Below are 461373 nucleotides of genomic sequence, written 5' to 3'. Positions count from 1 at the left end.
GGACCTTCTCGACCTGGTCGACGGCGACGGGGCCGAGCGAGGTCCAGGCGACGTTGGCGAGCAGGCCGAAGATGCCGTCGAGGTTCTGGCCGTGCGGCTTGACCAGGCGGCCCGACAGCAGGTGCAGCCGCAGGTAGGCGTCGTGCGCGTCGAGGGGCTTGTCCTCGAGCGAGGCGATGACCGTGCGGACGGCGACGACCTCGACACCGCGGCGCGGGTCCGGGCCGACGGCCTTGAGGGCGCCCTCGCCCAGCAGCTCGGCGGCGCGCTCGGCGGTCAGCCGCTCGGTGCCGGCCGGGCCGGGGGCCTCGGCGAGCGCGGGGGCGGGGAACCAGGTGTCGAGGACGGTGCCGTCCTCGGTGATCGTGGCAAGGCCGGCGGCGACGGCGCCGGAGGTACGGGAAACAACAGCATCGGTCATGTCCGAAAACCTAACCGGACCGGCGGCCTCAAGGCGAACTCGGCGGGGGGGGCGGGGCGGCACGGGCCGGAGAACGGCGCGGGGCCCGCCCCGGGCCCCGGCTCAGGCCGGGCCCGGCACGCGCGCCTCCAGGGCCGCCCGCACCTCGTCGCGGTCGAAGGGCCGCCCGGAGAGCAGGTACTGGAGCAGCAGGCCGTCGATGAGGGCCACGAGGGCGCGGGCGGTGCCCTCGTCGGGCACGCGGCGGCGCATCAGCGCGACCATCTCCTCCACGCAGGCCGCGGCGACCGGGCGCACCGCGGGGCGGCGCAGGGCGGCGAGGTAGAGCTCGTACTCCAGCTCCAGCCGGCCGCGGTCGCCGGCGAGCGACTCCCCGACCAGGCGGGCGAGCTCGTCGGCGAGGGGGCGGCCGGGGTCGACGCCGCGCTCCCACGCCGCCATGTCGTCCAGCCAGGTGCGTGAGGCGCGGCGCATGGCCTCCAGGAGGAGGTCGTCGAGGGTGGCGAAGTGGTAGGTGGTCGAGCCGAGGGGGACGTCGGCCTCGGCGGCGACGGCCCGGTGGCTGAGCGCGCCGATGCCGCCGGCGCCGACCACCCGGATCGCGGCGTCGACGAGGCGCTCGCGGCGCTCGGGGTCGTGGCGGCGGGGCATCAGTGGGACGCCCCGCCGAGGTTGAGGACGACCACGCCGGCGATCACCAGCAGCACGCCGCCGAGCCGGGCGGCGGTGACCGCCTCACCCAGGAAGACCATGCCGATGGCGGCCACGACGGCGGTGCCGGCGCCGGACCAGATGGCGTAGGCGGTGCCGACGCTCATGGTCTTGAGCGTCTGGGCGAGCAGGGCGAAGGCGATCAGGTACCCCACCGCGGTGCCCAGCGAGGGCCACAGCTTGCTGAAGCCCTCGCTGAACTTCATCGAGGTGGTGGCGAGGATCTCGGCGAGGATCGCGCCGGCGAGGGTCACGTACACCATGCGTACGAGTGTACATATCGATGTGTACGGTCGTACGCAACGGCCTCGGCGGCGGATCCGGCCGGGCTCAGCCGATCAGGGACTTCTTCGGGGCGAGCACGCAGAACTCATTGCCCTCGGGGTCCTCCAGAACCACCCAGGTCACGTCCGGGCTCTGCCCGATGTCCGCCCGCCGGGCGCCGAGCGCGATGATCCTTTCCACCTCCGCGTCCCGGTCGTCGGGGTTGAGGTCGATGTGCAACCGGTTCTTGATCGTCTTGCCTTCCTCCACGGGCACGAAGGTGAGGCCGGGGGTCGCCGAGACGTCGGCGCCGATGGTGACCTCCAGGTCGTCGGCGTGGAGGATCCGCCAGTCGAGGACGTCGCACCAGAAACGTGCCTGCGCGCGCATGTCGTGTGCATCGATCACGATGCTGTAGAGCGAAGAAGCCATGGGAGCCAGTCTCGGGCAGCGAGAGGGGCCGTGACCAGGATTTATCTGCCGTCCGAGGCCGTGCCGCACACCAGGACCCTCATGGGCCGGCCGCCGGGCGGGTGCCGCGTATCGCGTCGCCGGTCGTGGCCGAGGGCGGCGGCATCCACCGCGCCATACAGCGGCAGCCCGCTCCCCGACACCGGTCGGGAAGCGGGCTGTGCGTGGCGGGCGGCGGACTCAGACGTTGAAGCCCAGCGCCCGGAGCTGCTCACGGCCGTCGTCCGTGATCTTGTCCGGGCCCCACGGCGGCATCCAGACCCAGTTGATCCGGAGCTCGTTCACGATGCCCTCGGTGGCCGACTTCGCCTGGTCCTCGATGACGTCGGTCAGCGGGCAGGCCGCGGACGTGAGCGTCATGTCGAGGGTGGCGATGTTGGCGTCGTCGACATGGATGCCGTAGATCAGGCCGAGGTTGACGACGTCGATGCCCAGCTCGGGGTCGACCACGTCGTACAGCGCCTCGCGCACCTCCTCCTCGGAGGCGGGCTTGGTCGTCACGGCGGCCGCCTCGGCGGTCGTCGTCTCCAGTTCGTCGCTCATGCGGTCTTCCCTTCGGACAGCGCCTGCGCTGTCGCGTCCTTCCACGCCATCCAGCTGAGCAGCGCGCACTTCACCCGGGCGGGGTACTTGGAGACGCCGGCGAACGCGACCGCGTCCTCCAGCACCTCCTCCATCTCGTCGTCCGGCTCGACCTTGCCCTTGGACTGCATCAGCTCCAGGAAGGTCTCCTGGATCCGGCGGGCCTCGGCGAGGTCCTTGCCGACGAGCAGGTCGTTGAGCACGGAGGCGCTGGCCTGGCTGATGGAGCAGCCCTGGCCCTCGTACGAGACGTCTTCGATGGTCTCGCCGGCGAGCCGCACGCGCAGCGTGATCTCGTCACCGCACGTCGGGTTGACGTGGTGCACCTCGGCGTCGCCGGTCCGCAAGCCCCGCCCGTGGGGGTGCTTGTAGTGGTCCAGGATGACGTCCTGGTACATCGAATCAAGCTTCACAGTCAGCCTCGTCCGTCAGCCACGGTGTCTGATTAACCGAAAAAGTTCCGTACATGCTCCAGGCCCTCGACGAGGGCGTCGACCTCGCCGGGAGTGGAGTACAGATAGAACGACGCTCGCGTGGTCGCGGGAATTCCGTACCGCAGGCAGACCGGCCGCGCGCAGTGGTGGCCGACCCGGACCGCGATGCCCTGCTCGTCGAGGACCTGGCCCACGTCGTGCGGGTGGATGTCACCGAGCGTGAAGGAGATGGTGGCGCCGCGGTCCTCGGCCGTGGTGGGGCCGATGATCCGCAGGTCCGGGACCTCCTGGAGCCTGCGCACCGCGTACTCGGTGATCGCGTGCTCATGGCGGGCGATGTTCTCCATGCCGATCGCCGAGAGGTAGTCCACCGCGGCGCCGAGGCCGACGGCCTGGGCGATCGGGGGCGTACCCGCCTCGAACTTGTGCGGCGCGGGGGCGTACGTGGAGGAGTGCATCGAGACGGTCTCGATCATCTCGCCGCCGCCGAGGAAGGGCGGCAGGTCCTCCAGGAGCTCCTGGCGGCCCCACAGCACGCCGATGCCCGTCGGACCGCACATCTTGTGGCCGGTGAAGGCCACGAAGTCGGCCTGGAGCGCCTGGACGTCCAGCACCATGTGCGGGGCGGCCTGGGAGGCGTCGACGACGACGAGCGCGCCGACCTCCTGGGCCCGGCGGACGATCGCCTCGACGGGGTTGAACGTGCCCATGATGTTGGAGACCAGCACGAACGAGACGACCTTGGTCTTCTCGGTGATGATCTCTTCGATGTTGGACAGGTCCAGCCGGCCGTCGTCGGTGAGGCCGAACCACTTCAGCTTCGCGCCGGTGCGCTGCGAGAGCAGCTGCCACGGGACGATGTTGGAGTGGTGCTCCATCTCCGTGATGACGATCTCGGTGTCGTGGTCCACCCGGTAGGGCTCGTCGGCCCAGCCCAGCATGTTCGCGACGAGGTTCAGCGACTCCGAGGCGTTCTTGGTGAAGATCACCTCGTCGCGGCTGGGCGCGTTGACGAACGCGGCGACCTTGTCACGCGCGCCCTCGTAGAGTGCCGTGGCCTCCTCGGCGATCGTGTAGACACCGCGGTGGACGTTGGCGTTGTGGCGCTCGTAGTAGTCGTTCAGCGCGTCGAGCACCTGGCGCGGCTTCTGCGAGGTCGCCGCGGAGTCCAGGTAAACGATCTTCTTCCCGTCGTGGACCGTGCGGTCCAGGATGGGGAAGTCCTTACGGATCGCCTCGGTGTCGAGAAGGCCCGGCAGTATCGTCACGCGGTGACGCCACCCTTCGTCTGGTAGGCCTCGTAACCCTCGTTCTCCAGCTTGTCGGCGAGCTCGGCACCGCCGGACTCGACGATGCGGCCGCCGGAGAAGACGTGGACGAAGTCGGGCTTGATGTAGCGCAGGATGCGGGTGTAGTGGGTGATCAGCAGGGTGCCGACCTCACCCGTCTCGCGGACGCGGTTGACGCCCTCGGAGACCTGGCGCAGGGCGTCGACGTCGAGGCCGGAGTCGGTCTCGTCGAGGATCGCGATCTTCGGCTTGAGGAGCTCCAGCTGGAGGATCTCGTGGCGCTTCTTCTCACCGCCGGAGAAGCCCTCGTTGACGTTGCGCTCGGCGAAGGCGGGGTCCATGTTGAGGCGCTCCATGGCCCCCTTGACCTCCTTCACCCAGGTGCGCAGCTTGGGGGCCTCGCCGCGGATGGCGGTGGCGGAGGTGCGCAGGAAGTTGGAGACCGAGACGCCGGGGACCTCGACCGGGTACTGCATGGCGAGGAAGACGCCGGCGCGGGCGCGCTCGTCGACGGACATCTCCAGGACGTCCTCGCCGTCGAGGGTGACGGCGCCGCCGGTGATCGTGTACTTGGGGTGACCGGCCAGGGAGTACGCCAGGGTCGACTTGCCGGAGCCGTTGGGGCCCATGATGGCGTGGGTCTCGCCCTGCTTCACGGTCAGGTCGACGCCGCGCAGGATCTCGCGGGGGCCGTTCTCGGCCTCGACGGAGACGTGCAGGTCGTGGATCTCAAGCGTTGCCATGGGGAACTCAGGACTCCTGGGTGACGGAGACGAGCACGTCGTCCCCTTCGATCTTGACGGGGTATACGGGGACGGGGCGCGTGGCGGGCAGTCCGGAGGGCTTGCCGGTGCGCAGGTCGAAGCTGGAGCCGTGCAGCCAGCACTCGATCGCGCAGTCCTCCACCTCGCCCTCGGACAGCGAGACGTTCGCGTGGGAGCAGATGTCGTTTATCGCGTACACCTCGCCCTCGGTGCGGACGAGCGCGACCGGCGTGCCGCCGAGCTCGACCCGCTTGGGGGTGTCGTCCTCCAGCTCGCTCAGGCCGCAGGCGCGGACGAAGGTCTCGCTCATGCGACCGCCGCTTCCAGCTCGGCCTCGATCTTGCCGATGAGGCGCTCCTCCAGGTCCGGGATCCCGATCTGCTGGACGAGCTCGGCGAAGAAGCCGCGGACGACCAGCCGGCGGGCCTCGTCGGCGGGGATGCCGCGGGCCATCAGGTAGAAGAGCTGCTCGTCGTCGAAGCGGCCGGTCGCGGAGGCGTGGCCGGCGCCGACGATCTCGCCGGTCTCGATCTCCAGGTTGGGCACGGAGTCGACGCGCGCGCCGTCGGTGAGGACGAGGTTGCGGTTGAGCTCGTAGGTGTCGGTGCCCTCGGCGGCGGCGCGGATGAGTACGTCGCCGATCCAGACCGCGTGGGCGTCCTGGCCCTGGAGCGCGCCCTTGTAGGCGACGTTGCTGCGGCAGTGCGGGGTGTCGTGGTCGACGAAGAGGCGGTGCTCCTGGTGCTGGCCCTTGTCGGTGAAGTACAGGCCGTAGAGCTCGGCCTCGCCGCCGGGGGCGCCGTAGACGACCCGGGGGTGGAGGCGGACCAGGTCGCCGCCGAAGGTGACGACCACGGACTTGAAGGAGGCGTCCCGGCCGATCAGCGCGGTGTGCTGGGCGGCGTGCACCGCGGTCGGCTCCCAGTCCTGGACCGAGACCACGGTGAGCTTGGCGCCGTCGCCGATGAGGTACTCGACGTTGGCGGCGAGCGTGGCGTCGCCGGTGTGGTCGAGGACGACGACGGCCTCCGCGAAGGCGCCGATCTCGACGACCTGGTGGCCGAAGGCGACGCCGCCCTCGCCGTGCACGGAGATCAGGACGGGCTCGGTGAGCACGGTGTCCTTGGGGATCGAGACGACCGAGGCCTTCTCGAAGGAGCTGTAGGCCTGGGCGGCGACGCGGTCGACCGGCTTGCCCGCCCGGCCGAGGCGGGCGTCGTCACGGCCGACGGTCTCGACGGTGACGCCCTGGGGGGCGGTCACCTCGACCTTGACGCCGCCGTTCGCGACCGCGGTGCCGTCGTGCAGGCCGCGGAGGCGCGCCAGCGGGGTGAACCGCCACTCCTCCTCGCGGCCGTGCGGCACGGGGAAGTCCGCGACGTCGTACGAGGCGGGGGCGCTGACGCGCGCGTCGATGGGCTGCTGGGGCCCGCCCACCTGGATGGCGCCGTCGGTCGTGCTGCCGGCGGGAGTGTTATCGGCCATGACTGTCGTCGTGCTCTCTTCCTGTCACAAAGGGGTCGCTGCGGTCCGGACGGCGGGTATCAGCCGACCGCGCCTTCCATCTGCAGCTCGATCAGCCGGTTGAGCTCCAGGGCGTACTCCATGGGCAGCTCTCGGGCGATCGGCTCGACGAAGCCGCGCACGATCATCGCCATGGCCTCGAACTCGGTCAGACCGCGGCTCATCAGGTAGAAGAGCTGGTCGTCGCTGACCTTGGAGACGGTCGCCTCGTGGCCCATGGAGACGTCGTCCTCGCGGACGTCGACGTAGGGGTAGGTGTCCGACCGGGAGATGGTGTCGACCAGCAGGGCGTCGCAGAGGACGTTCGACTTGGAGCCGTGGGCGCCCTCGCCGATCTCGATGAGGCCGCGGTAGGAGGTGCGGCCGCCGCCTCGCGCCACCGACTTGGAGACGATGTTGGAGGAGGTGTTCGGCGCCATGTGGACCATCTTGGCGCCGGCGTCCTGGTGCTGGCCCTCGCCGGAGAAGGCGATGGACAGGGTCTCGCCCTTGGCGTGCTCGCCCATCAGGTAGACGGCCGGGTACTTCATGGTCACCTTGGAGCCGATGTTGCCGTCGACCCACTCCATGGTCGCGCCCTCGTAGGCCACGGCGCGCTTGGTGACCAGGTTGTAGACGTTGTTCGACCAGTTCTGGATGGTCGTGTAGCGGCAGCGGCCGCCCTTCTTCACGATGATCTCCACGACGGCGCTGTGCAGCGAGTCGGAGGAGTAGATCGGGGCGGTGCAGCCCTCGACGTAGTGCACGTAGGCGTTCTCGTCGACGATGATCAGGGTGCGCTCGAACTGGCCCATGTTCTCCGTGTTGATACGGAAGTAGGCCTGGAGCGGGATGTCGACGTGGACGCCCGGCGGGACGTAGATGAAGGAGCCACCGGACCACACCGCGGTGTTCAGCGAGGCGAACTTGTTGTCACCGACGGGGATGACGGTGCCGAAGTACTCCTGGAAGATCTCCGGGTGCTCCTTGAGCGCCGTGTCGGTGTCCAGGAAGAGAACGCCCTGCTCCTCCAGGTCCTCGCGGATCTGGTGGTAGACGACCTCCGACTCGTACTGGGCGGCGACACCGGCGACGAGGCGCTGCTTCTCGGCCTCCGGGATGCCCAGCTTGTCGTAGGTGTTCTTGATGTCCTCGGGCAGGTCCTCCCAGGAAGCGGCCTGCTTCTCGGTGGAGCGCACGAAGTACTTGATGTTGTCGAAGTCGATGCCCGTGAGGTCGGAGCCCCAGGTCGGCATGGGCTTCTTCTCGAAGAGCTTCAGGCCCTTCAGACGCAGCTTGAGCATCCACTCCGGCTCGGACTTCTTCGCCGAGATGTCGCGGACGACCTCCTCGGAGAGGCCGCGCTTGGCCGCTGCACCGGCCACGTCGGAGTCGGCCCAGCCGTATTCGTACGTGCCCAGGCCTTCGAGCTCAGGGTGGGCAGTCTCCGTGGGGAGAGTCATGCGGGGTTCCTCCCGGCCGTGCTGGCGGATGCTGTGGTGGTCTTGGTGGTGCGCCGCGTTTCGCCGCGCGGGATGAACGTCGTGCACACACCGTCGCCGTGGGCGATGGTGGCGAGACGCTGCACATGGGTCCCGAGCAGGCGGGAGAAGACCTCGGTCTCCGCCTCGCACAGCTGCGGGAACTGCTCGGCGACATGGGCGACCGGGCAGTGGTGCTGGCAAAGCTGTTCGCCGACCGGTGCGCTACGCGCCGTAGCAGCGTACCCGTCCGCGGTCAATGCCCGGGCAAGGGCCTCGGTGCGGGATTCCGGGCCGACGGCCTGGAGCGCCTCGCGATAGGCCTCGGCCTGTGCGGCCATCCGGGCGCGCGCGAAGGCGGCGACCGCGGCCTCGCCCATCTCGCCGCCGCCGGCCGCCTGGGCGATCCAGCGCAGGGCGTCCTCGGCGAGCTTGTCGTAGGCCTGGTCGAAGGCGTCGCGGCCGCAGTCGGTGAGCGCGAAGGCCTTGGCCGGGCGCCCGCGCGTACGGGCGCCGTAGACCCGCTTCTCGCGGGGCTCGACGATGCCCTCGGCGGCGAGCGTGTCGAGGTGGCGGCGGACGGCGGCCTGGGTCAGCTCCAGGCGCAGGGCCAGCTCGGCCGCGGTCGACGGACCGTGGTCGAGGATGGACCTGACGACGCGGTTGCGGGTGCCGCGCTGCTCGTCGTGGGCGCGGTCCTCCTCGCGCACGGGCACGGCGGCAGGCACCGGCGCCCCGGCGACCGACTGGGCCGCGGGGTCCTGCGAAGCCTCGCTCGCGTATTTCACAACACCATTGTTGCGTAATTACGAGGAGAGCGACAAGCCTCACCGGGATCCCCGGGCGGTGTCGTCGGTCACTTAGGGTCACCTAACCGCCACGCCCAAGATCGTCGCGAAACCGGGTGCCGGGCCGGTACCGGTGGGCGCGCGAGCCGCGCGCGGGGGCCGCCGCCCGGCGCTGTCCGTACTGTCTTACGAGCACCCCGGGGCGGTCCGGAATGCCCCGGGGTTCGTAGACTTCCCGCCATGCGCAGCAGCTTCCCGGGGGACGCCCCCCGGACCCCCGGCCGAGAGCCCGCGGTCGAGGTCCGCGGCCTGGTGAAGCGGTACGGGCCGAAAGCCGCGGTGGACGGGCTGGACCTGTCCGTCGCGCGCGGCTCCCTCACCGCCGTCCTAGGCCCCAACGGCGCCGGCAAGACCACCACCATCGAGACCTGCGAGGGCTACCGCCGCCCCGACGCCGGCACCGTCCGCGTCCTGGGCCTCGACCCCGTCGCCGACTCCGCCGCGCTGCGCCCCCGGATCGGCGTGATGCTCCAGAGCGGCGGCGTCTACCCCGGGGCGCACGCGGAGGAGATGCTGCGGCACACCGCGACCCTGCACGCGCACCCCGTGGACGTCGGCACCCTGATCGAACGCCTCGGGCTCGGCTCCTGCGGGCGCACCGCCTACCGGCGGCTCTCCGGCGGCCAGCAGCAGCGGCTCGCCCTGGCCATGGCCGTCGTCGGCCGCCCCGAGCTGGTCTTCCTCGACGAGCCGACCGCGGGCCTCGACCCGCAGGCCCGGCACGCCGCCTGGGGCCTGGTCCGGGAGCTGCGCGCCGACGGCGTCACGGTCGTCCTGACCACGCACTACATGGACGAGGCCGAGGCCCTGGCCGACGACGTCGCCATCATCGACAGCGGCCGGGTCATCGCCCAGGGCAGCCCCGAGGAGCTGTGCCGCGGCGGCGCCGAGAACACGCTCCGCTTCGGCGGCCGCCCCGGCCTGGACCTCGTCTCCCTCCTCAAGGCGCTGCCCGCCGACTCCGCCGCGGTGGAGCTGACGCCGGGCACGTACCGGGTCACCGGCAAGATCGACCCGCAGCTGCTGGCCACGGTGACCACCTGGTGCGCCCAGCACGGGGTGATGCCGGACCGCATCGCGGTCGAGCGGCACACGCTGGAGGACGTCTTCCTGGAGCTGACCGGTAAGGAGCTGCGCGCATGAGGGCCTGCACACGAACCGGCCGGGGGTCCGGGGGTCGCTCCCCGGAGGACAGCGGCCTGGAGCTGACCGGTAAGGAGCTGCGCGCATGAGCGCCGACACGAAGACCGGGACGTTCACCCCGCGGCCCGGCGCCGCGCCGCTCTCCCGGATGATCCGGGCGCAGGCCGCGCTGGAGACCCGGATGCTGCTGCGCAACGGTGAGCAGCTGCTGCTCACCGTCGTCATCCCCACCCTGCTGCTGGTCCTCTTCAGCTCCGTCGACATCGTCGACACGGGCGAGGGCGAGGCCGTGGACTTCCTTGCCCCGGGCGTCCTCGCCCTCGCCGTGCTGTCCACCGCCTTCACCGGGCAGGCCATCGCGACCGGCTTCGAGCGCCGCTACGGCGTGCTGAAGCGGCTGGGCGCGTCCCCCCTGCCGCGCTGGGGGCTGATGGCCGCGAAGACCTGCTCGGTGCTGGTCACCGAGGCGCTCCAGATCGCGCTGCTGACGGTGATCGCCTTCGCGCTGGGCTGGTCGCCGCACGGCAACCCCTTCGCCGTCCTGCTGCTGCTGATCCTCGGCACCGCCGCGTTCTCCGGGCTCGGCCTGCTGATGGCGGGCACGCTCAAGGCCGAGGTGACGCTGGCCGCGGCCAACCTCGTCTTCCTGCTGCTGCTGGTCGGCGGCGGCGTGATCGTGCCGCTGGAGAAGTTCCCGGACGCCGCGCAGACGTTGCTGGGGCTGCTGCCGATCTCGGCGCTCTCCGACGGGCTGCGCGACGTGCTGCGCGACGGCGCGGCGATGCCCTGGGCCGATCTGGGCATCCTGGCCGGCTGGTCCGTGCTCGGCCTGGGCGCCGCGGCCCGCTTCTTCCGCTGGGAGTAGCCGGCGGGAGCGGCGGGCAGCCGCCGTAAGGCTGACGGGTGCGGGGTGATCCCCTCCGAACAGGGACGATTCACCCCCGCCGCGCCCGACCCACCCCCTCGTGAATCCGTGCACAAGCGGGCCCTTACGATGACTCCGTGCCGAATTCGATGAACCCCCTCCAGATCGTCGCCGACCGGTGGCAGCCCTCCGCCCGCTTCGTGCGGCGGGCGGCGTTCGCCTGCGTGGTGATGGCCGTGGTCATCGTCGTGACGGGCGGCGCGGTGCGGCTCACCCAGTCGGGCCTCGGCTGCCCGACCTGGCCGACGTGCACCGAGGACAGCCTGACCCCGACGCCCGAGATGGGCATCAACGGCGTCATCGAGTTCACCAACCGCATGCTCACCTACGTGCTGTGCGCGGTCGTCGGCCTGGCGATCGTGGCGGCCCGCGCGCGCGAGCCCCGCCGCCGCGGTCTCACCCGGCTGGGCTGGGCCCAGTTCTGGCTGGTGGCGAGCAACGGCATCATCGGCGGCATCACGGTCCTCACGGGCCTCAACCCGTACATCGTCGGTTCGCACTTCCTGGCGGCGACCGCGCTGCTGACCGTCGCCGTGGTGATGTGGCGGCGCGCCTGCGAGGGCGACGAGGAGCCGCGCGACCTGGTGGCCCGCCCGGTGCGGCAGCTCAGCTGGGTGCTGGTCGTCTCGACCGCCCTGCTGATCGTGATCGGCACCGTGGTGACGGGCTCGGGCAGGCACGCGGGCGACGCGAAGAAGGACGTCCACCGCATCCCGCTGGACGTCCGTGAGATCACCCAGCTGCACGTGGACTTCGTCTGCGTCGTGCTGGGCCTGACCGTGGCCCTGTGGTTCGTGCTGCGGGCCGTGAAGGCCCCCGCCGGGCCGGCCCGCAGGGTGGCCGAGATGCTGGCCGTCCTGCTGCTCCAGGGCGCCGTCGGCTTCGTGCAGTACTTCAACGACTCCCCCGAGCTCCTCGTCGGCACCCACATGTTCGGCTCCTGCCTGGTGTGGATCGCCGTGCTCCGGGTGTTCCTGTCGCTGCGCGACCGCGGCGAGCTCGTCGCCCTGCCCTCGCCCGCCGGTGAGGCCGAGGCGCCCCTGCCCGCCGCTCAGGCCGCCTCCAGCCGGTAGACCCGGCGCGCGGTGCCGGCCGCGACGAGCCCGGCGATCCGCCGGGCCTCCGCCCACCGGCACCATCCGTCGGCGACCCATTCGGCCATCAGCCGGCCCATGGCCAGCGCGAAGGACCGCGCCCCCACCACGTACAGCTCGGGCAGCGCCCGCGCCCCGGTGGAGAACAGCAGTTTGCCGAACGGCGCCTCGGGGAGCACCTCCTCCGGCCGGGGCCCCACGTCCGCGTAGACGTGCGGGTAGGCCGCGGCCAGCCGGGCCGCCTGCCGGTGGTGGCCGGGGTCCGGGAACAGCACGAGATCGGTGCCGGATCCGGCCGTGGCCGCCAGGAGGCGGGCCAGGCGGCGCGGGTCGCGGCAGTGCAGTTGCACGGGCAGCCCGGTACCGAGGGCGCTCCACAGCAGATGGCGGACGAGCGTCGGATCGGCGGTCGTAGGACACGTACGTCCGGTGCGGAGCCGTCTGGCGACGGCTCTGCGGACCTCCGGCACGTCGGGTGCCCTCCCGTCGCAGGAGCGGACGGCGCAGGCGAACGCGGTGGCGCCGCGCGCGGCGGTGTCCAGCGCCTCGGCGGTGCGGGAGAGGAAGTGGTCGACGCCCTCGTGGTCGCCGGCGATCCGGTCGGCGAGCGTCTCCAGGCGTACGACCTCGTGGGCGCGGCCCTCGGCGGCGTGGGCCAGCTCCGCGGCGGAGGTGAGGCCACCGGGCCCGCCGGACTCCAGCAGGAAGGTGCCGATGCCCGCGCCGCGCAGCAGCAGCCGCCCGGCGCGGTAGGCGCCCAGCTCACGGCGGCGGGCGAGGTAGCGCACGGGCGCGCAGAAGGGCTCCAGGCCCAGCAGCGGCGGGCACCAGCGGAGCACCGCGAGCCCGGCGCGGCTGTCGAAGAAGGTGGTGCCGGGCGGGGCCGGGCCGGTGGATCCGGCGGCCGCGGCGAGGTGGGTCTCGAAGCGGCCGAGTCCCAGTTCGCCCTGGACGGCCCCGTGACTGTGCTGATCGACGATCGGCGGCATGCCGTCCATCCCCGCCCCCTTGTGCCCTGCCCCGCCCCATGGCGGCACACGGCCGCCCCCGCGGGTCTAACGGCCGAGGGGCCCGTCAGTTATTGGCGGGGCCGCCGAGCTGGAGGCCCGCCATCCGGGTCCATTCGTACGGGCCGGTGCGGACCTTGGACGCGAACTCGCCGTCGAACTCGTCGTGCAGGGTGAGGCCCGCTACCTCCGCGGCCTTGCGCGCGGTCTCCATGGAGGGGGCGACGAGGACGCCCCACTCGCCGTTGGCCCCGACGAGGGCGATCCGGGTGGTGCCGCGGGCGATGTGCGCCAGCTGGCCCTCGGCGGTGCCGCCGTGGCTCTTGGCGAAGGCCGTGATCTGCCGGGCGAGCCGGAGGGCCTTGCGGTCGGCCGGGGCGGCGGGTGCGGTGTCTTCGGCCTGCGTCGTGGTGTCTGCCATGACACCGGATGCTACCCGCCGGTAATTAATGGAGGAAGGGATCCACGGCGACTGCGGCGAAGAGCAGCGAGACGTAGGTGATGGACCAGTGGAAGAGGCGCATCTCCTTGAGCTTGGGGCCCGTGACACCGGCCCGCGCCCGGCTCTGGAGGGCGTGCGCCTCCTTCAGCCAGAACCCGCCGAGGACGGCCGCCACCACGGTGTAGAACCAGCTCGTGTAGCCCAGCGGCTGGAGCGAGAGCGAGACCGCGACCATCACCCAGCTGTAGAGGACGATCTGCTTGGCGACCGCCTTGTTGCCCGCGATGACGGGCAGCATCGGCACGCCGACCCGCTCGTAGTCGTCCTTGACCTTCATCGACAGCGGCCAGTAGTGCGGCGGCGTCCAGAAGAAGATGACCAGGAAGAGGACGAGGGAGGCCCAGGAGACGGAGTTCGCGACCGCGGACCAGCCGATGAAGACCGGCATGCAGCCCGCGATGCCGCCCCAGACGATGTTCTGCGCGGTGCGCCGCTTGAGGATCATCGTGTAGACGACGACGTAGAAGACGTTGGCGCCGAGCGAGAGCATCGCGGACAGCGGGTTGACCAGGAACCAGAACCACAGGGTCGAGCCCACGGTCAGCGCGGTGGCGAAGACCAGGCACTCCCGGGGCGAGACCATTCCGGTGACCAGCGGGCGCTGCGAGGTGCGGTCCATCAGCGCGTCGATGTCGCGGTCGATGTACATGTTGTAGGCGCCCGCGCCGCCGGCCGAGAGGTAGCCGCCGATGCAGGTGGCGAGCACCAGCCACAGGTCGGGCACGCCCTCCGCGGCGAGGAACATCACCGGCACGGTCGTCATCAGCAGCAGCTCGATGACCCGCGGCTTGGTCAGCGCCACGAACGCCTTGGCACGGGCCCCGAACGGCCGGTGACCGGGGCTCTCCGCGAGCACCCCCGCAGGACGGGATTCGACGGCCGTCACGCACACCCCTGACAGAGATAAGGCCAGCAAGCACGTCCGGGTGGAGGAAACCCCCGTAAAGGCTTGCGCGTACCACGCCACTCTAGACGTAGGGGATACCTCGGCCTCCGCCGGGGTGGGGTCGTGTTGGGGCCGTAGCGCGGCCGGTCGGCACCGGATCGGCGGCCCCCACGCATCGGATCGCGAGCCCGGGGAACATGACAGAACGGAAGCGTTCGGGAGGCGCGCGGCCCGCCGCCCCGGCAGGCTGTACCCATGACCACCGCATCCGCGGCGGAACGCTTCGGGAATCTTTCATATCCGGATCCGGTTGCCCCGGACGTCCAGCCGGGCGGACGTGAAGGCGCCGAAAGGCGCCGGATGAGCGCCGGAGCAGCCGACTGAGCGTCGAAAAGGCGCCCTCCCCTGCGGGGTAGGCTCGACAGCGCCGCGTCGTGGCGGAAGACCGCCCCCGGCGACAAGAACATGTGGAGAGGAGCCCTGACCGAGGGTGAGCAACAAGCCGACCACAACAGACCTCGAGTGGACCGAACTGGACCAGCGGGCCGTCGATACCGCCCGCGTCCTGGCCATGGACTCCGTGCAGAAGGTCGGCAACGGCCATCCGGGCACGGCCATGAGCCTGGCGCCGGCCGCTTATCTGCTGTTCCAGAAGATGATGCGGCACGACCCCAGTGACGCCGACTGGACCGGCCGGGACCGTTTCGTCCTCTCCCCCGGCCACACCAGCCTGACGCTCTACGTGCAGCTCTTCATGGCCGGCTACGGCCTGGAGCTCTCGGACCTGAAGTCGTTCCGCACCTGGGACAGCAAGACCCCGGGTCACCCGGAGCACGGTCACACCCGTGGCGTCGAGACCACCACCGGCCCGCTGGGCCAGGGCATCGCCAACGCGGTGGGCATGGCCATGGCCGCCCGCTACGAGCGCGGCCTGTTCGACCCGGAGGCCCCGAAGGGCGAGTCGCCCTTCGATCACACCATCTGGGCGATCGTCTCCGACGGCGACCTGGAGGAGGGCATCTCCGCGGAGGCCTCCTCGCTCGCCGGCCACCAGAAGCTCGGCAACATCGTCGCGCTCTACGACGACAACCACATCTCGATCGAGGGCGACACCGAGACGGCGTTCTCCGAGGATGTCCTCAAGCGGTACGAGGCGTACGGCTGGCACGTCCAGCGCATCGAGCAGGCCGCCAGCGGCGACTTCGACATCCACGCCCTGCACGCGGCCCTGAAGGCCGCGCAGGAGGAGACCGAGCGCCCGTCGATCATCGCCGCGCGCACGATCATCGCCTGGCCGGCCCCGAACGCCCAGAACACCGAGGCGTCGCACGGCTCGGCGCTGGGCGCCGACGAGGTCGCCGCGACCAAGCGCGTCATGGGCTTCGACCCCGAGCAGGACTTCCAGGTCGAGGACGACGTCTTCAGCCACGTCCGCAAGGTCGTCGACCGCGGCCGCGAGGCCCACGCCACGTGGGACAAGCGCATCCAGGAGTGGCGCCAGGCCAACCCGGAGCGCGCCGCGGAGTTCGACCGCATCGCCGCGGGCGAGCTGCCCGACGGCTGGGAGAAGGCCGTCCCGGTCTTCCCGGCCGGCAAGGACGTCGCCACCCGCAAGGCCTCCGGTGAGGTCCTCAAGGCGCTGGGCGGCGTGATCCCCGAGCTGTGGGGCGGCTCCGCCGACCTCGCCGGTTCGAACAACACGACGATCGACGCGTCCTCGTCGTTCCTCCCGGAGGGCAACCCGCTCCCCGAGGCGAACCCGTACGGCCGCACGATCCACTTCGGCATCCGCGAGCACGCCATGGGTTCGACCATGAACGGCATCGCGCTGCACGGCAACACCCGCGTCTACGGCGGCACCTTCCTGGTGTTCTCCGACTACATGCGCCCGGCCGTGCGTCTCGCCTCCCTGATGAAGCTGCCGGTCACCTACGTGTGGACGCACGACTCCATCGGCCTCGGCGAGGACGGCCCGACCCACCAGCCGGTCGAGCACATGGCCGCCCTGCGCGCCATCCCGGGCCTGAACATGGTCCGCCCGGCCGACGCCAACGAGACGGCGATCGCCTGGCGCGAGATCACCAAGCGCCACACCACCCACCCGGCGCCGCACGGTCTGGCCCTCACCCGCCAGAACGTCCCGACGTACGAGGCCAACGAGGGCGCGGCCAAGGGCGGCTACGTCCTGTTCGAGGCCGAGGGCGGCCGGCCGCAGGTCATCCTGATCGGCACCGGCTCCGAGGTCCAGCTGGCCGTCGAGGCCCGCGAGGCGCTCCAGGCCGAGGGCATCCCGACCCGCGTGGTCTCGATGCCGTCCGTCGAGTGGTTCGAGGAGCAGGACCAGGCGTACCGCGACGGCGTGCTGCTGCCGGACGTCAAGGCCCGCGTCGCGGTCGAGGCCGGCATCGGCCTGACCTGGCACCGCTACGTCGGTGACGCCGGCCGGATCGTCTCGCTGGAGCACTTCGGCGCCTCGGCGGACTACAAGGTCCTCTACCGCGAGTTCGGCCTGACGGCCGAGGCCGTGGTGGCCGCCGCCCGCGAGTCGATCGAGCACGCCGACGCCAACCGTCGCTGACGCCGTTACCGAGCAAGTAGGAGATGCAGAACCCATGACAGACGCACTCAAGCGCCTCTCCGACGAAGGCGTCGCGATCTGGCTGGACGACCTGTCCCGCAAGCGCATCACGTCGGGCAACCTGGCCGAGCTGATCGACCAGAGCCACGTCGTCGGCGTCACCACCAACCCGTCGATCTTCCAGAAGGCGATCTCGGGCGGCGACGGCTACGAGCAGCAGCTCACCGACCTCGCGGCCCGCAAGGTCACCGTCGACGAGGCGATCCGCATGATCACCACGGCGGACGTCCGCGACGCCGCCGACATCCTGCGTCCGGTCTTCGACCGGACCGACGGCCAGGACGGCCGGGTCTCCATCGAGGTCGACCCCCGTCTGGCCCACGACACGGTGGCCACCGTCGCCGAGGCCAAGCAGCTGGCCTGGCTGGTGGACCGGCCGAACACCCTCATCAAGATCCCGGCCACCAAGGCGGGCCTGCCGGCCATCGCCGAGGTGATCGGCAAGGGCATCAGCGTCAACGTCACGCTGATCTTCTCCCTGGAGCGCTACCGCGCGGTCATGGACGCCTACCTGACCGGTCTGGAGAAGGCGAAGGCCGCGGGCCTGGACCTGAACCTGATCCACTCGGTCGCGTCCTTCTTCGTGTCCCGCGTGGACACCGAGATCGACAAGCGGCTGGACGCCCTGGGCACCGAGGAGGCCAAGGCCCTGCGCGGCAAGGCCGCCCTGGCCAACGCCCGGCTGGCCTACCAGGCGTACGAGGAGGTCTTCTCCTCCGACCGCTGGGCCGCCCTGGAGAAGGCCGGCGCCAACAAGCAGCGCGCCCTGTGGGCCTCGACCGGTGTCAAGGACCCGGCCTACAAGGACACGCTGTACGTGGACGACCTGGTCGCCCCGAACACGGTGAACACCATGCCGGAGGCCACCCTGGAGGCCACGGCCGACCACGGGCAGATCACCGGTGACACCGTCCGCGGCACCTACGAGCAGGCCAAGGCCGAGCTCGACGCGCTCGCCAAGGTCGGGATCTCGTACGACGACGTCGTCCAGCTCCTGGAGGACGAGGGCGTCGACAAGTTCGAGCAGTCCTGGAACGACCTTCTCAAGTCCACCGAGGCGGAGCTCAAGCGCCTCGCTCCGGAGGCGTGAATTGAGCACAAGCAGCAATCCGCTGCGTGACGCTCAGGACCGACGGCTCCCGCGTATCGCGGGGCCGTCGGGCCTGGTCATCTTTGGCGTCACGGGCGATTTGTCCCGGAAAAAGCTGATGCCGGCGGTCTACGACCTCGCCAACCGGGGGCTGCTGCCGCCGGGCTTCTCCCTCATCGGCTTCGCCCGCCGTGACTGGGAGAACGAGGACTTCGCGCAGATCGTCCACGACGCCGTCAAGGAACACTCCCGCACGCCCTTCCGCGAGGAGGTCTGGCAGCAGCTGGTGCAGGGCTGCCGCTTCGTGCAGGGCGACTTCGACGACGACGTGGCCTTCGAGACGCTCAAGGACACCATCCAGGAGCTCGACAAGGCCCAGGGCACCGGCGGAAACTTCGCCTTCTACCTGTCCGTGCCGCCGAAGTTCTTCCCCAAGGTCGTCCAGCAGCTCAAGAAGCACGGCCTGGCCGACCAGAAGGAGGGCTCCTGGCGGCGCGCCGTCATCGAGAAGCCCTTCGGCCACGACCTGGCCAGCGCCCAGGAGCTCAACAAGGTCGTCCACGAGGTCTTCCCGACCGAAGAGGTCTTCCGGATCGACCACTACCTGGGCAAGGAGACCGTCCAGAACATCCTGGCGCTCCGCTTCGCCAACACCCTCTTCGAGCCGATCTGGAACCGGTCGTACGTCGACCACGTGCAGATCACCATGGCCGAGGACATCGGCATCGGCGGCCGCGCAGGCTACTACGACGGCATCGGCGCCGCCCGTGACGTCATCCAGAACCACCTGCTCCAGCTGCTCGCGCTGACCGCCATGGAGGAGCCCGCCTCCTTCGAGGCGGACGCGCTCGTCGCGGAGAAGACCAAGGTGCTGGGCGCCGTCCGGCTGCCCAAGGACCTCGGCAAGGAGACCGTCCGCGGCCAGTACGCGCACGGCTGGCAGGGCGGCGAGGAGGTCGTCGGCTACCTGGAGGAAGAGGGCATCGACCCGCACTCCAAGACCGACACCTACGCCGCGATCAAGCTGGAGATCGACAACCGCCGCTGGGCGGGCGTCCCCTTCTACCTGCGCACCGGCAAGCGGCTCGGCCGCCGCGTCACCGAGATCGCGGTCGTCTTCCAGCGCGCCCCGCACTCGCCGTTCGACCACACCGCGACCGAGGAGCTGGGGCAGAACGCCCTGGTCATCCGGGTGCAGCCGGACGAGGGCGTCACCCTGCGGTTCGGCTCCAAGGTGCCGGGCACCTCGATGGAGGTCCGGGACGTCTCGATGGACTTCGCCTACGGCGAGTCGTTCACCGAGTCCAGCCCCGAGGCCTACGAGCGGCTCATCCTCGATGTGCTGCTGGGCGACGCCAACCTCTTCCCCCGCCTGAAGGAGGTCGAGCTGTCCTGGCAGATCCTCGACCCGATCGAGCGGTACTGGGACACCCACGGCAAGCCCGCGTCCTACCCCGCCGGCACCTGGGGCCCGGTCGAAGCGGACGAGATGCTCGCACGAGACGGACGGAGCTGGCGCCGGCCATGAAGATGGACCTCACGGACACCACGTCCAGCAAGATCAACAGTGCCCTGGTCCAGGGCCGCCGCGCCATCGGCACCCCGGCCATCGGCATGGTGCTCACCCTCGTCATCGTCACCGACGAGGAGCACGCCTACGACGCGCTCAAGGCGGCCAACGAGGCCTCCCGCGAGCACCCCTCGCGCAAGCTCGTCGTCATCAAGCGCGTGAGCCGCTCCCCGCGCGACCGCGCCAAGGCCCGCCTCGACGCCGAGGTCCGGGTCGGCACCAGCGCCGGCACCGGCGAGACCGTGGTGCTGCGGCTCTACGGCGACGTCATCGACCACGCCCAGTCGGTCGTGCTGCCGCTGCTGCTGCCCGACGCCCCCGTGGTCGTCTGGTGGCCGGTCACCTCCCCGGTCAGCCCCGAGAAGGACCCGCTGGGCGCCCTGGCCCAGCGCCGGGTCACCGACACCTACGCCGCCGAGGACCCCCTCGCGGAGGTGTCGGCCCGCGCCGCGCACTACACGCCCGGCGACACCGACCTGGCCTGGACCCGGATCACGCCGTGGCGCTCCATGCTCGCGGCCGCCCTGGACCAGCAGCAGGTCGACGTCCTGTCGGCCGAGGTCGAGGGCGAGGGCTACAACCCGAGCGGCGAGCTGCTCGCGATGTGGCTGGCCGACCGCCTCGGGATCCCCGTGAAGCGGACCATCTCCGAGGGCCCCGGCCTCACGGCCGTCCGCATGGAGACCAAGAACGGCCAGATCGTCCTGGACCGCCCCAACGGCACCCTGGCCACGCTCTGCATGCCCGGCCAGCCGGACCGCGCCGTCGCGCTCAACCGGCGCGACACCGCGGAGCTCCTCGCCGAGGAGCTGCGCCGGCTCGACCCGGACATCACCTACGAGTCCGCGCTGAAGTACGGCGTGGAGCGGCTCAGCGACGGCTCCGCGGCGGCCAAGGCCCCGGCCCCGGCCGCTCCGGCCAAGGACGCGAAGGCCGCCTCCTCCGAGGCCGCCGACGCCGCTCCGGAGGCCGGGGCGGCCGCCGCGCCGGCGCCCGCCAAGAAGGCCTCCGGCAAGAAGGCGGCCGGCAAGTGAGCACCCCGCAGATCGTCGTCCACCGGGACAAGGAGCTGATGGCGCAGGCCGCGGCGGCCCGGCTGATCACGAAGATCGTGGACGCCCAGACCGCGCGCGGCTCGGCCTCCGTCGTCCTCACCGGCGGGCGCAACGGCAACGGGCTGCTCGCGGCCCTCGCCACCGCGCCCGCGCGGGACGCGGTGGACTGGTCGCGCCTGGACCTGTGGTGGGGCGACGAGCGGTTCCTGCCCGAGGGCGACCCCGAGCGCAACGCCACGCAGGCACGCGAGGCGCTGCTGGACTCGGTGGCGCTGGACCCGGCCCGGGTGCACTTCATGCCCGCGGCCGACGGCACCCACGACGACGCCGACGCGGCGGCCGCGGCCTACGCGGCCGAGCTCGCCGCGGCCGCGCGGCCCGAGGACCACGGCCCCGTGCCGTCCTTCGACGTCCTCCTCCTGGGCGTCGGCCCCGACACGCACGTGGCCTCGCTCTTCCCCGAGCTCCCGGGCGTCCGGGAGACCGAGCGCACGGTCGTCGGCGTGCACGGCGCGCCGAAGCCGCCGCCGACCCGGGTCTCGCTGACCCTGCCGGCGATCCGCGCCGCGCGGGAGGTCTGGCTGCTGGCGGCCGGCGAGGACAAGGCCGACGCGGTGACGATGGCGCTGTCCGGAGCGGGCGAGATCCAGGCCCCGGCGGCGGGGGCGTACGGGCGCCGCCGGACGCTGTGGCTGCTGGACGCGGCGGCTGCGGCGAAGTTGCCGCGGGGGTTGTACCCGCCGTCTTCGCCCTGACGGGTTCGTCTGACGGCGACGGCCCGCCTCCTGGTTGCCAGGGGGCGGGCCGTCGCCGTATGCGGGTGGGGGTGCGGTGGGATGCCGCTGCGCGGGGCTCTGTCCCCACCCCGCCCCTTCCCGAAACCGGAGGCTCTGCCCCCGGGCCCCCGTTCCGCGCTCCGCGCGGTGGCCTCAAACGCCGGCCGGGCTGAATTTCGCCCGGTTCCGGGCAACAAATCAGCCCGTCCGGCGGTTGAGGACCGGGGTCCGGGGCGGAGCCCCGGGAAAGCCCGCGCGGCTAGCGCCCCCGCAACTCGCGGTAGCGGGCCACCAGCGCCGCCGTCGACCCGTCCAGCCCCGGAACATCGGCACCGGCCGTAAGCGCCGGCTCCACCCGCTTCGCCAGCACCTTCCCCAGCTCCACACCCCACTGGTCGAAGGAGTCGATGTTCCAGATCGCACCCTGGACGAACACCTTGTGCTCGTACAAAGCGATCAGCTGCCCCAGCACCGACGGGCTGAGTTCACTCGCGAGGATGGTCGTCGTCGGGTGGTTGCCGCGGAACGTCTTGTGCGGGACCAGCTCCGCGGGGACGCCCTCCGCCGCCACCTCCTCCGCGGTCTTGCCGAAGGCGAGGGCCTGGCCCTGGGCGAAGAGGTTGGCCATCAGCAGGTCGTGCTGGGCCACCAGCCCCGGCAGCAGGTCGTCGACCGGCTTGGCGAAGCCGATGAAGTCCGCGGGGATCAGCTTCGTGCCCTGGTGGATCAACTGGTAATACGCGTGCTGGCCGTTGGTGCCGGGGGTGCCCCACACCACCGGGCCCGTCTGCCAGTTGACGGGGTGCCCGTCGCGGTCCACGGACTTGCCGTTGGACTCCATGTCCAGCTGCTGGAGGTACGCGGCGAACTTGGACAGGTAGTGGCTGTAGGGCAGCACCGCGTGCGACTGGGCGTCGTGGAAGTTGCCGTACCAGACGCCGAGCAGACCGAGCAGCAGCGGGACGTTCTCCTCGGGCGGCGCGCAGCGGAAGTGCTCGTCGACGAGGTGGAAGCCGGCCAGCATCTCCCGGAAGCGGTCCGGGCCGATGGCGATCATCAAGGAGAGCCCGATGGCCGAGTCGTACGAATAGCGGCCGCCGACCCAGTCCCAGAACTCGAACATGTTGGCGGTGTCGATGCCGAACTCGGAGACCTTCTCCTCGTTCGTCGACAGCGCCACGAAGTGCTTGGCCACCGCCTCCTCGCCCGCGCGCAGACCGGTCAGCAGCCAGTTGCGGGCGGAGGTGGCGTTGGTGATGGTCTCGATGGTCGTGAAGGTCTTCGAGGCGACGATGAAGAGCGTCTCGGCGGGGTCCAGGTCCCGCACGGCCTCGTGCAGATCCGCGCCGTCGACGTTCGACACGAAACGGAACGTCAGGTCGCGGGCGGTGAAGGCGCGCAGCGCCTCGTACGCCATCGCCGGACCGAGGTCGGATCCGCCGATGCCGATGTTGACGACGTTCCTGATGCGGGCGCCGGTGTGGCCCTTCCAGTCACCCGAACGGACCCGGTCGGCGAAGATCTGCATCTTGCGCAGCACGGCGTGCACGGCCGGCACGACGTTCTCCCCGTCGACCTTGACCACGGCCGACTCGGGGGCCCGGAGCGCCGTGTGCAGCACGGCGCGGTCCTCGGTGGTGTTGATCTTCTCGCCGCGGAACATGGCGTCCCGGAGCTCCGTGACCCCGCTCGCCGCCGCGAGCGCGCGCAGCAGGCGCAGCGTCTCGTCCGTGACGAGGTGCTTGGAGTAGTCGAGGTGCAGGTCGCCCACGGTGAGCGACAGGCGCTCGGCCCGGCGCGGATCGTCCGCGAACAGCTTCCGCAGGTGCACCTCCCCGAGCTCTTCCCGGTGCTTGGCCAGCGCGTTCCACTCAGGCGTCTGGTCGAGCCTGCCGCGGCTCTCTGCGTTCATCTCGGACATCAGCCCACTTCTCTCGTAGCCACCCCGCCGGATTCCAACCTAATTGATCAGAGCTCGGGACGATGCGACCCCCCGCACGGCGGCGGCCCGGCCGCGCCCCTGGTGACAGGTGCGCGGCCGGGCCGCTGTGGTGTGTCGCGCCGCTCAGATCTCTCCGCGGAGCTTGGCGAGCGCCTCGGCGAGGATCGCCTCGCCGTCCGCGTCGCTCCGCCGCTCACGTACATAGGCGAGGTGCGTCTTGTAGGGCTCGGTCCGCGGCGGGTCCGGCGGACTGTCCCGGTCCTGACCGGCCGGGAAGCCGCAGCGCGGGCAGTCCCAGGTGTCCGGTACCTGTGCGTCACTGGCGAAGCTCGGCTGCGTCTCGTGCCCGTTGGAACACCAGAAGGAGATGCGGAGGCGCGGCGCGGACTCGCCCCGCTCGGCCTCCCCCATCGGCCCCGCTCCGACCCGACTCCCTCGGATCGCGTTGCCACTTGCCACGGTCGTAACTCCCTGCGTGATGGTGCTGCACTGTGCCGGATAGCGGCTGCGCCACGGGGCCTGCGGAACGGCTCCGCTGCGGGCGCCCCAGTCTACGTAAGGCCCAACGCGCGTCCAGTGGCTGGAGTTACAGCCCGGCCGCGAGGACGCGACCTCAATGATAGGCCGCGTCCACGACGGTACGTCAGCTATCGAGCTTCATCAGCAGGCCGAGCACGACAATGCACGCGAACCACAGCAGACCGACGACCACGGTGATGCGGTCGAGGTTGCGCTCGGCGACCGAGGAGCCGCCGACGGAGGACTGCATGCCGCCACCGAACATGTCGGACAGACCGCCGCCCTTCCCCTTGTGCATGAGCACCAGCATCATCATCAGCAGGCTGAAGACGATGAGGGCGATCGAGAACCCCATGACCACGGCTGGACCAACTCTCTCGGACTGGAACGGTGAGGGGCCGGGCGGCGCGAAAGCGCCGGTCCCGGCCCCGACAGGGTACGACGGGGAGCACCCGTCGTCATAGCGCCGCTACTGGTCGCGGAACCGGACGATCTTGACGAAGTCGTCCACGTCCAGCGCGGCGCCGCCGATCAGGGCACCGTCGACGTCGGGCTGCGCCATGATCGCGGCGATGTTGCCGGACTTGACGGAGCCGCCGTACTGGATGCGGATCTTGTCGGCGACCTCACGGCCGTAGAGCTCGGCGAGGCGGCCGCGGATGGCGCCGCAGACCTCCTGCGCGTCCTCGGGGGTCGCGACCTCGCCGGTGCCGATGGCCCACACCGGCTCATAGGCGATCACGATGGTCTCGGCCTGCTCGGCCGGGATGTCCTTGAGGGCACCGTCGACCTGCGCGAGGGTGTGCGGGACCTGGGCGCCGGCCTTGCGGACGTCCAGGCCCTCGCCGACGCAGAGGATCGGGGTGAGGCCGTGCCGGTAGGCGGCCTTGACCTTGGCGTTGCAGATCTCGTCCGACTCGCCGTGGTACTGGCGGCGCTCCGAGTGGCCGACGGCCACGTAGGTGCACTTCAGCTTGGAGAGCATGGCGCCGGAGATCTCGCCGGTGTAGGCACCGGAGTCGTACGCCGAGAGGTCCTGGGCGCCGTACTTGATCTTGAGCTTGTCGCCGTCGACCAGCGTCTGCACCGAGCGCAGGTCGGTGAAGGGGGCCAGGACGGCGACCTCGGTGGCGTCGTAGTCCTTGTCGGCGAGCGCGAAGGAGAGCTTCTGGACGTGGGCGATGGCCTCAAGGTGGTTGAGGTTCATCTTCCAGTTGCCCGCCATCAGCGGGGTGCGGTCAGTCACGGTGGTTCAGTCCTCCAGTGCGGCGAGGCCGGGGAGCGTCTTGCCCTCGAGGTACTCGAGGCTGGCGCCGCCGCCGGTCGAAATGTGGCCGAAAGCATTCTCGTCGAAGCCCAGCAGGCGCACGGCCGCGGCCGAGTCGCCACCGCCGACGACGGTGAAGGCGGAGCTTTCGAGCAGGCCCTGCGCCACGGCCTTGGTGCCGTTGGCGTAGTCGGGGTGCTCGAAGACGCCCATCGGACCGTTCCAGAAGACGGTGCCGGCGTCGGCGAGCTTCGAGGCGTAGAGCTCGCGCGTCTTCGGGCCGATGTCCAGGCCCTCCTTGTCCGCCGGGATGGCGTCCGAGGCGACGAGCTCCGGGTTGGCCGGGGCCTTGGTCTTCAGGTCCGGGAAGTCGGCGGAGACCAGGACGTCGACGGGGAGGACGAACTCCACGCCGCGCTTCTCGGCCCGCGCCAGGTACTCCAGGCAGACCGGGATCTGGTCCTCCTGGAGCAGCGAGATGCCGACCTCGTGGCCCTTGGCCTTGAGGAAGGTGTAGGACATGCCGCCGCCGATGAGGATGCGGTCGGCCTTCTCCAGCAGGTTGTCGATGACACCCAGCTTGTCGGAGACCTTGGCGCCGCCGAGCACCACCACGTAGGGGCGCGCGACGTCCTCGGTGAGCTTCTTCAGGACGCCGACCTCGGTGGCGATCAGGTCGCCGGCGGCGTGCGGGAGGCGCGCCGGGAGGTCGAAGACGGAGGCGTGCTTGCGGTGCACCGCACCGAAGCCGTCACCGACGTAGATGTCGGCCAGGGCCGCCAGCTCGTCGGCGAACGCGCCGCGCTCGGCGTCGTCCTTGCTGGTCTCGCCCGCGTTGAAACGGAGGTTCTCCAGCAGCGTGACCTCGCCGTTCGCCAGTGCGGCGACGGTGGCCTTCGCGCTGTCCCCGACCGTGTCGGTGGCGAACGTGACCGGCTTGCCCAGGATCTCGCCGAGCCGCGTGGCGGCCGGGGCGAGGGAGAACCGGGGGTCCGGGGCGCCCTTGGGACGGCCCAGGTGGGAGGCGACGATCACCTTGGCGCCGGCTTCGGCGAGCTTGGCGATCGTCGGCGCGACGGCGCGGATGCGGCCGTCGTCGGTGATGGTGGTGCCGTCGAGCGGCACGTTGAGGTCGGCGCGGACGAAGACCCGCTTGCCCTCGACGCCGTCCTGGAGGAGTTCGTCGATCGTCTTCATGCAGTGACTCCGGTGACTTCCGTGATCGGGGTCCCCTGGGGGCACCTCCCGGCGGTAGCCGGGGGAGATAGCTGGGGGACAGTCATAGGACGGGGCCCGTACGACGCGCCATAGCGTCGCACGAGCCCCGTCCCCTACTACATCTCGGTACCTCTGACAGTGCTGTCAGGGAACGATCAGAGCTGGCCGCCGACGAAGACGGTCAGGTCGACCAGGCGGTTGGAGTAGCCCCACTCGTTGTCGTACCAGCCGACGACCTTGACCTGGTTGCCCTGGACCATGGTCAGGGACGAGTCGAAGGTGCAGGAGGCCGGCCAGTTCACGATGTCGGAGGAGACGATCGCGTCCTCGGTGTACTCCAGGACGCCCTTGAGCTGACCCTCGGCGGCCTTCTGGAAGGCGGCGTTGATCTCTTCCTTGCTGGTCTCGCGGTCGAGCTCGAGAACCAGGTCGGTGACCGAGCCGGTGGGGACCGGGACGCGCATGGCGATGCCGTCCAGCTTGCCCTTCAGCTGCGGGAGGACCAGCGCGGTGGCCTTGGCGGCACCGGTGGAGGTCGGGATGATGTTCTCCGCGGCGGCGCGGGCGCGGCGCAGGTCGGAGTGCGGGAAGTCCAGGATCCGCTGGTCGTTGGTGTACGCGTGGACCGTGGTCATCATGCCCTTGACGATGCCGAAGTTCTCGTCGAGAACCTTGGCCATCGGCGCCACACAGTTGGTGGTGCAGGAGGCGTTGGAGATGACGTGGTGGTTGGCCGCGTCGTACTTCTCCTGGTTGACGCCCATGACGATCGTGATGTCCTCGTCCTTGGCGGGCGCGGAGATCAGGACCTTCTTGGCGCCGGCCGCGAGGTGCTTCGCGGCGTCGGCCTTCTTGGTGAAGATGCCGGTGGACTCGATGACGATGTCGGCGCCCAGCTCGCCCCAGGGCAGGTTGGCGGGGTCGCGCTCGGCCATCGTCTTGAAGGTCATGGAACCGACGGTGATCGAGTCGTCGGTGTGGCTGACCTCGTGCTTCAGACGACCCAGGATGGTGTCGTACTTCAGCAGGTGGACCAGGGTGGCGTTGTCGGTCAGGTCGTTGACACCGACGATCTGGATGTCCGCACCCTGCTCCAGCAGCGCGCGGAAGTAGTTACGACCGATACGGCCAAAGCCGTTGATGCCTACGCGGATCGTCACGAACCGATCTCCTCGTTGGTTTGCCGGTCTGTCCGCCGGCGGCTGTATGGGAAGTCCCCGACCACCAACGACCCTACCTCTAAGTAGAGGGGTATGTGACATTGAAGGGTCTTGCACAAGTGGGCGGCCTCAGGCACAATTGCGCGGCCTCGGGACGGGGTGTCCCGGGCCGCGCGGTGGCGGGTGTCAGCCGCCGATGGCGCGCAGGGCCGCGCCGAGGAGCGTGGCGCGTTCCCGGGCGTCCGGGACGTGCTCCAGACCGAAGCCCAGCAGCGCGGTGTCACGCGTGGTGACGGCCGCGGAGAAGCGGGCGATCGCCTGCGACCGCGCCCAGTCACCGGTCTTCGCGGGGCTGCCGGCGGGCGGGCCCGCCGCCGACCAGGGGCCGAGGGAGGTCTCGAAGCCCTCGGTGTCCCGGGCGGCGCCGCCGACGGTGAGGGTGGCGCTGTCGGCGAGGACGCCACGGCCTCCGTCACCCGGGTCGGTGAGGTACGACAGGGCCAGCTCGGCCTTCTTCCCCGCGTAGGGGCTCAGGTCGAAGGCGGCCTGCCGCCATCCGGTGGTGGGTCCGGTGAAGCTGTGCCAGGCGCCCGTGGTGCCCTGGGGCGCGCAGCCGTCGTCGCGGACGGTCAGGTAGTGGGCGAGGGCGGGGTGCAGCCGGAGGGCGGCGGCGCAGTCGGTGGGCACCGTCCGCCCGGTGCCGCCGGCCGTGTCCGGGAGGGTGGTCCAGTCGTCCTGGCCCGCGGTGCGGGCCTCCAGGACGGCGTGGTCGTACCCCTGCTCGGTGTCGGGGCTGAGCCGGACGCCCAGGCTCGGCTTGTCCGCGGCGCCGGCCCCGGTCAGGTCGACGGTGCGCGTCAGCCGCATCCAGGCGTTGTCCTGGTGGCGGGCGGCGGCCATCCAGTCGCCTTCGTACGGCTGGAAGGGTGACCGCGCGCCGCCGGTGTACTCGCCGGCGGGCTCGCTGCGGAACTGCGGGAAGGTCTCGGGCGGCAGGTCGTCCGAGACGGAGCTGTAGGAGCCGGCCGTGGCGAGCGGGGTGCCCGCGGTGGTGCCGGCCAGGCCCGCCGTGGTCCCGGCGAGCTTGCCCGCGCCGGTGAAGCGCGGCGGCGCCGGGTGGCCGACCCGCCCGCTCGCGCCCAGGTAGTACTGGCTGAAGTCGTTGGACTCGGCGGGGCCGATCCGGGCGCCGCCGCCCGCCTCGGTGCCCGCGGTGACGAGCTTGCCGCCCTCGTTGAGGAAGGCGCGCACGGCGAGCAGGGTGTCGCCGCCGGGCTTGTTCGTACCGGAGTACCAGACGACTGTCGTGAAGTTGCCGAGCACGCCGAGCGCGTGCGGCGCGCCGTTCCTCGCCACGTCCCAGACCGCGGCCTTGCGCCCGTTGTCGGCGAGGGCCCGGGTGTAGGCGTCGAGGTGGGCGGACGGGGCGGTGCCGCCCTCGTCGGCGAGGACCAGGGTGTCGGTGCGCGGACGCTCGGCCACGGTGTAGGTGAAGGGCTCGCTGGCCGTGCGCCTACCCTCGCGGGTGCGGCCGGTGAACCAGACCTCGACGGTGGAGCCGGCGTCGGCGCCCTCGACGTAGGCGCGGTACTGGTCGTACTGGAGGTTGTCCTCGCCGCCGAACCGGTCGCCGCCCTCCCAGGCCTCCAGTTCCTCGGTGTGCGTACGGCCGCCGTTCACACGGTAGTTGAGGAGCTTGTCGCGAAGGCTCTTGCGGGCGGTGACGGCGACCTGCTGCTCCTCGCCCCGCGCGTAGGAGGTCGTGAAGGTGTCGGGGGTGAAGTCGGGGGTGGTGATTCCGACGCTGGAGGCCGGGGTGTCGGGACGGGCGGCGCTCTCGGCGACGGACAGCGCGAAGGGGATGTTCTTGGCGAACTCCTGCTGGATCAGCTTCTCGTCGTCCGGGAAGGTGAAGGAGGAGCGGCAGTCGGCCGGGTTCCAGGCGTCGTTCGGGTCGATGCGGGAGACGGTCTGGCAGGTCGACATCTCCGGGGTGAACATCATCGTGCCGTTGACGTTGGCCGCGTGGCCGTCGGCCTCGCCGTTGGTGACGTAGAGCTCGGAGGAGAGCTGGGGGCGGTAGCCGGGGATCGCGGGCTTCTCCGGGGTGCCCGCGAGCGCGCGGTAGACGGTGTCGTCCGGGGTGGGCGTGGCGACCTGCCAGCCGACCCCGTAGAGGATCAGTTCGGCGGCCGAGTGGTAGTTGACGGCGGTGCGGAAGTGGAGGCGCTTCTGGAAGGCGTCGAGGGCCCGGGTCTCCGGTTCGGAGGCGGCGGCCGGGCCGCGGTAGGTCTCGGAGGCCGGGCGGGGGGACGAGCCCTCGTTGTCGTAGCCCCACTTGTAGGGGAAGTTGCGGTTGAGGTCGACGCCGTCGCCCGGGGCGATCCTGCCGTCGCCGTCGTTGTCCCGGAGGTTCTTGCGCCACAGCCGGGTGCCCGGCCCCTGGAAGGTGTAGTCGTAGCCGTCCGGGTTGGCGGAGAGCAGGAACCACAGCTCGGTGCGGTCCACCAGGCGGGTGATCCGCTCGTCCTTGCCGTAGTTGTCGAGGTAGTGGTGGAACAGCCGCCGCGTCATCTCCGGCGTGATCCACTCGCGGGCGTGCTGGTTGGACATGTAGAGCACCGCGGGCCGGTCGCCGTCGCCGGTGCGGCGGGCGTCCTTGGTGACCTTCACGGCGAGGATGTCCTGGCCGCGCACGGTCTTGCCGATGCTGACGACCTTGGTCAGGCCGGGGTGGGCGCGGGCGGTGTCCTTGATCTCCCGCTGGAGGCCGCGCTCACCGCTGTACGGGCGGAAGACGCCGTCGCCCTCGGCCTTGAGGCGCTCCTGGGTCTTGGCGGAGATCTTCTTCTCGGTGAGCTCCACGCCCTGCCGGCGGAGCGTGCCGGCCTGGCCCGCGGTGAGGTGCACCTCGACCGGCGCGGTACGGCCGGCGGTGATCCGCTCGCCGAGTTCGTGCCCGTCGACGCCCGCCTTGAGGAGCAGCGGGATCTGGGCGGCGCCGACCTCGGCGGTCCACACGGAGAGCGGTCCCGTGTCCTTCGCCGTGTTCCCGGCCGTGGCCGCCGTGCTGCCGGGTTGCGCCTGTGCGATGGGTGCCATGGCCAGTCCGCCGAGTAACAGCGAAGCGGCCGCGACGAGCGATCTCGCCCTGCGTCTCATGAGCCCCCCTTGCCGTTGTCTGTCCCGTCCCTGCACGGACGCCAGGCTGGCGAGTCCACATGATCATGTCAATACCGCCTCAAGGGGGGACGGAATCGGCCCGTTGACGCGGAACCGCCCCCGGCGCGCGGGGCGCCGAGGGCGGTGACATCGGGTGACGCCGGTACGGACCGTGGCCGCCGCCACCGGGCGGGGGGCGGCCGGGCCGGGGACGGTCTCGCGGGCAGGGTCAGCCCGCCATGCCCTCGGCCATCTCCTCGGAGAGGTCCGAGAGGTCCGACAGATTGGACTCGGTGCCGGGGATGCCCAGGTCCTGGGCACGCTTGTCGGCCATGGCCAGCAGGCGCCGGATGCGGCCGGCGACGGCGTCCTTGGTCAGCGGCGGGTCGGCGAGGGCGCCCAGCTCCTCCAGGGAGGCCTGCTTGTGCTCCATGCGCAGCCGGCCCGCGGCGGCGAGGTGCTCGGGCACCTCCTCGCCGAGGATCTCCAGCGCGCGCTGGACCCGGGCGCCGGCGGCGACGGCGGCGCGGGCCGAGCGGCGCAGATTGGCGTCGTCGAAATTGGCGAGGCGGTTGGCCGTGGCCCGCACCTCGCGGCGCATCCGCCGCTCCTCCCAGGCGAGCACCGACTCGTGCGCGCCCAGTCGCGTCAACAGCGCGCCGATCGCGTCACCGTCCCGGACGACCACCCGGTCCACTCCGCGCACCTCGCGCGCCTTGGCCGCGATCTGGAGCCGGCGGGCGGCGCCGACCAGGGCGAGCGCCGCCTCGGGCCCCGGGCAGGTGACCTCCAGGGAGGACGAGCGGCCGGGCTCGGTGAGCGAGCCGTGGGCCAGGAAGGCACCGCGCCAGGCGGCCTCCGCGTCGCAGGTGGCACCGGAGACGACCTGGGGTGGCAGGCCACGGATCGGCCGGCCGCGGCCGTCGACCAGGCCGGTCTGGCGCGCGAGCTGGTCACCGCCCGCCACCACCCGCACCACGTACCGGCTGCCGCGGCGCAGCCCGCCGGGGGCCATCACCACCAGGTCGGAGGCGTGTCCGAAGATCTCCAGGATGTCCTTGCGGAGCCGCCGGGCGGCGATCCCGGTGTCCAGCTCCGCCTCGATCACGATGCGCCCGCTGACCAGGTGCAGACCGCCCGCGAACCGCAGGATCGCCGAGACCTCCGCTTTCCGGCAGCAGGTCCGGGTGACGGGGAGCCGGGAGATTTCATCCTTCACCGCTGCCGTCATCGCCATGGGCCGATCCTTCCATGCATCCGAAAAATACGGTCGTACGCGGCGGCCAACAGCTCCGGGTCATGGGTCGGGGAGCCGTCGGGCGCGGCGACCGGCGCCAGCTCGACCGCGGCCCCCAGCCGCTTGGCGGCATCGGTGAGGCTCTCGCGGTCGGGCACGGCGGCCTCGTCGGCCAGCACCACGTCCAGGGCGAGTTTAGGGGCGTGTCGGGCCAAAACCTCCAAATGACGCTGCGGGGAGAAGCCATCGGTTTCACCGGGCTGGGGCGCGAGGTTCAGCGAGAGGACCCGCCGGGCCTTGGTCTCCTGGAGCGCTTCGAGCAGCTCGGGCACCAGAAGGTGCGGGATGACGGACGAGAACCAGGAGCCCGGACCGAGCACCACCCAGTCGGCGTCCAGGACCGCGGCGACGGCCTCGGGGACCGCCGGCGGGTCCTCCGGCACGACGTGCACGGACTGCACCTCACCGGGGGTGAGCGCCACGGTGGCCTGGCCCCGGACGGTGCTGAGGGCCTCGGGCTCGGCGGGGTCGTGGCCCCGGACGAGCGCCTGGAGCTCCAGCGGCACCGCGGACATGGGGAGCACCCGGCCGTGCGCGCCGAGGAGCTTGCCGACCAGGTCCAGGGCCTGGACGTGGTCGCCGAGCTGCTCCCAGAGGGCGACGATCAGCAGATTGCCGACGGCGTGGCCGTGCAGGTCGCCCTCGCTGGCGAAGCGGTGCTTGATCACCCGGGCCCAGGTCTGGCCCCAGTCGTCGTCGCCGCACAGGGCGGCGAGCGCCTTGCGCAGGTCGCCCGGGGGCAGCACGCCCAGCTCGTCGCGGAGCCGGCCGCTGGAGCCGCCGTCGTCGGCGACGGTGACGACGGCCGTCAGGTCGCCGGTGATCCGGCGCAGCGCGGTCAGCGACGCGGACAGGCCGTGGCCGCCGCCGAGGGCGACGACCTTGGGCTGCGCGCCGCGGCCGACGCGGCCGCCCCGCCCGGTGGCGCGGGCGGGGGCCAGGCGGCGGCCCCGGCGCAGCCCGAACGTGCGGCCGGTCACTCGCGCCCCATGTCCCGGTGGACGACGACGGTCTCGACACCCTCGGAGACCAGGCGGTGGGCGAGCTTCTCGGACATCGCCACGGAGCGGTGCTTGCCGCCGGTGCAGCCGACGGCGATGGTCACGTAGCGCTTGCCCTCGCGGCGGTAGCCCGCGGCGATCAGCTGGAGCAGCTCGGTGTAGCGGTCGAGGAACTCCTTGGCGCCGGGCTGGTTGAAGACATAGCCCGAGACCTCCTCGTTGAGCCCGGTGAAGGGGCGCAGCTCCGGGACCCAGTGCGGGTTGGGCAGGAAGCGGCAGTCCACCACGAGGTCGGCGTCGACGGGCAGGCCGTACTTGTAGCCGAAGGACATGACGGTGGCGCGGAGCTCCGGCTCCTCCTCGCCGGCGAACTGGGCGTCCATCTTGGCGCGCAGTTCGTGGACGTTGAGGCTGGAGGTGTCGATCACCAGGTCGGCGTCGCCGCGCAGCTCGCGCAGCAGGTCGCGCTCGGCGGCGATGCCGTCGACGATGCGCCCGGAGCCCTGGAGCGGGTGCGGGCGGCGCACGGACTCGAAGCGGCGCACCAGGGCGTCGTCGGAGGCCTCCAGGAAGATCACGCGCCGCTTGACCTTCTTGGCGGCCAGGTCGGCGAGGGACTCCCGGAGGTTGTCGAAGAAGCGCCGACCGCGGACGTCCACGACCACGGCGATCCGGGCCACGTTGCCCTGCGAGCGGGCGCCGAGGTCCACCATGGTGGGGATCAGGGCGGGCGGCAGATTGTCCACGACGAACCAGCCGAGGTCCTCCAGGCACTTGGCGGCGGTGCTGCGGCCCGCCCCCGACATGCCGGAGATGATCACCAGTTCGGGGATGCCCGTCGTCTCGGCGGCCGCGTCCGCCGTCGTGCCCGTACTCACCTGTGCTCCGTCTCGGTCGGTCCCGGTCATGCTGCTACCCCCGTTCTGCCGACGGTGCCGCGGTCGCGGCCCCGTCCTCCATACTGCGGTCTCCCGGTGTCCGGGGCCCGAACGCCGGCTGCCGGGCGTACGTGACGCCGGCGGCGGCCGGGCCGCGCGTGTCCCCGTCCATCATTCCTCCGCATCGTCCATGATCTCGCCAGTCGCGGTGTTGACCGCGGGCGCGGGCGGTGCCGCGGCGGCGAGCGCCGCCGCGACGGTCTCCGCCGTCTTCCGGCCGATGCCGGGTGTCTCGCAGATCTGCTCGACCGTCGCGGCGCGCAGCCGCTTGACCGAGCCGAAGTGCTTGAGCAGGGCCTTCTTGCGCGTGTCGCCGAGGCCGGGCACGGCGTCGAGGGGGCCGGCCTTCAGGACTCCGGTGCGCTTGCCCCGCTGGTAGGCGATGGCGAAGCGGTGCGCCTCGTCGCGCACGCGCTGGAGGAGGTAGAGGCCCTCGCTGCTGCGCGGCAGGACGACGGGGTCCTCGTCGCCGGGCAGCCAGACCTCCTCCAGGCGCTTGGCGAGGCCGCAGACGGCGACGTCGCTGATGCCCAGCTCGTCGAGCGCCCGGCGGGCGGCGGCCACCTGCGGGCCGGCGCCGTCGACCACGACGAGCTGCGGGGGGTAGGCGAAGCGCTTGGGGCGGCCGTCGTCCTCCCGGGCCTCGCCGGGGGCGACGCCTCCGGCGCCGTCCGCCGCCTCGTCCGTCCCTTCCGCCTCTTCCGCGCCTTCCTGCCACTCCCCCGTCCGCACCTTCTCCGTGAGATAGCGGCGGAAGCGGCGGGAGACGACCTCGTGCATGGACCGGACGTCGTCCTGGCCGGCGAAGGACTTGATCTGGAAGCGGCGGTACTCGCTCTTGCGGGCGAGGCCGTCCTCGAAGACGACCATGGACGCGACGACGTCCTGGCCCTGGAGGTGGGAGATGTCGAAGCACTCGATGCGCAGCGGCGCGGAGTCCAGGCCGAGGGCCTCCGCGATCTCCTCCAGGGCGCGGGAGCGGGTCGTCAGGTCGGAGGCGCGCTTGGTCTTGTGCAGGACGAGGGCATGCTGGGCGTTGCGCTGGACCGTGGCCATCAGGTCCTTCTTGTCGCCGCGCTGCGGGATGCGCAGGTCGACCCGGGCGCCGCGGCGCTCGGTGAGCCACTGGGTGACGGGCCCGACGGGATCCGGCAGGGCGGGGACGAGGACCTCCTTGGGGACCGCGTCGCCCTTCTCCTCGCCGTAGAGCTGCTGGAGGGCGTGCTCGACGAGGCCCGCGGTGTCGACGGCCTCCACCTTGTCCGTCACCCAGCCGCGCTGGCCGCGCACCCGGCCGCCGCGCACGTGGAAGATCTGGACGGCGGCCTCCAGTTCGTCCTCCGCGACGGCGATCAGATCGGCGTCGGTGGCGTCGGCCAGGACGACGGCGTTCTTCTCCATGGCGCGGCGGAGGGCCTCTATGTCGTCGCGCAGCCGGGCCGCCTTCTCGTACTCCATCTCCTCGGCGGCCTCGCGCATCGCCTGCTCCAGGCGGCGGAGGTAGGCGCCGGTGCGGCCGGCCATGAAGTCGCAGAACTCCTCGGCCAGTTCGCGGTGCTCCTCGGCGCTCACCCGGCCGACGCAGGGGGCGGAGCACTTGCCGATGTAGCCGAGCAGGCAGGGGCGGCCGATCTGGGCGGAGCGCTTGAACACCCCGGCCGAGCAGGTCCGGACGGGGAAGACGCGGAGCATCAGGTCGACGGTCTCGCGGATCGCCCAGGCGTGGGCGTACGGGCCGAAGTAGCGCACGCCCTTCTTCTTGGGGCCGCGCATGACCTGGACGCGGGGGAACTCCTCGCCCATGGTGACGGCGAGGGAGGGATAGCTCTTGTCGTCCCGGTACTTGACGTTGAAGCGCGGGTCGTACTCCTTGATCCAGGAGTATTCGAGCTGGAGCGCCTCGACCTCGGTGGAGACGACGGTCCACTCGACGGCGGCGGCCGTGGTGACCATGGTGCGGGTGCGCGGGTGCAGGCCGGCGAGGTCCTGGAAGTACGAGGAGAGCCGCTGGCGCAGGCTCTTCGCCTTCCCGACGTAGATCACGCGGCCGTGCTCGTCACGGAATTTGTAGACCCCCGGCGAGTCGGGGATCTGTCCCGGCTTGGGTCGGTAGCTGCTGGGGTCGGCCATGTCACACACCCTACTTGCGGGCAGTGACAACTCCATCGCCGAGCCGGTCCGGCGGAGCCGGGGCGCCCGGTACGGAAGGCCCGGCGGGCGCCGCCGGGGTGAGCGCCTCTTCCGGGGCGCGGCGGCGCCTTCCGGCCCCCGGCGGTGGGTGCCGGGGGCCGGGGCGGGGGCGTCGTGGGGTCACCCCCGGTGGCGGCCCTGGTCAGGGGCCGCCGTGCTCAGCCGCGCCGCCTCCGGCGGATCACCAGGGCGGTGGCGCCGAGGGCCAGGACGCCCCCGGTGGCCGCCGCGGCGGTGCCCGGGTCCAGCGGGCCGTCGCCGTCCGTGCGCGCGGCGGCCGTGGCGGCGGTGTCCGCGGCGGGGGCGCGGCCCTCCGCCGCCGGGGCGGCGTCCTTCCCGTAGCCGCCGGCGAGGCCCTTCTTCTCGTAGGCGGAGCCGGGCAGCTTGTCGCCGTACTCCTTGTGCACGCGGGCCTGGTAGCGCGCGAGGCTGGTGCCCCCGGCCCCGATGGCGCGGGTGGCGTCCTCGTCGAGCGGCAGGACCCGGTCGCCGCGCTGGACGTACCAGGCGTCGATCTGCGGCTCGCGGAAGACGGTGCCCCCGCCGAGCCTGCGGGCGCCCTCGGCGGCGTAGCGGGTCTCGTCGTCGCCGGTGGCGATGTTCACGACCTTCCACGCGTCGCCGGCCCGCGCCGTCCAGACGGAGGCCTTCTGCCCGTCGGCCGAGACCGCCTTGCTGGCGAGGAAGTCGAGCGTGGCCACGGGGACGCCGGTGCGGCCGGCCACGAACTCGGGGGCGAGCGTGTAGACGGGCACGGTCGCGCCGTCGATCACCGGCCGTGCCTTCGCCTTGGCGATCGCGCCGTCGCGGGCGAAGAAGCGGGAGAGGGTGTCGAGGGTCGTGGGGGCCGTCGCCGCCTCGTGGGCCTCGGCGACTCCGGCGCCCGACGGGGCCGCGGGGGCCGGCGGTACGGGCTGTGCCGCGTGGGCCAGGGGCGCGAGGCCGAGGAAGGCGGCGGTGAGGGCGCCGGCGGCGGCCGCGCGGGCGGCGTTCTTCCGGCAGTGCCCGGCGGATACGGGCGCGGGGACGGGTGCGGGGGTACCGGTGCGGGTCATGACCTCACGCTCCGATCCGGTAGAGCGAGTGGGTCCAGGTGAACTCCGAGTTGCCGCTGTTGCGGCCGCCCACGTACCAGGCGTGCGAGGCCCAGTTGTAGCGGTCGTTGGAGGGCCAGGGGTCGCCCCAGTAGACCCAGCTGTTGGCGTCGTCGTAGCCGTAGACGGTGTGCATGTGACCACCGCCGGACGCCCACTGGATACGGGTCTCGATCGGCCGGTTGGCGCTGATCTCGCTCTGCACGGTGGGGTAGCGCAGCCAGCCGGTGACGTACGAGCCGGAGTTGATGCCCGCCCAGTCCAGGGCGTTCTGCACATTGCCCAGGGTGGCCTGGTTGTTGGGGCATTCGGTGCCCTGCTGCCGGTTGAAGGCGGCGTTGCAGAACTGGTTCTGGCTGTAGTTCCGCCCGAACCAGGTGGCGATGGTGTTGCCGGCGCCGGCCCAGCACCAGTTGGTCTTCTGCTGGGCCTGCATGGTGATGTTGAGCTTCTTCGACGCGAGCAGGCCCGGCCCGTCGGCCGTCGCGGCGCTCGCCGTGGTGGGGACGGCGAGCAGCGCGGTGGCGGTCAGGGCCGCGGACAGGGTGACGGCGAGCCGTCTGCCGCGTATCCGGGTCTTTCCGGTGCTGTTCAGTTGTGCCGATGCACGGGACATGGACGTTCCTCCCGAGGCGGGGGGTGCTGGTGGAGGCGCGTCCGGACGCTGGTCAGGAGCATCGCGGTGTTGTCAGTGACCGGTCAACAGGCTTCAATGCTGGGTGAGCCGCCGGTGTGAACAACGCGTACCGGATGTGAACGTCCGGTGCCCGCCGAAAAGGATCACAGCGGTCCGGCAGGCCGCGCCGTATTCACCGCTTGTGAATATTCACAGAGGGGCGATCCGGATGGGACGGACCGGCACACAGGCCGCCGAGGCCGAGGCCGAGCTGGCACGGGCCCTGCGCACGGGCCCCTTCCACCTGGCGCTGCGGACCGCGCTGACCGCGCGCGGCCTCGCCCTGCACCGGGTGCAGCACCGGCTCGCGCAGCGCGGGGTGCGGGTGGGCGTGACCAGCCTGAGCTACTGGCAGCAGGGCGCGCGAAGACCCCAGCGGCCGGAGTCGCTGCGGGCCGTGCGAATGCTGGAGGACGTGCTGGACCTGCCCGCGCAGGCCCTGACCCGGCTGCTGGAGCCGGCGGGCCCGTCCCCGGAGACCGAGCGGCCCGCCGCGCGCTCGTACCGCCTCCTCGTCGAGGAGTCCCGCGCCCTGGAACGGCTGCTCACGGAGCTGGAGTCACCGGCCGACGGCGGACTGCACACGGTCTGCCACCTGGAACGGGTCTTCATCGGGCCGGACCGCGCGCTCAGCGGCCGCGACTCCCAGCACGTCGTGCGCGCGCACCGCGACGGCGTGGACCGCTATGTGGCCATCCACCACGGCGACTCCGGGTGCGACCCCGGGCGGGTGACCGTACGGGCGAACGAGAACTGCCGCGTGGGGCGGGTGCGGTGGCACTCCGGGTCGGGCGTCCTCGTCGCCGAGCTGCTCTTCGACACCCGGCTGCGCGCCGGGGAGACCTATGTCTTCGGCTACGGCTTCGACGACGGCACCGGCGGCCCGAGCGGCGAGTACATCCGGGGCTTCAGCTTCGCCGGCGGGCAGTACGTCCTCCAGGTGCGCTTCGACAACGCGGCCCTGCCGGTGCGCTGCCGCCGCTTCGCCCGGGCCTCCGCCACGGCGCCGCGCACCGCGCAGCAGGACCTGACCCTCGCGGGCCGGCACCGGGGCGTCCACCTGGTGGAACCCGCGGTGCGCCCGGGGATCCTGGGGATCTCCTGGGACTGGACGTGACAGGCCGCCGAGGTGACGGCCGTCGGCGTGACGGCCTCTGACGTGACGGGCCGCCGATCGTGACGGATCGCTGATCGTGACGGATCGCCGGTCACGACGGGCCGCCGGTCACGACGGGCCGCTGATCGTGACGGACCGCGCCCCGGGACCGCCCGTAGGCCTCAGGCGTCCGGGCCCGCGATCAGCTTGCCCCCGGTGACCTTGACGGGCACGTCCGGCAGCGGCGCGCCCGCCGGGCCCCGCAGGACCTTGCCGGTGTTCACGTCGAACTTGCTGCCGTGGCAGGGGCAACTGGCCTCGCCGTCCTGCACCTTGGTCATGACACAGCCCGCGTGCGTGCACACCGCGCTGAACGCCTTGTACTCCCCCTGGGCCGACCGCGAGACCAGCAGGCGCTCCTCGCGGTAGAGCCGCGCCCCGCCGACCGGCACCTCGTCCGGCGCGCCCAGGTCCACCGGGGCCGTCGGCGTGACGGACGCCTTGGGCGTCTCCTTCCCGCCCGTGCAGGCCGCGGCGCCCAGTCCGGCGGCACCGGCCAGCGCCGCTCCGCGCAGCACGGTCCGGCGGGAGGAGAGGGGGCCCGAGGGGCTGGTCATGGAGGCTCCAACGATGAGCTGCTGATGCGCGGGTACGACCCGTCGACCCTACCGGTACCCTGCATTCCGCTCAGCGCCCCGGGCCGGAGAGAGGACTCCCCTCGTGATCGTCGTAGCCGGAGAAGCCCTGATCGACCTGGTGCCGGACAGGCACCGGGGACCCCGGCCGGCCGCCGGCCCCGGCGGCGCGCTGCCGGCGCTGCTGCCCCGGCGCGGCGGCGGCCCGTACAACACCGCGGTGGCGCTCGGCCGGCTCGGGTCGGCCACCGCCTTCGTCTCCCGGGTGTCGTCGGACGGGTTCGGCGAGGCGCTGCTGGACGGCCTGCGGGCGGCGGGGGTGGACGTCTCGCTGGTGGAGCGGGGGCCCGAGCCCACCACGCTCGCGGTGGCCGGCATCGGCGCGGACGGCTCGGCGGGCTACGGCTTCTACGCCCAGGGCACCGCGGACCGGCTCTTCACGCTGCCGGGGCCGCTGCCGGACGCGGCGACGGCGCTGTGCCTGGGGACGGTCTCGCTGGTGCTGGAGCCGGGCGCGAGCGCGTACGAGGCGCTGCTGCGGCGGGAGGCGGGGCGGGGGCTGTTCACCCTCCTCGACCCGAACATCCGCGCGGGTCTGATCCCGGACGCGGACGCCTACCGGGCACGGTTCCGGGCGTGGCTGCCGCATGTGACGCTGCTGAAGCTGTCGGCGGAGGACGCCCGCTGGCTGGGCGGTTCGCCCGAGGAGTGGCTGGCCGCGGGCCCGGCGGCGGTGGTCCTCACGCACGGCGGGGAGGGGCTGTCCGTCCACACCGGCGGCGGGGCGCACCGCGTGCCCGCGGAGCGGGTGGAGGTGGTGGACACGATCGGGGCCGGTGACACCGTGAACGCGGCGCTGCTGCACCGGCTGGCGGCCCTCGGCGCGCTGTCGCCCGGCGGGCTCGCCGCCCTGGACGGGCCGGCCTGGCGGGACATCCTGGCCTTCGCGGCCCGAGCGGCGGCGCTCACCTGCTCCCGGGCGGGCGCGGAGCCGCCGTACGCGGCGGAGGCGGCGCCGGCGGACCGCCGGACGGGCTCGGGACCGAGCCCGTCCGGCGGCTGAGGGCACCACCGGGCGGCGGTGCCGTCCGCTCAGGCGCGCTTGGCCCGGGAGGCCGTCTTCTTCACGGCCGCCTTCTTGGCCGGGGCCTTCTTCGTGGCGGCCGTCTTCGATGCCGCCGTCTTCGAAGCCGTGGACTTCGAGGCGGTGGTCTTCGAGGCCGAGGACTTCGCCGCGGACTTCGAAGCCGTCGTCTTCGGGGCGACCGCCTTCGTGGCGACCGTCCTCGTCGGCTTGGCCGCCTTCGAGACCGCCTTCCGCGCCGTCTTCGGAGCCGCCTTGCGCACGGGCTCCGCGTCACTGACGCGCTCCCCCAGCAGCTCCCGGAGGAACTTCCCGGTGTGGCTGTCCGGGACCGCCGCGACCTCCTCGGGCGTGCCCTCGGCGACGACCAGGCCACCGCCGCTGCCGCCCTCGGGACCCATGTCGACGACCCAGTCGGCGGTCTTGATCACATCGAGGTTGTGCTCGATGACGATGACGGTGTTGCCCTTGTCGACCAGGCCGGACAGCACGGAGATCAGCTTGCTGATGTCCTCGAAGTGCAGACCCGTGGTGGGCTCGTCCAGCACGTAGACCGTGCGGCCCGTCGAGCGCTTCTGGAGCTCGCTGGCGAGCTTCACACGCTGCGCCTCGCCGCCGGAGAGCGTCGGCGCGGACTGGCCGAGGCGGACGTACCCGAGGCCGACCTCGTGCAGGGTGCGCAGGTGGCGGGCGATGGTGGGCACGGCCTCGAAGAAGCCGAGCGCCTCCTCGATGGGCATGTCCAGCACCTCGGCGATGGACTTGCCCTTGTAGTGCACCTCCAGGGTCTCGCGGTTGTAGCGGGCACCGTGACAGACCTCGCACGGGACGTAGACGTCCGGCAGGAAGTTCATCTCGATCTTGATGGTGCCGTCACCGGAGCAGTTCTCGCAGCGGCCGCCCTTGACGTTGAAGGAGAAGCGGCCGGGCAGATAACCGCGGACCTTCGCCTCCATGGTCTCCGCGAAGAGCTTGCGGACGTGGTCGAAGACCCCGGTGTACGTCGCGGGGTTGGAGCGCGGCGTACGGCCGATGGGCGACTGGTCGACGTGGACGACCTTGTCGACGAGGTCGTCGCCGTCGACCCGGGTGTGGCGGCCGGGGACGGTGCGGGCGCCGTTGAGCTCGCGGGCCAGGTGGGTGTAAAGGATGTCGTTGACCAGCGTGGACTTGCCGGAGCCCGAGACGCCCGTGACGGCCGTGAGCACGCCGAGCGGGAAGGAGACGTCGATGTCCTGGAGGTTGTTCTCCCGGGCGCCGCGGACCGTGATCCGGCGGCTCCCGTTCACCGGGCGGCGGAGGTCCGGCGTGGCGATGGCCTTCCTGCCGGAGAGGTAGTGCCCGGTCATCGACTCCTCGTTGCTCAGCAGCTCCGCCAAGGGACCGCTGTGCACCACCTTGCCGCCGTGCTCGCCCGCGCCGGGGCCGATGTCCACGACCCAGTCGGCGACCTTGATGGTGTCCTCGTCGTGCTCGACGACGATCAGGGTGTTGCCCATGTCGCGCAGGCGGACGAGGGTCTCGATGAGACGGTGGTTGTCGCGCTGGTGGAGGCCGATGGAGGGCTCGTCCAGGACGTAGAGCACGCCGACGAGGCCGGAGCCGATCTGGGTGGCGAGCCGGATGCGCTGGGCCTCGCCGCCGGAGAGGGTGCCGGCCGCGCGGTTGAGCGAGAGGTAGTCCAGGCCGACGTCGACCAGGAACTTCAGGCGTTCGTTGACCTCCTTGAGGACCCGCTCGGCGATCTTCTTCTCGCGGCCGGTGAGCTTCATGTCCCGCAGGAAGTCGGCGCATTCGCTGATCGACATCGCGGCGACCTCGGCGATGGACCGGCCCTGCACGGTGACCGCGAGGACGATCGGCTTGAGCCGGGTGCCCTCACAGGTCGGGCAGGGCACCTCACGCATGTAGCCCTCGAAGCGCTCCCGGCTGGAGTCGCTCTCCGCCTCGGAGTGGCGCCGCTTGACGAACGGCACCGCGCCCTCGAAGGCCGTGGTGTAGGCGCGCTCGCGGCCGTAGCGGTTGCGGTAGCGGACCTCGATCTGGGTCTTGTGGCCGTTCAGCAGGGCCTTGCGGGCGCGCTGCGGCAGGCCGGCCCAGGGGATGTCCGTGCGGAAGCCCAGCTCGTCGGCGAGGGCGCCGACCAGGCGGCTGAAGTAGTCCTTGGTGTGGCCGTGCGACCAGGGGTTGATCGCGCCCTCGTCGAGGGACTTCTCCTCGTCCGGGACGATGAGCTCGGGGTCGACCTCCATGCGGGTGCCGATGCCGGTGCAGTCCGGGCAGGCGCCGAAGGGGGAGTTGAAGGAGAAGGAGCGCGGCTCCAGCTCCTCGAAGGAGAGGTCGTCGTACGGGCAGTAGAGGTGCTCGGAGTACATCCGCTCACGCTCGGGGTCGCCCTCCGGGAGGTCGACGAAGTCGAGGATCACCATGCCGCCGGAGAGGCCGAGGGCGGTCTCGACCGAGTCGGTCAGCCGGCGCTTGGCGCTGTCCTTGACGGTGAGGCGGTCGACGACCACCTCGATGGTGTGCTTCTCCTGCTTCTTGAGCTTGGGCGGGTCGGTGAGCTGCACCGTCTCGCCGTCGACCCGGGCCCTGCTGTAGCCCTTGGTCTGGAGGTCGGAGAAGAGGTCGACGAACTCGCCCTTGCGCTCGCGCACCAGCGGCGAGAGCACCTGGAAGCGGCTGCCCTCCGGCAGCTCCAGCACCCTGTCCACGATCGCCTGGGGCGACTGCCGGGAGATGGGCCTCGCGCACTCGGGGCAGTGCGGCTTGCCGATCCGGGCGAAGAGCAGGCGGAGGTAGTCGTAGACCTCCGTGATGGTGCCGACCGTGGAGCGGGGGTTGCGCGAGGTCGACTTCTGGTCGATGGAGACGGCCGGGGACAGGCCCTCGATGAAGTCCACATCGGGCTTGTCCATCTGGCCCAGGAACTGCCGTGCGTAGGAGGAGAGCGACTCGACGTAGCGACGCTGCCCCTCGGCGAAGATCGTGTCGAACGCGAGGGACGACTTGCCCGAGCCGGAGAGCCCCGTGAAGACGATGAGCGAGTCGCGGGGGAGGTCGAGCGAGACGTTCTTGAGGTTGTGCTCGCGAGCGCCACGGACGATGAGACGGTCAGCCACGCCGGTCGGCACCTTTCTTGAGAGCGATGGGGGTGCGCCGCACCCCTCACCCAGGGTATGGGGGGCGCCGCACGGATGTCGGATCCGATGCCACTCACGAGCCTATAGCACGCACATTCGAATTACGGTCGGAGACGACATGCTTCACCCGGAAGAGTGGCGCCGCTAGGGTCGGCCGCATGACTGATCATGTGCACGACCTGGCCGCTGTACGTGAGGCGACCGACCGACTCCTCTCCGCGGTCGGAAAACTGGACAACGCCGCCGTCGCCGAGGCGTCACGCCTGCCGGACTGGACCCGCGGACATGTGCTCGCCCACCTCGCCCGCAACGCCGACGCCCTGGTCAACGTCCTCACCGGACGGCCCATGTACGCCAGTGCCGAGGCCCGGGACGCGGACATCGCGCGCGGCGCCGGCCGCCCCCTGGACGTCCACCTCGCCGACCTGCGCGACAGCGCGGCCCGCTTCACGGAGGCGGCGGAGGCGCCCGGCGACCCGTCCCGGACCGTCGAGCTGCGCAACGGCGTGACCGACACCGCCGCCCGCATCCCCTTCCGCCGCCTGATCGAGGTCGAGCTGCACCACGTCGACCTCGGCATCGGCTACGAGCTGCCGGACCTGCCCGCGGAGTTCACCGCCCGGGCGGTCGGCTACCTCACGGCCCGCTACTCCGGCCACCGGGACCTCCCCGCCGTCGTCCTCACCGCGGCGGGCGGCGGGCAGTGGCGCACCGGCGGCGGCGAGGGCACCCCGGTCACCGTGGCCGGCACCGCGCCCGCGCTCCTCGGCTGGCTCTCCGGCCGTGGCGCGAAGGGTGCGGACCTCACGGCCGACGGGGCCCCGCTCCCGGCCCTGCCCCCGCTATAGGCTGAGGTCATGACCTACAGCGGAGCGGTGAAGGTCGGCGGACCGGCCGACGTGCACGAGCTGACCGACCTGATGATCTCGAAGGTCGCGGTCGGCCCCATGGACAACAACGCCTATCTGCTGCGCTGCCGCGCGACGGACGAGCAGTTGCTCATCGACGCCGCCGCGGAGCCGCACACCCTGCTGAGCCTGATCGGGGACAGCGGTATCGCCTCGGTCGTCACGACGCACCGGCACGGCGACCACTGGGGCGCCCTGCGCGAGGTGGTCGACGCCACCGGCGCCACCACGTACGCGGGCCGCGAGGACGCCGACGGCATCCCCGTACCGACCGCCGTGCCCGTGTCCGACGGCGACGTGATCCGCGTCGGCCGCGTGGAGCTGACCGCACGCCATCTGGTGGGGCACACGCCGGGCAGCATCGCGCTGGTCTACGACGACCCGCACGGCCACCCGCACGTGTTCACCGGCGACTGCCTGTTCCCCGGCGGCGTCGGGAACACGCACGACGATCCGCGGGCCTTCGCCAGCCTGCTGGACGGCGTGGAGACCAAGCTCTTCGGGCAGCTCCCGGACGAGACCTGGGTCTACCCCGGCCACGGCGCCGACACCACGCTGGGCGCCGAGCGCCCCCACCTCGCGGAGTGGCGCGAGCGCGGCTGGTGAGGAAGAGCCCGGTCACCTGACCGGGCTCCGGCCCGGACCCGGGTTCCGACCCGGTCCGGACATGCTGTGAGGCCGTCCCACTCGATCCTCTGGGTGTGGCGGCCTCATCAACCAAGCTACTCCTCCCCCACGGCATCCGCCAGCCTTGCGGGCGCCCTTTTTCGCACCATTTACACCTGACGCCCCGGCCCCGTGCGAGTACCTGGGGAACCGCCCGGAAACGGGCGGCGCGTACCCTTCGCGACGGGCCGCCGACGGCCTCCCCACGCGCCCCCGGGCGCGCCCCCGCACGCCCCGTTTCCTTCCCTGCCCACCGGATGTTGGACGGTACATGGAACGCGCCCCTTCCCCGCCCGGCCCCTCCCCGGCCGACGGCCCGCCGACGGGCCCACCGCCGAAGCCCCCGGCCATGCTCCGCGTGGCGGCCGCGTCCCTGACGGGCACGGCCATCGAGTTCTACGACTTCTTCGCCTACGGCACCGCCGCCGCGCTCGTCCTCGGCCCGCTCTACTTCCCGACCGTCTCCCCGCTCGTCGGCTCGCTCGCGGCCTTCGGGACCTTCGGGGTCGGCTTCCTGGCCCGGCCGATCGGCTCGGTGATCTTCGGCCACCTCGGCGACCGGCGCGGCCGGCGTCCCGTCCTCATCCTGTCGCTGCTGCTGACCGGCGTCGCGACGGTCGCCGTCGGCCTGGTGCCCACCTACGACCGCATCGGGCTCGCCGCCCCGTGCCTGCTGCTGCTCCTGCGCTTCCTCCAGGGCCTGGGCCTCGGCGGCGAGTGGGGCGGCGCGGTGCTGCTGACCGCGGAGCACGCGCCCGCCCGGCGCCGCGCCCTGTGGTCGAGCTTTACCCAGCTGGGCCCGCCCCTGGGCTTCCTGCTCGCCAACGGCCTCACGCTGGCCCTGTCGGCCACGCTCACCGACGCGCAGTTCCTCTCCTGGGGCTGGCGGGTGCCGTTCTGGTTCGCGGGCGTGCTGGCCGTCGGCGGGCTGCTGCTGCGCGGCAGGCTCGCCGAGACCCCGCAGTTCGAGGAGCTGGCGGCCCGGGACGACCGCGCGACCCTGCCGTTCGCCGAGCTCCTCCGCGACCACTGGCGGCTGGTCCTGCTCACGGCCGGCGGGCTCTCCGTGGCCTACGCCGTCTACTACACGATCACCACGTGGTCGCTGGCCTACGCGACCGAGCGGCTCGGCGTCGACCGTACGGTCATGCTCGGCTGCATCATGGCGGCGATCGTGGTCTCGGGCGCGGTCACGCCGTACTTCGCGCTCCTGGCCGACCGCTGGGGACGGCGCTCGATGTGCCTGGCGGGCTGCGCGGGGATGGCCCTCTGGTCGGTGCCGATGGTGGCGCTGCTGCACACGGGCCGGCCGGAGTGGATCGTGCCCGGCTTCATGGTCGGAGCGGTGTGCTTCACGGCCGTGGTGGCCGTCATCGCGGCCTATCTGCCCGAGCTGTACGAGCCCCGGGTGCGCTGCACCGGCGCGACCTTCGGCTACAACCTGGCCGGGGTGCTGGGCGGCGCGGTCACCCCGCTGGTCGCGACCGCCGCGGCCCGGGGCGAGGGCACACCCTGGGCCCTGGCGGGCTATCTGGCGGCCTTCGCCCTGGTGAGCCTGGGGTGCTTCGCGCTGCTGCCCGAGACCCGTCCGGCGGCCGCCAAGGCCGGTCCGGTCACCGAAGGCGCGGAGGGCGCGCCCGCCTGACCGCGCGAGCGGGGCCGCCGTCGGCGGCCCCGCTCGGCAGTGCCCGGACTCAGACCCGAGCGCCGTCGGTCTTGGCGCCGTCGTCCTGCGCGTCCCCGGCGTCGAGCGGCCGCGCGGCGGCCTCGGCGGCCTCAACGGCCTCAGCCTCGGCCTGCTTCTTCGAGGCCCGCAGGCTGGTGAGGGTGGTGACGACCAGCACGGCGCAGATGACGCCGAGCGAGACCGGGATGCTGATCTCGGGGACGCCCACGCCGTTCTCGTGCAGGGCGTGCAGCACCAGCTTGACGCCGATGAAGCCGAGGATCACCGAGAGGCCGTACGAGAGGTGGACCAGCTTCTTGAGCAGGCCGCCGATCAGGAAGTACAGCTGCCGCAGGCCCATGAGGGCGAAGGCGTTGGCCGTGAAGACGATGTACGGGTCCTGGGTGAGGCCGAAGATCGCGGGGATCGAGTCCAGCGCGAAGAGGACGTCGGTGGTGCCGATCGCCAGCATGACGATCAGCATCGGCGTCATCAGGCGCTTGCCGTTCTCCACGATGAACAGCTTGGTGCCGTGGTAGCGGTCGGTGGAGGGGAAGCGCTTCTCGACCAGCTTGAGGAAACGATTCTCCTCGAACTCCTCTTCCTCCTCGTCGGCCCGCGCCTCCTGGATGAGCTTCCAGGCGGTCCAGATGAGGAAGGCGCCGAAGATGTAGAAGACCCAGGAGAAGTTGGCGATGATCGCCGCACCGGCGCCGATGAAGACGGCCCGCAGGACGAGGGCGATCAGCACACCGACCATGAGGACGCGCTGCTGATAGATCGTCGGGACCGCGAACTTCGCCATGATCAGGACGAAGACGAAGAGGTTGTCGACGCTCAGCGACTTCTCGGTGATGAAGCCGGCGAAGAACTCCCCGGCCGGCCGACCGCCGCCGAAGAGCAGCAGCCCCAGTCCGAAGAGCCCGGCCAGGGCCACCCAGACGCCGGTCCAGATGCCGGCCTCCTTGAGGGAGACCTCATGGGGTTTACGGCCGCCGATGAAGAAGTCGGCGGCGACGAGGGCGCACAGACCAAGAATGGTCAGCACCCACAGGGTCAGGGAGACATCCACGGTTCCTCCGGCACGTCATACGGCAACTTCCAGCGTCGTCGCTGCCGGAGGCCCGCCACGCGAGTACGCCACGGTCGCCTCCGCATCAAAAACAGTACAGGAAGACCCAAGGAACGGTAAAGAAATCACCAAAAGAGCTGGTGAGAGGCGTTTACCTTTCCTTGGGTACCCGTCGGACGGCGCCAGCCGGGTGCCGCAGGAGGCCCGTGGGGCGCTGCCGGGTGCCGTCAGATGCCGTACGCCCGGCGCGCCTGCCCCACCTGACGCAGCACCCGCGCCAGCACCTCGCTCCCCGCCGGGGCCAGCGACGGCTCGTACGTCCACGCGTGGCCGACCCAGGGGTCGGCGAGGTGGTCGTCCGGCATCGGGGTGATCCGCAGCAGGGCGCGCCAGAACGGGTCCAGCACCGGCCCGTAGGCGCGGGCGTCCTCGCGGTCGGCGACCATCATCAGGTGCACGCCCACGGCCGGGCCCTCGTCCGCGAGGTAGCGCAGCTGGGTGACGGCACGGTCGTCGAAACCGTGCGGGAAGTCGTTGACGATGAGCAGCTGCTCCGCGGTGTCCAGGTCCGGCGGCAGCGAGTCGACGGCTCCGCTGCGGACGGCCATCTGCACCAGGTCCACCCGCCGCGTCAGCCGCTGGAGGGTCTCGGACACGCCCCGCGCGCCCGCCGCCGGGGCGTCCCGCAGCGCCCCCGAGCTCAGCAGCGGCGCGAGCGCGCCGCCCGCCGCCCCGGCCGGGTCGATGACGTGCAACGAGAAGTCGCCCACCGGATAGACGGCCAGCAGCCGGGCGGCCTGGGCGACGGCGGTCTCCATGGCCCGCCGGCGCAGCCCGTCCGCGTCCACCAGGCCCGCCTCGCGGCCGGACGCGCGCCCGCTGTCGATCCACAGCCCGCGCTCCAGCGGCAGCCGCACCAGCATGGGGATCCGCAGGTCGGTGCGCTCCGGCAGGTGGAGGTCGCCTATCCGCAGCGCCATCGGCGTCTCCAGGGGCATCTGGAAGCCCTGCCAGACGGGGCTGTCCCAGCGGGCGAAGGCCGGCGGCAGGGCGTGCTCGACGACCTCGGACTCGGCGACGAGCTGGGCCAGGTCGCGGTCGAGGACGGCGCGGGCCTGGTCGACGAGGTCCGTGCGCTTGGCGCGGGCCTCCGCACGGACGGCGTCGGCGGCGGGGCCCACCCGGGTGCGCGGGTCGGAGAGCGCCTTGTCCAGCTCCCGCTCCAGGCGCGACTCGGCGAAGTCGACGGCGCTGCGGTAGGCGGCGGTGGACCGGGCGAGGTCCTCGAACATGCCCCACACCTGGTTGTAGAGCCGCTCGTTCATCGTCCAGCCCGTGGCGTCGCCCGCGACGGGCGGGGCGGGGGTGCCGGGCGCGGCGGGCGGTGCGGCGGGGGCCGGGGCGGGCGGGGCCGTCGTCTGCCGTCCGGGGTGCCGGTAGCTGACAGGGCCGCCGCCCGTGACGGGCGTTACGGGCGGGGCGGTGTCCCCCGTGTCACCGGGGCCGCCCGGGTTTCCCTGATCTCCGGAGTCTCCGGGGTGTGAGGAGCCGCATGGGTCCGAGGCGCCGCCGGGAAGCGAGGAGCCCTCGGGACGGGCGTCACCGGAGTCGCCCACCCGTGCCGTACGGCGCGCCCCGGCGTCTCCCCCGGCCGCGGGGGTGGGCGGCGCGGCGACGGAGCGGGCCATGCCCCGGGTCACGGCGTCGTTGATGGCCGCGGCCGTCTCGGCGGCGGCGTCGAGGCCCTGGTCGAGCAGCATGGCCGTGAGACCGCCGGCGTAGCCCTGGCCCACGGCGCGCACCTTCCAGGCGCCCTGCCGGCGGTAGAGCTCCAGGGCGACGACGGCCGACTCGCTGTCCAGGTCGGTGAGGGTGTAGCTGGCGACCTCGGCGCCGTCGAGCCCGGTGACGGCGACGAAGGGCGCGGCCATGGCGCCGAAGCGGGACGGTCCGCCCACCCCTTCCGGCAGGGCCAGCAGCACATGGAGGCGGTGCGCGGACTCGGGGAGGGCGTCCAGGTCGACGGCCAGCCGGTGCTCGGCGGCGGCCTGCCGGGACACCTCCAGGCCGGGGAGCCGGTGCGAGGCGGGGTGCGCGACCCACTCGGCGCCCGCCACCCTGCCGTCGGCGCCGCTGAGGGTGGCTCCCGCGACGACCGGGCCGCCTGCCGAGATCCGGATCTCCAGACGGGACTCCGACAGCGGGTGGTTCTGCCCCCGCACCAGCTCGGCCGTCATTCCTGCGCCCCCTTGTTGTGGTGTTTCCCGGCCGTGCGTGTCACGCATCGTGCTCGGTGATGTGCTTGCCGCCCGCCGTGGCCGGCGTGCCGATCGGGCCCCGGGTGCCCGCGGGCCCGGTGGAGGCAGTCTCCACCGGGCCCGGTCGTCCGTCCGTACGCACGGGCCGGCCGTGACGTACGTACCGCTGCGCGTACGAGCTCGCCGGCTCGTACCGCTGTCGCGCCTTACAGGCTCGGCAGGATCGCCGGCATCAGGTCCTGGAAGGTCCGGCCGTTGGCCGGCGTGCCGATGGCGGTCATCGCCCAGCCGGTGCCGGAGCGGTGCACCTTCGCCATGATCTGCGCGGTGTACGCGCCGCCGCCGTCGAGGGTGTAGCGGGCCAGCTCCTGGCCGTTGGTCTCGTCGACGAGGCGGCAGAAGGCGTTCTGCACCTCGGCGAACGTCTGGCCGGTGAAGGAGTTCACCGTGAAGACGATCTGGTCGATGTGGACGGGGACGCGCTGGAGGTCGACGAGGATCGCCTCGTCGTCCCCGCCCTTGCCGGCGCCGCCGACCAGGTTGTCACCGGTGTGGCGCACGGAGCCGTCGTCGCTGACCAGGTGGCGGAAGAAGACCACGTCCACCGGCTGCTCACCGGCGAAGAGCACCGCCGAGGCGTCGAGGTCGATCTCCTTCGTGCGCGACCCGAACAGTCCGCGGCGGGGAGCCGACTGCCAGCCGAGCCCCATCCGCACCGCGGTCAGGGTGCCCCCGTCGGCCTTCTGGAGGCTGATTCCCTGACCCTTGGACAAGTTGACCGTCACGCGCAGTCCCTTTCTCGTTTACCGCTTCCCCGTCGGCCGCGCGTGCGCGCGACCTCCTCGAACGACCCTATGCACTGCCGCGGACCGGCCACGCATCCGGGCGGGGTTTGTGGCGGCATTGCAACATGCCGCCGGGGCGTGCGGCGGAAGGGGCGACGAACGGGCGGCCGGGCGGCCCGGAAGAGGGGCGCGGCGGCCGTCAGGACCGCCGGACTCCCCGGGGCGACGGCCCGTCAGAGGCCGCCACGGCCTCCCAGGGACCGTCAGGGCCTCTCAGGCACCGTCTCAGGCGAGACCGGCCTCCCTCATCTGCCGCAGCTCCTTCTTCAGCTCGCTCACCTCGTCGCGCAGCCGGGCGGCGACCTCGAACTGGAGCTCGGCCGCGGCGGCCCGCATGCGGTCGGTCATGTCCTCGATGAGCTGGGCCAGTTCCGCGGCGGGCCGGTCCGTGGCCACCACGGCCTTCTTGCCCTTGCCCTTGGCGCCGGCCTTGCCGGTCTGGCCGCCACCCGCCGCCGTGGGCACGGGCGCCTTCCCCTTGGCCTTGTCCTCGCGGTAGCCCGTGCCCAGGAGCTCCTGGGTGTCGATCTCCTCGCGGGCGAGGGAGGCGACGATGTCGCCGATCTTCTTCCGCAGCGGCTGCGGGTCGATGCCCCGCTCCTTGTTGTACGCGATCTGCTTCTCGCGGCGGCGGTTGGTCTCCTCGATGGCCTTCTCCATCGCCGGGGTGACCTTGTCGGCGTACATATGGACCTGGCCGGAGACGTTGCGCGCCGCGCGGCCGATGGTCTGGATCAGGGACGTGCCCGAGCGGAGGAAGCCCTCCTTGTCGGCGTCCAGGATCGCGACCAGGGACACCTCGGGCAGGTCCAGGCCCTCGCGGAGGAGGTTGATGCCGACCAGGACGTCGTACTCGCCGGCGCGCAGCTCGCGCAGCAGCTCGATGCGGCGCAGCGTGTCGACGTCGCTGTGCAGATAGCGCACCTGGATGCCGAGCTCCAGGAAGTAGTCCGTGAGGTCCTCGGCCATCTTCTTGGTGAGGGTGGTGACCAGGACGCGCTCGTCCTTCTCGGTGCGCGTGCGGATCTCGTGGACCAGGTCGTCGATCTGGCCCTCCGTCGGCTTGACGACGACCTCGGGGTCGACGAGGCCGGTGGGGCGGATGATCTGCTCCACGAAGCCGTCACCGCGGGACAGCTCGTACTTCCCGGGGGTCGCGGAGAGGTAGACCGTCTGACCGATGCGCTCGGTGAACTCCTCCCACTTCAGCGGGCGGTTGTCCATGGCCGACGGCAGCCGGAAGCCGTGCTCGACGAGGGTGCGCTTGCGGGAGGCGTCGCCCTCGTACATCGCGCCGATCTGGGGGACGGTGACGTGCGACTCGTCGATGACCAGGAGGAAGTCCTCCGGGAAGTAGTCGAGCAGGGTGTTGGGCGGGGAGCCGGGCTCGCGGTCGTCCATGTGCAGCGAGTAGTTCTCGATGCCGGAGCAGGAGCCGATCTGGCGCATCATCTCGATGTCGTAGGTGGTGCGCATGCGGAGCCGCTGGGCCTCCAGGAGCTTGCCCTGCTTCTCCATGCGGGCCAGCGTCTGCTCCAGCTCGGCCTCGATGCCCGCGATGGCCTTCTCCATGCGCTCGGCGCCCGCGATGTAGTGGCTGGCCGGGAAGACGTAGAGCTCCTGGTCGTCGGAGATGACCTCGCCGGTGAGGGGGTGCAGGGTGGAGAGCGCCTCGATCTCGTCACCGAACATCTCGATCCGGACGGCCAGCTCCTCGTAGACCGGGAAGATCTCGATGGTGTCGCCGCGCACCCGGAAGGTGCCCCGGGTGAACGCCAGGTCGTTCCGGGTGTACTGGATCTCCACGAAGCGGCGCAGCAGCTGGTCGCGGTCGATCTCCTGGCCGACCTTGAGCGGCACCATCCGGTCGACGTACTCCTGCGGGGTGCCGAGGCCGTAGATGCAGGACACCGAAGCGACCACCACGACGTCACGCCGGGTGAGCAGGGAGTTCGTCGCGGAGTGGCGCAGGCGCTCGACCTCCTCGTTGATCGAGGAATCCTTCTCGATGTACGTGTCCGACTGGGGGACGTAGGCCTCGGGCTGATAGTAGTCGTAATACGACACAAAGTATTCGACTGCGTTGTTCGGCAGGAGCTCACGGAACTCATTGGCGAGCTGTGCCGCGAGGGTCTTGTTGGGCGCCATCACGAGCGTCGGCCGCTGGAGCTTCTCGATCATCCACGCGGTGGTCGCGGACTTGCCGGTGCCGGTCGCACCGAGCAGGACGACGTCCTTCTCACCTGCGCGGATGCGTCGTTCCAGCTCGGCGATGGCGGTGGGCTGATCACCGCTGGGCTGGAAGGGGCTGACGACCTCGAAAGGTGCCACCTTGCGTTCGATCTTCGATACGGGCCGCATGCAACCACGGTACGGCCACCCACTGACAACGGCCGGGCGCCGGGCGTTCCCCGGCCGTTTCCCGGGCGAACGCGCGGCGAAGATCGGGCAAAAGGTCTCCTGGCCGGGGTGCTCCGGGCGCCGCGGTCGCGTACTTGTCTGGTGTACGCCCCATCCCGTACACCAAGGGCCGGGACGCGATCGCGCGCCCCGGTCCCGCCGTGTCCAGACGCCGCGAGGAGCCCGTATGCGCATCCGCCCCGTCTCCGCCGTGACCTGCGCGTTGCTCGGTATGACCACGCTCTTCCTCGCCACCCCCGCGAAAGCCGCCGCCCCGGCCGCCGCGCACACCCGGGTACCCGTGGCCATCGGTCACCGGGGCGTCCCGGTCCAGGCCCCGGAGAACACCCTGGCCTCGGTCGACCGGGCGGCCCGCCTCGGCATCCGCTGGGTGGAGAACGACGTCCAGCGCACCAAGGACGGCGCCCTGATCGTCATGCACGACACCACGCTGAACCGGACGACCGACGTCGAGAAGCGCTTCCCCGGCCGGGCGCCCTGGCGGATCGCCGACTTCACCCTCGCCGAGATCGAGAAGCTCGACGCGGGCAGCTGGTACGACCGCAGATTCGCCGGTGAGCGCGTGCCGACGCTCAAGCGCTACCTCCAGCGCGTCGACCGGCACCGCCAGCGGCTCCTCCTGGAGGTCAAGGCACCGGAGCTCTACCCCGGCATCGAACGGCAACTGGTCACCGAGCTGCGCCGGGCCGGCTGGCTCGACCAGGGGCACGTCAGGAACGACCTGGTCGTCCAGAGCTTCAGCGCGGCCTCCCTCAAGACCTTCCACGGGCTGCGCAAGGACGTGAAGACGGGCTTCCTGGGCGCGCCCAAGGTCTCGGAGCTCGGCGCGTACGCGAAGTTCGCCGACCAGATCAACCCCAACCACCGGAGCGTCACGGCCGCGTGGGTCCGGGCCGTGCACGCGGTGAAGGGCCCGCACGGCAGGAAGCTGGAGGTCTCGGCCTGGACCGTCGACGACGGCGACCGGGCCGTCGACCTGGCCCGGATGGGCGTCGACTACATCATCAGCAACGCCCCGCACGTGGTGGAGGACGCGCTCGCCGAGGAGGAGGACGAGTACGGGCCGGCCTTCTCGCCGCTCTCCTTCCTCTACGACCTGTGACGCGTGGGGCGGCGGACGACCCCCGGCGTACGCTGACAGGGTGACGGACACGGATCAAACCCCTCCGGCGGGGCCCCTGGTGTGGGCGTGGACGACGGTCGACGCCCCCATCGGCCCCGTCGGGCTGGCCGCGACACCCACCGGCCTGATCGAGGTCGCCTTCGCCGCCGACGGCCCGACCTCGGAGCGGGCCGTCGCCCGCCTCACCCGACGCCTGGGCGCCGCCCCCGGAGCCGCGCCCTCCGCCGCCCACGAATTCCTCGCCGAGGCCACGACGGAACTCACGGCGTACTTCACCGGCCGCCGCGAGACCTTCTCCGTCCCCCTGGACTGGTCCCTGACCTCGGGCTTCAACCGCCGCGTCCTGCGCGAGCTCGCCGCCCACGTCCCGTACGGCACCGTGGTCAGCTACCAGGACCTGGCCGACCGCGTCGGCGAACCCGGCGCCGCCCGCGCCGTCGGCACGGCCATGGGCGGCAACCCGCTGCCGATCGTGGTGCCCTGCCACCGCGTCGTCGAGAGCGGCGGCGGCCTGGGCGGCTTCGGCGGCGGCCTGGAGGTCAAGCGCGCCCTGCTGACCCTTGAGGGCGTCCTCCCGGAACCGCTGTTCTGAGCCGTCCGGGCCGCGCCGACGAGCGGGCCCCGCGCCCACACTCCCCGCCCCTCCGTCCGGGTGGATGCTGGTAGTGGGAGATGGTCGCCATGCGTACGGGCAGTGAGCCGGCGACCGCGCGCAGCGCGCTGCGGCTGCGGTGCGGGCTGGCCTTGTGGGGGCTGGTGTGGGCCGTGGCGGGGACGGGGCTCTTCGTGTGGACGGGGCATCCGGGGTGGGCCATTGCCTGTGGGGTGCTGGTGGTGGTCACCGCGGTCGATCTCGCGCTGGTCGTCCGGCACATCCGGCAGGGGCCGCACTACCAGCCGGGGCGGGACGTACCGCCGTACGAGCCGGTGCGGGAGGAACGGCCGAAGCGGGGACACTGACGTGTGCCCCGTGGCGCCCTCCCCGTCCCGCCGGGGTGATCAGCGGAGGCCGGGGCCTTCGTCCTCGCGCATGGTGCCGAGGAGGCGGCGGGCCTCGGCCGCGTGGTGCTCACGCTCGGCCGCGGGCATCCGCTCCCACTCCGCGTGGGCGGCGGTGGCCTCGCGGGCCAGCGCCTCGGCGTAGGCACCGGCGTTCAGGCACTCCCGGAGGCCCATCCGGCCGCTGAGCACCTCCTCAGCCATCTCCTGGAGCACGGGCCCGGCCCCTCCCTGGGCGAGGGCCCGCAGCGAGGTGTGGAGCAGGCGCGCGCGGGCCGCGTCGCGCCCCGGGGTCAGGAACTCCTCGGGTCCCACCTGGTGTTCGGTCACGTCGGGTCCTCCCGGCGGGAAGCGGGGCCGTGGGTCATACGGCCGGGTGGTGGTAGGCCCGCTGGGGCAGCGGGAAGGTGTTGAGCTGCGCGGCGATCTCCCCGGCGAGGCGGCCCAGGACGCCGCAACTGGCGTTCATGACGATCTGCGCATGATTGACGATCTTGGTGGCCCGGGCCCAGTGCTTCACCATGATCTCCGCCTCGGCCGCGCCCAGCGCGTACCCGGTCGCCGCGGCCCAGCCGGTCCAGCACAGCGCCGACGCGGCGGCCTGCGTGATGTACCAGCTGACGGCCGCGTCGACGATCGCGCTGAGGCACTCCCCGAGAACGTCCGCGGCGGCGGACACGGCGCGGGCGACGGCCAGGTACTCCTCGCCCAGCCGCGTCAGCGCGTGGCGGATCCCGTACAGGTCCTTCCGCAGCGCGTCGAAATAGCGGACGGCGGCGTCGGCGGCGCTGCCGTCCCAGACCCGGTCGAGGTCCCGGTTCCCGCCCTCCAGGTTCCGCGCGAGGGCCCCGCACGCCTCTCCCAGCTCGCGCCACACCCCGGAGCAGGCCGCGTACGCCTCCCAGTCCCCCGCGAACATCTCCCCGGCCCATTCCACGGGGTCGCAGGGGAGCATCAGTTCGGCGACCTTGAGCACCCACGACCCCGGACTGAGGACCGCGCACACCTCGTTGAGCGGCTTCAGGGGGTTCATGAAGTCTTCGGGCGCCTGGGGAGGTGCGAGGTGATCGGTGGGACGGGCGGTGTCCGTGAAGCTCATACGGGGCCGGCACCCCGCCCCGCCATCGGCGCCGTCCCGTGCCCCTGGCCCGTCCCGGCGTGCGCCCCGGCCGCGTCCAGCTTCGCCGCGAGGGAGAGGTCGGTGCGCCGGTAATAGGCCACGGACTCCTCGATCCCGTCCGCCGAGCCCTTCAGGACGTCGGTGAGGTGTCGCAGCGTGCCGAGCACGGTTTCCCGTAAGTCCTCGTGCTGCCCGACCACCAGCCCCGACAGGCCCCCTGGACCAGCGACACCTTGGTGTAGCGGTCGGCGTGGGCGAGCATGTCGTACGCGTCGTCGGCGGCCCGGCGCAGTTGCCCGGCGAACTTCTCCAGCTCCCCGGGCTGTACCCGCAGCGTCATCGTGTTCCCTCCCCCGGGGACGCGGCGCCCCGGGCTCACGGGTGAGTGGACAGGCAAGTGGTCGAACAAGCGGTCAGGGCGAGACCGCGGCCAGCATGACGCAGAGCAGCAGCCCGCAGCCTCCGATCAGGAGCAGCCACTTCACGTAGTCGGCGAACGGGGTCCTCTTGAGCATCTCCTGGGCGTACGGGAACTCGTGGAAAGCGGTCGCGCTGACCCCGACGACCACGCTCACCAGGCCCCGGGAGAACAGGACCAGGCAGAAGAACACCAGGCACAGCCATCCCCAGAACGCCCGCAGGCTGACCAGCGAGTAGTCGGACGCCTCCCGGTAGACGCGGACCTTCTCGCCCGGCACGTAGTACCCCGTGAGCTCGGCGTCGTCCCGGACGGTCCGGCCGCCCTCCGACCGGAAGACCCCGGTGCAGCGGGTCTCCTCCTTCTTCACCCGGCGGGACAGGGACCGTTCCGTGCGGCATTCGGAGACGGTCACCGTGCCCTTGTCCGCGACGTAGCCCGCGGCCTTGACGGACTGGGAGAGGCAGAACCCCATGCCGAGCAGGCTGAACAGCATGAGTGCGGCGCCGAACGCGCGCGCCCGGTACCTGGCCCCGGCCGACCGCGCCTCGGCCTCGGCGTGCGCGGCGAGCATGTCCTGCATGGTCATGCGGGATCCCCTCGCGGTGTGCGCCTGTCTGTCGGTCGGGGGGATCCTATGCAGGCGGGGAGGGGGTGATCCGGGGCGCGGTGGGGCGGGAGCGGCGGGGGTGGAAGCGGGATCCCTTGGGGGTGGGGCGATGCGGGGGCGTGAGCGGGGTCCAGGGGCCGGGCAGCCCATCACCCGATATGACGAACGGGATGGGTGCGGTGACGGCAACCGCCGCGCGGGGCTTGCCCCCTGCCCGCCCTCCCCCGCAACCGGGAGGCGAGCCTCAGGCACCGGACAGGCCGGCTCTCAGCTCTCCCGGCGTTCCGCCAGCTCCGCCCAGACCTCCCGCACCCGGGCCTCCAGCTCCTCCCGTGACCCGTCGTTCTCGATCACCAGATCCGCGATCGCCAGCCGGGCCTCCCGCGTCGCCTGCGCGGCCATCCGCGCCCGCGCCTCGTCCGGCGTCATGCCGCGCAGTCCCACGAGCCGGTCGAGACGCGTCCCGGTGGAGGCGTCGATGACGACGACGAGGTCGTACAGCGGCGCGAGGCCGTTCTCGGCCAGGAGGGGGACGTCGTGGACGAGCACCGCGTCGGGGCCGGCCGCCGCCTCCAGCTGGGCGGAGCGCTCCCGGACGAGCGGGTGGACGATGGCGTTGAGGGCGGCGAGCCGGTCCGGGTCGGCGAAGACGATCGCGCCGAGCGCCGGGCGGTCGAGGGCCCCGTCGGGGGTGAGGACGCCGGGGCCGAACTCGGCGACGACGGCGGCCAGTCCGGGCGTGCCCGGCTCCACCACCTCGCGCGCGATCTTGTCGGAGTCCACGACCACGGCGCCGTACGACGCGAGGAGCCGGGACACCTCGCTCTTGCCCGCGCCGATTCCACCGGTCAGACCCACGGACAACATGACCACGCCTCCGCCTCAGCAGTATCCCCGCGGGACGCGGGGAGGAGCACAGACCGGCGCCGGTGCCGGTGCCCGGAGAGGACCCCACGGGCGCACGGGCGCGGCCTGTCGCGCAGCCTATCCGATCAGCCCGTCTCGCCTTCCCGGTCGGCAAGGAAGCGCTCGAACTCCGCGCCCAGCTCGTCCGCGGAGGGCAGCTCCACCGGCTCGGCGACGAGGTTGCCCCGGGTCTCGGAGCCGGCCACCGCGTCGTACTGGTGCTCAAGCCCCCGGACGAGGGAGACGAGTTCCTCGTCGCCGTCGGCGATCTGACGCTCGATCTCCTCCTGGGTCCGCAGCGCGTCCGTGCGCAGCGCGTGCGCCGCGTTCGGCAGGACGAGGCCCGTGGCGGCGGTGATCGCCTCCAGGGCGGTGAGGGCCGCGTCGGGGTAGGGCGAGCGGGCGACGTAGTGCGGGACGTGCGCGGCGACGCCGAGGACGTCGTGGCCGGCCTCCGCGAGGCGGTACTCGACGAGCGACTCGGCGCTGCCGGGCACCTGCGCCTCGTCGAAGAAGCTGCGATGACCGGGCATCAGGTCCGTGCGGTTGCCGTGCGGCGTGATGCCCACGGGGCGGGTGTGGGGGACGCCCATGGGGATGCCGTGGAAGTTGACCGAGAGCCGCACGCCGAGCCGCTCCACGAGCTGGCCGACGGCCGCGGCGAAGCGCTCCCACTCCACGTCCGGCTCGGGGCCGGTGAGGAGGAGGAAGGGCGCGCCGGTGGCGTCCTGCGCCAGGCGCAGTTCGATCTTCGGGGTCTCGTAGGCGCTCCAGCGGTCGCGCTGGAAGGTCAGCAAGGGGCGGCGGGCCCGGTAGTCGATGAGCCGGTCGTGGTCGAAGCGGGCGACGACCTGGTGCGGCAGGCTGTCCAGCAGCCGTCCGACGATCAGTTCACCCGTGGCTCCGGCGTCGATGTAGCCGTCGAAGTGGTAGAGCATGACCAGGCCGGCCGTGTCCTGGGCCAAGGCCAGGTCGGCCACGGCGAGCCCCTTGGGCTCCCATTCGTACAAACCCTGCGGATCCAACACAGTGACCGTTCCTCCTCATGTTCCGTACCGGGGAACGCGCGGGGAGGGCCCGGCCATTCCCGCGACCGTGGCGCGCAACACGGCGGACACACTTCCCGGCGGCAGCGGCGAGGGTGGCCACGGGAACGGGCCCGGGCAAGGGCCCGGCACCTCCGGGAACATCCGGACATGGGAAAAGCCCGCCCCCCGAAGGGGACGGGCCTTTCTCAGTCAGCTGTCAGCTGCTGCCGGTCAGAGCCTCAGCTCTGGCCGCCGGCGAGCTTCTCGCGGAGCGCGGCGAGCGCCTCGTCCGACGCCAGGGCGCCGGAGTTGTCGGCCGACTCCGAGGAGTACGAACCGCCGGAGACGTTGCCACCGGTGGAGGCGGCGGCCGGAGCGGCAGCGCCCTCGGCAGCGGCCTGCTCGTCGGCCTCGCGGGACTTGATGACCTGCGCCTGGTGCTGCTCGAAGCGCTGCTGCGCCTCGGCGTACTGGCGCTCCCACTCCTCGCGCTGCTTCTCGTAGCCCTCGAGCCAGTCGTTGGCCTCGGGGTCGAAGCCCTCGGGGTAGATGTAGTTGCCCTGGTCGTCGTAGGACGCGGCCATGCCGTACAGGGTCGGGTCGAACTCGACCACGGACGGGTCGGCACCGAAGGACTCGTTGGCCTGCTTCAGCGAGAGGCTGATGCGACGGCGCTCGAGGTCGATGTCGATGACCTTGACGAAGATCTCGTCGTTGACCTGGACGACCTGCTCCGGGATCTCCACGTGGCGCTCGGCCAGCTCGGAGATGTGGACCAGGCCCTCGATGCCCTCGTCGACGCGGACGAACGCACCGAACGGAACGAGCTTGGTGACCTTACCCGGGACGACCTGACCGATCTGGTGGGTCCGGGCGAACTGCTGCCACGGGTCTTCCTGCGTCGCCTTGAGCGACAGGGAGACGCGCTCGCGGTCCATGTCGACGTCGAGAACCTCGACGGTGACTTCCTGGCCGACCTCGACAACCTCGGACGGGTGGTCGATGTGCTTCCAGGAGAGCTCGGAGACGTGGACGAGACCGTCGACGCCGCCGAGGTCCACGAACGCACCGAAGTTGACGATCGAGGAGACGACGCCGGAGCGGACCTGGCCCTTCTGCAGGGTCGTGAGGAAGGTCTGGCGGACCTCGCTCTGGGTCTGCTCCAGCCAGGCACGGCGGGACAGGACCACGTTGTTGCGGTTCTTGTCCAGCTCGATGATCTTGGCCTCGAGCTCCTTGCCCACGTAGGGCTGGAGGTCGCGGACGCGGCGCATCTCGACCAGGGAGGCCGGGAGGAAGCCACGGAGGCCGATGTCGAGGATGAGACCACCCTTGACGACCTCGATGACGGTACCGGTGACGATCCCGTCCTCTTCCTTGATCTTCTCGATCGTGCCCCAGGCACGCTCGTACTGAGCGCGCTTCTTGGACAGGATGAGACGACCTTCCTTGTCCTCCTTCTGGAGAACCAGGGCCTCGATCTCGTCGCCGACCTTGACGACCTCGTTCGGGTCGACGTCGTGCTTGATCGAAAGCTCGCGGGAAGGGATGACGCCTTCGGTCTTGTAACCGATGTCGAGCAGGACCTCGTCCCGGTCGACCTTCACGATGACGCCGTCGACGATGTCGCCGTCGTTGAAGTACTTGATCGTCTCGTCGATCGCGGCGAGGAAGGCTTCCTCGTTACCGATGTCGTTGACCGCAACCTGCGGGGTGGTGGCGGTGGTCTCGGTGCTGCTCGTCATGTGGGAAAAGGCTCCGGTACGGACAGTGAGTCGTAGGTACTGCTACGCCGAGAGCCCGTATCGCACCGCCGAAGCCGGACAGCCGCTGGAGACGCACCACCCGGGGACCCAGGGAAATCCGAGGACTTCCCGAAGGCTCCCGAAGAAGATCGAAAGCGCCTCGACAACCGAGGGGACATACAACAAGTGCGAGCGTGACCTGCTCTGTCTGAGGCGCGCAGGCCCGCAGCGCAACTTGTAGCATACGGGGGCAGCGGGGCACGGTCAATGCGCGAAGGCGCACACCCGGGACGAAACCCGCCATAACGGGCACAACTTATGTTTTGCGAGGCCACGCGGGCCCTGCCGCACCCCGAAGCTTCACGCTCGGGCGTCCCAGAAGATACGACAAAGTCCGATGAACCACTACTGCCGAGGGCACGACGGTCCAAATGATCCAAGAGTACGAACCGGAAGCGACCCGGCGGGCCAGCGGCGAGGCGGAGAGCAGCCGGGCCAGCCGCGGCTGGTGGGACCGTAACGCCGACGAGTACCAGACCGAGCACGGCGCCTTCCTCGGCGACGACCGCTTCGTCTGGGGCCCCGAGGGCCTCGACGAGGCCGACGCCCGCCTCCTCGGCCCGGAGGGAAGCCTGAAGGGCCTCGACGTCCTGGAGATCGGCGCCGGCGCCGCCCAGTGCTCCCGCTGGCTGGCCGCGCAGGGCGCCCGGCCGGTGGCCCTCGACCTCTCCCACCGCCAGCTCCAGCACGCCCTGCGGATCGGCGGCGACGTCCCGCTGGTGGAGGCGGACGCGGGGGCGCTGCCCTTCGCGGACGGCTCCTTCGACCTCGCCTGCTCCGCCTACGGCGCGGTCCCCTTCGTCGCGGACCCGGTGCGGGTGATGCGCGAGGTGCGCCGGGTGCTGCGGCCGGGCGGGCGCTGGGTCTTCTCCGTGACCCACCCCATCCGCTGGGCGTTCCCGGACGAGCCCGGCCCCGAGGGCCTGTCCGTGGCGGCGTCCTACTTCGACCGCACGCCCTACGTCGAGCAGGACGAGACCGGGCGGGCCGTCTATGTGGAGCACCACCGCACGCTCGGCGACCGGGTGCGCGACGTGGTCGCGGGCGGCTTCCGGCTGGTGGACCTGGTCGAGCCGGAGTGGCCCGCCTGGAACACCCAGGAGTGGGGCGGCTGGTCCCCGCTGCGCGGGAACCTGATCCCGGGCACCGCGATTTTCGTCTGCGAGCGCGACTAGCGCGAGACTGGGCGGGTGATCCGCACCGACGCCCTCGAACAGCTGCCCGTACGTTCCGCCCTGCCGGGCCTGTCCCGGGCGCTCGACGAGCGCGGCGTGGCGGTGCTGTGCGCGCCGCCCGGCACGGGAAAGACCACGCTGGTCCCGCTCGCCCTCGCCGGCCTGACCGGGCCGGAGGGGCCGCGGGGACCGGCCCGGCGGGTGCTGGTCGCGGAGCCGCGCCGGATCGCGGCGCGGGCCGCCGCCCGGCGCATGGCCTGGCTGCTGGGCGAGCCCGTGGGCGGCCGCGTCGGCTTCACCGTGCGCGGCGAGCGCCGGGCCGGGCCCCGCACGGTGGTGGAGGTGGTCACCACCGGTGTGCTGCTCCAGCGCCTCCAGCGCGATCCGGAGCTGGCCGGCGTCGGCACCGTGATCCTCGACGAGTGCCATGAGCGCCACCTCGACGCGGACACCGCCGCCGCCTTCCTGTTGGACGTCCGGGCCGCGCTCCGGCCCGAGCTGCGGCTGGTCGCGGCGTCCGCGACGACGGACGCGGAGGGCTGGGCCCGGCTGCTGGGCGACGCCCCCGTGGTGGAGGCGCGGGGGACGTCCCACCCCGTCGACGTGGTCTGGGCCGCGCCGGACCGGCCGGTGCGGCCGCCGCACGGGATGCGGGTGGACCCGGCGCTCCTGGAGCACGTCGCGGGCGTGGTGCGGCGGGCGCTGCGGGAGCGGGAGGGCGACGTGCTGTGCTTCCTGCCCGGTGTCGGCGAGATCTCCCGGGTGGCCGGCCGGCTGGGCGGGCCCGGGACGCTGGGCGCCGAGGTCCTCCAGGTGCACGGGCGGGCCCCGGCGGAGGCGCAGGACGCGGTGCTGGCGGGCGGCTCGGGCGTCCGCCGGGTGGTGCTGGCGACGTCGGTGGCGGAATCCAGCCTGACCGTCCCCGGGGTGCGCGTCGTGGTCGACTCCGGTCTGGCGCGCGAGCCGCGCACGGACCACGCGCGCGGGCTGAGCGCGCTGACGACCGTACGGGCGTCCCACGCGGCCGCCCGGCAGCGCGCGGGCCGCGCCGGCCGTGAGGCGCCGGGCGCGGTGTACCGCTGCTGGACCGAGGCCGACGACGGCCGGCTGCCGCGCTTCCCCGCCGCGGAGATCACGGTCGCGGACCTGACGGCGTTCGCGCTCCAGGCCGCGTGCTGGGGCGACCCCGACGCGTCGGGCCTCGCCCTCCTCGACCCGCCGCCGTCCGGTGCGATGGCCGCGGCGCGCGAGGTCCTGACCGCCACGGGAGCCGTCGGCCCGGACGGCCGCCCCACCGGCCGCGGCCGCCGCATGGCCCGGCTGGGCGTCCACCCACGCCTGGCGCGCGCCCTGCTGGACGGCGCGCGCGAGGTCGGCGCGCGCCGGGCGGCCGAGGTGGTCGCCCTGCTGAGCGAAGAGCCGCCCCGGGACTACGGGGACGACCTGGCGGCGGCGTGGCGCGCGGCACGGCGCGGGGGCGACGGATACGGCGCGCGGTGGCGGGCCGAGGCGAGGCGGCTGGAGGGGGCGCTCAAGGGGAGCGCGGAGGACGGGACAGGGGCAGAGGCGGCCGGTCGGGACGATATGCCGGGGGACGCCGCGGGCGACCGGGGCGGGGCCTCCGGAGACAGCACGGGTGCCCGAGGCAGGGCCTCCGGTAGCGGCACGGACGGCCGGGACAGGCCCTCCGGCGGCGGTGCAGTCGGCCGCGGCAGGGCTTCGGGAAACAGTGCGGGTGCCCGAGGCGGGGCTTCGGGAGGCAGATCGGACAGTCGAGGCGATACCCCGGGACCCGAGGCAGGCGGCCGGGGCGGTGCCTCGGGGGACGGTGGCCGGGGTCAAGGCTCAGGAAGCGGCAGCCCGGGTTCACGGGGCGGCGGCCGGAGCCGGGGCCCGGAAGAAGACGGCCGGCCGGGGGCCTTCTCCGACGACGCCGTCGCCGGGCTCGTCACGGCGCTCGCCTTTCCCGAGCGCGTGGCCCGTCTGCGCGGCGAGGGCTCGTACCTCATGGCGTCCGGCACCGGCGCCCGGCTCGGCGAGGGGTCGCGGCTGCGCAGCGCGCCCTGGCTCGCGGTGGCCGTGGCCGACCGGCCCGTCACGGCGGCCTCGGCGCGGGTCCTGCTCGGCGCGGTGATCGACGAGGACACGGCCCGGAGCGCGGCGCGCGCCCTGCGCGCGGAGGGCGAGGAGGTCCACTGGTCCGAGGAGCGGCGCGATGTCGTGGCCCGGCGCGTCGAGCGGCTGGGCGCGGTGGAGCTGGCCGAGCGTCCCCTGACGGCGCCGGACCCCGCGCTCGTACGGGCCGCCCTGCTCGACGGCCTGCGGAGCGAGGGGCTGGGCCTGCTGCGCTGGCCGGACGGGGCGGCGGGGCTGCGGCAGCGGCTGGCCTTCCTCCACCGCGAGCTCGGGGAGCCGTGGCCGGACGTGTCCGAGGAGGCGCTGCTGGAGGGCGCGGAGGACTGGCTCGGCTGGGAGCTGGAGCGGGCCCGCAGGCGGGCCGATCTGGAGCGGCTGGACGCGGGCAAGGCGCTGGAACGGCTGCTGCCGTGGGCGAGCGGGGCCGCCGCGCGCCTGGACGAGCTGGCGCCGGAGCGTCTGGAGGTGCCGAGCGGTTCCCGGATCCGGGTGGACTACGGCGGGTCGCAGCCGGTGCTGGCGGTCAAGCTCCAGGAGCTGTTCGGCCTCCAGGAGACGCCGCGCCTCGCGGGCGGCCGGGTCCCGGTGCTCGTACATCTGCTGTCCCCGGCGGGGCGGCCGGCGGCGGTGACGGCGGACCTGGCGTCGTTCTGGCGGGAGGGGTACCGGGCGGTGCGGGCGGAACTGCGGGGGCGGTATCCGCGGCATCCCTGGCCGGAGGACCCGTCGGCGGCGGTGGCGACGCGGCGGACGAACGCGCGGCGGTGACGCGGCAGTCCTCAGGCGGTGTACGGGCCGAAAACGCCGTACACCGCCTGAGGACGGGGTCCGGGGCGGAGCCCCGGTCGGGAAGGGGCGGGACCGGGAGAGGCCCCGCGCGGCGGCCGCCCCCACCGCCGCCCCTCCCCTTACCTCACGGCAGGTACCGCTCGACCGCCGCCGCCCCCTTCTCCTCCATCAGCCGCTTCGCCGCCTCGACCCGCTCCGGCGTGACGTCCCGGCCCGACGCCATGACCAGGTCCTCGGGGTCGAACGGCCGCTCGCCGCCGGTGTACAGCCGGCGCGGCCGGGACGTGGTGGATGTGTCCTCGGGGCTCTCCTTCACGGTGGGCCTCCTCTGTTCAGCGGCCCCCGCCGGGGGTCGGCTGTTCGAATGTCCCTCCATCCTGGGACATACCCACCCCGATCGCACGCCGATCTCCCGGCGGATCCGCGGCACCGTCCCGCGCCCGGCGGGAGCGGGCCTCCAGGACGAGCGCCAGGGCGAGCAGCGCGGTGCCGAAGCCGGCGAATCCCCAGGGGAGGTAGGTGGTGAGGAGGAGGACGAGCCGCCGCTGCGAGGTCACGAGGTCGACCGTCGCGTCGAGGTAGTCGGGGCGCATCTTCACATGGCCGGCGAAGGCGGTGATGGGCTCCTTCTCGGGGTGGCCGGTCCAGCGCATCTCCTCGCGGTGGACCTCCTCGCCGTTGACGGGCGCCCCGGTGACGGGGTCGACCCAGAACATGCGCTTGGTGCTGTACCAGCGCTCCAGGCCGATCTGCCGGACGGCGTCGGGGGTGACGCCGAGCGGCAGCGTCCTGGGCAGGGGCACCTTGGTCCAGGGGATCGTCTGCTCGAAGTAATAGACGTCCAGGCCGTGGAAGGCGCGGGTGCCCCGGTAGTGGATGGGGGCGGAGGTGCGGGTCTGCATGTCGAAGTAGCGGTAGTCGCGCTTCTGCGCCAGGAAGGGCCATTTGTAGGCGATGCCGTCGCGGCGCACGGGGGTGCCGTCGACGTGCTCGCCGCCCGCGTGCACGGGCTGCTGGCTGTGGGCGTCGAAGACGTAGCGCTCGGGGATCCGCGAGACCATCGCGCCGTCGGGCCCCGCGGCGAAGGTGAGGGTGTCCCAGACGACGACATCGCGGCCGGTCGCCTTACGGACCTTCGCCGCCTCCTCCACATTGCCCTTGAGGGTCTGGATCATGGTGACCTTGGGGACGGTCCGGGGCTTCAGCGTGGCGTAGTCGATGAGGGTCGCGTCCTTCGCCTCCATGACGACGGCCTGGTAGCGGCCGGCGGGGACCTTGGCCAGCCGGGGGAAGGCGTACCAGCGCAGGAGCGGCGCGAGGGCGACGAGGAAGACGGCGAGGGCGAGCAGGACCAGGCTCGCTCGGCGGCGCACGGCGGGCTCTCCCCGCGCCTAGGGGTGCGTCGGGGCGGAGGTGAGCATCGGCTCGGGGGAGGTGTGGCCGCGCGGTGGCCCGACGCCGGTGACGATGAACACGAGGGCGAGGGCGGCGGCGAGTCCGACGGCCGCGGCGGCCAGTGCGCGCATGCTCGGCCTCCAGGAACTGACGGGGCATCAGGACAGCGGGGCTGGGGCACGGTAGCAACACAGGCCGGAGATGAGAACCCGTAGTGCCCCCTCGTCCGAGGACGAGGGGGCACTACGGGGCGACGGTGCGGCCGGCCGGCGGGCGCACGGCCCCGCACAGCCGCGAGACGTACGCGCCCGGGAACGTCCGGGCTCAGGCGCGGGCCGGCCCAGGAACGCACAGCCCCAGGCGCACGCCGACCCAGGAACGCACAGCCCCAGGCACATACCGGCCCAGGAACATAGGGCGCCCAGCTCAGTGCGCCGCGGACTCCCAGTCCGCGCCGACGCCCACCGAGACGTCCAGCGGCGCGCGCAGCGACACCGCGCCGGCCATCTCCCGGCGGACCAGCTCCTCGACCCGCTCCCGCTCGCCCGGCGCGATCTCCAGCACGATTTCGTCGTGCACCTGGAGCAGCATCCGCGAGCCCAGGCCCGCGGCCTCCAGCGCCTGGCCCACCCGCAGCATCGCGACCTTCACGATGTCGGCGGCCGTGCCCTGGATCGGGGCGTTCAGCGCCATCCGCTCGGCCATCTCACGGCGCTGGCGGTTGTCGCTGTTGAGGTCCGGGAGGTAGCGGCGGCGGCCCAGCATCGTCTCCGTGTAACCCGTGGCACGGGCCTCCACGACCACCCGCTGGAGGTAGTCCCGCACCCCGCCGAACCGCTCGAAGAAGGTGTCCATCAGCTTGCCCGCCTCGGCGGGAGCGATGTTGAGCTGCTGCGAGAGACCGAACGCCGACAGGCCGTAGGCCAGCCCGTACGACATGGCCTTGATCTTCCGGCGCATCTCCGGGTCGACCTCGCTCTTGGCGACGCCGAAGACCTGGGAGGCCACCGTGGTGTGCAGGTCCTCGCCGGAGGCGAACGCCTCGATCAGGCCCTCGTCCTCCGAGAGGTGGGCCATGACGCGCAGCTCGATCTGGCTGTAGTCGGCGGTCATCAGGGACTCGAAGCCGGACCCGACGACGAAGCCGCGGCGGATGGCCCGGCCCTCGTCCGTCCGCACCGGGATGTTCTGGAGGTTCGGGTCCGTGGACGACAGCCGGCCGGTGGCCGCCACCGTCTGGTTGAACGTGGTGTGGATCCGGCCGTCGGGGGCGATCGCCTTGATCAGGCCCTCGACCGTGGACCGCAGCTTGGCCTGCTCCCGGTGACGCAGCATGATCACCGGGAGTTCGTTCTCCGTCTGGGCGGCGAGCCAGGCCAGGGCGTCGGCGTCCGTGGTGTACCCGGTCTTGGTCTTCTTCGTCTTCGGCAGGCCCAGCTCGCCGAAGAGCACCTCCTGGAGCTGCTTGGGCGAGCCCAGGTTGAACTCGCGGCCCGCGGCGGCGTGCGCCTCCACGACGGCCTGCTGCACGGCGGCCGCGAACTGCTGCTCCATCCGCTCCAGCCAGCCCCGGTCCGCGGCGATGCCCGCCCGCTCCAGGCGGGCCAGCAGCGCGCTCGTCGGCAGCTCGACATCGGCGAGCAGCTCGGCCGCGCCCACCTCCGCGAGCCGGCCCGTGAACGCCTCGCCCAGGTCGAGCACCGTACGCGCCCGGCCCATCAGGGCATCCGCCTCGGCCTGCTCGTCGGCGCCGAAGGCCAGCTGACCGTCACCGGCGGCGGCCGTGGCCAGCTCACGGCCCAGGTACTCCACCGACAGCGCGTCCAGCTCGAAGGAGCGGCGGCCCGGCTTCACCAGATACGCGGCCAGCGCCGTGTCCATCGTGACGCCCTCGACCGTCCAGCCGTGCTCGGCGAAGACCCGCATGGCCGACTTCGCGTCGTGCATCACCTTGGCCCGGCCGGCGTCCGCGCTCCACGCGGCGAACGCCCGCTCGTCGGCCTCGTCCAGCTCGGCGGGGTCGAACCAGACGGCCGGGCCCTCGCCCGTCGCCAGCGCGATCTCGGCGACCCGGCCGCTGCCCTGCGCCCAGGAGTCGACCACCGCCACGCCCAGCGGGCCCGCGGCGTGCCCGGCCAGCCACGGCGCGAGCTCCCCCGCGCCCAGCACGGCACCGTCCACCTCGGCCCCGGCGGCCGGCGGCGCCTCCTCCGCGGCGGCCTCCCCGCCCGGGTCGGCGGCCAGCAGCCGGTCCCGCAGACCCTGGTTGCGGATCTCCAGGCCCTCCAGGAACGCGGTCAGCGCCGTGCGGTCGTACGCCACCCGGGCCAGGCCCTCCGGGCCCACCGGCAGCGCCACGTCCCGCACCATCTCGGTGAGGCGGCGGTTGAGCTTGACGGCCTCCAGGTGGTCCCGGAGGTTCTGCCCGGCCTTGCCCTTGACCTCCTCGACCCGCTCCACCAGCTCCGCGAACGAACCGAACTGATTGATCCACTTCGCGGCGGTCTTCTCGCCGACGCCCGGGATGCCCGGGAGGTTGTCCGACGGGTCACCGCGCAGCGCGGCGAAGTCCGGGTACTGCGAGGGGCTCAGGCCGTACTTCTCCTGGACCTTCTCCGGCGTGAAGCGCGTCAGCTCCGAGACACCCTTCGTCGGATAGAGCACCGTGACGTCGTCGGAGACCAGCTGGAAGGAGTCGCGGTCACCCGTGACGATCGAGACGTGGAAACCCGCCGCCTCGGCCTGCGTGGCCAGCGTGGCGATCACGTCGTCGGCCTCGAAGCCGTCGACCGCGAAGCGCGGCACCTTCATCGCGTCGAGCAACTCGCCGATCAGCTCGACCTGGCCCTTGAACTCGTCGGGCGTCTTGGACCGCGTCGCCTTGTACTCGGGGAACTCGTCGGAGCGCCACGTCTTACGGGAGACGTCGAACGCCACCGCGAAATGCGAAGGCTTCTCGTCACGCAGCGTGTTCGCCAGCATGGACGCGAAGCCGTACACCGCGTTCGTCGGCTGGCCGGCCACCGTCGTGAAATTCTCCGCGGGCAGCGCGAAGAACGCCCGGTACGCCATGGAGTGCCCGTCCATCAGAAGCAGGCGGGGGCGACCTCCCTCCGCTGCCTCGGTGCCGGTCTCTGCGCTCATCTTCGTTCCCTTCGCTGCCACGCCCCCGATCCTGCCACGGCCCACTGACAATCCGGGCCACACCGCCCTGGCCACCCACCCTCCCGGGGAGCCCGCGGGCGGCCCCGTGACAGGATCGGCACCGCATACACGAGCACGCCCGCACCGACCGTTTCCGAACCGACCGCTCAAAGGGGAGCGAGATGGCAGCCAAGCCGCCGACAGGCGATCCGGTCCAGGACGCACCCGACGTCACCGCCCCGCAGCACGCCGCGGCCGGCCTGCCGGCCATCGCGCACACGCTGCGCATCGCGCAACAGCAGATGGGCGTCCGGCGCACGGCCCTCACCCTCCTCAAGGTCAACCAGAAGGACGGCTTCGACTGCCCCGGCTGCGCCTGGCCCGAGCCGGACAAGCGGCACGCCGCGGAATTCTGCGAGAACGGCGCCAAGGCCGTCGCCGAGGAAGCCACCCTGCGCCGCGTCACCCCCGACTTCTTCGCCGCGCACCCCGTCTCCGACCTCGCCGGCCGCAGCGGCTACTGGCTCGGCCAGCAAGGCCGGCTCACCCAGCCGATGTACCTCGCCGAGGGCTCCGACACCTACGAGCCGGTGTCCTGGGAACGGGCCTTCGACATCGTCGCCGACGAGCTCACCGCGCTCTCCTCCCCCGACGAGGCGGTCTTCTACACCTCGGGCCGCACCAGCAACGAGGCCGCGTTCCTCTACCAGCTCTTCGCCCGCGAGTTCGGCACCAACAACCTGCCGGACTGCTCCAACATGTGCCACGAGTCCTCCGGCTCCGCCCTTACGGAGACCATCGGCGTCGGCAAGGGCAGCGTCCTCCTGGAGGACCTCTACAAGGCCGACCTGATCATCGTCGCCGGCCAGAACCCCGGCACCAACCACCCCCGCATGCTCAGCGCCCTGGAGAAGGCCAAGGCCGGCGGCACGAAGATCATCACGGTCAACCCGCTCCCCGAAGCGGGCATGGAACGCTTCAAGAACCCCCAGAACGCCCGCGGCCTCGCCGCCGGCGGCACCCCGCTCACGGACCTCTTCCTCCAGGTCCGCCTCGGCGGCGACCAGGCCCTCTTCCGCGCCCTCAACAAGCTCGTCCTGGAGACCGAGGGCGCCGTCGACACCGCCTTCGTCGAGGAGCACACCCACGGCTTCGAGGAGTTCGCCCGCGCCGCCCGCGCCGCCGACTGGGACGAGACCCTCCGCGCCACCGGCCTGACCCGCGAGGAGATCGAGGCCGCCCTCGCCATGATCCTCGCCTCCCGCCGCACCATCGTCTGCTGGGCCATGGGCCTCACCCAGCACAAGCACGCCGTCCCCACCATCCGGGAGGTCGTCAACCTCCTCCTCCTGCGCGGCGACATCGGCCGCCCCGGCGCCGGCGTCTGCCCCGTCCGCGGCCACAGCAACGTCCAGGGCGACCGCACCATGGGCATCTTCGAACGCCCCGCCCCCGCCTTCCTCGACGCCCTGGAGAAGGAGTTCGGCTTCGCCCCGCCCCGCGAGCACGGCCTGGACGTCGTCCGCGCCATCCGCGCCCTCCGCGACGGCGAGGCGAAGGTCTTCTTCGCCATGGGCGGCAACTTCGTCTCCGCCACCCCCGACACCGACGTCACCGAGGCCGCCGTCCGCCGCGCCCGCCTCACCGTCCACGTCTCCACCAAGCTCAACCGCTCGCACGTGGTCACCGGCGCCCGCGCCCTCATCCTCCCCACCCTCGGCCGCACCGAGCGCGACCGGCAGGCCGCCGGCGACCAGTTCGTCACCGTCGAGGACTCCATGGGCATGGTCCACGCCTCACGCGGCCGGCTGCGCCCCGCGAGCCCCGCCCTCCTCTCCGAGCCCGCCATCGTCTGCCGCCTCGCCCGCCGCGTCCTCGGCACCGCCAGCGCCACCCCGTGGGAGGAGTTCGAGAAGGACTACGGCACCGTCCGCGACCGCATCGCGCGCGTCGTCCCCGGCTTCGAGGACTTCAACGCCCGCGTCGCCCGCCCCGGCGGCTTCACCCTCCCCCACGCCCCCCGCGACGAACGCCGGTTCCCCACCGCCACCGGCAAGGCCAACTTCACCGCCGCCCCGGTCGAGTACCCGCGCGCGCCCGAAGGCCGGCTCCTCCTCCAGACACTCCGCTCGCACGACCAGTACAACACCACCATCTACGGCCTCGACGACCGCTACCGCGGCATCAAGAACGGCCGCCGCGTGGTCCTCGTCAACCCCGACGACGCCCGCGAACTCGACCTCGCCGACGGCTCGTACGCCGACCTCGTCAGCGAGTGGACGGACGGCACCGAGCGCCGCGCGCCCGGCTTCCGCGTCGTCCACTACCCCACCGCCCGGGGCTGCGCCGCCGCCTACTACCCCGAGACCAACGTCCTCGTCCCCCTGGACCACACCGCCGACACCAGCAACACCCCCGCCAGCAAGTCCCTGGTGATCAGGGTGGAGCCGAACCGGCCCGGGTCCGCCTGACCCCCGGCCCCGGGCGGGGCCCGGAGCCGTCCGGGCACCACCCCGACCGGCCGTCAGGCCTGTTCACCTGATAAGACGTTCACCAGCGTTCAAGGAAACGTTCAGCACGCAACGAGCAAGGACGATCGGAGCACGTCATGGGTGAGCAGACCGGGACCACGTTCCCTCAGGAGGTCCTGGACCAGTGGACGGGCAGCGGGCTGGACCTGCCCGCCCTGTTCTCCGCCGGGCACCTCGGCGAGCGCATGAGCGTCCGGGTCGTCGAGGCCTCGCCCGACCGCGTGGTCGGCACCATGCCCGTCGAGGGCAACACCCAGCCGTACGGGCTGCTGCACGGCGGCGCCTCCGCCGTGCTCGCCGAGACCCTCGGCTCCGTCGGCGCGATGCTGCACGGCGGCCCCGGCCGGATCGCCGTGGGCGTCGACCTCAACTGCACCCACCACCGCGGCGCCCGCTCCGGGCTGGTCACCGGCGTGGCCACCCCCGTGCACCGGGGCCGCTCCACCGCCACGTACGAGATCGTCATCACCGACGAGCAGGGCAAGCGCGTATGCAGCGCCCGCCTCACCTGCCTCATCCGTGACACCGACGAGGGCCGCCCCACCAGCTGAGACCCTCCTCGCACGTCACCGTGCGTGACATCGCCATGAAGCGGCGGCCGGGATTCCACATTCCCGGCCGCCGCTTTCGCGATCTTTCCGGCCACCCGGCGACCGCGCGACGATCACGACACCCGGCCCACGCCCCGCGCCACCCCCGACGCATTAGCGGAACTACACCTTCCCGACCACCTGATGCCTGATCCCTCCCCAAACACCCGGACTGTCCGATCACCTTCACTACACAGAAGTCACTGGAGTGACCTACGCCATAACAAGACAGTCACATCATGGCCAGCACCTCTGCCCCGCGCCGCCGCACACCCTTAGAGTCACGGCCAGTCACGACCCGCCGGGCGGCCCGCACGCCACCACACCGTCCCGCACCGCCCGGCACGCGCCACGGCACCTCAGCAGAGGGGGCCTCGCCAGGGAAGGGAATCACCGTGCGACACCGTTCCTTGCTCATCCTCACCACCGCGCTCACCACCGGGGCCCTCACCCTGAGCGCCTGCGGATCGCGCGACGACAAAGGCGACGACGGAAACACCGAAGGCAAGAAGACCACCGTCGTGATCGGCCTGGACGCCCCGCTCACCGGCGACCTCTCCGCCCTCGGCCAAGGCATCAAGAACTCCGCCGAACTCGCCCTGAACAACGCCAACAAGACCAAGGAAGTCCCCGGCGTCACCTTCGAGTTCCGCGCCCTCGACGACCAGGCCCAGCCCACCTCCGGCCAGCAGAACGCCACCAAACTCGCCGGCGACAAACAAGTCCTCGGCATCGTCGGCCCGCTCAACTCCAGCGTCGCCCAGTCGATGCAACAGGTCGCCCAGTCCAACAACATCGCACTCATATCCCCCGCCAACACCACCCCCGACCTCACCCAGGGCAAGGACTGGAAACAGGACAAGCGCAAACGCCAGTTCAGCACCTACTTCCGCACCTCCACCACCGACGAGGTCCAAGGCTCCTTCGGCGGCAAATACGCCTACGAGAACATCAAGGCCAAGACCGTCTACGTCATCGACGACCAGAAGACCTACGGCGTCGGCCTCGCCGCCGCCTTCTCCGCCAAATTCACCGCACTCGGCGGCAAGGTAGTCGGCACCGAACACGTCAACCCCGAGGACCGCGACTTCAAGGCCATCGTCTCCAAAGCCAAGACCGCAAACCCCGACCTCGTCTTCTACGGCGGCGAATACCCCGCCTCCGCCCCCCTGAGCCAGCAACTCAAGGACGGCGGCGTCAAAGCCCCCCTCATGGGCGGCGACGGCATGTACAGCGGCGACTACATCACCCTCAACAAGAAATCCGCCGGCGACTACGCCACCTCCGTCGGCAAACCCGTCGAACAACTCGACTCCGCCAAGAAGTTCATCGCCGACTACAAAACCGCCGGCTACAAAGACCGCTACGAGGCCTACGGAGGCTCCACCTACGACGCCACCTGGGCCCTCGTCCAAGCCGTCAAAGCCGTCACCACCGCCAACGACGGCAAACTGCCCTCCGACGCCCGCGCCAAAGTCGTCGACGCCCTCAACAAAGTCAAATTCGACGGCGTGACCGGCCCCGTCTCCTTCGACAAATACGGCGACACCACCAACACCCTGATCACCGCCTACCAGGTCGACGCCAACCAGTGGAAATCCCGCTACAGCGCCGAATACAAGGGCTGACCCCGCCGTCCCGGCCGTACGGGCCACCTCCCCGTACCGCCCCGCACCACCCCACCATCGACGGCCGCGCCGCGCGGGCGACCCCACAGGCGACCCCGCACGGCCCCCGGGACCGGTCCCCCGCACCCCTTCCACCCACGGAGGCCCAGCGGTGCACGAACTGCCGCAACAGCTGGCCAACGGACTCATCCTCGGCGCGATGTACGGACTCATCGCGATCGGCTACACGATGGTCTACGGCATCGTCCAGCTCATCAACTTCGCCCACGGCGAGATCTTCATGGTCGGCGGCTTCGGCGCCCTGACCGCCTACCTCACCCTCCCCGACGGCACCGCCCTCGCCCTCGCCCTCCCCCTCATGGTCCTCGGCGGCGTCCTCGCCTCCGTCGCCATCGGCGTCGCCGCCGAACGCTTCGCCTACCGCCCCCTGCGCGGCGCCCCCCGCCTCGCCCCCCTCATCACCGCCATCGGCCTCTCCATCGCCCTCCAGCAAGCCATCTGGAAGTGGTACCCCGACGCCAAGAAAGCCCGCGTCTTCCCCCAGTTCAAAGGCGAATCCCTCGACATCCTCGGCGTCACCGTCCAACGCGGCGAACTCTTCCTCCTCGCCGCCGCACCCCTCTGCATGCTCGCCCTCGGCCTCTTCGTCGCCCGCACCCGCACCGGCCGCGGCATGCAAGCCACCGCCCAGGACCCCGACACCGCCAAGCTCATGGGCATCAACACCGACCGCATCATCGTCATCGCCTTCGCCATCGGCGCCGCCTTCGCCGCGATCGCCGCCGTCGCCCACGGCCTCAAATACGGCCAGGTCGACTTCCGCATGGGCTTCATCACCGGCCTCAAGGCCTTCACCGCCGCCGTCCTCGGCGGCATCGGCAACATCTACGGCGCCATGCTCGGCGGCGTCGTCCTCGGCGTCGCCGAAGCCCTCGCCACCGGCTACATCGAGGAGATCCCCGGCATGACCCAGTTCGGCGGCGGCTCCTGGAAAGACGTCTGGGCCTTCGTCCTCCTCATCCTCGTCCTGCTGCTCAGGCCCCAGGGCCTGCTCGGCGAACGCGTCGCGGACAGGGCGTGACCACCATGCCGGACCAACTCCTGCGCCTCCCCGCCGCCCGCGCCCTCACCCTCACCGGCGCCGCCCTCACCATCCTCTCCACCTTCCTCGCCTGGACCTGGACCACCGCCTTCCCCGGCAACCTCACCGTCAACGGCTACCCCGGCGGCCTCCAGACCATCACCCTCACCGGCGGCATCCTCACCCTCCTCCACGCCCTCGCCGGACACCACATCCGCGGCCTCCGCTGGCTCGCCCCCGCCGGAACCACCGCCCCCACCGTCCTCCTCGCCCTCGGCACCCTCGCCACCACCTGGTACACCCTCGGCGCCATCACCACCGACCTCGGCGGCCTCGCCCACCTCGAACCCGGCGCCTACGCCGCCGCGGCCGCCACCCTCCTCACCCTCGCCGGAGCCCTCGCCCTCCCCACCGACCGGCAGAACACCGAAACCACCAACCACACGGGAAACACCGAAAGCAACGGCAGCACCAACAGCACAGACACCCCAACCACCCCAGAAACCCACCCCAACGCCTGGCGCCGCTTCCGCCACACCCTCACCACCGGCCGCGCACCCCGGCCCACCCCACTCCCCACCTGGGCCGAAATCCTCGTCATCGCCGCCGCCTTCGCCCTCGGCCTCGCCGTCTTCACCTACGGCATCGACACCGAATACGGCGAACTCTTCGTCGGCTACCTCCTCCTCGCCGTCTTCACCCTCACCGCACTCGGCCGCTCCGGACTCACCTCACGCCTCACCACCCTCACCGCCAAACACCGCAACATCACCCTCGCCGCCGCGTTCACCGCCGCCGCCTGCTTCCCCTTCCTCCAGACCAACGACGCCTACGCCAACCTCGCCACCAGCATCCTGATCTTCGCCACCGTCGCCCTCGGCCTCAACGTCGTCGTCGGCCTCGCCGGCCTCCTCGACCTCGGCTACGTCGCCTTCCTCGGCGTCGGCGCCTACGCGGCCGCCCTCGTCTCCGGCTCCCCCGAATCCGCCGTCGGCGTCCACTTCCCCTTCTGGGCCGCCGTCCTCACCGGCATCGGCGCCTCCCTCGTCTTCGGCGTCCTCATCGGAGCCCCCACCCTCCGCCTCCGCGGCGACTACCTCGCCATCGTCACCCTCGGCTTCGGCGAGATCTTCCGCATCACCATGCTCAACCTCAACGGAAAAACCGGACCCGACATCACCAACGGCTCCATGGGCATCCCCAACATCCCCGAACTCGACCTCTTCGGCTTCGACTTCGGCCGCACCCACGACATCCTCGGCATCCCCATCGGCCGCTTCGGCAACTACTACCTCCTGATGCTCCTCGCCACCCTCCTCGTCGTCCTCGTCTTCCGCCGCGCCGCCGAATCCCGCATCGGCCGCGCCTGGGTCGCCATCCGCGAGGACGAGACCGCCGCCACCGCCATGGGCATCAACGCCTTCCGCCTCAAACTCCTCGCCTTCGCCCTCGGCGCCGCCCTCGCCGGACTCGCCGGCACCGTCCACGCCCACGTCATCACCACCGCCACCCCCGACCAGTACCAGTTCGCCGGCACCGTCCCACCCAACTCCGCCTTCCTCCTCGCCGCCGTCATCCTCGGCGGCATGGGCACCATCAGCGGACCCGTCGTCGGCGCCGCCCTGCTCTACCTCATCCCGAACAAGATGGACTTCATGCAGGACTACCAGCTGCTCCTCTTCGGCCTCGCCCTCATCCTGCTGATGCGCTTCCGCCCCGAAGGCATGGTCGCCGACCGCAGGAAACAGCTCGAATTCCACGAGACCGGGCAACTGGACGTACCCGAACAAGGCCTCCCCGACGGGGCGGTCGGCGTCACCAAAGCGGAGGCGTGACCGCCATGACCACCACCGCGACCACACCCGCCCCCACACCCACCGACGGCACCCCCGTCCTCACCGCCACCGGCGTCACCATGCGCTTCGGCGGACTCACCGCCGTACGCGCCGTCGACCTCACCGTCTCCACCCAGGAAATCGTCGGCCTCATAGGCCCCAACGGCGCCGGCAAAACCACCTTCTTCAACTGCCTCACCGGCCTCTACATCCCCACAGAAGGCACCGTCACCTACCGCGACACCGTCCTCCCACCCAAACCCCACCTCGTCACCAAAGCCGGCATCGCCCGCACCTTCCAGAACATCCGCCTCTTCGCCAACATGACCGTCCTCGAAAACGTCCTCGTCGGCCGCCACACCCGCACCCACGAAGGCCTCTTCGCCGCACTCCTCCGCACCCCCCGCTTCCACCGCGCCGAAACCGCCTCCACCCACCGCGCCATGGAACTCCTCGACTTCACCGGCCTCGCCCCCAAAGCCGACCACCTCGCCCGCAACCTCCCCTACGGCGAACAGCGCAAGCTGGAGATCGCCCGCGCCCTCGCCAGCGACCCCGGCCTGCTCCTCCTCGACGAACCCACCGCCGGCATGAACCCCCAGGAGACCCGCGCCACCGAGACCCTCGTCCGCGCCATCCGCGCCCAGGGCACCGCCGTCCTCGTCATCGAGCACGACATGCGCTTCATCTTCAACCTCTGCGACCGCGTCGCCGTCCTCGTCCAGGGCGAGAAACTCGTCGAAGGCACCTCCGACGTCGTCCAAGCCGACGAACGCGTCGTCGCCGCCTACCTCGGCACACCCTTCGAGGGCGCGCCGGGCCAGGAGGAACTCGCCGAGGTCGAGGCCGCGGAGGCCGGAGCGGGCACGGGCACGGGCACGGTCGGCGAAACCGGCGCCCGGACGGAGGAGGACCGATGACCGCCCCCCTCCTGGAGGTGGCGAACCTCCGCGTCGCCTACGGCAAGATCGAAGCCGTCAAAGGCATCTCCTTCACCGTCGAGGCCGGCCAGGTCGTCACCCTCATCGGCACCAACGGCGCCGGCAAGACCACGACCCTCCGCACCCTCTCCGGCCTCCTCAAACCCCTCGCGGGCACCGTCCGCTTCGACGGCCGGCCGCTGGCCGGCGTCCCCGCCCACAAGATCGTCGCCCTCGGCCTCGCCCACTCCCCCGAGGGCCGGCACATCTTCCCCCGCCTCACCATCGCCGAGAACCTCCAGCTGGGAGCCTTCCTACGCAAGGACGGCGCGGCCATCGACCGGGACGTCCGGCACGTCTACGAGCTCTTCCCGATCCTCGGCGAACGCGCGAAACAGGCCTCCGGCACCCTCTCCGGCGGCGAGCAGCAGATGCTCGCCATGGGCAGGGCCCTGATGTCCCGCCCCAAGCTCCTCATGCTCGACGAGCCGTCCATGGGCCTCTCCCCGATCATGATGCAGAAGATCATGGAGACCATCACCGAGCTCAAGGCCTCCGGCACCACGATCCTGCTCGTCGAGCAGAACGCCCAGGCCGCGCTGTCCCTGGCCGACCACGGCCACGTCATGGAGACCGGCCGCATCGTCCTGTCCGGGACGGGCACGGACCTGCTCCACGACGAGTCGGTGCGCAAGGCGTACCTGGGCGAGGACTGAGCGGCGGGCCGCGCCCCGGAACGCGCGCAAGGGGCCCGCGTCCGGTTTGCGGACACGGGCCCCTCCGTGATGTCACACGCTCCGGGCGCTACCCCTTCGCCTTCTTCTCCGCGGCGTCCTCGATGACCGCCTCGGCGACCTGCTGCATCGACATGCGGCGGTCCATCGACGTCTTCTGGATCCAGCGGAACGCGGCCGGCTCCGTCAGCCCGTACTGGGTCTGGAGCACGCTCTTCGCCCGGTCCACGAGCTTGCGCGTCTCCAGCCGCTGCGAGAGGTCGGCGACCTCCTGCTCCAGGGCCTTCAGCTGGGTGAACCGCGAGACGGCCATCTCGATGGCCGGGACGACGTCGCTCTTGCTGAACGGCTTCACCAGGTACGCCATGGCACCGGCGTCCCGGGCCCGCTCCACGAGCTCGCGCTGCGAGAAGGCGGTGAGCATCAGCACGGGCGCGATGGAGTCCCCGGCGATCTGCTCGGCGGCGGAGATCCCGTCGAGGACGGGCATCTTCACATCGAGGATGACCAGGTCGGGCTTGTGCTCCCGCGCCAGCGCGACGGCGGTCTCACCGTCCCCGGCCTCACCCACGACGGAGTAGCCCTCCTCCTCCAGCATCTCTTTGAGGTCGAGCCGGATGAGGGCCTCGTCCTCGGCGATCACGACGCGGGTGGTGTGCGGAGGGGTGTGCGGCTGCTCGTCGTCGACGGGCGGCGTGGGCTCGGCGGCGGTCACGGGTCTCCTCATCCAGGGCAGGTGGTGCCCCATGAGCCTACCTAGTCCGGTATGTTTGAGCAGCGGAGGGGTATACACTCTCCTTGGATTGCAAGGCCCCGGTAGCCCAATTGGTGAGAGGCAATGGATTCAAAACCCATCCAGTGTCGGTTCGAGTCCGACTCGGGGCACTCCACCTTCAAATCGAAGGTTCGCTGAGAATCCAACCGTTGGCGATCTTCACTCGCCTCGGTGAACATGGCTTCGATTCCACCCATGGCGGCAGGGAATCAGCCAAGCTCACGAACGTGTACGACAACGCAACGCGTCAACGTGCTCTCGCGCTCGTCCGCCAAGGCCGCAGCCTCAACTCCGTGAGCAAGCAGACCGGCATATCCCGTCACGCGATCCGCAGCTGGCAGGAGAGACTCACCCCCCTCACCCGTACGACCGAGTGTTCGGTGTGCGACGCCGGGCAGCCGCCTACGGACCACGCCGCCTACGTCTACTTACTGGGCCTCTATCTTGGTGACGGCTGCCTGAGCGCCGGACGGCGCGGCGTCTATGCCTTACGTATCGCGTGCGCGGACGCGTGGCCCGGCCTCATCAAGTCCTGCCGGGACGCCATGGCGAGCGTTCGTCCGGCGAACAAGGTGTGCGTCATCCGCAAGCAGGGCTGCGTCATGGTGACGAGTTACAGCAAGCACTGGCCCTGCCTGTTCCCTCAGCACGGGCCCGGGAAGAAGCACGAGCGTCCGATCGCCCTCGCCCCCTGGCAGCGGGACCTCGTGGACAGCCACCCCTGGGAGTTCATCCGTGGGCTCATCCATTCCGACGGCTGCCGCATCACCAACTGGACCGTCCGCCTCGTGGGCGGTGAGCGGAAGCGCTACGAGTACACGAGGTACTTCTTCACGAACAAGTCCGACGACATCCGCGATCTCTACTGCGAGACCCTCGACAAGGTCGGCGTCGAGTGGAAGATGACCCGCCGCGGCAAGGACCCCTTCAACATCTCCGTGGCCCGCCGCGACTCCGTCGCGCTCATGGACCTCTGCGTCGGCCCCAAGCACTGACCACCTCCCTCACTCCTCCCCGATGTGGTGCACCCGCACAAGATTCGTCGTCCCCGCCACCCCGGGCGGCGACCCCGCCGTGATGATCACCATGTCCCCCTTCCGGCAGCGACCGATCCGCAGCAGGTACTCGTCCACCTGATCCACCATCTCGTCCGTCGTCTGCACCATCGGCCCCAGGAACGTCTCCACGCCCCACGTCAGATTGAGCTGCGAGCGCGTCGCCGGCTCGGGCGTGAAGGCCAGCAGCGGGATCGGTGAGCGGTACCGCGAGAGGCGGCGGACGGTGTCACCGGATTGGGTGAAGGCGACCAGGTACTTGGCGCCCAGGAAGTCGCCCATCTCGGCTGCGGCGCGGGCGACGGAGCCGCCCTGGGTGCGGGGCTTGCTGCGTTCGGTCAGTGGGGGGAGGCCCTTGGCGAGGACGTCCTCCTCGGCGGCGGCCACGATGCGGCCCATGGTCTTGACCGTCTCGACCGGGTATTTGCCCACGCTGGTCTCGCCGCTCAGCATCACCGCGTCCGTGCCGTCGATGACGGCGTTGGCGACGTCCGAGGCCTCCGCGCGGGTGGGGCGGGAGGCGTCGATCATGGAGTCCAGCATCTGGGTGGCGACGATCACCGGCTTGGCGTTGCGCTTGGCGAGCTTGATGGCCCGCTTCTGGACGATCGGGACCGTTTCCAGGGGCATTTCGACGCCGAGGTCACCGCGGGCCACCATGATCCCGTCGAACGCGTCGACGATGCCGTCGAGGTTCTGGACGGCCTGGGGCTTCTCGATCTTGGCGATGACGGGGAGGCGGCGGCCCTCCTGGTCCATGACGCGGTGGACGTCGCGGATGTCGGCCGCGCTGCGGACGAAGGAGAGGGCGATGATGTCGGCGCCGGTCCGGATCGCCCAGCGGAGGTCTTCGACGTCCTTGTGGGAGAGGGCGGGGACGGAGACGGCGACGCCGGGGAGGTTGAGGCCCTTGTGGTCGGAGACCATGCCGCCCTCGATGACGATGGTGCGGACGCGCGGTCCGTCGACCTCGGTGACCTCAAGGGTGACGCGGCCGTCGTCGACGAGGATGCGCTCGCCCTTGGTGACGTCGGCGGCGAGGCCGTCGTAGGTGGTGCCGCAGGAGTGGCGGTCGCCCTCGGCGCCCTCCTCGACGGTGATGGTGAATTCGTCGCCGCGTTCAAGGAGTACAGGACCTTCGCGGAACCTGCCCAGGCGGATCTTCGGACCTTGAAGGTCGGCGAGGATGCCGATGTTGCGGCCGGTTTCGTCGGCCGCCTTGCGTACGCGCTGGTACCGCGCCTCGTGCTCGACGTACGTGCCGTGGCTGAGGTTGAAGCGGGCGACGTCCATGCCGGCTTCGACGAGTGCCTTGATCTGCTCGTACGAATCGGTGGCGGGTCCCAGGGTGCAGACGATTTTCGCTCGGCGCATGGCACGACCTTATGACCTACCGGCGGGTAGAGAATTGGCCGCCGCCAACTGCCCAACGTCCGTTTGGTAAAAGCTTGTTGACATCTACTGAAACGTGCGCGGGGGTGCTCCGATGAGCGCTTTCAGAGGGCCGGCGGGGTCATCGTCAACCGGGCGTTGACCTGTGCGTAGACGGTCTGGCGCTGGGGTTCGAGATCGAGTGCGGGGGCGGCTTCCGGGGCTCCGCCGAAGCCGGCCGCGCGGGACATTCCCACGACCGGGGGCATACCGCCGAAGGAGGCGTTCTCCGCGCCTTCGTCGGCGAGCTCCAGGAGGGCGACCAGCCGGGCGCCGAGGGCGTCGGCGTATTCGCGGGCGCGCCGCACGGCGTCCTGTACGGCCTGCCGGCGGGCTTCGCGGTGGGCGGGTGAGTCGGGGCGCAGGGCCCACCAGGGGCCGTCGACGCGGGTGAGGTCGAGGGCGGCGAGGCGGGTGGTGAGTTCGCCGAGGGTGGTGAAGTCGCTGAGGGTGGCGGTGTGGTGGACGGTGCCGTGGTAGGCGCGGACGCGTTCGCCGCGGCTCTTCTCGGAGAGCTGGGGGGTGAGGGTGAAGGTGCCGGTCTCGATGCGTTCGACGGCGTCGCCGGTGGTGGTCTTGAGGAGGTCGAGGACCTGGTTGTTGCGGCGGGTGAGGTCGGTGAGGGTGGTGTCGCGGTCGGTGTTGCGGGCGGTGACGGTGATGCCGAGGTGGGCGATCTCGGGGTCGACCTCCAGGCGGGCCTCGCCGCGTACGGCGATGCGGGGGTGTTCGGGGGTGCCGTAGGGCAGGGGCTGGGGGGCGTGCTGGGGTGTGGGCGGGTGTGTGGGCTCGGGTGTGGTCATGGGGTCATGGTGGCAGCCGGGCCGGTCGCCCGGGAGTCACCGGATCGCAACCTTGCGGGGGTGTTGTGGGCGGGGGTGCCGCGGTCAGAATCTACGCGCGTTGTCAGTCACTGGAATGGGGAGATGAAGTGCCGCTGAACCGGAGAAACTTTCTGGGGCGTACCGCCGCGACGGGTGCGGGGGTCGCGCTCGTGGGCTCGGTGGGGGTGGTGGGGGCCGGTCCGGCCGCGGCGCTCGGGTCGGACCGTGGGAAGCGGCGTTACGCGTTCACGGTGATGGGGACGACGGATCTGCACGGGAACGTCTTCAACTGGGACTACTTCACGGATGCGGAGTTCGACGACAAGGCGCACAACGATGTGGGTCTGGCGAAGATATCGACGCTGGTGAATGAGGTGCGGGAGGCGAAGGGGCGGCGGAATACGCTGCTCATCGACGCGGGCGACACGATTCAGGGTACGCAGTTGTCGTACTACTACGCCAAGGTGGATCCGATCACGCGGAAGCACGGTCCGGTGCATCCGATGGCGCAGGCGATGAACGCGATCGGTTATGACGCGGCGGCGCTGGGGAACCACGAGTTCAATTACGGCATACCGGTGCTGCGGAAGTTCGAGGAGCAGTGTGATTTTCCGCTGCTGGGGGCGAACGCGCTGGATGCGAAGACGTTGCGGCCGGCGTTCGCGCCGTATGTGATGAAGCGGGTGCGGACGCCGTTCGGCCGTGATGTGAAGGTGGCGGTGCTGGGGTTGACCAACCCGGGGATCGCGATCTGGGACAAGGCGAATGTCCAGGGGAAGATGACGTTCCCGGGGTTGGAGGAGCAGGCGGCGAAGTGGGTGCCGCGGCTTCGGTCGATGGGCGCGGATGTGGTGATCGTGTCTGCGCATTCGGGTTCGAGCGGTACGTCCTCGTACGGTGACCAGTTGCCGCATGTGGAGAACGCGGCGGCGCTGGTGGCGGAGCAGGTGCCGGGTATCGACGCGATTCTGGTGGGTCACGCGCACACGGAGATTCCCGAGTACCGGGTGGTGAACAAGAAGACGGGCAAGGAGGTCGTGCTTTCGGAGCCGTTGAAGTGGGGGCAGCGGCTGACGTTGTTCGACTTCGGTCTGGTGTGGGAGCGGGGTTGCTGGCGGGTGGAGTCGGTGTCGGCGAAGGTGCTGAATTCCAATACGGTGCCGGAGGACAAGAAGATCACCGGGTTGCTGCGCGATGAGCACGAGAAGGTCGTGGCGTATGTGAATCAGGTGATCGGTACGTCGACGGCGGCGATGGGTGCGGCGGAGGCTCCGTTCAAGGACACGCCGATCATCGATTTCATCAATCATGTGCAGGCGGAGACGGTGCGGGGGGCGCTGGCGGGGACGGCGTACGCGTCGTTGCCGGTGCTGTCGCAGGCGTCGTGCTTCTCGCGTACGGCGGCGGTGCCGGCGGGCAGGGTGACGATCCGTGAGGTGGCGGGGCTGTATCCGTTCGAGAACACGCTGGAGGCGCGGGTGCTGACGGGTGCGCAGCTGCGGGAGTATCTGGAGTTCTCGGCGCGGTATTACGTGCGGACGCCGGCGGGTGGTGCGGTGGATCCGGCGAAGCTGACGAACGCGGAGGGCATTCCGGATTACAACTATGACGCGGTCAGCGGCCTCTCCTACGAGATCGACATCGCGAAGGCGCCGGGGGCGCGGGTGACGAAGTTGTCGTTCGACGGGAGGCCGCTGGATGACGCGGCGCAGTTCGTGCTGGCGGTGAACAATTACCGGGCGAGTGGTGGGGGGAATTTCCCGCACATCGCGCGGGCGAAGCAGGTGTGGGCGAATTCGGAGGAGATCCGTAACACGATCATCTCGTGGGTGAAGGCCCAGGGGTCGATCGATGTGGGCCGGTTCGGGTCAGTGGACTGGAAGCTGACGCGGGATGGTGCGCCGGTCTTCTGATGAGGTGCGCTGGGGTCGTGGCTGTGGTCGCGGTTCCAGTCCGAAGGTGGTGAAGGCGGTCCGCTCCGGGAGGGGGTAGACCGTCTTCTTCATGAGGGCGTTGAGGATGACGGCGCTGCGCCAGGCGGCGAGGCCGAGGTCGGGGGTGCCGACGCCGTGGGTGTGCTGTTCGGCGTTCTGGACGTGGACGGCGCCGGTGACGAGGGGGTCGAGGACGAGGCGGTGGTGTTCGTCGATCCGGGGGCGGTCGCTGTGGTCGCGGCGGATGTAGGGGTCGAGGGCGGCGAGGAGGGTCTCGGTGCGGCGTTCGCGGTAGCCGGTGGCGAGGACGACGGCGTCGGTGGTGATGCGGGAGCGGGCGCCTTGCTGGGCGTGTTCGAGGTGGAGTTCGACGCGGGTGGTGCCGACGCGGCCGGCGGTGCGGACGAAGACGCCGGGGGTGAGGACGGTGTCGGGCCAGCCGCCGTGGAGGCTGCGGCGGTAGAGCTCTTCGTGGATGTCGGAGAGGGTGCCGGCGGCGATGCCGCGGTGGAGTTGCCACTGCTGGGGCAGGAGCTGGTTGCGGACGGATTCGGGGAGGGCGTGGAAGTAGCGGGTGTAGTCGGGGGTGAACTGTTCGAGGCCGAGCTTGCTGTATTCCATGGGGGCGAAGGCGGGGGTGCGGGCCAGCCAGTGGAGTTTCTCGCGGCCGGCGGGGCGGTTGCGGAGGAGGTCGAGGAAGACCTCGGCGCCGGACTGGCCGGATCCGATGACGGTGATGTGGTCGGCGGCGAGGATGCGCTCGCGGTGGTCGAGGTAGTCGGCGGAGTGGATGACGGGGACGGTGGGGGCTTCGGCGAGGGGGCGGAGGGGTTCGGGGATGTGGGGGGTGGTGCCGACGCCGAGGACGAGGTTGCGGGCGTAGGCGCGGCCGAGGGCTTCGGCTTCGCCGTCGGCGTCGAGCTGGGTGTAGTCGATCTCGAAGAGGTTGCGTTCGGGGTTCCAGCGGAGGGCGTCGATCTGGTGGCCGAAGTGGAGGTCGGGGAGGGATTGGCTGACCCAGCGGCAGTAGGCGTCGTATTCGGCGCGCTGGATGTGGGAGCGCTCGGCGAAGTAGAAGGGGTAGAGGCGTTCCCGGGTCTTGAGGTAGTTGAGGAAGCTCCAGGGGCTGGTGGGGTCGGCGAGGGTGACGAGGTCGGCGAGGTAGGGGACCTGGAGGCTGGTGCCGTCGATGAGGAGGCCGGGGTGCCAGCGGAAGGTGGGGGTCTGGTCGTAGAAGGCGGTGCGGAGGCCGGGGATGCCGTGGGCGAGGGCGGCGAGGGAGAGGTTGAAGGGGCCGATGCCGATGCCGGCGAGGTCGAGGGGCTGGTCGGGGGTGGTGCGGGGGCCGTTCGCGGGGGTGGTGTCGGGGTGGGTGCCGGTGCCGGAGGTGGAGCCGTTGGGCGGGGTTTCGGGGGTGCCGGTGGTGTTGTTCGGTGGTTTCGGGGCGCTCATCGGGGTGTTTGGCCTTTCTTGTGGGGGGTGGTCGTGGTGGGGCCGGCCGGGGTGCCGGTGCGGAGGGGCCGGGCGCCGGAGGGAGCTCGTGCGGGCGCGCCCGGGGCTCTGAGGGGGCCGGGGCCGGTCCGGGGGCCGTGGGGCCGGGCGGGGGCGGTGGAGGCCCGTACGCGGGCGGTGGCGCCTTCCGGGGCGGGCGGGGAGCGGTGGCGGCGGGTGGAGGTGGCACCGGGGGCACCGCCGGTGGGGGCGGCGGTGTCGGGCGTAGGCATGGGGATGCCCCTTTTGGGTTGACTCGCGAGGTGCGCTGGGCGGATGCGGCACGGTCCACGTGGGCTCTGGTGAGCGCTAATTGCACCAAGTTACCGACGCCGTACGTTCGGTGACCTGGGTCGGCGAGGGTTTCCCTCGATGGGGGGACCGCCCTGCGGCGGCGGTGCTCCGGGTCTGCTAAAGGGGTGCGGGGCGACTCAGCGCGCCGCGTCGACTAATCTGCACCCATGGCCATGAACTTTCTCGCTCTCGACGTAGGGCCGCTCAAGCCCGAGCCGGCGCCGCTCGTCCTCGCCGCCGTCCTCTTCTTCCTGCTCTTCGCCGTGATGGCGAAGGTCCTGCTGCCCCGGATCAACAAGGTCCTCGTCGAGCGCGAGAAGGCCACCGAGGGGCGTTTCGACGAGGCGGAGGCGACGCGTGCCGAGGCGGCCCGTGTCCACGCCGAGTACCAGGAGCTGCTGGCGGAGGCCCGCCACGAGGCCGCGCGCCTGCGCCAGGAGTCGGTCGAGCAGGGCACGGCGATCATCGCCGAGCTGCGCGCCGAGGGTCAGCGCCAGCGCGAGGAGATCATCGCCGCGGGTCACGCCGTGATCGACGCGGAGCGCGCGGTGGCGGAGGCCGAGCTGCGCGAGCAGGTCGGCGTGCTGGCCACGGAGCTGGCCGGCCGTGTCGTGGGTGAGCCGGTCGCGGACTTCGCGCGGGACAACGGCGTGGTCGACCGTTTCCTGGAGGAGCTGAAGACGGCGGAGCCGTCCGATGTGACGGGTGAGAAGCGGGCCTGACGCCTGCGGCTGTTCGTTCGTGCGGCGAGGCCCCCGGAACCTTGAAGGTTCCGGGGGCCTCGCCGTTTCGTGTGCGGGGGTGGGGCCATCTGTGGGGCGGCTCGGTCTCCTGCCCGCGACCGGGGGCAGGCCCCGGTCCCCCCGGTGCGCCCCGGCTACCCCTGGGCCGCCCTGATCCGCAGGGCGCGGTCGAGGTCGTCCAGCTGGTCGGCGAGCTTGCGGCGGAGGGCCGGTGTGGGGCCGTCCGTGCGGAGGCACTCCTCGCCCAGTTCGCGGGTGCGCTCCTCGACGAGGACGTACGGGAAGCCGTGGCCGCCGGCGAGCGAGGCGAGGGCGGGGCCGCGGCGGGTGGCGAGGGCGACGGCGGCGGGGTGGTAGCGGTCGCGGTACGGGCGTACGAGATCGAGCTGCTCGGGCTGCCAGAAGCCCTGGGCGGTGGCGGTGAAGAGGTAGTTCGAGAGGTCGTCGCGCCCGTACATGGCCTGCCAGGCGGCTTCCTTGGCGGCGGCGTCGGGCAGGGCCGCGTGGCAGCGGGCCGCGCCTTCCCGCCCGGTGGCGCTGGGGTCGCGGGCCAGCTCGGCGTCGAGGGCGGCGGGGGTGGTGGCGCCGAGGACGGCGAGGCGGTGCAGGATCCGCCAGCGCAGCTCGGCGTCCCCGGCGGGCCCGCCGGGGACGGTGCCCTCGCGCAGCCAGGCGTGGAGGGTGCCGGGGTCGGTGGCGCTGTCGACGAGGGTGCGGACGGCGGTCAGGCGGATGCCCTGGCTGTCGCCCCCGGCCGTGCTCTCCGTGCGGGCGAGGACGTCGCGGCAGAGGTCGGCGAGGAGGGCGAGGGCGGCGGGCCGCGCGGCCGGGAAGACGTAGCGGTCGGCGATCTGGTGGCGGGCGAAGGCGAGCACGCCCCCGGTGATCGCGGTGTCCGTCTCGTACGGGAGGTGGGCGCGGGCGGCGTCGAGGTACGCGGCGGGGGCGAGCTCGCCGTCGCGGACCATGTCGCGGGCGGCGTTCCAGAGGACGGCGCGGCCGAGGGCGTCCGGGAGGCCGGAGAGGGCGCGCAGGGCGGTGTCCCAGGAGGCCGCGTCGAGCCGGACCTTGGCGTACGTGAGGTCGCCGTCGTTGAGGAGCAGCAGGTCGGGCCGCCGGCCGGGGAGCTCCAGGGTGCGGGTGCCGCCGCCGGCGGGGAGGTCGGTGGCGACGCGGTCGCGGAGGAGGAGCGCGTGGTCGTCGCCGGGGGCGGTGTCGTAGAGGCCGAGGGTCAGGTGGTGGGGGCGGGTGCCGTCGTGGCGCAGGGCGAGGCGCCAGGTGCCGTCGGTGGTGGCGGGCGGGCCGGGGGGCGTGGTGAGCGGGGTCGCGGCGGCGCCCGCGGGCTCGGCTGCCGGGGTCGCGTCTGCGGGCGGGGTGGGATCCGAAGCGGTGGCGCCCGCGGCAAGCGGGGTCGCGGCGGGAACGGCCTCGGTGACACCTGCCGGCGGGGTGGCACCCGAAGCGGTGACGCCCGCGGCGAACGGTCCCGCGGCGGCGCCCGCGGGCTCAGCTCCCACGGAGGGACCGGCCGCGGTGGTGCCCGCCGGCGAGGTGGCGTCCGAAGCGGTGGCGTCCTCGGCGAACGGCGTCGCGGCAGCCCCGGCGGGCCGCGTGGTCGCGGCGCCCGCGGGCTCGGCCGCCGGGGTCGCGCCCGTCGCGGTGACGCCCGTCGCGCCGCCCGCGGCGGCCTCCCGTGTGGCGGCCGTGGGCGCCGGTTCCTCGTCCCGTGCGTCGACGCGCGGGGTGAGCGTGTCGACGCCGCTCGTGCGCAGCCAGGTGTCGGCCCAGGTGTGGACGTCGCGGGTGGAGGCGCGGGCGAGGGAGTCGAGGAAGTCGGCGAGGGTGGCGTTGCCGAAGCGGTGGCGGGTGAAGTGGTCGTTGATGCCGGCGAGGAAGTCCTTCTCGCCGAGCCAGGCGACGAGCTGGCGGAGGGCGGAGGCCCCCTTCGCGTAGGAGATGCCGTCGAAGTTGAGGAGCGCGGAGGCGGTGTCGTGGACGGCGCCGGGTTCGGGGGCGACGGGGTGGGTGGAGGGGCGCTGGTCGGCGTCGTAGCCCCAGCCCTTGCGGGCGACGGCGAAGTCGGTCCAGGTGCCGGTGAAGCGGGTGGCCTCGGAGAGGACCTGGTAGCCCATGTACTCGGCGAAGGACTCGTTGAGCCAGATGTCGTCCCACCAGCGGAGGGTGACGAGGTCGCCGAACCACATGTGGGCCATCTCGTGGGCGATCACGACGCCGCGCGTCTGGCGTTCGGTGTCGGTGACGGCGGAGTGGAAGACGAACTCGTCGCGGAAGGTGACGAGGCCGGGGTTCTCCATGGCGCCTGCGTTGAACTCGGGGACGAACGCCTGGTCGTAGGAGTCGAAGGGGTACGGCTCGTCGAAGATCTCGTGGTAGCGGTCGAAGCAGCGGCGGGTGATGTCGAGGATCTCCTCGGCGTCCGCGTCGAGGTGGGCGGCGAGGGAGCGGCGGCAGTGCAGGGCGAAGGGCAGGCCGGCGTGCTCGGTGCGGACGGAGTGCCAGGGGCCCGCGGCGAAGGCGATGAAGTAGGTGCTGAGGGGTTGGGTGGTGGCGAGCCGCCAACGGCCTTCGGCGGGGTCGCCGACGCGTTCGGCGACGGCGTTGCCGAGGACGGTCCAGGCCGGGGGCGCGGTGACGGTGGCGTCGAGGACGGCCTTGAGGTCGGGCTGGTCGAAGGCGGCGAAGACGCGCTGGACGTCTTCGAGGAACGCCTGGGTGTAGAGGTAGGTCTCGCCGTCGGCGGGGTCGGTGAAGCGGTGCATGCCCTCGCCGGTGCGGGAGTAGCGCATGTCGGCCTCGACGCGCAGTTCGTGCGTGCCGGGGGTGAGGCCGGTCAGGGGCAGGCGGTTGTCGTCGAGGGCGGCGGGGTCGAGGGGCCGGCCGTCGAGGGTGGCGCGGTGCAGGGCCGCCGGCCGGAGCTCGACGAAGGTGTCGCCCGCCTGGCGTGCGGTGAAGTGGATGACGGTGGTGGAGCCGAAGAGCTCGTCGCCGCGGGTGAGGTCGAGGTCGACCTCGTAGCGGTGGATGTCGAGGAGCAGGGCTCGGGTCTGCGCTTCTTCGCGTGTCAGTACGGGCATGGGGCCATGCTGCCGTACCGCTCGGCGCGGGCCCATGGGGTTTCGGGGCGAGGGGGGCTGCCCGGCGCGGTACGGGGCTCCGCCGCGGGACCGGTCCTCGATGACGGGCCGAGGGTGGTCGCCCGGACCGGGCGGGTCCGCTCCCGTGGGGATGAGCCGACGGGAGTGGAACCGGCCTGTCCGGTGAGGGGGCGCGCTCGCGTGAGTGACGTCGAAGGCGTCCCGGGGCTCCGCCTACGCGCGGGCGATCGTCTCGTGGTGGCGGATGACCTCGGCGATGATGAAGTTGAGGAACTTCTCCGCGAACGCCGGGTCCAGCTTGGCGTTCTCCGCGAGTTCGCGCAGCCGGGCGATCTGGCGGGACTCACGGGCGGGGTCGGCGGGGGGCAGCTTGTGCGCGGCCTTGAGGTGGCCGACCTGCTGGGTGCATTTGAAACGCTCGGCGAGCATGTGGATCACTGCGGCGTCGATGTTGTCGATGCTGTCGCGCAGTCGGGTCAGCTCGGCCGTCACGGACTCGTCGTTGGCACTGTTGCTCATGGTCACCGAGCCTATGCGGAAGTGCGAGGTCCGATGACCGGAGGGTGGTCCGGATCGGGGATCCGGTGGCTCCAGCCGCCGGGGACGGCGGCGCCCTGGCGGGCGCGGAAGCGGACGGGGGCGGTGCCGACGCGGCGGGTGAAGAGGCGGCTGAAGTAGGCGGGGTCGTCGTAGCCGACGCGGCGGGCGACGGCGGCGACGGGCAGCTCGGTGGCGGCGAGGAGTTCCTTGGCGCGGCCGAGGCGGATGCCGAGGAGGTAGTCCTTGGGGCTGCATCCGGCGCCCCGGCGCACGGCGGCGCGCAGTTCGGCCGGGGTCATGCCGTGGCGGGCGGCGTGCTGGGCGACGGAGAGCGGCAGGAAGGCGTCGCGGGCGAGGGCCTGGAGCACGGGGTCGGCGGCCGGGCCGGTGCCGTGCGGGCCGGTGCGGGCGTGGCGCAGGGCGACGAGGAGTTCGTGCACGGCGGCGGAGGTCTCGATCTCCAGGAGGGGGTTGCCGTGCCGGGCGGCGCGGGCGATGCGGTGGACGGCGGCGCGGGCGGCGGTGGTGTCGGTGAGGGGGACGAGGGGGCGGTGGGGTTCGATGCAGCCGAGCTCGGTGTAGGCGGTGACGGCGGGCCCGGTGAAGTCGACGAAGCTCTCGTCCCAGCCCCGGCCGGGGGCGGCGCCGTAGTGGTGGGGGATGCCCGGGGTGAGCCAGAGGAGCGCGGGGGCGGTGACGGTGTGCGTACGTCCGTCGGGGGTGCGCAGCCAGCCGCTGCCCGCGCTGATGACGACGGCGACGTGGTGGTCGAGGGTGCGGGGGCCGACGGCGGGGAGGGCGCCGTGCTGGAGGCCGACGCCGAGGCAGACGAGGCCGAGGCGGTGGTGGACGGGGGCGGGGGTGAAGTAGCGCATCCAGGTGCGGAACACGTCCGATGCTCTCGCACGGACGTGCCCCGACACCAGGTGGCCTCGCGGCCGGCGGCCGTCGTCCCACGGCGGGCATACCCGTGGGGGCACACCCCCGGCCCCACCGAGCCCTGGCCCCGATCCCGGTACCGGCCACGCCACCGGGCCACGCCACCGGGCTGGGCCTCCGCTCGGGCTCCCGGCTCCCGGCTCCCGGCTCCCGGCTCCCGGCTCCCGGCTCCCGGCTCCCGGCTCCCGGCTCCCGGCTCCCGGCTCCCGGCTCCCGGCTCCCGGCTCCCGGCTCCCGGCTCCCGGCTCCCGCTCCCGGCTCCCGGCTCCCGGCTCCCGGCTCCCGGCTCCCGGCTCCCGGCTCCCGGCTCCCGGCTCCCGGCTCCCGGCTCCCGGCTCCCGGCTCCCGGCTCCCGGCTCCCGGCTCCCGGCTCCCGGCTCCCGGCTCCCCCGGCTCCCGGCTCCCGGCTCCCGGCTCCCGGCTCCCGGCTCCCGGCTCCCGGCTCCCGGCTCCCGGCTCCCGGCTCCCGGCTCCCGGCTCCCGGCTCCCGGCTCCCGGCTCCCGAACTCCTCCGGCCGTCGCTGGGGTACGCCCCGGACGGGCTGATGTTCACCGATCTTTCGCGGTCGCCCGGCTTCCCTGGACCGGGCGGGCCCCGTCCCGGGGGAGGCCCCACCCCGGCCGTCGCGGAAAGCCTCGCGGGGGAAGGGCCGGCCGTCGGGGATCGCCGGCCCGGGCGAGATCGAGCCCGTCCGGCGTTTGAGGACACCGCGCGTCAGCGCGGCCGGGGGTCTGGGGGCGGAGCCCACAGTTACGGGAAGGGGCGGGGTGGGGAGAGAGCCGCCCGCAGGGCCACCCCGCCACCCCCTACGCCCCCACCTCCCACACCGTGAACCCGTCCAGCACGAACTCCGCCGTCCCGCTCTCCCCCACCTTCCGCAACCCCACCCACGCCTCCCCGCCCCCCTCCCCCGGCGCCGTGAACTCGTACACGAACGTGGCCGGTTCACGCGCCTCCGGCAACGCCGCGCGGTGGAGTTCACGCGCGTCGGGAGCGTCGGCCGCGGTGACCCAGGCGTACTGGCCGGCCGCCTCGTTCTCGTAGCGGAAGGAGACGCGGTAGCGGCGGCCGGGGAGGAAGCGGACGGTGTGGGGCAGGGTGCGGTAGACGAGGCCCGTGTTCTCGCCGCGTGACTTGAGGGACTGGCCGCCGTCGATGACGTCGTCGACGGCCTTGCCGTTCCAGCCGCGCTGGGTGTACGGCGCGTGCCGCTGGGCGAGGTGGGTGCGCGGGTCCGTCGTGCCGCCGGCGTCGCCCTTGACGAAGGGGCCCCAGCCCTGGGGCACGTGCTCGAAGTCCTCGAAGTGGAGGGCTCCGGCGAGCGCGGCCCGGCGGCCGGGGACGACGCGCAGGGCGTCGAAGCGGACGCGCGGCCGGCCGGCCGCCGCGGTGAGCGTCAGGGTGACGGGCCCGCCGCCGGGCGGCACGGTGAACCAGGTGAACATGCGCTGGAAGCGGCTGCCGTGTTTGCGGTCCGCGGCCATGTGGTTGACGGCGGTGGAGGTGTCGGTCCAGTTGGCGGCGGTGACGCCGTCGGCGGTACGGACCTCCAGGCCGGCCCGGCGCCGCTCCCCCGCGGTGGCGCCGACCTCGACCTGGACGGACGCGGCGTAGGTGCCGGGTCTCAGGCGGGCGAGCCGCTGGCCGACGGTGGCCGCCGCGCCGGGGCCGATGACGAGTTCGCTGTCGCCGAGGGGACTGCGGGCGACGGTGGCGGGGCCGGTGACGTGCCAGGCGTCGAGGGTGCCGGAGTGGAAGCCGGGGTCGCGCAGCGGGGTGCCCTCGCCCCAGGCGGGGTCGGGGAGGCGGCGCATAGTGCCGCGGGTGAGGACGTAGGGCTGTCCGGCCTCGGCGTCGAGGGTGATCTCGCCGCCGCGTACGGGCACCTCGCGGGTGTCGGCGCGGCCCTGGTCGGTGAGGCGGTGGAGGGTGACGGCGCGCCGTCCGGACCAGCCTCGGGGCAGGGTCCAGGTGGTGCGGCCGCCGTCGGGGTTGTAGTGGTAGAGCTTGGCCGGGTCGGTGGCGGTGCGGGGTTCCCAGGGCAGGAGGTAGCGCCCGGCCTCGTAGACGACGCGGCCGTCGGTGGTGATGCGGCGGGTGCCGCCGGCGTCGGTGACGGCGGTCCGGGTGGGGCCGGCGAAGGTGACGGTGTGTTCGGTCCAGGTGGTGATGGGGAAGGCCTGGAGGTATTTGGCGGGGAGGTTCTCGGTCCACAGCAGGCGGTGGAAGGCGTTCCAGTCGGTCTTTCCCTGCCAGCCCGAGAAGGTGCCGAGCCGCGCGTGGCCGAGAAGGGGCCATTTGTCGGCGAAGACGTCCTTCTGGTGGTGGCGGACGAAGCGGATGAGGCGGGAGTTGATGCCGCGTGAGGTGTCGGGTCCGTAGTCGGTCTCGTTGGCCCAGTGGGCCCACAGGCTGGATCTCTCCAGGCCGTGTCCCCATTCGGTGGTGATCCGCCAGCCCTGTTCGCGCAGGGCGCGCTGAAGCCGGTCGGAGTTCCAGCCGGATTCGCGGAAGACGTCGATGTAGAGGGTGTCGAGGGCCGGGTCGGTCTCCTGGCGCAGTTGCCGGAAGCGGCGGGCGATGTCGCCGGAGACCAGGTCGCGGCGGGCGTCGATGCGGTACGACTGGTCGAGCCAGTCCCATTGGCGGTCGTTCTTGTCCACGAGGGTCTCGGAGAAGGCGTGGGCGACCGGGTACGACTCGGTGGTGTTGACGTGGACGGCGAAGTCGCTGTTCCAGCGCTTGCCGAGGCGCAGCAGGGTGTTGAGGTCGGTGAGGCCGCCGGCGCGGGTGTTGTAGTTGCCGCCGTAGTCGGGGTGGGCGGAGTCGTGGCCCTCGGACTGGTAGCCCTTGAGGAGGGTGAACTGGCGGAGTCCGTCGGTGGCGAGGGCGATGCGCTTGATGTCGTCGAGGGTGGCGAGGAAGGGGTTGGTGGCCTGGCTGGCGAAGTTGAAGGGGATGTGGGGGACGACCCTGAGGTGTTGTTCGTCGGCGCCGAGGGGGTCGGTCATGATGTCGCGGAGGGCGATGGCGGCGTCCTGCCAGTCGGCCCGGCCGTCGCCGTTGCGGTCGCGGGTGACGATGACGGTGGCGTGGGGCAGGGGCTCGGTGTCGTCGAGCGGGGCGGTGGCGGCGCGGTGGGTCCAGGGGCCGCAGGTGAGCTGGGCCTTGGTGTAGCCGTTGCGGGCGAGGGTCTGGCGGCGGAGGCGGCCGTTCTCCCAGGTGCTGCTCGGGTCGGGCCGGTCGTGGACGCTGTTGGTCTCGACGGCGGCGGCGAGTTCTCCGGTGGCGACGACGGCGTAGGCGCAGCCGACGGGTGCCGGGTCGGGGGGTGTGCCGGGGGTGGGGCGTATGTGGGTGTCGCCGTTCTTGGCCTTGTCGAGCTGGATCCGGGCGGCGAGGAGTTCGGCGCCGGGCTGGGTGCTGCGGACGCTGAGGAGGGCGAGGCCGGGGATGTCGAGGGTGCCGACGCGGAGGGTGGGGGTGTCGGTGATGCGGGTGACGCGCCAGTGGAGGCGTGGGCCGTCGACGTGGATCTCGATGTCGAGGCGGGTGCCGCCGTCGAGGGTGAGGGTGTAGGTGGCCCGGTCGCCGGTGCCGGCGACGGTGGAGGTGACCCGGGGGGTGTGCTCGGTGTCGCCGATGCGCACCGAGGTGACGGGGTCTTCCTGGGCGTGGAGTACGGCGCCGGTGGTGCGGTCGGTGTAGGAGATGACGCGGGGGAAGGTGGTGTCGACGCGTACGTCGAGTTCGGTGGAGCGGAGCACGGCTTCCGGGGGTGCGGCGGCGTGGGCGGTGCCGGTGGTGCCGGTGAGGTTGCCGGTCAGGGCGGCGCCGAGGCCCGCGAGGGCGGTGCGGGCGACCATGGCGCGCCGGCTGGGCCCGGTGGCGGGCGAGCGGTCGGGCAGGTGGTCGGGGCGGGCCTCGGGCAGGTGGTCGGGGCAGGGGTCGGGCAGGCCGGGTAGGTCTGTGGTCACGCTGTTCGCGCCTCCTCACGCCCAGGGGTCACAGCGTCACCATGGGGCGGAGGGGGCCGGGAGCCCATGGACAAAGGGCGTGCGGGTCTTGGACTAATGAGCGTCGGGTGGTGCGGGGTCCGGTGTGTGCCGCCGCGCGGGAGCGGGAACGGGAGCGGGAACGGAAGCGGAGGCGGAGGCGGAAGCGGCCGCACGGCGGGACCCGTCCCCTGGCCGGTCCCGGCGTTGGTCCCGGCGTCCGTCCCAGGGTTCATCGCGGCGTTCATCGCGGCGTTCATCCCGGCGTCCGTCCCGGCGTCCGTCCCGGCGTTCATCCCGGCGGGAAGCGCCGTTCCGTCGGGAAGAGGGCGGTGACCTCCCAGCCGCCCTCGGGTGCCGGGCCGGCCCGGAGGAGGCCGCCCATGGCCTTGACCCGCTCGCAGAGGCCGACGAGCCCGAAACCGCCGCCGCGCGCCTTCTCCGACAGGGCCGCCGCGTTGCTGCCGTCGTCGGCGATGCGCAGTTCCACACCGGCGGGGACGCCGCGCAGGCCGATGCGTACGGCGGTGGCGTCGGCGGCGTGCTTGCGGATGTTGGTGAGGGCCTCGCGGACGACGCGGTGGACGCCGGCGGCCACGTCGGCGGGGATCCAGCGGTCCATGCCCTGCTCGATGTAGAGGACGACGGGCGGGCCGGTGCGGGCGAAGGCCTCGGTCAGCGCGCGCACCTCGGGGAGGCCGGCGACCGGTTCGGTCTCGGCGTCCCCTTCGCGCAGCACGCCGACCAGGCGGCGCATGGCGCTGAGCGACTCCCCCGCCGAGATCTCGATGCGCTCGAAGGCGGCCGCGGCGGCGGGGCCGTCCAGGGCGGTGAAGCGGGCGGCCTGTGCCTGGACGACGATGCCGGTGACGTGGTGCGCGACGAGGTCGTGGAGCTCGCGGGCGAGCTCCAGGCGCTCGGCGGTGCGCACGGCGGCCATGTCCCGCATCCGCTGCCCGGTCTGGCCGCGCAGCAGGAGCGAGTAGGCGGTGACGACGACGGTGAGGGTGCCGAAGACGGCGGTGAAGCGGCCGGGGGCGAGGTCGCGCATGGGGGCGGCGAGGCAGGCGGCGCCGAGGAGCGGGCCGAGGACGGCGGCGACGCGGGAGGGGGATCGCTGGAGGACGGCGGTGAGGAGGACGAGGAGGGCGATGTCCTCGCCCATGCCCCAGACGACGGCGGGGTGCGGGCCGGTCATGAGGACGGCGGAGGTGGTCAGGGAGACCGCGGCGGCGACGGCTGCCCGTACGGGCAGCGGGATCCAGCCGTAGGGGACGGCGCAGAGGCAGACGACGACGCCGGCGGCGAGGACCATGGCGTGCGGCTGGCTGGGCTGGCGGGCGAGGGCGCCGCCCTCGAAGGCGACGAGGCAGAGCAGGACGACCGCGAGGGCGGCCTTCGCGGCGACGGCCAGCCGGGGGTGCCGGGCGGCCCACCCGGCGGCTCTGTTCACGCGCCGCCCGTGGCCAGTCCGCTCTCCCAGGCCCAGGCGGCGATCTCCACGCGGTTCCGGGCGTCGAGCTTCATCTGGACGTTGGCCAGGTGGGTCTTGACGGTGGAGAGGGAGACGAACAGCTCGGCGGCGATCTCGGCGTTGGTCGCGCCGCGGGCCAGGCACCGCACGACGTCGGCCTCGCGGTCGGTGAGGGGTTCGGAGGGGGTGCGGCCGGCGCTGCCGGAGGCGGGTGCCATGTCGCGGAGCAGCCGGACGGTGATCGCGGGCGAGATGAGGGAGTCGCCGACGGCGGCGGCGTGCACGGCCTCGACGAGCATGGCGGGGCTGGCGTCCTTCAGGAGGAAGCCGGAGGCGCCGTTGCGGAGGGCGGTGTGCACGTATTCGTCGAGGTCGAAGGTGGTGACGATGACGATCCTGGGCCGGCCGGCGCGGGTGGGGTCGGCGGCGGCGAGCCCGGAGAGGCGGCGGGTGACCTCCAGGCCGTCCAGCTTGGGCATGCGGATGTCGAGGAGCAGCACGTCCGGGCGGTGTTCCTCGACGGCCGCGAGGGCGGCCTCGCCGTCCACGACGTCGGCGACGACCTCGATGTCGGACTGGCTCTCCAGGATCATCCGGAAGCCGGTGCGGACCATCTCCTGGTCGTCCGCGATGACCACGGTGATCGCCATGCTGTTCCCTCGCCTGTCCTTGCCGGGCCGGCCGGTGACGCCGGTCCTGCCGCCTCGCGGGGCCGTGCCGGGGTGCCGGTCCGGGGTGCCCTTCGGGCCGGGGCCGTCCGGGGTGTGCCGGGCGCGCCGGGGCGCGCGGTGGTCGGTTTCTCTTCATGTCACCGGGGGTGACGGGGTGCCGCAACCGCAGCGCTCAGGCGTCGGCGCGGCCCCGGCGGCGCAGGGCGACGCGTACGCCGTAGGCACCCGCGCCGGCGAGGGCCAGGGCCGTGGCGCCGGCGAGGGCGGGGGTGCCGACGTCGTGCCGGCCCTTGATGGCCTCGCCGGCCTCGACGGCGCGCTTGACGGGGTTGCTGGAGGCTATCCGTGTGCTGTCGCGGCGGCGCTCGCCCTGCTGGTCGCGGTGGTCGATGTCCTCGGCCGGGCCGGCGGCGGCCGTGCTGTTCGCGCCGGTGGTGCCGTCCGTGCGGTGTGCTGCCTGGACCGTGGCGCCGGTGGTGCCCACGGGGGCGACGGTGCCTGCGTTGCCTGCGTTGCCTGCGTTGCCTGCGTTGCCTGCGGGGAACGCGTAGTCGTGGGTGCGCGCGCTGCCGTCGAGGGTGGCGCGCAGGGTGGGGCTGGAGGTGTCGCCGCCGAGGAGCCGCAGGTGGAGGCGGTCGAGGTCGGCCTCGGGGTGGGCGCGGTCGAGGACGTGCCGTCCGCTGCCCTCGGTGGTGACGGTCGCGCTGGTGCGCCCGTCGCGGGAGGTGAGGCGGGCCTGGCTGCCGTCGGGGAGGCTGACCTCGCGCACGGTGCTCGTGGCGGTGCCGCCGGGGCGGCCGTCGCGGTGGGCGGCGTCCGCGGCGACCGCGCCGGCCGTCGGCCAGATCACCGCGCCGGCGGCGGCGGTGAGGACGGTGGCGGCGACGATGCGGTGCTTGGCGGACACGGGGTCCCTTTCCGTACGTGCGGCTCGGTCTGCGGCCGTCGGCCGCCGGGGGCGGCGGGTCGATCGGGCCGTGCCTCTCACGTTACGGACCTTTATGGGGTCCACACCTCGACTGTCCGACCATTCTCGTCTCGGCCGAAAGGATGACGGAGGCCCGCCCACGTCATACCGGAGTCGCGTGGGCGGGCCGGGAGGGCCGTGCCCGGCCGGGTGGGCCGGGCTGGTCCGTCCGGGTCGGTGGGAGGGGTCTCGAACGGGTCGGTGGGACGGGATGGAGCGGAAGCGGTCAGCCGCCGAGGCTCGCGGCGGCGGTCCTGATGTTGGCGGCGAAGGTGCTGACCTCGCTGTAGACGCCGGGGTACCCGGGCCGCGCGCAGCCCTCGCCCCAGCTGACGATCCCGACCTGGATCCAGGCGCCGGCGTTGTCCTTACGGAACATCGGGCCGCCGGAGTCGCCCTGGCAGGTGTCCACGCCGCCTTGGGCGAGGTAGCCGGCGCATATCTCGTCACCGGGGGTGAGGGCGCCGCCGTAGGCCTTCTGGCAGGTGGCGTCGTCGACGTACGGGACGTTGGCCTTGAGCATGTAGCGCTGCTGCGGGCCGCCCTCGGTCGCGGCGCCCCAGCCGGCGACGGTGAAGGTGCCGTTGTTGTACGCGGTGTTGTCGGCGATCTTGAGGGTGGGCAGGTTGACGGGCTTGGCGAGCTTGATCAGTGCCCAGTCCTTGCCCGTGCCGTTGTAGCCGGGGGCCTGGACGACCTGGGTGGACTTGACCTTGATCGCCTGGCTGGACTGGAGGTCGACGACTCCGGCGGTGGCGGTGATCGAGGTGTTGGGGCCGCTGCCGTCGACGCAGTGCGCGGCGGTCAGGACGATCTGCTGGGTGTAGAGGGCTCCGCCGCAGCCCATGGACAGCCGCACCATCCATGGGAACTCGCCTTGCGTGGCGCGGGTGCCGCCGACGACGCCGGGCCCGGGGGTGGGGTCCTGGGCCTGGGCGCTGCCGGGCTGGAGGCTGAAGGCGGCGAGGGCGACGGCCGCGACGGCGAGTGTTCTCCGGAAAGCCTTGAAGTAGGTGAGCAACTGGCTTCCTTTCGTGGGAGGTTGCGCGCTTTGTCAGGCTCATGTCAATCCGATAATCGGAATACGGCCTTCGGAGCGCGGTGCGATTATGAGGAGTGGGTGAAAGGTGCGACAAGCCTTGCGTTTCGGCCAGTTTCCGCGGCCGTCGGCGGCCCGCCGCGCGCCGTTCACGGCGGTCACGCGCCCTGCCCGGCACGGGGTCCCGGCCGTAGAGTGCCCGTAGGAAGCGGACGGACCGGGGGTGGCCGCGTGGGCTCGGACAACGGGGCCGTCGAGATCGCGCACGGCTTCCCGCACCTGGAGGCGGTGCGCGCCGCGATCACCGCGCTGTACCGCCGGCTCTCGTACGACACGGTGCACTCCTTCGCCCTGAGCGTGCCCCCCTCCGACGTGGCCTTCTCCGACGACGAGGACCCGTATCTGGGCGTGCAGCGGGTGGCCGGCGCCATGGTCGGGCACCTGCGGCTGCCGGACGCCCGGATGATCGTCAGCTTCCGCGAGATGCGGCACGCGGGAAGCGTCGAACTCGCCGCCGGGCCGGAGTACTTCATCGAGCTCAACTCCCGCTTCAAGACCCACCGCCGGGACATCGGCGCCGCCCTCGCCCACGAGGTCATGCACGTCTATCTGCACCGGCTCGATCTCGCCTTTCCCGGCACCCGGGACAACGAGATCCTCACCGACACGGCGGCGGCCTACCTGGGTTCCGGCTGGCTGCTCCTCGACGCCTACCGCGAGTCGTCGGTCACGACGCAGAAGCTCGGCTACCTCACGCCGGAGGAGTTCGGCTACGTCCTCGCCAAGCGGGCGCTGGCCTTCGGGGAGGACCCCTCCCCCTGGTTCACCAGCCCGCAGGCCTACGACGCCTACACCAAGGGACTGGCACGGGCCCGGCGCGACGAGCAGCGGCCGCCCCTGGCCGCGGCCGGCCGGCTGGGCCGCCACCGCTACGCCCGCGACCGGCGCGCGGAGCGCGGCTCGCCCGGCGGCGGGTACGCGTTCGAGGGGCGGGACCCGCTACGGGTCAGCTTCCCCTGCCCCACATGCCACCAGCGGATCCGGGTGGCGGTGCAGGGGCGGGTGCGGGCCCGGTGCGGGTTGTGCCGGACGGTGCTGGACTGCGACACATGACGGCCGCCCGCTCCTCTTCCCCGCCTGCTCCCCTGTGACCGGGGTGCTTCGCCCCCGGGGCCCCTTTTGCGCTTTCCCGCGCTATCGCGCGGTGTCCCCGGAGCCGGACGGGCCGGATTCCCTCCCGTTCACTTCCCCCACCACTTCCTCAGCACCTTCTCCGCCGGCTTGCCGTGCGGCGTGTACGCCAGGCGCTTCGCCGTCTCCCCCGCGTCCGGCCAGTCGTCCCACATCCACCAGCAGACGCCCGCCCACCACTCCTTGCCGTCCAGGGCGGCCAGCAGCGCCTCGTACGCGGCGGCCTGCTCGTCGGTGGCGGGCTTCTCGCTGACGGTCCAGGAGTAGGGGGCCGTGGTGGTGCCGCGCTGGCTGACGTAGCCGGCCTCGGTGAAGAGGATCTTGCGGTGGTGGCGGGCCGAGAAGGCCGCCAGCTCGTCCGCGATGGGCTCCCAGGCCTTGCGCAGCCGCCCGGCGTCGGTGGTGGCGCGGTCGCCGAGGGGCCAGTAGGCGTCGATGCCGATGACGTCGAGGGCGTCCCAGAAGGGGATCCGCCGGTACTCGTCGTAGTTGGCGGCGTAGGTGAGCGGGCCCCGGTAGACCTTACGGACGGCGGCGACGACCTCGCGCCAGTGGGCGCCGTCCCGCGAGGTGCCGGCCAGTTCGGTGCCCACGGAGAGCTGCTCGGCGCCGGTGTCGGCGGCCAGCCGCGCGTAGTGGGTGAGGAAGCGGGTGTACGCGCCGAACCAGGCGTCGGGGTCGGCGGGGCGGATCTCCCCGCGGTCGCCGCCCTTCACCAGGTCGACATGCGGCTTGATCATGGTCTTGAGGCCGGCCTCGTGGGCGAGGCCGATGATGTGGCGCAGGCTGTCGTCGCCCGCGGTCTCGTCCGTGACGCGCATGGCCGGATCGGTGACGCGGTCCTGGTACCAGGTGGGGGTGAAGGTCACCCAGCCGGCGCCGGTGGCGGCGATCTGCCGGAGGTACGTCGCGGCCTCGGGCCTGCTGTAGTCGTCGGTGTTCCAGGCGGGGAGCGTGATGCCCCGGATGTCGCTCACCTTGCCCTCCCGTGGGGTCCGGCTCTCGCGGCCGCCCTCCGGCGGGCCCCCGGAGGAGCCGTCGGAGGAGCAGCCGGCGAGGAAGAGGGCGGCCGCTGCCGTGAGGGCGGCGACCGCCCTCCTCATCGCGTTCACCGGGTGAGGTCCGCGGGGCCGACGAAGGTGTAGCCGAGGGCGCGCATGCCCTCGATCGTCTGCTGGAGCGGTGCCACCGGGTAGTACGGGTGGTAGAAGAAGCTCGCCACCCCGTCCCGGACGGCCAGGTTGGCCTTGGCCGAGGCGATCAGGTCGGCGGGGAGCCGCGGCGGGTGGTTGTTGAACTCGTCGGGCTCGTAGTTGCCGATGTTCTCGGGCAGGACGGTCGTGCCGTAGACGTCCTTCACCGCGTACGGGAAGAACTGGCCGATGTACCGGCCGGGGTCGGCGGTGCCGCCGAGGGTGCCGGAGAAGTACAACGATCTCTCCAGTCGGGCGGAGAAGTTCTGGCCGAAGACACGGTAGTCCGTGGCGGAGGCCGCGTAGTGCGGAGTCGTCCAGAGCGTCGGTTTCGGCAGGCCGGCCGCGGTGAAGGCGGCGAGCCCGGCGGTGACGCGGGACTGTGCCCAGACGGTGGAGTCCTCGGCGACCGGCCCGTCGTAGATCACGTTGTCGGAGGCGTCGACGTGGGCCCGGAAGAACTCGAAGTCGTCGCCGGTGACGCCGTTGTAGGGATTGTCGGCGTTGCCGTACTGGTGGGTGTAGCCGTGGTTCATCAGCACGGCGCCGCGGGCGAGCATGTACTTCAGCGCGTTGACGACGGCCGGGGCCTGGGTGAGCGTGACGGTTTCGGCCACCCCGTCGTTGTAGGCGCCCTTGGGGTCGGTGTAGACGGGGATGACGTTGATCCCGTAGGGGATCCGCTGGGAGTACAGGTAGTCGGCGATGGCCTTCAGCTGGGCGGGGTCGGCCTTGGGGCTGATGTCCTCCAGGCGGACGAAGGCCCGGTGCCGCTCGGCGGTCGCGGGGGCGAGGGCGTCGAAGAGGAGGTCCTCGAAGACGATGACGCGGTCGCTCTCGGAGACGTACGCGAACGGGATCTCGCCCAGATAGGTGAGGTTGGCCGAGCGGATCGCCCAGGGGCTGGTGGCGCCGGAGGTGCCGTCCTTGGCCTGCGCGAGCTGGGTCACCTGGGGGTAGCCGGGGCCGGTGAGCAGGGCGGGGTGGAGCACACCGCCGTCCTGGCCGGCGGGGACCTTCCGGGTCAGCTGCTGGCCGCGGTAGGTGACCTGGTTGATGTTCCCGACGCCGCCGCCCGTGTCGTAGAACGAGTTGGTGGGGTCCCAGCCGTACTTCTGGCCGAAGGCGCCGGTGCCGACGGCGTTGGCCATGTTCCAGATGTTGTCGCCGATCCAGGTGACGGGCCGGCTGGTGGCCAGCGCGTCCTGGTAGAAGGCGGCGGGTACGGCGTCGGGCAGGGTGCCGCCGTAGTACGTGGAGCCGATGTAGACCGTCGCGGTGTGCTGCTCGACGAGGCCCGCGGTGTAGGTGGAGACGGGTTTGGCGGTGACGCTGCCGAAGTGGCCGGCGAGGTTGGCGGCGGCCATGGCGTAGAGCTCGCCCAGGTGCCCGTAGGGGCCCGCGGTGTCGTAGAGGACGAGCGCGGAGGTGCCGGCGGGGGCGGCCGCCTTGGCGGTCTGGGTGCCGGTCCTCGGGCGGGGCGCGGGCTGGACGAGAAGGGACTTCGCCCGGCGCAGTTTGTCGAGGCTGAGCTGGGTCTTCACCCAGGCGCCGAGGTCCTGGGCGCTCTTCAGCGAGAGCGAGGTGGGGTTGATCAGGTCCCTGGCGAGCTGCCCGGATATGAGGCTGTCGCCGGTGCCGGCCGCTTCGGCCCGGCCGGGCGAGGAGAGTGCGGGGCCGCCGAGCAGGGCGGCGACGAGCATGACGACGGCGGAGATCCAGGGAATCCTGGATCTCGCTCTCGCTTTTCGCATTGTTTTTTCCCCCTGGTTTTACCACTTGTCGCCACCCCCGGATGGTCGAGGGCCCGACAGTTTGCAGATTCTTCTGGCCCTGAACAACCCATGTCAATAGACAACAATGATCCCGAGTGTGCAGTTCCGTGCACGCCTTTTGGTGCAGACCATTGATCACACCCGTAACAACCCGCCCTGACCAGGCATAACGAACGGTATGCCTATCGAATTTGAGATTCCGATCAAACAACTCCCACCAAGTCCGACAGTAGTACCCGCGACCTCTGATACCTTCCCTGCGCACGCCTCAAGAGGCGCGAAATCGGGGGGAACTCATGTACGGAAAACCGGCTCTGGGGACAGTCCTGCCCATGGGAGGGCTGACGGCCGCCCCGGAGGTCCTGCCGGGCATTCCTTTTGCCCGGGGGCTCCAGGAAGTCGCGGGTGCGGGCTTTCTGCTCTACGTATCGGCCGCGATAGCCCTGCTCTCGATCAAGTTGTGGTTCCGGCTGCACCAGGCCGGCCCGAACACCGGTGACCGGACTTGATCACCGAACTCCTGCTCTGGTCCGCCATCGCGATCATCGTGATGGCCGGCTGCTACAACGCCACGCTCTTCGTGCTCTCCCGGCGCCGGATCCGCCGCGCCCACGGCCCGCGCCGGCAGCGTCTCTACGTCTTCCTGCTCGCCTGTCTCAACGAGGAGCGGGTCCTCGCCGAGAGCCTGGCCCGGATCACCGGGCTGCCCGCCGGCAACTTCATGGCGCTCGTCATCGACGACGCCTCCGACGACGGCACCGCCGAGATCGCCCGGGCCGCCGCCCGCGCCACACCGGGCCGGGTCCAGCTGCTCCAGCGGCACCTTCCCGACGCCCGGCGCGGCAAGGGCGCGGCCCTCAACGCGGGCATCCGGCACCTGCGTTCGTCCGGCCTGCTCGACGGCTACGACCCGCACGACGTCATCGTCTGCGTCGTCGACGCCGACGGCCGGCTCGACCCGCACGTGGTCCAGGCCGTGGACCCCTACTTCGACAACCCGCGCACCGGCGGCACCCAGATCGGTGTGCGGATGTACAACCGCGACAAGGGCCTGCTGGCCCGGCTCCAGGACATGGAGTTCGTCATCTACGGCGACATCTTCCAGAGCGCCCGGCGCTACATCGGCAGCGTCGGCATGGGCGGCAACGGCCAGTTCATGCGGCTCGCCGCGCTGGACACCCTGATGGGCGCAGACGGTGGCGGGCCCTGGAGCGACTCGCTGACCGAGGACCTCGACCTCGGGGTCCGCCTGATCGCGGGCGGCTGGACCAATCAGCACTGCACCACCGCGGCGGTCTCCCAGCAGGCCGTGCTCGACGTGCGGCGCCTGGTGCGCCAGCGCTCGCGCTGGTTCCAGGGCCACCTCCAGTCCGCCGGGCTGGTCCCGCTGATCCTCCGCGAGGTGCCCACCCGGGCCGCGGTCGACCTGCTCTACCACCTCTCCAGCCCGGTGCTGATCCTGCTCACCTCGCTGCTGCCGCTGTCCTTCCTCGTCGCCCTGACCGGCACGGCCATCGGCTCCGTGCAGGCGGGCCGGCCGCTGATCTCACCCCTGTGGGTGCTCGGCCCGTACGTGCTGTCCTTCACCGCCGCGTACGCCTACGCGTTCGTCTACTCCCGGCGCGAGCGGGGGCTGGGGCTGCTGCGCGCCGTCCTGCTCTCGCACGTCTTCGTCTTCTACGGCTACATCTGGTTCGCGGCCGGCTGGTGGGGGCTCTGGCGGATGCTCACCGGCAAGCAGACGTGGCTGAAGACCGCGCGCACCTGAACCACCTCCGCCGCCCACCAGACAGGCCCTTTCTAGGGAGAACCATGTCCCCGAACATCATCAGCGCGCCCGTACGCGCCATGCTCGTGCTGGGTACGCGTCCGGAGGCCATCAAACTGGCGCCCGTGGCCCGCGCCATGGCCGCCTCCCCGCTCTTCGAGCCGATCGTCGTCACCACCGGCCAGCACCGCGAGATGCTCCAGCAGATGCTGGAGCTCCTCCGGGTGCCCGTGCACACCCAGCTCGACGTGATGCGCGACCGGCAGCAGCTCTCGACCCTGACGGCACGTCTGGTCGACGGCCTCGGCGAGGTGTTCCGCGCCGAGCGGCCCGACCTCGTCCTCGTGCAGGGCGACACCACGACCGCGCTGACCGGCGCCCTCGCCGCGTTCTACGAGCGCATCCCCATCGCCCACGTCGAGGCGGGGCTGCGCACCGGGGTGCTCGACAACCCCTTCCCCGAGGAGGCCAACCGGCGCCTGATAGGCCGGCTGGCCCGCTGGCACTTCGCCCCCACGCCGCGCGCCGCGGCGCACCTGGCGGCCGAAGGGGTGCCGGAGGCGGAGGTGTTCACCACCGGCAACACCGTCATCGACAACCTCCTCTGGGTGCTGTCCGAGGGCACCGGGCACAACCACTTCGAGACCGGGCTGCGGCGGGTGCTGCTCACCCTGCACCGGCGGGAGAACCAGGGCGCCACCATGCGGGCGATGGGCAACGCCATGCGGCGGCTGGCCGACCGCGGCGACGTCGAGATGGTCGTACCGCTGCACAAGAGCCCCGCCGTCCGGGAGGCCCTGCTGCCCGAGCTGACCGGGCACCCGCACATCCGGGTCGTGGAGCCGCTGGGCTACGTCGACTTCTCCGCCACGCTGGCCGCCTGCGACCTGGTGCTGACCGACTCCGGCGGCATCCAGGAGGAGGCGCCCAGCCTCGGCAAGCCCGCCCTGGTGCTGCGCACGACCACCGAGCGCCCCGAGGCGGTGGAGGCGGGCGCGGCCCTGCTGGTGGGCACCGAACCGGAGCACATCCTGGAGGCGGCCGTGCGGCTGCTGGACGACCCCGTCGCCTACGAGCGGATGGCGACGGCGGGTAATCCTTTCGGGGACGGCCACGCCACGGACCGGATCGTGGCGCAGCTCGCGGAGGACTTCGGTGCGGACGCCGGACCCGATCGGGGCGTCGTCCCGCTGGTCGCCTCCCGTCCCGAGGGCCCGGGGTCATACTCGACGGCATGACGAGAGTTCACCGGCTGCTCGGCCTCGCACTGCTCGCCGCCGCCGTGGTGGCGGGCGCCGCCCTGGCGGTGAGCGCGCTGTGGGGGGACGACGACGGGCCGGAACGGCCGTGGGCCGAGGGATCGGTGCACGGCCCGTGGCGGTCGGTGTTCGACGGGCACGGCGAGAACATCGGCCGCCACGACGGGCTGGAGCTCTCGCCCAAGCCGGCCACGGTCGCCGAGGAGACCCACGCCGGGCTGATCGTCTCCACCGCGCGGTACGGGACGGTGGACTTCCAGGCGCGGATGCGGACGGTCGCCCAGCTGCGGACGCCGCGGCCGAACCCGTGGGAGGTGCCGTGGCTGGTCTGGGCGTACACCGACCCGGAGCACTTCTACTACCTCACCCTGAAGCCCAACGGCTGGGAGCTCGGCAAGCGGGACCCCGCGTACGGCGGCGGGCAGCGCTTCCTGGCGACCGGGGCGGGGAACTTCCCGGTCGGCGAGTGGTCGCAGGTGCGGATCGCGCAGCGCGGGACGCGGATGGAGGTGAGCGTCGGCGGGAAGGGGCTGGTCGCCTACCAGGACCACGAGCGCCCTTATCTGGAGGGGGCGGTCGGGGTGTACTCGGAGGACGCCAAGGTGGAGTTCCGGGATCTGGTGGTGCGCCCGCTGGACGGCTGACGGCCGTCCCCCGGTCGCTCCTGACCACCGTAAGGGTGCTCCCGGACGGGCCGAGGAGGTCGGCCCGTCCGGGGCGGATCGCCGCGGCGCCCGTCTCCGGTCGGGGAAGGGCGGGCGCCGCGTGTTCGGGAGGGCGCGTCAGACGGTGAGCGCCCGGTCCGTCGGCCGCACCGGCGCGGGCAGCGTGCTGGCGCCGGTGAGGTGGCGGTCCACGCCGCGCGCCGCGGAGCGGCCCTCGGCGATGGCCCAGACGATGAGCGACTGGCCGCGCCCCGCGTCGCCGGCGACGAACACGCCGGGGACGTTCGTGCGGTAGTCGGCGTCGCGGGCGATGTTGCCGCGCGCGTCCAGCTCCAGGCCGAACTGGTCGACCAGGCCGTTCTTCACGTCCGTGCCGGTGAAGCCCATGGCGAGGGTGACGAGCTGGGCGGGGATGCGCCGCTCGGTGCCCGCCAGCTGGGTGAGCTTGCCGTCCTTGAACTCCACCTCGACGAGGTGCAGCCACTGGACGTTGCCGTCCTCGTCGCCTTCGAAGTGGGTGGTGGAGACGGAGTAGACCCGCTCGCCGCCCTCCTCGTGGGCCGAGGTGACCTTGTAGAGCATGGGGAAGGTGGGCCAGGGCTGGCCCGGGTTCCGCTCCTCCCCCGGCTTCGGCATGATCTCCAGCTGGGTGACGGAGGCGGCGCCCTGGCGGTGGGCGGTGCCGACGCAGTCCGCGCCGGTGTCGCCGCCGCCGATGACCACGACGTGCTTGCCCTCGGCGCTGATCGGGGAGACCGTCAGGTCGCCTTCCTGCACCTTGTTGGCCAGGGGCAGGTACTCCATGGCGAAGTGGATGCCCTTGAGGTCGCGGCCGGGCACCTGGAGGTCGCGGGAGGTGGTGGCGCCGGCGGCGATCACCACGGCGTCGTAGCGCTTGCGCAGCTTGGCCGCGTCGATGTCGCGGCCGATCTCCACCTCGGTGCGGAACTTGGTGCCTTCCGCGCGCATCTGCTCGATGCGGCGGTTGATGTGCCGCTTCTCCATCTTGAACTCGGGGATGCCGTAGCGGAGCAGGCCGCCGATGCGGTCGGCGCGCTCGTAGACGGCGACGGTGTGGCCGGCCCGGGTCAGCTGCTGGGCGGCGGCGAGCCCGGCCGGGCCGGAGCCGATGACGGCGACGGTCTTGCCGGAGAGCCGCTCGGGCGGCTGCGGGGTGACGGAGCCGTTGTCCCAGGCCTTGTCGATGATGGTGACTTCGACGTTCTTGATGGTGACGGCCGGCTGGTTGATGCCGAGCACACAGGCGGATTCGCAGGGTGCGGGGCAGAGGCGGCCGGTGAACTCGGGGAAGTTGTTGGTCGCGTGCAGCCGCTCGCTGGCGCCGCGCCAGTCCTCGCGGTAGGCGTAGTCGTTCCACTCGGGGATGAGGTTCCCCAGCGGACAGCCGTTGTGGCAGAACGGGATGCCGCAGTCCATGCAGCGGCCGGCCTGCTTGCTGATGATCGGCAGCAGGGAGCCGGGGACGTGGACCTCGTTCCAGTCCTTGACGCGCTCGCCGACGGGGCGGGTCCGCGCGACCTCGCGGCCGGTGGTCAGGAAGCCCTTGGGGTCAGCCATGAGTCGCCGCCTCCATCATCTTCTCGTGGGTCTCGTTCTCGGGGAGACCCGCTCGCTCGGCGGCGTCCTTGGCGGCGAGCACTGCCTTGTAGGTGGCCGGGACGACCTTGCGGAAGCGGTCGGCCGCCGCGTCCCAGTCGGCGAGGAGGCGGGCCGCGACGGTGGAGGCGGTCTCCTCGTGGTGGCGGCGCACGACGTCGTGCAGCCACTGCCGGTCGTCGGCGTCGAGGGTGTCGACGGCGCCGGCCAGCTCCTTGTTGACGTTGTCGGGGTCGAGGTCGATGACGTAGGCGACGCCGCCGGACATGCCGGCCGCGAAGTTGCGGCCGGTCTCGCCCAGGACGACGGCGCGGCCGCCGGTCATGTACTCGCAGCCGTGGTCGCCGACGCCCTCGGAGACGACGGTGGCGCCGGAGTTGCGGACGCAGAACCGCTCGCCGACCCGGCCCCGGAGGAAGAGCTCGCCGCCGGTGGCGCCGTAGGCGAGGGTGTTGCCGGCGATGACGGAGTACTCCGCGAGGTGGTCGGCGCCGCGGTCGGGGCGGACGACGATCCGGCCGCCGGAGAGGCCCTTGCCGACGTAGTCGTTGGCGTCGCCCTCCAGGCGCAGCGTGACGCCGCGGGGCAGGAAGGCGCCGAAGGACTGGCCGGCGGAGCCGGTGAAGGTGATGTCGATGGTGTCGTCGGGCAGTCCGGCGCCGCCGAACTTCCGGGTCACCCGGTGGCCGAGCATGGTGCCGACGGTGCGGTTGATGTTGCGGATGGGCACCTGGGCGCGGACGGGCCGGGCGTCCTCGGCGGTGGGCACGGCGAGGGCGTCGGCGGCGAGCTCGATGAGCTCGTTGTCGAGGGCCTTGGCCAGGCCGTGGTCCTGCTCGGTGACGCGGTGGCGGACGGCGCCGTCGGGGAGCTCCGGGACGTGCAGCAGCGGTGCCAGGTCCAGGCCCTGGGCCTTCCAGTGGGTGACGGCCTTGCCGGTGTCGAGGAGCTCGGCGTGGCCGACGGCCTCCTCCAGGGTGCGGAAGCCCAGCTCGGCGAGGAGCTCGCGGACCTCTTCGGCGATGAACTCGAAGAAGTTGACGATGAATTCGGCCTTGCCGGAGAACCGCTCGCGGAGGACGGGGTTCTGGGTAGCGATGCCGACGGGGCAGGTGTCGAGGTGGCAGACGCGCATCATGACGCAGCCGGAGACGACCAGCGGCGCGGTGGCGAAGCCGAACTCCTCGGCGCCCAGGAGGGCGGCGATGATCACGTCGCGGCCGGTCTTGAGCTGGCCGTCGGTCTGTACGACGATGCGGTCGCGCAGGCCGTTGAGGAGCAGGGTCTGCTGGGTCTCGGCGAGGCCGAGCTCCCAGGGGCCGCCCGCGTGCTTGAGGGAGGTGAGCGGCGAGGCGCCGGTGCCGCCGTCGTGGCCGGAGATCAGGACGACGTCGGCGTGGGCCTTGGAGACGCCCGCCGCGACCGTGCCGACGCCGACCTCGGAGACCAGCTTCACATGGATGCGGGCCTCGGGGTTGGCGTTCTTGAGGTCGTGGATCAGCTGGGCGAGGTCCTCGATGGAGTAGATGTCGTGGTGCGGGGGCGGCGAGATCAGGCCGACGCCGGGGGTCGAGTGCCGGGTCTTCGCGACCCAGGGGTAGACCTTGTGGCCGGGCAGCTGGCCGCCCTCGCCGGGCTTGGCGCCCTGCGCCATCTTGATCTGGATGTCGTCGGAGTTGACCAGGTATTCGCTGGTCACGCCGAAGCGGCCGGAGGCGACCTGCTTGATGCTGGAGCGGCGGGCCGGGTCGTGGAGGCGCTCGGGGTCCTCGCCGCCCTCACCGGTGTTGGACTTGCCGCCCAGCTGGTTCATGGCGACGGCGAGGGTCTCGTGGGCCTCGCGGGAGATGGAGCCGTACGACATGGCGCCGGTGGAGAAGCGCTTGACGATCTCGCTGACGGGCTCGACCTCGTCGAGGGGGACGGCCGGGCGGTCGCCGGCCAGGCCGAAGAGCCCGCGGAGCGTCATCAGCCGCTCGGACTGCTCGTTCACGCGCTGCGTGTACTGCTTGAAGATGTCGTAGCGGCGGGCGCGGGTGGCGTGCTGGAGCCGGAAGACGGTGTCGGGGTCGAAGAGGTGCGGTTCGCCCTCGCGGCGCCACTGGTACTCGCCGCCTATGTCGAGGCGGCGGTGGCTGGCCGCGATGCCGGTGGCGGGGTAGGCCTTGGCGTGCCGGGCGGCGACCTCCTGGGCGACCACGTCCAGGCCGATGCCGCCGATCTTGGTGGCGGTGCCGTGGAAGTAGGTGTCGACGAAGTCGCCGGCCAGGCCGACGGCCTCGAAGACCTGGGCGCCGCGGTAGGAGGCGACGGTGGAGATGCCCATCTTGGACATGACCTTGAGGACGCCCTTGCCGAGGGCCTTGATGAGGTTGCGGATGGCGTCCTCGGGGCCGGTGTCCGGGAGGTCGCGGAAGTACGTGCCGGCGCGGACGAGGTCCTCGACGGACTCCATCGCGAGGTACGGGTTGACGGCGGCGGCGCCGTAGCCGATGAGGAGCGCGACGTGGTGGACCTCGCGGACGTCGCCGGCCTCGACCAGCAGGCCCACCTGGGTGCGCTGCTTGGTGCGGATGAGGTGGTGGTGGACGGCCGAGGTGAGCAGCAGGGAGGGGATCGGGGCGTGCTCGGCGTCGGAGTGCCGGTCGGAGAGCACGATGAGGCGGGCGCCGGCCGCTATGGCTGCGTCGGCCTCGGCGCGGATCGCCTCCAGGCGGGCGGCGAGCGCCTCGCCGCCGCCGCTGACGCGGTAGAGGCCGGAGAGGGTGGCGGCCTTCAGGCCGGGCAGGTCGCCGTCGGCGTTGATGTGGATGAGCTTGGCGAGCTCGTCGTTGTCGATGACGGGGAAGGGCAGGGTGACGCTGCGGCAGGAGGCCGCGGTCGGGTCCAGGAGGTTGCGCGCGGGGCCCAGGGAGGAGATCAGCGAGGTGACGAGCTCCTCGCGGATGGCGTCCAGGGGCGGGTTGGTGACCTGCGCGAACAGCTGGGTGAAGTAGTCGAAGAGCAGCCGGGGGCGCTCGGAGAGGGCCGCGATGGGCGAGTCCGTGCCCATGGAGCCGATGGGTTCGGCGCCGGTCCTGGCCATGGGGGCGAGGATGACGCGGAGCTCTTCCTCGGTGTAGCCGAAGGTCTGCTGGCGGCGGGTGACCGAGGCGTGGGTGTGCACGATGTGCTCGCGCTCGGGGAGGTCGGCGAGGTCGATCAGGCCGGCCTCCAGCCAGTCCCCGTAGGGCTGTTCGGCGGCGAGCTGGGCCTTGATCTCGTCGTCCTCGATGATGCGGTGCCCGGCGGTGTCGACGAGGAACATCCTGCCGGGCTGGAGGCGGCCCTTGCGGACGACCTTGGCCGGGTCGATGTCGAGGACGCCGACCTCGGAGGAGAGGACGACGAGGCCGTCGTCGGTGACCCAGTAGCGGCCGGGGCGCAGGCCGTTGCGGTCGAGGACGGCGCCGACGAGGGTGCCGTCGGTGAAGGTGACGCAGGCGGGTCCGTCCCAGGGCTCCATGAGGGTGGAGTGGTACTGGTAGAAGGCGCGCCGGGCCGGGTCCATGGAGGCGTGGTTCTCCCAGGCCTCGGGGATCATCATCAGGACGCTGTGCGGCAGGGAGCGGCCGCCGAGGTGGAGCAGCTCCAGGACCTCGTCGAAGGAGGCGGAGTCGGAGGCGTCGGGGGTGCAGACGGGGAAGGTCCGCGCGAGGTTGTCGTCGCCGCCGAACAGGCCGGAGGCGAGCTGGGACTCGCGGGCCCGCATCCAGTTGCGGTTGCCCTGGACGGTGTTGATCTCACCGTTGTGGGAGACGAACCGGTAGGGGTGGGCGAGCGGCCAGCTCGGGAAGGTGTTGGTGGAGAAGCGGGAGTGGACCAGCGCGATGGCGGTGGCGAAGCTCCGGTCGGAGAGGTCCGGGAAGAAGGGCTCCAGCTGTCCGGTGGTGAGCATCCCCTTGTAGACGAGGGTGCGGGAGGACAGGGAGGGGAAGTAGACGCCGGCCTCGCGCTCGGCGCGCTTGCGCAGCACGAACGCCTTGCGGTCGAGGGCGATGCCGCTCGGCGCCGCTCCGTCGGCCGGGCGGCCGGAGACGAAGAGCTGGCGGAAGGCGGGCATCGTGGCGCGGGCGCCGTTGCCGAGCAGGTCGGGGGTGACGGGCACGTCGCGCCAGCCGAGGACGGTGAGCTCCGCCTCGGCCGCGATCGTCTCGATGTGTGAGACGGCGGCGTCCGCGGCGGCTTCCTCGGCGGGGAGGAAGGCGATGCCGACGGCGTAGGAGCCGGCCTCGGGGAGGGTGAAGGGGACGCTCGCCCGCAGGAAGGCGTCGGGGACCTGGAGGAGGATGCCCGCGCCGTCGCCCGAGTCGGGCTCGGAGCCGGTGGCGCCACGGTGTTCCATATTCCGCAGAACGGTGAGGGCCTGCTCCACGAGCGCGTGGCTCGCCTCGCCGGTAAGGGTCGCGACAAAGCCCACGCCACAGGCGTCGTGCTCGTTTCGCGGGTCGTACATCCCCTGCTGGGCGGGGTGGGATGCGGCACGCATCGGCTCTCCCGTCGTCGTCATGGCAGTCATGGCATGTGCATGTGCCGAGGGACGACGTTGGCCCTCTGCGAAGAAAATTTGGTGCAGGTTACATGATGGGCCGCTTCTCGGAAAGCGGACGATTCAATCCAGCATGTGGACACTGCGGACGAGGTGGCGAGCTCCGGAGGCCGAGGGATCGCCCGGCCCGGCCGCGCCGGACGCAGCGCAGAGCGGGCGGCGTTGCCCGCTGCGCTTCCGGATTGTGCCCGATCGTCAAGGGCTTGAAACCGCGAGGTAACGCTGACGTTATGCGGCAGCCCGCATAAGCATCACCCCAATGCGGTGCCGAACGCAATACCGAGGAGGTAAGTCACACCGGCGGCGGCTCCGCCGAGCACCAGCTGGCGCAGGCCGCTGTACCACCAGCTGCGTGCCGTCACCCGGGCCACGACGGCCCCGCAGGCGAAGAGTCCGAGCAGGGCGAGCAGCACGGCGGGCCACAGCTGGGTGGCGCCCAGCAGGTAGGGCAGCAGCGGCAGCAGGGCGCCCAGCGCGAAGGAGCCGAAGGACGAGACGGCGGCGACCGCCGGGGAGGGCAGGTCGGAGGGGTCGATGCCGAGCTCCTCGCGGGCGTGGATCTCCAGCGCCTGCTCGGGGTCGCGGGACAGCTGCATGGCGACCTCCAGCGCGAGCTCGGGCTCGACGCCCCGCGACTCGTAGAGCGCGGCCAGCTCGGCCAGCTCGTCGGCCGGGTGCTTGCGCAGCTCGCGGCGCTCCACCTCCAGCTCGGCCAGCACCAGCTCGCGCTGCGAGGCGACGGAGGTGTACTCGCCGGCGGCCATGGAGAAGGCACCGGCGGCCAGGCCCGCGAGGCCGGCGATCACGATCGTCCCGGAGGAGGCGGCGCCGCCCGCGACACCGGTCATCAGCGCGGCGTTGGAGACCAGGCCGTCCATCGCACCGAAGACCGCCGGCCGCAGCCAGCCGCCGTTCACGTCACGGTGCGTGTGGTTGTCGCGATGCGCTACGTGCGGCGCCTCGACGGCTTCGAGGACAGACATGTCTCCGGGTGCTCCCTTCCCCTCGGGAAGGGCCCGTCGCCCGCCCCGACAAAATCGAAGGTACGCACGAACAGCCATGATCCGCTAGCAAGGAAGGCCGAACTTACCTCTCTGACCTGCGGGTTTGCGGAGAGGCCGGGAAAATTCCCTGGGCTGCCGCCGATCATGTGCCGATCGGATACCGATCATCGAGGCGATCGGCAGCAGCCGTCGGGCGGCGGGTCAGGCCTTCTTGGCGGGCTCCGGGGCCTTCCCGGCGTCCTCGGCCGCGGCGGGCTCCACCACGGCCTCGCGGCCGGGGCGCCGCTTGGCCGAGAGGACCATGTAGACGACCGCGCCGATGAAGACCACGATCGACGTCCAGCCGTTGAGCCGCAGGCCCAGCACATGGTGGGCGTCGTCGACGCGCAGGTACTCGAACCAGAAGCGGCCGACGGTGTACGCCGCCACGTACAGGGCGAAGGCGCGGCCGTGGCCCAGGGTGAAGCGGCGGTCCGCCCAGATCACCAGCGCCGCGACGGCCAGGCACCACAGCGACTCGTAGAGGAACGTCGGGTGGTACGTGCCGGCGACACGGCCGATGGCGGGGTCCGCGTCGATCTTGAGGGCCCACGGCAGGTCGGTGGCCTTGCCGTACAGCTCCTGGTTGAACCAGTTGCCCCAGCGGCCGATGGCCTGGGCCACGGCGAGGCCGGGGGCGAGGGCGTCCGCCCAGGCCGGCAGCGGGATGCCACGGCGCCGGCAGCCGATCCAGGCGCCGACGGCGCCCAGGGCGACGGCGCCCCAGATGCCCAGGCCGCCCTCCCAGATCTTGAAGGCGTTGACCCAGTCACGGCCCTCACCGAAGTACAGCTCGTAGTCGGTGATCACGTGGTAGAGGCGACCGCCGACGAGCCCGAAGGGCACCGCCCACACGGCGATGTCGGCGACCGTGCCCGCCCGGCCGCCCCGCGCGATCCAGCGTCGGTTGCCGAGCCAGACGGCGACGAAGACGCCGATGATGATGCAGAAGGCGTAGCCGCGCAGCGGGACCGGTCCGAGATGGACCACCCCGGTCGACGGGCTGGGAATGTAAGCGATTTCCATGGCAGCACCGACGCTACCCTGCCGGGACGGGAACGCGGCAACCCACCCGGCACAACAGCTGCGTAACGCACCGGCGGGCGCGGCGCCCGGCCGCCCGGCACGGGGGCGCGCTCAGCCCTTGGCCTTGGCCGTGACCATCTGGCGCAGCTTGTCGGGGGTCAGCGGGTTGCTCTGGTCGCCGTAGACGTCCTTGCCGTTGAGCAGCACGGTCGGGGTGGCGTGGTAGGCGGACTTGCTGAAGGCGTCCTGGGACTTCTTCACCCAGCTGTCGTGGGTGCCGTCCTCGACGCACTTGCGGAAGGCGGGGGTGTCCAGGCCGGGGACCTGGCCGGCCAGCTCCAGCAGCCGGGACTTCTTGCCGAAGGCGTCGTCCGTCTCCTGCGGCTGGTTCTTGAAGAGCAGGTCGTGGTACGCGGCGAACTTCCCGGCGTCCTGGGCGCAGGCGGCGGCGTTGGCGGCGTTGAGCGAGCCGGAGCCGCGGAGGTTGCCGTCGATCAGGGTGACCAGGTGGTAGTCGGTCTTGAGCTGCCCCTTGGCCTCCAGGTCGCGGATGGTGTCGCGGAAGCCGAGCTCGAACTGGCCGCAGCCGGGGCAGCGGAAGTCCTCGTAGATGGTCAGGGTGGACTTGGCGTCGGGCTTGCCGACCGGGATGGTCACGGTGTCCTTGCCGGTGGCGCCCTGCGGGGCGACCAGGGGGCCGGCGGTCTTCTTCTTGTCGTCCTTGCCGCCGGCGACCAGGGCGGCGATGCCGGCGCCGGCGCCGAGGACGGCCACCACGACCACGGCCGCGATCAGGGTCCGCTTGCGCTTGGTGCGGCTCTCCTCCTTCAGGCGCTGTTCCTGCAGGCGCTCGCGGGCGCTGCGCTTTCCCTCAGAGTTCTTCTGGCTCACGTCCCTGTACAACGAACCGGGGGCGCGGCCTGCGCGCCCCCGGTCGTCGGTTCCATCAAAAGAGTTACGCGCGCTTGCGTACGCCTTCGGCGAGTTCACCCGCGAGGGCGCGCACCGCGGTCAGGCCGGCCTCCAGGCCGGGGGCCTCCAGCAGGCGCTTGACGAAGGCCGAGCCGACGATGACGCCGTCGGCGAACTGCGCGACCTCGGCCGCCTGCGCGGCGTCGGAGACGCCGAGGCCGACGCAGACGGGCAGCTCGGTCACGGCGCGGGTGCGGCGCACCAGCTCCTGCGCCTCGTGGCCGACGGACTCCCGGGTGCCGGTGACGCCCATCAGGGAGGCGGCGTAGACGAAGCCGGTGCCCGCGGCGGTGATCCGGGCGAGTCGGTCGTCGCGGCTGCTCGGCGCGACCACGAACACCGTGGCCAGGCCGTGCTGTTCGGCGGCCTTGCGCCACACCTCGGACTCCTCGACCGGGAGGTCGGGGAGGATGCAGCCCGCTCCCCCGGCCTCGGCGAGGTCGGCGGCGAACCGCTCGACGCCGTAGGCGTCCACGGGGTTCCAGTACGTCATGACCAGGACCGGGGCGCCCGTCGCGGCGTGCGCCTCGCGGACCGTGCGGAGCACGTCGACGATCTTGACGCCGCCGCGCAGGGCGATGTCGTCGGCGGTCTGGATGACCGGGCCGTCGAGGACCGGGTCGCTGTGCGGCAGCCCGACCTCGACGATGTCGCAGCCGCCTTCGAGCATCGCGGTGACGGCGCGGACGCCGTCGTCGACGGTGGGGAAGCCGGCCGGGAGGTAGCCCACGAGGGCGGCGCGGTTCTCGGCCCGGGCCGTGGCCAGGGCGCTGTTCAGCAGTTCGATGTTGCCGCTCACTTGGCCGCCCCCTCGGTGGCGTCGTACAGCCCGAAGTAGCGGGCCGCCGTGTCCATGTCCTTGTCGCCGCGCCCGGAGAGGTTCACCAGGATCAGCCCGTCCTCGCCCAGCTCCTTGCCGAGGTCCAGCGCGCCGGCGAGCGCGTGGGCGCTCTCGATCGCCGGGATGATGCCCTCGGTGCGGGAGAGGAGTCGCAGCGCCTGCATGGCCTCGTCGTCGGTGACGGCGCGGTACTCGGCGCGGCCGGCGTCCTTGAGGTAGGAGTGCTCGGGGCCGATGCCGGGGTAGTCGAGCCCGGCGGAGATGGAGTAGGGCTCAGTGATCTGGCCGTCCTCGTCCTGGAGGACGTAGCTGCGGGAGCCGTGCAGGATGCCGGGGGTGCCGGCGGCCAGGGTGGCGGCGTGCTCGCCGCTGGAGAGGCCGTGTCCGCCGGCCTCGCAGCCGATGAGCCGGACGCCGGTGTCGGGCAGGAAGGCGTGGAACAGGCCGATGGCGTTGGAGCCGCCGCCGACGCAGGCCACGGCGGCGTCCGGCAGCCGGCCGGCGCGCTCCAGGATCTGCCGGCGGGCCTCGACGCCGATCACCCGGTGGAAGTCGCGGACCAGCTGCGGGAAGGGGTGCGGGCCGGCGACCGTGCCGAAGAGGTAGTGGGTGCGGTCGACGTTGGCGACCCAGTCGCGGAACGCCTCGTTGATGGCGTCCTTCAGGGTGCGGCTGCCGGACTTCACGGCGACGACCTCGGCTCCGAGCATCCGCATCCGGGCGACGTTGAGCGCCTGGCGCTCGGTGTCGACCTCGCCCATGTAGACGGTGCACTCCAGGCCGAAGAGCGCGCAGGCGGTGGCGGTGGCGACGCCGTGCTGGCCGGCGCCGGTCTCGGCGATGACGCGGGTCTTGCCCATGCGCTTGGTGAGCAGCGCCTGGCCCAGCACGTTGTTGATCTTGTGCGAGCCGGTGTGGTTGAGGTCCTCGCGCTTGAGGAAGACCCGGGCGCCGCCCGCGTGTTCGGCGAAGCGCGGCACCTCGGTCAGGGCGCTGGGGCGGCCGGTGTAGTTGACCAGGAGGTCGTTGAGCTCGGCGGCGAAGGCGGGGTCCGCCTTGGCCTTCTCGTACTCGACGGCGACCTCGTCCACGGCGGCGACGAGGGCCTCGGGGATGAATTTACCGCCGAAGGCGCCGAAGTAACCCTCGGCGCTCGGGATGTGACCCTCCGGGTCCGGGATGAAGAATTCAGAGGACACGTGCGTACTCCTCGAAAGGCGTGACGGTGCGGTCTACGGAAAAGAGCGGTGCCTCAGTGGCCCGCGGCGGATACGGCGCCGCCGCGCCATCGCATTCCGTTGATCTGCCCCGGCTCACAGCCGATGTGGTAACGCACGCGCCGGCCGAGCACGCGGCGCGCGGGCGCACGGCAGCCCCGGGGACGGCATCCCCGGGCCAAGCGCGCGTACGCCCCCATGTGCGGTCAGCCCCGCCCGTGCCGCAGCGCCGGGTGGGCCCCGGCGGCCACCAGGTCGGCCACGGCGCCCTTGGGGTCGCGGCCGGTCACCAGGGACTCGCCGACCAGGACGGCGTCGGCGCCGTCGTTGGCGTAGGCGATGAGGTCGTGCGGGCCGCGCACCCCGGACTCGGCGATCTTGATGATGCCGTCCGGGATCTCGGGGGCGACGCGGGCGAAGGTGCCGCGGTCGACCTCCAGGGTCTTGAGGTTGCGGGCGTTGACGCCGATGATCCGGGCGCCGGCGTCCACCGCGCGCTGGACCTCTTCCTCGTCGTGCACCTCGACCAGCGGGGTGAGGCCGATGGACTCGGCCCGCTCGATCAGGGAGACCAGGGCCTCCTGCTCCAGCGCGGCGACGATCAGCAGGACCAGGTCGGCGCCGTAGGCCCGCGCCTCCCAGAGCTGGTAGGCCGTGACGATGAAGTCCTTGCGGAGGATCGGGATGTCGACCTTGGCGCGGACGGCCTCCAGGTCGGCGAGCGAGCCGCCGAAGCGGCGCTGCTCGGTCAGCACGCTGATGACGGCCGCGCCGCCCGCCTCGTAGTCCGCGGCGAGGCCGGCGGGGTCGGCGATCGCGGCGAGCGCGCCCTTGGAGGGGCTGGAGCGCTTCACCTCGCAGATGACGCTGACGCCCTCGCCGCGGAGGGCGGCGACGCCGTCCTTGGCCTGCGGGGCCTTGGCCGCCCGCTCCTTGAGCTCGTCGAGGCTGACGCGCGCCTGCCGCTCCGCGAGGTCGGCACGGACGCCCTCGATGATCTCGTCGAGCACACTCACGCGAGCGGCCCCCTTCCGGACTCGGCTGGTCTGGGCTGGTGGGGCGGACAACATCCTCACCAGGCACTGCGATGGTACTTGCCGGAGGGCGAAGGTTTCGCATCCGGTTGACGCGGGTCCCACTCCGTGGATGCCCAGTGGACACCCGGGGAATGCGTACGAGATCGATTGAATGATCGCCGACGGCTCACGGACGCGCCCGCTACGGGACGAGAGCGGCGCCGAACGGCAGGTTCCGTACGACCGTGAAGGCGAGGACGAGCGCGCCCAGCGCCCACCGGTGGGCGGCCTTCGGGAGCGGCGAGACCCCGCCGGCACCGCGCAGCGCCCGGACCGCCCAGACGGCCCAGAGCAGGGCGAAGGCGGCGTAGCCGGCGACGGCGAGGGCGTTGGCGCCCAGGGCGGCGGCGAGATCGCCGTGGCACAGCGCGTGCAGACCGCGCAGCCCGCCGCAGCCGGGGCAGTACAGGCCGGTGTACCGCAGCAGGGGGCAGGCGGGGTAGTGGCCCGGCCGGTGGGGGTCGACGGCGGCGACGTAGCAGGCGGCCGCGGCGACGCCCGCGCCGACGCCGAGCGGCACGCTCAGGCGGCGCGCCGCGGCCCGGGCGGGGGCGGCCCCGCCGGCGCTGTCGCTCACGCTCCCCAGTCTCCGCCCGGCAGCGCGAAGGCGCGGCCCGGGACCCGGCGGATTCCGCCGTACGGGTCCCGGGGCCGCGCCCTCTTCGCAACGAGCTCCGGGGGCGGTCAGCCCTGGGTCTGCGGCTGCGCCTTCTTGACAGCGGTCTTGGGCGCCTGGCCGAGGCCCATCATGCGCATGATGCCGCCGACGACGCCGCCGAGGGCGATCACGACGATGCCCGCCCAGAAACCGGCCGGCTTGGCCGCCACCATGAACGCGCCGGAGACGCAAAAGCCGATGAAGGCGATGGTGACACCGGTCCAGGCGGCCGGGGTGTGTCCGTGGCTGCTACCCGACATGAGTAAGACTCCTCGTTGCTGTGGCGCGCCCTGGGGCGCGGGGAACGCTCATGGTCATTGTCCCCGACGGCCGGGGCCGCCTCGCTCTGGGGTGGGGCGTGTCAGGAAGGCGTCACGGCCGGGTGTCGCCGGTGGGGTCCTCGCCGCGGTCGAGGGCCTTCCACAGCTCCTCGGGGCGCTCGGGGTCGGGCGCGGTGCGGGCGCGGCGCGGCCGGGGGGTGCCGTCGCGCTCGTAGCGGCTGGACATGGCGGGCCAGTGGCGGCCGTAGCGCAGGGCGAGGAGCCCGGCGAGCAGGAGCAGCACGCCGCCGGCGAGGGCGACCCAGGGCCAGGCGGTGTGGCTGACGCCGTCTATGGCGGCGCCGGTGAGCCCGCTGGCCCGGGATGCCTTCTCCTCCAGGGCGGCGGTGTCGGTGGCGCCGGTGACCGCGCCGGCGACGACGCCCGCGCCGCTCAGGGCGAGCAGGCCGGCGACGACGGTGCGCCAGACGCCGCGGACGGCGAAGACGGCGACGAGCGCGGCGAGGGCGACGACGGCGAGGGCGCCGGGCAGGCCGCCGACGTCCTGGCCGCTGGCGCTCTGGGCGACGGCGGATCCATTGATCCGGGTGGTGCCCTCGGACCAGGTGCGGCCGCCCGCCAGGAGGACGAGTGCCGCGCCCGCGGCGCCCGCCAGCAGGGCGGTGCCGACGCTGCGCCGGCGGCCGGCGCCGGTACGGGCGGCGGGCTCGACATGGGGGCGGGGGTGGGGTACGGCTGCGCTCACGGTTACCACTATCTCTCGTCGGTGCCGGGCGGGCGCCCCGGGGGTCCCCGTGCGGGCGCCCCGGGGCGGCTCCGGGGCGCGCCTCGGCGGCCCCGCGCGGCTCAGGACCGGTGGGTGAGCCGGTTCGCGGAGTGGACGGCGCGGAGCACGGCGGCGGCCTTGTTGCGGCACTCGGCGTCCTCGGCCGCCGGGTCGGAGTCGGCGACGACGCCCGCGCCGGCCTGCACGTAGGCGGTGCCGTCGCGCAGCACGGCGGTGCGGATGGCGATGGCGGTGTCGGAGTCCCCGGCGAAGTCGAGGTAGCCGACGCAGCCGCCGTACAGGCCGCGGCGGGCGGGCTCCAGCTCCTCGATGATCTGCATGGCGCGGGGCTTGGGGGCGCCGGAGAGGGTGCCGGCGGGGAAGCAGGCGGTGAGCACGTCGAAGGCGGTGCGCCCGGGGGCGAGGCGGCCGGTGACGGTGGAGACGATGTGCATCACGTGGCTGTAGCGCTCGATCGACATGAAGTCGACGACCTCGACGCTGCCGGGTTCGCAGACCCGGCCGAGGTCGTTGCGGCCGAGGTCGACGAGCATGAGGTGCTCGGCGCGCTCCTTGGGGTCGGCCATGAGCTCCTCGGCGAGGGCGGCGTCGGCCTGCGGGGTGGCGCCGCGCGGCCGGGTGCCGGCGATGGGGTGCACCAAGGCCTGCCCGTCCTCGACCTTGACGAGCGCCTCGGGGCTGGAGCCGACGATGTCGAACCCGTCGAAGCGGAGCAGGTACATGTACGGGCTCGGGTTGGTGGCCCGGAGCACGCGGTAGACGTCGAGGGCCGAGGCCTCGCAGGGCGTCTCGAAGCGCTGGGAGGGGACGACCTGGAAGGCCTCGCCCGCGCGGATGCGCTCCTTGATGTCCTCCACGGCCGCCATGTAGTCGGGGCCGCCCCAGCGGGCGGTGTACTCGGGGAGCTCGGAGGGCGGCAGGGCGGTGGGGTCGGTGGGGGCGGGCCGGTGCAGGTCGGCGGCCATGGCGTCGAGGCGGGCGACGGCGTCGGCGTAGGCCTCGTCGACGCCCGTGTCGAGGTCGTTGTGGTTGATCGCGTTGGCGATCAGCAGGACGGTGCCGTTCCAGTGGTCGAGGACCGCGAGGTCGGAGGTGAGGAGCATGGTCAGCTCGGGCAGGCCGAGGGTGTCGGCGCCGTGCTCGCCGATCCGCTCCAGGCGGCGCACGATGTCGTAGCCGAGGTAGCCCACCATGCCGCCGGTGAAGGGCGGCAGTCCGGTGCCCTCGATGAGGTCGCGCGGGGTGTGCAGGGCGGCCACGGTGGCGCGCAGGGTCTCCAGCGGGTCGCCGTCGGTGGGGACGCCGACGGGCGGGGTGCCGAGCCAGTGGGTGGCGCCGTCGCGGACGGTCAGGGTGGCGGCGCTGCGGACGCCGACGAAGGAGTAGCGGGACCAGGTGCGGCCGTTCTCGGCGGACTCCAGCAGGAAGGTGCCGGGGCGCTCGGCGGCGAGCTTGCGGTAGAGGCCGACGGGGGTGTCCCCGTCGGCGAGGAACCGCCGGGTGACCGGGATGACCCGGCGGTCCTTCGCGAGCGTACGGAAGGTTGCGGCGTCGGGGGCGATGTCACCCGGGGTCGTGGCTGCCATGGCAGCGGATGCTACTTGGCCGATGGCAGGACGTCGGCATCGAAGCACGTGCGGTCACCGGTGTGGCAGGCGGCGCCGACCTGGTCGACCTTGACGAGGAGGGTGTCCGCGTCGCAGTCGAGGGCCACCGACTTCACGTGCTGGACGTGGCCGGAGGTGTCGCCCTTGACCCAGTACTCCTGGCGGCTGCGGCTCCAGTAGGTGCAGCGGCCGGTGGTGAGGGTGCGGTGCAGGGCCTCGTCGTCCATCCAGCCGAGCATGAGGACCTCGCCGGTGTCGTACTGCTGGGCGATGGCGGGGACCAGGCCGTCGGCGTCGCGCTTGAGGCGGGACGCGATGGCGGGGTCGAGGGCGGAGGCCCCGGGGGGCGTGGGGCGGGTGGTGCCGGTCATGCGGTCCATTCTGCCGCTTCCGCCGCCGCGGGCGCGGGTGCGGGGCAGCGTTGACCGAGCAACGGTGGTCGGGGTCACTTCCTCCGCCGCGGGCGCGGGTGCGGGTACGCGCGCGGGTCAGAGCCGGCCTACGGGCGCGGGTCCCGTACGGGCGCGGGGGCGGGGCGTTCGGATCGGGATCCCGCCGGTGGGGCTGTCAGTGGCGTACGGCATGCTGTCGCGCATGACCTCTCCGCCGCCGCCGAACCCCCCGCAACCGCCTGGCCACGGCGGTGGTTTCGGACCGCCCCAGGGCTTCGGGCCGCCGCAGCCGCCGGCCCAGCCGCCCGCCCAGCCGTACGGCAATCCTTACGGCCAGCCCCAGCCCCAGCAGGGTTTCGGCCAGTACGGGCAGTTCGCACCCCCGCCGCCCCCGCCCTCGGGCGGCAACGGCGCGAAGGTCGCCGCCATCGTGGTCGCGGCCGTGCTGGTGGCGGGCCTGATAGTGGGCGGCGTCATCCTCACCTCCGGTGGTGGTGACGACGAGCCGTCCGCGAAGGGGAAGCCCTCGCCGAGCCCCTCGGTCTCGTCCGCCGCGCCGTCCGAGGCCCCGTCCGCGACGCCCAGCTCGCCCTCCGACGCGCCCTCGGGCTTCGACCCGTCGGGCTCCGCCGGCCCGTCGGCGCCGTCCGTGTCCCGGGTGCCGTACGTGGTGCTCAAGCCCGGCCAGTGCTTCGACCACCCGCACCTGAGCAGCGGTGTCACCCGGGTGACCACGCGGTCCTGCGACACGAGCCACGACGGCGAGGTCATCGGCAACGCGATGCTGACGGGCACGTTCTCCACGGAGATGGACATCCAGGCCAAGGCCAAGGACCTCTGCGAGAAGAAGGCCCAGGCCCGGGTGCGCTCCATAGCCGACGGCCGCACGTACTACTCGTACACCCTCTATCCGGCCAAGTCGACGTACGACCGCGGCCAGTCCGAGGTCACGTGCACGATCACCCGGAGCACGGGGCCGGGCGGCGCGAAGCTGACGGAGGCGCTGCCGGACTAGGGACGCGGGGGCTTTTCCCCGGCCCCGCCCCTTCCCGGAACCGGGGGCGAGCCTCCGGGTCCCCGTCCCACGCTCCGCGCGGTGCCGTGGCCCCGGAGGGGCGCCAGTCGTAAGGTGGGGCGCATGTCGACCCACGCGCAGCGCGAACGCCTGCTCCTCGCCGATCTGTTGGAGATGGCGGGCCCGGACGCCCCCACCCTCTGCGACGGCTGGCGGACCCGGGACCTCGCGGCCCATGTCGTGGTGCGCGAGCGCCGTGCCGACGCCTCCGCCGGCCTGGTGATCAAGGCGCTGGCGCCACGGCTGGAGCGGGTGCAGGCCGAGTTCGCCGCGAAGCCGTACGAGGAGCTGATCCAGCTCATCCGTACGGGGCCGCCGCGGCTGTCCCCGTACGCCCTCAAGCAGATCGACGAGGCCGCCAACACGGTGGAGTTCTTCGTGCACACCGAGGACGTCCGCCGGGCCCGGCCGGACTGGACGCCCCGGGAGCCGGACCCCGTCTTCGCGGACGCGCTGTGGGCGCGGCTGGAGCGGGTGGCGCGGATGCTGGGGCGCCGGTCGCCGGTGGGGCTGGTGCTGCGGCGGCCCGACGGGCGGACGGCGATCGCGCACCGGGGCGCCCCGGTGGTGACGGTCACCGGCGAGCCGGGCGAGCTGACGCTGTTCCTCTTCGGCCGGCAGGACGCGGCCCGGGTGGAACAGGACGGTGACGCGGACGCGCTCGCGAAGCTTCGTGGGGCGACACTGGGTATCTGAGCCCCCTGAGGGCAAGGGGCCGACCGGATCCCGATCGGAAGAAGGTGCCGACATGGCGTCCCGCCACAGAACCACCTCCCTCACCAGTTCCCTCGGTGGCCCCTTGGGCGGCCAGGGGGCCACCGCGCTGCCGACGGGGGTCTCCCTGGGGCTGCTGCTGTTCCGCCTGATGATCGGCCTCATCATGATGGGGCACGGCACGCAGAAGCTCTTCGGCTGGTTCGACGGCCCCGGGATCGACGGGACGGGGAAGTTCTTCACCCAGTCGGGCTATCCGGCGGGCAAAGCGATGGCCGTCGTGGCCGCGCTCAGCGAGACGCTGGGCGGGGCCGGGCTGTTCCTGGGCCTGCTCACCCCGCTGGCCGCGGCGGCGGTGCTGGGCACGATGATCAACGCCCTGGTGGTGACGTGGGGCGATTTCTTCCTGCCGAGCGGTGTGGAATTCCCGCTGCTGATCGCCGTGGCGTCGGCGGGGCTGGCGCTCACGGGCCCGGGGCGGTACGCGGTGGACCACTATCTGCCGGTGCTGCGGGCGCATCGGCTGTCGTACGGGGTGGGGGCGATTCTTCTGGCGTCGTTGGCGGCGCTGGCCATTGTTCTGACGCGCGACTAGGGGGCGGGCAGGGCTTTTTCCCCACCCCGCCTCTTCCCCCAACCGGGGCAGGCCCCCGGACCCCCGTCCCGCACTACCGCGCGGTGGCCTCGAACACCGGCCGGGCTGATCTTCAGCCCGGCCGGCGTGTGAGAAGGCCCGGGCCCGGGGCGGAGCCCGGGAGCAGTCGTCAGCGGACCGGGTGGCCGGCCTCGCGGAGGGTGTTCTTCACGTCCGTGATCCGGAGGTCGCCGAAGTGGAAGACGGAGGCGGCCAGGACCGCGTCCGCGCCCGCCTCGACCGCCGGCGCGAAGTGCTCCAGGCGGCCCGCGCCACCGCTGGCGATCACCGGGACGGAGACGTGCTCACGCACGGCCCGGATCATCTCCGTGTCGTAGCCGTCCTTGGTGCCGTCGGCGTCCATGGAGTTCAGCAGGATCTCGCCGGCGCCCAGTTCGGCCGCGCGGTGCGCCCACTCCACCGCGTCCAGGCCGGTGCCGCGGCGCCCGCCGTGGGTGGTGACCTCGAAGCTCCCGGAGGCGGTGCGGCGGGCGTCGACGGAGAGGACCAGCACCTGGCGGCCGAAGCGCTCCGCGATCTCCTGGATGAGCTCGGGGCGCTCGATGGCCGCGGTGTTGACGCCGACCTTGTCCGCGCCGGCCCGCAGCAGCTTGTCGACGTCGGTCGCGGCGCGGACGCCGCCGCCCACGGTCAGCGGGATGAAGACCTGCTCGGCGGTGCGGCGCACCACGTCGTAGGTGGTCTCGCGGTTACCGGAGGAGGCGGTGATGTCCAGAAAGGTCAGTTCGTCGGCGCCCTCCTGCCCGTAGACCTTGGCCATCTCGACGGGGTCGCCGGCGTCACGGAGGTTCTGGAAGTTGACGCCCTTGACGACCCGGCCGTTGTCCACGTCCAGGCAGGGGATGACTCGGACCGCCAGGGTCATGTGTTCGTTGCTCCTCTGAAAGCTTCTACTTCTACCTCGACCAGGACGCGCGAGTCGACGAAGCCGGAGACGACGACCAGGGTCGCCGCGGGGCGTACCGCGTCGAAGAGCTCGTGGTGGGCGCGGCCGACCGCGTCCACGTCGCGCGCGTGGGTGAGGTACATACGGGTGCGGATGACGTCGGCGGCGCCGAGGCCGAACTCGCCCAGGGCGGCGAGGGCGTTGCCGAAGGCGGCGAGCGTCTGCTCGTAGGGGTCGCCCTCGCCGTGCAGGACGCCGCCGGCCAGCGGCATGGTGCCGGCGACGAGGACCGTGTCCCCCGCCGCCACGGCGCGTGCGAAGCCGATCGTCTCCTCCCAGGAGCTGTCTGACTGTACGCGCCGCGGTGCGGGGGAATCGGTCATACGGACACAGCCTCCAGGGCTTCTTCCAGGGTGAACGCCTTGGCGTAGAGGGCCTTGCCGACGATGGCGCCTTCCACGCCCTCCGGTACCAGCGTGGCGATCGCCCGCAGATCGTCAAGGGAGGAGACGCCGCCGGAGGCGACGACCGGCCGGTCGGTGACGGCGCAGACGTTCTTCAGGAGCTCCAGGTTGGGACCCTGGAGGGTGCCGTCCTTGGCGATGTCGGTGACGACGTAGCGGGCGCAGCCCTCGGCGTCGAGGCGGGCGAGGGTCTCGTAGAGGTCGCCGCCGTCGCGGGTCCAGCCGCGGCCGCGCAGGGTGGTGCCGCGGACGTCGAGGCCGACGGCGATGCGGTCGCCGTGCTCGGCGATGACCTTGGCGACCCACTCGGGGGTCTCCAGGGCGGCGGTGCCGAGGTTGACGCGGGTGCAGCCGGTGGCGAGGGCGGCGGCGAGCGAGGCGTCGTCGCGGATGCCGCCGGAGAGCTCGACCTTGATGTCCATGGAGCGGACGACCTCGGCGACCTGGGCGCGGTTGTCGCCGGTGCCGAAGGCGGCGTCGAGGTCGACCAGGTGCAGCCACTCGGCGCCGGACCGCTGCCAGGCGAGGGCCGCGGACATCGGATCGCCGTAGGACGTCTCGGAGCCGGACTCGCCGTGGACGAGGCGGACGGCCTGGCCGTCGCGGACGTCGACGGCGGGGAGCAGTTCGAGCTTCGGCATCTGGGGGCTCACAGGGTCTCGATCCAGTTGGTCAGCAGCTGGGCGCCGGCGTCGCCGGACTTCTCGGGGTGGAACTGGGTGGCGGACAGCGGCCCGTTCTCGACGGCGGCGATGAAGGGCTCGCCGTGCGTGGCCCAGGTGACCTGGGGCGGGCGGATGTGGTCCGCGGTGATCTCGAAGCCCCACTCGCGCACGGCGTAGGAGTGCACGAAGTAGTAGCGGGTGCCGGCGTCGAGGCCGGCGAAGAGCCGGGAGTCCTCGGCGGGGGTGACGGTGTTCCAGCCCATGTGCGGGACGACGGGGGCCTTGAGCGGCTCGACCGTGCCGGGCCACTCGTCGAGGCCCTCGGTCTCGACGCCGTGCTCGATGCCGCGCTCGAAGAGGATCTGCATGCCGACGCAGATGCCCATGACGGGGCGCCCGCCGGAGAGCCGGCGGCCGACGATCCAGTCGCCGCGGGCGGCGCGCAGCCCGCGCATGCAGGCGTCGAAGGCGCCGACGCCGGGGACGAGCAGGCCGTCGGCGGTCATGGCCTTGTCGTAGTCGCGGGTGATCTCGACGTCGGCGCCGACGTGGGCGAGGGCGCGCTCGGCGGAGCGGACGTTGCCGAAGCCGTAGTCGAAGACGACGACCTTCTTGCGGTTGCTCATGACCACAGCCCCTCGACGCGCAGCAGGCCGGCGGACAGGCACATGGTGGCGCCTATGCCGAGCAGCACGATGATGCTCTTGGGCATGCCCTGCTTGGCGAAGGAGATGATGCCGCCGACCAGGAAGAGGCCGACGACGATCAGGGTGGTGGAGAGGCCGTTCACAGGGCGCCCTTCGTCGAGGGAAGAATTCCGGCGGCGCGCCGGTCGTGTTCGCAGGCGTAGCGCAGCGCCCGGGCGAGGGCCTTGAACTGGCACTCGACGATGTGGTGGGCGTTGCGGCCGTAGGGCACGTGGACGTGCAGGGCGATCTGGGCCTGCGCGACGAAGGACTCCAGGATGTGGCGGGTCATCGTGGTGTCGTACGTGCCGATCATCGGCGCCATGTTCTCGGGCTCGGTGTGCACGAGGTAGGGGCGGCCGGAGAGGTCGACGGTGACCTGCGCGAGGGACTCGTCCAGCGGGACCGTGCAGTTGCCGAAGCGGTAGATGCCCACCTTGTCGCCGAGCGCCTGCCGGAAGGCGGCGCCGAGCGCGAGGGCGGTGTCCTCGATGGTGTGGTGGGTGTCGATGTGCAGGTCGCCGTCGGTCTTGACGGTGAGGTCGAAGAGGCCGTGGCGGCCCAGCTGGTCGAGCATGTGGTCGAAGAATCCGACCCCGGTCGACACGTCGACCTGCCCGGTGCCGTCGAGGTCGATCTCGACGAGGACGGATGTCTCCTTCGTGGTGCGCTCGACGCGCCCGACGCGGGTCATCGCTGGTTCTCCTTCATCACTGCGCGGACCGCGTCCAGGAACGCGTCGTTCTCGGCGGGGGTGCCCGCGGTGACCCGCAGCCATCCCGGTACGCCGTTGTCCCGTACCAGCACGCCGTGGTCGAGGATGGCCCGCCAGGTGGCGTGGCTGTCCGCGAAGCGGCCGAACTGGACGAAGTTGGCGTCGGAGTCCGTCACCTCGCATCCCCTGGCGCGCAGCTCGGTGACGAGGCGGTCGCGTTCGGTCTTGAGCTGTTCGACGTAGCCGAGCAGGGTGTCGGTGTGCTCCAGGGCGGCGAGGGCCGTGGCCTGGGTGACGGCCGACAGGTGGTACGGCAGGCGGACGAGCTGGACGGCGTCGACGACGGCGGGGGCCGCCGCGAGGTAGCCGAGGCGGAGTCCGGCCGCGCCGAAGGCCTTGGACATGGTGCGGGAGACGACGAGGTTCGGCCGGCCCTCGATCAGCGGGAGCAGCGAGGGGCGGTGGCTGAACTCGCCGTAGGCCTCGTCGACGACGACCAGGGAGGGCCTGGCCGCCTGGGCGGCGTCGTGGAGCCGCAGGACGGTGTCGGCCTCGACGGCGGTGCCCGTGGGGTTGTTGGGCGAGCAGATGAAGACGACGTTCGGCCGGTGCTCGGCGATGGCGCGCTCGGCGGCCGCCACGTCGATGGTGAAGTCGTCCCGGCGGGGGCCGGAGATCCAGCCGGTGCCGGTGCCGCGGGAGATCAGGGCGTGCATCGAGTACGAGGGCTCGAAGCCGATGGCCGTGCGGCCGGGTCCGCCGAAGGTCTGGAGCAGTTGCTGGAGGACCTCGTTGGAGCCGTTGGCCGCCCAGACGTGGCGCATGGTGACCTCGTGCCCGGCGGTGCGGGTGAGGTACTTGGCCAGCTCGGTGCGGAGCTCGACCGCGTCCCGGTCGGGGTAGCGGTTGAGGTTCCGGGCGGCCTCGGCGACGCGCTCGGCGATACGGGCGACGAGGGGCTCGGGGAGCGGGTAGGGGTTCTCGTTGGTGTTGAGGCGTACGGGCACGTCGAGCTGCGGGGCGCCGTACGGGGACTTGCCGCGGAGTTCGTCCCGGATGGGGAGTTCGTCCCAGGGGACTCGGGGGTGTTACGGGTCTCGTGCGTCACTTGCCGTCCGGAACCTTCCAGTCGAACCGTGCCTTGACCGCGGCGCCGTGCGCCGGCAGGTCCTCGGCCTCGGCGAGGGTCACCACGTGGCCCGCGACCTCGGCCAGGGCTTCCCTGGTGTAGTCCACGACGTGGATGCCGCGCAGGAAGGACTGGACGGAGAGGCCGGAGGAGTGGCAGGCGCAGCCGCCGGTGGGCAGCACGTGGTTGGAGCCGGCCGCGTAGTCGCCGAGCGAGACGGGGGCGTAGGGGCCGACGAAGATCGCGCCGGCGTTCTGCACCCGGGCGGCGACGGCCGCGGCGTCGGCGGTCTGGATCTCCAGGTGCTCGGCGCCGTAGGCGTCGACGACGGCGAGGCCGTGGTCGACGGAGTCGACCAGGACGATGCCGGACTGGCGGCCGCCGAGCGCGGGGGCGATCCGGTCCTCGACGTGCCGGGTCAGGGCGACCTGGGTCTCCAGCTCCTTCTCCACCGCGTGCGCGAGGTCCTCGGAGTCGGTGACGAGGACGGCGGCGGCCAGCGGGTCGTGCTCGGCCTGGCTGATGAGGTCGGCGGCGACGTGCACGGGGTCGGCGGTGGCGTCGGCGAGGATGGCGATCTCGGTGGGGCCGGCCTCGGCGTCGATGCCGATGCGGCCCTTGAGCAGCCGCTTGGCGGCGGCGACCCAGATGTTGCCGGGGCCGGTGACCATGTTGACCGGGCGGCACTCCTCGGTGCCGTAGGCGAACATGGCGACGGCCTGGGCGCCACCGGCGGCGTAGACCTCGTCGATGCCCAGCAGCGCGCAGGCGGCCAGGATCGTGGGGTGCGGCAGGCCGCCGAAGTCGGCCTGGGGCGGGGAGGAGACGGCCATGGAGCCGACGCCCGCCTCCTGGGCCGGCACCACGTTCATGATCACGGACGAGGGGTAGACGGACCGGCCGCCCGGGACGTAGAGGCCGACGCGCTGGACGGGCACCCAGCGCTCGGTGACCGTGCCGCCGGGCACGACCTGGACGGTCTTGTCGGTGCGCCGCTGCTCGCGGTGGACGATGCGGGCGCGGCGGATGGACTCCTCCAGCGCGGCGCGCACGGCGGGGTCGAGCTCGGCCAGGGCACGGGTGATCGCCTCGGCGGGGACCCGGACCCGGTCGATGGTGACGCCGTCGAACCGCTCCGCGTAATCGATCAAGGCCGCGGTGCCACGATGATGCACGTCCTCGCAGATGGGCCGCACCTTCTCCAGGGCGGCCTCGACGTCGAGTTCGGCTCGGGGCAGCAGATCGCGGTCGATGCCGGCCTCACTCCAGGAGGAACCAGGAGCCGAGGCGGAGGCGGTGCCGCGCAGATCGATTCGGGAGATCACACCGCCAATTGTCTCAGACCCGTCCCGGCGCACGGCTCCCCGTACCACTCAGTGATACGTGCCAACGAGTGATATCCGATTCTTACTATGAGTGTTCAACCGGTCACACGAATGGGAATGAGGCTGGTACCGAGGGGTTGACGGGACGGGAGGGGGTACGGTCCGTGACCGAGTCACAGGGCGGGGAGCCGCCCGCCGGCCTGGATCTGACCACCGCCGAGTGGGGCATGTGGCAGGCCTTCCGCACCGGCAGCACCCACGATCTGCGCACCCCGGAGCCCGAGCGGAACGACCCGGGCGGACCGCACGCGTGGGGCCCCGAGCGGAGCGTGCGCGCCCAGGTGGTGGCCCTGCTGCTGCTGGAGGGGCCGCCCGCCCGGCCGGGCCGGGTCGCGGCCCTCAAGCTCAACGGCGCGCGGATCACCGGCACCCTCGACCTGTCCGGCGGCACGGTCGTGCCCTACGTCGAGATGCACAACTGCCGCTTCGACCACCAGGTCCTGCTGCCGGAGAGCCACTTCACCACGCTGCGGCTGGTCGGCTGCGCCCTGCCCCGGCTGGAGGCGGCCCGGCTGCGGACGGAGGGCGATCTGCACCTGCCGCGCTGTGCGGTGCGCGCCGGCATCCGGCTGACGGACGCCCACATCGGCACGGACCTGCTGCTCAACCAGCTGGTGGTGCGCCGGGACCGGCGCGGGGTCTCGGTGGCGGCCGACGGGATGACGGTCGGCCAGGACCTCCAGGCCGAGATGATGCGCTCGTACGGCGAGCTGAGCATGCGCGGCGCGCAGATAGGGGCCTCGCTCAGCCTGCGCGGCAGCACGCTCAGCAACCCCTACGGCCGGCGCGCGCTGAACGCCCCGCAGCTGACGGTGGAGCGGACCCTGTATCTGACGGGCGCCTGGATCAGCGGCGCCGCCTTCGCCGCCGGCGCCACTCCCCCGTACGGCGTCACCAACACCCCCGAGCAGGGCACCCGCGTGCAGCACTTCCAGTGTCAGGGCGGCGCCCGGCTGGACGACGGCCGGTTCGGCGACGCGGTGGACCTCAGCCAGGCCCGGTTCTCGATGGAGGCGGACCAGGAGCTGTCGCTGCGCCGGGTGCAGACGCCCGAGCTGCGCTTCCTCGGGGAGTGGCTGGCGCGGGGGCGGGTGGTGCTCTCGGGGGCGCGGGTGGTCAACCTCGTCGACCGGGCCGACAGCTGGCCGGGGCCGGGCGGCCTGGTCATGGCCGGTTTCTTCTACGAGAACCTGATACCGCTGGGCCACTTCCCGCTCGCCACCCGGCTGGAGTGGGTGGCCGCCGCCACCCCCGAGTACGCCCCGGAGCCCTACGAACGCCTGGCGGGCGTCCTGCGCGACAGCGGCGAGGACGCGGACGCGCGGGCGGTGCAGCTGGCCAAGCAGCGGCGCCGCCGCGAGACGCTGCCGCTGGCCGGCAAGGCGTGGGGCTATCTCCAGGACTGGACGGTCGCGTACGGCTACCGCCCCGGGCGGGCCGCCGTCTGGATGGCGGTGCTCTGGGCGGCGGCCGCCGTCTATTTCACCTGGCGGCCGGTGCCTCCCCTCAAGGAGGGCGAGGGCCCGCAGTGGAACCCCGAGCTGTACGCCCTCGACCTGCTGGTGCCCGTCATCGACCTGGGCCAGGGCACGTCCTGGCGCCCGACGGGGGCGGCCCAGTGGGTGGTGAGCGCGCTGATCCTGCTGGGCTGGGTGCTGGCGACGACGGTGGCGGCGGGGGCGTCGCGGGTGCTGCGGCGGCAGTGAGCGGTTCGCTCGGCCGCTGCGCGGGGCGTTTTCCCCGGCCCCGCCCCTTCCCGAATGTCCTCAAGCGCCGGACGGGCTGATTTTCAGCCCGTCCGGGGGCACCTCCCAGCGGTAGCTGGGGGAGCTTGAGGACCGGGGTCCGGGGCGGAGCCCCGGTTCGGGAAGGGGCGGGGTGGGGAAGGCCCCGCGCAGCGGCACCCCCGGCCACCGGGAAGGAAACTCCGGACCGGCCGGCCGCCCAGGCCATTAGGCTTACCCGCTGTGACCACCGCGCGCCTTCCGATCTTCCCGCTGAACTCGGTGCTGTTCCCGGGCCTCCTCCTGCCCCTGAACGTCTTCGAGCAGCGCTACCGCGCGATGATGCGCGACCTGGACGCGCTGCCCGAGGAGGCGCCGCGCCGCTTCGGCGTCGTCGCCATCCGGGACGGCCACGAGGTCGCCCCCACCCTGCCGGGCCTGCCGACGGGCTCCCTCCCGGAGCCGGGCCCCGCGTCCGGCTTCGGCGCCGACCCGCTGGCGTCCTTCTACTCCGTGGGGTGCGCCGCCGACGCGGCCACCGTCCGGGAGCGGCCCGACGGCACGTACGAGGTCCTCGCCACCGGCACCACCCGCTTCCGGCTGCTGTCCCTCGACACCTCCGGCCCGTACCTGACGGGTGAGGTGGAGTACCTGGAGGAGGAGCGGGGCGAGGGCGCGGGCGCGCTCGCCTCCGGGGTGGTCCGGGCGTTCCGGGCGTACCAGAAGCGGCTGGCGGGGGCGGCGGAGAGCACGCTGGCGGGCCGGGCGGAGCTGCCGGGCGAGCCGTCCGTGCTGTCCTACGTGGTCGCCGCGGCGGCGATGCTCGACACCCCGGCCCGGCAGCGGCTGCTCCAGGCGCCGGACACGGCGAGCCGGCTGGCGGAGGAGCTGAGGGTGCTGCGGGCGGAGACGGCGCTGATCGGTAAGCTCCCGTCGCTGCCGGCCGTCGGTCTCACCCAGCGGCCGACCTGCCCCAACTGAGCCCGACCGGGAGGACGCCCGTGAAGAAGTCCAAGAAGCGGCAGTCCGGCTCCACGCCGGCGATCGTCGCCCTGGAGCAGGCCGGTGCCGCCTTCACGGTGCACGCCTACGACCACGACCCGGCCGTCGCCTCCTACGGCGAGGAGGCCGCGCGGGCGCTCGGCCGTAACCCCGGGCAGATCTTCAAGACCCTGGTGGCCGAGGTGGACGGCGCGCTGACCGTCGCCGTCGTGCCCGTGTCCGGCTCGCTCGACCTCAAGGCGCTGGCGGCCGCGGTCGGCGGGAAGCGGGCGGCGATGGCCGACCCGGCGGCGGCCGAGCGCACCACCGGCTACGTGCGCGGCGGCATCTCGCCGCTCGGGCAGCGCAAGCGGCTGCCGACCGCGCTGGACTCCTCGGCGGACGCCCACCCGACCGTCTGTGTCTCGGCGGGCCGCCGGGGGCTGGAGGTCGAGCTCGCCCCCGCCGATCTCGCGGCGCTCACCGGTGCGGTGGTCGCGCCGATCGCCCGCGCCTGAGCGCCCCGCCCGAGGGGCTGGACTCCTCGCGCCGTCTCGGCTACGACCGAGGGGCGGGCAGCGGTCCGCGCGCCCGCAGGGAGGGGACGCCCATGTCGAAGCGCACCCGTAAGCGCCGCTGGCGCCTGAAGAAGGGCCGGGCCAACCACGGCCGCCGGCCCGCCTGACAGCGGGCCGCCGCGGCCTAGCCGGCCGTCGGCTCCCCGGGCCCGGACCACTGCGGTCCGGGTTCCGGGTCGCGGGGGCCGAAGGCGGCGGTCAGCACGAGGTGCACGGCCATGGCCGCCAGCGGCCAGGCCAGCAGGACGCCCTTGGCCGCCAGCTTGAGGGGGGCGTCGAAGACGACGCCCTTGCCCACGGACTTCGCGGCCGCGACCACGTCGGAGGCCGGGCCGAGCCAGACGCCCAGCCGCCAGCCGATCAGCGCGCCGAGCAGCGAGCCCGCCGCCAGCCCGACGACCAGCGGGATACCGCCCCGGCGGCGGACGAGGAAGACGACGACGGCGCTCAGCACACCGAAGCCCAGCGCCAGCAGCGCGAACGTGCCGTCCGCGCCGATCGCCTGCTCGCCCTCGGTGCTCTTGAGGTAGACGGCCTTGCCGTCCGAGATCAGCGGCACCCGGGGCGCCAGCCAGGCCCACAGCGCCCCCAGCGGCAGCCCGGCCACCGCGACCGCGGCGGCGACGACCGCGCCCTGCCGCAGCTCCTCGCGGCGCTCGGCGGCCTCCTCGGGGGTCCGTCCGGCCACGGCGAGGCCGACGGGCTGTTCGGACGGTGGCTGGTCGTGCGGGGTCAGGGGTGCGGTCACCCTGTCATCGTGCCAGGTGTCCGGCGCGTCCCCGACGGCAGGACGGCCGGTCCGGCGCGTCACCGTACGGCCGCCCGCCGGTAGGCCCAGGTGGCGACGGCCAGGGACACCACGCCGACGGCGGCGCACACACCCAGGTCGGCGGCGATCAGCAGCCAGTCGGGACGGGCGTCGAAGCTGCGGGCCAGGGCCTCCACGCCGTAGGTGGAGGGCAGCAGGTCGCGCGCGAGGACGAGCGGGGCGGGCAGGTGGGCGGCGGGCAGCACGCCGAGCAGCAGCGCCGCCGACATGCCCAGCTGGCCCAGCAGGGTCGCCAGTTCCTGCCGGGGCGCGAGCAGGCCGAGCGCGGCGCCCAGCCCGGCGAGGGCGGCGCCGGACAGCGGGATCACCGCGGCCAGCACCCACAGGTGCGCCACCGGCAGCTTGAACAGCACGCTGCCCAGCACGGCGGTGACGGCTGTTCCGGGCACGGTGAAGGAGGCGTACGCGCCGGCCGCGCCGAGCACCACGGCGGCGGGCGGCACCGGCAGCGTCGCGTAGTGGTCGAGGCCGCCGCTCGCGCGCAGCTGCCCGAAGTACTGGGCGAGGAGGTTGAGGGCGACGAACGCCACGACCAGCACGCTGGAGCCGGCCACCACGGACCGCGCCTCGTCGCCACCGTCCACCACGCCGCGCATCAGGATCATGATGCCGACGGACTGGAAGGTGGCCACGAACAGCAGCGGGATCCGCGCCACCCGGGCCCGGGACAGCTGGGCCCGGTAGACGGCGTCGAGCGCGGGCAGCAGCCGCGCCCGCGGCGCGAGCACGGCTGCTCCGTCGCCGGACGGGTGGCCGGCGCCGGCCCGGTCCTGGCGTTCGCCGCCCTGGACCCGGGTCTGCCTGGGTGCCGCTTCTGCGGATACAGCAGTCACGCCGCGGTGCTCCTCTTCGGTACGGACCGACGCCTGTCGTCGCGGGCGCTCATCCCTTCACCAGCCCCTCCGTGCGGCGGCCGCCCAGCGCGAGGTAGACGTCCTCCAGGCTCGGGGTGGCGAGGGTGAAGTCGTCCAGCGCGGCGAAGGCGGGGCCGCCGGTCACGGCGGCGACGGCGGCGCGGGCCTCGGCCGGGGCGAGCCGCAGCAGCCAGTGGCGGCCGGAGCCCTGCGCGGCCTCGCGCAGGGCCGCGACCTCGGGTACGTGCAGGGGTGGTTCGTCCCGCCAGACGAGCTCGACGCGCACCTCGTCGCCGACGAGCTCCTTGAGGCCGGCGGGGGTGTCGCAGGCGATGATCCGGCCGCGCTCCAGCACCGCGACCCGGTCGAGGACGGTCTCGGCCTCGATGACGTTGTGGGTGACGAGCAGCACCGTCGCGCCGCGCTCGGCGCGCCGGCGGTCGACGGCGGCCCAGACGGACCGGCGGGCCACCGGGTCCATGCCGGAGGTCGGCTCGTCCAGGACGAGCACGGGACGGTCGCCGACGAGCGTGGCGGCGAAGCAGGCGAGCCGGCGCTGACCGCCGGAGAGCTTGCGCAGCGGGCGGCCGGCGATCGCGCCGAGGCCCAGCTCGTCGATGACGGCGTCACGCTCGGCGCGGGCGGCGCGCAGGTCCAGGCCGCGCAGCCGGCCGGTGGTCTCGGCGGCGAGGGAGACGGTCAGCTCGTCGAGGGCGGTGGACTCCTGGCCGAGGTAGCCGACGAGCCGGGAGGCGCGCTCGGGGTGCCGCACGAGGTCGTGGCCGAGCAGGTCGACGGTGCCCTCGTCGGGGCGGAGCAGACCGGTGAGCTGGCGGACGAGCGTGGACTTGCCGGCGCCGTTGGGGCCGAGCAGGCCGAAGATCTCGCCGCGCCGGATCTCCAGGTCGATGCCGTCGCTGGCCCGCACGGCGGCGGTGCCGGGCGTGCCGCGGCGCCCGCGCGCGGCGGGGTAGGTCTTCACGAGGCCGCGCACGGTGCACACCGTGTCGTCCGCCGTCCGCCCCGGGGAGCCCCGTTCCGCCTGTTTCGCGCCCGTCCTCACGAGCTATGAGGGTACGCGCTCGGCGGTCCGGCCTTGCCCCGGGGCACACCGTGGCCGGGAATGGCGTCCGGAAAAGCCGCCGTCCCCTTGTTCCCGGGGGCGGGGACGCGGGGACGGGGGCGCGGGGAGCGAGGTCACCGGGCGGGGCGGTCATGCCCCGGCCGCGGGTCAGTCGCCCGCCGGGGCGTGCTCGGCGGCGGTGCGGGAGTCGATCTCGCGCCAGAAGCCGGCCCGGATCGCGTAGCGGTCGTGCTCGTCGATCTGGTCGTCCTTGTGGGCGAGGAGCCCGAAGCGGGCGGCGTAGCGCAGCAGCTCGCCGTCGATGCGGTGCGGGATGCGGGGGTATTCGGTGGACAGGTGCTGGAGGTGGACGGAGTCGGTGAGCCGCTCCGTCCAGCGGCGGGCGAAGACCTGGCCGACCTCGAAGGGGTCACCGCCGACGGTGGTGATGTCCTCCTCCCGGTCCGCCCAGCGCTGTTCGGCGCTGGTGAGCTGGGCGAGCATGGGGAGCGAGGCGGTTTCGGGCGGTTCCCCGAGCCCGGTGCCGGCGCCGCGCTCGACCCAGCCCTTGTCGGAGGACCAGCGCAGGGTGGCGTTGGGGGCCAGACCGGAGGCCGAGGAGTTCTGGGACGGGGAGGTGTGGCCGGCGGCGGCCGCGGGCTGGCCGACGGGGCCGCGGCCGAGGCCGGCCAGGTCCTTCGGGGTGGGGACGCCGCGGGCGGCCGGGGTCTCGGGGCTCTCCTGGTGGCCGCGCTCGCCGTCGGGGCAGGGGGCGGGGGCCGTGGGGCGGGCGGTGCCGTTGCGCTCGGGCGGGCGGGTGTCGGCCGCGCGGCTCGCGGCGGCGGCCGCCGCGGCCGCGGCGGTCTCCGGGAGCGGGGCCGAGAGGATGGCGGCGATCTCGGGGCGGGGCGCGGGGGGCGGGGCGCAGATGCCGGTGAGTTCCTTGGCCCGGACGGCCCGGGTGATCCAGGTGCGGTCCAGGACGCGGCGCTCGTCGGCCTCCGCGACGAGGTCCTCGGACTGGTTGTAGTCGCCGTCGGCGGCCTGGACGGCCCAGAGGTGGACGGCGACGCCGTGTTCCTTGGCGGACATCAGGCCCGGCAGGAGGTCGCCGTCGCCGGTGACGAGGACGATGTCCGAGCACGCGCGGTTACGGGCGAGCTCGGTGAGCTCGGCGTGCATGGCGGCGTCGACGCCCTTCTGCGCCCAGCGGCCGTCGCTGCGGGTCAGGGCGCCCAGCCGGACGGTCACCCGGGGCATGACGCGCAGCCGGCGGTGCTCGGGCTGGGGCACCCGGTCGGGGGCGCCGTCGAACCAGTAGATCCTCAGCAGGGGCTGTTCGGTCTCGGCCTCGGCGCGTTCGCGCAGCCCTTGGATGAGGGTCGCGTGGTCCACGGTGATGCGGGACCGGGCGGGCTCCCCGGCCAGCAGGCTCGCGGCGGCGCCCAGCAGATAGCCGGCGTCCACCAGGACGACGCAGCGGTCCACGTTCCACCCTCTTTCTGTCAGTCCAGAAGTGCGGTCGCCCCCCGGCACGGTCGTGCCCTGGTTTTCCTTGGCTTTCCTTGGAGTCTGCCCGACCGTGCGGGGGTTATCAGTCCGAACTGGATCTTCGGCGTGGCGGATACGGCCCCGGGACGGTAAGTGCACCTATCACGCACGGTAATTACCCGAAATGCACTGTTCGGAGATGCGTGCGAGGGTGAGCCGAGGGGGTCATCCCGAGGTGGAGGCACGGCAGCATGGCCAAGAACAAGAACCGGAAGACGCCACAGTCGCAGAGTGTGGCCGAACGCGGGGCGCAGCAGGCCAAGAGCTCCTCGCTGGAGTCCCAGGCGGAGCAGCGGGCGCAGCAGGTCACCCCGGGCGACATGGCCCGCAAGGGCCGCCAGAAGCGCTTCGGCCACAACTGACCGGCGCCTTGGCGCACCTGAGGGGCGCGTCCCGCTGATGCGGGCGCGCCCCTCGGTCGTAGGGGGGCACCGGAGTCCGGCGGATCCCGGCGCGGGCCGGGGCCGGAGCGGTGCCGGGCGGGGCTCAGCCGGCCAGGCAGGAGGGGCCGAGGAGCACCTTGAGGTCGCCGAAGAGGGCCGGGTCGGGGGTGACACGGTGCCGGTCCAGGCGCAGCACGGTGGTGCTGCGGGCGCCCTGGAGCTTGATCCGGACCTCGGTGGCGCCGCGGTGGTGGGTGAGCACCTGGCCGAGCTTCTCCACCAGCGGCGGGGTGACCTTCACGGTGGGGATGGTGATGATCACGGGGGCGTTGGTGCCGGCGTTGGAGAGGTCGGGGACCATCAGCTCCATGGCGACCAGGCGGGGGATGTCCTCGCGCTTGTCGAGCCGCCCCTTGACGAAGACGACGGCGTCCTCGACGAGCTGGGTGGAGACCAGCTGGTAGGTGGCGGGGAAGAACATGCAGTCGATGGAGCCCGCGAGGTCCTCGACGGTGGCGATGGCCCAGGCGTTGCCCTGCTTGGTCATCTTGCGCTGGAGGCCCGAGATGATGCCGCCGATGGTCACGATCGCGCCGTCGGCGTGCTCGCCGCCGGTCAGCTGGGCGATCGCGGCGTCGGCCTTGTCGTTGAGGACGTGCTCGATGCCGAAGAGCGGGTGGTCGGAGACGTAGAGGCCGAGCATCTCGCGCTCCTGCGCGAGGAGGTAGGCCTTCTCCCACTCGACGTCGGAGAACTCCACGTCCAGGCCGAAGCCGGGGCCGTCGTCGGCGGTGTCGTCGCCCATGCCGCCGAAGAGGTCGAACTGTCCCTCGGCCTCCTTGCGCTTGACCTGGACGACGTTGTCGATCATCGGTTCGTAGTGCGCGGTGAGGCCCTTGCGGGTGTGGCCCATCTCGTCGAAGGCGCCGGCCTTGATCAGCGATTCGACGGTGCGCTTGTTGCAGACGACGGCCTCGACCTTGTCGAGGAAGTCGGGGAAGGAGGCGTACTTCCCCTTCGACTTGCGGCAGCGGATGATCGAGTCGACCACGTTCTGTCCGACGTTGCGGACGGCGGTGAGGCCGAAGAGGATCACGTCGTCGCCCTGGGCGGCGAAGTTGGCCTCGGACTCGTTGACGTTCGGCGGGAGCACCTTGATGCCCATGCGGCGGCACTCGTTGAGGTAGATCGCCGACTTGTCCTTGTCGTCGCGCACGGAGGTGAGCAGCCCGGACATGTACTCGGCGGGGTAGTTCGCCTTGAGGTAGGCGGTCCAGTACGACACGAGGCCGTACGCGGCGGAGTGGGCCTTGTTGAAGGCGTAGCCGGCGAAGGGGACCAGCACGTCCCACAGGGCCTGGATGGCCTCGTCGGAGAAGCCCTTCTTCCGCGCGCCCTCCTTGAAGAAGACGAAGTTCTTCGCCAGCTCGTCGGGCTTCTTCTTGCCCATGACGCGACGGAGGATGTCGGCCTCGCCGAGGGAGTACCCGGCGACGATCTGCGCGGCCTTCTGCACCTGCTCCTGGTAGACGATCAGACCGTAGGTGACGCCGAGGACCTCTTCGAGGGGCTCCTCCAGCTCCGGGTGGATCGGCGTGATCTCCTGCTGCTTGTTCTTGCGCAGCGCGTAGTTCGTGTGGGAGTTCATGCCCATCGGGCCCGGCCGGTACAGGGCGGACACGGCGGAGATGTCTTCGAAGTTGTCGGGCTTCATCAGACGCAGCAGGGACCGCATGGGGCCGCCGTCGAACTGGAAGACGCCGAGGGTGTCACCGCGCTGGAGCAGCTCGAAGGTCTTGGGGTCGTCGAGCGGCAGGCTCAGGAGATCGATGTCGATCCCCTTGTTGGCCTTCACCATCTTGACGGCGTCGTCCATGATCGTGAGGTTGCGCAGGCCGAGGAAGTCCATCTTCAGCAGGCCGAGCGACTCACAGCTCGGGTAGTCCCACTGGGTGATGGTGACGCCGTCGGAGTGCCGCACCCAGACGGGGACGTGGTCGGTGATCGTCTCGCTGGACATGATCACGCCGGCCGCGTGCACACCCATCTGCCGGACCAGGCCCTCGACACCCATGGCGGTGTCGATGACCTTCTTGACGTCCGGCTCGTTCTCGTACATCCCGCGGATCTCGCCCGCCTCGCTGTAGCGCGGGTGCTTGGGGTCGAGGATGCCGGAGAGCGGGATGCCCTTGCCGAGAACGTCGGCGGGCATGGCCTTGGTGAGGCGGTCGCCCATCGCGTAGGGGTAGCCCAGGACGCGGGCGGAGTCCTTGATGGCGTTCTTCGCCTTGATGGTGCCGTAGGTGCCGATCATGGCGACCTTGTCGGCGCCGTACTTCTCGGTCACATAGCGGATCACCTCGGAGCGCCGGCGCTCGTCGAAGTCGATGTCGACATCGGGCATGGAGATGCGCTCGGGGTTGAGGAACCGCTCGAAGATCAGGCCGTGCGGGATCGGGTCGAGGTCGGTGATGCCCATGGCGTACGCGACGATCGAGCCGGCCGCGGAGCCTCGGCCGGGGCCGACCGCGATGCCCTGGTTCTTGGCCCACATGATGAAGTCGGCGACCACGAGGAAGTAGCCCGGGAAGCCCATCGAGATGATGGTGTCCATCTCGTACTCGACCTGCTTCATGCGGTCGTCGGGGATCCCGCCGGGGAAGCGGCGGTGCATGCCCCGCATGGTCTCCTCGCGGAACCAGGTGACCTCGGTGTAGCCCTCGGGGATGTCGAACTTGGGCATCAGGTTCCGGAACTGGAACATGCCCTCGGTGTCGATCTGGTCGGCCACGAGCCTGGTGTTGGCGCAGCCCTCCTGCCAGGCGTCCGAGGAGTCGATGGCGTACATCTCGTCCGTGGACTTGAGGTAGTAGCCGGAGCCGTCGAAGCGGAAGCGGTCGGGGTCGGAGAGGTTCTTGCCGGTCTGGATGCAGAGCAGGGCGTCGTGGGCCGTGGCCTCGTGGGCGTAGGTGTAGTGCGAGTCGTTGGTGACCAGCGGCGGGATGCCGAGTTCCTTGCCGATCTTCAGGAGGTCCTCGCGGACCCGGCGCTCGATGTCGATGCCGTGGTCCATCAGCTCCAGGAAGTACCGGTCCTTGCCGAAGATGTCCTGGTAGTCGGCGGCGGCCTTGCGCGCCTCCTCGTACTGGCCGAGGCGGAGCCTGGTCTGGAGCTCGCCGGAGGGGCAGCCGGTGGAGGCGATCAGGCCCTCCGACCACTGGCTGATGGTCTCCTTGTCCATGCGGGGCCACTTGGTGAGCCAGCCCTCGGCGTAGGCGTCGGAGGACAGCCGGAAGAGGTTGTGGAGGCCGGTCGCGTTGGCCGCCCAGATCGTCTTGTGGGTGTAACCACCCGAACCGGAGACGTCGTCCCGCTTCTGGTGCGGCTGGCCCCACTGGACGCGCCGCTTGTTCCGCCGGGACTCGGGGGCGACATATGCCTCGATACCGATGATCGGGGTGACGCCGGCCTTCTGCGCGGAGTGGAAGAAGTCGTACGCCCCGTGCAGGTTGCCGTGGTCGGACATGGCAATGTGTGTCATGCCCATTTCATTGCAGGCATTGAACATGTCCTTGAGCCGCGCCGCGCCGTCCAGCAGCGAGTACTGCGTGTGGACGTGCAGGTGCGTGAAGGGCGGCTTGGACGAGGCGGTCACGGTGGAAGACCTCCGGCGGCGGGTCGGCGACAGCGGGGAGACAGCTTTGAAGGTTACCGGCCCGCACTGACAACCGCGGGCACGCGGCCGCGCTCCCGGGCGTTGGGCACCACAGGACATCTGTCCCCCGGACAGGCAGTACGCACAAGGCACGCGAGCACCACGCAGGGGCTCGGAGATCGACCAGGAGGACCCAGCGATGGCGCTCCCGCACGACCGGACCGCGCAGCGCGGCGAGGAGATTCTCGCCGTTTTCGACACCGCCTTCGGCGAGCTGCTCGCGGCCGACCCCGCCGCCTTCCGGGTCAAGTTCCGGAAGATGGCGGCGTCCGCCTTCGCCTTCTACCGCGGCACGGCCGGCCTGTTCTACGCCGACCTGGAGGGCGCGGACAGCGGCCCCTACCTGGACGAGCGGACCTCCCGGGTGTGGATCCACGGCGATCTGCACGCCGAGAACTTCGGCACGTACATGGACTCCAAGGGCCGGCTGATCTTCAACGTCAACGATTTCGACGAGGCCTACGTCGGCCCCTTCACCTGGGACCTGAAGCGCTTCGCCGCCTCCGTCGCGCTGATCGGCTACACCAAGGCCCTCAGCGACGGGACGATCACCGAGCTGGTGCGGGTCTTCGCCGCCGCCTACCGCGCGCGGATCCGCGCCCTGGCCTCCGGCGCCCGGGACGAGGAGGTCCCGCCCTTCACACTGGACACGGCCGAGGGCCCGCTGCTGGAGGTGCTGCGCGAGGCCCGCTCGCTGACCCGCTTCGGGCTGCTGGGCTCGATGACGGAGATCCGCGACTTCGACCGCCGCTTCCTGCCGGACGGCGGCTCGATCGAGCTGGACGCCGCGACCCGGTACAAGATCCTCGCCGCCTTCGACGGCTATCTGGAGACGCTGCCGGACACCAGCCTGACCCGCCCCGACTCCTACCGCGTCAAGGACGTCGTCGGCCGCCGCGGCATCGGGATCGGCAGCGCCGGCCTGCCCTCGTACAACATCCTCCTGGAGGGCAACAGCGACGCCCTGGAGAACGACGTCGTCATCTACATGAAGCAGGCGCAGACCCCGGCGGTCTCCCGGCACATCACCGACGCCGCCGTCCGGGAGTACTTCCGGCACGAGGGCCACCGCACGGTGATCTCCCAGCGCGCGCTCCAGGCGCACGCCGACCCGTGGCTCGGCTGGACGGAGATCCAGGAGGGGGGCCGGAGCTACGGGCAGCTGGTCGCCGAGGTCTCGCCGTACGCCGTCGACCTGGACTGGTCGGACCTCGACGACCCGGCGGAGATCGCCGCCGTCGTCGCCGACCTGGGCCGGGCCACCGCCACCATGCACGCGGCGGCCGACGACCAGAGCGGCCACTCCCTGGTGCCGTTCTCCACCGAGCGGGCCATCGACGCCGCGATCGCCGCGGACGAGGAGAGCTTCGCGCCGATGCTCGTCGACTTCGCGCACTCCTACGGGGCGCGGGCCCGCGCGGACCACCAGATCTTCGTGGACCTCTTCCGTAACGGCCGCATCCCCGGCCTCTAGGTCCCGGGAGCCTCCGGGGCCGCAGCGGCGCCAGGGGCTTTAATCGGCGTTTATCGGGGTCCATGACAGACTCGATCCTCATGGACATTTCGGCGGCATGGTTGCGGGCATCGCGCGCGGCGCTGTTCACAGCGCTGTGCGTGCTGCTCTCCGCCGCCTCCCATGTGCTGCTGTCCGGCACGCCCCTGCCCGTGCCGACGGTCGCCGCGGTGGCCGCGGGGGTCTTCGTCCTCGCCTACGCCCTGGCGGGCCGGGAGCGCGGTTTCGGCCATATCGCCGCCCTCCTCGTCCCTCTGGAGCTGGCGGCCGACACCCTCTTCACCACCGGCCAGCAGCACTGCTACGGGGCGGACGGCCACCCCGTGCCCGGGGCCCTCACCGCCCTGTGCGGCGGGAGCGTCGGGGCGTCCTTCGCCCCGTCCGCGCCGGTCGCCGGCCCGGGCACCGCCTCCTGGCTGCTGCTCGCCGCCCACCTGTCGGTCGGGCTGCTGGCCGCCGCCTGGCTGCGCCGCGGCGAGGCGGCGCTCGGCCGGCTGCTCGGCGCCGTCGCCGCGGTCGCCTTCCGCCCCCTGCTGCTGGTGGTCGCCGCGGCCCGCGCGGCCACGGGCCCCGAGGCCCCGGCCGGCCCGCCCGCGCGCCACGCGCGCGTGCCCGGCGCCCGCCCCCTGCTGCTCCACTCCGTGATCCGCCGCGGGCCGCCGTCCGGCCCCGCCGCCGGCACCGCCCCCGTCCTCACCCCCGCTCCGGTCTGAGCGGCGCGTGGTGGCGCGGGCGCCCGGGGGCGTACCGCGCGAAGACCCACGGCACCACCACACGGAGAAGTCAGCACCATGAGCAAGCGCAACAGCCAGCAGAACAAGCAGGCGGCCCGCGAGCGGCTGCGCGCCGAGCGCGAGCGCCAGGCCAAGAAGGACAGGACCCGCCGCCAGCTCGTCGTCGGCGGAGGCGTCGTCGCGGTCCTGGCGATCGCGGCGGGCGTGGTCGTCGCCGCGACCCAGCTGGGCGGCAAGGGCAAGGACGCCGCCTGGGAGGCGGCGTCGAAGAAGGAGCTCGTCAAGCCCGCCAACACCGCGGGCGACAAGGGCACCGAGATCGTCATCGGCGACAAGAAGGCCACGCACACCCTGGACCTCTTCCAGGACATGCGCTGCCCGATCTGCTCGGTCTTCGAGCAGAACGTCGGCGACACGCTCGACAAGGACGTCAAGGACGGCAAGTACAAGGTCTCGTACCACGTCGCGACCTTCCTCGACCGGAACTTCGGCGGGGTGGGCTCGAAGAACGCCCTCAGCGCGCTCGGCGCCGCCCTGAACGTCAGCCCCGAGGCGTTCAGCGCGTACAACAAGGCGCTCTACGCCAAGGACAACCACCCGCAGGAGACCAAGGACGACTACGCCAAGGACGACGTCCTGCTGAAGATCGCGAACTCCGTCCCGGCGCTGAAGGACAACGCGGAGTTCCGCAAGAACGTCGAGGACGGCACCTTCGACAAGTGGGCGCTGGAGGTGTCGGACGCCTTCGACGCGAACAAGGACGTCACCGGCACCCCCACCGTCAAGCTCGACGGCAAGAAGCTGACGTCGGACGGGAAGAACGTCCCGATCACCCCCGACCAGTTCACCAAGGCGGTGACCGAGGGGCTGAAGTCCTGACCCCTCCCGGCCCGGCGCCGGCCCCGCGCGGCCGGTGCCGCCCCGGGTGTCCCGTTCCCCCCACTGATGCCGAATCTTGACACGACACTTAACCGCGGCCGTGGCACACTTCGACCTCATGGAGGGGACGGGAGTTCGACTGCGGGCGCTACGCGCGGCGTTCTTCACCGCACTCTGTGTCACTCTTTCCGCGGCCTCGCACGTCCTGCTCTCACGGGCGCCGCTGCCGCTCCCCACCGTCGCCGTGCTGTCGGCCGCCTTCTTCGCGATCGCCTACGCGCTGGCCGACCGGGAGCGGAGCTACGGGCGGATCGCCGCCCTGCTCGTCCCGCTGGAGCTGACGGCGGACACCGTCTTCACCACGGGCCAGCACGCCTGTTACGGGCGGGCCGGCGGGCCGGTCGCGGGCCCGCTGCACTCGATCGGCCTCGATCTGGTCTGCCGCGGCGGCGACTTCGGCACGCCGCTGGCCCGGCTGGCCGCCCAGGAGGAGCCCGGCCGGGCCGCCCCGGACGGCACGCTCCTCCCCTGGCTGCTGCTCGCCTGCCATGTCGCGGTGGGCCTGCTGGCCGCCGCCTGGCTGCGCCGCGGCGAGGTGGCGCTCGGCCGGCTGCTGCGCGCCGTCGCCGCGTCCGCGTTCCGTCCCCTGCTGCTCGCCGTCGCCGCGCCCGTGGCGGCCGTACACCCGGGCGCCGGCCCCGTACGCCCCGCCCGCCGCACCCTTCCCCCGCGCACCCTCCCGCTCCTCGTCCACTCCGTGGTGCGGCGCGGACCGCCCCTCTGCCCGGCCTTCGCCTGAGCACAGCGGTCCCCACCCCACCTTCACCCCACGGAGAAACACCATGAGCAACCGGAACAACCAGCAGAACAAGCAGGCGGCCCGCGAGCGGCTGCGCGCCGAGCGCGAGCGCCAGGCCAAGAAGGACAAGACCCGCCGCCAGCTCGTGGTGGCCGGCGCGATCGTCGTCGTCCTCGCGATAGCCGGCGGCGTCGGATACGCCGTCAGCAACATGAACGACGACAAGGACGGCGGCTGGGCCGGCGACAAGGCGTTCGTCCAGCCCAAGAACACCACGGGCGAGAAGGGCAACGAGATCGTCGTCGGCAGCGCCGCCGCCAAGGAGACCCTCACCGTCTTCGAGGACCCGCGCTGCCCGTCCTGCGCCAGCTTCGAGCAGAGCGCCGGCCCGCAGCTGCGCCAGGACGTGAAGGACGGCCGCTACAAGGTCCGGTTCGTCATGGTGAACTTCATCGACCAGATGGTCCCGGGCACCGGCTCGAAGAACGCCGTCAGCGCGCTCGGCGCGGCCCTGAACGTCAGCCAGGACGCCTTCGTCGAGTACAAGGAAGCCCTGTACTCCCCGAAGAACCACCCCGACGAGCGGGACGACGCCTTCGCGGACGACAAGAAGCTCATCGAGATCGCCCAGCAGGTCCCGGCCCTGAAGGGCAACAAGGACTTCGAGAAGAACGTCACCGAGGGCACCTACGACAAGTGGGCCGTGGAGATGGGCAAGCTGTTCGGCAAGGACGGCATCAACGGCACCCCCACCCTGCTCCACGGCGACAAGAAGATCCTGAAGGACGGCTCGCAGCAGCCGCCGATGGACAAGGACTCCTTCATCGCCTCGATCGACAAGGAGTTCGGTCCCAAGAAGAAGTGACGAACCGGTGATGAGCGGACGAACTGTCAGAGTTCGTCCGCTCATGGCCTTATCGGGAAGTAAGGTGATGGCCCGTGACCTCCCACGCCCACGCCCAGATATCGCGTCGCACCGCCGTCACGGCCGTCGCCGCCACCGCAGCGCTCCTTCCCCTCGCCACCGGGCCCTCCGCCCGCGCGGCGGGCACCGGCGCCCCGGCCTTCCTGCACGGCGTCGCCTCCGGTGACCCGCTGCCCGACGGCGTCCTGCTGTGGACGCGCGTCACGCCCACCCCGGACGCCGTGCCCGGCTCCGGACTCGGCCCGGCCACCGAGGTGACCTGGGAGGTCGCCGAGGACGAGGCGTTCGGCAAGGTCGTCGCCCGCGGCACCGCCACCGCCACCGCCGCGGCCGACCACACCGTCAAGGCGGACGTGCGCGGCCTGCGCCCCGCCACCGGCTACTGGTACCGCTTCACCGCCGGCGGCACCCACTCCCCCGCCGCCCGCACCCGCACCGCCCCGGCCCACGACGCGCCGGCGGCCGGCCTCCGCTTCGGTGTGGTCTCCTGCGCCAACTGGGAGTCCGGCTGGTTCTCCGCCTACCGCCACCTCGCGGCCCGGCGCGACCTGGACGCGGTCCTCCACCTCGGCGACTACCTCTACGAGTACGGGACCGGCGTCTACCCGGCCGCCAAGTACGTGGTGCGGCCGCACCGGCCCGCCCACGAGATCGTCACCCTGGCCGACTACCGCACCCGCCACGGCCACTACAAGACGGACGCCGACCTCCAGGCGCTGCACCGCGCCCACCCGGTCATCGCCATCTGGGACGACCACGAGTTCGCCGACAACGCCTGGTCCGGCGGGGCGGGCAACCACACCCCCGGCGCCGAGGGCGACTGGGCGACGCGGATGGCGGCGGCGAAGCGGGCGTACTTCGAGTGGATGCCCGTCAGACCCTCCGTCGAAGGCACCACCTACAGACGGCTGCGCTTCGGCAAGCTCGCCGACCTGCACCTGATGGACCTGCGGTCCTTCCGCTCGCAGCAGGCCAAGCCCGGCAGCGGCGCGGTCGACGACCCGGACCGCACGCTCACCGGCCGCGCCCAGCTCGACTGGCTGAAGACCGGCCTCGCCTCCTCCGACACCACCTGGCGCCTCGTCGGCAACTCCGTGATGATGTCCCCGGTCGCCTTCGGCGCGCTCCCCGCCGCCCTGCTGGAGCCGCTCGCCAAGCTGCTGGGCATGCCCGCGGGCGGACTGGCCGTCAACACCGACCAGTGGGACGGCTACACCCACGACCGGCACGAGCTGATCGGCCACCTCACCGGCCACGCCGTCCGCAACACCGTCTTCCTGACCGGCGACATCCACATGGCCTGGGCCACCGACGTGCCGCGCAAGGCCGCGACCTACCCGCTGTCGGGATCGGTCGCCACCGAGTTCGTGGTCACCTCGGTGACCGCCGACAACCTCGACGAGACCCTGAAGGTCCTCCCCCACACCGTGTCCCTGGCCGCCGCCGGCACCATCAAGGCCGCCAACCGCCATGTGAAGTGGGTCGACATGGATTCGCACGGCTTCGGCGTCCTCGACATCACCCCCGAGCACGCCCAGATGGACTACTACGTCCTGTCCGACAAGCGGGACCGGCAGGCGACGGCGTCCTGGAGCCGCTCGTACCGCACGCTGTCGGGCACACAGCGGGTGGAGCGCGTACGGACCCCCGTGCGCTAGACGGTCCGCCGGCCCCTGCGCGCCGTACGGGCCGGGACGACCCGCCCGTACGGCACCCGGCCGCGCCCTACGCGCCGACCTCGTCCAGGAACGCCAGCGCCACCCGCCACGCCGCCTCCGCGGCCTCCTCGTCGTAGTCCGCCAGCTCCGGGTCCGTGAAGAGGTGCCCCGCGCCCGCGTAGCGGTGCACCTCCACCTCCGCGCCGGCCCGCCGCATCCGCAGGTACCAGGCGTTCAGCCAGTCGTGCGGCTCGAACGGGTCGGGGTCCGCGACGTGCAGCTGTACGGGCAGCTCGTCGACGGCCGCGTCCTCGGCCAGGTCGGAGGTGCCGTGCAGGAGCAGCAGCCCGCGGGCCTTCTCGTCGCCCAGCGCCAGGTTCTGCGCGACCGAGCCGCCCAGCGAGAAGCCCGCGTAGACCAGGCCGCGGTCGGACAGCGGCGCCGCCGCGACGATCGCGCGCCGCAGCAGTTCCTCGTGGCCGATCTCGTCCTTGATCGCCATGCCGTCCTCGACGGTGTCCGCCGTCCGGCCCTCGTAGAGGTCGGGTACGTGCACCTCGTGCCCGGCGGCGCGCAGGCGCTCCGCGGCGGCGTGCACGGCGGGCCTGAGCCCGTAGGCCGAATGAAAAAGGACAATCGTGGTAGAGGACGCCACTGGGGTCACTTCCTTACAGGTGGATCGCGTGTCCCCATCGTGCCAGCTACGGTCGGGGGGAAGCGCCCCACCGGTGAGCCGCGGCCGGCCCGGAAGGAGCTGAGGTGTCCATGGAGGGCGTACTGCGTCCGGTGTTCGTCATCGGCGGTGCCCTGGTCGTCACCCTGATCGTGGGGTGGATCGCCGACCAGGCGCTGCGCCGGATCAGCGGCAGACACCCCGAGACCCCGCTGTGGGAGCTGCTGCGCCGCTGCCGGCTGCCGCTCCAGGTGGTGCTGTGCGCGGCGCTGCTGCGCGCCAGCTACCGGTCCGCGGAGCTCACCGAGGAGCACGAGGAGGCGGTCGGCCAGACGCTGACGCTGGTGCTGATCGGGGCCTGTGCCTGGCTGGTGGTGCGGGTGGCCGTCGCGATAGTGGAGGCGACCTACGCGCGCTACGCCGCCGGTGCCCACGACCCGGCCCGGGTGCGGCGGGTGCGGACGCAGGTCACGCTGATCCAGCGGGTCGTCACGGCGATCGTGTGCGTGGTCGCGGCGGCGGCGATGCTGCTGACGTTCCCGGCGATGAAGACGGTGGGCACGTCGATGCTGGCCTCGGCCGGTCTGATCGGCATCGTCGCCGGTGTGGCCGCCCAGTCCACGCTCGGCAACCTCTTCGCCGGGCTCCAGATCGCCTTCGGTGACGTGGTGCGGATCGGGGACACCGTCGTCGTGGACGGCGAGTGGGGCCGGGTCGAGGAGATCACGCTGACCTATCTGGTGGTGACGACCTGGGACGAGCGGCGCATCACCATGCCGGTGTCGTACTTCACCAGCAAGCCGTTCGAGAACTGGTCGCGCAACAACCCGAGGATGACCGGCACGGTCTTCTTCCACCTGGACCACTCGGCCCCGGTCGACCTGATGCGGGAGCGCCTGCACGCGGTGCTCAAGAGCAGCCTGGAGTGGGACGAGCGGGCCTGGGGGCTGGTGGTCACCGACACGACGCCGTCCACCATCCAGGTGCGGGCGCTGGTGACCGCGCGGGACGCCGACGACATCTGGGCGCTGCGCTGCGTGGTGCGCGAGCGGCTGATCGAGTGGCTGCGGCTGGAGCACCCGTACGCGCTGCCGCGGCTGAACACCGCTCCGGCGCCGGGCACCGGGGACGCGCCCGTACGGCGGCAGACCCCGCCGTGCGCGGGGGACGCGGGGCCGGGGCCGGGCACGGCCTGAGCCGGCGCCGGCCGCGCGGTGACCTGCGCGTCGGGTCAGCCGCCGCGCAGGCTCCTTATGTCCAGGTGGCGCAGCACCCGGTCCACGACCTCGGGGTCGGCGCCGGGCTCGCTGCGGGCCGCGAGCACCTCGTGGCGGGCGGCGGAGAGCATCTCGGCCTGGACGCGCTGGATGGTGCGCAGCCGCTCCACGCGCCGGGCGTGTGCCTCGCGCCGCTCCTCGTCGACCATCTCGGGGCTGATGCGGGCGCCGACGTCGTAGGCGCGCCGGGTCAGCACCTCGGTGAGGTCCTCGGGGAGCTCCTCCTTCTCCTCGATCTCCAGCAGCCGGCGCTTGGCCGCCTTGGCCGCCCGGACGGCCAGCTTCCGCTCCAGTTCGCGTCCCACGTCGGAGTCCGCGCGCACGTCCAGCCGCCGGACCAGCCAGGGCAGGGTGAGGCCCTGGACGACGAGGGTGGCGATGATGACGGCGAAGGCGATGAAGAGGATCTCGTCCCGGGCGGGGAAGGGCGAGCCGTCGTCCATCCGCAGCGGGATGGCGAGGGCGAGCGCGACGGAGGCCACGCCGCGCATCCCGGACCACCACATCACGACGGTCTCCCGCCAGCTCATCAGGACTTCCTCGTCGACGTCCCGGCGCTTGTGCAGCTTGCGGGTCAGCCAGGCGGCGGGCAGCAGCCACAGCAGCCGGACGCCCACCACGACCGCGACCACGACGGCGCCGATGCCGAGCATCTCGCCCCAGCGGCCGGAGGCGGTGGCGACGGCGTTGTGCAGTTCGAGGCCGACGAGGCCGAAGGCGGCGCCCGTGACGAGGGTGTCGACCACCTCCCAGAAGGTGTGCCCGGCCAGCCGGCCCAGGACGTCGTCGGCGTCCGTGGCGTACTCGGCGAGGAAGAGCGCCGTGGTCAGCACCGCGAGCACGCCGGAGCCCTTGAACTCCTCGGCGAGGACGTAGGAGACGAACGGGACCAGCAGGGTGAGCCCGATCTGGAGGGTGGCGTCGCCGAGGATGTCCATCAGCCGCTTGGCGGCCCAGCCGAGGGCCAGGCCGACGGCCACGGCGACGACGGCGGAGAGCACCAGCGCGCCGACCGCCCGGGGCACCGAGAAGCTGCCGCTGACGGCGGCGGCGATGGCCACGTGGTAGAGCACGATGGCGGTGACGTCGTTGAAGAGCCCCTCGCCCTCCAGGATGGAGACGACGCGGCGGGGCAGGCCCAGCGAGCCCGCGACGGCGGTGGCGGCGACGGGGTCGGGCGGGGCGACGAGCGCGCCCAGCGCGACGGCTGCGGCGAGCGAGATGCCCGGCACGATCGCGTCGGCGACGGCGGCGACCGCGGCCGTGGTGACGAACACCAGCGCGACGGCGAGCAGGAAGATCGGCCGCCGGTTGGCCGCGAACTGGCGCCAGGAGGTGCGCTGGGCGGAGGCGTAGAGCAGGGGCGGCAGCAGCAGCGGGAGGATGAACTCCGGGGCGATGTCCACGTTGGGGACGAACGGCAGCAGCGCGAGGGCGATCCCGCCGAGCGTCATCAGCACCGGTGACGGCAGCCCCAGCCGGTCCCCGAGCGGCACCGTGACCAGGGCCCCGAGCAGCAGCACGAACAGCAGGGCGAGCTGGTCCACGGAGGCCCTCCGGGCGGGTGGGGGACGATGATCCGTCCCCCAGCCTGCCATGGGGCGCCTGGGGCGCCCGTTGCGGGGAGCTGTCGGAGTGCCGCGTGGGGGCCCGCCGGGCGGAGGTGTGGCGCCCCGGGCCGCCGGCGCGCCGGTGTTCGCCACCGTCGTGGGCGCGGCCTCCGGCCGGCCGCCGGGCGGCTGACGGGCCTCTTCGGCCGCGCCGTACGGGCGCGCCCCGGGCGCCGTCCCCGGTCATCGGCCGGGCGCACGCCGCCGGGCGGGAGGCGGAACAGCAGGGACGGTCCCCTCCCGGAGCACCCGGCGAGGGAGGCCGCGACGGGTCCGGGGCGGAGCCCCGGGCGCGCCTCAGAGCGTCTTGGTCATCGCCCGGTGCGGGATGCCGCTGCCCTCGTCGAACTCCGGGCCGTGCGCCGCGTACCCCAGCCGCTCGTAGAAGCCGAGCGCCGGCACCTGTGCCTCCAGGTAGACCCGGCGCAGGCCGAGCCGGCGGGCCTCGGCCTCCACCGCGCGGACGAGCGCGGCGCCCAGGCCGGTGCCCCGGGCGGCGCGGCCCACGGCGAGCCGGCCGAGGACGGCCGTGGTGTCGTCGTCGACGCCCGCGTGGGCGTACTTCTTCCGCGCCGGGGTGCCGTGCAGGAAGCGGACCGTCCCGACGGGGCCGGCCGGGCCGGAGGCCAGGAGGTGGACGGCGTCGGCGTCGTAGCCGTCGATCTCCTCGGCCTCCGGGACGCCCTGCTCGGCGACGAAGACCTCACGGCGCACGGCGTGGCAGCCGGGCAGCTCGCCGGGGCCGGCGACCCGGACCGGGAAGGCGGCGGGAGCGCCCGCGCTCACGCGCTCTCGGCGCGCACGATGTCCAGGGCGCGCTGGAGGTCCTCCGGATAGGCGCTCTCGAACTCCACCCAGCGGCCGTCCTCGGGGTGCTCGAAGCCGAGCCGCATGGCGTGCAGCCACTGGCGGGTGAGCTTCAGCCGCTTGGCGAGCGTCGGGTCCGCGCCGTAGGTGAGGTCGCCGACGCAGGGGTGCCGGTGCGCGGACATGTGCACGCGGATCTGGTGCGTGCGGCCGGTCTCCAGCTTGATGTCGAGGAGACTGGCGGCCCGGAACGCCTCGATGAGGTCGTAGTGGGTCACGGAGGGCTTGCCCTCGGCGGTGACGGCCCACTTGTAGTCGTGGTTGGGGTGGCGGCCGATGGGGGCGTCGATCGTGCCGCTCATCGGGTCCGGGTGGCCCTGGACCAGCGCGTGGTAGCGCTTGTCGACCGTGCGCTCGCGGAACTGCTGCTTGAGCAGGGTGTAGGCGCGCTCGGACTTGGCGACGACCATCAGGCCGGAGGTGCCGACGTCCAGGCGGTGCACGATGCCCTGGCGCTCGGCGGCGCCCGAGGTGGAGATGCGGTAGCCGGCCGCGGCGAGGCCGCCGATGACCGTGGGGCCCGTCCAGCCGGGGCTGGGGTGGGCGGCCACGCCGACGGGCTTGACGATCACGACGATGTCGTCGTCGTCATGGACGATCTCCATGCCCTCGACGGGCTCGGCGACGATCTGCACGGGCGCGGGCGGGGCCGGCATCTCGACCTCCAGCCAGGCACCGCCGGTGACCCGGTCGGACTTCCCGGCCTCCGCGCCGTCGAGCTGGACCTTGCCCGCCGCCGCCAGCTCGGCCGCCTTGGTGCGGGAAAAGCCGAACATACGGGCGATTGCGGCGTCGACGCGCTCGCCTTCGAGGCCGTCGGGTACGGGCAGGGCGCGGATCTCGGGAATGGTGCTCACCCGTCGAGTATGACGGACGGCGCCGGCCCGGCCGCACGTCCGCCCTCGTCGTCAGTCCTTGTGGACCGTGCCGTCGGGGTCCAGACCGCGGAAGGAGAGGATGACGATCAGGAAGCCGCCGCAGACGATCGCGGAGTCCGCGAGGTTGAAGACCGCGAAGCCCTGGGGGGCGATGAAGTCCACCACACCGCCCTCCAGACCGCCGGGCGCCCGGAAGAGCCGGTCCGTGAGATTGCCGAAGGCACCGCCGAGCAGCAGGCCGAGCGCGATCGCCCAGGGCAGGCTGTAGAGCTTGCGGGCGATCCGGGCGATCACCACGATCACGGCGGAGGCGATGATCGTGAAGACGATCGTCATCGCCTCGCCGATACCGAAGGCCGCGCCGCGGTTGCGGATCACGTCGAGCTGGAGCCACGTGCCGAAGATCTCGATGGGGTCGTGGTGCTCCAGCTTGGCCACCACGAGCAGCTTGCTGCCCAGGTCGAGAAGGTAGGCACAGACGGCCACCGTGAGGAGCACGGCGATGCGCCGCCCGCCCTTGGCCGCGGCTTCCGGCGCGTCCGCGGCCCCGTCGGCGCCCTCAGGCGTGCCGGTGGTCTGTTCCGCCTCTGTCACGTGAGTCCTTCGACGTCGTCCTGCCTGACTGAGGACGAGGGTACGGCACACACGCGCGAGCGGGTCAGCGGCGTTCCTGCCGCTGCTTGCACTCCACGCACAGCGTGGCCCGGGGAAACGCCTGCATACGCGCCTTTCCGATGGGCTTGCCACAGTTCTCGCAGAGGCCGTACGTACCGGCGTCGAGCCGCTCCAGGGCCCGCTCGGTCTGGAGCAGCATCTCGCGGGCGTTGGCCGCCAGGGCCAGCTCGTGCTCCCGGGTGATGTTCTTGGTGCCGGTGTCCGCCTGGTCGTCACCGGCGCCGTCGCCCGAATCGCGCATCAGACCGCTGATCGCCTCCTCGGAGCTGGCGATCTCGGCGCGCAGCCGCAGCACCTCGCTCTGGAGCTCCGTGCGGGCCTCGGCGACCTCGCCCGGCGACCAGGGTTCCTCTCCCGGCCGCACGGCGAGGGCGCCGGGGGCCGCGGCGGCCGTGCGGGCGCCGGGGACCTTCCCCGCGGCCTGCGCCCCTTCTTTCGCGTGCACGGTCTTCTTCGCAGCCACCGTCTTGGCTCCCGTCTTCTTCGCGGGCACCGCCGCGTGGGCGGTCTTCCCGGCTGCCTTCGGGGCGGGCGCCCCGGCAGCCTTCGGAGCGGCCGCGCTCTTGGCGGCCGCCTTCTTCGCAGGTGCTTTCCCGGCAGGCGCCTTCTTCACGGCCTTCTTCACGGCCTTCTTCGCGGTCGCCTTCTCGGCGGGCGCCTCCGCCGGGGCCTTCTCGGCGGCCGTCTTCCCCGCGGCCGTCTTCTTCACCGCCGCCGTCCCGGCCGTCTTCTTCACCGCTGTCTTCTTCGCCGCCGTCTTCTTGGCAGCAGTCTTCTTCGCCGTCGCCTTCTCCGGCGCCCCGGCGGTCTTCCCGGCACCCGTCCCGGCGGCCTTCCCCGCCGGTCTCTCCGCCGGTTCCGCGGCCTTGGCCGTCCTCTTCGCCACCATGACCGCGGCCCCTTCACATTTTATGATCTTGCGCGCGAATCGTGCCGGAACGATAGATCTCCACCGGGCACGCAGCAACGGGGCACGCCGGTCTCATCGTTTGTGCCCCGCCCCCGGCCCTGTAATCGGGCCGGACCGCTACCCGTACGGCCCCCCGGAATCCGGTAGGCCGCCCCCGGCCCGGGCCCGTACACTGGGCGCAGCGAAAGGCGTGGAAGGGACGAGTAGCTCCGCACGCGGCCATGAGCGACCCGGGGACGGTGGAAGCCCGGGGGTCCGCACGGTGTGAAGATCACCCCTGAGCCGCCGGAAGAACGCCCCACGGGGTCAGTAGAACCGGCATCGCGGCCCAATGAGGGGGCCGGAGGCACACGTGCCTGCGGCCAAGGAGGGTGGTACCGCGGGAGGCGCACGGCGCATCTCGTCCCTCCGACGGACAGCGCCAAGACGTTCCGCCGGAGGAAGCCTCAGATGAGTCCCCAGCCGCAGTACCGCCAGGTACCCGCTCAGGTGGACCTGCCCGCCCTGGAGCACGCCGTGCTCGATTTCTGGCGCGAGAGCAAGGTCTTCGCCCGTAGCCTCGAACAGTCCGAGGGACGGCCCGAGTGGGTCTTCTACGAGGGCCCGCCCACCGCCAACGGCATGCCGGGCGCCCACCACATCGAGGCCCGCGTCTTCAAGGACGTCTTCCCCCGCTTCCGCACCATGCAGGGCTACCACGTCGGCCGTAAGGCCGGCTGGGACTGCCACGGCCTGCCGGTCGAGCTCGCGGTCGAGAAGGAGCTGGGCTTCAACGGCAAGCAGGACATCGAGAAGTACGGCATCGCGGAGTTCAACGCGAAGTGCCGGGAGTCGGTGACCCGCCACACGGACGCCTTCGCCGAGCTCACCACCCGCATGGGCTACTGGGTCGACCTGGACGACGCCTACCGGACCATGGACCCCGAGTACGTCCAGTCCGTGTGGTGGTCGCTCAAGGAGATCTTCAACAAGGGCCTGCTGGTCCAGGACCACCGCGTCGCCCCCTGGTGCCCCCGCTGCGGCACCGGCCTGTCGGACCACGAGCTGGCCCAGGGCTACGAGACGGTCGTCGACCCCTCCGTCTACGTCCGCTTCCCGCTGACCTCCGGCCCGCTCGCGGGCGAGGCCTCGCTGCTGGTCTGGACGACCACCCCCTGGACCCTGGTCTCCAACACCGCCGCCGCCGCGCACCCCGACGTCACCTATGTCGTCGCCACCGACGGCAGCGAGAAGCTGGTCGTCGCCGAGCCGCTGCTGGAGAAGGCGCTCGGCGAGGGCTGGACGGCGACCGGGCAGTCCTTCACCGGCCGCGAGATGGAGCGCTGGGCCTACCGCCGCCCGTTCGACCTGGTCGAGCTGGAGGACGCCAACTTCGTCGTCAACGCCGAGTACGTCACGACCGAGGACGGCACGGGTCTGGTCCACCAGGCGCCCGCCTTCGGTGAGGACGACCTCAGGACCTGCCGCGCCTACGGCCTGCCGGTGGTCAACCCGGTCCGCCCGGACGGCACCTTCGAGGAGGGCCTCGCCCTCGTCGGCGGCCAGTTCTTCAAGAAGGCCGACGAGAAGCTCGTCGCGGACCTCGAAGCGCGCGGCCTGCTCTTCAAGCACATCGCCTACGAGCACAGCTACCCGCACTGCTGGCGCTGCCACACCGCGCTCCTCTACTACGCGCAGCCGTCCTGGTACATCCGCACGACGGCGGTCAAGGACCGGCTGCTCCAGGAGAACGAGAAGACCAACTGGTTCCCGGAGTCGGTCAAGCACGGCCGCTTCGGCGACTGGCTGACCAACAACATCGACTGGGCGCTCTCCCGCAACCGCTACTGGGGCACCCCGCTGCCCATCTGGCGCTGCGAGGAGAACCACCTCACCTGCGTGGGCTCGCTGGCCGAGCTCTCCGAGCTGTCCGGCACCGACCGGAGCGCGCTCGACCCGCACCGCCCGTACATCGACGACGTCACCTTCCCCTGCACCGCCGACGGCTGCTCCCGCACCGCCGTCCGTGTGCCGGAGGTCATCGACGCCTGGTACGACTCGGGCTCGATGCCCTTCGCGCAGTGGGGCTACCCGTACAAGAACAAGGAGCTCTTCGAGAAGCGCTACCCCGCGCAGTTCATCTCGGAGGCCATCGACCAGACCCGTGGCTGGTTCTACACCCTGATGGCGGTCGGCACCCTCGTCTTCGACAAGTCGTCGTACGAGAACGTCGTCTGCCTGGGCCACATCCTCGCCGAGGACGGCCGGAAGATGTCCAAGCACCTGGGCAACATCCTCCAGCCGATCCCGCTGATGGACCAGCACGGCGCCGACGCAGTCCGCTGGTTCATGGCGGCCGGCGGCTCCCCGTGGGCCGCGCGCCGCGTCGGCCACGGCACGATCCAGGAGGTCGTCCGCAAGACGCTCCTCACCTACTGGAACACCGTCGCCTTCCAGGCCCTCTACGCCCGTACGTCCGGCTGGGCGCCGTCCGCGTCCGACCCGGCGCCGGCCGACCGCCCGCTGCTGGACCGCTGGCTGCTCGGTGAGCTGAACACCCTGACCGACCAGGTCACCCAGGCGCTGGAGGCGTACGACACCCAGCGCGCCGGCAAGCTGCTGTCGTCCTTCGTCGACGACCTGTCCAACTGGTACGTGCGGCGTTCGCGCCGCCGGTTCTGGCAGGGCGACGCGGCGGCGCTGCGCACGCTGCACGAGGTCGTCGAGACCGTCACCCGCCTGATGGCGCCTCTGGTGCCGTTCATCACCGAGCGGGTGTGGCAGGACCTGGTCGTCCCGGTGGACGCCGAGGCCCCGGAGTCGGTGCACCTGGCGAGCTGGCCGGTGGCCGACACCACGCTGATCGACCCCGAGCTGTCCCGGCAGATGCTGCTCGTCCGCCGGCTGGTCGAGCTGGGCCGCGCGACCCGCGCCGAGTCCGGCGTCAAGACGCGTCAGCCGCTGTCCCGCGCGCTGGTCGCCGCCGCCGGCTTCGAGGCGCTGGGCACGGAGCTGCGCGCCCAGATCACCGAGGAGCTCAACGTCTCCTCGCTGGCCTCGCTGAGCGAGGTCGGCGGCTCGCTGGTGGACACCACGGCCAAGGCCAACTTCCGGGCGCTGGGCAAGCGGTTCGGCAAGGGCGTCCAGGCGGTGGCCAAGGCCGTCGCCGAGGCGGACGCCGCCGCGCTGTCGCTGGCCCTGCGCGAGGGCACGGCCTCCGTGGTCGTCGACGGCGAGCCCGTGTCGCTCTCCCCGGACGAGGTGATCATCACCGAGACCCCGCGCGAGGGCTGGTCGGTGGCCTCCGACTCCGGTGCCACGGTGGCGCTCGACCTGGAGATCACCCCGGAGCTGCGGCGTGCGGGCCTCGCCCGTGACGCGATCCGGCTGATCCAGGAGGCCCGTAAGAACAGCGGCCTGGACGTCGCCGACCGGATCGCGGTCCGCTGGTCCACGACGGACGCCGAGACCTCCGGCGCGCTGGCCGAGCACGCGGGCCTCATCGCGGACGAGGTCCTCGCGCTGGACTTCGCCGAGGGCGCGGCCGACGGTGAGGGCTACGGCGAGCCGTTCGAGGACGAGGGTCTCGCTCTGACGTTCCGCCTCCGTAAGGCGTAACGGCACCGGAAGCGGCGAACCGGCTGCCCCGGGAGGTCGAACCTCCCGGGGCAGCCGGTTTTTCCGTATCCCCACGTTTCGGCACCGCGTCCCGGGGCACTCGCACGGAAGCGCCGTTGCCCGTCCTCTTCGCCCTGGTGTCTCCCCATCCGTACTTCCGCGCCCCGCGCCCGCCGCCGCCCCGGCCACCGCGTTTGTCTCCGCGGCAAAACGCTTTGGACACGAAACGGGCCGGGCCCGGGACAAAGTCCCGGGCCCGGCCCGATGATTGCCTACGGCTCGCGCCGAGCGATCAGTTGTCGTCCTCGTCGATCAGGAAGCCCCGCATGGGGGACGGCGCCTGCTGCATCGGCTGCTGGCCCTGGGGCCGGACCGGTGCCATCGGCTGCGTCATCGCCGGGGACATCTGCTGCTGACCGCCGTACGACGGGGCACCCATCGAGGTGTTGCCACCCATGGAGGTGTTACCGCCCATGGACGGGTTGCCGCCCATGCTGTGGCCACCCATGCCCGCACCGGCCGAGGCCATGGACCCGCTCATCGAGGGGGCCGCGGGCAGCGACGGGGTGTTGGGGTTGCGCGGCGGGGCCAGCGAGTCGTCCGCCTGGTTCTCCAGCTGACGCAGCTGGCTCTCCAGGTAGGACTTCAGGCGGGTGCGGTACTCGCGCTCGAAGCCGCGCAGGTCCTCGACCTTGCGCTCCAGCGTGGCGCGGGCGGACTCCAGGGAGCCCATCGCGACGCGGTGCTTCTCCTGGGCGTCCCGCTCCAGGGCGTCGGCCTTGGCACGGGCGTCCCGCTCCAGACCCTCGGCACGGCTGCGCGCCTCGCCGACGATCTTGTTGGCCTCGGAACGGGCCTCCGCGATCGCCTGGTCGGCGGTCTGCTGAGCCAGCGACAGCACACGAGCGGCGCTGTCACCGCCCGGACCCTGACCCGGCTGCGGCAGCTGGGGGCCGGGGCCGCCCATCGGACCGTTCTGACCCATGGCGTTCTGACCCATGGGGCCGTTCTGCCCCATCTGGCCCTGACCCATGCCGTTCTGACCCATAGGACCGCCCTGACCCATCGGACCGTTCTGTCCCATGGGACCGCCCATCGGGCCGCCCATCGGGCCGTTCTGACCCATCGGGCCGGGGCCGTGCGGGCCCTGGGGACCGTGGCCGTGACCGCCGGGGCCGGCCGGCAGCTGCGGGGCACCGCCCGGAAGCTGCGGCGGGCCGCCCATCTGCTGCTGCTGCGGCACCGGCTGCGGTCCGGATATGGCGGCGGGCACCGGAGCCCCGGGCCGCTGGTCCTGCGGCTCGGGCTTCCGCATCCCCTGCTGCTGCTGGTTCTGCGCGGCGGCACGCGTCGCGGCGGCCAGCTTGGCGCGCAGGTCCTCGTTCTCCCGGAGCAGTCGGGTCAGTTCGGCCTCGACCTCGTCGAGAAAGGCATCGACCTCGTCCTCGTCATAGCCTTCTCGGAGACGGACGGTCGTGAACTGCTTGTTCCGCACGTCCTCGGGGGTCAACGGCATCTCTTCTTCACCTCAACGTAGTCGTCGGCAATCGGCAAGACCGTATCGTTCACAGCCGCGTTCACAGCCGGCTCACGACGGTGATCAGGATGTAGACGATGATCATCAGTACGAAGAAGGACAGGTCGAGCGCCACGCCCCCGAGACGCAGCGGCGGGATGAACCGCCGCAGAAGCTTGAGTGGCGGATCGGTGACAGTGTAGGTCGCCTCCAGGACGACCACCATCGCCTTACCGGGTTGCCATGAGCGAGCGAACTGGAAGACGTAATCCATCACCAGCCGGAAGATCAGAACGAACAGGAAGCAGTACAGCGCGATGTAGATCACCTGCAGTGCGATGTCCATCTCGCGCTTCCCTCTCCCCTTGCTCGTACCCGGCCTGTTAGGCCGTCATTCATCCGGCATTGCCCGGTATTGCGTCTCAGCTCTGATTGAAGAACCCGCCCTCTGCGATGCGGGCCTTGTCCTCCGCCGTGACATCGACGTTAGCAGGAGACAGCAGGAACACCTTCTGCGTCACCCGCTCGATGCTGCCGTGGAGACCGAAGACCAGACCGGCGGCGAAGTCGACGAGACGCTTCGCGTCCGTGTCGTCCATCTCCGTCAAATTCATGATCACCGGGGTGCCCTCCCGGAAGTGTTCCCCGATGGTACGGGCCTCGTTGTAGGTCCGGGGGTGCAATGTCGTGATGCGGTAGGGCTCCCGCTCGGACACAACCTTGGGCATGATCACCGGTGCGTTCTTCTCCAGAGAGTGGCGTTCGGGTGTGATGGACGCCACGGGGGCGATTCGGGCGGGTCGTCCCGTTTCCGCTACGAGCGGAGCGGGTTCGCGTTGTGCAGGTGGCTGGGCGACTCGAACCGGTTCGTCCGGTTGCGTCTGTTGAGACTGGTGCTGCTGCCTGCGGCGGTCGGGCTCAGGCTCGGGCTCGAACTCGTCGTCGGGGTCGAAACCCGGGCCGTCGTACCCATCGTCCTCCACGAGGCCGAGGTAGACCGCCATCTTGCGCATCGCGCCGGCCATTCTCTGCGTCCTCCGCTCTGTGGTGGATCGGCTCCGTCAACGGCGCCTTGGATCCACTTGGTCTGCCCGTCTTTTGACGGTAATGACCATATTTTCTGCTGTGGTCCGACTTCTTGGCGACGTTACCCGAGCCTGGGTCGGACTCCGAGCACCGCCGATCCGACACGTACATGTGTCGCCCCGGCTGCCACGGCGTCATCCAGGTCCGCGCTCATCCCTGCTGACACCATGTTCGCAGCAGGATGGGCCGCGCGCATGCCCGTTGAGATTTCCAGCAGCCGGTCGAAGGCCGCCCGAGGGCGTCCGGCGAACGGGCCGGCGAGCGGAGCCACCGTCATCAGTCCGGCGGGACGCAGGCCTTCGGCCGCGGCGAGCCCGTCGGCCAGCGCGGCCACCCCGTCGGGCGCGACCCCGCCGCGGTCCCCCCGCTCACCCGACTCGGCGTCAAGAGCCACCTGGATCAGGCAGTCGAGCTCACGGCCGGCCCGGACGGCGGCCGCGGACAGGGCGGTGACCAGTCGATCGCGGTCGACGGAATGCACCACATCGGCATAACTCACCACCGAACGCACCTTGTTCGTCTGCAATTGTCCGACAAAGTGCCAGGTGAGGGGCAGATCCGCGCACTCGGCCGCCTTGGGCGCGGCGTCCTGGTCGCGGTTCTCCGCGACGTGCCGGACGCCGAGTTCGGCGAGGAGGCGCACATCACTGGCGGGGTAGATCTTGGTGACCACGATCAGGGTCACTTCGTCCCGCGCGCGCCCGGCGGCGGCGCAGGCGGAGGAGATACGTTCCTCCACGCGCGCCAGATTGTCGGCCAGTTCCGTTTTACGGTCCGTCACAGTCAGTCCAACCAGACATAACTCGCGAGCCGCCCTGTGGTGTGCTCGCGCCGATATGAGAAATGATCCCGCGATTCCAGCGTGCAAATGTGAGATTGTCCGCTGATATTCACGCCGAGTCGGGCCAATTGCGCCCTTACTCCCGCGGCGACGTCCACGGCCGGGGTGCCCTGCCGGGTGGTGGCCCAGGCCTCGGGCACCACCGCGGCGACGTCGGCCCGCATGGCCTCCGGTACCTCGTAGCAGAGGCCGCAGACCGAGGGCCCGGTGCGGGCGACGATCCGGGCGGGGTCCGCGCCGAGCGCGGTCATCGCCTCGACGGTCGCGGGGACGACCCCGGCGACCAGACCCGGCCGGCCGGCGTGCGCCGCGCCCGCCACCCCGGCGACCGGGTCGGCGAGCAGGACCGGGGTGCAGTCCGCGGTCAGGACCGCGAGGGCGAGCCCCCGGCGGGCCGTCACCACCCCGTCGACGGCCGGAATGTCCGAGGTGTCCCAGGGGCCGTCGACGACGGCCACGTCACGGCCGTGCACCTGGTTCATCCAGACGACCGCCGCGGGGTCGAGGCCGAGGCCCTTCGCCGCCCGCTCGCGGTTGGCCCGGACGGCGGCGGGGTCGTCGCCGACCGCGCCGCCGAGGTTGAGCTCGTCATACGGAGCGGCGCTCACCCCGCCCCACCTGTCGGTGAAGGCGAAGTGCGCGCCGCTCGCGTGCTCTTCGGTTGTCACTGCGTGCTGTTGCCCTATCACTGGGGGCCGCTCACTCGTTCGTTGGCACTACTTGAGGAAGTCCGGGACGTCCAGTTCCTCGGCGGTCGAGTCCTGGTACGGACGGGCCGGCGGGACCTGCGGGGACGAGACCGGCGGGGCCGGGATCTCGTTGACCGGGGCCGGCTCGGACAGCGGCTCCTCGCTGCGCGGGGTGACGCTGCCCAGTCCGCCGAAGGAGGACCGGGACGGCTCGGGCGTGGCCGGGCGGCTCGGTGCCGCCGAGGCCGGGGCGCTCTCCTCACGACCCGCGCCGTAGGAGGAGCCGAGCACCTTGTCGCGGCTGCCCTTGGCCGGCGGCTGGCCGCCGTCGAAGCCCGCCGCGATGACGGTGACCCGGACCTCGTCGCCCAGGGCGTCGTCGATGACGGCGCCGAAGATGATGTTGGCCTCGGGGTGGGCCGCCTCGCTGACCAGCTGCGCCGCCTCGTTGATCTCGAAGAGACCGAGGTCGGAGCCGCCGGAGATGGAGAGCAGCACACCGCGGGCGCCGTCGATCGACGCCTCCAGGAGCGGCGAGGAGATCGCCATCTCCGCGGCGGCCACCGCGCGGTCGTCGCCGCGGGCGGAGCCGATGCCCATGAGCGCCGAGCCCGCCTCGGACATCACGGACTTGACGTCCGCGAAGTCGAGGTTGATCAGGCCCGGGGTGGTGATCAGGTCGGTGATGCCCTGCACGCCCGACAGCAGTACCTGGTCCGCGGACTTGAACGCGTCGAGCACGCTCACCTGGCGGTCCGAGATGGACAGCAGTCGGTCATTGGGGATCACGATGAGGGTGTCGACCTCGTCGCGCAGACCAGCGATGCCGTCCTCCGCCTGGTTCGCCCGGCGGCGTCCCTCGAAGGTGAACGGGCGGGTGACCACGCCGATCGTCAGGGCGCCCAGCGAGCGGGCGATGTTGGCGACGACGGGGGCGCCACCGGTGCCGGTGCCGCCGCCCTCACCCGCGGTGACGAAGACCATGTCGGCCCCCTTGAGGACCTCCTCGATCTCCTCGCGGTGGTCCTCGGCCGCCTTGCGGCCGACATCGGGGTTGGCGCCGGCGCCGAGGCCGCGGGTGAGCTCGCGGCCGACGTCGAGCTTGACGTCGGCGTCGCTCATCAGCAGGGCCTGCGCATCGGTGTTGATCGCGATGAACTCGACGCCCTTGAGACCGACCTCGATCATCCGGTTGATGGCGTTCACGCCACCGCCGCCGATTCCGACGACCTTGATGACTGCGAGGTAGTTCTGCGGTGCTGCCACGTCGAAGGCCTCTCGCCTCGAGTTACGTATGCCTGGGGGACGGTTCTCAATGCCGACCCGAACCCTCAACCTGAAGTTTAGGGTTACCGGTGCCGCTGTTCGCTGGGGTTCTCCGAACAGGACACTAAGTCGACAAGCCGCGCGTGTTCAACGAACACGCCGAACCTCCCGTTTTTCTTTTCACCCTATGTGATCACCCATAGCCGTAGCCAGCCAGGGTGTCGGCCGACCGCCCCGGGCGTCAACTCCCCGACGCCGCCGGAGCGCTGGGAGCGCTCACATCGAAGTGCCGCGCCCCTCGCGCCGCCTTCATCAGAGCGGTGAGCGTACGGGCTTTCGCGTCGCCCCGCTCACCACTCCCCCAGACCACCGTCCGACCGCCCGTCAGCTCCAGGGTGATGGAGTCGTACGAGCGTACGCGGATGGCACGGGTGTCCGCGCGGACGTCCGCGGGCAGCGACTCGGCGACCCGGACGCCCTCGCGCTCCAGCCGCGGCGGGCCGAACCGGCGGAGGCTGGGCGACTCCGCGGCCTCGACCGTCAGCCGCGGGACCCCTTTCGGGGGGCGGTCGACTGTGGCGAAGCGCACGCCGTCGCCGTCGATCTCGATGAACTTCCCGGCCTTCTCGACGATCGCCCGTGGCTGACGTTCGACCACTTCGAGGGCGATCCCGCGCGGCCAGGACCGCTCGACGGACACCGTGTCGATCCTCGGCAGCCGCTCGCGCAGCCGCTCGGCGATGGCGTCGGTGTCCACGGAGGCCAGGGGTTCGCCGAGCGGGACCTCGGCGGCCTTGCGCACCTCCTCGGGCGTCAGCACCCGGACGCCGCTGACGTCCACGTGCCGGGCCCGCAGCCAGCTGGAGCCGTAGAGCGCCCAGCCGGCGGCGCCGCCGAGGAGCACCGCGGCGGCGGTCCAGAGCAGCAGCCGCCGCCGGGGAACCCGCAGCCGCAGCCGGCGGAGGAGCCGGGAGCGGCCGCGGGGCCCGCCCGGCTTGCGCTTGGCCGGCCGGGGCGGGCCGGACCGCACCGCTTTCCCGCCCTTGGGGTTCCTGCTCTTCGAGCCACCGCGCTGAGCGGTCGACGGTCCGGCCACGCTCCCCTAGCCTCCTGCTCCTACGGGCGTTCAGCCCGCTCTGCGTGCGGCAACAGCCTCGTACACCATGCCGACGAGCAGCTCGTCGGCGTCGCGGCGCCCGAACTCGGAGGCGGCGCGGGACATCTCGTACAGCCGGTGCGGGTTGCCGAGCACCGGGAGGACCTGGCTCTGGATCCACTCGGGGGTCAGCTCGGCGTCGTCGACCAGCAGGCCGCCGCCCGCCTTGACCACCGGCTGGGCGTTGAGCCGCTGTTCGCCGTTGCCGATGGGCAGCGGGACGTAGGCGGCCGGGAGCCCGACGGCGGACAGCTCGGCGACGGTCATGGCGCCCGCGCGGCAGAGCATCATGTCGGCCGCGGCGTACGCGAGATCCATCCGGTCCACATACGGTACCGGGACATAGGGCGGCATTCCGGGCATGTTGTCCACATGCGGCAATTCGTTCTTCGGACCGACCGCGTGCAGGATCTGGATGCCGGAGCGCTGGAGCGCCGGGGCGACGGCCTGGACGACCTCGTTCAGCCGGCGCGCGCCCTGGGAACCGCCGGAGACCAGCAGGGTCGGCAGGTTGGGGTCGAGCCCGAAGTACGACCGCGCCTCGAACCGGACCGCGGCCCGGTCGAGGGTGGCGATGGTGCGCCGCAGCGGGATGCCGACGTAGCGGGCGTTGCGCAGCTTGCTGTCCGGGGTGGACACCGCGACGGCCGCCGCGTAGCGCGAGCCGATCTTGTTGGCGAGGCCGGGCCGGGCGTTGGCCTCGTGCACGATGATCGGCACGCCGAGCCGCTTGGCGGCCAGGTAACCGGGCAGCGCCACATAGCCGCCGAAGCCGACCACGCAGTCCGCCTTGGTGCGCTCCAGGATCTGCTCGGCGGCCTTGATGGTGCCGCGCAGCCGTCCGGGGACGGTGATCAGCTCGGGTGTGGGCTTGCGAGGCAGGGGTACGGCGGGGATGAGCCCGAGTTCATAGCCCCGCTCGGGCACCAGCCGGGTCTCCAGACCCCGCTCCGTGCCGAGCGCCGTGATCCCCACGGTCGGGTCCTGCCTGCGCAGGGCGTCCGCGAGGGCGAGCGCGGGCTCGATGTGGCCGGCGGTCCCCCCACCGGCGAGTACGACATGCACCGAAATTCACCGCTCTCCGGACGGTCGCTTCTTGACGCGCCGTCTCATCGTCTTCCATCTCACCCCAGGCTGCCGCATGGCCAGCGCCGCCCGTGCACCGGGTTCGTCGCGCGCGAACGCGATCAGCAGCCCGATGGCGAACATGGTCGGCAGCAGGGCGGACCCTCCGTAGGAGAACAGCGGCAGGGGGACACCGGCGATCGGCAGCAGGCCGAGCACCGCACCGATGTTGACCACGGCCTGGGCCGTGATCCAGGTGGTCACACCTCCCGCGGCGTACCTCACGAAGGGGTCCTCCGTGCGTCCGGCCACGCGGATACCCGCATAGCCTAGAGCCGCGAACAGGGCGAGTACCGACAGCGTCCCCGCGAGACCGAGTTCCTCACCGGTGATGGCGAAGATGAAGTCTGTGTGAGGTTCGGGGAGTTCGCCCCATTTCTCCACACTCGCTCCGAGGCCGGCCCCGAACCAGCCGCCGTTGGCCAGCGCGTAGATCCCGTGCACGGCCTGCCAGCACTGGTCGTTGGTGCCGGGGTCGGTGGCGCCGATGCAGGCGAGCCGGGACATGCGGTTCGCACTGGTCTTGATGAACAGTACGGCGAGGACGGCCGTGACGCCGAACACCCCGGCGAACAGCCGGGTGGGGGCACCGGCCACCCACAGAAGCCCCAGCAGCACCGTGGTGAGCACCACGGTGGTGCCCATGTCGCCGCCCAGCATGATCAGGCCGAGCAGCACGAAGGTCACCGGCACCAGCGGGACCAGCAGGTGTTTCCACTGGGTGAGCAGCTTCTTGACCTGTTTACGGGCCAGCAGGTCGGCGCCCCAGAGCACCAGGGCCAGCTTGGCGAACTCGCTGGGCTGGAGCTGGAAGGGGCCGCCGAGGGAGATCCAGTTGGTGTTGCCGTTGATGGTCTCGCCGATGCCGGGCACCTGGACCAGGCAGAGCAGGAAGAGCGAGCCCGCGAGGGCGGGGTAGGCGAAGGCCCGGAGCACCTTCACGGGCATCCGGGCGGCCGTCAGCAGCAGCACGGCGCCGATCGCGGCGGCCAGCAGCTGCTTGCGGAAGAAGAAGCTGGGCGGCAGGCCGTTCTGGAGGGCCTTGATCTGGGAGGCGGAGTAGACCATGACCAGGCCGAGCACGGTGATCAGCAGCGAGCCGCCGAGCACCAGGTAATAGGCGGTCAGCGGCCGGTCCCAGGCGCGCTTGGCCCGCAGGTGCAGGGTCTTGAGCCCGCCCAGCACGGTGCCGCGGGGCGGGCGGCGGCCGGGACCGCCCCCGCCGCGGGCCGCGGCGGGGCGGGGTGCCCGGACGGGCCGGGGGCGCGCGGCGGGCCCGCGCAGGGCCGTCCAGGCGTCCCGGGGGCCCCGGGGGGCGGCGGTGTGGTCGGCGTGCATCCGGGTGTCCCTCCGCTCGAGTCCCGCGCCGCCCGCCCGCGCCCGGGGTCCGGGCGGTTACGCGTCCGTGTCGCGGCCCGCGGCGAGGTCGCGGACGGCCTCGGCGAAGGCCTCGCCGCGCTTGTTGTAGTTGACGAACATGTCCATCGAGGCGCACGCCGGGGCCATGAGCACGGTGTCCCCCGGTCCGGCGAGCCGGGCCGCTTCGCGGACCGCTTCGGCCATCGCACCAGTGTCGGTCCGGTCGAGGTCGACCACCGGCACATCCGGGGCGTGTCGCGCCAGCGCTTCACCGATCAGGGCACGGTCGGCGCCCATCAGGACGACGCCGCGCAGCCGCTTCGCCGACCGGGTCACGAGGTCGTCGAAGGTGGCGCCCTTGGCGAGGCCGCCGGCGATCCAGACGATGGACTCGTAGGCCGCCAGGGACGCCTCCGCGGCGTGCGTGTTGGTGGCCTTGGAGTCGTCCACGTACGCGACGCCGCCGACGTCGGCGACGTGCGCGATCCGGTGGGCGTCCGGGCGGAAGGCGCGCAGGCCCTCCCGGACGGCCGCGGGCTGCACGCCGAAGGCACGGGCCAGGGCGGCGGCCGCGAGGGCGTTGGCGATGTTGTGCGGGGCGGCCGGCTTGATGTCGGCGACCTCGGCGAGCTCCTGGGCGTTCTTCTGCCGGTCGGCCACGAAGGCCCGGTCGACGAGGAGGCCGTCGACCACGCCGAGCTCGGAGACCGCGGGGGCGCCGAGGGTGAAGCCGATGGCGCGGCAGCCCTCCTCGACGTCGGCCTCGCGGACCAGGTGCTCGGTGCGGGGGTCCGCCACGTTGTAGACGCAGGCGACCTGGTTGCCCTCGAAGATGCGGCCCTTGTCGGCGGCGTACGCCTGCATGGAGCCGTGCCAGTCGAGGTGGTCGGGGGCGAGGTTGAGCACGGCCCCGGAGTGGGCGCGGACGGACGGCGCCCAGTGCAGCTGGTAGCTGGAGAGCTCGACGGCCAGGACGTCGTAGGGCTCCGCGCCCGGGGCGTCCTGGGAGAGCACCACGTCGATGATCGGCGTGCCGATGTTGCCGACGGCGGCGGTGCGCAGCCCCGCGGCCGTAAGGATCGAGGCCAGCATCTGCACGGTGGTGGTCTTGCCGTTGGTGCCGGTGACCGCGAGCCAGGGGGCGGCGTTCTCGCCGCGCAGCCGCCAGGCGATCTCGACGTCGCCGACCACGTCCACGCCGGCCGCGGCGGCGGCCGTGAAGAGCGGGCTGTCGGGGCGCCAGCCGGGCGAGGTGACGACCAGGTCGGTGCCCTCGGGCAGGCTCTCGGCGTCGGCGAGGCGGACGGTGACGCCCTCGGCGCCGAGCGCGGCGGCGCGCTCGCGCAGCGCCTCGCCGTCGCCGCCGTCGACCACGGTCACCCGGGCCCCGAGGCCGGCCAGGGCGCGGGCGGCGCTGACGCCGCTCACACCGAGACCGGCCACGGTGATGTTCTTGCCGCTCCAGGCGGCCGCGTCGGAGTGGAGCGTCACTTGATGGCCAGCCATCCCGCGTAGAAGATTCCGAGTCCGACGGCCACGCACAGGCCCTGGATGATCCAGAAGCGGACCACCACAAGGACCTCGCTCCACCCCTTGAGTTCGAAGTGGTGCTGGAGCGGAGCCATCCGGAAGACGCGCTTCCCGGTCAGGCGGAAGGAGCCGACCTGGATCACGACGGACATGGTGATCAGGACGAACAGGCCGCCGAGGAGGGCGAGCAGCAGCTCCGTGCGGGAGCAGATCGCGAGGCCCGCGAGGGCGCCGCCGAGGGCGAGCGAGCCGGTGTCACCCATGAAGATCTTGGCGGGCGAGGTGTTCCACCACAGGAAGCCGAAGCAGGAGCCCATCAGCGCCGAGGCGACGACCGCGAGGTCGAGCGGGTCGCGGACCTCGTAGCAGGCGGCGCCGGCGGTCAGCGGGTTGCCGCAGGACTGGCCGTGCTGCCAGGTGCCGATGAAGACGTAGGCACCGAAGACCATCACGGAGGCGCCGGTGGCGAGGCCGTCGAGGCCGTCGGTGAGGTTCACGCCGTTCGACATCGCGAGGATCATGAACAGCGCCCAGACCACGAAGATCACGGGGCCGACGGACCAGCCGAAGTCCTGGGTGAAGGACAGCTTGGTGGAGGCCGGGGTCTGGCCCCGGGTGTCCGCGAACTGGAGCGCCAGCACGGCGAAGGCGATGCCGACGATCAGCTGGCCGGCCATCTTCGCCTTGGCCCGCAGGCCCAGGCTCCGCTGCTTGACGATCTTGATGTAGTCGTCGAGGAAGCCGACGAGGCCCATGCCCGCGGTCAGGAACAGCACCAGCAGACCGGAGAAGGTCGGCTCGTGGCTGGTGATGACCTTCGTCAGCGCGTAGGCGATGAGCGTGGCGAGGATGAAGGCGATGCCACCCATGGTGGGCGTGCCCTTCTTCCCCGCGTGGCCGCGCGGGCCGTCGTCACGGATGAACTGGCCGTAGCCCTTGCGGGCCAGGAACTTGATCAGCAGCGGGGTGCCGACGAGGGTCAGGACCAGACCGATGACACCCGCGAAGAGGATCTGGTTCATCAGCCCCGGACCTCGCCCTCGCGCTCGAGCAGCTGCTGCGCGACCCGCTCCAGGCCGACCGACCTGGACGCCTTCACCAGCACGACGTCACCCGGGCGCAGCTCGCTGCGCAACAGGTCGACCGCCGCCTGCGTGTCGGACACGTGCACCGACTCCTCACCCCACGAACCCTCGTTATAGGCGCCCATCCGCAGCCAGGCCGCTTCCCTGCCCCCGACTGCCACGAGCTTGCTGACGTTGAGCCGGACGGCGAGCCGTCCGACCGCGTCGTGCTCGGCGAGTGACTCCTCGCCGAGCTCGGCCATCCGACCGAGCACGGCCCACGTACGGCCCCCCCGCGCCGAGGCGGCTTCGCCCATGGCGGCCAGCGCGCGCAGCGCGGCGCGCATGGATTCGGGGTTCGCGTTGTAGGCGTCGTTGACGATCGTCACGCCGTCCGCACGCTCGGTGACCTCCATCCGCCAGCGGGAGAGCTGGCCCGCCCCGGAGAGCGCGGAGGCGATCTCGTGCGCGGGCATGCCCAGCTCATGGGCGACGGCGGCGGCGGCGAGCGCGTTCGACACGTGGTGCTCACCGTACAGCCGCATGGTCACGTCCCCGCACCCGGTGGGTGTGTGAAGCGTGAAGGAGGGCTGTCCGGTCGCGGTGAGGCGGACCCGCTCGGCGCGCACGTCGGCGTCGGCGGACTCGCCGAAGAGGACGACGCGGGCCTTGGTGCGCGTGCTCATGGCACGGACCAGGGGGTCGTCGGCGTTGAGGACGGCGACGCCGCCGTCCTCGGCGGCGGGCAGGGCCTCGACCAGCTCGCCCTTGGCGACGGCGATCTGCTCCCGGCCGCCGAACTCGCCGACGTGGGCGGTCCCGACGTTGAGGACGACGCCGACGCGCGGCGGGGTGATCTCGGTGAGGTAGCGGATGTGGCCGATTCCGCGCGCTCCCATTTCCAGCACCAGGGTGTCGGTGCCGGCGTCGGCGGAGAGGGCGGTGAGCGGCAGGCCGATCTCGTTGTTGAGCGAGCCGGGGGTCCACACCGTGGGGCCGAGGCGTTGCAGCAGCTGGGCGATCAGGTCCTTGGTGCTGGTCTTGCCGGCCGAGCCGGTGAGCGCGACCACGGTGGTGCCGAGCTTCTCCACGACGGCGCGGGCGAGGGCGCCGAGGGCCGCGACGACGTCGTCGACGACGATCGCGGGGACGCCCACGGGACGGGTGGCCAGCACGGCCGCCGCGCCCGCGGCGACGGCGCGCTCGGCGTAGTCGTGGCCGTCGACGTTGTCCCCGGGCAGCGCGGCGAAGAGGCTGCCGGGCCGCACCTCACGGGAGTCGATGACGACCGGGCCGTCGGCCGTACGGCCCGGGTCCGGTATGTCGTGCTGCTGCCCGCCGACAATCGCGGCGATCTCGGCGAGGGACAGAGCGATCACTGAGATTTACCTCCGGCCGTTCGGGAGAGCTTCCGGGGGGAGGGTTGTGCGCGCATGGCGGTCTGTCATCCCTGGTCGTTCCGGTGCTTGGTCGACGCTCCGGGCCGCGCGGCCTCGATGGCCTCGCGCAGCACCTGGCGGTCGTCGAAGGGGCGTACGACTCCGGCGATGTCCTGGCCCTGTTCATGGCCCTTGCCGAGGACGAGGACGGCGTCGCCGGGCTCGGCGCGGGCCACCGCGGCGGCGATGGCGTCGGCCCGCTCCTCCGCGAGGAGGACCGTGCCGCGCTCGTGGGCCGGTACCTCGGCGGCGCCCGCGAGCATGGCGGCGAGGATCGCGAGGGGGTCCTCGGAGCGGGGGTTGTCGGAGGTCAGCACGGCGGTGTCGGCGAGCCGGGCCAGGGCGGCGCCCATGGGGGCGCGCTTGGTCCGGTCGCGGTCGCCGCCGCAGCCGAGCACCGCGTGGATGCGGCCCTCGGTGACCTTGCGCAGGGCGCGGAGAACCGATTCGACGGCGTCGGTCTTGTGGGCGTAGTCGACGACGGCCAGGTAGGGCTGGCCCGCGTCGACGCGCTCCAGGCGGCCGGGCACGCCGGGCACGCCGGCGACGCCGTCGGCGGCGGTCTGCGGGTCGGCGCCGGCGGCGACGAGCGCGGTGATCGCGGCCAGGGCGTTGGCGACGTTGAACGGGCCGGCCAGCGGGGACCGGGCGCGGACGCGCTCGCCGTTCGGGCCGAGGACGGTGAAGACCGAGTCGAAGGGACCGGTCTCGACGTCGGCGGCGCGCCAGTCGGCGTCGGGGTGGCCCTCGGCGGAGAAGGTGGTGACCGGGACCTCGGAGGCGCCCTCGGCGAGCCGGCGGCCGTACTCGTCGTCGAGGTTGACGACGCCGACGCGGCTGCGCGCCTTGGTGAAGAGCTCCGCCTTGGCCTGGAAGTAGTCCTCCATGCCCGTGTGGAACTCCATGTGCTCCGGGCTGAGGTTGTTGAAGACCGCGACGTCGAAGACGCAGCCGTCGACGCGGCCGAGCACCAGGGCGTGGCTGGAGACCTCCATGGCGACCGAGCGGACGCCGCGCTCGCGCATGACGGCGAAGAGCGCCTGGAGGTCGGTGGCCTCGGGGGTGGTGCGCTCGGACTTGATCCGCTCGTCGCCGATGCGGGACTCGACGGTGCCGATGAGGCCGGTGAGCCCGCCCATGGCCTTGAGGCCGCCCTCGATGAGGTAGGCGGTGGTGGTCTTGCCGGAGGTTCCCGTGATGCCGATCTGGAGCAGGTCGCGGCCCGGCTGTCCGTAGATCGTCGCCGCGAGCTCGCCCATCCGGCCGCGCGGGTCGGCGACGGCGAGGACGGGCAGCCCGGTGGCGGCGGCGCGCTCGGCGCCGGCCGAGTCGGTCAGCACGGCGACGGCGCCGAGGCCGGCGGCCTGGGCCGCGAAGTCGGCGCCGTGGAAGCGGGCACCGGGCAGTGCGGCGTAGACGTCGCCCGGCCGCACGGCCCGTGAGTCGTGCGTGATCCCGGTGACGTCGGCGTCACCCGGGGCGGCGATGCCCAGCTGACCGGCCAGCTCCGCGAGGGGCGCGGGGCGGACGTGGGTGGGGCGGGGCGCTCCCGGCTGTACGGCGGGGGCGTCCTGGGTGGTGGGTGACTGATCAGCGTGTGGCACGGCGGTGAGCGTACCGGGCGGACCCGCCCCGTCGCGAAGCGAGGGGCGGTCCGGGCCGCGGTTCCCGGGATCGGGAGTGATGGTCGTCACGGCCGTCACCGGCTCACTCGTCGTCGTAGCCGACCGGCAGCCGCGGGGGCTGGGTGCCGGACGGCGGTACCTGGAGGGTCTTCAGGGAGAACTCCATCACCTGCTTGTAGACGGGGCCGCAGATCTGGCCGCCGAAGTAACTCCCCTTGGTGGGGTTCTGGATGGCGCAGTAGACGGTGATCCGCGGCTGGTCGGCGGGGGCGAAGCCGGCGAAGGAGGCGGTGTAGCCGTGGTAGCGGCCGGTGACCGGGTCCACCCGGTTGGAGGTGCCGGTCTTGCCCGCGACGCGGTAGCCGGGGATCTTCGCCTTGGTGCCGGTGCCCTCGCGGTCGTCGACCACGGACTCCAGCATGTCCCGGAGGCTCTTGGCGGTCTTCTCGCTCACCACCCGGGTGCGCGGCGGGGTGGGTGCGGGGGTGAAGCGGCCGTCGGGGCCCTTGGTGCCGCGCACGAGGGTGGGCCGGACCCGCTCGCCGCCGCCCGCGATGGTGGAGTAGACGGACGCGGCCTGGACGGCGTTGAGGGACAGGCCCTGGCCGAAGGGGATGGTGTACTGCTGGGAGGCGCTCCACTTGCCCGGCTCGGCGAGGATGCCGGGCGTCTCGCCGGGGAAGCCGAGCCCGGTGGGCTCGCCGATGCCGAACTTCCGCAGGTAGGAGTGGAGGACCCGGTTGGCCTGCGGCTGGTCCTTGCCGAGCTGTTCGGCGGCCAGGATGGTGCCGATGTTGCTGGACTTGGCGAGCACGCCGTTGAGCGTGAGGTGCCAGGTGGCGTGGTCGATGTCGTCGGCGAAGGCCCGGTCCGCGCGCGGCAGCCGGTTGGGCACCTCGACCCGGGTCTGCGGGGTGGCGGCGCCCTCCTCCAGGACGGCGGCCATGGTCATGACCTTGCTGACGCTGCCCGGTTCGTAGGCGTCCTGGAGCGCGGCGTTGCCCAGCGAGCCGCTGTCGGCGTGCGCGAGGTCGTTGGGGTCGTAGCCGGGGGCGTTGGCCATGGCGAGGATCTCGCCGGAGCGGGTGTCCTGGACGACGACGTAGCCGCGGTCGGCCCCGGACTCCTCCACCTGGCGGGTGATGGCGCTCTGGGCTGCCCACTGGATGTCCCGGTCGATGGTCAGCTCGACCTGGGAGCCGGGCACGGCGGGCTGCTCCTTGACGTCGCCCGTGGGCACCTGGCGGCCGCCGGACTGGGCGTAGACGAGCTTGCCGTCCCGGCCGGCCAGCACCTTGTCCAGCTGGGCCTCGATGCCGCCGCCGCCACGGCCCTCGGCGTTCACGAAGCCCAGTATCCCGGAGCCGAGGCCGCCGTTGGGGTAGACGCGCTTGCTGTGCGGCTCGCGGTTGATGCCGGCGAGGACGTCGGCGGCGCCCTTCTTCTTCGCCGCCCCGGCGGCCGAGCGCTTCTTGAGCTCCTTGACGCGGGTCCAGGTCTTGGGGGTCTGCTGGCGGGCCAGCACCACGTACTTCGACTTGGGGTTGGCCGTGAGCTTGCGCTCCAGCACGTCCGGGCTCTGGTCCAGGACCGGGGCGAGCAGCGCGGCGGCCTTCCGGGCCGCGCCCTCGGTCCTGATCCGGTCGGGCGTGAGCAGGTCGGGCGCGGCGGTGATGTCGTAGGCGTCGACGGTGGTGGCGAGGGCCACTCCGGTGCGGTCGGTGATGGTGCCTCGCTCGGCGGCCAGGGTCACCGGGATGTAGCGGTTGACGTTGGCGCGGGCCGCGTACGCGCTCGCGTCGAAGGCCTGCACCTGGAGCAGGCGCACGGTGAAGGCCAGCAGGACGAGCGCGAGCCCGAGGCCGACCATGCGCAGCCGGGGGCGGGGGCTGCCGAGCCGGAGCGGCAGGGAGCCGGGGCGGGGGCGGGCGGCGGGGCGGGCCGGCGACCGGGCGGGGGGCCGTGCGGCGCGCGCGGGGCCGGGCACGCCGCGGCGGGGTCCGGGCTGCCTGGGGGGCCGGCCTCCGGGGGTCTGCGGCACAGCGTCACCTGCCGGTGATCGGGGTGGTCGGGTTGTCCGGCACGGTCGGGGCGGGGGCGCCGGTCGCTGCCCATGGTGCCGGTGGTGCGGCGGGTGCGGCGGGCACCGACACGGCCGGAGCGGGCACGGACTGCGGGGCGGGGGGTGCGGCCGGGGCCGCGGGGGCCGGGCCGCCAGGGGGGACCGGAGCGGCGGGCGGCGCCGAGGGGGCCGTGTTCGCCGCGGGGACCTGCGCGGCCGGGGCCGGGCCCGCCGAGGGGGCGAGCGGCGCGGTCCAGCCCGTGGCGTCCATGGCGCCGGCCGGGGCCGGGGCGCCGCGCACGGTGCCGTCGGGGCCGAGGAAGGCGGGGTTGCCGCCGGGGACCATGCCCAGCTCGCGGGCGCGGCGCTCCAGGGCGTCGGGGGCGGCGAGCCGGTCGACCTCCTGCTGGAGGGCCTGCTGCTCGTCGGTGAGCTCGGTGGTCTCGCGCTGGAGCCGGGTGAGGTCGAAGGAGCCCTGGTTGAGCGAGGAATTGAGGAGCAGCAGCGAGATCAGGCCGGAGCCGAGCAGCACCACCACCAGCAGGACGAACGGGGTGCGTTTCGCCCCGGCCGGTCCCACGACGCGCAGCCGGCCGAGCCGGGCGCCCCGGCCGCGGGCGGCGGCCGGGGTCATGGGGCTTCCTCCCGGATGCGCTCGGCGCCGCGCAGCCGGGCGGGGGCGGCCCGCCGGTTCTCGGCGACCTCCTCCTCGGTGGGCAGCTCCGCGCCCCGGGTGAGCAGCTTCAGCCGGGGCTGGTAGCGCTCGGGCACGACGGGCAGTCCGGGGGGCGCGGTGGTGGCGGCGCCGGCGGCGAAGACCTGCTTGACGATGCGGTCCTCCAGCGACTGGTAGGAGAGCACGGCGATCCGGCCGCCGACGGCGAGGGCGGCGACGGCGGCCGGGATGGCCGCCTCGACGCTGGCCAGCTCGGCGTTGACCTCGATGCGCAGGGCCTGGAAGGTCCGCTTGGCGGGGTTGCCGCCGTGGCGCTTGGCGGCCTGCGGGAGCGCGTCGCGGATGAGCTCGACGAGCCGGGCACTGTTGGTGAAGGGCTCCTTGGCGCGCCCCTTGACGACGGCCTCGACGATCCGCTTGGCCTGCTTCTCCTCGCCGTAGCTGCGCAGGATGCGCACCAGGTCGCCGGGGGCGTAGGTGTTGAGGACGTCGGCCGCGCTGATGCCGGTGGTCTGGTCCATCCGCATGTCCAGGGGGGCGTCCTGGGCGTAGGCGAAGCCGCGGTCGGCCTCGTCCAGCTGCATGGAGGAGACGCCGAGGTCGAAGAGGACGCCCTGGACGCGGGGGATGCCGAGCCGGGCCAGCACGTCGGGCAGCTCGTGGTAGACGGCGCGGACCAGGGTGGCGCGGTCGCCGAAGGGGGCCAGCCGCTCGCCGGCCAGCGCGAGGGCGGTGGGGTCGCGGTCGAGGGCCACGAGCCGGGCCTCCGGGAACCGGGTGAGCAGCGCCTCGCTGTGGCCGCCCGCGCCCAGGGTGCAGTCGACGACGACGGCGCCGGGCTCGGTGAGAGCGGGAGCGAGCATGTCCAGGCAGCGCTGGAGCATGACGGGGACGTGTCGCGCGTTGCTGCTCATGCGCCCTTCTGAGATTCGGCCCGGTTCGGCGTGTGCACGGCGAATCCGGAGGGGGCGCGGGGCGCACGTACCGCTGGGTCCCCACCCGCCCCAAGGGGAAGCGGCCGGTCTGGCACCGGGGAAGTGACGCCAGGCGACCGGGGAGCGGGAGGAGGCCGAGAGGTACGTCCGCGTCGCGCACGTGTGGGTTTTTCGGATCCAAGGGGAGCGTGAGGCCTCCCACTTCGCGCCACTTTAGTCCACTCGTCCCCTCGGTCAACCAACCGGAGAGCGCGTCCCGGCGCGGGCGCGGGGCGCGTGCGGAGCGCTCCGGGCGGACTCCCGGGCGGAGCTTCGGGCGGCCGGGGTCGATCTTGGGTGACACGGTCCGGCGCGCCCCTCACCCGTACGGCCGCAGACCGCTCCGGCCTGTGGCTTACCTCACAGGAGGGCACGTCAGGGGTATTTTGTCGGCGCTGGAACAAGCCTGAGGACCGTTCGCCGACTACCTTCGTTCATATGTCGATATCCGCGTCCCAGCCGGCGCCTCAGAGCTCCGAAAGCGATCGCGCCCCCTCCCAGGGCACGGTCACCGACCGTCTCGTCCAGGCCAACGCCAAGTACGCCGCCGCGTTCACCGACCCCGGTATGGACGCCCGTCCCGTCCTCAAGGTCGCCGTGGTGGCCTGTATGGACGCCCGCCTCGACCTGCACGCCGCGCTCGGCCTCGAGCTCGGCGACTGCCACACCATCCGCAACGCCGGCGGTGTGGTCACGGACGACATCATCCGCTCGCTGACCATCAGCCAGCGGGCGCTCGGCACCCGCTCCGTGGTGCTGATCCACCACACCGGCTGCGGCCTGCTCAGCCTGACCGAGGACTTCCGGCACGAGATCGAGGCCGAGGTCGGCCAGCGCCCGGCGTGGGCGGTGGAGGCCTTCAAGGACCTGGAGCAGGATGTCCGGCAGTCCATGCAGCGCGTCCGGACCTCGCCGTTCCTGCCGCACACCGACGACGTGCGCGGATTCATCTTCGACGTCACCACGGGTCTGCTGCGCGAGATCGACCCTCAGGACTGATTGTCCACAGGCGGTGACGGGACACCGCGCAGGCGGCCAGAATGCGTGGAGTGGGCGCGGTGGCCGCTTTTCCGCGGTGTGCGCGGTGTCCGTATTTCGGGGTGGGCCGGGTCCGTGTGTCGGGCCCGGCCCGCAGGAGGGCCGAGGAGGGCCGGGTGACGACGTATGACGAGCGAGCGAGCCTCAGCGATGTGACCACCACCGCCGAGCGGGTCCGCAGGGCGGTGGAGGGTGTGATCGAGGGCAAGCCGGAGGTCGTACGGCTCTCGCTGACGGTCCTGCTCGCCGAGGGGCACCTGCTGATCGAGGACGTCCCCGGGGTGGGCAAGACGATGCTCGCCAAGGCGCTGGCCCGGTCCATCGACTGCTCGGTGCGGCGCATCCAGTTCACCCCGGACCTCCTCCCGTCCGACATCACGGGCGTGAGCGTCTTCGACCAGCAGCGGCGGGACTTCGAGTTCAAGCCCGGCGCGATCTTCGCCCAGATCGTGATCGGCGACGAGATCAACCGCGCCTCGCCCAAGACCCAGTCGGCGCTGCTGGAGTCGATGGAGGAGCGGCAGGTCACCGTCGACGGCCACACCTACGAACTGCCCAGCCCGTTCATGGTGGTGGCCACCCAGAACCCGGTCGAGATGGAGGGCACCTACCCGCTGCCCGAGGCGCAGCGCGACCGCTTCATGGCCCGGGTCTCGATGGGCTACCCCAGCCCCGAGGCCGAGATGCGGATGCTCGACGCCCACGGCGTCGTCGCCCCGCTGGACGACCTCCAGCCGGTGGCCCACGCCCACGACATCCTCAAGCTGGTCGACGCGGTCCGCACGGTGCACGTCGCCGACTCCGTCCGCCGCTACGCGGTGGACCTGGTCGCCGCGACGCGCCATCACCCCGAGCTGAGACTCGGCGCGTCGCCGCGCGCGACGCTCCACCTGGTGCGGGCCGCGAAGGCCGCCGCCGCCCTGGCCGGCCGGGAGTACGCCCTGCCCGACGACGTCCAGGCGCTGGCCGTCGCGGTGCTCGCGCACCGGCTGCTGCCCACGGCGCAGGCCCAGCTCGGCCGCCGCACGGCCGAGCAGATCGTCCTGGAGCTCCTCCAGCGCATCCCCGTGCCCGACCCGGCCGCACAGCACCGCTGGGCGTCCAACGGCCAGCGGCCCCCGGGCGCGCGGAGGCTGTGATGGACCGGGGGGAGAGCGCCCCGGGGGCCGGCCTGCCCGGCGACGGGGCGCGGGAGCCGGACCCGGGATATCTCCGGGGCCTGTGGGCCGCGCTCGGCGGGCTGACCACCCGCGGCCGCTCGTTCCTCGCCGCCGGCGTCGCCGCGGCCGGCTGCGCGTACGTCCTGGGCCAGTCCGACCTGCTGCGGGTGGGGCTGCTGCTGGCCGTGCTGCCGCTGGTGTGCGTGCTGGTGCTGCACGGCACCCGCCACCGGGTCACGGGCAGCCGGCGGCTCACGCCCGCCCGGGTGTCCACGGCCGCCGAGGCCCGGGTGCACCTCCGGATCGACAACGTCTCCCGGCTGCCCACGGGCCTGCTGATGCTCCAGGACCGGGTGCCGTACGTCCTGGGGCCCCGCCCCCGCTTCGTGCTGGACCGGGTGGAGCCCGGCGGCCGGCGCGAGGTGGCCTACCGGGTCCGCTCCGAGCTGCGCGGGCGCTATCCGCTCGGCCCGCTCCAGCTGCGGCTGACGGACCCCTTCGGCATGTGCGAGCTCACCCGCGGCTTCAGCGCCTTCGACACCCTCACGGTCGTCCCGCGCGTCGATCCGCTGCCCCCGGTGCGCCTCGGCGGCGAGGCCTCCGGTCACGGCGACGGCCGCCTGCGGTCGCTCGCCCTGGCCGGCGAGGACGACGTCATCCCGCGCGGCTACCGCCACGGCGACGACCTGCGCCGGGTGCACTGGCGCTCCACCGCGCGCCACGGCGAGCTGATGGTGCGCCGCGAGGAGCAGCCGCAGCGGGCGCACTGCACGGTCCTGCTGGACACCCGCGCCGTCGCCTACGAGGGCGTGGGGCCGGACGCCCCCTTCGAGTGGGCGGTGTCCGGGGCGGCCTCGGCCGCCGTCCATCTGCTGGAGCGGGGGTTCGCGGTGCGGCTGCTGACGGACACGGGCGGTGTGCTGCCCGGCCCGGACGGCGGGGGCGGCGCCCACGGCACCTCGGACGCGGCGGGCCTGATGCTGGACACCCTGGCGGTGGTCGACCACTCCGCGGGCGACGGCCTGTCGCCCGCGTACGACGCGCTGCTCCGCGGCGGTGAGGGGCTGCTGGTGGCGTTCCTGGGCGGGCTCGACGAGGCGGAGACGGCGGTGGTCGCGCGGATGCGCGGGCGCAGCCGCGCGGCGGTGGCCTTCGTGCTGGACCCGGCGGCCTGGGCGGCGGACGCCCGCGCCCACGACCCCCGGGCCCGGGAGGCCGCCGAGGGGCGGCTGCGGGTGCTGCGCGAGGCGGGCTGGGCGGCGCTGCCCGTCGCCCCGGGCGCCTCGCTGCCCGAGCTGTGGCGGCTGGCGGGCGCCCCCTCGGGCACGGCGGGGCAGCGGGGAGGCGTCGCGTGAGCGGGCGGATGCGGCTGGCGGTGTGCGCCGCGCTGGCCACCCTGGCGGCGGCCTGCGCGCTGCTGCCGCTCGTCGAGAGGTCGGGCTGGATCCTCCAGGCCGCGCTGCTGCTGGCCGTGCAGACGGCGGTGGGCGTGCTCGGCCGCCGGGTGCCGCTGGCCCGGCCCCTGACGGTGGCCGCGCAGGCCCTGGCGGGCCTGCTGCTGCTCACCGTGGTCTTCGCCGGTTCCCGGGCGGTCGGCGGGCTGCTGCCGGGCCCGGACGCCTTCCGCGAGTTCGGCCAGCTGGTCCAGGAGGGCGCCGAGGACGTCGGCCGGTACGCCATCCCCGCCCCGGCGACGACGGGCATCAGGCTGCTGCTGGTCGGCGGCGTGCTGGTGGTCGGCCTGGTCGTGGACGCCCTGGCGGTGACGTACGGCGTCGCCGCGCCCGCGGGTCTGCCCCTGCTGGCGCTCTACTCCGTGGCGGCCGGGCTGGCGAAGGACGGCACGGACTGGCTGTGGTTCCTGGTGGCGGCGGCCGGGTATCTGGTGCTGCTGCTGGCCGAGGGCCGGGACCGGCTCGCCCGGTGGGGCCGGGTGTTCGGCGGCGGGGCGGGCGGCTCCGGCTTCGCCCCGGCGGGCTCCGTGCCCGCCCCGGTGCGCACGGGCCGGCGGATCGGCGCGCTCGTGCTGGGCATCGCGCTGGTGGTGCCGGCCATGCTGCCGACGATGGACAGCGGTCTGCTGGAGTCCCCCGGCCGGAGCGGCGGGTCCGGCGGCGGCGCCGACGGGGTCACCTCGGTCAAGCCGCTCGTCGCGCTCCAGGACAGCCTGAAGCAGCCGGTGAACCGCGAGGTGATGCGCTACCGCACCTCCACGGCGAACACCCGCGACCTGTATCTGCGCATCGTCGCCCTCGACCAGTTCGACGGCTCCTCGTGGCGCTCCTCCGACCGCCGGCTGACGGACCTGCCGGACGAGCTGCCCACCCCGGCCGGCCTCGCCCCCGACGTCCGCGCGGACCTGGTCAACACCTCCGTCGCCGCCTCCGGTTCGTACGCGCAGAACTACCTCCCGCTCCCCTACCCCGCCGAGCGGGTGCGGGCCGACGGCCGGTGGCGGTACGAGCCGGAGGGCCGCGCCCTGGTGGGCGAGCGCGGGCAGACGACCCGGGGCCTGCGCTATCAGGTGTCGAGCCTGCTGGTGGAGCCGACGGCCGAGCAGCTCGCGGAGGCGCCCGCGCCGCCCACCCAGGTGCTGCGCGAGTACACCAAGGTGCCCTCGTCGCTGCCGTCGGTGGTGGCCCGGACGGCCCGGGAGGTGACGGCCGGCTCGGCCAACGCCTATCAGCAGGCGGTGCGGCTCCAGGACTGGTTCGCGGTCGACGGCGGCTTCCGGTACGACACGGAGGTCGACTCGGGCAGCGACGGCCAGGCCGTCGCGAAGTTCCTGAAGGACAAGCGGGGCTTCTGTGTCCATTTCTCCTTCTCGATGGCCGCCATGGCCCGGACGCTGGGCATCCCCGCCCGGGTCGCGGTCGGCTTCATGCCGGGCACCCCGCAGGCGGACGGCTCGGTGTCCGTCGGCTCCAAGGACGCGCACGCCTGGCCCGAGCTGTATTTCGAGGGGCGGGCTGGACCCGCTTCGAGCCGACGCCCAGCCGGGGCTCGGCGCCCGAGTACACCGTCTCCCAGCAGCCGTCCGCGGTCGACCCCGGTGCGCCGAGCCCGGTGCCGGACCGTTCCGCGGCACCGGCCGCGCCGCCGGCGGCGGACGACCGCTGCACGGCGCAGATGAAGAAGCAGGAGGGCTGTGTGCCGCCGGCGCGGCAGGCGGGCGGCGGTGGCACGACCGACGACGGCCTCTCGCCGGGCGCGGTGGCGGGTATCGCGGTGGCCGTCCTGGCCGTGGCGGCGCTGCCCCTGCTGCCGCTGCTGTGGCGCGGGCGGGTCCGGGCCCGCAGGCTCGCGGCCACCGCGCCCCGGCGGCGCGGGCGGGCGGGCCGGGCGCCGGAGGGCCCGGCTCCGGGGACCGGGGACGACCCGGCCCCGGTGGCGGAGCGGGACGCCGTGGTGGCGGAGCGCACCCTGGCGGCCTGGCGGGAGCTCACCGACTCCGCCTGGGACTACGGCATCGCGCCCGACGAGGCCCGGTCGCCGCGGAGCGCGGCGGAGCGGATCGTCCGGCTCGGAGGGCTGGAGGGGGCCGCCGCCGAGTCCGCGGGCCGGGTCGCCACGGCGGTCGAGCAGGTGCTGTACGCGCCCCGGCCGCGGCCGGCCGACGGGCTGGCGGGCGACGTCGGCCGCGTCCTGGCCGGGCTGCGGGCCCACGCGGGGCGGGGTGCCCGGCTGCGGGCGTCCCTGGCACCGCGCTCCGCGGCCCGGGTGCTGTGGGAGCTCGCCCGGCGCCGGTCCGCGGCGGCCGAGCGGCTGCGGACGGGCCGGCCCGCGGCCCTCTGGCGCCGGGCGGGGGCGGCCCTGCGCCCGGCCCGCCCGCGCGGCTGACGAGCCGTCAGGCGGCGTCAGGGGCGAAGCGGAAACGGAAACGGCGTGGGGCCGGGACATCCTGTCCCGGCCCCACGCCGAAAGGCATAGTTCAAAAAGAGAAGGGGCTCAGTGGCCCTGCTCGTCGCGTCGGCGCTGCCAGCGCTGCTCGATGCGGTCCATCACGGTCCGGCGCTGCCGGGCCTGGCCGCGGCTCGGGCCCGCCATGGGGCCCGCGGCGCCTCGCCGGTCACCGGGCCTCGGGGCCTTGCGCCAGCCGGTGACGGCCAGTGCCGCGCACCCCAGCATCACGAGGAAGCCCACCACGCTGATCCAGTACTGCCCCGGAATCATCACGCCGGTCATGAGGAGCGCGATGCCCACCAGAAATCCGGCGACCGCCTGGTAGACCCGTCGCCGGGTGTACGTGCGCAGGCCGCTGCCCTCGAGCGCTGTCGCGAACTTGGGATCTTCGGCGTACAGCGCTCGCTCCATCTGCTCGAGCATGCGCTGCTCGTGCTCCGAGAGCGGCACGGAGTCCTCCTACTCGTCGGTCGCGGGGGGCGACCGGGGTGCGGCCCTTCCAAGGATAGGCAGGGAATCGCCCCCGTGAAACCCGCCCCTCTGCGCCAATCCGCCCACCGCTGCCGGCCTGGCGATCGGTGGTGTCGAGACGTACATTCCCGCTCCGCCGATACGCCATGCCGGACGGTGTCCCCCGATCATACGGGGCGAAGCGGCTGATCGGGTGGCCTGTGACCTACCGCGCGCGGTCAGCCACGCTCGGCCAGGACGTGCAGTTGAGTGGCCACGGAGTGGAAGGCGGGCAGCTCGGCGGCGACGGCCTCCAGCTCCAGCAGGGCGGCCATGGCGCCGGGCTCGGCGTCGAGCAGCACGCCCGGCACCAGATCGGCGAAGACCCGCACGCCGTGCACCGCCCCGACCTCCAGGCCGGCCGCGGTGACCAGCGCGGACAGCTGGTCGGCGGTGAACCGGCGCGGGACGGGGTCGCCGGTGCCCCAGTGGCCCGTGGGGTCGGTGAGGACCTGCTTGGCCTCGGCGAAGTGACCGGCGAGGGCGCGGGCGAGCACGGCGCCGCCCTGGCCCGCGGCCAGCAGGCTGAGGGTGCCGGCGGGACGGAGCGCCTCGACGACGTTGCGGACGCCCTCGGCGGGCTCGTCCACGTACTCCAGCACGCCGTGGCACAGGACGGCGTCGTAGGCGCCGCGCTCCACGACGTCGAAGAGGCCGTGGGCGTCGCCCTGGACACCGCGCACGCGGTCGGCGACACCGGCCTCGGCGGCCCGGCGCTCCAGCGCGAACAGGGCGTTGGGGCTCGGGTCCACGACGGTCACATGGTGGCCGAGGCGGGCGACCGGCACCGCGAACTTGCCGGAGCCGCCGCCGGTGTCGAGGACCTCCAGCACACCTCCGGTATCCCGCCCGGCGGCCTTGACCCGGCGGTCCAGGGCGTCCCGCAGGACCTCCCAGACCACGGCGGTACGGAGGGACGCCCGGGGGCGCAGCGGGTCTGACACGGCGGGTGGCTCCTCGACAGTGCGACGAAAGGGGTGGAACGGCCGGACAGCCGACGCGGACGCCCGGCTGACCTGGGCGTGCGGCTCCCAGCCTAATGGGCCGGATCGTGCGCCTCCGACGACGACGCGGGCCGCTCGCCGAGGGTGGCGGAACCGGAACAGTTTGCGCGGGAGCGGGCGCGAGCGACAGACCGCCTCCGCGGGTGGTGGGGTGGAGGTGTCCTTTCCCCGGCCCCGCCCCTTCCCGAACCGGGGGTGTTTCCCCGGCCCCCCTTTTTCCGCGCTCCGCGCGGTGTCCTCAAGCGCCGGACGGGCTGATTTCAGCCCGTCCGGGGGCACCTCCCAGCGGTAGCTGGGGGAGTTTGAGGACCGGGGCCCGGGGCGGAGCCCCCGGTTACGGGAAGGGGCAGGGCAGGAGCCACCACCCGCGCCTCAGCCCGCCTCGCGCGGCAGTCGCCGCGGCACGGACAGCTCCGCCTCCACCAGCCGCAGGAACACCGCCGCGTCCCGCAGCAGGTCGTCCGCCTCACGGGCCGTCGCCGCCGAGGGGATGCCCGCCTCCGCGCGGGCCCGGCGGGCCGCGCCGGAGGCGAACAGCGCGCTCCATTCGGACAGTTCCGGCGCGACCTCCGGGAGGACCTCCCAGGCGCTGCGGATGCGGCGGCGGCGCCGCTCCGTGGTCTCCGGGCGGCCGCGGACGGCGAGGACCGCGGCGGCGGTGCGCAGGGCGGCGAGGTGCGCCGTGGCGTACCGCTCGTGGGGGGCTTCGAGGGCGGCGGCCTCCACCAGGCCGTCGTGCGCCTGGGAGAGCAGGTCGAGGGCCGCGGACGGGACCGCGGCGGGGCGCGGCACGGGACGGACGCCGCTCGCGCTACGAGCCATGACGAACCTCCTTCGTCGGGGGCGGGCCACCGCGCGGAGGCGGAGCCGCCATCTGTCCCCATCGTGGCGCATACCACTGACAATCGGCCTGAGCTGCGCGAACGCCCAAGTCGTGGCATGGAGTTGACGGCAGCGCCGGCGGCCGGGCGACGGCAGGGAGAATCGGTTCATGGACAGCAGCAGCACGCGCCGCCGGAACACCCGGCGGAAGCTCTTCGAAGCCGCGGTCACCCTCATCGCCGAACAGGGCTTCTCCTCCACCACCGTGGACGAGATCGCCGAACGGGCCGGAGTCGCCAAGGGCACGGTCTACTACAACTTCGCCAGCAAGACCGTGCTCTTCGAGGAGCTGCTGCGGCACGGCATGGAGCTGCTGGCCGAGTCCCTCCAGCAGGCGGCGGACGAGATGGCCGGCCGCGGCGGCGGCCGGGTGGACGCCCTGGACGCGATGATCCGGGCCGCGCTGGACTTCATCGCCCGCTACCCGGCGCTGACCCGGCTGTACGTGGCGGAGCTGTGGCGGACCAACCGGGCCTGGCAGCCGACGCTGACCGAGGTGCGGCAGCGGACGATCGCGGTGATCGAGTCGATCCTGCGGGAGGCGGTGGCGGCGGGCGAGCTGGGCCCGGAGGTCGACATCCCGCTGACGGCGTCCGCGCTCTTCGGGATGGTGCTGGTGGCGGCCCTGGACTGGCAGTCGTTCCAGCCCGAGCGGTCGATCGACGACGTGCACGCGGCGCTCTCGCGGCTGCTCCAGGGGCGGGTCGGCGGCGGCGCCCGCTAGCGGCGGCGGCACCGGGGCGGCCGGCGCGCGGCGGACCCGGGCGCTGTTCCGGCGCGGACCGATCCCCCTCGGCCGACGCCGGAACAGCGTTCCCCCGTGTTCCCCCCGAGCCCCCGTTTCCGCGGGACCCCCGTGCTCCCCCGGTCACGTCAGGGGCCGCGGCCCGTTCCGCCGCCCCGTGTCGGCGGTCCGGGAACCCGCGCCCCTTCCGTGGTCACCACTCTCCCCTTCCGGGCGGTGCGGACCATCCGTGCGGCTACTCATCTCCTCCTCTGAGTACGCGTACTCACGCCTGAGCGTTCAGCCCCATCGGGTGCCGCCGGATAAAGTCGCACCCATGGCACGGATTGCGGTGATCGGCGCCGGGACGGGCGCGATGGCAGCCGCCGCCAGGCTGGCCGTCGCGGGCCACCGGGTGGCGGTGTACGAGCGGGCGGAGACGCACGGCGGCGGGGTCGGACGGCTGGCGAGGGAAGGTTTCGCCTTCGACACCGGGCCGGGGCTGCTGCACCTGCCGGCGGTCTACCGCGATCTGTTCGTCAAGACCGGCAAGGAGTCCCTGGAGCACAGCGTCGAGCTCGTCCAGGTCGACCCGGCGAGCGGTCACGTCTTCGCCGACGGCACGGCCGTCTCGCTGCCCAACGCCTCCCGCGCCGGTGTGGTCCGGGCCCTGGACGAGGCGGTCGGCGCGGGCGCGGGCGAGCGCTGGAGCGAGCTGGTCAACCGGGCCCGCGAGGTCTGGGACGCGACCCGGCGGCCGCTGCTGGAGGAGCCGCTGCGGGCCGGGCCCGCCGCCCGCGAGGCACTGGCGCGTGACCCCTACCCGGCGGTGCGCAGGCGCGGCCTGTTCCGGCGGAACGCCCCGGCCACGCTCGCGTCCGTCGCCGAGAGAGAGCTGACGGACCCCCGGCTCGTGGCCCTCCTGGAGAGCCACGCCCTGGCGTACGGGCTCGACCCGCGGCGGGCACCGGCGAGCGCGACGGTGCTGCCGTACATGGAGCAGACCTTCGGCAGCTGGTACGTGCGCGGCGGCATGCGGGGGCTCGCGGACGCGCTGCACGCGCGGTGCGTGGCCCGGCGGGTGGAGTTCCGCTTCGCCGCGGAGGTGGTGCGCGTCCTGGAGAAGGACGGCCGGGCCGCCGGCGTGGAGCTGGCCGGCGGCGAACGGGCCGAGGCGGACATGGTGGTGGCCGCGGTCTCCCCCGGCCGCCTGACCGCGCTCGCGCCGGACGCGGCCGGCGGACGGCCGCACTCCGCCGGTCCGGTGCCGCCCGGCCGGTTCTCGGTGTTCCTCGCGCTGCGGGGCGGCCGCCCGGAGGGCACCGCGCACCGCACGGTGGTCCACACCCCCGACCGCGGCGCGGAGTTGGCGGGGATCTTCGATGAGGCCCGGGCCGGCGACGGCCTGCGCTACCGGCCGACGGTGACCGTGCTGCGCCCGGACGACGCGGGCACGAGGCCGGACGACGGGCACGAGGCCGTCACGCTCACGGCGACGGTCGCGCCGCACGGCGCGGTGGACTGGACGGACGAGCGGGCCGTCACCGGCTTCGCGGAGCGGATGACGGACGCCGCGGAGGCGGCCGTTCCGGGCCTGCGGGAGCGGCTGCTGTGGCGGGAGGTGCGCACACCGGCCGACACGGAGGCCACGACCGGCGCCGAGGGCGGCGGGGTGCCCGCGCCCGTACTGGCGGGCGCCGAGGGGGCGTTCCTGCGGCCGGGGAACGCGACGGACGTTCCGGGCCTGTACCTCGCGGGCGGTTTCGCCCACCCCGGCGGCGGGCTGGCACACGCCGGGATGTCGGGCGCGATGGTGGCCGGGCTCATCGTGGACGGGGCCGACTGGCGGGGCTCGCAGTGAGCCGGGCGCCGGCCGGCGCCCGGCCGGCGGCGGGTCAGTAGCGGTACTGCTGCCCGTCGTGGCCCGGCAGCTGCTGCGGGGGTAGGGCTGCTGCGGCGGCCCGGGCGGCGGCGGGTTCTCGCCGTCGCGCTGCTGGGGCACCCACACACCGCCGGGCGGGGTGTCCATGTCGTACTGCTGCGGCTGCTGGGGTGCGTAGCCGTCCGTGGGGTACGTACCCGTCCCGTACTGCTGGGGGTACGGCTGGTACTGCCCGAAGGCGTCGTAGTTCTCGTAAGCCTGCGGGCGGCTGCCGATGTACGGGTCGGAGTACGCGGCGTACTGACCCTGGCCCTGCCCGTAGGAGGGGTCGGGGGTCTGCCCGGCGTAGGTGTCGTAGCCGGTGAAGCCGGAGCCGTCCGGAGCGGGCGCCTCCGGGGCGTAGCCGGTGTCGCCGTAGCCCCCGTACGAGCCGTCCTGGGCGCCCGGGGTGAACGGGGCCGCCTCGCCGCCGCCGTGCGCGGCCGGGCCGCTCCCGGCCGCCGGGGGCGTGCCGGGCATCAGGTCCGGGCCCGTGCCGGGCTCGGGGAAGGACAGGTCGAGGGCGGCGGTCTCCTGGAGGGCGGGCTCGGGCAGCGGCTCCGCGGCCCGCTCGGCCTTGCGGCGCCGTCCGGCCCGGGGCGCGCCCGCGCCGGAGGGCTCGTCGGCCGAAGTGCCGGACGGGGCGCCGCTCTTGTCCCGCTTGCCCTTCTTGCCCCGCTCGTCCCGGTCGCCCTGATCGTCGCGCTTGTCGCGGCGGAGCGACCAGCCGGTGGAGAAGCCCCGCCGGAAGGAGAGCGTCACATAGGTCTGGCCGATCGCGAAGGCGATCGCGCCCACGGCGATGACCACCACGGACGGGATGACGACGCCGACGACCACGCCGAGGAAGCCCACGAAGGCGAGGAGCCGCCAGCGCAGCCGCGCCTTGTACTGGAGCAGCACCTCGCCCAGCAGCCAGAGCGCGACGACGCCGAACGCGATGTAGAGGACCGTCCAGCCCATTTACGCCCCTCTCGTTCCGGCTGCCGCACCCGGAACAGCCGTCAGGACCGCTGATGCAGCCCCAGATTCTCGTAGATTTCCAGCGTCGCCGTGGAGTGGTTCAGGGTAATGAAGTGCAGACCCGGAATCTCCTCGGCCATCAGGCGCGCGCACAGCTCGGTGGCGTACTCGATCCCGATCGAGCGTACAGCGGCCGGATCGTCCTTGACCGCGAGGATCCGCTCGGCCAGCTCGGGCGGGAAGGCGGCATTGCTGAGCTGGGCGAAGCGCTCGATCTGGCGGACGTTGGTGACGGGCATGATCTCGGGGATGATCGGGGTGTCGCACCCCGCCGCCGCGACCCGGTCGCGCAGCCGGAGGTAGTCCTCGGGATAGAAGAACATCTGGGTGATGGCGAAGTCGGCCCCGGCCCGGCACTTGTCCACGAAGTACCGGACGTCCGTCTCCCAGTCGTCGGAGCGCGGGTGCATCTCCGGGAAGGCGGCGACGCCGACGCAGAAGTCGCCGGACTCCTTGATGAGCCGGACGAGGTCGGCGGCGTAGCGGACGCCCTCGGGGTGGCGCACCCACTCGCCCATCGGGTCGCCGGGCGGGTCACCGCGCAGCGCGAGCATGTTGCGGATCCCGACGTCGGCGTACTGCCCGATGATGTTGCGCAGTTCCGCCGTCGAGTGGTTGACCGCCGTCAGGTGCGCGACGGGGGTGAGGGTGGTGTCGGTCGCCATGCGCTCCGTCACCCGCACGGTGCCCTCGCGGGAGGAGCCTCCGGCGCCGTAGGTCACGGACACGAAGGTGGGGCCGACCGCCTCGATCCGGCGAATGGCGTTCCACAGGGTCCGTTCGCCCTTCTCGGACTTCGGGGCCGCGAACTCGAACGAATACGACCGCTCGCCGGAGGCGAGCAGCTCACGCACCGTACGGGCGTGATCTGTCCTGGTGGAGGCTGTACCAAGGGCCATACTCGCAAGTTAACCAGCGGGGGCGTGGCACACCCAAGCATGCGCTTCGATATGCCCGTTTCGCCGGGCTCCCGTCCACAAGGTGGACAGGACGTGTGTCAGGTCACGGGCCGGGCCGGCCCGCCGGTCAGGCCGCTGCCGCGCGGTCGCGGACGCGCCGGGCGAGCGACGCGGCGGCCGCGCCCGGGTCGTCGGCCTCGGTGAGCGCGCGGACCACGACGATCCGGCGGGCGCCGGCGTCCAGCACCTCGTCCAGATTGCCGGCGTCTATGCCGCCGATCGCGAACCAGGGCCGTGCGGGGGCCAGCGCGGCGGTGTGGCGCACCAGGTCCAGGCCCGGGGCGTGCCGCCCCGGCTTCGTCGGGGTGGGCCAGCAGGGGCCGGTGCAGAAGTAGTCCACGCCGGGCTCGGCGACCGCGGCGGCCACCTCAGCCTCGGCGTGCGTGGAGCGGCCGACGAGCACGTCCGCGCCCAGCACGGCACGGGCGGCGGGCACCGGGAGGTCGCCCTGGCCGAGGTGGAGCACGTCGGAACGGATGGCGTGGGCGACGTCCGCCCGGTCGTTGACCGCGAGGAGCTTGCCGTGCCGGCGGGCGGCGTCGGCGAAGACCGCGAGGTGCTCCAGCTCCTCCCCCGCCTCCATGCCCTTGTCGCGCAGCTGCACGATGTCCACGCCCGAGGCGAGCACCGCGTCCAGGAACTCCGGCAGGTCGCCCTGGCGCTTGCGGGCGTCGGTGCACAGATACAGCCGGGCGTCGGCGAGCCGCTCGCGCGCGGTGACGGACATCGGGTGTTCTCCCCCGGGTCGGCGGCGTACGGGCGCGGGGCCGGGCCCCACGCCCGTACGCCGGACGGTTTTCGCGGTCTTTCTCTACGGGTGTCGCACGCGTCTACGGCGCCGCCGGCGGGTCAGACGGCCAGCGCCTGGGCGCGGCGCTTCACCTCCGTGCCGCGATTCTCGCGCAGGGCCTGCGCCGGGGTGCCCGGCAGGGTGGGGTCCGCGGTGAAGAGCCACTCCAGCATCTCCTCGTCGCTGAAGCCGTCGTCCCGCAGCAGGGTCAGGGTTCCGGACAGCCCCTTGACCACCTTGCCGTCGCCGATGAAGTCGGCGGGCACCATGAGCACTCGGTTCTCGCCACGGCGCACCGCGATCAGCTGGCCCTCCTTGACCAGCTGCCGGACGCGCGTCACCTCGACGCCGAGCTTTTCGGCGATGTCGGGGAGGTTGAGCCAGGCGGGGACGAGAGCATCGATCTTTGCGTCAATCTCGGTCACAGGACAAGCCTGCCATCTGGGACTGACAGTCGGTAGCCGGGTTGACCCGACCCGGCGTCAGCGGGTCGTCAGGAAACCGGCCGGAAACCCGGCCGGCGAGCGGGCGCGAACCCCCCGGAGCCCGGTCGGGACACGGGCCGGGACGCGGCCGGGGCCCGGCCGCGCGCCGGCCGGGCCCCGGCCGGAAAGCCGTCACAGTCCGGCGGACTTCAGGGGCACCGACGGGTTCGCCGCCTTCTCCCGGTCCACGGCCGCGCCGCGCTCGATGAGCTTGCGGCCCTGCGCCAGGTCCCGGGGCCGGCCGACGGCCAGCAGCGCCACGAGGACGTCGCCGCGCAGCCAGCACACCGTCCAGGCCGCACCGGTGGGGTCGCCGCGCCAGACGAGCTCGTCACCGTCGACGTGGTGGCCCGCGTACTGCACGAACCTGCCGAACTGCTCCGACCAGAAGTAGGGCACCGGGTCGTAGACGGGGCCCTCGGCCGGGCCGAGGGCGATGTTCTCGGCGACGGTCCGCGGGCCCTGGAGGGCGTTGTCCCAGTGGTGGACGAGCAGCCGCTCGCCGTAGCGGGCGGACGGGAAGGACGCGCAGTCGCCCACCGCGTAGACGTCGGGCAGGGAGGCGCGCAGCCGGTCGTCGGTGGCGACGGAACGATCCGCCGCGAGCGCGATCCCGGAGTCCGCCAGCCAGTCGGTGTCCGGCCGGGCGCCGATGCCGACGACCACCGCGCCGGCCGGCAGCCGGGTGCCGTCCGCGAGCAGCACCGCGCCGTCCTCCACGGCGGCCACCCGCGCGCCGGTGAGCAGCCGGGCGCCGCTGTCGGCGTACCAGGCGGCCATGTGGGCGGCGACCTCGGCGGGCAGGGCGCCCGCCAGCGGCCGGTCGGCGGCCTCGACGACGGTGACCGCGCAGCCCGCCTCCCGGGCGGCCGTCGCGAACTCGGCACCGATCCAGCCCGCGCCGACGGCCACCACGTCCCGCTGCTCGGCCAGCACCGGACGCAGGCCCTCCGCGTCGTCCAGGGTGCGCAGCAGGTGGACGCCGGGCACGCCCTCGCTGCCGGGCAGCTCGACGGGCCGGGCGCCGGTGGCGATGACCAGCACGTCGTAGGGCACCGGCCCGGCGGAGGTCTCCAGCACGCGCTCCTCGGCGCGCAGCGCGGTGACCTCCCGCCCGAGGCGCAGATCTATGCCCAGGGACGCGAAGTCCACCTCGAACGCCGAGCCCTCGGCCTTGCCGAGCAGCACCGCTTTGGACAGGGGAGGCCGGTCGTACGGCCGGTGGGGCTCGGCCCCCAGCAGAGTGATCGTGCCCTGCCAGCCCTGTTCGCGCAGGGCCACCGCCGTCTGCACCCCGGCCATGCCGGCACCCACGATGACGACGCGCCGGTCACTGGAGGTATTCGTCTGGTCGCTCACCCGATCACTGTAGGGCGGGGGCCGGGCTTCCCCGCAGCACCGTGCAGCGAGACGTCCGACACAAGGTCATTCACCAGTCGGCCGCGGACACCACGGCGCGCGGCCACCGTTCCGGGTGCTCCCGGCGCCCCGCCCGCCCGGGTCCGAGCGGCCTTCCGGTCGCTTCCCGGCGCGTACTAGGGTGGCCGGTGCAAGCACTCGCGGGAGCCCGGACGCACCGGGCTGAGAGGGAGGCTGGACGGCCTCCGACCGTACGAACCTGATCCGGGTCATGCCGGCGAAGGGAGGGGCTGGACACCCATGTACGCGTCTTCCACCGCGTCACCGGGGACGTACGACGTCCTCGTCGTCGGCGGCGGTGTCATCGGTCTGGTCACGGCGTGGCGCGCGGCGCAGCGCGGGCTGCGCACCGCGCTCGCGGACCCCGCGCCCGGCGGCGGGGCGGCGCACGTCGCCGCCGGGATGCTGGCCGCGGTGACCGAACTGCACTACGGCGAGCAGACCCTGCTCGCGCTGAACCTGGAATCGGCCCGGCGCTACCCCGCGTTCACGGCCGAGCTGGAGGAGGCGAGCGGCCGGGACACCGGGTACCGCGCGTGCGGCACGCTCGCCGTCGCCCTCGACGCCGACGACCGGGCGCACCTGCGGGAACTGCACGCCCTCCAGCGCGCCTGCGGGCTCGACGCGGAGTGGCTGTCCGGGCGCGAGTGCCGCCGGCTGGAGCCGATGCTCGCGCCCGGCGTGCGCGGGGGTGTGCGGGTGGACGGCGACCACCAGACGGATCCGCGGCGGCTCGCGGGCGCCCTGCTCACGGCCTGCGAGCGGGCCGGGGTGATCTTCCACCGCGCGGCCGCGACGCGGCTGCTGTGCGCGGGCGGCCGCGCCACCGGCGCCGAACTCGCGGACGGTGAGCGGCTGTCCGCCGGACAGACCGTGCTCGCGGCGGGCAGCCGCAGCGGCTGCCTGGCGGGCGTACCCGAGGGCGTCCTGCCGCCGGTCCGCCCGGTGAAGGGCCAGATCCTGCGGCTGCGGGTGCCGGCCGGCTACGCGCCCTTCCTCTCCCGGACCGTGCGGGCCGTGGTGCGCGGCTGCCCGGTGTACCTGGTGCCGCGCGAGAACGGCGAGCTGGTCGTCGGCGCGACCACCGAGGAGCTCGGCTGGGACACCACCGTCACCGCGGGCGGGGTCTACGAACTGCTGCGGGACGCCCATGAGCTGGTGCCCGGCATCACCGAACTGCCTCTGGTGGAGACCCTCGCCGGACTGCGCCCCGGCTCCCCCGACAACGCCCCGCTGCTCGGCCCCACGGCCCTGCCCGGCCTGCACACCGCCACCGGCCACCACCGCAATGGCGTGCTGCTCACACCGGTGACGGGTGACGTCATGGCCGAGGTGCTGACCTCCGGGCGGCTGCCCGACGAGGCCCGCCCCTTCTCCCCCCGACGCTTCGCGAACGCCCTTCAGGAGCTGCCCGTATGAACCCCAGCGACCCCACCGACCGCCCCGAGGCCCAGGTGGGCATCAGCGTCAACGGCGAGAGCCGCGCGATCCCCGCGGGCCTGACCCTGGACACCCTCGTCGGGTCCCTCACCACCGCGCGCGGCGGTGTCGCGGCCGCCGTCAACGAGGCGGTCGTCCCGCGCGGCCAGTGGTCCGCCACCACGCTCGGCGCCGGCGACCGCGTCGAGGTCCTCACCGCAGTGCAGGGAGGCTGATCAGCTCCGATGGCAGACGATCTGCTCACCATCGCGGACACCACCTTCACCTCGCGCCTGATCATGGGCACGGGCGGGGCACCCAGCCTGGAGGTCATGGAGCGCGCCCTGCTGGCCTCCGGCACCGAGCTGACCACCGTCGCGATGCGCCGGCTGGACGCGAGCGTGCGGGGCTCCGTGCTGTCGGTGCTCGGCAGGCACGGCATCCGCGTCCTGCCGAACACCGCGGGCTGCTACACGGCCGGCGAGGCCGTCCTCACCGCCCGGCTGGCCCGGGAGGCGCTCGGCACGGACTGGGTCAAGCTGGAGGTGATCGCCGACGAGCGCACCCTGCTGCCCGACCCGGTCGAGCTGCTGGACGCCGCGGAGATACTGGTCGACGACGGCTTCACGGTGCTGCCGTACACCAACGACGACCCGGTCCTCGCCCGGAAGCTGGAGGACGTCGGCTGCGCCGCGATCATGCCGCTGGGCTCCCCCATCGGCTCCGGCCTCGGCATCCGCAACCCGCACAACTTCCAGCTGATCACCGAGCGGGCGGGCGTCCCCGTGGTCCTCGACGCGGGCGCCGGCACCGCCTCGGACGCGGCCCTCGCGATGGAGCTGGGCTGCGCGGCCGTGATGCTCGCCTCGGCGGTCACCCGCGCCCAGGAGCCCGTCCTGATGGCGGAGGCGATGCGGCACGCGGTCGAGGCCGGCCGCCTGGCGCACCGGGCGGGCCGGATCCCGCGCCGCCACTTCGCGGAGGCGTCCTCCCCCGCGGAGGGGCTGGCACGCCTGGACCCGGAGCGTCCGGCGTTCGGCGCGTAGCCGTACCGGCGCGGGCCGGGCAGGGGAGAAACCGGCCCGCCCGCGCGGCCTCTTAGACTCGTCCCGTGGATACGACGCTAGGGGACCCGCTCGTCGGGAACGTGCTCGACGGCCGCTACCGGGTCGACGCCCGGATCGCCGTCGGCGGGATGGCCACGGTCTACCGGGCCGTGGACACCCGGCTCGACCGCGTGCTCGCGCTGAAGGTGATGCACCCCGGTCTCGCCGGGGACGCCGCTTTCGTCGAGCGCTTCATCCGCGAGGCGAGGTCGGCCGCCCGGCTCGACCACCCCAATGTGGTGAGCGTCTCCGATCAGGGCACCGACCGCGGCTACGTCTACATAGCGATGGAGTACGTACCCGGCTGCACCCTGCGCGACGTCCTGCGCGAGCGCGGCGCCCTCCAGCCCCGCGCGGCCCTGGACATCCTGGAGCCGGTGCTCGCGGCGCTCGGCGCGGCCCACCTCGCGGGGCTGATCCACCGCGACATGAAGCCGGAGAACGTCCTGATCGGCGACGACGGCCGGGTGAAGGTCGCCGACTTCGGGCTCGTACGGGCCGTGGACACCCACACCTCGGCCTCCACCGGCTCGGTGCTGGGCACGGTGTCGTACCTGGCCCCCGAGCAGATCGAGCACGGCACCGCCGACACCCGCGTGGACGTCTACGCCTGCGGCGTGGTGCTCTACGAGATGCTCACGGGCGCCAAGCCGCACGGCGGCACCACCCCGGCCCAGATTCTCTACCAGCACCTGCACGAGGACGTCCCGGCCCCGTCCGCGGCCGTCCCCGGGCTCGCCCCCGGCCTGGACGCCCTGGTCGCCGGGGCCACCGCCCGCGACCCGCGGAACCGGCCGGCCGACGCGGCGGAGATGCTGGCGCAGGTCCGCACGGCGCGCGCGGCGCTCTCCGACGAGCAGCTGGACGCCGTGCCCCCGCAGGCGACCGCGGCCGGACCGGCCGCCCGGGCCGCGGGCCCCGAGGACCGCACGAGCGTGCTGCCCCGTATCGCCGACGCACCGCCCGCGCCCGCCGACGACGCCCTGAACCGCACCACGCGCCTGGACCACCCGCCCGCGCCCCCGGGGCCGCCGCCCGCCGCAACGCCGCGTCCCGCGCGCCGCCCGCTGCCCCGGCGCGGCCTGCTGGTGGCGCTCGCCGCCGTCCTCGCGGTGCTGGTCGGCTCGGGCATCTGGTACGTCAACTCCGGTCAGTTCACGAACGTCCCGGCCGTCCTGGACATGCCCCAGGACAAGGCCGAGAAGGAGCTCGGCAAGGCCGGGCTCGGGGTGAAGGTCAAGCAGGAGTTCAGCGACACGGTCGAGCGCGGCCGGGTGATGGCGACGGACCCCGCCACCGGCGAGCGGATCCGCAACACCGGCAAGGTGACGATCACCGTCTCCCGGGGCCCGGCCCGGTCCGAGGTGCCCAACGTCATCGGCATGGGGCTCGACGCGGCGAAGCGGAAGATCGAGGGCGCGGGCCTCGCGGTCGGCGACGTCGGGACGCAGTTCAGCGACGAGACCCCGCAGGGCGCGGTGCTGGCCACCGACCCCAAGGCGGGCGCCGAGCGGCGGCCGGACACCCCCGTCGCGCTCACCGTCAGCAAGGGCCCGGCCCTCGACGTGCCCGACGTGACCGGCCAGTCCGTCGCGGCCGCCACCACGGCGCTGCGCGACAAGGGCTTCGAGGTCGAGGTCTCGGGCACCCAGGTCTTCTCCGACAAGCCCAAGGACGCGGTGGCCGAGCAGTCGCCCGGCAAGGGCGCCAAGGCGGCCAAGGGCGACAAGATCACGCTCACGGTCTCCAAGGGCCAGGAGATGGTCACCGTCCCCGACGTCACCGGGAAGAGCGAGGCCGACGCCCGGCGGACGCTCACCGACGCGGGCTTCAAGGTCGAGGTGAAGCGGCCGTTCTTCTTCCCCCGGGACTCCGTCGACCGGCAGTCGGTCAAGGGCGGCGACCAGGCGCCCAAGGGCGGCACCATCACGATCGAGCTCAAGGGCGGCCTGTAGACCATGACCGGTGACACGGAGCTCACGGGCCCGGCCCGCGCGCGGGCGCGCAACCCCGTCGGCGGCCACATCCCCGTCGCCGGGGGCCTGGCGAGGACGGGACTGCCCTACGCCCGGCGGATGGGCGCCGAGACGGTGCAGGTCTTCGTGGCCAACCCGCGCGGCTGGGCGACCCCGGCCGGCGTCGCCCGGCAGGACGAGGAGTTCCGGGCCGCCTGCGCCGAGGAGGGGCTCCCGGTCTGGGTGCACGCCCCCTACCTGATCAACTTCGGCTCGCACACCCCGGCGACGGTCGAGCTGTCCGTGGAGTCCATGCGGCACTCGCTGCGCCGGGGCCGGGCCATCGGCGCGCGGGGCGTCGTCGTCCACACCGGGTCGGCGACCGGCGGCAGGCCGCGCCGCGAGGCCCTGGCCCAGGTCCACGAGCGGCTGCTGCCCGTCCTGGACGAGCTGACGCACGACGACGACCCGTGGCTGCTGCTGGAGCCCACCGCCGGGCAGGGCGCCTCGCTCTGTTCCCTGGTCGAGGACCTCGGCCCGTACTTCGAGGCCCTGGAGCACCATCCGAAGCTGGGGGTGTGCCTGGACACCTGCCACGTCTTCGCGGCGGGCCACGACCTCGCCGAGACGGGCGGGATGAAGCGGACGCTCGACGAGCTGGTCTCCGTCGTGGGCGAGGGCCGGCTGCGGCTGATCCACGCCAACGACTCCAAGGAGGCCGTCGGCGCGCACCGGGACCGGCACGAGAACATCGGTTCCGGCCACATCGGGGCCGACCCGTTCGCGGAGCTGTTCACGCACCCGGCGACGGAGGGCGTCTCCCTCACGATCGAGACACCGGGCGGCCCGGAGGGCCACGCGGCGGACGTGGCGCGCCTGAAGGAACTGCGGGCGGCCGCGGCCTGCTGAGGGCCGCCGAGGGGCGGCCCGGGAGCGGCTAGATCTCCGGGCCCTCGCCCGGCCGCTCCTGGTAGGTGTAGCGCTGCTCCCGCCACGGGTCACCGATGTTGTGGTAACCCCGCTCCTCCCAGAAACCCCGGCGGTCCGCCGTCATGTATTCCACGCCCCGCACCCACTTGGGGCCCTTCCAGGCGTACAGGTGCGGGACCACGAGCCGCACCGGGAAACCGTGCTCGGCGGTGAGCGGTTCGCCGTCCTTGTGGGTGGCGAAAATCGACTGCTCGGAGGTGAAGTCCGACAGCCGCAGATTCGAGCTGAAACCGTATTCGGCCCACACCATCACATGGGTGACCTCGGGCGCGGGCGGGGCGAGTTCGACGATCGTACGGGCCGAAACCCCACCCCATTCGGCGCCGAGCATGCTGTACTTCGTGACGCAGTGCAGATCCGCCACCACCGTCGAATACGGCAGTGCGGAGAATTCGTCGTGCGTCCAGCAGTGCTTGTCACCGTCGGCGGTCGAGCCGAAGACACGGAACTCCCAGCGATCCGGTCTGAACCTCGGGACCGGCCCGTAATGCGTCACCGGCCAGCCGCGCTGGAGGCGCTGTCCCGGAGGCAGCTGGGGGAGGTCCCCTTTGCGGCTTTCGGCGTTTTTCGAGGGCCCCATGGCTCCATGGTGTCAGACCTTTGACAGTGCTGATGACCAGGGGTTCCGCTATCCGGGCAACTCACCTAAGTGTGCACTTACTGGACGGTTTCGAAGGGCGGTGCGAGGATGCGCGCAACCTGCCAGCCACCCTCGTGGAAGGAGCCTCTGCGATGCAGGGCGACCCTGAGGTCATCGAATTTCTCAACGAACAGCTGACGGCCGAGCTCACCGCCATCAATCAGTACTTCCTGCACGCGAAAATGCAGGAGCACCTCGGTTGGACGAAGATCGCCGAGCACACCCGCGCCGAGTCCTTCGACGAGATGAAGCACGCGGAGGTGCTGACCGACCGCATCCTCTTCCTGGAGGGGCTGCCGAACTACCAGCGGCTCTTCCATGTGCGGATCGGCCAGTCGATCGTGGAGATGTTCCAGGCCGACCGCCAGGTGGAGGTGGAGGCCATCGACCGCCTCAAGCGCGGCGTGGAGGTCATGCGGGCCAAGGGCGACATCACCTCGGCCAACATCTTCGAGGCCATCCTCGAGGACGAGGAGAACCACATCGACTACCTCGACACCCAGCTGGACCTGATCGAGAAGCTCGGTGAGCCGCTCTACCTCGCGCAGTTCATCGACCAGTCCAACGGCGGAGCGGACTGAGCGGGACGGCGCGGACCGAGCGCCCGCACCACCCGGGCGGCCTAGGCGGCCTGGGGTATCTCCGAGCCGAGCACGTCGGCGTCCCCCTGGTCGGCCAGCTCACGGCGCGGGCACGCGCCACGGCCGAGCAGGGCCTGGATGCGGCGCACACAGCTGCCGCAGTCGGTGCCGGCCTTGCAGGCGGAGGCTATCTGGCGGGGCGTGCACGCCCCCTTGTCCGCGTGCTCACGCACCTGCTGCTCCGTGATGCCGAAGCATGAGCAGACGTACACGCGGTTCACCGCCCAGCGGGTTGATCAATAAGGTTACCCTTACCTTACCCGGCTCGGCGGCCGAATAACAACGCCGTGGGGCGCGGATCACTCGGATCCGCGCCCCACGGTCGTTCACCGGCCGAAGCCGTACCCGTTCCTACTGGTCCCGGTACATCTCCGCGACCAGGAAGGCCAGGTCCAGCGACTGGCTGCGGTTGAGCCGCGGGTCGCAGGCCGTCTCGTAGCGCTGGTGCAGGTCGTCGACGAAGATCTCGTCGCCGCCGCCCACGCACTCCGTGACGTCGTCGCCGGTCAGCTCGACGTGGATGCCGCCCGGGTGGGTGCCGAGGCCCTTGTGGACCTCGAAGAAGCCCTTGACCTCGTCCAGCACGTCGTCGAAGCGGCGGGTCTTGTGGCCCGAGGCCGCCTCGAAGGTGTTGCCGTGCATCGGGTCGCAGATCCACGCGACCTGGGCACCGGACGCCGTGACCTTCTCGACCAGCTCCGGAAGCTTCTCCCGGATCTTGTCGGCACCCATCCGGGTGATGAAGGTCAGCCGGCCCGGCTCGCGCTCCGGGTCGAGCCGCTCGATGAGGGTCAGCGCGTCCTCGGCGGACGTCGTCGGGCCGAGCTTCACCCCGATCGGGTTACGGATCTTCGACGCGAACTCGATGTGCGCCCCGTCCAGCTGCCGGGTCCGCTCACCGATCCAGACCATGTGGCCCGACACGTCGTACAGGTCGCCGGTCCGCGAGTCGACACGGGTCAGCGCCGACTCGTAGTCCAGGACGAGCGCCTCGTGCGACGAGAAGAACTCGACGGTCTTGAACTCCTCCGGGTCCACCCCGCAGGCGTTCATGAAGTTCAGCGCCCGGTCGATCTCGCGGGCCAGCGCCTCGTAGCGCTGCCCGGAGGGGGAGGACTTCACGAAGTCCTGGTTCCAGGCGTGGACCTGGCGCAGGTCCGCGTAACCACCGGTGGTGAAGGCGCGGACGAGGTTCAGGGTGGAGGCGGAGGCGTGGTACATCCGCTTCAGGCGCTGCGGGTCCGGCGTACGGGCCTCGGGTGTGAAGGCGAAGCCGTTGACGGAGTCGCCGCGGTAGGTCGGCAGGGTCACGCCGTCGCGGGTCTCGGTCGGCTTCGAGCGCGGCTTGCTGTACTGACCGGCGATGCGGCCGACCTTGACGACGGGCACCTGGCCCGCGTAGGTCAGCACGGCGCCCATCTGGAGGAGCGTCTTCAGCTTGTTGCGGATCTGGTCGGCGCCGACGGCGTCGAACGCCTCGGCGCAGTCGCCGCCCTGGAGCAGGAACGCCTCACCACGGGCGACGGCTCCCAGGCGCTGGCGCAGCTGGTCGCACTCACCCGCGAAGACGAGAGGCGGATAGCTCGAAAGCTCCGCGGTCACTTCGCGCAGAGCCTCGGCATCCGGGTACTCGGGCTGCTGCGCCGCAGGCAGGTGTCGCCATGTCGCCCGACTGGCAACGGCTTCGATGTCAGCGTTCACGGTCACGATGCAACAGTACGGGTTCGCCACGGTCGAATTTACCGGATGCCCGCCTGGTGAGACAGATCCGACCGAATGCTGTCCCACCAGGACACCCCCGCCTGCGCGGGGACCACATGGCCGAGCTCGACTCCTGACCGCCGCTCGTCGGCTCACCCCCGCCTGCGCGGGGACACACTTCATGTCAACGAATGCGCTCCCCGTCGGGCACGGTCATGTACTAAGGTTCCGACATGTTCGCGCAGACGACCCAGAACTGGTGGTGGACCGCTCAACCGGCGGCCCACTGATCGCGCGTACCCGAAGACACACCGCGAAGGCCGCCCGGAGGGCGGCCTTCGGCGTTTCCCGGGGCTGTTCCTCCTCACCGGAAGGAACCCAGATGACCGGCGACACCCACACCCTCCTCGCACGGCTCACCGACCCCGCCTGTCCGCCCTTCGCCCTGCTCCACCGCCGCACCCCCGGGCGCGGCGAGGACACCGTCGAGCTCCTCCTCGGCCCCGTCGCGGAGTACGCGCGCCTCACCGACATCCCGCTGCCGGACGGCCCGCCCGCCGGCGGCGCGCCCGCCCTGGACGCCCTCGCCCTGATCCCCTTCCGGCAGATCCGCGAGCGCGGCTTCGACGTCCACGACGACGGCACCCCGCTCGCGGTGCTGCACCCCCGGGAGTGCCACGAGCTGCCGCTCGCCGAGGTCCTCGCCGCGCTGCCCGCCCACGAGGTGCGGGTGGAGGGCGGCGCCTTCGACGTGGACGACGAGGCGTACGCCGGGATCGTCGAGCGGGTGATCGCGGACGAGATCGGCGCCGGCGAGGGCGCCAACTTCGTCATCCGGCGCACCTTCGAAGGCGAGGTCCACGGCTTCGGGGCGGCCGACGCCCTGGCCCTCTTCCGCCGGCTGCTCGCCGGCGAGCGCGGCGCCTACTGGACGTACGTGGTGCGCACCGGCGACCGCACGCTGGTGGGCGCCAGCCCCGAGGTGCACGTCCGGATGTCCGGCGGCACCGTCGTGATGAACCCGATCAGCGGCACCTACCGCTACCCCCCGGAGGGCCCCTCCAAGGACGGGCTGCTGGCCTTCCTGCACCACCGCAAGGAGGTGGAGGAGCTGTCCATGGTCGTGGACGAGGAGCTGAAGATGATGTGCACCGTCGGCGACATGGGCGGGGTCGTCGTCGGGCCGCGGCTCAAGGAGATGGCCCACCTTGCCCACACCGAGTACGAGCTGCGGGGCCGCTCCTCGCTGGACGTCCGGGACGTGCTGCGCGAGACGATGTTCGCCGCGACCGTCACCGGCTCCCCGGTGCAGAACGCCTGCCGGGTCATCGAGCGGTACGAGCCGCGGGGCAGCGACGGCCGGGGCCGCGGCTACTACGCGGGGGCGCTCGCGCTCATCGGCCGGGACGGCGGCGGCGCCCGCACCCTCGACTCGCCGATCCTGATCCGCACCGCCGACATCGACCGGCGGGGCCGGCTGCGGCTGCCGGTCGGCGCGACCCTGGTGCGCCACTCGGACCCGTACGGCGAGGTCGCCGAGACGCACGCCAAGGCGGCGGGCGTGCTGGCGGCGCTCGGCGTCCGCACCGCCCTGCGCGACGCCGGGACCCGGCCCGCGGCCCGGCTCGCCGAGGACCCGGACGTGCGGGCCGCCCTCGACGCCCGCCGCGCGGACCTGGCGCCCTTCTGGCTGCGGATGCGGACGACGTCCTCCACGGCCCGGCTGACCGGGCACGCGCTCGTCGTCGACGCCGAGGACACGTTCACGGCGATGCTGGCCCACCTGCTGCGCACCTCGGGCCTCACGGTCACGGTCCGCCGCTACGACGAGCCGGGCCTGCGGGAGGCGGCCCTGACCCACCAGGGCCCGGTCGTCCTGGGCCCCGGCCCCGGGAACCCCTCCGACGCCGCCGACCCCAAGATGCGGACGCTGCGCGCGCTGACGGCCGAGCTGCTGCGGGGGCACCGGCACGGCCTGCTGGGCGTGTGCCTGGGCCACGAGCTGATCGCGGCCGAGCTGGGCATGGAGATCGTCCGCAAGGCCGACCCCTCGCAGGGGGCGCAGCAGCGGATCGGTTTCTTCGGGCGCGAGGAGACGGTGGGCTTCTACAACACGTTCACCGCGCGGTGCACGGAGCGGGCGGAGGCGGAGCTGGCCATGCACCGGGTGGAGCTGAGCCGGGACGCCGCGAGCGGTGACGTCCACGCGCTGAGGGCTCCCGGATTCGCCGGTGTGCAGTTCCATCCGGAGTCGGTGCTGACGCTGGACGGCGCGGCGATCGTGGCGGAGCTGCTGGCGTCGGTGCTGGTCTGAAGGGGTCCCGCGAGCGGCGGGTGGGCCGGCTGTCCGCCCGCCCGCCGCTCAGGCACCGGAACCGGGTGCGGTGCGCGCGGGCGCGCACCGCGTCCCGGCCGTCAGCCGAAGAACGTCCGCGCCTCCGCGTACAGCGCGTCCGGCACCGTCTTCAGCCGGGCCGTCGCCTCGCCCAGGGGCACCCGCACCACGTCCGGTCCCCGCAGCGCGACCATCCGCCCGTAGTCCCCGTCCCGCACGGCGGCGATCGCGTGCAGTCCGAACCGGGTGGCCAGCCAGCGGTCGAAGGCGCTCGGTGTCCCGCCCCGCTGGACGTGGCCCAGGACGGTCGTACGGGCCTCCTTGCCCGTGCGGGCCTCGATCTCCTTCGCCAGCCACTCCCCCACGCCGGACAGCCGCACATGGCCGAAGGAGTCCTGGGCGGCGGCGTCCTTGAGGACGAGGTCGCCGTCCCTCGGTACGGCTCCCTCGGCGACCACCACGATCGGGGCGTAGCTCGCGCGGAAGCGGGAGGTGACCCAGCCGCAGACCTCGTCGAGGTCGAAGGGTTGTTCGGGGACGAGGATGACGTTGGCGCCGCCGGCGAGCCCGGAGTGCAGGGCGATCCAGCCCGCGTGGCGGCCCATGACCTCCACCACCAGGACCCGCATGTGGGACTCGGCGGTGGTGTGGAGGCGGTCGATGGCCTCGGTGGCGATGTTGACGGCGGTGTCGAAGCCGAAGGTGTAGTCCGTGGCGGAGAGGTCGTTGTCGATGGTCTTGGGGACGCCGACGCACCGCACGCCGTGCTCCTCGTGGAGGCGGGCGGCGACGCCGAGGGTGTCCTCGCCGCCGATCACGATCAGGGCGTCGACCTCGTCCTTGGCGAGGTTCTCGCGGATGCGGCGGACGCCGTCCGGTTCCTTGAAGGGGTTGGTCCGTGAGGAGCCGAGGATGGTGCCGCCCCGGGGCAGGATGCCCCGGACGGCGGGGATGTCGAGCCGGGACGCGGAGCCGTGGAGCGGCCCTCGCCATCCGTCCCGGTAGCCGGTGAAGTCGTAGGCGTAGTCCTGGACGCCCTTGCGGACGACGGCACGGATGACCGCGTTGAGCCCGGGGCAGTCACCACCGCCGGTCAGCAATCCGACCCGCATGACACTCTCCCTTCAGCCGAGGACGGCGCCCGGCCTCCGGGGGGAGCGTCAGGCGTCGTCGAGACCTCGCTCTATCGCGTAGCGCACGAGCTCCACGCGATTGTGCAACTGGAGTTTGCCCAAGGTGTTCTGTACATGGTTCTGCACCGTGCGGTGGGAAATAACCAGCCGCTCCGCTATCTGCTTGTACGACAGGCCCTTGGCGACGAGCCGCAGCACCTCGGTCTCGCGGTCGGTCAGCCGGGGGGCCTTGGGCTCGTCGGGCGCGGCCGGGGCGGGGTCGGCGGCGAGGCGGCGGAACTCGCCGAGGACGAGGCCCGCGAGGCCGGGGGTGAAGACTGCGTCGCCGACGGCCGTCCGCCGGACGGCGTCCAGCAGTTCCTCGGTGCTGGCGGACTTCAGCAGATAGCCGGTCGCCCCGGACTTCACGGCCTCCAGCACATCGGCGTGCTCGCCGCTGGCGGAGAGGACGAGGACGCGCAGGGCGGGGTTCTCGCCGACGAGCTCCTTGCAGACGGCGACGCCGGGCAGGCCGGGCAGGTTGAGGTCGAGGACCAGCACGTCGGGGCCGGCGGCGCGGGCCCGGCGTACCGCCTGGGGGCCGTCACCGGCGGTGGCCACCACGTCGAACCCGGCGTTCGCCAGGTCGCGGGCGACAGCGTCGCGCCACATCGGGTGGTCGTCGACCACCATGACCTTCAGGGTCCGCTCTTCACTCATCGGCCGGCCTCGCTCCCCCGTGGAACTCTCAATTCGACTTCTGTGCCCTGCCCCGGCACGGACAGCAGCTCCGCGCTGCCGCCCAGGTCCCGCAGCCTGCCGCGGATGGAGAGGGCGACGCCCATGCGCCCCTCCCGCTCCGCGTCGGCGAGCCTGCCGTCCGGGATGCCCGGGCCGTCGTCCCGGACGGTGACGATCACCGCGTCCGGCTCGTCCTCCAGCAGGATCCAGGCCCGCGCGCCGTCGCCGGCGTGCTTGCGGACATTGTCCAGCGCGGCGCCGACGGCGGCGGCCAGCTCCGCCGCCGCGGCCGCCTCCAGCAGGACGGCGGTGCCGGGCCCGGCGAAGGAGACGTCGGGTCCGGCGTGCGGGGCGAGCAGCGCCGCCAGGTCGCAGGGGCCCGCGGGGGGCCGTGGCGCGGGCGGTGCGGCCGGGCCGGGGCCGCCGGGTACGGTCAGCCCGGCCAGCTCGGCGTCCTCGGCGTACCGCTCCGGGGTGCCCCGGGCGGGCAGCAGGCCGCCCGCCACGAGGGTGCGCAGGGCGATCTCCTGTTCGCCGGCCATCCTGCCGAGCTCGGCCGCCTCGCCGCCGAGGGCGGTGCCGCGGCGCTGCACCATGGCCAGGACCTGGAGGACGCCGTCGTGGATGTCGCGGGCGAGGCGCTCGCGCTCGCGGGTCGCGGCCTCGATCTGGAGGGCGCGGGCGAGGGTGCGCTCACTGGCGCGGGCCACCTCGACGATGTAGCCGATGGCGATGGAGGAGACCCAGACCAGCAGGACGTTGTGGACGGTGTCCCGGGCCGGGCTGCCGCGCTCGACGAGGTTGGCCAGGGCCACCAGCGTGGAGCCGGCGGCCGCCCAGCGCCAGCCGCCCTTGATGGCGCAGCCCAGCACGGCGCCGCCGGTCCAGATGGACGGCAGGGTGGCCGCGCCGCCGGCGATGCGCTCCGGGGAGTCGACGACGGTGGTGAGCAGCACGCCGACCAGCGCGATGGTGAGGTCGGCGGCCAGGAAGCGCTTGGTGCAGCGCTCGGGCGAGGAGACCCGGTTCCAGGTCAGCGCCATCCACAGGGTGAGTGCGCCCATGTAGAGCGCGCCACCGAGCGGATGGGCGTAGTCGTGGTAGTTGAAGCCGAACAGTGCGAGGGCGTAGCCGAGCGTCAGGATGCGGTAGCCGGTCAGCGCGCGCCACAGCGGCAGCTCCACCGACATCCGTACGACGCGCGGCCTCTTGCTGCGCGGTGCCATCGACCAAACCCCCCAGCCCGGACGGGGCTACGCCTCGGGCTGCTTCCCCGCCTTGTCGAGTCCGGCGGCCTTCGCCGCCTTCTCCTCCTCGGCCTTCCGCTTCGCGTCCTCGGCGATCTGCCGCTTGGCGGCGGTCGCGTAGATGTCGACGTACTCCTGGCCGGAGAGCTCCATGATCTTGTACATGACCTCGTCGGTCACCGAGCGCAGGATGAAGCGGTCGCCGTCCATGCCGTGGTAGCGGCTGAAGTCCAGCGGCTCGCCGATCCGGATGCCCGGCCGGATCATCTTCGGCAGGACCTTCCCGGGCGGCTGCACCTTCTCGGTGTCGATCATCGCGACGGGGATGACGGGCGCGCCGGAGAGCAGCGCGACCCGGGCGAGGCCGCCGGGCTTGCCGCGGTAGAGGCGGCCGTCCGGGGAGCGGGTGCCCTCGGGGTAGATGCCGAAGAGCTCACCGCGCTCCAGCACCTCGAGTCCGCTCTTGATCGCCGCCTCGCCGGCCCCGCGGCCGCCCGAACGGTCGACGGGCAGCTGGCCCACGCCCTTGAAGAACGCGGCCGTCAGCTTTCCCTTGACCCCGGGGGAGGTGAAGTATTCCTGCTTCGCGATAAAGGTGATCTTGCGATCGAGCACCGCGGGCAGGAAGAAGGAGTCCGAGAACGACAGGTGGTTGCTCGCCAGGATCGCGGGCCCCTCGGCCGGGATGTTCTCCAGGCCCTCCACCCACGGCCGGAAGGCAAGCTTCAGCGACCCGCCGATGGACAGCTTCATAGCGCCGTAGAACAACCGAGAACCTCCTGTAGTGACGAGGAGACCTTAACCTGCCTACCCGCCCGGCGGCGCTCCGCGTACGCTGAGGGGCAGACCCCTTTTCCCGTTCCACCGATCGGAGATTCCGGTGCCGCTCCTCCCCGGCGCCGAGCCGTTCCGCCACGACGGCGGAGAGGTCGGCGTCCTCGTGTGCCACGGCTTCACCGGTTCCCCGCAGTCCGTACGGCCCTGGGCCGAGCATCTCGCGGAGCGCGGCCTCACCGTCTCCCTCCCCCTGCTGCCCGGCCACGGCACCCGCTGGCAGGACATGCAGGTCACGGTCTGGCAGGACTGGTACGCGGAGGTCGACCGCGCGCTGCGGGAGCTCCGGGAGCGCTGCTCCCAGGTGTTCGTCTGCGGTCTGTCGATGGGCGGGGCGCTGACGCTGCGGCTGGCGGCGAAGCACGGGGCGGACGTCTCGGGCATCGTCCTGGTCAACCCCGCGAACAAGGTGCACGGTCTGGCGGCCAAGGCGCTGCCGGTGGTGCGCCACCTGCTGCCCACGAAGTCGGGCATCGCCAGCGACATCGCGAAGCCGGGCGGCGAGGAGGTCGGCTACGACCGGGTGCCGCTGCACGCGGCGCACTCCTTCCGCCGCTTCCTGACCATGCTGGACGGGGAACTCCCCCAGGTCACCCAGCCGTTGCTGCTGCTGCACAGCCCCGAGGACCATGTGGTGCCGCCCGCCGACTCGGCGCGGATCCTGGCCCGGGTGTCCTCGCGGGACGTCACCGAGCGGCTGCTGGAGCGCAGCTACCACGTGGCGACGCTGGACCACGACGCCGAGCTGATCTTCGAGGAGACCTTCGCGTTCATCAGCCGGCTCTCGGCGGGTGTCGGGGCGGCCCCCCGTGGCTGAGCACGACGCGGACCACGACCGCGACGAGAGCCGCGACCCGCTCGACGAGGACGCGGCGTGGGCGGAGCTGGTCGCCGCGTACGGCGAGGAGCCCGACCCGGCGACGGGTCGCTGGCCCGCCTCCGGTGACGTCCTGGACTCCGCGGCCACCCGCCCGGCGGCCGAGGGCCCCGCGGCCGCCGACCCGACCGGGCCGGAGGAGCCGCCGCTGAAGCCCCGCCCCGCCGCCTCCGACGAGCCGGCGAAGCCGGAGCGGCCCGGCAGCTTCATCGTGTACGCGCCGGGGGTCGGCCCCCGTGACTGGGACGGCCCTTCCGAGGAGGCGCTCGACGACTGCGAGGAGGGTCACTTCGTCCCGCCGGAGCCGCCGCCGCTGCCCACGGGTGATGTGACGTCGCGGTTCGCGTGGATCGCGGTGCTGGGCGGCCCGTTGCTGCTGCTGATCATGGTCCTGCTGCGGCAGGAGCTGACGTGGTGGGTGACGACGCTGGGCGTGGGCGGCTTCCTGGGCGGCTTCGCGACGCTGGTCCTCCGGATGAAGGACACCGACGAGGAGGACGACGATCCGGGACGGGGCGCGGTGGTGTAGCGGCGAGGGCTTTTCTCCCCGCCCCGTCCCTTCCCGCCGCATCCGATGTGCGGCTCCGCCGCGTGGCGGGGGCAAGCCCCCGGGCCCCCTTTTCCGCGCTTCGCGTGGTGTCCTCAAGCGCCGGACAGGCTGAGATCAGCCCGTCCGGGGGCACGTCCCAGCGGTCACCGAGCCGGCACCCGTACCGCCGCCAGCACCGGCAGGTGGTCCGTCGCCGCCCGGAGGTCCCGCTCCGAGACCCCCGGCAGCCCCATGGGCACCCCGCAGCCCAGGAACTCCACTCCCCCGGTCGCGAAGACCGCGTCGATCCGCTGGAGCGGGTCGCCCAGCCGGGTCGTGTGCTCGCGTCCCCACGGCTTGGTCGCCCAGCCGTCCTGGAGGGCGTCCGCGAGGAGGCCGAAGGTGCGGCCGTCGGGGCGGTCGTTGAGGTCGCCCGCCGCCACGGCGTACGGGACGTCCAGCGCGGCCAGTCTCTCCAGGAGCAGCCCGCCCTGCTCGTAGCGCTCCCGGTCCTTGATGCTGAGGTGGCAGCTGAGGACACCGAGCCGGGCCCGGCCGAAGCGGAGCACGGCGGTCGAGAAGCCGCGCTGGTGGAGCCCCGGGGTGCGGGGCAGCAGGACGTCCTCGGTGCGCTCCACGTGCGCGCGGAGCGAGGACATGATCATCGGGCCGGAGGCGGTGGCGCCGCCGGTGACGTACACCAGGCCGGAGACGCGGCCGAGGCGGGCCGCGGCCTTGCGCCAGCGGAAGAAGCGCGGGGCCTCCTGGACGCAGACGACGTCGGGCGCGCAGGCCTGGATGACCCGGCCGAGCGCGCCCACGTCGTCACGCATGGAGCGGATGTTGTAGCTGAGCACCCGGACGACGGCCGAGCCGTCCGGCTCGGTACGGGACGCCGGGAGGTCCGGCAGCGGAGCGGTAGTCACGGACCGGACACACCCTTTCCACCGGGCGGTGCCGGGCCGGCACCGCCGGAAATCGCCGTCGTGGGTCCCGGCCGCCGGGGCGGCCGGGGTGCGCTCAGCCCTGGCGGGCCAGGTCCGCCGCGCCGACCAGGCCGGCCTTGCCGCCCAGCTTCGCCGCGAGCACCTGCGCGTGGGGTCGCCACTGGCCGCCGATCAGCCAGCGCTTGAAGGACTTGCGGATGGGGTCGAGGACGAGGTCGCCCTCGTCCGAGACGCCGCCGCCGACGATGAACGCCGACGGGTCGAAGAGCGAGGCGAGGTCCGCCAGGCCGGCGCCGGCCCAGCGGGCCAGCTCGCGGAAGGAGTCGATGGCGACCGGGTCGCCCTGCCGGGCCGCGGCGCTGATGTGCTTGCCCTCGATGCCCTCGACCGTGCCGTCGCCGAGGCCGAGGAGGATCTCGGCGTTCTCGGGGGTGGCGTTGGCGCGCTGCTTGGCGTAGCGGACGAGGGCGCGGCCGGAGGCGTACTGCTCCCAGCAGCCCTGGCTGCCGCAGCCGCAGAGCAGGCCGTCGGGCACCACGCGGATGTGGCCGAACTCGGCGGCCACGCCGAAGCGGCCGCGGCGCAGCTTGTTGCCGATGATGATGCCGCCGCCGAGGCCGGTGCCCAGGGTGATGCAGATGACGTCGTCGTGGCCCTGGCCGGCGCCGAAGCGGTACTCGCCCCAGGCGGCGGCGTTGGCGTCGTTCTCGACGACGACCGGCAGGCCGACGCGCTGCTCGACCTTGTCCTTCAGGGCCTCGTGGCGCCAGTTGATGTTCGGGGCGAAGAGGACCGTGGCCCGCTTGTCGTCCACGTAGCCCGCGGCTCCGATGCCGACCGCCTCGACGTCGTGGTCGGCGCTGACCGTGCGCACGGCGTCGGCGATGGCGTCGATGACGCCCTCGGGGGTCGGCGGGGTGGGCACCTTGCACGTCGCGAGGATGTTGCCGTCCTCGTCGACCACGCCGGCCGCGATCTTGGTGCCGCCGATGTCGACCCCGATGGTGAGTCCCATGTGTCCCTCAGTTTTTCGCTCGAACCCCGCCGCGACCCACCGTACCGGAGGTGGGGGGACCTCCCGCGCCCTTATGGCCCAGGGGGAAGCCCAAGGGGGACCGGGGACGTTCAGTCGAGGTCGATGCGCTCGGACCCGCCCGGCGTCCCGTCGTCGCCCCGGGGGCCGTCGGCGCCTCCGGCCGGTCCGCCGGTCCCGTCGCCGGCGGGGCCCGCGGGCTTCCCGGCGGAGCCGCCGCGGGTCCAGCGGCCCTCCTGGCCCTGGACGGCGGCGCGGTAGGCGGCGAGCAGCTCGGAGCCGGCGGACGCCAGGTGGTCGAAGACCTCGGGGTTGCGCTCGATGACGGGCTCCACCACGGCCTTGGCCTGCGCGACGACCTGCTGGACGACGTCCTGGGCGGCCGCGCCCGCGAGCGGCAGCTGGAAGGCCGCGACCTTCTCGGCCACGGCGTCGACGAGCTTGCGGAGCTCCTCGGCGGCGCTGCCGGGAGGCTGCCCGTACTGCTCACGGCGGCGGGCCCGCTCGGCGGCGAGGTCCTCGGCGCAGGCCTGTTCCCAGGCGTCGGACGCGGGCTCCGCGTGCGGTGCGGGGCGCTCGTTGGCATCGCTCATGGCGGACTCCTACGGCTGGAATTTCCTTCGACGTTACCCGAACGGTGGAAAGGCGTCCGGGACGGGCCGCCCGGGAGGGCGGCCGGGGCTCAGGAGGGCCGGGGCCACAGGGCGGGGTCGGGGGTGAAGCGCACGCACAGGGCGCCGTCGCGCAGCCCGGCCCCGGAGACGGTGCAGCGGCGCAGCGCGGACGGCAGGGGCAGCACCCGGCGGAACGGGCCGACGCCGACGATGAGTTCGTCGCCCCTGCGTATGAGGTCGAGGGCGTCGCGCCGGGCGCCGGGCAGCGGGAGCCGCCAGACCAGCACGCCGTCGGTGGCCAGCCGGTCCTCCACGGTCCAGGTGTCCGGTTCCGGGCCGTCGTCCGGGGTGCCCCAGCCGTCGAGCTCGTCGGTCAGGCCCCGGCCGGCGACGACGCCGCGGCCGACGGTGGTGGAGCGGGCGCGGTCGACCAGTTCGGCGAGATCGGCGCGGCCGCGGGGGGCGCGGCCGAGGTGGGGCAGCTCGCAGACGGTGACGCCGTCGACGAGGAACTCCTCGCGCAGCTCCTTGCGGGCGGTGTGCTGCTCGGCGGCGAGCCCGGCCGTCCAGGGGTCGGCGGCGTCGGCGCAGTGGTCGGGCAGCAGCCGGTTGGCGACGAGGGCGTCGACGCGGCAGCCCTGGAGGGCGAGGGCGGCGCGGGCCAGGCGGAGCTCCTCGACGGCGGGCGGGCCGGGCTCGGCGACCAGGCGCACGGTGGTGCCGGGTGCCTCGATCACGTCCTGGACGGCGGCGAGCTCGGCCTCCCAGCGCTCGGCGGTCTCGTACAGCCGCTGGGCGGGCATGGGGACGCCGGCGAGCTGGGCGAGCATCGGGCGCAGGGCGCGGGCGGCCTGCCGCTCGGGGGGCAGCAGCCGGCGCAGGTAGCGGCGGAGCTGCTCGGGGAGGGCGAGCAGGCGCACGGTGTCGTGGACGGGCGGCATGTCGACGACGAGGAGGTCCCAGCGGTCGTCCTGGGCGTGGGCGGCGCGGAGGGCCGCGAGGACGGCGAGGGGTTCGGCGCCGGGGAGTTCGGTGAGCTCCTCGGGGTCGAGGGGGGTGGCGCCGAGGAGGTCGAAGAGGGAGGCGCCGCGGTCCTGGAGTTCGCGGGCGCGGTCCTCGAAGTGCTCGCCGGTGGCGATGCGGGCGGCCCGCAGGCCGGGGGCCGCCTCGACGGGTACGGCCCAGGGCGCGCCGGTCCCGCCGGTGGCGGGCCGGGGCAGCGCGGTGCCGAGCACCGACTCCGGGGCGGGGCCGCGGTCGCGGGTGAGGAGCAGGGTGCGCCGCCCCTCGCGCGCGGCGGCGAGCGCGGTGGCCGCGGCGGCCGTGGTGCGGCCCGCGCCGCCGGGACCGGTGACGAGGACCGTACGCAAGGTGGAGCCTCCGGCAGTGGTGCGTGGTTCCCGGGGGGCCGTGGCCGTCGGCCGGCGGCCGGTGAGGGAGGTGAGGAAGAAGGGTGGGGAGGGGTGACGGGACGCCGGTGGGGGGTCCGGCCGGTCAGAAGGGGGTCAGGAGGCCGACGCCTGGCTCTCGACGCGCTGCTTGAGGCCGTCGAGGGCGCGGTCGATGATGACCTTCTCCGCCTTGCGCTTGATCATGCCGAGCATGGGGATCTTGACGTCCACGGTGAGCTGGTACGTCACCTCGGTGTGCTTGCCGCCGGCCGCGGGCTCCAGGCTGTACGAGCCGTCGAGCTGCCGCAGCATCTGGGACTTGACCAGCGACCAGCTGACGACGTTCGGCGCCGGCCAGCTGTAGGCCAGCGTGTGGTCGTCCTTGATGGCGCCGGCGTCGAGGACCAGGCGCACCTGGGCGGCGCGGCCCTCCTCGTCGCGGGCGAGGACCTCGGCCTGCTTGACCTCGCCGGTCCACTCGGCGTAGCGGTCGAAGTCCGCGATCACCGCCATGACCTCGGCAGGGGTCGCCTCGATCGTGATGCTCGAGCTGGTGTGTTCCGCCATCTGCGTGGCTCCTCCGTACCGGTCCCTGTGCCTGCTGTGGCCTGCCGTGCTGCGCCTGCTCGGTCCTCGAACGACCGCCGCTGAAGGCTATCGTGCGCCGCTCGTCACCACTCCAGCACCCACGGTGTCCCGCTGGAGGCGAAGTGGCCGACGTTGACGCATTCCGTGGCGCCGATCCGCATCCGGCGCGCGAGCGGCTGGTGGACGTGGCCGAAGAGGGCGTAGGCGGGGCGGGTGGCGCGGATCGCCTCCAGCAGGGCGGAGGAGCCGCGCTCGAAGCGGCGGGCCACGGTGTCGTAGCAGAGTTCGGGCACGTCGGGCGGGATGTGCGAGCAGAGGACGTCGACCTCGCCGAGGGCCTCGATCTTGGCGGCGTACTCCTCGTCGTCGATCTCGTAGGGGGTGCGCATGGGGGTCCGCAGGCCGCCGCCGACGAAGCCGAAGACCCGGCCGCCGATCTCCACCCGCTCGCCGTCGAGGACGGTGGTGCCCGCCGCGGCGTACTCGGGCCAGAGGTGGGGGATGTCGACGTTGCCGTAGGTGGCGTAGGTGGGGGTGGGGAAGGCGGCGAACAGCTCCGCGTACTGCTTGCGGACGGCGGACTCGATGGCGGCGTTCCGGTCGATCCCCTGCCAGAGGCCGCGGGCCAGGTCACGGGCCTCGTCGAAGCGGCGGGCGGTGCGCAGCTCCACGATCAGGTCGGCGTTGGCCTCCCCGAACAGCTCGGGGAAGATGCCCCGCGAATGGTCGTGGTAGTCGAGGAAGAGGACGAGGTCGCCCAGGCAGACGAGCGCGTCGGCGCCGTCCCCCGCCCGGCGCAGGCCCTCGCTGTTGCCGTGTACGTCGCTGACCACGTGAACCCTGAAGCCACCTCGCATACCGATCACCCTAGAGTCTGCGACGGGCCCGCCGGAAGGGCCCCGACCTGCGGTTACTTCCGGGTCACCGAACGAAGGGGCTAGGGTTCGCAGAGCAGTCCCGTGGCATGTGACGCAGAGAACATCTCGGCGTGACCCCCTATTCGAAAGCGATACCGGTGGGTAACGTCCGGGCAGTCCACTACCCCCCTTGCCTGATCATGGACCGCAGCCGACGCAGCGCCCCTCGAAGACGCGGCGGCGCCGGCGCCCGACGAGGAGCAGCAGTCTTGCGCGAGTTCAGCCTTCCGGCCCTCTACGAGGTCCCTGCGGACGGAAACCTGACGGATCTGATCCGCCGCAACGCCGCGCAGCGCCCTGACGTCGCCGTCATAGGACGTAAGGTCGCCGGCCGCTGGGAGGACGTCAGTGCCGTCACCTTCCTGGCCGAGGTGCGGGCGGCGGCGAAGGGCCTGATCGCGTCCGGTGTGCGGCCGGGCGACCGGGTGGGACTGATGTCCCGCACCCGCTACGAGTGGACGCTGCTGGACTTCGCGATCTGGAGCGCCGGCGGTGTGACCGTGCCGGTGTACGAGACGAGCTCGGCCGAGCAGATCCAGTGGATCCTCGGCGACTCCGGCGCCGTGGCCGTCGTCGTCGAGTCCGCGGCGCACGAGGCGCTCGTCGACTCCGTGCGGGACCGGCTGCCGGCGCTGGAGCACGTCTGGCAGATCGAGGACCGGGGCGTCGAGCGGCTGCGCGCGGCGGGCGAGGGCCTGACGGACGAGGAGGTCGACGAGCGCAGCGCGCTGGCCGACGCCGACTCCCCCGCGACGATCGTCTACACCTCGGGCACCACCGGGCGCCCCAAGGGCTGTGTGCTGACCCACCGCGCGTTCTTCGCCGAGTGCGGGAACGCGGTGGAGCGGCTGAAGCCGCTGTTCAACACGGGCGACTCCTCGGTGCTGCTCTTCCTGCCCACGGCGCACGTCTTCGGCCGCCTGGTGGAGATCTCGGCGATGCTCGCCCCGATCAAGCTGGGCTGCGTCCCCGACATCCGCAACCTCACCGAGGAGCTGGCGGCCTTCCGGCCGACGCTGATCCTCGGTGTCCCCCGGGTCTTCGAGAAGGTCTACAACGCCGCGCGGGCCAAGGCCCAGGCCGACGGCAAGGGCAAGATCTTCGACAAGGCCGCCGACACCGCCATCGCCTACAGCCGGGCGAAGGACGACCCGGCCGGCCCGTCACTGGGCCTGCGGATCAAGCACGCGATCTTCGACCGGCTGGTCTACGGCAAGCTGCGCGCCGTCCTCGGCGGCCGGGCCACGCACGCGATCTCCGGCGGCGCGCCGCTCGGCGAGCGCCTGGGCCACTTCTACCGCGGCATCGGCTTCACGGTCCTGGAGGGCTACGGCCTGACGGAGTCCTGCGCGGCGACGGCCTTCAACCCGTGGGACCGGCAGAAGATCGGCACGGTCGGGCAGCCGCTGCCCGGCTCGGTCGTCCGGATCGCGGACGACGGCGAGGTGCTGCTGCACGGCGAGCACCTCTTCCAGGGCTACTGGAACAACGAGCAGGCCACGAAGGAGGCCCTCTCGGACGCCTGGTTCCACACCGGCGACCTGGGCACCCTCGACGAGGACGGCTACCTCACGATCACCGGCCGGAAGAAGGAGATCATCGTGACGGCGGGCGGCAAGAACGTCGCCCCGGCCGTGATCGAGGACCGCATCCGGGCCCACGCGCTGATCGCCGAGTGCATGGTGGTCGGTGACGGCCGCCCGTTCGTCGGCGCGCTGATCACGCTGGACGAGGACTTCCTGCCGCGCTGGCTGGAGGAGAACGGCAAGCCGGCCGGCACCACCCCGGCCCAGCTGGCGGACGACGCGGCGCTGCTGGCCGCCGTGCAGAAGGCCGTCGACGACGGCAACGCGGCGGTCTCGAAGGCCGAGTCGGTCCGTAAGTTCCGCATCCTCCCGGCGCAGTTCACGGAGGAGTCGGGGCATGTGACGCCGTCGCTGAAGCTGAAGCGGAACGTGGTGGCGAAGGACTTCGCGGACGAGATCGAGGCGCTCTACCGCGCATAGCGCGGCCGCGGCGCCACCGGCCGCCGCGGGCACGGCCTCACAGCACGGGCGGGACTCGGAAGAGCCCGCCCGTCGCCTTTTCCTACAGCAGCTCCCGCAGGCGCGCGGCGAGGAGGTCCCAGCGCCAGCGCTCCTCGACCCAGCTCCGCCCCCGCTCGCCCATGCGGCGCCGCAGCTCCGGGTCGCCGAGCAGCGTGACGACACGGTCCGCCGTGTCCGCCGGGGAGCCGCCGCGGACGACGTATCCCGTCTCGCCGTCCAGGACGGCGTCGGGGGCGCCGCCGGAGTCGCCGGCGATCACGGGCAGGCCCGTGGCGGAGGCCTCCAGGTAGACGATGCCGAGCCCTTCGACGTCCAGGCCGCCGCGGCGCGTGCGGCAGGGCATGGCGAAGACGTCGCCGGCGCCGTAGTGGGCCGGGAGCTCCTCCCAGGGGACCGGGCCGGTGAAGCGGACGGCGTCGGCGACGCCGGTCTCCTCGGCCAGCTTCCGCAGGTCGTCGCCGTACGGGCCGCCGCCGACGATCAGCAGCACCGCGTCGGGGACGGCGGCCAGGATCCGGGGCATGGCCTGGATGAGGGTGTCCTGCCCCTTGCGCGGCACGAGCCGGGAGACGCAGACGACGACCGGGCGGTCGGTGAGCCCGAGGCGGGCGCGCACCTCGGCGCCGCCGGAACCGGGGTGGAAGGTCTTCTCGTCCACGCCGGGCGGCAGTTGGACCATGCGGGCGGCGGCCTCGTCGGTCAGCGCGGCGGCGATCCGGGACCGGGTGTACTCCCCCAGGTAGGTGAGCGTGTCCGTGCCCTCGCCGATCCGCCGCAGCAGCTGCCGGGAGGCGGGCAGCTGGGCCCAGCCGGCCTCGTGGCCGTGGGTCGTGGCGATCAGCTTCCGGGCGCCGGCCCGGCGCAGCGCGGGGGCCATCAGACCGAGCGGGGCGGCGGCCCCGAACCACACCGAGGTACAGCCGTGTTCGCGCAGCAGCTCGGTGGCGCGGCGGGTGACGCGGGGCGTCGGCAGCAGCATGGTCGTCCGGTCGCGGACGACCTGGAAGGGCTGTTCGGCGTCGAAGCGGGCGGTGGCCTCGGCGCCCTCCTGGCCGCGCTTCCAGGTGGAGGCGTAGACGACGACCTCGGCGGGGTCCAGACGCAGGGCCATGTTGTGCAGGAAGGCCTGGATGCCGCCGGGGCGGGGCGGGAAGTCATTGGTGACGACGAGGGTCTTGTGCATCGCGTCCCGACAGTACCGGGTGCCCCGGCCGCACGGCCCGAGAGGTGGCGCCCGGGGGGCGATCGGGCGGCAACGGGGCCGGTGTACCGCCACGTCACCGTGCCAGGGCGGTCCGGGCGGGCATCATGCCTTCCAGTAGCGGCGCGCGGACGGCGTGTGAGGACCGTGAAGGGCGAGGTGGATGATGGCGGGCGCTGGTTTGCGGCTCTCGGTCGCGGTGTGGGCCGTCACCCGGGTCGTGCTGCTGTTGTGCGTGTTCCGGGTGTGGGTGCTGCCGGGGTCGGACGTCTCCGTCGACATCGAGGTGATCTACCAGGGCTGGTACGGGGTGCTGCGCACCGGCACGTTCCCGTACGACGACGTGACGTGGCAGTACCCGCCCGCCGCCGCGCTCGCCGTGCTCGCCCCCGCGCTGCTGCCGTTCCTGGAGTACGCCCCGGCGTTCTTCGTGGTGTGCTTCCTCGCGGACGCGGTGGTCCTCGCCCTGCTGCTGTACGCGGTGCGGGGCGGCCGGCGCAGCGCCAAGGGGGTGTGGGTGTGGGTGGCGGGGGTACCGCTGCTGGGTCCGATCGTCTACGCCCGCTATGACGTGATGGTGACGGCCGTCGCCGTCGCGGGGCTGCTGGCGGTCGGCCGGCGGACCCGGGCGGCGGGGGCGCTCATGGCGGTCGGCGCGCTGCTGAAGGTCTGGCCGGTGCTGCTGCTGGTGGGGACGCCGCGCGGCCGCAGCACCCGGTCGGCGTGGACCACCGCGCTGGTCACGGCGGCGGCCCTGGGGCTGCTGTTCGCGGTGACGATGCCGGGGGCGCTGGCGTTCCTGACCTTCCAGCGGGAGCGGGGCACGGAGGTGGAGTCGCTGGGGTCGCTGGTCTTCCACCTGGGCCGGCACTTCGGGTGGCACGGGCACGCGCGGCTGAACTACGGCTCGGTGGAGTTCCTCGGCCCGTACGTCCGCACGGTCAGCCGGCTCGCGCTGGGCCTGAGCGTGCTGGCCTTCGGCTGGCTGCTGGTGTGGCGGCTGCGGGCGCGCCGGTTCACGGCCTGCACCCCGTACGACGCGGCGTTCGCGGCCGTGCTCCTGTTCACCACGACGAGCCGGGTGATCAGCCCGCAGTACGTGGTCTGGCTGATCGGCCTGGCGGCGGTGTGCATGACGATGCGGACGACGCGTCAGGGGCTGCCGATCGCGCTGGTGCTGGTGGCCGCGCCGCTGACGCAGCTGGAGTTCCCCTTGTGGTTCTCGCACGTGGTGGCGAGCGACAAGCTGGGGGTGGCGACGCTGACCCTGCGGAACGCCCTGCTGGTGGTGGCGACGCTGATCTCGTGCGCGCGGCTGTGGCGCGGGACGGTGGGTGAGGAGGAAGAGGAGGAGCCCGCGGAGCTCTCCCCGACCCCTCCCGTCCCCGACCCCGGAACTCCGCCCCGGACGCCGGTCCTCAAGCGCCGGACGGGCTGAATCCCAGCCCGTCCGGCGCTTGAGGACAACCGCGCGAAGCGCGGAACGCGGGCCGGGGGGCGAAGCCCCCCGGTCACAGGAAGGGGCGGGCAGGGGACAACCACCCCTCACCCCAGCTCCCGCTCCACGTACGCCCGCCACGCCGCCGTGAACTCCACCTGCGAGACGCCCAGCACCCGCCGCAGCTCCGCCCCCACCGCGCCCGACCGCCGCTCGTGCCCGCCCACCCCCCGGTAGAACGCCACGAGCTTGTCCTCTCCCCACCGCTCCGCGATCATCCGGCAGGCCAGCCAGCCCTCCTCGTACGCGCGGGCCAGCCGCCCGGACTCGCCGGCGAAGCCGAAGTCGGCGTCCGTGGGCAGCCCGCGCGGCGCCTTGCCCGCCGCCACGGCGCGGGCCAGTTCGGGCGCGGCCTGGCGGGCGGTACGGTCGGTGCCCCGGTAGGCCGCCCAGTCGGCGAAGCCCTCCGAGAGCCACAGCGGGGTGGCCGCCGAGGTCAGGGTCCGGGTGGCGACATGGGCGGTCTCATGGGTGAGGACGACCTGGCGGCCGAAGGAGCCGAGCGCCCCGTACGCCTCGGGGTTCACGATGATCCGGTCGGCCGGGGCCTCGCCGGAGCCGCCGACCTCGCCGGTCGTCACGGCCGCGATGCCCCGGTAGTTGGAGACGGGCGAGTCCAGGAGGGCGGCCATCCGCTCCACCGAGGCGGGGATCTGCACGACGACCCGGCCGGGCCACGCGCCCGGCCCCTCCCCGCCGTCCCCCCCGCCCTCGCCCGGCCCGCCGTCCCGCCACGCCGCCGCCACCGCGGGCACCGCCCGGTCGGCGGCGGCCGCGAGGGCCTCCAGGCGCGCCCGGTCCTGGCCGACGCCGAGGACGAGGCTGCGCGCGCCCCGCACCGCCGTGACCGGGCCCTGCTGCCACAGCTGCCGGCCGCCGCGCGGGGCGTCCTCGGCCGTGACGTACCACCGGCCGGCGCGCTCGACGACGGTCAGCCTGGCCTTGGTGGTGACGGGCGCCTTGTCGTAACCGGCCAGCCGGTAGCTGAGTTCGGTCTCGGCGGCGAGCCGGCGGCCGTCCCCCTGGGCGGGCGCGAAGCCGCCGGTCCGCACCAGGCGGTACTCCCAGGAGGCCAGCGGCACGGCGGCGAGATTGGCGAAGACCCGGCGCTGCTCCGCGCGGTAGCCCTCGGCGGCCGGGTCCACGGCGGCGAGGAAGGCCCGCTCGTCCCGGTCGCGCAGCGCGGCGGACCACCGGTCCAGCAGTGCCCGTACGGCCTTACGGTCACCGTCCGGGACGGCCGGCGCCGATCCGGGGCCGAGCGCCCCGCAGCCGCACAGGGCCTGGAGCGTCAGCAGACCGGCGGCGAGCCAGGCCGCCGCCCGGCGGTGCGCCCGGCGGCATGCCCCGCGCGCGGGCCCGGGGTCACCCCCGGGTCCCCTCCCTCGTCCGCTCCACCACCACCGGCCCGTCACGTCCCGCATCGTACGAGCCGCGCGCCCCCGGGCGTACGCTCAGGGCGCGCTCATGGCCGGGTGACGGAGGAAATGGGCATCATGTTGGCCGGGTCGTAGCGCACCCGGGCCCCGGGATAGGGCGCGTGGACGACCTGGCCGTTGCCCACGTACATCGCCACATGGCTGGCGTCGCTGCGGTAGATGACCAGATCGCCGGGCCGGGCCTCCGCCAGGGAGACGTGCTGTCCCGCGTTCCGCTGCGCCTGCGAGGTGCGCGGCAGCCCCACCCCGGCCCGTCCGTAGGCCCACTGCATCAGGCCGGAGCAGTCGAAGGCGCTCGGCCCGGTCGCGCCCCAGGCGTAGGGGGAGCCGACGGCCGACCGGGCCGCCATGGCCGCGGCGGCGCCGCGCGAGGAGGTCACGGCGGCGAGGTCGGGCAGCGCGGCGAGGGGGTTCTCCGTGCGGGCGTCGCCGTCCGAGCGCGAGGCCCGCGCGTAGGCCGCCCGCTCCGGCCGGGGCAGGGAGTTGAGCAGCCGGCGGGCCGTGGCGAGCTTCTTCTCGACCTCGCGCTTGTGGCGCTCGACGGCGCGGCGGCTCTCCTCCAGCTTCCCGAGGACCTCCACCGCCTCCGCCCGCTCCTGGCGCAGGGTGCGCTGGGCCTCCGTGAGCGCCCGGAGCTCCTCGCTCTGGCGGCCGCTGACGCGGTCGAGGGCGGCGGCCCGGTCGAGGTAGCCGTCGGGGTCGGAGGAGAGCAGCAGCTGGAGGGCGGGGGCGACGGCGCCGTTGCGGTACTGCGCGGTGGCGATCATGCCGAGGGCGGCGCGCATCCGGTTGACCTGTTCCTGGCCGCGTGCGACGCGGTCGGTGGCCTGCTCCACCTTCTCCCGCAGGTCGTCGGCGCGTTCGTCCGCCGCGTTGTATTTCTCGGTGGCGCGCTCCGCCTCTTCGTAGAGCTTGTCGACCTGTGCCTTGACGGTGCCGGGGGACCGGCTCTCGTCGCCCGCGGGGCGGGCGCCCGCGGGTGTGGTGAGGGTGGCCGCCGCGGTGGCCACGGCGGCGGACAGGACGGTGGCCCGCACGGTCTGGGTGAGACCTGACTGCGCGGTACGGCGGTGGGACGCCACGGGCTGCCGCACTCCCTTCCTCTGCTTCCGGTGGGCGCGGTCGCTCCGGCCGCCCGGGAAGTGCGGACGGCGTGCCGAGGCACCGCGCGCCAGACAGTAGCGGCGCGCTCACCCCGGGTTCAAAGACCGTTCCCCGCCGGAAACTTGACGCCCCGCCGGAGACGCAGGTCACCGGCGGGGCGTGGAGTCAGCAGCGGTCGCCGCGATTCGCCCGATCGGGCGGCGGCTCAGCCATTCGGCCGTATCCGGTCAGCCTATGCGGACACCGAACTGGAAGGGCATGTTCCCCATCGGCTCGTAGCGCACGTTGGTGCCCGAGCGGGGGGCGTGCAGGGTCTGGCCGTTGCCCGCGTAGAGGCCGACGTGGTGCTGGTCGCCGTAGAAGATGACCAGGTCACCGGGCTTGAGCTGGCTCTGGTCGTAGATGCGGGTGCCGGCGTTGGCCTGGTCCTGCGAGATGCGCGGCAGGGTGACGCCGGCCTGCGCGTACGCCCAGGAGGTCAGCCCCGAGCAGTCGAAGGAGCTGGGGCCGGTCGCGCCCCAGACGTACGGGGTGCCGATCTTGCTCTGCGCGGCGGAGAGCGCGGCGGCGGCGCGGCCCGAGGTGGGCAGGTCCTTGCCGAGGTCCGGGCGGCTCTCGCCGCCGCGGCCGGCGCGCGAGCCGCCCCCGCTCTTGGCGTCGCCCTTGGCGCCGTCCTTGCCGCCGGCGTCCTTGGCGTCCTCGCCGGCGATCTCGGCGCGCTCCTTGGCGGTGAGGGTGTTGAGGAGCTTCTGGGCCTCGGCGAGCTTGCCCTGGACCTCCTCCTTCTTCTCCCCGAGGGCCTTACGGGTCTCCCCGAGGTCCTTGAGCTTGCCGGTCGCCTCCTGGCGCTGCTGCTTGAGCGTGCGCTGCTTCTCGGCGATCTGCTTGAGGGTGTCGGCCTGCCGGGCGCTGAGCTGGTTGAGCGTGGAGGCCTTCTCCAGGAAGCTGTCCGGGTCGGAGGAGAGCAGCAGCTGGAGCGAGGGGTCGATGGCGCCGCCGCGGTACTGGGCGGTGGCGACGGAACCGAGGCTGTTGCGGAGCTTGTTGAGCTCCTCCTGGCCGCGGGCGACCTTGTCCTGGAGGTCACCGACCTGCTTGTCGAGCTTCTCCTGCTTCTCCTTGGCCCCGTTGTACTTCTCGGTGGCCTGCTCCGCCTCTTCGTAGAGCTTGTCGACCTTGGACTTCACGTCCGCCTTGGTCGCCTCGTCCGCGCTGGCGGACTGGGCGGAGAGGGCGACGGCAGCGGCGGCGGTCACGGTGAGCACGGTCACCCGGGTGCGGCCCGGCTGCTTGGGACGACGGTGGGACGCCACGGAGACGGGCTCCTTCTTCCTCGGCCGCCCGGCACGCGGGATCCACGGTCGCGGCGGGACCCTCGCCGTCACCCCGAATGGATGATCTACCGCGCGAAGGTTCGAGGCCCGACATTAGTGACCCTCATATGATCCGTTCAAATCCTCATGAGAAAAATCTCGCCTCATGAGGCCATCCTTTACCGACAGGACACAGCCGGTAAGCGGAATTTGACGTTCAGGCACCTTGGAAGCCCCCGCCGGGCCCCGTCGCACACGGCCGGGGCCCCGGATCAGGTACGGGCAAGTCGCTTGAGCAGCAGGGCCGACGCCACCGGGCGCGCACCCGCCTTGGCGACCCCGTCGGCCACCTCGCGGTCGGTGGAGACCACCACCACCGGGCGGCCCGGCGGCTCGGCGCGCACCAGCTGGCGGATCAGCTCGTCGGCCGTGACGCCCGGCTTGCTGAACAGCACCCGCACCCCGCGCGGCGGCGCCAGCAGCACCGGCGCCGCCAGCTCGGCGCCGTCGAAGACACAGGTCATCTCCGCGCCGGTCTGCGCGGCCAGCATGGCGAGCCCGCCCAGCAGCCGCAGCCGCTGCTTGTCCAGCGGCATCGTGGGATAGCCGGTCTTGGTGACGTTGTAGCCGTCGACCACCAGATGCGCCTGGGGCAGCGCCAGCAGCTGGTCGAGGAGGGCCGGGTCGGTCTCCGACAGCGCGCGGGTGGCGATGTCCTTGGGCGTCATCCGGCCCGGCTCCACCGCGTCCACCGTGTCGGCCGGGTGCGTCGAGGCGGGCGGCAGGGCCAGCTCGCGGCGCAGCCCCTGGGCCGCGTCCAGGACGGTGTCCAGGAGCAGTCGCAGCCGCATGTCCTCCACGCTGCGGCCCTCGCGGGTCGCCCGGCGGCTGGCCTCCAGCGCCGCCTCGGTCTCCGACAGCCGCGCCTTGAGCCGCCGCGCCTCGCCCAGCGCCGCGGCCTTCTCGGCCGCGCCGGCCGTCCGCACGCCCTCCAGCTCGGCCTCCGCCTTGCGCAGCGCGGCCTCGCCGCGCCGCACGTCGCTCTGCGCGCTGCGCAGCTTGCGCTGGAGCGCGTCGGTCTCCTTGCGCGCGGCCTCCAGCTCGGCGCGCACGCGCTCGTTCTCCGTACGGGCCTCGGCGCGGGCCTCGGCCAGCTCCTCGCGCAGCCGCCGCAGCTCGCGCTGGGCCTCCTCGCCGGCCCGCTCGGCGCTCGCCCGCTGGGCCTCCTCGCCGGCGGCCGTGACCAGCTTGACCCAGCCGGCGGGCCGCAGCACGTAGGCCATGGCCGCGACGTCCTCCGGGTCCGCGGCGGCGGGCGGCGAACCGGCGTCCAGCGCCTCGGCCAGCTCGGAGCCCGTCTCCCGCAGCCGGGCGGAGATCCGCTGCCGGAAGGCCGCGTCGTTCTCCACGGCGGCGGCCATGGCGTTGCCCGCGAACTTGGCGCGGCGGCTCGCGGTGAACCGGGCGTACTGGCGCAGCGCGGCGGGCAGTTCGGTGACCGTCAGCCCCCCGAACGCCTCCGCGACCAGCCCGATGACCCGGCGCCTGACGCCTTCGGGCAGGGGTCGGTCGAGCACCTCGGCGACACCGTCCGGCCCACCGGTGTCCTCGGGTTCACCGGCCGCGTCCGCGCCGCCTGTATGCTCAACCACCGTTCACTGCTCCCGTTCTTCAGGCGCTCGCGCCCGGCCGGTCCACCAGCTCGATCTGGTCGACCGCGTTGCACCACCGGCACCGCACGGACTCGATCGTCTCACTGACCACTTCGCGCTCCTCCACCCGAGGCTCACCGGCCAGGTCGAGGTGCACGTACTCCACGGCCTTGGTCGACCGCGTCACGTCGAACCGGGTCAGATTGCCGCACAGCGTGCAGCGCCAGCGGGTCTCCGCCGTCGGCTGGGGAACGCCCATGGTGTCGCCGTCCGTCCTCGTCTGTCGTCGGTCTGTCGTCGATCTGCCGTCGGTCCCTTGCCGGCCCGCCGTCCGGACCGTCCGCCGACCGTCTGCTGTCCGGCCGGGCGCCGTTCAGGCGTCCCGGCGGTCCGCGGTGCGCCGTCGAACTGCGGGTGTGCTCCCCGTAACCCTACGTCCTGATGGTCATGCGGCGCCCGGATGGCCGCAGTACGGGCCCGCATCCGCGCCCCGGCGAGGCGCTCTGTGCGGTTTGCTGCCGGTACGCCATGATCTGCTCATGATCGGAAAGGCAGCGCGCCCGCGGTCCGCGACGCCCGTGGTCACCTACGCCCTCATCGGCATCTGCTGTGCCGTCTTCGTGCTCGGCCCCACGTCCGGCCTGACCATCTGGCCGGCCGCCCCCGGTACCGACCCCTCCGGGCCCGCGCAGCTGGCCGCGCAGAGCGCCTACTTCGCCCGCTGGGGCGTGGTGCCGGAGGAGCTCTGGCACGGCCCGCCGGGCGAGCTGCTCACCCCGCTCACGGCTCTCTTCCTGCACGGCAACTGGCTGCACCTGCTGGGGAACATGCTCTTCCTCCACGTCTTCGGCGCCATGGCCGAGGAGCGCATGGGCCGGGTCGCCTTCGCGCTCTTCTACCTCGCCGCCGGGGTGCTGGCACTGCTCGGCTACGCCGCCGCGCACGCCCACTCCGAGCAGACGCTCGTCGGGGCCTCCGGAGCGATCTCCGGGGTGCTCGGGGCCTTCCTCTACCTCTTCCCACGGGCCCGGGTCACCAGCCTCTTCCCGTTCCTCTTCTTCCTGCCGCTGCGCTTCCCCGCCTGGGCCGTCCTGCTGTTCTGGTTCGTCCTGCAATGGCTGGCCGCCCGGGCGGCCGACGACCGGCCCGGAGTCGCCTATCTGGCCCATGTGGTGGGCTTCTCGCTCGGCTTCCTCTACGCGTGGGCCCGGTACAGGCGTGCGGTTAGAGTGAAGGGCGCAGCCGGGCCGAGCGAGGGCCTGAGCTCTCCCGGGGGACCGCCCCCGACCCCCGATAGGAGCCAGCCGTGATCACTTCGATCGTCCTCATCAAGACCGACGTCGACCGCATCCCGGAGATCGCCGAGGAGATCGCCGCGCTGGAGGGGGTCAGCGAGGTGTACTCCGTGACCGGCGCGCACGACCTGATCGCGATGGTGCGGGTGGCGCGCCACGACGACCTGGCGGACGTCATCCCGGGCCGCATCAGCAAGGTCCCGGGCGTGGCCTCGACGGAGACGCACATCGCGTTCCGCACGTACTCCCACCACGACCTGGAGGCGGCGTTCGCGATCGGCCTCGACGCGTAGCGCCGTCCGACCGGGCGACAACTCAGCCCGTCCGGGGGCACCTCCCAGCGGTAGCCGGGGGAGTTCGAGGACCGGGGTCCGGGGCGGAGCCCCGCACGCGGCGGAGCCGCACATCGGATGCGGCGGGAAGGGGCGGGTAGGGGAAAGGCCCGCCGCAGGCGCACCACCCGCCCCCGCCGCACCCGCACCCCCTACGCCGGCACACACCGCCCGCCCACCGTCCGGTACGACCACCGCGCCCCGTCCCGCACCAGCTCCCGCACCGCGGCGACGAACCGCTCCACGTGCTCGTCCGGCGTCCCCGCCCCGAAGCTCACCCGGATCGCGTTGAGGTTCTGTCCCTCGTCGGGCGCCCCGCACTCCCCCGGCGCGTCCGGCGCGCCGCCGAGCAGGAGGCGCACGAGCGGGTGCGCGCAGAACAGGCCGTCGCGGACGCCGATGCCGTACTCCGCGGAGAGGGCCGCCGCGAAGTGCGAGCTGTTCCAGCCGTCCACGGTGAAGGCGAGCACGCCGACCCGCGGCGCGTCGTCGCCGAAGAGCGAGAGCACCCGGACCTCGGGCACGTCGGCGAGGCCCGCCCGGACGGTCTCGATGAGCTGCCGCTCGCGCGCGACGAGCGTCTCGAAGCCGGCCTCGGTGAGCGCCTTGCAGGCCGAGGCGATGGCGTAGGCGCCGATGACGTTGGGCGAGCCCGCCTCGTGCCGGGCGGCGGTCTCGTGCCAGTCGACCAGGACCCCGCCGTCGGCGCCCCGCGCCACCTGGCGGGTCGCGCCGCCGCCCGCCAGATAGGGCTCCGCGCCCCGGAGCCAGTCCGGGCGGCCGGCGAGCACCCCGGCGCCGAACGGCGCGTACAGCTTGTGCCCGGAGAAGGCGATCCAGTCGGCGTCGAGCTCCGTGACGTCCACCGGGTGGTGCGGGGCGAGCTGCGCGGCGTCGAGCACGATCCGGGCGCCGTGGGCGTGCGCGGCCGCCGCCAGCTCCCGTACGGGCCACAGCTCGCCCGTCACGTTCGACGCGGCCGTCACACAGACCAGCGCGGGGCCGTAGGGCTCCCGGTCGGCGAGGGCGCGCTCCAGGGTCTCGACGGCCTCGCGCGGCGAGCGGGGCGCGTCGAGGTAGCTGACCGTGACGTCCGCGCGCCGCTCCCAGGGCAGCAGCGCCGCGTGGTGCTCGGTCTCGAAGACGAACACCCGGCAGCCGGCGGGGACCGCGGCCGCGAGGAGGTTGAGGGAGTCGGTGGTCGAGCGGGTGAAGACCACCTGGTCGTCCGGCCGGCAGCCGAGGAAGGCGGCGACCTCGGCGCGGCTGTTCTCGAACAGGTCGGTGGACAGCTGGGAGAGGTAGCCGGCCCCGCGGTGCACGCTGCCGTAGTAGGGCGCGTACGCCGCCACGTCGTCCCAGACCCGCTGGAGCGCGGGGGCGCTGGCCGCGTAGTCGAGGGCCGCGTAGGTCACCTCGCCGCCGGTCACCAGCGGCACCCGGACATCCCTCCCGAGAACGGGCAGAGGCGGGCAAACCGAACGGTCGGCGGCAAGGGTGGGGACAGACATGGCGAACTCCCGTGGGAAGGCAGGCGAATTCCGCCGCGCGGCGGGCGCGGGAAAAGGGGGGAAAGGTGCGTCGGAAACCGGAAAAGGGCTCGCAGAACCCGGATATGGGGTGTGCGGAGCCCTAACGCATTCGCTGAACCACGGAAAGATCTCCCTCGACAACCAGGATCCCTGGCGAGGGATCCGCGCTTGCCGCAGACCTCTGTGCCTGCGACCTGGTCATCACCCGGGGCACCCCGCCGCAGAAGGAGGGTTGCCGGACAGCGGGCCGGGGCCGTGTCGCTGTCACTCGTGACCTGGCGAGGAGTATGGCACAACTGATCGTCGCGCGGAAAGGGGCGTCCGCATCACGGACGCCCCACCTCGCCTTGTGGCGTTACGCGTTGCTGGCCTCGACCCAGCGGTCGAGGGCGCGCTTGGCCGCCCCCGAGTCCAGCGACTCCGCGGCCCGCGCGATCCCGGCGGCGACCTGCTCGGTGAGCGGCGCGTCCGTCGGGTCCAGGGCGACCAGCGCCGCCGCCGCGTTCAGCAGCACCGCGTCCCGTACGGGCCCGGTCGCGCCGTCCAGCAGCCTGCGGGCGACATCGGCGTTGTACGAGGCGTCGGCGCCGCGCAGCGCCTCCACGGGGACCAGCGGGATGCCCACGTCCCGGGGATCGAAGGGCTCCTCGCGGACCGCGCCGTCCCGGACCACCCAGACCCGCGAGGTCGCGGTCGTGGTCAGCTCGTCCAGCCCGTCGTCGCCGCGGAAGACCAGCGCCGAGGAGCCGCGCTCGGCCAGCACGCCGGCCAGGATCGGTGCCATCCGGGCGTCGGCGACGCCGGTGGCCTGGGCCTTGACCCGGGCGGGGTTGGTCAGCGGGCCGAGGACGTTGAAGGTGGTCCGGATGCCCAGCTCCCGCCGCGCGGGGGCGACGTGGCGCAGCGAGGGGTGGAACTTCACGGCGAAGCAGAAGGTGATGCCCGCCTCCTCGGCCACCTCGACCACCCGGCGCGGCGTCAGGTCCAGATTGACGCCGAGCTTCTCCAGGACGTCCGAGGCGCCGCTGGCCGAGGACGCGGCGCGGTTGCCGTGCTTGACCACCTTGGCGCCGGTGCCGGCGACGACGATCGAGGACATGGTGGAGATGTTGACGGTCTTGGCGCCGTCGCCGCCGGTGCCGACGATGTCCACGCTGGGGCCGGGCACCTCGATCAGCCGGGCGTGCTGGTACATCGCGCGCACCAGGCCGGAGATCTCGGCGACCGTCTCGCCCTTGGCGCGCAGGGCGACCACGAAGCCCGCGATCTGCGCGTCGGTGGCCTCGCCGCGCATGATCCGGTCCATGGCCCAGGCGGTGTCGTCCGCGCTCAGGTCCACTCCGCCGAGCAGGGCCTCCAGGAGACCCGGCCAGGAGGGGGCCACCGCGCTGTCGCCGCCTGCCGGGGTCACAACGTTCATGGTCCACGCTCCTGGTGGTCGGACTGCGAGCCGCCGCCTTCCGGGGCTCTGCCGGTCCCAGCCTATCCAGCCCCGGGAACGGCGAAGAGCCCCGTCCACGCGCTGGACGGGGCTCTCGCTGTGGCGATCAGCGATCAGTGGCCGGTGCGGACCGGCCGGTCGGGGATCAGTGGTGGCCGTGGCCGCTGGTGATCTCCTGGTACTCCTCCGCGGTGGGCTTGTCGATCTGCGTGCCCTCGCCGTAGAAGCCCTTGGAGAGCTTCACCCGGAGCTTCTCGGACGTACCGATCTTGCGCTTGACACCGTTCTCGTCGACCTCGGGGCCGAGCTCGAGCGGCTTGGGCTGCTCGTGCGACGTGAGGGTGTGCAGCTCCTCCTGCGACAGCGGCTCGTGGACCTCGACGAACTCACCGTGCGGCAGGCGCTTGATGATGCCCGACTCGCGGCCGTGCAGCACCTTGTCCTTGTCGCGGCGCTGGAGGCCCATGCACATCCGGCGGGTGGCGATGAAGACCAGCACCGGGATGACGAAGAAGCCGATCCGGACGAACCAGGTGATGGCGTTGATCGAGAGGTGGAAGTGGGTGGCCCACAGGTCGTTTCCACCACCGACCAGCATCACGAAGTACGCGGCGATCCACGCGGCACCGAACGCGGTGCGCGTCGGGGCGTTGCGCGGGCGGTCCAGCAGGTGGTGCTCGCGCTTGTCACCGGTGACCCAGGACTCGATGAACGGGTAGACCGCGATCGCGCCGAGGACCAGCGGGAAGATCACCAGCGGGATGAACACGCCCAGGACGAGCGTGTGGCCCCAGAGGTTGATCTCCCAGCCCGGCATGACACGGATCAGACCCTCGGCGAAGCCCATGTACCAGTCGGGCTGGGCGCCGGTGGACACCTGGTCCGGCCGGTACGGGCCGATGGCCCAGATCGGGTTGATCGAGGCGATGGCCGCGATGGCCGCGATGATGCCGAAGACCAGGAAGAAGAAGCCACCGGCCTTGGCCATGTAGACCGGCATGAGCGGCATGCCGACGACGTTCTTCTCCGTCCGGCCGGGGCCGGGGTACTGGGTGTGCTTGTGGTACACGACGAGGATGAGGTGCGCCACGAGCAGACCGAGCATGATGCCCGGCAGCAGCAGGACGTGGATCGAGAAGAAGCGCGGCACGAAGTCCGAGCCCGGGAACTCGCCACCGAAGAGGAACATCGAGATGTACGTGCCGACGATCGGCACGGACAGGATCGCGCCCTCCATGAAGCGGACACCGGTGCCGGAGAGCAGGTCGTCCGGCAGGGAGTAACCGGTGAAACCGGTGAACATGCCGAGGACGAACAGCAGGAAGCCGAACAGCCAGTTGACCTCACGCGGCTTGCGGAAGGCACCCGTGAAGAAGACGCGCATCATGTGCACGAACATCGCCGCGAGGAAGATCAGCGCGGCCCAGTGGTGGATCTGCCGGATGAGCAGACCGCCACGGATGTCGAAGCTGATGTTGAGCGTCGACTGGAACGCCTCGGACATCCGCATGCCCTGCATGGGGACGTACGAGCCGTGGTAGACGACCTCGCTCATGCTGGGGTGGAAGAACAGCGTCAGATACACACCCGTGAGGATGATGATCACGAAGCTGTAGAGGCAGACCTCACCCAGCATGAAGGACCAGTGGTCCGGGAAGATCTTGCGCATGTTGGCCTTGGCCAGGGTGTAGATACCCAGCCGGCCGTCGGCCCAGTCGGCTACCCGCTCACCCGCGGGCGCCTTGCGCCGGTTGTCGGTCGTAGTACTCATCCGCGCTCCCAGTAGGCAGGACCGACGGGCTCGGCGAAGTCGCCCATGGCCTCAAGGTAGCCCTTGTCGTTGACCTTGATCCGCAGCTGCGGAAGGGCGTGTCCGGCCGGGCCGAAGATCACGCGTCCGCCGTCGGCGAGGTCGAAGGTGGACTGGTGGCACGGGCAGAGCACGTGGTGCGTCTGCTGCTCGTAGAGGCTGATCGGGCAGCCGACGTGCGTGCAGATCTTGGAGAACGCGACGATGCCGTCGACGGACCAGTCCAGCTCGCGCTTGTCCTTGATGTTCTCCGGCTGGAGCCGGACGATCATCAGGGCGGCCTTGGCGATCTCCTTCTGGAAATCGTGGTCCTCCTCCTTCATGCCCTCGGGCATGGCGAAGGTGAGGGAGCCGACCTGGACGTCCTCGGGCCGCAGGGGCTGGAGGGTGTTCTGGTTGATCAGCATCTTGCCCTCGGACCAGGCGGTCTTCCGGAGCTTGGTGCCCGGGAGCGGTCCGAGGTCGCGGAGCAGGACCACGCCGGAGAGCGGCAGCAGCGCCAGCGCGCCGAACATGGTGCGGCGGATCAGCGGGCGCCGGCCGATGGCCGACTCCTCGGCGCCTTCCCGGAAGTCGGCCATGACCTTGGCCTTGACCTCGGGCTCGGCCGCGATCGCGTGCCGCTCGTCGGCGACCTCCACGTCCGACATCAGCGTGCGGGCCCAGTGGACCGCGCCGGCGCCGATGCAGAACAGCGCCACGCCGAGGGTGAGCCCCAGCGAGAAGTTCAGGGCGCTGATGTGGCCGATCGGGAAGACGTAGATGTTCTTGTCGACCGGCAGGGTCACGTACGAGGCGATGAACCCGACCGTGGCCAGCATGGACAACAGGAACAGGAACGCGACCGCGCGCTCGGAGCGCTTGGCGGCCCGCTCGTCGATGTCCTGGATGCGGTGCTCGTGCGGCGGCATGCCCGGGTCGGCGAACGGGTCGGCGACCTTCGTGCTCACGGCTCCGCCGTGCGCCTCGCCCTGCGTGCTCGGCAGGTTCTCTTCTGGAATGTCTTGGCTACTCATGACTTCTTGGCCTTTGCGGTCCGGCAGGCGACCCAGATGGCGGCGGCGATCAGCGCACCCAGACCGAAGACCCACGCGAACAGACCCTCACTGACCGGGCCGAGCCCGCCCAGTTCGAGGCCGCCGGGGCTCTCCGCCTTGCTGCTGTTGACCGTGTCGAGGTACGCGATGATGTCCTTCTTGTTCTTCTCCGACATCGTCGTGTCCGGGAAGGAAGGCATGTTCTGCGGGCCGGTCTGCATGGCCTCGTAGATGTGCTTGGGGTTGACGTCCTCAAGGGTGGGGGCGTACTTGCCGTTCGAGAGGGCGCCGCCCTTACCGGTGAAGTTGTGGCACTGCGCGCAGTTCGTGCGGAAGAGCTCCCCGCCCTTGGCGATGTCCGCGCCGTCGGGGCTGTACTGCTCCTTCGTCGGAACGGCCGGGCCGGCGCCGAGCGAGGCGATGTAGGCGGCGAGCTGGTCGATCTCCGCCTGGTTGTAGATCGCCTTCTTCCTCGGAGCCTGGGCGCCCTGCTGCTGGAGCGGCATGCGGCCGGAGGCGACCTGGAAGTCGACGGCCGCGGCGCCCACGCCGACGAGGCTCGGGCCGTCGGTGGTGCCCTGACCGCCGGTGCCGTGGCAGCTGGCGCAGCCCACGGAATAGAGCTTCTTGCCCTCCTCGATGGCAAGGGACTGGGCGGTGTCATCGGCCTTGGCCGTGTCCGCCGGCGCGAACGCGGCGTACAGCCCCCCGGTTACCGCCAGCGCGAAGAGTAGGACGACGACCGCCGCCAGCGGATGGCGTCGTCGTGCGGAGAGCTTTTTCACGGATTACCCCGGTGTCAGGATCTTCTGCGTCGATGCGGGACTGATGGTCCGGTGCGGGACCGAAATCTTCGAGTTACTTGATCAAGTAGATCGTGGCGAAGAGGCCGATCCACACCACGTCGACGAAGTGCCAGTAGTAGGACACGACGATGGCCGCTGTGGCCTGGTGGTGGGTGAACCTCTTGGCCGCGTACGTCCTGCCCAGGACCAGCAGGAAGGCGATCAGGCCGCCCGTCACGTGCAGGCCGTGGAAGCCGGTCGTCAGGTAGAAGACCGAGCCGTACGGGTCGGAGGACAGGGAGAGCCCGTCCTTCTTGACCAAATCGGTGTACTCGAAGACCTGGCCGCCGATGAAGACGGCACCCATCACGAACGTGATCACGAACCACATGCGCAGCTTCTTCACGTCACCGCGCTCGGCGGCGAACACACCGAGCTGGCAGGTGAGGGAGGAGAGCACCAGGATCGTGGTGTTGGTCGCCGAGAACGGAAGGTTCAGCGCGGACGCCATTTCCTTCCAGTGCTCGGCACCCATGACCGATCGCAGGGTGAAGTACATCGCGAAGAGGGCCGCGAAGAACATCAGCTCGGAACTCAGCCAGATGATGGTTCCGACGCTGGTGAGGTTCGGCCGGTTGACCGAGGGGTGCGCGTGCCCGGTATCTACTGCTGTTGCTGTCGCCACGACCGACATTATGTCGGTCGCTTATCTCGCGCTCACTCCGGGGGGTGCCGTTCGGTGTGTCAAGACCGTATGCCCTGCTCGTACGGCCCAAGGCCGGGGTCCCCCAAAGGGGGGAAGCAGTCGTTCCGCAGCCCTGCCGCGGACCCGCCGGGGCCCTGCTGGGGCCCCGGGAGGACCGCTGGTGACGGGCCGTCGGGCCCGGCCGCGCGGAGATCTCCGGCCCTGCCGAACCCTCCTCGGGCGCGGCGCGCGCGGAGTAGCATCCGCGCAGGCGGTGCCTCGGCGCACGCCTGCGCGGACGCCTCCGCGCGCGCCGCGCCCGTGCCACCTGCCGTGCCCGTCCACTGAGCCTGGAGGAACGATGCAGCCGACCGCCACGGTGCTGGTCTACAGCGACGACGCGGGCACCCGCGAGCAGGTGCGGCTGGCCGCCGGACGCCGCCCTGCGGCCGACGTGCCCGCCGTCGAGTACCTGGAGTGCGCGACCCTCCCCGCCGTCCTGACGGCCCTGGAGGAGCGCCGGATCGATGTGTGCGTGCTGGACGGCGAGACGGCGCCGGCGGGCGGCATGGGCGTGTGCAGGCAGCTCAAGGACGAGATCTACCGCTGCCCGCCGGTGCTGCTGCTCATGGGGCGCCCGCAGGACGCCTGGCTGGCCACCTGGAGCCGCGCGGACGCCGCCGTGACGCACCCGCTGGACCCGGCGGCGTTCGCGGACGCCCTGGCCGGGCTGCTGCGCGGCAAGCGGGCCGTGGAGGTCTGAGCCGGGGGCTCCCGGAACGGCCCCGGAAGCCCCCCTGGGGCCACCGGGGCGGCCGTCCCGCGGCTACATCTCGGGGCGGAGGCGGGCGGCGTCGGCGGGGTTGCTGCCGTCGCGCTTGCCGGCCGCCAGGGCGCTGCCCTCGCGCCACTGCTTCCAGGGCATGTTCCAGTCCCCGAAGCCGTTGTCGAAGGGCGTCATGGTGGTGCCCGCGCTGTTGACGACCTTGACGAGGTCGCCCAGGTGGATGGTGTCGAAGAACCACTTGGCGTTGTCGGTGCTCATGCCGGTGCAGCCGTGGCTGACGTTCTCGCTGCCCTGCGAGCCCTCGGACCACGGCGCGGCGTGCACGTATTCGCCGCTCCAGGTCACCCGGGTGGCCCAGCGGACGGGCAGGTCGTAGGAGTCCTCGCTGCCCTCGGCGATGCCGATGCTGGTGCCGCGCATGCGTACGAAGGATTCCCTGCCGAGGACCACCTTGACCCCGTTGCGGGTGGCATAGCCCGGCTTGCCCGTGGTGACCGGGATGGAGCGGATCTCCTTGCCGTTGCGCAGCACGGTCATGCTGTGCGCGGCGGCGTCCGTGACGGCCTCGATGCGGTCGCCGATGGTGAGCTTCACGGGCTTGGAGGAGCCGCCGTAGAGGCCGCCGGCGACCTTGATGCCGTCCAGGCCGGAGCGGACCGCGACGGTGGTGCGGGCGGGCCAGTAGTCCTTGGGCCGGTAGTGCAGGGTCCGGTTGTCCACCCAGTGCCAGGCGCCCTCCACGGCGGGCCGGGTGTCGACCTTCAGGGCGCGCTCGACGACGGCGCGCGCGGCGGGGTCCTGGACGGGGGCGCTGAGCTCGGCCGTGACGGGCTGTCCGACGCCGTACGTGCCGCTCTGCGGGCCGAAGGCGACCCGGAGCAGCCGGTCGGCCGCGCTGGTGTCGAAGCCGACCGTGCGACGCCCCTGGAAGCCGTCCTCGTCCTCGGTGCTGACGCGGACGGTGTAGTGCGCGCCGGCCGCGAGGGCGCCGGTGCTGTGCCAGCGGCGGCCGTCGGCGTCGAGCTCGCCCTTCACGAAGCGGCCGGCGGCGTCCGTCGCGGTCACGTCGGTGATCCGGTCCGAGCCGTCGGCGGTCACCTCCAGCGGCTTGCTGGGGTCGGCCTTGCGCCCGTCCTCGGCGCCGGTGAGCGCGACCTGCCCGGTGGCGTCGTAGGGCGCGTCGGCGAGCGGGTTCGACGAGCCGCCGCACGCGGTGGCCCCCAGCGCCACGGAGGACACCACCATGGCGCAGAGGTGCACCACACGGCGTCGAGGAGAGTGACTCATGGTCACACCGTAGGAAGGATCGGGGGCCTCGGCCTGCGGGGTGACTCCGAACGGGTGGCCGCCCCGGGAACGCGCCGGGCCCCGCACACCGGAGGGTGTGCGGGGCCCGGGCCTGGCGGTGCGGAACCTACTGGTTCTGGTTCTCACCGCGGTAGAACTCGAACACCCAGCCGAAGAGGCCGACGGCGATGATCGGGGCGGAGAAGTACATCAGCCACCAGCCGAAGCAGATGCTCATGAAGGCGAGCGCGCCACCGATGGCCAGGGAGAGCGGCTGCCAGCTGTGCGGGGCGAAGAAGCCCAGCTCACCGGCGTCGTCGGCGACGTCCGCGTCCTTGTTGTCCTGAGCGCCCGCGTCCACCCGGCGCGCGGTGAACGCCAGGTAGTAGCCGACCATGATGCACAGGCCGAAGGCCAGGAACAGCGCGGTCGTACCGGCCGGCTCCTTCGACCACACGCCGTAGACGATCGCCATGGCGAGGACGAAGACGGCGAGCCAGATGAACATCTTGCCCTGGATCTTCACTTGCCGGCCTCCTTGCCACCCGCGAGGGCCTTGTCAGCGCCGAGGTTCTCTTCCAGCTCCAGCGCCGCGATCTCCGGGTGGTGCAGGTCGAACGCCGGGGATTCGCTGCGGATCCGCGGCAGGGTGAGGAAGTTGTGCCGCGGCGGCGGGCAGGAGGTCGCCCACTCCAGGGAGCGGCCGTAGCCCCACGGGTCGTCGACCTCGACCTTCTTGCCGTACTTGGCGGTCTTCCAGACGTTGTACATGAACGGCAGGATCGACAGGCCGAGCAGGAAGGAGCTGATCGTCGAGATCGTGTTCAGCGTGGTGAAGCCGTCGGCGGCGAGGTAGTCCGCGTAGCGGCGCGGCATGCCCTCGGCACCCAGCCAGTGCTGCACCAGGAACGTGCCGTGGAAGCCCACGAACAGCGTCCAGAAGGTGATCTTGCCCAGGCGCTCGTCCAGCATCTTGCCCGTGAACTTCGGCCACCAGAAGTGGAAGCCGGAGAACATCGCGAACACCACGGTGCCGAAGATGACGTAGTGGAAGTGCGCGACCACGAAGTACGAGTCGGAGACGTGGAAGTCCATCGGCGGCGAGGCCAGGATGACGCCGGTCAGACCACCGAAGGTGAAGGTGATCAGGAAGCCGACGGCCCAGAGCATCGGGGTCTCGAAGGACAGCGAGCCCTTCCACATGGTGCCGATCCAGTTGAAGAACTTCACACCGGTCGGGACCGCGATCAGGAAGGTCATGAAGGAGAAGAAGGGCAACAGCACGCCGCCTGTGACGTACATGTGGTGCGCCCACACCGTCACGGACAGACCGGCGATCGAGATCGTGGCCGCGATCAGACCCCAGTAGCCGAACATCGGCTTACGGGAGAAGACCGGGATGACCTCGGAGATGATGCCGAAGAACGGCAGGGCGATGATGTACACCTCGGGGTGGCCGAAGAACCAGAAGAGGTGCTGCCAGAGCAGGACGCCGCCGTTGGCCGGATTGAAGATCTGGGCCCCGAACTTGCGGTCCGCCTCCAGGGCGAACAGCGCGGCCGCCAGCACCGGGAAGGCCAGCAGGACCAGGACACCGGTCAGCAGGACGTTCCAGGTGAAGATCGGCATGCGGAACATCGTCATGCCGGGCGCGCGCATGCAGATGATCGTGGTGATGAAGTTGACCGAGCCGAGGATCGTACCGAAGCCCGAGAAGGCCAGACCCATGATCCACAGGTCCGCGCCGACGCCCGGCGAGTGGACGGCGTCCGACAGCGGGGAGTAGGCGAACCAGCCGAAGTCGGCCGCACCCTGCGGGGTGAGGAAGCCGGACACCGCGATGAGCGAGCCGAAGAGGTAGAGCCAGTAGGCGAACATGTTCAGCCGCGGGAACGCCACGTCGGGCGCGCCGATCTGAAGCGGCATGATCCAGTTCGCGAATCCGGCGAACAGCGGCGTCGCGAACATCAGCAGCATGATCGTGCCGTGCATCGTGAACGCCTGGTTGAACTGCTCGTTCGACATGATCTGCGTGCCGGGACGGGCGAGTTCGGCGCGCATCACGAGCGCCATCAGGCCGCCGATGCAGAAGAACGCGAACGACGTGACCAGGTAGAGCGTGCCGATCGTCTTGTGGTCCGTGGTGGTGAGCCACTTGATCACAGTACTGCCGGGCTGCTTCTGGCGTACGGGCGGTGCTGCCGTGGCTGTCGCGGCGGCGGCACCCTGGGGTTCGTTGAGGATGCTCACTTGTTCTTGGTCTCCGCGTTCTTCGCGTGATCCGTCTGCGCGATACCCGCCGGCTGGTAACCGGTCTGGCCCTTCGCGGCCAGCTCCTTCAGGTGCGCCTTGTACCGCTCAGGAGAGACGACCTTGACGTTGAAGAGCATCCGGGAGTGGTCCTGGCCGCAGAGCTCGGCGCACTTACCCATGAAGGTGCCCTCCTTGTTCGGGGTCACCGTGAAGCTGTTGGTGTGCCCCGGGAAGACGTCCTGCTTCATCAGGAACGGCACCACCCAGAAGGAGTGGGCGACGTCCCGCGAGGTCAGGACGAACTGCACCGTCTCGCCCTTGGGGAGCCAGAGCGTGGGACCCGGGTTGTTGTTCTGCGGGTTCCGGTCGCCCGGGGTGCCGACGTCGTAGACGCCTTCGGCGCCGGCCGGGACCTTCTTCAGGAACCGGTCGGGGATCGCGTCGAGCTCCTTGTTCTCACGGAGCGGCTTCGCCGGCGTCGCGGCGTTGCCGTCGACGTTCTCCATGTAGTTGAACGCCCAGCTCCACTGGAAGCCCACCACGTTCACGACGTGCTGCGGCTTCTCGGGGTTGGCGAGGAGCTTGTTCTCATCGCGCGCGGTGAAGTAGAAGAGCACCGACACGATGATGATCGGGACCGCGGTGTACAGCGCCTCGATGGGCATGTTGTACCGGGTCTGCGGAGGAACCTCGACCTTGCTCCGGCTGCGCCGGTGGAAGATGACGCTCCAGATGATCAGGCCCCACACCAGGATGCCGACCACGAGGGCGGCGGCCCAGGAGCCCTGCCACAGGGAGAGGATCCGCGGCGCCTCTTCCGTGACAGGAGTGGGCATTCCGAGGCGGGGAAAGTCCTTATATGTGCAACCGGAGGCGGTCGCAAGGACAGCGCCCGCGGCCAGCGCCTGCAGCAGCTTCCGCCGCACCGGGCGCCGCGACGAGCGGTCGGAGCCGTTGGGACTCACGTAGCGCCTTCCCGAGAGTCTCGCCCGTGCGGCCGGCTGCGGCCGTCTCGCTGGTCGGTCGCCGGCCCGCTGCGGGCAGGGGTTTGGATGTTTATGCGGACCAAACCCTACTGGACGCTATTTGGGGCCGCGCGGGGAGGGTGCCCAACGCGCCGGGCCACTCCCCGAAGGGGTGGAATCCAGGGCTCCGGAGGCTATCTGGAGGACCGTCAGTGCAGCTTACGAGGGGTGCGTACGAGTGACGGGCCAGGTCGCGCGCCCCTCCCCCGGAGTCCTGGACGATCTTGGGCGGGCCGGCCCGGCGCCACCCCGGTGATCTTCCGGTCACCGCACCGTCCCCCCGGCCGCCCCGGGGGGTTAGCGTGTCGCCGTGCCCTACTTCGACGCCGCGTCCGCCGCACCGCTGCACCCCGTCGCCCGCCAGGCGCTGCTGGCCTCCCTCGACGAGGGCTGGGCGGACCCCGCCCGGCTCTACCGCGAGGGCCGCCGGGCCCGGCTGCTGCTGGACGCCGCGCGCGAGGCCGCGGCCGAGGCGGTCGGCTGCCGGCCGGACGAGCTGGTGTTCACCCCATCGGGTACCCGCGCGCTGCACGACGGCATCGCGGGCGCGCTGGCCGGCCGCCGCCGGACGGGCCGCCATCTGGTGGTGTCCGCCGTCGAGCACTCGGCCGTCCTCCAGTCGGCCGCGTCCCTGGCGGCGGCCGGCGGCACGGTGACCGAGGTCGCCGTGGACCGTACGGGCCGGGTCGCGCCCGGCGCCTACGCGGCGGCCCTGCGCCCCGGCACCGCGCTCGCCGCCCTCCAGTCCGCCAACCACGAGGTGGGCACCGTGCAGCCGGTCGCCGAGGTCGCGGAGGAGTGCCGGGCGGCGGGCGTGCCGCTGCTCGTCGACGCCGCGCAGTCGCTGGGCTGGGGCCCGGTCGAGGGCGGCTGGTCGCTGCTGGCCGCGAGCGCCCACAAGTGGGGCGGCCCGGCGGGGGTGGGGCTGCTGGCGGTGCGCAAGGGCGTGCGCTTCGCGCCTCAGGGGCCCGCGGACGAACGGGAGTCGGGGCGCGCCCCCGGCTTCCCCGACCTGCCCGGGATCGTCGCGGCCGCCGCGTCGCTGCGGGCGGTACGGGCGGAGGCGGCGGCCGAGGCGGCGCGGCTGCGGGAGCTCGTGGAGCGGGTACGGACCCGGGTGCCGGAGCTCGTGCCGGACGTGGAGGTGGTCGGCGACCCCGTGCGGCGGCTGCCGCACCTGGTCACCTTCTCCTGCCTCTACGTGGACGGCGAGGCGCTGCTGCACGCCCTGGACCGGGCCGGCTTCTCCGTCTCCTCCGGCTCGTCGTGCACCTCCAGCACGCTGGAGCCCAGCCATGTGCTGCGGGCGATGGGCGTGCTGTCGGAGGGGAACGTCCGCGTCTCGCTGCCGGCCGGGACGCCGGAGGCGGACGTGGAGGCTTTTCTGGACGTGCTGCCCGGGGCGGTGGCCTCGGTGCGCAAGCGGCTGGGCGTCCCCCGGGAGACGGCCGCGCCGGCCGCACCGGCCACCGCCGCCGCGGAGGGCGGGGCGGAGCTGGTCGTCGACGCGCTGGGCAAGCGGTGCCCGATCCCCGTCATCGAGCTGGCCAAGGTGATCGGCGACGTGCCGGTGGGCGGGCTGGTGACGGTGCTGTCCGACGACGAGGCGGCGCGGCTGGACGTCCCGGCGTGGTGCGGGATGCGGGACCAGGAGTACGTGGGCGAGCGCCCGGTGGAGGGCGGGGTCGCGTACACGGTGCGGCGCCTCCGGTAGGCGGCGGCCGGGCGCGTACGGGCGGTCCGGCGCCGGACGGCCCGGTACGCGCCCGGCTCCGGGAGGAGGCGACGCCGCACCGGGCCGGGCCCGGGCGCACGCACGCCCCCGGACGTCGGGGACGTCCGGGGGCGTGCGTGGAGCGAAGGCGCGTCAGGCCAGGCGGGCCTGGATCTCGGCCGCGGCCTCGTCGCCGTAGGCCTTGGCGAAGCGCTCCATGAAGTGCCCGCGCCGCAGCTCGTACTCCTGGGTGCCGAGCGTCTCGATGACGAGCGTGGCGAGCATGCAGCCCAGCTGGGCGGAGCGCTCCAGCGGGAGCTCCCACGTCAGGCCCGCGAGGAAGCCGGCGCGGAACGCGTCGCCGACGCCGGTCGGGTCGACCTTGGCCTCCTCCTGGGCGCAGCCGACCTCGATCGTCGGCTGACCGGCCCGCTCGATGCGCACGCCGCGGGCGCCCAGCGTGGTGACGCGGGTGCCGACCTTGGCCAGGATCTCCTCCGCCGACCAGCCGGTCTTGGACTCGATGAGGGCCTTCTCGTACTCATTGGTGAAGAGGTACGTGGCGCCGTCGACGAGGACGCGGATGTCGTCGCCCTCCATGCGGGCGAGCTGCTGGGAGGGGTCGGCGGCGAACGGGATGCCCCGCGAGCGGCACTCCTCCGTGTGGCGGATCATCGCCTCGGGGTCGTCCGCGCCGATCAGGACCAGGTCGAGGCCGCCCACCCGGTCGGCGACCGGCTGGAGCTCGATCTGGCGGGCCTCGCTCATCGCCCCGGTGTAGAAGGACGCGATCTGGTTGTGGTCGGTGTCCGTGGTGCAGACGAAGCGCGCGGTGTGCAGCACCTCGGAGATGCGGACGGAGGCGGTGTCGACGCCGTGCCGGTCCAGCCAGGCGCGGTACTCGGCGAAGTCCTGGCCCGCGGCGCCGACCAGGACCGGGCGGAGGCCGAGGACGCCCATGCCGAAGCAGATGTTGGGGGCGACGCCACCGCGGCGCACGTCCAGTTCGTCGACGAGGAAGGAGAGCGAGACGGTGTGCAGCTGGTCCGCCACGAGCTGATCGGCGAAACGGCCGGGGAAGGTCATCAGGTGGTCGGTGGCGATGGAGCCGGTGACAGCGATACGCACGGCGGGTCTGCTCCTGCGGGGCGAGGTGACATGACGGAAACAGGAAGAGCCACACCACGCTACCGGGTCCGGAAGTCGTACTCGGGTTCGGATCCAGCCATCCAACGGACAAAATTACCTAATAGTAGCCCTTTCTCCGTGTGCCGCGTGATGCGTACGGTGCGGGTATGCCGAACCCTGTGAAGGACGTCACGTTCACCGAATCCGAGCCCGAGTCCCTGGAGGAACTGCGCCGTCTCTGCGCCCGGATGGCTCCGCACTGGGCCGGCTCCGGCCCGGTCCCGGCCGTCCCCGCGCCCGTACCGCCTTCGCGCATCCACGGGGTGTCGGTGCCCCCGGCCTCGGCGCGGCTGCTCGACGGAATGTCGGAGTACGGCGACTGAGGACTGGTGGAACCGCTCGCTCCTGCGCTCCGTCCAAGCGACGTCCCTCTCCCGGGGGACACCGCAGTACACACATTGAGCGGAGCGAAGGAGCGATGTGGTGAGCACCGAGGGCGGGACTCCGGAGAGCACCCCCGATCGCACGCCGGGGCGCGAGGAACGGCGCAGGCACCCGCGGCTGGCGGTCGCGTCGGTGGCGGCGGCGGTCCTGCTGGCCGGTGGCGGCGGCGCCTACTGGGCGTCCACGGCGGCCGACGGCAAGGGCGGCAAGGACGCCTCCGGCGCGCCGGGCCGGGAGGGCTCTCCCCCACCGCTCGCGCTGGACGGCTACCACCGGGGCGGTCCGGCGCAGGGCATCGCCGTCGGGGAGCCCGATCCGCACGGGGTGCGCTACCGCACCGGGGGGAAGCTGCCGTCCGGGCCCCGGTCCGCGGCGGTCCGCCTCCCGGCGGATTCCGTCACGCGGGAAGCCGTGGCCGCGCTGGCGAAGGCGCTGTCGGTGCCGGGCGCGCCCCGGCTGGAGCAGGGCGTCTGGCGGGTGGGCGGCGGCCCGGGCGCGTCGGAGCCGACGCTCCAGGTGAGCGGTAAGGGGCCGGGCAACTGGTCGTTCGCCAAATACGGGACGCCGGGCGGCCCCGGGTGCGCGCAGCCGGACGGCGGAGCGGACAAGGGCCGGGACAAGGGGCTGAGCGAGGGTCTCGGCCCCGACCCCGCGGCGGCGTCCGTCAGCTGCCCGCAGTTCCGGGGCGGCCAGGGCGCCGAGGGGAACGGGGGCGCGCCGGACGGCCCGGGCGGGGAGGTCGGCCCGGTCCCGGAGGAGAAGGCGAAGAGCGTGGCCGCGCCCGTGCTCAAGGCGCTCGGCCAGCAGAACGCGAAGGTCAAGGCGGACGAGCTGCACGGCGCGGTACGGGCCGTGGTGGCCGACCCCGTGGTCGACGGCGCGGCGACCTACGGCTGGCAGACCCGGCTGGAGGTGGGGGCCGACGGGCAACTGGTCGGCGGCGGCGGACAGTTGCAGACGCCTCCCAAGGGCGCCGAGTACCCGCTGATCAGCGCGGACGAGGCCCTGGCGCAGCTGAACAAGGGCACGTCCGGCACCTCGGCCGGCGTCTCCGTCGGGGGCTGCGCCACGGCGGTCCCGCACGGCGGGGACGGCCAGGCGCCCTGCCCCGGCAAGGAGCGCCCGGCGGCCGAGCCGTCGGTGGTGACCGGGGCGTCCTACGCGCTGGCCTCGCACTATGTGCGGGGGCGGCAGGCGCTGGTGCCGTCGTGGGTCTTCCAGGTGCGGGTCCACAAGGCGCTGGACCGGGCCGACAAGTCGGACGAGGGGGTGACGGTCCCGGTCGTACAGCCGGCGGTGGACCCGAAGTTCCTGGTGCGGCCGGACGGGCCGTCGGGCAGTCCGTCGGAGCCGCCGGCGACCGGCACCCCGAAGTCGACGCCGGCGCAGGTGACGTCGTACAGCCTCGACGGCAAGGACGGCCGGCGGCTGGTGCTGCGCTTCTGGGGCGGGGCGTGCAGCGACTACGCGGCCTCGGCCGAGCAGTCCGGGGCGGCGGTGACGGTCAAGGTCGTCGGCACCGAGAAGCGGCCCGGCGCGCAGTGCGTGCTGATGGCGAAGGACCTCAGCGAGACGGTGACGCTGGACGAGCCGCTGGGCGACCGGAAGGTCGTCGACGCGACGACCGGTGAGCCCGTGCCGGAGAAGCAGCAGAAGTAGCCGCCGGGAGCGCACCGGGAGCGGAAACGGCGAAGGCCGCGACCTCGGGGTCGCGGCCTTCGCCGTCGGTGTCGCGCGACGTCCTAGTTGAAGGAGTCGCCGCAGGCGCAGGAACCCGTCGCGTTCGGGTTGTCGATCGTGAAGCCCTGCTTCTCGATGGTGTCGACGAAGTCGATGGAGGCGCCGCCCAGGTACGGGGCGCTCATGCGGTCGGTGACGACCTTGACGCCGTCGAAGTCCTTGACGACGTCGCCGTCGAGCGAGCGCTCGTCGAAGAAGAGCTGGTAGCGCAGGCCGGAGCAGCCGCCGGGCTGGACGGCGACGCGCAGGGCCAGGTCCTCGCGGCCCTCCTGCTCCAGCAGGGCCTTGACCTTGGCGGCGGCGGCGTCGGACAGGAGGATGCCGTCGCTCACAGTGGTCTTCTCGTCCTGAACGGACATCTGCTTCACTCCCGGGTTTGTGCGGACTGCTTGCCCTCGGCTGCAACCGCCGGTCTCCCGGATTCATTCCGGGCCTGGCGTAGTACTTCCGCCTTTCATGCTCGCACACCGCTCGGCCGAACGGGAATGTGTCACATCGACGCTATGGCCATCGTCAAAGTGACGTGAAGCAGTTATGATAGATAACGTCAACTTGACGACAAGGCCCTTTCCGGCCGTCCGCAGAAACAGAAAGGGTGCGTGACGTGACCACCGCCCAGACCTTGGATTTCCAGGCTCCTACCCCTTCGCCCCTGGCCCTCCTGCTGCTCGGCCGCGAGTCCGACCCCAGGAGCGAGCGCGGCGTGGAGTGCCCCGGTGACCTGCCGGCGCCCTCCGACCCGGACCTGGTGGAGCGCGCCCGCGCGGCCAAGGCGAAGCTCGGCGACAAGGTCTTCGTGCTCGGCCACCATTACCAGCGCGACGAGGTCATCGAGTTCGCGGACGTCACCGGGGACTCCTTCAAGCTCGCCCGTGACGCGGCCGCCCGGCCCGACGCCGAGTACATCGTCTTCTGCGGCGTCCACTTCATGGCCGAGTCCGCGGACATCCTGACCACCGCCGACCAGCAGGTCGTCCTGCCCGACCTGGCCGCGGGCTGCTCGATGGCCGACATGGCCACCGCCGAGCAGGTCGCCGAGTGCTGGGACGTGCTGACCGAGGCGGGCGTCGCCGACGTGACCGTCCCGGTCTCGTACATGAACTCCTCGGCCGACATCAAGGCGTTCACCGGCAAGCACGGCGGCACGATCTGCACCTCCTCCAACGCCGAGCGCGCGCTGAACTGGGCGTTCGAGCAGGGCGAGAAGGTCCTCTTCCTGCCCGACCAGCACCTGGGCCGCAACACGGCCGTGCGCGACATGGGGATGTCCCTGGACGACTGCGTCCTGTACAACCCGCACAAGCCCAACGGCGGCCTGACCGCCGAGGAGCTGCGCGGCGCGAAGATGATCCTGTGGCGCGGCCACTGCTCGGTGCACGGCCGCTTCTCGCTGGAGTCGGTGCGCGACGTCCGCGAGCGCATCCCGGGCGTCAACGTCCTGGTGCACCCCGAGTGCCGGCACGAGGTCGTCGCGGCGGCGGACTACGTCGGCTCGACGGAGTACATCATCAAGACCCTGGAGGCCGCCCCGGCCGGCTCCAAGTGGGCCATCGGCACGGAGCTGAACCTCGTCCGCCGCCTGGCGAATCGATTCGCCGCTGAGGGCAAGGAGATCGTCTTCCTCGACAAGACGGTCTGCTTCTGCTCGACGATGAACCGGATCGACCTGCCGCACCTGGTGTGGGCGCTGGAGTCCCTGGCGGAGGGCAAGGTCGTCAACCGCATCGAGGTCGACCCGGAGGTGGCGAGCTTCTCGAAGCTGGCCCTGGAGCGGATGCTGGCACTGCCGTAGGCGGTGACCGGGGCCCCGCCCCGGGACCCTGCGCCCTTGAGCGCCGGGCGGGCTGTTCCGGTCCGTCCGGCGCTCATGCGCGTCCGGGGGCGGGGAGAGGTCACTCCGCCCGCGGCCGCACCAGCCCCGATTCGTAGGCGATCACGACCAGCTGGGCCCGGTCCCGGGCCCCGAGCTTGGCCATCGCCCGGTTGACGTGGGTCTTGACGGTCAGCGGGCTGACCGTCAGCCGCTCGCCGATCTCGTCGTTCGACAACCCGCCCGCCACCTGCACCAGCACCTCCCGCTCCCGCCCCGTCAGCGCCGCGAGCCGCCCCGCGCCCCGCTCCGCCCCGTCGGGCCCCGGCCCCGGGTCGCCCTGCGCGAGGAAGCGGGCGATCAGCCCCTTCGTGGCCGCGGGCGACAGCAGCGACTCGCCCGCCCGCGTCACCCGTATCGCGTTGAGCAGCTCGTCCGGCTCCGCGCCCTTGCCGAGGAAGCCCGAGGCGCCCGCGCGGAGCGACTCCACCACGTACTCGTCGACCTCGAAGGTCGTCAGCATCACCACCCGCACCTGGGCGAGCGCGGGGTCGGCGCAGATGGCGCGGGTCGCGGCGAGACCGTCCGTGCCGGGCATGCGGATGTCCATCAGGACGACGTCCGGGGTGAGCCGGCGGGTGAGCTCGACGGCCTGCGCGCCGTCCGCGGCCTCGCCCACCACGGTCATGTCCGGCTCGGAGTCCACCAGCACCCGGAAGGCGCTGCGCAGCAGCGCCTGGTCGTCGACGAGGAGGACCCGGACGGGGTTCACGGGCGTACTGACGGGTTCGGTCATGGGGTCAGCGTAGGCTCCGGCCGCCCCGGCAGCGGCAGCGTCACCCGGACCCGGAAACCCTGGGTGCCGTCGGCGCGGGGGCCCGCCTCGCAGCTGCCGCCGAGGGCGGTGGCCCGCTCGCGCATGCCGATCAGACCGTGGCCGCCCCGCTCCTCCCCCGCACCGGGCGGCGGTCCGGCGCCGTCGTCCAGCACGGTCAGGAGCAGCCGGTCGGCGCTGCGCAGCAGGGCGACCTCCGCGCGGGCGCCGGGCCCGGCGTGCTTGTGGACGTTGGTGAGCGCCTCCTGGAGGAGCCGGTAGGCGGTGAGGTCCACGGCTCCGGGCAGCCGGCCGACCACGGCGGCCGCCTCACCGGGGTCCGTGCCGCTGCCGGGGCCGCCGGGCAGCGTGGAGGCCATGGTGAGCGTGACGTCCAGGCCGACGCGGGCGAACCCGTCGACGAGGTGCCCGAGGACGCCGAGGCCCGGCGCGGGCTCGGTGGGCGCCTCCGGGTCGCCGTACTGGCGCAGCAGGCCGACGGTCGCGCGCAGCTCCGCGAGCGCCGAGCGGCTGGCCTCGCGGACGTGCGCGAGGGCCTCCTTGGCCTGGTCGGGGCGGCTGTCCATGATGTGCGAGGCGACGCCGGCCTGGACGTTGACCAGGGCGATGTGGTGGGCCACGACGTCGTGCAGCTCCCGGGCGATGCGCAGCCGCTCCTCGGCGACCCGGCGGCGGGCCTCCTCCTCGCGGGTGCGCTCGGCGCGCACGGCCCGCTCCTCGATCGCGGCGACGTAGGCGCGGCGGCTGCGGACGGCGTCACCGGCGGCGCCCGCCATGCCGGTCCAGGCCAGCAGGGCGAGGTTCTCCTGGGAGTACCAGGGCGGCGCCCCGAAGGCCATGCCCCCGGCGGTGAGGACGCCGACGGTGACCGCCGCGATCCGCCAGGCCATGGGCCGCTCGGTGCGGGAGGCGACGGTGTAGAGGGCCACGACGACGGACATCGCGATCTGGGTGTGCGGGGCGGTGTCCCGGGTGTGGACGATCTCGAAGAGGGTCGCCGCCGACGTGGCGCACAGGACCGCCCGCGGGGCCCGGCGGCGGAGCACCAGGCAGGCGCAGGCGAGGAGCGCGAGCAGGACGAAGCCGGAGCCGGGCGGGTGCCGGTCGGTGAACCGGCTGACCGTGGCGCCGATCAGGACGGTGACGAAGGTGGCGGCGGCGAGGAAGGCGTCGGCCGCGAGGGGGTGCGCGCGCAGCCAGCGGTGCGGGCGGGCGAGGCCGGTGACGGTGAGGGAGGTCATCGGGGTCCTCGGGGGCGGGGCGGACAAGGCGCGGCCGGGCTCGCCACGGCCCGCCGCGCCCCCGCCCCTCGGGAGGGGCGGGGGCGCGGCGGGGTGCTGGGGTGCCGTGGCGGACCGGCCGGGGAGGGCCGGAGGATCCGTAAGGGCCGTACGGGGCCGTGCGCGGCCGTACGAGGGGCGGGCGACGCGCACGGACCCGGCTGCCGGGACAGGCGGCCCGGGTCAGCCGGGGATGAGCCCGTCGTCGCTCAGCATCGCCCTGACCTCGTCGAGGGAGGCGTCGGGCGCGGGCAGGATCAGCTCGGAGGGCTCCAGGGCGTCGTCCGGCAGGGGGGCGCCCAGCCGGCGCACGGCGTCGAGCAGATCACCGAGGGTGCGGCGGAAGCCTTCCTGGTCACCGCTCTCCATCTCCTCCAGCAGCTCGTCGTCCAGCTTGTTGAGCTCGGTGAAGTGGCTGTCGGCCAGCTTCCACTGGCCCTCCCCCATGATCCGCACGATCATGACGGTCTCCCTCGGTCCGGTGCCTGTCGGCGCGCTGCTCGCTGCGTGAGTACTGCGTCTGGGGACTGCTCACTGCCTGCCGGATCCCGCTCCGGCCCGTGCGTGGCCGCGGGTCCGTCACCGCGGCCCCCGCACGGTGCCGTCACCGCGGGCCGGTCACTGCTTGTCGAAGCGGGGGTGCTCCTGCGGCTGCGCCTGGCCGGTCTGGCCGGCCTGGCCGCCCTCGATGGCCTGCTTGGTGCCGCTGGTGCCGCCCGCGAGCTCGGCCTTCATCCGCTGGAGCTCCAGCTCCACGTCGGAGCCGCCGGAGAGGCGCTCCAGCTCGGCGGTGATGTCGTCCTTCGCCGTGCCGGTCGGGTCGTCGAGCGCGCCCGAGGCGAGCAGCTCGTCGATGGCGCCGGCGCGCGCCTGCATCTGCTGGGTCTTGTCCTCGGCCCGCTGGATGGCCATGCCGACGTCGCCCATCTCCTCGGAGATGCCGGAGAAGGCCTCGCCGATGCGGGTCTGGGCCTGGGCGGCGGTGTAGGTGGCCTTGATCGTCTCCTTCTTGGTGCGGAAGGCGTCGACCTTGGCCTGGAGGCGCTGCGCGGCGAGGGTGAGCTTCTCCTCCTCGCCCTGGAGGGTGGTGTGCTGCGTCTCCAGGTCGCTGACCTGCTGCTGGAGGGCGGCGCGGCGGGAGAGCGCCTCACGCGCCAGGTCCTCGCGGCCGAGGGCGAGCGCCTTGCGGCCCTGGTCCTCCAGCTTGCTGGACTGGCCCTGGAGCTGGTTGAGCTGGAGCTCCAGGCGCTTGCGGGACGTCGCCACGTCGGCGACGCCACGACGTACCTTCTGGAGCAGTTCGAGCTGCTTCTGGTACGAGTAGTCGAGGGTCTCGCGCGGGTCCTCGGCCCGGTCCAGGGCCTTGTTGGCCTTCGCGCGGAAAATCATTCCCATACGCTTCATGACACCGCTCATGGGCCTCGGGCGCCCCCTTCTGACGGACTACGAGCTCCAGCACATCTTGCAGACCCCACAGTAAAGGGCCCGCTTCCATTACCGCACTGTTCGGGCTCCGATGCGCTCCTCCTCCAGGACGATCAGGAGGTCGCCGCCCTCCGGCGCAAGGAGTAGGAGGACCTCAGGGGGGCGGGTGCGCGGCGCCCCTTCCCGTAGGGGGAACGCGCCGCCGTTGCCGGATCGTTCCCTTGCCGCCGGTGTCCACCTGCCGTCACCCCGTACCCTTGGGTGTTGTGTTCCGAAGCCGTTCCACCTCCAAGGATGAGCAGGCCGCAGCCACCCAGGTGACCGCGGACCAGCCGAAGCAGCGCGACCCGCAGGCACCCAAGGGCCGCCCCACCCCCAAGCGCAGCGAGGCCAGCTCGCAGCGCCGCAGCCTGGCCGCCACGCCGGCCAACCGCAAGGAGGCCACGAAGCGCGCGCGGGAGGCCCGCCGCGCGGACCTGGCCAAGCAGCGCGAGGCCCTGGCCAATGGCGACGAGCGCTTCCTGCCCGCCCGTGACCGGGGCCCGCTCCGCCGCTTCGCGCGCGACTTCGTGGACGCGCGGTACTCGGTGGCGGAGTTCTTCCTCCCGCTCGCCGTCCTCATCCTCGTCCTGAGCATGATCAACCGCGGCGGTTTCCAGTCGTACGTGCTCCTGGTGTGGATGCTCGTGATCGTCCTGATCGTGATCAACTCCGTGATCACGGCCGTCACGCTGAAGCGCGCCCTGAAGAAGCGCTTCCCGGACGAGAACCTCCGCGGCGTGGTGCCGTACGCCCTGATGCGCACGCTCCAGATGCGCCGGCTGCGGCTGCCCAAGCCGAAGGTCAAGCGCGGGGAGAAGCCCTGACCGGTGCCGCCCTCGCGTCCGCCTTCGGCGGTGGCGCGGAGGGCTGGCTCCGGGGCCTGGGCGGCTTACGGAACGCGGTCCGGCAGGAGCTGGTCGCACGCCAGCTCGACGAACAGATAGCCGCCCGCTTCCCGGTGGGCCGCCGGCTGCGGGTCCTCGACGTCGGCCCCGGCCAGGGCACCCAGGCCCTGCGGCTGGCCCGGGCGGGCCATGAGGTGACGGGCCTGGAGTCCGACCCCCGGATGGTGGCCGCCCTGCGCGAGGCGCTGGCGGCGGAGCCCGAGGGCATCCAGGAGCGGGTGCGGGTGGTCGGGGGCGACGGCCGGGACGCGGGCGCGCACTTCCTCCCCGGCTCCTTCGACGTCGTCCTGTGCCACGGCGTGCTGATGTACGTGACGGAGCCGGACCCGATGCTCGCCGGGCTGGCCCGGGTGCTCGCGCCCGGCGGCCTCCTCTCCCTGCTCGTCCGGAACGCCGACGCCCTGGCCATGCGGCCGGGGCTGGCCGGGGACTGGGGCACGGCCCTCGCGGCCTTCGACTCGCCCGCCTACGTCAACCGCCTCGGCCTGGAGGTCCGCGCGGACCGCCGGGAGACGCTGACGGCGACGCTCGCGGGCATCGGCGCCCCGCTGCACGCCTGGTACGGCGTGCGGGTCTTCACGGACCAGGCGGCCGACGGCCGGGAGCCCCCGGCGGGCGAGGCCCTGGAGCACCTGCTCGCCGCCGAGTACCGGGCGGGCCGCACCGACCCCTACCGCGCGGTCGCGGCGCTGCTGCACCTGTGCGGCGTGCGGGGCTGAACCGCCGCGCCGGGGCGGGGGCCGCGCCCCCGCCCGTACGGCGGCACCCGGCGCCTCCGGCCAGGACAGCGGACCGGGCGGACGTGATACTCCGAACATGGACGTCTCACCCGCCCGGACCCTCCCACGCCGGCTCCTGACCCCCGTGGCCACCGCCGTCTGCGCGGCGGCGGTGCTGGGCGGATGCTCCGGCTTCCCCGGCTCGTCCCCCTCCTCCGGCGAGCGGGCGACGTCCGCCTCACCGGCCCCCGCCGCCAGCGCCCCGCCCTCGGGGCGCGGCCCGGCCGGGGACCTCCAGTCCGCGTACCAGCGGGTCGTCAAGGACGTCCTGCCGTCCGTCGTCCAGATCACCGCCGGGGACAGCCTGGGCTCCGGGGTCGTCTACGACGCCAAGGGCCACGTCGTCACCAACGCGCACGTCGTCGGGGGCGCCAAGACCTTCAAGGTCACCCTGGCCACGGGCGGCGGCACGGTCGGCGCCCGGCTGGTCGCCAGCTACCCCGAGCAGGACCTCGCGGTCGTCGTGCTCGACCAGGTCCCGCAGAACCTCAAGCCCGCCACCCTCGGCGACTCCGCCAAGGTGGAGGTCGGGCAGATCGTGCTGGCCATGGGCAATCCGCTCGGCCTGTCCAGCAGCGTCACGCAGGGCATCGTCTCGGCCGTCGGCCGCACGGTCAGCGAGGGCCGGGCGGGTGGCGGTACGGGCGCGACCATCGGCAACATGGTGCAGACGTCGGCGGCCATCAACCCCGGCAACAGCGGCGGGGCGCTGGTCGACCTGTCCGGCCGGGTCATCGGCATCCCGACGCTGGCCGCCGTCGACCCCGAGCTCGGCCAGGGCGCCGCGCCCGGCATCGGCTTCGCGATCCCGGCCGCCACGGTCCGCAGGCTCTCCGACCAGATCATCAAGAGCGGCAAGGTCACCGACTCCGGACGGGCGGCGATCGGCATCACCGGGCGGACGATCGTCGGCTCCGACTTCGCCCCGGCCGGCGTCGCGATCGTCGCCGTGGGACGCGGCGGGGCGGCCGAGAAGGCCGGGCTCCGGCCCGGCGACATCCTCATCCGGCTGAACGGCACGGACCTCACGACCATGCAGTCGCTCACCGAGGCCCTGGCGTCCCTCAAGCCCGGCGACCGGGCCGAGGTGGCCTACGACCGGGAGGGCACGGTGCGGACGGTGACGATCACGCTGGGCACGCTGTGAGGCGGGGTCGCTCGCGCGGGCTGCCCCTGTCCACCGGCCGTGTGACGGCCACGGTGCGCGGCGGGGCGCTCGCGCGCGGGCTCCCCTGGGCAGGGCCTCCGCCGGGGCGGGCCCCACGTGTGCCGGGCGGCCGCGCAGCCGGACAGCCACGTCACCGGACGGCCCCGGACCGCCGCCCTCTGTGAGGCGCGGCGGGCCCACCGGGCCGGGCGCCCCTCGCAGCCGGACGCCCTGCGGACCGCGGCCCCGCGAGGCCGAAGCCGATCCGGGCGGGCCACCCGGTGGGGCCGCCGACCCCACGAAGTGCCACCCGGCCGGGAGCCTTCGGGCCCGGCACCGCAAGGCCGCCGCGAAGCACCGCGCCGCGGCGGAGCCGGAAGCCCCGGCGCGGGCGGAGCGCCCGCCACCGGCTCCGGCCGGCAGGCCGCGTGAGGACGCGGCCTGCCCCCGTCCTCACGCCTCGGCGGCGGCGCGCAGGCTCATCACATAGATCTCGGTGTCGTCCTCGAAGAGGGTCACCCGCTCCGCGCCACCGTCCAGCAGCTCCTTCCAGACCTCACCGATCCAGGACTCCGCGTCCCCCTGCGTGGTGAACTCCTCCGGCTCCACCGCGGGCGACGTCTCCGTCCCGTCGGCCTTCTCGAACCGCCATGCCCACACCATGTCCGCCTCCTGACGTCCGGTCACGTGCCGTGCAGCGCAGCCTAACGGTCCGGGGCGGACGAGAAAGGGTGATCCCGACGCGCCCGCGCCCCGCGGACGCGAGACGATCAGGGCGTGGAAATCACTCTCCTCGGCACCGGAGCCCCCGAAGGGCTGCCGCGCCCCGACTGCCCCTGCGCGTCCTGCGCCACCGCCGCCGGTGACGAGGCGCGGGCCGCGACCGCGCTGCTCGTCGACGGCGCGGTGCTCCTCGACCTCACCCCGGGGCCCGCGTTCGCGGCCGCCCGCGCCGGGCGGTCGATCGCCGGTGTGCGCCAGGTGCTGCTCTCGCACCCGCACGACGGGCCCGCCGTCGAGTTCCCGGCCGGGCTGCCGGCGCCGGTGCGGGTGCCCGACGGGCGCGAGCTGTCGGTGATCAGCGGGCACCGGGTGCGGGCGGTGGCCCTGGACGCGCCGGGCACCGGCTACGAGGTGACGGGGCCCGACGGGGAACGGCTGCTGTACCTGCCGCCGGGCACGGCACCGGCCGGGCTGGCCGGGCCGGGCTCCGGCCCGTACGACATGGTCCTGCTCGACGTGCTGGGCCGCCCGGACTCGCTGGCCCGGCTGCGCGGCGCGGGCGCGGTCACCGCGACGACCGACGTGCTCGGCGTGCACGTCGACCACGACGTGCCGCCCGGCCCGGAGCTGCACCGGCGGCTGGCGGCGGCCGGGGCGCGGGCCGTGCCGGACGGCACGACGCTGGTCGTCGGGGACTACCACGCGGTGCCGGACCTGCCACGGCGCACGCTGGTGCTGGGCGGCGCCCGCTCGGGCAAGTCCGTGGAGGCCGAGCGGCGGCTGGAGTCCTTCCCCGACGTGCTGTACGTCGCGACCGGCGGCACCCGCGAGGGGGACGCGGACTGGGCCGCGCGGGTCGCCCTGCACCGCGACCGGCGGCCGGGCTCCTGGCGCACGGCCGAGACCTGCGACCTGGTCCCCCTGCTCACGGCGGACGGCCCGCCGCTGCTGATCGACTGCCTCGCGCTGTGGCTGACGGACGCGATGGACTCCGTCGGGGCGTGGGAGGACGCCAGGTGGGACGACGGCGGCAAGGAGGCGCTCGCCGCGCGGGTGGCGGAGCTGGTGGCGGCGGTCCGCGCCACCCGCCGCACGCTCGTCGCGGTCAGCAACGAGGTCGGCTCGGGCGTCGTCCCGGCCACGGCCTCGGGCCGCCGCTTCCGGGACGAGCTCGGCCGGCTGAACGTGATGCTGGGCGCGCAGTGCGAGCAGGTGGTCCTGGTGGTGGCGGGCCAGGCGCTGCCCCTCCGCTGACCGCGGGGCCCCGCCGGCGGACGCCGGACCCGGCCGCCGCCCCGGTCCGGCGACATCGTGTGCCGTCACCGTCTACGGGTAGTGTTCGACGGATGAGCGGTCTGAATCTTGATGACTTCGCGACACTGATCGAGCGCCCCGACCCCGGCACCCGGCGGGACGCCGAAGCGCGGCGGGAGCGGCTCGTGCCCCGCCCCGGCGCCCTGGGCCGGCTGGACGAGCTGGGCGAGTGGCTGGCGGCCGCTCAGGGGGCGGTGCCGGTCAAGCCCGTGGAGCGGGTCACCGCCCTGCTGTTCGCGGGCGACCACGGTGTCGCGCGGCTCGGCGTGTCGGGCGGGCCCGAGGCCGGTGCCGTGGCGCTCGTACGGGCCGCGCTCGACGGGGAGAGCGCCGGCGCGGTGCTGGCCCGGCGGGCCGGGGCGCGGCTGCGCGTCGTCGACATGTCCGTGGACTGCGACGCGGCCGAGCTGCCCGAGGAGGTCACCCGGTACCGGGTGCGCCGCGGCTCGGGCCGGATCGACGTCGAGGACGCCCTGACCGCCGAGGAGGCGGAGGCCGCGTTCCGCGCGGGCATGGCGATCGCCGACGAGGAGGCGGACGCCGGTACGGACCTCGTCGTCCTCGGCGACCTCAGCGTGGGCGGCACCACCGTCGCCGGCACCCTGATCGGCGCGCTGTGCGGCACCGACGCCTCCGTGGTCACCGGCCGCGGCGGCGCGGGCATCGACGACCTGGCGTGGATGCGCAAGTGCGCGGCGATCCGGGACGCCCTGCGCCGCGCCCGGCCGGTCCTCGGCGACCAGCTCCAGCTGCTGGCGGCGACCGGCGGCGCGGACTTCGCGGCGACGACGGGCTTCCTGCTCCAGAGCGCGGTGCGCCGCACCCCCGTGGTGCTCGACGGGGTGGTCTCCGCGGCCTGCGCCCTGGTGGGTCAGCGGGTGGCGTTCCGGGCGCCCGACTGGTGGCTGGCCGGCCAGGCCAGCGGCGACCCGGCGCAGGCGAAGGCGCTGGACCGGATGGCGCTCAACCCTTTGCTCGATCATGGCGTCACAGTGGGCGAGGGGACAGGGGCGCTGCTCGCTCTGCCGTTGGTGCAGGCGGCCGCGGCCCTGGCGGCGGAACTCCCCGAGCGCGCCTGACATCCCACGTCGAGCAGCCGGGCCCCGTCGCAGACAGTGCCCCATATGCTCACTTTTCATGGGAGAAGTCCGCTTGACTCCGGATGAAGGCGCGCGGGGCGGCCCCCGGCCGCAGCGCGCCGCAGCTTTCGCCGTGTGGTACCTCCGCGTCGTCACGTTCGTCAATCTGCTGAGCGCGGTCTGGGTGTCGTTCGGCGCGGACATCCGGCGGCACAACGCGGACGAGTTCTTCACCCCCTACCTGCTGACGGCCGGCTTCGCGTCGGCGCTGTGGTCGCTGGTCATGGCGGTCACCCTGCGCCGGCGCAAGCGCGCCTCGTGGATCCTCAACCTGGTGCTGTCCGGGCTGCTCCTGCTGGTCATGGCGTTCGCCATGTTCTTCCGGGAGTTCAACCGGCACGCGCTGAACTGGTTCTCGCTGGTCGCGACGGCCCTCTTCGTACTGGCGCTGCTGGTGGGCCGCCGGGAGTTCTACGCCAAGGGCGACCGCTCCAACCCGCGGCTCGCCGCGCTGGTCGCGGCCGTCGGCCTGCTGCTGACCTCGCTGACCGCCGCCCTGCTGGTGACCGTCGCCAACGAGGCCCACGACGCGTACCGCTCGACGTTCCTGGACCGCTGGAGCTACGGCTTCATGCGCCTGGTGTCGCTGGCCGCCGACGACGGCCGCTACCCCGGCATCGCCACACCCGGCTGGGTCGACGTCTTCATCAACGTGATGAGCATGTTCCTGCTGCTCGTCGTGGTCTACGCGGCCTTCCGCGCCCGGCGCGCCACCGACCCGCTCACCGCGGAGGACGAGGAGCGGCTGCGGGCCCTGCTGGACCGGCACGGCGACCGCGACTCGCTGGGCTACTTCGCGCTGCGGCGCGAGAAGAGCGTCATCTGGTCCCCGTCCGGCAAGGCCGCCGTCACCTACCGCGTCGTCGGCGGGGTCTCGCTGGCCTCCGGCGACCCGATCGGCGACCCCGAGGCCTGGCCCGGCGCCATCGAGCCCTGGCTGGCCGAGGCCCGTGAGCACGGCTGGATCCCGGCCGTGATGGGCGCGGGCGAGGAGGCCGGCACCATCTACGCCCGGCACGGCCTGGACGCCCTGGAGATCGGCGACGAGGCCATCGTGGACACCGCCGAGTTCACCCTGGAGGGCCGCGCGATGCGCACCGTCCGCCAGGCGTTCAACAGGGTGAAGCGGGCCGGCTACACCGTGCGGATCCGGCGCCACGAGGACATCCCCGAGGAGGAGATGGCCGAGCTGCTGCGCCGCGCGGACGACTGGCGCGACGGCGCGACCGAGCGCGGCTTCTCCATGGCGCTCGGCCGGCTCGGCGACCCGGGCGACGGGCGCTGCGTGATGCTGGAGTGCCACGACGGCAAGGGCGAGCTGCGGGCCCTGCTGAGCTTCGTGCCGTGGGGCCCCAAGGGCCTGTCGCTGGACCTGATGCGGCGCGACCGGGACTCCGAGAACGGCCTCATGGAGTTCATGGTCATCGAGCTGCTCCAGCAGGCCAGGGGGCTGGGCATCACCCAGGTGTCGCTGAACTTCGCGATGTTCCGGTCCGTCTTCGAGCGCGGCTCCAAGCTCGGCGCGGGCCCGGTGCTGCGGATGTGGCGGTCGCTGCTCAGCTTCTTCTCCCGCTGGTGGCAGATCGAGTCGCTGTACCGAGCAAATGCGAAGTACCGCCCCATCTGGGAACCTCGTTTCATGCTGTTCGAGAAGAGCAGTGACCTGCTGCGGATCGGCGTCGCGAGCGCGCGGGCCGAAGGGTTCCTCGAAGCCCCCGGGCTGCCCAAATGGCTCAACCGCAAGCATCTGGAGAGCCCGCGATGAACCGCGCGGCGCTGCGTCGCGCCGCGCGCACCGAGTGGGGCCCGCTGGCCGGGACCGTACGCCTGGCACTCGTGACCAAGGGGCTGCGGGCGATCCCGATGACGCTGGCGGCGGTGGCCCTGACCGCCACGTTCCAGATCGTCCAGAACCAGCCCTGGGGCTTCGAGCCGGTGCAGACGCTCGGCTCGGTGCAGGCGCGCCTGCCCTGGTGGCAGGCGCTGCTGCGGACCCCGCTGTCGCTGTTCGTGCCGGCCCTGGACCTCCCGGTGTGGGGCGCGCTGGCGCAGGTCCTGCTGGTCTTCGGGATCGCCGAGATCTGCCTGGGCAAGTGGCGCACGCTTGCCATCGCCTACGCCGCCACCCTCGCCGGGACGATGTACGCGCGGCTGGCCGTGCACCTCGGGCCGGACTCCGTGTTCGGCCTGCCGCCCGAGGCCGCCAAGGTCGTCGACACCGGCCCGTCGGCGGCCGTCGTGGGGCTCGCGGTGTACGTCTCCTGGCGCTACCGCGCCTGGTTCACCTGCGGGGTCGTGGTCGCCGCCATGGTGGCCGAGGTGCTCGTCAAGCCCAATCTGGCGGGCAAGGAGCACATCGCGGCGGTCGCGGCGGTGCTGGTCCTCTGCGCCGCCGACGAGTTCCGCAGGCGGCGCAAGCCCCGGGAGGACGTCTTCCGCTCCGGCCGTCAGCGGTCGGGAGCGCCCGCCAGCAGATCGTGAACGCGGTTGCGGATGTGCTCCCAGCGGGCGTCGTGCCGGTAGGCGCGCACCCGCGCCCGGCGGCGGGCCCGCGGACGGTGGCGGTAGAACCGCCGCGCCCACGGCGACCCGGGCCGGGCCAGCCGCACCGCGCCGACGATCGCCACGAACGGCACCACACAGCCGATGACCGCGAGCCGCGGCTTGCCCTTGGCCAGGGCGAACAGCGCGATCAGGAAGTTGATCAGTACGTTGACGACCACGACGCCGCGGTCGTGCAGCTCCTCCGGGGTCAGCTCGTTCACCCCGAACGGCAGGAACCCGGCCAGTATCAGCGTCACCAGCGCGGCCGTCAGCACCACGATCTCGACGCTCTTGCGGCCCTGCTCGGTCCAGTAGACGTCGTCCAGGTGCAGCACGAGCGCGAACTCGTCCAGCACCAGCCCGGCGCCGGTGCCGAACACCACGGCCGCCAGCGCCGCACCGAAGCCGTGCCGGCCTGACGTCACCGCGGCGAAGCCGCCGATCACCATCAGCACGATGCCGGGCACCACATGGTGGACGTGCAGACCACCGGGGCTGATGTTGCGGAAGGGGCCCTTCCCCGCCCGGATCAGCCGGGTGATCACCCGGGTCACCAGGAACGTCAGGACGAACGCGGCCAGCGCCAGCAGCAGGGGCAGCTTCCCCGGCTCGACGATGTTGCGATGCAGCCACTGGCCCATGTGCCCACCCGTTCGTTGTGCCCTCTCACACCGCTCTCACCTGCAACCTACTGTCCTGACCCGGCGGGATAGGGTGCCCGCGATGACCGACACGACAGCGTCCCGGCCCACCCTGGGCGACGCCTTCCGCTTCGCCTTCGGCACGCTGACCGTGCTGCCCGTGCGCCTCACCCGCTGGGACCGGGCGGCCGCCCGGGGCGGCATGCTCGCGGCGCCCCTCGCGGGGCTGGTCGTGGGCGGCTGCGCGGCCGCGGCGGGAGCGGTACTGCTCCTGCTGGGCTCGAGCCCGCTGCTCGCCGCCGTGGCCTCCGTGGCGGCCCCCGCGGTCCTCACCCGCGCCCTCCACCTGGACGGCCTCGCGGACGTCGCCGACGGGCTGGGCAGCGGGAAGCCCGCCGAGGACGCCCTGCGGATCATGAAGCGGTCGGACATCGGCCCGTTCGGCGTCGTCACCCTGCTGCTGGTCCTGCTCGGCCAGGTCGCGGCACTCGCCGGGGCGTACGCGGACGGCGCGGCGCGCGGCGCCGTCGCCGTGGCCGTGGCGGCGCTCGCCGCCCGCTGCTCCCTGACGCTGGCCTCCCGGGCCGGGGTGCCGGCGGCCCGGCCCGAGGGCCTGGGCGCGGCCGTCGCCGGGGTGCTTCCCGCGTGGTCCGCGCTGCTGGTGGCCGCCCTGGCCACGGCCGCCGCCGCGGCCCTCGGGGCCACCACGGGCCCGTACGGCGCGGTGCGCGCGGCCCTCGCGGTGCCGCTCGCCCTGGCCGCCGGCGAGCTGCTGCTGCGGCACTGCGTGCGGCGCTTCGGCGGGGTCACCGGGGACGTCTTCGGCGCCCTGGCGGAGACCTCGGCCACCGCCGCGCTCGTCGTGCTCGCTCTCGGCTGAGCGGCCGGAGCGCGACCGGAACACGAATCGCCCGGTCGCGGGCGCTACGTTGGGGGCCGACCCGAGCCCGGGGGGCCGTGACACCGCGGCATACGATGCCCAGGGTGCGGCCGGCCCACCCATCGGCCGAGGAACTCAACGGAAGTAGGGACCCCACCACCGTGACTGCTCTGACTCTCAGCACTTCCAGCGCGGCGACGCTCCGCGCGGACGCCATCGTCATCGGTGTGGCCAAGGGCCCGAAGGGTCCTGTCGTCGCACCGGGCGCCGAAGCCGTGGACAAGGCGTTCGACGGCAAGCTGGCCGCCGTCCTGGAGACCCTCGGCGCCACCGGCGGCGAGGGCGAGACGACCAAGCTCCCCGCCCCGTCCGGGCTCAAGGCCCCGGTCGTGCTGGCGGTCGGGCTCGGCGACACCCCGGCCAAGGACGAGGACTTCGACGCGGAGGCGCTGCGCCGCGCCGCGGGCAGCGCGGCCCGCGCGCTGACGGGCAGCAAGAAGGCCGGCTTCGCGCTGCCGGTCGCGGACGCCGAGTCCGCCGCGGCCGTGGCGGAGGGCGCGCTGCTCGGCGCGTACACCTACGTCGCCGCCGGCGCGGGCGGCAAGGCCGCCGCCAAGAAGGACGCCGACCGCGCCACCCCGCTCGCCGAGGTCGCGCTGCTGGGCGCCAAGCCCCGCGACAAGGCGGTCAAGGCCGTGGCCGAGCGCGCGAGCGTGCTGGCCGAGGAGATGAACCGCGCGCGCGACCTGATCAACATGCCGCCGAACGACCTCACCCCGAAGACCTTCACGGCCGCGGCCCAGGCCGCCGCCAAGGAGCACGGTCTCAAGGTCGAGGTGCTGGACGAGAAGGCGCTGCTCAAGGGCGGCTTCGGCGGCATCCTGGGCGTCGGCCAGGGCTCGGCCAACCCGCCGCGCCTGGTGCGCATCGGCTACACCCACCCCAAGGCGGAGAAGACCCTCGCCTTCGTCGGCAAGGGCATCACCTACGACTCGGGCGGCATCTCGCTCAAGCCGGCCGGCCACAACGAGACCATGAAGTGCGACATGGCCGGCGCCGCCGCCGTGTTCGGCGCGGTCGTGGCCGCCGCCCGCCTGGGCCTGCGCGTCAACGTCACCGGCTGGCTGGCGCTCGCCGAGAACATGCCCTCGGGCACCGCGACCCGCCCGGGCGACGTGCTGCGGATGTACGGCGGCAAGACCGTCGAGGTCCTCAACACCGACGCCGAGGGCCGCCTGGTCCTGGCCGACGCCATCGTCCGCGCCTCGGAGGAGAACCCCGACGCGATCGTGGACGTCGCCACCCTCACGGGTGCCATGGTCATCGCGCTCGGCAACCGCACGTTCGGTGTACTCGGCAACGACGACGCGTTCCGCACCTCGCTGTACGAGATCGCGGAGGAGGTCGGCGAGCAGGCGTGGCCGATGCCGATCCCGAACGAGCTGCGCAAGAGCATGGACTCCCCGGTCGCCGACTTCGCCAACATCGGCGAGCGGATGGGCAGCGCCCTGCTGGCCGGTCTGTTCCTGCGCGAGTTCGTGGGCGAGGGCATCACCTGGGCGCACCTGGACATCGCGGGCCCGGCCTTCCACGAGAGCGCGCCCTACGGCTACACCCCGAAGGGCGGTACGGGCTCCGCGGTCCGCACGCTCCTCCGGCTGGCCGAGCGCACCGCCGACGGCGACCTGGGCTGAGCCCCGCCGCGTACGGACCCCGGGGTCCGTACGTTTTGGGGTGACCCCGGGTGTTTCGCCCGGGGTCACCTCGCGGACGTTCGCCCTTAACGAAATCGAGCGCGTCCTACGCGTGAGTAACCCCTGAAGGTGACGCATCAGTCGCCTCACAGCCCGGCCCGGCGTCCCGTCGTCCGTCAACAAGTGCGAAGATGTTGTCTCGGCAGGACAGGGCCCCACTGACCCAGGGCCGAAGTAACAGCGGCCGAACAACAGCCGCCGCCCGGTCGCCCGCGACCGGCTCCGGCGTATTCCATGCATGGAGGACGTGACGTGGCGAACGACGCCAGCACCGTTTTCGACCTAGTGATCCTCGGAGGCGGTAGCGGCGGTTACGCCGCTGCCCTGCGCGGAGCGCAGCTGGGTCTGGACGTCGCTCTGATCGAGAAGAACAAGCTCGGGGGCACCTGCCTGCACAACGGCTGCATCCCCACCAAGGCGCTGCTGCACGCCGGTGAGATCGCCGACCAGGCTCGCGAGGCCGCGCAGTTCGGTGTCAAGGCCACCTTCGAGGGCATCGACATCGCGGGCGTCCACAAGTACAAGGACGACGTGATCGCCGGCCTGTACAAGGGCCTCCAGGGCCTGGTCGCCTCCCGCAAGGTGACCTACATCGAGGGCGAGGGCCGGCTGTCCTCCCCGACCTCCGTGGACGTGAACGGCCAGCGCGTCCAGGGCCGCCACGTCCTGCTGGCGACCGGCTCCGTGCCGAAGTCGCTGCCGGGCCTGGAGATCGACGGCAACCGCATCATCTCCTCGGACCACGCGCTGACGCTCGACCGCGTCCCGAAGTCCGCGATCGTGCTGGGCGGCGGCGTCATCGGCGTCGAGTTCGCCTCCGCCTGGAAGTCCTTCGGGACCGACGTCACCATCGTCGAGGGCCTCAAGCACCTCGTCCCCGTCGAGGACGAGAACAGCTCCAAGCTGCTGGAGCGCGCCTTCCGCAAGCGTGGCATCAAGTTCAACCTCGGCACCTTCTTCCAGAAGGCGGAGTACACCACCGACGGCGTCAAGGTCACCCTGGCCGACGGCAAGGAGTTCGAGGCCGAGATCCTGCTCGTCGCCATCGGCCGCGGCCCGGTCTCCCAGGGCCTGGGCTACGAGGAGCAGGGCGTCGCGATGGACCGCGGCTACGTCCTGGTCGACGAGTACATGCAGACCAACGTGCCGACGATCTCGGCCGTCGGTGACCTCGTCCCGACGCTCCAGCTCGCGCACGTCGGCTTCGCCGAGGGCATCCTGGTGGCGGAGCGACTGGCCGGCCTCAAGCCCGTGCCGATCGACTACGACGGCGTGCCCCGGGTGACGTACTGCCACCCCGAGGTCGCCTCCGTGGGCATCTCCGAGGCCAAGGCCAAGGAGATCTACGGCGCGGACAAGGTCGTCGCCCTGAAGTACAACCTCGCGGGCAACGGCAAGAGCAAGATCCTCAAGACCGCGGGCGAGATCAAGCTCGTCCAGGTCAAGGACGGTGCCGTCGTCGGCGTCCACATGGTCGGTGACCGTATGGGTGAGCAGGTCGGCGAAGCCCAGCTGGTCTACAACTGGGAGGCGCTGCCGGCCGAGGTCGCGCAGCTCATCCACGCGCACCCCACGCAGAACGAGGCTCTCGGCGAGGCCCACCTGGCCCTGGCCGGCAAGCCGCTGCACGCGCACGACTAGTCCCGAGCGCACCACCATCCGCACTACTCGTAAGGAGCAACCGCAACCATGGCGGTTTCCGTAACACTGCCGGCGCTCGGCGAGAGCGTGTCCGAGGGCACCGTCACCCGTTGGCTGAAGGCCGAGGGTGAGCGTGTCGAGGCCGACGAGCCGCTGCTCGAGGTCTCCACCGACAAGGTCGACACCGAGATCCCGGCCCCCGCGTCCGGCATCCTGGCCTCCATCAAGGTCGCCGAGGACGAGACGGTCGAGGTCGGCGCCGAGCTGGCCATCATCGACGACGGCTCCGGCGCCCCGGCCGAGGCCGCTGCCCCGGCCGCCGCCGAGGCCCCCGCGGCTCCGGCCGAGGCCCCCGTGGCCGAGGCTCCGGTCGCCGAGGCCCCCGCCGCTCCCGCCCCCGCCGCCGAGGCGCCCGCCGCCCCGGCCGGTGAGGCCTCCGGCACCGACGTCGTGCTGCCCGCGCTGGGCGAGTCGGTCACCGAGGGCACCGTGACCCGCTGGCTCAAGGAGGTCGGCGAGTCCGTCGAGGCCGACGAGCCGCTGCTCGAGGTCTCCACCGACAAGGTCGACACCGAGATCCCGGCCCCGGTCTCCGGTGTGCTGCTGGAGATCGTGGTCGGCGAGGACGAGACGGCCGAGGTCGGCGCCAAGCTCGCCGTCATCGGTGCCGCCGGTGCCGCTCCGGCCCCGGCCGCCCCGGCCGAGGCTCCGGCTCCGGCCGCCGCCCCGGCGCCCGCCGCCGCCCCGGTCACCCCGGCTCCGGCCGCTCCGGCCCCGGCTGCCGCTCCGGCCGCTCCGGCCCCGGTCGCCACCCCGGCTCCGGCTCCCGCCGCCCCGGCCCCGGCCCCGGCCCCGGTCGCCGCTCCGGCTCCGGCCGCTCCGGCCGTCGCCGCCGCGAACGACGGCGCGTACGTCACGCCGCTGGTGCGCAAGCTCGCCGCCGAGAACGCCGTGAACCTGGCGACCGTCCAGGGCACCGGTGTGGGTGGCCGTATCCGCAAGCAGGACGTCATCGCCGCCGCCGAGGCCGCCAAGCAGGTCGCGCCGGCCCCGGCCGCCGCGCCCGCCGCCGCTGCCCCGAAGGCCGCCGCCGTCGAGACGTCGCCGCTGCGCGGCCAGACGGTCAAGATGACCCGCATGCGCAAGGTCATCGGCGAGAACATGATGAAGGCCCTGCACGGCCAGGCGCAGCTGACCTCCGTGGTCGAGGTGGACATCACCAAGATCATGCGGATGCGCAACAAGGCCAAGGACGCCTTCGCCGCCCGTGAGGGCGTCAAGCTGTCCCCGATGCCGTTCTTCGTCAAGGCCGCCGTCCAGGCGCTGAAGGCCCACCCGGTCGTCAACGCCCGGATCAACGACGACGAGGGCACCATCACGTACCACGACGTCGAGAACGTCGGTATCGCGGTGGACGCCGAGAAGGGCCTGATGACCCCGGTCATCAAGGGCGCGGGCGACCTCAACATCGCGGGCATCGCCAAGAAGACGGCGGAGCTGGCCGGCAAGGTCCGCACCAACAAGATCAGCCCGGACGACATGTCGGGCGCGACCTTCACGATCAGCAACACCGGCTCGCGCGGTGCGCTGTTCGACACGGTCATCGTGCCCCCGAACCAGGTCGGCATCCTGGGCATCGGTGCCACCGTCAAGCGCCCGGTGGTCATCAACCACCCGGAGCTGGGCGAGACCATCGCCATCCGCGACATGACCTACCTGGCCCTGTCGTACGACCACCGTCTGGTGGACGGCGCCGACGCCGCCCGTTACCTGACGACGGTCAAGCAGCTCCTGGAGGCCGCCGAGTTCGAGGCCGAGATCGGTCTCTGAGCCCCGGCTCCCCCTTGAGCGGCACGCCGTGAAGGGCGCGGCCCCGGTCCCGTATCCGTACGGGCCGGGGCCGCGCCCTTTCGCGTGCCCCGCGCCGGTACCACCACCGTGGCGGCGGGACGGCCGGGGAATAATGACCTCCGATCCCCGCTGCCCGCTAAGGAGCACCCATGGCCGCACCCGTCGTGCACTCGCTGCGCGAACAGATCCGCGAGCACATCCTGGAGGGGATCGTGGGCGGACGCTGGCAGCCGGGCGAGCGCATCGTCGAGCGGCGGATCGCCGCCGAGCTGGCCGTCAGCCAGACACCGGTCCGGGAGGCGCTGCGCGAGCTGGAGTCGCTGCGGCTGATCGAGTCGGCGCCCAACAAGGGCGTCCGGGTCCGTGAGCTCAGCGCCACCGACCTCAAGGAGAGCTACCCCGTACGGGCGGGCCTGGAGCAGGTGGCCGCCGAGCTGGCCGCGGACGCCCTGGCCGAGGACGCCTCGATGCTGGAGCCGGAGGTGTCCGCGCTCTACGGGGCGGACCGGGCCGGCGACGGCGAGGCGCAGGTGCGGCACACGGTCGCCTTCCACCGGGAGATCGTCAAGGCCGCGGGCAACTCCGTCCTGCTGCACACCTGGGAGTCGCTGGGCATCGAGGTGTGGACGACGCTGTCGATCCGCTGGCTCAGCCCGGAACCGCGCGCCCACGCGGACGACCACGCGGCGATCGTCGCGGCCTTCCGGCGGCGCGATCCGCACATCGGCGAGCTGCTGAAGACCCATGTGCTGAGCTGCGCACCGCAGGTCTGAGGGGGCCCGGCCGGGGGTGTGGCCGGGATGTGACCGGGCGGCGACCCGGCCGATATTGATCGATCATCGATCAGGGGCGTATGGTCTCTCCCGAGCCGTTCCCGCACGCCCTGTCCTGTGATGTGGCGCGGCTCTGAGGATGACAACAGGAATCCGTGCGTCTTCCATGCCCTGGCTCGGCGCACGGGTCCTGTCGTCTCCGGACCCGACGCTCCCGGGCCGGTCAATCCGGGGCCGTCGGCATCGCGGGCCGCCCTGTTCCGGGCACGGCCCGCGCTCTCCCCTGCCCGCACGCGGCACCGGACCCCCCTCCGCGGTGGGCATGATGGACCCATGCGCGCAGCCCGGCTGATCACATTGGTGCTGTTGCTCCAGTCGCGTTCCTCGATGACGGGGTCCGAACTGGCGCGGCAGCTGGAAGTCTCCGAGCGCACGATCGCCCGGGACGTCCTCGCCCTCTCCGAGGCGGGCATCCCCGTCTACGCCGACCGCGGCCGCTCCGGCGGCTACCGTCTCGTCGGCGGCTACCGCACCCGGCTCACCGGCCTCGGCCGCACCGAGGCGGAGGCCCTCTTCCTCTCCGGCGTGCCCACCGCCCTGCGCGAGATGGGCCTGGCCGACGCCGCCTCGGCCGCCCGGCTCAAGGTCTCCGCCGCCCTCCTGCCCGAGCTGGGCGACGCCTCCGCGAGCGCCGCGCAGCGCTTCCACCTGGACGCGCCCGGCTGGTGGCAGCCCGCCGACCCGCCCGAGCTGCTGCCGGCCGTCGCCGACGCCGTCTGGGACGACCGCCGGCTCACGGCCCGCTACTCCCGCCGGGACACCGAGGTGGAGCGCGACCTGGAGCCGTACGGCCTGGTCCTGAAGGGGGGCGTCTGGTACCTCGCGGCCCGCGCGGACGGCGACTTCCGGGTCTACCGGGTGGACCGCTTCACGGCGGTGAGCGTACGGGCGGACCGTTTCCCCCGCGCGGAGGAGTTCGACCTGCCGGCCTTCTGGGAACAGCGCGCCGCGGAGTTCGCCCGCTCCATCCTCCGGGAGCGCACGGTCCTGCGCCTGACCCCGGCGGGCGCCCACCGGCTGCCCCACGTCACCGACCGCACGGCGGCCCGGGAGGCCCTGGAAGCCGCGGACCCGCCGGACGCGCGGGGGTGGATCACCGTCGCCCTGCCGGTGGAGACGCTGGAGGTGGCCTACGCCCAGCTGCTCGCCCTGGGCCCGGAGGCGGAGGTCCTGGAACCCCCGGAACTCCGGGCCCGCTTCGCGGAGGCGGCGACGCGGGGGGTGGAGCTGTACGGGTGAGGGGTGGCGGGGGTGGGGGCGGGGGTGCCGCTGCGCGGGGCCTTTCCCCAGTCCCGCCCCTTCCCGATACCGGGGCTCCGCCCCGGACCCCGGTCCTCAATCGCCGGACGGGCTGATTTCAGCCCGTCCGGCGATTGAGGACATCCGGGAAGGGGCGGGGTGGGGAAAGGCCCCGCGCAGCGGCAACCCCCGCCGCACCCCTAGCGGTACGACTCCGCCGACGCCTCCCTCCCCCCGAACACCACGTCCGCGAAATACGCGAAGCAATCCGGCCGGGACCCGTCCGCGTCATCGAAGTCGTACACCTTCGCCAACTCCCCGCTCGACAGCGACCGCCCCCCGAACCGCCCCCGCTCCGGATCCGCCGCCAGATGCGCGACCCCCCGCCCGATGAACCGCGGCGACTCCGCGATCGCGAAGTGCGGGCTCTTCTCGATCGCGTCCCGCCACGTGGCCTCCGTGACGCCGAAGTGGTCGAGCATCTCCTCCGAGCGCAGGAAGCCCGGCGTGACCGCCACGGCCGTGCCGCCGTACTCCGCCAGCTCCTCGGCGAGGCCGAAGGCCATCCGGATGGGGGCGTTCTTGGCCAGGTCGAAGAAGAGGTTGCCGCGGTAGGTCTTGTTGAACTCGGCGGTCCCGTCGGTCACCTCCACCACCAGTCCCCCGGGCCGCCGGATCAGCAGCGGCAGCGCGTAGTGGCTGGTGATCGCGTGCGTCTCGACGGAGAGCCGCAGCATCCGCAGCCCCTTGTCGAGGTCGACGTCCCACACCTTGGTGTCGAACTCGATCAGGTGATCACCACCCCAGACGTCGTTGACGAGCACGTCGAGCCGCCCCTGCTCCCGGTCGATCCGCTCCACGAGCGCCTTGACCTGCTCACGCTCCAGGTGGTCGGTGGGCACCGCGACGCCGGTGCCGCCGGCCGCCGTGACCAGCTCCGCGGTCTCCTCGATGGTCTCCGGCCGGCCGACCTCGCTCCGCCGGGCGCGGGTGGTCCGGCCGGTGACGTAGACGGTCGCCCCGGCGGCGCCCAGCTCCACGGCCATGGCCCGGCCCGCGCCCCGGGTCGCCCCGGCGACCAGCGCCACCTTTCCTGTCAGCTTCCCCGCGTACGCGCGTGCGGTGGTGTCCACTCCGGTGCCCTCGTTCCCTTGCCGGTCCGTCCTTCGGTGCCCTGCCGACGCTGCCACACATACCTGACATCCGCTGTCCGGATTTCCGGCGGATCCCTTTCCGGCGACGCACCGGTAACGAGACGGCGGCATCCGCTCCGCTCCACGTGCGGGGGCAGGTGGGAGGCACGATGCTGGTGGCGTGATGGACGAGACGGAGTTCTGGGACCTCATCGACAGCGCGCGCGACGCTGCCGAGGGCGACGCCGAGGACCAGGCCGACCTGCTGGTCGAGGCGCTGATGCAGCTCGACCCGGAGCGCGTGGTGGACTTCGCCCGGCACTTCGAGGCGCGCTACAACCGGGCCTACCTCTGGGACCTGTGGGGCGCCGCCGCCGTGCTGCTCAACGGCGCGAGCGACGACGCCTTCGACTACTTCCGCTGCTGGCTGATCGGCCAGGGCCGCGAGGTCTTCGAGGGCGCGGTCCACGACCCCGACCACCTGGCCGAGCTCCTGGCGGACTTCGACGACGAGGTCGACGGCGACGGCGAGGACCTGGGCTTCGCGGCGGACGAGGCGTACGAGCAGCTGACGGGCGCGGAGACGCCGGACCTGGGCCTGCCGAACCCCCCGCCGGAGCCTTCGGGGACACCGCTGGACCTGGAGGACGAGGCAGCGCTCGCGGAACGGTTCCCACGACTGTGGGAACGGTTCGGTGGCTAGCGGAGGCTTTCCCCTACCCGCCCCTTCCCGATACCGGGGGCAAGCCCCCGGGCCCCTGGTCGGCGCTGACGCGCGGTGGCCTCAAGCTCCCCCAGCCACCGCCGGGAGGCGCCCCGGCCGGGCTGGATCTCTCCCGGTTCCGGGCAACGAACCAGCCCGTCCGGCGCTTGAGGACCGGGGTCCGGGGCGGAGCCCCGGTTCGGGAAGGGGCGGGTAGGGGAAAGGCCCGCCGCAGGCGCACCGCCGCCGCACCACCCCACACCCCACAGACCCACCCCCGCCCCAACCCCCGGCAGGATGCCCCCATGCGAATCGCCCTCACCGGTTCCACCGGACTCATCGGCACCGCCCTCACCCGCGACCTCCGAAAGGACGGTCACGACGTCGTCCGCCTCGTCCGCCACCCGCCCCACGCCCCCGGCGAGGTCGCCTGGGACCCCAAGAGGCAGTGGGTCGACACCGCCGGGCTCGCCGGCTGCGAGGCGGTCGTCCACCTCGCCGGCGCCGGGATCGGCGACCACCGCTGGACCGAGGCGTACAAGAAGGAGATCCGCGACAGCCGCGTCCTCGGCACCGCCGCCCTCGCCGAGGCGCTGGCCTCGCTCGACACCCCGCCGCGCGTCCTGGTGAGCGGCAGCGCGGTCGGCGTCTACGGCGACACCGGCGACCGGGTGACCGACGAGAGCGCACCGCCCGGCTCCGGCTTCCTCGCGGACGTCTGCCAGGAGTGGGAGGAGGCCGCCGCGCCGGCCGCCGAGGCGGGCGTACGGACCGTCTTCGCGCGCACCGGCCTGGTCGTCGCCCGGCACGGCGGCGCCTGGGGCAAGCTCTTCCCCCTCTTCCGGGCCGGCCTCGGCGGGCGCATCGGGGGCGGACGGCAGTACTGGAGCTTCATCGCGCTGCACGATCATGTCGCGGCGCTCCGCCATCTGCTGGCGACGGAGAGCCTGGCGGGCCCGGTCAATCTGACGGGACCTCATCCGGTCACCAACCGTGAGGTCACCCGGACCATGGGGCGCGTACTGCACCGGCCGACGCTCCTCACCGTGCCCGCGCCGGCGCTCACCCTGGCGCTCGGCGAGATGGCCTCGGACCTGCTGCGCAGTCAGCGCGTGGTGCCGCGGCGGCTCCTGGACTCCGGATTCTCCTTCTCCTACCCGCGCGTCGAGAGCGCCGTACGGGCGGCGCTGACGGACACGCCCTGAACACGGACCGGCCACGGCGCCGGGTGACGTGCTACCGCCGTGCGACCGTGCTCTGTCCGTGCGCGACTGTTGTTGACCGAATTTCTCTCTACGGTCGAGGCAATTCGCGCATTGCCGCTGCCCGTTGAGGGCATCAGGCCCCAGAGCGAGCGGACCGACCCCCGGGAGGGCACGTGCTCAGCAGCGCACGCGAGACCGCACACGACGCCGACGTCGTCATCGTGGGAGCCGGTCTCGCCGGCCTCTCCGCGGCTCACCGGCTCACCGCCGCGGGGGTGACGGTCACCGTCCTGGAGGCCGCCCCGTACGTGGGGGGCCGTATGACCACCGACCGGATCGACGGCTTCCGACTGGATCGCACGGCGCAGCTGCTCAACACCGCCTTCCCCGAGCTCCTGGGCACCCCCGGGCTCGGCGGGCTCACCCTGCGCCCGTTCACCCCCGGGGTCCTGGTCCACGCCGACGGGCGCAACCAGCGCACGGGCGAGCCGCGCGGCGGCAAGCGGGCCTTCACCACCGCCAGGGCCTTCGCCACGGCCGCCCGCGCCTCCCGCTCCGGCGGCCTCGACCAGGCGCGCCTGGGGGTGGCCCTGGCCCGGCTGGCGGCCCTGCCCGCGCACCGGGTGCTCGCCCGTCCCGACCGGGCCACCGCCGACACGCTGACCGGGCGCGGCCTGCCGGCCCGTACGGTCGAGGGCTTCCTGCGCCCCTTGCTGGCCTCGCTGCTGTGCGACCCGGACCTCACCACCTCCAGCCGGTGCGCCGACCTCGTGCTGCGCGGCTACGCGCGGGGCCGGCTGTGCCTGCCCGAGGGCGGCGCCGACACCGTGCCGGAGCTGCTGGCGGCGCTGCTGCCGCCCGGGACGGTACGCACCGGGGTGCACGCCAAGACCGCCTGCACCACCTCCGTGGGCACCGCCGGGCACGGCGAGATCCGCTGCCGCTCGGTCGTCGTGGCCACGGGCGCGCGGGCCGCCACCGAGCTGATCCCCGGACTGCGGCTGCCGGGCTTCCACCCGGTGACGGTCCTGCACCACACGGCCGACGAGCCACCGCTGCGGGACGCCTCGCTGATCATCGCCGCGGGCCGGCGCGGACCGGTGGCGCACACCATGGTCGCCAGCGAGGTGGACCCGACGCGGGCGCCCGACGGCCGGGCGCTGATCACGTCGACGGTGCTCGGCGCGGCGGCGGGCATGCCGACCTCCGAGCTGGACCGCGCCGCGCGCGCCCAGCTGGCCCGCGTCTACGGCACCTCGACCGGCGGCTGGCGGCTGCTCTCCGCCCACCACGACCCCGACGCGGTCCCGGCCATGCCGGCCCCGCACGACGTGCGGCGCCCGGTGCGCCTGCTGTCCGGGCTCTATGTGTGCGGTGACCACCGTGACACGAGCACGGTGCAGGGCGCCCTGTTCTCGGGCCGCCGCGCCGCCCTGGCGGTCCTCCGCGACCTGGGCATCCGCACCCCGCACCCGGCGGATTCGGAAGAGCTCCAGGCGGCGTAGCGGGCACCGGCCGCGAGGGGGCCGGGCGGGCCGCCGGAAACGGCCCGCCCGGCCGCCCTCACAGCAGCGCCACCTTCTCCCGGTAGGCCCGGACCGCCGCCGCGTCCCGGTACGGCTCCAGCCGGCGCTCGAAGTCCCGGATGTACTCCAGGGCCCGCACCGACCGCATCTCCGCCGCCTGCGCCGCCGCCTCCGCGCCGAGGGTGCACGCCTGCTCCAGCTCGCCGAGCCCCAGCCGGGCCGTGGCCAGGACCACCCGGCAGAAGAGCCGGCTGCGGGCGTACGCCTGGCTGCGCAGCTGGAGGGAGCGCTCCGCGTGCTGCGCCGCGGCCCGGTACTGCTGGAGGTCGCGGTGGCAGTGCCCGAACTCGTCCGCCAGCTGGGCCTCGTCGAAGAACCTGGCCCAGTACGGCACGTCGTCGCCCGGCCGGGAGACCTCCAGGGCCCGCTCCGCCCGCGCGAGCGACGCCGAGCAGGCCCGTACCTCGCCCAGCACGCCGTGCCCGCGCGCCTCCACCGCGTGCAGCAGCGACTGCACCACGGACGGCGCGCTCGCCCCCACGCCCTGCTGGGCGACACGGGCCAGCTGCACCGCCTCCCGGCCGTGGCCGAGGTAGACCGCCTGGCGGCTCATGGTGACCAGCACATAGCTGCCGTAGGCGCGGTCGCCCGCCGCCTGGGCGAGCCGCAGCGCCTGGACGAAATAGCGCTGCGCCAGGCCGTGGGCGGCGATGTCGTACGAGGTCCAGCCGGCGAGCCGGGTGAGGTCGGCCACGGCGGCGAACAGCCGCCGCCCGGTGGACTCGCCGTACGTGCCGCGCAGCATCGGCTCGGCCTCGTGCTCCAGGTAGCGCACGAGGGCCTGCCGGGCGTGGCCGCCGCCGTAGGCGTGGTCGAGGGTGCGGAACAGCTCCCCCACCGAGCGCAGGGCCGCGATGTCGCCCATCGAGACCCGGCCGCCCGGGCCGCGCTCGGCGTGCCGCTGGCGCGGCGGGTGCGCCCGCGCCTGGGCGGGCACCCGGACGCCGCCCTCCGCGAGGGCCTGCGGCGGCGCGCCGCGGGCCACCCGCTCGTCGGCCCGGCCGATCAGCCAGTCCCGGCTCGGGACCACCAGCCCGGCCGGGGTGAAGGCGATCTTCCGGAGCTCGGTGTGGCTGCCGGAGTCCTTCCGCCAGAGCCCGCTGACGATGTCAATGGCCTCCTCGGGGGACGCGGCGAATTCCAGCCCGGCGTACACCGGGGCGCACGCGTCGAGCCCGAGGTCCTGTGCGGACAGCCGTCTTCCGAGCCGCCGCGTGAAGACCTCGGCGATGAGCGCCGGTGTCGTGCCACGCGGCTGCTGACCGCGCAGCCAGCGGGTCACGGACGTCTTGTCGTAACGCAGGTCGAGGCCGTGCTCAAGCCCTAACTGATCGACTCGCCGAGCCAGCCCTGCGTTGGAGAAGCCCGCCTCCGCGATGAGCGCGGCTAGCTGACGGTTGGGGATGCGCTGCGGGGGTCGTTCCGTCATCAGCCTGCCGGTCTCCCTGATCGCGTTCTGGAACGGCGTGAACTTAGCGGCCGCCAAACGCCCTGATCGCTACCTTCGCCCCGCATTCATCCGATCGTGTGAGGACAGATCAAATACGCATGGCTCGCGGTCCGGCGGGACCGGCCGCCTGCGGGGGTTCCGGCGGCCCGCCGTACAGTGGCAGCGCAAGGCCGCGAGAGCCGCAAGAGCTGCAAGAGCTGCAAGAGCTGCAAGAGCTGCAAGAGCTGCAAGAGCTGCAAGAGCTGCAAGAGTACGAGTAGGTTCGAAGAGGAGCTGCCGTGAGTGAGCTGCGCTTTGTCCACCTGGGCTTCGGGACGGACGCCGTCGAGTATCAGGAGGCATGGCAGGAGCAGCGCCGGGTGCACGCGGCCCGCTTCGCGGACGAGCTCCCGGACACCTGTCTGCTGCTGGAGCACCCGGCGGTCTACACAGCCGGACGGCGCACGGAAGCCAGCGAGCGCCCCCTGGACGGCACCCCCGTCGTCGACGTGGACCGGGGCGGGAAGATCACCTGGCACGGTCCCGGCCAGCTGGTCGGCTATCCGATCCTCAAGCTGCCGCGCCCGGTCGACGTGATCGCGCACGTGCGCCGGCTGGAGGAGGCCCTGATCCTCGCCTGCGCCGACTTCGGCCTGGAGACCACCCGGGTCGAGGGGCGCAGCGGGGTGTGGGTGCTGGGCGACCCGGTCGAGGAGCGCCCCGCGGTCGGCGGCCTGTCCCTGGACTTCGACCCGCGGCTGGCGGACGAGGAGTTCGACCCCCGGCTCAACGGCCCGGAGTACGCCCCGTCCAACGCCGGGCAGCGCCGTGAGGACCGCAAGCTGGCGGCGATCGGCATCCGGATCGCCAAGGGCGTCACGATGCACGGCTTCTCGCTGAACTGTGATCCCGACAACACCTGGTTCGACCGGATCGTCCCGTGCGGCATCCGCGACGCGGGCGTGACCTCGCTCTCGAACGAGCTGGGGCGGCGGGTGGGCGTGGCGGAGGTGCTGCCGGTGGTGGAGAAGCGGCTCCGGGAGGTCCTGGAGTCGGCGGAACCGCTGCCGAGAGCGGTGTAGGCGGCACGGCCGCGAGCCGAGGGGGAATGACCTTCCCCCCGCGCGGGTTGCCCCATCCGTAACCTTCGCACGTAAACACGTATGAATTAACGGGCGTACCCTGGTGTTCGCCGAGGAATCGAAGTCATAGGGAGCCGGACGTGTCCGCTGTCGCACCCGACGGACGCAAGATGCTGCGCTTGGAGGTCCGCAACGCCCAGACCCCCATCGAGCGCAAGCCCGAGTGGATCAAGACCCGGGCGAAGATGGGTCCCGAGTACACCGAGCTCCAGGGCCTGGTGAAGCGGGAGGGCCTGCACACCGTCTGTCAGGAGGCGGGCTGCCCCAACATCTACGAGTGCTGGGAGGACCGGGAGGCGACGTTCCTCATCGGTGGCGACCAGTGCACCCGGCGCTGTGACTTCTGCCAGATCGACACCGGCAAGCCGCAGGCGCTGGACCGCGACGAGCCGCGCCGCGTGGGCGAGTCCGTCGTCACGATGGACCTGAACTACGCCACGATCACCGGCGTCGCGCGCGACGACCTGGAGGACGGCGGCGCCTGGCTGTACGCGGAGACCGTGCGCCAGATCCACCAGCAGACCGCCGGCCGGGAGAGCGGCCGCACCAAGGTCGAGCTGCTGGCCCCCGACTTCAACGCGGTGCCCGAGCTGCTGGAGGAGGTCTTCGCCTCCCGCCCCGAGGTCTTCGCGCACAACGTGGAGACCGTGCCCCGGATCTTCCGGCGCATCCGCCCCGGCTTCCGCTACGAGCGCTCGCTGGAGGTGATCACCAAGGCCCGCGAGGCCGGGCTGATCACCAAGTCCAACCTCATCCTCGGCATGGGCGAGGAGCGCGCGGAGGTCAGCGAGGCGCTGCGCGACCTGCACGAGGCGGGTTGCGAGCTGATCACGATCACGCAGTACCTGCGCCCGTCGCCGCGGCACCACCCGGTGGAGCGCTGGGTGAAGCCGCAGGAGTTCGTGGAGCTCAAGCAGGAGGCGGACGAGATCGGCTACGCCGGTGTCATGTCCGGCCCGCTGGTCCGCTCCTCGTACCGCGCGGGGCGGCTGTACCAGCAGGCCATGGAGCGCCGCGGCACGGCGGCGGCGGGCCAGGCGGTCTGATCCCGCCCCTGTCCGGTTCCCGCGGAGGAATTCGACGCGGCCGGTGCCCCCACGACATCGTGGGGGCACCGGCCGCGTCAACGTTTCATAGGTGTTTGACCAACAGGTCATCCATTGGTAACACCGTTCAGTGACGATGGTTGTACGCACCGCATCAGTTCTTCAGCAGCACGTCACCGCACCGCCAGCCCCCCGCTGCCCTGTCACCACTTCCGCTCCCGAGGGGACCTCGACATGCAGCCCGCGCCGGTACGAGCCTCGTCCGCTCTGCCCACCGCCTTGCCCGCCACGCTCTCCGTACGGCCTCCGTCCGTCGGGGGTGCCCTGCGCGCGCTGGAGGGGCTGCTGATGCGTGGCGGCCAGCGCACCGCCCGCCGGAACGCCTGGACCGCGGTGCTGGAGGACCGCCGCCGGGCCAAGGACCGCCGCGAGGCGCAGCACGTCCTGGAGGCCGTGGCGGCCCCCGGTCCGCAGGCGACGTAAACTTCGCCGTATGGCGAGGAAGGAAACATCCGAGAACCCCGGGCGACTGAAGCAGATCGCCCTGACCTACAAGATGACCAAAAAGGTCGACTCGAAGGTCGGTCTTGTCGTCGCGGCTGTGGGAATCGTCACCTTCGGTGTCCTCCTCGCGATCGGCTTCTGGATCGATCACCCGATCTACCTGGGCATCCTTGGCTTCCTGCTGGCCTTCCTCGCGATGGCGATCGTCTTCGGACGCCGCGCCGAGCACGCCGCCTTCGGGCAGCTGGAGGGCCAGCCGGGTGCCGCCGCCGCGGTCCTGGAGAACGTGGGCCGTGGCTGGACGACGACCCCGGCGGTGGCGATGAACCGCAGCCAGGACGTCGTGCACCGGGCCGTGGGCAAGGCCGGCATCGTGCTCGTCGCGGAGGGCAACCCCAACCGGGTGAAGAGCCTGCTCGCGGCCGAGAAGAAGCGCATGGCGCGGATCGTCGCGGATGTGCCGGTGCACGACATCGTCGTGGGCGAGGCCGAGGGCCAGGTGCCGATCAAGAAGCTGCGCACGACGCTGCTCAAGCTGCCGCGGGTGCTCCCGGGCGCGCAGGTGACGATCGTCAACGACCGGCTGCGCGCGCTGGGCGACCTGATGAGCAACATGCCGATCCCGAAGGGTCCGATGCCGAAGGGCATGCGGATGCCGAAGGGCCGCTGAGGCCCGCGGAACGAGCCGTGAGGCTCATGGAACGAACGAGGCGGGGGCGGAACCGGGATCGGTTCCGCCCCCGCCTCGTTCGTGCGTGACGGCTGTCTCTCCGCGTGACCGCCGGGACTACCGGATCCGCACCTGCACGGCGCGGGCGAGGCGGTCGTGGAGGCCGCGGCTGTCGCGGTCCCAGATGACCGCCGGGATGACGGCGACCAGGAGCACGCTGCGCAGCAGCACGCGCGGGAAGGTGAGGCGGCCGCCGGCCTCGCCGACGACCCGCAGCCCGAGCAGCCGCTTCCCGGGGGTGCAGCCGACCGTACCCACAGTGATCACACTGAGTACGAAAAAGATCAGCAGCGCCCAGTTCCCGGTCTGCTGGGGTTTGCCGTCCGCCAGAAGGGCGTAGGCGATGAGCATGCACAGCGCCCAGTCGATGAAGATCGCGCCGAATCGCCGGCCGAGGGGCGCGACCGAGCCCGGCCCGCTCTCCGGCAGCCCGAGGCGCTCGCCCCGGTAACCGAAGTCGACGCCCATCTCCTCGGCGGCCGCGCGCGGCCCGGAGAGCCATGAGCCGATTGCTTGCCTGTTGTCCACCCGTCCACGGTACTGCGACCGCATACGTTCCCTTCCGGCCGGGTCCGCGCATTCGGCGTTTCGGACCGGTCCCGGACCGGATCCGGGCTTCGGCCCGGTTAACCTCGGCGAAACAAATGGGTCATGCTTGAGAAATCCCGTCTCTCTAGGGTCGGCGTCAGCGCGCCACACTGCATATGAACCCGCATATGGACTGCGCCACCGAAACAACCCCGACCGCGCACGGCCGGGCTAGGAGGAGTTGGATGTTCCAGAACGGCGACGACGCCAAGAAGTTCATCAAGGACGAGGACGTCAAGTTCGTCGATGTCCGCTTCTGCGACCTGCCTGGCGTGATGCAGCACTTCACGATCCCGGCGGCGGCGTTCGACCCGGCCGAGGAGCTCGCCTTCGACGGCTCGTCGATCCGCGGTTTCCAGGCCATCCACGAGTCCGACATGGCCCTGCGCGCCGATGTGAGCACGGCCCGGGTGGATCCTTTCCGCCGGGACAAGACGCTCAACATCAATTTCTTCATCCACGACCCGATCACGGGCGAGCAGTACAGCCGTGACCCGCGCAACATCGCGAAGAAGGCCGAGGCGTACCTCGCCTCCACCGGTATCGCGGACACCGCGTACTTCGGCCCCGAGGCCGAGTTCTACGTCTTCGACAACGTCCGCTTCAACACCGCGGCGAACGAGTCCTTCTACCACATCGACTCCGAGGCCGGCGCCTGGAACACCGGTGCGGTGGAGAACAACCGCGGTTACAAGGTCCGCTACAAGGGTGGTTACTTCCCGGCCCCGCCGGTCGACCACTTCGCCGACCTGCGCGCGGAGATCTCCCTGGAGCTGGACGCGGCCGGCCTCCAGGTCGAGCGCCAGCACCACGAGGTCGGCACGGCCGGCCAGGCGGAGATCAACTACAAGTTCAACACGCTGCTCGCCGCGGCCGACGACCTGATGCTGTTCAAGTACATCGTCAAGAACGTCGCCTGGCGCAACGGCAAGACCGCGACCTTCATGCCGAAGCCGATCTTCGGTGACAACGGCTCGGGCATGCACGTCCACCAGTCGCTGTGGAGCAACGGCGAGCCCCTCTTCTACGACGAGCAGGGCTACGCGGGCCTCTCGGACACCGCCCGCTACTACATCGGCGGCATCCTCAAGCACGCCCCGTCGCTGCTGGCCTTCACCAACCCGACGGTGAACTCCTACCACCGCCTGGTCCCCGGCTTCGAGGCCCCGGTCAACCTGGTCTACTCCCAGCGCAACCGCTCCGCCGCGATGCGCATCCCGATCACGGGCTCCAACCCGAAGGCCAAGCGCGTCGAGTTCCGCGCCCCGGACCCGTCCTCGAACCCGTACCTCGCCTTCTCGGCCCTCCTCCTGGCCGGCCTCGACGGCGTGAAGAACAAGATCGAGCCCGCCGAGCCGATCGACAAGGACCTCTACGAGCTCGCCCCCGACGAGCACGCGGGCGTCCCCCAGGTCCCGACCTCCCTCCCGGCCGTCCTCGAGGCCCTCGAGGCCGACAACGAGTACCTCCAGGCCGGCGGCGTCTTCACGTCCGACCTGATCGAGACCTGGATCGACTACAAGCGCACGCAGGAGATCGCCCCGATCCAGCTGCGTCCGCACCCGCACGAGTTCGAGATGTACTTCGACATCTAAGAGGCAGGGTCGGGCGACCTGGGCTGAAGTCCTGGAAACAGGCTGTGACCTGCGAGAACTCTTCTCAGTAGTTCTCACTGTCACCGCTTGATTTCCACCCCCTTGTGCACCTGGCGTGCACCGCCCTGCCAGTTCCCTGACTTGACGTCAGAAATGCCAGCGAGGGCCGCTACCCCATAGTCGGGGTAGCGGCCCTCGCTGCTTGTCCGGACTCTGGGTGCGGCGGCAGCCTTCTTCGTCTCCTAGTAGCGGGGCGGATCGGTGACCTGCGGTGATAGCTGCTGCGAGTCGCCGACCTAGACTTTTCTCGATTGCTGGCGATGGGGTGCGACAGTCCTGGGCCGATGAGGCCAAACGTGTGGTCCCTGGGCGGGGCGTGCGGGAGGATGGGTACAGGCTTCGTGCACGACCGTTTTCCGTCTGCGAGCGGGGTAGGGGGCACCTTGCGTATTGAGGTAGGGACTGGGGACGGCGATGATCTGCGTTCCCTGCATGCCTGGTTGCGAGATGAGCCGGATCTCCGCCGGACCGCCACCTACGACCTGTTGGAGCACCCCCCGGGACCGGGCGAGATGGGTTCCGCAGCTGAAGCCCTCCAACTCATCACGGAAAACGGCTGGAGCGCTGCCAACTTCGTTCTTGCACTTGTGACGTGGCGGCAGACGCGCCGTCGAGAACCGCCGGTTACGGTGAGGCGCGGCGAGGTGGTCGTTACCATCTCAAGCGGTGATGAAGCAGAGATTCGACGAGTGATCGCGATGCTTGAGGGAGAGGACGACAGGCAAGGTCGACGCCTGTGAGTCGCCTACCAGATCCTGGCGCTTCTCGTGCTGTGCTGATAGGAACCAGCCAGTACAGTCATCTGGATGCCTTGCCAGCGGTTGCCAACAATCTGGGAGCGCTGGCACAGGCTTTGTCCGGGCCACTTGGTTGGGGCTTGAACCGAGACAGCTGCATCGTTGTCAGTGAACCAACCAACGCGACTCAGGTTCTTGATGCAGTACAAGTCGCTGCTGACGAAGCTACCGACACGCTGTTGGTGTATTACGCCGGTCACGGCCTTCTGGGCTATGGCGGGGGCGGGGAGCTTTATCTGGCGGCAACGGGTTCCGTGCTGCAGCGTGAGGACACTGGATTACGGTACGCGCAGTTGCGAGACATGGTCTTGCACGGGCGGGCAGAACGACACGTGGTGGTGCTCGATTGCTGTTTCAGCGGCAAGGCCCTTGGGGCGATGAGTGGCCCCTCCGACCTGATGGATCACGCGGAGATCGAGGGTAGCTATGTCATCGCCTCCGCGCCGAGAGACAAGGTTGCCTTGGCCCCACCTGGCGAACCGTTCACCGCGTTCACCGGGGAACTGATCGAGGTTCTGAGGTGCGGCATCCCAGGGGGACCTGCGCTACTGGACCTTGACGATGTTTTCACGCACATTCGGAAGCGGCTGAAAGCCAAGGGGCGTCCTGCGCCCCAGAAGCGGGACCGTAACACTGCTGGGTGGCTTGCCCTCGGTCGCAACCCTGCCTATCGTCAGCCTCCTCTCGCGCATGAATCAAGACAAGAGTCTGGCGTGGCTGTTCGGTCCTGGCCGGACCCGAATGGCATTCGGACCGCTCAGGGATTCATCCTCTCGCTGAGGCGCGTGCGAGAGGTGAGCGGTATGAGAAATCTGGATATCAGCCGCTACTCGGGCGGGAAGATATCGAAGGGGACTGTAAGCAGCCTTCAGAGCAGAGAATCGATGCCGAAGCTGTGGCGTACCGTCGAGGCATATCTTTCGGCATGCGGTGTGCCAGAGAATGAAGTGACGCATTGGAAGAAGACCTGGAAACGGCTTCGAGATGAAGAAGATCGAGCCGTCGTCACCAAAGATAAATCTGTTACGGAAGTCCCGGGTGAGGCGGAGAAGTCTCGAAGTGCCGCCTGGAAGCAGTTCTTCAGGCGAGGCGTCCGCACCAAAGGTGGATAGGCCTCGACCGACTGTCTCTGAATTGCCCGCCTGAACCGCTTATCGGGACGGGCGGGCGGAGGCGACAGGGGGATCGGGCTGTTGCGTTGACGTTTCAGAATGGTTCCCGAAGAAGGTGTTCCAAGCTGCAATTACCAGCACGACGCCGACGACGATCATCCAGGTTGTCGGCTTCTTTGCGCGGCTGGAAATGGTAGTTGGCCTCACATAATGCGCTGCACGGTGGTAGCCCCTACGAGTCTTAGCCATGTCGACACCCCCGGTGGCGATACAGGCAGGCCCTGCATCTCTGCCGGGATAGCCTTGCAGTGATGCTTTGAATCGGTCCTGAGGAACCGAATGGGTCGGCTGGATTTCATCGTTATTGAAGGCTTTTTGGCGAGAACTGCTTCTTGTGTACCGTTACCGGTGTAGAGCCGCTCAATTACCGTTGATGGCGCCAGTGTCAAGCAGGTCCAGGCGGTGCTCAGCTGTCCCTGCAAGCACCTACTTCCAGCCGTCCAGTGACACTTGGGGGCCGCCGGTGAGGTAGCGGTGGAGGGCGCTGGCGGTGGTGTCCACGAAGTTCTCGGGGATCGCGTCGGCGTCGACCCAGCGGACCTGGGCGTGCTTGCGCGGTTCGCGGTTCTCGGGCTTGCCGACCCACTCGTGGGCGACGAAGACGACCGTGAGGAAGCCGTTGGGGGCCTCCACGCCCCAGGCGCCGTGGATGACGTGGGCAACCTTCAGGGACTCCGGCTTCACTGTCAGACCGGTCTCTTCGTACAGCTCACGGACAGCCGTTTCGGTGATCGGCTCGCCGGGCTCGCTCTTGCCGACGGGAAGGTCCCACTTGCCTTTGGCGAATTTGGCCTGGTCGCTGCGCTGGAGGAGGACCACGCGGTTGGTGGCCTTGTCGTGGACGATGACGGCGGCGACCAGCAGGGTCATGGATTCCAGGGCGGGTTTGAGCGCCTTGGGCTGGTCATCGGTTGTCGGCTGAGCCACGGGGGTCCCTTCGTCGGCCGGGTTGGTGGGCATGTTAGGCGAGCGCCTCCCGGGCGCGGCGGGCGAGTTCGGCGGCGCCGGGGACTTTGCGCCGCTGATAGATCGCCAGGGTTGATCGGATGGATGTGATCGCTTTGCGGGTGCGGTTGGAGGTCATGCCCTCCATCAGCGTGAGGGCCTGGTTCCAGGCGGCGACGGCCTCATCGGCGCGGGCCTGGGCGGCGAGGCTGTCGCCGAGGTCGGCGTGGGTGAGGGCGTGGACGCGCTTGTACTTCTCGGGGTCCCAGCGGACGAGCGCGTCGCGGTGTTGCTGCTCGGTGCCGACGTGATCGGCGAGGTCGGTGAGCGTACGGGCCGTGTGGCTGGCGACGGTGCCGGCGGCCGGCCCGCTGACGAGGGAGAAGCTGGGCTGTGGGCAGTCGTCGCGGAGCAGGGCGTTCTCGGCTGCGAGCAGGGCGCGGGCCGCTGCGGACCGCTCGTCGACTGCGGCGAAGGCGCGGGCGTGGGTGATGTGGAGTAGTGCCTCGGTCTGGCCGTCGACGTGGCCGAGGCCGCGGCTGAGGGCTCCTTCGACGAGGTCGACGCAGTGGTGGGGCTGCTTGAGGCTGAGGGCCTGGTGAGCGAGGGCGCGCATCATCCAGGCAGCGTGACCGTGCGGGTCGGCTTCGCAGGCGAGCTGGTAGCCGACCTGGTAGTAGCGCTGGGCAGCGCCTTCCTGGCCGAGGTCGTGGTGTTTCCAGCCGGCGAGGTAGGCCAGCTCGGCAACAGCGCCGAAGGCGGCGCGGCGTAAGGCGTCGGAGGGGAAGCGGGCGCGAAGCATGGGGGATGCGGTGTCGGCGAGGTAGGCGGTGACGGTGGTGAGCCCGTGGCCACCGCCCAGGCGTTCGTCGGCGGCACTGAACGCGGCGGTGATCTGGCGGACCACCTCGACGTCCTCCGCCCCGACCAGGGATCTACCGGTGCGTGCGCGAAGCATGCGGGCTGCGGTCTCGTGGTCGTAGGCCAGGGGCATCGCCACGCCTGCGGTGGTGAAGGCGGCCACGGCCAGGAAGCGGCGTCGCTCGACGTCGGCGCGGCCGAGATCGGTCGCCGTGACGACGGGATCGGGGTCGTCGGGGACAGTGGCTTCGGGGTCGCGCAGGCCGATCTCGGTGAGGGTGATGGTGCGGCCGGCCCTGCGCGAGAGGGCTTCCGCCAGGTAGTGGCCGGTCTGACCAGCGGGCTGCCGGGTGCCGTTCACCCAGTGGGAGATCGCCGACTTGTTGGTTTGGATGATCTCGCCGTTCTCCGCGGCGATCCGGCGCACGTCCTTGGCCAGTGCTTCGTACGTGCAGCCGATCGCGTCGATGACCTCGCGCAGACGGATATTTGGTCTGTTGGTTGCCGCCATGACCTTCTCCGTCCTGGGGCTGTAAACCGCGTATACCGCTTGGCCTCGCCTTCACCGTACCCACTGTGTGTGACGGCCGGTTCACTTAATCGCAGCCGCCCGGAACTGCCCGAACGCATCCTGACTCTCCCCTTGGTCCCGGCAGCTCCCTGCCCGACTGACTGGCGGCCTCTGAAGCCGCAGCGGGCCCCCGGCGCCCACCAGTTGTCTCCTCGCCGTGCCGGCGGCCCGCTGCATCCATTCCCGAAGGAGACGACGGTGACGTACAAGTCCCGTACGACCAGCGACAGGAAGCCCCACAGCGACTGGCTGGGCGTGACGCTCGGCTGGATCTGGGCTCTCGGCACGCTCGCGGCGGCCAGCGGCCTGGCTGCCATCGTGGGCCACGGCCTGCCCCACCGTGCGGATGGTGGCGTGGCGGTGTCATGGCCGGAGGGCCACTGAGATGGCGGGAACATCGAGCGCCGCCCCGGCGTCCGCGGACGTCTTCGCCTACGCGGACCAGCAGATCGAGCAGGCCGCGGCCAGGCTGTGGCCGGGGGCCGTGGTGCGGCTCGGAGTGCACACGCCGAGCGTGACGGCCTATGTCCGTCGGGTTCAGGTGGATGAGCGGGCCCTGTTCGCCAAGATCTCACTGCTGGGCCTCTCGCTGGTGTCGGTGCTGCGAGGCACGGCCGGGGACTGGGCTCAGGTCCGGGCCGCCCAGGCGGCCTACCAGGGCTCGCCGGGCACTCTGCTGGAGCGGGAAGCCCGGGGACTGGACATCCTGCGCGAGGAGGCCGGAGTGCTGGCCTGCCGCGTCGCCGGGCATCAGGGCGGGGTGCTGTTCACCGAGCACGTGACGGGCCCGACGCTGGCCGACCTGCTGGCCAAGGAACCCCACCGCACCGGCGAGCTGATGACCCGCATCCTGGTGGAGCTGGCGGGTCTCCAGCGGCCTGCGGTCGCCAGGTCCGTGGACGAAGTGGCGATCGTCGAACGGGGCATTGGGCCGACCTTTCACCGCAAGTTCAACGGCATCAGCGGCCCGACCTACCTGCGTAAAGCGGGGCAGACGGGTGAAGTGTTGGCGGGCGTGGTGGGCAGGCTGCGGCGGCTGCAACTGGTTCCGGCGGCCGGGCGGCGGCCGGTGGTCTACGGCGACCTCAAGCCGGACCACGCGGTCTTCCCTGATGGCCCCGAGGGCCGTCCGGTCTTCCTCGACCCGGGCCTTGCCCGCGGCCGGCCCCAGACGGATGCGGCGAAGCTGGTCTCGCGGACGGTGCTGAACCTGGTCGCCTCCCCTCCGGACCGGGCAGCGGCCAAAGCGCTCGTTGGCGGCATCGCGGCCTTCGCCGACGCGCTGACCGCCGACCTCGGGCCCGACGAGCGAGCCGCATGGATCAAGCACCTGGTGGTGTTGTGGCTGATGGACACCACCAACATCCTCAGCACCTACCTGACCTGCCCGACTGACCTGCCCTTGCCCGAGCACGCCGCCAAGATCACCCAACAGGCCGTGGCGGTGTGCACCCTGCTCGACCGCACCACCGCGAACCTGCTCGCCGGGACGGACCCGCGGGCGATGTGGCGGCTCGCCCTGGCCGACGTGGCGAAGGCGGCCGACCGGTGACGCCACCGCCGGTCGGCGCGGTCGGAGTGATCGGCGCCGGGGCCGTCGGCCAGAGCGTGGCCATGCTGCTGACCGCCGGGGGCTGGTGCGAGTCCGTCCGCATCGTCTCCCGCACCGGGCTCTCGGCCCAGGCGCTGGTGACCGATCTGGAGGACATGTGCCAGGTCACCGCCTCCTCCGTCCGGGCGGTCCACGTCACCGACGCAGGACAGCTCGCCTCCTGCGAAGCGGTGGTCGTCTGTCCACGGGGCGATTTCACCAACACCGCCCGCACTGACATCAGGATGGCCGGCCTGAACGCCAACGCCCCCGTCATCGCCGGCCTCGCGCGGAAACTGGCCCACTACCAGGGACTCGTGGTCATGGTGACCAACCCCGTCGACGTCCTCACCCGTCTGTTCGCCGAGGTCTCCGGCTCCCCCCATGTGTACGGGGTCGGCTCGAACACTGACACCGCCCGCTACCGCCTCACCCTTGCCCGCCTCCTGGACGTGCCCCCACAGGCCGTGAATGGCCACGTGATCGGCGAGCACGGCGACCAGGCCGTGGTGTGCGCGTCGGCTACCCGCGTCGGCGACCTGCCCGTGCCGGTGCCCCTGCGGCAGGTCCGCGACGAGCTGACCGACCGTCCCCGGCGGATCAACGCAGGGCTGGGCCGTACCCGCTGCGGCCCGGCCGGGGCCGTGATCGCTGCCCTCCGCGCGGGCCTGGGCCTGGACGACGCGGTGACGGAGTTGTGCGTCAACCACGAGGGGAGGTGGAGGGGAATTCCGTTGCGCTTCACCGCCGGAACCCCGACCGTGTGCCTCCCCCGGCTGGACGCCGCCGAGGCCTGTCAGCTGATAGCCGCCGACGCCAAGCTCCGTGATGCCTACGAGCCCCTGGCCCGCCTGTACGTCTCCATGCCACTCCGACAGAAGGAGAAGACCGCAGTGCCCCAGACCGCTGTCCGTATCGCCACGGCCACCCGGGCCGCGACCGTCGCCAGCAACAGCCCGGTGGTCACAGACTGGGCCCTTCGCTACTTCGGCCCCTGGTGGAATGCCACCAGCACCGCCCCGGACACCAACGCAGCAGTGATCGCCGACGTCAACGCCGGCCGGGTCACCGAGATCGCCCAGCGCGTGGCCGACCACTCCCACGAGGAGACCGTCTACGCGAACTCGACCATGCACGTCGACCGGGACGACGACGGCACCGTGGCCGCCTCTCAGCCCGACGACAAGATCGTCTACAAGACCGAGCCCGGCGGGCCCCTGCGCATCTACGGGTGCGAAGACGTTCCCGTCGCCCTGGCCGCCGCACGGCACGCCCGCGAAGTCGTCCGCGGGCAACTCCTCGCGGACGGCTGGTCGATCCTGCACGCCTCCGCCGTCGTCCGTGACGGGCAGACCGTGCTGACCTTGGGCGACAAGGGCGCCGGAAAGACCACCACCGCCCTTCTCCTCGCCCGTGCCGGCTGGCAGTTGCTGGCCAACGACCGCGTCTTCACCCGCCGCGAGGGCGACCGGCTACGGATCCTGCCCTGGCCGTCGGCCGCCGCCATCGGCCTGGGCCTCCTGGACGCCCTCGACTGGTACGAGACCGTCCGCGAACGTCTCCGCGGCGGCGAACAGCTCCACCCCACCCAGCACCAGAAGGTCACCGACGCCCTCCACTCCGGCAGCCGCACACCCCTGTGGAACGAGTCCGGCAAGGAGCTCAAGCCCCAGTTCTTCCCCGACCAGCTCCACTCCTGGCTCGGCCTGACCCTGGCTACCGAAGGACACGCCGCCCGCATCCTCTTCCCCAAGATCGCCCCCGGCACCGAGCCCGCCCTCCTCGGCGAGGACCGAAGCGTAGGGGCCACCGACTTCTTCACCGCCGGTACCGAAGACCGCTACCCCGACGTCTTCGGCCTCCTGCCCGCCGATCTCCCCTGCACTCAGCCCCTGCTCGAACTTCTTGGCGACCTTCCCCGGAACGCCCTGTCCCTGGGGCACGACGTGAAGGCGAACACCGACTTCCTCGCGCAGGTCACAGGCCCGACCGCATGAACGAACGATGGCGGGGATGCCCCACGGCATCCCCGCCATCGTCGTCATCCGAGAGAGCAACTGCCTGGACGCCATCCCCGGATCCCCGTGGGATGGCGCTGGGCGCACATGTGCCGCTAGCGACGCCCTCGGCGTTCCTCAGCCCTTGCATTCACCACCGTGACGGGAGCCTGCGACCCGAAACCCCAGGCGAGACCAGGACCCCACCTGACCCTGGTCTCCGGTGCACCGCTGGTGCACCCGCTCGGCGCTAGAGGCCTGTACATGCAGGTCAAAGCCCTTTCGCACCTCTACTTCGACCTCTAAATCGGACCGAGCTCCGAGGCCGACGGCCGAGCCCCCGGTACCACCCTTGCGGTGGGCACCGGGGGCTCGGTGTTTCTGCCGCCCCGCGCGGCCGGTCTCACAGGCGGCCGGCGCCCGCCATGTCGCGGGCGCGGCCGTCGCGGACGATGACCTCGCGGTCGGAGTAGGCGGCGACGCGGGCCTCGTGGGTGACGAGGACGACGGCGGCGCGGGTCTCGCGGGCGGCGCCGGTGAGGAGTTCCATCACGCGTTCGCCGTTGAGGGAGTCCAGGGCGCCGGTCGGCTCGTCGGCGAAGACGACGCGGGGGGTGGTGACGAGGGCGCGGGCGACGGCGACGCGCTGGCCCTGGCCGCCGGAGACCTCGGCGGGGCGCTTGCCGCGGGCGTCGGCCACCTCCAGGCGGTCCAGCCACTCCATGGCCCGCGCCTCGGCCTCCTTGCGTTTGACGCCCGCCAGGCGCAGCGGCAGGGCGGTGTTCTCGACGCACGTCAGCTCGGGCACGAGGCGGCCGAACTGGAAGACGAAGCCGAACTCCCCCCGGCGCAGGGCGCTGCGCTCGGAGTCGGACATCCCCAGCAGGTCGCGGCCGTCGTAGGTGACCGTTCCGGCGTCGGGGCGCACGATGCCGGCGAGGCAGTGCAGCAGGGTCGACTTGCCGGAGCCGGAGGGGCCCATGACGGCGACGACCTCGCCGGGGTGGACGGAGAACTCCGCGCCGTCGAGGGCGGTCGTCGGACCGTACGCCTTGCGCAGGCCCGTGGCCGCGAGGAGGGAGCCGGCCGGGGTCACGGTCGCACCGTCTTCCTGAGCTGGTCGAGGCGGGCGGCCGTGAGTTCCAGCCAGCGCAGGTCGGCTTCGAGGTGGAAGAGGGCGTGGTCGCAGATGAGCTGGTCGGCGAGGTCGCCGGAGCGCTTGCGCTCGGTGAGGCCGCGCATCAGCCGCAGGTGCTCGGCGCGCTGGGCGTCCAGCAGCCCGGCCGCGTCCCGGCCCGTGAGCAGGGCGAGGACGACCTTGGTGTAGAGCGTCGACTGGAGGTACGGCTCAGGCTTCTCGGGCTGGACCAGCCACCGCTCGACGTCCGTGATCCCGGCGTCGGTGATGGCGTAGCGCTTGCGGTCCGGGCCCTCGCCTTGCTCGATGCCCTCGACCTCGACGAGGCCGTTCTTCAGCAGGCGCGACATGGTCGAGTAGACCTGCCCGTAGTGCAGGGGGCGGTCCTGGCCGAATCGGGCGTCGAAGGCGCGCTTGAGGTCGTAGCCGTGGCGCGGGCCGGTCTCCAGGAGGCCGAGCAGGGTGTGTCCGATTGACATGCGGGCAGTCTACAGAGGGTGTATACACGCGATGTATAGACGAGTGGGGGTTATCGGGTACGGATCCGCGCGGCGCCGGCGGCCTCAGCCGAGAGGAATGCCGAAGATCTCCTCCAGGCCCGCGACCGTCTCGGCCGGGGTCGTGTCGAGCAGGGCGGTCATGCCCAGGTCCCGCGCCGGGTCCAGGTTGCGGGGGGAGTCGTCGACGAACACACAGGCGCCGGCCGGGAGTTCCAGGAGGTCCAGGGCCGTCGCGTAGAGGGCGGGGTCGGGCTTGCGGGCGCCGTGGCCGTCGGAGAGGACGACGGCGTCGAAGCGGGTGTCCAGGCCGTAGTCCTGGTACGGATCGTGGGGCGCGCGGCCGACGCCGTTGGAGAGGAGGCCCGTCCTGATGCCCGCGGCGCGGGCGGCGTCGACGGCGGCGAGGAGCGCGGGCTCGGGGCGGAGACCGGCCAGGACGCGGCCGAGCAGGCCCGCGGCCTCGACGCCGAGCAGGGGCGCCGTGCGGGTGTTCCACTCGGTCTGGGTGATCCGCCCGAGCTCCAGGTCCGCGTAGAGCGCGCGCCCCACGGGGTCCTCCGTGATGACGTTCGCGAAGGCGTCGGGCGCCAGCCCCTCGCTCAGGCAGAAGGCCTCGGTGGCCTCGCCGACCGGGGTGGTGAGCACCCCGCCGAAATCCACGAGCAGGCCCTGGGGCCGGGTGCTGGGCATGCGCTCCTCCTGCGGAATCCTGCGAAATGCGGACGGTCCGGTATTTCTTCCGCCGCCTTCGGTTAATCATGCGGGAGCGCGGGAGAACTTTCGCGGACCCTCCCCCGCGTTTCCGGATTACCCACGGTCACAAGGCGAAGTCGACCGCTTCCGTAGGGCAATTGATCATCTGAAAGCTATACGGGCGTAACCGCGGCTGATTTGATGTGGACGGCTCTTTTCCCCACCCGAATCAGGGGTCACACCCGCATCAGGGATGCCCCCGTCCCCCACAGGGAGATGCAGTGCCGATCGTCAAGCGCGCCGGAATCGCCTCCGCGCTCACCGCCGCCCTCGCGGCCGCCACCCTCACCGCCGTAGCGCCGCAGCCGGCCCTGGCGGCATCGGCGGCACCGGACGGCGCCGCCGTACCGGAGTTGAAGGTGCTGACGTACAACACCTTCCTCATGAGCAAGAATCTCTACCCGAATTGGGGCCAGGACCACCGCGCCAAGGAGATAACCGCCGCCGGATTCTTCCGTGGCAACGATGTCGTGGTCCTCCAGGAGGCGTTCGACAACGAGGCCTCGGACGCGCTGAAGGCCGGGGCCGCCGGGCAGTATCCGCACCAGACACCGGTCGTGGGCCGGAGCAAGGACGGCTGGGACGCCACGGGCGGTAACTACTCCGCCACGACGCCGGAGGACGGCGGCGTGACGATCCTCAGCAAGTGGCCGATCGTCCGCAAGGAGCAGGTGATCTTCGCGGACGCGTGCGGCGCGGACTGGTGGTCCAACAAGGGCTTCGCCTACGCCGTGCTGGACGTGAACGGCGCCAAGGTCCACGTGGTCGGCACGCACGCCCAGTCCACGGACAGCGGCTGCGGGGCGGGCGAGGCGGTGGCGGACCGCGCCAAGCAGTTCCGGCAGATCGGCGCCTTCCTCGACGCCAAGAAGATCCCGGCGGGCGAGCAGGTGATGGTGGCGGGCGACCTGAACGTGGACTTCCACGGCGACGAGTACCCCTCGATGCTCGCGAACGCCGGTCTGGAGCCGGCGGGCACCCGGGACGGGCACCCGTACTCCTTCGACACGAAGGAGAACTCCATCGCCGCCTACCGCTACCCGGCGGACGGCCGCGAGGACCTCGACTACGTGCTGCACCGCAAGGGCCACGCCCGGCCCGCGACCTGGCGGAACACCGTGGTCAAGGAGCGGTCCGCGCCCTGGACCGTCTCCAGCTGGGGCAAGGACTACACGTACACCAACCTCTCGGACCACTACCCGGTGACCGCCGGTAAGAGCTGATCCGCAACGGGGGCGCTTACGGCGGGCGGGGCCCGGCACCCGCCCGCCGGGGCGCCCGTCCCGCGCCCGTCGAACACCAAGGTTCCGTATCGAGGCACCGGCCGACCCTGCTGTTCCGTCCCAGGTCATGCTTCAATAGGTGCATGGCCAGCTACCAGAACACCGCGACGGGTCGCACCGACCTCGAGCCGTTCTGGCCTTCCCGTCAGCACGACGACTTCGACCGAGTGTGTTGCCGCGCGACCTCCGCGCAGGCCCCCTCCCCCCGCTGACCCCACGTCGAAGTCAGCCGCCGGTCACCGCACCCGGCCAACGGCCCCGCGCAAAGCACGTCCATTCGACGGTCCCTCGCGCGAAAGAGCTGAGCTCTCCATGACGAACCTCCGCACCCTGACCGTGCCCGCCCCGGCCCCCCAGGAAGCGCCGGCCGGTTCCCCCGCCCACCGCCACCGACTCCGCGCCGTGGCCCCGGACGAGGTCCCGCCCGTCGCCGAGCTCCTGCACTCCGGCGCGGCGACGTGGCTGCCCGCGCCGCAGCACACGGTGCCGACGCTGCCGGGCCAGCCGCCGATGATCGGCTACCTGGTGCTCGTACCGGCCGAGCAGCCGGCCCCCGCGCCCGCCGCCACCGAGGGCGACGCCCTGGTCAGCATCGACCCCGAGCAGCGCACCGCCCGGGTCGCGGGCCGGCTCCTGGACCTGACGTACCTGGAGTTCGAGCTGCTCGCGCACCTCGTCGCGCACCCGAACCGGGTGCACACCCGCGACCAGCTGGTGCAGACGGTCTGGGGTTACGGGCACGTGGGCGACGGCCGCACCGTGGACGTCCATGTGGCCCGGCTCCGCCGCAAGATGGGCGCCGAGTACCGCTCCTCGATCGTCACCGTCCGCCGGGTCGGGTACAAGTACGCGCCGCCGATCGCCTTCTGAGCCGGCCCCGTGGCGCCGCGCCGCCGACGAGGACGAACGCCGAGGTCAGCGAGGGGTTCGGGGTGTACTCAGGTACACCATGTGCCGGGTAGTGGCCCCCGTGACCGGCCGGACGTGATCACGCAGACTGTTCCCGGGACCCGAAGGGCGGGTGCCGGGAACAGGCGCGAGGAGAACACCGGATGAAGGTCCGCAACGCACTGCTGGCGGGCGCGAGGGGACTGTGGCTCGCGGTCTTCGGGCTGGTGACGTCGATCCTGCTCTTCGTGCTCACCGTGCTCTCGATCTGCTTCATCGTGCTGGGCGTCGGCCTCGTCACCACACCCGTCGCCGTGCGGGCCGTACGGGCCTACGCGGACACCCGCCGAGGGCAGGCGGAGGCCTGGGCGGGCGTGCGGATACCCACGCCGTACCACCCGGCTCCGCCCGCCCCGCGCGCCGGGATCGTGGGCCAGGTGGAACAGTGCGTGGCCCTGCTGAAGGACAAGGCGACCTGGCGCGACCTCCAGTGGCTGCTCATGGACATGACCGTCGGCACGGTGCTCGCCCTGCTGCCGGCCGCCCTGCTCCTCTACCTGGTCTGGGGCCCGGTGCTGGCCCTCGGCGTCTGGAAGCCGATCGTGCGGGCCGACGGCACGTTCTGGTTCACGTTCGTCCCCGTGACCGACCAGTTCACCGCGAATCTGGCGGCCGCCACCGGCGTCGGCTTCGGCATCGTCGGCCTCCTCGTGAACCCGTACCTCATGCGCGGCCACGCCCTGCTCGCCGCGCAGCTGCTCCGGCCCACCCGGGAGCGCGAGCTCGCGCTCCGCGTCGACCGCCTCACCGAGTCCCGGCACGACGCGGTGGACAGCTCGGCCGCCGAGCTGCGCCGCATCGAGCGGGACCTGCACGACGGCGCCCAGGCCCGGCTGGTGGCGATGGGCATGAGCCTCGGCACCATCGAGGCCCTGATCGAGAAGGACCCCGCGCAGGCCAAGCGGCTGCTGGCCGCGGCCCGCGCCGACTCCGCGGAGGCCCTCACCGAGCTGCGCGACCTGGTGCGCGGCATCCACCCGCCGGTCCTCGCCGAGCGCGGCCTGGGCGACGCCGTACGGGCCCTGGCGCTGCGGATGCCGCTGCCCGTCGAGGTCGACGTGGAGCTGGCCGGCCGGGCGGAGGCACCGGTGGAGTCGGCGGCGTACTTCGCGGTCAGCGAGGTCCTCACCAACGCCGCCAAGCACTCCGGCGCCCGGCGGGTCTGGGTGGACGTGCACCACGCCGACGGTTCGCTGCGGATCGCCGTGACCGACAACGGCCGCGGCGGCGCCCCGCGGCCGGGAACCGGGGGCGGCACGGGACTGCTCGGCATCGAGCGGCGCCTCGGGGCGTTCGACGGGGTGCTGGCCGTCAGCAGCCCCGAGGGCGGGCCCACGATGGTGACGATGGAGATCCCCTGCGTGCTGGGGTGACACCGGGCGGTACAGACGCCGCCGGCACCCGGCCCTGTGACCGTGCGTCAGGCCCGACGCGGGTCCTCCGCGCCTCCCCGCATCGGCGAACATGGAAGGGATACGGCCCCCGCCCGCCCGGCGCCCGGGGCACCGACCTCCCGATCATGGAGCCCCCGTGCGCGTAGTGCTCGCCGAAGACCTGTTCCTGCTGCGGGACGGCCTGGTCCGGCTGCTGGAGGCCTACGACTTCGAGATCGCCGCGGCCGTGGAGAGCGGCCCCGAGCTCACCCGGGCGCTGGCGGAGCTCCGGCCCGACGTGGCGGTCGTGGACGTACGCCTCCCGCCGTCGTTCACGGACGAGGGGCTCCAGTGCGCGCTCGCGGCCCGGCGCGCGACGCCCGGCCTGCCGGTCCTGGTGCTGTCCCAGCACGTGGAGCAGCTCTACGCGCGGGAGCTGCTCGCCGACGGCAGCGGCGGCGTGGGCTATCTGCTCAAGGACCGGGTCTTCGACGCGGACCAGTTCGTGGACGCCGTGCGGCGGGTGGCCGGGGGCGGCACCGCGATGGACCCGCAGGTCATCTCGCAGCTGCTGTCCCGGCGGGAGCGGGACCGGCCGATGGCCCGGCTCACCCCGCGCGAGCGCGAGGTGATGGAGCTGATGGCACAGGGCCGGTCCAACGCGGCGATAGCCGACCGGCTCCAGGTGACGGAGCGGGCGGTGGCCAAGCACACGTCGAACATCTTCGCGAAGCTGGGGTTGCCGCCGTCGGATGACGACAATCGGCGGGTGCTGGCGGTGTTGGCGTATCTGGATCGGGGTGGGGAGGGGTAAGGGGGCGGCGGGGTGGGGCGGGGGGCGGGGTGCCGCTGCGCGGGGCTTGTTCCCCAGCCCCGCCCCTGCCCGTAACCGCGGGGTCCGGGGCGGAGCCCCGGTTACGGGAAGGGGCGGGGCTGGGGAAAAGATCCCCCGGCCCACACCCCCGCGCGCCCCATTGCTCCCCCCTGAGCCGCCGGTTAGCGTGCGCCTCGCACGCGTCCGTTGTCGCACACCGCACAGTGGGGAGCGCCATGACCGAGCCGTCGAACCCTCCCGGACCGTCGACCGGACCCCGGCCCGAGCCCCCGCCGGAGCCACCGGCCGGCCCGTCCAGACGCCTGCTCCTGGGCGCCGCCGGAGCCCTGGGCGCCGGAGCCGCCCTCGCCTCCGCGACCCCCGCCGGAGCCGCGCCGAACGCACAAGCCCCGTCCGCTCCCTTCTCCACGGCCCCGGCCGCCGCCGCCCTCCGCCGCCTGCTCGGCGCGCACGCGGCGCAGTTCCGGCTGACCCCGCTCACCGGTGGCCGGGAGCGGTTCGAGGTCGGCGGGGCCGCCGGGCGGATCGAGGTGGCGGGCACGAGCCCGGCGGTGCTGCTGACCGGCGTGCACTGGTACCTGAAGTACGCGTGCCGGGCCCATCTCACCTGGAACGCGCGGCAGCTCGACCTGCCCCGCACCCTGCCCGCGCCGCCCCGGGGGCTGAAACGTTCCACCGCGCTCCGGCACCGCTTCGCCCTCAACGACACCAACGACGGCTACACCTCCCCGTACGCCGACTGGGCCTACTGGGAACGGATGATCGACATCCTGGCCCTGCACGGCTGCAACGAGGTGCTGCTGATCGCCGGTCACGAGGCCGTCTACCACCGCCTCTGGCAGGACTTCGGGTACTCCGAGGCCGAGTCCCGCGCCTGGCTGCCCGCGCCCTCGCACCAGCCGTGGTGGCTGCTCCAGAACCTCAGCGGCTACGGCGGCCCCCTCTCCCCCGCCCTGGTCGCCCGCCGGGCCGCGCTCGGCCGGCGCATCGCCGACCGGCTGCGGGAGCTCGGCATGGCCCCCGTCCTGCCCGGCTACTACGGATCCGTGCCGGACGGCTTCACCGCCCGGAACCCGGGCGCCGCGGTCGTCCCGCAGGGAATCTGGCACGGCTTCCGCCGCCCGGACTGGCTCGACCCGCGCACCGACGCCTTCCCGCGCGTGGCCGCCGCCTACTACCGCCACCAGGCCGAACTCTTCGGCAAGGCCGCCCACTTCAAGATGGACCTGCTGCACGAGGGCGGCACCGCCGGCGGCGTCCCCGTCGCGGCCGCCGCCAGGAGCGTCGAGCGGGCGCTGCGCACCGCCCACCCGGACGCGACCTGGGTGATCCTCGGCTGGCAGGACAACCCGCTCCCCGAGCTCCTCAACGCCGTCGACCGCAAGCGGATGCTGATCGTCGACGGGATCTCGGAGCGGTTCAAGGGCATCACCGACCGGGAGAAGGACTGGGGCGGCACCCCGTACGCCTTCGGCACCATCCCGAACTTCGGCGGGCGGACGACGATCGGCGCCAAGACGCACCTGTGGACCGAGAAGTTCTTCGCCTGGCGCGACAAGCCGGGCAGCGCCCTCGTCGGCACCGCGTACATGCCGGAGGCCGCCGACCGCGACCCGGCTGCCTTCGAGTTCTTCTCGGAGCTGGCCTGGCAGGACCGGGCGCCCGACCGCGCGGAGTGGTTCGGGGCGTACGCCGCCTTCCGCTACGGGCGGGAGGACGCCGCCGCGCGGCGCGCCTGGACCGCGCTGTGCGAGACCGCCTACCGGCAGGAGGCGCCCGAGCGCAGCGACCCGCACGACAGCCTGTTCGCCGCCCGCCCGGACCTGGCCGCCGACCGCGCCGGCGAGTACGCGCCGAGCGCCCTGTCCTACGACCCGGCCCGCTTCGACGCGGCGCTGGCCGGGCTGCTGGCCGTGGGCGCCCCGCTGCGCGCCACCGACACCTACCGCTTCGACCTGGTCGACGTCGCCCGGCAGGCGCTCGCGCACCGCAGCCGGCAGTTGCTGCCCGAGCTGCGCAGCGCCTACGAGCGCAAGGACCTGGCCGCGTTCCGCGCGCTCGCCGCGCTGTGGCTGAAGCTGATGCGGCTGGCCGACGACGTCGCGGGGACGCACCGGGAGTTCCTGCTCGGGCCGTGGAACGCGGCGGCGCGGGCGTGGGCGGCCGGGCCGGCGGAGGCGGCCGAGCTGGAGCGCACCGCCAGGGTGCTGGTGACCGTGTGGGGCGGGCGGGCGACGTCCGACGGCGGGAAGCTGCACGACTACGCGAACCGCGACTGGCACGGTCTGATGGGCGACTTCTACATGCCGCGCTGGCGGCGCTGGCTGGAGGCGCTGGAGGACGCGCTGCGGGAGGACCGGCCGCCCAGGCCCGTGGACTGGTTCACGGTGGAGGAACCGTGGACGCGGGAGACCAAGGAGTATCCGCGGCGGCCGGTGGGCGACGCCCACCGGACGGCGCTGCGGGTGCGGGACGCCCTCGCCACCGCCCCGTACCAGGGGGCGCTGTCGACGTCGGCGCTGCCCGCGGCCGTCGCGCCGGGCGGCGTCACGACCGTCACCGTCTCCCTCGCCAACGTCAACGGCCTGCGAGGCACCGGCCGCGTCGACCTCGCCGTCACGGGCCTCGCGGCCACGCCGCAGGGCGCGACCTCGCTGCCCGCGCTGGACCCGGGCGCCACGGGCTCGGCCCGCTGGCGGGTGACCGCGCCGGCGACACCGCTGGAACGCCCGCTCCAGCGGGTGCCGTACGAGGTCGGCGCGGTCTACGGGCCGCGGGGCGAGGACCGGGTGCGCTCGGTGCGGACCGGCACCCTGTTCCTGGCCGGACCGCTGGGCACCGGCTGGCGCACGGCGACGAACAACGCCGCCGTCTTCGGCCGGCTGGGCGAGGACCGGTTCGCGATCGACGGCGCGGGCGAGGACCTGTGGAAGGGCACCGAGCAGTTCGGCACCGTCTACCGCGCCGGGTCGCTGGCCGTCGGGGCGGCGGTGACCGTGCGGGTGGACGCCCAGACCGACACGGGAAGCTGGGCGAGGTCGGGCGTCATCGTCCGCAACGGTCTCGCGGGGCGCTCGCCGGGCGCGGTGAACCTCGCCGTGACGCCGGGGCAGGGCGTCGTGGTGTCGTACGACTCCAACGGCGACGGCACGTTCGACGGCTACCGCCGTATCACCGGCATCAAGGCTCCCGTCCGGCTCAGGCTGACCCGGGCCACCACGGACACGTACCGGGCGGAGTGCTCCACGGACGAGGGCGCGACATGGCGGCCGGTCGCCGAGGTACGGGCGCCGGGCGCGGCGGCGTGGCAGGACGTGGGCATGTTCCTGACCGCGGGCAACGACGGCAGCGGCGAGCGCGGTACGGCGGAGTTCAGCGGGTGGCGGCTGACCTGACCCGGTGCCCGGCCCCCGCGGCGGCCGCCGGGGGATTGAGGCCGGGCCCGGCTCGGACGATCATGTCGGGATGACCACGGCTCCCACGACGGCACGGCTCGTCCGGCTCGCCCCCGCGTACGTCGGGACGGTCCTCGCCGGCTCGTACGCGACGCACCGCCTGCTCCCGCCCGCGGCGCGCGAGCGCCTGCTGCGGCGCTGCTCGACCAACGCCGGCAACCTCGACGGCGGGCGCTGGGACACCCTGGCGACCAGCGCCCTGCTCACCGAGGGGCCGCTGGAACTCCCCTACGCGCTGCTGCTCCTGGCCGTCCTCGGCTACGCGGAGTACGCGTACGGGGCGTGGTGGGCGGCGGGCGTCTTCGTCTGCGGTCATGTGGGCGCGTCCCTGCTGGTGTACGCGGGTCTGCGCGCCGTCCGCGCCGGGGCGCGCACCCGGTCCGCGACCGACGTGGGGCCGAGCTACGGCCACCAGGCGGTGCTGGGCGCGCTCGGCGCGTCCCTGCCGAGGGGCGCCGCCCGCAACAGCGCGTGCGCCGCGCTCCTCGCCTTCGGCGTGCGCCCCCTGCTGCGCGGGCGGCCCACCTTCACGGACGTGGGGCACCTGACGGCGCTGGGACTGGGCCTGGGGCTGGGCGCGGCGCTGGGAGCCCGGCGCGCCCGGGCGGCCTAGGGGCACGGGAAGGTCGAGCGGGGCCGGGAGGGCGGGAGGAGGCCGGAAGACCCGGGAAGGCCCGGCAAGGGGGGTGCGAGCGCGTCCTCCGCTACCGTTCGGCACAATAACGGTAGAAATCCGACAAGGGAGACGCGCTCATGCCGCAGTTCGACGCCTCGACCATCATCAACCTCCGCGACCTCGGCGGCATCGCGCTGACCGGCAACTCCGCCGTCCGCCCCGGCCTGCTGCTCCGCTCCGGCCAGCTCGACCGCCTCGACCCGGCGCTCGATCCCTCCGTCGCCGCCCTCGGTATCCATACGGTGGTCGACCTGCGCACCGAGCACGAGCGGCGGCACCGCCCCGACCAGGTGCCCGAGGGCGCCCGGCTGATCGTCGCGGACGTGATGGCGGGCGGTGCGGCCGCGGCCACCGGCGACGGAATGCCGGCCCGGCTGGAGTCGGTGCTCGGCAACCCGGCCGTCGCCGAGGAGCACCTCGGCAACGGCAAGGCGGAGAAGCTGCTCTGCGACGCCTACCGCGCGTTCGTCACCTCCGAGGCCGCCTGCGCCGCCTACCGCCTGCTGTTCTCGGCGCTCGCCGAACCCGACTGCGGCCCGCTGCTCTTCCACTGCACCGCCGGCAAGGACCGCACGGGCTGGGCGGCCACCGTCGTCCTGCTGCTGCTCGGCGCGGACGAGGCCACGGTCATGGAGGAGTACCTCGCCGTGAACCCCGCCGTGCGCGACGCCTTCGCGCCCCTCATCGACCGCTTCACCGAGGCGGGCGGCGACCCGGAGATCGCGGACGCCATCCTCGGTGTGCGCCCCGGCTACCTGGCGGCGGCGCTGGAGCAGATGCACCGGTCCCACGGCGGCGTGGAGGGCTACGTCCGCGAGGCCCTCGGCATCCCCGACGAGGCGGTCGACCGCGTGCGCGCCCGCTGTGTGGCGTAGCACCGGCGCGGGCCCGTAGGAAGTACGCCCCCACAGGGGTGAGGTGACCATCTCACCATTCACTCGTTCTACGGATCGTGGAGCAGCAAGCGACAGCCCCCCGGCCCATCCCGCCCGTCGACGTCGAGCAGGCGGAGGCCGCGCTCATCGAGCACTACCCGCGCCTCGTCCGGCTCGGGTATCTGGTCCTGCCGCCGGCCCTGGGCCGCAACCGCCGCGTCCTGACGGCGCACGCCCTCGCCCAGCGGGCCCTGCCCCGCAACCGCGTCGGCACCACGGAGCTCGCCGGGCTGAGCGTCCCCGCGCCGCGCGGCGCCGACGGCTCGCCCGCCGACCCCGGCTACGCCTATGTACGGTTGCGCGTGCTGCGCTCCGCCCTGGAGGCGGGCCGGCCCCGCGGCCGCTGGCAGCTGCCGAAGCCGGGCCAGCTGCCGCCGCTGCTGCCCCAGGTGTGGGGGCTGCGGCTGTTCCCGCGCTCGGGCGGCGCCGACGAACTCGCCCTGGACCAGGCGCTCGCCACGCTCTCCGGCCCCGGCCGGGCGGCGTACGTCCTGCGCGCCCTGGAGCTGCCCTCCGACCGCGACGTCCGGCACGTGCTGACGGCGGCCGGCGTCGAGGACACGGCGGCGGCGCTCGCCGAGGCGGACGGGCTCCGCGCGCCGGCCGGCAGCCGGGACGCCTCGCTGCTGGAGTCGATGGAGTTCGACCCCTGTTCGCTCCAGGCCCGGCCGACGGACCTCATGCGCCGCCGCCAGCACACCCGCGCCGCGCTCGCCGCCCTCGCGGCCGCCGTGGTGTGCGGGACGCTCCTCGGCCTGCCGGGCGACGGCGGCCCGGACGGCGCCGCCGCCCCGCCCTACACCCGCAACGCCGCGGCCGAGCGGGCCCTGGATCCGGCCAGACTCACGAAGGCCGCCCCGGGCGCGTGGAAGCGGGCGGACCGGGCGGGCTTCGCCGTCTGGCCCGCGCGCGGCGGCCGCGTCACCGACAAGGAGCTGCTGCGCCGGGCGCTCGCCGTCTGGGCCCGGCCGGGATCCGCCGTCCGGGTGACGGCCACGCCCGGCACCCAGACCGGCCCGGCCGCCGGCCCGCCCCAGCTGCTGTACGCGGGCGAGGTCGGCCAGGCTGCGGTCGTGGTGCTGTACGACGGCCTGCGCGTGGTGCGCTACGCCGAGGCCAAGGACGGCGACGGCAGCGGCGGCGCTGCCCTGGACTTCGCCCGCGCGGACGGCGCCGACGGCGCGGCGGCGACGGCGGTCGTGGTGGGCCGCGCCGACAGCAACGTCCGCTATCTGACGGCCCCTTGGGTGAACGAGGTGGGCGTGCGCGACCTGCTCAAGCCGCAGGCCGCCGCCCAGCCCCTGCGGCTCGCCGACGACGGCGTGACCGACCCGACGCTCAGCCCGTCCCCCACGAGCGACTGCCACGGCTGGCCCGCGCTCCAGATGGGCGGCCACCTGGTGACCGACCTCGGCGAGCTGACCCCCGCCCTGCTGACCACGGGCACCCCCGCCGGCCCCCGGGACGTCAACAGCGCCGCGACGCGGGCCGGTTGGGCACACACCGCCTGCCACCTCCAGACCGCACGCTCGCAGGGCGTCCGCTCGGTCAACGCCTGGCCGTTCGCCACGCAGCCGCTGCCCGGCGGCGCCGGCAGCGCCGAGTGGGTGTGCACCCGCGCGGAGACCTGGCGGGGGCCGGGCAGCCGGGTGCTGGCGACGTTCCAGGTGCCGGGCGCCCGGCCGGGCGCGCCCAGCTCGACCGTGGCCCGCGCCGAGGACACCCCGGCCTGCGGCGCCCGCGACCCGCACATCCTGACGGGCGTCCTGTGGAAGTCGCCGCGCGGCACCTGGTACGCCCTCGCGGCGGGCGGCGGCGGGGTGCGGTCGATCGCGGCGGCCGGCGGGGTGAAGGGCGCGGCGCCGGGCGCGCTCCTGGCCGTCCCGGCCCAGCCGGGCGTACGGACGGAGCTGAGCGCGCGGCTGACGGACGGCCGGAAGCTGACGGCGCTGCGCTGAGGGCCCGCGCCCCCGGCTCGCAGTGCTCCGTCCGGACCCGTCGAGGTCCTGCTCAGGGCCCTTCCAGGACCTGAACGGGCCTCCGGGCGGGGCCGATCCGGGCGCTGATCACCCCCCTTGCCTGCCATTAGTATGACCGCCATGAGGAACGGGGTCCGCCGCAGGATGGGTGTCGAGCAGCGTCGCGAGCAGTTGATCGCGGTCGCTCTCGACGTGTTCGGCCACCGGCGCCCCGACGACGTCTCCATCGACGAGATCGCAGCGGCGGCCGGGATATCCCGGCCGCTCGTCTATCACTACTTCCCCGGCAAGCAGAGCCTCTACGAGGCCGCGCTGCGGCGCGCCGCCGAGGAGCTGGCGGGCCTCTTCGACGAGCCGCGCGAAGGCCCGCTGGGCGAGCGGCTGTTGCGGGTGATGCGGCGGTTCTTCGACTTCGTCGAGGCGCATGGGACGGGCTTCGCCGCCCTGATGCGCGGCGGCCCGGTGGCGGGCTCCGGCCAGGCCTGCGCCGTCGTCGACGGCGTCCGCCGGGCCGCGTACGAGGAGATGCTCTCCCACCTCGCGGTGCGCTCCCCCGCGCCCCGGCTGGAGCTGGCCGTCCGCTCCTGGATCGCCCTGGCGGAGACGACCGCGCTGCTCTGGCTGGACGGCCGCCGGATCCCCCGCGAGGAGCTGGAACTCCAGCTCGTGCACGCCTTCGCGGCGCTGACGGCGGTGAGCGCGGCGTATGACGAGGCGATGGCGGCGACGCTGCGGCGGAGCCTGGTGGACGAGCCGGCGGACGGGCCGTTGGCGGAGCTGGTGCAGCGGCTGGGGGTGGCGGGGGTTCGGCCGTCCTGAGGCTCGCGGTCCGGGTGTGCCCTGCGGGCGGCCTTTTCCCCAGCCCCGCCCCTTCCCGTAACCGGGGGCAAGCCCCCGGGCCCCCGTTCCGCGCTCCGCGCGGTGTCCTCAAGCGCCGGGCGGGCTGAATTTCAGCCCGCCCGGAACACCGCCACCGTCCGCCCCGGCACCGCGAACGTCCCGCTCACCGCGTCGTACACCGCCCCCTTCACCACCGGGTCCGACCCGCCCGCCTGCACCGGGTGCAACCCGTACCGCACCCCGTCAGCTCCCCGATCCGCTGGCTCCGCCACCCGGTCGTCGCGTTGAACACCACCACCAGGTCACCGAGCCGCATGGTGATCACGCCCGGTGTCTCGTCCCGGCCGGACAGCGGGAAGGACAGGGCGGCCTGCACGTCCGCGGTCGTCGCCTGGCGGAACGCCTTCTCCGTCGTACGGATCCGGAGCAGGTCCCGGTAGGCCGCCGAGGCCGCCGTCACCGGACCGCAGCCGGGGCGGAGCGCCGGGTCGGCCAGGAGGGGCCGGGCGTAGGGCCACTTGGCGGCGTTGTCGGCGGCCGGCGGCAGACCGCGGCCGAAGCCGTTGCCGTCCCGGCAGTCCCAGTGGATCGCGTTGAACCAGTCGCCGCTGTCGTAGGAGTTGCGGTCCAGGGACTTGGAGCGCAGCAGGTCCGTACCGGCCTGGGAGAGGGACGGGCCCTGCGAGAGCGCCGCGGTGGCCAGGGCGAGGACCTGCGCCCTGGCCCGGTCGGCGGGCGAGGTGCCCCGGGGCAGCTTGAAGGCGAGGGCGTCGTACAGGGTCTCGTTGTCGTGGGCGTCGGCGTAGGCGAGGGCGTCGCCGGGCGCGTCGGCGTAGCCCGCGGGCGAGCCGTTGTAGTCGACGTCGGCGCCGCGGACGGCGCGGCCGGACGTGTCGGTGAAGCGGTATCCGGCGAGGCTGCCGCTCAGGCCGACCTTGAGGAGGTCCTGCGCGTGCAGGAGCCGGGCCCGCTGCTCGGCGGGCGAGCCGTTCGCGGGTGAGTCGTTGGGGGCGGTGAAGAGGCCGGAGGCGAAGCCCTGCACGCGCGGGTCCTCGTCGAAGGGGCCGCCGCCGCGGACGGCGTCGCGGGCCCGGTCGGAGAAGGTGGCGATGCCGGTGCCGGCCATGTTCTTCTGCGTGGCCTGGACGAAGCGGGCGTCGTTCGCGGCCTCCCCGAAGTTCCAGCCCTCGCCGTAGAGGATCACGGACCTGCCGTCGACGCCGTCCTTCGCCGGGGTGAGGGCGTCGAGGGCCCGGCGCACGGCCAGGATGTTCGCCTTGGGGTGGTGGCCCATGAGGTCGAAGCGGAACCCGTCGACCTTGTACTCCTTCGCCCATGTGACCACGGAGTCCACGACGAGCTTGCCCATCATGGCGTGCTCGGGGGCGGTGCCCGCGCAGCAGGTGGAGCCGGCCACGGCGCCGTCGTCGAGGAGCCGGTGGTAGTAGCCGGGCACGATGCGGTCGAGGACGGACCGCTCGCTCTGCCCGGAGGCGGCGGTGTGGTTGTAGACGACGTCCATGACGGTCCGCAGCCCGTCGTCGGCCAGGCCCTGGACCATCCGCCGGAACTCCAGGGTCCGGCGCGGCCCGTCGGGGTCGGAGGCGTACGAGCCCTCCGGGACGGTGTAGTGGAGCGGGTCGTAGCCCCAGTTGTAGGCGTCGCGGGCGGCCGTCTTGCCCGCGCATTCCTGCTGCCGCTCGGAGTCCGCGGGGAGGGCTGCGAGGTCGCAGGCCGGCCGGTCCTGGTCGGCGGGGCGCTCCGGGACGGTGGCGAAGTCGAAGGCGGGCAGGAGGTGGACGTACGAGGTGCCGGCGCGGGCCAGCTCCCGCAAGTGGCGGGTGCCGGTCGAGGAGGGGTCGGTGAAGGCCAGGTACTGCCCCGGGTGCTTGGCCGTGCGGTCGGCGACGGAGAAGTCGCGGATGTGCAGCTCCTGGACGGCCGCGTCGCGCGGCGGAACGGCCTTCGGCTTGCGGAGGCCGCGCCAGCCCGCCGGGGCCAGGGCCGGGTCCGCGAGGTCGGTGACGAGGCTGCGGGCCGAGTCCGCGGTCAGGGCCGTGGAGTACGGGTCCGTGACGCGGTTGGTGACCACCTCGCCGGCGGCCGGGGCGTGGACGGTGACGGCGTAGCGGTACGGCTTGCCGGTCCAGTCGCGGCCGCCGGTCACGCTCCAGACGCCGCTGGTGTCGTCGCGGCGCATGGGGACGGTCCGGCCGTCGAGTTCGAGGGCGACGTCGCGGGCGGTGGGCGCCCAGACGGAGAGGGTGGGCCTGCCGTCCCGGAACACGGGCCCCAGCGTCGCCCCGGCCGCGGCGCCCGCGTAGAGGTCGTCGAGGACGCCGGGGATCTGCACGCCCGTCGTCACCCCGTCCGTCTCCGCGACGAGCCGCCCGGTGAGGGCGGTGCGCTCACGGCCCCGGCCGTCGACGCGGTAGGCGTCGTAACCGGCCGCGAGGTGGGGGTACTTGGCCCGCTGGGCGGGGGTGAGGCCGTCGGGGAGCCGGGTCAGGTCCAGGGTGCCTCGGGCTTCGCGGCCCGCGTCGTAGGTGAGGTGGTGGGGGCGGGTGGGGTCGCCGAGGGTTCTGGGCCAGGCGACGGTGGATCTGTCGATCCATAGGACGCGGGCGTCCTTGGGGGTGGGGGCGTCCTTGGGGGTGGCGGCGCGGGCGGGGGTGGGGTCCGTGGTGGGTATCAGGAAGGCGAGGGTGGCCAGGAGGGCGGCGGCGGTTCGGTGGGCGGGTCTCACGGGTGTGCTCCTTCGGGGGTGGAGGTGGGTGCGGGTGCGGATGGGTGGGGCGGGTTGCCGCTGCGCGGGGCCTTTCCCCAGCCCCGCCCCTTCCCGAACCGGGGCTCCGGCCCGGACCCCGGTCCTCGAACTCCCCCGGCTACCGCTGGGAGGTGCCCTCGGACGGGCTGAGTTGTCGCCCGGAACCGGGCGGAAAGCCGGCCTCGGGCAGAGGCAAAATCCAGCCCGTCCGGCGTTTGAGGACACCGCGCGTCAGCGCGGACAGGGGGCCTGGGGGCGGAGCCCCCAGTTACGGGAAGGGGCGGGCCTGGGGAACAAACCCCCGCTAACCACATCCCCGCGCACCCACATGCAGCGCCAGCGCCACCCCCGCCCCCACCGTCGCCGTGAAGCGCCCGCCCCCGTCCACCGTCACCCGCCGTCCGCTCTGCACGTCGCAGTACTCCCCTCCCGGCAGCGACGTCTGGAACGTGCGCCCGAGCGCGAACGACTCGTGGTTGACGACCACATAGCCCTTGTCGCCCCGCCCGAAGGCGACGGCCTGGTAGCCGTTGTCCCACCAGTCGCGGACCGCCGTCCCGCGCACGGCGTTGCGGAAGCCCACCATGCTCCTGATCTCCGGCCACTTGTGCTGGCACTTCCAGCCGTCCCGCCAGCACGCCGTCACCGAGCCGCCGTTCGGCGGGCCCGCGTCGCGGTCGGTGAACTCGTAGCCGGAGTGGACGTCCGGGGAGCCGTAGGGCCAGGCGAGCATGAAGACGTTGGCCAGGGTGTAGGCGGAGCCGTCCTTGTAGGTGAGGGTGTCGCCGCCGCGCTCGGTGTCGTGGTTGTCGACGAACACGGAGGCCTGTCCGCCGGGGAGGTAGCCCCAGCCCTCGCCGTAGTTCTTGAGGTACGCGAGGCGTTCGCCGAGGAAGACCCGCTTGAGGTCGCGGGCGTAGCGGAATTCCTGGACGTCGCCGTTGCGGAGGTATTCGTCCGGCTGGACGGCCTCGCCGGCGCCGAAGATGGTCTCCTGCTTCCACAGGACGCCGGGCCGTGCGGTCCGGGCCTTGATCGCGGCGAGGTCCTCGGTGGGGATGTGCTTCGCGGCGTCGACGCGGAAGCCGTCGACGCCCAGGGCGAGCAGGTCGTCGAGGTATTGGGCGATGCGGCCGCGGACGTACTCCTCGCCGGTGTCGAGGTCCGCGAGGCCGACGAGCTCGCAGTGCTGGACGTCGCGGCGGTCACGGTAGTCGGTGATCTCGGCGGTGCAGTCGTCCATGTCCTGGCGCTGGTACGTGCCGGGGTAGTCGTACTTCGTATACGCCGAGCCGCCCGTACCGGTGCCGGAGCCGGCCGACATGTGGTTGATCACGACGTCGGCGACGACCTTCACGCCGGCCGTGTGGCAGGCGCGGACCATGTCCGCGAAGGCGGCGCGGTCGCCGAGCCGGCCGGCGATGCGGTAGCCGACGGGCTGGTACGAGGTCCACCACTGCGGGCCCTGGATGTGCTCCTGGGGCGGGGAGACCTGGACGGCTCCGTAGCCGGCCGGGCCCAGGGTGTCCGCGCACTCCTTGGCGACGGAGGCGTACTTCCACTCGAAGAGGACGGCGGTGACGTCCCCCTGTCCCCAGGCCGGTGCCGCCCGCGCCTCGGGGGCCGCGAGCACCGCGCCCGCCACGAGGGCGACGGCGGCCGCCAGGGTTCGTCGGGCGATTCCGGGCATGCCGAGGGAAGCCATGGGGTCTCCTGGGGGGTGAGCGGCCTCTACGGCAACGCGCAATGCCCTCAAGGCCCATGAAGGTTCTTTCTGCAAGATTGCCCGCACGGTGGCAAGTACTTGCCGGACGAGACCGTACGAGCCCCCTCCCCCCTGGTCAACCCTTGGGACACGGTCCGGTTACAACCCGGAAATCTCGCGATTCCCTCCTTGCAAACTCTTTCGCAAGAGATTTCAGCCTGTTAACTTCCTCCACAGCTCGGGCCGCCCGCGACAGGTCGGCCTCTTTGAAGAGGAGATCCATATGCGAAGAGGCATATCGGTCGCCGCCCTCGTCGGCGTGCTGGCCCTCACCGCGACCGCGTGCGGAAGCGACGGCGGGGACGGCGGCGACGGGTCCAAGGCGGCGGACGACCCGGGCAGCGTGAGCGGCAAGGTCACCTGGTGGGACACCTCGGACGCCACCAACGAGGCGCCCGCGTTCAAGAAGCTGGTCGCGGCCTTCGAGGCGAAGTACCCGAAGATCGAGGTCGAGTACGTCAACGTGCCCTTCGACCAGGCGCAGCAGAAGTTCAAGACCGCCGCGTCGACCGGCAAGGGCGCCCCCGACGTGCTGCGCTCGGACGTCGGCTGGACCCCCGGCTTCGCCCAGCTCGGCTACCTCAAGGACCTGACGGGCACCCCGGCGCTCGACAAGTCCTCCGACTTCCTCGAAGGCCCCCTGAAGAACGCCGCGTACCAGGGCAAGACGTACGGCGTCCCGCAGGTGACCGACACCCTCGGACTGCTCTACAACAAGGAGCTCTTCGCGAAGGCGGGCATCGACAAGCCGCCGGCCGACTGGAAGTCGGTCAAGGAGGCCGCCGAGAAGATCAAGGACAGGACGGGCGCCGCCGGCATCGGCCTCAGCCCCGACAGTTACTACTCGCTGCCGTTCCTCTACGGCGAGAAGAGCGACATGGTGGACGCCGGGCAGAAAAAGATCACGATCGCCAACGCCGCGTCCCTCAAGGGCATCGAGACCGCCGTCGACCTGGTGAAGTCCGGTGCCGCGCCCAAGCCGGCCGGCACCGACGGCTACAACGCCCTCAAGACCGACTTCAAGAACGGCAAGCTCGCGATGCTCATCGACGGGCCGTGGGCGACCAAGGAGATCTTCGGCGGCGACGCCTACAAGGCCAAGGAGAACCTGGGCATCGCGCCCGTCCCGGCCGGCTCCACGGGCACCGCGGGCGCCCCGGTCGGCGGCCACAACCTCGTCGTCTACGCCGGGTCCAGGAACTTCGACGCCTCCTACCTCTTCACCCGGTTCATGACCGAGGCCGCCCAGCAGGAGGCCGTCTCCAAGGAGATCGGCGTGCTGCCGACCCGTAAGTCCGCCTACTCCCAGGCCGTCCTCGCCGACCCGGTGCGCAGCGCGTACTACGGCGCCCTGTCGAAGGCGCACCCGCGGCCGCCGATCCCGCAGGGCGGCGACCTGTTCACCGACTGGCTCCAGCACTACACGAAGATCCTCACGCTGAAGGAGGAGCCGAAGGAGGGGCTGGACGCGACGGCCAAGGCGTGGAAGTCGGCGCTGCTGAAGGACTACGCGGTCGAGTAGGCGGGGCTTCCCTCCCGACTCACCGCGCTCCTTCCCGGCCCGGGGGCCCTCCCCCGGGCCCCCGGTCCTCCATCCGCCCCGGACGAAAGCCGCCCACCATGACCACCGCCGTTTCCGAGACCGGCAGCCCGCCGCCCGGTCTCCTCACCCGGGCCAAGCGCTCCTTCGACACCCACTGGTACGCCTGGGCCATGGTGCTGCCGGTGGTCGTGGTCCTGGCCGTGCTCGTCGGCTATCCGCTGGGCCGCGGCGTCTATCTGTCCTTCACCGACGCCAACGAGGCGAACGTCGGCCGCACCATCGGTGTCAACCACATCGCGGCGACGTACAAGTCGGTCGGCCTGGACAACTACTGGAAGGTGCTCTCCGGACAGGAGGGCCACTTCTACTCACGGCTGGGCTGGACCGTCGTCTGGACCACGAGCTGTGTGCTGCTGCACTACACGATCGGCCTCGGGCTCGCGCTGCTGCTCAACCGGCCGCTGCGGTTCCGGGCGCTGTACCGGGTGCTGCTGATCCTGCCGTGGGCGGTGCCCGCGTTCGTCGCCACGTTCTCCTGGCGCCTGATGTTCAACGAGAAGTACGGCGTCTTCAACGCCTTCCTGAACACCCTCGGCCTCGACCCCGTCGACTGGCTGGGCGACAGCACCCTCCAGAAGGTGTCGGCGGTCGCCGTCAACGTATGGCTGGGCGTGCCGTTCATGATGGTGGCGATCCTCGGCGGGCTCCAGGCGATACCCAGGGAGCTGCACGAGGCCGCGGAGATGGACGGCGCGACCCCGTGGCAGCGCTTCCGGCACGTGACCCTGCCGGGGCTGCGGCCGGTGAGCGGCACGGTGATCCTGCTGGGCGTCATCTGGACGTTCAACATGTTCCAGGTGATCTACCTGCTGATCGGGCAGGGCGCGAGCTCCGAGAGCGAGATCCTGGTGACCTACGCCTACCGTCTCGCCTTCCAGGGCGTGCGTGACTACGCGGGCTCCGCCACCTACGGCATCCTCATCCTCTCCCTGCTGCTGGTCTTCGCCGTCTTCCACCGCCGGATGCTCGCCCGCCAGGAGGCCACCCGATGAGCACGAAGAGCCCCCTCGGCACCGCCGCCCGCCCGCCGAAGGCCCGCGGGGAGCGGTCGCGCGGCGCGTCCGTCGCGCTGCACACCACGCTCGCGGTCGCGAGCCTGATCGCCCTCTTCCCGGTGCTCTTCGTCGTCTTCGTGTCGCTGCGCGGGCGGGACGGCTGGCAGGAGCCCACCCGGTTCGTCGGCTTCGAGCTGTCCAACTACACCCACATCCTGGGCGAGACGAAGTTCCTGACCTGGTTCGGGAATTCCGTGATCGTGTCCCTGGGCGCCACCGTGCTCGGCGTGTTCGTCGCGGCGACCGCGGGCTACGCCGTCTCCCGGATGCGCTTCCCGGGCCACCGCTCGCTGATGTGGACCTTCCTGGTCGTTCAGATGTTCCCGATGGCGGTGCTGATCGTGCCGTTGTACAACATTTTGGGTGAACTCGAACTCCTGGACTCCTACATCGGTCTGATCGTGACCTACTGCTCGGTCTCCGTGCCGTTCTGCGCCTGGATGCTCAAGGGGTACTTCGACACCATTCCCGCCGAGATCGACGAGGCGGGGCGGGTGGACGGGCTGAGCCCCTTCGGCACCTTCTGGCGGCTGATCCTGCCGCTCGCCCGGCCCGGCCTGGCCGTCACCGGCTTCTACTCCTTCATCACCGCCTGGGGCGAAGTCGCCTTCGCCACCCAGTTCATGAGCAGCGAGGAGCACTACACCCTGGCCGTCGGCCTCCAGACCTTCGTCGGCCAGCAGAAGGCCGAGTGGGGCCTGATGACGGCCGCCGCCGTGCTGATCGCCGTCCCGGCCGGCGCCGTGTTCTTCCTGGCCCAGCGGCACCTGGTCGCCGGGCTGACCGCGGGCGGCACCAAGGGCTGACCTTGTCCGCCCGCCGTCGTTGACCCGTACGGCGCCCGCCGGCACCCCGCCCGCCCCCGTCCGCCGCCCGCACCGCATCCCGCCCGTCTCTCGCATCGAATAGGACGTACATGACCCAGGACCTCGCGCCCTCCGTCCGCAGCCAGGGCGCCGCCCCCTCCTCGCCGCAGGCGGAGGGCTGGTGGCGCAGCGCCGTCATCTACCAGGTGTACGTGCGCTCCTTCGCCGACAGCGACGGCGACGGCATCGGTGACCTGCGAGGGATCCGCGAGCGGCTGCCGCACCTGGCCGGGCTGGGTGTGGACGCCGTGTGGCTGACGCCGTTCTACGCCTCGCCGCAGGCGGACGGCGGTTACGACGTGGCGGACTACCGCGCCGTGGACCCGCTGTTCGGGGACCTGTCGGACGCGGACGACCTGGTCCGGGAGGCGCACCGGCTGGGGCTGCGGGTCATCGTCGACATCGTGCCCAACCACACCTCCGAGCAGCACGCGTGGTTCCGGGCCGCGCTCGCGGACCGTCCAGGGGGGACGGCCCGCGCGCGCTACCACTTCCGGCCGGGCCGGGGCGCGGCCGGGGAACTGCCGCCCAACGACTGGGAGTCCGTCTTCGGCGGCCCGGCGTGGACCCGCACGGCCGGCCCCGACGGCACCCCGGGCGAGTGGTACCTCCACCTCTTCGCCCCCGAGCAGCCCGACCTCAACTGGGAGAACCCCCAGGTGCGGGAGGAGTTCGACTCGGTGCTGCGGTTCTGGCTGGACCTGGGCGTGGACGGCTTCCGGATCGACGTGGCGCACGGCATGGTCAAGGCCCCGGGGCTGCCGGACATCGGCCGCAAGGAGCAGGCGAAGCTGATCGGCGCGCAGGTGCTGCCGTTCTTCGACCAGGACGGGGTGCACGAGATCCACCGCGCCTGGCGGCAGCTGCTGGACTCCTACGACGGCGAGCGGATCGGGGTGGCCGAGGCCTGGGCGCCGACCTCGGAGCGGCTGGCGCTGTACGTGCGCCCGGACGAGCTGCACCAGGCGTTCAACTTCCAGTTCCTGACCTGCGCGTGGGACGCGGCGGAGATGCGCACGGTGATCGACGCGTCACTGGACGCGACCCGCTCGGTGGGCGCGCCCACCACCTGGGTGCTGTCCAACCACGACGTCGTCCGGCACACCACCCGCTACGGCGGCGGCGAGCGGGGCCTCGCGCGGGCGCGGGCGGCGGCGCTGCTGATGCTGGCGCTGCCCGGCTCGGCCTATGTCTACCAGGGCGAGGAGCTGGGCCTGCCGGAGGTCGTGGACCTGCCGGACGAGGTGCGCCAGGACCCGGCGTTCTTCCGCGGGGACGGCCAGGACGGCACCCGGGACGGCTGCCGGGTGCCGCTGCCGTGGTCGGGCGGCGAGCCCCCGTTCGGCTTCGGGCCCGGCGGCAGCTGGCTGCCGCAGCCGGCCGAGTGGGCCGAGCTGTCGGTGGCGGCGCAGTCCGGCGACCCGCGCTCGACCCTGGAGCTGTACCGCTCGGCGCTGACGCTGCGCCGGGAGCTGCCGGGTCTGGGCGACGGGGAGATGGGCTGGCTGGCCGCGCCCGAGGGCGTGCTGGCCCTGTCCCGGCCGGGTTTCGTGTGCACGCTCAACACCCTGGACGAGGAGGTGGAGATGCCGGTGCCGGGCCGCCCGGTGCTCGCCACCCGCGCCCTGGAGTTCACCGGCGGCACGGTCCGGCTGCCCTCCGATTCCTGCGTCTGGTGGGCAGTCTGAGATGCGACCGGTAAGGTCCAGTCCTGTGACCGCCCGGCTAGCCGACATCGCAGCCCAGGCGGGTGTCAGCGAAGCAACCGTCAGTCGCGTCCTCAACGGGAAGCCGGGGGTGGCCGCCTCCACCCGCCAGTCCGTGCTGGCCGCGCTCGACGTGCTGGGCTACGAGCGGCCCGTACGGCTGCGGCAGCGCAGCGAGGGCCTGGTGGGGCTGATCACACCCGAGCTGGACAACCCCATCTTCCCGGCGTTCGCCCAGGTCATCGGGCAGGCCCTGACCCGCCAGGGGTACACCCCGGTGCTGGCGACCCAGACGCCGGGCGGCTCCACGGAGGACGAGCTGACGGAGATGCTCGTCGACCGGGGCGTCGCCGGCATCATCTTCGTCTCCGGGTTGCACGCCGACACCTCCGCGGATATGCAGCGCTACGAGCGGCTGCGCGCCCAGGGCGTGCCGTTCGTGCTGATCAACGGCTTCTCACCGAAGGTGCGGGCGCCGTTCGTCTCGCCCGACGACCGGGCGGCGGTCCGGCTGGCCGTCACCCATCTGGCGGCACTGGGGCACCGGCGGATCGGGCTGGCGCTGGGCCCCAAGCGGTACGTCCCGGTACAGCGGAAGATCGAGGGTTTCCTCCGCGCCATGCAGGACGAGCTGGGCGTCGGGCCGGGCGACGCCGAGGAGCTGATCGAGCACTCGCTGTTCAGCCTGGAGGGCGGCCAGGCGGCGGCCTCCGCGCTGCTCGCCCGGGGCGCCACGGCCGTCGTGTGCGCGAGCGACATGATGGCGCTGGGCGTCGTGCGGGCGGCCCGTCAGCTGGGCCTGGAGGTGCCCAGGGACGTCTCGGTGGTGGGCTTCGACGACTCCCCGCTCATCGCCTTCACGGACCCGCCGCTGACCACCATCCGGCAGCCCGTGCCGTCCATGGGCCAGGCGGCCGTCCGGGCGCTGCTGGAGGAGGTCGGGGGGACCCCCGCGCCGCACAGCGAATTCGTGTTCCTGCCCGAATTGGTGGTTCGTGGTTCAACGGCTTCGGCCCCGGCCCAAGACCAGACTTGGGGATGATCTGGCCCTCGCCCGTATCTGGCAGACTGTTTCTCTATGGGTGAAGCGACAGTAAGGACACTGGAAGGCCAAACGGCCGCCCCGCCACCCACCGAGGAGCGAGCGGACAGGCCGTCGCCCGAGGGTGCCCTCCAGCGAAAACCCCGCGAGCCCGGCCTGTGGACGCCGCGCCGGGCGCGCCGGCCACGGTTGTGGTTCGAGGTGCTGCTGATCGCGGTGAGTTACTGGACGTACTCCCTCGTGCGCAACGCCGTGCCCGAGCAGCGGGCCGCGGCGTTGCGCAACGCCGACTGGATCTGGCGCGTCGAGAACGCCCTCCACATCGCCGTCGAGGACACCGTCAACCACGCCGTCAATTCGGTGACGTGGCTGATCGTGGGGATGAACTACTACTACGCCACCCTGCACTTCGTCCTCACCATCGGTGTCCTGGTGTGGCTCTACCGCTGGCATCCCGGCCGGTACGCGGCGGCCCGGCTGGCCCTCTTCGCGACCACCGGCGTGGCCCTGCTCGGCTACTACCTGTTCCCCCTGGCCCCGCCCCGGCTGATGAACGGCGTGGACTTCGTCGACACCGTCCTGGTGCACCACACCTGGGGCTCGATGGCCTCGGGCAATCTGGCCAACGTCTCCAACCAGTACGCGGCGATGCCGTCGATGCACATCGGCTGGTCCACGTGGTGCGGCGTCACGATCGCCCTGCTGGCCCGCCCGGTGTGGGTGAAGGTGCTCGGCGCGCTGTACCCGGTGGCGACGCTGGTCGTCATCGTGGCGACGGCGAACCACTTCTGGCTCGACGCCGTGGGCGGGCTGCTGTGCCTCTCGTTCGGCTTCGGGCTCTCGTTCGTGTGGTTCCGGGCGTTCCCGCACCGGCTGGCCCGGCAGGTGGCCGGGAAGAGCGCCGCGCCGTCCGGAGAGGCGGAGAGCGCCGCCGCGTCGCGCGGCTGAGGCCGGGGGCCGGGGCCGTGGGGCCCCGGCCCGTCCCAGGAGTCCCGGGAAGCGCTCACGCCCCGTAGAACAGCTCCTCCACCACGGCGCGGGCACGCCGCGTCGTCCGGCGGTAGTCGTCCAGCATCTCCCCCACGTGCCCCGGTTCGTACCCCAGGTACCGCCCCACCGCCGCCAGCTCCCGGCTCTCGGTCGGGAAGGTGTCGCCGGAGCGGCCGCGCACGAGCATGACCGCGTTGCGGACGCTGGTCGCCAGCACCCACGCATCGTCCAGTATGGCCGCGTCCTCGGTGCTCAGCAGCTCGGCGGCGTGGGCGGCGCGCAGGGCCTCGCGGGTGCGGGTGGTGCGCAGGCCGGGCTCGGCCCAGCCGTGCCGCATCTGGAGCAGCTGTACGGTCCACTCGACGTCGGACAGGCCGCCGCGGCCCAGCTTGGTGTGGGTCGTCGGGTCCGCGCCGCGCGGCAGCCGCTCGCTCTCCATGCGGGCCTTCAGCCGCCTGATCTCCCGGACCGCGTCCTCGCCGAGGCCCTCGGCGGGGTAGCGCAGCGGGTCGACCAGCTCCATGAAGCGCAGGCCGAGGTCGGCGTCGCCCGCGACGGGCCTCGCGCGCAGCAGCGCCTGGCTCTCCCACACCAGCGACCAGCGCCGGTAGTAGGCGGCGTAGGAGGCGAGGCTGCGCACGATGGGGCCGGACTTGCCCTCGGGGCGCAGGTCGGCGTCGATGAGCAGCGGCGGGTCGGTGGTGGGCAGTTGCAGCAGCCGGCGCATCTCGGTGGCGACGGCGAACGCGGCCTTGGCCGCCTCCTCCTCGGGGACGCCCTCGCGGGGCTCGTGGACGAAGAGGACGTCGGCGTCGGAGCCGTAGCCCTGCTCGTGGCCGCCGAAGCGGCCCATGCCGATGACGGCGAAGCGGGTGGGGAGGGTGTCGCCCCACTCGGCGCGGACGGCGGCGCGCAGGGCGCCGGCCACGGCGGCCGCGTTGAGGTCGGAGACGGCGTCGCCGACGGTGTCGACGCGCAGGTGGGTGTCGCTGGGCCCGGTGTCGGCCGGGTGTCTCGCGGTGGCGCCGTGGGTGCCGTTGGTGCCGTTCTGCCGCCAGGAGGGTTCGGGGCCGGTGCGCCCGTAGGCGCCGATGATGTCGGCGGCGGCGGTGCGGAACAGCTCGCGGCGGCGCACACCGCGCACGGCGACGATGGCGGCCTCGGCGTCCTCGGCGCGGCCCACGGCGGCCAGCACCTCCTGCTCCAGGGCCTCCCGGCCGCGCGGCCGCAGGCCCTCGGGGTCACCGAGCAGGGCGACGGCCTCGGGGGCGCGCAGCAGCAGGTCGGGGGCGAGCCGGCCGGCGGAGAGCACCCGGGCGAGGTTCTCGGCGGCGGCGCCCTCGTCGCGCAGCAGCCGGAGGTACCAGGGGGTCCTGCCGAGGGCGTCGGAGACCTTGTGGAAGTTGAGCAGCCCGGCGTCGGGGTCGGCGGAGTCGGCGAACCAGCCGAGCAGGACGGGCAGCAGGGTGCGCTGGATGGCCGCCTTGCGGGAGACCCCGGAGGCGAGCGCCTCCAGGTGGCGCAGGGCGGCGGCGGGGTCGGCGTAGCCGAGGGCCTCCAGGCGCTGGCCGGCCGCCTTGGCGCTGAGCCGGGCCTCGCCGGGCTCCAGTTGGGCGACGGCGTCGAGCAGGGGCCGGTAGAAGAGCTTCTCGTGCAGCCGGCGCACCTCGCGGGCGTGCCGCTTCCACTCCTTGCCGAGCCCGTCGACGGGCTCGGTGCCGGCCGGCCACCGGAAGGCGCGGGCCAGCGAGCGCCCGAGCCGGCGCCGGTCGGCCTCGGCCTCGGGCATCAGGTGGGTGCGGCGCAGCCGGTGGAGCTGGATGTGGTGCTCCAGCGTGCGCAGGAAGCGGTAGGCGGAGTCGAGGGCGGCGGCGTCGGAGCGGCCCACGTAGCCGCCGGCGGCGAGCGCGGCCAGGGCGTCGAGGGTGCCGCCGCCGCGCAGCGTGGCGTCGCTGCGGCCGTGCACCAACTGGAGGAGCTGCACGGCGAATTCGACGTCGCGCAGGCCGCCGGGGCCGAGCTTGAGCTCGCGCTCGACCTGGGTGGCGGGGATGGAGGCGACGACGCGGCGGCGCATCTGCTGGACGTCGGGGACGAAGTTCTCCCGCTCGGCGGCCTGCCACACCAGCGGTGAGACGGCGTCCACGTAGGCCTGTCCGAGCGCCTCGTCGCCGGCGACCGGCCGGGCCTTGAGGAGGGCCTGGAACTCCCAGGTCTTCGCCCAGCGTTGGTAGTAGGCGAGGTGGCTGGAGAGGGTGCGCACGAGGGGGCCGTTGCGCCCCTCGGGGCGGAGGTTGGCGTCGACGGGCCAGATGGTGCCCTCGGGGGTGACGTCGGAGCAGACCCGCATCATCCGGGAGGCGAGCCGGGTCGCGGCCCGCACCGCGTCGGCCTCCGGCGTGCTGTCGCGCGGCTCGGCGACGAAGACGACGTCGACGTCCGAGACGTAATTGAGCTCCCTGCCACCGCACTTGCCCATGCCGATGACGGCGAGCCGGCAGAGCGCGGCGTCCTCCGGCTGCTCCTCGGCGGCGATCGCCAGGGCGGCGCGGAGGGTGGCGGTCGCCAGGTCGGCGAGCTCGGCGGCGGTCTGGGCGACCTCCGTGGTGCCGCAGACGTCGCGGGCGGCGATGGTCAGCAGACAGCGGCGGTAGGCGGCCCGCAGCGCGTCGGCGGGCGTGAGCCCGGCGCCCCGGTCGCCGCGCAGCCCCTCGGCGAGGGCCCGCTCGAACTCCGGTACGGCGGGGTGCAGATCGGCCGGCTCGTAGGCGACGAGGGCGTACCAGTCGCCGGGGTGGCGGACGAGGTGGTCGCCGAGCGCCTCGGAGGCGCCGAGGACGCCGAGCAACCGGTCGCGCAGCGGCTTGGCGGTGACGAGGGTGTCCAGGAACGTCTGCCGGTCGGCGCCGCCCAGCGCTTCCACGAGGCGGACCAGGCCGCGCAGGGCGAGGTCCGGGTCGGCGGTGGCGCCGAGGGCGTCGAGGAGCAGCGGATCGGAGTGCACGGGCGCGAGCCCGGGGGTCTCCAGCAGCCGCTCGGCGGCCCCGGTGTCGGTGAATCCGTGGCGCAGCAGCCGGGTGTACGAGCTGCTGCGGCGCCCCTGTGGCACTGTCATCGACAACCCTCTCGTCCGCCGCGGGCGGCCCGGGCCGGCCCGCGCCGGCCCTGCTGAGGATCATAGCCCCGGGCCTCCGGAAGCGGACGGGCGGCGGAAGCCGCCCGTCCGGCGGCCGAGGAAGTCCGGGAGGGGGCGGTACGGAGGGAATCCCCCTTACAGCACCGGCAGCATCTTCCGCAGCTCGAAGGCCGTCACCTCGGAGCGGTACTCCTCCCACTCCTGCTTCTTGTTGCGCAGGAAGAAGTCGAAGACGTGCTCGCCCAGCGTCTCGGCCACCAGCTCGCTGCGCTCCATGAGCTCGATCGCCTCGCCCAGGTTCTGCGGCAGCGGCTCGATGCCCATCGCGCGCCGCTCGGCGTCGGACAGCGCCCACACGTCGTCGTCGGCGCCGGCCGGAAGCTCGTAGCCCTCCTCGATGCCCTTGAGACCGGCGGCGAGCAGCACCGCGTAGGTCAGGTAGGGGTTGGCGCCGGAGTCGATGGAGCGGACCTCGACCCGGGCGGAGCCGGTCTTGCCGGGCTTGTACATCGGGACGCGGATGAGCGCGGAGCGGTTGTTGTGGCCCCAGCAGATGTACGAGGGGGCCTCGCCGCCCGCGCCGGCGCTGCGGGCCGAGCCGCCCCAGATGCGCTTGTAGGAGTTGACCCACTGGTTGGTCACGGCCGAGATCTCGGCGGCGTGCTTGAGCAGGCCCGCGATGAAGGACCGGCCGACCTTGGAGAGCTGGTACTCCGCGCCGGACTCGTAGAAGGCGTTCCGGTCGCCCTCGAAGAGGGAGAGGTGGGTGTGCATCCCGGAGCCGGGGTATTCGGAGAACGGCTTGGGCATGAAGGTGGCCTGCACGCCCTGCTCCAGGGCGACCTGCTTCATCACCAGGCGGAAGGTCATGATGTTGTCCGCCGTGGACAGCGCGTCGGCGTAGCGGAGGTCGATCTCCTGCTGGCCGGGGGCGCCCTCGTGGTGGCTGAACTCGACCGAGATGCCCATGGATTCGAGCATGGTGATGGCCTGGCGGCGGAAGTCCATGCCCACGTTCTGCGGGGTGTGGTCGAAATAGCCGGAGGAGTCGGCGGGCACCGGGCGGGTGCCGTCGACCGGCTTGTCCTTGAGGAGGAAGAACTCGATCTCGGGGTGGGTGTAGAAGGTGAAGCCGAGGTCGGAGGTCTTGGCCAGGATGCGCTTGAGGACGTAGCGCGGGTCGGCGTAGGAGGGCGAGCCGTCCGGCATGAGGATGTCGCAGAACATCCGGGCGGTGCCGGGGGCCTCCGCGCGCCAGGGCAGGATCTGGAAGGTGCCCGGGTCCGGCTTGGCGATCATGTCGGACTCGTACACCCGGGCGAAGCCCTCGATGGCGGAGCCGTCGAAGCCGATGCCCTCGTCGAAGGCCTGCTCCAGCTCGGCCGGGGCGACGGCGACGGACTTCAGATAGCCGAGGACGTCGGTGAACCACAGCCGTACGAACCGGATGTCGCGCTCTTCGAGCGTGCGGAGCACGAACTCCTGCTGCTTATCCATATCTACCTATCCTTGCAGGTCGGACGGCTCGTATCAGCGGCTGTGGGCGGGTGCCGGGCCTTGAGTATCGCGTTCTCGGGTTACCGCGGGGTTTCCAGCGGAACCCCTTCACGGGTGCATCGTACTTATGCCCGGATAGGGGGCGTGGCCAGCACGGCCGCCGCGATCGCCTGCGGACGGTCGTACATCAGCAGGTGGCCGGCGGGTGCCACGGCCTCGAAGCGGCCGTCGAGGCGGTCGGCGAGGGCGCGCTGCCGCTCCAGCCAGCGGCGCTCCAGCGTGGAGCCGGTGCCGGGCGAGGCCGCGAGGACGCTCACCGGGACCGGCGGCATCGGGTGATGCTCGCGCAGGTCCAGCAGCTCGGCGGCGACGTCGCGGTAACGGGCGTTCTCCATGAGCAGGGCACGCATCACCCGTCCGGTGCCGTACGTGCGGCGCAGGAGGTCGGCCGAGGCCGGGTCCTGGCGGCTCACGGAGGAGGCGCGGACGGCCAGCCGGCGCAGGGACGGGCCGAGGGCGCGGGGCAGGCCGGCGGCGGCGAGCACCAGGCCGCGGGCGTGCGCCGCGCTGGTGCGCAGCTCGCGCGCGGGCGCGGGCCGGGGCTCCTCCTCCACGCTGCCGTCGACGAGCACGATGCCCGCCGTGCGCCCGGGGTGCAGCCGGGCGAAGGCCTCGGCGTGGAATCCGGCGAGGGAGTGACCCACGACCGTGACGGGCTCCTTCACCCCGAGGGCGTCGAGGACGCCCGCTATCCGGGCGGCCTCCCCCGCCGCGGTGGGCGGTTCCACGGCCGGTGCGCTGAAGCCCAGGCCGGGGCGGTCGAAGCGGACGACGGTGCGGTGGGGCGTGAGCAGCGGCACCACCGGCTCCCAGTCGAACCAGCCCATGCCGAGGCCCGCGCTCAGCACGCAGACCGGGCCCTCGCCCTCGCACACGACGTGCAGCGGTACGCCGCCCACGCGCAGCATGTGCCCGGGTGGTCGCGTCTCTTCGGCCATGCTCTCCACACCGTCCCCCTCAGTGGTCCGTCCGGTCGCCGCCGCGCCCGGACGGGCGACGGTAGCGGAAGAGGGACCCTGCTGCCTGACCGGCCTGAGCGCGACCAGACGACCGTACCGGCGTGCGCCGGGGGCTCGTGCCACACCCCCGGCGCACCCTTGTCCGTAGCGGTGCGGGCGCGGTCAGTCGCCCGCCGCGGCCGTCCGGTGTTCCGGCGCCACCCAGTGCGGCTTGCGGAACTTCAGCAGGGCGAGCGGCGTGAGGAAGCCGATGACCAGCAGGCCGCCGCCCACGGTCAGCAGATAGCGCCAGAGCGGGCCGCCGCCGAACTGCTCCGGCGGCACGAAGCCGATGCACATCGCCGCGAGCGAGGCGGCGAAGCCGGCGCCCGCGACGAGCCGCACGGCCGGCACCCGGAAGCCGCGCGGCCGGCCGGGCTGGGTGGTGCGCAGCCGGACGACGGCGGCGAACATCAGCAGGTAGACGACGAGGTAGATCTGGGTGGTGATCACCGAGAAGATCCAGTACGCGCTGGAGACGTCCGGCAGGAAGGCGTAGAGGAGCGCGATGAGCGTGGTGAGCGCGCCCTGCGCGACCATGATGTTGCGCGGCACGCCCCTCTTGTTGAGCTTCTGGAGGACCGGCGGCAGATAGCCCTCCTGCCGGGCGACCATCAGCAGCCCCTTGGAGGGGCCCGCCAGCCAGGCCAGCATCCCGCCGAGCGCGGCGGCGACGAGCAGCACGCCGACGACCTTGGTCAGCCAGCCCACGCCGAAGTGGTCGAAGAAGCCCTGGAACGCCTGCATCACGCCGGCGGTCAGGCTCAGGTCCTCGCCCGGCATCACCCAGCTGATGGCCAGCGCCGGCAGGATGAAGATCAGCAGGACGAGTCCGGTCGCGGCGAAGACGGAGCGCGGGAACTGCTTGCCCGGCTCGCGCAGCGAGGACACGTGGACGCCGTTCATCTCCATGCCCGCGTAGGACAGGAAGTTGTTGACGATCAGCACGAGGCTGGCCAGCCCGGTCCACGGCGGCAGCGCGTGGCCCGCGTCCATGGGCGCGGCGGAGGCGTTGCCCTGGCCGAGGAAGACCATGCCGAGGACGACGAGCACCACGCCCGGGATCAGTGTGCCGATCACCAGTCCGGCGCCGGCGAGCCCGGCGACCGCCTTCGTTCCGCGCGAGGAGATCAGCACGCCCGCCCAGTAGATGACGACGATCACGACGGCGACGTAGACACCGTTGTCGGCGAGCCTCGGGTCGATCACGTATGCGAAGGTGCTCGCCACGTAGGCCAGCAGGCTCGGGTAGTAGGCGATCGTCATCGCGAACTGGCACCAGACGGCCAGGAAGCCCAGCGGCTTGGAGGACAGTCCCTCGCTCACCCAGCGGTAGACGCCCCCGGTCCAGCCGGAGGCGAGCTCGGCGGAGACGAGCGCGGTCGGCAGCAGGAAGACGACGGCCGGCACGAGGTAGAGGAAGACGGCGGCGAGGCCGTAGAGCGCCATGGACGGGGAAGGGCGCAGGTTCGCGACGGACGCGGTGGTCATCATCGCGAGGGTCACCCACGAGATGAACTGCGTCTGGGTGGCGCCCGGGATGGCGGCGCCCGTGGCGAGGGGACGTTCGTCCCTCACCTGTTCCGTGATGGTCATGGGAGGGGGAGCGTCCTTCGGGCCGAGCGTTCGAGCTGTTTTCCTCCCAATGATCCCACCCCCGGGCGCCTGGAGAGGAATACCCCGAGGGGGTAAGGTGCGAGGGAATGACGTGGCCCGGAGGGGCCGGAGGGGTTGGGGTGACGTGGCAGGACAGCGGAGGGTGGTCGCGTGGTGCGGCCGTCTGCTGCTGTTCACGGCGCTCCTGCTGGGCATCGTGACGATGCACACACTCGGCCATCCGTCGTCGGGCGGGCACGGGGGCGGGGCGCGGGCCGGCGCGGAGGCCGGGGCCGGACGGCACACGGCCGCGGGCCTTGCCGGCGATCACGCGGGCGGTTTCGCCGCGGTCGCGTCCGCGGGGGCGGCCGCCCACCCGGCCGTACCGGTGAGCGCTTTTCCGGCCGTACCGCCGGCCGCGCCCGGCGGCCCGGCCGGTCCGGGCGGTCACTCGGCTGTCCCGGCTGAGCGCGCGGCTGCTCCCGGCGCCCACCCGGCCGTACCCGGCGACCATTCGCGCCGGACGGCGGACGCCGCGGCGCGGGTGGCCGGGCCGACTGTGGGGAGCGCGAAGCTCTCGGCCGTGGCCGAGGACCGGGGTCCCGGGCGGAGCGCCGGGACCGGGGAGGCGCGGGTGGCGGAAGAGGCCGCCCGCCCGCACGGCGGCGCCCACGCCACCGACCCCGTCCACCACACCGGCATGGACCCCATGTCCGTCTGCCTCGCCGTGCTCGGCGCCGCGCTCCTGACGCTCGTCCTCCTCCTCACGGCCGCCGCCCTCCGCCGCCGCGCGGCGGCCCGGCCCGCCACCGCCCGCGCCCGTCTGCGGGCCCTGTGGCCGATACCTCCCCCGCCACGGCACAAGTCCCTCGCCCGGTTGTCGGTGCTGCGCGTATAGCGACGCGCCCCGGCCGTGCGCCCGTACGTCCCGTACGCGCGCACGGCGGTACGCGATCGCTCCCGTCCGTACGCGGACGTCCGCACACCCGACACCACGAGGTGCACTTCCCATGCGCACGACTTCCCGCCGCGCCGTCCTCGGCGCGGGACTCGCCGTCGCCGGCGGCGGCCTGCTCACCGCCTGCTCCCAGGACTCCCCGGGCTCCGCCGACGCCAAGACGCCCACCGCCCCGCCCACCGACTACGTCTCCCCGGACGGCAAGGAGGTGGCCGCCGCCGAGGCGAAGCGCGGCACGGGCCCCGTCCGCGACGTCCGGCTGACGGCCACCCGTACCCGCGTCGACCTGGGCGGCGGACGTTCCGTCGACACGTGGGCGTACGGCGACCGGCTGCCCGGCCAGGAGGTCCGGGTCACGGCGGGCGACACCCTCGCCCTCACCCTCGCCAACCACCTGCCCGAGGCCACCTCCCTGCACTGGCACGGGCTGGCCCTGCGCAACGACATGGACGGCGTGCCCGGCCTCACCCAGCCCGCGGTCAAGCCCGGCGCGTCGCACGACTACCGCTTCACGCTCGCGCACCCCGGCACGTACTGGTTCCACCCGCACTCGGGGGTCCAGCAGGACCGGGGGCTGTACGCGCCGCTGATCGTGGAGGACCCGAGGGAGCCGCTGAAGTACGACAAGGAGTGGGTCGTCGTCCTGGACGACTGGGTGGACGGGGTGGACGGCAGCACGCCGGACGCGGTGCTGGCGGAACTCGGCCGGGGCATGGGCGGGATGGACCACGGCGGCGGGGGCGGTGGCATGGACCACGGTGGCGGCCACGACATGAGCGGTCACGGCATGGGCGCCGCGCCGAAGCCCTCGGCTTCCTCCGGCCCGTCGCGCATGCTGATGGGGGCGACGAGCCCCCTCCTCGGTGGTGACGCGGGCGACGTCGCGTACCCCCACTACCTGGTCAACGGGCGGACGGCGGCCGACCCCGAGACGTTCCGGGCCAAGGCCGGCGACCGGATCCGGATCCGCTTCGTCAACGCGGGCGGTGACACGGCCTTCCGCGTCGCGCTCGGCGACCACCGTATGACGGTCACGCACACCGACGGCTTCCCCGTCGCGCACGCGGAGACGGACGCGCTGCTGCTGGGCATGGGCGAGCGCTACGACGTGCTGGTCGAGGCGAAGGACGGCGTCTTCCCGCTGACCGCGCTGGCCGAGGGCAAGAAGGCGTCGGCGCTGGCGCTGCTGCGCACCGCCGACAGGGCGGCGCCCGACGCGTCCGTACGCCCCCGCGAGCTCGACGGCAGGCTCCTGACCGCGGACCGCCTGAAGGCGGACGCGAGCGTGCGCCTGAAGGACCGCCGCCCGGACCGCACGCTGACCTTCGCGCTCACGGGCTCGATGGAGAAGTACGACTGGGCGATCAACGGCCGGAAGTACACGGCGTCGCAGCGCTACCCGGTGGCGGCGGGTGAGCGGGTGCGGATGGCGTTCGTGAACCGCACGACGATGTGGCACCCGATGCACCTGCACGGGCACACGTTCGCGCTGCCGGGCGGCGGGGCGCGGAAGGACACGGCGGTGGTGCTGCCGGGGAAACGGCTGGAGGTGGAGTTCGACGCGGACAACCCCGGGCTGTGGATGCTCCACTGTCACAACGTGTACCACGCGGAGTCGGGGATGATGACGGTGCTGGGGTACCGCAAGTAGAGCCGTCCGGCGTTCGAGGACCGGGGCCCGGGGCGGAGCCCCGGTCACGGGAAGGGGCGGGGCCGGGGAAGAAGCCCGGCGCGGCGGCACCCCGCCCCCGCCCACCCGCACCCAGGACCCGCCCGGACCCCCGTGCCGCACCCCCCATCGCGTCAGTCAGACGATTAGACTGGCGCCCGTGGCACAACTTCGGCTCGCCCTGAACCAGATCGACTCCTGCGTCGGCGACCTCGCCGGGAACGCCGAGGCGATCGTCCACTGGACCAGACGCTCGGCGGAGCGCGGCGCCCACCTGGCCGCGTTCCCCGAGATGGCCCTGACCGGCTACCCCGTCGAGGACCTCGCGCTGCGCTCGTCGTTCGTCGAGGCGAGCCGCGCCGCGCTGGCCGGGCTCGCCGGACGGCTCGCGGCCGAGGGGCTCGGCGAACTACCCGTGCTCGTCGGCTATCTCGACCGCAGCGAGGGCGGCACCCGCCTCGGCCAGCCGGCCGGCGCGCCGCGCAACGCCGCGGCGGTGCTGCACCGCGGCGCGGTGGCGCTGAGCTTCGCCAAGCACCACCTGCCGAACTACGGCGTCTTCGACGAGTTCCGGTACTTCGTGCCCGGTGACACGCTGCCCGTCGTGCGGGTACGCGGCGTCGACGTGGCGCTCGCCATCTGCGAGGACCTGTGGCAGGAGGGCGGCCGGGTACCCGCCGCCCGCTCCGCCGGGGCCGGGCTGCTGCTGTCGGTCAACGCCTCGCCGTACGAGCGCGAGAAGGACGACACCCGTCTGGAGCTGGTCCGCACGCGCGCCCGGCAGGCGGGCTGCACGACCGCGTACCTCGCGATGACCGGCGGCCAGGACGAGCTGGTCTTCGACGGCGACACGATCGTCGTCGACCGCGACGGCGAGGTCCTCACGCGCGCCGCGCAGTTCGAGGAGACGTGCGTCCTGATCGACCTCGACCTGCCGGCCGCGCCCGCCGAGCCGCCGTCCGGGGTCGTCGACGACGGCCTGCGCGTCGACCACGTCACCCTCTCGGCCGATCCGCTCCCGGCGTACGAGCCGGCGGCGCACCCCGCCCCGGCGCCGCACCTCAGCGACGCCGAGGAGGTCTACAAGGCCCTGGTCACGGGCCTGCGCGCGTACGTCGCCAAGAACAATTTCCGCAGCGTGCTGATCGGGCTCTCCGGTGGCATCGACTCCGCGCTCGTCGCCGCGCTCGCGTGCGACGCGGTCGGCGCGGAGAACGTGTACGGCGTGGCCATGCCGTCGCGCTACTCCTCCGAGCACTCCCTGGGCGACGCCGAGGAACTCGCCCGGCGCACCGGCCTGAACCTCCGCACGGTCCCCATCGCGCCGATGTTCGACGCGTACATGGGCGCGCTGGGCCTGACCGGCCTCGCCGAGGAGAACCTCCAGTCGCGGCTGCGCGGCACGATGCTGATGGCGATCTCCAACCAGGAAGGCCACATCGTGCTCGCCCCGGGCAACAAGTCCGAGCTGGCGTGCGGCTATTCGACGCTCTACGGCGACTCGGTCGGCGCGTACGGCCCGATCAAGGACGTCTACAAGACACTGATCTTCCGCCTCGCGAAGTGGCGCAACGCGGACGCGGCCGCCCGCGGCGAGACCCCGCCGATCCCGGAGAACTCGATCACCAAGCCCCCGAGCGCGGAACTCCGCCCGGGCCAGGTGGACACCGACTCCCTCCCGGACTACGACGTCCTGGACCGGATCCTGGAGCTGTACGTCGACCGCGACCGCGGCCACGCGGAGATCATCGCGGCGGGCTTCGACCCGGAGCTGGTCACGCGCGTCCTGCGGCTGGTGGACACGGCGGAGTACAAGCGCCGCCAGTACCCGCCGGGCACGAAGATCTCGGCGAAGGGCTTCGGCAAGGACCGGCGCCTGCCGATCACGAACCGCTGGCGGGAGAAGGGCTGAGCGGTCGACTGTACGAAAAGGCCGGTGGGACCCGCGCGTCTGCGGGCCCCACCGGCCTTTTCGCGTACGGAATATTCGAACAGCCGAGATCGAACTGCGTGATAGCTTGCTGGTCTGACTTTTCCGATTCCGGGGGGATTTCACGTGTTTTCTCGTGCGCGCACACTTCTGATCGCCGGTACCGGCGCCGCGGCCGTCGTCCTGGGCACGGCCGCGCCCGGCGTCGCGGCGGGTGACGACACGACCCTGCCGTCCGCCGTGGAGACCTTCGAGTACCCGGGCGCCGCGAAGATCTTCAAGGAGCGGGGCATCAAGCTCGAGCGCGGCGACGGGCACATCCTGTTCGCCGACTGCGAGGTCTCCGAGGACATCGTCGTCTACACCAAGCCGACAGCCGGACCCAACAGGGGCAAGTACTGCTTCAGGGTCACCGGGAGCGGCAAGAAGGGCTACCTCGCCCTCGACCTTCCCGACGCGATCGGCGTCGGCGCCAACAAGTACGACGTGTGGGCCTCCGTCACAGGCAGTGGCTTCGTCGAGGTGCCGAAGAACAAGTTCAAGACCGTCGGCGAATCCGCCACGGGCAAGCCCGGCTCGCTGCTCGCGCTCCAGGTCTGACGTACATCACGACGTCCGCCTTTCCCCAACGCTTCATGACCCGGGCCCGGCCGCACGACGGGCCCTGGAGGAGAACACCATGTCTGCCATCCGTCCGCGCGCCGCGTGGATGACCGGGATCCTCGCGTCCGCCGTCGCGGCGAGCCTGCTGACCGGCGTCCCGGCGCACGCGGTCGTCGGCGAAGAGGCCGCCGACGGCGCCTACGCCTTCACCGCCCAGCTCGACATCGACGAGGGCGCGCGCGGCTGCTCGGCCGCTCTCGTCGAGCAGGAGTGGCTGGTCACCGCGGCCAGTTGCTTCGCCGACGACCCGGCGAAGAGCTTCAAGATCTCCGCCGGCACCCCGAAGCGGAAGACGACCGCCACGATCGGCCGCACGGACCTCTCGGGCAAGGGCGGCGGCGTGGTCGACGTCGTCGAACTCGTCCCGCGCGAGGACCGTGACCTGGTGATGGCACGACTGGCGCGGCCGGTCACCGGCGTCAAGCCCGCCCACCTCAACTTCGACACCATACTCCCGGGCGAACACCTGCGGGTGGCCGGCTACGGCCGCACCAAGGACGAGTGGGTCCCCGACCGCCTGCACTCCGCCGGGTTCGACGTCGAGTCGGCCAAGGGCGGTACGGTGCGCCTCAAGGGCAGGTCCGCCGACGCCGCCGCGTGCCAGGGGGACACGGGCGGCCCCGTGTTCAAGGACCTCAGCGGCCACTACGAGCTGGTCGGCATCACCAGCACCTCCGGCCAGGCGGGCTGCTTCGGCACGGACGGGTCCGAGACCCGCCGGGGCGTGCAGGCGGCCCGCGTGGACGACATCGCGGGGTGGATCCAGGCCACCGCCTCCCGCGGCGTCCTGTCCCGGGCGGACTGGAAGAACGCCGTCCATGTCGTCTCGGGCAACTTCACCCGGGGCATCAAGCACAGCGACCGCTCGGACGTGTTCGTCGTCTGGGCCGACGGCTCGGCCAGCATCTTCCGCGGCGCCGACCACACCGACGACAAGTACCCCTTCATGGCGGAGTACAAGGTCGCGGCCAAGGGGAGCTACTGGAAGGACGCCGCGGCCGTCACCGGCACCCGGGTCACCGACGCCGCCTCCAGCGGCAGCGCGACGGACGGGCTCACCGTCCGCTGGAAGAGCGGCAAGCTGTCGACGTTCACGCACGTCGACACGTACGGCTTCTTCGAGGAGAAGACCCTCGCCTACAGCGGCAGCTGGAAGAACGCCCGTCTCATCACGGCCGGTCGCCACACCGCCAACAAGCTGCGTGACGACCTGGTCGTTCTCTGGGCGGACGGCTCGACGTCCATGTACTCCGACACCGGGGTCAACGGCGTCGCCAAGGAGACCCAGCTGACCAAGGCGGACAAGGCCTGGACCGAGGCCGCGCAGATCAGCTCCGCCGAGTTCACCGGTGGCGGGACCGCCGACCTCGTCGTCAGCTGGAAGAGCGGCAAGGCGGAACTCTTCGCCGGCCTCGACACGGACGGCTTCCACGGAAGCACCGTCCTGCGCAAGGCGGGCTCGGCCTGGCGGTACGCCACGACCCTGACGCCCGGCGTCTTCGGCGGCCGCTACCCCGGCGACCTCCTGGTCCGCTGGGCCGACGGCAACCTGAGCTACTACTCCGACGTGGACACCTCCGGCACCCACGCCGAGGTCCAGCTCGTCGGCTGACCGGCGCACCGCAGGACAAGCACACGGCGGCGGCCACGGGGAATTCCCCCGTGGCCGTCGTCGTTGGCATTGCTTGACAGTTCAAGCAACTCTAGGAGTGACGGCGCAGTGAAGGTCGAGATCTACAGCGATATCGCCTGCCCGTGGTGCCACGTCGGCAAGAACCGCTTCGAGCGGGCCCTGGCCGCGTTCCCGGGTGCCGAGGGTGTCGAGGTGGTCTACCGGCCGTTCCAGCTCGACCCCGGGGCGCCGGAGAAGCCGCTGCCGCACCGGGAGGTGCTGGCGGAGAAGTACGGTCCGCAGTCCGTCGCCATGGACGACCGGATCACCGCGATCGGCGAGGCCGAGGGGCTCACGTTCGACTTCGACACGGTCGTCGAGAACAACTCGCTGCTCGCCCACCGGCTGCTGCGCTTCGTCCTCGGCGCGTACGGCCCGGCGGCCCAGGCGCGGCTCAAGGGGCGGCTGCTGGAGGCCCACTTCGGGGAGGGGCTCGACATCGGTGACGCCGGGCAGCTCGCGGACGCGGCCGTGGCCGTCGGCCTGGAGCGGGAGCCGGTCGCCGCGTTCCTCGGCGGGGACGACCTGCGCGACGAGGTCCTCGCCGAGATCGACGAGGGCCGCCGGCGCGGCGTGACCGCGGTGCCGACGTTCGTCTTCGAGGGGCAGTGGGCCGTCCAGGGCGGCCAGGACACGGAGACGTTCCTGCGCGTCCTGGAGCAGGTCGCCGAGGCGACCGGTGCCGCCGCGCCGGAGGCCGGGGAGTCCTGCGCGGACGGTGCCTGCGAGGTCCCGGCCACCGGCCGGGGCTGACCAGCGGCGCGGCCTCACGCCTTCGCGGCGCCGCGCACCTCCAGCCCCGCGAGGAGCTCCCGCGTGGCCTGCGCGACCGCGTCGACGGCCTCCTCGAACACGGCCTGGTTGTGCGCGGCCGGGTGGTGGAAGCCGGACACCTTCCGTACGTACTGCAAGGCGGCCGCCGTGATGTCCGCGTCCTCGACGTCGGGCGTCATGGGCGGCCGCAGCGTCTTGATACTGCGGCACATGCCTCCAGTGTGCCGCCGTACGGCGTCAGCGCACGCTCTCCCGCTCCGCCGCGGCACCGTCCGCCGCGGTCTCGCCCCTCGCGACCACCGTCGACGGGGCCCCCGGCGCGCGGTCCAGCATCCCCGCCGCCACCGCTATGGCCAGGCCCGTCACCACCAGCACGGCGCCGACCAGCGTGGGGGACGTCCAGCCCCAGCCCGCGGCGATCGCCACGCCGCCCAGCCACGCGCCGCCCGCGTTCGCGAGGTTGAACGCCGAGTGGTTGGAGGCGGCGGCCAGCGTCGGGGCGTGCCGGGCCTTGTTCATCACCAGCATCTGGAGCGGGGTGCTGGTCATGGAGCCCGCCGCGCCGAGCAGGACGACCGTGACCAGCGCCGCCCACTTCACATGGACCGTGAAGTCGAAGAGCACCAGCACCGCCGCGAGGCCCGCCAGCGAGCCGTAGAGGGTGGGGCGCAGCGCCCGGTCGGTCAGCGGGCCCGCGACGAGGATGCCGAGCGTCATGCCGATGCCGAAGAGGGCCAGGACGAAGGTGACCGAGGTCTCGGAGAAGCCCGTGACCTCCGTGGCCATGGAGGCCAGGTAGCTGTAGACGGCGAAGACGCCCGCGAAGCCGAAGACGGCCGCGAGCAGGCCGAGCAGGACCTGCCGGCTGCCGAGGGCGCGCAGCTCGCGGCCGAGGCCGCCGCCCTCCTCGCGCGGGAGCTGCGGGATCAGCGCGGCGAGCGCCGCCATGGCCACGAGGCCGATGACGGTCACCACGAGGAAGGTCGCGCGCCAGCCGAGGTGCTGGCCGAGGAGCGTGGCCGTGGGGACGCCGACGATGTTGGCGACGGTGAGGCCCAGGAACATCATCGCGACCGCACGGGCCTGCCGGCCCTCGGCCACCAGCCGGGTGGCGACCACCGAGCCGACGCCGAAGAACGCGCCGTGCGGCAGCCCGGCCAGCACCCGGCCCGCGACGAGCGTGCCGAAGGACGGGGCCAGGGCCGAGGCGAGGTTCCCGATCACGAAGACGCCCATGAGCAGGATCAGCATGCGCTTGCGCGGGACGCGCGAGCCCAGCGCGGTGAGCAGCGGGGCGCCCGCGACGACGCCGAGGGCGTAGGCGGAGACCAGGTAGCCGGCGGTGGGGACGGAGGTCCCCAGGTCGTCGGCGACGTTGGGCAGCAGGCCCATCATCACGAACTCGGTCGTTCCGATGCCGAAGGCGGAGACGGCGAGCGCGAGCAGCGCCAGGGGCATGGGAGGACCTTCCGGAAGGATGCGGGGGAGCCTTCCAGGCTACGGGGTGGGGCTCGGGGGCCCGTCCGGGGGCGGGTGCCTGCCGCTGCGCGGGGCTTTTCCCCACCCCGCCCCTTCCCGGATGTCCTCAAGCTCCCCCAGCTACCGCTGGGAGGTGCCCCCGGACGGGCTGATTTCAGCCCGTCCGGCGCTTGAGGACACCGCGCGGAGCGCGGAAAGGGGGCCCGGGGGCGAAGCCGCCGGTTGCGGGAAGGGGAGGGGAGGGGAGGGGAGGGGAGGGGAAAGGCCCGCCGCAGGCGCACCCCGCACCCGCACCCCTCAGATCTTGACCCGCGCCGCCACCGGCAGGTGGTCGCTGCCCGTGTCCGGCAGGGTCCAGGCCGAGACCGGCTCCATGCCGCGCACCATGATCTGGTCGATGCGGGCCATCGGGAAGCTCGCCGGCCAGCTGAAGCCGAAGCCGTCGCCCGCCGCGCCCTGGGCGGAGCGCAACTGCGAGGTGATGGGGGCCAGCGAGCGGTCGTTCATGGTGCCGTTGAGGTCGCCGAGGAGGATGACCTTCTTCTCGGGCTCCCGGGCGATGGCCCGGCCGAGGGCCTCGGCGCTGCTGTCGCGCTGCCCGGCGGTGAAGCCCGCGTTGAACTTCACACGGACCGAGGGCAGGTGCGCGACGTAGACGGCGACCGGGCCCTGCGGGGTCTTGACGGTGGCGCGGAGGGCGCGGGTCCAGCCCATGCGGATGTCGACGGGCTGGGCCAGCTGGAGCGGGTACTTGCTCCATATGCCGACCGTGCCCTGCACGGAGTGGTGCTTGTACGTGCTCGCGAGGGCCCGCTCGTACGTCGGCACGGCGGAGGGCTTGAGCTCCTCCAGGGCCACGACGTCGGCTCCGGAGGCCGCGACGTCCTTGGCCGTGCGCTCGGGGTTCGGGTTCTCGGCGTTCACGTTGTGGGTGGCGACGGTGAAGTTGCCGCCCTTGGCGGACTTGTCGCCGAGCAGGCCGCCGAAGAGGTTCGTCCAGACGACGATCGGCAGCAGCAGCGCGACCAGCGCGGTGGCCGAGCGGCGCAGCACGGCGAGGACGAGCAGGACCGGGATGCCGAGGCCGAGCCAGGGCAGGAAGGTCTCCGTGAGGCTGCCGAGGTTGCCGACCTTGTTGGGCAGGTGGGTGTGGAGCAGCATCAGCAGGCCGAGCAGTGCCGCCAGGACGGCGAGGACCACGCCCCGCCGCCAGACGTCGCGGCCCCGCCACTGGTCCATGAGGCGCCGGGCCCGGGAGCCGGCCCGCTCCGGACCCGTCCCGTCTCGGCCCGTCTCCTGCATGTACGCCTGCGCCATCGCTGTCCTCACTGCCTTGTCCGCTGCGGCCCCGCGCACCGACGATAGGTGATCATCAGCGCCCGGGGCGTTCCGGCCGCCCCGGGTGGGGCGTCGGTCTGGAGGACGACCGTCCGGGCGGCCGGGGTTCCGGGGGGCACGGCCGGGGGGCGTGCTGTGACACAACGGGCATATTCGGGAGCGGACGGGCCGGCGGCAGCGGCGGGCGGGCGCGGTCAGCCCGGCGGCCGGGGACGTACGCCCTCCAGGACCGCGTCGACGATCTGCTCGGCGAGGCCCTCGGAGAGCTCCTTCCACTCGTGGAGCATGGCGCGGGAGAGCATCGGGGCGACGAAGAGGTCGGCGAGCAGCTCCACGTCCAGGTCGGCGCGGACCTCGCCGCTCGCCATGCCCCGCCGCAGCACCGCGTAGACGGCCTCGCGGCGGGCCGTGACGACCGTCTCGTGGTACTCCTTCCAGAGCTTGGGGTGGGACTGGACCTGGGTGACGACGGTGCGCAGCACGGCGGACGAGCGCTTGGCCAGGCCGCGCCTGCGGAGGAACTCCAGCATGGTGACGAGGTCGTCGCGGACGGAGCCGCCGGTGGGCTCGGGGCCCGTGTCGTCGAGGGAGCGCAGCACGTCGAGCATCAGCTCCTCCTTGCCGGCCCAGCGCCGGTAGAGGGTGGCCTTGCCGACGCCCGCCTCGCGGGCGAGGCGTTCCATCGACAGGTCGCCGATGGTGACGCCCTCCTCCAGGAGGCGTAGGACGGTCTCGATCACGGTGGTGTCGACGGCGGCGTTGCGCGGACGGCCGCGTCCTGCGGCCGCCGCCCGCCCGGCGGGTTCCGCGGCCGGCTCCCGGGCGGCGGCCGGGCCCGTACCCGGCGTCGCGGGACCCTCGCCCGTACCCGCCGGCTCCCGGGCGGGGGCGGCCGCGGACCGCGCCGGGCCCGTCACGCGCCCGCCTCCGCCTGCTCCCGCTCGGCCTCCGGGCGCGGTGCGGCGCCGGCCGGCGCGCCGCGGCCGGGCAGGAAGAGGGCCACGACGGCGGCGCCGAGCAGCGCGACGCCCGTGGCGCCGATGACGGTGATGTGCATGGCGTGGATGAAGGCGTCGTTGGCCGGGGCGACGAGGGCCTTGCCGGCCGGGCCGAGCTTCTCGGCGAGGCCGAGGGTCGCCTCGATGGACTCGCCGGCGGCGTGCCGCGCGGAGTCGGTGAGGCCGGGGACGGCGTCCAGTTCGTCGCCGATGCCGTTCCGGTAGGTGGTGGAGAGCACCGAGCCGAGGACGGCGACCCCGAGCGCGCCGCCGACCTGGCGGAAGGTGTTGTTCACGGCGGAGCCGGAACCGGCCTTCTCCCGCGGCAGCGACTGCATGATCGACACGGTGGCGGGCGGCATGATGTGGGCCATCGCGGTGCCCTGGACGAAGAAGAGCACTTCGAGGACCCAGATCGGGGTGTCCGTGTCGAGGAGCAGGAAGCCGGCGGTGCTGGCGGCGACCAGGACCATGCCGACGGCGCAGACGGCGCGGGCGCCGAACCGGTCGACGACGAGCCGGGCCCTCGGCGCGAAGATCATCTGGGCGGCGGCGAGCGGCAGGAGCAGCAGGCCGCTCTGGAGCGGGGTGCAGCCGCGCACGCTCTGGGTGTAGAAGACGATGAAGAACGTCGTGCCCATCAGCGCGAAGAAGACCAGCGCGATGGAGGAGACGGCCGCCGAGAAGGCGGGGTTCCGGAAGTAGCGCACGTCGATGGCGGGGTGGGCGCTGCGCCGCTCGTGGAGCACGAAGAGCAGCAGGATCAGCAGGCCGCCGACGGCGGGGCCGAAGACCTCGGGCTCGGTGAAGTCGGCGAGCTGGCCGCCCTTGATGATGCCGTAGACGAGCAGGACGAGACCGGCCACGGAGAGCAGCACGCCGAGGGGGTCGAGGCGGCCGGGGTTCGGGTCCTTGGAGTCGGGGACGAGCAGCACCATGGCGATCAGCCCGATGATCACGATCGGCACGTTGACGAGGAAGACCGAGCCCCACCAGAAGTGGTCGAGCAGGACGCCGCCGGTGATCGGCCCGATGGCGATGGCGAGGCCGACCGCGCCGGCCCAGATGCCGATGGCCTTGGGCTGCTCCTCGCGCTCGAAGACGTTCATGATGATGGCGAGGGTGGCGGGCATGACGAACGCGCCGCCGAAGCCCATCACGGCCCGGAAGGCGATCAGCTCGCCGGACGAGCCGGCGAGGGCGGACAGCACCGAGCCGATGCCGAACACCACCATGCCGAAGAGCAGCACCTTCTTCCGGCCGAGCCGGTCGCCGAGCAGGCCCGCGGTGAAGAGGATCCCGGCGAAGACGAGCGTGTAGGAGTTGATCGCCCACTCCAGCTCGCTCTGGGTGGCGCCGAGGCCGGTGGGGGCGGGCGAGGCGATCGTCTTCATCGCCACGTTGAGGATCGAGTTGTCCAGGACCACGATCAGCAGGCTGAACAGCAGCACGGTGAGGATGGCCCAGCGTCTGCGGTGGACGGACTCGGGAACCCGGCGGCCGGCCGGGACGACTATCTCCGAGGGGTCCGGGGCGCCTGCGGTCGAGCCCGACCCGGGCCCGGGGGAACGGTTGACATGCCCACCAGAGTAGACCTTTCCGATACGGAACCGTCTCGTATTGGAAAGTCTTTACGAAAGACGAAAGGCCGCCCTGGTCCGGCCGCGCGGGGCGTGTCAGCATGGGAGGTGATCCGGGGACGCCGTCAGGGCGCCTCGAGACGAACCACAGGAGCGACCGCCATGACGCATGCCTTGAACAAGCCCGACAGCAGCCCCGCCGCGAGCGACGCGAGCAAGGCGCTGTACGGGGGCACGAGTTCCCGGCGCATCACCGTCCGCGACATCGCCGCCGCCAAGGCACGCGGCGAGAAGTGGCCCATGCTCACCGCCTACGACGCGATGACCGCCTCCGTCTTCGACCAGGCCGGCATCCCCGTCCTCCTCGTCGGCGACTCCATGGGCAACTGTCACCTCGGCTACGACTCCACCGTGCCCGTCACGATGGACGAGATCGCCATCCTCTCCGCCGCGGTCGTCCGCGGCACCAAGCGCGCCCTGATCGTCGCCGATCTGCCCTTCGGCTCGTACCAGGAGGGCGCCGTCCAGGCCCTGCGCAACGCCACCCGGCTGATCAAGGAGACCGGCGCCGGCGCGGTCAAGCTGGAGGGCGGCGAGCGCTCCGCCGACCAGATCCGGCTGCTGGTGGAGGCCGGCATCCCGGTCATGGCCCACATCGGCCTCACCCCGCAGTCGGTCAACGCCTTCGGCGGCTACCCGGTGCAGGGCCGCGGCGAGGAGGCCGCGCAGCAGCTGCTGCGCGACGCCAAGGCCGTGCAGGACGCGGGCGCCTTCGCCGTCGTCCTGGAGGTCGTGCCGGCCGAGCTGGCCGCCGAGGTCACCCGCGTCCTGCACATCCCGACCGTGGGCATCGGCGCGGGCGCCGAGTGCGACGCCCAGGTGCTGGTGTGGACCGACATGGCCGGCATGACGCCGGGCCGCCTGCCGCGCTTCGTCAAGCAGTACGCGCAGGTGCGCGAGGTCCTCGGCGACGCCGCCAAGGCCTTCGCCGAGGAGGTCGTCGGCGGGGTCTACCCGGCGGAGGAGCACTCCTTCCACTAGGGGTCCGCCGCATACCCCCCTGGCCGGCCGGCGTCCCGCCCCGGGCCGTCGGCCGGCTGTCGGCGGCCTATAGGCGGGTTGTCAGTGGCGGCTGGCACTGTGGGGGTCATGAAGCGAAACGACATCTCACGGGGGGCGGGCAGCGGCGGTAACGCCGTCGAAGTCCGCGGCCTCGTCAAGCACTTCGGAGAGACCAAGGCGCTCGACGGCGTCGATCTCGACGTGCGCGAGGGCACGGTCCTCGGTGTGCTCGGGCCCAACGGCGCCGGCAAGACCACCCTCGTGCGCTGCCTGTCCACCCTGCTCCGGCCGGACGCGGGCACCGCCCGCGTCGCGGGGTACGACGTGATGGCACAGCCCCGGCAGCTGCGCCGCGTGATCGGCCTGACCGGCCAGTACGCCTCGGTGGACGAGAAGCTGTCCGGCTTCGAGAACCTGTACATGATCGGCCGGCTGCTGGACCTCTCCCGCAAGGACGCCCGCCGCCGCGGCGAGGAGATGCTGGAGCGCTTCTCCCTCACCGAGGCCGCCAAGCGCCCCGCCGGGCAGTACTCCGGCGGCATGCGCCGCCGGCTGGACCTCGCCGCCTCCATGATCGGCCGGCCCGCCGTGCTGTATCTGGACGAGCCCACCACCGGCCTCGACCCCCGCACCCGCAACGAGGTGTGGCAGGAGGTCCAGCGGATGGTCTCCGAAGGCTCCACCGTCCTCCTCACCACGCAGTACATGGAGGAGGCCGAGCAGCTGGCCCAGGAGCTGACGGTCATCGACCGCGGCCGGGTCATCGCGGGCGGCCGGGTCGACGAGCTGAAGGCGAAGGTCGGCGGGCGCACCCTCCAGATCCGCCCGGCCGACCCGGGCGAGCTGGCCCGGATGGTCGGCGCGCTGGCCCAGGCCGGGCTGGACGGCATCGCCGGCGCCACGGCCGACGAGGCCGAGGGCGTCGTCAACGTCCCCATCGTCAGCGACGAGCAGCTGACCGCCGTGGTCGGCCTGCTGGGCTCGCGCGGCTTCGCGATCTCCGGCATCTCCACCCACCTGCCCAGCCTCGACGAGGTCTTCCTCGCCGTCACCGGACAGAAGGCGTCCGTCCCGCAGCAGGACGGCGCCGGCACCGACGCACTCCAGGAGGTCGCCGCATGAGCGCGGCAACGGTCAGCGCGCCCGCGGCGGCGCCGGTCCGCGAGGGCCGCATCGGCCTGCGGGCCAATCTGCGGCACATCGGCGCCCTCGCGCGCCGCAACATGCTCCAGATCAAGGCGGACCCGGAGTCGATGTTCGACGCCGTGATCATGCCGATCATCTTCATCCTGCTCTTCACCTACGTCTTCGGCGGCTCGATGGCCGGCAAGGGCCAGGAGCAGGCGTACCTCAACTACCTGGTGCCCGGCCTGATGGCCATGCAGGGCATGAACATCGCCATGGCCGTCGGCACCGGCGTCAACGACGACTTCAAGAAGGGGGTGATGGACCGCTTCCGCACCATGCCGATATCCCGGTCCTCCGTCCTCATCGCGAAGATCGTGGTCGAGGTCGGCCGGATGCTCGTCGCCACCACCATCCTGCTCGGCATGGGCTTCGCCCTCGGCCTGTCCATCACGACCACCCCGTTGCACCTGCTGGCCGCGGTCGCCCTGTCCATGGTGTTCGGCGCCTCGCTGATGTGGGTCTTCATCCTGCTCGGCCTGTCCCTGAAGACCCCGCAGGCCGTCCAGGGCATGGCGATGATCATCCTGATGCCGCTCCAGTTCGGCAGCTCGATCTTCGCGCCGACGGCCAAGATGCCCGGCTGGCTGGAGGGCTTCACGAAGTACAACCCGCTGTCCAACCTCGCCGACGCCTCCCGCAACCTGATGCGCGGCGGGCCCCTCGCCCACTCGGTGTGGATGACGCTGGCCTGGGCCGTGGCGATCACGGTGGTGACGGCACCGCTCGCGGTCTCGAAGTTCCGCAGCAAGACCTGAGCCGGGCCCGTGTCCGCGTCATACGAGGGCGGTGGCCTCCTCCAAGGTGAGGCCACCGCCCTCGGCGTAGGCGCGCTCGTACGCGGCGTCGCCGATCAGCCCCCGCGCGTCGGCCTCCGTGCGCTCGCGCACCTCGCGCTCCGTCGACGCCGCCGGGAAGTCGTCCGGGCGCAGGCCGTCACCGGCCCCGATCAGCCGGGCGGCGCGCAGGGCGTGCTCCTCCCGGGCGGCCGGCGGCTTCGTGCGCTCCTCGCGGGCCAGCGCGGCGTGGGCGAAGGCGGCGAACAGCAGGTGGGTCATCGGCAGCTGCGGCACCGCCAGCGTCGACAGCGGGTCGTCGGCCATGGACAGCGCCTCGCGCAGCCTCGGCAGGGCGTCCCCCGGCCGGCCTTCCAGCGTGTCCAGCCAGGCCATCTGACCGCACATCAGGCTCTGGAACATCACCACCGAGCGGATCCCGAAGTCCGTCACCAGCCCTTCGAAGATCTCCCGGGCCTCGGCCGTGCGCCCGGCGCGGGCGACCCGCACACCGAGCTGGAGCCGGCCGAAGATCGCGGCGTCCGCGTTGCCCTGCTCCGCCTCCGCGATCGCGTCGCGGAGCATCCGCTCGCCCTCCTCGTCGCCGACCGTTCCCGCCTCCACCAGCGCCCCGGCCAGCCGGGCGCGCAGCGCCGGCAGCTGCCCGGTGGAGCCGATCTCCCGGACCTGCTCGACGGCCTCCCGGTAGTCCTCGGCCGCCAGGTCGAACTGGCCGCGCCGCTCGTGCACCTCACCCAGGCCCGTCAGCCCCTCGGCCACGCCCCAGGAGTCCCCGAGCCGCCGGAAGAGCCGCACGCTCTCCTCCGCGTCCGCGGTGGCCTGGTCCAGCCCGCCGGGCTGGTCGTTGAAGATCTTCGAGCGCAGCTGGAGGACATGGCCGAGCTCCCACTCGTACCCCAGCTCGCGGCAGCGGGCGACCATCGCGTCCAGGGTCCGGTAGAGCCTCTCGAAATCACCGCTCATGAGAATGGCGAAGAAGACGATGAAGCCCGGCACCCGGCAGGTCTGCGGCTGCCCGTCGGCGTAGGCCGCGACGATGCCCCGCAGTCTGCGCTGCGTCTCCGGCCGGTGCACCACACCCATGTCGGTCATGCTGACCAGCCGCGTCAGGTGGACCCCGCGCCGCGCCTCGGCCAGCACCTCGGGCGGCATCGGCGGCGGCCGCTCGGTGCACGTCACGTACAGCGGCGGGACCGGGGCGACCGGCTCGGCGAACGGGTCGGGGCCCAGCGCGCCCACCGCCTCCGCCCAGTGCGACGCGTCCGCGCGGTGGTCCCTGAGCTGCCAGAACCAGCCCAGGGACAGCACCAGGCAGAGCGCCTCCTGCTCGTCCCGCGCCGCGACGGCGCGCCGCAGGGCCGTGCGCAGGTTGTCGTGCTCCAGCTCCAGTCTCTCCAGCCAGACGCCCTGGGCGGGGCCGCGCAGCAGCGGGTCCGCGGTGCGGGCCAGTTCGCGGTAGGCCACCAGGTGGCGGCGCTCGGCGCCCGTCCGCTCCCCCGCCTCGTCCAGCCGCTCGGCGGCGTACTCCCCGACGGTCTCCAGCAGCCGGTAGCGCATCGCGCCGCCGGCCGCGGGCTCGGCGACCACCAGCGACTTGTCGACGAGCGAGCCGAGGAGGACGGCGACGTCCCGGGCGCCGACGGCGCCGGACGCGGACCCGGCGTCCGTCCGCCCGTCCGTCTCCGGGCTGTCGGAGCACACCTCCTCGGCGGCGGCCAGGTCGCAGCCGCCGGAGAAGACGGACAGGCGGCGCAGGACGGCCCGTTCGGGCGCGTCGAGGAGGTCCCAGGACCAGTCGACGACGGCGCGCAGGGTCTGCTGCCGCGGCAGTACGGTGCGGCTGCCGGAGGTCAGCAGCCGGAAGCGGTCGTCGAGGCGGTCGGCGAGCCCGCGCGGGTCGAGCATCCGCAGGCGGGCGGCGGCGAGCTCGATGGCGAGGGGCAGCCCGTCGAGGCGCCGGCAGATCTCGGCGCACGCCTCGGGGTCGTCCTCGGTCCGGAAGCCGGGGCGGGCCGCCGCGCCGCGGTCGGCGAGCAGGCGCAGGGCGACGGGGTCGGGCAGCGGCTCGACGGGCCGCACCTGCTCGCCCGGGACGGCGAGGGGTTCGCGGCTGGTGGCGAGCACGGTGACGCCGGGGCAGTGCGCGAGGACGGTCTCGGCGAGGCGGGCGGCGGCGTCGACGACGTGCTCGCAGTTGTCGAGGACGAGCAGCATGCGGCGCGGAGCGCAGTGCTCGACGAGCCGGTCGAGGGGGCCGGCCGCGTCGTGCGCGGCCCGCACGCCCTCGGCGGTGCCGCGCACGACGGTCTCCCGGCCGCCCAGCGCGGTGAGCACGGCCTCGGGCACGGTGCCGGGGTCGTCGACGGGCGCGAGCTCGGCGAACCAGACCCCGTCGGGCCACGCCGGGGCCGTCCCCTCCGGCCCGGCCGCGGCGGCCTCGGCGGCCTCCTGCGACAGCCGCGTCTTCCCGGCCCCGCCGGGCCCGAGCAGGGTCACCAGGCGGTGCCGCACGAGGTCGGCGCGTATCCGCTCCAGCTCGTCCTCCCGGCCGACGAAGGAGGTGAGGCGGGCCCGGAGGTTGCCGGGCGGCGGGGGCGCGGGGATGACAGGCGGCAGCGGCGCCGCGCCCCCGGGCAGGGCGGCCGCCGCCCGCGGTCCGGTGCTTCCGCCGGGCCGGTCGGGGGCGTCCGGATCCGTCGCGGGAGCGTCCGGCGTCGCCGCGACGGCGCCTTCCGGCGAGAGAGCACCGGGCCGGGGATCCCGCGTGCCGCCGGACGGCCGGCCTCCCGCCCGCGGCCCGGAAGGGGCGTGCCGGTCCGGCGCCGCGCCCGGTGGCCGCTCCCCCGGCGGCGGGGCCGGGGCCAGGAGTTCCGCGTGCAGCGCGCGGAGTTCGGGGCCCGGGTCGGTGCCGAGGCGGTCGGCGAGGGCCGCGCGCAGGTCCTCGTACGCGGCGAGGGCCTCGGCCGGGCGGCCGGCGGCGCGCAGGGCGCGGAGGCGGAGGGCGTGCAGGGGCTCGTCCAGCGGGTGCCCGGCGCACAGGTCCGCGAGCTCGGCCAGGGAGCCGGCCGCCCGGCCGAGGGCGACCGCCGCCGCCAGCCGCGTACGGCGGGCGTCCAGGTGGCGGGCCTCGTGCCGCGGCGCCAGCGCCGCCCGGCCGGGCAGGTCGGCGAGGACCGGGCCGCGCCACAGGGCGAGGGCCTCGTCCGTCAGGTCGGCCGCCTTCCCCGGGTCACCGGCGGCGAGGGCCGCCGCGCCCTCGTCGGCCAGCCGCCGGAAGCGGTGGAGGTCGACGTCCTCGGGACCGGCGCACAGCCGGTAGCCACCGGCCACGAAGTCCACCGCGCCGGGCCCGAGCACCCGCCGGAGCCTGCCGACGAGCGCCTGGAGCGCGCCGGTCGCGTCCGCGGGCGGGTCGGCCTCCCACACGTCGCCGATCAGCGCCTCGGCGGTGCGGGCCCGGCCCGGGTGCAGGGCGAGCGCGGCGAGGAGGGCGCGCAGCCGCGCGCCGCCGAGGGCGGTGGCGTGACCGTCGTCGGAATGGGCCTGAGTGGTGCCGAGGATGCCGTAACGCACCGCCCCATTCTCACCCCGGCCCGTCCCGGCCACCGCACGCGTTGCGTCGAGCCGGGACGGAGGAAGTAACGTCGCCGGGTACGTCCGCGTCCCACACACCCTCAGGAGCACACTCGAATGTCGACAGCGACCCGCGGCGAACGGCGCGTCAGCCCCGTCTTCCTCGCCCTCGTCGCCATCATGGCGGTCTCCATATGGGCGGTGTGGACGGACTTCTCGGCGAGCCCCGGATTCGCCGTCTTCCTGTTCATCGTGTCGGGCTGGGTCGTCTCGCTCTGCCTGCACGAGTACGCGCACGCCCGCACCGCCCTGCACGGCGGCGACCTCTCCGTCGGGGCCCGGGGCTATCTGACCCTCGACCCGCTGAAGTACACCCACGCCCTGCTGAGCATCGTGCTCCCGGTGATCTTCGTGATCATGGGCGGGATCGGCCTGCCGGGCGGCGCCGTCTTCATCGAGCGGCACCGGATCCGCGGCCGCTGGCGGCACAGCCTCATCTCGGCGGCGGGCCCGCTGACGAACGTGCTGTTCGCGCTCGTGGTCACGGCGCCGTTCTGGCTGGGCGCGATGGACGGGGTGCCGGACCACTTCCGGTACGCGCTCGCGTTCATGGCGCAGCTCCAGCTGACCGCGGCGATCCTCAACTCCCTGCCGGTGCCGGGCCTGGACGGCTACGGCGTGGTCGAGCCGTGGCTGTCGTACAAGGTGCGGCGACAGGTGGAGCCCTTCGCTCCGTTCGGGATACTGGCCGTCTTCGGGATCCTGTGGATCCCCGAGGTCAACATCGCCTTCTTCGACATGATCGACGCGGTGCTGCACGCGCTGCGGGTGACGGAGTGGGACACGTACTGGGGCCAGCAGCTGTTCCGCTTCTGGGAGGGCACGCCGGAGATCCCGCCGATGACGGGCATCGTGCTGGACTGACACCAGGCCACGACCGATGAGGGAAGGGGCGGGGCCGGGGAGATCCCCGGCCCCGCCCCTTCCGTCGCATCGCCGCGCGGCCCGCCCGGGAGCCCGGGTCCCCGGGCTCCCGGGCGGGCCGGACGCCTACTCCGCCGCCGCCCGGTCGTTCTTCGCCTTGCGGATGTAGTACCAGGCGATGTTGGACGACACTCCGAGCATCAGCACCCAGACGATGCCGAGCCAGCTGCCCTGCGCGAAGGAGACGACGGCCGCCACGGCGGCCAGGACGCAGACGGCGAGGGCGTAGAGGGCGAGGCGGGGCATGGGAGAGGGCTCCTGTCCGGGGGCGCATGCGTACGATCCCGCCCATTGTCCCCCACCGCCCGCCGGCGTCCCTTGAGGCCCCTCGGGACCCGTCGGGGGGCCTTACGGGCCCCGCCCCGCCCCCGGCCGGGCGTCCGTCAGACGTCGGTGACGCGCAGGCCCGCGTGGGCCTTGTACCGGCGGTTGACCGAGATCAGGTTGGCGACCAGGGACTCCACCTGGTGCGCGTTGCGCAGCCGGCCCGCGAACACGCCGCGCATGCCGGGGATGCGGCCCGCCAGGGCCTGCACGAGGTCGGTGTCCGCGCGGGACTCGCCCAGGACCATCACATCGGTGTCGATCTCGGCGATCTCCGGGTCGGAGAGCAGCACGGCGGACAGGTGGTGGAAGGCGGCGGTCACCCGGGAGTCGGGCAGCAGGGCGGCGGCCTGCTCGGCGGCGCTGCCCTCCTCCGGCTTCAGGGCGTAGGCGCCCTTCTTGTCGAAGCCGAGGGGGTTGACGCAGTCGATGACGAGCTTGCCCGCGAGCTCCTCGCGCAGCCCTTCCAGGGTCTTGGCGTGGCCGTCCCACGGCACGGCGACGATCACGATGTCGCTGCGCCGGGCGCACTCGGCGTTGTCGGCGCCCTCGATGCCGAGGCCCAGCTCCTCGGCCGCGGTCCGCGCCCGGTCGGCGGCGCGGGAACCGATGATCACCTGCTGGCCCGCCTTGGCCAGCCGGTAGGCCAGGCCGCGGCCCTGGTCGCCGGTCCCGCCGAGGACACCCACCACGAGTCCGGACACATCCGGAAGGTCCCAAGGGTCCTTCGCCGGGGCCTTCTTCACGTCGTCAGAAGTAGTCATGACAGCGATACTGTCACGCCCCGCCGGCCGGTACCGAGGGGCTCCGCGCCGCGTGGCACGGCCGCCGGGCCCGTACGGGTGAGGGGCCCCGGAATCCGTCCGGCCGGGGCGGCCGCCGGGGCAGGATGGCCGCCCATGGACGCCGTACGTGTCGCGCTGCTGCGCGAAGTGCTCGCCGGGACCGAGTGGTTGCGCTCCACGCGCCGTTTCGCGGGGACGCTGCGGGGCTCGGTCGCGCGCCACCACGGCGGGCTGCTGCTGGTCGGCACCGAGGAGTACGAGCCGTGGCACATGGCCGCCCACCTGGACGACGAGGCGGCCTGGTCCGGTCTGCCGGAGCTCTCCCCCACCCTCGTGCGCCATCAGGTCCCGGCAGGGGTGCCCGCGCACCTGTCCGTCGGCCTGGGCAGGCTGGAGGCGGTGCGGCGCGGCGAGACGCTGCTGGTGGTGGCGGCCGGGCAGCCCGGGGAGGGGCTGCTGGAGCGGGTCCACGACGCCCGGCGCGGCGGGGCCACGGTCCTCGCCCTGGACGGCGCGCCCGGCGAGCGCGCGGGCGCCGAGCTGCGCGCGCTGGCCCATGACGCGCTGGCCGCGCCGGCGGCGTCCGCGGTCCGCGCCGAGCCCTGCGGTTCGACGGCGACGGAGCTCGACCTCGACACCGTGCAGCACCTGGTCAGCGCGGCCGCCGGGGAGAACAGCCTGCCGTCGCCGCGGGGCCGGCGGCGCTTCCGGGACCGGCTGGCCCGGCTGGCGGACCAGCTGACGGCGCCTCCGCCGCCGCGCTGGTAGCGGGCGGCCTTTCCCGAGGCGTCCGGAGGAGCTCGGACGAGCCCGGAGGATCCTGGAGGAAAATCGTTTGCTCACGATCATCCGTATATGGACCATGGTCCTCCGTGACTGAGCACGATCCCCCCGCGTCCCCCGCTTCCCCCACCACCCCCGAACCCTCCGGGCGCCTGCGCGCCCTGCTGCCCGACCTCACCCCGTGGCACTCCTCCCCGGACTTCCGCCGGATGTGGCTGGCGGGACTCGTGACCGTGTTCGGCACGTTCCTCACCTTCGTCGCCGTACCGCTCCAGCTCAAGGAGCTGACCGGCTCGGCGCTCGCCGTCGGCGCGATCGGCGCGGTCGAGCTCGTCCCCCTGATCGTCTTCGGGCTCTACGGCGGCGCGCTCGCCGACGCCGTCGACCGCCGCAAGCTGATCCTGTGGACCGAGGTGGGCCTCGGCGTCCTGTCCGCGATCCTGCTGCTCAACACGCTGCTGCCGGAGCCGATGGTCTGGCCGCTGTACGTGGTGGCCGCGCTGACCAGCGCCCTGGCGGGCCTCCAGCGCCCGGCGATGCAGGCGATCGTGCCCCGTGTGGTGGCGCACGAGCAGCTGCCCGCGGCCATCGCCCTGAACTCGATGCGCTGGCAGGTGGGCGCGATCGCCGGCCCGTCGCTGGCCGGCCTGCTCATCGCCTTCGCGGGCCTGGAGTGGGCGTACACCCTGGACATCGCCTCGTACGTGGTCTCCGGCGCGCTGCTGCTGGGGCTCGCGCCCTCACCCGCGCCGCGCGAGGCGGAGAAGCCGTCGCTGCGCGGCATCCTGGAGGGCGGCCGGTACGCGTGGAGCCGTAAGGAGCTGCTCGGCACGTACGCGATCGACATGGTGGCGATGCTGTTCGCGTTCCCCACCGCGATCTTCCCGTTCCTCGCGGACGACCTGGACGCGCCCTGGGCGCTGGGCCTGATGTACGCGGCCGGCGCGGTCGGCTCCCTGGTGGTGAGCCTGACCAGCGGCTGGGCCTCCCGGGTGCACCGGCACGGCCGGATGGTCGTCTACGCGGCGGCCGGCTGGGGCGCGGCCATGGCGGTGGCGGGGTGGATGCACAACGTCTGGCTGGTGCTGCTGTTCCTGGCCGTGGCGGGCGGGTGCGACATGGTCAGCGGACTCTTCCGGTCCGCCATCTGGGACCAGACGATCCCGGACGAGCTGCGCGGCCGGCTCGCGGGCATCGAGATGCTCTCGTACTCGGTGGGCCCGCAGCTCGGCCAGGTCCGCGCGGGCGGCATGGCCTCGCTGACGAGCGTCCGCGCGTCGGTGTGGGCGGGCGGTGCGGCCTGTCTGGCCTCGGTGGGTCTGCTGGCCACGGCCCTGCCGAAGCTGATGTCGTACGACGCGCGCACGGACGAGCACGCGGTCCGGATGCGGGCGCGCAAGGCGGCGGAGGCGGTGGCGGAGGCGGCGTGACCACGGCGCCCCCGGGGGCTCCGGGCCACTGCGCCCCGGAGCCCCCCGTCAGGAGCCCTATCCCTCGCGCTCCTGGCTGCCGCCGTTGTCGTTCCAGCGCGGGTCCTCGCGCCATTCCTCTTCCCGCTCGCGGGCCGTGTCCATGGCGTGGGCGGCCTCCTCGCGGGTCTCGTACGGACCGAAGCGGTCCGCGGCGCGGCACTGGGGGCCCTCCTCGACCGTCCCGTGCTTGAGGCAGTAGTACCACTCGCCCGGCTTGCCCTCGGTCCGCCTCTTGAACAGCGCCATGATGGTCTCCCTCGCGTCCCGCGCCCCCGCCCGTGCGGGTGGCCCTCTCGACCGCTCTCGCCCACATGGTCCCCGATACGCCCTGGCTACACTCGCTGACATGTCTGGCCAGTCGCTTCTCAGCCCGGGGACCCTCTCCCCCACCCGTCCCGTCCCCGCGTCGATCGCTCGTCCCGAGTACGTCGGCAAGGACGCGCCCACCCCTTACACCGGTCCCGAGATCCAGGACGCCGAGACGATCGAGCGGATGCGGATCGCGGGCGGCATCGCCGCGCGGGCGATGGAGGAGGCGGCGAAGCTCATCGCGCCGGGCGTGACGACGGACGAGCTCGACCGCGTGGCGCACGCGTACATGTGCGACCACGGCGCCTACCCGTCGACGCTGGGCTACCGGGGCTTCCCCAAGTCGCTGTGCGCGTCGGTCAACGAGGTGATCTGCCACGGCATCCCGGACTCGACCGTGCTGCGCGACGGCGACATCGTGAACCTCGACGTGACGGCGTACATCGGCGGCGTGCACGGCGACAACAACGCCACCTACCTGTGCGGCGACGTGGACGAGGAGTCCCGGCTGCTGGTGGAGCGCACGCGCGAGGCGCTGAACCGGGCGATCAAGGCGGTCAGGCCGGGCCGCCGGATCAATGTCATCGGCCGTGTCATCGAGTCGTACGCCAAACGCTTCGGCTACGGGGTGGTCCGCGACTTCACCGGCCACGGCATCAACTCGTCCTTCCACTCCGGCCTGATCGTCCCGCACTACGACAGCCCGCACCACGACACGCTCATCCAGCCCGGCATGACGTTCACGATCGAGCCGATGCTGACGCTGGGCACGTACGAGTACGACATGTGGGAGGACGGCTGGACGGTCGTCACCAAGGACCGGAAGCGGACGGCGCAGTTCGAGCACACGCTGGTGGTGACGGACAGCGGGGCGGAGATCCTCACGCTGCCGTGATCCGGCGGTAAACCCTGCCGGGTGGCGTCCGGGGCGGTAAGGTTTTTACCGACAGTCCGTCGGGAACCAATTGACTTAGGTAAGCCTAACTAGAGAGAATCGGTGATGTCGGCGCGGCAGCTCCCTGTCCCGCGTCCCTCCCCGCCCCCTCCCGCCCTCGGTCTCCGGAGGTCCGCCTTGGACGCGCCCGCCACCACACCGTTCTCCACCCTGATCCGCACCGCCTCGCACGAGCAGCACACCCAGGCGGAGAACTCGTCGTTCATGAGCGACATGCTCGGCGGCCGGCTCGGCGTCGACGCCTACCGCCGCTACACCGAGCAGCTGTGGTTCGTCTACCGCGCCCTGGAGGGCGGCCCGTCGGCCGCGGCCCTCGCGGCCGACCCCGTCGCGGGCCCGTTCATACGGCCCGAGCTGGCCCGCACCGCCGAGCTGGAGCGCGACCTGGCCCACCTGGGCGGCCCCGGCTGGCAGGCGGCCCTGCGCCCGCTGCCCGCCACGGAGGCCTACGCGGCCCGCGTCGCCGAGTGCGCCCGCGACTGGCCCGCCGGCTACGTCGCCCACCACTACACCCGCTACCTCGGCGACCTCTCCGGCGGCCAGATCATCCGCGGCACCGCCGAGAAGACCTGGGGCTTCGCCCGCAAGGGCGACGGCGTCCGGTTCTACGTCTTCGAGGCCATCGGCAACCCGGCCGCCTTCAAGCGGGAGTACCGGGAGCTGCTGGACGCGCTGCCGGTGGACGACCTGGAGAAGCAGCGGGTGATCGACGAGTGCAAGCGCGCGTTCGCGCTGAACACGGCGGTGTTCCAGGAACTGGGGCGGGAGTTCCCGCTCAGCGCGTAGGGGTGACGGGGGCGGCGCCCGGCCCCGCCCTACCGTGAACCGCCCACGCACCACCCCTTCACAGCAGGCACTCGCGCGCGCACATTGAGGGGATGACCCCCCCGACGCTCACCGAGAATCCCTTCACTCTCGGCGTGGCCTCCGGCGACCCGCTGCCGGACTCCGTCGTGCTGTGGACCAGACTCGCCCCCCGCCCGCACGAGGTGGGCAACGGGCTGCCCGCGCAGGGCAGCGGTGTGCCCGTGCAGTGGGAGCTGTCCGCCGACGACACCTTCCGGCGGGTGGAGCAGAGCGGCACCGTCACCGCGCCCGCGCAGGACAACCACACCGTCCACCTCGACCTGCGCGGCCTCGAACCCGACCACGTCTACTGGTACCGGTTCCACGCCGGCGACTGGACCAGCCCCGTCGGCCGCACCCGGACCGCGCCCGACGCCGCCGCGCTGCCCGCCGAGGCGCGGTTCGGGCTGATCTCGTGTCAGCAGTACGACGAGGGTTACTACACCGCGCTGCGCCACCTCGCGGACGAGGACCTCGACGCCGTCTTCTTCGTCGGCGACTACATCTACGAGAACGCCATCGACGCCCGGGCCGGCGCCCGGAAGCTCACCACCCCGCTGCCCGCCTACTACAACCACTGGCTCGTCAGCCTCGACGACTACCGGCAGCGGTACGCGCTCGGCAGGACCGACCCCGACCTCCAGGCCGCGCACGCCGCCCACCCCTGGTACGTCACCTGGGACGACCACGAGGTCGAGAACAACTACGCGGGCGACATCTCGCAGGACAACCTCCCGGCCGACACCTTCCGCGCCCGCCGGGCCGCCGCCTACCGCGCCTACTGGGAGAACATGCCGCTGCGCCGGGCGCAGCGCCCCGACGGTCCCGCCATGCGGCTGCACCGCCGGTTCCAGTACGGGCAGCTGGCCCAGTTCGACATCCTCGACACCCGGCAGTACCGCTCCGACCAGGCCTACGGCGACGGCTGGAAGTACCCCGGCCCCGAGTCCGAGAACCCGGCCCGTACGCTCACCGGCGCCGAGCAGGAGCGCTGGCTCCTCGACGGCTTCCGGTCCTCCTCCGCGCTGTGGAACGTGATCCCCCAGCAGGTCTGCTTCGCCCGGCGCAAGGAGACCACCGCCGCCCGCTCCAAGCTCTCCATGGACGCCTGGGACGGCTACCCCGCCTCCCGGCAGCGCGTCCTGGCGGGCGTCGAGCAGGCCGGCATCCAGAACCTCGTCGTCCTCACCGGCGACGACCACGTCCACTACGCCCTCGACATCAAGAAGGACTTCGACGACCCGGCGTCCCGCACCCTCGGCGTGGAGTTCGTCGGGACCTCCGTCTCCAGCGGCTTCGACGGCGAGGAGCGGCCCGACGACTGGTCCTCGATGATGGCCGCGAACCCGCACATGAAGTACTACGACGCCCGCCGCGGCTATGTGGTCGTCTCCTTCGGCGAGGAGCGGGTCCGCGCCGACTTCCGCACCCTCACGGGCGTCACCAGGCCCGGCGCCCCCGTCAGCACCGCCGCCTCGTTCGTCTCCGAGGCGGGTGACCCCGGGCTCAGACCGGCGTGATCCACGGCCCGGAGCCGTCCGCGTAAGGGCCGGGGAGCGTTGACGGTCATGACACCATGGTTGATCCGACAACGACTGTGGAGAGCGACCCATGACGGACCCCGGCACCGGCCCCGGCACGGCCGAGCCCCAGCACGATCAGAAGGAATCCGCCGACCCCCGGATACCGGGTCCCGGGCCCGCCGAGGCCCGGGACCCGGACACCCCCGCCACCGCGACGACGACCGCCGCCCCGGCCACGGCCGCCCGGCGGACGAGCCTCCTCGTCACGCTCGTCCTCGGCGGCCTCACCGCCCTGCCGCCGCTGTCCATGGACATGTACCTCCCGGCCCTGCCGGAGGTCACCGACGCCCTGCACAGCCCCGCCGCGACCGTCCAGCTCACCCTCACCGCCTGTCTCCTGGGCATGGCACTCGGCCAGCTCGTCGTCGGCCCCATGAGCGACAAGTGGGGACGCCGCCGGCCCCTGCTCACCGGCATGGTGATCTACGTGATCGCCACCGCGGTCTGCGCCCTCGCGCCCACCGCCGGGCTCCTGATCGGCTTCCGGCTCGTCCAGGGTCTGGCCGGCGCCGCCGGCATCGTCATCGCCCGCGCCATGGTCCGTGACCTCTACGACGGCGTCGCCATGGCCCGCTTCTTCTCCACCCTGATGCTGGTCTCCGGCGTCGCCCCCGTCGTCGCCCCCCTCATCGGCGGCCAGGTGATGCGCGTCACCGACTGGCGCGGCGTCTTCGTCGTCCTCACCGTCATCGGGCTGCTCCTCACCCTCGTCGTCTGGCGCCGTCTCGGCGAGACCCTGCCGCCCGCGCGGCGGCACGCCGGCGGCCTCGGCGAGGCCCTGCGCACGATGGGCTCGCTCCTCTCCGACCGGGTCTTCACCGGCTACATGCTCGCGGGCGGCTTCGCCTTCGCCGCGCTCTTCGCCTACATCTCCGCCTCGCCCTTCGTCGTCCAGGACATCTACGGCGCCTCCCCGCAGACCTTCAGCCTGCTCTTCGGCGTCAACTCCGTCGGCCTCGTCCTCGTCGGCCAGATCAACGGCAAGCTGCTGATCGGCCGCGTCAGCCTCGACAAGGCCCTCGCCGTGGGCCTCGGGGTGATCACCCTGGCCTCCGTCGCCCTGCTGCTGATGGCCTCCGGCGTCTTCGGCGAGGCCGGGCTGGCCCCGATCGCCGCCGGGCTGTTCGTCCTGATGTCCGCGATGGGCCTCGCGATGCCCAACACCAACGCCCAGGCCCTGATGCGCTCCCGCGACGCCGCCGGCTCCGCGTCCGCGCTGCTCGGCACGTCCACGTTCCTGCTGGGGGCGGTGGCCTCACCGCTGGTCGGCATCGCGGGCGAGCACACGGCGGTGCCGATGGCCGTGGTGCAGCTGGTGTGCGCGCTGGCGGCGGTGGGATGTTTCGTGGGGCTGTGCCGGCCGTGGCAGCGGACGGCCGAGGAGCCCGGCGCGGCCGGGACCGCCGCCTCGCGGTAGCCGGGAGCGGGGGCGGAGCCCAGGTGGGCGCGCGCAGCGGCCGGCCGCGGCGGGGCCGCATAGACTCGTGCGAATGCACGCCCCCCATCCCCACTCCACCGGCGACAGCCCCCGCGCCGTCCTCGCCGAGCTCCTCGACGGCCTGCCGCCCCGGCAGGCCGCGCAGGCCGTCGAACGGCTGATCGCCAACTACCGGGGGCGCACCCCCACGGACGCGCCGGTGCTGCGCGACCGCTCCGACGTCCTCGCCTACGCCGCGTACCGGATGCCCGCGACCTTCGAGGCCGTGCGCGCCGCGCTGGAGGCGTTCCGGGACGGGCTGCCGGACTGGGAGCCCGCCTCGCACGTGGACATCGGTGGTGGCACGGGCGCCGCGACCTGGGCCGTCGCCGCCGCGTGGGCCGAGGGCCGGCACCGCACCACCGTCCTGGACTGGGCGGAGCCCGCCCTCGCCCTCGGCGCGGAGCTGGCCCGCGGCGCCGCCTCCGAGTCGCTGCGCACCGCTCAGTGGCGGCGCCAGGCCATCGGCCCGGGCCTCGCCCTGCCCGACGGCACCGACCTCGTCACCGTCTCCTACGTGCTGGGCGAGCTCACCGAGGACGCCCGCCGGTCGGTCACCGACGAGGCGGCCCGCGCCGCCCGCGCGGTGGTCGTCATCGAGCCGGGCACCCCGGACGGCTATCTGCGGGTCATCGAGGCCCGCGACCGACTGATCGCGGCCGGGTTCCGGGTCGTCGCGCCCTGCCCGCACAGCGCGGCCTGCCCGATCGAGCGCGGCACCGACTGGTGCCACTTCTCGGCCCGGGTGAGCCGTTCCTCGCTGCACCGCCAGGTCAAGGGCGGCTCGCTGCCGTACGAGGACGAGAAGTTCAGCTACGTGGCGGCGGTGCGCGACCTGCCGGTGCCGGCCGCGCCCGCCCGCGTCGTCCGCAAGCCGCAGATCCGCAAGGGCCAGGTCCTGCTGGAGCTGTGCACTCCCGAGGACGGGCTCACCCGCGAGACCGTGACCAAGCGGCACGGCGCGCTCTACAAGATCGCCCGGGACACCGACTGGGGCGACACCTGGCCGCCGGAGGAGTGAGCGTCCCGGGGCGGCGGCGGCCTTACGACCCCGGGGATTCCTCAGCGACGGACGGTCCGGGCGCTCCGCGCCCCCGCCCGACCGCCCGTCAGCGCAGCTCCTGGGTGCAGCACTTCACGCTGCCGCCGCCCTTGAGCAGCTCGCCGAGATCGAGCCCGATCGGTTCGTAGCCCCGCTCGCGCAAGGGGGCGAAGAGGCCCACGGCAGCCTGCGGCAGCAGCACATGGCGGCCGTCGCACACCGCGTTGAGCCCGAGCGCGGCGGCGTCCTCCTCCGTCGCGATCAGGGCGTCCGGGAAGAGGTGCGCGAGGACGGCCCGGCTGCCCGCCGAGAACGCGCCCGGGTAGTACATGACCTCGTCGCCGTCGAGCACGGACAGCGCCGTGTCCAGGTGGTAGTAGCGCGGGTCGACCAGGTCGAGGCCGATGACGGGGCGGCCGAAGAACTCCTGGGCCTCGGGGTGCGACAGCGGGCTGCTGCGGAAGCCGCGGCCGGCGAGCAGCCAGGAGGTGGTGACGGCGAAGTCGCCCTCGCCCTCGTTGATGTGCTCGGGTTCGAGGACGTCGGTGTAGCCGTGGGCGCGGAACCACTCCGCGTGCACGGCGGCCTCGGCGGCGCGCTCGGGGTGGGCGAAGCGGGCGCCGAGCACCCGGCCGTCGACGACGGTGGCGCCGTTGGCGGCGAAGACCATGTCGGGCAGGTCGGGCCTGGGGGCCAGCTCCTCGACGGTGTGGCCGAGGGAGCGGTAGCGGTCGCGCAGGTCCTCCCACTGGGCGAGGGCGAGCGGCAGGTCGACCGGCTTGTCCGGGTCCATCCAGGGGTTGATCGAGTACGTGACCTTGAAGTAGGCCGGTGGGCACATCAGATAGCGCCGCGGAGCGGCTTCGCGCCGGGGGGTGGTCGTTCGCCGCGGGGCGGCTTCGGCACGTGGGGCGATACGCAAGGAGTGCTCCTCACGGTGATGTTGGGCACGTGCGGGGTGTCGCACGTGCCCAAATCGTCCTCGCTCCACGGCCTTTGGCGCATGAACCGTACGGGTGGTTTACCCGTGGCCCACTCACACTCCGGCCGTTCCGTCCCGCCCTTCCCGCAACTTCCGCAGCAGTTCACGCTTCTGGGCGTTCGCGTCCGTGCCGCTTCCCGTGCGTCCGCCGCGGGCGGCGCCCCGGAGCGCGCTCCGGGAGAGGTTGCTCCGGGTGCCGCCGACTCCGAGCATGTTGCCCGCGCTGCCCCTGGTCATGGGGTGCCCCTCTCTGTCAGGCGAGACGCGGTGTCTCGCTCTGGTCCCAGGATTGGACGAGACGCATCGTCTTGTCAAGACGATACGTCTCGCCTTCTTCTCGCTAAGATGCCGTTATGGTCAACAAGACGCCCGCCGCCAAGGCCCCCGACGCCACCCGCCGCAACGAGCGCTCCCGTCGCGCGATCCTCGACGCGGCGCTGGAGATCGTCGGCGAGGTCGGCTTCTCGAAGCTCACCATCGAGGCCATCGCCGCCCGCGCCGGCGTGGGCAAGCAGACGATCTACCGCTGGTGGCCCTCCAAGGCCGCGGTCCTCTTCGAGGCGTGCATGCCCGAGGGCCTGGACCCGCTCACGGTCGAGCTGCCGGACACCGGCGACATCGAGGCCGACCTCAAGACCGTCCTGCGCGGCACCGTGGACGAGCTCCAGAACCCCAAGCTGGAGGCCCCCACCCGGGCCCTGTCCGCCGAGACGCAGAACGACCACGAGCTCGGCCGGCAGCTCACCGAGCGGATCCTGGAACCCCAGCTCCAGGCGTACGTGCGCCGGCTGCGGTCGGCCCAGGAGGCCGGGCAGATCACCGCGGACATCGATGTGCGGATCGCCGTCGAACTCCTGGTCGGCCCGCTCTTCCACCGCTGGCACACCCGCACCCTGCCGCTCACCCACGAGTACGCCGACACCGTCGCCGAGCTGGCGCTCCGCGGTCTGTCCCCCCGCTGAGACCGGCCCCGGGACCGGCGCGGGCAGGGCGCCGGACCCCCCTCCGGGACGCCCGCGAGCGGCCCGTCTCACACCCTCCGGATACGTCCGACGGTCACACCAGGCGCAGGATGGTGGCAGCATTGACCGGAGACCGCGGTCGAAGTGAGGGGATAGATGGAACGCAAGAGCAGGTTCTCCCAGTGGCTGCGCCGTCCCAGGAGCGGAGCGGGCGGCGATACGGGCGCGGACGCGGCATCGGAGGCCGCCCGCGAGGAACTGCTCCTGGCCGCGGCGGCGGCGGGCTTCCCGCTGGCCCCGGCCGCCCACCCGTCCGGGTACGGCTGTTCGTGCGAGCGGATCGGCTGTCCGACCCCCGGCCGGCACCCCGTCTCCTTCGCCTGGCAGACCCTCGCGACCACGGACGCCGAGAAGGTCACCAAGTGGCTGCGCGCGCAGCCGGAGGCCAATTTCGTCACCGCCACCGGAATCGCCCACGACGTCCTCGACGTCCCCCTGGAAGCCGGCCGGCAGGCCCTGGCCCGGCTGACGGCGGCCGGTGTCGACGTGGGCCCGGTGGCCACGGTCGCCCCCGACCGCATGCTGTTCTTCACCGCCACCCGCGGCACCCCGGACGACGAGGACGAGTGGTGGCCGTGCGAGCTCGACTGCCATCCCGAGACCATGGACGAGCACCCGGGCCTGCGCTGGCACTGCCGGGGCAGCTATGTGCTGCTGCCGCCCTCGCGGGTGCCGGACGGCGAGGGCGTGGCCTGGCTCCAGGGCCAGGGCGCCGAGCGCCCGCTGCCCGACCCGCTGACGCTGCTGGAGACCCTCACCGACGCCTGCGCGCAGTACGCGGGCGAGCGCCCGGACCACCACGAGTCGGCCGCCTGGCCGATCGGACGCTGACCTTCCGCGCACCGGACCCCGTACGGGACCTCTCGGTCCGCACGGGTTTCCCGGCAGGGCGGCACCGTACGGCGCACCCCGTACGGGCGGCTTCCCGCCGGGTGCCCTCACCCGTACGGACGCTACTCCCCCTTGACCGCGGTCACGCTCTCGATGCGGTTCAGGAAGACGATCTTCCCGTCGTTCTCCGCGTCGCTCTTCGAGGCGCCCCCGGCGGGCTTCCCGCCCGCCTTCGCCCCCGCCTTCCCGCCGGTCGCCGCCGGCGGGACCCGCACCGCCGACTCCGAGACCCGGGTGTAGGTCACCGACGTCTTCAGCTCGCCGGTCACCAGCGTCCGCGTCCGCGGGTCGGTGACCGCGGGCCGCAGCCCCTTGGCCATCGTCCGCCGCTCGCGGTGGTGGGCCGTGAAGAACACCAGGGCGCCGCCGTCCTCCGTGCGCAGCGCGGGTGAGGGGAAGTCCGGGGCCCGCTCGGGGACGTCGATGAACTCCGTCCAGAACGTCGGGGTCCGCCGGAGCTTCTCCCGCTCCTCCCGCAGCCCGCTGGTGCGCGGCCCCGGCGCGAAGGCGCCGCCCCCACCGGTCCGCAGATAGTCGGTGTACGCGCCGCTGACCGCCTCGGGGTCCTCGGCCAGCCCGGTGTCCTTGCCCTTGGCGACGGGCACCGCCTCGGCGTACCCGTCCTCGTCGGTCGCGAACGCGGGCACCCGGCCGGGGCCGACGATCGACAGATAGCCGGCCCGCCACGGGTCCTTCGGCCCCTCGCGCAGGAACACCACGAGCCAGCGGTTGCGGTCGCGGTTGCTGCGGGTGTCGGCGAGGAAGAACTTCGGCCAGCCGGCCTGCTTGGGGACGGTGAAGCGCGCGTCGTCCAGGACCAGCGACGGATAGCGGGGGTTGCCGCCCGGGGTGAGGGCGCCCTGGGTCCTCATGTCGGCGTGGCCGATCTCGGCGAGGGGGCCGCTCTCGACCCGGTCGATGGCCCTCGGGTCGAGCTTGCGGTACGCCTCGTTGTAGCCGTCCGTGAAGCGTTCGAGGATCTTCGGGGCCTCAGCCTTGTCCACCGCCGGCAGGATCTCCCGCTCGCCGTGCACCGTCACGCACCCGGTCGCCGGCGTCAGCAGTGCCGTCAGCGCCGCCGTGGTGATCAGCGTGCGACGTGGCGGCCGGCGTCTCATGGGGCTTCGACTCCTCGGTGGCGGCTCGGTTCGCCGTCACCTTACCGGGGGCGAGGAACACCAGCAGGGTGGGTACCAGATACAGCGCCCACACCGCGACCTGGACCCAGGTCGGGTCCGGCTGGAAGTTGAAGACGCCCTTCAGCAGGGTGCCGTACCAGCTGTCGGCCGGGATCTGCTCGCTGACGTCGAAGGCCCGGTCGTGCAGGCCCGGCAGGAACTCCGCCTCCTGGAGGTCGTGGAAGCCGTAGGCCAGCACGCCCGCCGCCACCACGATCAGCATCCCGCCGGTCCAGGTGAAGAACCTGGCGAGGTTGATGCGCAGGGCGCCCCGGTAGAAGAGCCAGCCCAGCACCACGGCGGTGAGCAGCCCGAGGACCGCGCCGACGAGCGGACGTACGCCGTCGTCGGTGGCCTCCACCGCGGTCCAGACGAACAGCGCGGTCTCCAGGCCCTCCCGGCCCACGGCCAGGAAGGCGGTGACGACCAGCGCGGTGGTGCCCATGGCCAGCGCCGCGTCGAGCTTGCCGTGCAGCTCCCGCTTCAGGTGCCGCGCGGTCCGCCGCATCCAGAAGACCATCCAGGTCACCAGGCCGACCGCGACGATCGACAGGGAGCCGCCGAGCAGTTCCTGCGCCTCGAACGTCATGCTGCGCGAGCCGAACTGGAGCAGCGCGCCGAAGGCCAGGCTCAGCAGCACGGCCGTGCCGATGCCGAGCCAGACCGGCGCGAGCGCGTCCCGGCGCCCGGTCTTCACCAGGTAGGCCACGAGGATGCAGACGACCAGGCTGGCCTCCAGGCCCTCGCGCAGGCCGATCAGATAGTTGCCGAACACGCGGCTTCCCCTTCCGTAGAAAGACCGTCGGTCAGGCGAACAGTGCCTTGCCCCACCAGTCGTCCTCGTCGCGGACGCCCGGCGGGACGGCGAAGACCGCCGAGCCCACGTGCTGGATGTATTCGTTGAGCGCGTCATTGCGCGCGAGCCTCGACTGGAGCGGGATGAACGCGTCGCGGACGTCCCGCTGGTAGGCGAGGAAGAACAGGCCCGCGTCCAGCCGGCCGAGGCCGTCCGTGCCGTCGGTGAAGGAGTAGCCGCGGCGCAGGATCGTCGCCCCGTTGTTGCTGTCGGGGTGCGCGAGGCGCACATGGGCGTCCGGCAGCATCGCCTTGAGGCTGGGCTCGTCGCGCTCGCGCGTCTTCCCCACGGGGGCGCCCTCGGCCTTGTCCCGGCCGAAGATGTCCTCCTGCTCCTTGAGCGAGGTGCGGTCCCAGGTCTCGATGTGCATCCGGATGCGGCGCGCGACGACGTACGAGCCGCCGGTCATCCACGCCGGGCCGTCCTTCTCACCCACCCACACGTGCTTGTCGAGGGCGGCGGCGTCGGTGCCCGCGATGTTCCGGGTGCCGTCCTTGAAGCCCATCATGTTGCGCGGGGTCTGGGCGTCCGGGGTCGTCGAGGACGTCTTGCCGAAGCCCAGCTGCGACCAGCGGATCGCGACCTTGCCCATGCCGATCCGGGCGAGGTTGCGGATCGCGTGCACCGCGACCTGCGGGTCGTCCGCGCACGCCTGGACGCACAGGTCGCCGCCGCTGCGGGCGGCGTCGAGGTTGTCGCCGGGGAAGACCGGCAGGTCGACCAGGGCCTTGGGCCGCCGGTCCCGGAGCCCGAAGCGGTCCTTGCCGTCCTTCTCGAAGAGGCCGGGGCCGACGCCGAAGGTCAGCGTCAGGCGGGACGGCTTGAGGCCGAGCGCCTCGCCGGTGTCGTCCGGCGGGAGTTCGTCCAGGCCACCGGTCGCGCCCTCGCCGACCTCGTGGCCCGCGGTCATCCGCGCGGCGGCGGCCGTCCACTCCCGGAGCACCTTGACCAGCGCGTCGCGGTCGGAGGTGGTCACGTCGAAGGCCGCGAAGTGCAGCCGGTCCTGGACGGCCGTGGCGATGCCGGCCTGGTGGGCGCCGTGGAAGGGCACCGCGTCGCCGGACAGCGCGGCCGGCGAGGCGTCGGAGCCGGTGCGCAGTGCGGCGGCGGTGCCGCCGGCGGCGGCCGCGCCGAGCGCGAGCCCGGCGCCGCCCCAGCCGAGCAGCGAGCGGCGCGAGGGGCCGGCGGGCGCGGGGGCGGCCGCGCCGCGCCCGGCGTCCGCCGTCTCCTCCGTGCTCGTGTCCGTCGTCGCGTCGGCCGTCACGCCGGCCGTCGGGTCCTTGGTCGGGTCCGTCATCGGGCTGCCTACTTCACCACGGCGCCGGCGAGCTTGGACAGCGGCTCCGCCAGGGCGTTGACCGCGTCCGAGAGCTTCTTCCGGTCGTCCTTGCCGACGGAGTCGTACGCCTTGAAGCCGTCGCCCTCGCGGTGCTCGCCGAGCAGCTTCCCGAGCTCGGTGAACTGCTTGTCCAGCTCCTTGGTGAGCGCCGCGTCGTTCTTCGAGGCGACCGGCTTCAGCAGCTCGTACGACTTCCGCGCGCCTTCGACGTTGGCCTGGAAGTCGACGAGGTCGGTGTGGCTGTAGCGCTCCTCCTCACCGGTGACCTTGCCGGTGGCCACCTCGTCGAGCAGCTCCTTGGCGCCGTTGGCCATGCTGGTCGGGGTGATCTCGGCGGTGCCGACGCGCTTCTGCCAGTCCTTGAGGTCCGTCATCAGCTGGTCGGCCAGCTTCTTGTCGTCCTCGTCGATCTTCTTCTCGTCCCAGAGCGACTTCTCCAGCTTGTGCCAGCCGGTCCACTTCTGGTCCTTCTCCAGGCCGTCCTCGCGGACGTCGACCTTCGGGTCGATGTCACCGAAGGACTCCGCGACCGGCTCGGTGCGCTCCCAGCCGACGCGGGAGGGGGCGTAGAGCTTCTTCGCCTCGTCCAGGTCGCCCTTCTTCACGGCCTCGGCGAACTTCTCGGCCGCCGGAATCGTCTCGTCTGCCTGTGCCTGGACGTACTTGCGGTATTCGGCGACCGCCTTGTCCAGTTCCGGATTGTTCTTCGGCGCCGCGCCCTCACCCGTGACGGTGATCTTCTGGCGAATTCCGTCGCCCTTCATTCCGGGCTTGCAGGCGATCTCGTACGAACCGGCCTTGATCGTCGCGGTGATCTCCGCCTTGGTGCCGGGACCGATGTTCTCCCGCTCGGTGACGATCCGGTCGCCGGGGGCGTAGACGTAGACCTCGGTGACCTTCGAGCCCTTGTTCTCCACGGCTATCTTGACGTGGCCGGCCGGGAAGGAGGCCGTGGAGACCTCGCACTTGTCGTCCGTCGCCTTGACCCGGACCGCGTCGGATCCCTTGGTGTCGGACTTCTCGGCGCAGCCGGACACGGCGGTCAGGGCCGTGGCCGCCGCGACGGCGGCGACGGCGGAGGAGCGGAGGACGCGCATGAAGGGCTCCAGGCATGCTCGGAGAGGGAAGAAATGATCTTGGCCGAAAATGATCGGTCCGAATAAGGCCGCCCTAACTTATCTGAGGCTTCCCTGTGTCGTTCCCGGAATGCCGAGTGATTCTGCTCTCACGCGGCAAAGATTTGTCCTTACCGTCTCGGTATCACCAGAGGTTCACCGGTACGCGGATGATCAATTACCTCGACGGGCTGCGCATAGACGCGACTCAGGAGTTCCGGATCGAAGACCTGCCCGGGCGGGCCCTCCGCCGCGATCCGGCCCTCGTGCAGCACGGCCACCCGGTCCGCGTACGCGCCGGCCAGCCCCAGGTCGTGCAGGACGACGACCACCGCGTCGCCCGCCGCCGCCCGTTCGCGGCAGACCCGCAGCACCAGCTCCTGGTGGCGCAGGTCCAGCGCGGCCGTCGGCTCGTCGAGCAGCAGCAGCGCGGCGCGCTGCGCCAGCACCCGGGCCAGGGCCACCCTGGCCCGCTCCCCGCCGGACAGCGCGGCGAAGGAGCGGCCCGCGAAGCCGGTCACCTCGGCGGCGGCCATCGCGGCCCGTACGGCCTCGTCGTCCGCCTCCGCCGCGGCGGTGCCCGCCCACGGCGCCCGCCCCATCCGGACGACCTCCTCGACGGCGAACGGGAACGACAGCTCCGCCGACTGCGGCAGGACCGCGCGCCGCAGGGCGAGTTCGGCCGCCGGCCAGGAACCGGCCGGCCCGCCGTCGATCCGCACCTCGCCGGACTCGGCGGCCAGGTCGCCCGCGAGGGCGGCCAGCAGCGTCGACTTCCCGGCGCCGTTCGGGCCGACGAGCGCGAGCACCTCGCCCGCCGTGACGGTCAGGTCCACCTCGGAGAGCACGGTGCGGCCGGCGAGCCGCACCCGCAGCGCGCGGGCCTCGGCCGCGACGGCGCCGGGCGGCGGCGCGGTGGGCAGCCGCCGGGCACGCGTCCGGAAGAGCGAGCGCATCACGCCCAGCCTCCTTGCTTGCGCCGCGTCCTGCGCAGCAGGACGAAGAAGAACGGGCTGCCCAGCAGCGCCGTCAGCACGCCCAGCGGCAGCTCCGCCGGCTGGGCGACCGTACGGGCCGCGAGGTCGGCCGCGACCAGCACCAGGGCGCCGCCCAGCGCGCTGCCCGGCACGAGGAAGCGGTGCCCCGGGCCCGCCGCCATACGCAGCACGTGCGGCACCAGCAGCCCGACGAACGTGATGACGCCGGACACCGCGACCGCGGCCGCCGTGAGCAGCGCGACGACCAGCACCAGCGTCATGCGCAGCCGTTCGACGTCCACGCCCAGGTGCCGCGCGGGACGCTCCCCGAGCGCGAGGAGGTCCAGCTTCCGCCCGTAGAGCGGCGCGACGGCCAGGCCCAGGAGCGCGCAGGGCAGGACGGCGAGCACTTTCGGCCAGGTCGCCTGGGCGAGCGAGCCGAGCTGCCAGAAGGTGATCTGGGTGACCTGGGCGTTGTCGGCGAGGAAGACGCCGAGGCCGACGAGCGCGCCGGCGAAGGCGTTCACCGCGATGCCGGTGAGGATGAGCGTGACCACCTCGGTCCGGCCGCCCGACCGCGACAGCAGGTACACCAGCAGGACCGTCACCAGGCCGGCGGTGAACGCGCAGACGGTGATCGTCCAGTTGCCGAGGAAGTTCATGCCCAGCGCGATCGCGGCGACGGCGCCGACCGCCGAGCCCATCGAGATGCCGATGACGCCCGGTTCGGCCAGCGGATTGCCGAACACGCCCTGCATCAGCGCGCCCGCGCACCCCAGCGACGCCCCGACGAGCAGGGCCAGCGCCACCCGCGGCAGCCGTACGTCCCACAGCACGCTCTCGCCGACCCGGTCCAGCGCCGCGCCGCCGAGCCCCAGCCGGTGCAGCACCGAGCCGAGGACGTCGCCGAGCGGGATGTCGTACGCGCCGACGCCGGCCGACAGCAGGGCCGCGAACAGCAGGGCGGCGACGAGACCGGCGGTGAGGAGCGCGGTGCGGCGCCGGCGGGTGCGCGCTTCGGGGGCGGCTGCCGCGCTCCCGGCCGGCGGGTCCGCGGGGACGGCCGCCGTGCCCGGGGGCTTGAGGAGGCTCACCGTCACTTCCCCTTCGCGTGGATCTGCTCGACGAGCGAGGTGAGCACGGTGTCCGTGCGGGGCCCGAAGTTGAGCAGGACGCCGTCGTCGACGGAGGCGATCCGGCGGTCCAGGCCCGCCGGGGTCTGGCCGACGCCGGGGATCTTCAGCAGGCCGTCCACGCCGCCGACCGAGTCCAGGCCCTTGCTCATCACGAGGATGACGTCGGGCGCGGCCTTGGCGAGCGCCTCGCTGGTGAGCGGGGTGAAGTCCCGCTTCAGCCCGGACTCCTTGCCCGCGTCCACGCCGCCCGCCGCCTCGATCAGCGAGTCCGCGCCGGAGCCCGCACCGCCGAGGAGGTAGACGGACGCCGAGCCGCGCAGGTAGAGGAAGGCGACCTTGGGCTTCGCGCCGCCGGGAATGCCCTCGCGGGCGGTGTCGATCCGGCCCTGGGTGCGCTCGCGCAGCCGGTCCCCGGCGGTGCGGGCGCCGAGGGCGGCCGCCACCCGGTCGATGCGGGTGCCGACGTCCGCCAGCTTCTTGGCCGGGTCGAGGACGACGAGCGGGATGCCCGCCGCCCGGATCTGGTCGACGGCCTCGGCGGGCCCGGTGGTGGTCTCCGCGAGGACGACGGTCGGCTTGAGCGAGAGCACGCTCTCCGCCGAGACGTCGTGCGCGCGCGTCACCACGGGGAGCTTCTTCGCCTGGTCGAAGGTGGCGGTGATGTCCCGGGCGACGACCCGGTCGCCGAGCCCCAGGGCGAAGACGATCTCGGAGAGCGAGCCGGTGAGCGGCACGATCCGGCCGGTGTCGCGCACGGTGGTCTCGCGCCCGTCGGCCGAGCGCACCGTGGCGGGGAGCCGCTGCTCAGGGGTGCCCGCGAGCGGCTCGACCCGGTCGGCCACCGCGGCCTTCCGCTCCCCGCCACCGGCCGTACCGCCGCCCGTACCGCCGGAGGAACCGCACCCGGCGAGGCCGAGGAGCCCGAGGAGAACGGCCGGAAGTAGCAGCAGGGCGGCGCGTGTTGGGGTGCGGCGCGGGGTAGGTATCGCCGTACCCGCGGACTGCCGTTGATGCACGGTTCCTGCCTTTCGCTCCGGCCGGGGGTTTCCGACCTGATGGGACGTAGCTTAGGTTAGCCTTACCTAAATCGCCATGCGCCGACAGGTGCCTCGCGATGTCCGCCGTCCTGCCCGGAAGGGGCCCCGATGCTGCCGTCCAGACCCGCCCGCGTCCCCGTCGTGGCCCTGCTGGCCACGCTGCTGGCGGCCCTGGCGCCGGCGGCCGGCGCCAGGGCGGCGGAGCGCGCCGAGGTCTCCGGCGGGCGGCTGGACTGGGGCATCAAGTCCTCCTTCCAGAGCTATGTCACGGGCCCGATCGCGAAGGGCAGCTGGGAGCTCCGGGGCGGTGCGGCCACGGTCGGCGACAGCCGGTTCCGCTTCCACTCCGCCAAGGGCTCCTACGACCCCGGCGGCGGCTCCTTCGACGCGGCCTTCTCGGGCGCCGTGCACTTCACCGGCCACCGCAAGCCCGACGGCGGCCACGAACTCGACCTCACCCTCGGCAACCCCGCCGTCCGGATCTCCGGCGGCAAGGGCACCCTCTACGCCGACGTGACGAGCAAGGCCAGGGGGAGCGGCGAGGTCACGACCGCCGGTCACGTGCCCTTCGCCGCGCTCGACCTCTCCGGCGTGGACCTCCGGTCCGGCGGCAGCGCCGTCACCTTTACGGACGTCCCCGCCACCCTCACCGAGCAGGGCGCGAAGGCCTTCGCCGGCTTCTACACCGCCGGCACCGCCCTCGACCCCGTCGGCCTCTCGGCCGACGTCGCGGCCGCCGCCGCGGAGCCCTCGGCGTCGCCCTCGCCCGGCGGCTCCCCCTCCGGGGAGCCGGGGAAGAAGGGCGAGTTCACCGGGGCCGCCGTCGACTGGGGCGTCCGCCGCACCTTCCGCGAGTACGTCACCGGATCGATCGCCCAGGGCTCCTGGAAGCTCGCCGACGGCGCCCAGGACGGCGGCGCGCTCTTCCGCTTCCCGCGCGGCAAGGGCACGTACGACGGGGCGGCCGGGTCCCTCGACGCCGCCTTCGACGGCACGCTGCGCTTCACCGGGAAACACCTCGACCTCACGCTCGCGGGCGTGCGGGCGGAGGTGAAGGACGGCAAGGGCACCCTGTCGGCGGACGTCACCAGCGCCGGTGCGCACAGCGGGAAAAACGTTCCGCTGGTCACCTTCGACGCGTCCGGGCTGAAGGAGAAGGACGGCCTCGCCGCCGTCACCGAGGCCCCGGCCAAGCTGACGGCGCAGGGCGCCGAGGCGTTCGGCCGGATGTACCAGGAGGGGGCGGAGATGGACCCGGTCTCCCTCGCCGTCCCGCTCGGCGCCGGGGCGAAACCGCCTCCGCTGCCGGACCTCGGCAGCGGTCCGAAGCCGTCGCCGTCGTCCTCCGCGTCCTCGTCGTCCGCCTCGTCGCCCTCGTCCTCCTCCTTCCCGGTGCTCCCGGTCGGCGTCGCCGGAGCGGCCGCCGTGGCCCTCGCCGCCGCCGCGTTCGTCGTGGTCCGCAAGCGCCGTAAGGCGTCGGCGGGTTCCACCGCGCCCGGTGCCGACGGCTGACCCACCCCCAGACTCCGCGCCGGCCGCGGCCCCCTCCTTCACCGCGCAGCGGCCGGCGCGGACCCCTCTCCCTCCGATCCCCCCGGATCCCCCCGATCCCCAGCCCCGTCCCCGTTTCCCACGACCAAGGAGACACCCCCGTCATGACCGTCACTTCCCGCACGTCACCCGCCGCGCGCCGCGCCCGCACCACCCGGAGAGGTGCCCTCGCCGTCCTCGCCACGGCCACGGCGCTCGGCGCCACCGCCTTCGCGGTGCCGGCCCACGCGGCGGACGCGGGCGCCAGCAGCGCCCCGGCCCCGAAGGCCGCCCCGAAGTTCGACATCACGGACGGCACGCTCGACTGGGGCGTGAAGGACCGGTTCCGGAAGTATGTGACCGGCCCGATCGCCCGCGGGAAGATCGAGGTCGCGGACGGCGCGAAGCAGGCGCCCAAGAACGGCCCGTTCACCTTCTCCGGCGCCAAGGGCTCCTACGACAGCGCGACGCACGCGGTCACCACCACGTTCAAGGGCAGCGTCCGCTTCCTCGGCCACCAGAAGGCCGACAAGAGCTGGGAGCTCGATCTCAAGCTCGCGGACCTCAAGCTCACGACGGACCCCACGTCCGGCGGCAAGAAGGGCAGCATCACCGCCGACGTCACGGCCGGCGGCACGACGCAGGACGACGTCGCCCTCGCCGCGCTCGACCTGTCGGCGGTCAAGCCGGGCGGCGGTGCGGGTGGCGCCGTCACGTACGCGAAGATCCCGGCGAAGCTGACCGCGGCCGGCGCGAAGGTGTTCCAGAACTACGAGGAGGGCGAGGCCCTCGACAGCGCCACCCTCTCCGTGAAGGTCGGCGCGGCGCGGAAGCCCGCCGCGGACGGCGGGAAGGGCGGCGCACCCGCCTCCGGCGTCCGGCCGGGCGGCCACCAGGGCGGCGCGGCCGACGCCAAGGACGGCGGCGAGACGCCGGGCGTCGCCCAGGCGGCCCCGCAGGACAAGTCCGTCCAGCAGCGGAAGCGGCCGGCCGCGGCGGCCGACACCGCCGGCACGCCGCCCAAGGCCGGCGAGACCGCCGCCACGGGCACCGGCACGGTCAGCGGCGGCAACCTCGACTGGGGCGTGAAGGAGAAGTTCCGGAAGTACGTCACCGGTCCGATCGCCAAGGGGAAGATCGAACTCTCCGGCGGCGCCCAGCAGTCCGGCAGCGCCTACCGGTTCGTCAAGGGCCACGGCTCGTACGACGCGTCCGCCTCCTCGCTCGACGCGGCCTTCGACGGCGCGGTCCGCTTCACCGGCCACGAGGGCAAGCTGGACCTCAAGCTCAGCGACCTCCGGGTCAAGGCGTCGGGGACCACGGGCACGCTCACCGCCGACGTCTCCACCAAGGAGCTCTCCTCCGGGAACGTCGTCAACAGCGACGACCTCCCCCTGGCGACCCTGAAGCTGCCCGCCGGCGCGCTCACCGCGAAGGACGGCGTCGTGACCCTCTCCGCCGTCCCGGCCACGCTCACGGCGCAGGGCGCGAAGGTCTTCGAGAACTACGAGGCGGGCGAGGCCCTCGACCCGGTGACGCTGTCGGCGACGACGGTCCCGGGCGCCAAGCTCCCGGCCGGCGGTACGGGCACGAGCACGGGCGGCGGCGGTGACGTGACCGGTGGCACCCCCGCCGGTTCCGCGTCACTCGCGGCGACGGGCGCCGACGCACCGACGGGCCCGCTGCTGGGAGCGGCGGGCGCGCTGCTGCTGGCGGGCGGCGGGGCGGTCTACGCGACGCGCCGCCGGAAGACCGCGCGGGGCTGACCGGAAGGGGTTTCCTCAGCCCACCCACTCCCCGGGCCCGGGGGCTTCGCGCCTCCAGGTCCGGGGAGCCCGGCTATCGTGGGCCCGCACGGCAGGCGCCGGTCACGGTATCGCTCGCGCGAGGGAGCCCACATGAGCGCGCACCCGGTGGAACGCGGTGACGAACCGGTCATCGAACGCCCGGAGAGAACCGTCTCCGCGCTCAGGCAGGCCCTGGCGCGCGTGGCCCCGTCGAAGCTCCCCCTGATGGAGTCCGAGCGGGACGAGGTGCTCACCCTCGCGGCGGAGACACAGCCGGTGGGCCCCGTCAACGGGTTCCTGCCGCGCTGGGCGGTGGCGGTGGAGATCGCGACAGGAACGGACCTGGTCGCGTCCGCCACGGAAAAGTCCTCCGGCCTACCGGCCGGAGGACTTTGTCGCCGTATGGCGACGGACGAGTCGGCCTGTACGCCGGGTTCTGTCTCCCGGGGGCCTCGCGGCCCTCGGGGAGGCGGCCATCCATCTAGGCCTGCCGTTGCCGACAGGCTCGTGCGGTCTACCCGCGGACTCGGGCTGGCAGCCCTCGAACGTCCGCGCAGGCCGTCTCGCGACGGCCCTCTTGACCTTGCTCCGGGTGGGGTTTACCTAGCCGCCTGAGTCACCTCAGGCGCTGGTGGTCTCTTACACCACCGTTTCACCCTTACCGGAAGCCTCGCGGCCTCCGGCGGTCTGTTTTCTGTGGCACTGTCCCGCGGGTCACCCCGGGTGGGCGTTACCCACCACCCTGCCGTATGGAGCCCGGACGTTCCTCGGGGGATCCGAAGATCCCACGCGGCCGCCCGGCCGGCTCGTCCGCCGTGCCGACCATGCTACCTGCCGGACCGGAGGGCACTTGACCTTGCCGCGGCGTAAGGGTTTCTCATGGTGACCGAGGGGATCACCATGACGACCGGAGAGGACACCCCGACATGAGACGCGCGCTCACCTGGCTCAAGGCCCTCGCCGTCCACGAGGCCCGGGTGTGGCGCGGGCTGGGGCTCTGGGCCGTGCGGCGGCGGGACGGGGTGGGTGGTGCGGCGCGGGGGTTCGGTTACGCGCGAGCTCAGGGGTCGACCATGTACGCGCTGCTGTTCGTGTGTGTCGTCGAGACGGCGGGGATGTCCTTCTTCACCGCCGGCCACCCCGGTCTCCACGAGGTGGTCCTCGCCCTCGACGTCTACACCATGCTGCTCGTCCTCGGCCTGCACGCCGGTTGCGTCGCCCGGCCGCACACCATCGGCCCGGACGGCCTGCGGCTGCGCCACGGCGCGCGGCTGGACGTGCGGATACCCGCCCGTCTCATCGCCTCCGTCCGGCCTGAGCTCCGCTTCCCGACCGGTAACGCGCCGGCCGACGGCGTCCTCGACGTACCGATCGCCGGGCAGACCTCCCTCACCGTGGAGCTGACCGAACCCCTCACCGTCCGCCGCCTCCTCGCCCGGCCCGTGGACGTACGGACCGTGCACTGCCACGCCGACGACCCGGCGGAGGCGGTGGCCGCCCTCCGCGCCCTGCTGCCCGCGCCGACCGGTGCCTGAGCCCGGCTCACGCCGGGGCGAACCAGACCTTGTCCCGGCCCGGTTCCGCCTCGATCACCCGGACGCGCAGCCGGTGCCCCAGCGCCAGCGGAGGCCCGTCCACGTCGCCCTCCACGTGGCCGATCACCGCGGGCTCGTACAGATGGACGGTGCCCGCCGTCGGCCGCTTCTCCTGGATGTCCACCACGTACGCGTCGAAGATCTCGCCGATCCGGTCCCGCAGCAGCGCCGCCTCGACCAGGTCCACGCAGTCCCGTTCCGCCTGGGCCGCGCGCCGGCCGCCGGCCTCCATCTCCCCCGGGAGGGCGTCGAGCGCCGCCCGCACCCACTCGGGGGGCTCGGTGCCCGCGGCCGCCGCCAGGCACAGCTCGCCGGTGTACCGGTCGACGAGCCGGCGCAGCGGCGCGGTGCAGTGGGCGTACGGCGCCGCCAGCGCGGCGTGCGTGAGGGCGGCCGGGTCCGCGGGCAGCGGATGCTCGGTGGGGCGCTCCTTGTCGAAGGCGGTGTAGCCCGCGCCGCGCAGCAGGGCCGTGCACTCCTGGAGGAACGCGGCGTGCTGGGTGTGCGTCGGGTCGAGGGCGCGGACGACGACGGCGTACGGCATGCTGTCGGGCCAGTTGACGCCGAGGGCCCGGGCCACCCGGCGCAGCCGGGCCACCGCGCTCTCCGGGGCGGGCGGGAGCGTACGCAGGATGCCCGTGCCCGAGCGCAGCATCAGCTCGGCCGCGGCGATGCCGGTCATCAGGGAGATCTGGGCGTTCCAGCCGTCGGCGGGCAGCGGTGCCCGGTATTCGAGCGCGTAGTGGTTCCCGCGCCGGACGATCTCCTGCTCCGGCACGTTGAGGGAGATCCCGCCGCGCGTGCGCTCCAGCTCCTCCCGGCGCAGGCCTATCTCGCGCAGCAGCGACAGCGGCTCCTCCGCCGTCCCGGAGTCCACGGCCCGCTGCACGCCCGCGTAGTCGAGCTTGGCGCGGCTGCGGACGAGGGCGCGCCGCACGTCGGTCCGGACGACCTGCCCGTCGGTGTCGAGGTCGAACTCCCAGAGCAGCGCCGGCCGCGTGTGGTCGGGCAGCAGGCTGGCGGCGCCCTCGCCGAGGGCGTCGGGGTGCAGGGGTACCCGGCCGTCGGGGTAGTACAGGGTCATCACCCGGCGGTGCGCCTCGGCGTCGAGGTGGAGGCCGGGCCGTACGAAGGCGGCCACGTCGGCGATCGCGTAGTACACCCGGAAGCCGCCGGTGTCGCGGCGGGCGAGGAACATCGCCTGGTCCAGGTCCATCGAGCCGGGCGGGTCGATGGTGAACAGCGGCAGGTCGGTGGCGTCGTACGCCGGCAGCCGGGGCCGCCGCGCGGCCTTCTCGGCCTCCTCCAGGACGGCCGCCGGGAACTCCCCGGGCACACCCGGCTGCGTGCGCAGCTCGCGCAGGGCCGCCCGCAGCGGGGCGCCGTCCCTGTCGGTCACGTGCATCTGACGGCGGGGCATGACATCGAGCGTATTTCCGGTCGGGGCGGGCGGCACGGCGGGGACGGCGGCGGGCGGCGTTAGGCTCGACGGGGTACGGGCGCCGCCGCCCCCTCGCGGCACCTGAGGGCACGCGGGGCGGACGCCCTTCCCCCACCCCGCCGTCACCCGCTGAAGGAGAACGACCGTGCTCGTGCTGTTGCCGCCGTCCGAGGGCAAGGCCACAGGTGGCACCGGGCCCGCGCTGGAGGTCGGCGGGCTGTCGCTGCCGGCCCTCACCGAGGCCCGCGAGGCCGTGCTGGCGGAGCTGGTCGAGCTGTGCGCGGGCGACGAGGAGAAGGCCGCCGAGGTTCTCGGCCTCTCCCCCGGCCTGCGCGGCGAGGTCGCGAAGAACGCGGCGCTGCGGACGTCCGGGACCCGGCCCGCGGGCGAGATCTACACCGGTGTGCTCTACGACGCGCTCGGCCTCGCCACCCTGGACGCGGCGGCGCGGCGGCGCGCGGAGGAGTCGCTGCTGGTCTTCTCCGGCCTGTGGGGCGCGGTCCGGGTCGGGGACGCCATCCCCTCCTACCGCTGCTCCATGGGCGTCAAGCTGCCCGGCCTGGGCGCGCTCGGCGCGCACTGGCGCCGCGCGATGGCCGGCCCGCTGCCGGAGGCGGCGGACGGGCGGCTGGTCCTCGACCTGCGCTCGGCCGCGTACGCCACGGCGTGGAAGCCGAAGGGCGGGGTGGCGGAGCGGACGGCGACGGTGCGGGTGCTCCAGTCGCGGATCGTCGACGGCGTCGAGAAGCGGTCGGTCGTGAGCCACTTCAACAAGGCGACCAAGGGGCGGCTGGTGCGGGAGCTGCTGACGGCGGGGGTGTCGCCGTCGGGGCCTTCGGAGCTGGTGGGGGCGTTGCGGGATCTGGGGTATGTGGTGGAGGGGTCGGCGCCGCGCGTGAAGGGTGGGGCTTGGGCGCTGGATGTGGTGGTTACGGAGCTGTAGCGGTGACGGGTGCGGGTGGCGGCGGGTGGCGGGCCCTGCGGGCGGCTTGTTCCCCAGCCCCGCCCCTTCCCGATACCGGGGAGATCCCCGGGCCCCCGTTCCGCGCTGACGCGCGGTGGCCTCAAGCGCCGGCCGGGCTGAATGTGCCCCTGTCCGTGGCTGGCTTTCTGCCCGGTTCCGGGCAATGAATCAGCCCGTCTGGGGGCACCTCCCAGCGGTAGCCGGGGGAGTTCGAGGACCGGGGTCCGGGGCGGAGCCCCGCACGCGGCGGAGCCGCACATCGGATGCGGCGGGAAGGGGCGGGGCCGGGGAAAAAGCCCCGCGCAGCGGCACCCCGCCGTCACCCACCCCGCACCGCCACCCACCCCACCCCCACCCACTCTGTTGCACAGGACGCAACCCCCATTGCAACACCCACCGCCCCACGCCAAGATGCCCCCATGCCCGGCATCCTCACCCTCGCCCCCGTCCTCCCCGTGGTCGTCCTGGACGACGTCGCCGACGCCGTCCCCCTCGCCCGGGCGCTCGTCGCCGGCGGGCTCCCCGCCGTCGAGGTGACGCTGCGGACGGAGGCCGCGCTCGGGGCGATACGGGCCATCGCCGCCGAGGTGCCGGAGGCGACCGTGGGGGCGGGTACCGTCCTGGACGCCGGGCACGTGGCGGGAGCGGCCGCGGCCGGGGCGCGGTTCCTGGTGAGTCCGGGGTGGACGGAGCCGCTGCTGGCCGCGGCGCGCGCGGCCGGGCTGCCGTTCCTGCCGGGGGTCTCGTCGGCGTCCGAGGTCATGGCGCTGCTGGAGCGCGGCGTGCGCGAGATGAAGTTCTTCCCGGCCGAGGCGTCCGGCGGGGTGGCCTGGCTGAAGTCCCTCGGCGCCGCCCTCCCCGCGGCCCGCTTCTGCCCGACCGGCGGCATAGGCCCCGGCTCCGCGCCGGACTACCTGGCACTGCCGAACGTCGGCTGCGTCGGCGGTACGTGGATGCTGCCCGCCGACGCGCTCGCGCGCCACGACTGGGGTCGGATCACCCGGCTCGCCCGCGAGGCGGCGGCGCTCCGCGCCTGAGACAGGCGGCCGGCCGGTACCCCCGCCGACGCCCCCACCCCGCCTCCCCCGTCAGCAACAGCCCTCCGCGCGGGGTCGTCCGTAAGGGTCAATCCCAGAACGCGCCATGCCGCGCCACTCCGCGCCAGGGAACGCCACCTCACCCGCCAGGACCAGCGCCTGTGCGGCCGGGCGCCGTTCGCGCCCGGCCCGCGGCGTAGGGAGTTCCGGTACGAAGCGGGTACGACGTCCACACCCACTCGGCGTAGCCTGCTGCCCGCCATGAACGATTTCGTTGACGAAGCACGCTCGCGAGTCGCACACCTGCTCCGGATGGCCAACACCACGGACGACCGGATCAGAGCCCGGATCATCGAATACGCGGACACCACCCCGGAGCCGCCCGTCATGAGCCGCGCAGGGATCGTCACGACCGGTTGCCCGCGGTGTCACAGAACCGCGTGGCGGCAGCACGACGCGGAGGGCCCGGTGTGGGTCTGCGCGTCCTGCGGCCATGTGGAAGGAGTGATCGTGAAGTGCCCCCACTGCGAGATCCCCATGACCGCACCGCCGCTCGGCGCCCCCGACCGCTGGCGGTGCCCGCGGTGCCCGCGGGTCGCGGCGACGGGCGAGAGCGCGCTGAACATCGAAGAGCGTGAACGGCAGCGGGTCGCGGCGCTCGCGGCCCTGGACGAGGCCATCGCGGCACGCGCGGAGGGCTGAGCCGGGCCGGGCCCACGCGCGTACGGGCGAACCGTCACCCTGCTCGGCCGGATGATCCGGGCTGCCGCCGGGCCCACGCGCGTACGGGCGAGCCCGCGGGCGCGCGGGCCCGCCCGCCTAGCGCAGGTGCGACGTGTCGTTCAGCAGCCGCAGCGACGCGTTGCCGTCGGCGTAGTAGGCCACGGCCGACAGCGACGCCGCCGAGAGCTCCATGCGGAACAGGGACTCCGGCGGCGCGCCCAGCGCCAGCCGGACCAGGGTCTTGACCGGGGTCACATGCGTGACCAGGAGCACCGTCTTCCCCGCGTACCGCGCGAGGAGCCGGTCGCGCGTGAGCGCGGTCCGGCGGGCGACCGTCGCGAAGCTCTCGCCGCCGCCGGTCGGGGCGGCCTTGGAGGAGCTCAGCCAGGCGTCGAGGTCGTCGGGGAAGCGCTCCTTGACCTCGGCGAAGGTCAGGCCCTCCCAGGAGCCGAAGTCCGTCTCGCGCAGGCCCTCGTCGACCCGGACCTCCAGGCCCAGGCGCGCGGCCACGGCGCCGGCGGTCTCCTGGCAGCGGCGCAGCGGCGAGGAGACGACCGCCTGGATCGTGCCGCGCGCGGCGAGCGCCGCGGCGGCGGCCTCGGCCTGGCGGCGGCCCGCGGGCGACAGCTCGGGGTCACCGCCGCCGCTGCCGGAGAAGCGCTTCTGCGGCGTCAGCGCCGTCTCGCCGTGCCGGAGCAGGACGAAGGTGGTCGGCGCGCCGAGGTCGGCGGGCGCGGCCCAGCCGACGGGCGGGGCCTTGGGCTCGGCCGGCTCCGCGGCCCCGGCCCGTGCCGACGGCAGCGTGGCCGTGGCCGTCCCGGTGCCGGCCGGGGCACCCGGGCCGGCGGCCAGGGCGGCGCCCGACGCGCCGGGCTCCCACCGCCTGCCGAGCCGGCCAGCGTCCATGGCCTCGTTGGCCAGCCGGTCCGCGTGCTTGTTCCGCTCGCGCGGGATCCACTCGTAGGTGACCCGGCCGGGCGGGAAGACCGCCTTCGCCTCGGCGGCTAGCGGCTTCATGTCCGGGTGCTTGATCTTCCAGCGGCCGGACATCTGCTCGACGACGAGCTTGGAGTCCATGCGGACCTGGACCCGGGCCTCCGGGTCCAGGTCCCTGGCCGCCTTCAGACCGGCGATCAGGCCCTTGTACTCGGCGACGTTGTTGGTGGCGGTGCCGATGTACTCGGCCGCCTCGGCGAGCGCCTCGCCCGTCGCCGGGTCGAGGACGACCGCGCCGTAGCCGGCGGGCCCCGGGTTGCCCCGGGAGCCGCCGTCCGCCTCGACGACGAAGCGCTGCGCCATGGGTCCTACAGCCCCGACTCGGAGGTGCGGACCAGGATGCGGGTGCAGTTCTCGCACCGGACGACCTCGTCGGCGGCGGCGGCGCGCACCTCGTTGAGGCCGGTGATGTCGAGCTCCAGGCGGCAGCCCTCGCAGCGGCGGTGGCTGAGGCGGGCGGCGCCGACGCCGCCCTCCTTGATCCGGATCTTGTCGTACAGCTTGATCAGGGCGTCCGGGATGGAGCCGGCGACGATCTCGCGCTCCTTGGTGACCGAGGCGGCCTCGGCGTCGATCTCGGCGAAGGCGGCGTCGCGGCGGGCGACGGCGTCGTCGACCTTGGCCTGGACGGAACCGACGCGGGCGGTCAGCTCGGTGGCGCGCTCCTGGGCGGACTCGCGGCGCTCCATGACCTCCAGGACGACGTCCTCCAGGTCGCCCTGGCGCTTGGCGAGCGAGGCGATCTCGCGCTGGAGGTTCTCCAGGTCCTTGGCGGAGACGCCGACGCCGGTGTCCAGGCGCTGCTGGTCACGGGCGGCGCGCTGGCGGACCTGGTCGACGTCCTGCTCGGCCTTGGTCTGCTCGCGGGCGGTGTCGCTCTCCTCGGTCTGCGCGGCGACGAGGAGGTCGCGGTGCTGGGTGAGGTCGGCCTCCAGGGAGGCGATCTCGGCGTGCTCGGGCAGGCTCTTGCGCTTGTGGGCGAGCTGACCGAGGCGGGTGTCCAGCGCCTGGAGGTCGAGGAGGCGGATCTGGTCGGCGGGCGCGGCGTTCAGTTGGGGGCTCCAGGTGAGGTGTCGGTGGACGACGCCGCGTGGGCGGTCCAGGGGTCGGTGACCGTGCGGGAGATGTGGGTGCGCAGACCCCAGCCGTGGCGGTCGGAGATCTCGTCGAGCTGGGCGGCCGCCTGCTCGATCCAGGGCCACTCGGTGGCCCAGTGCGCGGCGTCGACCAGCGCGAGCGGGCTCTGCTGCTGTGCCTCGGACGCGGGGTGGTGGCGCAGGTCGGCGGTGACGTAGGCGTCGACGCCGGCGGCGCGCACCTCGGCGAACAGGGAGTCGCCGGAGCCGCCGCAGACGGCGACCGTGCGGACGATGCGGTCCGGGTCGCCTGCGACGCGGACGCCCTGCGCGGTGGCGGGCAGCCGCTCGGCGGCGCGGCGGGCGAATTCGCCGAGGGTGACCGGCGCGTCGAGCTCGCAGATCCGGCCGAGGCCGCGGCGGCCCGCGGGGTCGTCCGGGTCGGGCACGAGCGGGCCGGTGACCCGCAGGTCGAGGGCGCCGGCGAGGGCGTCCGAGACGCCGGGGTCGGCGCGGTCGGCGTTGGTGTGCGCGACGTGCAGGGCGATGTCGTGCTTGATCAGGGTGTGCACGACCCGGCCCTTGAAGGTGGAGGCCGCCACCGTGGTGGTCCCCCGCAGGTAGAGCGGGTGGTGGGTGACCAGCAGGTCGGCGCCGAGCTCCACGGCCTCGTCGGCGACCTCCTGCACGGGGTCGACGGCGAACAGCACCCGGCCGACCGGGGCGCCGGGGTCGCCGCAGACCGTACCGACGGCGTCCCACTGCTCGGCCCGCTCGGGTGGCCAGAGGGCGTCGAGGGCGGCGATGACTTCAGACAGTACGGGCACGGGGAAAGGCTACCTGGCCCTCGTGCCCGTACGACCCTCGCCGGAGGCGGGCGGTCACCCGGGCGGTCACCCGGCCGACCGGGTGACCGGACCCGCGACCGGTTACTTGACCAGGAAGCCGCGGAGATCGTCCAGGACGCTGTTGGCGGCGGTGACGCCGAGGCCGAGGTACCAGGTCTCGTCCTGGACGTCCTTGGCCCGGCCCTCCTTGACCGCCGTCAGGCTCTTCCACAGCGGGTTGTCCTGGGCGGTGTCGCGCTTGGTCTTGTCCGGGTCGCCGTAGACGCCGGTGAAGATCCAGTCGCCGTCGGCCTTGTCGATGTTCTCGGGGCTGATCTCGACCGCGAGCTTGTCGGCCTGCTGGATCTTCGGGCGGGGCAGGCCGGCGTCCTTGAGGACGGTGCCGATGAAGGACTGCTGCGCGTACAGGCGGGTGAACTGCGGCAGGTAGCGCACCATGCTGATGGTCGGCTTCTTGTCGCCGACGTCCGCGCCGAGCTTCTTCGCCTTGGCCTCGTAGTCCGCGAGCTGCTTCTTGGCGTCGGCGGTCTTGTCCAGGGCCGCGGCGTTGAGGAGGTAGTTCTCCTTCCAGGTGAAGCCGGGGCGGATGGAGAAGACGGTCGGGGCGATCTTCGCGAGGTCCTTGTAGTTCTTCTCCGCGCGCAGCTTGCTGCCGAGGATCAGGTCGGGCTTCAGCTCGTTGATCGCCTCAAGGTTGAGGTTGTTGATGGTGCCGACGCTCTTGGGCTCGCCGACGTCCTTCTTCAGGTAGTCGGGGATCTCCTGGCTGCCCTCGCTGGGGGCCCAGCCGACGGGCTTGATGCCGAGGGAGACGACGTTGTCCAGCTCGCCGACGTCGAGGACGACGACGCGCTTGGGCGCCTCCTTGATCTCGGTCTTGCCGAGCGCGTGGGTGATCGTCCGCGGGAACTGGCCGGGCTTGGCGTCGGTGCCGAGCTTCGCGGTGTCCTCGGCGGCCTTGCCGAAGTCCTTGCCGCCCTGGGCGACGGACTTGGAGCCGTTGCCGCCGTCCTTGCCCGCCTGGCCGTCCTTGCCGTCGTCCGCTGAGTCGCATGCCGCGAGGGAAAGGGCGGCTGCCACGGACAGGGCGACGGCGGCGGTGCCGCGGCGGCGGAGGGACATCACAAGCTCCTGGATCGGTGGGTGGCGGTGAGGGGGAAGAACCGGGAAGAGGCGTCAAGAACGCCCCTTCAGCCACTTAGGTTCGCCTTACCTTACAGTCGGCCGCACCTCGCGCAGCACACCCACCTCCCATCGCTCAGGCGAATCGGACATTCGCCACCCTTACGCGTGAAGCGACCTCACTCGCATTGTTCGGCAGGTAGTGCGATAACTACGTTCAGTGCCGGAGGTGACGTTTCTCATGACGGTCTGTGCCCCCCAGAGCACTCCACAGAGCACCCCACGGAGTGCGTCGATGGACATGAGACGCGCGGCGTTCACGATCACAGCGGACGGTTCGTACGCCGCCCGGCTGGCGCTGGACGGCGGGACGGGTGGCTGGTTCCCGGAGCGCTGGACGCTCGACGGCCCCGAGCCCTACGCGGTCCCGCTGCCCGGCGGCCAGCCCGAGGAGCCGGACAGCGAGGTCCTGCCGCTCGCCGACGGCCGGGTCCTGATCCGGCGCCGGGTGGCCGAGCGGCACACACTCGCCCTGCTCTACCCCACCGGCCCCGGCACCGGCGAGCTGCCGCTCGGCTCCGTGGAGTGCCCCCGGCTGTCCCTGCTGCCGCCCGCCCCGGGCGGCTCGGCGGCCTACGGCCTGGTGCACGGCGAGCGGTCGACCGAGCTGTGGCTGCTGTACGGCGGCCGCTTCGGCCCGCAGCGGCTCGCGGACGTGCCGGGGCACTGCTCGGGCGGCGCCTGGCTGGACCGCACGGGCCGGCTGCTGGCCCTCGACCGCGAGCTGGAGGGCCGCACCAAGGCCGTCGTCGTCGACCTGGAGCGGGGCGGCGAGATCAGCCCGCTGCTCCAGATCACCGAGGAGAGCAACGACCGGCTGCTGCTGGCCGATCCGTACAGCGGCCTCCTGCTCGTCCGGTCCGACGCGCCCGGCGGCGACCGTCTCGGCTGGGGGGTGCTCGGCTCCACGCGCCCGGTGCGCTTCCCCGAGTGCCTGCACCTGCCCCATGTCGTCCTCACGCCCTTCGCCGCGCAGCCGGGCCAGGAGCTGGCGCCGGAGGGGTGCGCGGTGGCCTTCCGGATCGAGGGGCCGTCGGGCAGCTGGGTCGGGGTGTGGCGGGCGTCGGCCCGGCAGCTCCAGCAGTTCCCCGGCCCGGCCGGCTGGCTGGTGGGCACGGGCCTGTGGACCCCGGGCGGCGAGCTGCGGCTGCCGTATGTGACGCCCTACGTCCGCTGCGGGCTGGCGCGGCTGCGGCTGCCGGTCGCGCGGGCGGAGGACGGGGCGCGCGAGGGCGCCGGGCGCGACGGCGGGGCCGGGCAGGAGGGACAGGTCCGGCAGGCAGGGCACGGGGGGCCGGGCGGGCCGGACGGGGCGAGCGGGCCCGGCGGTCCGGGCCGTCCGGGCGGGCCCGGTGACGGAAGCCGGGCGGGCGGCATGGGTGACGCCGGCTCAAGCGTCGGCGGGGGCGGCGTCCGCGAGGCCGCCGCGCCGGAGGCGGGGCGGGAGCCCGACACTCCCCCGGCCCCCGCGGGCGACCCGGTGCGGAGCGGCCCGCCCCCGGGCCCCCCGCAGGGGCCGGTGGCGGCACCACCGCCCCCGCGGCACCCGGAACCCGCCACGGCGGTCACGCCCGCGGGCGGCACACCCGCGGCCACCGCGCCGGGGACCTCCGCACCCCCCACGGCCACCGCGCCCGTCACACCCGTCACACCCGTCACACCCGTGCCGTCCGTGACGTCCATGCCGCCCGTGGCGCCCCCGCCCAGGGCGGACCGGCCGGCGACTTCCGCGGTTCCGGGCCCGGCCGCCCCGGCAACCACACCTCCCACTCCACTCACCCCTCTTACTCCCCTTACCCCTCTCACATCCGTACCGCCCGTACCGCCCGTCATGCCCCCCACGCCCGTCGAGCCCCTGGAGCCCCCGGTGACGGCCGGGGTGTGGACGGCCGTGCCGCCCAGCGCGTTCCCCGGGCGCCCGGCGGCGATGCCGGGAGCGTGGTCCGCGGCCGCCCGGAGCGGCCAGGGCCCGCTGTGCGAGCCGCTCCTGACGCACGGTCCGGACGGCTCGCCGCCGCACCGCCCGGTCCCGCTCCAGCAGGCGCCGCTCCAGCAGGGGCTGCTCCGGCAGGGCCCGCTGGACCGCCGGACGCACCCGTGACGGGGCGACGACGCGCCGGTGGACCGGGTGGCTAGGCGATCAAGGTCCCGTTAGAATCGGGCGGGGGTTGCGCAGCTGTACCGCACGGCGCCGGTGGTGGGCCGAACGGTCGTGCGCGAGAAGCGAGTTGACGTCCGTCGACGCCGTGCGCCACTGCCGCGGCCCCCGACGCGCCCAGCACGCAAGCCCATCCGACGGAGTGACTTTCCCCATGCCCGACGCCCGAACCGACACGACCGAGGCGCGCCCCTTCGAGGCGTCCGCCCAGGCCGCAGCCACCGGCTCCGGCAGGCACCGCGGTCCGGCTTCCCCGGACGACGACAGCGCCTCCGCGCACGCCCACGGCAAGCACCGCCGCACGGCGGACAGCCGCTGAGCCGAGCCACGACGGCACGCGCCCTGGCCCCCCGGCACCGTCCGGGGGGCCAGGGCCGTTCCGGCCCCGGTTCAGCCCCGGTCCGGTCCTTCCCCGGACCCGCCGCGCCGCAGCCCCAGCACCTCCGTCGCCGCGAACCCCTCCTCCGGCGGCCGCCCCGCGTAATAAGGGGTCAGCAGCCCGTCCAGCTCGGCCACGCTGAAGACGTCCCCGGCGGTGTCGAACCTCGCCGCGACCCTGGGGCGCTCCACGACGGCGACCATGCCGCCGTGCACGACGAACACCTGCCCGCTCACCCCGGCGGCGGCCGGCGAGGCCAGATAGCCGACCAGCGGTGAGACGTGCCCCGGGTCCAGCACGTCCGTACCCGCGGCGCCGCCCTCCGGCGCCGCTCCCCCGCCGACGCCCGCGAAGACGTCCTCGGTCATCCGCGTCCTGGCCCGTGGGCAGATGGCGTTCACCGTCACCCCGTACTTGCGCAGTGCCGCGGCCGTCGAGGTGGTGAGCCCGACGACGCCGCCCTTGGCGGCGGCGTAGTTGGGCTGGCCCGCCGAACCGGCGAGGAACGCCTCGGAGGAGGTGTTGACGACCCGTCCGTACACCGGCCCGCCGGTGGCCTTCGCGCGCTCCCGCCAGTGCGCGGCGGCGAACCGCAGTGTGGCGAAGTGGCCCTTGAGGTGCACGCGGACGACGGAGTCCCACTCGTCCTCGGTCATGGAGAAGACCATGCGGTCGCGCAGGATGCCCGCGTTGTTGACCAGGATGTCGAGCCCGCCCCCGGTCTCGGCCCCGATGTCCGCCGCCAGCCGTACGAGCTCCCGGGCGGCGTCGAAGTCGGCGACGTCCCCCGCGTGGGCCGTGGCCAGGCCGCCGGCCGCGCGGATCTCGGCGACGGCCTCCTCCGCGGGCCCGGCGGACGCCTCCCCGGAGCCGTCGCGGCCCGGCTTCCCGTGGTCGTTGACGACCACGTGGGCGCCGAGCGCGGCCAGCTGCCGGGCCTCCGCCCGGCCGAGGCCCCGGCCGGCGCCGGTGACGATCGCGGTCCGGCCGGCGAGCGGCCGCTCTGCTGTCATTCCCGGTCCCCTCCGTCTCTCGGCTGCTTCTCCCCGTGCCGTTCAGATCTCCACGCAGGTGCGCAGCGCCTCCCCCGAGCGCATCTGGTCGACGGCGTCGTTGACCCCGGCGAGCGGTACCCGGTGGGTGATGAGGCCCGCGAGGTCGACGCGGCCCGCCCGCCAGAGGGCGATGGCCCGCCCGTACGCGCGCAGGACGTCGCCGCCGCCGAAGAGCGAGGGCAGGATCCGCTTCTCGTCGAGGAACAGCTCGAACATGCTGATCTTGAGGAAGTCGTCCGCCGCGCCCGCCCCGACGACGCAGACGGTGCCGCCGCGCCGGGTCGCCTCGTAGGCGGTGCGGGCGGTGGCGGAGTTCCCGACGGCCTCGAAGACGTAGTCGAAGCCCTCGCCCCCGGTGATCCGGGAGCGGGCGTCGCCGAGGCCCTCGGGCGGCACGGCCTCCGTGGCGCCGAACCGCAGGACGGCCTCGCGCCGGGCGGGTGTCGGATCGACGGCGACGATCTGCGCGGCGCCGGCGGCCCGGGCGCCCTGCACGACGCTGACGCCGACGCCGCCGCAGCCGATGACCGCGACCGAGGAACCGGCCGCCACGCGCGCCGTGTCGAGGGCGGCGCCGAGGCCGGTCGTGACGCCGCAGCCGATCAGCGCGGCGATGTCGTAGGGGACGTCGTCGGGGATGGGCACCGCGCAGCCGGCGTGCACGACGAGTTCCTCGGCGAAGGTGCCGGTGCCGGCGAACCCGAAGAGGTCGGTGCCGGCCCGCCGGAAGGAGGGGGTGCCGGCGTGCGCGAACCCGGACAGGCACAGGTGCGACTGACCGCGCCGGCACGCGGGACAGCCGCCGCAGGCGGGCAGCCAGCACAGGAGGACCCGGTCGCCGGGCGACAGGCCGGTGACGCCGTCGCCGGCCTCGACGACCTCGCCGGCGCCCTCGTGGCCGGGGACTAGGGGCGCGGGCTGCGGCAGCACCCCGGACATGGCGGAGAGGTCGGAGTGGCAGAGCCCGGCGGCCCGCATGCGCAGCCGCACCTTGCCGGGTCCGAAGCCCACGGTCTCGACGTCGTCGTGGATCTCCAGTTTGTCCTGGCCTGTCTCGTGCAGTACGGCAGCGCGCATGGTGCGACTCCCTTCGCGTGACGGGCGGTTCGGTCAGGGTGCGGCGGGTGCGACGGGCCCGGGAGGGGCGGCTCAGGTGTGGGTGACGACCGTGTCGGCGAGCACCGGCGCGTCGTCGCGCTCCACGGCGGTGACGGTCACCTGGACGCGGCCGGGCGCGGGGGTGTCGCGCCACATCCGTACGCGCAGCGTCTCGCCGGGGAAGGCGACGCCGGCGAAGCGGGTGGTGTACGCGCGGACGCGGGCGACGTCGCCGCCGAGCGCGGTGTCCACGACGGCCTTGAGGGTGATGCCGTACGAGCACAGGCCGTGCAGGATCGGCCGGTCGAAGCCCGCGCGCTTCGCGAACCCGGGGTCGGCGTGCAGGGGGTTCCAGTCGCCGGACAGGCGGTAGAGGAGGGCCTGGTCCTCCCGGATCGCGCGCTCCGCGGTCCAGGTGGGGGCGGCCTCGGGGACGTCGAGGCGGGTGCTGGAGCCGCGCTCGCCGCCGAAGCCGCCCTCGCCCCGGACGTAGATCTCGCTCTCGCTCGTCCAGAGCGGCCCGTCCGCGTCGGCCACGTCCGAGCGGTGGACGATGACGGCCGCCTTCCCCTTGTCGTGGACGGCCGCGACGCGGGAGGACGAGGTGGCGGTGCCGCGCGCGGGGAGCGGCCGGTGGAGCTCGACGGTCTGCCCGCCGTGCAGGACGGCGGCGAGGTCGACGTCGATGCCCGGGGCGCCGAGGCCGCCGGAGACGGCCCGGCCGCCGCCCGCGACGGTCGCGAAGGAGGGCAGCACGTGCAGCCGGGTCTCCAGGGTGTAGCGGAGCTCGTCGGGGCCGGTCGCCGGGGTGCCCGCGCCGATGCCCAGGTGGTAGAGGATGACGTCCTTGTGATCCCAGGTCAGTTCGCTGTCGCGGGGCTCGGCGGCGACCGCCTGCGCTGCGTCGATGGGCATCGGGCACGGCTCCTTCACGCGTGGTGGGGATCCCGGCCGGGGTGTCCGCACCGTCGGCCGTACCGGGGTCGCTGCCGGTCCGGCCCGCACACGCTCGCCCTAGAACGCGTTCTAGCCGATCCGGTGGCACCCATGTATAGCCGATCGCCCCGGGGGTGGGAAGGCCACCGGCGGCGGGCCGGCGGGCCCGGCGGACCCGCCCCGTCCGGCGCGCGTCCAGGACGAATGTCATGGCCGGCCGCCCACATCCGCCTCTGCTCCGGGCCTCGGAGGGTCCGTAGGGTCGGGAGCATGAACGACAGAACGACCGAGGCCGAGCGGCACAAGCCGCCGGGCAAGCTCGCCTTCCTGCCCTGGCTCTTCATGCTCACCGGAGACGTGCAGAGTCTCGTCCGGGGCGAGCTGCCACGCCCCTGGCTGGGTGGCGCGGGTCTGGTCGCCTTCGTCGTCCTCTATGTCCTCACGGTCTTCGGCGGCCTCGACGACGAGCGCCGCCGGAGCCGCCTCGTGCTGGGGCGCCTCGGCGCGCTGGCCGCGGTCAGCTACGCGCTGTCCATCGGCTACGGCGGTGACTGGCTGCTCTGCTTCCCGCTGCTCTCGCTGGCGAGCGGCATCGTGCTGCGCGGCCGGGGCCGGGCCCTGGGCGCCGTGGTGCTCACGCTCTCCGGCTCCGCGGGGGTCATCGCGGGCTTCCGCGGCGGCGCGGAGGACTCCCTGATCGTCGGCTACGGGACGGTGCTCTCCGGTCTGGTGACGGCCGCGATCCTGACGCTCTTCGAGACCGTCGCCCAGCTCCGCGAGACCCGCGAGGAGCTGGCGCGCGGCGCGGTCGAGCGGGAGCGGCTGCGCTTCTCGCGCGATCTGCACGACCTGCTCGGTCACACGATGTCCGTGATCGTGGTCAAGGCGGAGGCCGTGCGCCGCCTCGCGCCGCGCGACCTGGAGGCGGCACTCGGCCAGGCCGCCGACATCGAGGCCGTCGGCCGCCAGGCGCTCACCGAGATCCGCGAGGCCGTCACCGGCTACCGCGAGGGCAGCCTCACCACCGAGCTCGACCGGGCGCGCTCCCTGCTGGAGGCCTCCGGCATCGGCGTGGACGTCCGGCAGTCGGGGCCGCCGCTGCCGCCGCAGACCGCGGCGCTGCTGGGCTGGGTCGTCCGCGAGGGCGTCACCAACGTCGTCCGGCACAGCGGCGCGGGCCGCTGCGCCGTGGAGGTGCGCGGCGAGACCGACCGGGTACGCCTGGAGATCACCGACGACGGGCGCGGCGTAGGCTCGGAGCCGGCCGCCGCGGGGACGGGCGGCTCGGGTCTGAAGGGGCTGACCGAGCGGCTGGCCGCCGCCGGCGGTGCCCTCACCACCGGCCCCGACGGGCGCCGGGGCTTCCGGCTCGTGGCCGAACTGCCTGTAGACGCGGAGTCCGAGGAGGACCACAGCTCATGATCAGACTGCTCCTCGCCGAGGACCAGGGCATGATGCGGGGCGCGCTCGCGCTGCTGCTCGGGCTGGAGGAGGACTTCGAGATCGTCGCCCAGGTCGGCGACGGCGAGGAGATCCTCCCCAAGGCCCTGGAGACGGAGCCCGACGTCGCGCTCCTCGACATCGAACTCCCGGGCCGCAGCGGCCTGGACGCGGCGGCGGACCTGCGCGAGCGGCTGCCCGGCTGCCGGGTGCTGATCCTCACCACGTTCGGGCGCCCCGGCTATCTGCGCCGCGCGATGGAGGCGGGCGCCTCCGGGTTCCTGGTCAAGGACGGCCCGGTGGAGGAGCTCGCGGCGGCGGTCCGGCGGGTGCTGGCGGGCGAGCGCGTCATCGACCCGGCCCTGGCCGCGGCCGCCCTGAGCGCGGGCCCCAACCCGCTGACCCAGCGCGAGCGTGACGTGCTGGCGGCGGCGGTGGACGGGGCGACGGTGGCGGACATCGCGGCGCGGGTGCACCTGTCGCCGGCGACGGTCCGGAACTACCTGTCGGCGGCGATCGGGAAGACGGGGACACGCAACCGGATGGAGGCGGTCCGGGCGGCGCGGCAGAACGGCTGGTTGTAGGGGACGCACGGCGGGGGCGGACCGGGCCGGGGGCCGGGGCGGGCCCCCGGAGCCGCACGCGTAGCCTGCATCCACCACGCGCGCACCCCCAGGAGGACCCCCATGGCCCCCAAGCCCGAGACACTCGCCGCATTCGAAGCGGCCAAGGGCTTCATGCCGCTCGACGAGGGACTCGCCCTCCACGCCGCCGCCCGCGAGGCCGCGGCGCTGCGCATGCCGCTGCTCGAAGTCGGCACGTACTGCGGCCGGTCGACGATCCTGCTGGCCGACGCCGCGCGGGAGGCCGGGGTGACGGCCGTGACCGTCGACCACCACCGCGGCAGCGAGGAGCAGCAGCCCGGCTGGGAGTACCACGACGCCTCCGTCGTCGACCCGGTCGTGGGGCGGATGGACACCCTGCCCACGTTCCGCCGGACGCTCCACCGGGCGGGCCTGGAGGAGCACGTCCTCGCGCTCGTCGGCCGGTCGCCGCAGGCCGCCGCGGTGTGGGGGACGCCGCTCGGGCTGGTGTTCATCGACGGCGGGCACACCGACGAGCACGCGACGGCCGACTACGAGGGCTGGGCGCCGCACCTCGCGGAGGGCGGACTCCTCGTCATCCACGACGTGTTCGCCGATCCGGCCGACGGCGGCCAGGCCCCGTACCGCGTCTACCGCAGGGCACTCGCGTCCGGCGCCTTCACCGAGGTCTCGGTGACCCGTTCCCTGCACGTTCTCCGCCGGACCGGCCTCGGAATCTGACGGGCGGCGTTAGCATCGCCGGGTGTCCAAAGGCAGCTTTCCCCGCGCGCCCCGCCGTGACGGCATGTCCGGCCGTCCCGGTGGCCGTGCCACCCCTCTGATAGTCGCGCTGGTGGCCGTGGTGGCCGCCGGTCTCGCGGGCTGGCTGCTGTGGGACGCGAGCGGGGGCGAGGACGACACCGCCGGGCACCCGGTGGCCGCGACCTCCTCCGCCGCCTCCCCGGCCGCCCCGGCCCCCCGGCCCTCGGCGGTGACCTCCCGGCCGCAGGCCCCTTCGCCGTCCGCGGGCGGCGCCACCGCCTCGCCGGGCCCGTCGGCCGGTGAGGGCGCCGGGGTCGCCGACGGCGAGGCGCCGCGCGCCGACGGCCCGCTCAAGGGCAAGGTGGTCCTCGTCGACCCCGGCCACAACATCCGCAACAGCGAGCACACCGCGGAGATCAACCGTTCCGTCGACATCGGCACGGGCCGCAAGGAGTGCGACACCACCGGTACGTCCACGGACGCCGGTTACGCCGAGGCGACGTTCAGCCTCGACGTCGCCCACCGGCTGCGGACGATCCTGCGGAACCAGGGCGCGAAGGTGACGTTCACGCACGACGGCGAGCGCCCGTACGGACCGTGCGTCACCGAGCGGGCCGCCATCGGCAACAAGGCGCACGCCGACGCCGCGGTCTCCATCCACGCCGACGGCTCGGCGGTCGGCAACCGCGGCTTCCATGTGATCCTGCCCGCCCTGGTGAAGGGCGGCGCGGCGGACACCGCGCCCATCGTCGGGCCGTCGAAGGAGCTGGGCGCGCGGATCGCGGGGAACTTCGTCCGGACGACCGGGAGCCCGCCGTCCAATTACATCGGCGGCGGCACGGGCCTCGACACCCGCGGCGACCTGGGCGGGCTCAATCTCTCGACGGTCCCGAAGGTGTTCATCGAATGCGGCAACATGCGCGACCCCGAGGACGTGGGCCGGCTCACCGACGCGGCATGGCGTGAGAAGGCGGCGCAGGGGATCGCGGACGGCATCACGGACTTCCTGCGGGGTAGGGCCACCCGGGTAACAGAGGGGCGTACCAGCAGGCCACAGCCGTGTCACGACGGTGATACGAAGAAGACGCCCCGGGCACCCAGGAGATAGGTTCACCCGTACGATGGGGGCACCCCCGCCCCTGCCCCCGCGCCCTCGCACGTCCCGACACCGGGACGGCGACGGTTAATGATCAACACTGACAAAGGACTTCAGTTGAACATCCGCTCCCTCACTCGAGGCGACGGCGTGGTGATCGGAGCAGCGGTGTTGCTGTTCATCGCCTCGTTCCTCAGCTTCTACTCGTACGACTGCGGGCAGTCGACGATCGGCTGTCCGGCGGAGCCGAACGGCTGGAAGTCCGGGCTCTTCCCCGTGCTGCCGTCGATCTTCCTCGCCGGGATCATCGCCGCCGCCCTGATCGTCGCCGCCCGCTTCCAGCCGGAGGGCCGCAAGGTCCTCGGCCTCGGTCTGGACCAGTGGGGCACGGCGCTCACCGTCTTCGCCGCGTGGTCCTCGGTGTGGACGATCCTCGGCGGTCCCGAGAGCATCTCCCCCGGTGTCGGCCAGATCCTCGGCCTGATCGCCACCCTGGCCCTGGCCGCCGTGGCGCTGCTCACGCCGCGCACCCCGGCGCTGAAGGCCCCGCTGATGGGCGTCCCGGGCCCGCAGGCCCCGTCCCCGTACGGCGCCGGCCCGAACCCGGGCTACGGCTACCCCGGTGGCGTGCAGCAGCCCGGTGCCCCGGGCCCGTACGGCGCGCAGCAGCCGTTCGGTGCCCAGCCGGGCCAGCCGCAGGGTCCGCAGGACCCGAGCCAGGGCGGCGCCGCCGGTGTCGCCGGCGCGGCCGCCGCTCCGCAGGCGGGCGCGGCGCAGCCCGCGGCCCCGGCCGCGGACTTCGCCCCGTTCTGGTTCGCGGTCCCGGTGGCCCGTCCGCTCTACGGGGAGGACGGCTCGCCGACGCCGGTCGCCGAGCTCGCGCCCGGCACCTGGTACCTGGCGGTGGACCAGCGCGGTGCCGCGCTGGTCGCGCAGACCCAGGACGGCCGTCGCGGCCTGCTCCAGGACACCACGGGGATCCAGCGCGGCTGACCTGATCGGCACGCTTCCCCGAACGGCCCGCCGGGTTCTCCCGGCGGGCCGTTCGTCGTGCCGGGCCGCCGCCCCGCCGCCGTACGGCCGGCCGCCGCCGTCTTGCCGGGGGCCGGTCCGGGGCCGTACAGTCCAGCCGAACTGACGGATCGTCAGATGGAGGCGCGGATGCGGCTCGGCCTCGCGCTCGGCTACTGGGGCCGCGGCGGCCCCGACCCCGGCCTGCTCTCCCTCGCCCTGGAGGCCGAGCGGCTGGGCTACGACTCGGTGTGGACCGCCGAGGCCTGGGGCTCGGACGCCTTCACGGCCCTCACCTGGATCGCCGCGCACACCCGGCGGCTGCGCCTGGGCACCGCCGTGGCCCAGATGGCCGCCCGCACCCCGACGGCGACGGCGATGCACGCGCTGACCCTCGACCACCTCTCCGGCGGCCGGCTGCTGCTCGGCCTGGGACTGTCGGGGCCCCAGGTGGTGGAGGGATGGTACGGGCGGCCGTTCCCCGAGAGCCCCCTCACGGCGACGCGCGAGTACGTCGACGTGGTCCGCCAGGTGCTGCGCCGCGCGGCACCGGTGACCCTCGACGGGCGCTACCACCCGCTCCCCTACCGCGGCCCGGACGCCACCGGCCTCGGCAGACCGCTGAAGTCCATCGTCCACCCGCTGCGCCCCGGCCTGCCGGTGCTGCTCGGGGCCGAGGGGCCGCGGAACATCGCCCAGACCGTGCGGATCGCCGACGGCTGGCTGCCGCTGTACTGGTCACCGCTGCGCACGGAGCTGTACACGGCGGCCCTCGCGGCGGCCCCCGAGGGCTTCATGGTCGCCCCGCTGGCCCAGGCCCGGCTCTGCTCCGACGTCGCGGAGGGGCTGCGGCCGGTCAAGGCGATGCTCGGCTTCTACATCGGCGGCATGGGGCACGCCCGCCGGAACTTCCACGCCGAGCTGATGGCCCGGATGGGCTTCGCGGACGCGGCGCGGCGGGTGCGGGAGCTGTTCCTGGCCGGGCGGCGGGAGGAGGCCGTGGCCGCCGTGCCGGACGACTTCGCCGACGAGATCTCGCTCGTCGGCCCCCGGGAACGGATCGCGGAACGGCTGGCGCTGTGGCGGGCGGGGCCGGTCACCGACCTGCTGGTGACGGCCCCGGACACCGCCACGCTGCGGGTCCTGGCGGAGCTCAACGCGTGAGTGGGGCGGGCCCGGTGCTCAGCGCGTGGCGGGCCTGCCCTTCCCGCGCAGCCAGACGTCGAAGAGCCCGTCGAGGTCCTTGCCCGACTTCCGCTCCCAGAACCGGACGAACTCGGCGGTGTCGGCGTTGCCGTGCCGGTGCTCGGCCGTCCACGCCCGTACGGTCGCGAAGAACTTCTCGTCGCCGACGGCCTGCCGCAGCTTGTGCAGGACCATGGCGCCCCGGCCGTAGACCGGCGGGTCGGAGACCGTCTCCGGCGCGGGATCGGCGGGCGGATAGGCCCAGATGCCCTCGCTCTGCGCGTCCTTGCCGTCGTAGTAGTCGTCGAAGATCCGCTGGACGGACCGGCCGCCCCGCTTCTCCTCCCACAGCCACTCCGCGTACTGGGCGAAGCCCTCGTTCAGCCACATGTCGCGCCAGGTGCGCGGGGTGACGGAATTGCCGAACCACTGGTGCGCCAGCTCGTGCACCACGACCAGCTCGTCCGGGTCCGAGCCGAAGTAGGGCTTGGTCTGGGTCTCCAGCGCGTACCCCAGCGTGGGGTTGTGGTCGACGACCGCGCCGGCCGAGGAGAAGGGGTACGGACCGAACAGCGCGGTCGCCCAGGCGAGGGCCTCCGGCACCAGCTTCTTCAGCCGGGGCGCCGCCGCGGCCTGCTTGGGATGCGTGGCGAGGTAGACGGGCAGGTCGCCGGCGCGGGTGGTGGTGACCTTGAACGGGGAGACGGCCACGCTCGCCAGATAGCTCGCCATCGGCTCGGCCGAGTGCCAGGAGAAGGACTTCCGGCCGCCCTTGGTCCGCTCGCCCTTCAGCTCGCCGTTGGCCACGGCGGTGTACCCGGCGGGCACGGTCACCTGGATGTCGTAGGCGGCCTTGTCGGAAGGGTGGTGGTTGCCGGGGAACCAGGCCATCGAGCCCGTGGGCTGGCCGAGGCCGACCGCGCCGTCATCGGTCTCCACCCAGCCTTCCGCGCCCTCGTGCTCCTCCTCTTCCTCGTCCTCCTCGTCCGTGATCTCCTCCGGCGTCCCCCCGTAGGTGACGACCGTCTCGAAGGTGCGCCCCTTGCCGATCCGCCGGGCGGGCGTCACCGTCAGCTCGGTGCCCTCCCGGTCCGTACGGGCCTCGCGGCCGTCGACCCGGACGGCGCGGACGTCCAGCCCCTTCAGGTCGAGGTTGAAGGCGCCGAGTTCCTGCGTCGCCCGGGCCGTGATCACAGCCGTGCCGTCCAGGTGGTTGCCGTCCGGCTCGTAGTCCAGCGTCAGGCCGTAGTGCCGGACGTCGTAACCGCCGTTGCCCAGCCGGGGGAAGAGCGGGTCGCCGGCCCCGGCCGCGCCCGCGTCCGCCCTCGCCGTGCCGCCACCGCCGACGGTGCAGGAGGCGACGAGCGCCAGCGCCGCGGCCGCCGGCAGGGCCCGGGCGGCCGCCCGGCGCGGCGCCCGGCGGCGGACCGCGGGCGCGTGCCGGACGGAGGGTCGTCGGAGGGTGTCGGTCATGGTCCCGATGCTCTCACCCCGCCCGCGGACGTGATCAGAAGCTGGCCCGCTCCAGCCAGAATTCGAGCAGCTCGCGGTCGCCCAGGACCTCGACGCGGCCGTCGGCCGGCGACTGCCGCCGGTAGAAGACGCTCAGCACGTCGGTCAGCGGGCCGCGCACGACGACGGCCGCCTTCTCGTGGGCGCGGCGCCACTCGATCCGCTCGCCGCTGTAGTCGACGAACCACTCCGCCTCCAGCTCGGGAGCGGTGTCCGTGGCGTGCAGGTGCAGGGTGCGGCCGGGGCCGAGCAGCTCCTTGTACGCCGGGTTGTACTCCATCGCCATGGGTGAGCTGACGATCTGGAGCCACTCGTCGAGGCAGTCGGCGGCGATCTCCGGGGCCACGGTGAACTCCACGCCCGTGGTGGCCTCGGCGTCGGCCCGGTGGATCACCGTCTCGTGCGTCATCCGGCGGGCCCAGAAGTCGGCGTTCTGCCGCGGCCCGAAGGTCCACACCCCGGTGTCGGGCCCGCTCGCGCGCAGGGTCTCCACCAGGGTCTCGGCGCCCTCGGCGAGCCAGGCGCCGAACGCGGCCGCGTCGGCGTCGAGGGCCGGGTCACCGGGGCCGGGGGTGGGGGCGGCGCCGATGTCGGTCGGCGTGAAGGAGGTGGTCCGCGTCCGCACGAGGCCCTCGGCGTAACGGTGGGCCTGGCCGACGTGCAGGAGGAGCTGGGCCAGGGTCCACTCGGGGCAGGTGGGGACGGTGGCGGTGAGGTCCGCGCCGCGGATCGCCTCGCGGAGGAGGGTGGTTTGGGTGACGACCTCGGAACAGTAACGGTCGTAGCTGAGGTGAGTCATGACGCCACCTTAGGTCGGGGCACTGACAGGGGATCTCCCCAGTCCCGCCCCTTCCCGAACCGGGGCTCCGCCCCGGACCCCGGTCCTCAAACGCCGGACGGGCTGAAGCCGGCCCGTCCCGTCACCCTCCTAGCAGCAATCCGGTTCGAGCCCCCGCGGCAGCCGCTCCCCGCCGAAGACCGCCGTCGTCGCCTCGTCGCCGCCCAGCGCCGCCGCCGCCAGCAGCAGCGACCCCGCCGTCCACGTCGTGAGCTCCTCGGGCCAGACGGCCTTGTCGTCGAAGACGTAGCCCGTCCAGTACATGCCGTCGTCGGCGCGCAGGTGCTGGATCGACTGGAGGATCTCCACGGCGCGGTCGGACTCGCCCATCACCCAGAGAGCCAGGGCGAGTTCGCAGCTCTCGCCGCCGGTGACCCAGGGGTTGGGGAGGACGCAGCGGACGCCGAGGCCGGGGACGACGAAGCGGTCCCAGCCCTCCTCTATGCGCTCCTTGGCCTCGGGGCCGGTCAGCGCGCCGCCGAGCACCGGGTAGTACCAGTCCATGGAGTAGCGGCTCTTGTCGAGGAAGCGCTCGGGGTGGCGGCGGATCGCGTGCGCGAGGAGGCCGGTGGCCAGCTCCCAGCCGGGCTGGGGCTCCTCCCGGTGCTCGGCGACGGCGAGGGCGCAGCGCAGCGCCTGGTGGATCGAGGAGGAGCCGGTGAGCAGGGCGTCGGTGACGTCCGTGCCGTCCTCCTCCCGCTTCCAGCCGATCTGGCCGCCCGGCTGCTGGAGCTGGAGGACGAACTCGACGGCGGCGAAGACGGTCGGCCACATGCGGTCGAGGAAAGCGTCGTCGCCGGTGGCGAGGTAGTGGTGCCAGACGCCGACGGCGACGTAGGCGACGAAGTTGGTCTCCCGGCCCCGGTCGGTGGGGGCGTCGGCGTCGCCGTCGGCGTAGGCGGCGTACCAGGAGCCGTCGGGGTTCTGGTGGTCGGCGAGCCAGCGGTAGGCGGCCTCGGCGCGGGCGTGCTCGCCGGCGGCGTCCAGGGCCATGGCGGCCTCGACGTGGTCCCAGGGGTCGAGGTGGTGGCCCCGGAACCAGGGTATGGCGCCGTCCTCGCGCTGCACGGCGGCGAGGGCGGCGACCGTCTGGACGGCCTGTCGCGCGGTCAGCACGCCGGGCAGGACGAGCCGTTCGGTGCGGCCGGGGCCGCGGCTGAAGGTGGTCACTTGGCGACCGCCCCGTCCTGGTGCGGCTTGGTCGCGTAGGCGACGAAGCTCTTGCCGATGACGGGGTTGAGGAGCTGCTCGGCGACCCGGGTGGCCTTGGGCTTCTTCATGATGTCCCAGACCAGCAGCTTGTGGTAGGCGCGGACGGGCAGCGCCTTGTCGTTGTCGACGCCGAAGGCGCACTTGAGCCACCAGTACGGGCTGTGCAGGCCGTGGGCGTGGTGAGTGCCGTAGGGCGCGAGGCCCGCCTCCCGCATCCGGTCGAGGAGTTCGTCACCGCGGTAGATGCGGATGTGGCCCCCCTCGACCTCGTGGTACGCGTCGGAGAGCGCCCAGCAGATCTTCTCCGGGCCGTAGCGCGGGACGGTGACGGCGATGCGGCCGCCGGGCTTGAGGACGCGGACCATCTCGGCGAGGACGCCCTTGTCGTCGGGGATGTGCTCCATGACCTCGGAGATGATGACGACGTCGAAGGTGTCGTCGGGGAAGGGCAGCGCGAGGGCGTCGCCCTCCATGGCGGTGGCGGTGGCGCCGGCCGGGGCCTCACCGGCCTCCTTCATCGCGGCGAACCACTTGGCGACCTCGCGTATCTCCTCGCCGTTGCGGTCGAGGGCCACGACCTGCGCGCCGCGCCGGTAGCACTCGAAGGCGTGCCGGCCCGCGCCGCAGCCCAGGTCGAGCACGCGGTCGCCGGCGGCGAGCGGGAAGCGGGTGAAATCGACGGTCAGCACGGAGGTCTGCTTTCGTCCGGCGGGGCAGGTCAGGTCGGATCAGGGGCGGTCGGAGCACGGTCGGCGGACGGCCGGGCCCGGCGGGCGGGGCGGGCTACCGGATGCCCGCCCGGCGGCGGGCCGCGTCGGCGGCACCGTACCGGGCGACGGCCTCACGGTAGTGGTCGGCCGTGCCGATCGCGGCCTGCCGCCAGGTGAAGCGGGCGAGCACCCGCTCGCGGCCCGCCGCGCCGAGGCGGCGGCGCAGGTCCGCGTCGCCGAGCAGCCGGGTGAGGCCCGCGGCGAGGGCGCCCGCGTCGCCGGGCGGCACGGCCAGGCAGGTCTCGCCGTCGGGGCCGGCGACCTCGGGGATGGCGCCGCCGGTGGTGGCCAGCAGCGGGGTGCCGGTGGCCATGGCCTCGGCGGCGGGCAGCGAGAAGCCCTCGTAGAGGGAGGGGACGCAGGCGACCTGTGCCGAGCGGACGAGGTCGACGAGTTCGGCGTCGCTGACGCCCTTGACGAAGCGGATGGCGTCGCCGAGCCCGTGCCGCGCGATGGCCGTGGCCACCGGGCCGTTCTCGGCGCGCTTGCCGACGACGACGAGGTGGGCGCCGGGGTGGGCGGCGCGCACGGTGGCGAGCGCCTCGACGAGGTGGACCAGGCCCTTGAGGGGGACGTCGGCACTGGAGGTGGTGACGATCCGGCCGGGCACCTCGGCGACGGACGGGTCCGGGGAGAAAAGGTCGGTGTCGGCGCCGATGGGGACGACGTGGATCCGCTCGGCGGGCACCCCGAGGTCGTCGACGATCTCGTCGCGGGAGGAGCCGGAGACGGTCAGGACGGACGGCAGCCGGCGGGCGACGCGCTTCTGCATCCGGACGAACCCGTACCAGCGGTGCACGGAGGCGCGGCGCTTCCAGTCGGCGGCGGCGTCGAGGTCGAGCTGCCGGTCGACGGTGATGGGGTGGTGGATGGTGGTGACGAGCGGGGCGCCCAGGGTGAGGGGGCCGCCGAGGAGGCCGTAGCCGAGGGTCTGGTTGTCGTGCACGACGTCGAACCGGCCGCGGCGGGCGGCGAGATGGCGGCGGGCGCGCAGGCTGAAGGTGAGCGGCTCGGGGAAGCCGCCGGTGGCCATGGTGGCGACCTCCAGCGCGTCGACCCAGTCGCGGTACTCGCCCGCCTTGGGCATGCGGAAGGGGTCCGGCTGCCGGTAGAGGTCGAGGCTGGGGAGCTCGGTGAGGGTGACGCCCTCGTCGAGGACGGGGTACGGCTGGGCGCCGATGACCTCGACGCTGTGGCCGAGCCGGGCGAGTTCGCGGGAGAGGTGGCGCACGTAGACGCCCTGGCCGCCGCAGAACGGGTTGCCCTTGTAGCTGAGCAGCGCGATGCGCAACGGGCGTTCCGTGCGGGAGACGTCCCGGCCGGGGAGGCCGCCCTCTCGCGCGAGTGCTGCCTCTGTGGCCTCAGCGGTCACTCCCGGCCTCCTTCTCGCTGCTGTTCCCGCCGGAGCGTAACCGGTCGCGCTAATCTAGAACAAGTTTCAGACTGGGTTGTCCAGAAGCTTGAATCTACCGGCCGGACGGGCGGCCGACAGGACCGGATCGGGTGATTCGCGCCACGACCCGGCCCCTGCCATGCTGTGCCGTCCGGGCTGCACAGATACCGCTGGATGGACCGCCACGGAATGGGACATATGACTACGGAATCCAAGTCGGCGACCGCATCGGCCGCGCCCGCCGTCAGCACCCCTCTTCCCCTGACCGAGCGTCAGGAAGCGCGTCGGCGGCGCATCCTGGACGCCACGGCGCGGCTGGCCGTCCGCGGCGGTTTCGACGCGGTGCAGATGCGGGAGGTCGCCGAGTCGTCGAGCGTGGCGCTCGGCACGCTCTACCGCTACTTCCCGTCCAAGATCCATCTGCTGGTCGCCACGATGCAGGACCAGCTCCAGCAACTGCACGGGACCCTGCGCAAGCGGCCGCCGACGGAGGAGGAGCCGGCCGCGCGTGTGGCCCAGACCCTGATGCGCGCCTTCCGGGCGATGCAGCGCGAGCCGCACCTGGCCGACGCGATGGTGCGCGCCCTGACCTTCGCCGACCGCTCGGTGAGCGCCGAGGTCGACACCGTCTCGCGGCTCACCACGGCCATCATCCTGGACGCGATGGGGCCGGCCGGCCCGCCGACGCCCGCGCAGCTCTCGGCCGTCCGCGTCATCGAGCACACCTGGCACTCGGCCCTCATCACCTGGCTGTCGGGGCGGGCCTCCATCGCCCAGGTGAAGATCGACATCGAGACCGTGTGCCGGCTGATCGACCTCACCTCACCATCCGCCGGGAAATGCCAAGAGGTTTAGGGCGGCGCGTTCGAGTGAACTTGGGGCGCGCGTGGCTCGTATCGTGCGCCCTTGCGCCCCCCACAGGTGAGGTATTCCGCGCCCGCGACAGAGGTACACGCCGTATGAATTGTCGACGTGCCCGGCGTAGCGCTCGCCGCCGGGGGACGGGGAGGCGGGGTCGTGATCCGGGTTCTACTGGTACAGGACACCTATCTGCTGCGCGCGGCGCTGGCGGCATTCCTCGGCAGGGAGCCCGATCTGGAGGTCCTCTCCGCCTCCTGGGAGCACGCGGCGGCCACGTCGTGGGCGCGCTGGCCCGACGTCTGCGTCGTGGACATGGACAGCCCCGACGCCGCGGGACCACGGGGCCTGCGGGAGCTGTCCGCCCGATGTTGCGCGGGGGACGGCACCTCGGTCCTGCTGGCCCTGGCGACGGCGGAGCGGCCGGGGCCGCTGCGCCGGGCGTACGAGGAGGGGGCCTTGGGGTACTTGAGCAAAAACGCTTCTCCCGACCAGTTGGTCGAGGGCATAAGGCGGGTGGCGAAGGGCGAGCGCTACATCGACGAGTCGCTCGGCTACGGCTTTCTGGAGGCCGCCGAGATCCCGCTGACGAGACGTGAGCTCAGCGTGCTCTCACTCGCCGCGGAGGGCTCCTCCATCGGGGAGATCGCCCGGAGTCTGCACCTTTCCAACGGGACCGTGCGCAACTACCTGGCGGCGATCACCCGGAAGACCGGGGCCCGCAACCGCGTCGACGCGATCCGGATCTCGCGGGGAGCGGGGTGGGTGTGAGGGGGCGTGCGCCGGAGTGCGCGGGCCCGGGGCCCCGGTGAGGTCACGGTAGAGCGGGGACGCCGCCAGCAGTTCGCGGTGGTCCCCGCAGCGGGTGCGCGGGCCGTCCATCACCAGGACGCGGTCCGCGCGGCGGGCCGAGGCGGCCCGGTGCGCGATGACGATCAGGGTGGTGCCGGGCCGCCGCGCGAAGGCCCGCTCGGCGCGGGCTTCGGCGGCGGGGTCGAGGTGGCACGTCGCCTCGTCCAGCAGCGCGACGGGAGCGGGCGAGAGATAGGCGCGGGCCAGGGCGATCTGCTGCCGCTCCCCCGCGGACAGCGCGTCGGGGGCGAGCCGCGCCCCGAAGCCGCCGAGCCGCGCGACGAGCCCGGACATGCCGAGGGCCTCGGCCGCCTCGGTGAGCTCCCGCTCGGTGACCGGATCCGCGCGCAGATAGCGCAGGTTGTCGCCGAGGGTGCCGGAGAAGACGTACGCCTCCTGCGGGATGAGCACCCGGCCGGCCGGGTCGCCCGGCGGCCGCCCGCCGATCCGCACCTCGCCGCTCCGGGGTACCAGCAGCCCCGCCATCAGCCCGGCCAGCGTCGACTTGCCGACCCCGCTGGGGCCGACGACGGCGAGGTGGGAGCCGGCGGGCACGGCCAGGTCCAGGCCGTCGACGACGGGATCGGCGTGCTCGCCGTACGCGAAGGTGACGCCGCGCAGCTCGACGGCGGGGGTGGTGGGCGCGGCCGCCGGGTGCCCGCCCGTGGGGCGCGCGGCGGGGGCGGGCGGCGGGCCGGCGGTGAGGCGGCGCAGCACGACGGCGAGGCGGGAGCCGCTTCCGCCGAGGCCGTGCACGAGGTTCTGGAGGGCCGGCAGGAGGGACTGCGTGAGGTAGGCGAGGGCGCCGACGAGGGCGCCGGGGGTGACGGAGCGGTCGAGCAGCCAGGGCGTCGCGGCGAGCAGGAGGACGACGGGGACCTGGCCGGCGACGGCCAGGGCCACGACGCGCACGACGGACCAGCGGGCGAGGGCCGCGGAGGCCCGGCGCTCGGCGTCGACGAGGGCGCCCGTCCCCTCGCGGACCCGCCGTTCGGCGCCGCCGGCCGTGATGTCGCGCAGCCCGGCGGAGACCTCGCCGAAGGAGCGGGCGACGGCCTCGTCGGCGATGAGGAAGGCCTCCTGGCGGCGGGCCAGGGGCCGCAGGGTCGCGAGGAACAGGCCGAGGCCGAGCGCGAGCGGTGGCACCACGACCACCAGGAGGGCCGGGGACAGCAGGAACAGGCCCGTCAGGGCGCCGGCCGCCGTGAAGACGAAGGACCGCGAGACCATCACGAGCCCGGCGAAGGCGTCCCGGGCGATCTCCACCTGGTGGGTCAGCCGGGAGACGGCGGCGCCGTCGGCGTCCCGCAGGGCGGCCGGGACCACGCGCCGCACGAGTCCGTCGCGCAGCGGCTCCACGAGCCCGGCGACGCCGCCGTACGTACGCCCGGTCCCGTACGCCCCGACGACCACGGCCCCGGCGGCCGCCCCGAGCCACCCGAGCCCGACCCCGGCCCGCCCCGCGAGGAACCCGGAGTCCAGCGCTCTGGCCAGCGCGTACCCCAGCCCGAAGGTGTGCGCGGCCTCGACCACGGACCACACGGCCAGCCACGCGACGACGGCCCGCCGGCGGCGCAGGAAGCGCAGCCCTCGGCGTGCGACACCGCCGCCGTCGTCACGGCCGCCGCCACGACGGCGCTCAGGCATGGGGACCTCCTGGGGTCTGGGCCGGGGCGGCCGGGACAGGGGTGCGGCCGCCGGCCCGCGGCCGGTCGGGCGGCGACGCCGGGCCACCGCGACATGCCGGCCACCGGGATACGCCGGACCGCCTGAACGCGCCCCCGGGCGGCCGCGGTCGGGCGGGCAGAGGTGCCGCTCCCGTCCGCGGGCGGGCCGGGGCGCCCCGGGCGGGGGTCACCGCGCGCCGAAGAGCGCCCGGTACTCCGGGTCGCGCCATAGGTCCTCGTGGGTGCCCGTCGCGCGGAGGCGGCCGTCGGCGAGCCAGGCGACGCGGTCGGCCCGGGCGGCCGTCGAGGCGCGGTGGGCGACGACGAGGCGGGTGCGGGTGGTGGTGCCGTGGAGGGCGCGGGTGACCTCGTGTTCGGTGAGGGTGTCGAGGCTGGACGTCGCGTCGTCCAGGATCAGGACGCGGCCCGCGTGGGCGAAGGCGCGGGCCAGGCCCAGGCGTTGGGACTCGCCGCCGGACAGCGGAGCGTCCTCGCAGGGCGTGGCGTAGCCGAGCGGCATGCGGCGCACGAAGCCGTCCGCGCACGCCGCGCGGGCGGCTTCCGTGACGGCGTCGGGTCCGGGGTCGAAGACGCCGAAGGCGATCGTGCCGCCGATCGTGCCGCCCAGCGGGGCGGGCCGGGCGAAGGCGTAGCCGACGGCGCGCCGCAGGGTGTCGTGGCCGAGCTCGCGCAGGGGGACGCCGTCGAGCGTCACCACCCCGGCGGCCGGGTCGGCGAGCCGCCCGGCGAGCTCCGCGAGCACCGACTTGCCGGTGCCGGAGCGGCCGACGACGGCCAGGGACGTGCCGCCCGGCACCACGAGGTCGACGTCGCGCAGCACCGTCCGCCCGCCGCGCTCCGCGCTGACGCCGCGCAGCTCCAGGGTGCCGGCGCCGGCGGCCGGCAGTTGGCAGTAGCCGTGCGCCGTGGCGGGCTCTGCCAGGACCTCGGCGACGCGCCCCGCGGCCGTACGGGCCCGGACGATCGCGCTCACGTGGCCGACGAGCACGCCGACCCCGGTGGCGAGCACCGCGTAGCGCGAGGCGGCGAGGAGGTCGCCGACGCTGAGCGCCCCCTGGGTGAGGCGCAGGCCGGCGACGGCCAGCACGGTGATCTGGAGCAGCGGCACGACCGTGACGGCCTGCGCGGCGGCCCGGCCCTGCACCCGCCACATGCGGTGCCCCTGGTGGGACAGGCCGGGCAGCGGGGCGAGCACGCGGGCGGTCTCCCGCCGCGCGGTGCCGGCGGCCGCGATGGTCCGGGCGCCGCCGACCGCCTCGACGAGGCGCCCGGCGATCTCTCCCTGGAGCCGCTGGTACTCCGCCGCGCAGTCGCCGGAGGCGCGGGCGAAGGCCCGCAGCAGCAGGGCGAGCAGGGGCGCCCCGGCGAGGAACCCGACGGCGAGCCAGGGGTCGATGAGGCCGAGCGCGAGGACGCCGCCCAGCGGGGCGGCGACGGCGGCGGCGGATCCGGCGAGCGTGCCGGGGGCGGTGCCGACGTCGGCGGCGTTGCCGACGAGGCGGGTGACGAGGTCTCCGGGGGCGAAGCGGGCGGTGGCGCGGGGCCCGGCGGCGAGGACGTGGGCCAGCAGGCGGTGGCGCAGCCAGGCCGTGGTGCGGGCTGCGGTGGTGCCGGAGAGCACCTCGTCGAGGGCGTCGAGCGCGGCGGGGGCGCAGACGAGGCCCGCGCAGAGCAGGACCCAGCGGGTCGCCTCGGCGCCGCGCCGGGCGAGGAGGAGGTCGAGGGTGTGGCCGAGGGCGGCGGGCAGCAGCAGGGTGGCGCCGGTGGCGGCGACGGCGATCAGGGCCAGGGCCGCGGCGCGGGCGGCGCTGTGCCGGGTCGCGTCGAGCAGGATCCGGTCGCCGGGGTGCCGCTCGCCGGGCGCTCCGGCGGGGGCGGTACTGGTCTGTGCCATGGGGTCGTCGCAGCCCTCGCTGTCGATGCCGTCGGCACTGCCCGTGGACAGTGCCGTCGATGCCGCCGGTGCCGTCGGTACTGCCGGTGGGACCGGACGGGCCCCGTGAGGGTGCCCGCCCGGTCCCTGGTGTCTACCGGCTCCGTGTCACAGGCAGAGCGCGACGCTGGCCGTGCTCCAGCAGAGGAGAAGGCTCACGTTGCTGCCTCCGCCGCCGTGGCCGCCGCCGTACTCCTCGGAGTCCATGTTCTGAAGGTCGAGAAGGGCCATGGTCTTTCCTTTCATGGGGACGGATGGTGGTGCTACGGCTCCGTGCGGAGCCGGTCCTTGGGCGCCCTCAGGGGCGGCAGGAAGGGGAGTTGCGGCGCCGGGCCGCCGGGGGCGCCGAGCGCGGCGCCCAGGGCCAGCAGGACGCCCGCCGTTCCGGTGGCGAGGTCCATGGACAGCCGCATCATCTGGCTGCCGGGGAAGGCGAGTTCCCCTTCGTAGGCCATCGCGTACCAGGACAGTCCGCGGACCTGGGTGGCCAGGTGCTCCGCGGTGACGCCGGGTGCGGTCGTGCGGCCGAGGTGCAGGACCATGCCGGCGCGGCCCTGGAGGAGGCCGGGCTGGACGTAGAACCGCGAGCGCGCGGCGCGGAGGATGCCCGTGCGGGCCTCGGCCAGCGCCGGGTCGGCGGCGGTCCCGCGCCGGGCGGCGCGGTCGAGGAAGTCGTCGAGGACCATGCCGACGCCGACGCTGCCGTCGCCCAGGTAGGGCATCGTGCGCCAGCCCTCGTCGACCTCCAGGGTGCCGTTGGGGGTCGTGACGCAGCGGGCGAGGTCGGCGCGCAGGGCCCGCTCGGCGAGTTCGAGCAGGGCGGGGGCCCCGGTGCGTTCGTGGAGCCGGAGGAAGAGCAGGGCGGGGCCGCTCGCGCCGTGCATCAGGCCGGCCCGGCGGCGGCCGGCGGCGGGGGACGCGAGGTCGGCGGCCAGCCGGTCGGCGAGGAGCTGGGCGGCTTCGACGGCCTGGTCGTGGAGCTGCCGCTCGCCGGTGGTCCGGGCGAGGTGGTCGAGGGCGAGGCCGACTCCGGCCAGGCCGCTGTGGAGGTCGGAGGTGAGCCGCTGCCACTTCTCTGCGAGGACGGTCGCGGCGAGGTCGAGGGCGCGCCGGGTGTGGCCGAGCCGGTCGAGGACGCAGGCGACGCCGGCGACACCGTCGTAGAGGCCGAGCGGGGTGCCCGGCGGCAGCGGGTCGGTGTGGTCGAGGAGCCAGCGCTCGCCCCGCTCGTAGCGGTCCGCGCCGGTCTCGGCGAGGGCGTGCAGCACCCCGGCGGCGCCGTGCGCGAGGCCGAGCCCGCCGCCGTCGCCGAACTGCGCGATGTCGCCCGGGAAGAGCCGGTCGGCACGGTCGGGGGTGGCGGAGGCGAGGATCGCCCGCGCCATCGAGTCCCGGCTGCGTGGCCAGTCCCCGGGCGCGGGGTGCGCTCCCGCGCGGGGGCGACGGGCGGCGGCGGGCACCGCGGCGGAGCCGGCTCGCCCGTCCGCCCCACGGCGGGTGGCCGTGCCCGCGTGGACGCCACGGCCGGGGTCGCTCCCGGAGCCGCCGACGGCTCCACCGCCCGTACCGGAGCGGGTCCCCCCGGGCGCCCCACGGCCGCCGGCCGTACGCACGTCACCGTGGACGCCGCTGCCGGAACCCCCGGCGGCACCGCTGCCCGCGCGCCCGCCCGCGCCGTCGTGGGCGCCACGGCCGGGGCCACCGCCGGCCGCCCGGCCGCCCGCCCCTTCCCCGGCGATCTCCGCCACGGCCTCCGCCAGGAACTCCTCCGGCACCTCGGGGAACTCCTCGGCGATCACCTCGGCCAGATGGGCGGCCTTGCCGCGGTCGATGGCGAAGAGCATGGTCACCGGCAGGAACAGCGCCAGCCGCAGGCACGCCAGGGCGTAGCGGTCGACCTCGGTGCCGGTGCGGTCCGGCGGGGCGACGAAGCCGGGGTGGGCGACGATCTGGCGGCCGTGCTCGGCGGCGGGGGCGGCGGCCTCGAAGTCGATGAGGGTCACCGAGCGTTCGTCGGGGGCGACCATGATGTTGAACATGTGCAGGTCGTTGAAGACCACTCCCCTGGAGTGCACCAGGGCCACGGCCTCCTCGACCGCGGCGTGGACGCGCAGCGCCCAGGCCGTGTAGTCGGCCACGGCGGTGGTGGCCGGGGTGGCGGCGATCAGGGGGTGACGCTCGGAGAAGTAGGAGTTGAGGAGGCGGCCCTCGACGAAGTCCATGACGAGGAAGCTGTGCTCGCCGAGGGTGAACCAGTCACGCACCTCGGGAGCCACGCCGAGCCCGGAGAGCTTCTCCAGGGCGGCCCGCTCGCGCTCCAGCCGGGCGACGGCGTCCGCGCCGTCGGCGGCGAGGCCGGCGTGCGGCCGGGCCTCCTTGAGGACGACCTTCCGGCCGTCGCGGGTGTCGGTGCCGGCGTAGACGCCGCCGCCGTTGGAGAAGTGCAGGGCCTTCTCGATGCGGTAGGGCAGCTCGCCGACCGTGGTGGCGTTGCGGGCGGCGAGGTGGGGCTCCAGGAAGGCGGGCAGCGTCACCCAGTCGGGGACGTGGAACGCGGGGTCGCGGCGGTCGGGCACCAGCCGCCCTTCGCCGTCCTCGATCGCGGGGACGAGCGTGCCGCGCGCGTCGACGCAGAACCGGCGGGCGAAGGCGCCGTAGCGGACGTAGAGCGGGCCGTCGTGCCAGCGGAGGTCCGTGAGGACGTACGGGCCGGGCCTGCCGCCGACGACCTCGTGCAACTCGGTGAGCGTGGCGTGGAGTTGCTCCTCGTCCTTCGGGTAGACCGTGACGAACTTTCCGCTGTGGTCGCGCCCCGCGTATTTGCTGTTGCGCAGGTGCAGCAGGTGCGGGGCGGGGACGAACTTGAAGGGGATGCCCCTCGGGACGCAGTGGTCCCAGACGGCGGCGGCGGTCTTCTCCGCGCTCGCGGCCGTCGCCGACACGTGGATCTTCCAGCCCTGGGGCGGCTGCCCGGGGCGCGGGGCGCCGTCGGCGTCCACGGGCGTGAGGTGCAGCCAGTCGCCGGTGCGGGAGGTGTGCCAGCCGGCGGGCACCGGGCGGCGGGCGGTCTCGTAGAACCCGCCACCGGCCTCCGGCGCGCCGCCGGCCGGGAGGGACAGACGGTCCGGGGTCTCGTAGAAGTGCCTGTCCGCCAGGCAGTAGACCTCGTACCGCTTGTCCATCGGTTCCCCCCTCGGCTCCGTTGCGTCGAGATTTCCACGCCGTTGAGAGGCGAACCAGTCACACATGTCATGAACAGGCAGTGCGGAACGCATGAGTAACCAGGCGCGGACGGATCCGTCCCAGGTCAGCGGCCCACCACCCGCCGACGGGCCACCGGGCCGGTCCCGCGCGGATCACCGGACGGCCCCGAAGCCGGTCGCCGGACGGCCGCGCGCGGATCACGGGGCCGGCGGCGCCCGGCCGCCGCCCCGCCCCCGTTCGGCACCCCACCCGTCACTCCGGCGGCGGGAACACCGCCTCCCCCGTGTCCGCGAGTGCGATCGCGATCGCCTCGACCGGGCACATCTCCGCCGCCTCACGCACCCGTTCGGACTCCCCCCTCGCGCCCGGCACCGGGTGGGACCTGCGCGCCGGATCGAGCCGGAAGGCCTCGGGGGCGAGGCCGGCGCACAGCCCCGAGCCGACGCACACGCGCCGGTCCACCGTGACGCGCCAGCGCTCGGCCATCAGCCCTCCCCGTGCCCGGCGGGCAGGTGGATCATCTTGTGCTCCTGGTACTCGGCGAAGCCCTCGGGGCCGAACTCCCGGCCCAGGCCGGAGTTCTTGTAGCCGCCGAAGGGGCCGAGCATGTCGAGGCTGAAGGTGTTCACCGAGTACGTTCCGGTGCGCACCCGGCGCGCGATGTCCAGGCCGTGCTCGACGTCGCGGGTCCAGACGCTGCCGGAGAGCCCGTAGTCGGAGTCGTCGGCGATCCGGACGGCCTCCTCCTCCGTGTCGTAGGGCAGCAGGCAGATGACCGGCCCGAAGATCTCCTCGCGGGCGATCCGCATGGTGTTGCCGACGTCGCCGAACAGCGTGGGCTCGACGTACCAGCCGGTGTCGAGCCCGGCCGGGCGGCCGCCGCCCGCGAGCACCTTGGCGCCCTCGCGCCGCCCGAGCGCGATGTAGTCCAGCGAGCGCCGCCGCTGCCGCTCCGCGACCAGCGGCCCGACCTGGGTGGCCGGGTCGAGGGGGTCGCCGACGACGAGGGCGCGGGCCGCGGCCGCGAACCGCTCGGCGAGCTCGTCGTAGTGGACGCGCGGGGCGAGGATGCGGGTCTGCGCGACGCAGGCCTGGCCGTTGTTCATCCAGGCGCTCGGCACGATGCCGGCGACGGCCGCGTCCAGGTCGGCGTCGGGCAGGACGACGGCCGCGGACTTGCCGCCCAGCTCCAGCGTGACCCGGGTGAGGTGGCGGGAGGCGACCTCCATGACGCGCTTGCCGGCCGCGACCGAGCCGGTGAAGGAGACCTTGTCGACGCCGGGGTGCCCGACCAGGTACTCGCCGGTCTCCGGTCCGGCGGGCAGGATCGACAGCACGCCCTCCGGCAGCCCGGCCGCGGCGACGATCTCGGCGAGCAGATACGCGTCCAGGGGCGTCTCCGGCGACGGCTTGAGGATCACGGAGCAGCCCGCCAGCAGGGCGGGCGCCAGCTTGGCCGCGGCCACGAACTGCGGCACGTTCCAGGGGACGACCGCCGCGACCACCCCGACCGGCTCGCGCCGCACCACCAGCGGCCCGAGGACGCCGCCGCGCCGCTCCTCGTAAGGGATGTCGCGCGCGACACCGATGGCGCAGTCCCACACCATCATCGCGCCGAGCGCCTGCGCGAGGACGCTCCAGGAGTAGGGGGAGCCGTTCTCGGCGGAGATGGTCCGGGCGAGCTCCTCGTGGCGGGCGGCGATCCCGTCCTTGATCCGGGTGACGACCTCGATCCGCCCGGCCAGCGGCAGGCCGGCCCAGACGCCGGAGTCGAAGGACGCCCGGGCGGCGGCCACGGCCCGGTCGACGTCCTCGAAGCCGGCGTGCGGTACGCGTCCGATGACGCGCTCGGTGTGCGGCGAGACGACGTCGATGGTGTCCCGGCCGGCCGGGTCGGTCATGGCGCCGCCGATGAACAGCTGCCCGTACTCGATGAGTTCGCCCATTGCCCGGTGCCTCCCACGGGCGGGCGGTGCGCCCGCCCAGTAGATCCGACGCGGCTCGGCGCCGGCCCCGACGCCGATCTGACGCAGCATCAGAACTGATAGCAGTTCTCGTTATAGTGGGCAATGGCCGCCGTGCGGCGGTGACGGGGGAGGTGCCCATGGCGCACGTGCCGGACGTACCGCGCACACCCGCGACGCCAGGACCACCCGGGCCGCCCGGGACACCGGGGCCGCCCGGAACGCCCGCCCCGCCCCCACCCCCGGTGACCGACCACGGCGGCGGCGTGTGGTCCGTCCCCGTCCCGATCCCCGGCAACCCCCTCGGCCACACGCTCGTCCACCTCCTGGACACCGGCCGCGGCCCGGTCCTCGTCGACACCGGCTGGGACGACCCCGCCTCCTGGGACGCCCTCACCGCGGGCCTGGCCGCCTGCGGCACGTCCGTGGCGGCGCTGCACGGCGTCCTCGTCACCCACCACCACCCGGACCACCACGGCCTGTCGGGCCGGGTGCGCGAGGCCTCCGGCGCCTGGATCGCGATGCACCCCGCCGACACGGAGCTGGTCCGCCACCTGCGCGGGACGCCGCCCGGCGGCTGGATCGACCTGCTCGCCGGGAAGCTGACGGCGGCCGGCGCGCCCGCCGGGCACGTGGCGCGGCTGGAGGCGGCGCGGGCCGCCGCCCGGGAACTGCCCGGGCGGCGGGCGGCGCTGCCGGACCGCGAGCTCGTCCACGGCGAGCTGCTCGACCTGCCCGGCCGCCGGCTGCGCGCCGTCTGGACCCCGGGGCACACCCCCGGCCACGTCTGCCTGCACCTGGAGGAGGCCCATCCGCACGGCGGCGCGGGCAACGGCCGGCTCTTCTCCGGCGACCACCTGCTGCCGGGGATCACCCCGCACGTGGGCCTCTACGAGATCTACGAGCCCGCCCGCGCCCCCGGCGAGGGCCCCGCCGACCCGCTCGGCGACTACCTCTCCTCCCTCGCGCGCGTCGCCGCCCTGGACCCCGCCGAAGTGCTCCCCGCCCACCAGCACGCCTTCACCGACGCCCCCGGCCGGGTGCGGGAGCTCCTCGCCCACCACCGCGCCCGGCTCGCCGAGCTCCGCGCGCTGCTGGGCACGCCCCGGACGCTGTGGCAGCTCACCGCGTCCATGGCGTGGAACCGCCCCTGGGACCGGATCCCGTACGCCTCCCGGAACATCGCCGTCGCCGAGGCCGAGGCGCACCTGCGCCACCTCGTCGCGCGGCGGCAGGCCGAGGCCGTGCCGGGCAGCCACCCGGTCGCATACGTGGCGGTATGAGCACGGTGTAAAGGGACGGCTAAAGTGTGCGTGACAACTTCATCCCGCCGCGGAACGGGGAAAGACCGGTGCGAATCCGGCGCTGACCCGCAACCGTGACCACGGCCCGCCCCCGCGGCCGGCCGTGCGAGCCGGACCACCCGGTCCCTGGCGGCAAGGCTTCCGGAGCCGGTCGCGCCGCCCGTCGGCGCCGCCCGGCCCACCGGCACCGTCGAGGTATACGGAGCCGCGCCCGGTGCCACCGCGCGGACCTCGCGGCGGAGCTGCCGTGCGGGGCTGCGCACCCTCCCTGGCGGGCCGGCCACCGCAGTGACACCCACCGAGAGGCACCGACCCATGGCCCCCTCCCTCGCCGTCCCCGCGCGCCGTGGCGCCGCGGCCCTGGCCGCCGCCGCCGTGCTGAGCGCGGCCATGGCTCCCGCCGCCTTCGCCGACGCGTCCCCGTCGCCGAAGTCCGGGCTGTACGGCACGACCGACCCGAAGTTCGACGGTGTCTTCCGGCAGTCCCTGGCCTTCGTGGCGCAGGACGCGGTGGGGGTCAGGCCCGCGAAGTCCGCGGTCGACTGGCTGACCGGGCAGCAGTGCGCGGACGGTGCCTTCCCCGGCTACCGCGCGGACACCTCGAAGGCGTGCGACCCGCAGAAGGAGGAGTTCACCGACGCGACGGCCGCCGCCGTGCAGGGTCTGGTGGCCGCCGGCGGGCAGGGCGACGCGGTGAAGAAGGGCCTCGACTGGCTCAAGGCCCACCAGAACGCCGACGGCGGCTGGGGCTACCAGGCCGGCAGCCCCAGCGACGCCAACTCCACCTCCATCGCCGTCGGCGCGTTCGCCGCCGCCGGGCAGGACGCGGCGAAGGCCGCCGTCAAGGACGGCAAGAACCCGGTCGACGCCCTGCTCACCTTCCAGCTCGGCTGCGACGCCAAGGAGGAGGAGCGCGGCGCCTTCTCGTACCTGAAGGACAAGGACGGGCTGCGCGCCGACAACCTCGCCAGCGCGGCCGCGGGTCTGGCCACCCGGGGTAAGGGCTTCCTGGTCGACCCGGTGAAGAAGGACGCCGACGCGCCGGTGAAGCCGCTGTCCTGCGAGGGCGACGACAGCGCCCGGCCGAAGGACGCCGCCGCGGCGGCCGAGGCCGTGGACGGCTACCTCACGGCGGTGCTCGACAAGAACGGCGGCTACCTCCTGCCGTCCATGCCCGGCGCCCCGGCCAAGCCCGACCAGGGCAACACCGCCGACGCCGTCATCGCACTGGCCGCCGGCGGCCACCGTACGGCCGCCGAGAAGCCGCTGAAGTGGCTCGCGTCCAAGGAGAGCGGCACGGCCGCCTGGGCCGACAAGAACCCGGGCAAGCTCGCCAAGCTGGTGCTCGCCGCGCACGCGGCCGGCGCCGACCCGCGCTCCTTCGGCGGCGCCGACCTGGTCGCGCAGCTGAACGCGACGGGCCCGGCCCCGGAGGCCGCGGAGTCGGCCGGGGAGAAGAAGGACGACGAGAAGAAGGACGACGACGGGGGCTTCGGCACCTGGTGGATCGTCGGGATCTTCTTCGTCGCCAGCGTCGGCGCGGGCTTCCTGATCAGCGGCCGCAAGAAGAAGCAGCAGCTGTGACGCGGGGACGCGGCGCGCGCGCCCTCGGCACGCTGCTCCTCGCCGGGCTGCTCGCGGCGCTCGGCGCCGCGCCCGCCCAGGCGGCGGGCTACCGCTACTGGTCGTTCTGGGAGAGCTCCGGCGACGGCTGGGCGTACGCCACGCAGGGCCCGTCCACGGCGCGGCCCGGCGACGGCTCCGTCATCGGCTTCCGGTTCGCCGTCAGCGAGGACTCCAAGGACGCCGCGAAGCCGCGCGCCGAGGCCGACTTCGACGCGGTGTGCGAGGACACGCCGGAGAAGGACGGCGGGAAGCGGGTCGCGGTCGTCGTCGACTTCGGCACGCCCGCCGACGCGCCCGGGGGCGAGACGCCGCCCGCGCAGCGGACGGCGTGCGCCCAGGTGACGAAGGACGCGAGCGCCGGCGAGGCCCTCGCGGCCGCCGCGAAGCCGCTGCGCTACGACTCGTCGGCGCTGCTGTGCGGCATCGCGGGCTACCCGAGGTCGGGCTGCGGTGAGCAGGTCGGCGCCGGGGAGCCCAAGAAGGAGAAGGGGAGCTCCACGCCCGCCTCCCCCGGGGCCACGGAGAACGCCGGGGACTCCGGAGGAGACGGCGACGGCGGTCCCTCGGCCGGTCTGATCGGTGGCGTCGCCGCCGTGGTCGTGCTCGGTGCCGCCGCCGTGTGGCAGGCGCGCCGCCGTCGCGGATGAGCGGACGGACCCCGCCGCGCCGGGGCGGCGACCGCGCCGCCGCGCCGGCCGCCGCCCCGCTGACCGGCCGCGCCTCGGCGCTGCACGCCGGCGCGTGGTGGGTGTGGGCCCTGGGCCTCGCGACCGCCGCGTCGCGCACCACGAACCCGCTGCTGCTCGGCCTGCTGATCGGCGTCGCCGGGTACGTGGTGGCCGCGCGGCGCACGGACGCGCCGTGGGCCCGCTCGTACGGGGCGTTCCTCAAGATCGGTCTGTTCGTCATCGGGATCCGGCTGGTCTTCGCCGTGGTGCTCGGCTCGCCGATCCCGGGCACGCACACCCTCGTCACCCTGCCGGAGGTGCCGCTCCCGGACTGGGCGAAGGGGGTGCGGATCGGCGGCCGGGTGACCGCCGAGGGGCTGCTCTTCGCGTTCTACGACGGGCTGAAGCTGGCCACGCTGCTGATCTGCGTCGGCGCGGCGAACGCGCTCGCGAACCCGGCGCGGCTGCTGAAGTCCCTGCCGGGCGCGCTGTACGAGGCGGGGGTGGCGATCGTCGTCGCGATGACGTTCGCGCCGAACCTGGTGGCGGACGTGCAGCGGCTGCGCGCCGCGCGCAGGCTGCGCGGGCGCCCGGACCACGGCCTCAAGGCGCTGCTCCAGGTGGGTCTGCCGGTGCTGGAGGGCGCTCTTGAGCGTTCCGTGGCGCTGGCGGCGGCGATGGACGCCCGTGGCTACGGCCGTACGGCGCGGGTCCCGCGCGCGGTGCGGCTCACGACGAACGTCCTCACCCTGGGCGGGCTGCTCGGCGTCTGCGCCGGGACGTACGGCCTGCTGGCCGACGAGGGCGCGGGCTACGGCCTGCCGCTGCTCCTCGCGGGCCTCGCCGCCGCGCTGGCCGGCCTGTGGCTGGGCGGCCGCCGCTCGGTCCGCACCCGCTACCGCCCGGACCGCTGGGGCACCCGCGCCTGGCTGGTGTCGGGCTCGGGCGCGGCGGTGGCGGCCCTGATGATCTGGGCGAACGGGTACGCCCCCGCCGCCCTGCACCCCCCGGCGGTCCCGCTGACCGCGCCGGACCTGCCACTGTGGCCGGCGGTGTCGGTCCTGCTGGGCCTGCTCCCGGCCGTGGTGGCCCCGGCACCGGTCCGGGCCACCGCCGGACCGTCCACCGGGCCTGACGGCCCGTCCGGACGCGCCCGCCGCCCGGTGGCGAGCTCCCGCGGGCGGGCGGCCCACGTGACGGGAACCCGGGCGGACGCCGCCGCACACCGGCGGAACCCTGCCGAAGGCCCGGTGACCGACCCCGCCGGCAGCGCCGCCCCCGTCGGCCGCACGGACAGCCCACCGGCCCCCGAAGGCCGTACGGAGGGAGCCCGCTCCACGCCCGGGGCCGGGCCCCGCGACACCGCCGCGGCCGGCGTGCCCACCGGCCCCCGCCCGACCGGCCGGCCGGCGACGGCCACCGGTGACGGCGACGCCGCCGCCCCCGCCGCACCCACCACTCCCCCGGGCCGCGAGCCCGGCCGCAAGGAGGCCCCTCAGTGATCCGGTTCGAGCAGGTGTCCGTCTCGTACGACGGGGCGGGCGCGCCCGCGCTGCGCGGGGTGGACCTCACCGTGCCCGAGGGGGAGCTGTGTCTGCTCGTCGGCCCGTCCGGGGTCGGCAAGTCGACGCTGCTGGGCACGGTCAGCGGCCTCGTACCGCACTTCACCGGCGGCACCCTGCACGGCCGGGTCACCGTCGCGGGCCGCGACACCCGCACCCACCGGCCGCGCGAGCTGGCCGATGTGGTGGGGACCGTCGGGCAGGACCCCCTGGCCCACTTCGTCACCGACATCGTCGAGGACGAGCTGGCCTACGGCATGGAGTCCCTCGGTCTCGCGCCGGGAGTGATGCGCCGCCGCGTCGAGGAGACCCTCGACCTGCTGGGGCTGGCCGCGCTGCGCGACCGCCCGATCGCCACCCTGTCGGGTGGTCAGCAGCAGCGGGTGGCCATCGGCTCCGTGCTGACCACCCACCCCCGGGTGCTGGTCCTGGACGAGCCGACGTCCGCCCTCGACCCGGGCGCCGCCGAGGAGGTCCTGGCCGTGCTCCAGCGCCTGGTGCACGACCTGGGCACGACGGTGCTGATGGCCGAGCACCGGCTGGAGCGCGTCGTGCAGTACGCGGACCAGGTCCTCCTGCTGCCCGCGCCCGGCGCGGCCCCGGTCCTCGGCGACCCCGCCGCGCTCATGGCCGTGTCGCCGGTCCAGCCGCCGGTCGTGGCGCTCGGGCGGCTCGCCGGCTGGTCCCCGCTGCCCCTGTCCGTACGGGACGCCCGCCGCAGGGCGGCCCCGCTGCGGGAGCGGCTGGCTCCGCTGGCGCCACCGGCCGGGCCGGACGCCTCACGGGACGGCGCCGCAGGCCCGGCCGGACGCCCCGCCGCGCCGCGCCCGCGCGGCGGCTTCCTGCGCCGGTCCCCGCGCCCGGCGTCAGGCGGACCCGCCGAGGTCACCGGCCTCGCCGTCCGGCACGGCCGGGTGGTCGCGCTGCGGGACATCGGCCTGTCCGTACGGGCGGGCGAGACCGTCGCGCTCATGGGCCGCAACGGCGCCGGGAAGTCGACGCTGCTGCGCACCCTGGTCGGCATGCACCGGCCCGCCGCCGGGACCGTGCGCGTGGGCGGGGTGACCCCCGGGGACACGGCGCCCGCGGAGCTGCTGCGCCACGTCGGCCTCGTCCCGCAGGAGCCGCGCGACCTGCTGTGCGCCGACACGGTCGCGGCGGAGTGCGCGGCGGCCGACGGCGACGCGGGCGCGGCGCCGGGCACCTGCCGGACGCTGGTCTCGGAGCTGCTGCCGGACGTGGCCGACGCGACCCACCCGCGCGACCTGTCCGAGGGCCAGCGGCTCGCGCTCGCCCTCGCGATCGTGCTGACGGCCCGCCCGCCGCTGATCCTGCTGGACGAGCCGACCCGCGGCCTCGACTACGCGGCCAAGGCCCGCCTGGTGGAGATCCTGCGCGGCCTGGCCGCCGGCGGCCACGCGATCGTCCTGGCCACGCACGACGTGGAGCTGGCGGCTGAGCTGGCGCACCGGGTGGTGGTGATCGCCGACGGCGAGGTCGTCGCGGACGGCCCGACGGCGGAGGTCGTGGTGGCGTCCCCGGCGTTCGCGCCGCAGGTGGCGAAGGTCCTGGCGCCCTTGCCGTGGCTCACGGTCCCGCAGGTGCGGCGGTCTCTGGAGGCGACGGCATGACGGAGCACGGGGAGGTCCGCGAGGCGGGCGGCGAGGTGAAGGTCTCCGCCGACCGCCAGGCGCGGGCCGTCCGGCTCGGGCCGAGGTCCGTGGCCGCGCTCGTCCTGGTCTCCGCGATGGGCGTCGCCGCCTTCGGCTGGCCGCTGCTCGCCGACGCGTCCTCCGGGCTCGCCCACTCCAAGGACGCGCCGTGGCTGTTCGCGGCGCTGCTGCCGATGCTCCTCGCGGTCGTCGTCGCGACGATCTCCGACACCGGGCTCGACGCGAAGGCCGTCGCCATGCTCGGTGTGCTCGCGGCGGCGGGCGCGGCGCTGCGGCCGCTGGGCGCGGGCACGGCGGGCATCGAGCCGATGTTCTTCCTGATGGTGCTGTCCGGCCGGGTCCTGGGCCCCGGCTTCGGCTTCGTCCTGGGTTCCGTCTCGATGTTCGCGTCCGCGCTGCTGACCGGCGGGGTCGGGCCCTGGATGCCGTTCCAGATGCTGGCCATGGGCTGGGTGGCGATGGGCGCCGGCCTGCTGCCGGGGCCGGACCGGCTGCGCGGCGCCCGCGAGCTGGTGCTGCTCGCCGGGTACGGGGCGGTGGCGTCGCTGTTCTACGGCACGGTCATGAACCTCCAGGGCTGGCCCTACATCGGCGCCCTGGCCACCGGGGTCTCGTTCGTCCCCGGTGACCCGCTCCCGGAGAACCTCGGCCGTTTCGTGGCGTACTGCCTGGCGACCTCCCTGGGCTGGGACCTGCCCCGCGCCGTGGTCACGGTCGTCGCCACCCTCACGCTGGGCCCGGCCGTGCTCAAGGCGCTGCGCCGGGCGACGCGGCGGGCGGCGTTCGACGCTCCGGTGGCGTTCAGGGACGCGTGAGCGCCGCCGCCCCGCGCGCGTCGCGGTCACCGGCGCCGAGGTCGAAGACCAGCTCCGGCCGCTGCCAGGTGATCGCGGGCGGGATCGTGGGCGACCAGCCGACGCGGACGGCGCCGACGCTGCGGTAGAAGCCCTCGGACGGCGGGTGGGAGGTCACCTTCACCCGGGTCAGCCCGGCGGCGCGGGCCCGCTCCTTCATGTGCGCGGCGAGGCGCCGGCCGACGCCGAGCCCCTGGGCGGCGTCGGCGACGAACATCAGGTCCAGCTCGGCCGCGTCGAGCAGCAGGGCGTAGAAGCCGAGCGGCCGGTCCTCCGCGTCGGGGACGAGGAAGACCTCGTGCGCGGTGACGTACTCGGGTGTGACCACGTAGTCCGCCACCATCGGGGCGTACGCGCCCCGGTACGCCCCCGAGCCCTGCACCAGCTCCGTGAGCCGCTCCGCGTCCGCCGCCGTCGCGCGCCTGATCGTCTCCACCGCTCCCCCGTCATGTAAGAGATCTACTTCGGAAGGGAGTATTACCGCTCCGGTGGGGCGGGGCACAGGACCTTCGTCACACACGGCCGCCCGTAGCGCCCGGCCCACGGCCGCCGGAGGCCGGAGGCCGGACGGGCCACGAGATCCGGCCCGTCCGGCCTCCGGTGTCCCCGCGCGGCCCGGGGGCCTACAGCCGCTGGAGGATCGTTCCCGTGGCGAGCCCGCCGCCCGCGCACATCGTGATCAGCGCGAACTCCTTGTCCGCCCGCTCCAGTTCGTGCAGCGCCGTGGTGATCAGCCGGGCCCCCGTCGCGCCGACCGGGTGGCCCAGGGCTATCGCGCCGCCGTTGACGTTGACCTTCTCCAGGTCCTGCTCGAAGACCCGGGCCCAGGACAGCACCACCGAGGCGAAGGCCTCGTTGATCTCCACGACGTCGATGTCCTTCAGCGACATCCCGGCCCGGCCGAGCACCGCCCGGGTGGCGTCGATCGGCCCGTCGAGGTGGAAGTGCGGATCGGCGCCGACGAGCGCCTGGGCGACGATCCGGGCCCGGGGCCGCAGCTTGAGGGCGCGGGCCATCCGCTTGGAGGCCCACATCACGGCGCACGCGCCGTCCGAGATCTGCGAGGAGTTGCCCGCCGTGTGGACGGCGGTCGGCATCACGGGCTTGAGCCCCGCCAGGGCCTCCCGGTCGGTGTCCCGCAGCCCTTGGTCGCGGTCGACCAGCCGCCACATGCCCTGCCCGGCGTGCTGCTCCTCCTCGGTGGTGGGCACCTGGACGGCGAAGGTCTCCCGCTTGAAGCGCTCCTCGGCCCAGGCGCGGGCGGCCAGCCGCTGCGAGCGCAGGCCGAGCCCGTCGGCGTCCTCACGGGTCAGGCCGCGCCTGCGGGCGATGCGCTCGGCCGCCTCGAACTGGTTGGGGAGGTCGACGTTCCACTCGTCCGGGAAGGGGCGGCCCGGCCCGTGCCGGGAGCCGCTGCCCAGCGGGACGCGGGACATCGCCTCGACGCCGCAGCCGATGCCGATGTCGATGACGCCGCTCGCGACCATGTTGGCCACCAGGTGGTTGGCCTGCTGCGAGGATCCGCACTGGCAGTCCACGGTGGTGGCGGCGGTCTCGTAGGGCAGGCCCATCGCGAGCCAGGCCGTGCGCGCGGGGTTCATCGACTGCTCACCGGCGTGCGTGACGGTGCCGCCGACGATCTGCTCGACGCAGTCGGGCTGGATGCCGGTCCGGGCGAGGATCTCGCGATAGGTCTCGCCGAGCAGATAGGCGGGGTGGAGGTTGGCGAGCACGCCTCCGCGCTTGCCGATCGGGGTGCGTACGGCTTCGACGATGACGGGTTCGGCGGCCATATGGGTCCTCTCGTGGCATCCGCGGGGCGTCCCGGCGCCCCCGGCGCTGTGTCAACTCCCGGTCCCCCGTCGAACTAGTACGCGTTCTAGTCCCGTCCGCAGTCTTATGACTGCTACCCCCGGTACGCAAGGGTCGCGCACCCGCCGCGTCCGCAACAGATGGCGTCGCGCCCCTTGCCGCGCCCGGGCCGCGTCACTACCTTCGGGGCATTTCTGATGACCCGTCAGTCAATAGGCGCGCCCCTCACCCACCGGCCGTACCGCCGGCACCGCCCGGCAGGCCCCACCCCCGGGAGTCCCCGATGACCTGCCCCGCCCTCCCCGAAGGCTTCGACCTCACCGACCCCGACGTCTACCGGAACCGCGTCCCCCTGCCCGAGTTCGCCGTGCTGCGGCGGACGGCACCGGTGTGGTGGAATGCCCAGCCGCACGGCATCGCGGGCTTCGACGACGACGGCTACTGGGCCGTCACCCGGCACGCGGACGTCAAGGAGGTGTCCACCCGGCCGGAGGTCTTCTCCGCGCACCGCAACACCTCGATCATCCGCTTCAACCCGCACATCGGCCGCGAACAGATCGACGCCCAGCGCCTGATCATGCTCAACATGGACCCGCCCGAACACACCCGCGTCCGCCAGATCGTCCAGCGCGGCTTCACCCCGCGTGCGATCCGGGCCCTGGAGGCGGCCCTGCGGCGGCGCGCGGAGGCGATCGTGACGCGCGCCCGGGGGCGTGGCAGCGGCGACTTCGTCACCGACGTCGCCTGCGAACTGCCCCTCCAGGCCATCGCCGAGCTCATCGGCGTCCCCCAGGAGGACCGGGCCCGGATCTTCGACTGGTCCAACAAGATGGTCGCGTACGACGACCCCGAGCTCGCGATCACCCAGGAGGTGGGGTCGACCGCCGCCATGGAGCTGATCTCCTACGCGATGAACCTGGCGGCCGCGCGCAAGGAGTGTCCGGCCCGGGACATCGTCAGCCGGCTCGTGGCCGCCGAGGACGAGGGCAATCTCGCCCCGGACGAGTTCGGGTTCTTCGTCCTCCTGCTGGCCGTCGCGGGCAACGAGACCACCCGCAACGCCATCAGCCACGGCATGCACGCCTTCCTCACCCACCCCGAGCAGTGGGAGCTCTACAAGCGCGAGCGCCCGGCCACCACCGCCGAGGAGATCGTCCGCTGGGCGACCCCGGTCGTCTCCTTCCAGCGCACGGCGACCCGCGACACCGAGCTCGGCGGCGCCCGGATCGCCGAGGGCCAGCGCGTGGGCATCTTCTACGCCTCCGCCAACCACGACCCGGAGGTCTTCGAACGCCCCGACGCCTTCGACATCACCCGGGACCCCAACCCCCACCTGGGCTTCGGCGGGGGCGGCCCGCACTTCTGCCTCGGCCGGTCCCTCGCCGCCCTGGAGATCGACCTCATCTTCCACGCGATCGCCGACACCCTTCCGGACATCCGGCTGGCGGGCGAGCCGAGGCGGCTCCGGTCCGCGTGGCTGAACGGCATCAAGGAACTGCGGGTGCGCTACGCGTGACGGCGATCTTGCTGACAGTCCGTCAACTTCCCTGAAACGTAAGGGAAATCAGGCCGCCCCCGCACCTTGTCGGGCGCCGAGCAACGGACTTACTCTCGGGTAACGCCTCCTGGGCCCGAGGCCCTCCGACACTCCGAGGGGACATCAGCGATGCAGGACGCTCAAGGCAGACCGGTGACCGGGCGCGTCAAGTGGCGGAAGTTCGCCCTGCTGGCCGTGCCCGGCTTCGCGGCCACCGCCGCCCTGGCCGTGGCGCTGGCGCAAGGAGCGCTGGCCGCCTCCTTCGCCGTCTCGGGACAGCAGTTCAAGATCTCGGCCGACAGCCTGGAGGGCACGGGCTTCGCCCAGTACGGCGGCGTCGACGTCAACGCGCACGACGACCTGATACCCGTCGCCGTGACCTCCATCAAGCGGGCCGAGCTCACCAAGCTCTGCCAGTCCGTGGTGATGCGGCTCCCCATCCTGGGCGCGGTGTCCCTGAACCTCCACGCGGGGGGCGGCGGCAAGCCGGTGCAGGCCACCGACCTCTTCCTGGACGCCACCCAGATGTCGGGCGACGCCGAGTTCACCAACATCGAGATCGGCCGCGACGCCTCCACCCTCGACAAGGGGCCGGACGGGGCGCAGGGCATGACGGACGTCTTCGCCCAGCAGGCCGACAAGGTCCAGATGACCAAGGTCCGGCAGACCGCGTGGGCGACCAACGCGGGCAGCTTCCGGCTGAACGGCCTGGACATGAAGGTCCTCAAGGGCGAGCGGGAGTGCTTCTGACGTGGCGGCCGGCATCCATACCGGCCGCGCACGGCGCCACCCCTGGGCGGCCTGGCGGCGATGGCGCAAAGGCAGGCCCTTCTGGGGCGGCCTGGCCTGCGTCCTCGCCGGCGCGGAGATCTGCGCCATCCCGCTGGCCCCGCTGGAGATCATGATCCATCAGGGGATCGCGGGCATCCCCTCGGTCCTCATGGGACTGATCATGATCATCATGGGTCTGACCGCGTGGTTCGCCCCGCACTACCGCACGCTGGCCGGCATCCTCACCGTGCTGGTCGCGGCGGCGGCGCTGGTGATGTCCAACCTGGGCGGGTTCCTGATCGGCACCCTGCTCGGCATCGTCGGCGGCGGCATGATCTTCGCCTGGCAGCCGCTGACGGCACCGGCGGCACCCGGCTCCGAGCCGGCGCCGGAGCCCGTACCGGAACCGCCGGCCGCGCCCCCGCACGACGAACCGTCCGGCGCGGCCCTGCCTGCGGACGGGAAGGCGTGGCCTCCGCCCCCACGGGTGCCCCCGCAGCCGTCCGCGTCACCGTCGCCCGCCTCGCCCCCGTCCCCGTCCCCGGATGGCGGGATCCTGCCCCCTCCCCGGGAGCCGCGGGAATCCGCGTGAACCGTACGGGCGAGCCGCCCGAGCCGTACGAGCCGTCCGGCCGCCGCGAGAGCCGTAACACCCGCACGACCGCAGGAACCGCGCAAGCAACCCCCGAACCCCCACCCGAGGAGTCCCCCATGACCTCTCCCAGAACGCACGCCGGTACCCGCACCCTGCTCGCCACCGGCGCCGGCCTGGCCCTCACCGCCGCCCTCACCCTGACCGGCGGCGGCACCGCGGGCGCCGACGCGCGCGCGGCCGGGCCGACGACCGTCACCCCGGCGGGCCACCACTTCGCGGCCAAGCTCACCGGCAAGGCCACCTTCAAGGCCGGCCCGGTCACCGTGACCTGTACGGTCTCCAGCTCCGAGCCCTCGGCCGGCGGCGGTGCGAGCAACCAGGTCCCCGAGGCGCCCGGCAACCACAACGACGCCGGTCCGGTCAGCAGCGCACTCAACGCGCCGACCTACTCCTCCTGCACCTCCAGCCAGGCGGGCGTGAAGGCCGCCATCACCACCTCCGGCGCCTGGAGCGTGGCCCTCCAGCACGGGTCGCCGGTCACCGCCACCCTCGGTCTGCCGGTCGGCGGGTTCGTGGTGCAGACCAGCGGCCTCGCCAGCTGCACGGTGACGGCGGCGCCCGTCGCGGCGGCCGACATCGTCAGCACGTTCACCAACGGCAGCCCGTCGACGCTCCAGGTCGCGAACGTCACGGTGCCGATCAAGGTGGTCGGCGGCTTCGGCTGCCCGACGAACGCGACGACCTCGACGTTCAACGCCACCTACGAGGTCACGGACGCCACGGACCCGTCCTCGGCGATCACCGTGACGGGCTGACCGGCCGGACCCGGCCGCGCAGGGGCCGCGCCTGACCGGCCGTGAGCGGCGGGGACGTACCTACGCGCGCCCCGGCGCGGGCTCAGCCCTTGGCGGCCCGCGCCGGTTCCACGGCCGGCGGGTCCGGGGCGGCGTCGTCGCCCGCGCTCCTGGCCCCCGGCACCCGCCCGAGGGCCTGCCGGCCCGGCCCGCTCAGGGCGTACTGCACGGCGAAGCCGGACAGCACGACGAGGGCGCCGCCGGCCGCGTCCAGGACGTAGTGGTTGGCGGTGCCGACGACGACGGAGAAGGTGAGCAGCGGGTAGAGCATGCCCAGCCACCTCAGCCACGGCCTGGACGCGACGGCGGCGATCACGACGCCGCACCACAGCGACCAGCCGATGTGCAGCGAGGGCATCGCCGCGTACTGGTTGGACAGCTCGGTCAGCGCCCCGAAGTCGGGGTTGTCCAGGTCCTGCGGGCCGTTGGCCGTGTCGACGTAGCCGAGGCCGGGCATCAGCCGCGGCGGTGCCAGCGGGTAGGCCCAGAAGCCGGCGAGCGCCAGCAGCGTGGCCAGCGACAGGGCCGTGCGGGCCCAGCGGTAGGTGCCCGGCCGGCGGACGTAGAGGTAGCCCAGCAGGGAGAGCGGCACCAGGAAGTGGAAGGTGCCGTAGTAGTAGTTCATCCCGTCGGTGAGCCAGCCGACGCCCGCCACGAAGTGGTTGACGGCGTGTTCGACGTCGAGGCGCAGGAACTCCTCGGCGGCGAGGATCTGCCGGCCGTGGGACTCCGCGAGGGAGCGCTCGTCGGGGGCGCCGGCGCGGATGAAGGAGTAGACCCAGTAGCCGAGCCGTATCAGCATCAGCTCCAGCAGGACGTTCGGCCGGCTGAGCGGGCGCTTCCAGAGGCGGAGGAGCGGGATCCAGGAGAAGCGGCCGGGCCGGGGCTCGGTCACCGGGGTGGGCAGCGGGCGGTCCCACAGCGCCGACGCGCGGAGGTGGAACGGCACCGCGCAGGCCGCGGCGAGGGCGGCGAGCAGCGGGGCGTTGGCACCGAGGGGGCGCAGGAAGGGGTTGTCCGGCATCAGGACGGTGCTGGTCAGCGTCATCACGAGGACGACGAGGACCGGCCACACCAGCCGGTCGGCGCGGCGCCCGCCGACCCGGCCGACGACCGCGAGCAGGATCCACAGCTGCTGGTGCTGCCAGGCCGTCGGGGAGACGGCGACCGCGACGCAGCCGGTGAGGGCGGTCGCGAGCAGCACCTGGCCGTCCCTGGCGTAGCGCGCGGCGCGGCGCAGGCCGAGGGCCGCGACGGCGGCGGCGAGGAGGCCGTAGAGGGCGAGCTCGGCGGGGCCGCGCAGGCCGGCGCGCAGGAGCAGGCCGTGCAGGGACTGGTTGGCGAGCCCGTCGGGCGCGGAGCCGAGGCCGGCGCCGGCGGCGTGGTGGATCCAGTACGTCCAGGAGTCGTCCGGCATGACCGCCCAGGCCAGGGCGGTGAGCCCGGCGAAGGAGGCGCCGGCGGCGGCCGCTGCGCGGCGGCGGCCGGTGAGCCAGAGCGGCACCGCGAAGAGCAGCACGGCGGGCTGGAGGGCCGCCGCGAGGCCGGTCAGGGCGCCGCCGAGGCGCCCGTCGCCCCGGGTGAGGCGCGGCAGGCAGCAGCCGAGGAGCACCAGCAGCACCGGGATGATGCTGGTCTGACCGAGCGTGAAGGTGTTCCGCACGGGCAGCGAGACCACGGTCAGGATGATCGCGGCCGGGGCGGCGAGCAGCCGGGCGCGGCGGGAGACCTCGCCGGGCAGCGCGCGGGCGGCGGCCAGCGCGACGGCGACGACGAGCAGCAGGGTGCCGAGCGTCCAGCCGACGCCGAGGCTCTGCTCGGCGGCCCGGGTCAGCGGTTTGAGGACGAGTCCCGCGAAAGGGGTACCGGTGAACTTGTCCGTGTCGTACAGCGAGCCGTTGACGTGCAGGACGCCGTTGTCACCGATCCACCGTTCGAGGTCGGCGAAGCGCCGCCCGGGAGGCAGCCGCAGCACCGCCGCGGTCTGGCGCGCGGCCAGCAGCCCGGCGATCAGCCACAGCGCGCCCAGCACGAGACCGGTCCGCGAGCCGGCCCTCGGCGGGCCGCCCAGCCCGCCCCTCTGTGCATTCGCCACGCCGCGCCGCTCCTCCAGTCGACCGGTCGGTCACTCTCGTAGGGCTGTTTGAGACCTTACCGAGCCCTGCGGAAGAGACGTAGGTCACTCCTGGGCCACCTGACAACTTCCCATATATGGCCGGAAGACTCCGAATGGAACAGGCGGCGGTAGCGGGGCGCCCCACTACCAGGCGGTCACCTGGAAGATGTAGACCCTCTCGTGGCGAGGAACCACTTGGTAGACGAACATTCCGTCGGCCACCAGGCCGTTCCCCCCTTGCGGGGAGGTTCCCTCGTAGGCCGTTCCGTCGAGGTGGAGCGCCTCGGCCGCCCGCACCGGCTCGGCCGCCTTCTCCTCGACGTCCTTGACCAGAACGGGTGGGAGCCCGTCGATGACGTGGGCCTCGTCCGGGACGTACTCCCAGGCCCAGCTCACCCGCCGGCCTCACGGGCCTCGCGCAGGACGGCGAGGAGCTCCTCCGTGGCGGCGAGCCAGGCCGGATCGTCCCGGTCGCAGGTCTGCACCGCCCGCTCCGCGGCGCGTCTGCGCTCCAGGAGGTCGGGCCGCCGCTCGACCTCGACCTCGGCCGCCCAGATCGTCAGCCACCCACGGATCGGGCCCAGGCTGTTGCTCTGGGCCGCCAGTTGGAACGCTTCGTCCTTCTGCCGCTCCATGTCGGCCAGCCGGTGCGGGGCGAGCCTGGCAAGCGCCGTCCGCAGGGCGTCGGGGGTGCGCTCGGGCCGGGAAATGGCCCCCCGCCGGCGCTCCACTCGGCAGCACCCATGCCGCGCCCCCTTCTCTCTCGGCCCACTGCGGTCACCGGCTTCAAGGTACCGGTCGGGCCGGAGCGGCGGCGCGTGCATGCCGACACCCCACGGCCGAACATGTGTCCGGCGGAGCCGGTCGCACGGCGCGCGTTCCGGCGCCCCGCCCGACCGGGAAGCCTCCACAGGACGGCCCGCCCTAGCGGCCGCCGCCCGGCTTGCGGGCCTCGTGGTCGCGGTGCACGACGCCTCCGTTGTGCGGCTGTTCCCGGTCCGAGCCGCACAGTTCGTGGTTCAGCTCGCGGACGAGCGCGTCCAGGTCGGTGGGCCGGTCCGCCGACCACCAGTCGCCCAGCAGCTCCGCGAGCGAGTCCTCGCGGGCCCGGTAGAGCAGGCCCGCCTCCCGCCGCCCCTCGTCGGTGAGGACCAGCGGCAGCCCCTCGCGGACGGCCAGGCCGCGCGTCTCCAGCTGCCGCGTCGCCTCGCTGATCACCCGTAGCGGGATGTCGACGCGCTCGGCCAGCAGGGCGGGCTCCGCGGACCCGTAGCGGTTCATGCGCAGCAACATCCAGCTCGCGGCGGGGTGCAGGTCGAGCCCGGCGCGGGCGGTGATCTCCTCGTAGATCCGGCGCCGGCCCTCTCGGCTGCCCAGCAGCGACAGGGCGCGGGCGCACTCCTCTCGCGAGGAGCGCTCGACGGGGTTGCTGGACAGCACCTCGCTGGTGTCGGGGGCGGTGACGCTGGCCCGCAGCGGGTCCTCGCGCAGCAGCCAGGCGAGGGCGAAGGCGACGAGCACGGCGGGCACCGCGTAGAGAAAGACGTCGGTGATCGACTGGGAGTAGGCGGCCAGCACCCCGGTCCGCTCGCCCGGCGGCAGCAGGGTGATCGCGCGGGGGTCGGCCTTGAGCTTCGCCGGGTCGACGCCGGGCGGCAGCGTCGCGCCGGCGAGGGCGTCGTTGATGCGCGGCCCCAGCTTGTTGGTGAAGATCGTGCCGAAGACGGAGACGCCGAACGACGCCCCGATGGACCGGAAGAACGTGGCCCCGGAGGTGGCGACGCCCAGGTCCTCGTAGCCGACGGCGTTCTGCACGACGAGCACGAGCACCTGCATGACCAGGCCGAGCCCGAGGCCGAAGACGAAGAAGTACGCGCTCATCTCGCCGGTGGAGCTGGCGGGGCCGAGCTGGTGCAACAGGAGCAGCCCGATCGCGGTGAGCGCGGTGCCCGCGATGGGGAAGACCTTGTAGCGGCCCGTGCGGCTGACGATCTGGCCGGAGCCGGTCGAGGCGATCAGCATGCCCGCGACCATGGGCAGCATGTGCACGCCCGACATCGTCGGCGAGACGCCCTGGACGACCTGGAGGAAGGTCGGCAGGTACGTCATGGAGCCGAACATCGCGAAGCCGATGACGAAGCCGATCACCGAGCAGAGCGTGAACGTGCGGATCCGGAAGAGCTTCAGCGGCAGCACGGGCTCCGCGGCCCGCCGCTCCACGAGCACGAACGGCACGAGCAGGACGACGCCCAGCACCCCGAGGCCGATGATCTGCCACGACGACCAGGCGTAACTGACGCCGCCGAGCGAGGTCATCAGCACCAGGCAGGTGGCGACGGCGGCGATGAGGAAGGTGCCGAGGTAGTCGATGCGGTGCGGGTTGCGGCGGACGGGGATGTGCAGCACGGCGGCGATGACGAGGAGCGCGACGATGCCGATGGGCAGGTTGATGTAGAACACCCAGCGCCAGCTGAGGTGATCCACGAAGAGCCCGCCGAGGAGTGGGCCGAGCACGCTCGTACCGCCGAAGACCGCGCCGAAGAGCCCCTGGTAGCGGCCCCGGTCCCGGGGCGGCACGATGTCGCCGACGATCGCCATCGACAGCACCATGAGCCCGCCGCCGCCCAGCCCCTGGAGGGCGCGGAAGGCGATGAGCTCGCCCATGCCCTGGGCGATGCCGCACAGCGCCGAGCCGACCAGGAAGATCACGATGGCGGCCTGGAAGAGCTTCTTCCGGCCGTACTGGTCGCCCAGCTTGCCCCAGAGGGGCGTCGCGGCGGTGGAGGCGAGCATGTAGGCGGTGACGACCCAGGAGAGGTGGTCGAGCCCGCCGAGGTCGCTGACGATGGTCGGCAGCGCCGTGGAGACGATCGTCTGGTCCAGGGCGGCCAGCAGCATGCCCAGCAGGAGCGCGCCGATCGCGACGAGCACGGTGCGCCGGGGCTGCCCCTCGCCGGGCACGGCCGGGGGGTCCGCGGCGGCCGTGGCGGGGCCCGGGGTGTCGTCCGCCATGGGCTGGCTCCTGGGGGGTGGGGTGCCTGGGACCGGAATGCTGGGACGGGGACGAGGACAGGGACAGGGCCGGACGGGCGGGCCCGGGGAGGCGGCCCGCCGGGGCGCTCGGTCCGTACCGCGCACCGGCCGCCGCCGCGCGCCCCGGTCTCCCGCTGCCCTCCATCGTGATCCGGATCCGCGCGGACGGCCCGCCGGGATAGGCCATTGGCAGCGCGCCCCGGCCGCCGGCGCTCCGCCGCGGGCCGGCCCGCACCCTCGCCGACCTGGGCCTGTTGGCGATCGGGAGGACTTTTTGTATCTTTGAGAAACAAAGTGGCCTCGTCCGTATTCCCTGACCGGCGGGCGAGGCCGCTTGCCTTCTCCCGCGCCCTGGAGTCCGCCGATGCCGGCCAACGCCCCCACCACGACCACGCTGACCGCCCGTGCCCTTCTCCTGGACATGGACGGCACGATCGTCAACTCCGACGCCGTCGTGGAGCGCTGCTGGCGCGACTGGGCGGCGGAACACGGCCTGGACGGCGACGCCGTCATGAAGGTCGTCCACGGCCGCCAGGGCTACGCGACCATGGCCGTCCTCCTCCCGGACCGCCCGATGGAGCAGAACCACGCCGACAACGCCCGGATGCTCGCCGCCGAGACGGCCGACGTCAGCGGCGTCGTCCCGGTGCCCGGCGCCCCGGCCTTCATGGCGTCCCTCGCGGACCTCCCGCACGCCCTGGTCACCTCGGCCGACCGCGCCCTCTCCGAGGCCCGCATGGACGCGGCGGGCCTCCCGATGCCGGAGGTCCGCGTCACGGCGGAGTCCGTGGGCGCCAGCAAGCCGGACCCGGAGGGCTTCCTCAAGGGCGCCGCCGCGCTCGGCCTCGACCCGGCGGACTGCGTCGTCTTCGAGGACTCGGAGGCGGGCATAGCGGCCGGCAAGGCGGCGGGCATGCGCGTGGTGGGCGTGGGCCCGCGCGCGGCGGCCCACGCGCCGGACGTGGCGGTGGCGGACCTGACACAGGTGCGTGTGGAAGCGGACGGCGCGGGCATCGTCCTGCGCGTCGGCTGACGGGACGCGTCACGCACGTACTCACCCTCACCCGCGCCGGCCGGTGCGGGTGAGCGGCCGGAACGGCGGCGTCAAGGGCCGTGGCCGGGGTCCCTACCGCCCGGGGATCACCCCGCCTGCGCCTGGATGTGCGCGATCACCTCGTCGAGCTCCTTGGTGGGCGAGAAGTCGAGGAACTCGATGTCCTCAAGGGCTTCGGGGGCGTGCCCCGGCGCCCAGTAGAACGCCTGCCCGGCCTCGTACGCCTCCTCGCCGCCGTCCGTACGCATCCGGACCCGGCCCTTGGACAGGTAGCCCCAGTGGGGGCACTGGCAGAGATCGCCGGGCAGCCCCTTGAGGAACGGCGCGAAGTCCGTCCCCGCGGCCGCGCGCATGTACATCACGCTCATGCCGCCGCCGATCTCCTGCTTCCGCACCTCGACGCCGTCCCCTTCGACGACGACGGGCGCCTCGTCACGGGTGGTGGCCGTCATGACTCCTCCTCCGGTCCTCCCCTGACTTGTTCTCGTGCCGCGCTCCCGCGCAGCCGGGCGATCTGCGCGTCGTAATCGTCCAGAACCCGCCGCAACTGCTCCAGCGCCTCCGCGGGGACCTCCACGGGGGCGAACTCCGCCACGTACCGGCCCGCGGCGACCAGCGCCGCGAACTCGTAGGCGTGCGAGGTGACCCGCAGCACGCCGGGGCGGTCCCACTCGATCCGCACGTCCTCACGCCTTCGCGCTCAGATAGTCCTTGATCTGCGCGAGCTCCCCGGCGAACGCGTCGTAGTCCTCCCGCACACCGTTGATGTACGCGCTCCAGCCGAGACTGTTCTTCGCGTAGTGGACGGCCTCCTGGATCTCCTCCTCCGTGGCCCCGTAGAGCCGGGCGGCCTCGGTGTGGAAGAGCGTGCAGTAGCGGCACTTGGTCTCGGAATGCAGGGCGATCCCCATGAGCTCCTTGTACTTGTTCGGGATCAGGGTCTCGCCGAGCTCGATCTTCTTGAAGATCGCCCACTCGTGTTCGAGCAGGTCGTCGGGGATACCGGAGAAGAAGTGCGGAACGAGTCCCAGCGTCTCCTTGATCTCCGCCTCGACCTCACCGCGGCTACGGGCGGCCATGGCAGCCACCCCCTTCGTGGGAGCTGAGTAGCTGTGTCTCTCTTCTCACGATAGGCGCCACCGGGGCCGGGGTCACGCACGCTCCGGCCCGCCCTGGAGGAGCCACCTCAGGAGGGCCCGTCCCGGCCGGAAAGAGCCTGTCACGTGGACATCAGCCGCCGGCCGTCGTGGATCCGCGCATACGGGCCGCCGTCGCCCAGGGCGTCCAGCAGGCGCACGGCGTACGCCTCCGTCATCGCGCACGACGGCCCCGGCCACGGAGACGGAGTGCAGGGGCGTGGTCTCACGCACGGTGGCTCCCATGCGCGCGAGGACAGGAGGAGCCGGGTCAGGCGGGGCCGTCGAACTCGTACTCCAGCACGTACGCCGCCGCGTCCAGCGTCATCTCGTTGACCTCGACCGCCTTGCCGTCCTGGGCGAACGCGGTGCGGCAGATCAGGACGACCGGGGTTCCCTGCGCGAGGCCGAGCCGCTCGGCCTCGTCGCCGGACGGCATCCGGCAGCGGATCTCCTCGCGGAAGCGGACAGGCTTGCAACCGAGTTCCGCCAGACGCGCGTACGTGCCGCCGGGCCCGGTGTCCTCCCGCACGATCGGGGACCCGGCCACGAGCTCCGCGGACAGATACGAGGTGGAGAGCAGCACCGGCTTGCCGTCGAGGACGAAGCGCCTGCTCCGCACGCAGACGGCCGCGTTCGGAGCCAGCCCCAGCACGTCGGCCACATGCTCCGGAGCCGCTGCTTCCGTGACGTCGATCCGATCCACCGCGAGGGTGCGGTCCTCGATCTCGGAGGCCCATATGGACCGCCCCGATCCCCAGGTCCCCTCGGCGAGCCGCTGGATCCCCTTCCGCCGCAACGGCCGGACGGGCCGGCGTCCGACGCCCTCGTCGATCATCGAACGATCACCTCATTTCCTCCCGTGAAGAGCGTCGGGGACGGGCCGGATTCCCGCGCACCATGTCCGTACCCCGCCCCAACCCGTCGGCTTCATGACCGTTTGATGAGCGTTCCGCGAACTCGGTCGTGGTGGACGGCCCCGCGGCGCCCGCGGATCATAGTCTGGGCCCATGCTTTCGACCCCATCCCGGCAGCGGAGCCCCGAGGAGATCAATCGCGCGATCCGGCACTTCCTGTCCGCGCGCAGCGGGCGGGCCCTGACCGGGGCCGAGCGGCGGATGTACGAGCGGCTGCGGACGGAGTGGGCCGCGGCGAGCCGGCGGGGGCCGTGCGCCGTGGCGTGAGGGCGGGTGTCCGCTAGGGGCCCGGTCCGGACGGGTGGCCGGCCGCCGGCCCGGAGGGCGCCGGGCCCGCCGTTCCCGCCAGCCACGTCCGGTACGCCTCGCTGCGGGACGTCGCCTCCGCGTACGCGGCCGCCAGGTCGCCGAAGAGCGCGTCGAGTTCCGGGAGCGGCAGGGCGCAGGGGCGGGTGGCCAGGGAGAGTTCGGCCGTGAGGGGGTCCCCGGCGAGGGGGCGGATCACGGTGCCCGGGGTGGCCTCGGCGGTGGGCTGGCAGGGGCGTACGGCCTCGCCGGAGGCGACCAGGTCGGCGGCGGTGGTGTTGTCGCGGACGTGCAGCAGGCGCGGGTCGAGCCCCGCCGCGGTGAAGACGCGGCGCAGCGCCGCCCATTCGTGGTCGGCCGTGGGGTCCACGATCCAGGAGTCGTCGGCCAGTTCGGTGAGCGTGACCGCCGGTGACGCGGCCGCCGGGTGGGCGGCGGACAGGGTGACGAAGCGGGGCTCCCGCTCGACGAGGATCCGCCGCCGCACCTCCGCCGGTACGTGCAGGGGGAAGCCCGCGGTCTCGTGGACGAGCGCGACGTCGAGCTGGTTCGTCGCGAGCAGTTGGAGCAGGGTGTTCGCGGAGACCTCTATGTGAATGGTGATGTCCGTGTCGGGCAGCCGGTCGTGGATCCGGCGCAGCCAGCCCGTCACCACCCGGCTGCCGACGCTGCCCACCCGCAGCCTCGCGCCGCCCGCCCCCACCGCCGCGTCCCGGGCCGCCGTCACCAGCGCGGTCATCTCGGCGACGATCGGCCGGGCGCGGGAGAGCACCGAGTGTCCGAGGGGCGTGGGCCGGCTGCCCGTCTGGCCGCGGGTGAAGAGGAGGCCGCCGATGGCCCCCTCGATACGGCGGAGTTGAGTGGTGAGCGAGGGCTGGGTCATGCCCAGTTGCAGCGCGGCCTTGCGCACACTTCCCGCATCCGCGATGGCGCAAAGCGCCCGGAGGTGCCTGACCTCGAGCTCCACGGGAGGGAGCATAACTGCACCTCGCGAGTCACACCAGGCACAGCGGAGGGCAGGGTAGGCGATTGCCTGGAGCTATGGCCAATTGGCATCATCCGCACCACTGATAACTCGTCAGAGACTCTCCGGGACCAGCAGTTCACCCGGTGAACCCCCGGCCGACCCACCCATGCGGCCCAGGGTTCTCGGCACGAATGGAGTCCCCCACATGAATCGCTCCACCATGGTGCTGTCGGCCGCGCTCGGCCTCGGCCTGGCGGCGGCCATGACGGCGGTGCCCGCCTCCGCGGCGCCGGCCGTCACCGGTTCGCAGACCTTCACCCAGTCCTCCTACGTCGGCTCGGCGGCCGAAGAGGCCAACAACAAGGCGTTCTTCGACGCCGTGATGAAGTCCGCGACGGCCAAGGCGGCGAAGTCGCCCGGCCTGAAGGTCGTCACCGTCACGTACGACCCGAGCGCCGCGCCCAGATTCGCCCAGCAGATAGCCAGCAGCGCGCAGATCTGGAACAGCTCCGTCCAGAACGTTCAGCTGCGTGCGGGCAGCAACGCGGACTTCCGGTACTACGAGGGCAACGACTCCCGCGGCTCGTACGCCAGCACCGACGGCCACGGGCGCGGGTACATCTTCCTCGACTACCGGCAGAACCAGCAGTACAACTCCACCCGCGTCACCGCGCACGAGACCGGGCACGTGCTCGGTCTCCCGGACCACTACTCCGGCCCGTGCAGCGAGCTGATGTCCGGTGGCGGCCCCGGTACGTCCTGCCAGAACGCCTACCCGAACGCGGCCGAGAAGAGCCGCGTCAACGCTCTGTGGGCCAATGGCCTGAAGGCCTTCGACAAGGACGCCTTCACCAAGGTCCACTGACCGGACGGGAGCGCTCGCGCGCGCACGCGGTGGCCCGGTTCCTCCCCGAGGAGCCGGGCCACCGCCCCGTTCGCGGGAGCCGCCCGCCCGCGGAGGGCGCATACTGAGGCCAATGACGAAGCCACCAGCGCATCGACGGCATCTGCCCACCAGTCCCTTCAACGCCCCGCCCGCACCCGGTCCCGTGCAGAAGTTCGACGTGGGCGACCGGGTGGCCCACGACCGCTACGGCCTCGGCCGTGTCATCGGTGTCGAGGAAGACATCGCCGTGCTCGTCGACTTCGCCACCAGGCAGGAGCGGATCCCGGGCCCGTACACCAAACTGACCAAGCTCTGAGCGCCTCACCAAGGCTGTGACCTCGCGCTTCACCCGTCCCGGGACCGGCGCCACCGGGAGTGACGGAGCGCTGCCCGTCGATTACTCCCGCCCCCGCCGTGCCCATGCTCATCGGGCACGGCACCGGCGTTTCCGCGGCCTGCCGCCGGCGACGCGCCGCCGCACGGCCCTGGCCGCGCACGGGATCACGGGCGTACGGGCCCCGAGGGCGCCCCGCACGCGCCTGGCGGGGACGGAGTGGCCCCGATGACGTACCGGGACCCGCGGCTCCCGTACGGACGCGTGTGCGCGGTCGCCCCTGCCCGGCCTAGGCGGGGCGCACGCGGGCGTACGGCCGCCGCCGTAAGGGGAGCTACCGGAAGTTACTGAGCTTGTGCTTCGGGCTCGACGGGGCGGCGCATGACGAACGCGGCGCCCGCGCCCGCCGCGAAGAGGGCGAGGAAGGAGACGGCGGTGCCGAGCCAGCCCGCGCCCAGCCACTGGCCGCCGAAGTAGCCGAGGCTCACGCTGTACGCCGCCCAGGTCAGGCCCGCGAGCGCGGACCAGGGCAGGAACTCCGCCGCCCTGCGGTGCATCACACCGGCGCCGAGGCTCACCACCGACCGGCCGGCCGGTGCGAACCGGGCGACGACGACGAGCGGGCCGCCACCGCGCAGCAGCGCCGTGCCGAGCTTCTCCTGGGCCGCCGTGAGCCTGCGGGAGCGCGCCATGGCGCGGTCGAAGCGGTCGCCGCCGCGCCAGGCGAGGCGGTAGGCGACCATGTCGCCGAGGACGGACGCCGTCGCGGCGCACATCACGAGTGCGAACATCTCGGGGAAGCCCGCGTGGCCCCGGGCCGCGTCACCCACCGCGTCGGCGGCGGTGCCCGCGGCGGCGGTGGCGGCGGTGATCACCAGGACCCCGCTCGGCAGGACCGGAAGAAAGACGTCGAGGAGCACGGACAGCCCGACGATCAGATAGATCCATGGCGAATCGGCCAAGGCCCCCAACTGCTCCAGCACGTCCTGATCTCCCGGTACGGTCCCCCGCCGCGACGTCGCAGGGGAGCGGCAGGGGCGGCCTTCACAACCGCACAGCGTACGCCTGAGGCTGCTGTGACATGCGGTCGGGGGCGGGAGATGTAGTTCTCATCACGCCTCATCACGCACAAAAGGCGCACGTCCGGGAGATCCGGAGCGAGCCGGACCTCCCGGACGTGCGCAACATCCGGCCCGCACAGGGCCGAAACAGGGGCGCGCGCGGCGGCCTTGGCGCCGGGTCGTGCACCGACCCGCGCGTCGGTCGCCGCTCCGGCCCGCGCGTCACTTCACGCGGCCCGCGTCACTTCACGGCGGTCCGCGTCGGCCCTTACGGCCGGCGTCAGCTCTTGCGGCCGAAGAGACGGTCCAGGGAGAGCGCGCCGGGGCCCGTGAAGACGAGCAGCAGGAAGGCCCAGCAGAACATCGCCGAGGCCTCGCCACCGTTCTGGATCGGCCACAGCGCCATGCCCTGGTGCACGTCGAAGTACGCGTACGCCATGGAACCGGACGAGATCAGCGCCGCGGTGCGGGTGCCCACGCCCAGCAGCACGAGGCCACCGCCGACGAGCTGGATGGCGGCCGCGTACCAGCCCGGCCAGGTGCCCGCCTCGACGGTGCCGCCGGTGCCCGCGGCACCACCGAGCACGCCGAACAGCGAGGCGATGCCGTGGCAGGCGAACAGCAGGCCGACGACTATGCGGAACGCCGACAGGGCGTAGGGGCGAGCGGCGTCCAGGCGGTCGGAGAGCGCCGGGGCGGCGGCCGGGGAAGCGCCCGTGGAGGCGGCGGCGGAAGGGGAGGGAGCGGTGGTGGGGGGCATGAGGTGGGGCTCCTCGTGTCAGGGGACAGGAAACGCGAGGGGTCCAGGTTAGGTACCCCTAATCGATACTTGCAAGTTCAAGTTCTTGATTCATTGTGCCTGTCCTTTGTCGGATCCGTGTGAGGAACCGCCGCCCGCACCGGTTCCGGGCGCGGCCGGAACCTCGCTCGCCGGAGGGCTTGCCACGGGGCGCGGGACCCTGTCCGCCGTGCCGTAGACCGCTTCGTGCGCCGCCGCCAGGCACTTCTCCGGCCGCGCCTGGTCGAGCCGGATCCGGGCGGAGCGCCCGCGCAGCGTCAGCGTCATCAGCTGATTGCCGAACCACGGCCCGCCCGTCCGCCGCCAGCCGATCGCCGGGCGGCCCGTCCGGCCGTGCCGCGCCAGGGCCCGGCCCAGCCACCGCCCCGCCCGGCTCCAGCCGAAGCGGAAGGCGAGCCGGAGGGCGGCCGGGGCGCTGTTGTGCACCGGGGAGCAGGTGAACTGCGCCACGTGGCTCCGGACGGTCCCGGGCCGTCCGGAGAGACCCGCGCCGGACGGTTCCGGCAGGCTCACGGCCCTCGGCTCCGGCAGCCTCGCGGGCCCTGTTCCCAGCTGCTCCGGCCACTCCGGCTCCGCGATGTAGGAGTGGTGGACATCACCCGACAGGACCGCGATCGTGGCGGGCGCCGCGGGCCCGGAGCCGACCTCCGCGATGAGCGCGGTGAGCGCCTCGAACGACGGCGGGAAGGCCGCCCAGTGCTCCAGGTCCGCCCGCCGGCGCATCCGCTCGCCCAGGCGCGCCCAGCGCGGCCCGCGCTCCCCGGCGCACAGCGCCGCGTCCCACGCCTCCGCGTCGTGCACGGCGGGCGGCAGCAGCCAGGGCAGCGACGTGCCGATGAGGAGGTGGTCGTACGAACCGGGGGTGTCCAGCGCCTGCGCGCGCAGCCAGTCCGCCTCCGCGGCGTCCAGCATGGCCCGGCCGCCCTCCTCCAGGACGCGGGTGGCGCGGCTGTCGACCACCAGCAGCCGGACGCGGCCGAAGTCGCGGCGGTAGCTCCAGCGGGCGGCGGCCGGGTCGGCGTCGGCGCGGACGGCGAACTCGCGGAGGGCGGCGGTGCCGTCGGGGCCGTACGTACCGTCCGGGCCGGGCATGCCGTCCGGGCCGTACGTACTCGCCGGCGCGTCCGTACCCCCCGGGCTGAACGCGCCCTCCCGGTCCTCCTCACCCCGCGAGACCACCTGGAACAGCTTGTCGGCGGCGAGCTCGGCCGGGGAGAGGTTGCCCAGGTGCTGATGGACCCAGTACGACATCAGGCCGCCCAGCACCCGCTCCCGCCACCACGGCTTCGCCCGCATCTCGGCGACCCAGGCGGCGCTGGTGTTCCAGTCGTCGATGACGTCGTGGTCGTCGAAGATCATCAGGCTGGGGACGGTGGAGAGCAGCCAGCGGACCTCGGGGTCGAGCCAGGACTCGTAGTAGAGACGGGTGTATTCCTCGTAGTCCGCGACCTGGGGGCCGGGCGGCTCGGTGAGGGGGCGGCGGCGCGCGATCCAGCGGCGCACGACGGCCGAGGTCTTGTCGGCGTAGACCTGGTCGCCCAGCAGGAGGAGGACGTCCGGCCGCAGTTCGCCCGTGCCACCGGTGCGGGCGAGGGCGCACGCGAGGGTGTCCAGGGCGTCCGGGCCGGCGGGGTCGGTGGCGGGACCGGCGGCGCCGGACGGATCGTCCACGAGGGGCGGGTCCCGGGGGTCGTCCGGATCACCGGAGCCCGGCGATCCGCTCAGGTGGAGGAAGCTGTGGTGACCCGCCTCCGGCGGCGGCGCGGCCCAGCGGCAGGAGCCGAACGTGACCCGGAGCGGCCCGGCGGCCTCCGTGGGCACGGCGGGCGTGCGGATCGTGCTCTCCGGGAAGAGCGAGCCGGGGAGGGGCCACACGCGCTCGCCGTCCAGGAAGACGCCGTACGCGGTCTCGGAGCCCGGGCTCAGCCCCGTCACCGTCACCAGGGCGTAGTGGTGGCCGGCCACCCGCCAGGTGCGCGCGGCGCCGCCCGCGCCGTCCGCGCAGCGGACCTCGGCCTCGCAGGGCCGGTCCGCCTCCACCCAGACGGTGGCGCTCGTGCCCGTGTCCCAGTCGACGTACCGCAGCAGCGGCCCCAGTCGTAGAGCTGCCGGCATCCGGCCCCCCTCCGTCGTTCCGTACGGTACGGAACGACGGGGCCGGCCGGTGGAGTTTCCGGTTCAGCGGTCGGGTTTCCCCGTTCAGCAGCCGCTGAGGACGGACGTCAGCTTGTTCTTCTCGGCCGGGTCGACGGTGAGGTCGTAGTGGTGCTTGACCGTGACCCACATCCGGGCGTACGTACAGGCGTAGGAGCCGAGCGGCGGCATCCACTGCGCCGGGTCCTTGTCGCCCTTCGCCTGGTTGACGCGGTCGGTGACCGCGATGAGCTGCGGGCGGGTCAGGTCGTTGGCGAACGCCTGGCGCTGCGCGGTGGTCCAGGTGCTGGCGCCCGACCGCCACGCCTGGGCGAGCGGCACGATGTGGTCGATGTCGATGTCCTGGGCGTCGGTCCAGGTGGCGCCGTCGTACGGGGAGGACCAGGTGCCCTTCACGGCGGCGCACTTGGCGTCCTGCTCCACGTTCTCGCCGTCGCGCTTGAGGACGACCTCACGGGTGTTGCACTGCCCGGACTGGGTGCTCCAGTGCGGGAACTTGGCCCGGCTGTAGCCGTCCATGGTGCCCTCGGCGCCGACCTTGAGCTCGGCCAGGTACGTGCGCACGGTGGCGGCGTCCGGCGGGGTGGGGGGCGCGGCGTGGGCGGCGGGGGCGTTGAGCGCGAGGGACGCCAGGAGGGCGGTGAGACCGCCGGCGACGGCCGTACGACGCGCGTAGACGGCGCGGCGAGAGGTGGAGGCAGGTATTCCGGACATGGGAACTCCTTTGCGGTGGGGGGTTGTCGGCCGGCGAGCGCGGCCAGGATCGCGGCGTCCGATTTCCGGGGGGTGGTCGCCAGGTAACAGCGTGGCGACGGGGTCATGTCAAAGCAAGGGCTTGCGGACGTGAAGTTCACTGCGAATTCACAGTTCTGCCCTTCACTCCCTGACACGCCACCACGTGTGCGCACCTGTACCGATGTTCGCGCCCGTAAGGTGGCCGGGTGCTCGCCGCCGCAGCCCTGCTCCCGGTCAACGCCACCCTCGGGGTGGTGCTCGCCGTGCTGCTGGTGGCCGCGGCGGGCGTGGCGGCTCTCGCCCACCTGACCGACGCCCGGGGGCGCGGCTACGCCCGGCCCGTCGCCGTCGCGGGCCTGCGGGCGGCCGTCCAACTGGCCGCCGTGTCCGCGCTGATCGGCTGGGTGGTCCGGGCGGTCCCGCTGCTGCTGTGCTTCCTGCTGCTGATGTTCTCCGTGGCGGTACGGACCGCCGGGCGCCGCATCACGGAGAACGGCACCTGGTGGTGGACGGCGGTCCCGATCGGGGCCGGGGTGGTGCCGGTGGTCGTGGTGCTGCTGGTGACGGGGCTCGTCCCGCTCAAGGGGATCGCCCTGGTGCCCGTCACCGGCATCCTCATCGGCGGCAGCCTGACCGCGACCGTGCTGGCGGGCCGCCGCGCGCTCGACGAGCTGCGCACCCGGCACGGCGAGGTGGAGGCCGGCCTGGCGCTCGGCCTCCTCGACCGCGACGCCCGCCTGGAGATCGCCCGGCCGGCCGCCTCGGACGCCCTGCTGCCGGGTCTGGACCAGACGCGGACTGTGGGGCTGGTCACGCTGCCGGGGGCGTTCGTGGGGATGCTGCTGGGCGGGGCGTCACCGGTGCTGGCGGGCGCGGTGCAGCTGTTCGTGCTGGTCGCGCTGATGGCCGTGCAGGTGGTGGCGGCCGCGGTGGTGCTGGAGCTGGTGGCCCGCGGCAGGCTGCACCGGGACGCCCCGGCCGGCGGCGGCGCGGGACACGGCCGCCGGGGGTCGCGTACCCTGGACGGAGCAGAAGGGGAGTAGCTCTTCGCCGGACCGTCGACATACTGCCGAGCTCGCCTCGGCCGGCGCCCGGAGGCCCGTCCTTACGGAAGGGCCAGCGAGACCTTCGGCCGCAGTGTCCACGACGCTGCCGTGCCGAAGCGACCCCGGAATCAGCTCAGGTCTCTCGGTCCGGCAGCCCGACCGATCGAGGTATCACCCCCGTGTTCAGCTTCACCGTCGCCGCCCTGGTCTTCGGCGTCGTCTTCCTGGCCGAGCTGCCGGACAAGACCGCCCTCGCCGGCCTCATGCTCGGTGCCCGCTACCGCGCGAGCTACGTCTTCGCCGGCGTCGCCGCCGCCTTCGCCGTCCACGTCGCCCTCGCCATCGCGGCCGGCAGCGTCCTGACCCTCCTGCCGCACCGGCTCGTCCAGGCGGTGGTCGGCCTGCTCTTCCTCGCCGGCGCGGCCATGCTGATCTTCAAGAAGGACGACGGCGAGGAAGAGATCAAGAAGCCCGCCGACCAGTCCTTCTGGAAGGTCTCCGGCGCGGGCTTCATGCTCATCCTCGTCGCCGAGTTCGGCGACCTCACCCAGATCATGACCGCCAACCTCGCGGCCCGCTACGACGACCCGGTCTCGGTCGGCGTCGGCGCGGTCCTGGCCCTGTGGGCGGTGGCGGGCCTGGGCATCCTGGGCGGCCGCACGCTGATGAAGTACGTGCCGCTGGCGCTGATCACCCGGATCGCGGCGGTGGTGATGCTGGCGCTGGCGGGCTTCAGCCTTTATGAGGCGGTGACGGGCTGAGGGGGCCGGCCGCCGGGCCACCAACCGTGTCCGGCTCCTGGGGTGTTCACCGCACCATGTGGACGGGCCGGACCGGTCGGGGCCCTCTCCCGGAGCGCGAAGGACGCCGACCGCCCGCAAGGGCCGGTGCCCGGTTCGGCAGGCGGCGAGGACCTGGGAACGCCGAAGACCCCCGGCCGAACCCGGCCGGGGGTCTTCGTGAGAGTGGGCACAGACGGATTTGAACCGCCGACATCTGCTTTGTAAGAGCAGCGCTCTACCGCTGAGCTATGCGCCCTGGATCGAAGAGACAGCCTACATTGCCGGGGCCGGGTCCCCGCAAACCGCCGGGCGGGGGTTATCCCCACCCCCGAATCGGTAGGGAGCTTCATGGCGGCGGCCCGGGGGCCGTCCGTACGGTGATCTTGCACGGTCGACGCCGCGCGTCCCACGCCGCACACTCGGCGCGGACCGTTCGGCGCCGGCCGTCCCGCTGCCACCACCCCCGACTCCGGAGTCACCGTGAAGCCCCGCTCCCGCGCCCGCGCCCGTTCCGCCGCTCGTCTGTCCCTCGTCGCCGGTGGCGTGCTGCTCGCCGGGACGGCGCTGACCGGGTGCGGGAGCGCGGACCTCGACAAGGCCGAGCCGGAGTACAAGGCGTTCCCGCTCGCGGGGCGGGAGCTCACCGTGGACACCGACAACTCCGAGCTGGAGCTCGTGCCCGGGGACGTCAAGGAGGTCAAGGTCACCCGGTGGTTCGCCGGGTGGACCCTGGGCGGGTCGTCCAAGGCGAGCTGGGAGATGGACGGCGGCACGCTGAAGCTGCGCGAGCACTGCGACGGGCTCAGCTCGACCTGCGAGTCGCGGCACAGGATCGAGGTGCCGCGCGGGGTCGCGCTCACCGTCAAGGACCGGAACGGCACGGTCAAGGCGCGCGGCTTCGCCACCGACCTCAAGGTCTCCGCGGACAACGGCGAAATCCGTGTGGCGGACTCCACCGGCGCCCTCGACCTCTTCAGCTCCAACGGCGACGTCGTCGCCACCGGCGCCGGCTCCCGCCAGGTCAAGGCCCGCTCCGACAACGGCGACATCCGGCTCACCATGGCCCGCGTCCCCGACCGCGTCGAGACCTCCAACGACAACGGCAACATCAGGATCGAGCTGCCCCGCACGCCGTACCGGGTCGACGCGTCGAGCGAGAACGGCACCACCAAGGTGGAGGTCCCCCGCGACGACGCCAGCGGTCACTCCGTCTCCGGGCACAGCGACAACGGCAACGTCAAGGTCCTGATCGCGAACTAATGGTCCCGTGTGTTCGTCCTTAACGGGTGGGACAATGGCACCCGGGCCAGGGGCGATCCATCGGGAGAGGGCAAGTGACGGCGACCTTCGCACAGTCCGCAGGACCGGCACGCCGCCGTTCCCTCCGTTCCACGCGGACCGGCGGCGCCCGGCGGACGCACGCCGCGACGGCCCTCGCCGCCGCCGTCCGGGACACCGTGACGCTCGCGCTGCTCCCCGTCCCCCTGCTGCTCGCCGCCGCGCCCGCCGCCTTCGCCGGTGGCGGTACGCGCCGCTGGGGCTGGGGCCGGGGTGAGAACCAGCGCGCCGACGCCCAGGCCGCGAAGGACGCCGCCGCGGCCGCCTTCTACGAGCTCGACACCGCCCAGCGCGACCTGCGGATCTCCATCGAGACGATCACCGCCGTCGACCCCTCCCCCGCCGCCCGCGAGGCCGCCGCCGACTTCGCCGGCCTCGGCCACCGCATCGACGAGGTCTCCCACACCTACATCACCGCGGTCGACTCCCACGACCTCGACCGCGACGACCTCGACGCCGGTGCCGCCGGCCGGGCCCGTACGGACCTGGCCAAGGCCAAGGACGAGCTGGTCCGGGTCAAGGCCGACCTGGACCGGTTCGGGCAGAGCCTCGGCCCCCTGCTGGCCACGGCCGAGACCCGGCTGGCCCGGCTCGCCCCCGCCGTCGAGCGGGCCCGCCAGGCGCTGCGCGCGGCCGGCGAGGCCCTGGACGCCGCGCGGTCCGCCGGGCTCACCGCCGACGACCTCGCCGCCCGGCTCGCCGCCCTCGGCCCCGAGCTGACCCGGCTCAACCAGGGCGCCGGGCAGCACGGCGTGCAGGAGACCCTCCAGCGCGCGGACCGCGTCCTGCGCGAGGCCGAGGCCGTCCGCGGCGAGGCCGAGGGCCTGCCGCGGAAGGCCGCCGAGGTCGACAAGCGGCTCGTCTCGCTGCGCACCCGCGCCCAGGCCCTCACCACCCGCGCCGCCGGCGTCGAGCCCGTCCTCAGCGAGCTCCGCCGCCGCTACAGCGCCGCCTGCTGGCAGGACCTCCAGCAGGTGCCAGACGAGGCGGCCCACGCCGTCGCCCAGGCCGAGGAGAAGCTCCGCGAGGCGCGCACCGCCCGCGACGAGCAGCGCTGGCCGGACGCCCTGTCCCGGCTGTCGACCGTACGGGCCCTGCTGAACACCACCGACGAGGCCGTCTCGGCCGCGGGCGACCGCCTGCGGCGGCTGGACGAGGTGTCCTTCGACCACACCAAGGAGGTCGAGCGCACCCGCTTCGCCATCCGCGACGCCCAGCGGCTCGCGATGGCCGGCCGCTCCACCCCCGACCCCCGCCACGCCGGCCCCCTGGACGACGCCGTGGCCCGCCTGGACCGGGCCGTCGCGCGCCTGGAGGGACGGCACCCGGACTGGTGGGCCTTCCTCACCGAGACGGAGGCCGTGCGGCGGACCGTGACCCGGGTGGTGCGGGAGATACGGGACGACCGGGGCGCCGCCGGGCGGTGAGCGCGTACGGGCAGGCCGGTTCCGCACCTGCCCGGCCCCCGGACGTGCGGTGTCCCGCCCGGCCCGCCGCTGGCTATGCTGCCCGCATGCCTCGCTACGAATACCGCTGCAAAGCCTGTGGTGACACCTTCGAGCTCAGCCGGCCGATGGCCGAGTCCTCGGCCCCCGCGGTGTGCCCCGAGGGACACACCGACACGGTGAAGCTCCTTTCCACGGTCGCGATGACGGGCGGCTCCTCGTCCGGGCGGCCCGCCCCCGCCCCGTCCGCGGGTGGCGGAGGCGGAGGGTGCTGCGGAGGCGGCTGCTGCGGCTGAGGACCGCCGTCCTCAAGGCCCGGACTCCCCTATCCCACACGCCTCGCCAGCGTCAGCCCGTCCGCCACGGTGATCATCACGGACTCCATCCTCTTGTCCGCCGCCGCATGCGTGTTGAACTCCTTCACCGCCGCCCCCGCCGGCCCCGGCCGCTCCGCGACGACGTCCCCGCTGAAGAGGACGTTGTCGACCACGATCAGCCCGCCGGGCCGCAGCCTCGGCACCAGCTCCTCCCAGTACGGGATGTAGTTGTCCTTGTCCGCGTCGACGAAGGCCAGGTCGATGTGCGGCTCCTCGGGCATCGCCCGCAGCGAGTCCAGCGCGGGCGCGATCCTCAGCTCGACCCGGTCGGCGACGCCCGCGCCGGCCCAGGCCTCGCGCGCGTAGGCCGTCCACTCCTCCGAGATGTCCAGGGCGATCAGCCGGCCGCCGGCGGGCAGCGCTCTCGCCATGGCCAGGGCGGACAGCCCGGTGAAGGTGCCGACCTCGACGATGTGCCGGGCACCCGTGAGCCGGACGAGCAAGGCCAGCAGCGGCGCCTGCTCCTCCGCGGTCTGCTTGTTCGCCACGGCGGGGAGGGCGGCGCGGGTGAGGTCGATCAGAGCCCGCTCCTCCGGGGGGAGCGGCGGGTTGTGGGCGAGCACGTACGCGTACAGCTCGGGGGTGATCCGGGGGCCCTTGAACTCTGGCACGCGATTCTCCTCAGCGGGTAAGGGAGTTACGGGCTCCGGTCCCGGCGTCCCGGCTCTCCCCATCGGCGTCTCCGTCCCGGCGTCTCCACGACGACCGGGCCCGGCCGCCCGCGCCATGGGCGTGCGCTGCCGGGCCCCTCCGAGCCTACGCCGCGGCTACGCCGCCGCTGCCGCGAACGCCGCGAGGATCTCCTCCCCCGCCGCCACCCCGCGCGTCTCCAGCGCGGTGACGTGCGGTGCCGTCCAGCCGGCCGCGGCGAGCTCGCCGTGGCCCGGCCGCCAGCCGCGGTCGGCGGCCAGCAGCAGGTCGGCGTCGAGCAACGAGTCGCCGGCGGAGAGGACTTCGGCCGCGCCCGTGCGCCGGGCGACCTCGGCGACCGCCGCGCTCTTGGTGAGCGGCCGGGGCACCGCGTAGAGCTTGCGGCCCTGGAGCGAGACGGACCAGCCGCGGGCGTCGGCCCACTCGGTGAGCTCCTTCACCCAGGTGTCCGGCAGCAGCGGGCGGTCCACGACGAGGTACGCGAACAGGTCCTCCGCGGTGCGCTCCTTGAGCAGCCACGCCGGGTCGGCGGTACGGACCAGATGCGCCCGGACCTCGTCGAGCGGGGCGCACGCGGCGGCGAGCCGGCGCTCCACGTCCCGCCGCCAGCCGGGGTCGGACTCGCCGCGTACGAGCAGTTCGCCGCCGTTGGCGCAGATCGCGTACTCGGGGACGGGGCCGGGCAGGTGGATCCTGCCGTACTGCTCGCGGGTGCGGGTCGTGGTGGGGACGAACGCGGCGGTGCGGGAGAGCGCTTCGAGCGTGGCGGCCGCGGTCTCCGTCATGTACGAGAGCGGCTTGCGGTCGTAGACCTCCACGCACAGCAGGCGGGGCGCCCGGTGGTCGGGCCCGGTGAGGTCGAGGGCCGCCGCCGAGTAGATCAGCGTGCGGTCGAGGTCGCTGGCGACGAGGAGGGTCACGGCGCCGTCACCGCCTTGCCGTCGGCGCCGGTCGCGCCGCGGGTGTAGCGGGGGTGGATCAGGCCGACGCAGCTGTACGGCAGGCCGTCCACCTCCTCGACGGGGACGCCGCGCTGCTCGGCGAGCAGCCGGACGTGGTCCAGGTCGGACCCGGCGCCGCGCTGGGCGAGGATCTTCCAGGGGACCCGGCGCAGCAGGACGCGCGTGGTCTCGCCGACGCCGGGCTTGACCAGGTTCACGTCGTGGATGCCGTACTCCTCGCTGATCCGCTCGACGGCCGCCCAGCCCTCCCAGGTGGGGGCGCGGTCGGCGGCGACGAGCTCCTTGACGTCGGCGGCGACGTCCTCCTCGACCTCGGCGAAGCGGGCGGCGACGGTGTCGAGGAAGGCGCGGGAGACGTCGGCGCCGGCCAGCTCGCGGTAGAACTTGGCGCCGTGGAAGTCGTGCGGGCCGACCAGGTCGGCGCGCAGGACCGTGCGGGAGATCAGGCCGGAGACGGTGGAGTTGAGGCAGGCGGAGGGGATGAGGAAGTCGTCCCGGGTGCCGTAGGTGTCGACGCAGTGACCGGGGTCGGCGAGGACGGCGATCCGCGGGTCGAAGCCGTCGAACCCGCGCAGCGCCTCGGCGAGTTCGCGGGTGATGGCGCCCTTGCCCGTCCAGCCGTCGACGAAGACGACGTCGGCGGGGTCGTGGTGGGCGGCGAGCCAGCGCAGCGCGACGGGGTCGATGCCCCGGCCGCGGACGATGGAGACGGCGTAGTGCGGCAGGTCGAGGCCGTGGGCGTGCCGGGCCCAGCGGCGCATCAGGACGCCGACGGGGGTGCCGGCGCGGGCCAGCGAGACCAGGACCGGGCGGGGGGACCGCTCGGCGAGCACGGTCTCGGTGACCACGCCGACGGCTCTGGCCATGCGGGCGGCGGAGGCGTCGAGCGCGGCGTGGAAGAGGGCCTGGTAGTCGGCGCTGGGCTGGTACTCGACGGGCAGCGACTCCGCGTAGTGCGCGCCGCCGCTCTGGATAGCCTCCTCCCGTTCCTCGGTGGGCGCCTCCAGGGTGACGTCCGAGAGGTCCTGGAGCAGCCAGCCGACGTCGGCGGGGTCGTAGGAGGAGAAGGCGGGGCCGCGGAGCGGTTCGGGCATGGGGGTGTGGACCTCCGGTGCGTAGGAGGGGACGGCCACGAGCACGACGTGCCCGGTGTGGGCGCCGAGCCGGTCCAGCAGGCCGCCGGGGGCGTGCAGCCCGGGGGTGTCGGCGGCCGAGTCGACGACGGCCACGACGGCGTCGAAGCCGGCGCCCGCCACGTTGTAGGCGTAGCGCTCGCCGGGGCCGTCCGCGGGGTCGTCGTGGGCGGGGAAGGCGAGACGGGTCCGGATCGCGTACCCGGGGTCGTCGACGGGGAGGACGGGTGAGCGGGTGGTGGTGGAGAAGCGGACGTCGGTGGTGCCGGGGCGGGTCTCCTGGAGTACGTCCTGGAGGGCGGCGGCGAGGCGGAGGGGGGCGTACATGAGCTCTTCGTTGCCGAGCACGAGGACGCGGCGGGGCGCGGGGCCGGCGCCGGGACCGGGGGGTACGTCCGGCCCGGCGGGGGTCTCGCTGCCTGTGGGCGCCGGGACCGCCGTGGCGGGGGGCGTCCCCATGCCGGCGGGCGCGGCGTCCGGACCGGCGAGGATCGTCTCCTTGCCCGTGGGCGCCTCGGCCGTCCCCACGCGGGTCGTCCCCACGCCGGCGGGCGCCATGTCCGGACCGGCGAGGCCCGTTCCGCCACCCGTCAGCGCCGCGTCCGTCCCCACGGGGACCGTTCCCCTGCCCGTGGGCGCCGCGACCGTCGTCGCCAGCGCGTCCGCGACCCGCGCGGCCATGCCCGGCAGGGCGGCCTCCAGGCGCGCCCGGTGCCCGGGGGTGAATCCGTGCCGGCCGCCGTCGGGCAGCCCCTCGGGCCAGCCGACGTCGACGCGGGTCAGGCGTGCGGGGCGCGCCGACGGGGCGTCGGCCGTCCGCGTCCGGCCGCCGTCGAAGCCGTCCGCCGCGCGCGCCTCATACCGCGCCACCAGCTCCTGGCCCCGTTCCAGCACGCCTTCCGGCAGGCGCACCGTGCCGGAGGCGAGGGCGATCAGGTCCACGCGGGCGCCGAGGCCCGCCGCGAAGTCGTCCAGGCGGGCGCGGTCCGCCGCGCTCCGCATGTCGACGAGGGCGACGACCACGTACCGCTCGCGCGGGAAGACGGCGTGGAGGGTGGTGATGGTGTTGAGGACGGTGCGGCCGGTGGAGAACTCGTCGTCGACCAGGACCAGCGGCCCGTCGCCCGCCAGGAGCTCCGGGTCCTCCGGGAGCAGCAGGTGCGACGTGGCGTGGCTGTGCTCCTCCTCGAAGCCGCCGACCGGCCGGACGCCGGCCACCGGGCGGCGCGTGGAGTGCAGGTACGGGGCGAGGGCCAGGCCGTCCGCGACCGCGTGGCCGAGGCCCGTGGCCGTCTCCGCGTAGCCGAGGACGACCGCCCGTGCCGCGTCCTCGTCGCCGAGCAGGGCCCGGACGCGGCGGCCGAGGTCCACCCCGGACCCGTACACAGCGGAGGGCGCCGCCGGCACGTGCTTGCCGAGGACGTGCGAGACGAGGAGGTGGGCGCGCTTCTTGTTCCTCCGTACCGCGAGGCCCAGCAGCGACGTCAGCTCGGGGTCACCCTCCAGGCCGACGCCGAGCCGGTCCGCGACCCACTGTCCCGACCACGTCATGCCGTCGCCCCCACGCTCGCCGCCAGCAGCTCCACAAAGCTCACGTCCTCCCGCGCGACGCCGAACACCTCGGCGCGCAGCATGATCCGCTCGGCCCAGGCCCGGTGCGGCTTCACTTCGTTCATTTTGTTCGTGTACGCGGAGCGCATCACTCCGCCGCCGTCGCGTTCCGGCCGCAGGATGTCCTCGGCGTCGCTGAACTCCTCGTGGCTGACCACGGACAGCGCGTGCACGAGCGCGACGTGCGAGGGGTGGATGCAGGTCTTGCCCTGGAGGCCGTTGGCCCGGTCCAGCTGGATCTCGCGGAGCAGGCCGTCCATGTCGTGCTGGATGAGCGCGGTGCGCAGCTCCTCCGCCGGGCCGGCGAAGGGCGTGCGGCGCAGCTGGGGCTTGAACATCCGCTCGTGCTGGCGGAAGTACTCCCAGACGGGGCCGGTGACGGTGAAGCCGCTGCCGTCCGCGCGGCCGAGGACGTTGACGACGTCGGCGATCACGGAGGCGACGAGCTGGACGTCGTAGGCGGTCATGTCGGGCGCGCGGCGCAGGCCGTACGCGGAGCAGAAGTCCGTCACACCGAGCCGCAGGGCCAGCACCCGGTCGCGGTACTTGTCGACCGTGCGGGCTATCCCGGCGAGCGTCTCGGTGCGGGTCTCCAGGTGGAGGAGTTCGGGGGACTCCAGGACGGGCATGGCGAACAGCCGGCGTCCGGAGTCGCTCTCGGCGAGGGCGAGGGCTTCGAGGAAGGGGACGCCGCGCTCCTCGGTGAACTTCGGCAGGACGAAGCCGGAGAGCAGTCTTCCGGTGGGGCCCAGGCGGCGCACGAGGTCGGTGATCTGGTCGGGTTCGCGGACCCGGATGAACAGGAGCGGCAGGCTCCGGCCGTCGGCGGAGAGGCGGCCGAGCTCCGCGAACTGGCGGACGAGGTTCTCCTCCGCGCCCTCCACCTCTTCGTCGCCGATCGAGTCCTCCAGGCAGAGGACCATGGACACCACGCCGTGCTCGGCCTGCTTGCGGATGTCGTGGGCGAGGGCGGGGCGGGTGGCGGGGCTGTAGAGCGTGGCGCCGAGGGCGACCGCGAGCGTACGGGCCGGGGAGTCGGCGTCGAACGCGCCGGGCTCTCTATGGAACAGCCCATTCCGCACCGAGGGCGCAAGGTGTTCGAAATGCCTCATTACTCTCCCCGTGTGCCACGTCCCACCGGACCGTCCAGCCGGAAGCGTGGCCGATTATCGTACGTCCAGAGACGGGTCAAGAGTTCCCCAAGTGCATGAAAATCTGGCCAGCCGCATGGGTACACTGCGCGTCTTCGTCCTGACGGGCGGCCGTCCCTGGCGCGCTCCCGGAGGCCTGTCCGGAGGCTCTTCCGGACGCCTTCCCGGGCGCCCCCCGGAGCACTCCCGGGGTTTCCTCCCGCGCGCCTCCCCCGCCGTCCTCCGGTCGGGTGGGACCTGCGTTGTCCCCGGCCCGCACGGGAGGGCAGGATTGCGGCATGACGCACGCCATGCCGAAGGGGTCGAACATCCCGCTGGACGCCCGGAACGTACGGGCCGTACTGCGCTGGACCCCCGGGCCGGGCGTCCCGGACGTGGACGCCTCCGCACTCCTGGTGGACGGCGGCGGCCGGGTGCGCTCCGACGAGGACTTCGTCTTCTACAACCAGCCCCGCCACCCGTCCGGCGCCGTCCGCCACCTCGCGAAGAAACGGCTGGTCGAGGGCGCGACGGACGCGATCGAGGCCGACCTCGCGGCGCTGGAGCCCGCCGTCGACCGCGTCGTGCTCGCCGCGTCCGCGGACGGCGGCCCCTTCGGGCTGGTCCCGGACCTGTGCGTGCTGCTGTACGACATCGCGGCGGCCGGCGGCCGGGCCGGCGAGGCCCTCGCGCGCTTCGAGGTCCAGCCGGAGACGGGCTCGGAGACCGCCATGATCTGCGGCGAGCTCTACCGGCGCGGCGACGGCTGGAAGTTCCGGGCCCTGGGGCAGGGGTACGCGTCCGGGCTGGTGGGACTGGCCACGGAGTTCGGGATCTCGGTCGACGAGGAGGAGGGCGGCGAGGCCGCCGGCACCGGTGGGACGGATACCGGGGCGGTGCCGTCGGAGCCCGCCGCGGCCGAGCCCGCGACCGTGCCCGGGCCCTCACCCGCGCCCTCACCCGCGCCGTCGCCCGATCCGGAGCCGGCTCCGGCCGCCCCGCAGTCGCAGTCACAGTCCGGGTACGGGTATCCGCCGCCGCCTCCGATGCCGCCGGCTCCGCCGGTGCTTCCCGCGCAGCCGGCACAGCCCGCGTACGGGTATCCGCAGCAGCCCGCGGCGCAGCCGGCCTACGGGTATCCGCAGGCCCGGCCGGTGCCGGATCCGGGGTTCCGGCTGCCGCCGCAGGGGCCGCAGTTCCAGTCGAACCGGTAGGGCCCTGCGGGGCTTTCCCCGGCCCCGCCCCTTCCCGGCCGGGGGCGAGCCCCCCGGCCCCCGGCCGCGCCACCGCGCGGTGGCCTCAAACGCAGGCCGCCTTCCGCCGGAAGGCCCAGGCTGCCACTGCGAACCGATCCGGCGAGGAGGGCCGGGGCGGAGTCCCGGGAGGACCCGGCTCACACCTTCGTCTTGTACCCCCGCCCCCACTGGAGTCCCCACCCGTACAGCCGGTCCAGCTCCGCCTGGAAGCCGTACACGTACTTCATCTCACGCCGCAGCGTGATCTCCCCCTTGTTGTTCTCCAGCATCACCACGGCGCACGACCGGGCCTCCGGGGCGCGCTCGTGGAGTGCGATCTCGATCCGGGGGCCGTTGCCGGGGTAGAGCGTGACCATCGCGTGCGTACGGTCGAACGCCGGGGTGCCGTCATAGATGTAGACGAAGATCAGCAGTCGCTTGATCTCGGCGTGGTGGTCCATGTTGACGTAGATGGTCTCGCCCGAACCCGAGCCGAACCTGTCGTCACCGCTGAGCTGGACGTACGGCGGACTGTTGAGGCTGCCCAGTATCGAGCCGAGGGGCTGGACCACGCCTTTCGAGCCGTCCTGGAGCTCGTACATGCAGGCGAGGTCCAGGTCCACGTTGACGAACGCCGGGCCCTGCGCCTGCACCATCTCGGGCCGGAACTTCTTCAGCGGGTGGCGCAGGCCCTCGCTCAGCGAGGCCCGCTCGCCGAAGTCCGAGGAGGTGCGCATCCGCCAGGAGAGGTTCACCCGGAGGTTTCCGGTGACGGCGCCCTGCTTGGTGAGGGAGAAGGTGGGATGACGCTTGGTGAGCTCGACCGCGCCGCTGGCGCCGCCGAAGTCGAGCTGCTGTGTGCCCGGCCGTCCCCAGCCGCCGAGGAACTTGTCCCAGATCGCCATGGCCATGAAACCCCCACCCCATTCGAGCGCCGACCGCGAAAGGGGCGGCCGTGAGGTGACCCTCACGACCGCCCCGATCAGAGCGTTCCTCAAATGTGCCAGGGTCACACCCCGGAGGAGACTTCCGCCTTCTCCCCCGCACCGGCGGCGATGGCCCGGTTGCGGCGCACCGAGGACCAGAAGGACCAGCCGATGAGGCCGACGCCGATGAGGCCGGTGACGATCTCGGGGACCTCGAAGCGGATGCTGATCATGAGGATCACGGCCAGCGCGCCGATGGCGTAGTGCGCGCCGTGCTCCAGGTAGACGTAGTCGTCCAGGGTTCCCTTACGGACCAGGTAGACCGTGAGCGAACGTACGTACATGGCACCGATGCCCAGGCCCAGCGCCATCAGGACGATGTCGTTGGTGATGGCGAAGGCGCCGATGACGCCGTCGAAGGAGAAGGACGCGTCCAGGACCTCGAGGTAGAGGAACATGAAGAACGCGGCCTGGCCGGCCAGCACGATCGCCGGCTTCTTCTTGCCGGCCTTCTTCGCCTCTTCCTCCGCCTCGTGCTCGCGCTCCTCCTCTTCCTCGAGCTTGTCCTCGAAGTAGCTGGAGAGCCCGCCCACGATCAGGTAGGTGATCAGACCCGCGATGCCCGCGAGCATCACCGTGGCCGCCTTGTCGACGTGTGTGCCGCCGTGCTGGTGCGCCTGCGTGGCGAAGGTCATCGCCGAGACCAGCAGGATGATCAGCGCGATGCAGACCGACAGCATGTCGACCTTGCCGAGCTTGGCCAGCGGCCGCTCGATCCAGCCGAGCCACTTGATGTCACGGTCCTCGAAGATGAAGTCGAGGAAGATCATCAGCAGGAACATGCCACCGAAGGCCGCGATGGCCGGGTGGGCGTCGGTCACCAGCTCCTGGTAGCGCTCCTTTTCGTTCAGCGCGAGGTCGACCGCCTCGATGGGGCCGATCTTGGCGCTGATCGCCACGATCACCACCGGGAAGACGAGCCGCATACCGAAGACAGCGATCAGGACACCGATGGTCAGGAAGATCTTCTGCCAGAAGGCATTCATCTTCTGGAGGATTCCGGCGTTGACCACGGCGTTGTCGAAGGAGACGGAGATCTCGAGGATGGACAGGATCGCGACGATCCCGAACGCTTCCCACCCCCCGTAGAACACCGCTGCAACCAGTCCCAGGGCGGTGACGCCAAAGGACCAGCCGAAGGTTTTCAGAACCACTGGCCACCCAATCGTGTAAGTACGGGGTCCCCCGCGCGGTGCGCGGCTTTACGAAACGTTGACCCCGAAGTCTAGAGCGATGCCGCGCAGGCCCGACGCGTACCCCTGTCCGACCGCCCGGAACTTCCACTCGCCGCCGTAGCGGTAGACCTCGCCGAAGATCATCGCGGTCTCGCTGGAGGCGTCCTCGCTGAGGTCGTAGCGGGCGAGCTCGGATCCGTCGGCCTGGTTGACGACCCGGATGTAGGCGTTGCTGACCTGGCCGAAGCTCTGGCCGCGGGCATCGGCGTCATGGATGGAGACCGGGAAGACGATCTTGTCGCAGGCCGCCGGGACCTTGCTGAGGTCGACCAGGATCGACTCGTCGTCGCCGTCGCCCTCGCCGGTGAGGTTGTCACCGGTGTGCTCGACGGACTCCTCGGGGCTCTTGAGGTTGTTGTAGAAGACGAAGTACTCGTCCCCCAGCACCCGGCCCGAGGCGCACAGCAGGGCGCTGGCGTCGAGGTCGAAGGGGGCTCCGGTGGTGGAGCGCGCGTCCCAGCCGAGACCGATGGTCACATTGGTGAGGTTCGGTGCGGCCTTGGAGAGGGAGACATTGCCTCCCTTGGCGAGCGTGACGCCCATGTTTTCTGTTCCTCCCCGGGTTGGAAAAGGTCTCGATGTACGTCCGGCGCCGCACGCCGGTGCCCATGGCCGTGCCATGGGCGGGCGTGCGGCGCCGGACGCCGTCGGATGTGCCGGTCAGACGTTGACGCCGAAGTCCTGCGCGATGCCGCGCAGACCCGAGGCGTAGCCCTGGCCGATGGCCCGGAACTTCCACTCGGCGCCGTTGCGGTACAGCTCGCCGAAGACCATGGCGGTCTCGGTCGAGGCGTCCTCGCTGAGGTCGTAGCGGGCGAGCTCGGTGTTGTCGGCCTGGTTCACGACGCGGATGTAGGCGTTGCGCACCTGGCCGAAGCTCTGCTGGCGGCCCTCGGCCTCGTAGATCGAGACCGGGAACACGATCTTGTGGACGTCGGCGGGCACCCCGGCCAGGTTGACCTTGATGGCCTCGTCGTCGCCCTCGCCCTCACCGGTGAGGTTGTCACCGGTGTGCTCGACGGAACCGTCGGGGCTCTTGAGGTTGTTGAAGAAGACGAAGTTCTGGTCGTTGGCGACCTTGCCCTGGTCGTTCGTCAGCAGCGCGCTGGCGTCCAGGTCGAAGTCCGTACCGGTGGTGGTACGGGCGTCCCAGCCGAGACCGACGATGACCGCGGTCAGGTTGGGGGCCGCCTTGGTCAGCGAGACGTTGCCGCCCTTGCTGAGACTGACTCCCACGAGTCCTCCATTGGTTCGAGGGGGCCGGAACCATTCGGCGAGACCTGTGCCCCCGTTGTGCGATGGCATCCGATCAACGTTTGGATCCTAGTGACCGGTTCCCACCGATTACAGGCTTCTTGCACGCGGACCGTACCCGGAGTGCGCGGACGGCCGAACATCGGCCGGACGAGAACCCCGGGTGTCTGGGAAAAAGTTACGGAAACGGGTTCGGCGAGGGACTCAGAGGGCCGCGAGTGCCGCGGTGTACTCGTTCAGGTCGCGCGCGTCGGGCAGCCCGTTGACGACGGTCCAGCGGACCACGCCCTCCTTGTCGATGATGAAGGTGCCGCGCACCGCGCAGCCCTTCTCCTCGTCGAAGACGCCGTAGTCGCGGCTGGTGGCGCCGTGCGGCCAGAAGTCGGAGAGGAGCGGGTAGTCCAGGCCCTCCTGCTCGGCGAAGACGCGCAGGGAGAACGGGGCGTCGTTGGAGACGGCCAGCAGCTGCGTGTCGTCGTTGGCGAACTTCGGCAGCTCGTCGCGCAGGGCGCACAGCTCGCCGGTGCACACACCGGTGAAGGCGAAGGGGTAGAAGAGCAGGACGACGTTCTTCTCGCCGCGGAAGTCGGAGAGCCGGACGGTCTCGCCGTGCTGGTTCTTCAGCTCGAAGTCCGGAGCCTTGGTGCCGACATCGATCGCCATGGATTCGCTTCCCTCTCTCGACAGGAGCCGGTCCCTGGGCGCTGGGCGAGTCGCTCCCTCCCGCGACCCCGGCCACCGGCGGGTAGGCGGCCAGTGTGTCACTGCGCGCCGGCGCACCACGCACCGCGCCCCCCGGAGCGGGCCTTCCCGGCCTTGGCCGGGAGGGAGCGCCGGGGGGCGCGGTGGCGGTTTTCGGCTACGGAGGCGTCAGCGCTTGGGGGCAACCATGCGGGTGCCCGTCCAGTCCTTGGCCACGCTGACGCTCTTGGTCTGGCTCAGGCCCGCGGTCTGGGACGCCTCGCTGATGTCGCTCGGCTCGATGTAGCCGTCGCGGCCGGTCTTCGGGGTCATCAGCCAGATGTCCCCGCCGTCCTCCAGCATGCCGATGGCGTCCACGAGCGCGTCCGTCAGGTCGCCGTCATCGTCACGGAACCAGAGGACGACGGCGTCGGCCACGTCGTCGTAGTCCTCGTCGACGAGGTCCTGGCCGGTGATCTCCTCAATGGCCTCGCGGAGCTCCTGATCGACATCGTCGTCGTAGCCGATCTCCTGGACCACCTGTCCGGGCTGGAAACCCAGCCTGGCGGCAGGGTTGGTCCGCTCCTCCGCGTGGTCCGCGGTCGCGCTCACGGATTGCCTCCTGTCATCTTTCGAGAAAGTGTCTTGTGTTCCTCGCATACGCGAGGCATTGGCGGTAGTCCACACGTGCCGGGCGGTTCGCGCAAGTACCCGGCCATCGAGACCGCCGAAACGGTGACGGAAGCGGCCGTCTCGCCGCAACTCCAACGACGGAAGAGCACGGGCGAGTGATTCACGCCACAGTATTCTGCCGGGTTTGCCGAGCCGCACCGCCGGATTGCGGCAATCAGGCCCGAACGGCCGTACACGAACGACCCCCATAGGGGGCGTATGGTTGCGATTTGGCCGTCGAAAGTCGGCCGGTCCTCGCCTTGTCGTCTCGCGAAGCGGTGGTTACCGCCCAGTAGAGATGACGTTTTCGCTGTCGCGGTCCACGATGGGAGCGCGCGCGACATAGCCAGAGGCAGCACCAGAGACAGCGTTTGCCCGCGTGCGCATCGAATGCGTGCAGAGCACGACACGACCCGAACAGCGAAGGAACAGCGTGGCTTCCGGATCCGATCGCAACCCGATCATCATTGGCGGCCTTCCCAGCCAGGTCCCTGACTTCGATCCCGAAGAAACCCAGGAGTGGCTCGACTCGCTCGACGCAGCCGTCGATGAGCGAGGCCGGGAACGTGCCCGCTACCTCATGCTTCGCCTGATCGAGCGCGCACGCGAGAAGCGCGTGGCCGTGCCCGAGATGCGCAGCACTGACTATGTCAACACCATCGCGACCAAGGACGAGCCGTTCTTCCCCGGCAACGAGGAGATCGAGCGCAAGGTCCTGAACGCGACCCGGTGGAACGCGGCCGTCATGGTCTCCCGGGCGCAGCGTCCCGGTATCGGTGTCGGCGGTCACATCGCCACCTTCGCCTCCTCCGCCTCGCTGTACGACGTGGGCTTCAACCACTTCTTCCGCGGCAAGGACGAGGGCGACGGCGGCGACCAGATCTTCTTCCAGGGCCACGCCTCCCCGGGCATCTACGCCCGCGCGTTCCTGCTGGACCGGCTCTCCGAGCGGCACCTGGACTCCTTCCGCCAGGAGAAGTCCAAGGCGCCCTACGGCCTCTCCAGCTACCCGCACCCGCGGCTCATGCCGGACTTCTGGGAGTTCCCGACCGTCTCGATGGGCCTCGGCCCCCTCGGCGCGATCTACCAGGCGCGGATGAACCGCTACATGGAGGCGCGCGGCATCGCCGACACCTCCAAGTCCCACGTGTGGGCGTACCTGGGCGACGGCGAGATGGACGAGCCCGAGTCGCTCGGCCAGCTGTCCATCGCCGCCCGTGAGGGCCTGGACAACCTGACCTTCGTCGTCAACTGCAACCTCCAGCGCCTCGACGGCCCGGTGCGCGGCAACGGCAAGGTCATGCAGGAGCTGGAGTCGCAGTTCCGCGGCGCCGGCTGGAACGTCATCAAGCTCGTCTGGGACCGCTCCTGGGACCCGCTGCTGGCGCAGGACCGGGACGGCATCCTGGTCAACAAGCTCAACAGCACCCCCGACGGTCAGTTCCAGACGTACGCCACCGAGACCGGTGCGTACATCCGTGACCACTTCTTCGGCGACGACCAGCGTCTGCGGAAGATGGTCGAGGGCATGACCGACGACCAGATCCTGCACCTGGGCCGCGGTGGCCACGACCACAAGAAGATCTACGCGGCGTACGCGGCGGCCAAGGCGCACAAGGGCCAGCCGACCGTGATCCTCGCGCAGACGGTCAAGGGCTGGACCCTGGGTCCGAACTTCGAGGGCCGCAACGCGACCCACCAGATGAAGAAGCTCACGGTCGAGGACCTCAAGCGCTTCCGTGACCGCCTCCACATCCCGGTCGCCGACAAGGAGCTGGAGTCCGGCCTGCCGCCGTACTACCACCCGGGTCGCGACTCGGAGGAGATCCAGTACATGCACGACCGCCGGAAGGCGCTGGGTGGCTATGTGCCGACCCGTGTCGTGCGGTCGAAGCCGCTGGCCCTCCCGGAGGACAAGGTCTACGCGACCGCGAAGAAGGGCTCCGGCCAGCAGTCGATCGCCACCACCATGGCGTTCGTCCGCATCCTGAAGGACCTCATGCGGGACAAGGAGATCGGCAAGCGCTTCGTGCTGATCGCCCCCGACGAGTACCGCACCTTCGGTATGGACGCGTTCTTCCCGTCGGCGAAGATCTACAACCCGCTGGGCCAGCAGTACGAGTCCGTGGACCGCGAGCTGCTGCTCGCGTACAAGGAGTCGCCGACCGGCCAGATGCTGCACGACGGCATCTCCGAGGCGGGCTGCACGGCCTCGCTGATCGCGGCGGGCTCGGCCTACGCGACGCACGGCGAGCCGCTGATCCCGGTCTACGTCTTCTACTCGATGTTCGGTTTCCAGCGCACCGGTGACCAGTTCTGGCAGATGGCCGACCAGCTCTCGCGCGGCTTCGTGCTGGGCGCGACCGCCGGTCGTACGACGCTGACCGGTGAGGGTCTCCAGCACGCGGACGGCCACTCGCAGCTGCTGGCGTCCACCAACCCGGGTGTCGTCTCCTACGACCCCGCGTTCGGTTACGAGATGGCGCACATCGTCAAGGACGGTCTGCGCCGGATGTACGGCGAGAACGCCGAGGACGTCTTCTACTACCTGACCGTCTACAACGAGCCGATCCAGCACCCGGCCGAGCCGGCGGACGTGGACGCCGACGGCATCCTCAAGGGTCTGTACCGCTTCGCGCAGGGCGAGAAGGGCGCGATCCCGGCCCAGATCCTCGCCTCCGGTGTCGCGGTGCCGTGGGCGATCGAGGCCCAGAAGATCCTCGCCGAGGAGTGGAACGTCAAGGCGGACGTCTGGTCGGCGACCTCCTGGAACGAGCTGCGCCGCGACGCCATCGAGGTGGAGGAGCACAACCTCCTGCACCCCGAGGAGGAGATGCGCGTGCCGTACGTCACCTCCAAGCTCCAGGGCGCCGAGGGTCCGAAGGTCGCCGTGTCCGACTGGATGCGCGCGGTGCCGGACCAGATCTCGCGCTGGGTGCCGGGCACGTACCAGTCGCTGGGCGCGGACGGCTTCGGCTTCGCGGACACGCGTGGCGCGGCCCGTCGCTTCTTCCACATCGACGCGCAGTCGATCGTCCTGGCGGTGCTCACCGAGCTCGCCAAGGAGGGCAAGATCGACCGCTCGGCGCTGAAGCAGGCCGTGGACCGCTACCAGCTCCTGGACGTCACGGCGGCCGACCCGGGCGCCGCGGGCGGCGACGCGTAGTCGTCCGCACCGGGCGGTAGCCCGTCGTTCCTCGCCGGTGCCCCGGCCAGCAATCCGCTGGCCGGGGCACCGGCGCGTCCGGCGGTTCCCGGCCCCGGGCCCTCGACCTCCCCGGGGAGACGTCCCGGACGGGCTGATTTCAGCCCGTCCGGCGCTTGAGGACATTCGGGAAGGGGCGGGTAGGGGAAAGATCCGCCGGAACCTCTAGTGCTCCCAGACCTTGTACGCGCGCACGACGTAGGCCGTCTCCGGCACCCACGTCCCGGACGGATAGGTGTCGAACTCACCCGTCTCGCCGCACGTGGCGCTCTGGTACGCGGTGACGGGGCGACCCGTGCGGTTGGCGAGGGACGACGCCGTCGCGCCCGCCGGTAAGGTGACGCAGCTCTCGATGGAGATGTCCGCGAGTTCGCTGGTGGCGCGGGTGCCGTGGAAGCCGGGCTTCGTCCAGAGGCACAGCTGCCCGGCGGCGCACTGGCCGAGCCGTCCCTTGCCCACGGCCTCCGCGGCGGGCGCGGCGAGCAGGGCCAGGCAGGCGGCGGCGGTCACCGTGGCGGTCCCGGCGGTGATCCGGGCGGTGATCCGGGCGGAAACAGCGTGGATCGTACGCATGGGCTTCACTCCCTGTGTCGACTGTGTCGCACACCGCATCCTGGCGGGGGTGATCACCGATGCCAAGAGGGCCCCGCACCGCGGGGCCCTCTTGTGTCCGGATAGGGGAAAGCGCCGGGACCGTCAGACGTGCGCGGCGCCGGCGCCGGCCTCGGCGTTCGCGCCGCGCTTGGTGAACAGCGCGCACACGGCGGCGAGCAGTCCGACGCACCCGCCGACGGTGAAGGCCAGGCCCATGCCTGACACGAAAGTGTCATGGGCGACATCGGAGATCCGCTGGGCGAGCTCGGGCGGCGCCTTCGGCGGCACGGGGGCCATGCCGACGGCGACGGCGTCGGACGCCTGGGCCATCTGCTCCGGGGTGCCCTTCGGAAGGCCCGCCTCGGCCCACCGCTCGGGCAGCAGGTTGTCCACCCGGGCGGCCATCACGGCGCCCAGGGCGGCCGTCCCCAGCGAGCCGCCGACCTGCATGGCGGCCTGCTGGAGTCCGCCGGCCAGGCCGGCGTGCTCCATGGGGGCGTTGCCCACGATGACCTCGGTCGCGCCGACCACCACCGGCGCGAGGCCGAGGCCGAAGAGCCCGAACCACACGGACATCGCGACGGATCCGGAGTCCGGCTCCAGGGTGGCCATGCCGAAGCACGCGGCGGCGGCGAAGAGCATGCCGGCGACCATCGGGATCCGCGGGCCGATCTTGGTGATGACCGCGCCGGCGGTCGGCGACCCGATGATCATCATTCCGGTGAGCGGCAGCATGTGCAGACCGGCGTCCACCGGCGTCATCCCGTGCACGTTCTGGAGATAGAAGGTGACGAAGAACAGGCCGCCGATGAAGGCGAAGGCCATCAGCACCATCAGGATCGTGCCGGCGGTCAGCGGCAGGGAGCGGAACAGGCTCAGGGGCAGCAGGGGCTCCCGGACCTTGGCCTGCCAGAGGGTGAAGAGGACGAACGCGACGATCGCCCCGGCGAGGTACAGCAGGGTGCGGGTGTCGCCCCAGCCCCAGGCGGGCGCCTTGATGAGCGCCCACACCAGGCAGAACATCGCGGCGGAGAGCAGGACGATGCCGAGGATGTCGAAGGAGCTCGACGTTTGTTCGGGGCGGTGGTCCTTGAGGATGAGCACGCCGACGACGAGCGCGAGGACGCCGACGGGCACGTTGACGTAGAAGACCGACTGCCAGTTCACATGCTCGACGAGCACACCGCCGAGGATCGGGCCGGCGGCCGTCGAGGCGCCGATCACCATGCCCCAGATGCCGATGGCCATGTTGAGCTTCGCGGGCGGGAACGCCGCCCGGAGCAGTCCGAGCGCGGCCGGCATCAGCAGGGCGCCGCACAGGCCCTGGACGACGCGGAAGGCGACGACCATCGAGACGCTGTCGGAGAGGGCGATGGCGCCGGACGCGACGGCGAAGCCGGTCGTGCCGATCAGGAAGGTCAGCCGGTGACCGAAGCGGTCACCCAGCTTGCCGGCGGTGATCAGGGCCACCGCGAGGGCGAGGAGGTAGCTGTTGGTGATCCATTGGACGTCGGCCAGCGAGGCCCCCAGGTCCTTCTGGATCGCGGGGTTCGCGATAGCGACGATGGTGCCGTCGAGCGTGACCATCATCACGCCTATCGCGACGGAGAAGAGTGTCAGCCAGGGATGGCCCCGTAAACCCTTTCGGGGCCCGAGATCCGGCGTCGCGTCGGCGACGGTGGTCTGAGACGTCATATTTCGAGATTATGGCAGCGTCTGACAATTGACAAACATGTGCAGGAGTCGGTATCTGTCAAATCTGCTCATGTCTATCCTGAACAGCGGAAATGCGTCGGAGGAGAGGCGAATCCCCATGCACGCCATCGAGGACGCGGGCTCCCGGACCGCCCCGCCCGGTCTGCGCGAGCGCAAGAAGCGGCGCACGCGGGACACCCTGATCCGGTGCGCCCTGGAGCTCTTCGCGCTCCAGGGCTACGAGCGGACCACCGTCGACGCCATCGCCGAGGCCGCGGACGTCTCCCCCCGCACCTTCTTCCGCTACTTCGCGGGCAAGGAGGAGGTCGCCTTCGCGCTCCAGGACTCCGTGGAGTCGTCCTTCTGCGCCGCCCTGCGCGAGCGCCCGGCCGCCGAGTCCCCGCTCGCCGCGCTGCGCGGAGCGGTGCTGACCTCCTGGGACCGCCTGGGCGAGAGCGTCGGCTCGGTCGTCCCGCTGGAGCTGCACATGGGGACGTACCGCATGATCGAGTCCACCCCCGCGCTGCTCGCCGTCCATCTGCGCAGGCTGTCCGAGGTGGAGGAGCGGCTCGCGCACGAGATCGCCCGCCGCGAGGGGCTGGACCTCGCGACGGATCCCCGGCCCCGGGTGCTGCTCGCGGCCTTCGGCGGTGTGATGCGCGTGACGGGCCGGATCTGGGGCGAGCAGGGCGGCGCCGGGATGACGGAGCTGCGGCGCATCATCGCCGACCATCTGGACCAGCTCGGCCCGGCGTTGGCGGAAAATTGGCGCACCTGATCGCGAATCACCTGGGTGCGAGCAATTGCCCTCATTCAAACGTGAGATAGCTCACTGACTTCCCGGACCCAACCGGCTTTCTCCTACGCTGGTCCGCGGTGACTTCTTTCCCGGAGCTCGGCTCCCCCTCCTCCGTTCCCTGGACGACCACGGCCGCCGTGTGGCGTGCGCTGCTGGCGCTGGCGGTCGTGTTCGTCATGCTCGCGACGACCGGCTGGACGGCCGTCAGAGGTCACGCGGCGACCGGCGACGCGCGGTCGAGATCCCTCCAGTCCTGGCTGCACGGCTCCATAGGCGGCCGGCCGCTCCCCTCCCCCGGGGCCGGTCCGGACGTCCTGGCCCGGTTCTTCGGCTCGCTCACCGGCGCCGAGCGCGACGGGCTCGCGGAGCGCTACCCCTCGTCGTGGGCAATCTCAACGGCGCCCCCGTGCCCCTGCGCTACGCCGCCAACCGCGTGGCCCTGGACCGGGCCCGCGCGGTCGAGAAACACCGCATGGGCGAGAGCGGGCTGACCCCCGTGGGCCGCCGCGAGGCGGCCCGCCGGATGCACCGCTTCGAGTCGCTGATGGGTGACGGCCGGCAGATCCTCGCCTTCGACCCCGGCGGCGCCGGCCGCGTCGCCGAGGTCATCGGCGACCTCGACCGGGCCGAGCGGGTCTCCGTCGTGGTGCCCGGCGTCGACACCAACGTCCTGACCTTCGAGAAGACCCAGCGCGCCTACACCGCCCCGGTGGGCATGGCCCGCTCCCTCCACGCGGCCGAGCGGAAGGCCTCCGCCGGCACCAGGACGGCCGTCATCGCCTGGGACGACTACACCACCCCCGCCGGCGTCGGCATGGACGCGGCCACCGGCAAGCTCGCCGCCGAGGGCGCCCTCCGGCTGCGCGCCCTGGTCGGGGCCCTGCCCGGCACCTCCCCCGTCTCACTCTTCTGCCACAGCTACGGCTCGGTGGTCTGCGGGGTCGCCGTCCGCGACATCTCCCCGCGCGTCACGGACGTCGCCGTCGCCGGCAGCCCCGGCATGCGCGCCGAGCACGTCTCCGAGCTGCGCACCGGCGCCCGGATCTGGGCGATGCGCAACGCCGACGACTGGATCCAGGACGTCCCCCACCTGGAGGTCGGCGGCCTCGGCCACGGCGCGGACCCGGTCTCCCCGGCCTTCGGCGCGCGCCTGCTCTCGGCGGAGGGGGCGGACGGGCACGGCGGGTACTTCGAACCGGGGACGACGAGTCTGGCGAACTTCGCGGCGATCGGGGTGGCGGGTTCGGGGGCGGTCGTCTGCGCGAAGGGTGCGGAGGGCTGCGCGGACGGGTTGGTCTGACCGCCCTGCCGGGGGCTTTCCCCAGCCCCGCCCCTTCCCGCTGCATCCGATGTGCGGCTCCGCCGCGTGCGGGGCTCCGCCCCGGACCCCGGTCCTCAAACTCCCCCAGCTACCGCTGGGAGGTGCCCCCAGACGGGCTGAGTTCTCGCCCGGAACCGGGCGAAATCAAGCCCGGCCGGCGATTGAGGCCACCGCGCGGAGCGCGGAACGGGGGCCCGGGGGCTTGCCCCCGGTTCCGGGAAGGGGCGGGGCTGGGGAAAGGCCCCGCGCAGCGGCACCCCGCACCCACCCGCACCCCCACCGGCACCCGTCATTCCACTTCAACACCCCCGCGACGCGCGTAGCGCATCCCGCCCGGAGGGGGGACGCACAGCCCCCCGCCGCATACGATGAGCCGCATGGGTGATGTGCTGGCCGGTTTCCACGCCGCCTGGGAGTTCGACACCGACTCCGTGCTCATCCGCTTCGAACGGGGGATCCGCACACCGAGGCTGCTCCAGGCGCTCGGTGAGCGGCGCATCCCCTACGAGGCACTCGCGGCCGTCGAGCAGGCCCCGGGGAAGCGCGGCACGGTGGTGCTGCGCGCTGTGCCCAGACCGGGCGCCGATCCGCTGATGGACGTCGCCGGCGGCCAGCTCAAGGAGGCCTGCGACCCCTACCGTCTGGTGCTGCCCGCCGAGCGCGACGCCCTCGCCGAGTACTACGCCGACGAGATACGCGCCGCGCTCGGCCCCGCCGCGGACGAACCCGCCGAGCGCCACCTCGTGGCCGCCCCGGCGGCGCCCCTGTCCTTCAAGGCCTACGACGGCAAGGCGTCCTTCGACGGCGCGTCCGTCGCCTTCCGCTGGTTCTGGACGGGCGCCTCCTCCGCCAAGTGGAAGGCCGGCGACCAGCGGTTCGCGGTCGGTGAGCTGGCGGGCGTCGAGTGGCGCTCCCCCGAGATCGCCGGCGGCCACCTGCGGCTCGTACCGCGCGACGCGGACCCCCGGTCGCCCGGCCCGGCCGACCAGGACCCGGCGGCCGTCGTCTTCGGCATGGGCTACGGCCTCGTCCATGAGTCGCTGCCCTTCGCCGCCGCGGTCCAGGCGGCCGTCCGCGCCGGGGCGCGCGGCGTCCCCCCGGCCCGGATCCCCGCGCCCCGCCCCGACCCGGGCGGCATCGCCGACCGCATCCGCCACCTGGGCGCGCTGCACGACGCGGGCCTGCTCACCGACGACGAGTTCAGCGCCAAGAAGGCGGAGCTGCTGGCCGAGCTGTAGCCGGCACCGGACGGCCGCCCGCACGGGCCGTGGCACCGGCCCGTACCGCTGATACCGCGGTATGACCCGGAAACCGGCACTCCGGGGTGACGCCCCTCCTGACCAGGGCATCTAGGCTGAGACAGCCATGTCCCAGTCACCCCGCGCCACCGCCTCCCGGCCGTCCCCGCTCGCCTTCGCGCGCGACGTCCTCACGCCCGCCGGCCCGCCCGTACCGCTGCTCGGCCGGTCCCGGCGACGCTTCGTACGGGCCCTGCCGTACGTCGTCACCGGGGCGTTCGCCGTCGTCCTGCTGGGCACCACGGCCACGGTCCTGTCCCAGGACTACCGGCTCCACTCCGACATCGCCCTCGTGCTGGCGCTGCTCCAGGCCGTCCCGCTGTTCCTCGCCGTCCGGCGGCCGCTGCTGGCCTGGGCCGTCGTCTTCACCGCCGACGTCGCCGGGGCGCTGGCGCTGCTCACCGTGCCCGCGCGCGAGGGCCGCCCCTGGCCCTGGCCGCCCATGGAGATCATCGGCATGCTGTTGCTGCTGCTCCTCCTCGGGCTGCGCGAGCGGCGGCGCACCCTCGTCGCCGTCTGGACCCTGACGGCCCTCGCGACCGTCGCCCTCGCATACGTCTCGCCCGAGCGGAGCTCCGTCATCTCGGTGACGACGCTCGTGCTGGCCGGCGTGGTGCTGATCATCGCCGGCGCGCTGCGCGAACGCGGCGACGCCCAGCGGGCGCTGGCCGAGCAGGAGACGATCAGCGAGGCCGAGCGGGCCCGGCGGACCCTGCTGGAGGAGCGCACCCGGATCGCCCGCGAGCTGCACGACGTCGTCGCCCACCACATGTCCGTGATCACCGTGCAGGCGGACAGCGCCCCGTACCGGCTGACCGGCCTGCCGCCCGAGGCGCGGGAGGAGTTCGCGACGATCGCGGCCACGGCGCGCGAGTCGCTCACGGAGATGCGGCGCCTGCTGGGCGTGCTGCGCAGCGAGGACGCCTCCGGCGAGGCGGGCGGGGGCGAGCGGGCGCCGCAGCCGGGCGTCGAGCGGATCCCGCAGCTGGTCGAGGCGACGGTCCGGGCCGGGCTGCCGGTGAGGTTGTCGATGCCGGATCCGCTGCCGGACGCGCTCCCGCAGACCGTGGACCTGTCGGCCTACCGCATCACGCAGGAGGCCCTCGCCAATGTCGTCCGGCACGCCCCGGGCGCGGCGACGCGGGTGTCGGTCTCCGTCGACCGGGACCGGGGCGGCCTGATGGTCCTGGTCGTCAACACCGCCCCGGAGAACGACACTCCGCCACTGGAGACCAGTGGCACGGGCCACGGTCTGGTCGGCATGCGCGAGCGCGTCCGCCTGGTCGGCGGCACGCTCGACACCGGCCCGCTGCCGGACGGCGGCTTCCGGGTGGCGGCCCGGCTCCCGTTCACCACAGAAGAGGAACTCCCCACCGCATGACCATCAAGGTGATCATCGTCGACGACCAGGCCATGGTCCGCGCGGGGTTCGCCGCGCTGCTCGCGGCACAGGCCGACATCGACGTCGTCGGCGACGCGCCGGACGGCCGGCAGGGTGTGGAGGTGAGCCGCCGCACGCACCCGGACGTCGTCCTGATGGACGTCCGGATGCCGGAGATGGACGGCCTGGAGGCCGCCCGGCGGCTCCTCGACCCGCCACCGGGCGTCACGCACCGCCCGAAGGTGCTGATGCTCACCACCTTCGACGTCGACGACTACGTCTACGAGGCGCTGCGCGCGGGCGCCTCGGGGTT

399 protein-coding genes, 2 tRNA genes, 1 other RNA gene, 8 pseudogenes and 3 riboswitches (2 of these 413 cut by a window edge) are annotated in these 461373 nt (G+C 73.0%); of the genes and pseudogenes, 176 read left to right on the top strand and 234 right to left on the bottom strand.

The features are described 5' to 3' along the window. The 12 genes from dapD to SMD11_RS25205 form a co-directional block, all read right to left on the bottom strand. On the bottom strand, positions 1-421 hold the 5' end (the start) of the coding sequence (dapD, locus tag SMD11_RS25260) for a 2,3,4,5-tetrahydropyridine-2,6-dicarboxylate N-succinyltransferase (RefSeq protein ID WP_087928626.1). Its footprint begins 569 nt before the window's first position; only the first 421 of its 990 coding nucleotides appear in the window; it begins with the start codon at positions 419-421; its stop codon lies beyond the left edge, outside the window. Between the two features lie 102 nt (positions 422-523). Next, the gene (locus tag SMD11_RS25255) at positions 524-1072 is read right to left on the bottom strand and encodes a TetR/AcrR family transcriptional regulator (protein WP_087928625.1); all 549 of its coding nucleotides are present in this window, start codon (positions 1070-1072) and stop codon (positions 524-526) included. Continuing rightward, on the bottom strand, positions 1072-1395 hold the full coding sequence (locus SMD11_RS25250; protein WP_087928624.1) for a DMT family transporter: 324 nt from the start codon (positions 1393-1395) through the stop codon (positions 1072-1074). The genes SMD11_RS25255 and SMD11_RS25250 overlap by 1 nt, the downstream gene beginning before the upstream one ends. 67 nt (positions 1396-1462) lie before the next feature. Further along, complete coding sequence (locus SMD11_RS25245; protein ID WP_087928623.1) at positions 1463-1828, bottom strand: VOC family protein; 366 nt, start codon at positions 1826-1828, stop codon at positions 1463-1465. Between the two features lie 219 nt (positions 1829-2047). Continuing rightward, positions 2048-2410 carry a metal-sulfur cluster assembly factor gene (locus SMD11_RS25240; protein ID WP_087928622.1) on the bottom strand — a complete coding sequence of 121 codons (363 nt, stop codon included), beginning with the start codon at positions 2408-2410 and terminating at the stop codon, positions 2048-2050. Beyond that, positions 2407-2862, bottom strand: coding sequence for a Fe-S cluster assembly sulfur transfer protein SufU (sufU, locus tag SMD11_RS25235; protein WP_087928621.1), 456 nt, complete (start codon positions 2860-2862; stop codon positions 2407-2409). Before sufU ends, SMD11_RS25240 begins: the two co-directional genes overlap by 4 nt. A 32-nt stretch (positions 2863-2894) precedes the next feature. Beyond that, positions 2895-4151 carry a cysteine desulfurase gene (locus SMD11_RS25230; RefSeq protein ID WP_087928620.1) on the bottom strand — a complete coding sequence of 419 codons (1257 nt, stop codon included), beginning with the start codon at positions 4149-4151 and terminating at the stop codon, positions 2895-2897. Next, complete coding sequence (gene sufC / locus SMD11_RS25225) at positions 4148-4915, bottom strand: Fe-S cluster assembly ATPase SufC (RefSeq protein ID WP_087928619.1); 768 nt, start codon at positions 4913-4915, stop codon at positions 4148-4150. Before sufC ends, SMD11_RS25230 begins: the two co-directional genes overlap by 4 nt. Before the next feature lie 7 nt (positions 4916-4922). Beyond that, positions 4923-5246, bottom strand: coding sequence for a bifunctional 3-phenylpropionate/cinnamic acid dioxygenase ferredoxin subunit (locus tag SMD11_RS25220; protein ID WP_087928618.1), 324 nt, complete (start codon positions 5244-5246; stop codon positions 4923-4925). Next, positions 5243-6421, bottom strand: coding sequence for a Fe-S cluster assembly protein SufD (gene sufD / locus SMD11_RS25215; protein ID WP_087928617.1), 1179 nt, complete (start codon positions 6419-6421; stop codon positions 5243-5245). The genes SMD11_RS25220 and sufD overlap by 4 nt, the downstream gene beginning before the upstream one ends. A gap of 59 nt (positions 6422-6480) precedes the next feature. Beyond that, positions 6481-7902 (bottom strand): Fe-S cluster assembly protein SufB, encoded by a 1422-nt coding sequence (sufB, locus tag SMD11_RS25210; protein ID WP_087928616.1) that lies wholly within the window; start codon positions 7900-7902, stop codon positions 6481-6483. Beyond that, the gene (locus SMD11_RS25205; protein ID WP_087928615.1) at positions 7899-8708 is read right to left on the bottom strand and encodes a helix-turn-helix transcriptional regulator; all 810 of its coding nucleotides are present in this window, start codon (positions 8706-8708) and stop codon (positions 7899-7901) included. Before SMD11_RS25205 ends, sufB begins: the two co-directional genes overlap by 4 nt. A gap of 240 nt (positions 8709-8948) precedes the next feature. Between SMD11_RS25205 and SMD11_RS25200 the strand changes: the two genes are divergently transcribed. The 3 genes from SMD11_RS25200 to SMD11_RS25190 all read left to right on the top strand — a co-directional run bounded on the left by SMD11_RS25200 (position 8949) and on the right by SMD11_RS25190 (position 11909). Continuing rightward, positions 8949-9911, top strand: coding sequence for an ABC transporter ATP-binding protein (locus tag SMD11_RS25200; protein WP_087928614.1), 963 nt, complete (start codon positions 8949-8951; stop codon positions 9909-9911). An 85-nt stretch (positions 9912-9996) separates the two neighbouring features. Next, on the top strand, positions 9997-10776 hold the full coding sequence (locus tag SMD11_RS25195) for an ABC transporter permease (protein WP_087928613.1): 780 nt from the start codon (positions 9997-9999) through the stop codon (positions 10774-10776). Positions 10777-10913: 137 nt separating this feature from the next. Beyond that, positions 10914-11909 carry a COX15/CtaA family protein gene (locus SMD11_RS25190; RefSeq protein WP_087928612.1) on the top strand — a complete coding sequence of 332 codons (996 nt, stop codon included), beginning with the start codon at positions 10914-10916 and terminating at the stop codon, positions 11907-11909. Here SMD11_RS25190 and SMD11_RS25185 read toward each other — a convergent pair. The 3 genes from SMD11_RS25185 to SMD11_RS25175 form a co-directional block, all read right to left on the bottom strand. Then, the gene (locus SMD11_RS25185) at positions 11888-12928 is read right to left on the bottom strand and encodes an amidohydrolase (RefSeq protein ID WP_087928611.1); all 1041 of its coding nucleotides are present in this window, start codon (positions 12926-12928) and stop codon (positions 11888-11890) included. The genes SMD11_RS25190 and SMD11_RS25185 overlap by 22 nt on opposite strands. Positions 12929-13004: 76 nt before the next feature. Further along, positions 13005-13358 carry a hypothetical protein gene (locus SMD11_RS25180; protein ID WP_087928610.1) on the bottom strand — a complete coding sequence of 118 codons (354 nt, stop codon included), beginning with the start codon at positions 13356-13358 and terminating at the stop codon, positions 13005-13007. Positions 13359-13383: 25 nt separating this feature from the next. Continuing rightward, positions 13384-14325: a heme o synthase gene (locus tag SMD11_RS25175; protein ID WP_199843948.1), complete on the bottom strand. Its 942-nt coding sequence runs from the start codon at positions 14323-14325 to the stop codon at positions 13384-13386. Positions 14326-14815: 490 nt separating this feature from the next. Here SMD11_RS25175 and tkt point away from each other — a divergent pair, with 490 nt between their 5' ends. The 5 genes from tkt to pgl are packed head-to-tail and all read left to right on the top strand — an operon-like array spanning position 14816 to position 21433. Continuing rightward, complete coding sequence (gene tkt / locus SMD11_RS25170; RefSeq protein ID WP_087928608.1) at positions 14816-16903, top strand: transketolase; 2088 nt, start codon at positions 14816-14818, stop codon at positions 16901-16903. Between the two features lie 34 nt (positions 16904-16937). Beyond that, complete coding sequence (tal, locus tag SMD11_RS25165) at positions 16938-18053, top strand: transaldolase (RefSeq protein ID WP_087928607.1); 1116 nt, start codon at positions 16938-16940, stop codon at positions 18051-18053. A gap of 1 nt (position 18054) precedes the next feature. After that, the gene (gene zwf / locus SMD11_RS25160; protein ID WP_087928606.1) at positions 18055-19581 is read left to right on the top strand and encodes a glucose-6-phosphate dehydrogenase; all 1527 of its coding nucleotides are present in this window, start codon (positions 18055-18057) and stop codon (positions 19579-19581) included. Beyond that, the gene (opcA, locus tag SMD11_RS25155) at positions 19578-20657 is read left to right on the top strand and encodes a glucose-6-phosphate dehydrogenase assembly protein OpcA (protein ID WP_087928605.1); all 1080 of its coding nucleotides are present in this window, start codon (positions 19578-19580) and stop codon (positions 20655-20657) included. Before zwf ends, opcA begins: the two co-directional genes overlap by 4 nt. Next, positions 20654-21433 carry a 6-phosphogluconolactonase gene (gene pgl / locus SMD11_RS25150; protein WP_087928604.1) on the top strand — a complete coding sequence of 260 codons (780 nt, stop codon included), beginning with the start codon at positions 20654-20656 and terminating at the stop codon, positions 21431-21433. The genes opcA and pgl overlap by 4 nt, the downstream gene beginning before the upstream one ends. A 280-nt stretch (positions 21434-21713) precedes the next feature. Here pgl and pgi read toward each other — a convergent pair whose 3' ends face one another. From pgi to SMD11_RS25085, 13 genes are all read right to left on the bottom strand, one after another. Further along, complete coding sequence (gene pgi, locus SMD11_RS25145; protein ID WP_087930721.1) at positions 21714-23366, bottom strand: glucose-6-phosphate isomerase; 1653 nt, start codon at positions 23364-23366, stop codon at positions 21714-21716. Positions 23367-23519: 153 nt separating this feature from the next. Next, positions 23520-23855, bottom strand: a complete 336-nt coding sequence (locus SMD11_RS25140; protein WP_079110552.1) for an RNA polymerase-binding protein RbpA — start codon at positions 23853-23855, stop codon at positions 23520-23522. Between the two features lie 184 nt (positions 23856-24039). Next, the gene (secG, locus tag SMD11_RS25135; RefSeq protein ID WP_183147250.1) at positions 24040-24270 is read right to left on the bottom strand and encodes a preprotein translocase subunit SecG; all 231 of its coding nucleotides are present in this window, start codon (positions 24268-24270) and stop codon (positions 24040-24042) included. Between the two features lie 114 nt (positions 24271-24384). After that, positions 24385-25161, bottom strand: a complete 777-nt coding sequence (tpiA, locus tag SMD11_RS25130) for a triose-phosphate isomerase (protein ID WP_087928602.1) — start codon at positions 25159-25161, stop codon at positions 24385-24387. A 6-nt stretch (positions 25162-25167) separates the two neighbouring features. After that, entirely contained in the window at positions 25168-26379 is a 1212-nt protein-coding gene (locus tag SMD11_RS25125) for a phosphoglycerate kinase (protein WP_087928601.1), read from the bottom strand. A gap of 176 nt (positions 26380-26555) precedes the next feature. Continuing rightward, positions 26556-27560, bottom strand: a complete 1005-nt coding sequence (gene gap, locus SMD11_RS25120; protein ID WP_087928600.1) for a type I glyceraldehyde-3-phosphate dehydrogenase — start codon at positions 27558-27560, stop codon at positions 26556-26558. A gap of 186 nt (positions 27561-27746) precedes the next feature. Further along, positions 27747-30722, bottom strand: a complete 2976-nt coding sequence (locus SMD11_RS25115) for a M14 family metallopeptidase (RefSeq protein WP_087928599.1) — start codon at positions 30720-30722, stop codon at positions 27747-27749. A 229-nt stretch (positions 30723-30951) separates the two neighbouring features. Then, a complete protein-coding gene (gene whiA, locus SMD11_RS25110) occupies positions 30952-31959 on the bottom strand; it encodes a DNA-binding protein WhiA (protein WP_030366605.1) in 1008 nt (335 codons plus the stop codon). Next, the gene (locus SMD11_RS25105) at positions 31950-32999 is read right to left on the bottom strand and encodes a gluconeogenesis factor YvcK family protein (protein WP_087928598.1); all 1050 of its coding nucleotides are present in this window, start codon (positions 32997-32999) and stop codon (positions 31950-31952) included. The genes whiA and SMD11_RS25105 overlap by 10 nt, the downstream gene beginning before the upstream one ends. Then, positions 32996-33928 (bottom strand): RNase adapter RapZ, encoded by a 933-nt coding sequence (gene rapZ, locus SMD11_RS25100; protein ID WP_199843947.1) that lies wholly within the window; start codon positions 33926-33928, stop codon positions 32996-32998. The genes SMD11_RS25105 and rapZ overlap by 4 nt, the downstream gene beginning before the upstream one ends. Positions 33929-34069: 141 nt before the next feature. Next, a complete protein-coding gene (gene uvrC / locus SMD11_RS25095; protein WP_087928596.1) occupies positions 34070-36088 on the bottom strand; it encodes an excinuclease ABC subunit UvrC in 2019 nt (672 codons plus the stop codon). Positions 36089-36306: 218 nt separating this feature from the next. Further along, on the bottom strand, positions 36307-37203 hold the full coding sequence (locus SMD11_RS25090) for a hypothetical protein (protein ID WP_087928595.1): 897 nt from the start codon (positions 37201-37203) through the stop codon (positions 36307-36309). Between the two features lie 4 nt (positions 37204-37207). Continuing rightward, positions 37208-37858: a papain-like cysteine protease family protein gene (locus tag SMD11_RS25085; RefSeq protein WP_087928594.1), complete on the bottom strand. Its 651-nt coding sequence runs from the start codon at positions 37856-37858 to the stop codon at positions 37208-37210. Between the two features lie 229 nt (positions 37859-38087). Between SMD11_RS25085 and SMD11_RS25080 the strand changes: the two genes are divergently transcribed. Beyond that, a complete protein-coding gene (locus tag SMD11_RS25080) occupies positions 38088-39035 on the top strand; it encodes a hypothetical protein (RefSeq protein WP_087928593.1) in 948 nt (315 codons plus the stop codon). A 161-nt stretch (positions 39036-39196) separates the two neighbouring features. Here the strand turns inward: SMD11_RS25080 and SMD11_RS25075 are convergent, their stop codons facing one another. Then, positions 39197-39631: a Rieske (2Fe-2S) protein gene (locus SMD11_RS25075; RefSeq protein ID WP_087928592.1), complete on the bottom strand. Its 435-nt coding sequence runs from the start codon at positions 39629-39631 to the stop codon at positions 39197-39199. A 103-nt stretch (positions 39632-39734) separates the two neighbouring features. On the opposite strand from SMD11_RS25075, the gene SMD11_RS25070 reads away from it, so the two are divergent. Further along, entirely contained in the window at positions 39735-40712 is a 978-nt protein-coding gene (locus SMD11_RS25070) for a carbohydrate kinase family protein (RefSeq protein ID WP_087928591.1), read from the top strand. Between the two features lie 29 nt (positions 40713-40741). Here the strand turns inward: SMD11_RS25070 and uvrA are convergent, their stop codons facing one another. Then, complete coding sequence (gene uvrA, locus SMD11_RS25065) at positions 40742-43855, bottom strand: excinuclease ABC subunit UvrA (protein WP_087928590.1); 3114 nt, start codon at positions 43853-43855, stop codon at positions 40742-40744. A gap of 179 nt (positions 43856-44034) precedes the next feature. Between uvrA and SMD11_RS25060 the strand changes: the two genes are divergently transcribed. From SMD11_RS25060 to SMD11_RS25050, 3 genes are all read left to right on the top strand, one after another. Continuing rightward, positions 44035-44724 carry a maleylpyruvate isomerase family mycothiol-dependent enzyme gene (locus SMD11_RS25060; protein WP_087928589.1) on the top strand — a complete coding sequence of 230 codons (690 nt, stop codon included), beginning with the start codon at positions 44035-44037 and terminating at the stop codon, positions 44722-44724. Positions 44725-44733: 9 nt separating this feature from the next. Next, the gene (locus SMD11_RS25055) at positions 44734-45390 is read left to right on the top strand and encodes an MBL fold metallo-hydrolase (RefSeq protein WP_087928588.1); all 657 of its coding nucleotides are present in this window, start codon (positions 44734-44736) and stop codon (positions 45388-45390) included. Positions 45391-45799: 409 nt separating this feature from the next. Further along, positions 45800-47095, top strand: coding sequence for an MFS transporter (locus SMD11_RS25050; protein WP_087928587.1), 1296 nt, complete (start codon positions 45800-45802; stop codon positions 47093-47095). A 49-nt stretch (positions 47096-47144) separates the two neighbouring features. On the opposite strand, the gene SMD11_RS25045 is transcribed toward SMD11_RS25050, so the two are convergent. The 4 genes from SMD11_RS25045 to uvrB form a co-directional block, all read right to left on the bottom strand. After that, positions 47145-48188: a TerC family protein gene (locus SMD11_RS25045; RefSeq protein WP_087928586.1), complete on the bottom strand. Its 1044-nt coding sequence runs from the start codon at positions 48186-48188 to the stop codon at positions 47145-47147. 227 nt (positions 48189-48415) lie between these two features. Beyond that, positions 48416-50425 (bottom strand): TerD family protein, encoded by a 2010-nt coding sequence (locus SMD11_RS25040; RefSeq protein WP_087928585.1) that lies wholly within the window; start codon positions 50423-50425, stop codon positions 48416-48418. Between the two features lie 227 nt (positions 50426-50652). Beyond that, positions 50653-51231, bottom strand: coding sequence for a TerD family protein (locus SMD11_RS25035; protein WP_087928584.1), 579 nt, complete (start codon positions 51229-51231; stop codon positions 50653-50655). A 285-nt stretch (positions 51232-51516) separates the two neighbouring features. After that, positions 51517-53652 (bottom strand): excinuclease ABC subunit UvrB, encoded by a 2136-nt coding sequence (gene uvrB / locus SMD11_RS25030; RefSeq protein WP_087928583.1) that lies wholly within the window; start codon positions 53650-53652, stop codon positions 51517-51519. Positions 53653-53878: 226 nt separating this feature from the next. Here uvrB and SMD11_RS25025 point away from each other — a divergent pair, with 226 nt between their 5' ends. The 3 genes from SMD11_RS25025 (at position 53879) to SMD11_RS25015 (ending at position 55795) form a co-directional block, all read left to right on the top strand. Then, a complete protein-coding gene (locus SMD11_RS25025) occupies positions 53879-54814 on the top strand; it encodes a glycerophosphodiester phosphodiesterase (protein WP_087928582.1) in 936 nt (311 codons plus the stop codon). 40 nt (positions 54815-54854) lie between these two features. Further along, on the top strand, positions 54855-55427 hold the full coding sequence (locus tag SMD11_RS25020; RefSeq protein ID WP_087928581.1) for a methylated-DNA--[protein]-cysteine S-methyltransferase: 573 nt from the start codon (positions 54855-54857) through the stop codon (positions 55425-55427). A gap of 89 nt (positions 55428-55516) precedes the next feature. Continuing rightward, positions 55517-55795, top strand: a complete 279-nt coding sequence (locus SMD11_RS25015) for a DUF6343 family protein (protein WP_087930720.1) — start codon at positions 55517-55519, stop codon at positions 55793-55795. A gap of 39 nt (positions 55796-55834) precedes the next feature. Here SMD11_RS25015 and SMD11_RS25010 read toward each other — a convergent pair whose 3' ends face one another. The 8 genes from SMD11_RS25010 to rpsA form a co-directional block, all read right to left on the bottom strand. Next, a complete protein-coding gene (locus tag SMD11_RS25010; RefSeq protein WP_087928580.1) occupies positions 55835-56164 on the bottom strand; it encodes a hypothetical protein in 330 nt (109 codons plus the stop codon). A gap of 34 nt (positions 56165-56198) precedes the next feature. Next, complete coding sequence (locus tag SMD11_RS25005; RefSeq protein WP_087928579.1) at positions 56199-56933, bottom strand: hypothetical protein; 735 nt, start codon at positions 56931-56933, stop codon at positions 56199-56201. After that, on the bottom strand, positions 56930-57121 hold the full coding sequence (locus tag SMD11_RS25000; protein WP_087928578.1) for a hypothetical protein: 192 nt from the start codon (positions 57119-57121) through the stop codon (positions 56930-56932). Before SMD11_RS25000 ends, SMD11_RS25005 begins: the two co-directional genes overlap by 4 nt. Further along, complete coding sequence (locus SMD11_RS24995; protein ID WP_087928577.1) at positions 57085-57294, bottom strand: hypothetical protein; 210 nt, start codon at positions 57292-57294, stop codon at positions 57085-57087. Before SMD11_RS24995 ends, SMD11_RS25000 begins: the two co-directional genes overlap by 37 nt. Positions 57295-57367: 73 nt before the next feature. Next, positions 57368-57961: a hypothetical protein gene (locus tag SMD11_RS24990; protein ID WP_087928576.1), complete on the bottom strand. Its 594-nt coding sequence runs from the start codon at positions 57959-57961 to the stop codon at positions 57368-57370. Positions 57962-58249: 288 nt separating this feature from the next. After that, the gene (gene coaE, locus SMD11_RS24985) at positions 58250-58849 is read right to left on the bottom strand and encodes a dephospho-CoA kinase (RefSeq protein WP_087928575.1); all 600 of its coding nucleotides are present in this window, start codon (positions 58847-58849) and stop codon (positions 58250-58252) included. 125 nt (positions 58850-58974) lie between these two features. Continuing rightward, positions 58975-59916, bottom strand: a complete 942-nt coding sequence (locus SMD11_RS24980) for a PAC2 family protein (protein WP_087928574.1) — start codon at positions 59914-59916, stop codon at positions 58975-58977. Positions 59917-60155: 239 nt separating this feature from the next. Continuing rightward, a complete protein-coding gene (gene rpsA, locus SMD11_RS24975; protein WP_087928573.1) occupies positions 60156-61661 on the bottom strand; it encodes a 30S ribosomal protein S1 in 1506 nt (501 codons plus the stop codon). A gap of 431 nt (positions 61662-62092) precedes the next feature. Here rpsA and SMD11_RS24970 point away from each other — a divergent pair, with 431 nt between their 5' ends. Beyond that, positions 62093-62896 carry a class I SAM-dependent methyltransferase gene (locus SMD11_RS24970; RefSeq protein WP_087928572.1) on the top strand — a complete coding sequence of 268 codons (804 nt, stop codon included), beginning with the start codon at positions 62093-62095 and terminating at the stop codon, positions 62894-62896. Positions 62897-62911: 15 nt separating this feature from the next. Beyond that, complete coding sequence (locus tag SMD11_RS24965; protein WP_087928571.1) at positions 62912-65800, top strand: ATP-dependent RNA helicase; 2889 nt, start codon at positions 62912-62914, stop codon at positions 65798-65800. 145 nt (positions 65801-65945) lie between these two features. Here SMD11_RS24965 and SMD11_RS24960 read toward each other — a convergent pair whose 3' ends face one another. The 4 genes from SMD11_RS24960 to polA all read right to left on the bottom strand — a co-directional run bounded on the left by SMD11_RS24960 (position 65946) and on the right by polA (position 70360). Further along, positions 65946-66137 carry a hypothetical protein gene (locus SMD11_RS24960; protein WP_087928570.1) on the bottom strand — a complete coding sequence of 64 codons (192 nt, stop codon included), beginning with the start codon at positions 66135-66137 and terminating at the stop codon, positions 65946-65948. A 16-nt stretch (positions 66138-66153) separates the two neighbouring features. Then, positions 66154-67194: a DUF3068 domain-containing protein gene (locus SMD11_RS24955; protein ID WP_087928569.1), complete on the bottom strand. Its 1041-nt coding sequence runs from the start codon at positions 67192-67194 to the stop codon at positions 66154-66156. Between the two features lie 18 nt (positions 67195-67212). Then, positions 67213-67347: an SPW_0924 family protein gene (locus SMD11_RS35045; RefSeq protein WP_107421974.1), complete on the bottom strand. Its 135-nt coding sequence runs from the start codon at positions 67345-67347 to the stop codon at positions 67213-67215. Positions 67348-67642: 295 nt separating this feature from the next. Continuing rightward, positions 67643-70360 (bottom strand): DNA polymerase I, encoded by a 2718-nt coding sequence (polA, locus tag SMD11_RS24950; RefSeq protein ID WP_199843945.1) that lies wholly within the window; start codon positions 70358-70360, stop codon positions 67643-67645. A 182-nt stretch (positions 70361-70542) separates the two neighbouring features. On the opposite strand from polA, the gene SMD11_RS24945 reads away from it, so the two are divergent. The 7 genes from SMD11_RS24945 to SMD11_RS24915 all read left to right on the top strand — a co-directional run bounded on the left by SMD11_RS24945 (position 70543) and on the right by SMD11_RS24915 (position 79661). After that, positions 70543-72831, top strand: coding sequence for an FdhF/YdeP family oxidoreductase (locus SMD11_RS24945; protein WP_087928567.1), 2289 nt, complete (start codon positions 70543-70545; stop codon positions 72829-72831). 137 nt (positions 72832-72968) lie between these two features. Next, complete coding sequence (locus SMD11_RS24940; RefSeq protein ID WP_087928566.1) at positions 72969-73442, top strand: PaaI family thioesterase; 474 nt, start codon at positions 72969-72971, stop codon at positions 73440-73442. A gap of 449 nt (positions 73443-73891) precedes the next feature. Next, on the top strand, positions 73892-75109 hold the full coding sequence (locus SMD11_RS24935; protein WP_087928565.1) for a branched-chain amino acid ABC transporter substrate-binding protein: 1218 nt from the start codon (positions 73892-73894) through the stop codon (positions 75107-75109). A 151-nt stretch (positions 75110-75260) separates the two neighbouring features. After that, a complete protein-coding gene (locus SMD11_RS24930) occupies positions 75261-76190 on the top strand; it encodes a branched-chain amino acid ABC transporter permease (RefSeq protein WP_087928564.1) in 930 nt (309 codons plus the stop codon). A 5-nt stretch (positions 76191-76195) separates the two neighbouring features. Further along, positions 76196-78025, top strand: coding sequence for a branched-chain amino acid ABC transporter permease (locus tag SMD11_RS24925; RefSeq protein ID WP_087930719.1), 1830 nt, complete (start codon positions 76196-76198; stop codon positions 78023-78025). Between the two features lie 5 nt (positions 78026-78030). Beyond that, entirely contained in the window at positions 78031-78945 is a 915-nt protein-coding gene (locus SMD11_RS24920; RefSeq protein WP_087930718.1) for an ABC transporter ATP-binding protein, read from the top strand. Next, the gene (locus tag SMD11_RS24915) at positions 78942-79661 is read left to right on the top strand and encodes an ABC transporter ATP-binding protein (RefSeq protein WP_087928563.1); all 720 of its coding nucleotides are present in this window, start codon (positions 78942-78944) and stop codon (positions 79659-79661) included. Before SMD11_RS24920 ends, SMD11_RS24915 begins: the two co-directional genes overlap by 4 nt. Before the next feature lie 88 nt (positions 79662-79749). Here SMD11_RS24915 and SMD11_RS24910 read toward each other — a convergent pair whose 3' ends face one another. Then, positions 79750-80394, bottom strand: a complete 645-nt coding sequence (locus SMD11_RS24910) for an ANTAR domain-containing response regulator (protein WP_087928562.1) — start codon at positions 80392-80394, stop codon at positions 79750-79752. A gap of 95 nt (positions 80395-80489) precedes the next feature. On the opposite strand from SMD11_RS24910, the gene SMD11_RS24905 reads away from it, so the two are divergent. Further along, positions 80490-80564, top strand: a tRNA-Leu gene (locus SMD11_RS24905). Positions 80565-80681: 117 nt separating this feature from the next. Next, entirely contained in the window at positions 80682-81449 is a 768-nt protein-coding gene (locus SMD11_RS24900; RefSeq protein ID WP_087928561.1) for a helix-turn-helix domain containing protein, read from the top strand. Between the two features lie 9 nt (positions 81450-81458). Here SMD11_RS24900 and pyk read toward each other — a convergent pair whose 3' ends face one another. After that, positions 81459-82883: a pyruvate kinase gene (gene pyk, locus SMD11_RS24895; RefSeq protein ID WP_087928560.1), complete on the bottom strand. Its 1425-nt coding sequence runs from the start codon at positions 82881-82883 to the stop codon at positions 81459-81461. 122 nt (positions 82884-83005) lie between these two features. Beyond that, positions 83006-83743, bottom strand: coding sequence for an SIMPL domain-containing protein (locus tag SMD11_RS24890; protein ID WP_087928559.1), 738 nt, complete (start codon positions 83741-83743; stop codon positions 83006-83008). Positions 83744-83871: 128 nt separating this feature from the next. On the opposite strand from SMD11_RS24890, the gene SMD11_RS24885 reads away from it, so the two are divergent. After that, positions 83872-85677, top strand: a complete 1806-nt coding sequence (locus SMD11_RS24885) for a bifunctional metallophosphatase/5'-nucleotidase (protein WP_087928558.1) — start codon at positions 83872-83874, stop codon at positions 85675-85677. On the opposite strand, the gene SMD11_RS24880 is transcribed toward SMD11_RS24885, so the two are convergent. Beyond that, on the bottom strand, positions 85633-87150 hold the full coding sequence (locus SMD11_RS24880; protein WP_087928557.1) for a lysine N(6)-hydroxylase/L-ornithine N(5)-oxygenase family protein: 1518 nt from the start codon (positions 87148-87150) through the stop codon (positions 85633-85635). The genes SMD11_RS24885 and SMD11_RS24880 overlap by 45 nt on opposite strands. Positions 87151-87650: 500 nt before the next feature. On the opposite strand from SMD11_RS24880, the gene atpF reads away from it, so the two are divergent. After that, positions 87651-88205, top strand: coding sequence for a F0F1 ATP synthase subunit B (atpF, locus tag SMD11_RS24870; RefSeq protein ID WP_087928556.1), 555 nt, complete (start codon positions 87651-87653; stop codon positions 88203-88205). Between the two features lie 155 nt (positions 88206-88360). On the opposite strand, the gene pepN is transcribed toward atpF, so the two are convergent. From pepN to SMD11_RS24825, 8 genes are all read right to left on the bottom strand, one after another. Further along, positions 88361-91321, bottom strand: a complete 2961-nt coding sequence (pepN, locus tag SMD11_RS24865) for an aminopeptidase N (protein ID WP_087928555.1) — start codon at positions 91319-91321, stop codon at positions 88361-88363. A gap of 234 nt (positions 91322-91555) precedes the next feature. Beyond that, positions 91556-91861 (bottom strand): chorismate mutase, encoded by a 306-nt coding sequence (locus SMD11_RS24860; protein WP_087928554.1) that lies wholly within the window; start codon positions 91859-91861, stop codon positions 91556-91558. An 11-nt stretch (positions 91862-91872) separates the two neighbouring features. Further along, positions 91873-92772, bottom strand: coding sequence for a helix-turn-helix transcriptional regulator (locus SMD11_RS24855; protein WP_087928553.1), 900 nt, complete (start codon positions 92770-92772; stop codon positions 91873-91875). Positions 92773-93628: 856 nt separating this feature from the next. After that, positions 93629-96688 carry an endo-alpha-N-acetylgalactosaminidase family protein gene (locus SMD11_RS24845; RefSeq protein ID WP_199844092.1) on the bottom strand — a complete coding sequence of 1020 codons (3060 nt, stop codon included), beginning with the start codon at positions 96686-96688 and terminating at the stop codon, positions 93629-93631. Between the two features lie 421 nt (positions 96689-97109). Continuing rightward, positions 97110-98270 (bottom strand): sensor histidine kinase, encoded by a 1161-nt coding sequence (locus tag SMD11_RS24840; RefSeq protein ID WP_087928552.1) that lies wholly within the window; start codon positions 98268-98270, stop codon positions 97110-97112. Beyond that, entirely contained in the window at positions 98267-98941 is a 675-nt protein-coding gene (locus tag SMD11_RS24835; RefSeq protein ID WP_087928551.1) for a response regulator, read from the bottom strand. The genes SMD11_RS24840 and SMD11_RS24835 overlap by 4 nt, the downstream gene beginning before the upstream one ends. A 193-nt stretch (positions 98942-99134) precedes the next feature. Continuing rightward, positions 99135-99869 (bottom strand): hypothetical protein, encoded by a 735-nt coding sequence (locus SMD11_RS36865; protein WP_087928550.1) that lies wholly within the window; start codon positions 99867-99869, stop codon positions 99135-99137. Positions 99870-100155: 286 nt separating this feature from the next. After that, entirely contained in the window at positions 100156-100950 is a 795-nt protein-coding gene (locus tag SMD11_RS24825; RefSeq protein ID WP_087928549.1) for a S1 family peptidase, read from the bottom strand. A 249-nt stretch (positions 100951-101199) separates the two neighbouring features. Between SMD11_RS24825 and SMD11_RS24820 the strand changes: the two genes are divergently transcribed. Continuing rightward, complete coding sequence (locus SMD11_RS24820) at positions 101200-102081, top strand: hypothetical protein (protein ID WP_087928548.1); 882 nt, start codon at positions 101200-101202, stop codon at positions 102079-102081. A gap of 128 nt (positions 102082-102209) precedes the next feature. On the opposite strand, the gene SMD11_RS24815 is transcribed toward SMD11_RS24820, so the two are convergent. Together SMD11_RS24815 and SMD11_RS24810 are read right to left on the bottom strand one after the other, a co-directional pair. Further along, positions 102210-103262, bottom strand: coding sequence for a glycoside hydrolase family 113 (locus SMD11_RS24815; RefSeq protein ID WP_234366457.1), 1053 nt, complete (start codon positions 103260-103262; stop codon positions 102210-102212). A gap of 5 nt (positions 103263-103267) precedes the next feature. Then, on the bottom strand, positions 103268-105106 hold the full coding sequence (locus tag SMD11_RS24810) for a DUF2334 domain-containing protein (RefSeq protein WP_087928546.1): 1839 nt from the start codon (positions 105104-105106) through the stop codon (positions 103268-103270). A 353-nt stretch (positions 105107-105459) separates the two neighbouring features. Here SMD11_RS24810 and SMD11_RS35535 point away from each other — a divergent pair, with 353 nt between their 5' ends. Genes SMD11_RS35535 through SMD11_RS24795 form a run of 4 tightly spaced genes read left to right on the top strand, consistent with a single transcriptional unit; the run spans position 105460 to position 108798 of the window. Continuing rightward, complete coding sequence (locus tag SMD11_RS35535) at positions 105460-105636, top strand: hypothetical protein (protein WP_159395351.1); 177 nt, start codon at positions 105460-105462, stop codon at positions 105634-105636. After that, the gene (locus SMD11_RS24805; RefSeq protein ID WP_087928545.1) at positions 105633-106895 is read left to right on the top strand and encodes a glycosyltransferase; all 1263 of its coding nucleotides are present in this window, start codon (positions 105633-105635) and stop codon (positions 106893-106895) included. Before SMD11_RS35535 ends, SMD11_RS24805 begins: the two co-directional genes overlap by 4 nt. 44 nt (positions 106896-106939) lie before the next feature. Further along, positions 106940-108133 carry a non-hydrolyzing UDP-N-acetylglucosamine 2-epimerase gene (wecB, locus tag SMD11_RS24800; protein WP_087928544.1) on the top strand — a complete coding sequence of 398 codons (1194 nt, stop codon included), beginning with the start codon at positions 106940-106942 and terminating at the stop codon, positions 108131-108133. Then, complete coding sequence (locus tag SMD11_RS24795) at positions 108130-108798, top strand: family 16 glycoside hydrolase (RefSeq protein WP_087928543.1); 669 nt, start codon at positions 108130-108132, stop codon at positions 108796-108798. The genes wecB and SMD11_RS24795 overlap by 4 nt, the downstream gene beginning before the upstream one ends. Before the next feature lie 138 nt (positions 108799-108936). On the opposite strand, the gene SMD11_RS24790 is transcribed toward SMD11_RS24795, so the two are convergent. The 14 genes from SMD11_RS24790 to hisI all read right to left on the bottom strand — a co-directional run bounded on the left by SMD11_RS24790 (position 108937) and on the right by hisI (position 124903). Further along, positions 108937-110397: a glutamate synthase subunit beta gene (locus SMD11_RS24790; protein ID WP_087928542.1), complete on the bottom strand. Its 1461-nt coding sequence runs from the start codon at positions 110395-110397 to the stop codon at positions 108937-108939. Next, the gene (gltB, locus tag SMD11_RS24785; RefSeq protein ID WP_087928541.1) at positions 110390-114964 is read right to left on the bottom strand and encodes a glutamate synthase large subunit; all 4575 of its coding nucleotides are present in this window, start codon (positions 114962-114964) and stop codon (positions 110390-110392) included. The genes SMD11_RS24790 and gltB overlap by 8 nt, the downstream gene beginning before the upstream one ends. A 311-nt stretch (positions 114965-115275) precedes the next feature. Then, positions 115276-116007 carry a VIT1/CCC1 transporter family protein gene (locus tag SMD11_RS24780; RefSeq protein ID WP_087928540.1) on the bottom strand — a complete coding sequence of 244 codons (732 nt, stop codon included), beginning with the start codon at positions 116005-116007 and terminating at the stop codon, positions 115276-115278. Between the two features lie 222 nt (positions 116008-116229). Then, positions 116230-117093, bottom strand: coding sequence for a prolipoprotein diacylglyceryl transferase (gene lgt / locus SMD11_RS24775; RefSeq protein ID WP_087928539.1), 864 nt, complete (start codon positions 117091-117093; stop codon positions 116230-116232). Between the two features lie 111 nt (positions 117094-117204). After that, positions 117205-117984, bottom strand: a complete 780-nt coding sequence (locus SMD11_RS24770) for a DsbA family protein (RefSeq protein ID WP_087928538.1) — start codon at positions 117982-117984, stop codon at positions 117205-117207. Positions 117985-118048: 64 nt separating this feature from the next. Next, positions 118049-118864, bottom strand: a complete 816-nt coding sequence (gene trpA / locus SMD11_RS24765; RefSeq protein ID WP_087928537.1) for a tryptophan synthase subunit alpha — start codon at positions 118862-118864, stop codon at positions 118049-118051. Next, positions 118861-120105: a tryptophan synthase subunit beta gene (gene trpB / locus SMD11_RS24760; RefSeq protein ID WP_087928536.1), complete on the bottom strand. Its 1245-nt coding sequence runs from the start codon at positions 120103-120105 to the stop codon at positions 118861-118863. Before trpB ends, trpA begins: the two co-directional genes overlap by 4 nt. 53 nt (positions 120106-120158) lie before the next feature. Further along, positions 120159-120323: a tryptophan biosynthesis modulator TrpM gene (trpM, locus tag SMD11_RS37370; protein WP_087928535.1), complete on the bottom strand. Its 165-nt coding sequence runs from the start codon at positions 120321-120323 to the stop codon at positions 120159-120161. 6 nt (positions 120324-120329) lie between these two features. Then, positions 120330-121139 (bottom strand): indole-3-glycerol phosphate synthase TrpC, encoded by an 810-nt coding sequence (gene trpC / locus SMD11_RS24750; RefSeq protein WP_087928534.1) that lies wholly within the window; start codon positions 121137-121139, stop codon positions 120330-120332. 202 nt (positions 121140-121341) lie between these two features. Beyond that, positions 121342-121776: a DUF2752 domain-containing protein gene (locus SMD11_RS24745; protein ID WP_087928533.1), complete on the bottom strand. Its 435-nt coding sequence runs from the start codon at positions 121774-121776 to the stop codon at positions 121342-121344. Between the two features lie 107 nt (positions 121777-121883). Beyond that, entirely contained in the window at positions 121884-122117 is a 234-nt protein-coding gene (locus SMD11_RS24740; RefSeq protein ID WP_087928532.1) for an HGxxPAAW family protein, read from the bottom strand. 112 nt (positions 122118-122229) lie between these two features. After that, on the bottom strand, positions 122230-122883 hold the full coding sequence (locus SMD11_RS24735; RefSeq protein ID WP_087928531.1) for a TIGR02234 family membrane protein: 654 nt from the start codon (positions 122881-122883) through the stop codon (positions 122230-122232). A gap of 101 nt (positions 122884-122984) precedes the next feature. Continuing rightward, complete coding sequence (locus tag SMD11_RS24730; protein ID WP_087928530.1) at positions 122985-124511, bottom strand: anthranilate synthase component I; 1527 nt, start codon at positions 124509-124511, stop codon at positions 122985-122987. A gap of 11 nt (positions 124512-124522) precedes the next feature. Then, a complete protein-coding gene (gene hisI, locus SMD11_RS24725; RefSeq protein ID WP_087930716.1) occupies positions 124523-124903 on the bottom strand; it encodes a phosphoribosyl-AMP cyclohydrolase in 381 nt (126 codons plus the stop codon). A gap of 223 nt (positions 124904-125126) precedes the next feature. On the opposite strand from hisI, the gene SMD11_RS24720 reads away from it, so the two are divergent. The 3 genes from SMD11_RS24720 (at position 125127) to SMD11_RS24710 (ending at position 127308) form a co-directional block, all read left to right on the top strand. Then, the gene (locus tag SMD11_RS24720; RefSeq protein ID WP_159395350.1) at positions 125127-125939 is read left to right on the top strand and encodes a hypothetical protein; all 813 of its coding nucleotides are present in this window, start codon (positions 125127-125129) and stop codon (positions 125937-125939) included. Positions 125940-126062: 123 nt separating this feature from the next. Then, complete coding sequence (locus tag SMD11_RS24715) at positions 126063-126695, top strand: TIGR03085 family metal-binding protein (RefSeq protein WP_087928528.1); 633 nt, start codon at positions 126063-126065, stop codon at positions 126693-126695. Between the two features lie 52 nt (positions 126696-126747). Continuing rightward, positions 126748-127308, top strand: coding sequence for a DoxX family protein (locus tag SMD11_RS24710; RefSeq protein ID WP_087928527.1), 561 nt, complete (start codon positions 126748-126750; stop codon positions 127306-127308). A 169-nt stretch (positions 127309-127477) separates the two neighbouring features. On the opposite strand, the gene hisF is transcribed toward SMD11_RS24710, so the two are convergent. Genes hisF through hisD form a run of 8 tightly spaced genes read right to left on the bottom strand, consistent with a single transcriptional unit; the run spans position 127478 to position 133238 of the window. Next, positions 127478-128233 (bottom strand): imidazole glycerol phosphate synthase subunit HisF, encoded by a 756-nt coding sequence (gene hisF / locus SMD11_RS24705; RefSeq protein WP_087928526.1) that lies wholly within the window; start codon positions 128231-128233, stop codon positions 127478-127480. Further along, positions 128230-128637 (bottom strand): RidA family protein, encoded by a 408-nt coding sequence (locus SMD11_RS24700; protein WP_087928525.1) that lies wholly within the window; start codon positions 128635-128637, stop codon positions 128230-128232. The genes hisF and SMD11_RS24700 overlap by 4 nt, the downstream gene beginning before the upstream one ends. Next, positions 128634-129359 carry a bifunctional 1-(5-phosphoribosyl)-5-((5-phosphoribosylamino)methylideneamino)imidazole-4-carboxamide isomerase/phosphoribosylanthranilate isomerase PriA gene (priA, locus tag SMD11_RS24695; protein WP_087930715.1) on the bottom strand — a complete coding sequence of 242 codons (726 nt, stop codon included), beginning with the start codon at positions 129357-129359 and terminating at the stop codon, positions 128634-128636. Before priA ends, SMD11_RS24700 begins: the two co-directional genes overlap by 4 nt. An 8-nt stretch (positions 129360-129367) precedes the next feature. Beyond that, on the bottom strand, positions 129368-130009 hold the full coding sequence (hisH, locus tag SMD11_RS24690; RefSeq protein WP_087930714.1) for an imidazole glycerol phosphate synthase subunit HisH: 642 nt from the start codon (positions 130007-130009) through the stop codon (positions 129368-129370). Continuing rightward, positions 130006-130173 (bottom strand): hypothetical protein, encoded by a 168-nt coding sequence (locus SMD11_RS35970; RefSeq protein WP_199843944.1) that lies wholly within the window; start codon positions 130171-130173, stop codon positions 130006-130008. Before SMD11_RS35970 ends, hisH begins: the two co-directional genes overlap by 4 nt. Continuing rightward, on the bottom strand, positions 130170-130763 hold the full coding sequence (hisB, locus tag SMD11_RS24685) for an imidazoleglycerol-phosphate dehydratase HisB (RefSeq protein WP_087928524.1): 594 nt from the start codon (positions 130761-130763) through the stop codon (positions 130170-130172). The genes SMD11_RS35970 and hisB overlap by 4 nt, the downstream gene beginning before the upstream one ends. Beyond that, positions 130760-131842, bottom strand: a complete 1083-nt coding sequence (locus SMD11_RS24680; protein WP_087928523.1) for a histidinol-phosphate transaminase — start codon at positions 131840-131842, stop codon at positions 130760-130762. Before SMD11_RS24680 ends, hisB begins: the two co-directional genes overlap by 4 nt. Positions 131843-131888: 46 nt before the next feature. Then, a complete protein-coding gene (gene hisD, locus SMD11_RS24675; protein ID WP_418952476.1) occupies positions 131889-133238 on the bottom strand; it encodes a histidinol dehydrogenase in 1350 nt (449 codons plus the stop codon). Between the two features lie 164 nt (positions 133239-133402). On the opposite strand from hisD, the gene SMD11_RS24670 reads away from it, so the two are divergent. The 3 genes from SMD11_RS24670 to ybaK all read left to right on the top strand — a co-directional run bounded on the left by SMD11_RS24670 (position 133403) and on the right by ybaK (position 136521). Further along, entirely contained in the window at positions 133403-135004 is a 1602-nt protein-coding gene (locus tag SMD11_RS24670) for an oxidoreductase (protein WP_087928522.1), read from the top strand. A gap of 261 nt (positions 135005-135265) precedes the next feature. Beyond that, positions 135266-136003, top strand: coding sequence for an LON peptidase substrate-binding domain-containing protein (locus SMD11_RS24665; protein ID WP_087928521.1), 738 nt, complete (start codon positions 135266-135268; stop codon positions 136001-136003). A 20-nt stretch (positions 136004-136023) separates the two neighbouring features. Continuing rightward, a complete protein-coding gene (ybaK, locus tag SMD11_RS24660) occupies positions 136024-136521 on the top strand; it encodes a Cys-tRNA(Pro) deacylase (RefSeq protein ID WP_087928520.1) in 498 nt (165 codons plus the stop codon). A gap of 184 nt (positions 136522-136705) precedes the next feature. On the opposite strand, the gene SMD11_RS24655 is transcribed toward ybaK, so the two are convergent. The 4 genes from SMD11_RS24655 to SMD11_RS24640 form a co-directional block, all read right to left on the bottom strand. Beyond that, a complete protein-coding gene (locus SMD11_RS24655) occupies positions 136706-137329 on the bottom strand; it encodes a hypothetical protein (protein ID WP_087928519.1) in 624 nt (207 codons plus the stop codon). A 59-nt stretch (positions 137330-137388) separates the two neighbouring features. Next, positions 137389-138243: an ABC transporter permease gene (locus tag SMD11_RS24650; RefSeq protein ID WP_418952475.1), complete on the bottom strand. Its 855-nt coding sequence runs from the start codon at positions 138241-138243 to the stop codon at positions 137389-137391. Positions 138244-138292: 49 nt separating this feature from the next. Beyond that, positions 138293-139267, bottom strand: coding sequence for an ABC transporter ATP-binding protein (locus tag SMD11_RS24645; protein WP_087928517.1), 975 nt, complete (start codon positions 139265-139267; stop codon positions 138293-138295). Between the two features lie 228 nt (positions 139268-139495). Then, a complete protein-coding gene (locus tag SMD11_RS24640; protein WP_087928516.1) occupies positions 139496-140815 on the bottom strand; it encodes an NYN domain-containing protein in 1320 nt (439 codons plus the stop codon). Between the two features lie 254 nt (positions 140816-141069). Between SMD11_RS24640 and SMD11_RS35965 the strand changes: the two genes are divergently transcribed. Then, entirely contained in the window at positions 141070-141240 is a 171-nt protein-coding gene (locus tag SMD11_RS35965) for a hypothetical protein (protein ID WP_199843943.1), read from the top strand. 124 nt (positions 141241-141364) lie between these two features. On the opposite strand, the gene dnaE is transcribed toward SMD11_RS35965, so the two are convergent. Then, complete coding sequence (dnaE, locus tag SMD11_RS24635; RefSeq protein WP_087928515.1) at positions 141365-144916, bottom strand: DNA polymerase III subunit alpha; 3552 nt, start codon at positions 144914-144916, stop codon at positions 141365-141367. A gap of 199 nt (positions 144917-145115) precedes the next feature. On the opposite strand from dnaE, the gene SMD11_RS24630 reads away from it, so the two are divergent. From SMD11_RS24630 to SMD11_RS24605, 6 genes are all read left to right on the top strand, one after another. Then, positions 145116-146450, top strand: a complete 1335-nt coding sequence (locus SMD11_RS24630; RefSeq protein ID WP_087928514.1) for a DUF2252 domain-containing protein — start codon at positions 145116-145118, stop codon at positions 146448-146450. Positions 146451-146512: 62 nt separating this feature from the next. Next, positions 146513-147202, top strand: coding sequence for a hypothetical protein (locus tag SMD11_RS24625; protein ID WP_418952474.1), 690 nt, complete (start codon positions 146513-146515; stop codon positions 147200-147202). Between the two features lie 78 nt (positions 147203-147280). Continuing rightward, the gene (locus SMD11_RS24620) at positions 147281-148102 is read left to right on the top strand and encodes a thioredoxin domain-containing protein (protein WP_087928512.1); all 822 of its coding nucleotides are present in this window, start codon (positions 147281-147283) and stop codon (positions 148100-148102) included. Between the two features lie 118 nt (positions 148103-148220). Next, positions 148221-148901 (top strand): hypothetical protein, encoded by a 681-nt coding sequence (locus SMD11_RS24615; RefSeq protein WP_087930712.1) that lies wholly within the window; start codon positions 148221-148223, stop codon positions 148899-148901. A gap of 43 nt (positions 148902-148944) precedes the next feature. Beyond that, complete coding sequence (locus SMD11_RS24610; protein ID WP_087928511.1) at positions 148945-149766, top strand: thioredoxin domain-containing protein; 822 nt, start codon at positions 148945-148947, stop codon at positions 149764-149766. Between the two features lie 74 nt (positions 149767-149840). Continuing rightward, a complete protein-coding gene (locus SMD11_RS24605; protein WP_087928510.1) occupies positions 149841-151484 on the top strand; it encodes an alkaline phosphatase D family protein in 1644 nt (547 codons plus the stop codon). 67 nt (positions 151485-151551) lie between these two features. Here the strand turns inward: SMD11_RS24605 and SMD11_RS24600 are convergent, their stop codons facing one another. Continuing rightward, positions 151552-152139 carry a dienelactone hydrolase family protein gene (locus tag SMD11_RS24600; RefSeq protein WP_087928509.1) on the bottom strand — a complete coding sequence of 196 codons (588 nt, stop codon included), beginning with the start codon at positions 152137-152139 and terminating at the stop codon, positions 151552-151554. A gap of 110 nt (positions 152140-152249) precedes the next feature. Here SMD11_RS24600 and SMD11_RS24595 point away from each other — a divergent pair, with 110 nt between their 5' ends. After that, positions 152250-153353: a mechanosensitive ion channel family protein gene (locus SMD11_RS24595; RefSeq protein WP_087928508.1), complete on the top strand. Its 1104-nt coding sequence runs from the start codon at positions 152250-152252 to the stop codon at positions 153351-153353. 35 nt (positions 153354-153388) lie between these two features. On the opposite strand, the gene SMD11_RS24590 is transcribed toward SMD11_RS24595, so the two are convergent. The 5 genes from SMD11_RS24590 to SMD11_RS24570 all read right to left on the bottom strand — a co-directional run bounded on the left by SMD11_RS24590 (position 153389) and on the right by SMD11_RS24570 (position 158353). Beyond that, a complete protein-coding gene (locus tag SMD11_RS24590) occupies positions 153389-154981 on the bottom strand; it encodes a Na+/H+ antiporter (RefSeq protein ID WP_087928507.1) in 1593 nt (530 codons plus the stop codon). Positions 154982-155341: 360 nt separating this feature from the next. Continuing rightward, on the bottom strand, positions 155342-155830 hold the full coding sequence (locus tag SMD11_RS24585) for a GNAT family N-acetyltransferase (RefSeq protein ID WP_087928506.1): 489 nt from the start codon (positions 155828-155830) through the stop codon (positions 155342-155344). After that, on the bottom strand, positions 155827-156768 hold the full coding sequence (locus SMD11_RS24580; RefSeq protein ID WP_087928505.1) for an RluA family pseudouridine synthase: 942 nt from the start codon (positions 156766-156768) through the stop codon (positions 155827-155829). Before SMD11_RS24580 ends, SMD11_RS24585 begins: the two co-directional genes overlap by 4 nt. A 51-nt stretch (positions 156769-156819) precedes the next feature. After that, a complete protein-coding gene (gene lspA / locus SMD11_RS24575) occupies positions 156820-157383 on the bottom strand; it encodes a signal peptidase II (RefSeq protein WP_087928504.1) in 564 nt (187 codons plus the stop codon). A gap of 64 nt (positions 157384-157447) precedes the next feature. Next, positions 157448-158353, bottom strand: a complete 906-nt coding sequence (locus SMD11_RS24570; RefSeq protein ID WP_087928503.1) for a TraR/DksA family transcriptional regulator — start codon at positions 158351-158353, stop codon at positions 157448-157450. Between the two features lie 471 nt (positions 158354-158824). On the opposite strand from SMD11_RS24570, the gene ileS reads away from it, so the two are divergent. Beyond that, on the top strand, positions 158825-161971 hold the full coding sequence (ileS, locus tag SMD11_RS24560; RefSeq protein WP_087928502.1) for an isoleucine--tRNA ligase: 3147 nt from the start codon (positions 158825-158827) through the stop codon (positions 161969-161971). 292 nt (positions 161972-162263) lie between these two features. Here ileS and SMD11_RS24555 read toward each other — a convergent pair whose 3' ends face one another. From SMD11_RS24555 to rsmH, 16 genes are all read right to left on the bottom strand, one after another. Then, positions 162264-163487 carry a DivIVA domain-containing protein gene (locus tag SMD11_RS24555; protein WP_087928501.1) on the bottom strand — a complete coding sequence of 408 codons (1224 nt, stop codon included), beginning with the start codon at positions 163485-163487 and terminating at the stop codon, positions 162264-162266. A 61-nt stretch (positions 163488-163548) separates the two neighbouring features. Continuing rightward, positions 163549-163833 (bottom strand): YggT family protein, encoded by a 285-nt coding sequence (locus SMD11_RS24550; protein WP_087928500.1) that lies wholly within the window; start codon positions 163831-163833, stop codon positions 163549-163551. 76 nt (positions 163834-163909) lie between these two features. Then, positions 163910-164512, bottom strand: coding sequence for a cell division protein SepF (locus tag SMD11_RS24545; protein WP_087928499.1), 603 nt, complete (start codon positions 164510-164512; stop codon positions 163910-163912). A 122-nt stretch (positions 164513-164634) separates the two neighbouring features. Beyond that, entirely contained in the window at positions 164635-165354 is a 720-nt protein-coding gene (locus tag SMD11_RS24540) for a YggS family pyridoxal phosphate-dependent enzyme (RefSeq protein ID WP_087928498.1), read from the bottom strand. A gap of 2 nt (positions 165355-165356) precedes the next feature. Then, a complete protein-coding gene (gene pgeF / locus SMD11_RS24535; RefSeq protein WP_087928497.1) occupies positions 165357-166103 on the bottom strand; it encodes a peptidoglycan editing factor PgeF in 747 nt (248 codons plus the stop codon). Between the two features lie 27 nt (positions 166104-166130). Next, positions 166131-167369 (bottom strand): cell division protein FtsZ, encoded by a 1239-nt coding sequence (ftsZ, locus tag SMD11_RS24530; protein WP_087928496.1) that lies wholly within the window; start codon positions 167367-167369, stop codon positions 166131-166133. Positions 167370-167610: 241 nt separating this feature from the next. Beyond that, positions 167611-168465 carry a cell division protein FtsQ/DivIB gene (locus tag SMD11_RS24520; RefSeq protein WP_087928494.1) on the bottom strand — a complete coding sequence of 285 codons (855 nt, stop codon included), beginning with the start codon at positions 168463-168465 and terminating at the stop codon, positions 167611-167613. 30 nt (positions 168466-168495) lie between these two features. Then, positions 168496-169590 carry an undecaprenyldiphospho-muramoylpentapeptide beta-N-acetylglucosaminyltransferase gene (gene murG, locus SMD11_RS24515; RefSeq protein WP_087928493.1) on the bottom strand — a complete coding sequence of 365 codons (1095 nt, stop codon included), beginning with the start codon at positions 169588-169590 and terminating at the stop codon, positions 168496-168498. 6 nt (positions 169591-169596) lie between these two features. Then, positions 169597-170988 (bottom strand): putative lipid II flippase FtsW, encoded by a 1392-nt coding sequence (ftsW, locus tag SMD11_RS24510; protein WP_087928492.1) that lies wholly within the window; start codon positions 170986-170988, stop codon positions 169597-169599. Positions 170989-171045: 57 nt separating this feature from the next. After that, a complete protein-coding gene (gene murD, locus SMD11_RS24505; protein ID WP_087928491.1) occupies positions 171046-172515 on the bottom strand; it encodes a UDP-N-acetylmuramoyl-L-alanine--D-glutamate ligase in 1470 nt (489 codons plus the stop codon). Beyond that, the gene (gene mraY / locus SMD11_RS24500) at positions 172497-173561 is read right to left on the bottom strand and encodes a phospho-N-acetylmuramoyl-pentapeptide-transferase (RefSeq protein WP_087928490.1); all 1065 of its coding nucleotides are present in this window, start codon (positions 173559-173561) and stop codon (positions 172497-172499) included. Before mraY ends, murD begins: the two co-directional genes overlap by 19 nt. After that, complete coding sequence (locus SMD11_RS24495) at positions 173561-174982, bottom strand: UDP-N-acetylmuramoyl-tripeptide--D-alanyl-D-alanine ligase (RefSeq protein WP_087928489.1); 1422 nt, start codon at positions 174980-174982, stop codon at positions 173561-173563. The genes mraY and SMD11_RS24495 overlap by 1 nt, the downstream gene beginning before the upstream one ends. 65 nt (positions 174983-175047) lie before the next feature. After that, positions 175048-176736: a UDP-N-acetylmuramoyl-L-alanyl-D-glutamate--2,6-diaminopimelate ligase gene (locus tag SMD11_RS24490; protein WP_087930711.1), complete on the bottom strand. Its 1689-nt coding sequence runs from the start codon at positions 176734-176736 to the stop codon at positions 175048-175050. A gap of 13 nt (positions 176737-176749) precedes the next feature. Further along, a complete protein-coding gene (locus SMD11_RS24485; RefSeq protein ID WP_087928488.1) occupies positions 176750-178708 on the bottom strand; it encodes a peptidoglycan D,D-transpeptidase FtsI family protein in 1959 nt (652 codons plus the stop codon). Between the two features lie 4 nt (positions 178709-178712). Further along, positions 178713-179363: an FtsB family cell division protein gene (locus SMD11_RS24480; protein WP_087928487.1), complete on the bottom strand. Its 651-nt coding sequence runs from the start codon at positions 179361-179363 to the stop codon at positions 178713-178715. After that, entirely contained in the window at positions 179360-180319 is a 960-nt protein-coding gene (gene rsmH / locus SMD11_RS24475; RefSeq protein WP_087928486.1) for a 16S rRNA (cytosine(1402)-N(4))-methyltransferase RsmH, read from the bottom strand. The genes SMD11_RS24480 and rsmH overlap by 4 nt, the downstream gene beginning before the upstream one ends. Before the next feature lie 498 nt (positions 180320-180817). On the opposite strand from rsmH, the gene SMD11_RS24470 reads away from it, so the two are divergent. The 4 genes and pseudogenes from SMD11_RS24470 to SMD11_RS24455 all read left to right on the top strand — a co-directional run bounded on the left by SMD11_RS24470 (position 180818) and on the right by SMD11_RS24455 (position 186417). Beyond that, positions 180818-181378: a beta-class carbonic anhydrase gene (locus SMD11_RS24470; RefSeq protein WP_087928485.1), complete on the top strand. Its 561-nt coding sequence runs from the start codon at positions 180818-180820 to the stop codon at positions 181376-181378. A 155-nt stretch (positions 181379-181533) separates the two neighbouring features. Continuing rightward, positions 181534-182556, top strand: a complete 1023-nt coding sequence (locus SMD11_RS24465) for an AAA family ATPase (RefSeq protein ID WP_087928484.1) — start codon at positions 181534-181536, stop codon at positions 182554-182556. Then, complete coding sequence (locus tag SMD11_RS24460) at positions 182556-183932, top strand: DUF58 domain-containing protein (RefSeq protein WP_087928483.1); 1377 nt, start codon at positions 182556-182558, stop codon at positions 183930-183932. The genes SMD11_RS24465 and SMD11_RS24460 overlap by 1 nt, the downstream gene beginning before the upstream one ends. Then, positions 183929-186417, top strand: a pseudogene (locus tag SMD11_RS24455) (transglutaminase TgpA family protein). The gene SMD11_RS24460 and the pseudogene SMD11_RS24455 overlap by 4 nt, the downstream one beginning before the upstream one ends. Before the next feature lie 108 nt (positions 186418-186525). Here SMD11_RS24455 and SMD11_RS24450 read toward each other — a convergent pair. The 3 genes from SMD11_RS24450 to SMD11_RS24440 form a co-directional block, all read right to left on the bottom strand. After that, on the bottom strand, positions 186526-186930 hold the full coding sequence (locus SMD11_RS24450) for a DUF3040 domain-containing protein (RefSeq protein WP_087928482.1): 405 nt from the start codon (positions 186928-186930) through the stop codon (positions 186526-186528). A 239-nt stretch (positions 186931-187169) separates the two neighbouring features. Then, a complete protein-coding gene (locus SMD11_RS24445) occupies positions 187170-187934 on the bottom strand; it encodes a methyltransferase (protein WP_087928481.1) in 765 nt (254 codons plus the stop codon). A 432-nt stretch (positions 187935-188366) separates the two neighbouring features. After that, on the bottom strand, positions 188367-188816 hold the full coding sequence (locus SMD11_RS24440; RefSeq protein WP_087928480.1) for an SAV_6107 family HEPN domain-containing protein: 450 nt from the start codon (positions 188814-188816) through the stop codon (positions 188367-188369). A 169-nt stretch (positions 188817-188985) separates the two neighbouring features. Here SMD11_RS24440 and SMD11_RS24435 point away from each other — a divergent pair, with 169 nt between their 5' ends. Beyond that, positions 188986-189600 carry a TetR/AcrR family transcriptional regulator gene (locus SMD11_RS24435; RefSeq protein ID WP_087928479.1) on the top strand — a complete coding sequence of 205 codons (615 nt, stop codon included), beginning with the start codon at positions 188986-188988 and terminating at the stop codon, positions 189598-189600. Positions 189601-189937: 337 nt separating this feature from the next. Further along, positions 189938-191461, top strand: coding sequence for a phytoene desaturase family protein (locus tag SMD11_RS24430; protein WP_087928478.1), 1524 nt, complete (start codon positions 189938-189940; stop codon positions 191459-191461). Between the two features lie 34 nt (positions 191462-191495). On the opposite strand, the pseudogene SMD11_RS37365 reads toward SMD11_RS24430, so the two are convergent. From SMD11_RS37365 to SMD11_RS24405, 5 genes and pseudogenes are all read right to left on the bottom strand, one after another. Further along, positions 191496-192484 (bottom strand): annotated as a pseudogene (locus tag SMD11_RS37365) (hypothetical protein). Positions 192485-192525: 41 nt separating this feature from the next. Continuing rightward, positions 192526-193443 carry a methylenetetrahydrofolate reductase [NAD(P)H] gene (metF, locus tag SMD11_RS24420; protein WP_087928477.1) on the bottom strand — a complete coding sequence of 306 codons (918 nt, stop codon included), beginning with the start codon at positions 193441-193443 and terminating at the stop codon, positions 192526-192528. 127 nt (positions 193444-193570) lie between these two features. Next, positions 193571-194230, bottom strand: a complete 660-nt coding sequence (thiE, locus tag SMD11_RS24415) for a thiamine phosphate synthase (protein ID WP_087928476.1) — start codon at positions 194228-194230, stop codon at positions 193571-193573. A gap of 122 nt (positions 194231-194352) precedes the next feature. Continuing rightward, entirely contained in the window at positions 194353-194718 is a 366-nt protein-coding gene (locus SMD11_RS24410; protein ID WP_087928475.1) for an Rv2175c family DNA-binding protein, read from the bottom strand. 192 nt (positions 194719-194910) lie between these two features. Beyond that, positions 194911-196080, bottom strand: a complete 1170-nt coding sequence (locus SMD11_RS24405; protein ID WP_418952535.1) for an NAD(P)/FAD-dependent oxidoreductase — start codon at positions 196078-196080, stop codon at positions 194911-194913. Positions 196081-196327: 247 nt separating this feature from the next. Further along, a riboswitch (TPP riboswitch) is annotated at positions 196328-196440 on the top strand. Here SMD11_RS24405 and thiO point away from each other — a divergent pair. From thiO to SMD11_RS24380, 5 genes are all read left to right on the top strand, one after another. Then, complete coding sequence (gene thiO / locus SMD11_RS24400; protein ID WP_087928473.1) at positions 196438-197616, top strand: glycine oxidase ThiO; 1179 nt, start codon at positions 196438-196440, stop codon at positions 197614-197616. (Overlaps the previous riboswitch by 3 nt.) Further along, a complete protein-coding gene (thiS, locus tag SMD11_RS24395) occupies positions 197613-197852 on the top strand; it encodes a sulfur carrier protein ThiS (RefSeq protein WP_087928472.1) in 240 nt (79 codons plus the stop codon). The genes thiO and thiS overlap by 4 nt, the downstream gene beginning before the upstream one ends. Positions 197853-197861: 9 nt before the next feature. Continuing rightward, a complete protein-coding gene (locus tag SMD11_RS24390; protein WP_087928471.1) occupies positions 197862-198662 on the top strand; it encodes a thiazole synthase in 801 nt (266 codons plus the stop codon). 65 nt (positions 198663-198727) lie between these two features. Continuing rightward, positions 198728-200677, top strand: coding sequence for a Stk1 family PASTA domain-containing Ser/Thr kinase (gene pknB / locus SMD11_RS24385; RefSeq protein WP_087928470.1), 1950 nt, complete (start codon positions 198728-198730; stop codon positions 200675-200677). 3 nt (positions 200678-200680) lie between these two features. Next, positions 200681-201586 carry a deoxyribonuclease IV gene (locus tag SMD11_RS24380; protein ID WP_087928469.1) on the top strand — a complete coding sequence of 302 codons (906 nt, stop codon included), beginning with the start codon at positions 200681-200683 and terminating at the stop codon, positions 201584-201586. Positions 201587-201614: 28 nt separating this feature from the next. On the opposite strand, the gene SMD11_RS24375 is transcribed toward SMD11_RS24380, so the two are convergent. After that, on the bottom strand, positions 201615-202247 hold the full coding sequence (locus SMD11_RS24375) for a sulfite oxidase-like oxidoreductase (RefSeq protein WP_087928468.1): 633 nt from the start codon (positions 202245-202247) through the stop codon (positions 201615-201617). Between the two features lie 152 nt (positions 202248-202399). Here SMD11_RS24375 and bfr point away from each other — a divergent pair, with 152 nt between their 5' ends. Beyond that, positions 202400-202888 carry a bacterioferritin gene (gene bfr, locus SMD11_RS24370; protein ID WP_087928467.1) on the top strand — a complete coding sequence of 163 codons (489 nt, stop codon included), beginning with the start codon at positions 202400-202402 and terminating at the stop codon, positions 202886-202888. Positions 202889-202929: 41 nt separating this feature from the next. Here bfr and SMD11_RS24365 read toward each other — a convergent pair whose 3' ends face one another. Together SMD11_RS24365 and SMD11_RS24360 are read right to left on the bottom strand one after the other, a co-directional pair. Further along, positions 202930-203169: a (2Fe-2S)-binding protein gene (locus SMD11_RS24365; protein ID WP_087928466.1), complete on the bottom strand. Its 240-nt coding sequence runs from the start codon at positions 203167-203169 to the stop codon at positions 202930-202932. A 130-nt stretch (positions 203170-203299) separates the two neighbouring features. Then, on the bottom strand, positions 203300-204655 hold the full coding sequence (locus SMD11_RS24360) for a class II 3-deoxy-7-phosphoheptulonate synthase (RefSeq protein ID WP_087928465.1): 1356 nt from the start codon (positions 204653-204655) through the stop codon (positions 203300-203302). Positions 204656-204882: 227 nt separating this feature from the next. Between SMD11_RS24360 and SMD11_RS37360 the strand changes: the two genes are divergently transcribed. Beyond that, entirely contained in the window at positions 204883-204939 is a 57-nt protein-coding gene (locus SMD11_RS37360; RefSeq protein ID WP_107422014.1) for a trp operon leader peptide, read from the top strand. 92 nt (positions 204940-205031) lie between these two features. Next, positions 205032-206963, top strand: a complete 1932-nt coding sequence (locus SMD11_RS24355; protein WP_087928464.1) for an anthranilate synthase family protein — start codon at positions 205032-205034, stop codon at positions 206961-206963. Between the two features lie 101 nt (positions 206964-207064). On the opposite strand, the gene SMD11_RS24350 is transcribed toward SMD11_RS24355, so the two are convergent. From SMD11_RS24350 to SMD11_RS24335, 4 genes are read right to left on the bottom strand one after another with little or no spacing between them, the layout of a single operon-like run. Next, a complete protein-coding gene (locus tag SMD11_RS24350; protein ID WP_087928463.1) occupies positions 207065-208096 on the bottom strand; it encodes a 6-phosphofructokinase in 1032 nt (343 codons plus the stop codon). Positions 208097-208144: 48 nt separating this feature from the next. Continuing rightward, the gene (locus SMD11_RS24345; RefSeq protein WP_087928462.1) at positions 208145-208816 is read right to left on the bottom strand and encodes a response regulator; all 672 of its coding nucleotides are present in this window, start codon (positions 208814-208816) and stop codon (positions 208145-208147) included. Next, positions 208813-210063, bottom strand: a complete 1251-nt coding sequence (gene macS, locus SMD11_RS24340) for a MacS family sensor histidine kinase (protein ID WP_234366154.1) — start codon at positions 210061-210063, stop codon at positions 208813-208815. The genes SMD11_RS24345 and macS overlap by 4 nt, the downstream gene beginning before the upstream one ends. A 27-nt stretch (positions 210064-210090) precedes the next feature. Further along, positions 210091-210852 (bottom strand): lysophospholipid acyltransferase family protein, encoded by a 762-nt coding sequence (locus SMD11_RS24335; protein ID WP_087928460.1) that lies wholly within the window; start codon positions 210850-210852, stop codon positions 210091-210093. A gap of 112 nt (positions 210853-210964) precedes the next feature. Between SMD11_RS24335 and SMD11_RS24330 the strand changes: the two genes are divergently transcribed. Next, positions 210965-211735 (top strand): alpha/beta hydrolase, encoded by a 771-nt coding sequence (locus tag SMD11_RS24330; protein ID WP_087928459.1) that lies wholly within the window; start codon positions 210965-210967, stop codon positions 211733-211735. Then, complete coding sequence (locus tag SMD11_RS24325; protein WP_087930710.1) at positions 211728-212324, top strand: hypothetical protein; 597 nt, start codon at positions 211728-211730, stop codon at positions 212322-212324. Before SMD11_RS24330 ends, SMD11_RS24325 begins: the two co-directional genes overlap by 8 nt. Positions 212325-212488: 164 nt before the next feature. Here the strand turns inward: SMD11_RS24325 and SMD11_RS24320 are convergent, their stop codons facing one another. The 6 genes from SMD11_RS24320 to SMD11_RS24295 form a co-directional block, all read right to left on the bottom strand. Further along, positions 212489-213250, bottom strand: coding sequence for an endonuclease/exonuclease/phosphatase family protein (locus SMD11_RS24320; protein WP_087928458.1), 762 nt, complete (start codon positions 213248-213250; stop codon positions 212489-212491). A gap of 94 nt (positions 213251-213344) precedes the next feature. Beyond that, entirely contained in the window at positions 213345-214286 is a 942-nt protein-coding gene (locus tag SMD11_RS24315; RefSeq protein ID WP_087928457.1) for an ROK family glucokinase, read from the bottom strand. 110 nt (positions 214287-214396) lie between these two features. After that, positions 214397-214897 carry a DUF5304 domain-containing protein gene (locus tag SMD11_RS24310; protein WP_087928456.1) on the bottom strand — a complete coding sequence of 167 codons (501 nt, stop codon included), beginning with the start codon at positions 214895-214897 and terminating at the stop codon, positions 214397-214399. Between the two features lie 89 nt (positions 214898-214986). Beyond that, complete coding sequence (locus SMD11_RS24305) at positions 214987-216288, bottom strand: ArsA family ATPase (protein WP_087928455.1); 1302 nt, start codon at positions 216286-216288, stop codon at positions 214987-214989. 135 nt (positions 216289-216423) lie between these two features. Then, positions 216424-216876, bottom strand: coding sequence for an SRPBCC family protein (locus SMD11_RS24300; protein WP_087928454.1), 453 nt, complete (start codon positions 216874-216876; stop codon positions 216424-216426). Between the two features lie 104 nt (positions 216877-216980). Beyond that, complete coding sequence (locus SMD11_RS24295; RefSeq protein ID WP_087928453.1) at positions 216981-217754, bottom strand: metallophosphoesterase family protein; 774 nt, start codon at positions 217752-217754, stop codon at positions 216981-216983. A gap of 269 nt (positions 217755-218023) precedes the next feature. Between SMD11_RS24295 and SMD11_RS24290 the strand changes: the two genes are divergently transcribed. Then, positions 218024-219820, top strand: coding sequence for an AMP-dependent synthetase/ligase (locus tag SMD11_RS24290; protein ID WP_087928452.1), 1797 nt, complete (start codon positions 218024-218026; stop codon positions 219818-219820). An 82-nt stretch (positions 219821-219902) separates the two neighbouring features. On the opposite strand, the gene SMD11_RS24285 is transcribed toward SMD11_RS24290, so the two are convergent. Next, complete coding sequence (locus SMD11_RS24285; RefSeq protein WP_087928451.1) at positions 219903-221045, bottom strand: glycosyltransferase family 4 protein; 1143 nt, start codon at positions 221043-221045, stop codon at positions 219903-219905. 181 nt (positions 221046-221226) lie between these two features. Between SMD11_RS24285 and SMD11_RS24280 the strand changes: the two genes are divergently transcribed. Further along, on the top strand, positions 221227-222501 hold the full coding sequence (locus tag SMD11_RS24280) for a glycosyltransferase 87 family protein (RefSeq protein ID WP_418952473.1): 1275 nt from the start codon (positions 221227-221229) through the stop codon (positions 222499-222501). Between the two features lie 107 nt (positions 222502-222608). Here the strand turns inward: SMD11_RS24280 and SMD11_RS24275 are convergent, their stop codons facing one another. The 5 genes from SMD11_RS24275 to SMD11_RS24255 all read right to left on the bottom strand — a co-directional run bounded on the left by SMD11_RS24275 (position 222609) and on the right by SMD11_RS24255 (position 228328). Continuing rightward, the gene (locus SMD11_RS24275) at positions 222609-223859 is read right to left on the bottom strand and encodes a hypothetical protein (RefSeq protein WP_087930708.1); all 1251 of its coding nucleotides are present in this window, start codon (positions 223857-223859) and stop codon (positions 222609-222611) included. A 167-nt stretch (positions 223860-224026) separates the two neighbouring features. Beyond that, positions 224027-225082 carry an NlpC/P60 family protein gene (locus tag SMD11_RS24270; RefSeq protein WP_087930707.1) on the bottom strand — a complete coding sequence of 352 codons (1056 nt, stop codon included), beginning with the start codon at positions 225080-225082 and terminating at the stop codon, positions 224027-224029. Between the two features lie 249 nt (positions 225083-225331). After that, a complete protein-coding gene (locus tag SMD11_RS24265) occupies positions 225332-226417 on the bottom strand; it encodes an NlpC/P60 family protein (protein WP_087928450.1) in 1086 nt (361 codons plus the stop codon). A gap of 272 nt (positions 226418-226689) precedes the next feature. Continuing rightward, the gene (locus SMD11_RS24260; RefSeq protein WP_087928449.1) at positions 226690-228069 is read right to left on the bottom strand and encodes an NYN domain-containing protein; all 1380 of its coding nucleotides are present in this window, start codon (positions 228067-228069) and stop codon (positions 226690-226692) included. A 19-nt stretch (positions 228070-228088) separates the two neighbouring features. Then, on the bottom strand, positions 228089-228328 hold the full coding sequence (locus SMD11_RS24255; protein WP_087928448.1) for a hypothetical protein: 240 nt from the start codon (positions 228326-228328) through the stop codon (positions 228089-228091). Positions 228329-228608: 280 nt separating this feature from the next. Here SMD11_RS24255 and SMD11_RS24250 point away from each other — a divergent pair, with 280 nt between their 5' ends. After that, a complete protein-coding gene (locus SMD11_RS24250) occupies positions 228609-229379 on the top strand; it encodes a rhomboid family intramembrane serine protease (RefSeq protein ID WP_087928447.1) in 771 nt (256 codons plus the stop codon). Then, positions 229376-229657 carry an Lrp/AsnC family transcriptional regulator gene (locus SMD11_RS24245; RefSeq protein ID WP_087928446.1) on the top strand — a complete coding sequence of 94 codons (282 nt, stop codon included), beginning with the start codon at positions 229376-229378 and terminating at the stop codon, positions 229655-229657. Before SMD11_RS24250 ends, SMD11_RS24245 begins: the two co-directional genes overlap by 4 nt. 191 nt (positions 229658-229848) lie before the next feature. On the opposite strand, the gene SMD11_RS24240 is transcribed toward SMD11_RS24245, so the two are convergent. From SMD11_RS24240 to SMD11_RS24215, 6 genes are all read right to left on the bottom strand, one after another. Beyond that, entirely contained in the window at positions 229849-231207 is a 1359-nt protein-coding gene (locus tag SMD11_RS24240) for an aminotransferase class V-fold PLP-dependent enzyme (RefSeq protein WP_087928445.1), read from the bottom strand. A gap of 180 nt (positions 231208-231387) precedes the next feature. Continuing rightward, positions 231388-231504, bottom strand: a riboswitch (SAM riboswitch). Positions 231505-231583: 79 nt separating this feature from the next. Continuing rightward, complete coding sequence (gene trpD, locus SMD11_RS24235) at positions 231584-232648, bottom strand: anthranilate phosphoribosyltransferase (RefSeq protein WP_087928444.1); 1065 nt, start codon at positions 232646-232648, stop codon at positions 231584-231586. A gap of 166 nt (positions 232649-232814) precedes the next feature. Continuing rightward, entirely contained in the window at positions 232815-234440 is a 1626-nt protein-coding gene (locus tag SMD11_RS24230; protein WP_087928443.1) for a cytochrome b N-terminal domain-containing protein, read from the bottom strand. Continuing rightward, positions 234437-235495, bottom strand: a complete 1059-nt coding sequence (locus SMD11_RS24225) for a ubiquinol-cytochrome c reductase iron-sulfur subunit (protein WP_087928442.1) — start codon at positions 235493-235495, stop codon at positions 234437-234439. Before SMD11_RS24225 ends, SMD11_RS24230 begins: the two co-directional genes overlap by 4 nt. Further along, on the bottom strand, positions 235492-236301 hold the full coding sequence (locus SMD11_RS24220) for a c-type cytochrome (RefSeq protein ID WP_087928441.1): 810 nt from the start codon (positions 236299-236301) through the stop codon (positions 235492-235494). The genes SMD11_RS24225 and SMD11_RS24220 overlap by 4 nt, the downstream gene beginning before the upstream one ends. 73 nt (positions 236302-236374) lie before the next feature. Further along, positions 236375-236995: a cytochrome c oxidase subunit 3 gene (locus tag SMD11_RS24215; protein ID WP_087928440.1), complete on the bottom strand. Its 621-nt coding sequence runs from the start codon at positions 236993-236995 to the stop codon at positions 236375-236377. A gap of 352 nt (positions 236996-237347) precedes the next feature. Between SMD11_RS24215 and SMD11_RS24210 the strand changes: the two genes are divergently transcribed. Further along, a complete protein-coding gene (locus SMD11_RS24210) occupies positions 237348-237749 on the top strand; it encodes a hypothetical protein (RefSeq protein WP_087928439.1) in 402 nt (133 codons plus the stop codon). 63 nt (positions 237750-237812) lie between these two features. On the opposite strand, the gene SMD11_RS24205 is transcribed toward SMD11_RS24210, so the two are convergent. The 4 genes from SMD11_RS24205 to coxB all read right to left on the bottom strand — a co-directional run bounded on the left by SMD11_RS24205 (position 237813) and on the right by coxB (position 242278). Then, positions 237813-239060: a L,D-transpeptidase gene (locus tag SMD11_RS24205; RefSeq protein WP_087928438.1), complete on the bottom strand. Its 1248-nt coding sequence runs from the start codon at positions 239058-239060 to the stop codon at positions 237813-237815. A gap of 127 nt (positions 239061-239187) precedes the next feature. Beyond that, the gene (locus SMD11_RS24200; protein WP_087928437.1) at positions 239188-239586 is read right to left on the bottom strand and encodes a cytochrome c oxidase subunit 4; all 399 of its coding nucleotides are present in this window, start codon (positions 239584-239586) and stop codon (positions 239188-239190) included. Next, complete coding sequence (gene ctaD, locus SMD11_RS24195) at positions 239583-241310, bottom strand: cytochrome c oxidase subunit I (RefSeq protein WP_087928436.1); 1728 nt, start codon at positions 241308-241310, stop codon at positions 239583-239585. The genes SMD11_RS24200 and ctaD overlap by 4 nt, the downstream gene beginning before the upstream one ends. Continuing rightward, positions 241307-242278 carry a cytochrome c oxidase subunit II gene (gene coxB, locus SMD11_RS24190; protein ID WP_087928435.1) on the bottom strand — a complete coding sequence of 324 codons (972 nt, stop codon included), beginning with the start codon at positions 242276-242278 and terminating at the stop codon, positions 241307-241309. Before coxB ends, ctaD begins: the two co-directional genes overlap by 4 nt. Before the next feature lie 370 nt (positions 242279-242648). Between coxB and SMD11_RS24185 the strand changes: the two genes are divergently transcribed. Continuing rightward, positions 242649-244052, top strand: coding sequence for a cysteine desulfurase/sulfurtransferase TusA family protein (locus SMD11_RS24185; protein ID WP_087928434.1), 1404 nt, complete (start codon positions 242649-242651; stop codon positions 244050-244052). A gap of 153 nt (positions 244053-244205) precedes the next feature. Here SMD11_RS24185 and SMD11_RS24180 read toward each other — a convergent pair whose 3' ends face one another. After that, positions 244206-245180, bottom strand: coding sequence for a carbohydrate kinase family protein (locus SMD11_RS24180; protein ID WP_087928433.1), 975 nt, complete (start codon positions 245178-245180; stop codon positions 244206-244208). A gap of 167 nt (positions 245181-245347) precedes the next feature. Here SMD11_RS24180 and SMD11_RS24175 point away from each other — a divergent pair, with 167 nt between their 5' ends. Together SMD11_RS24175 and SMD11_RS24170 are read left to right on the top strand one after the other, a co-directional pair. Further along, positions 245348-245563: a hypothetical protein gene (locus SMD11_RS24175; protein ID WP_087928432.1), complete on the top strand. Its 216-nt coding sequence runs from the start codon at positions 245348-245350 to the stop codon at positions 245561-245563. A gap of 100 nt (positions 245564-245663) precedes the next feature. Further along, positions 245664-247283 carry a hypothetical protein gene (locus SMD11_RS24170; RefSeq protein WP_324614771.1) on the top strand — a complete coding sequence of 540 codons (1620 nt, stop codon included), beginning with the start codon at positions 245664-245666 and terminating at the stop codon, positions 247281-247283. Positions 247284-247366: 83 nt separating this feature from the next. Here the strand turns inward: SMD11_RS24170 and SMD11_RS24165 are convergent, their stop codons facing one another. Further along, a complete protein-coding gene (locus tag SMD11_RS24165) occupies positions 247367-247723 on the bottom strand; it encodes a HesB/IscA family protein (protein WP_087928430.1) in 357 nt (118 codons plus the stop codon). A 245-nt stretch (positions 247724-247968) separates the two neighbouring features. Between SMD11_RS24165 and nadA the strand changes: the two genes are divergently transcribed. Next, the gene (gene nadA, locus SMD11_RS24160; RefSeq protein ID WP_087928429.1) at positions 247969-249156 is read left to right on the top strand and encodes a quinolinate synthase NadA; all 1188 of its coding nucleotides are present in this window, start codon (positions 247969-247971) and stop codon (positions 249154-249156) included. Between the two features lie 100 nt (positions 249157-249256). Here the strand turns inward: nadA and SMD11_RS24155 are convergent, their stop codons facing one another. From SMD11_RS24155 to SMD11_RS24140, 4 genes are all read right to left on the bottom strand, one after another. Beyond that, positions 249257-249970, bottom strand: coding sequence for a response regulator (locus SMD11_RS24155; protein WP_087928428.1), 714 nt, complete (start codon positions 249968-249970; stop codon positions 249257-249259). After that, complete coding sequence (locus tag SMD11_RS24150; protein WP_087928427.1) at positions 249967-251250, bottom strand: sensor histidine kinase; 1284 nt, start codon at positions 251248-251250, stop codon at positions 249967-249969. Before SMD11_RS24150 ends, SMD11_RS24155 begins: the two co-directional genes overlap by 4 nt. A 222-nt stretch (positions 251251-251472) precedes the next feature. After that, positions 251473-251751, bottom strand: coding sequence for a PspA-associated protein PspAA (pspAA, locus tag SMD11_RS24145; protein WP_087928426.1), 279 nt, complete (start codon positions 251749-251751; stop codon positions 251473-251475). 156 nt (positions 251752-251907) lie between these two features. Next, a complete protein-coding gene (locus tag SMD11_RS24140) occupies positions 251908-252693 on the bottom strand; it encodes a PspA/IM30 family protein (protein ID WP_087928425.1) in 786 nt (261 codons plus the stop codon). A 287-nt stretch (positions 252694-252980) separates the two neighbouring features. Here SMD11_RS24140 and SMD11_RS24135 point away from each other — a divergent pair, with 287 nt between their 5' ends. The 3 genes from SMD11_RS24135 (at position 252981) to SMD11_RS24125 (ending at position 255587) form a co-directional block, all read left to right on the top strand. Further along, on the top strand, positions 252981-253580 hold the full coding sequence (locus SMD11_RS24135; RefSeq protein WP_087928424.1) for a DUF3043 domain-containing protein: 600 nt from the start codon (positions 252981-252983) through the stop codon (positions 253578-253580). Between the two features lie 56 nt (positions 253581-253636). Further along, entirely contained in the window at positions 253637-254380 is a 744-nt protein-coding gene (locus SMD11_RS24130) for a class I SAM-dependent methyltransferase (protein ID WP_087930706.1), read from the top strand. A gap of 97 nt (positions 254381-254477) precedes the next feature. After that, the gene (locus tag SMD11_RS24125; RefSeq protein ID WP_087928423.1) at positions 254478-255587 is read left to right on the top strand and encodes a S1C family serine protease; all 1110 of its coding nucleotides are present in this window, start codon (positions 254478-254480) and stop codon (positions 255585-255587) included. Between the two features lie 453 nt (positions 255588-256040). On the opposite strand, the gene SMD11_RS24120 is transcribed toward SMD11_RS24125, so the two are convergent. Next, on the bottom strand, positions 256041-256250 hold the full coding sequence (locus SMD11_RS24120) for a hypothetical protein (protein ID WP_087928422.1): 210 nt from the start codon (positions 256248-256250) through the stop codon (positions 256041-256043). A gap of 114 nt (positions 256251-256364) precedes the next feature. On the opposite strand from SMD11_RS24120, the gene SMD11_RS24115 reads away from it, so the two are divergent. The 4 genes from SMD11_RS24115 to SMD11_RS35530 all read left to right on the top strand — a co-directional run bounded on the left by SMD11_RS24115 (position 256365) and on the right by SMD11_RS35530 (position 261244). After that, positions 256365-257564, top strand: a complete 1200-nt coding sequence (locus tag SMD11_RS24115) for a bifunctional adenosylcobinamide kinase/adenosylcobinamide-phosphate guanylyltransferase (RefSeq protein ID WP_199843940.1) — start codon at positions 256365-256367, stop codon at positions 257562-257564. 92 nt (positions 257565-257656) lie between these two features. Next, entirely contained in the window at positions 257657-258703 is a 1047-nt protein-coding gene (locus tag SMD11_RS24110) for a nicotinate-nucleotide--dimethylbenzimidazole phosphoribosyltransferase (protein WP_087928421.1), read from the top strand. Between the two features lie 58 nt (positions 258704-258761). Beyond that, a complete protein-coding gene (locus tag SMD11_RS24105; protein WP_087928420.1) occupies positions 258762-260528 on the top strand; it encodes a phosphatidylglycerol lysyltransferase domain-containing protein in 1767 nt (588 codons plus the stop codon). Further along, positions 260525-261244 carry a hypothetical protein gene (locus SMD11_RS35530; protein ID WP_159395349.1) on the top strand — a complete coding sequence of 240 codons (720 nt, stop codon included), beginning with the start codon at positions 260525-260527 and terminating at the stop codon, positions 261242-261244. Before SMD11_RS24105 ends, SMD11_RS35530 begins: the two co-directional genes overlap by 4 nt. Here SMD11_RS35530 and SMD11_RS24095 read toward each other — a convergent pair. Beyond that, positions 261211-261948 carry a hypothetical protein gene (locus SMD11_RS24095; protein WP_087928419.1) on the bottom strand — a complete coding sequence of 246 codons (738 nt, stop codon included), beginning with the start codon at positions 261946-261948 and terminating at the stop codon, positions 261211-261213. The two genes, SMD11_RS35530 and SMD11_RS24095, sit on opposite strands and share 34 nt — an antisense overlap. Positions 261949-262030: 82 nt before the next feature. Here SMD11_RS24095 and SMD11_RS24090 point away from each other — a divergent pair, with 82 nt between their 5' ends. From SMD11_RS24090 to SMD11_RS24065, 6 genes are all read left to right on the top strand, one after another. After that, positions 262031-262828, top strand: coding sequence for an adenosylcobinamide-GDP ribazoletransferase (locus SMD11_RS24090; RefSeq protein ID WP_087928418.1), 798 nt, complete (start codon positions 262031-262033; stop codon positions 262826-262828). A gap of 161 nt (positions 262829-262989) precedes the next feature. After that, entirely contained in the window at positions 262990-264522 is a 1533-nt protein-coding gene (locus tag SMD11_RS24085) for a leucyl aminopeptidase (RefSeq protein WP_087928417.1), read from the top strand. Positions 264523-264834: 312 nt separating this feature from the next. Next, positions 264835-266223, top strand: a complete 1389-nt coding sequence (gene lpdA, locus SMD11_RS24080; RefSeq protein ID WP_199843939.1) for a dihydrolipoyl dehydrogenase — start codon at positions 264835-264837, stop codon at positions 266221-266223. Positions 266224-266271: 48 nt separating this feature from the next. After that, on the top strand, positions 266272-268053 hold the full coding sequence (gene sucB / locus SMD11_RS24075) for a 2-oxoglutarate dehydrogenase, E2 component, dihydrolipoamide succinyltransferase (RefSeq protein WP_087928415.1): 1782 nt from the start codon (positions 266272-266274) through the stop codon (positions 268051-268053). 170 nt (positions 268054-268223) lie between these two features. Next, positions 268224-268847: a GntR family transcriptional regulator gene (locus tag SMD11_RS24070; protein WP_087928414.1), complete on the top strand. Its 624-nt coding sequence runs from the start codon at positions 268224-268226 to the stop codon at positions 268845-268847. A 333-nt stretch (positions 268848-269180) separates the two neighbouring features. Continuing rightward, the gene (locus SMD11_RS24065) at positions 269181-270146 is read left to right on the top strand and encodes a helix-turn-helix transcriptional regulator (RefSeq protein WP_087928413.1); all 966 of its coding nucleotides are present in this window, start codon (positions 269181-269183) and stop codon (positions 270144-270146) included. Between the two features lie 200 nt (positions 270147-270346). Here the strand turns inward: SMD11_RS24065 and SMD11_RS24060 are convergent, their stop codons facing one another. Continuing rightward, the gene (locus tag SMD11_RS24060) at positions 270347-271279 is read right to left on the bottom strand and encodes an SDR family oxidoreductase (RefSeq protein ID WP_234366153.1); all 933 of its coding nucleotides are present in this window, start codon (positions 271277-271279) and stop codon (positions 270347-270349) included. Positions 271280-271463: 184 nt separating this feature from the next. On the opposite strand from SMD11_RS24060, the gene SMD11_RS24055 reads away from it, so the two are divergent. From SMD11_RS24055 to SMD11_RS24045, 3 genes are all read left to right on the top strand, one after another. After that, positions 271464-271982 (top strand): DUF4240 domain-containing protein, encoded by a 519-nt coding sequence (locus SMD11_RS24055; RefSeq protein WP_199844091.1) that lies wholly within the window; start codon positions 271464-271466, stop codon positions 271980-271982. A gap of 305 nt (positions 271983-272287) precedes the next feature. Then, positions 272288-273187, top strand: a complete 900-nt coding sequence (locus tag SMD11_RS24050; protein WP_087928410.1) for a TIGR01777 family oxidoreductase — start codon at positions 272288-272290, stop codon at positions 273185-273187. 173 nt (positions 273188-273360) lie between these two features. Then, positions 273361-274692 (top strand): NAD(P)/FAD-dependent oxidoreductase, encoded by a 1332-nt coding sequence (locus tag SMD11_RS24045; RefSeq protein WP_087928409.1) that lies wholly within the window; start codon positions 273361-273363, stop codon positions 274690-274692. A 58-nt stretch (positions 274693-274750) separates the two neighbouring features. Here the strand turns inward: SMD11_RS24045 and SMD11_RS24040 are convergent, their stop codons facing one another. Continuing rightward, positions 274751-276202: a regulator gene (locus SMD11_RS24040; RefSeq protein WP_087930704.1), complete on the bottom strand. Its 1452-nt coding sequence runs from the start codon at positions 276200-276202 to the stop codon at positions 274751-274753. 299 nt (positions 276203-276501) lie between these two features. Between SMD11_RS24040 and lipB the strand changes: the two genes are divergently transcribed. The 4 genes from lipB to SMD11_RS24020 all read left to right on the top strand — a co-directional run bounded on the left by lipB (position 276502) and on the right by SMD11_RS24020 (position 279564). Continuing rightward, positions 276502-277284: a lipoyl(octanoyl) transferase LipB gene (lipB, locus tag SMD11_RS24035; protein WP_087928408.1), complete on the top strand. Its 783-nt coding sequence runs from the start codon at positions 276502-276504 to the stop codon at positions 277282-277284. 140 nt (positions 277285-277424) lie between these two features. After that, a complete protein-coding gene (lipA, locus tag SMD11_RS24030) occupies positions 277425-278390 on the top strand; it encodes a lipoyl synthase (RefSeq protein ID WP_087928407.1) in 966 nt (321 codons plus the stop codon). Positions 278391-278624: 234 nt separating this feature from the next. Further along, entirely contained in the window at positions 278625-278873 is a 249-nt protein-coding gene (locus SMD11_RS24025; RefSeq protein ID WP_199843938.1) for a hypothetical protein, read from the top strand. 10 nt (positions 278874-278883) lie between these two features. After that, complete coding sequence (locus SMD11_RS24020) at positions 278884-279564, top strand: DUF4191 domain-containing protein (RefSeq protein ID WP_087928406.1); 681 nt, start codon at positions 278884-278886, stop codon at positions 279562-279564. Between the two features lie 117 nt (positions 279565-279681). Here SMD11_RS24020 and SMD11_RS24015 read toward each other — a convergent pair whose 3' ends face one another. Further along, positions 279682-280152 carry an RDD family protein gene (locus tag SMD11_RS24015; protein WP_087930702.1) on the bottom strand — a complete coding sequence of 157 codons (471 nt, stop codon included), beginning with the start codon at positions 280150-280152 and terminating at the stop codon, positions 279682-279684. Positions 280153-280397: 245 nt separating this feature from the next. Between SMD11_RS24015 and glnA (SMD11_RS24010) the strand changes: the two genes are divergently transcribed. The 3 genes from glnA (SMD11_RS24010) (at position 280398) to SMD11_RS24005 (ending at position 283776) form a co-directional block, all read left to right on the top strand. After that, a complete protein-coding gene (gene glnA, locus SMD11_RS24010) occupies positions 280398-281807 on the top strand; it encodes a type I glutamate--ammonia ligase (protein WP_087928405.1) in 1410 nt (469 codons plus the stop codon). Positions 281808-282127: 320 nt separating this feature from the next. After that, complete coding sequence (locus tag SMD11_RS37355; protein WP_418952534.1) at positions 282128-282607, top strand: effector-associated constant component EACC1; 480 nt, start codon at positions 282128-282130, stop codon at positions 282605-282607. Positions 282608-282639: 32 nt separating this feature from the next. After that, positions 282640-283776, top strand: a complete 1137-nt coding sequence (locus tag SMD11_RS24005; RefSeq protein ID WP_234366152.1) for a caspase, EACC1-associated type — start codon at positions 282640-282642, stop codon at positions 283774-283776. A 486-nt stretch (positions 283777-284262) separates the two neighbouring features. Here SMD11_RS24005 and SMD11_RS24000 read toward each other — a convergent pair whose 3' ends face one another. Together SMD11_RS24000 and SMD11_RS23995 are read right to left on the bottom strand one after the other, a co-directional pair. Continuing rightward, positions 284263-284796, bottom strand: coding sequence for an NUDIX domain-containing protein (locus SMD11_RS24000; RefSeq protein ID WP_087928403.1), 534 nt, complete (start codon positions 284794-284796; stop codon positions 284263-284265). A gap of 1 nt (position 284797) precedes the next feature. Beyond that, positions 284798-286153, bottom strand: coding sequence for a transcriptional regulator (locus SMD11_RS23995; RefSeq protein WP_087928402.1), 1356 nt, complete (start codon positions 286151-286153; stop codon positions 284798-284800). A gap of 258 nt (positions 286154-286411) precedes the next feature. Between SMD11_RS23995 and SMD11_RS23990 the strand changes: the two genes are divergently transcribed. The 3 genes from SMD11_RS23990 to SMD11_RS37115 are packed head-to-tail and all read left to right on the top strand — an operon-like array spanning position 286412 to position 289801. Then, positions 286412-286597: a hypothetical protein gene (locus tag SMD11_RS23990; protein WP_087928401.1), complete on the top strand. Its 186-nt coding sequence runs from the start codon at positions 286412-286414 to the stop codon at positions 286595-286597. Position 286598: 1 nt separating this feature from the next. After that, on the top strand, positions 286599-287765 hold the full coding sequence (locus tag SMD11_RS23985) for a hypothetical protein (RefSeq protein ID WP_087928400.1): 1167 nt from the start codon (positions 286599-286601) through the stop codon (positions 287763-287765). After that, positions 287762-289801, top strand: coding sequence for a lactate/malate family dehydrogenase (locus SMD11_RS37115; protein ID WP_324614770.1), 2040 nt, complete (start codon positions 287762-287764; stop codon positions 289799-289801). The genes SMD11_RS23985 and SMD11_RS37115 overlap by 4 nt, the downstream gene beginning before the upstream one ends. A 403-nt stretch (positions 289802-290204) precedes the next feature. Here SMD11_RS37115 and SMD11_RS23970 read toward each other — a convergent pair whose 3' ends face one another. The 3 genes from SMD11_RS23970 to SMD11_RS23960 all read right to left on the bottom strand — a co-directional run bounded on the left by SMD11_RS23970 (position 290205) and on the right by SMD11_RS23960 (position 292129). Continuing rightward, entirely contained in the window at positions 290205-290897 is a 693-nt protein-coding gene (locus tag SMD11_RS23970; RefSeq protein ID WP_087928399.1) for an ABC transporter ATP-binding protein, read from the bottom strand. Next, entirely contained in the window at positions 290894-291418 is a 525-nt protein-coding gene (locus SMD11_RS23965) for a PadR family transcriptional regulator (RefSeq protein WP_087928398.1), read from the bottom strand. The genes SMD11_RS23970 and SMD11_RS23965 overlap by 4 nt, the downstream gene beginning before the upstream one ends. 84 nt (positions 291419-291502) lie before the next feature. After that, positions 291503-292129 (bottom strand): HAD family hydrolase, encoded by a 627-nt coding sequence (locus SMD11_RS23960; RefSeq protein WP_087928397.1) that lies wholly within the window; start codon positions 292127-292129, stop codon positions 291503-291505. Between the two features lie 284 nt (positions 292130-292413). Between SMD11_RS23960 and sph the strand changes: the two genes are divergently transcribed. The 9 genes from sph (at position 292414) to SMD11_RS23915 (ending at position 304495) form a co-directional block, all read left to right on the top strand. Further along, positions 292414-293415 (top strand): sphingomyelin phosphodiesterase, encoded by a 1002-nt coding sequence (gene sph / locus SMD11_RS23955; RefSeq protein WP_087928396.1) that lies wholly within the window; start codon positions 292414-292416, stop codon positions 293413-293415. A gap of 372 nt (positions 293416-293787) precedes the next feature. Further along, positions 293788-294345 (top strand): winged helix-turn-helix domain-containing protein, encoded by a 558-nt coding sequence (locus tag SMD11_RS23950; RefSeq protein WP_087928395.1) that lies wholly within the window; start codon positions 293788-293790, stop codon positions 294343-294345. Between the two features lie 182 nt (positions 294346-294527). Continuing rightward, complete coding sequence (locus SMD11_RS23945) at positions 294528-295796, top strand: sensor histidine kinase (RefSeq protein ID WP_087928394.1); 1269 nt, start codon at positions 294528-294530, stop codon at positions 295794-295796. A 157-nt stretch (positions 295797-295953) separates the two neighbouring features. Then, a complete protein-coding gene (locus SMD11_RS23940) occupies positions 295954-296610 on the top strand; it encodes a LuxR C-terminal-related transcriptional regulator (RefSeq protein WP_087928393.1) in 657 nt (218 codons plus the stop codon). 236 nt (positions 296611-296846) lie between these two features. Further along, positions 296847-300026, top strand: a complete 3180-nt coding sequence (locus tag SMD11_RS23935; protein ID WP_087928392.1) for an alpha-N-acetylglucosaminidase — start codon at positions 296847-296849, stop codon at positions 300024-300026. 70 nt (positions 300027-300096) lie between these two features. Next, complete coding sequence (locus SMD11_RS23930; protein ID WP_087928391.1) at positions 300097-300699, top strand: rhomboid-like protein; 603 nt, start codon at positions 300097-300099, stop codon at positions 300697-300699. A 140-nt stretch (positions 300700-300839) separates the two neighbouring features. Then, positions 300840-301637 (top strand): tyrosine-protein phosphatase, encoded by a 798-nt coding sequence (locus SMD11_RS23925; RefSeq protein WP_087928390.1) that lies wholly within the window; start codon positions 300840-300842, stop codon positions 301635-301637. Between the two features lie 77 nt (positions 301638-301714). Beyond that, positions 301715-303655 carry a hypothetical protein gene (locus tag SMD11_RS23920; RefSeq protein WP_418952472.1) on the top strand — a complete coding sequence of 647 codons (1941 nt, stop codon included), beginning with the start codon at positions 301715-301717 and terminating at the stop codon, positions 303653-303655. Between the two features lie 141 nt (positions 303656-303796). Next, positions 303797-304495: a TetR/AcrR family transcriptional regulator gene (locus SMD11_RS23915; RefSeq protein ID WP_087930700.1), complete on the top strand. Its 699-nt coding sequence runs from the start codon at positions 303797-303799 to the stop codon at positions 304493-304495. 131 nt (positions 304496-304626) lie between these two features. On the opposite strand, the pseudogene pulA reads toward SMD11_RS23915, so the two are convergent. Beyond that, positions 304627-307304: pseudogene (gene pulA, locus SMD11_RS23910) on the bottom strand (pullulanase-type alpha-1,6-glucosidase). A 286-nt stretch (positions 307305-307590) separates the two neighbouring features. Beyond that, positions 307591-308964, bottom strand: a pseudogene (locus SMD11_RS23905) (alpha-amylase family glycosyl hydrolase); the annotation flags it as partial. Between the two features lie 307 nt (positions 308965-309271). On the opposite strand from SMD11_RS23905, the gene SMD11_RS23900 reads away from it, so the two are divergent. The 6 genes from SMD11_RS23900 (at position 309272) to SMD11_RS23875 (ending at position 316268) form a co-directional block, all read left to right on the top strand. Next, entirely contained in the window at positions 309272-310570 is a 1299-nt protein-coding gene (locus SMD11_RS23900) for an extracellular solute-binding protein (RefSeq protein WP_087928388.1), read from the top strand. Between the two features lie 98 nt (positions 310571-310668). After that, positions 310669-311643 carry a carbohydrate ABC transporter permease gene (locus tag SMD11_RS23895; RefSeq protein ID WP_087928387.1) on the top strand — a complete coding sequence of 325 codons (975 nt, stop codon included), beginning with the start codon at positions 310669-310671 and terminating at the stop codon, positions 311641-311643. After that, positions 311640-312512: a sugar ABC transporter permease gene (locus SMD11_RS23890; RefSeq protein ID WP_087928386.1), complete on the top strand. Its 873-nt coding sequence runs from the start codon at positions 311640-311642 to the stop codon at positions 312510-312512. Before SMD11_RS23895 ends, SMD11_RS23890 begins: the two co-directional genes overlap by 4 nt. A 110-nt stretch (positions 312513-312622) precedes the next feature. Then, complete coding sequence (locus SMD11_RS23885) at positions 312623-314260, top strand: glycoside hydrolase family 13 protein (protein ID WP_087928385.1); 1638 nt, start codon at positions 312623-312625, stop codon at positions 314258-314260. Positions 314261-314285: 25 nt separating this feature from the next. After that, positions 314286-315320, top strand: coding sequence for a LacI family DNA-binding transcriptional regulator (locus SMD11_RS23880; protein WP_087928384.1), 1035 nt, complete (start codon positions 314286-314288; stop codon positions 315318-315320). 36 nt (positions 315321-315356) lie between these two features. Then, positions 315357-316268: a phosphatase PAP2 family protein gene (locus tag SMD11_RS23875; protein WP_087928383.1), complete on the top strand. Its 912-nt coding sequence runs from the start codon at positions 315357-315359 to the stop codon at positions 316266-316268. 55 nt (positions 316269-316323) lie between these two features. Here the strand turns inward: SMD11_RS23875 and SMD11_RS23870 are convergent, their stop codons facing one another. The 4 genes from SMD11_RS23870 to SMD11_RS23855 form a co-directional block, all read right to left on the bottom strand. Further along, entirely contained in the window at positions 316324-319425 is a 3102-nt protein-coding gene (locus SMD11_RS23870; protein ID WP_087928382.1) for a bifunctional [glutamine synthetase] adenylyltransferase/[glutamine synthetase]-adenylyl-L-tyrosine phosphorylase, read from the bottom strand. A gap of 156 nt (positions 319426-319581) precedes the next feature. Further along, positions 319582-320943 carry a type I glutamate--ammonia ligase gene (glnA, locus tag SMD11_RS23865; RefSeq protein ID WP_087928381.1) on the bottom strand — a complete coding sequence of 454 codons (1362 nt, stop codon included), beginning with the start codon at positions 320941-320943 and terminating at the stop codon, positions 319582-319584. 125 nt (positions 320944-321068) lie between these two features. Further along, a complete protein-coding gene (locus tag SMD11_RS23860) occupies positions 321069-321941 on the bottom strand; it encodes an alpha/beta fold hydrolase (RefSeq protein ID WP_087930698.1) in 873 nt (290 codons plus the stop codon). A gap of 183 nt (positions 321942-322124) precedes the next feature. After that, positions 322125-323597, bottom strand: coding sequence for an APC family permease (locus tag SMD11_RS23855; protein WP_087928380.1), 1473 nt, complete (start codon positions 323595-323597; stop codon positions 322125-322127). 145 nt (positions 323598-323742) lie between these two features. On the opposite strand from SMD11_RS23855, the gene SMD11_RS23850 reads away from it, so the two are divergent. The 6 genes from SMD11_RS23850 (at position 323743) to SMD11_RS23825 (ending at position 331242) form a co-directional block, all read left to right on the top strand. Continuing rightward, on the top strand, positions 323743-324495 hold the full coding sequence (locus tag SMD11_RS23850; protein WP_087928379.1) for a hypothetical protein: 753 nt from the start codon (positions 323743-323745) through the stop codon (positions 324493-324495). A 112-nt stretch (positions 324496-324607) separates the two neighbouring features. Continuing rightward, a complete protein-coding gene (locus tag SMD11_RS23845; RefSeq protein ID WP_087928378.1) occupies positions 324608-326206 on the top strand; it encodes a multicopper oxidase family protein in 1599 nt (532 codons plus the stop codon). A 178-nt stretch (positions 326207-326384) separates the two neighbouring features. Further along, positions 326385-328136, top strand: coding sequence for an NAD+ synthase (locus SMD11_RS23840; protein WP_199843937.1), 1752 nt, complete (start codon positions 326385-326387; stop codon positions 328134-328136). Positions 328137-328280: 144 nt separating this feature from the next. After that, positions 328281-328754: a hypothetical protein gene (locus SMD11_RS23835; protein WP_234366149.1), complete on the top strand. Its 474-nt coding sequence runs from the start codon at positions 328281-328283 to the stop codon at positions 328752-328754. 79 nt (positions 328755-328833) lie between these two features. Then, the gene (locus SMD11_RS23830; protein ID WP_087928376.1) at positions 328834-330429 is read left to right on the top strand and encodes a S1 family peptidase; all 1596 of its coding nucleotides are present in this window, start codon (positions 328834-328836) and stop codon (positions 330427-330429) included. A gap of 108 nt (positions 330430-330537) precedes the next feature. Then, positions 330538-331242, top strand: coding sequence for a DsbA family oxidoreductase (locus tag SMD11_RS23825; protein WP_087928375.1), 705 nt, complete (start codon positions 330538-330540; stop codon positions 331240-331242). A 14-nt stretch (positions 331243-331256) separates the two neighbouring features. On the opposite strand, the gene SMD11_RS23820 is transcribed toward SMD11_RS23825, so the two are convergent. From SMD11_RS23820 to SMD11_RS23800, 5 genes are all read right to left on the bottom strand, one after another. After that, positions 331257-331475, bottom strand: coding sequence for a DUF2277 domain-containing protein (locus SMD11_RS23820; protein ID WP_087928374.1), 219 nt, complete (start codon positions 331473-331475; stop codon positions 331257-331259). Positions 331476-331500: 25 nt separating this feature from the next. Then, on the bottom strand, positions 331501-332721 hold the full coding sequence (locus SMD11_RS23815; RefSeq protein WP_087928373.1) for an MFS transporter: 1221 nt from the start codon (positions 332719-332721) through the stop codon (positions 331501-331503). Positions 332722-333039: 318 nt separating this feature from the next. Beyond that, a complete protein-coding gene (locus SMD11_RS23810) occupies positions 333040-333981 on the bottom strand; it encodes an endonuclease/exonuclease/phosphatase family protein (RefSeq protein ID WP_418952533.1) in 942 nt (313 codons plus the stop codon). A 293-nt stretch (positions 333982-334274) separates the two neighbouring features. Continuing rightward, positions 334275-334997, bottom strand: a complete 723-nt coding sequence (locus SMD11_RS23805; RefSeq protein WP_087928371.1) for a TetR/AcrR family transcriptional regulator — start codon at positions 334995-334997, stop codon at positions 334275-334277. Beyond that, positions 334994-336595, bottom strand: a complete 1602-nt coding sequence (locus SMD11_RS23800) for an MFS transporter (RefSeq protein WP_087928370.1) — start codon at positions 336593-336595, stop codon at positions 334994-334996. The genes SMD11_RS23805 and SMD11_RS23800 overlap by 4 nt, the downstream gene beginning before the upstream one ends. Before the next feature lie 225 nt (positions 336596-336820). On the opposite strand from SMD11_RS23800, the gene panB reads away from it, so the two are divergent. The 3 genes from panB to SMD11_RS23785 all read left to right on the top strand — a co-directional run bounded on the left by panB (position 336821) and on the right by SMD11_RS23785 (position 339663). Beyond that, positions 336821-337699, top strand: a complete 879-nt coding sequence (panB, locus tag SMD11_RS23795; RefSeq protein WP_087928369.1) for a 3-methyl-2-oxobutanoate hydroxymethyltransferase — start codon at positions 336821-336823, stop codon at positions 337697-337699. 108 nt (positions 337700-337807) lie between these two features. After that, a complete protein-coding gene (locus tag SMD11_RS23790; protein WP_087928368.1) occupies positions 337808-338842 on the top strand; it encodes an ATP-binding cassette domain-containing protein in 1035 nt (344 codons plus the stop codon). Beyond that, positions 338839-339663 carry an ABC transporter permease gene (locus tag SMD11_RS23785; protein WP_087928367.1) on the top strand — a complete coding sequence of 275 codons (825 nt, stop codon included), beginning with the start codon at positions 338839-338841 and terminating at the stop codon, positions 339661-339663. The genes SMD11_RS23790 and SMD11_RS23785 overlap by 4 nt, the downstream gene beginning before the upstream one ends. A gap of 18 nt (positions 339664-339681) precedes the next feature. Here the strand turns inward: SMD11_RS23785 and SMD11_RS23780 are convergent, their stop codons facing one another. Further along, complete coding sequence (locus SMD11_RS23780) at positions 339682-343275, bottom strand: AfsR/SARP family transcriptional regulator (RefSeq protein WP_087928366.1); 3594 nt, start codon at positions 343273-343275, stop codon at positions 339682-339684. A 117-nt stretch (positions 343276-343392) separates the two neighbouring features. Here SMD11_RS23780 and SMD11_RS23775 point away from each other — a divergent pair, with 117 nt between their 5' ends. After that, positions 343393-344199, top strand: a complete 807-nt coding sequence (locus SMD11_RS23775) for a site-2 protease family protein (RefSeq protein ID WP_087928365.1) — start codon at positions 343393-343395, stop codon at positions 344197-344199. 126 nt (positions 344200-344325) lie between these two features. On the opposite strand, the gene SMD11_RS23770 is transcribed toward SMD11_RS23775, so the two are convergent. Both SMD11_RS23770 and npdG read right to left on the bottom strand, forming a co-directional pair. After that, positions 344326-344505 carry a hypothetical protein gene (locus SMD11_RS23770; RefSeq protein ID WP_087928364.1) on the bottom strand — a complete coding sequence of 60 codons (180 nt, stop codon included), beginning with the start codon at positions 344503-344505 and terminating at the stop codon, positions 344326-344328. 137 nt (positions 344506-344642) lie between these two features. After that, positions 344643-345347: an NADPH-dependent F420 reductase gene (gene npdG, locus SMD11_RS23765; protein WP_087928363.1), complete on the bottom strand. Its 705-nt coding sequence runs from the start codon at positions 345345-345347 to the stop codon at positions 344643-344645. Positions 345348-345482: 135 nt separating this feature from the next. Here npdG and SMD11_RS23760 point away from each other — a divergent pair, with 135 nt between their 5' ends. Then, on the top strand, positions 345483-346136 hold the full coding sequence (locus tag SMD11_RS23760; RefSeq protein WP_087928362.1) for a hypothetical protein: 654 nt from the start codon (positions 345483-345485) through the stop codon (positions 346134-346136). Between the two features lie 104 nt (positions 346137-346240). Beyond that, positions 346241-347581 carry an MFS transporter gene (locus SMD11_RS23755; protein ID WP_087928361.1) on the top strand — a complete coding sequence of 447 codons (1341 nt, stop codon included), beginning with the start codon at positions 346241-346243 and terminating at the stop codon, positions 347579-347581. A 57-nt stretch (positions 347582-347638) separates the two neighbouring features. Here SMD11_RS23755 and SMD11_RS23750 read toward each other — a convergent pair whose 3' ends face one another. Continuing rightward, on the bottom strand, positions 347639-347869 hold the full coding sequence (locus SMD11_RS23750) for a hypothetical protein (protein ID WP_087928360.1): 231 nt from the start codon (positions 347867-347869) through the stop codon (positions 347639-347641). 100 nt (positions 347870-347969) lie between these two features. Here SMD11_RS23750 and map point away from each other — a divergent pair, with 100 nt between their 5' ends. The 5 genes from map (at position 347970) to SMD11_RS23725 (ending at position 353814) form a co-directional block, all read left to right on the top strand. Beyond that, a complete protein-coding gene (map, locus tag SMD11_RS23745; RefSeq protein ID WP_087928359.1) occupies positions 347970-348827 on the top strand; it encodes a type I methionyl aminopeptidase in 858 nt (285 codons plus the stop codon). 177 nt (positions 348828-349004) lie between these two features. Continuing rightward, the gene (locus SMD11_RS23740) at positions 349005-349673 is read left to right on the top strand and encodes a heme oxygenase (biliverdin-producing) (protein WP_234366147.1); all 669 of its coding nucleotides are present in this window, start codon (positions 349005-349007) and stop codon (positions 349671-349673) included. A 92-nt stretch (positions 349674-349765) separates the two neighbouring features. Continuing rightward, on the top strand, positions 349766-351253 hold the full coding sequence (locus SMD11_RS23735) for an alkaline phosphatase D family protein (protein WP_087928357.1): 1488 nt from the start codon (positions 349766-349768) through the stop codon (positions 351251-351253). A 91-nt stretch (positions 351254-351344) separates the two neighbouring features. Continuing rightward, entirely contained in the window at positions 351345-352733 is a 1389-nt protein-coding gene (locus SMD11_RS23730; RefSeq protein WP_087928356.1) for a multidrug effflux MFS transporter, read from the top strand. A gap of 73 nt (positions 352734-352806) precedes the next feature. Next, the gene (locus SMD11_RS23725) at positions 352807-353814 is read left to right on the top strand and encodes a small ribosomal subunit Rsm22 family protein (protein ID WP_087928355.1); all 1008 of its coding nucleotides are present in this window, start codon (positions 352807-352809) and stop codon (positions 353812-353814) included. Between the two features lie 88 nt (positions 353815-353902). On the opposite strand, the gene ddaH is transcribed toward SMD11_RS23725, so the two are convergent. Then, complete coding sequence (gene ddaH, locus SMD11_RS23720) at positions 353903-354757, bottom strand: dimethylargininase (protein ID WP_418952471.1); 855 nt, start codon at positions 354755-354757, stop codon at positions 353903-353905. A 114-nt stretch (positions 354758-354871) separates the two neighbouring features. After that, the gene (locus SMD11_RS23715) at positions 354872-355054 is read right to left on the bottom strand and encodes a DUF6243 family protein (protein WP_087928353.1); all 183 of its coding nucleotides are present in this window, start codon (positions 355052-355054) and stop codon (positions 354872-354874) included. 116 nt (positions 355055-355170) lie between these two features. On the opposite strand from SMD11_RS23715, the gene SMD11_RS23710 reads away from it, so the two are divergent. Both SMD11_RS23710 and SMD11_RS23705 read left to right on the top strand, forming a co-directional pair. Next, positions 355171-355779, top strand: coding sequence for a TetR/AcrR family transcriptional regulator (locus SMD11_RS23710; RefSeq protein ID WP_087928352.1), 609 nt, complete (start codon positions 355171-355173; stop codon positions 355777-355779). Positions 355780-355935: 156 nt separating this feature from the next. Then, the gene (locus tag SMD11_RS23705; RefSeq protein ID WP_087928351.1) at positions 355936-356670 is read left to right on the top strand and encodes a bifunctional DNA primase/polymerase; all 735 of its coding nucleotides are present in this window, start codon (positions 355936-355938) and stop codon (positions 356668-356670) included. Positions 356671-356792: 122 nt separating this feature from the next. Here SMD11_RS23705 and SMD11_RS23700 read toward each other — a convergent pair whose 3' ends face one another. The 7 genes from SMD11_RS23700 to SMD11_RS23670 all read right to left on the bottom strand — a co-directional run bounded on the left by SMD11_RS23700 (position 356793) and on the right by SMD11_RS23670 (position 364317). Next, complete coding sequence (locus tag SMD11_RS23700) at positions 356793-357734, bottom strand: hypothetical protein (protein WP_234366450.1); 942 nt, start codon at positions 357732-357734, stop codon at positions 356793-356795. After that, the gene (efeU, locus tag SMD11_RS23695) at positions 357721-358683 is read right to left on the bottom strand and encodes an iron uptake transporter permease EfeU (protein WP_087928349.1); all 963 of its coding nucleotides are present in this window, start codon (positions 358681-358683) and stop codon (positions 357721-357723) included. The genes SMD11_RS23700 and efeU overlap by 14 nt, the downstream gene beginning before the upstream one ends. 31 nt (positions 358684-358714) lie before the next feature. Further along, positions 358715-360061, bottom strand: a complete 1347-nt coding sequence (gene efeB / locus SMD11_RS23690; protein ID WP_087928348.1) for an iron uptake transporter deferrochelatase/peroxidase subunit — start codon at positions 360059-360061, stop codon at positions 358715-358717. Between the two features lie 8 nt (positions 360062-360069). Continuing rightward, on the bottom strand, positions 360070-361200 hold the full coding sequence (efeO, locus tag SMD11_RS23685) for an iron uptake system protein EfeO (protein ID WP_087928347.1): 1131 nt from the start codon (positions 361198-361200) through the stop codon (positions 360070-360072). A 149-nt stretch (positions 361201-361349) separates the two neighbouring features. Next, positions 361350-362174, bottom strand: coding sequence for a heme ABC transporter ATP-binding protein (locus tag SMD11_RS23680; RefSeq protein ID WP_087928346.1), 825 nt, complete (start codon positions 362172-362174; stop codon positions 361350-361352). Continuing rightward, entirely contained in the window at positions 362174-363289 is a 1116-nt protein-coding gene (locus SMD11_RS23675) for a FecCD family ABC transporter permease (RefSeq protein ID WP_087928345.1), read from the bottom strand. Before SMD11_RS23675 ends, SMD11_RS23680 begins: the two co-directional genes overlap by 1 nt. A 2-nt stretch (positions 363290-363291) precedes the next feature. Further along, positions 363292-364317 carry an ABC transporter substrate-binding protein gene (locus SMD11_RS23670; RefSeq protein WP_087930696.1) on the bottom strand — a complete coding sequence of 342 codons (1026 nt, stop codon included), beginning with the start codon at positions 364315-364317 and terminating at the stop codon, positions 363292-363294. 159 nt (positions 364318-364476) lie between these two features. Here SMD11_RS23670 and SMD11_RS23665 point away from each other — a divergent pair, with 159 nt between their 5' ends. Together SMD11_RS23665 and SMD11_RS23660 are read left to right on the top strand one after the other, a co-directional pair. Continuing rightward, positions 364477-365880 carry an HtaA domain-containing protein gene (locus tag SMD11_RS23665; protein ID WP_087928344.1) on the top strand — a complete coding sequence of 468 codons (1404 nt, stop codon included), beginning with the start codon at positions 364477-364479 and terminating at the stop codon, positions 365878-365880. A 143-nt stretch (positions 365881-366023) separates the two neighbouring features. Then, the gene (locus tag SMD11_RS23660; RefSeq protein WP_087928343.1) at positions 366024-367664 is read left to right on the top strand and encodes an HtaA domain-containing protein; all 1641 of its coding nucleotides are present in this window, start codon (positions 366024-366026) and stop codon (positions 367662-367664) included. A 430-nt stretch (positions 367665-368094) separates the two neighbouring features. Here SMD11_RS23660 and rnpB read toward each other — a convergent pair. Further along, positions 368095-368494, bottom strand: an RNA gene (gene rnpB, locus SMD11_RS23655) — RNase P RNA component class A. 117 nt (positions 368495-368611) lie between these two features. Between rnpB and SMD11_RS23650 the strand changes: the two genes are divergently transcribed. After that, positions 368612-369220, top strand: a complete 609-nt coding sequence (locus SMD11_RS23650) for a hypothetical protein (RefSeq protein WP_087928342.1) — start codon at positions 368612-368614, stop codon at positions 369218-369220. 7 nt (positions 369221-369227) lie between these two features. Here the strand turns inward: SMD11_RS23650 and SMD11_RS23645 are convergent, their stop codons facing one another. Continuing rightward, positions 369228-370700, bottom strand: a complete 1473-nt coding sequence (locus SMD11_RS23645; RefSeq protein ID WP_087928341.1) for an RNB domain-containing ribonuclease — start codon at positions 370698-370700, stop codon at positions 369228-369230. Between the two features lie 166 nt (positions 370701-370866). On the opposite strand from SMD11_RS23645, the gene yaaA reads away from it, so the two are divergent. From yaaA to SMD11_RS36520, 3 genes are all read left to right on the top strand, one after another. After that, positions 370867-371664 carry a peroxide stress protein YaaA gene (yaaA, locus tag SMD11_RS23640; RefSeq protein WP_087928340.1) on the top strand — a complete coding sequence of 266 codons (798 nt, stop codon included), beginning with the start codon at positions 370867-370869 and terminating at the stop codon, positions 371662-371664. 440 nt (positions 371665-372104) lie between these two features. Continuing rightward, on the top strand, positions 372105-372722 hold the full coding sequence (gene eda, locus SMD11_RS23635) for a bifunctional 4-hydroxy-2-oxoglutarate aldolase/2-dehydro-3-deoxy-phosphogluconate aldolase (RefSeq protein ID WP_087928339.1): 618 nt from the start codon (positions 372105-372107) through the stop codon (positions 372720-372722). Positions 372723-372983: 261 nt separating this feature from the next. Further along, positions 372984-373424 carry a hypothetical protein gene (locus tag SMD11_RS36520; RefSeq protein WP_234366146.1) on the top strand — a complete coding sequence of 147 codons (441 nt, stop codon included), beginning with the start codon at positions 372984-372986 and terminating at the stop codon, positions 373422-373424. Between the two features lie 117 nt (positions 373425-373541). Here the strand turns inward: SMD11_RS36520 and SMD11_RS23625 are convergent, their stop codons facing one another. The 4 genes from SMD11_RS23625 to SMD11_RS23610 all read right to left on the bottom strand — a co-directional run bounded on the left by SMD11_RS23625 (position 373542) and on the right by SMD11_RS23610 (position 377487). Continuing rightward, a complete protein-coding gene (locus SMD11_RS23625; protein ID WP_087928338.1) occupies positions 373542-374744 on the bottom strand; it encodes a bifunctional RNase H/acid phosphatase in 1203 nt (400 codons plus the stop codon). A 5-nt stretch (positions 374745-374749) separates the two neighbouring features. Beyond that, the gene (locus tag SMD11_RS23620; RefSeq protein ID WP_199844088.1) at positions 374750-375493 is read right to left on the bottom strand and encodes a zinc ribbon domain-containing protein; all 744 of its coding nucleotides are present in this window, start codon (positions 375491-375493) and stop codon (positions 374750-374752) included. Then, entirely contained in the window at positions 375490-376344 is an 855-nt protein-coding gene (locus SMD11_RS23615) for a Nif3-like dinuclear metal center hexameric protein (protein ID WP_087928337.1), read from the bottom strand. The genes SMD11_RS23620 and SMD11_RS23615 overlap by 4 nt, the downstream gene beginning before the upstream one ends. A gap of 102 nt (positions 376345-376446) precedes the next feature. Beyond that, positions 376447-377487, bottom strand: coding sequence for an ABC transporter substrate-binding protein (locus SMD11_RS23610; protein ID WP_087928336.1), 1041 nt, complete (start codon positions 377485-377487; stop codon positions 376447-376449). A 295-nt stretch (positions 377488-377782) separates the two neighbouring features. Between SMD11_RS23610 and SMD11_RS37110 the strand changes: the two genes are divergently transcribed. Together SMD11_RS37110 and SMD11_RS35960 are read left to right on the top strand one after the other, a co-directional pair. Beyond that, the gene (locus tag SMD11_RS37110; protein WP_324614769.1) at positions 377783-379648 is read left to right on the top strand and encodes a hypothetical protein; all 1866 of its coding nucleotides are present in this window, start codon (positions 377783-377785) and stop codon (positions 379646-379648) included. Between the two features lie 211 nt (positions 379649-379859). Further along, positions 379860-380024: a hypothetical protein gene (locus SMD11_RS35960; protein ID WP_199843936.1), complete on the top strand. Its 165-nt coding sequence runs from the start codon at positions 379860-379862 to the stop codon at positions 380022-380024. Between the two features lie 71 nt (positions 380025-380095). Here the strand turns inward: SMD11_RS35960 and SMD11_RS23600 are convergent, their stop codons facing one another. The 3 genes from SMD11_RS23600 to SMD11_RS23590 all read right to left on the bottom strand — a co-directional run bounded on the left by SMD11_RS23600 (position 380096) and on the right by SMD11_RS23590 (position 383152). Beyond that, positions 380096-381097, bottom strand: coding sequence for a 3-oxoacyl-ACP reductase (locus SMD11_RS23600; protein ID WP_087928335.1), 1002 nt, complete (start codon positions 381095-381097; stop codon positions 380096-380098). 42 nt (positions 381098-381139) lie between these two features. After that, a complete protein-coding gene (locus SMD11_RS23595; RefSeq protein ID WP_087928334.1) occupies positions 381140-382216 on the bottom strand; it encodes an alcohol dehydrogenase catalytic domain-containing protein in 1077 nt (358 codons plus the stop codon). 72 nt (positions 382217-382288) lie between these two features. After that, positions 382289-383152 (bottom strand): MaoC/PaaZ C-terminal domain-containing protein, encoded by an 864-nt coding sequence (locus SMD11_RS23590; protein WP_087928333.1) that lies wholly within the window; start codon positions 383150-383152, stop codon positions 382289-382291. A 291-nt stretch (positions 383153-383443) separates the two neighbouring features. Here SMD11_RS23590 and SMD11_RS23585 point away from each other — a divergent pair, with 291 nt between their 5' ends. The 6 genes from SMD11_RS23585 to SMD11_RS23560 all read left to right on the top strand — a co-directional run bounded on the left by SMD11_RS23585 (position 383444) and on the right by SMD11_RS23560 (position 389230). Continuing rightward, positions 383444-384595, top strand: coding sequence for a sensor histidine kinase (locus SMD11_RS23585; protein ID WP_087928332.1), 1152 nt, complete (start codon positions 383444-383446; stop codon positions 384593-384595). After that, on the top strand, positions 384592-385197 hold the full coding sequence (locus tag SMD11_RS23580; RefSeq protein ID WP_087928331.1) for a response regulator transcription factor: 606 nt from the start codon (positions 384592-384594) through the stop codon (positions 385195-385197). The genes SMD11_RS23585 and SMD11_RS23580 overlap by 4 nt, the downstream gene beginning before the upstream one ends. A gap of 102 nt (positions 385198-385299) precedes the next feature. Next, positions 385300-385938: a class I SAM-dependent methyltransferase gene (locus SMD11_RS23575; protein WP_087928330.1), complete on the top strand. Its 639-nt coding sequence runs from the start codon at positions 385300-385302 to the stop codon at positions 385936-385938. Positions 385939-385960: 22 nt separating this feature from the next. Continuing rightward, on the top strand, positions 385961-387067 hold the full coding sequence (locus SMD11_RS23570) for an N-acetylmuramoyl-L-alanine amidase (protein ID WP_418952470.1): 1107 nt from the start codon (positions 385961-385963) through the stop codon (positions 387065-387067). A gap of 105 nt (positions 387068-387172) precedes the next feature. Continuing rightward, positions 387173-388048: a hypothetical protein gene (locus tag SMD11_RS23565; protein WP_087928328.1), complete on the top strand. Its 876-nt coding sequence runs from the start codon at positions 387173-387175 to the stop codon at positions 388046-388048. Positions 388049-388216: 168 nt separating this feature from the next. Further along, positions 388217-389230 (top strand): LLM class F420-dependent oxidoreductase, encoded by a 1014-nt coding sequence (locus tag SMD11_RS23560; protein WP_087930694.1) that lies wholly within the window; start codon positions 388217-388219, stop codon positions 389228-389230. Between the two features lie 18 nt (positions 389231-389248). Here SMD11_RS23560 and SMD11_RS23555 read toward each other — a convergent pair whose 3' ends face one another. The 5 genes from SMD11_RS23555 to SMD11_RS23535 form a co-directional block, all read right to left on the bottom strand. Beyond that, a complete protein-coding gene (locus SMD11_RS23555; RefSeq protein ID WP_087928327.1) occupies positions 389249-390724 on the bottom strand; it encodes a M1 family metallopeptidase in 1476 nt (491 codons plus the stop codon). A gap of 34 nt (positions 390725-390758) precedes the next feature. After that, entirely contained in the window at positions 390759-391562 is an 804-nt protein-coding gene (locus SMD11_RS23550; protein ID WP_087928326.1) for a maleylpyruvate isomerase N-terminal domain-containing protein, read from the bottom strand. Between the two features lie 129 nt (positions 391563-391691). Next, positions 391692-392771 (bottom strand): prenyltransferase, encoded by a 1080-nt coding sequence (locus SMD11_RS23545; protein WP_087928325.1) that lies wholly within the window; start codon positions 392769-392771, stop codon positions 391692-391694. Then, positions 392768-393502, bottom strand: a complete 735-nt coding sequence (locus SMD11_RS23540; RefSeq protein ID WP_087928324.1) for a class I SAM-dependent methyltransferase — start codon at positions 393500-393502, stop codon at positions 392768-392770. Before SMD11_RS23540 ends, SMD11_RS23545 begins: the two co-directional genes overlap by 4 nt. Positions 393503-393596: 94 nt before the next feature. Next, entirely contained in the window at positions 393597-394955 is a 1359-nt protein-coding gene (locus SMD11_RS23535; RefSeq protein WP_087928323.1) for a glycosyltransferase family 4 protein, read from the bottom strand. Positions 394956-395174: 219 nt separating this feature from the next. Between SMD11_RS23535 and SMD11_RS23530 the strand changes: the two genes are divergently transcribed. Together SMD11_RS23530 and SMD11_RS23525 are read left to right on the top strand one after the other, a co-directional pair. Further along, positions 395175-395831 carry a TetR family transcriptional regulator gene (locus SMD11_RS23530; RefSeq protein WP_087928322.1) on the top strand — a complete coding sequence of 219 codons (657 nt, stop codon included), beginning with the start codon at positions 395175-395177 and terminating at the stop codon, positions 395829-395831. A 117-nt stretch (positions 395832-395948) separates the two neighbouring features. Then, positions 395949-396521 (top strand): annotated as a pseudogene (locus SMD11_RS23525) (response regulator); the annotation flags it as partial. On the opposite strand, the gene SMD11_RS23520 reads toward SMD11_RS23525, so the two are convergent. From SMD11_RS23520 to SMD11_RS23495, 6 genes are all read right to left on the bottom strand, one after another. Further along, on the bottom strand, positions 396447-398333 hold the full coding sequence (locus SMD11_RS23520; RefSeq protein WP_234366145.1) for an ATP-binding cassette domain-containing protein: 1887 nt from the start codon (positions 398331-398333) through the stop codon (positions 396447-396449). The pseudogene SMD11_RS23525 and the gene SMD11_RS23520 sit on opposite strands and share 75 nt — an antisense overlap. 207 nt (positions 398334-398540) lie before the next feature. Continuing rightward, a complete protein-coding gene (locus tag SMD11_RS23515) occupies positions 398541-400268 on the bottom strand; it encodes an ABC transporter ATP-binding protein (RefSeq protein WP_087928320.1) in 1728 nt (575 codons plus the stop codon). 147 nt (positions 400269-400415) lie between these two features. Continuing rightward, positions 400416-400538: a SapB/AmfS family lanthipeptide gene (locus tag SMD11_RS23510; protein WP_087928319.1), complete on the bottom strand. Its 123-nt coding sequence runs from the start codon at positions 400536-400538 to the stop codon at positions 400416-400418. Positions 400539-400570: 32 nt separating this feature from the next. Beyond that, positions 400571-403489: a class III lanthionine synthetase LanKC gene (gene lanKC / locus SMD11_RS23505; RefSeq protein WP_087928318.1), complete on the bottom strand. Its 2919-nt coding sequence runs from the start codon at positions 403487-403489 to the stop codon at positions 400571-400573. 274 nt (positions 403490-403763) lie between these two features. Then, positions 403764-403997, bottom strand: a complete 234-nt coding sequence (locus SMD11_RS23500) for a ferredoxin (RefSeq protein ID WP_087928317.1) — start codon at positions 403995-403997, stop codon at positions 403764-403766. Next, positions 403997-405457 carry an aldehyde dehydrogenase gene (locus SMD11_RS23495; protein ID WP_087928316.1) on the bottom strand — a complete coding sequence of 487 codons (1461 nt, stop codon included), beginning with the start codon at positions 405455-405457 and terminating at the stop codon, positions 403997-403999. The genes SMD11_RS23500 and SMD11_RS23495 overlap by 1 nt, the downstream gene beginning before the upstream one ends. Before the next feature lie 263 nt (positions 405458-405720). Here SMD11_RS23495 and SMD11_RS23490 point away from each other — a divergent pair, with 263 nt between their 5' ends. From SMD11_RS23490 to SMD11_RS23465, 6 genes are all read left to right on the top strand, one after another. Further along, a complete protein-coding gene (locus SMD11_RS23490; protein ID WP_234366144.1) occupies positions 405721-406758 on the top strand; it encodes an MBL fold metallo-hydrolase in 1038 nt (345 codons plus the stop codon). Between the two features lie 7 nt (positions 406759-406765). Next, a riboswitch (cobalamin riboswitch) is annotated at positions 406766-406887 on the top strand. A gap of 207 nt (positions 406888-407094) precedes the next feature. Continuing rightward, a complete protein-coding gene (locus SMD11_RS23485; RefSeq protein WP_087928314.1) occupies positions 407095-408363 on the top strand; it encodes a prenyltransferase/squalene oxidase repeat-containing protein in 1269 nt (422 codons plus the stop codon). After that, complete coding sequence (locus SMD11_RS23480; protein ID WP_087928313.1) at positions 408360-409052, top strand: SCO2322 family protein; 693 nt, start codon at positions 408360-408362, stop codon at positions 409050-409052. The genes SMD11_RS23485 and SMD11_RS23480 overlap by 4 nt, the downstream gene beginning before the upstream one ends. Beyond that, on the top strand, positions 409049-410575 hold the full coding sequence (locus SMD11_RS23475; protein WP_234366143.1) for an energy-coupling factor transporter transmembrane component T: 1527 nt from the start codon (positions 409049-409051) through the stop codon (positions 410573-410575). Before SMD11_RS23480 ends, SMD11_RS23475 begins: the two co-directional genes overlap by 4 nt. Continuing rightward, positions 410572-412266 (top strand): ABC transporter ATP-binding protein, encoded by a 1695-nt coding sequence (locus tag SMD11_RS23470; RefSeq protein ID WP_087928312.1) that lies wholly within the window; start codon positions 410572-410574, stop codon positions 412264-412266. Before SMD11_RS23475 ends, SMD11_RS23470 begins: the two co-directional genes overlap by 4 nt. Then, positions 412263-413123 (top strand): ECF transporter S component, encoded by an 861-nt coding sequence (locus SMD11_RS23465; RefSeq protein ID WP_087928311.1) that lies wholly within the window; start codon positions 412263-412265, stop codon positions 413121-413123. The genes SMD11_RS23470 and SMD11_RS23465 overlap by 4 nt, the downstream gene beginning before the upstream one ends. On the opposite strand, the gene SMD11_RS23460 is transcribed toward SMD11_RS23465, so the two are convergent. Next, positions 413110-413598 carry a GNAT family N-acetyltransferase gene (locus tag SMD11_RS23460; RefSeq protein ID WP_087928310.1) on the bottom strand — a complete coding sequence of 163 codons (489 nt, stop codon included), beginning with the start codon at positions 413596-413598 and terminating at the stop codon, positions 413110-413112. The genes SMD11_RS23465 and SMD11_RS23460 overlap by 14 nt on opposite strands. 187 nt (positions 413599-413785) lie before the next feature. Further along, a complete protein-coding gene (locus tag SMD11_RS23455) occupies positions 413786-414955 on the bottom strand; it encodes a steroid 3-ketoacyl-CoA thiolase (protein WP_087928309.1) in 1170 nt (389 codons plus the stop codon). A gap of 302 nt (positions 414956-415257) precedes the next feature. On the opposite strand from SMD11_RS23455, the gene SMD11_RS23450 reads away from it, so the two are divergent. From SMD11_RS23450 to SMD11_RS23435, 4 genes are all read left to right on the top strand, one after another. Further along, positions 415258-416490: a cytochrome P450 gene (locus tag SMD11_RS23450; RefSeq protein WP_087928308.1), complete on the top strand. Its 1233-nt coding sequence runs from the start codon at positions 415258-415260 to the stop codon at positions 416488-416490. 150 nt (positions 416491-416640) lie between these two features. Further along, positions 416641-417261, top strand: a complete 621-nt coding sequence (locus SMD11_RS23445) for a DUF6230 family protein (protein WP_087928307.1) — start codon at positions 416641-416643, stop codon at positions 417259-417261. A gap of 1 nt (position 417262) precedes the next feature. Next, complete coding sequence (locus SMD11_RS36860; protein WP_267896852.1) at positions 417263-417874, top strand: DUF6114 domain-containing protein; 612 nt, start codon at positions 417263-417265, stop codon at positions 417872-417874. A gap of 119 nt (positions 417875-417993) precedes the next feature. Next, positions 417994-418692, top strand: a complete 699-nt coding sequence (locus tag SMD11_RS23435) for a hypothetical protein (protein ID WP_087928306.1) — start codon at positions 417994-417996, stop codon at positions 418690-418692. 82 nt (positions 418693-418774) lie between these two features. Here SMD11_RS23435 and SMD11_RS23430 read toward each other — a convergent pair whose 3' ends face one another. The 4 genes from SMD11_RS23430 to SMD11_RS23415 all read right to left on the bottom strand — a co-directional run bounded on the left by SMD11_RS23430 (position 418775) and on the right by SMD11_RS23415 (position 423859). Continuing rightward, on the bottom strand, positions 418775-420826 hold the full coding sequence (locus SMD11_RS23430; protein WP_087928305.1) for a bifunctional glycosyltransferase 87/phosphatase PAP2 family protein: 2052 nt from the start codon (positions 420824-420826) through the stop codon (positions 418775-418777). 165 nt (positions 420827-420991) lie between these two features. After that, a complete protein-coding gene (locus SMD11_RS23425; RefSeq protein ID WP_087928304.1) occupies positions 420992-421243 on the bottom strand; it encodes a hypothetical protein in 252 nt (83 codons plus the stop codon). Beyond that, a complete protein-coding gene (locus tag SMD11_RS23420) occupies positions 421240-421578 on the bottom strand; it encodes a hypothetical protein (protein WP_199843935.1) in 339 nt (112 codons plus the stop codon). The genes SMD11_RS23425 and SMD11_RS23420 overlap by 4 nt, the downstream gene beginning before the upstream one ends. A 193-nt stretch (positions 421579-421771) precedes the next feature. Beyond that, the gene (locus SMD11_RS23415) at positions 421772-423859 is read right to left on the bottom strand and encodes an MDR family MFS transporter (protein ID WP_087928303.1); all 2088 of its coding nucleotides are present in this window, start codon (positions 423857-423859) and stop codon (positions 421772-421774) included. 385 nt (positions 423860-424244) lie between these two features. Between SMD11_RS23415 and SMD11_RS23410 the strand changes: the two genes are divergently transcribed. Further along, the gene (locus SMD11_RS23410; RefSeq protein ID WP_087928302.1) at positions 424245-424913 is read left to right on the top strand and encodes an HAD-IA family hydrolase; all 669 of its coding nucleotides are present in this window, start codon (positions 424245-424247) and stop codon (positions 424911-424913) included. Positions 424914-425020: 107 nt separating this feature from the next. On the opposite strand, the gene SMD11_RS23405 is transcribed toward SMD11_RS23410, so the two are convergent. The 4 genes and pseudogenes from SMD11_RS23405 to SMD11_RS23390 form a co-directional block, all read right to left on the bottom strand. After that, complete coding sequence (locus SMD11_RS23405; protein ID WP_087928301.1) at positions 425021-425386, bottom strand: hypothetical protein; 366 nt, start codon at positions 425384-425386, stop codon at positions 425021-425023. Next, entirely contained in the window at positions 425383-425616 is a 234-nt protein-coding gene (locus SMD11_RS23400) for a hypothetical protein (RefSeq protein WP_087928300.1), read from the bottom strand. Before SMD11_RS23400 ends, SMD11_RS23405 begins: the two co-directional genes overlap by 4 nt. Before the next feature lie 4 nt (positions 425617-425620). Next, positions 425621-426013: a carboxymuconolactone decarboxylase family protein gene (locus SMD11_RS23395; protein ID WP_087928299.1), complete on the bottom strand. Its 393-nt coding sequence runs from the start codon at positions 426011-426013 to the stop codon at positions 425621-425623. A 328-nt stretch (positions 426014-426341) separates the two neighbouring features. Beyond that, positions 426342-426896: pseudogene (locus SMD11_RS23390) on the bottom strand (GntR family transcriptional regulator); the annotation flags it as partial. A 184-nt stretch (positions 426897-427080) separates the two neighbouring features. Between SMD11_RS23390 and SMD11_RS35955 the strand changes: the two are divergent. Then, positions 427081-427254 carry a hypothetical protein gene (locus tag SMD11_RS35955; protein ID WP_199843934.1) on the top strand — a complete coding sequence of 58 codons (174 nt, stop codon included), beginning with the start codon at positions 427081-427083 and terminating at the stop codon, positions 427252-427254. 13 nt (positions 427255-427267) lie between these two features. On the opposite strand, the gene SMD11_RS23385 is transcribed toward SMD11_RS35955, so the two are convergent. Further along, on the bottom strand, positions 427268-428272 hold the full coding sequence (locus tag SMD11_RS23385) for a LysR family transcriptional regulator (RefSeq protein WP_087928297.1): 1005 nt from the start codon (positions 428270-428272) through the stop codon (positions 427268-427270). A 193-nt stretch (positions 428273-428465) separates the two neighbouring features. Between SMD11_RS23385 and snpA the strand changes: the two genes are divergently transcribed. Beyond that, a complete protein-coding gene (gene snpA, locus SMD11_RS23380; protein WP_087928296.1) occupies positions 428466-429125 on the top strand; it encodes a snapalysin in 660 nt (219 codons plus the stop codon). A gap of 112 nt (positions 429126-429237) precedes the next feature. Then, positions 429238-429462, top strand: coding sequence for a hypothetical protein (locus SMD11_RS23375; RefSeq protein WP_087928295.1), 225 nt, complete (start codon positions 429238-429240; stop codon positions 429460-429462). A gap of 362 nt (positions 429463-429824) precedes the next feature. On the opposite strand, the gene SMD11_RS23370 is transcribed toward SMD11_RS23375, so the two are convergent. The 4 genes from SMD11_RS23370 to SMD11_RS23355 form a co-directional block, all read right to left on the bottom strand. Further along, entirely contained in the window at positions 429825-430463 is a 639-nt protein-coding gene (locus SMD11_RS23370) for a DedA family protein (protein WP_087928294.1), read from the bottom strand. 358 nt (positions 430464-430821) lie between these two features. After that, the gene (locus SMD11_RS23365) at positions 430822-431301 is read right to left on the bottom strand and encodes a DoxX family protein (protein WP_087928293.1); all 480 of its coding nucleotides are present in this window, start codon (positions 431299-431301) and stop codon (positions 430822-430824) included. A 90-nt stretch (positions 431302-431391) separates the two neighbouring features. Continuing rightward, positions 431392-433455: an alkaline phosphatase D family protein gene (locus SMD11_RS23360; RefSeq protein ID WP_087928292.1), complete on the bottom strand. Its 2064-nt coding sequence runs from the start codon at positions 433453-433455 to the stop codon at positions 431392-431394. Between the two features lie 84 nt (positions 433456-433539). Beyond that, complete coding sequence (locus SMD11_RS23355) at positions 433540-434208, bottom strand: HNH endonuclease family protein (RefSeq protein WP_087928291.1); 669 nt, start codon at positions 434206-434208, stop codon at positions 433540-433542. Between the two features lie 227 nt (positions 434209-434435). Here SMD11_RS23355 and SMD11_RS23350 point away from each other — a divergent pair, with 227 nt between their 5' ends. Beyond that, positions 434436-435272, top strand: a complete 837-nt coding sequence (locus SMD11_RS23350; protein WP_199843933.1) for an ABC transporter permease — start codon at positions 434436-434438, stop codon at positions 435270-435272. A gap of 182 nt (positions 435273-435454) precedes the next feature. Next, positions 435455-436036, top strand: a complete 582-nt coding sequence (locus tag SMD11_RS23345) for a TMEM165/GDT1 family protein (RefSeq protein ID WP_087928290.1) — start codon at positions 435455-435457, stop codon at positions 436034-436036. A gap of 205 nt (positions 436037-436241) precedes the next feature. Here SMD11_RS23345 and SMD11_RS23340 read toward each other — a convergent pair. Then, positions 436242-436313: transfer RNA gene (locus SMD11_RS23340), tRNA-Val, on the bottom strand. Between the two features lie 224 nt (positions 436314-436537). On the opposite strand from SMD11_RS23340, the gene SMD11_RS23335 reads away from it, so the two are divergent. From SMD11_RS23335 to SMD11_RS23325, 3 genes are all read left to right on the top strand, one after another. Beyond that, positions 436538-437317, top strand: a complete 780-nt coding sequence (locus SMD11_RS23335) for a DUF4097 family beta strand repeat-containing protein (RefSeq protein WP_087928289.1) — start codon at positions 436538-436540, stop codon at positions 437315-437317. A gap of 74 nt (positions 437318-437391) precedes the next feature. Further along, positions 437392-438822, top strand: a complete 1431-nt coding sequence (locus tag SMD11_RS23330) for a hypothetical protein (protein WP_418952469.1) — start codon at positions 437392-437394, stop codon at positions 438820-438822. 86 nt (positions 438823-438908) lie between these two features. Further along, positions 438909-439136: an FmdB family zinc ribbon protein gene (locus tag SMD11_RS23325; protein WP_087928288.1), complete on the top strand. Its 228-nt coding sequence runs from the start codon at positions 438909-438911 to the stop codon at positions 439134-439136. Positions 439137-439165: 29 nt separating this feature from the next. Here SMD11_RS23325 and SMD11_RS23320 read toward each other — a convergent pair whose 3' ends face one another. The 4 genes from SMD11_RS23320 to SMD11_RS23305 all read right to left on the bottom strand — a co-directional run bounded on the left by SMD11_RS23320 (position 439166) and on the right by SMD11_RS23305 (position 444686). After that, entirely contained in the window at positions 439166-439828 is a 663-nt protein-coding gene (locus SMD11_RS23320; protein WP_234366142.1) for an O-methyltransferase, read from the bottom strand. Positions 439829-439984: 156 nt separating this feature from the next. After that, positions 439985-440788 carry an HAD family hydrolase gene (locus SMD11_RS23315; protein ID WP_087928286.1) on the bottom strand — a complete coding sequence of 268 codons (804 nt, stop codon included), beginning with the start codon at positions 440786-440788 and terminating at the stop codon, positions 439985-439987. Then, positions 440785-443514, bottom strand: coding sequence for a phosphoribosyltransferase (locus SMD11_RS23310; RefSeq protein WP_087928285.1), 2730 nt, complete (start codon positions 443512-443514; stop codon positions 440785-440787). Before SMD11_RS23310 ends, SMD11_RS23315 begins: the two co-directional genes overlap by 4 nt. After that, a complete protein-coding gene (locus SMD11_RS23305) occupies positions 443511-444686 on the bottom strand; it encodes an HpcH/HpaI aldolase/citrate lyase family protein (RefSeq protein ID WP_087928284.1) in 1176 nt (391 codons plus the stop codon). Before SMD11_RS23305 ends, SMD11_RS23310 begins: the two co-directional genes overlap by 4 nt. A gap of 317 nt (positions 444687-445003) precedes the next feature. Here SMD11_RS23305 and SMD11_RS23300 point away from each other — a divergent pair, with 317 nt between their 5' ends. Further along, positions 445004-445918 (top strand): TerD family protein, encoded by a 915-nt coding sequence (locus SMD11_RS23300; RefSeq protein ID WP_087928283.1) that lies wholly within the window; start codon positions 445004-445006, stop codon positions 445916-445918. Positions 445919-446097: 179 nt separating this feature from the next. Here SMD11_RS23300 and SMD11_RS23295 read toward each other — a convergent pair whose 3' ends face one another. From SMD11_RS23295 to SMD11_RS23270, 6 genes are all read right to left on the bottom strand, one after another. Next, positions 446098-446844, bottom strand: coding sequence for a TerD family protein (locus tag SMD11_RS23295; protein ID WP_199844086.1), 747 nt, complete (start codon positions 446842-446844; stop codon positions 446098-446100). Between the two features lie 104 nt (positions 446845-446948). Further along, positions 446949-448079 carry a DUF475 domain-containing protein gene (locus tag SMD11_RS23290; protein ID WP_087928282.1) on the bottom strand — a complete coding sequence of 377 codons (1131 nt, stop codon included), beginning with the start codon at positions 448077-448079 and terminating at the stop codon, positions 446949-446951. A gap of 48 nt (positions 448080-448127) precedes the next feature. After that, the gene (locus SMD11_RS23285) at positions 448128-448703 is read right to left on the bottom strand and encodes a TerD family protein (RefSeq protein WP_087928281.1); all 576 of its coding nucleotides are present in this window, start codon (positions 448701-448703) and stop codon (positions 448128-448130) included. Between the two features lie 117 nt (positions 448704-448820). Next, positions 448821-449396, bottom strand: a complete 576-nt coding sequence (locus tag SMD11_RS23280; protein WP_087928280.1) for a TerD family protein — start codon at positions 449394-449396, stop codon at positions 448821-448823. Positions 449397-449618: 222 nt separating this feature from the next. Next, positions 449619-450077: a peroxiredoxin gene (locus SMD11_RS23275; protein WP_087928279.1), complete on the bottom strand. Its 459-nt coding sequence runs from the start codon at positions 450075-450077 to the stop codon at positions 449619-449621. 207 nt (positions 450078-450284) lie between these two features. After that, positions 450285-450707, bottom strand: a complete 423-nt coding sequence (locus SMD11_RS23270) for a DUF3052 domain-containing protein (protein WP_087928278.1) — start codon at positions 450705-450707, stop codon at positions 450285-450287. Positions 450708-451200: 493 nt separating this feature from the next. Between SMD11_RS23270 and aceE the strand changes: the two genes are divergently transcribed. Further along, positions 451201-453933 carry a pyruvate dehydrogenase (acetyl-transferring), homodimeric type gene (gene aceE, locus SMD11_RS23265; RefSeq protein ID WP_087928277.1) on the top strand — a complete coding sequence of 911 codons (2733 nt, stop codon included), beginning with the start codon at positions 451201-451203 and terminating at the stop codon, positions 453931-453933. A gap of 204 nt (positions 453934-454137) precedes the next feature. Here the strand turns inward: aceE and SMD11_RS23260 are convergent, their stop codons facing one another. Then, complete coding sequence (locus tag SMD11_RS23260; RefSeq protein ID WP_087928276.1) at positions 454138-454545, bottom strand: peptidase inhibitor family I36 protein; 408 nt, start codon at positions 454543-454545, stop codon at positions 454138-454140. A gap of 113 nt (positions 454546-454658) precedes the next feature. Beyond that, positions 454659-456261: pseudogene (locus tag SMD11_RS23255) on the bottom strand (MFS transporter); the annotation flags it as partial. Between the two features lie 118 nt (positions 456262-456379). Between SMD11_RS23255 and SMD11_RS23250 the strand changes: the two are divergent. The 5 genes and pseudogenes from SMD11_RS23250 to SMD11_RS23230 form a co-directional block, all read left to right on the top strand. Further along, positions 456380-457039, top strand: coding sequence for a TetR family transcriptional regulator (locus tag SMD11_RS23250; protein WP_087928274.1), 660 nt, complete (start codon positions 456380-456382; stop codon positions 457037-457039). Between the two features lie 98 nt (positions 457040-457137). Next, positions 457138-458360 (top strand): annotated as a pseudogene (locus SMD11_RS23245) (alpha/beta hydrolase). A 398-nt stretch (positions 458361-458758) separates the two neighbouring features. Further along, positions 458759-459619 carry a DUF4429 domain-containing protein gene (locus tag SMD11_RS23240; RefSeq protein ID WP_087928273.1) on the top strand — a complete coding sequence of 287 codons (861 nt, stop codon included), beginning with the start codon at positions 458759-458761 and terminating at the stop codon, positions 459617-459619. 127 nt (positions 459620-459746) lie between these two features. Further along, entirely contained in the window at positions 459747-461060 is a 1314-nt protein-coding gene (locus SMD11_RS23235) for a sensor histidine kinase (protein ID WP_087928272.1), read from the top strand. Further along, positions 461057-461373: the beginning of a response regulator gene (locus SMD11_RS23230; RefSeq protein WP_087928271.1), read on the top strand. 361 nt of this gene lie beyond the right edge of the window; 317 of the gene's 678 nt are visible here — the first part of the coding sequence; it begins with the start codon at positions 461057-461059; its stop codon lies beyond the right edge, outside the window. The genes SMD11_RS23235 and SMD11_RS23230 overlap by 4 nt, the downstream gene beginning before the upstream one ends.

Source organism: Streptomyces albireticuli (assembly GCF_002192455.1).
In the GTDB taxonomy this organism is placed as follows: Bacteria; Actinomycetota; Actinomycetes; order Streptomycetales; family Streptomycetaceae; genus Streptomyces; species Streptomyces albireticuli_B.
This window is presented reverse-complemented; position numbering and strand designations above follow the sequence as displayed.

Bases quoted from the DNA above. Each gene is read 5' to 3' on its own strand.
- SMD11_RS25255 (WP_087928625.1), bottom strand. From the start codon at position 1,072: ATGCCCCGCCGCCACGACCCCGAGCGCCGCGAGCGCCTCGTCGACGCC.
- SMD11_RS25250 (WP_087928624.1), bottom strand. From the start codon at position 1,395: ATGGTGTACGTGACCCTCGCCGGCGCGATCCTCGCCGAGATCCTCGCC.
- SMD11_RS25245 (WP_087928623.1), bottom strand. From the start codon at position 1,828: ATGGCTTCTTCGCTCTACAGCATCGTGATCGATGCACACGACATGCGC.
- SMD11_RS25240 (WP_087928622.1), bottom strand. From the start codon at position 2,410: ATGAGCGACGAACTGGAGACGACGACCGCCGAGGCGGCCGCCGTGACG.
- sufC (WP_087928619.1), bottom strand. From the start codon at position 4,915: ATGGCAACGCTTGAGATCCACGACCTGCACGTCTCCGTCGAGGCCGAG.
- SMD11_RS25220 (WP_087928618.1), bottom strand. From the start codon at position 5,246: ATGAGCGAGACCTTCGTCCGCGCCTGCGGCCTGAGCGAGCTGGAGGAC.
- sufD (WP_087928617.1), bottom strand. From the start codon at position 6,421: ATGGCCGATAACACTCCCGCCGGCAGCACGACCGACGGCGCCATCCAG.
- sufB (WP_087928616.1), bottom strand. From the start codon at position 7,902: ATGACTCTCCCCACGGAGACTGCCCACCCTGAGCTCGAAGGCCTGGGC.
- SMD11_RS25200 (WP_087928614.1), top strand. From the start codon at position 8,949: ATGCGCAGCAGCTTCCCGGGGGACGCCCCCCGGACCCCCGGCCGAGAG.
- SMD11_RS25195 (WP_087928613.1), top strand. From the start codon at position 9,997: ATGAGCGCCGACACGAAGACCGGGACGTTCACCCCGCGGCCCGGCGCC.
- SMD11_RS25185 (WP_087928611.1), bottom strand. From the start codon at position 12,928: ATGGACGGCATGCCGCCGATCGTCGATCAGCACAGTCACGGGGCCGTC.
- SMD11_RS25180 (WP_087928610.1), bottom strand. From the start codon at position 13,358: ATGGCAGACACCACGACGCAGGCCGAAGACACCGCACCCGCCGCCCCG.
- tal (WP_087928607.1), top strand. From the start codon at position 16,938: ATGACAGACGCACTCAAGCGCCTCTCCGACGAAGGCGTCGCGATCTGG.
- opcA (WP_087928605.1), top strand. From the start codon at position 19,578: ATGAAGATGGACCTCACGGACACCACGTCCAGCAAGATCAACAGTGCC.
- pgi (WP_087930721.1), bottom strand. From the start codon at position 23,366: ATGAACGCAGAGAGCCGCGGCAGGCTCGACCAGACGCCTGAGTGGAAC.
- secG (WP_183147250.1), bottom strand. From the start codon at position 24,270: ATGGGGTTCTCGATCGCCCTCATCGTCTTCAGCCTGCTGATGATGATG.
- SMD11_RS25125 (WP_087928601.1), bottom strand. From the start codon at position 26,379: ATGAAGACGATCGACGAACTCCTCCAGGACGGCGTCGAGGGCAAGCGG.
- SMD11_RS25115 (WP_087928599.1), bottom strand. From the start codon at position 30,722: ATGAGACGCAGGGCGAGATCGCTCGTCGCGGCCGCTTCGCTGTTACTC.
- whiA (WP_030366605.1), bottom strand. From the start codon at position 31,959: ATGGCGATGACGGCAGCGGTGAAGGATGAAATCTCCCGGCTCCCCGTC.
- rapZ (WP_199843947.1), bottom strand. From the start codon at position 33,928: ATGACCGGGACCGACCGAGACGGAGCACAGGTGAGTACGGGCACGACG.
- uvrC (WP_087928596.1), bottom strand. From the start codon at position 36,088: ATGGCCGACCCCAGCAGCTACCGACCCAAGCCGGGACAGATCCCCGAC.
- SMD11_RS25090 (WP_087928595.1), bottom strand. From the start codon at position 37,203: ATGACCCGCACCGGTACCCCCGCACCCGTCCCCGCGCCCGTATCCGCC.
- SMD11_RS25085 (WP_087928594.1), bottom strand. From the start codon at position 37,858: ATGTCCCGTGCATCGGCACAACTGAACAGCACCGGAAAGACCCGGATA.
- SMD11_RS25080 (WP_087928593.1), top strand. From the start codon at position 38,088: ATGGGACGGACCGGCACACAGGCCGCCGAGGCCGAGGCCGAGCTGGCA.
- SMD11_RS25075 (WP_087928592.1), bottom strand. From the start codon at position 39,631: ATGACCAGCCCCTCGGGCCCCCTCTCCTCCCGCCGGACCGTGCTGCGC.
- SMD11_RS25060 (WP_087928589.1), top strand. From the start codon at position 44,035: ATGACTGATCATGTGCACGACCTGGCCGCTGTACGTGAGGCGACCGAC.
- SMD11_RS25055 (WP_087928588.1), top strand. From the start codon at position 44,734: ATGACCTACAGCGGAGCGGTGAAGGTCGGCGGACCGGCCGACGTGCAC.
- SMD11_RS25050 (WP_087928587.1), top strand. From the start codon at position 45,800: ATGCTCCGCGTGGCGGCCGCGTCCCTGACGGGCACGGCCATCGAGTTC.
- SMD11_RS25040 (WP_087928585.1), bottom strand. From the start codon at position 50,425: ATGACGGCCGAGCTGGTGCGGGGGCAGAACCACCCGCTGTCGGAGTCC.
- uvrB (WP_087928583.1), bottom strand. From the start codon at position 53,652: ATGCGGCCCGTATCGAAGATCGAACGCAAGGTGGCACCTTTCGAGGTC.
- SMD11_RS25025 (WP_087928582.1), top strand. From the start codon at position 53,879: ATGCGCATCCGCCCCGTCTCCGCCGTGACCTGCGCGTTGCTCGGTATG.
- SMD11_RS25015 (WP_087930720.1), top strand. From the start codon at position 55,517: ATGCGTACGGGCAGTGAGCCGGCGACCGCGCGCAGCGCGCTGCGGCTG.
- SMD11_RS25005 (WP_087928579.1), bottom strand. From the start codon at position 56,933: ATGAGCTTCACGGACACCGCCCGTCCCACCGATCACCTCGCACCTCCC.
- SMD11_RS24995 (WP_087928577.1), bottom strand. From the start codon at position 57,294: ATGACGCTGCGGGTACAGCCCGGGGAGCTGGAGAAGTTCGCCGGGCAA.
- SMD11_RS24990 (WP_087928576.1), bottom strand. From the start codon at position 57,961: ATGACCATGCAGGACATGCTCGCCGCGCACGCCGAGGCCGAGGCGCGG.
- coaE (WP_087928575.1), bottom strand. From the start codon at position 58,849: ATGTTGTCCGTGGGTCTGACCGGTGGAATCGGCGCGGGCAAGAGCGAG.
- rpsA (WP_087928573.1), bottom strand. From the start codon at position 61,661: ATGACGAGCAGCACCGAGACCACCGCCACCACCCCGCAGGTTGCGGTC.
- SMD11_RS24970 (WP_087928572.1), top strand. From the start codon at position 62,093: ATGATCCAAGAGTACGAACCGGAAGCGACCCGGCGGGCCAGCGGCGAG.
- SMD11_RS35045 (WP_107421974.1), bottom strand. From the start codon at position 67,347: ATGCGCGCACTGGCCGCCGCGGCCGTCGGACTCGCCGCCGCCCTCGCC.
- polA (WP_199843945.1), bottom strand. From the start codon at position 70,360: ATGAGCGCAGAGACCGGCACCGAGGCAGCGGAGGGAGGTCGCCCCCGC.
- SMD11_RS24945 (WP_087928567.1), top strand. From the start codon at position 70,543: ATGGCAGCCAAGCCGCCGACAGGCGATCCGGTCCAGGACGCACCCGAC.
- SMD11_RS24940 (WP_087928566.1), top strand. From the start codon at position 72,969: ATGGGTGAGCAGACCGGGACCACGTTCCCTCAGGAGGTCCTGGACCAG.
- SMD11_RS24925 (WP_087930719.1), top strand. From the start codon at position 76,196: ATGCCGGACCAACTCCTGCGCCTCCCCGCCGCCCGCGCCCTCACCCTC.
- SMD11_RS24920 (WP_087930718.1), top strand. From the start codon at position 78,031: ATGACCACCACCGCGACCACACCCGCCCCCACACCCACCGACGGCACC.
- SMD11_RS24915 (WP_087928563.1), top strand. From the start codon at position 78,942: ATGACCGCCCCCCTCCTGGAGGTGGCGAACCTCCGCGTCGCCTACGGC.
- pyk (WP_087928560.1), bottom strand. From the start codon at position 82,883: ATGCGCCGAGCGAAAATCGTCTGCACCCTGGGACCCGCCACCGATTCG.
- SMD11_RS24890 (WP_087928559.1), bottom strand. From the start codon at position 83,743: ATGACCACACCCGAGCCCACACACCCGCCCACACCCCAGCACGCCCCC.
- SMD11_RS24880 (WP_087928557.1), bottom strand. From the start codon at position 87,150: ATGAGCGCCCCGAAACCACCGAACAACACCACCGGCACCCCCGAAACC.
- atpF (WP_087928556.1), top strand. From the start codon at position 87,651: ATGGCCATGAACTTTCTCGCTCTCGACGTAGGGCCGCTCAAGCCCGAG.
- pepN (WP_087928555.1), bottom strand. From the start codon at position 91,321: ATGCCCGTACTGACACGCGAAGAAGCGCAGACCCGAGCCCTGCTCCTC.
- SMD11_RS24860 (WP_087928554.1), bottom strand. From the start codon at position 91,861: ATGAGCAACAGTGCCAACGACGAGTCCGTGACGGCCGAGCTGACCCGA.
- SMD11_RS24845 (WP_199844092.1), bottom strand. From the start codon at position 96,688: ATGGTCGCCCGCACCGCCCTCGCGGGCCTCGGCGCCGCCCTGACCGGC.
- SMD11_RS24835 (WP_087928551.1), bottom strand. From the start codon at position 98,941: ATGGCGATCACCGTGGTCATCGCGGACGACCAGGAGATGGTCCGCACC.
- SMD11_RS24815 (WP_234366457.1), bottom strand. From the start codon at position 103,262: ATGAGGAGGGCGGTCGCCGCCCTCACGGCAGCGGCCGCCCTCTTCCTC.
- SMD11_RS24810 (WP_087928546.1), bottom strand. From the start codon at position 105,106: ATGCGAAAAGCGAGAGCGAGATCCAGGATTCCCTGGATCTCCGCCGTC.
- SMD11_RS35535 (WP_159395351.1), top strand. From the start codon at position 105,460: ATGGGAGGGCTGACGGCCGCCCCGGAGGTCCTGCCGGGCATTCCTTTT.
- wecB (WP_087928544.1), top strand. From the start codon at position 106,940: ATGTCCCCGAACATCATCAGCGCGCCCGTACGCGCCATGCTCGTGCTG.
- SMD11_RS24795 (WP_087928543.1), top strand. From the start codon at position 108,130: ATGACGAGAGTTCACCGGCTGCTCGGCCTCGCACTGCTCGCCGCCGCC.
- SMD11_RS24790 (WP_087928542.1), bottom strand. From the start codon at position 110,397: ATGGCTGACCCCAAGGGCTTCCTGACCACCGGCCGCGAGGTCGCGCGG.
- gltB (WP_087928541.1), bottom strand. From the start codon at position 114,964: ATGCGTGCCGCATCCCACCCCGCCCAGCAGGGGATGTACGACCCGCGA.
- SMD11_RS24780 (WP_087928540.1), bottom strand. From the start codon at position 116,007: ATGTCTGTCCTCGAAGCCGTCGAGGCGCCGCACGTAGCGCATCGCGAC.
- lgt (WP_087928539.1), bottom strand. From the start codon at position 117,093: ATGGAAATCGCTTACATTCCCAGCCCGTCGACCGGGGTGGTCCATCTC.
- trpM (WP_087928535.1), bottom strand. From the start codon at position 120,323: ATGGGGGCGTACGCGCGCTTGGCCCGGGGATGCCGTCCCCGGGGCTGC.
- SMD11_RS24740 (WP_087928532.1), bottom strand. From the start codon at position 122,117: ATGTCGGGTAGCAGCCACGGACACACCCCGGCCGCCTGGACCGGTGTC.
- SMD11_RS24730 (WP_087928530.1), bottom strand. From the start codon at position 124,511: ATGGCAGCCACGACCCCGGGTGACATCGCCCCCGACGCCGCAACCTTC.
- hisI (WP_087930716.1), bottom strand. From the start codon at position 124,903: ATGACCGGCACCACCCGCCCCACGCCCCCCGGGGCCTCCGCCCTCGAC.
- SMD11_RS24720 (WP_159395350.1), top strand. From the start codon at position 125,127: ATGACCTCTCCGCCGCCGCCGAACCCCCCGCAACCGCCTGGCCACGGC.
- SMD11_RS24715 (WP_087928528.1), top strand. From the start codon at position 126,063: ATGTCGACCCACGCGCAGCGCGAACGCCTGCTCCTCGCCGATCTGTTG.
- SMD11_RS24710 (WP_087928527.1), top strand. From the start codon at position 126,748: ATGGCGTCCCGCCACAGAACCACCTCCCTCACCAGTTCCCTCGGTGGC.
- hisF (WP_087928526.1), bottom strand. From the start codon at position 128,233: ATGACCCTGGCGGTCCGAGTCATCCCCTGCCTGGACGTGGACAACGGC.
- SMD11_RS24700 (WP_087928525.1), bottom strand. From the start codon at position 128,637: ATGACCGATTCCCCCGCACCGCGGCGCGTACAGTCAGACAGCTCCTGG.
- priA (WP_087930715.1), bottom strand. From the start codon at position 129,359: ATGCCGAAGCTCGAACTGCTCCCCGCCGTCGACGTCCGCGACGGCCAG.
- hisH (WP_087930714.1), bottom strand. From the start codon at position 130,009: ATGAGCAACCGCAAGAAGGTCGTCGTCTTCGACTACGGCTTCGGCAAC.
- hisB (WP_087928524.1), bottom strand. From the start codon at position 130,763: ATGACCCGCGTCGGGCGCGTCGAGCGCACCACGAAGGAGACATCCGTC.
- SMD11_RS35965 (WP_199843943.1), top strand. From the start codon at position 141,070: ATGGCCAAGAACAAGAACCGGAAGACGCCACAGTCGCAGAGTGTGGCC.
- SMD11_RS24630 (WP_087928514.1), top strand. From the start codon at position 145,116: ATGGCGCTCCCGCACGACCGGACCGCGCAGCGCGGCGAGGAGATTCTC.
- SMD11_RS24625 (WP_418952474.1), top strand. From the start codon at position 146,513: ATGACAGACTCGATCCTCATGGACATTTCGGCGGCATGGTTGCGGGCA.
- SMD11_RS24620 (WP_087928512.1), top strand. From the start codon at position 147,281: ATGAGCAAGCGCAACAGCCAGCAGAACAAGCAGGCGGCCCGCGAGCGG.
- SMD11_RS24615 (WP_087930712.1), top strand. From the start codon at position 148,221: ATGGAGGGGACGGGAGTTCGACTGCGGGCGCTACGCGCGGCGTTCTTC.
- SMD11_RS24610 (WP_087928511.1), top strand. From the start codon at position 148,945: ATGAGCAACCGGAACAACCAGCAGAACAAGCAGGCGGCCCGCGAGCGG.
- SMD11_RS24595 (WP_087928508.1), top strand. From the start codon at position 152,250: ATGGAGGGCGTACTGCGTCCGGTGTTCGTCATCGGCGGTGCCCTGGTC.
- SMD11_RS24570 (WP_087928503.1), bottom strand. From the start codon at position 158,353: ATGGTGGCGAAGAGGACGGCCAAGGCCGCGGAACCGGCGGAGAGACCG.
- ileS (WP_087928502.1), top strand. From the start codon at position 158,825: ATGAGTCCCCAGCCGCAGTACCGCCAGGTACCCGCTCAGGTGGACCTG.
- SMD11_RS24555 (WP_087928501.1), bottom strand. From the start codon at position 163,487: ATGCCGTTGACCCCCGAGGACGTGCGGAACAAGCAGTTCACGACCGTC.
- SMD11_RS24550 (WP_087928500.1), bottom strand. From the start codon at position 163,833: ATGGACATCGCACTGCAGGTGATCTACATCGCGCTGTACTGCTTCCTG.
- SMD11_RS24545 (WP_087928499.1), bottom strand. From the start codon at position 164,512: ATGGCCGGCGCGATGCGCAAGATGGCGGTCTACCTCGGCCTCGTGGAG.
- ftsW (WP_087928492.1), bottom strand. From the start codon at position 170,988: ATGCACGCCGACCACACCGCCGCCCCCCGGGGCCCCCGGGACGCCTGG.
- murD (WP_087928491.1), bottom strand. From the start codon at position 172,515: ATGGCTGGCCATCAAGTGACGCTCCACTCCGACGCGGCCGCCTGGAGC.
- mraY (WP_087928490.1), bottom strand. From the start codon at position 173,561: ATGAACCAGATCCTCTTCGCGGGTGTCATCGGTCTGGTCCTGACCCTC.
- SMD11_RS24480 (WP_087928487.1), bottom strand. From the start codon at position 179,363: ATGACCCCGGCCGCCGCCCGCGGCCGGGGCGCCCGGCTCGGCCGGCTG.
- rsmH (WP_087928486.1), bottom strand. From the start codon at position 180,319: ATGAGCAGCAACGCGCGACACGTCCCCGTCATGCTCCAGCGCTGCCTG.
- SMD11_RS24470 (WP_087928485.1), top strand. From the start codon at position 180,818: ATGTCGATATCCGCGTCCCAGCCGGCGCCTCAGAGCTCCGAAAGCGAT.
- SMD11_RS24460 (WP_087928483.1), top strand. From the start codon at position 182,556: ATGGACCGGGGGGAGAGCGCCCCGGGGGCCGGCCTGCCCGGCGACGGG.
- SMD11_RS24440 (WP_087928480.1), bottom strand. From the start codon at position 188,816: ATGGCTCGTAGCGCGAGCGGCGTCCGTCCCGTGCCGCGCCCCGCCGCG.
- SMD11_RS24435 (WP_087928479.1), top strand. From the start codon at position 188,986: ATGGACAGCAGCAGCACGCGCCGCCGGAACACCCGGCGGAAGCTCTTC.
- SMD11_RS24430 (WP_087928478.1), top strand. From the start codon at position 189,938: ATGGCACGGATTGCGGTGATCGGCGCCGGGACGGGCGCGATGGCAGCC.
- metF (WP_087928477.1), bottom strand. From the start codon at position 193,443: ATGGCCCTTGGTACAGCCTCCACCAGGACAGATCACGCCCGTACGGTG.
- thiE (WP_087928476.1), bottom strand. From the start codon at position 194,230: ATGTCCGTCACCGCGCGCGAGCGGCTCGCCGACGCCCGGCTGTATCTG.
- SMD11_RS24405 (WP_418952535.1), bottom strand. From the start codon at position 196,080: ATGGCCGGGGTGCAGACGGCGGTGGCCCTGCGCGAACAGGGCTGGCAG.
- thiO (WP_087928473.1), top strand. From the start codon at position 196,438: ATGTACGCGTCTTCCACCGCGTCACCGGGGACGTACGACGTCCTCGTC.
- thiS (WP_087928472.1), top strand. From the start codon at position 197,613: ATGAACCCCAGCGACCCCACCGACCGCCCCGAGGCCCAGGTGGGCATC.
- SMD11_RS24390 (WP_087928471.1), top strand. From the start codon at position 197,862: ATGGCAGACGATCTGCTCACCATCGCGGACACCACCTTCACCTCGCGC.
- SMD11_RS24380 (WP_087928469.1), top strand. From the start codon at position 200,681: ATGACCGGTGACACGGAGCTCACGGGCCCGGCCCGCGCGCGGGCGCGC.
- SMD11_RS24375 (WP_087928468.1), bottom strand. From the start codon at position 202,247: ATGGGGCCCTCGAAAAACGCCGAAAGCCGCAAAGGGGACCTCCCCCAG.
- bfr (WP_087928467.1), top strand. From the start codon at position 202,400: ATGCAGGGCGACCCTGAGGTCATCGAATTTCTCAACGAACAGCTGACG.
- SMD11_RS24355 (WP_087928464.1), top strand. From the start codon at position 205,032: ATGACCGGCGACACCCACACCCTCCTCGCACGGCTCACCGACCCCGCC.
- SMD11_RS24350 (WP_087928463.1), bottom strand. From the start codon at position 208,096: ATGCGGGTCGGATTGCTGACCGGCGGTGGTGACTGCCCCGGGCTCAAC.
- SMD11_RS24345 (WP_087928462.1), bottom strand. From the start codon at position 208,816: ATGAGTGAAGAGCGGACCCTGAAGGTCATGGTGGTCGACGACCACCCG.
- macS (WP_234366154.1), bottom strand. From the start codon at position 210,063: ATGGCACCGCGCAGCAAGAGGCCGCGCGTCGTACGGATGTCGGTGGAG.
- SMD11_RS24315 (WP_087928457.1), bottom strand. From the start codon at position 214,286: ATGGGACTCACCATCGGGGTCGACATCGGCGGCACCAAGATCGCGGCC.
- SMD11_RS24310 (WP_087928456.1), bottom strand. From the start codon at position 214,897: ATGAGCGATGCCAACGAGCGCCCCGCACCGCACGCGGAGCCCGCGTCC.
- SMD11_RS24300 (WP_087928454.1), bottom strand. From the start codon at position 216,876: ATGGCGGAACACACCAGCTCGAGCATCACGATCGAGGCGACCCCTGCC.
- SMD11_RS24295 (WP_087928453.1), bottom strand. From the start codon at position 217,754: ATGCGAGGTGGCTTCAGGGTTCACGTGGTCAGCGACGTACACGGCAAC.
- SMD11_RS24285 (WP_087928451.1), bottom strand. From the start codon at position 221,045: ATGCACAAGACCCTCGTCGTCACCAATGACTTCCCGCCCCGCCCCGGC.
- SMD11_RS24280 (WP_418952473.1), top strand. From the start codon at position 221,227: ATGATGGCGGGCGCTGGTTTGCGGCTCTCGGTCGCGGTGTGGGCCGTC.
- SMD11_RS24255 (WP_087928448.1), bottom strand. From the start codon at position 228,328: ATGGGCGTTCCCCAGCCGACGGCGGAGACCCGCTGGCGCTGCACGCTG.
- SMD11_RS24250 (WP_087928447.1), top strand. From the start codon at position 228,609: ATGATCGGAAAGGCAGCGCGCCCGCGGTCCGCGACGCCCGTGGTCACC.
- SMD11_RS24240 (WP_087928445.1), bottom strand. From the start codon at position 231,207: ATGTCTGTCCCCACCCTTGCCGCCGACCGTTCGGTTTGCCCGCCTCTG.
- trpD (WP_087928444.1), bottom strand. From the start codon at position 232,648: ATGAACGTTGTGACCCCGGCAGGCGGCGACAGCGCGGTGGCCCCCTCC.
- SMD11_RS24230 (WP_087928443.1), bottom strand. From the start codon at position 234,440: ATGAGTACTACGACCGACAACCGGCGCAAGGCGCCCGCGGGTGAGCGG.
- SMD11_RS24225 (WP_087928442.1), bottom strand. From the start codon at position 235,495: ATGAGTAGCCAAGACATTCCAGAAGAGAACCTGCCGAGCACGCAGGGC.
- SMD11_RS24215 (WP_087928440.1), bottom strand. From the start codon at position 236,995: ATGTCGGTCGTGGCGACAGCAACAGCAGTAGATACCGGGCACGCGCAC.
- SMD11_RS24210 (WP_087928439.1), top strand. From the start codon at position 237,348: ATGCAGCCGACCGCCACGGTGCTGGTCTACAGCGACGACGCGGGCACC.
- SMD11_RS24205 (WP_087928438.1), bottom strand. From the start codon at position 239,060: ATGAGTCACTCTCCTCGACGCCGTGTGGTGCACCTCTGCGCCATGGTG.
- SMD11_RS24175 (WP_087928432.1), top strand. From the start codon at position 245,348: ATGCCGAACCCTGTGAAGGACGTCACGTTCACCGAATCCGAGCCCGAG.
- SMD11_RS24165 (WP_087928430.1), bottom strand. From the start codon at position 247,723: ATGTCCGTTCAGGACGAGAAGACCACTGTGAGCGACGGCATCCTCCTG.
- SMD11_RS24155 (WP_087928428.1), bottom strand. From the start codon at position 249,970: ATGACCGAACCCGTCAGTACGCCCGTGAACCCCGTCCGGGTCCTCCTC.
- SMD11_RS24150 (WP_087928427.1), bottom strand. From the start codon at position 251,250: ATGACCTCCCTCACCGTCACCGGCCTCGCCCGCCCGCACCGCTGGCTG.
- pspAA (WP_087928426.1), bottom strand. From the start codon at position 251,751: ATGATCGTGCGGATCATGGGGGAGGGCCAGTGGAAGCTGGCCGACAGC.
- SMD11_RS24140 (WP_087928425.1), bottom strand. From the start codon at position 252,693: ATGAAGCGTATGGGAATGATTTTCCGCGCGAAGGCCAACAAGGCCCTG.
- SMD11_RS24125 (WP_087928423.1), top strand. From the start codon at position 254,478: ATGGACGTCTCACCCGCCCGGACCCTCCCACGCCGGCTCCTGACCCCC.
- SMD11_RS24120 (WP_087928422.1), bottom strand. From the start codon at position 256,250: ATGGTGTGGGCATGGCGGTTCGAGAAGGCCGACGGGACGGAGACGTCG.
- SMD11_RS24110 (WP_087928421.1), top strand. From the start codon at position 257,657: ATGAGCGGTCTGAATCTTGATGACTTCGCGACACTGATCGAGCGCCCC.
- SMD11_RS24105 (WP_087928420.1), top strand. From the start codon at position 258,762: ATGGGAGAAGTCCGCTTGACTCCGGATGAAGGCGCGCGGGGCGGCCCC.
- SMD11_RS35530 (WP_159395349.1), top strand. From the start codon at position 260,525: ATGAACCGCGCGGCGCTGCGTCGCGCCGCGCGCACCGAGTGGGGCCCG.
- SMD11_RS24095 (WP_087928419.1), bottom strand. From the start codon at position 261,948: ATGGGCCAGTGGCTGCATCGCAACATCGTCGAGCCGGGGAAGCTGCCC.
- SMD11_RS24090 (WP_087928418.1), top strand. From the start codon at position 262,031: ATGACCGACACGACAGCGTCCCGGCCCACCCTGGGCGACGCCTTCCGC.
- sucB (WP_087928415.1), top strand. From the start codon at position 266,272: ATGGCGGTTTCCGTAACACTGCCGGCGCTCGGCGAGAGCGTGTCCGAG.
- SMD11_RS24070 (WP_087928414.1), top strand. From the start codon at position 268,224: ATGGCCGCACCCGTCGTGCACTCGCTGCGCGAACAGATCCGCGAGCAC.
- SMD11_RS24065 (WP_087928413.1), top strand. From the start codon at position 269,181: ATGCGCGCAGCCCGGCTGATCACATTGGTGCTGTTGCTCCAGTCGCGT.
- SMD11_RS24055 (WP_199844091.1), top strand. From the start codon at position 271,464: ATGGACGAGACGGAGTTCTGGGACCTCATCGACAGCGCGCGCGACGCT.
- SMD11_RS24050 (WP_087928410.1), top strand. From the start codon at position 272,288: ATGCGAATCGCCCTCACCGGTTCCACCGGACTCATCGGCACCGCCCTC.
- SMD11_RS24040 (WP_087930704.1), bottom strand. From the start codon at position 276,202: ATGACGGAACGACCCCCGCAGCGCATCCCCAACCGTCAGCTAGCCGCG.
- SMD11_RS24025 (WP_199843938.1), top strand. From the start codon at position 278,625: ATGCAGCCCGCGCCGGTACGAGCCTCGTCCGCTCTGCCCACCGCCTTG.
- SMD11_RS24020 (WP_087928406.1), top strand. From the start codon at position 278,884: ATGGCGAGGAAGGAAACATCCGAGAACCCCGGGCGACTGAAGCAGATC.
- glnA (WP_087928405.1), top strand. From the start codon at position 280,398: ATGTTCCAGAACGGCGACGACGCCAAGAAGTTCATCAAGGACGAGGAC.
- SMD11_RS37355 (WP_418952534.1), top strand. From the start codon at position 282,128: ATGGGGTGCGACAGTCCTGGGCCGATGAGGCCAAACGTGTGGTCCCTG.
- SMD11_RS24000 (WP_087928403.1), bottom strand. From the start codon at position 284,796: ATGCCCACCAACCCGGCCGACGAAGGGACCCCCGTGGCTCAGCCGACA.
- SMD11_RS23995 (WP_087928402.1), bottom strand. From the start codon at position 286,153: ATGGCGGCAACCAACAGACCAAATATCCGTCTGCGCGAGGTCATCGAC.
- SMD11_RS23985 (WP_087928400.1), top strand. From the start codon at position 286,599: ATGGCGGGAACATCGAGCGCCGCCCCGGCGTCCGCGGACGTCTTCGCC.
- SMD11_RS23965 (WP_087928398.1), bottom strand. From the start codon at position 291,418: ATGTCAATCGGACACACCCTGCTCGGCCTCCTGGAGACCGGCCCGCGC.
- SMD11_RS23960 (WP_087928397.1), bottom strand. From the start codon at position 292,129: ATGCCCAGCACCCGGCCCCAGGGCCTGCTCGTGGATTTCGGCGGGGTG.
- SMD11_RS23950 (WP_087928395.1), top strand. From the start codon at position 293,788: ATGACGAACCTCCGCACCCTGACCGTGCCCGCCCCGGCCCCCCAGGAA.
- SMD11_RS23945 (WP_087928394.1), top strand. From the start codon at position 294,528: ATGAAGGTCCGCAACGCACTGCTGGCGGGCGCGAGGGGACTGTGGCTC.
- SMD11_RS23935 (WP_087928392.1), top strand. From the start codon at position 296,847: ATGACCGAGCCGTCGAACCCTCCCGGACCGTCGACCGGACCCCGGCCC.
- SMD11_RS23930 (WP_087928391.1), top strand. From the start codon at position 300,097: ATGACCACGGCTCCCACGACGGCACGGCTCGTCCGGCTCGCCCCCGCG.
- SMD11_RS23925 (WP_087928390.1), top strand. From the start codon at position 300,840: ATGCCGCAGTTCGACGCCTCGACCATCATCAACCTCCGCGACCTCGGC.
- SMD11_RS23915 (WP_087930700.1), top strand. From the start codon at position 303,797: ATGAGGAACGGGGTCCGCCGCAGGATGGGTGTCGAGCAGCGTCGCGAG.
- SMD11_RS23900 (WP_087928388.1), top strand. From the start codon at position 309,272: ATGCGAAGAGGCATATCGGTCGCCGCCCTCGTCGGCGTGCTGGCCCTC.
- SMD11_RS23895 (WP_087928387.1), top strand. From the start codon at position 310,669: ATGACCACCGCCGTTTCCGAGACCGGCAGCCCGCCGCCCGGTCTCCTC.
- SMD11_RS23890 (WP_087928386.1), top strand. From the start codon at position 311,640: ATGAGCACGAAGAGCCCCCTCGGCACCGCCGCCCGCCCGCCGAAGGCC.
- SMD11_RS23885 (WP_087928385.1), top strand. From the start codon at position 312,623: ATGACCCAGGACCTCGCGCCCTCCGTCCGCAGCCAGGGCGCCGCCCCC.
- SMD11_RS23875 (WP_087928383.1), top strand. From the start codon at position 315,357: ATGGGTGAAGCGACAGTAAGGACACTGGAAGGCCAAACGGCCGCCCCG.
- SMD11_RS23870 (WP_087928382.1), bottom strand. From the start codon at position 319,425: ATGACAGTGCCACAGGGGCGCCGCAGCAGCTCGTACACCCGGCTGCTG.
- glnA (WP_087928381.1), bottom strand. From the start codon at position 320,943: ATGGATAAGCAGCAGGAGTTCGTGCTCCGCACGCTCGAAGAGCGCGAC.
- SMD11_RS23860 (WP_087930698.1), bottom strand. From the start codon at position 321,941: ATGGCCGAAGAGACGCGACCACCCGGGCACATGCTGCGCGTGGGCGGC.
- SMD11_RS23855 (WP_087928380.1), bottom strand. From the start codon at position 323,597: ATGACCATCACGGAACAGGTGAGGGACGAACGTCCCCTCGCCACGGGC.
- SMD11_RS23845 (WP_087928378.1), top strand. From the start codon at position 324,608: ATGCGCACGACTTCCCGCCGCGCCGTCCTCGGCGCGGGACTCGCCGTC.
- SMD11_RS23830 (WP_087928376.1), top strand. From the start codon at position 328,834: ATGTCTGCCATCCGTCCGCGCGCCGCGTGGATGACCGGGATCCTCGCG.
- SMD11_RS23820 (WP_087928374.1), bottom strand. From the start codon at position 331,475: ATGTGCCGCAGTATCAAGACGCTGCGGCCGCCCATGACGCCCGACGTC.
- SMD11_RS23815 (WP_087928373.1), bottom strand. From the start codon at position 332,721: ATGCCCCTGGCGCTGCTCGCGCTCGCCGTCTCCGCCTTCGGCATCGGA.
- SMD11_RS23810 (WP_418952533.1), bottom strand. From the start codon at position 333,981: ATGGACCAGTGGCGGGGCCGCGACGTCTGGCGGCGGGGCGTGGTCCTC.
- panB (WP_087928369.1), top strand. From the start codon at position 336,821: ATGACGCATGCCTTGAACAAGCCCGACAGCAGCCCCGCCGCGAGCGAC.
- SMD11_RS23790 (WP_087928368.1), top strand. From the start codon at position 337,808: ATGAAGCGAAACGACATCTCACGGGGGGCGGGCAGCGGCGGTAACGCC.
- SMD11_RS23785 (WP_087928367.1), top strand. From the start codon at position 338,839: ATGAGCGCGGCAACGGTCAGCGCGCCCGCGGCGGCGCCGGTCCGCGAG.
- SMD11_RS23775 (WP_087928365.1), top strand. From the start codon at position 343,393: ATGTCGACAGCGACCCGCGGCGAACGGCGCGTCAGCCCCGTCTTCCTC.
- SMD11_RS23770 (WP_087928364.1), bottom strand. From the start codon at position 344,505: ATGCCCCGCCTCGCCCTCTACGCCCTCGCCGTCTGCGTCCTGGCCGCC.
- npdG (WP_087928363.1), bottom strand. From the start codon at position 345,347: ATGACTACTTCTGACGACGTGAAGAAGGCCCCGGCGAAGGACCCTTGG.
- SMD11_RS23760 (WP_087928362.1), top strand. From the start codon at position 345,483: ATGGACGCCGTACGTGTCGCGCTGCTGCGCGAAGTGCTCGCCGGGACC.
- SMD11_RS23750 (WP_087928360.1), bottom strand. From the start codon at position 347,869: ATGGCGCTGTTCAAGAGGCGGACCGAGGGCAAGCCGGGCGAGTGGTAC.
- map (WP_087928359.1), top strand. From the start codon at position 347,970: ATGTCTGGCCAGTCGCTTCTCAGCCCGGGGACCCTCTCCCCCACCCGT.
- SMD11_RS23735 (WP_087928357.1), top strand. From the start codon at position 349,766: ATGACCCCCCCGACGCTCACCGAGAATCCCTTCACTCTCGGCGTGGCC.
- SMD11_RS23730 (WP_087928356.1), top strand. From the start codon at position 351,345: ATGACGGACCCCGGCACCGGCCCCGGCACGGCCGAGCCCCAGCACGAT.
- SMD11_RS23725 (WP_087928355.1), top strand. From the start codon at position 352,807: ATGCACGCCCCCCATCCCCACTCCACCGGCGACAGCCCCCGCGCCGTC.
- SMD11_RS23715 (WP_087928353.1), bottom strand. From the start codon at position 355,054: ATGACCAGGGGCAGCGCGGGCAACATGCTCGGAGTCGGCGGCACCCGG.
- SMD11_RS23710 (WP_087928352.1), top strand. From the start codon at position 355,171: ATGGTCAACAAGACGCCCGCCGCCAAGGCCCCCGACGCCACCCGCCGC.
- SMD11_RS23705 (WP_087928351.1), top strand. From the start codon at position 355,936: ATGGAACGCAAGAGCAGGTTCTCCCAGTGGCTGCGCCGTCCCAGGAGC.
- efeB (WP_087928348.1), bottom strand. From the start codon at position 360,061: ATGACGGACCCGACCAAGGACCCGACGGCCGGCGTGACGGCCGACGCG.
- efeO (WP_087928347.1), bottom strand. From the start codon at position 361,200: ATGCGCGTCCTCCGCTCCTCCGCCGTCGCCGCCGTCGCGGCGGCCACG.
- SMD11_RS23680 (WP_087928346.1), bottom strand. From the start codon at position 362,174: ATGCGCTCGCTCTTCCGGACGCGTGCCCGGCGGCTGCCCACCGCGCCG.
- SMD11_RS23665 (WP_087928344.1), top strand. From the start codon at position 364,477: ATGCTGCCGTCCAGACCCGCCCGCGTCCCCGTCGTGGCCCTGCTGGCC.
- SMD11_RS23660 (WP_087928343.1), top strand. From the start codon at position 366,024: ATGACCGTCACTTCCCGCACGTCACCCGCCGCGCGCCGCGCCCGCACC.
- SMD11_RS23650 (WP_087928342.1), top strand. From the start codon at position 368,612: ATGAGACGCGCGCTCACCTGGCTCAAGGCCCTCGCCGTCCACGAGGCC.
- SMD11_RS23645 (WP_087928341.1), bottom strand. From the start codon at position 370,700: ATGCCCCGCCGTCAGATGCACGTGACCGACAGGGACGGCGCCCCGCTG.
- eda (WP_087928339.1), top strand. From the start codon at position 372,105: ATGCCCGGCATCCTCACCCTCGCCCCCGTCCTCCCCGTGGTCGTCCTG.
- SMD11_RS36520 (WP_234366146.1), top strand. From the start codon at position 372,984: ATGAACGATTTCGTTGACGAAGCACGCTCGCGAGTCGCACACCTGCTC.
- SMD11_RS23625 (WP_087928338.1), bottom strand. From the start codon at position 374,744: ATGGCGCAGCGCTTCGTCGTCGAGGCGGACGGCGGCTCCCGGGGCAAC.
- SMD11_RS23610 (WP_087928336.1), bottom strand. From the start codon at position 377,487: ATGTCCCTCCGCCGCCGCGGCACCGCCGCCGTCGCCCTGTCCGTGGCA.
- SMD11_RS37110 (WP_324614769.1), top strand. From the start codon at position 377,783: ATGGACATGAGACGCGCGGCGTTCACGATCACAGCGGACGGTTCGTAC.
- SMD11_RS35960 (WP_199843936.1), top strand. From the start codon at position 379,860: ATGCCCGACGCCCGAACCGACACGACCGAGGCGCGCCCCTTCGAGGCG.
- SMD11_RS23600 (WP_087928335.1), bottom strand. From the start codon at position 381,097: ATGACAGCAGAGCGGCCGCTCGCCGGCCGGACCGCGATCGTCACCGGC.
- SMD11_RS23595 (WP_087928334.1), bottom strand. From the start codon at position 382,216: ATGCGCGCTGCCGTACTGCACGAGACAGGCCAGGACAAACTGGAGATC.
- SMD11_RS23590 (WP_087928333.1), bottom strand. From the start codon at position 383,152: ATGCCCATCGACGCAGCGCAGGCGGTCGCCGCCGAGCCCCGCGACAGC.
- SMD11_RS23585 (WP_087928332.1), top strand. From the start codon at position 383,444: ATGAACGACAGAACGACCGAGGCCGAGCGGCACAAGCCGCCGGGCAAG.
- SMD11_RS23580 (WP_087928331.1), top strand. From the start codon at position 384,592: ATGATCAGACTGCTCCTCGCCGAGGACCAGGGCATGATGCGGGGCGCG.
- SMD11_RS23575 (WP_087928330.1), top strand. From the start codon at position 385,300: ATGGCCCCCAAGCCCGAGACACTCGCCGCATTCGAAGCGGCCAAGGGC.
- SMD11_RS23560 (WP_087930694.1), top strand. From the start codon at position 388,217: ATGCGGCTCGGCCTCGCGCTCGGCTACTGGGGCCGCGGCGGCCCCGAC.
- SMD11_RS23555 (WP_087928327.1), bottom strand. From the start codon at position 390,724: ATGACCGACACCCTCCGACGACCCTCCGTCCGGCACGCGCCCGCGGTC.
- SMD11_RS23550 (WP_087928326.1), bottom strand. From the start codon at position 391,562: ATGACTCACCTCAGCTACGACCGTTACTGTTCCGAGGTCGTCACCCAA.
- SMD11_RS23530 (WP_087928322.1), top strand. From the start codon at position 395,175: ATGACTACGGAATCCAAGTCGGCGACCGCATCGGCCGCGCCCGCCGTC.
- SMD11_RS23520 (WP_234366145.1), bottom strand. From the start codon at position 398,333: ATGCCTGAGCGCCGTCGTGGCGGCGGCCGTGACGACGGCGGCGGTGTC.
- SMD11_RS23515 (WP_087928320.1), bottom strand. From the start codon at position 400,268: ATGGCACAGACCAGTACCGCCCCCGCCGGAGCGCCCGGCGAGCGGCAC.
- SMD11_RS23510 (WP_087928319.1), bottom strand. From the start codon at position 400,538: ATGGCCCTTCTCGACCTTCAGAACATGGACTCCGAGGAGTACGGCGGC.
- lanKC (WP_087928318.1), bottom strand. From the start codon at position 403,489: ATGGACAAGCGGTACGAGGTCTACTGCCTGGCGGACAGGCACTTCTAC.
- SMD11_RS23500 (WP_087928317.1), bottom strand. From the start codon at position 403,997: ATGGCCGAGCGCTGGCGCGTCACGGTGGACCGGCGCGTGTGCGTCGGC.
- SMD11_RS23495 (WP_087928316.1), bottom strand. From the start codon at position 405,457: ATGGGCGAACTCATCGAGTACGGGCAGCTGTTCATCGGCGGCGCCATG.
- SMD11_RS23485 (WP_087928314.1), top strand. From the start codon at position 407,095: ATGGCCCCCTCCCTCGCCGTCCCCGCGCGCCGTGGCGCCGCGGCCCTG.
- SMD11_RS23475 (WP_234366143.1), top strand. From the start codon at position 409,049: ATGAGCGGACGGACCCCGCCGCGCCGGGGCGGCGACCGCGCCGCCGCG.
- SMD11_RS23465 (WP_087928311.1), top strand. From the start codon at position 412,263: ATGACGGAGCACGGGGAGGTCCGCGAGGCGGGCGGCGAGGTGAAGGTC.
- SMD11_RS23455 (WP_087928309.1), bottom strand. From the start codon at position 414,955: ATGGCCGCCGAACCCGTCATCGTCGAAGCCGTACGCACCCCGATCGGC.
- SMD11_RS23450 (WP_087928308.1), top strand. From the start codon at position 415,258: ATGACCTGCCCCGCCCTCCCCGAAGGCTTCGACCTCACCGACCCCGAC.
- SMD11_RS23445 (WP_087928307.1), top strand. From the start codon at position 416,641: ATGCAGGACGCTCAAGGCAGACCGGTGACCGGGCGCGTCAAGTGGCGG.
- SMD11_RS23435 (WP_087928306.1), top strand. From the start codon at position 417,994: ATGACCTCTCCCAGAACGCACGCCGGTACCCGCACCCTGCTCGCCACC.
- SMD11_RS23415 (WP_087928303.1), bottom strand. From the start codon at position 423,859: ATGGCGGACGACACCCCGGGCCCCGCCACGGCCGCCGCGGACCCCCCG.
- SMD11_RS23410 (WP_087928302.1), top strand. From the start codon at position 424,245: ATGCCGGCCAACGCCCCCACCACGACCACGCTGACCGCCCGTGCCCTT.
- SMD11_RS23405 (WP_087928301.1), bottom strand. From the start codon at position 425,386: ATGACGGCCACCACCCGTGACGAGGCGCCCGTCGTCGTCGAAGGGGAC.
- SMD11_RS23395 (WP_087928299.1), bottom strand. From the start codon at position 426,013: ATGGCCGCCCGTAGCCGCGGTGAGGTCGAGGCGGAGATCAAGGAGACG.
- SMD11_RS35955 (WP_199843934.1), top strand. From the start codon at position 427,081: ATGCTTTCGACCCCATCCCGGCAGCGGAGCCCCGAGGAGATCAATCGC.
- SMD11_RS23385 (WP_087928297.1), bottom strand. From the start codon at position 428,272: ATGCTCCCTCCCGTGGAGCTCGAGGTCAGGCACCTCCGGGCGCTTTGC.
- snpA (WP_087928296.1), top strand. From the start codon at position 428,466: ATGAATCGCTCCACCATGGTGCTGTCGGCCGCGCTCGGCCTCGGCCTG.
- SMD11_RS23375 (WP_087928295.1), top strand. From the start codon at position 429,238: ATGACGAAGCCACCAGCGCATCGACGGCATCTGCCCACCAGTCCCTTC.
- SMD11_RS23365 (WP_087928293.1), bottom strand. From the start codon at position 431,301: ATGCCCCCCACCACCGCTCCCTCCCCTTCCGCCGCCGCCTCCACGGGC.
- SMD11_RS23360 (WP_087928292.1), bottom strand. From the start codon at position 433,455: ATGCCGGCAGCTCTACGACTGGGGCCGCTGCTGCGGTACGTCGACTGG.
- SMD11_RS23355 (WP_087928291.1), bottom strand. From the start codon at position 434,208: ATGTCCGGAATACCTGCCTCCACCTCTCGCCGCGCCGTCTACGCGCGT.
- SMD11_RS23325 (WP_087928288.1), top strand. From the start codon at position 438,909: ATGCCTCGCTACGAATACCGCTGCAAAGCCTGTGGTGACACCTTCGAG.
- SMD11_RS23310 (WP_087928285.1), bottom strand. From the start codon at position 443,514: ATGACGTGGTCGGGACAGTGGGTCGCGGACCGGCTCGGCGTCGGCCTG.
- SMD11_RS23305 (WP_087928284.1), bottom strand. From the start codon at position 444,686: ATGAGGCATTTCGAACACCTTGCGCCCTCGGTGCGGAATGGGCTGTTC.
- SMD11_RS23300 (WP_087928283.1), top strand. From the start codon at position 445,004: ATGACGCACGCCATGCCGAAGGGGTCGAACATCCCGCTGGACGCCCGG.
- SMD11_RS23295 (WP_199844086.1), bottom strand. From the start codon at position 446,844: ATGGCGATCTGGGACAAGTTCCTCGGCGGCTGGGGACGGCCGGGCACA.
- SMD11_RS23285 (WP_087928281.1), bottom strand. From the start codon at position 448,703: ATGGGCGTCACGCTCGCCAAGGGAGGCAATGTCTCCCTCTCCAAGGCC.
- SMD11_RS23275 (WP_087928279.1), bottom strand. From the start codon at position 450,077: ATGGCGATCGATGTCGGCACCAAGGCTCCGGACTTCGAGCTGAAGAAC.
- SMD11_RS23260 (WP_087928276.1), bottom strand. From the start codon at position 454,545: ATGCGTACGATCCACGCTGTTTCCGCCCGGATCACCGCCCGGATCACC.
- SMD11_RS23250 (WP_087928274.1), top strand. From the start codon at position 456,380: ATGCACGCCATCGAGGACGCGGGCTCCCGGACCGCCCCGCCCGGTCTG.
- SMD11_RS23240 (WP_087928273.1), top strand. From the start codon at position 458,759: ATGGGTGATGTGCTGGCCGGTTTCCACGCCGCCTGGGAGTTCGACACC.
- SMD11_RS23235 (WP_087928272.1), top strand. From the start codon at position 459,747: ATGTCCCAGTCACCCCGCGCCACCGCCTCCCGGCCGTCCCCGCTCGCC.